General features: G+C 73.0%; 259 protein-coding genes and 3 pseudogenes. 136 read left to right on the top strand and 126 right to left on the bottom strand.

All coding sequences use genetic code 11. The features are described 5' to 3' along the window. The 11 genes from AB0B63_RS10055 to AB0B63_RS10005 form a co-directional block, all read right to left on the bottom strand. The coding region (locus tag AB0B63_RS10055; RefSeq protein WP_357016536.1) for a phosphoadenosine phosphosulfate reductase family protein at positions 1–406 on the bottom strand (406 nt) is incomplete at its 3' end. Next, on the bottom strand, positions 403–1260 hold the full coding sequence (locus AB0B63_RS10050) for a 3'(2'),5'-bisphosphate nucleotidase CysQ (RefSeq protein WP_357016534.1): 858 nt from the start codon (positions 1258–1260) through the stop codon (positions 403–405). The genes AB0B63_RS10050 and AB0B63_RS10055, both read right to left, overlap by 4 nt. A 60-nt stretch (positions 1261–1320) precedes the next feature. Next, positions 1321–2148: an ABC transporter permease gene (locus tag AB0B63_RS10045; RefSeq protein ID WP_307799143.1), complete on the bottom strand. Its 828-nt coding sequence runs from the start codon at positions 2146–2148 to the stop codon at positions 1321–1323. After that, positions 2145–3305, bottom strand: coding sequence for an ABC transporter ATP-binding protein (locus AB0B63_RS10040; protein ID WP_219462968.1), 1161 nt, complete (start codon positions 3303–3305; stop codon positions 2145–2147). Before AB0B63_RS10040 ends, AB0B63_RS10045 begins: the two co-directional genes overlap by 4 nt. Before the next feature lie 83 nt (positions 3306–3388). After that, the gene (locus AB0B63_RS10035) at positions 3389–4384 is read right to left on the bottom strand and encodes a PHB depolymerase family esterase (protein ID WP_357016530.1); all 996 of its coding nucleotides are present in this window, start codon (positions 4382–4384) and stop codon (positions 3389–3391) included. A 191-nt stretch (positions 4385–4575) separates the two neighbouring features. After that, positions 4576–6405: a hypothetical protein gene (locus tag AB0B63_RS10030; RefSeq protein ID WP_357016551.1), complete on the bottom strand. Its 1830-nt coding sequence runs from the start codon at positions 6403–6405 to the stop codon at positions 4576–4578. A gap of 89 nt (positions 6406–6494) precedes the next feature. Then, complete coding sequence (locus tag AB0B63_RS10025; RefSeq protein ID WP_219462966.1) at positions 6495–7457, bottom strand: sulfotransferase domain-containing protein; 963 nt, start codon at positions 7455–7457, stop codon at positions 6495–6497. Positions 7458–7483: 26 nt separating this feature from the next. Then, positions 7484–8308 (bottom strand): alpha/beta hydrolase, encoded by an 825-nt coding sequence (locus tag AB0B63_RS10020; RefSeq protein ID WP_244252177.1) that lies wholly within the window; start codon positions 8306–8308, stop codon positions 7484–7486. Positions 8309–8310: 2 nt separating this feature from the next. Beyond that, positions 8311–8619, bottom strand: a complete 309-nt coding sequence (locus tag AB0B63_RS10015) for an acyl carrier protein (RefSeq protein WP_208566792.1) — start codon at positions 8617–8619, stop codon at positions 8311–8313. Positions 8620–8678: 59 nt separating this feature from the next. Further along, positions 8679–13595: a beta-ketoacyl synthase N-terminal-like domain-containing protein gene (locus AB0B63_RS10010; RefSeq protein WP_357016526.1), complete on the bottom strand. Its 4917-nt coding sequence runs from the start codon at positions 13593–13595 to the stop codon at positions 8679–8681. A gap of 52 nt (positions 13596–13647) precedes the next feature. Beyond that, positions 13648–21552, bottom strand: a complete 7905-nt coding sequence (locus tag AB0B63_RS10005) for an SDR family NAD(P)-dependent oxidoreductase (protein ID WP_357016523.1) — start codon at positions 21550–21552, stop codon at positions 13648–13650. Between the two features lie 835 nt (positions 21553–22387). Here AB0B63_RS10005 and AB0B63_RS10000 point away from each other — a divergent pair. Then, positions 22388–23317, top strand: a complete 930-nt coding sequence (locus AB0B63_RS10000; protein WP_208566788.1) for a sulfite exporter TauE/SafE family protein — start codon at positions 22388–22390, stop codon at positions 23315–23317. Between the two features lie 136 nt (positions 23318–23453). On the opposite strand, the gene AB0B63_RS09995 is transcribed toward AB0B63_RS10000, so the two are convergent. Then, positions 23454–24104: a hypothetical protein gene (locus AB0B63_RS09995; RefSeq protein ID WP_357016519.1), complete on the bottom strand. Its 651-nt coding sequence runs from the start codon at positions 24102–24104 to the stop codon at positions 23454–23456. Positions 24105–24175: 71 nt separating this feature from the next. Between AB0B63_RS09995 and AB0B63_RS09990 the strand changes: the two genes are divergently transcribed. Further along, positions 24176–25015 (top strand): fumarylacetoacetate hydrolase family protein, encoded by an 840-nt coding sequence (locus AB0B63_RS09990; protein ID WP_357016516.1) that lies wholly within the window; start codon positions 24176–24178, stop codon positions 25013–25015. Positions 25016–25137: 122 nt separating this feature from the next. Here the strand turns inward: AB0B63_RS09990 and AB0B63_RS09985 are convergent, their stop codons facing one another. Further along, positions 25138–25875: an SDR family oxidoreductase gene (locus AB0B63_RS09985; RefSeq protein WP_219462955.1), complete on the bottom strand. Its 738-nt coding sequence runs from the start codon at positions 25873–25875 to the stop codon at positions 25138–25140. Positions 25876–26076: 201 nt separating this feature from the next. Between AB0B63_RS09985 and AB0B63_RS09980 the strand changes: the two genes are divergently transcribed. From AB0B63_RS09980 to AB0B63_RS09965, 4 genes are all read left to right on the top strand, one after another. Further along, positions 26077–26763 carry a (Fe-S)-binding protein gene (locus AB0B63_RS09980; protein WP_357016511.1) on the top strand — a complete coding sequence of 229 codons (687 nt, stop codon included), beginning with the start codon at positions 26077–26079 and terminating at the stop codon, positions 26761–26763. Then, positions 26760–28211 (top strand): lactate utilization protein B, encoded by a 1452-nt coding sequence (locus tag AB0B63_RS09975; RefSeq protein ID WP_357016508.1) that lies wholly within the window; start codon positions 26760–26762, stop codon positions 28209–28211. Before AB0B63_RS09980 ends, AB0B63_RS09975 begins: the two co-directional genes overlap by 4 nt. Beyond that, entirely contained in the window at positions 28201–28722 is a 522-nt protein-coding gene (locus AB0B63_RS09970; protein ID WP_357016505.1) for an LUD domain-containing protein, read from the top strand. Before AB0B63_RS09975 ends, AB0B63_RS09970 begins: the two co-directional genes overlap by 11 nt. A gap of 164 nt (positions 28723–28886) precedes the next feature. Then, positions 28887–30470, top strand: a complete 1584-nt coding sequence (locus AB0B63_RS09965) for a DUF4139 domain-containing protein (protein ID WP_357016502.1) — start codon at positions 28887–28889, stop codon at positions 30468–30470. 49 nt (positions 30471–30519) lie between these two features. Here the strand turns inward: AB0B63_RS09965 and AB0B63_RS09960 are convergent, their stop codons facing one another. The 3 genes from AB0B63_RS09960 to AB0B63_RS09950 form a co-directional block, all read right to left on the bottom strand. Then, entirely contained in the window at positions 30520–32052 is a 1533-nt protein-coding gene (locus AB0B63_RS09960) for a polysaccharide deacetylase family protein (protein WP_357016499.1), read from the bottom strand. Between the two features lie 112 nt (positions 32053–32164). Beyond that, the gene (locus AB0B63_RS09955) at positions 32165–33541 is read right to left on the bottom strand and encodes a glycosyltransferase (RefSeq protein WP_357016496.1); all 1377 of its coding nucleotides are present in this window, start codon (positions 33539–33541) and stop codon (positions 32165–32167) included. Position 33542: 1 nt separating this feature from the next. Beyond that, the gene (locus tag AB0B63_RS09950) at positions 33543–34901 is read right to left on the bottom strand and encodes a nucleotide sugar dehydrogenase (RefSeq protein WP_357016493.1); all 1359 of its coding nucleotides are present in this window, start codon (positions 34899–34901) and stop codon (positions 33543–33545) included. 633 nt (positions 34902–35534) lie between these two features. On the opposite strand from AB0B63_RS09950, the gene AB0B63_RS09945 reads away from it, so the two are divergent. Genes AB0B63_RS09945 through AB0B63_RS09925 form a run of 5 tightly spaced genes read left to right on the top strand, consistent with a single transcriptional unit; the run spans position 35535 to position 47718 of the window. Then, entirely contained in the window at positions 35535–36410 is an 876-nt protein-coding gene (locus tag AB0B63_RS09945; RefSeq protein WP_208566777.1) for a DUF4132 domain-containing protein, read from the top strand. Further along, complete coding sequence (locus tag AB0B63_RS09940) at positions 36407–41155, top strand: hypothetical protein (RefSeq protein ID WP_357016490.1); 4749 nt, start codon at positions 36407–36409, stop codon at positions 41153–41155. The genes AB0B63_RS09945 and AB0B63_RS09940 overlap by 4 nt, the downstream gene beginning before the upstream one ends. Further along, entirely contained in the window at positions 41152–42315 is a 1164-nt protein-coding gene (locus AB0B63_RS09935; protein ID WP_208566775.1) for an AAA family ATPase, read from the top strand. Before AB0B63_RS09940 ends, AB0B63_RS09935 begins: the two co-directional genes overlap by 4 nt. After that, positions 42299–45850, top strand: a complete 3552-nt coding sequence (locus tag AB0B63_RS09930; RefSeq protein WP_357016486.1) for a DUF5682 family protein — start codon at positions 42299–42301, stop codon at positions 45848–45850. Before AB0B63_RS09935 ends, AB0B63_RS09930 begins: the two co-directional genes overlap by 17 nt. Further along, entirely contained in the window at positions 45847–47718 is a 1872-nt protein-coding gene (locus AB0B63_RS09925; RefSeq protein ID WP_357016483.1) for a hypothetical protein, read from the top strand. The genes AB0B63_RS09930 and AB0B63_RS09925 overlap by 4 nt, the downstream gene beginning before the upstream one ends. Before the next feature lie 58 nt (positions 47719–47776). Here the strand turns inward: AB0B63_RS09925 and AB0B63_RS09920 are convergent, their stop codons facing one another. The 4 genes from AB0B63_RS09920 to AB0B63_RS09905 are packed head-to-tail and all read right to left on the bottom strand — an operon-like array spanning position 47777 to position 58501. After that, complete coding sequence (locus tag AB0B63_RS09920; protein ID WP_208566772.1) at positions 47777–48046, bottom strand: phosphopantetheine-binding protein; 270 nt, start codon at positions 48044–48046, stop codon at positions 47777–47779. Then, on the bottom strand, positions 48046–51339 hold the full coding sequence (locus tag AB0B63_RS09915) for an amino acid adenylation domain-containing protein (protein WP_357016480.1): 3294 nt from the start codon (positions 51337–51339) through the stop codon (positions 48046–48048). Before AB0B63_RS09915 ends, AB0B63_RS09920 begins: the two co-directional genes overlap by 1 nt. A gap of 23 nt (positions 51340–51362) precedes the next feature. Further along, complete coding sequence (locus tag AB0B63_RS09910; RefSeq protein ID WP_357016477.1) at positions 51363–52871, bottom strand: class I adenylate-forming enzyme family protein; 1509 nt, start codon at positions 52869–52871, stop codon at positions 51363–51365. Next, on the bottom strand, positions 52868–58501 hold the full coding sequence (locus AB0B63_RS09905) for an amino acid adenylation domain-containing protein (protein WP_357016474.1): 5634 nt from the start codon (positions 58499–58501) through the stop codon (positions 52868–52870). Before AB0B63_RS09905 ends, AB0B63_RS09910 begins: the two co-directional genes overlap by 4 nt. A gap of 139 nt (positions 58502–58640) precedes the next feature. Between AB0B63_RS09905 and AB0B63_RS09900 the strand changes: the two genes are divergently transcribed. After that, positions 58641–61511 carry a condensation domain-containing protein gene (locus AB0B63_RS09900; protein WP_357016471.1) on the top strand — a complete coding sequence of 957 codons (2871 nt, stop codon included), beginning with the start codon at positions 58641–58643 and terminating at the stop codon, positions 61509–61511. 82 nt (positions 61512–61593) lie between these two features. Here AB0B63_RS09900 and AB0B63_RS09895 read toward each other — a convergent pair whose 3' ends face one another. After that, positions 61594–63705 carry a cellulase family glycosylhydrolase gene (locus AB0B63_RS09895; protein ID WP_357016468.1) on the bottom strand — a complete coding sequence of 704 codons (2112 nt, stop codon included), beginning with the start codon at positions 63703–63705 and terminating at the stop codon, positions 61594–61596. A 550-nt stretch (positions 63706–64255) separates the two neighbouring features. Here AB0B63_RS09895 and AB0B63_RS09890 point away from each other — a divergent pair. From AB0B63_RS09890 to AB0B63_RS09880, 3 genes are all read left to right on the top strand, one after another. Continuing rightward, complete coding sequence (locus tag AB0B63_RS09890; protein WP_357016465.1) at positions 64256–65308, top strand: substrate-binding domain-containing protein; 1053 nt, start codon at positions 64256–64258, stop codon at positions 65306–65308. Between the two features lie 728 nt (positions 65309–66036). Beyond that, a complete protein-coding gene (locus AB0B63_RS09885; protein WP_357016462.1) occupies positions 66037–67425 on the top strand; it encodes an endo-1,4-beta-xylanase in 1389 nt (462 codons plus the stop codon). A 235-nt stretch (positions 67426–67660) separates the two neighbouring features. Then, positions 67661–68977 carry a PHB depolymerase family esterase gene (locus tag AB0B63_RS09880; RefSeq protein ID WP_357016459.1) on the top strand — a complete coding sequence of 439 codons (1317 nt, stop codon included), beginning with the start codon at positions 67661–67663 and terminating at the stop codon, positions 68975–68977. 173 nt (positions 68978–69150) lie between these two features. On the opposite strand, the gene AB0B63_RS09875 is transcribed toward AB0B63_RS09880, so the two are convergent. From AB0B63_RS09875 to AB0B63_RS09855, 5 genes are all read right to left on the bottom strand, one after another. Continuing rightward, complete coding sequence (locus AB0B63_RS09875; protein ID WP_357016456.1) at positions 69151–70980, bottom strand: alpha-galactosidase; 1830 nt, start codon at positions 70978–70980, stop codon at positions 69151–69153. 22 nt (positions 70981–71002) lie between these two features. After that, the gene (locus AB0B63_RS09870; RefSeq protein WP_208566764.1) at positions 71003–72469 is read right to left on the bottom strand and encodes an arabinofuranosidase catalytic domain-containing protein; all 1467 of its coding nucleotides are present in this window, start codon (positions 72467–72469) and stop codon (positions 71003–71005) included. Positions 72470–72566: 97 nt separating this feature from the next. Next, positions 72567–73934, bottom strand: a complete 1368-nt coding sequence (locus AB0B63_RS09865) for a PHB depolymerase family esterase (protein ID WP_357016453.1) — start codon at positions 73932–73934, stop codon at positions 72567–72569. Between the two features lie 368 nt (positions 73935–74302). Then, a complete protein-coding gene (locus AB0B63_RS09860) occupies positions 74303–75286 on the bottom strand; it encodes a LacI family DNA-binding transcriptional regulator (RefSeq protein WP_219462911.1) in 984 nt (327 codons plus the stop codon). 615 nt (positions 75287–75901) lie between these two features. Next, on the bottom strand, positions 75902–77278 hold the full coding sequence (locus AB0B63_RS09855; RefSeq protein WP_357016450.1) for a LacI family DNA-binding transcriptional regulator: 1377 nt from the start codon (positions 77276–77278) through the stop codon (positions 75902–75904). Positions 77279–77664: 386 nt separating this feature from the next. On the opposite strand from AB0B63_RS09855, the gene AB0B63_RS09850 reads away from it, so the two are divergent. Further along, positions 77665–79236, top strand: coding sequence for a glycoside hydrolase family 27 protein (locus tag AB0B63_RS09850; protein WP_208566849.1), 1572 nt, complete (start codon positions 77665–77667; stop codon positions 79234–79236). A gap of 255 nt (positions 79237–79491) precedes the next feature. Here AB0B63_RS09850 and AB0B63_RS09845 read toward each other — a convergent pair whose 3' ends face one another. Both AB0B63_RS09845 and AB0B63_RS09840 read right to left on the bottom strand, forming a co-directional pair. Beyond that, entirely contained in the window at positions 79492–80430 is a 939-nt protein-coding gene (locus tag AB0B63_RS09845) for a family 43 glycosylhydrolase (protein WP_357016447.1), read from the bottom strand. A 110-nt stretch (positions 80431–80540) separates the two neighbouring features. Then, a complete protein-coding gene (locus AB0B63_RS09840) occupies positions 80541–81566 on the bottom strand; it encodes a LacI family DNA-binding transcriptional regulator (RefSeq protein WP_208566759.1) in 1026 nt (341 codons plus the stop codon). A gap of 411 nt (positions 81567–81977) precedes the next feature. On the opposite strand from AB0B63_RS09840, the gene AB0B63_RS09835 reads away from it, so the two are divergent. The 8 genes from AB0B63_RS09835 to AB0B63_RS09800 all read left to right on the top strand — a co-directional run bounded on the left by AB0B63_RS09835 (position 81978) and on the right by AB0B63_RS09800 (position 93437). Further along, complete coding sequence (locus tag AB0B63_RS09835; RefSeq protein ID WP_208566758.1) at positions 81978–83336, top strand: extracellular solute-binding protein; 1359 nt, start codon at positions 81978–81980, stop codon at positions 83334–83336. Continuing rightward, positions 83333–84304, top strand: a complete 972-nt coding sequence (locus tag AB0B63_RS09830) for a sugar ABC transporter permease (RefSeq protein WP_208566757.1) — start codon at positions 83333–83335, stop codon at positions 84302–84304. Before AB0B63_RS09835 ends, AB0B63_RS09830 begins: the two co-directional genes overlap by 4 nt. Continuing rightward, complete coding sequence (locus AB0B63_RS09825) at positions 84301–85125, top strand: carbohydrate ABC transporter permease (protein ID WP_219462904.1); 825 nt, start codon at positions 84301–84303, stop codon at positions 85123–85125. The genes AB0B63_RS09830 and AB0B63_RS09825 overlap by 4 nt, the downstream gene beginning before the upstream one ends. Positions 85126–85127: 2 nt before the next feature. After that, complete coding sequence (locus AB0B63_RS09820) at positions 85128–86294, top strand: serine hydrolase domain-containing protein (RefSeq protein WP_208566755.1); 1167 nt, start codon at positions 85128–85130, stop codon at positions 86292–86294. A 677-nt stretch (positions 86295–86971) separates the two neighbouring features. After that, on the top strand, positions 86972–88114 hold the full coding sequence (chvE, locus tag AB0B63_RS09815; RefSeq protein WP_208566754.1) for a multiple monosaccharide ABC transporter substrate-binding protein: 1143 nt from the start codon (positions 86972–86974) through the stop codon (positions 88112–88114). Positions 88115–88200: 86 nt separating this feature from the next. Further along, positions 88201–89739: a multiple monosaccharide ABC transporter ATP-binding protein gene (gene mmsA / locus AB0B63_RS09810; protein WP_208566753.1), complete on the top strand. Its 1539-nt coding sequence runs from the start codon at positions 88201–88203 to the stop codon at positions 89737–89739. Then, positions 89736–90986, top strand: coding sequence for a multiple monosaccharide ABC transporter permease (mmsB, locus tag AB0B63_RS09805; protein ID WP_208566752.1), 1251 nt, complete (start codon positions 89736–89738; stop codon positions 90984–90986). The genes mmsA and mmsB overlap by 4 nt, the downstream gene beginning before the upstream one ends. Positions 90987–91331: 345 nt before the next feature. Then, complete coding sequence (locus tag AB0B63_RS09800; RefSeq protein ID WP_208566751.1) at positions 91332–93437, top strand: family 43 glycosylhydrolase; 2106 nt, start codon at positions 91332–91334, stop codon at positions 93435–93437. A 220-nt stretch (positions 93438–93657) separates the two neighbouring features. Here AB0B63_RS09800 and AB0B63_RS09795 read toward each other — a convergent pair whose 3' ends face one another. From AB0B63_RS09795 to AB0B63_RS09785, 3 genes are all read right to left on the bottom strand, one after another. After that, a complete protein-coding gene (locus tag AB0B63_RS09795; RefSeq protein ID WP_208566750.1) occupies positions 93658–95997 on the bottom strand; it encodes a beta-L-arabinofuranosidase domain-containing protein in 2340 nt (779 codons plus the stop codon). A 134-nt stretch (positions 95998–96131) separates the two neighbouring features. Next, positions 96132–97880, bottom strand: coding sequence for a family 43 glycosylhydrolase (locus tag AB0B63_RS09790; RefSeq protein ID WP_357016546.1), 1749 nt, complete (start codon positions 97878–97880; stop codon positions 96132–96134). A 581-nt stretch (positions 97881–98461) separates the two neighbouring features. Next, entirely contained in the window at positions 98462–99226 is a 765-nt protein-coding gene (locus tag AB0B63_RS09785) for an FCD domain-containing protein (RefSeq protein WP_357016438.1), read from the bottom strand. A gap of 152 nt (positions 99227–99378) precedes the next feature. Between AB0B63_RS09785 and AB0B63_RS09780 the strand changes: the two genes are divergently transcribed. The 8 genes from AB0B63_RS09780 (at position 99379) to AB0B63_RS09745 (ending at position 108836) form a co-directional block, all read left to right on the top strand. Then, positions 99379–100647 carry an extracellular solute-binding protein gene (locus AB0B63_RS09780; protein WP_357016435.1) on the top strand — a complete coding sequence of 423 codons (1269 nt, stop codon included), beginning with the start codon at positions 99379–99381 and terminating at the stop codon, positions 100645–100647. Positions 100648–100651: 4 nt separating this feature from the next. Further along, positions 100652–101629, top strand: a complete 978-nt coding sequence (locus AB0B63_RS09775) for a sugar ABC transporter permease (RefSeq protein ID WP_357016432.1) — start codon at positions 100652–100654, stop codon at positions 101627–101629. Then, a complete protein-coding gene (locus AB0B63_RS09770) occupies positions 101629–102456 on the top strand; it encodes a carbohydrate ABC transporter permease (protein ID WP_357016429.1) in 828 nt (275 codons plus the stop codon). The genes AB0B63_RS09775 and AB0B63_RS09770 overlap by 1 nt, the downstream gene beginning before the upstream one ends. A gap of 1 nt (position 102457) precedes the next feature. Next, a complete protein-coding gene (locus AB0B63_RS09765; RefSeq protein ID WP_357016427.1) occupies positions 102458–103696 on the top strand; it encodes a mandelate racemase/muconate lactonizing enzyme family protein in 1239 nt (412 codons plus the stop codon). 88 nt (positions 103697–103784) lie between these two features. After that, a complete protein-coding gene (locus AB0B63_RS09760; protein ID WP_357016424.1) occupies positions 103785–104546 on the top strand; it encodes an SDR family NAD(P)-dependent oxidoreductase in 762 nt (253 codons plus the stop codon). Further along, positions 104543–105406 (top strand): amidohydrolase family protein, encoded by an 864-nt coding sequence (locus AB0B63_RS09755; protein WP_357016421.1) that lies wholly within the window; start codon positions 104543–104545, stop codon positions 105404–105406. Before AB0B63_RS09760 ends, AB0B63_RS09755 begins: the two co-directional genes overlap by 4 nt. Continuing rightward, positions 105403–106386, top strand: coding sequence for an aldo/keto reductase (locus tag AB0B63_RS09750; protein ID WP_357016418.1), 984 nt, complete (start codon positions 105403–105405; stop codon positions 106384–106386). Before AB0B63_RS09755 ends, AB0B63_RS09750 begins: the two co-directional genes overlap by 4 nt. A 53-nt stretch (positions 106387–106439) precedes the next feature. Beyond that, the gene (locus AB0B63_RS09745; RefSeq protein WP_357016416.1) at positions 106440–108836 is read left to right on the top strand and encodes an RICIN domain-containing protein; all 2397 of its coding nucleotides are present in this window, start codon (positions 106440–106442) and stop codon (positions 108834–108836) included. Between the two features lie 113 nt (positions 108837–108949). Here AB0B63_RS09745 and AB0B63_RS09740 read toward each other — a convergent pair whose 3' ends face one another. Beyond that, on the bottom strand, positions 108950–110668 hold the full coding sequence (locus AB0B63_RS09740; RefSeq protein ID WP_357016413.1) for a tetratricopeptide repeat protein: 1719 nt from the start codon (positions 110666–110668) through the stop codon (positions 108950–108952). On the opposite strand from AB0B63_RS09740, the pseudogene AB0B63_RS09735 reads away from it, so the two are divergent. After that, a pseudogene (locus AB0B63_RS09735) lies at positions 110550–111080 on the top strand (trypsin-like serine protease); the annotation flags it as partial. The gene AB0B63_RS09740 and the pseudogene AB0B63_RS09735 sit on opposite strands and share 119 nt — an antisense overlap. 122 nt (positions 111081–111202) lie before the next feature. Here the strand turns inward: AB0B63_RS09735 and AB0B63_RS09730 are convergent. Both AB0B63_RS09730 and AB0B63_RS09725 read right to left on the bottom strand, forming a co-directional pair. Further along, entirely contained in the window at positions 111203–112075 is an 873-nt protein-coding gene (locus AB0B63_RS09730; RefSeq protein ID WP_357016410.1) for an ergot alkaloid biosynthesis protein, read from the bottom strand. Further along, entirely contained in the window at positions 112072–112488 is a 417-nt protein-coding gene (locus AB0B63_RS09725) for a nuclear transport factor 2 family protein (protein WP_357016407.1), read from the bottom strand. Before AB0B63_RS09725 ends, AB0B63_RS09730 begins: the two co-directional genes overlap by 4 nt. 107 nt (positions 112489–112595) lie before the next feature. Here AB0B63_RS09725 and AB0B63_RS09720 point away from each other — a divergent pair, with 107 nt between their 5' ends. Together AB0B63_RS09720 and AB0B63_RS09715 are read left to right on the top strand one after the other, a co-directional pair. Further along, positions 112596–113138: a helix-turn-helix domain-containing protein gene (locus AB0B63_RS09720; RefSeq protein ID WP_357016404.1), complete on the top strand. Its 543-nt coding sequence runs from the start codon at positions 112596–112598 to the stop codon at positions 113136–113138. Positions 113139–113208: 70 nt separating this feature from the next. Then, positions 113209–114078 (top strand): LLM class F420-dependent oxidoreductase, encoded by an 870-nt coding sequence (locus tag AB0B63_RS09715; RefSeq protein WP_357016401.1) that lies wholly within the window; start codon positions 113209–113211, stop codon positions 114076–114078. A 178-nt stretch (positions 114079–114256) separates the two neighbouring features. On the opposite strand, the gene AB0B63_RS09710 is transcribed toward AB0B63_RS09715, so the two are convergent. Beyond that, positions 114257–115903, bottom strand: coding sequence for an amidase (locus tag AB0B63_RS09710; protein ID WP_357016398.1), 1647 nt, complete (start codon positions 115901–115903; stop codon positions 114257–114259). Next, a complete protein-coding gene (locus tag AB0B63_RS09705; RefSeq protein ID WP_208566735.1) occupies positions 115903–116202 on the bottom strand; it encodes a hypothetical protein in 300 nt (99 codons plus the stop codon). Before AB0B63_RS09705 ends, AB0B63_RS09710 begins: the two co-directional genes overlap by 1 nt. 200 nt (positions 116203–116402) lie before the next feature. On the opposite strand from AB0B63_RS09705, the gene AB0B63_RS09700 reads away from it, so the two are divergent. Next, a complete protein-coding gene (locus tag AB0B63_RS09700) occupies positions 116403–116564 on the top strand; it encodes a hypothetical protein (RefSeq protein WP_357016394.1) in 162 nt (53 codons plus the stop codon). 447 nt (positions 116565–117011) lie between these two features. Here AB0B63_RS09700 and AB0B63_RS09695 read toward each other — a convergent pair whose 3' ends face one another. Next, the gene (locus AB0B63_RS09695; protein ID WP_357016391.1) at positions 117012–117572 is read right to left on the bottom strand and encodes a hypothetical protein; all 561 of its coding nucleotides are present in this window, start codon (positions 117570–117572) and stop codon (positions 117012–117014) included. Positions 117573–117897: 325 nt separating this feature from the next. Here AB0B63_RS09695 and AB0B63_RS09690 point away from each other — a divergent pair, with 325 nt between their 5' ends. Beyond that, positions 117898–119628, top strand: coding sequence for a cellulose binding domain-containing protein (locus tag AB0B63_RS09690; RefSeq protein ID WP_208566733.1), 1731 nt, complete (start codon positions 117898–117900; stop codon positions 119626–119628). A gap of 105 nt (positions 119629–119733) precedes the next feature. Next, on the top strand, positions 119734–120849 hold the full coding sequence (locus AB0B63_RS09685; protein ID WP_357016387.1) for a MerR family transcriptional regulator: 1116 nt from the start codon (positions 119734–119736) through the stop codon (positions 120847–120849). A gap of 91 nt (positions 120850–120940) precedes the next feature. On the opposite strand, the gene AB0B63_RS09680 is transcribed toward AB0B63_RS09685, so the two are convergent. Then, on the bottom strand, positions 120941–121681 hold the full coding sequence (locus AB0B63_RS09680) for an SDR family oxidoreductase (RefSeq protein ID WP_357016384.1): 741 nt from the start codon (positions 121679–121681) through the stop codon (positions 120941–120943). Between the two features lie 26 nt (positions 121682–121707). On the opposite strand from AB0B63_RS09680, the gene AB0B63_RS09675 reads away from it, so the two are divergent. Continuing rightward, on the top strand, positions 121708–122310 hold the full coding sequence (locus AB0B63_RS09675) for a TetR/AcrR family transcriptional regulator (RefSeq protein WP_357016381.1): 603 nt from the start codon (positions 121708–121710) through the stop codon (positions 122308–122310). A 101-nt stretch (positions 122311–122411) separates the two neighbouring features. Next, positions 122412–123017: a YdeI/OmpD-associated family protein gene (locus AB0B63_RS09670; protein ID WP_208566729.1), complete on the top strand. Its 606-nt coding sequence runs from the start codon at positions 122412–122414 to the stop codon at positions 123015–123017. 22 nt (positions 123018–123039) lie between these two features. Here the strand turns inward: AB0B63_RS09670 and AB0B63_RS09665 are convergent, their stop codons facing one another. Then, positions 123040–123597, bottom strand: coding sequence for a GNAT family N-acetyltransferase (locus AB0B63_RS09665; protein ID WP_357016378.1), 558 nt, complete (start codon positions 123595–123597; stop codon positions 123040–123042). A 133-nt stretch (positions 123598–123730) separates the two neighbouring features. On the opposite strand from AB0B63_RS09665, the gene AB0B63_RS09660 reads away from it, so the two are divergent. Beyond that, complete coding sequence (locus AB0B63_RS09660; protein ID WP_357016375.1) at positions 123731–124033, top strand: GNAT family N-acetyltransferase; 303 nt, start codon at positions 123731–123733, stop codon at positions 124031–124033. Positions 124034–124195: 162 nt separating this feature from the next. Next, entirely contained in the window at positions 124196–128467 is a 4272-nt protein-coding gene (locus AB0B63_RS09655; protein ID WP_357016373.1) for a family 43 glycosylhydrolase, read from the top strand. A gap of 369 nt (positions 128468–128836) precedes the next feature. Here AB0B63_RS09655 and AB0B63_RS09650 read toward each other — a convergent pair whose 3' ends face one another. Beyond that, entirely contained in the window at positions 128837–129943 is a 1107-nt protein-coding gene (locus AB0B63_RS09650) for a helix-turn-helix domain-containing protein (RefSeq protein ID WP_357016370.1), read from the bottom strand. Positions 129944–130138: 195 nt separating this feature from the next. On the opposite strand from AB0B63_RS09650, the gene AB0B63_RS09645 reads away from it, so the two are divergent. From AB0B63_RS09645 to AB0B63_RS09565, 17 genes are all read left to right on the top strand, one after another. Next, positions 130139–130387, top strand: coding sequence for an acyl carrier protein (locus tag AB0B63_RS09645; RefSeq protein WP_357016366.1), 249 nt, complete (start codon positions 130139–130141; stop codon positions 130385–130387). Beyond that, complete coding sequence (locus AB0B63_RS09640) at positions 130380–131942, top strand: class I adenylate-forming enzyme family protein (protein WP_357016363.1); 1563 nt, start codon at positions 130380–130382, stop codon at positions 131940–131942. Before AB0B63_RS09645 ends, AB0B63_RS09640 begins: the two co-directional genes overlap by 8 nt. 163 nt (positions 131943–132105) lie before the next feature. Beyond that, entirely contained in the window at positions 132106–132828 is a 723-nt protein-coding gene (locus AB0B63_RS09635; protein WP_208566722.1) for a Phenylacetic acid catabolic protein, read from the top strand. 10 nt (positions 132829–132838) lie between these two features. Further along, on the top strand, positions 132839–133969 hold the full coding sequence (locus AB0B63_RS09630; RefSeq protein ID WP_357016360.1) for a 4Fe-4S cluster-binding domain-containing protein: 1131 nt from the start codon (positions 132839–132841) through the stop codon (positions 133967–133969). Between the two features lie 29 nt (positions 133970–133998). Next, on the top strand, positions 133999–134256 hold the full coding sequence (locus AB0B63_RS09625; RefSeq protein ID WP_208566720.1) for a phosphopantetheine-binding protein: 258 nt from the start codon (positions 133999–134001) through the stop codon (positions 134254–134256). Further along, complete coding sequence (locus tag AB0B63_RS09620; RefSeq protein ID WP_357016356.1) at positions 134253–135119, top strand: SDR family oxidoreductase; 867 nt, start codon at positions 134253–134255, stop codon at positions 135117–135119. Before AB0B63_RS09625 ends, AB0B63_RS09620 begins: the two co-directional genes overlap by 4 nt. Before the next feature lie 21 nt (positions 135120–135140). Next, on the top strand, positions 135141–138407 hold the full coding sequence (aroA, locus tag AB0B63_RS09615; RefSeq protein WP_357016353.1) for a 3-phosphoshikimate 1-carboxyvinyltransferase: 3267 nt from the start codon (positions 135141–135143) through the stop codon (positions 138405–138407). Continuing rightward, positions 138404–139552 (top strand): acyl-CoA dehydrogenase family protein, encoded by a 1149-nt coding sequence (locus AB0B63_RS09610; protein WP_357016349.1) that lies wholly within the window; start codon positions 138404–138406, stop codon positions 139550–139552. Before aroA ends, AB0B63_RS09610 begins: the two co-directional genes overlap by 4 nt. Beyond that, positions 139549–140343, top strand: coding sequence for an SDR family oxidoreductase (locus AB0B63_RS09605; RefSeq protein WP_208566717.1), 795 nt, complete (start codon positions 139549–139551; stop codon positions 140341–140343). Before AB0B63_RS09610 ends, AB0B63_RS09605 begins: the two co-directional genes overlap by 4 nt. Further along, the gene (locus AB0B63_RS09600; RefSeq protein ID WP_357016344.1) at positions 140340–142478 is read left to right on the top strand and encodes an FAD-dependent oxidoreductase; all 2139 of its coding nucleotides are present in this window, start codon (positions 140340–140342) and stop codon (positions 142476–142478) included. The genes AB0B63_RS09605 and AB0B63_RS09600 overlap by 4 nt, the downstream gene beginning before the upstream one ends. Beyond that, a complete protein-coding gene (locus AB0B63_RS09595; RefSeq protein WP_357016341.1) occupies positions 142475–144583 on the top strand; it encodes an ATP-binding cassette domain-containing protein in 2109 nt (702 codons plus the stop codon). The genes AB0B63_RS09600 and AB0B63_RS09595 overlap by 4 nt, the downstream gene beginning before the upstream one ends. Next, a complete protein-coding gene (locus tag AB0B63_RS09590; protein WP_357016338.1) occupies positions 144580–146541 on the top strand; it encodes an ABC transporter ATP-binding protein in 1962 nt (653 codons plus the stop codon). The genes AB0B63_RS09595 and AB0B63_RS09590 overlap by 4 nt, the downstream gene beginning before the upstream one ends. Positions 146542–146572: 31 nt before the next feature. Continuing rightward, a complete protein-coding gene (locus AB0B63_RS09585; protein WP_357016335.1) occupies positions 146573–147829 on the top strand; it encodes a cytochrome P450 in 1257 nt (418 codons plus the stop codon). A 32-nt stretch (positions 147830–147861) separates the two neighbouring features. Beyond that, the gene (locus AB0B63_RS09580) at positions 147862–149586 is read left to right on the top strand and encodes a condensation domain-containing protein (protein WP_357016332.1); all 1725 of its coding nucleotides are present in this window, start codon (positions 147862–147864) and stop codon (positions 149584–149586) included. A gap of 114 nt (positions 149587–149700) precedes the next feature. Further along, positions 149701–151008: a beta-ketoacyl-ACP synthase II gene (fabF, locus tag AB0B63_RS09575; protein ID WP_357016329.1), complete on the top strand. Its 1308-nt coding sequence runs from the start codon at positions 149701–149703 to the stop codon at positions 151006–151008. Further along, on the top strand, positions 151005–152090 hold the full coding sequence (locus AB0B63_RS09570; RefSeq protein WP_357016326.1) for a branched-chain amino acid aminotransferase: 1086 nt from the start codon (positions 151005–151007) through the stop codon (positions 152088–152090). Before fabF ends, AB0B63_RS09570 begins: the two co-directional genes overlap by 4 nt. Beyond that, complete coding sequence (locus AB0B63_RS09565) at positions 152090–153703, top strand: polyketide synthase (RefSeq protein ID WP_357016323.1); 1614 nt, start codon at positions 152090–152092, stop codon at positions 153701–153703. Before AB0B63_RS09570 ends, AB0B63_RS09565 begins: the two co-directional genes overlap by 1 nt. Positions 153704–153833: 130 nt before the next feature. Here AB0B63_RS09565 and AB0B63_RS09560 read toward each other — a convergent pair whose 3' ends face one another. The 6 genes from AB0B63_RS09560 to AB0B63_RS09535 form a co-directional block, all read right to left on the bottom strand. Next, positions 153834–154298: a PaaI family thioesterase gene (locus tag AB0B63_RS09560; RefSeq protein ID WP_208566711.1), complete on the bottom strand. Its 465-nt coding sequence runs from the start codon at positions 154296–154298 to the stop codon at positions 153834–153836. Positions 154299–154482: 184 nt separating this feature from the next. Further along, on the bottom strand, positions 154483–156009 hold the full coding sequence (locus tag AB0B63_RS09555) for a family 43 glycosylhydrolase (RefSeq protein ID WP_357016320.1): 1527 nt from the start codon (positions 156007–156009) through the stop codon (positions 154483–154485). Between the two features lie 80 nt (positions 156010–156089). Then, positions 156090–158153, bottom strand: coding sequence for a family 43 glycosylhydrolase (locus AB0B63_RS09550; RefSeq protein WP_357016317.1), 2064 nt, complete (start codon positions 158151–158153; stop codon positions 156090–156092). Between the two features lie 85 nt (positions 158154–158238). Continuing rightward, on the bottom strand, positions 158239–159459 hold the full coding sequence (locus tag AB0B63_RS09545; RefSeq protein ID WP_357016314.1) for a cellulose binding domain-containing protein: 1221 nt from the start codon (positions 159457–159459) through the stop codon (positions 158239–158241). A 442-nt stretch (positions 159460–159901) separates the two neighbouring features. Further along, positions 159902–160900, bottom strand: a complete 999-nt coding sequence (locus AB0B63_RS09540) for an acetylxylan esterase (protein WP_357016312.1) — start codon at positions 160898–160900, stop codon at positions 159902–159904. A gap of 15 nt (positions 160901–160915) precedes the next feature. Continuing rightward, complete coding sequence (locus AB0B63_RS09535) at positions 160916–161956, bottom strand: LacI family DNA-binding transcriptional regulator (protein ID WP_208566707.1); 1041 nt, start codon at positions 161954–161956, stop codon at positions 160916–160918. A gap of 281 nt (positions 161957–162237) precedes the next feature. On the opposite strand from AB0B63_RS09535, the gene AB0B63_RS09530 reads away from it, so the two are divergent. The 9 genes from AB0B63_RS09530 to AB0B63_RS09490 all read left to right on the top strand — a co-directional run bounded on the left by AB0B63_RS09530 (position 162238) and on the right by AB0B63_RS09490 (position 173611). Next, the gene (locus AB0B63_RS09530) at positions 162238–164622 is read left to right on the top strand and encodes a glycoside hydrolase family 3 N-terminal domain-containing protein (RefSeq protein WP_208566706.1); all 2385 of its coding nucleotides are present in this window, start codon (positions 162238–162240) and stop codon (positions 164620–164622) included. 10 nt (positions 164623–164632) lie between these two features. Further along, positions 164633–165613 carry an ABC transporter permease subunit gene (locus AB0B63_RS09525; RefSeq protein WP_244252070.1) on the top strand — a complete coding sequence of 327 codons (981 nt, stop codon included), beginning with the start codon at positions 164633–164635 and terminating at the stop codon, positions 165611–165613. Then, the gene (locus AB0B63_RS09520; RefSeq protein ID WP_307799128.1) at positions 165610–166551 is read left to right on the top strand and encodes a carbohydrate ABC transporter permease; all 942 of its coding nucleotides are present in this window, start codon (positions 165610–165612) and stop codon (positions 166549–166551) included. Before AB0B63_RS09525 ends, AB0B63_RS09520 begins: the two co-directional genes overlap by 4 nt. Positions 166552–166628: 77 nt before the next feature. Further along, a complete protein-coding gene (locus AB0B63_RS09515; protein ID WP_357016306.1) occupies positions 166629–168239 on the top strand; it encodes an extracellular solute-binding protein in 1611 nt (536 codons plus the stop codon). Between the two features lie 89 nt (positions 168240–168328). Then, the gene (locus tag AB0B63_RS09510) at positions 168329–169882 is read left to right on the top strand and encodes a xylan 1,4-beta-xylosidase (RefSeq protein WP_357016303.1); all 1554 of its coding nucleotides are present in this window, start codon (positions 168329–168331) and stop codon (positions 169880–169882) included. Beyond that, positions 169879–170562 carry a DUF624 domain-containing protein gene (locus AB0B63_RS09505; RefSeq protein ID WP_208566703.1) on the top strand — a complete coding sequence of 228 codons (684 nt, stop codon included), beginning with the start codon at positions 169879–169881 and terminating at the stop codon, positions 170560–170562. The genes AB0B63_RS09510 and AB0B63_RS09505 overlap by 4 nt, the downstream gene beginning before the upstream one ends. After that, on the top strand, positions 170559–172679 hold the full coding sequence (locus tag AB0B63_RS09500; protein ID WP_357016298.1) for an alpha-glucuronidase: 2121 nt from the start codon (positions 170559–170561) through the stop codon (positions 172677–172679). The genes AB0B63_RS09505 and AB0B63_RS09500 overlap by 4 nt, the downstream gene beginning before the upstream one ends. Before the next feature lie 67 nt (positions 172680–172746). Further along, positions 172747–173190, top strand: a complete 444-nt coding sequence (locus AB0B63_RS09495; protein WP_208566701.1) for a helix-turn-helix transcriptional regulator — start codon at positions 172747–172749, stop codon at positions 173188–173190. Positions 173191–173200: 10 nt separating this feature from the next. Beyond that, positions 173201–173611, top strand: a complete 411-nt coding sequence (locus tag AB0B63_RS09490) for a VOC family protein (RefSeq protein WP_357016296.1) — start codon at positions 173201–173203, stop codon at positions 173609–173611. Between the two features lie 24 nt (positions 173612–173635). Here the strand turns inward: AB0B63_RS09490 and AB0B63_RS09485 are convergent, their stop codons facing one another. The 3 genes from AB0B63_RS09485 to manD all read right to left on the bottom strand — a co-directional run bounded on the left by AB0B63_RS09485 (position 173636) and on the right by manD (position 175753). After that, positions 173636–173932 carry a hypothetical protein gene (locus AB0B63_RS09485; RefSeq protein WP_357016293.1) on the bottom strand — a complete coding sequence of 99 codons (297 nt, stop codon included), beginning with the start codon at positions 173930–173932 and terminating at the stop codon, positions 173636–173638. Positions 173933–174077: 145 nt separating this feature from the next. After that, positions 174078–174455: a hypothetical protein gene (locus tag AB0B63_RS09480; protein WP_357016290.1), complete on the bottom strand. Its 378-nt coding sequence runs from the start codon at positions 174453–174455 to the stop codon at positions 174078–174080. Positions 174456–174544: 89 nt separating this feature from the next. Next, complete coding sequence (gene manD, locus AB0B63_RS09475) at positions 174545–175753, bottom strand: D-mannonate dehydratase ManD (protein WP_357016287.1); 1209 nt, start codon at positions 175751–175753, stop codon at positions 174545–174547. 384 nt (positions 175754–176137) lie between these two features. On the opposite strand from manD, the gene araB reads away from it, so the two are divergent. The 12 genes from araB (at position 176138) to AB0B63_RS09415 (ending at position 190726) form a co-directional block, all read left to right on the top strand. Further along, positions 176138–177835 carry a ribulokinase gene (gene araB / locus AB0B63_RS09470; RefSeq protein WP_208566696.1) on the top strand — a complete coding sequence of 566 codons (1698 nt, stop codon included), beginning with the start codon at positions 176138–176140 and terminating at the stop codon, positions 177833–177835. Next, on the top strand, positions 177832–178509 hold the full coding sequence (locus AB0B63_RS09465) for an L-ribulose-5-phosphate 4-epimerase (protein ID WP_357016284.1): 678 nt from the start codon (positions 177832–177834) through the stop codon (positions 178507–178509). The genes araB and AB0B63_RS09465 overlap by 4 nt, the downstream gene beginning before the upstream one ends. 167 nt (positions 178510–178676) lie before the next feature. Continuing rightward, positions 178677–179690: an ABC transporter substrate-binding protein gene (locus AB0B63_RS09460; protein ID WP_208566694.1), complete on the top strand. Its 1014-nt coding sequence runs from the start codon at positions 178677–178679 to the stop codon at positions 179688–179690. Positions 179691–179752: 62 nt separating this feature from the next. After that, complete coding sequence (locus AB0B63_RS09455; RefSeq protein ID WP_208566693.1) at positions 179753–181300, top strand: sugar ABC transporter ATP-binding protein; 1548 nt, start codon at positions 179753–179755, stop codon at positions 181298–181300. Beyond that, positions 181297–182367 (top strand): ABC transporter permease, encoded by a 1071-nt coding sequence (locus AB0B63_RS09450; protein ID WP_208566692.1) that lies wholly within the window; start codon positions 181297–181299, stop codon positions 182365–182367. Before AB0B63_RS09455 ends, AB0B63_RS09450 begins: the two co-directional genes overlap by 4 nt. After that, positions 182364–183356, top strand: a complete 993-nt coding sequence (gene yjfF, locus AB0B63_RS09445) for a galactofuranose ABC transporter, permease protein YjfF (protein WP_208566691.1) — start codon at positions 182364–182366, stop codon at positions 183354–183356. The genes AB0B63_RS09450 and yjfF overlap by 4 nt, the downstream gene beginning before the upstream one ends. A gap of 31 nt (positions 183357–183387) precedes the next feature. Next, complete coding sequence (gene araA, locus AB0B63_RS09440; RefSeq protein ID WP_208566690.1) at positions 183388–184893, top strand: L-arabinose isomerase; 1506 nt, start codon at positions 183388–183390, stop codon at positions 184891–184893. Between the two features lie 6 nt (positions 184894–184899). Beyond that, positions 184900–185922 (top strand): LacI family DNA-binding transcriptional regulator, encoded by a 1023-nt coding sequence (locus AB0B63_RS09435; RefSeq protein WP_244252069.1) that lies wholly within the window; start codon positions 184900–184902, stop codon positions 185920–185922. Positions 185923–186155: 233 nt separating this feature from the next. Next, positions 186156–188435 carry an FAD-dependent oxidoreductase gene (locus AB0B63_RS09430; protein ID WP_357016276.1) on the top strand — a complete coding sequence of 760 codons (2280 nt, stop codon included), beginning with the start codon at positions 186156–186158 and terminating at the stop codon, positions 188433–188435. After that, positions 188432–188752, top strand: coding sequence for an antibiotic biosynthesis monooxygenase (locus AB0B63_RS09425; protein WP_088644175.1), 321 nt, complete (start codon positions 188432–188434; stop codon positions 188750–188752). Before AB0B63_RS09430 ends, AB0B63_RS09425 begins: the two co-directional genes overlap by 4 nt. Then, the gene (locus AB0B63_RS09420) at positions 188749–190038 is read left to right on the top strand and encodes a cytochrome P450 (RefSeq protein ID WP_357016272.1); all 1290 of its coding nucleotides are present in this window, start codon (positions 188749–188751) and stop codon (positions 190036–190038) included. Before AB0B63_RS09425 ends, AB0B63_RS09420 begins: the two co-directional genes overlap by 4 nt. Before the next feature lie 16 nt (positions 190039–190054). Then, entirely contained in the window at positions 190055–190726 is a 672-nt protein-coding gene (locus AB0B63_RS09415; protein ID WP_208566687.1) for a TcmI family type II polyketide cyclase, read from the top strand. 52 nt (positions 190727–190778) lie between these two features. On the opposite strand, the gene AB0B63_RS09410 is transcribed toward AB0B63_RS09415, so the two are convergent. Further along, positions 190779–193214, bottom strand: a complete 2436-nt coding sequence (locus AB0B63_RS09410) for a M14 family metallopeptidase (protein WP_357016268.1) — start codon at positions 193212–193214, stop codon at positions 190779–190781. A gap of 381 nt (positions 193215–193595) precedes the next feature. Continuing rightward, positions 193596–194828: a helix-turn-helix domain-containing protein gene (locus AB0B63_RS09405; RefSeq protein WP_357016266.1), complete on the bottom strand. Its 1233-nt coding sequence runs from the start codon at positions 194826–194828 to the stop codon at positions 193596–193598. 223 nt (positions 194829–195051) lie between these two features. On the opposite strand from AB0B63_RS09405, the gene AB0B63_RS09400 reads away from it, so the two are divergent. From AB0B63_RS09400 to AB0B63_RS09350, 11 genes are all read left to right on the top strand, one after another. Further along, positions 195052–195969 (top strand): dihydrodipicolinate synthase family protein, encoded by a 918-nt coding sequence (locus tag AB0B63_RS09400; RefSeq protein WP_357016263.1) that lies wholly within the window; start codon positions 195052–195054, stop codon positions 195967–195969. 273 nt (positions 195970–196242) lie between these two features. Continuing rightward, positions 196243–198288, top strand: a complete 2046-nt coding sequence (locus AB0B63_RS09395) for a M6 family metalloprotease domain-containing protein (RefSeq protein WP_357016260.1) — start codon at positions 196243–196245, stop codon at positions 198286–198288. Positions 198289–198364: 76 nt separating this feature from the next. After that, positions 198365–198835 (top strand): hypothetical protein, encoded by a 471-nt coding sequence (locus tag AB0B63_RS09390; protein ID WP_357016257.1) that lies wholly within the window; start codon positions 198365–198367, stop codon positions 198833–198835. Further along, complete coding sequence (locus tag AB0B63_RS09385; RefSeq protein ID WP_208566682.1) at positions 198832–199410, top strand: TlpA disulfide reductase family protein; 579 nt, start codon at positions 198832–198834, stop codon at positions 199408–199410. The genes AB0B63_RS09390 and AB0B63_RS09385 overlap by 4 nt, the downstream gene beginning before the upstream one ends. 474 nt (positions 199411–199884) lie before the next feature. Next, complete coding sequence (locus AB0B63_RS09380) at positions 199885–200997, top strand: sugar phosphate isomerase/epimerase (RefSeq protein WP_307799121.1); 1113 nt, start codon at positions 199885–199887, stop codon at positions 200995–200997. Between the two features lie 444 nt (positions 200998–201441). Continuing rightward, complete coding sequence (locus AB0B63_RS09375) at positions 201442–204660, top strand: ThuA domain-containing protein (RefSeq protein ID WP_357016252.1); 3219 nt, start codon at positions 201442–201444, stop codon at positions 204658–204660. A 305-nt stretch (positions 204661–204965) separates the two neighbouring features. Then, positions 204966–206192 carry a glycosyltransferase family 4 protein gene (locus AB0B63_RS09370; RefSeq protein ID WP_357016249.1) on the top strand — a complete coding sequence of 409 codons (1227 nt, stop codon included), beginning with the start codon at positions 204966–204968 and terminating at the stop codon, positions 206190–206192. 64 nt (positions 206193–206256) lie between these two features. Further along, positions 206257–207756: an O-antigen ligase family protein gene (locus tag AB0B63_RS09365; protein ID WP_208566679.1), complete on the top strand. Its 1500-nt coding sequence runs from the start codon at positions 206257–206259 to the stop codon at positions 207754–207756. Between the two features lie 11 nt (positions 207757–207767). Further along, the gene (locus AB0B63_RS09360; RefSeq protein WP_208566678.1) at positions 207768–208844 is read left to right on the top strand and encodes a Wzz/FepE/Etk N-terminal domain-containing protein; all 1077 of its coding nucleotides are present in this window, start codon (positions 207768–207770) and stop codon (positions 208842–208844) included. 6 nt (positions 208845–208850) lie between these two features. Continuing rightward, on the top strand, positions 208851–210464 hold the full coding sequence (locus tag AB0B63_RS09355; RefSeq protein ID WP_357016245.1) for a flippase: 1614 nt from the start codon (positions 208851–208853) through the stop codon (positions 210462–210464). Next, entirely contained in the window at positions 210461–211306 is an 846-nt protein-coding gene (locus tag AB0B63_RS09350) for a sulfotransferase (protein ID WP_357016243.1), read from the top strand. Before AB0B63_RS09355 ends, AB0B63_RS09350 begins: the two co-directional genes overlap by 4 nt. 230 nt (positions 211307–211536) lie before the next feature. On the opposite strand, the gene AB0B63_RS09345 is transcribed toward AB0B63_RS09350, so the two are convergent. The 3 genes from AB0B63_RS09345 to AB0B63_RS09335 are packed head-to-tail and all read right to left on the bottom strand — an operon-like array spanning position 211537 to position 214926. Further along, positions 211537–213111 (bottom strand): hypothetical protein, encoded by a 1575-nt coding sequence (locus AB0B63_RS09345; protein WP_357016241.1) that lies wholly within the window; start codon positions 213109–213111, stop codon positions 211537–211539. After that, positions 213108–213998, bottom strand: a complete 891-nt coding sequence (locus AB0B63_RS09340) for a sulfotransferase (protein ID WP_208566672.1) — start codon at positions 213996–213998, stop codon at positions 213108–213110. The genes AB0B63_RS09345 and AB0B63_RS09340 overlap by 4 nt, the downstream gene beginning before the upstream one ends. Beyond that, the gene (locus tag AB0B63_RS09335; protein WP_357016239.1) at positions 213991–214926 is read right to left on the bottom strand and encodes a hypothetical protein; all 936 of its coding nucleotides are present in this window, start codon (positions 214924–214926) and stop codon (positions 213991–213993) included. Before AB0B63_RS09335 ends, AB0B63_RS09340 begins: the two co-directional genes overlap by 8 nt. Before the next feature lie 240 nt (positions 214927–215166). Between AB0B63_RS09335 and AB0B63_RS09330 the strand changes: the two genes are divergently transcribed. The 4 genes from AB0B63_RS09330 to AB0B63_RS09315 all read left to right on the top strand — a co-directional run bounded on the left by AB0B63_RS09330 (position 215167) and on the right by AB0B63_RS09315 (position 220391). Next, positions 215167–216411 carry a glycosyltransferase gene (locus AB0B63_RS09330; RefSeq protein WP_208566670.1) on the top strand — a complete coding sequence of 415 codons (1245 nt, stop codon included), beginning with the start codon at positions 215167–215169 and terminating at the stop codon, positions 216409–216411. Beyond that, a complete protein-coding gene (locus AB0B63_RS09325) occupies positions 216408–217445 on the top strand; it encodes a sulfotransferase (protein WP_357016236.1) in 1038 nt (345 codons plus the stop codon). The genes AB0B63_RS09330 and AB0B63_RS09325 overlap by 4 nt, the downstream gene beginning before the upstream one ends. A 3-nt stretch (positions 217446–217448) precedes the next feature. Continuing rightward, a complete protein-coding gene (locus tag AB0B63_RS09320) occupies positions 217449–218360 on the top strand; it encodes a sulfotransferase (protein WP_357016233.1) in 912 nt (303 codons plus the stop codon). Between the two features lie 135 nt (positions 218361–218495). Beyond that, a complete protein-coding gene (locus AB0B63_RS09315) occupies positions 218496–220391 on the top strand; it encodes a CocE/NonD family hydrolase (RefSeq protein WP_357016230.1) in 1896 nt (631 codons plus the stop codon). 58 nt (positions 220392–220449) lie between these two features. On the opposite strand, the gene AB0B63_RS09310 is transcribed toward AB0B63_RS09315, so the two are convergent. From AB0B63_RS09310 to AB0B63_RS09295, 4 genes are all read right to left on the bottom strand, one after another. Then, positions 220450–222543: a cellulose binding domain-containing protein gene (locus AB0B63_RS09310; RefSeq protein WP_357016227.1), complete on the bottom strand. Its 2094-nt coding sequence runs from the start codon at positions 222541–222543 to the stop codon at positions 220450–220452. Between the two features lie 300 nt (positions 222544–222843). Further along, positions 222844–223542: an SDR family NAD(P)-dependent oxidoreductase gene (locus AB0B63_RS09305; protein ID WP_357016224.1), complete on the bottom strand. Its 699-nt coding sequence runs from the start codon at positions 223540–223542 to the stop codon at positions 222844–222846. A gap of 117 nt (positions 223543–223659) precedes the next feature. Further along, positions 223660–224727, bottom strand: coding sequence for a hypothetical protein (locus tag AB0B63_RS09300; protein WP_357016221.1), 1068 nt, complete (start codon positions 224725–224727; stop codon positions 223660–223662). Between the two features lie 287 nt (positions 224728–225014). After that, positions 225015–226409, bottom strand: a complete 1395-nt coding sequence (locus tag AB0B63_RS09295) for a PHB depolymerase family esterase (protein WP_357016218.1) — start codon at positions 226407–226409, stop codon at positions 225015–225017. Between the two features lie 205 nt (positions 226410–226614). On the opposite strand from AB0B63_RS09295, the gene AB0B63_RS09290 reads away from it, so the two are divergent. Continuing rightward, positions 226615–227616, top strand: coding sequence for a LacI family DNA-binding transcriptional regulator (locus tag AB0B63_RS09290; protein ID WP_244252065.1), 1002 nt, complete (start codon positions 226615–226617; stop codon positions 227614–227616). Positions 227617–227755: 139 nt separating this feature from the next. On the opposite strand, the gene AB0B63_RS09285 is transcribed toward AB0B63_RS09290, so the two are convergent. Both AB0B63_RS09285 and AB0B63_RS09280 read right to left on the bottom strand, forming a co-directional pair. Beyond that, entirely contained in the window at positions 227756–228715 is a 960-nt protein-coding gene (locus AB0B63_RS09285) for a hypothetical protein (RefSeq protein ID WP_244252064.1), read from the bottom strand. A 173-nt stretch (positions 228716–228888) separates the two neighbouring features. After that, positions 228889–230256: an FAD-dependent monooxygenase gene (locus AB0B63_RS09280; protein WP_357016214.1), complete on the bottom strand. Its 1368-nt coding sequence runs from the start codon at positions 230254–230256 to the stop codon at positions 228889–228891. Between the two features lie 301 nt (positions 230257–230557). Here AB0B63_RS09280 and AB0B63_RS09275 point away from each other — a divergent pair, with 301 nt between their 5' ends. Continuing rightward, positions 230558–231556, top strand: a complete 999-nt coding sequence (locus AB0B63_RS09275) for an alpha/beta hydrolase (protein WP_357016211.1) — start codon at positions 230558–230560, stop codon at positions 231554–231556. Positions 231557–231666: 110 nt separating this feature from the next. Here AB0B63_RS09275 and AB0B63_RS09270 read toward each other — a convergent pair whose 3' ends face one another. The 9 genes from AB0B63_RS09270 to AB0B63_RS09230 form a co-directional block, all read right to left on the bottom strand. Continuing rightward, positions 231667–232599 carry an aldo/keto reductase gene (locus AB0B63_RS09270; RefSeq protein ID WP_357016208.1) on the bottom strand — a complete coding sequence of 311 codons (933 nt, stop codon included), beginning with the start codon at positions 232597–232599 and terminating at the stop codon, positions 231667–231669. 299 nt (positions 232600–232898) lie between these two features. Beyond that, complete coding sequence (locus AB0B63_RS09265; protein ID WP_357016205.1) at positions 232899–233273, bottom strand: DUF4260 family protein; 375 nt, start codon at positions 233271–233273, stop codon at positions 232899–232901. After that, positions 233270–233839: a TetR-like C-terminal domain-containing protein gene (locus AB0B63_RS09260; protein ID WP_357016202.1), complete on the bottom strand. Its 570-nt coding sequence runs from the start codon at positions 233837–233839 to the stop codon at positions 233270–233272. Before AB0B63_RS09260 ends, AB0B63_RS09265 begins: the two co-directional genes overlap by 4 nt. Beyond that, a complete protein-coding gene (locus AB0B63_RS09255; protein WP_357016199.1) occupies positions 233832–234668 on the bottom strand; it encodes an alpha/beta hydrolase in 837 nt (278 codons plus the stop codon). The genes AB0B63_RS09260 and AB0B63_RS09255 overlap by 8 nt, the downstream gene beginning before the upstream one ends. A 196-nt stretch (positions 234669–234864) precedes the next feature. Then, the gene (locus tag AB0B63_RS09250) at positions 234865–235611 is read right to left on the bottom strand and encodes an SDR family oxidoreductase (RefSeq protein ID WP_357016196.1); all 747 of its coding nucleotides are present in this window, start codon (positions 235609–235611) and stop codon (positions 234865–234867) included. Further along, a complete protein-coding gene (locus AB0B63_RS09245) occupies positions 235611–235841 on the bottom strand; it encodes a (4Fe-4S)-binding protein (RefSeq protein WP_208566830.1) in 231 nt (76 codons plus the stop codon). The genes AB0B63_RS09250 and AB0B63_RS09245 overlap by 1 nt, the downstream gene beginning before the upstream one ends. 56 nt (positions 235842–235897) lie before the next feature. Continuing rightward, positions 235898–237139, bottom strand: a complete 1242-nt coding sequence (locus AB0B63_RS09240) for a cytochrome P450 (protein WP_357016193.1) — start codon at positions 237137–237139, stop codon at positions 235898–235900. Between the two features lie 112 nt (positions 237140–237251). Further along, complete coding sequence (locus AB0B63_RS09235) at positions 237252–238094, bottom strand: alpha/beta hydrolase (protein ID WP_357016190.1); 843 nt, start codon at positions 238092–238094, stop codon at positions 237252–237254. After that, entirely contained in the window at positions 238091–239380 is a 1290-nt protein-coding gene (locus tag AB0B63_RS09230; protein ID WP_357016187.1) for a nucleotide disphospho-sugar-binding domain-containing protein, read from the bottom strand. Before AB0B63_RS09230 ends, AB0B63_RS09235 begins: the two co-directional genes overlap by 4 nt. Positions 239381–239746: 366 nt before the next feature. On the opposite strand from AB0B63_RS09230, the gene AB0B63_RS09225 reads away from it, so the two are divergent. Beyond that, entirely contained in the window at positions 239747–240193 is a 447-nt protein-coding gene (locus AB0B63_RS09225) for an SCP2 sterol-binding domain-containing protein (RefSeq protein ID WP_208566655.1), read from the top strand. Between the two features lie 65 nt (positions 240194–240258). On the opposite strand, the gene AB0B63_RS09220 is transcribed toward AB0B63_RS09225, so the two are convergent. Further along, positions 240259–241926: an AMP-binding protein gene (locus AB0B63_RS09220; protein WP_357016182.1), complete on the bottom strand. Its 1668-nt coding sequence runs from the start codon at positions 241924–241926 to the stop codon at positions 240259–240261. A gap of 367 nt (positions 241927–242293) precedes the next feature. Here AB0B63_RS09220 and AB0B63_RS09215 point away from each other — a divergent pair, with 367 nt between their 5' ends. The 6 genes from AB0B63_RS09215 (at position 242294) to AB0B63_RS09190 (ending at position 252453) form a co-directional block, all read left to right on the top strand. Beyond that, positions 242294–247657 carry a type I polyketide synthase gene (locus AB0B63_RS09215; RefSeq protein WP_357016178.1) on the top strand — a complete coding sequence of 1788 codons (5364 nt, stop codon included), beginning with the start codon at positions 242294–242296 and terminating at the stop codon, positions 247655–247657. A gap of 227 nt (positions 247658–247884) precedes the next feature. After that, positions 247885–248367 carry an SgcJ/EcaC family oxidoreductase gene (locus AB0B63_RS09210; protein ID WP_219462701.1) on the top strand — a complete coding sequence of 161 codons (483 nt, stop codon included), beginning with the start codon at positions 247885–247887 and terminating at the stop codon, positions 248365–248367. 31 nt (positions 248368–248398) lie between these two features. Continuing rightward, complete coding sequence (locus tag AB0B63_RS09205; RefSeq protein ID WP_208566651.1) at positions 248399–248854, top strand: SgcJ/EcaC family oxidoreductase; 456 nt, start codon at positions 248399–248401, stop codon at positions 248852–248854. A 99-nt stretch (positions 248855–248953) separates the two neighbouring features. After that, positions 248954–249436 carry an SgcJ/EcaC family oxidoreductase gene (locus AB0B63_RS09200; protein ID WP_219462682.1) on the top strand — a complete coding sequence of 161 codons (483 nt, stop codon included), beginning with the start codon at positions 248954–248956 and terminating at the stop codon, positions 249434–249436. Between the two features lie 172 nt (positions 249437–249608). Continuing rightward, entirely contained in the window at positions 249609–251186 is a 1578-nt protein-coding gene (locus AB0B63_RS09195; RefSeq protein WP_208566650.1) for a GMC family oxidoreductase N-terminal domain-containing protein, read from the top strand. A 79-nt stretch (positions 251187–251265) separates the two neighbouring features. Next, the gene (locus tag AB0B63_RS09190) at positions 251266–252453 is read left to right on the top strand and encodes an acyl-CoA dehydrogenase family protein (protein WP_208566649.1); all 1188 of its coding nucleotides are present in this window, start codon (positions 251266–251268) and stop codon (positions 252451–252453) included. A 91-nt stretch (positions 252454–252544) separates the two neighbouring features. Here AB0B63_RS09190 and AB0B63_RS09185 read toward each other — a convergent pair whose 3' ends face one another. Further along, the gene (locus tag AB0B63_RS09185) at positions 252545–252916 is read right to left on the bottom strand and encodes a YciI family protein (RefSeq protein ID WP_208566648.1); all 372 of its coding nucleotides are present in this window, start codon (positions 252914–252916) and stop codon (positions 252545–252547) included. 113 nt (positions 252917–253029) lie between these two features. Between AB0B63_RS09185 and AB0B63_RS09180 the strand changes: the two genes are divergently transcribed. Beyond that, the gene (locus AB0B63_RS09180; protein ID WP_208566647.1) at positions 253030–254622 is read left to right on the top strand and encodes a DHA2 family efflux MFS transporter permease subunit; all 1593 of its coding nucleotides are present in this window, start codon (positions 253030–253032) and stop codon (positions 254620–254622) included. A 295-nt stretch (positions 254623–254917) separates the two neighbouring features. On the opposite strand, the gene AB0B63_RS09175 is transcribed toward AB0B63_RS09180, so the two are convergent. From AB0B63_RS09175 to AB0B63_RS09120, 12 genes are all read right to left on the bottom strand, one after another. Further along, a complete protein-coding gene (locus AB0B63_RS09175; RefSeq protein ID WP_357016169.1) occupies positions 254918–256153 on the bottom strand; it encodes an acyltransferase family protein in 1236 nt (411 codons plus the stop codon). A gap of 324 nt (positions 256154–256477) precedes the next feature. Beyond that, the gene (locus AB0B63_RS09170) at positions 256478–257695 is read right to left on the bottom strand and encodes a DUF6596 domain-containing protein (RefSeq protein WP_208566645.1); all 1218 of its coding nucleotides are present in this window, start codon (positions 257693–257695) and stop codon (positions 256478–256480) included. Next, entirely contained in the window at positions 257692–258063 is a 372-nt protein-coding gene (locus AB0B63_RS09165; RefSeq protein ID WP_208566644.1) for a YciI family protein, read from the bottom strand. Before AB0B63_RS09165 ends, AB0B63_RS09170 begins: the two co-directional genes overlap by 4 nt. A 218-nt stretch (positions 258064–258281) precedes the next feature. Beyond that, entirely contained in the window at positions 258282–259586 is a 1305-nt protein-coding gene (gene rfbH, locus AB0B63_RS09160; RefSeq protein ID WP_357016165.1) for a lipopolysaccharide biosynthesis protein RfbH, read from the bottom strand. A gap of 105 nt (positions 259587–259691) precedes the next feature. Beyond that, positions 259692–260870 carry a nucleotide disphospho-sugar-binding domain-containing protein gene (locus AB0B63_RS09155; RefSeq protein WP_208566642.1) on the bottom strand — a complete coding sequence of 393 codons (1179 nt, stop codon included), beginning with the start codon at positions 260868–260870 and terminating at the stop codon, positions 259692–259694. Positions 260871–261027: 157 nt separating this feature from the next. Next, a complete protein-coding gene (locus AB0B63_RS09150) occupies positions 261028–262599 on the bottom strand; it encodes an ABC transporter substrate-binding protein (protein WP_208566641.1) in 1572 nt (523 codons plus the stop codon). Between the two features lie 51 nt (positions 262600–262650). Beyond that, the gene (locus AB0B63_RS09145) at positions 262651–263532 is read right to left on the bottom strand and encodes an ATP-binding cassette domain-containing protein (RefSeq protein WP_357016161.1); all 882 of its coding nucleotides are present in this window, start codon (positions 263530–263532) and stop codon (positions 262651–262653) included. Next, on the bottom strand, positions 263529–265514 hold the full coding sequence (locus tag AB0B63_RS09140; protein WP_357016158.1) for a dipeptide/oligopeptide/nickel ABC transporter permease/ATP-binding protein: 1986 nt from the start codon (positions 265512–265514) through the stop codon (positions 263529–263531). Before AB0B63_RS09140 ends, AB0B63_RS09145 begins: the two co-directional genes overlap by 4 nt. After that, positions 265511–266452 carry an ABC transporter permease gene (locus AB0B63_RS09135; RefSeq protein ID WP_208566638.1) on the bottom strand — a complete coding sequence of 314 codons (942 nt, stop codon included), beginning with the start codon at positions 266450–266452 and terminating at the stop codon, positions 265511–265513. Before AB0B63_RS09135 ends, AB0B63_RS09140 begins: the two co-directional genes overlap by 4 nt. A 215-nt stretch (positions 266453–266667) precedes the next feature. Next, on the bottom strand, positions 266668–267594 hold the full coding sequence (locus AB0B63_RS09130; protein ID WP_357016154.1) for an alpha/beta fold hydrolase: 927 nt from the start codon (positions 267592–267594) through the stop codon (positions 266668–266670). A 111-nt stretch (positions 267595–267705) separates the two neighbouring features. Then, positions 267706–269706, bottom strand: coding sequence for an acyltransferase (locus AB0B63_RS09125; RefSeq protein WP_357016151.1), 2001 nt, complete (start codon positions 269704–269706; stop codon positions 267706–267708). A gap of 100 nt (positions 269707–269806) precedes the next feature. Further along, positions 269807–269986, bottom strand: coding sequence for a hypothetical protein (locus tag AB0B63_RS09120; RefSeq protein WP_204960481.1), 180 nt, complete (start codon positions 269984–269986; stop codon positions 269807–269809). Between the two features lie 370 nt (positions 269987–270356). On the opposite strand from AB0B63_RS09120, the gene AB0B63_RS09115 reads away from it, so the two are divergent. Further along, the gene (locus AB0B63_RS09115) at positions 270357–272021 is read left to right on the top strand and encodes an FAD-dependent monooxygenase (protein ID WP_244252063.1); all 1665 of its coding nucleotides are present in this window, start codon (positions 270357–270359) and stop codon (positions 272019–272021) included. A gap of 787 nt (positions 272022–272808) precedes the next feature. Here AB0B63_RS09115 and AB0B63_RS09110 read toward each other — a convergent pair. Genes AB0B63_RS09110 through AB0B63_RS09100 form a run of 3 tightly spaced genes read right to left on the bottom strand, consistent with a single transcriptional unit; the run spans position 272809 to position 276104 of the window. Next, complete coding sequence (locus AB0B63_RS09110) at positions 272809–273879, bottom strand: carboxymuconolactone decarboxylase family protein (protein ID WP_357016146.1); 1071 nt, start codon at positions 273877–273879, stop codon at positions 272809–272811. A 60-nt stretch (positions 273880–273939) separates the two neighbouring features. Further along, entirely contained in the window at positions 273940–275577 is a 1638-nt protein-coding gene (locus AB0B63_RS09105) for a GMC family oxidoreductase (RefSeq protein ID WP_208566634.1), read from the bottom strand. Then, positions 275574–276104, bottom strand: coding sequence for a DUF5987 family protein (locus tag AB0B63_RS09100; protein WP_208566633.1), 531 nt, complete (start codon positions 276102–276104; stop codon positions 275574–275576). The genes AB0B63_RS09105 and AB0B63_RS09100 overlap by 4 nt, the downstream gene beginning before the upstream one ends. A gap of 457 nt (positions 276105–276561) precedes the next feature. Between AB0B63_RS09100 and AB0B63_RS09095 the strand changes: the two genes are divergently transcribed. After that, positions 276562–277557: a DUF1702 family protein gene (locus AB0B63_RS09095; RefSeq protein WP_208566632.1), complete on the top strand. Its 996-nt coding sequence runs from the start codon at positions 276562–276564 to the stop codon at positions 277555–277557. 59 nt (positions 277558–277616) lie between these two features. Here the strand turns inward: AB0B63_RS09095 and AB0B63_RS09090 are convergent, their stop codons facing one another. Further along, positions 277617–278423, bottom strand: a complete 807-nt coding sequence (locus AB0B63_RS09090; protein WP_208566631.1) for a TIGR03084 family metal-binding protein — start codon at positions 278421–278423, stop codon at positions 277617–277619. A gap of 410 nt (positions 278424–278833) precedes the next feature. Between AB0B63_RS09090 and AB0B63_RS09085 the strand changes: the two genes are divergently transcribed. The 9 genes from AB0B63_RS09085 to AB0B63_RS09045 all read left to right on the top strand — a co-directional run bounded on the left by AB0B63_RS09085 (position 278834) and on the right by AB0B63_RS09045 (position 291571). Then, the gene (locus AB0B63_RS09085) at positions 278834–279889 is read left to right on the top strand and encodes a carboxymuconolactone decarboxylase family protein (RefSeq protein WP_208566630.1); all 1056 of its coding nucleotides are present in this window, start codon (positions 278834–278836) and stop codon (positions 279887–279889) included. Positions 279890–280024: 135 nt separating this feature from the next. Beyond that, positions 280025–280999 (top strand): DUF1702 family protein, encoded by a 975-nt coding sequence (locus AB0B63_RS09080; protein WP_208566629.1) that lies wholly within the window; start codon positions 280025–280027, stop codon positions 280997–280999. Positions 281000–281138: 139 nt separating this feature from the next. Then, positions 281139–286898 carry a type I polyketide synthase gene (locus tag AB0B63_RS09075; RefSeq protein WP_357016139.1) on the top strand — a complete coding sequence of 1920 codons (5760 nt, stop codon included), beginning with the start codon at positions 281139–281141 and terminating at the stop codon, positions 286896–286898. A 2-nt stretch (positions 286899–286900) separates the two neighbouring features. Beyond that, positions 286901–287344, top strand: coding sequence for an acyl-CoA thioesterase (locus AB0B63_RS09070; RefSeq protein WP_208566627.1), 444 nt, complete (start codon positions 286901–286903; stop codon positions 287342–287344). A gap of 16 nt (positions 287345–287360) precedes the next feature. Next, positions 287361–287897, top strand: a complete 537-nt coding sequence (locus AB0B63_RS09065; RefSeq protein ID WP_208566626.1) for a flavin reductase family protein — start codon at positions 287361–287363, stop codon at positions 287895–287897. Beyond that, positions 287894–289252, top strand: a complete 1359-nt coding sequence (locus AB0B63_RS09060; RefSeq protein WP_357016134.1) for a cytochrome P450 — start codon at positions 287894–287896, stop codon at positions 289250–289252. Before AB0B63_RS09065 ends, AB0B63_RS09060 begins: the two co-directional genes overlap by 4 nt. Positions 289253–289630: 378 nt before the next feature. Beyond that, positions 289631–290266 carry a MerR family transcriptional regulator gene (locus AB0B63_RS09055; protein ID WP_357016131.1) on the top strand — a complete coding sequence of 212 codons (636 nt, stop codon included), beginning with the start codon at positions 289631–289633 and terminating at the stop codon, positions 290264–290266. Positions 290267–290405: 139 nt separating this feature from the next. Beyond that, the gene (locus tag AB0B63_RS09050) at positions 290406–290987 is read left to right on the top strand and encodes a hypothetical protein (RefSeq protein ID WP_208566623.1); all 582 of its coding nucleotides are present in this window, start codon (positions 290406–290408) and stop codon (positions 290985–290987) included. Then, the gene (locus AB0B63_RS09045) at positions 290984–291571 is read left to right on the top strand and encodes a copper resistance CopC family protein (protein WP_357016128.1); all 588 of its coding nucleotides are present in this window, start codon (positions 290984–290986) and stop codon (positions 291569–291571) included. The genes AB0B63_RS09050 and AB0B63_RS09045 overlap by 4 nt, the downstream gene beginning before the upstream one ends. 345 nt (positions 291572–291916) lie before the next feature. On the opposite strand, the gene AB0B63_RS09040 is transcribed toward AB0B63_RS09045, so the two are convergent. Beyond that, a complete protein-coding gene (locus AB0B63_RS09040) occupies positions 291917–292702 on the bottom strand; it encodes an AraC family transcriptional regulator (RefSeq protein WP_208566621.1) in 786 nt (261 codons plus the stop codon). An 836-nt stretch (positions 292703–293538) separates the two neighbouring features. Here AB0B63_RS09040 and AB0B63_RS09035 point away from each other — a divergent pair. Together AB0B63_RS09035 and AB0B63_RS09030 are read left to right on the top strand one after the other, a co-directional pair. Beyond that, positions 293539–295446, top strand: coding sequence for a CRTAC1 family protein (locus AB0B63_RS09035; RefSeq protein WP_357016124.1), 1908 nt, complete (start codon positions 293539–293541; stop codon positions 295444–295446). Positions 295447–295601: 155 nt separating this feature from the next. After that, the gene (locus AB0B63_RS09030; RefSeq protein ID WP_244252125.1) at positions 295602–296480 is read left to right on the top strand and encodes an enediyne biosynthesis protein; all 879 of its coding nucleotides are present in this window, start codon (positions 295602–295604) and stop codon (positions 296478–296480) included. A gap of 117 nt (positions 296481–296597) precedes the next feature. Here the strand turns inward: AB0B63_RS09030 and AB0B63_RS09025 are convergent, their stop codons facing one another. Beyond that, the gene (locus tag AB0B63_RS09025) at positions 296598–297311 is read right to left on the bottom strand and encodes an AraC family transcriptional regulator (RefSeq protein WP_279632697.1); all 714 of its coding nucleotides are present in this window, start codon (positions 297309–297311) and stop codon (positions 296598–296600) included. Positions 297312–297787: 476 nt separating this feature from the next. Between AB0B63_RS09025 and AB0B63_RS09020 the strand changes: the two genes are divergently transcribed. After that, positions 297788–297982: a hypothetical protein gene (locus tag AB0B63_RS09020; RefSeq protein ID WP_357016121.1), complete on the top strand. Its 195-nt coding sequence runs from the start codon at positions 297788–297790 to the stop codon at positions 297980–297982. Positions 297983–298026: 44 nt separating this feature from the next. Continuing rightward, positions 298027–298902, top strand: coding sequence for a glucose-1-phosphate thymidylyltransferase RfbA (gene rfbA / locus AB0B63_RS09015; RefSeq protein WP_208566614.1), 876 nt, complete (start codon positions 298027–298029; stop codon positions 298900–298902). Here the strand turns inward: rfbA and AB0B63_RS09010 are convergent. The 10 genes and pseudogenes from AB0B63_RS09010 to AB0B63_RS08965 form a co-directional block, all read right to left on the bottom strand. Continuing rightward, positions 298857–299957 (bottom strand): HAMP domain-containing sensor histidine kinase, encoded by a 1101-nt coding sequence (locus AB0B63_RS09010; RefSeq protein ID WP_208566613.1) that lies wholly within the window; start codon positions 299955–299957, stop codon positions 298857–298859. The two genes, rfbA and AB0B63_RS09010, sit on opposite strands and share 46 nt — an antisense overlap. Continuing rightward, positions 299950–300645: a response regulator transcription factor gene (locus AB0B63_RS09005; protein ID WP_208566612.1), complete on the bottom strand. Its 696-nt coding sequence runs from the start codon at positions 300643–300645 to the stop codon at positions 299950–299952. The genes AB0B63_RS09010 and AB0B63_RS09005 overlap by 8 nt, the downstream gene beginning before the upstream one ends. Before the next feature lie 78 nt (positions 300646–300723). Beyond that, positions 300724–301467: a zf-HC2 domain-containing protein gene (locus AB0B63_RS09000; protein ID WP_357016117.1), complete on the bottom strand. Its 744-nt coding sequence runs from the start codon at positions 301465–301467 to the stop codon at positions 300724–300726. A gap of 99 nt (positions 301468–301566) precedes the next feature. Continuing rightward, a complete protein-coding gene (locus AB0B63_RS08995) occupies positions 301567–302304 on the bottom strand; it encodes a dihydrofolate reductase family protein (RefSeq protein ID WP_357016114.1) in 738 nt (245 codons plus the stop codon). Then, a complete protein-coding gene (gene ribA, locus AB0B63_RS08990) occupies positions 302304–302960 on the bottom strand; it encodes a GTP cyclohydrolase II (protein ID WP_208566609.1) in 657 nt (218 codons plus the stop codon). The genes AB0B63_RS08995 and ribA overlap by 1 nt, the downstream gene beginning before the upstream one ends. Before the next feature lie 114 nt (positions 302961–303074). After that, positions 303075–303944, bottom strand: a pseudogene (locus AB0B63_RS08985) (lysylphosphatidylglycerol synthase domain-containing protein); the annotation flags it as partial. 135 nt (positions 303945–304079) lie between these two features. After that, on the bottom strand, positions 304080–305057 hold the full coding sequence (locus AB0B63_RS08980) for a class I SAM-dependent methyltransferase (RefSeq protein WP_357016109.1): 978 nt from the start codon (positions 305055–305057) through the stop codon (positions 304080–304082). Beyond that, positions 305054–306088 carry a glycosyltransferase family 4 protein gene (locus tag AB0B63_RS08975; protein ID WP_357016106.1) on the bottom strand — a complete coding sequence of 345 codons (1035 nt, stop codon included), beginning with the start codon at positions 306086–306088 and terminating at the stop codon, positions 305054–305056. The genes AB0B63_RS08980 and AB0B63_RS08975 overlap by 4 nt, the downstream gene beginning before the upstream one ends. 3 nt (positions 306089–306091) lie before the next feature. Then, positions 306092–306490, bottom strand: a complete 399-nt coding sequence (locus AB0B63_RS08970; RefSeq protein WP_208566605.1) for a 6-carboxytetrahydropterin synthase — start codon at positions 306488–306490, stop codon at positions 306092–306094. Next, entirely contained in the window at positions 306478–307473 is a 996-nt protein-coding gene (locus AB0B63_RS08965; protein ID WP_208566604.1) for a zinc-binding alcohol dehydrogenase, read from the bottom strand. Before AB0B63_RS08965 ends, AB0B63_RS08970 begins: the two co-directional genes overlap by 13 nt. 95 nt (positions 307474–307568) lie before the next feature. Here AB0B63_RS08965 and AB0B63_RS08960 point away from each other — a divergent pair, with 95 nt between their 5' ends. Together AB0B63_RS08960 and AB0B63_RS08955 are read left to right on the top strand one after the other, a co-directional pair. Further along, positions 307569–308429, top strand: a complete 861-nt coding sequence (locus AB0B63_RS08960) for a CDP-alcohol phosphatidyltransferase family protein (RefSeq protein WP_357016102.1) — start codon at positions 307569–307571, stop codon at positions 308427–308429. A 254-nt stretch (positions 308430–308683) separates the two neighbouring features. Beyond that, positions 308684–310285 (top strand): annotated as a pseudogene (locus tag AB0B63_RS08955) (sulfatase-like hydrolase/transferase); the annotation flags it as partial. 142 nt (positions 310286–310427) lie between these two features. Here the strand turns inward: AB0B63_RS08955 and AB0B63_RS08950 are convergent. From AB0B63_RS08950 to AB0B63_RS08935, 4 genes are all read right to left on the bottom strand, one after another. Beyond that, positions 310428–310715: a BON domain-containing protein gene (locus AB0B63_RS08950; RefSeq protein WP_357016099.1), complete on the bottom strand. Its 288-nt coding sequence runs from the start codon at positions 310713–310715 to the stop codon at positions 310428–310430. Next, complete coding sequence (locus tag AB0B63_RS08945; protein ID WP_219462599.1) at positions 310709–311317, bottom strand: STAS domain-containing protein; 609 nt, start codon at positions 311315–311317, stop codon at positions 310709–310711. The genes AB0B63_RS08950 and AB0B63_RS08945 overlap by 7 nt, the downstream gene beginning before the upstream one ends. A 124-nt stretch (positions 311318–311441) precedes the next feature. Then, positions 311442–311711 carry a GlsB/YeaQ/YmgE family stress response membrane protein gene (locus AB0B63_RS08940; RefSeq protein WP_208566599.1) on the bottom strand — a complete coding sequence of 90 codons (270 nt, stop codon included), beginning with the start codon at positions 311709–311711 and terminating at the stop codon, positions 311442–311444. Continuing rightward, positions 311708–312106, bottom strand: a complete 399-nt coding sequence (locus AB0B63_RS08935; protein ID WP_357016094.1) for an STAS domain-containing protein — start codon at positions 312104–312106, stop codon at positions 311708–311710. The genes AB0B63_RS08940 and AB0B63_RS08935 overlap by 4 nt, the downstream gene beginning before the upstream one ends. Before the next feature lie 148 nt (positions 312107–312254). Here AB0B63_RS08935 and AB0B63_RS08930 point away from each other — a divergent pair, with 148 nt between their 5' ends. Genes AB0B63_RS08930 through AB0B63_RS08920 form a run of 3 tightly spaced genes read left to right on the top strand, consistent with a single transcriptional unit; the run spans position 312255 to position 314886 of the window. Then, entirely contained in the window at positions 312255–312938 is a 684-nt protein-coding gene (locus tag AB0B63_RS08930) for a response regulator transcription factor (protein ID WP_208566598.1), read from the top strand. Then, the gene (locus AB0B63_RS08925) at positions 312935–314290 is read left to right on the top strand and encodes a HAMP domain-containing sensor histidine kinase (RefSeq protein ID WP_208566597.1); all 1356 of its coding nucleotides are present in this window, start codon (positions 312935–312937) and stop codon (positions 314288–314290) included. The genes AB0B63_RS08930 and AB0B63_RS08925 overlap by 4 nt, the downstream gene beginning before the upstream one ends. Positions 314291–314346: 56 nt before the next feature. Next, on the top strand, positions 314347–314886 hold the full coding sequence (locus AB0B63_RS08920) for a GerMN domain-containing protein (protein WP_357016541.1): 540 nt from the start codon (positions 314347–314349) through the stop codon (positions 314884–314886). Here the strand turns inward: AB0B63_RS08920 and AB0B63_RS08915 are convergent. Genes AB0B63_RS08915 through AB0B63_RS08905 form a run of 3 tightly spaced genes read right to left on the bottom strand, consistent with a single transcriptional unit; the run spans position 314859 to position 317687 of the window. Then, positions 314859–315647 (bottom strand): ABC transporter ATP-binding protein, encoded by a 789-nt coding sequence (locus tag AB0B63_RS08915; RefSeq protein ID WP_219470065.1) that lies wholly within the window; start codon positions 315645–315647, stop codon positions 314859–314861. The two genes, AB0B63_RS08920 and AB0B63_RS08915, sit on opposite strands and share 28 nt — an antisense overlap. Positions 315648–315690: 43 nt before the next feature. Continuing rightward, positions 315691–316755 carry an iron chelate uptake ABC transporter family permease subunit gene (locus AB0B63_RS08910; protein ID WP_357016089.1) on the bottom strand — a complete coding sequence of 355 codons (1065 nt, stop codon included), beginning with the start codon at positions 316753–316755 and terminating at the stop codon, positions 315691–315693. Beyond that, positions 316752–317687 carry an iron chelate uptake ABC transporter family permease subunit gene (locus tag AB0B63_RS08905; RefSeq protein ID WP_219470063.1) on the bottom strand — a complete coding sequence of 312 codons (936 nt, stop codon included), beginning with the start codon at positions 317685–317687 and terminating at the stop codon, positions 316752–316754. The genes AB0B63_RS08910 and AB0B63_RS08905 overlap by 4 nt, the downstream gene beginning before the upstream one ends. 210 nt (positions 317688–317897) lie before the next feature. Between AB0B63_RS08905 and AB0B63_RS08900 the strand changes: the two genes are divergently transcribed. Further along, complete coding sequence (locus AB0B63_RS08900; RefSeq protein ID WP_208566595.1) at positions 317898–318932, top strand: ABC transporter substrate-binding protein; 1035 nt, start codon at positions 317898–317900, stop codon at positions 318930–318932. A 225-nt stretch (positions 318933–319157) separates the two neighbouring features. Here the strand turns inward: AB0B63_RS08900 and AB0B63_RS08895 are convergent, their stop codons facing one another. After that, on the bottom strand, positions 319158–319457 hold the full coding sequence (locus AB0B63_RS08895) for a hypothetical protein (RefSeq protein WP_357016086.1): 300 nt from the start codon (positions 319455–319457) through the stop codon (positions 319158–319160). A gap of 124 nt (positions 319458–319581) precedes the next feature. Between AB0B63_RS08895 and AB0B63_RS08890 the strand changes: the two genes are divergently transcribed. The 4 genes from AB0B63_RS08890 to AB0B63_RS08875 all read left to right on the top strand — a co-directional run bounded on the left by AB0B63_RS08890 (position 319582) and on the right by AB0B63_RS08875 (position 323583). Next, the gene (locus AB0B63_RS08890) at positions 319582–320133 is read left to right on the top strand and encodes a PadR family transcriptional regulator (RefSeq protein WP_357016083.1); all 552 of its coding nucleotides are present in this window, start codon (positions 319582–319584) and stop codon (positions 320131–320133) included. A 52-nt stretch (positions 320134–320185) separates the two neighbouring features. Continuing rightward, on the top strand, positions 320186–321910 hold the full coding sequence (locus AB0B63_RS08885) for an acyl-CoA dehydrogenase (RefSeq protein WP_357016080.1): 1725 nt from the start codon (positions 320186–320188) through the stop codon (positions 321908–321910). Between the two features lie 141 nt (positions 321911–322051). Then, positions 322052–322498, top strand: coding sequence for a DUF1232 domain-containing protein (locus AB0B63_RS08880; RefSeq protein WP_357016077.1), 447 nt, complete (start codon positions 322052–322054; stop codon positions 322496–322498). 245 nt (positions 322499–322743) lie between these two features. Next, positions 322744–323583: an ATP-grasp domain-containing protein gene (locus AB0B63_RS08875; protein WP_357016074.1), complete on the top strand. Its 840-nt coding sequence runs from the start codon at positions 322744–322746 to the stop codon at positions 323581–323583. On the opposite strand, the gene AB0B63_RS08870 is transcribed toward AB0B63_RS08875, so the two are convergent. The 4 genes from AB0B63_RS08870 to pgi form a co-directional block, all read right to left on the bottom strand. Next, entirely contained in the window at positions 323576–324181 is a 606-nt protein-coding gene (locus AB0B63_RS08870; protein ID WP_357016071.1) for a lysoplasmalogenase, read from the bottom strand. The two genes, AB0B63_RS08875 and AB0B63_RS08870, sit on opposite strands and share 8 nt — an antisense overlap. Positions 324182–324276: 95 nt before the next feature. Beyond that, a complete protein-coding gene (locus AB0B63_RS08865) occupies positions 324277–325104 on the bottom strand; it encodes a sterol desaturase family protein (RefSeq protein ID WP_357016068.1) in 828 nt (275 codons plus the stop codon). A gap of 119 nt (positions 325105–325223) precedes the next feature. After that, complete coding sequence (locus AB0B63_RS08860) at positions 325224–325925, bottom strand: GntR family transcriptional regulator (RefSeq protein WP_357016065.1); 702 nt, start codon at positions 325923–325925, stop codon at positions 325224–325226. A 151-nt stretch (positions 325926–326076) separates the two neighbouring features. Further along, complete coding sequence (pgi, locus tag AB0B63_RS08855; protein WP_357016062.1) at positions 326077–327714, bottom strand: glucose-6-phosphate isomerase; 1638 nt, start codon at positions 327712–327714, stop codon at positions 326077–326079. Between the two features lie 234 nt (positions 327715–327948). On the opposite strand from pgi, the gene AB0B63_RS08850 reads away from it, so the two are divergent. Beyond that, positions 327949–329895 (top strand): ABC transporter ATP-binding protein, encoded by a 1947-nt coding sequence (locus tag AB0B63_RS08850; protein WP_357016058.1) that lies wholly within the window; start codon positions 327949–327951, stop codon positions 329893–329895. Positions 329896–330101: 206 nt separating this feature from the next. Next, complete coding sequence (locus AB0B63_RS08845; RefSeq protein WP_357016055.1) at positions 330102–331505, top strand: endo-1,4-beta-xylanase; 1404 nt, start codon at positions 330102–330104, stop codon at positions 331503–331505. A 109-nt stretch (positions 331506–331614) separates the two neighbouring features. Here the strand turns inward: AB0B63_RS08845 and AB0B63_RS08840 are convergent, their stop codons facing one another. The 6 genes from AB0B63_RS08840 to AB0B63_RS08815 form a co-directional block, all read right to left on the bottom strand. Continuing rightward, a complete protein-coding gene (locus AB0B63_RS08840; protein ID WP_357016052.1) occupies positions 331615–332922 on the bottom strand; it encodes a sulfite oxidase in 1308 nt (435 codons plus the stop codon). 97 nt (positions 332923–333019) lie between these two features. Beyond that, the gene (locus AB0B63_RS08835) at positions 333020–333655 is read right to left on the bottom strand and encodes a hypothetical protein (RefSeq protein ID WP_357016049.1); all 636 of its coding nucleotides are present in this window, start codon (positions 333653–333655) and stop codon (positions 333020–333022) included. Beyond that, positions 333652–335070: a selenium-binding family protein gene (locus AB0B63_RS08830; RefSeq protein WP_357016046.1), complete on the bottom strand. Its 1419-nt coding sequence runs from the start codon at positions 335068–335070 to the stop codon at positions 333652–333654. Before AB0B63_RS08830 ends, AB0B63_RS08835 begins: the two co-directional genes overlap by 4 nt. Positions 335071–335086: 16 nt before the next feature. After that, positions 335087–335941, bottom strand: coding sequence for an ABC transporter ATP-binding protein (locus AB0B63_RS08825; protein WP_357016042.1), 855 nt, complete (start codon positions 335939–335941; stop codon positions 335087–335089). Further along, positions 335914–336747, bottom strand: coding sequence for an ABC transporter permease (locus AB0B63_RS08820; protein WP_357016039.1), 834 nt, complete (start codon positions 336745–336747; stop codon positions 335914–335916). Before AB0B63_RS08820 ends, AB0B63_RS08825 begins: the two co-directional genes overlap by 28 nt. After that, positions 336744–337712 (bottom strand): aliphatic sulfonate ABC transporter substrate-binding protein, encoded by a 969-nt coding sequence (locus tag AB0B63_RS08815; RefSeq protein WP_357016036.1) that lies wholly within the window; start codon positions 337710–337712, stop codon positions 336744–336746. The genes AB0B63_RS08820 and AB0B63_RS08815 overlap by 4 nt, the downstream gene beginning before the upstream one ends. Positions 337713–337841: 129 nt before the next feature. On the opposite strand from AB0B63_RS08815, the gene AB0B63_RS08810 reads away from it, so the two are divergent. Continuing rightward, a complete protein-coding gene (locus tag AB0B63_RS08810; RefSeq protein WP_357016032.1) occupies positions 337842–339002 on the top strand; it encodes an LLM class flavin-dependent oxidoreductase in 1161 nt (386 codons plus the stop codon). 130 nt (positions 339003–339132) lie between these two features. On the opposite strand, the gene AB0B63_RS08805 is transcribed toward AB0B63_RS08810, so the two are convergent. Beyond that, a complete protein-coding gene (locus AB0B63_RS08805) occupies positions 339133–339546 on the bottom strand; it encodes a helix-turn-helix domain-containing protein (RefSeq protein ID WP_357016029.1) in 414 nt (137 codons plus the stop codon). Between the two features lie 105 nt (positions 339547–339651). On the opposite strand from AB0B63_RS08805, the gene AB0B63_RS08800 reads away from it, so the two are divergent. Both AB0B63_RS08800 and AB0B63_RS08795 read left to right on the top strand, forming a co-directional pair. Further along, positions 339652–340362, top strand: a complete 711-nt coding sequence (locus AB0B63_RS08800; RefSeq protein ID WP_357016026.1) for a DsbA family oxidoreductase — start codon at positions 339652–339654, stop codon at positions 340360–340362. 185 nt (positions 340363–340547) lie between these two features. Continuing rightward, on the top strand, positions 340548–341216 hold the full coding sequence (locus AB0B63_RS08795) for an NAD(P)H-binding protein (RefSeq protein ID WP_357016023.1): 669 nt from the start codon (positions 340548–340550) through the stop codon (positions 341214–341216). Between the two features lie 50 nt (positions 341217–341266). On the opposite strand, the gene AB0B63_RS08790 is transcribed toward AB0B63_RS08795, so the two are convergent. The 8 genes from AB0B63_RS08790 to AB0B63_RS08755 all read right to left on the bottom strand — a co-directional run bounded on the left by AB0B63_RS08790 (position 341267) and on the right by AB0B63_RS08755 (position 347258). Further along, on the bottom strand, positions 341267–341773 hold the full coding sequence (locus AB0B63_RS08790) for an NUDIX domain-containing protein (protein WP_357016021.1): 507 nt from the start codon (positions 341771–341773) through the stop codon (positions 341267–341269). Positions 341774–341807: 34 nt separating this feature from the next. Then, positions 341808–342398: an NADAR family protein gene (locus tag AB0B63_RS08785; protein WP_357016018.1), complete on the bottom strand. Its 591-nt coding sequence runs from the start codon at positions 342396–342398 to the stop codon at positions 341808–341810. Between the two features lie 72 nt (positions 342399–342470). Beyond that, complete coding sequence (locus AB0B63_RS08780; RefSeq protein WP_357016016.1) at positions 342471–343112, bottom strand: SRPBCC family protein; 642 nt, start codon at positions 343110–343112, stop codon at positions 342471–342473. Beyond that, positions 343109–343480, bottom strand: a complete 372-nt coding sequence (locus tag AB0B63_RS08775) for a metalloregulator ArsR/SmtB family transcription factor (protein ID WP_204922997.1) — start codon at positions 343478–343480, stop codon at positions 343109–343111. Before AB0B63_RS08775 ends, AB0B63_RS08780 begins: the two co-directional genes overlap by 4 nt. A 36-nt stretch (positions 343481–343516) precedes the next feature. Continuing rightward, positions 343517–344305, bottom strand: a complete 789-nt coding sequence (locus tag AB0B63_RS08770) for a peptidoglycan recognition family protein (protein WP_357016012.1) — start codon at positions 344303–344305, stop codon at positions 343517–343519. A 113-nt stretch (positions 344306–344418) separates the two neighbouring features. Beyond that, the gene (locus AB0B63_RS08765) at positions 344419–345153 is read right to left on the bottom strand and encodes a lysozyme (RefSeq protein WP_208566571.1); all 735 of its coding nucleotides are present in this window, start codon (positions 345151–345153) and stop codon (positions 344419–344421) included. A gap of 229 nt (positions 345154–345382) precedes the next feature. Then, a complete protein-coding gene (locus AB0B63_RS08760; protein WP_357016008.1) occupies positions 345383–346720 on the bottom strand; it encodes an FAD-dependent oxidoreductase in 1338 nt (445 codons plus the stop codon). A 397-nt stretch (positions 346721–347117) separates the two neighbouring features. Then, entirely contained in the window at positions 347118–347258 is a 141-nt protein-coding gene (locus tag AB0B63_RS08755) for a hypothetical protein (RefSeq protein ID WP_357016005.1), read from the bottom strand. A 163-nt stretch (positions 347259–347421) separates the two neighbouring features. Between AB0B63_RS08755 and AB0B63_RS08750 the strand changes: the two genes are divergently transcribed. Beyond that, the gene (locus tag AB0B63_RS08750) at positions 347422–348171 is read left to right on the top strand and encodes a DUF559 domain-containing protein (protein WP_357016002.1); all 750 of its coding nucleotides are present in this window, start codon (positions 347422–347424) and stop codon (positions 348169–348171) included. Positions 348172–348242: the final 71 nt, after the last annotated feature.

Below are 348242 nucleotides of genomic sequence, written 5' to 3'. Positions count from 1 at the left end.
CACCGAACAACGCGTCGAACCGGTGCTTCTCCACCGCGTCCAACAACACCGGCGTCTGGATCCGGTTCCGCATCCCGTCACCGGACTCGCGGACCAGGCCCCGGGTGAGCGCCTCCGGGACGCTGGCCACGATGAGGTGCAGACCCAACTCGGTCACCCGTCGGTCGCGGTAGTCGAGCACCTCCGGGAAGTTGTGCCCGGTGTCGACGTGCATCACCGGAAACGGGATGCCGGCCGGGGCGAACGCCTTCTGCGCCAGGCGCAGCATCACGATCGAGTCCTTGCCACCGGAGAAGAGCAGCACCGGCCGCTCCATCTCGGCGACCACCTCACGCATCACGAAGATGCTCTCCGCCTCCAGCTCGTCGAGCTGGGAGACCTGGTACGCAGCCGATCCGCTGCTCATCTCGGGTCCTTTCCGGGGTGGGGGACGGGGGAACCGGACGGGACCGCCGTGCCGGCCAGCTGCCGTCGCAGCGCGGCCAGCAGCGGCCCGGCCAGCTCGTCGCGACAGACCAGCAGGTCGGGCAGCCGGGGGTCCGCCTCGTTGTAGGTCAGCGGGGAACCGTCGATGCGGGACGCGTGCAACCCGGCGGCCGTGGCCACCGCCACCGGTGCGGCGGAATCCCACTCGTACTGGCCGCCGGCGTGGATGTAGGCGTCCACCTCACCGGTCACCACCGCCGCGATCTTCGCCCCCGCCGAACCCATCGGCACCAGTTCCGCGCCGACCTCCTCGGCCAGCACGGCCAGGAACGCGGGGGGACGGCTGCGGCTGGCCGCGAGCCGGATCACCCCGCCGGGCGGGGGCGACGGTGCGGTGGGATCGTCGGTGGCCAGCACCCGGCTCTGCGCCGGCAACCCGACCGCCCCGGCGACCAACCCGTGCGGGGTGGCCGCGTCGCGGGCCCAGAGCGCCACGTGCACCGCCCAGTCGGCACGCCCCGGCTCGGAGAACTCCCGGGTGCCGTCCAACGGGTCGACGATCCACACCCGGTCGGCGGTCCGGCGGGACACCGTGTCGCCGCCGTCGACCAGCCGCGAGCCCTCGTCCTCCTCGGACAACACCGCGTCGGCGGGCCGCCACCGGGCCAGCTCGGCCCGGAGGAAGTCGTGCGACGCCCGGTCACCGGCGGCCTTCAACGCGGCGGGATCGGCGTGACCGTGGGTGGCACGTACCCGGAGCAGCAGCTCACCGGCGAGGACGGCGAGCCGGCGGGCGAGCGCCGCGTCGGATTCGGCGATGGTGGGGTCAACCATGGCAACTCCTCGACCTGTCGGGAACGGGCGTGGTGCGGGTGCGGTGCCGGGCGCGGCTGGTCACTGGATCGCCCGACGGTTGAAGCAGCGGACACTGACCCAGGTCAGCACGACGGCCACCCCGGTCAGCACGGTCAGGCACACCCACCCCGGCAGGTGCGGCACGCCGGGCAGCAACGCCCCGCGCACCCCCTCCGAGACGTACGTCATCGGGTTGAGCGCGGTGACGACCTGGTACCAGGGCACCGACGACAGCCGGGGCCAGGGGTAGTGGATGCAGCCGGTCCAGATGATCGGGGTGAGGATCACCGAGAAGGTCACGTTGATCCGCTGCACCGGCAGGGTGGTGGCCAGGCTCATCCCGATCGCCCCGCCGATCCACGCCCCGAGCAGCGCCACCACGAACGCCAGCGGCAGCCCCGCCGGCCGCCACGGCGCGGAACCGACCATCAGCGCCCCGAGCGGATAGATCAGCACGGCCGCGAGCAGGCCCCGGATGGTGGCGATCACCAGCTTGCCGATCGCGACGTACCCGGTCGGCAGCGGCGCCATCAACCGGTCCTCGATCTCCATGGTGAAGCCGAACTCCTTCACCAGCGGCAGGGCCACGCTCTGCAACGCGGTGGTGAGAGCGGCCAGCGCGATGATGCCGGGCAGGAAGACGTCGGCGAAGCCGCGCCCGACGAGGCCCTGGCTGCCCAGGACGGTGTCGAAGACGAAGAGCATGAACAGCGGCGTCAACCCGACCTGCACCAGGATGACCCACAGTTCCCGGCCGGTGACCATCAGGTCGCGGCGCAGCACCGCGGCGAACACCCGCCCGGTGCCGGGGCGGGAGCGCGGCTCGGTGGCCGGGCGCAGTGGGGTCGGGGTGTCGAGAGCGGTCACCTCGGTTGCCTTCCGGTGAGTTCGATGAAGACGTCCTCCAGGCTGGGTTCGCTGATGTCGACCGCGTTGACCGCCGCCGACCGGGCGGCCAGCGCGGCCACCGCCGGGCCGAGCAGGGTGGCGGCGTCGCCGGCCAGGTGCAGGCGGATGCGCAGCCGGCCCCGGCCGCCGTTGCCCGCCGCGCCGCCGCCGCGCCCCAGCAGGCCCGCCCCGGCCAGGGCGGCCAACCGGCCGCCACCGGGCCGCCCACCACCACCGGCGGCGAGCGCGGCCAACATCGCGGCACCACCCGCACCGACACCGGCCAGCCCGCCCGGTCGCCCGCCGGGCGGGCCGGTCGGCGTCGCCAACCGTTCCGCCTTGCGTACGCCGGTCAGCTCGCCCAGGGCGGCGCAGAGCGCGTCCGGGTCGTCCCCGCCGGCCGGGGTGACCGTGAGGTCGAGCAGCGCGTCCCCGGCCAGGCCCCGGACCAGGTTGGTGGGGGTGTCGAGGGTGAGCAGCCGGCCGTGGTCGACGATGCCGACCCGGTCGACCACCCGGGCCGCCTCGTTCATCGCGTGGGTGGTCAGCACGATCGCCACCCCGCGGGCCCGCAGCTCGCGCAGCTGCCCCCAGATCAACAGGCGGGTCTGCGGGTCGAGGGCGTTGGTCGGCTCGTCGAGGAAGAGCACCGTCGGCTCGTGGGTCAGCGCCCGGGCGATCATCAACCGCTGCGCCATCCCGCCCGAGTACGCCTCGATCCGCCGGTCGGCCCGTTCGGTGAGACCGAACCGCTCCAGCAGCTCCGCGGCGCGGGCCTGCGCCTCCCGACGTCGTACCCCGTGGTAGGTGGCGTGGTAGACCAGGTTCTGCCGGGGGGTCAGGGCCCGGTCCAGGTTGTTGTGCTGCGGCACCACGGCCAGCTGGGCGCGGGCGGCGGCCGGGTCCCGGCCCACGTCGACCCCACCGACCACCACCCGGCCGCCGGTGGCCCGCAACCGGGTGGTCAGGATGCCGACGGTGGTGGACTTGCCGGCCCCGTTCGGCCCGAACAGCCCGAAGATCTCGCCCGGCGCGACGGTGAACGACAGCCCGTCCACCGCGTTGGTGTCCGCGCGGGGATAACGCTTGACGAGGTCGTCGACCTCGACCACTGCCGGCCCGTCTCTGCTGGGCATCTCAACTCCTGTCCTGTGGGGTGCGGGTACCGACCCCGGCCGGCGGGTGGTGCCGTCAGCAGCCGGGGCCGGTGGTGGTGCCGTCAGCCGCCGGAGGGCTGGGGGTGCGCGGCGAAGAACCGCCAGATGGTGTCGGTGGCGTTCAGCGCGGTGGAGGGGGGATCGAGGTCGAGCAGTTTCTCCGCCCGGGGCGGGTTGGGTCGTCCGCCGGGCCACTGGTGTCCCGCGTCGGCGACGGTGATCAGCTCGACGGCGCGGCCCTGGGCGCAGTTCGCCGTCGTGCGGGTGACCGGTCCGTCGGTGGTCACCTTCGGTGCGCCACAGGAGTCGACGGAGCGCCAGCGGGCGGCCAGTTCGGTGGTGGGCGGACCGTCGATCTTGACCGGGTTGCGGCCGGTGCCGCCGTTGTCCCGGCGGCCGGGGCCACCGGCGTACGGCATGGTCTGGTCCTGGCGGCCGTGGATGTGCAGCACCGAGACCGGTTTCGGATCGGCGCACTGCCCGGTGAGGGTGCTGGCCACCGCGCCGATCGCGGCGAACGTCGTGGTGTCGCAGACCAGCTTGTACGCCAGCAGCCCACCGTTGGAGATCCCGGTGACGTAGCGGCGGGCCGGGTCGACCGGTAGCTCCCGGCCGACGGTGGTGACCAGTTCGGTGATGAAGCCGACGTCGTCGACGCCCTCCCGGGCGGGTGCGCCGCAGCACTGTGGACCGATGGCCCAGGCCCGGTTCAGTCCGTCCGGGAACAGCACCAGGAAGCCGTCCCGGTCGGCCTGGGCCGTCCAGCCGTACGCCTGCTCGGCCTGCTCGCCGGTGCCGGCCGCGCCGTGCAGCATCACCACCAGCGGGACCGGCCCGCTGAGGTCCGCCGAGGCGGGCCGGTAGAGCCGGTAGCTGCGTTCCCGCCCGTCCACGGTGATGGTGTGCGTGGAGCTGCCGACGGCGACGTCCGGCCGGGCGTCGGCGGAGGGTGCGGCGCTGGCGGGCGGGGCGGTGCCGCCGGTGGGCGTGGCGTCCTCGCGGCGGGGGCTGCATCCGGCGGGGGCGGTCAGCGCGACGAGCAGGGCGAGCGCCCCCACGAGCCGACGAGCCGACCGGCCCGGCCGGGCGGAATGCTGCCCGACTTCAGGGCGAAAAACGGTAAAAGGCATCATATCAATACTTTCGCCCGGGAATGTTCGAGCAACGTCAGGGACGCGCCAGGATTGGGCAAGGGACGGCGGAGGCCGCCGGCCCGGCGACGACGCGGTCACCGGGCCGACGCCTCAGCTCAGTAGCCCCGGAGCCGGAGCAGTTCCCAACCACCCTCGGGGACGTCGTCGGTCGGGTCCGCCCGCAGGTTCATCGGGTTCGCCATCCCCAGGTAGAGGGTGGGACCGTCGGCGACCATGTTGCGGATGCCGTAGTTCAGGTAGTTGCCCAACCCGGTGTTGTCCACCGTCGTCGCCGGCTTCGTCGGCGACGAGAAGGCGTACAGGTCACCGCCGTACACCGCCTCCGGCAGGGCACTGGAGCGCATCCCGGCCGCGTCCATCGGCGCCCGGGCCAGGTCGTCGGCCAACGCCGGTGACAGGCCCAACTCGGCGGCGGTCTCCTTGCCCAGCTCCTTGGCCAGGTAGCTCCAGTCCATCGTGCCGACGTACAGCTTCCCGCCGGCCACCACCATCTTCCAGGTGTAGTTGTTGTACGGGTTACCGAAACCGGGCGGGCCGAACTTCGGCGTCTGGTGCGTCGACTGCAACGCCCACGCCCCGGCCCCGTTGTTGGCCGCCGGGTCGTACGCGGGCAGCTCCGTCGCGCCGTACAACAGGTCGACCTTCTCGAAGTGGGAGCCGAAGTTGCGGCCCCGGTAGATGCTGATCGACCGCTGGGTGTTCTGGATGGTGGCCTGGGCCGCGGCCTCGTCCGCCGGCGGGTAGGTCGCCATGTGTACCGTGGTCGCCTTCATCGGCACGTGCATCGTGCCCCAGTAGAGGAAACCGCCGTAGGAGGCCAGGCCGCCCAGGGCGTACGCGCGGGCCACCACCGGGTCCGGCTCGTACTCCGACACGTTCCACACCTGCTGCCAGCCGTCGGCGTCCTCCGGGTTGAGCCCCGGGGCACCCGAGGCCAGCAGCGGGCTCATCCAGACCGCGGCGATGCTCGGCGGCGGGGCGGCCGAACCAGCCGTCGGGCCGGCCAGCTCGGCGTCCGAGCCCGGCCAGGTGGTCACGAACAGCCGCCCCTGGTGGACGGTGAGGTCGGCGGCCTGCGCCGGCAGGTTCGCCACCACCGTGAACGCGAACGGGTCGGACTTGCTGCCCGCCCAGCGCAGCACGTTGCCGCGCTCGCCACCGTTCGCGCCGACGCCCACCCCGGCGTACAGGGCGTCACCGGCCACCGTGAAGTGCCGGATGTTGCCGTACATCGGGAAGTTGCGGGAGCCGAGGAACGCGCCGGTGTCGGTGTCGAACGCGAACAGGTTGACGCTGGTGCCGAGCGCCGGGCCGCCCAGCAGGGCCACCCCGTTGAAGCTGCCGGCCGCCCGGATGCCCGCGGTGGTCTGCAACCGGTTCGAGTCCTCGGTGGAGGCCGCCTTCACCAGGTCGGTCTTCTCGACCAGCTTGTTGGCGCGGGTGTCGTAGGTGTACAGGCGCGGCTGCCGGTGGTCACCGAGGATCGGCGGCAACTGCGGGTTGCGCTTGGCGACCTGGCTCTCGCCGTACTCGCAGACCCAGTCGTCGTTGACCGTCGGCGTGGTGTTGCGCAGGGCCCGCCCACTGGTCAGGCAGTTGACGTTCGCTCCGGTGCCGAACCACAGCATCTTGCCGACCCGGGTCATCCCCCACAGGTACGCCTGGTTGACCTTGGCCTTGCCCTCGGCGCACGGCGGCCCGGCCGGGTACGGCAGCCCGATCCCGGCGAAGCACTCGTCCGGCTGGGCCTTGGCGAGCAGTTGCGGGCTGCTCTGCTGCGCGCCGGCCACGCTGGCCGCGCTGCCGGGGTCGGCGGCGTCGAGTGGCGCACCGAGCGCCGCCGAGGGAACCGCCAACACCGACCCGAGCCCGAGTACGGCGACGGCGGTCGACAACCGCCGTGCGGAGAACCGGAGTGGATTCACCAACAATCTCTCTTTCGAAGGAAGGTGGACACCCGTTCCCGGGCCCGGCGGACCGGACCCGGTAGCGGGCAGGGACACACAGGGACCGCCTAGACGGCGGCGGGCAGCTTCCGGGGCGCCGGGGCGACGACCCGCGACGCCATCCGCTCGGCCCACCCGGACGGGTCGGGGAAGTCCAGGAACCGGCCGAGACCGGTCAGCTCGGCCACCGGGTCGGCGACCAGGTCCTCGTAGGACATCCGCAGCAGGTGCGCCGGGGGCACGTCCCGCAGCGCCTGGTCGGCCTGGCTGCTCATGAAGGCGCACAACCCGAGGTAACGGCGCAGGTCCTGGCCCCGCTCGCGCAGCGCGTCGGCGGTCAACCGGTCCGGCAGGTACGGCTGGAGGTCCTCCGGCACCGCCTGGTCCGCGCCGACCCGGAACGGGTCCAGGCCGCACCGGCCGAGGAACTCCACCCGCAACTGGATGAGCTGGAACGACGAGTGCCGGCTCATCGACCGCGCGGTGTCCTCCCAGCTGCGGGTCAGGTAGACGACCTTGCAGTCCGGGAACCCCCGCAGCAGGTACGGCGCCACGTGGCTGGAGCCGCCGGAGCGTTCCACCCACCGGGTCTTGCCGGTCAGCACGGCGAGCAGATCCAGGAAGTCGTGGTGGTGCTGGGCCACCGTCTGGGTGCGGAACTGCGGCACCCGCTCGGCGAGCTGGTCGAACAGCGCATCGGGGTCGGGCGTCAGCTTCGACAGCGTGATCGCCAGGATGCGGGGCAGCTCGGTGAGCCGGTCGGCCCACCGGCCGGTGGCCGGGTAACGGACCTCCTTCGGCGGCAGGCCGATCCGGAACAGCGTGGACAGCTCCGCCTTGGGGCTGGCCAGCACCGCCCAGTATTCGGCGCCGGTGAGCACCTCGGCACTGCGCGCCCACGGCGCGACCGACATGAAGAACTCCTGGGCCGACAGGGTGTCCGGCTCCTCGTGGATCAGGTCGGACAGCAGCGTGGAGCCGCACCGACCGTTGCTGATGATGATCGACCGGCCGGTGATCGGGGTGTCCATCGGTACTCCTCCTGCGTGTCGCGTCGTCATGCGGTGGTGGGTTGGGCCACGTCGAGTGAGCAGTCCTCGGCGAGCCAGGCGAAGACCTGCCGGCGCACCTCCTCCGGCCGGTCGATCAGCACCGTGTGCCGCTGGTCGGGCAGCACCACGACCCGGGTCTGCGGCAGCAGCCCGCGTACCGTCGGGGCCAGCTCCACCACCGCCGAGTCGCCGCCGTAGAGGCAGAGCACCGGGCAGTCGATCGCGGCCAGCGCCCCGGCCGTCGGCAGCGGGCTCGCCGGCAACTCCTGCGCCAGACTGGTGTCGGTGAGCATCCGGTGCGTCTCGGCGGCCCGTTGGGCGGCGACCCGGCCCCGCCGGGCCCCGATCTCGGTGACCGCGCCGGCCCGGGGCAGCCGGTCGGCGACCCGGGCCAGCCGCTCACGGACCCGGCGCATCCACTCCGGGACCGGTGGCGCGGACTCCACGGTCACGATGCCGGCCACCCGTTCGGGGTGCCGGGCGGCGTACCCGAACGCGATGGTCCCGCCGAACGAGTTGCCCAGCAACAGCAGCGGCCCGGTGACGTCCAGGGCGGCCAGCAGCGCCGCCAGGTCGTCGACGAAGTCGTCCAGGGCGTACCCGGTGGCGGGGCGCTCGCTGCGCCCGTGGCCGCGCAGGTCGTACAGGACGGTCGGGAAGCCGGCCCGGGACAGCGGCTCGGCCAGGGTGAAGTACCAGCTCGCCATGGTGTCCGAGGCCATCCCGTGGATCAGCACGGCGGTCGGCGTCGGCCCGGTCCGGCCGTCGACGGCCGGACCGGGGGGATCGAGCCGCTGCGTGTGCAGGGTGATCCCGTTCGCCCGGACCATGGTCACCGGCTGCCCGCCCCGACCTCGTCGGCCTGCCCCAGCGACTCGGCGATGTGCGTGACGAGCTGGCCGACCTTCAACTCCCGGACGGTCTCCAGGTCCAGCTTGGCGACGAAGTGGGCGAAGTTCACCGTGTCGCCGTAGCGGGACTGGAGCCGACCGGCGAGCGCGACCACGTCGATGCTCTCCATCCCCAGGTCACCGGAGAACGTGGTGTCCATGGTGACCACCTGGTCGTCGGCGAAGTCGCCCAGTACGGCGTCGATCATCTCGGTGAGCTCGGCGAGGATGGTGTCCTGGGCCGCGGGCATGATCGTTGCTCCTTCTGCTGATCGGATGGGTTGGGCGGTGCTGCGCACCGGGTGCCGGGTCACGGCCGGGACACCCCGGGCGGGGTGGCGGGTGCCGGCTCCGGCCCCCAGGTCCAGGCCACGACGTAACGGCGCGGCGGGAGGTCCTCGGGGTTGGCCACGTCCCGGTGACCGACCCGGTAGGCCCGTCCGCCGATCTGGACGGTCATCCCGACGTCGGTGGCCGAGTAGACCCGGAACCGGCGCGGCGAGCCGTCCAGCCCGGTGCCCTCGGCCTTGGCGACCGCCTCCTTGGCCGCCCAGAACCGGGTGAACCACAACCGCCGGGCCTCGACGTCCGTGCCGGCGAGGGAGGTCAGCAGGGTCAGCTCGGCCGGGGTGAGGGCGAAGGTGAAGGTGCTCTCCGGGTGCTCGGTGACCTCCGCGACGTCGATGCCGACGCCGGGGGACCCGGGCACCGCGTCGGGTGCCCGGCGGCGGGCGATCGCCACCCCGATCTCCGCGCAGTGCGCCAGCGAGACGTCACAGTCGCCGAGGCCCCGGCCGGGCCGCCCGCGTACCCACGGCCGGCCGTCGGGGTCGTTGCCGACGGTCAGCTCGATCGGGTAGATGTCGGTGTGGCCGTCCTCCCACAGCCGGGCCCGCACCGCGTCCTTGGCCGCGATCCGGCCCAGCATCCACTGCTTGCGGGTCTTGGCCGGGTGCCGTTCGTACTCGGCGTAGGCGGCCCCGCCGAGGATGCCCCGGGCGGCCATGCCCCGGGTGACCAGGTCGGTCCAGCAGTCGAAGGCCATCGTCCAGCCCTCGGGCTGCAACAGCGACATCGGGTGCCGCTCGGGGAACCGTTCCGCGACCCGGGCCTGCGGGTGGCTGTCGAACCGCCGGTCCACCGCCCCCTCGATCTCCGACCACACCCGACCCTGGTAACTGAGCTGGGTGTCGGCGACGAGTTTGCCGTCGTCGATGACGCGGACCCGGGCGACGCACTCGAACGCCCGGCCGGCCGGCGGTGGCGGACCGTAGAACCGCACCTGGCCGAGACCGACCGGCAGCGCGACGGTCCGGAACGGCTGGGTGGTGATCAGCCAGTTGCCGATGAGCTGCAGGGCGTTGTCCAGCAGCGCACCCGGGGGCACCGGTGCGGTGACGATGCCGCGTACGTGCATGTCGCCGAGCGCGTGCACCTCGGTCACGCCCTGGAACTGCGGGCCGTGGAACATGAGCCGCTCCGCGTACATCTCGGCGGCGCCGAGGGTGGGCGGGCGTTCGGTGGCCGGGTCGTGGGTCCAGACCGGCGGCGGCGTCGGGTACGCCGTGCCGACCTCGATGGTCGCCCGGGCGTACCCGGCGAAGGCGACCGCGTACCGGTTCGGGCCGGCCGCGCGGACCACGATCTCCACGTCGGTGGCCGGTTCGGCGATCAGCCACCGGTTGAACTTGGCGTCGTGCACCGCCACCACCGGGACGCCGGGCACCAGCTGCTCCACGGCCTCCATCATGTGCGCGACCAGGGCGGTCGCCGGCACCACCGGCCACCGGTCCTCCGGGTCCGGCCAGTCGTCGGGCTGCACGAAGAAGCAGTGGTCCAGCAGGTAGGGCATGGTCTCCAGGGAGATCCGCCGGGTGATCCGACCGATCTCCGCGCCGACCGCTGCGCCGGTCGCCGGGCGGACCTGGGCGGCTGGCGTCACCGGCCGGTTGCCGGTCGGCACGGTGGCGGTCGTCGCCGTCGGCACGGTGGGCGGCATCCCGGTCGGCGTGGTGGGTGGCCGCCCGGTGGGGGCGGTCGCGGGTCGGGCCGACGTCGCGGTGCCGTTGCCACCGGTGGCCGTCGGGGCGGCGGCCGTGCCCCGGGTGTTCTCCCGCAGCAGGGCGGCGAGTTCGGCTGCGGCGCTGGAACCGCCGGAGAGCCGGTGCAGCGCGTCCAGCGCGGTGGCCGGAGCACCGGCCGGCGTGGCGGCGGCCGGCTGTCCGGCCACCCGCGCGACCGGGACCGGTGCGGCCGTCGGTGCCACGGCCGGCGGCGGTGCGGTGACCGGCGGCGGTGCGGCGGCGGGCCGGGCGACCGCAGCGGGCACGGCGGTCGGCCGGGTGACCGTGGCGGGCACGACGGTCGGCCGGGCCGCGCCGTTTCCGTTGCCCGGGGTGGACAGCGGAGCGTCCTGCGACGCGGTCACGCCGAGCAGGCCGGCGGCGTCCGCGCCGAGGCGGACCAGCGGACCGCCGAGGTCGAGCTTCATCCGGGGACCGCGTCGGCCGGTGCCCACCCCGGGCTTCGCCGGGCCGTCGGTGCCGGCCGCAGCCGGGGTACGGCGCTGCGTCGTCGCCGCCGTCCGATCCGCCGGGGTCAGCGCGCCCAGATCCGGGGAGGCCCCCTCCACCCACAGGGCGGTGGCGACCCGGCGCAGCTGGTTCAACCCGCTGCGGTGCGCGGTGTTCACCGGCATCGCCAGGTGGTCGCGCCCACGCAGGTTGTCCCCGATCAGCGAGGCGAGCTGCCCAGCACCGACCTGGAGGAACACCCGGAACCCGGCGGCGTACATCGCCTCCACGGTCTGCCGGAACCAGACCGGCTCCATCATGTGCCGGACGAAGATCCGGTTGACCTCCTCCTCGTCGGCGGGGAACGGCGCGTGCAGGGTCGCCGACCACACCGGCATCCGGGTCGGGTGCACCTCCCAGCGGCCCAGGGCGGCACCGATCGAGGTGAGCCCGTCGGCGAAGGCGGGGGTGTGGAACGCCGAGCGGAACGGCAGCTTCTGGCACAGGATGTTGCGGGTACGCAGCGCCTCGACGAGCCGGTCGACCTGCGGCTCCGGCCCGTTGACCACCGACTGCGCCGGGGCGTTGTCGTGCGACAGGACCACCCCCGGGTAGTCCCCGAGCAGCGGGGCGACCCGGTCCGCGCCGGCCCCGACGGCGGCGAAGACGTAGCCGGAGACCTCCACCGAGTCGGCGTTGAACAGGTCGAGGAACTCGTCCATCGCGGCGGTGCTGATCTGGCCGCTGACCGCGGCGGCGGTCCACTCGCCGATGCTGTGCCCGGCGACCGCGTCGGGTCGTACGCTCATCCGGGCCAGGGCGTCGTCGAGCAGCTTGCCCACCTCGATCAGGCCGGCGCCGTGCCGGCCCAGGTCGGCGGCGGACCACTCGCGGTCCGGCAGGCCGAAGTGGGCGGCCAGGTCGGCGGTGCGGGGGGCGAACTCCGCCTCCAGACCGGGGAAGACGAAGGCGAGCTTGCCCGCCCCCGGGCCGAGCAGCGGCCGGGGACTGAACCAGATGTCCCGCCCGCCCCGCCACGCCTGCCCCCGGGCCACCGTCTTGCGGGCCACCGCGAGCAGCTTGTCCGTCGGGTTGACGATGCCCAGCCGGGTCTGCGGCGGGGCCTCCCCGCCGGAGCGGGCGGCCAGCTCGACGCCGATCCGGCGTACCTCCTGGTCGTCGCGGTCCAGCAGGTCGGCGAGCCCGGCCGGGTCCGACGCGGCCAGCCAGAGCACCTGGTCCGGCTCGTCGACCACGGCCCGGCCGGCGGCCGGGGCGGTCAGCCCCACCACCGGCTCGCCCACCGACACCGGGGCCTGCTCGATGATCAGGTGGGCGTTGATCCCACCGAACCCGAACGCGTTGACCCCGGCCCGGCGCGGGCCGTCGCTCTCCCACGGCCGGGCGGTGTCGATCGGCGCGAACCGGGTCGCCGCCATCTCCTTGCGCGGCGTCTCGCAGTGCAGGGTGGGCGGCAGCACCCCCCGGTGCACGGCGAGCGCGGCCTTGATCAGGCCGGCCACCCCGGCGGCCGGCATGGTGTGCCCGATCATCGACTTCACCGAGCCGATCACCGGACGCGGCCCACCGGTGTACGGGCCGAACACCTCCGCCACCGTGGTCAGCTCGGCGGCGTCCCCGGTCGGGGTGCCGGTGCCGTGCGCCTCCAGCAGCCCCAACGCGTCCGGTGCGGTCGGGTCGAGCCCGGCGGCCTCCCAGGCCCGCCGGATCGCCAGCACCTGGCCGGAGACCGCCGGGTTGAACATGCTCGCCGACTTGCCGTCGCTGGACACCCCGCTGCCCCGGATCACCGCGTAGACCCGGTCGCCGTCGCGCACCGCGTCGGCGTACCGCTTGAGCACCACCACACCGGTGCCCTCGCCGATCAGCAGGCCGTCGGCGGCGGCGTCGAACGGCCGGATCTCCCCCTGCCGGGACAACGCCCGGAGCTGGTTGAACACCGACCAGAAGCTGATGTCGTGGACGTGGTGCACGCCACCGGCGAGGACCGCGTCGAGCCGACCGCTGACCAGCTCGGTGATGCCCTGGTCGACGGCGATCAGCGACGAGGCGCAGGCGGCGTCGATGGTGTACGCCGGGCCGCGCAGGTCGAGCCGGTTGGCCACCCGGGAGGCGGCCAGGTTGGGCACCAGACCGATCGTCCCCTCCGGCTGGTACGGCCCGAGCCGCTCGTCGAACTTCTTGCGCAGCAGCTCCAACCGGGCCGGGTCGACATCGGGGATCAGCTCCCGCAGGATGCTGACGACCTGGCTGGACATCCGCACCCGCTGGGCGTAGCGGGCCTGGGCGGGGCTGAGGATGCCACCCCGGCCGAGGATCACGCCGATCCGGTCGCGGGCCGGGAGCCGGTCGCCGCCGCCCGCGTCGTCGATCGCCGCGGCAGCCACCTCCAGCGTGATCAGCTGGTCCGGCTCGATGTCGCCGACGGAGGCCGGCATCACCCCGAACCGCAGCGGCTCGAAGGTGGCGTACTCGTCGACGAACCCGCCGCGCCGGCAGTACATCCGGTCGGCCCGGTGGGACTGCTCCGGGTCGTAGAACTCCTCGTCCCAGCGGTGCGCGGGGACGTCGGTGATCGCGTCGACCCCGCCGATCAGGTTGCGCCAGTAGCTTTCCAGGTCACCGGCGGAGGGCATCAGGGCGGCCATCCCGACGATCGCGATCTGGCCGGGCGCAGCGGCGCCGTTGTTCATCGGTTCCTCCGACGGATGGGGCGGGTGGGGGCGGGACGAGGCATCGACACCCTCACCACCCGGAGGCGGTGTAGACGACCGAGGTGACCGACGGGTCGGCCCAGGCCAGCTCGCGCAGCAGGGCCAGCGCGCCCTCCTCCGGGTCGATCAGGCCGATGCCGCGCCGGGCGTACTCCCGGCTCAGTTCGGCGGTGACCATGCCGCCGTGGCCGACGCCCGGGGCCCACGGACCCCAGTGGACGGTCACGCAGCGCACCCCGGTCCGGGCGGCGTACCGGGTGCCGATGGCGTCCAGCGCGTCGTTGGCCGCCGCGTAGTCGGCCTGGCCCCGGTTGCCGTAGGCGGCGGCGATGCTGCCGAAGAAGACCAGGAACCGCGGCGCGGTGGGTAGCGCGTCGAGGCCGGCCAGCAGGCCCCGCGCCCCGTCGACCTTGGTGTCGAAGACCCGGGTGAACGACGCCGGGTCCTTCTCGGCGATCAGCTTGTCCTCGATGATCCCGGCGGCGTAGACCACGCCGTCGAGGCGGCCGTACTCGGCGTGGATGCCGGCCAGCAGCGCGCTGGTCGCCGCCGCGTCCCGGACGTCCAGGGCGTGGTAGCGGACCTCACCGCCCAGCTCGGTCAGCTCGGCGATGGTCGCGGTCACCTCCCGGGCCGCCAGGATCGCCTGCGCGGTGCGGGAGATCTCGGCCGGCGAGGACGACCCGCGCCGGGCCAGCACGCCGACCAGCGCGGCGCGGTCGGTGGCGGCGGCCAGCTCCGGGTCCTGGGGGCCGGTCGGCAGCGGGGTACGGCCGACCAGTTCGATGCGGCAGCCGGTGGCGGAGGCGAGCGCCCGGGCGAACCACGGGGTGATGCCCCGCGCCCCACCGATCAGCACCACCACCGAGTCGCGTTCCAGACCGATCGCGGCCGCCTCGGAGACCCCGTCACCGGCCGGTCCGGCACCCCCGGCGGCCAGTGCGCCCAGCTCGACCGGGACCAGGTCGGCGACGTACCGGTCGGTGCCGCGTCGGGCGACCACCGGGGCGTCGGAGGCGGTGAGCAGTTCGTCGAGGAGTTGCCGGGCGAGGACCTCCGGCGACGCGGCCGGGTCGAGCGCCACGAAACGGGCGGTCAGCCCCGGGTACTCCCGGGCGATCGTGCGGAACAGGCCGGGCATGCCGTCGGCCGCGCCGGTGACGTCCTGTGCCCCGGCGGCGAGCAGCCAGCGCGGCCCGGCGGCCAGGGCCCGCTGCAACAGCGGGAACACGTCGGGCAGCAGCGGCTCGTCGAGGTTGGTCAACCCGTCGAGCACCAGCACCCCGTCGAACCCCTGGTCGGCCTGCTCGCTGTCGAGCACTCCCAGCTGGCCGCCGGCACCGTGGGCCCCGAGCAGTTCGGCCAGGTACGCCCCGACCGGGCCGCCCCCGGTGATCAGGAAGCGCATCCCGGTGAGCGTGGTGGCGGGGTCGAGCTGCTGGCCGGCCTGGGTGCTCTCCCGGGCGACCAGGCGCTTCGGTGCGATCCCCACCCCGACCTCGGTCGGCGCGGGCGGTGCGGCGGGCGGGGCGGCGACGGCGGCCGGTGCGGCGACGGTCGCCGGGGCGGGCGGTGCGGCGGCGACGGCGACCGTCGGGGTGACGGTGACGGTGGCGCTCATCTTGTGGTCGAGCCAGGTGACCATGGCGCGGACGGTGCGGGCCTTGACGAGGTCTTCGAGTTCGCTCTCGTCGCCTTCGACGCTGAGGGAGAGGCGTTGGGCGACCTCGCCGGCGACTTCGGCGCGTTTGATGGAGTCGATGGAGAGGTCGGCTTCGAGGTCGAGGTCGAGTTCGATGAGGTCGACGGGGTAGCCGGTGCGCTCGCTGATGACGGTGAGGATCGCCTGCTGGAAGTCCGCGAGGCTGGCACCGGCGGGCGCGACCGGCCCGGCCGGGGCGGCGGCGGGCAGTGCCACCGGGGCGGCGGGGAGCGCCCCGGCGGGGGTGGCCGTCAGCGGGCCGGTCGTGGTGGACGAGACGTGGATGGTGCCGCTCATCTTCTGGTCGAGCCAGGTGACCATGGCGCGGACGGTGCGGGCCTTGACGAGGTCTTCGAGTTCGCTCTCGTCGCCTTCGACGCTGAGGGAGAGGCGTTGGGCGACCTCGCCGGCGACTTCGGCGCGTTTGATGGAGTCGATGGAGAGGTCGGCTTCGAGGTCGAGGTCGGGCTCGATGAGGTCGACGGGGTAGCCGGTGCGCTCGCTGATCACCGCCAGGATCGCCTGCTGGAAGTCCGCTGCGGTCACGCCGACCTGGTCGCCGGAGGGCAGCGCGGCGGTCAGGGTGGCGGTGGCCGTGACCGTGCCGCTCATCTTCTGGTCGAGCCAGGTGACCATGGCGCGGACGGTGCGGGCCTTGACGAGGTCTTCGAGTTCGCTCTCGTCGCCTTCGACGCTGAGGGAGAGGCGTTGGGCGACCTCGCCGGCGACTTCGGCGCGTTTGATGGAGTCGATGGAGAGGTCGGCTTCGAGGTCGAGGTCGAGTTCGATGAGGTCGACGGGGTAGCCGGTGCGCTCGCTGATCACCGCCAGGATCGCCTGCTGGAACTCGGCGATGCCCGGCCCGGCCGGAGCCACGACCACGCCTGCCGGGGCGGCAGCCGGGACGACACCACCGACCGTGGGGAAGGAGGGCACGAGGTCCGGGGTGACCGGCGCGGGCCGTTCGATCACCGGCGCGGTGGCCAGCGCCGTGCCGCCGTTCGACGCCGCCACGGCGGGCATCGCTGCCGGAGCCGCCACGGCCCGGGGGGTCGGGGTGGGAGGCGGAGCCACCGCTGGCGTCACCGGGGGCCGGGGCGTCGCCACGGGCGTCGCCGCCGGGGTGGGCACCGGGGCCGGGGCGGGCGTCGGGGCCGGGCCGGCCGGCAGCGCCGGGTACTGCTCGACCCGGTACGTCTCGGTGGGCTGCCCGCCCACCCGACCGCCGCCGTCACCGGAGTCGCCGAGGAAGGCGAGCATCACGTCGCGTTGGGTGGCGATCATCTCCCGGGTGGTGCGCAGGTATTCGCTGAGCAGCTCGCCCCGGATGTCCCGGACGGCCGCCGGCTCGGGGACGGTGACGGTCCGGACCTCGCGGACGGTCACCGGTTCGGGGGCGCGGACGGTGCCGGTGGCGGTGCCGGGGGTGGTGGCGGTGCCGTTGGCGGGGGTCATCGACAACTCCTTGATCCGTCGGGGTGGGGTCATGCCACCGGGAAGACAGTTGCCGTGCTGGTCCCGGACGAGTTGACCGTCGACCGTCCACAGCGGACGACGACTCGGAGCGGTGGTGGTGGTGTCGTCCGCGACCCGCCCGTGGAAGAGCCAGTCGGGGCGGACCGGTGCGCCGGCGCAGGCGAGTTCGGCCACCGAGATCAGGAATCCGCGCAGCCCGTCGGACGGACCGCGTTCGCAGGCGACCGTCCGGTGCGGCCGGTCGCCGAGGACCGCCTGCACCAGCCGGCTGAGCACCTGACCGGGGCCGACCTCGACGAAGAGGCGGGCGCCGGCGGCGTACATCGCCTCGACCTGCTCGACGAAGCGCACCGGTGCGCCGATCTGCTCGGCGAGGTGGTGCCGGACCTGGCCGGCGTCACCGGAGTACGGGGCGGCGGTCAGGTTCGACCAGACCGGGATCCGGGGCTCGGCGATCGGCCGGGCGGCGAGCACCTCGGCGAAGGTCTCCACCGCCCCGGCGACCACCGGGCTGTGGAAGGCGCAGGCCACCGGGATGGTCCGGGCCGACAGGCCGGCCTCCTTGAGCGCGACCACCGCCGCCCGTACCTTCGCCGTCGGGCCGGAGACCACCACCTGCTGCGGCGCGTTCCGGTTGGCCAGCACCACCTCGCTGGTCAGGCCGGCCCCGGCGAGCACCTGGGCGACCTGGTCGGCGGTGGCGGTGACGGCCGCCATGGTGCCCGGGTCCTCACCGCACGCGCCGAGGATGGCCGCCGCCCGTTCCCGGCTCAGGTCGAGCAGGGTGGCCGCGTCGAACGCCCCGGCGACGCAGAGGCCGACGAGTTCGCCGTAGCTGTGGCCGGCGGTCATGTCGGGGCGGACCCCCAGCCGGCGCAGCAGGTGGTCCATGGCCAGACCGCCGATGCCGAGCACCGGTTGGGCGGTCCGGGTGTCGCGTACCCGGTCGTCCTGGGCGCGGCGGGAGTCCTGGTCGAAGGCGGCCGGCGGGAAGAGCAGCTCCGCGGCGGCCGGGTCGAGTTCGAGGTAGTGCCGCAGCTCGGGGAAGGCGACGAAGAGTTCGGCCAGCGCGCCGGGGCGCTGGCTGCCCTGGCCGGGGAAGAGGAACGCCAGCTGACCGGGCCCGACCGGGTCGACCCCGGTCGGCTGGACCAGGCCCCGGACCGGGTCGTGTTCGCCGGCCAGCGCCCGGTGCAGCAGGGTCTCCAGTTCGGCCAGGTCGCGGGCGACCACCGCGACCTGGGTCGTCCCGGGCCGGTTGGCGGCCTTGGCGGCGACCGACGCGGCCAGCTCGGCCAGCCGACCCGACCGGTTGCCGGTCCCGTCGGCGGCCAGGCTCTCCAGCAGCTGCCGGACGCCCTGGTGGGCGGCGGCCCGGTCGGTGCCCCGGAAGCAGAACAGCTCCGCCGGCCAGATCCGGTGCGCGTGCCGGGGTTCCGCCGCGTTGGGGTAGGCGCTGAGCACGACGTGGAAGTTGGTGCCGCCGAAGCCGAAGGCGCTGACCCCGGCGATCCGCTCGGCGGCCGGCACCGGCCACGGGCGGGCCTCGGTGAAGAACGCGAACGGGCTCTGCTGCGGGTGCCAGGCCGGGTTGGGTCGTTCCAGATGGATGGTGGGGGGCCGGACGCCGTGGTAGAGGGCGAGCGTCGCCTTGATCAGCCCGGCCAGCCCGGCGGCGCACTTGGTGTGCCCGATCTGGGACTTCACCGAGCCGAGCGCGCAGCTGCCCGGTTCCGCGCCGGACTCGACGAACATCCGGGTCAGCGTCTCGAGTTCGGTGCGGTCGCCGACCACCGTGCCGGTGCCGTGCGCCTCGACCAGCCCGACCTCCCGGGGGGAGATGCCGGTGCGGTGGTAGGCCCGGTCCAGGGCCCGGCGCTGCCCGTCGGGGCGCGGCGCGGTCAGGCCGAGGGCCCGCCCGTCGCTGGCCCCGCCGAGCCCCTTGATCACGCCGTAGATCCGGTCGCCGTCGCGCTCGGCGTCGGCCAGCCGTTTGAGTACGACGCAGGCGACGCCCTCGCCGAGGGCGATCCCGTCACCGGTGCTGTCGAAGGGACGCGACCGGCCGGTGGGGGACAGCGCGTGCGCCGAGGTGAACATGAGGTAGTCGTTGACCCCGTTGTGCAGGTCGGCTCCGCCGCAGATCATCAGGTCGCTGTCCCCGGCGACCAGTTCCTTGCACGCGGCGTCCATCGCGGCCAGGGACGAGGCGCAGGCCGCGTCGATGGTGTAGTTGGGCCCGCCCAGGTCGAGCCGGTTGGCGACCCGGCCGGCGATCACGTTGGCCAGCACGCCGGGGAAGCTGTCCTCGGTGACCGTGGGCAGCAGCTCCTGCATCTGCTCGGGCACCTCACCGAGGTACGCCGGGAGCATGGTGCGCAGGGTCTGCGCGTGTCCCATGTCGCTGCCGGCCTCCGCGCCGAAGACCACGCCGGTGCGGGCGTGGTCCGCGCCGGGGGCGTCGTAGGCGTAACCGGCGTCGACCAGCGCCCGGTGGGAGACCTCCAGGGCGAGCAGTTGGGTCGGGTCGATGCTGCTCAGCGCGGCCGGCGGAATGCCGTAGCCGATGGCGTCGAAGGGCACCGGGTCGATGAACCCGCCCCACTTGGAGACGCTGATCCGGCCGGTCTGCCCCGGACCGACCTCGGGGGCGTAGTAGTGGTCGGTGTCCCAGCGGTCGGCCGGGATCTCGGTGACGGTGTCGACACCGCTGAGCACGGTGCGCCAGAAGCTGTCCAGGTCGGGGGAGCCGGGCAGCATGCAGGCCATCCCGACGATGGCGATGTCCAGCGGGGCGGGCGACTCGTCGAGGTCGGCGGTCGGCGGCGTGAGCCGGGCCCGCAGCGCGTCGAGCCGGTCGGCGTGGAAGCCGCGTACCTCGGTGGTCACCTCGTCGTGCAGCGCGGCGACGGTGGTGGCGGTGTTGCGCAGTACGGCGACCTGGCCGGCCATGAACAGGCCGTCGCTGGCCTGGACGCTCTCGTCGACGGACTCCACGACGTCGCCGGAGCGGCGCAGGCCCTTGCTGGCGATCCGCAGTCGGCCGACGTTGAGCAGCTCCAACTGTTCCCACACTTCGCGGTTCTCCGCCCCGGCGCCCTCCAGTTGGTTGCGCAACTGGTGGAAGTCGTCGACGAACGGGGTGTGCAGGCAGCGGGTGGCGTGCCCGGGGGCGGTCTCCAGCAGCGCGGTGTGCTCGGCGGTGAGCGCCTCACGCTGGAACAACGGCTGGACCGCGCCGTGGGTCACGGCCTCGGCGGTGAACAGGTAGGCGGTGCCCATCAGCACGCCGACCCGGGCGCCCCGGCGGGCCAACGGCGCGGCCATCGTGGCGACCATCGCGGCCGACCGGGCGTCGTGTACCCCACCGGCGAAGAAGACCTGGAGCTGGGCGCCGGCGGCCGGGTCGGTGTCGAGGTGCTCGTCGAGCACCGCGAGCTGGGCCTCCCACAGCGGGAAGCTCGCCCGGGGTCCGACGTGCCCGCCGCACTCGGCGCCCTCGAAGATGAACTTACGGGCGCCGGAGCGCAGGAACTGGCGCAGCAGGCCGGGGGAGGGCACGTGCAGGAAGGTGCTGATCCCCTGCTCCTCCAGGGCGCGGGCCTGCGGTGGGCGGCCACCGGCGATGATCGCGCAGGCGGGCCGGATCTCCTGGATGACCGCCAGTTGGGCGGCGCGCAGCTCCTCGGGGGCGAAACCGAGCACCCCGACGCCCCACGGGCGGTCACCGAGCTGGGCGGCGGTCTCGGTGAGCATCCGGCGGCACTGGTCGGCGGAGTTGAGGGCGAGCGCGATGAACGGTAACGCGCCGCCGTCGGCGACGGCGGCGGCGAAGGAGGCCTCGTCGCTGACCCGTGTCATCGGGCCCTGGGCGACGGGCACCCGCACCCCGAGGGCCTCGGCCAGGGGCGCACCGGGTTGGAGCAGGTCGGCGGCGTCCGGGCCGTCGACGGCGTCGAGCATCGCCGCGCGCATGCCGCGTACGGCGGCGGCGGTGTCCGGCCAGCGGTCGGCGAAGGCGGCGGCCAGCCAGCCGTCCTGGCCGACGGGGAGCAGTTCGGCGTCGGCCTGGTGCGGCCCGCCCCGGCGGATGCCGCGTACCCCGTCGCGCAGCACGGTTTCCGAGCCGTCCATCCGCCGGATCACGGCCTGGACGTCGGCCGGGAGTTCCGACTCGGGCATCAGGGCGAGCTGGGTGTCCAGGACGACGCCGGCCGCGCCGCCGACCAGGCAGGCGCCGGCGGTCCGCGGGCCGATCCCGCCGGCCACCCAGACCGGCAGGTCGAGGGTGTCGTCGGCGACGAGCTGCTGGAGCAGGACGAACGAGCTGAGCTCGCCGACCCGGCCGCCGGCCTCCATTCCCCGGGCGATCAGCCCGTGTGCCCCGGCCGCCGCTGCGGCGTGCGCCTCGGCCCGGCTGGTGACCTCCACGAGCACCCGGTGGTGCCCGGTGATCTCGGCGAGCGGCCACGGGCTCGCCGGCTCGACCACGACCAGATCCACCCGGCCGGCCGCGGCGCGTGCCACGTCGGCTGGGGTGGCCCGGCAGCCGGCGGGCACCCGGATGCCGATCGGGTCGGCCGACCAGTTCGCCGCCCGGGTGAGTGCCCGTAACGACCAGTCGTCGCCGGCGGCCAGGTCGATGATGCCGCGCCCACCACCGGCGGTGGTGGCGGCCGTGATCCGTGGGCCGGGTTCCAGGACGCCGACAGGATTGACGACCAGGATCAGGTCACGCGTGTACGGTGCGCTACTCATCGGGCTCCCACTTCGGTCGCGAAGGATCGCGTGGTGACGGGGGGATCTGCCGGCCGAACGCCAGCGAGCGCGGTTCTGATTTGCGGCAGTCAATGTCGCGCTGAGTCACAATCTAGTGTGGCTCAGTTACATCCCGGTTAAATCCAACCGTCGGAGCCGCTGCGGTGAAGATTTCCTACCAAGGCTACCGGATATGCCCTCGGGGCCACCAGGCAAAATGTCGGCCGGTGAGTCGACGCTGTCGCCAGATCGTGCCACGGTGAGTTGCCAGCTCATTTGCGGGTTTATTTCCAAACTGTTTTCTGCTGATCGAGAACCTCCTGGTAGCAGAGATCAACTCGCCGCGCATCCCACGATGTGGAACGGGTCTTGCCATGGATTGCGGTGAACATTAAAGATCCGTATCGGCATTCTTGCCGTCATTACCCATCGATTTGATATGGCATTCGTGAGGCGAGGTGGGATTGGCTTCGATCATTGGACTCCCTGGTCGGGAGCGGGGTGTCGGTCACCCGGGCTCCCGCCTCGCCCATCGCCGCTGACCTCGGCGGTGACCACCGGCCGCGCGAAGATGCCCCGCCGGTGTCGCCGATAACGGCTCTGGGCTGGTCAAACGCCAAGCTTTGACGACAGTCGACGTACTCACTTAACGAACGTTTCACGCGCTGTCTGCCGACCCCCCTCCTGCGGGTCGGCGCAAGCGATCTGCGGGGGATTCCGCCAGCGGTTCCCACCCCCGTACAGGCCCCGACCAGCCGGGACGTCCGTCACCGCCACGGTGATCCGCCCTAGCCGGGCCGACTTTCCCCATTCACCTTCCGGATCGGCGGTAATTGTGCGTAGCCTGCTTCTTCTTGCCCTCGTCGGCCTCGGTGCGCAACTGGTCGACGGCAGCCTCGGGATGGCGTACGGCGTGACATCCACCACATTGTTGTTGGCCCTCAACACAGGCGCGGCCAGCGCCTCGGCGACCGTTCACCTGGCCGAGATCGGCACCACCCTGGTCTCGGGCGCCGCGCACTGGCGGTTCGGCAACGTCGACTGGACGGTGGTGCGCCGGGTCGGTGTGCCGGGCGCCGTGGGGGCGTTCGCCGGCGCGACCTTCCTGTCCAGCCTCTCCACCGCGACCGCGGCCCCGATCATGTCGCTGATCCTGCTCACCCTCGGCCTCTACGTGCTGATCCGGTTCACCGTCGCCGGGCTGCCCCGCGACCGGGTCGGGCTGCCCCTGCGCAAGCGCTTCCTCGGGCCGCTGGGGCTCGTCGCCGGCTTCGTCGACGCCACCGGTGGCGGGGGCTGGGGCCCGGTCGGCACGCCCGCGATCCTGGCCAGCGGCCGACTGGAACCCCGCCGGGTGATCGGCTCGATCGACACCAGCGAGTTCCTGGTCGCGGTCGCCGCGAGCCTGGGCTTCCTGGTCGGCATCGGCTCGGAGAACATCAACTTCGGCTGGGTGGGTGCGCTGCTGCTCGGCGGCATGATCGCCGCGCCGATCGCCGCCTGGCTCGTCCGGTTGGTCCCGCCCCGCGTGCTCGGTTCCGCCGTCGGGGGGGTCATCGTCCTGACCAACATCCGGACCCTGCTGCGCAGCGACTGGATCGGTGCGCCGGACGCCGTCCGCTACGCCAGCTACCTGATCGTCGTGGTGCTCTGGGTGGCCGCTGTGACCTGGTCACTGCGTCGGCACCTGGCCGACCGGCAGGCCACCCCGGTCGCCGTCGGACCGGAGGCCGGTGCCGGGGAACCCGCCACCACGTCCAGCTGACCGGGCGGCCGGTGGCTCCCCGACCTCCCGGCCCCGGGTAGGTCGGGGAGCCACCGGCAACCCCGGGCGCCGCAGTCCGGCCGGCGACTGCTGCCGGGGTCGGGCCGCCGACCGTGGCGTCGCCGGCGGGCGTGGTTCAGGGCGCGGCGTGCTCGGTCTGGGCCCGGATCTGCCGGAAGATCTCCTGCGGCTGGGCGGTCTGCGGAAAGTCGGCGAGGTGGACCACACCGAGCGTGTGCCGGTCGGCCCAGGCGCAGACGTCGAACCAGACACCCCCGCTGCGGCCGTGCCCGCAGCGGGAGGACCCACCGACCGGCCCCGGGGGCACCGGCGTCACCTCCGTGATGGCGGTGAGCCGGGCGAAGATCTGGTCCAGGGCCCGCTCGGGGTCGGGGACCGTGCCGGAGACCCCACTGAGCAGGACGACCCGACGGTCGCCGGGTCGGTACAGCCCGAGTTCGGCCGAGTGTTCCTCCTTGACCGGGATGTAGGCGGTGCCCACCGCGCTGCCCGGCTCACCGTCGAGCAGCGGCTTGAGCCCTGACATGGTGCTCTGGGCGACCATGGTCAGTCGCCGGTCGAGCGACTCGTTCCAGGTGCCCAGCACCGTCGTCGGCTTGTCCAGCCGCAGCACGGCGGGATCGGGGGGTGGCGGCGACGCCCCGGCCGACCTCGCGGCGACGGGCCCGGCGGTGCCCGAACAACCGGTCGCCGTCAGCAGGCCCGCGAGGACCAGCGCACCCGTGCGTACCGCCTGCCGTACCCCCGTGCTGGGTTGCGGATCCATGTGTGCCTCGTCCCCGGTCGCAGTGGCATCGGGCAGGATAGCGTGCACTGTCGTCAGTGGAGGGGGACCGGATGAAGCTGATGCGGGTGGGCCCGGCCGGCGCGGAGCGGCCGGTGCTGCACGCCGACGGCCGGCACTACGACCTGTCCCCGCTCACCACGGACATCGACGCCGCCTTCCTCGCCTCCGACGGCCCGGCCCGGGTCCGGGCGGCCCGCGACCTGCCGGAGGTGGACGTCACCGGCCTGCGGGTCGGTCCGCCGGTGGCCCGGCCCGGCGCGGTGCTCTGCGTGGGGCAGAACTACGCCGCGCACGCCGCCGAGTCCGGTGCCGCCCCGCCCGAGACCCCGATCATCTTCTACAAGGCACCCAACACCGTGGTCGGCCCGTACGACGACGTGCTGGTGCCCCGGGGCGCGACCGCCACCGACTGGGAGGTCGAGCTGGCCGTGGTCGTCGGCCGGCGGGCCCGCTACCTGGAGTCGCCCGCGCAGAGCCTCGCCCACGTCGCCGGCTACCTGGTCTCCAACGACGTGTCCGAGCGCGACTTCCAGCTGCGTGACTCCGGTGGCCAGTGGTCCAAGGGGAAGTCCTGTGAGACCTTCCAGCCGCTCGGCCCGTGGCTGGTCACCCCGGACGAGATCGCCGACGTGCAGGATCTCGGGTTGCGTTCCTGGGTCAACGGCGAGCCCCGGCAGGACTCCCGCACCTCGGACATGGTCTTCGACGTGGCGTACCTGATCTGGCACCTGTCGCAGTACACGGTGCTCGACCCCGGTGACGTGATCAACACCGGTACGCCGGAGGGGGTGGCCCTGTCCGGCCGGTTCCCCTACCTGCGGCCCGGTGACGTGGTGGAGGTCGAGGTGGACGGGCTGGGCCGGCAACGGGTCACCATGGCGGCGGCCTGACCGGCGGCGGGGAGCCGCTTGCCGGCGATCTCCGACGGGCCGGCACCGGCCCGACGGGAGCCGGGCGCCAGCCCCACGGGAGCCGGCGAACGCTGGCCGGGTGGCCCTGCCGTCCGCCCGGGTCAGCGGACCAGCCGCAGGCCCGACATGCCGCCGTCGACGGCCAGCGCGGTGCCGGTGGTCGCCCCCGACAGCGGGGAGGCGAGAAAGGCCACCGCCTGGGCGACCTCGTCGGCGGTGACCAGCCGGCCGGTGGGCTGCCGGGCGGCGAGCCGGCGCTTCTCCGCGGCCGGGTCCCCGGCCCCGGCGAGCAGCCGGGTCACCCACGGGGTGTCCACCGTGCCCGGCGCCACCGTGCACACCCGGATGCCGTCGCCCACCAGGTCCGCCGCCATGGCCAGGCTGAGCGCGTGCACCGCACCCTTGGTGGCGGAGTAGACGGCCCGGTCGACCAGCCCCGCCGTCGCCGCGATCGAGGTGATGCTGACGATGGCGGCGCTGGTCGAACGCCGCAGGTGGGGCAGGGCGGCCCGGCAGGCCCGGGCGACCCCGACGACGTTGACGTCGAGGCAGCGGTGCCACTCGGCGTCGTCAGCGGCCTCCACCGCCCCCACCGCACTGACCGCCGCGCAGTTCACCAGCACGTCGAGACCGCCCAGGGTCGCGGCGACCCGGTCCATGACCCCGTCCAGCGGGCCGGTGACGTCGGCGGTGAGCCGCAGGTGCCCGCCGCCCGCACCGGGGTCGCGGTCGAGGACGGCGACCCGGGCCCCACGCGCGGCCAGCAGGTCGGCGACCGCCGCGCCGATGCCCGAACCGCCGCCGGTGACCGCCGCCACCAGACCGTGGAAATCCGTCATCTCGGCACCTCGTAGCACGGGCGACAGGGACCGGCGGACGCCCCACCCGCACCGGACGTCCACCGGGGCCGGTGTGCCGTGGCGATCGGCGGGCCAGCCGCCGGCCAGGCCGCCGGGACCGCAGGACATCGCACCTCGCACCGGACGCCATTGATCATATACGATTTCTTCGATCACGGCCGGGAGCGGTGAGGGGGCACGGTGCGCATCGCGTTGTTCGTCACCTGCCTCAACGACGCGCTCTTCCCGCGCGTCGGCATCGCCACCGTGACGGTGCTGGAGCGGCTCGGCCACACCGTGACCTTCCCCGCCGGGCAGAGCTGCTGCGGCCAGTTGCACGCCAACACCGGCTATCCGGGCCCGGCCCGCGTGCTGGAGCAGAGCACCGAGGCGGCGTTCGCCGGCCACGACGTCGTCGTCTCCCCGTCCGGTTCCTGCGTGGCCCACCTGCGGGCGCACACCCGACTGCCGGTGTACGAGCTGTCGGAGCTGCTGGTGGACGTGCTCGCGGTCACCGACGTGGGGGCCCGCTTCCCCTACCGGGTCACCTACCACCCGACCTGCCACGGGCTGCGGATGCTGCGGCTGGGCGACCGGCCGCTGCGGCTGCTCGGCGCGGTGCGTGACCTGGAACTGCTGGGCCTGCCCGAGCCGGAGCAGTGCTGCGGCTTCGGGGGCACCTTCGCGCTCAAGAACGCCGCCGTCTCCGGTGCCATGCTCGCCGACAAGTGCGCCCACGCGGTGGCCACCGGGGCCGACTACCTGGCCGCCGCCGACAGCTCCTGCCTGGCGCACATCGGTGGTGGTCTGGCCCGCCGGCCCGGCGCCCCGCGACCCGTCCACTACGCCGAGATCCTCGCCGCCACCGGGGCCGGAGCGGTGGGATGAGCACCCGACACCCCCCGCCGGGCCGGCAGTTGCCCATCGTGGCCGTCACCCCGTTCCCCCGGGCGGCGGCCGGTGCGCTGCGCGACGCCCAACTGCGGGCCAACCTGGGCCGGGCCACCCGCACCATCCGGGAGAAGCGGGCCGCGGTGGTGGCCGAGGTGCCCGACTGGGAGCAGCTGCGCGACCGGGCGGCCCGGGTCAAGGACGACGTGCTCGACCGGCTGCCCGAGCTGGTGGACCGGTTCACGCGGGCGGCCACCGCCGCCGGGGCGACCGTGCACCACGCCACGGACGCCGCCGCCGCCAACGCGATGGTCACCGACCTGGTCCGGGCGCAGGGCGTCGACCGGGTGGTGAAGGTCAAGTCGATGGCGACCCAGGAGATCGGCCTCAACGAGGCGTTGGCGGCGGCCGGGGTGACGGCGGTGGAGACCGACCTGGCCGAGCTGATCGTCCAACTCGCCGACGACACCCCGTCGCACATCCTGGTGCCGGCGATCCACTACAACCGGGGGCAGATCCGGGAGTTGTTCGCCCGGCGGATGCCCGGCTTCCACGCCGACTCGGACGACCCGGCGGTGCTGGCCGGTGCCGCCCGGGACTATCTGCGGCGTACCTTCCTGGCGGCCCGGGTGGCGATCTGCGGGGCCAACTTCGCGGTGGCCGAGACCGGCTCGTTGGTGGTCGTCGAATCCGAGGGCAACGGCCGGATGTGCCTGACCCTGCCGGACACCCTGATCGCCGTGGTCGGGGTGGAGAAGCTGCTGCCCCGCTTCGTCGATCTCGGTGACTTCCTGCGGCTGCTGCCGCGCTCGTCGACCGGCGAACGGATGAACCCGTACACCTCGATCTTCACCGGGGTGACCCCCGGCGACGGGCCGCGCCGGCTGCACGTCGTGCTGCTGGACAACGGCCGACGCCGGGTGGCGGCCGACCCGGTGGGCCGGGCGGCGTTGCGCTGCATCCGCTGCTCGGCCTGCCTGAACGTGTGCCCGGTCTACGAGCGGGTCGGCGGCCACGCCTACGGCTCGGTCTATCCCGGGCCGATCGGGGCGATCCTGTCGCCCCAGCTCACCGGGCAGGACGCCGGCCACAACGCGACCCTGCCGTACGCCTCGACGCTCTGCGGGGCCTGCTACGACGTCTGCCCCGTCAAGATCGACATCCCGGCGATCCTGGTGCACCTGCGCCAGACGGGGCCGAAGCCGGCCGCCGAGCGCGCGGCGATGGCGTGGCTCGGCTGGACGATGCGTGACCGTCGGCGGTGGCGGGCGGCGCTGCGGGCGGCCCGCTCCGGCGGCCGGCCCCTGCGGGTGCTGGGCCGGCGGCACGGCGGGCGGCTGCGCCGCGCCCCGTGGCCCCTGTCGGCGTGGACGACGCACCGCGACGCCCCACTGCCCGCCGAGGAGTCCTTCCGCGACTGGTGGCACCGCACCCATGACTCCTGAGCTGACCGCGCTCTTCGTCGCCCGGGCCGGGGACCACCACGCCGGGGTGCACCCCTGCACCCCGGCGGAACTGCCCGGGCTGCTCGCCACCCTGCTCGCCGGGGCGACCGCCGTGGTGTTGCCGCCCGGGACGCCACCGCAGTGGACCACCCGGCTCGGCCCGCCCACCCTGGCCGGCGACACGCTCACCGCCACCGAGCTGGACGCCCCCGGCCTGGCCGTGCTCACCGGCTGCGCACTCGCCGTCGCCGAGACCGGCACCCTGGTCCTCGACGGGGGCGCGGCCCAGGGCCGCCGCCTGCTGACCCTGGTCCCCGACCACCACGTCTGCGTGGTCCGCACCGCGCAGATCGTGGCCGACGTGCCCGACCTGGTGCGCGCCCTGCCCGACCCGACCCGCCCCCTGACGATGATCTCCGGCCCCTCCGCGACCAGCGACATCGAGCTGAACCGGGTGGAGGGCGTGCACGGCCCCCGCCGCCTCGACATCGTCTGTCTCCCCCCGGGGTAGCCGGGCCGGGCCCACCGGACCCCGCCATGATCGCGCTCGATCCGTGTCGTGGTGGCAGCCGGCCGCGACGGAGGGGACCACGACACGGATCGGGCACGATCAAGCGGTTCCCGCCACCGACCGGCAGCGCGGGTCACGAGCGCACCCCGGCTACCCTCGCCGCCGTGGACGCTGTGGAGATCGAAGCACCCGTGGTCGCGGTCACCGTCTATCCGGACCGGGCCCGGGTCACCCGCCGGGGGAGCACCCGGTTGACCGCCGGGGAACACCGGATCCGGATCGCCCCCCTGCCGCTGCGGCTGCGGCGGGACTCCCTGCGCACCGGGGGCGGGGGCGCGGTCACCGTCCTCGGGGTGGAGGTGAGCACCTGGCGGCAGCCCCGCAGCACCGACGGTCAGGTCGACGCGCTCACCCGGCGGGCCCGGGAACTGGCCGACGCCCTGGCCGAGGTCGACGACGACGCCGAGGTCGAGACGCAGCGACGACAGTTCCTCACCCGGCTGGCCGACCGGGCCGGCGGCACGTACGCCCGCACGCTGGCCGCCGGTGACACCGCCCCGACCGACGTGGCCACCTTCGCCGACGCGGTGGCCGCCCAACTCGCCGAGTCCCACCGCCGTCGACGCGGGCTGGCCCGGCAGCGCACCGAGCTGACCGAGGAGTTGGCGGCCGTCGAACGGGAGCTGGCCGCCGCGAACGGCAAACGGGAACCGGACCGGCTGGCCGCCGAGGTGACGGTGGCGGTGGACGCCGACGACACCGACGTGGACCTGGAGCTGAGCTACCTGGTCGACGGGGCACGCTGGGAGTCCTCCTACGACCTGCGGCTGGTCGAGGAGACCATGTCGGTCACCTGGTTCGGTCTGGTCACCCAGGACACCGGCGAGGACTGGCCGCAGTGCGCGCTGCAACTCTCGACCGCCCGGCCGGCGGCGGCTGCCGGCGTACCCGAGTTGTCGCCCTGGTATCTCGACCGGGTGCGGCCGGTGCCGGTGCCCCGGACGGCGGCGAGCTTCGGCGCACCATCGCCCCCCGCGCCCGCCGCCGCCCCGGCCGGTGGTGGTGGGGTGGCCCGCGCGGGCGCCCCGCGCCCCGCGGTGCGGGAGAGCGTGGCCGAGGTCGAGCAGGGGGTCACCGCGGCCACCTACCGGCCGGCCCGCCCGGTGGCGGTGCCCGCCGACGGCAGCGCCTACCGGGCCGTCATCGCCGTGCTGGACCTGCCGGTCCGCCTCGACCACGTGACCGTGCCGGTCCGGGCCGCCGAGGCGCACCTGCGGGCGACGGTCCGCAACACCTCGGCGCACACCCTGCGCGCCGGCCCGGCGGCGGTCTTCCACGGCGCCGACTTCGTCGCCGCCACCCGGCTGCCGACGTGGGCGCCCGACGAGGAGACCGAGCTGGCGCTCGGGGTGGACGACCGGGTCCGGGTGGAACGGGAGCTGACCCGGCGGGCCGACACCCGGGCCACCCTCGGCTCCACCCGGCGGCGGGACGTGGAGTACCGGATCAGCGTGGCCAACCACACCCCCCGGCCGGCGACCGTCGAGGTCCACGACCAGCTGCCGGTCTCCCGCGACGAGGCGGTGGCGGTCCGGGAGGCCGCCCTGACCCCGCCGCCGGACGAGCGTACCGAGCTGGGCGAGCTGACCTGGCGGTTGCGGCTCGGCCCGGGCGAGAGCGGCGAGATCACCCTCGGTTTCCGGGTCGAACTCGGCAAGGGGGTCGACCTGGCCGGCTGGCGGGAGTGACCGCCGCTCCCGCCGCGACCCGCCCGGCCGGCCGGGCGGGTCGCGGCGGTCACCCGACGGCCGTCACGGTGAGTGCGGCGACCGACGGGTGGGGCCGCCCCTGCGCGTCGTCGATCGCCACGGCCAGCCCGCCGGTGGCCCCCGGCCCGGTGGGTGTGACCACCCGCAGGGCCGGGCCGCCGTCGACCCGGGCCACCGTCTCCCCGTCGCGCACGGTGACCGCGAGCCGGTGGGTGGCCGCCGGATCCAGCGCGGCCTCGGCGACCACCCGGCCGTCGCGCAGCAACGCCACCCGGCCGTGGGCCACCCGCACCGACACCGTGGCGTCACCGTTCACCCCGACCAGCACGGTCACCGTGCCGCCGTCGGCGCGCAGGCCACGCACCGTGGCGTCGGCCGTGTAGCCGGTCCAGTCCGCGCTGGCGTACGCGAGCAGGGTGCCGTAGGCGCGGCGGGGGCTGTCGGCGGGGAACCGGCCGCCGGTCAGCGGGGACAGGTCGGTCATCGGCTCGCCGTGCTGGTCGCGCCAGTCCCAGGCGCGGGCGAACGGGTCGGTCACCTCGGCCGGCACACCCGTGCGTTCGACGACCGCGCTGACCAGTTCGGCGGCGCCGGTCGTGGCGTACACCTCGGCCCGCTCGACCTGCCCGTCGGCCGCCGACCGGCGGCTGCCCGGTTGCGGGGCGAGCGACTTGTTGGTCAGCGCGCCGACGAACCGGGCGGCGATCAGGTCGCGGCTGAACGCGGCGGCCTGCGGGTCGGTCGTCGCGTCCCCGATCTCGGAGAACGGGTACGCGAACAGGCGCGGCCGGGGCAACCCGTGGGTGGTGAACGCGGCGAACATCGCATCGAAGTCGGCGGTGAGCCGCTGCCGGTAGGCGGCCAGGCTCTCCTGGGTGCCGGTGGTCGGCTCCCACCGCCGGTGGGTCAGCGGGGAACCGAGCCGCCCCGGCGCGGTCTGCACCCGGGTGTGCAGGTCGTGGGTGTGCGCCTGGAAGTCCCACCGGCCGGAGCGGCGCATCCGGTCGATCTCCGCCCAGCTCAGGTAGTACGGCCGGTGGGTGCCCACCTGCGCGGTGATCAGGTAGGAGGCGGCCACCATCCGGTGCCGGCGCAGGATCGGGTCGGCGTACGACCACAGGCCCCGGGTGCCGTCGTCGAAGGTGAGGTAGACCGAACGGGCCGGCACCTCGCCGCCGCGCAGGTAGTCGACGTACTGGGCCGAGGAGATCGTCCGGTAGCCGGCGGTGCGCAGTGCGGTGAGCTGGGCGTCGAACGCCTCCGGGGTGACCACGTAGTGTTCCCGGCCGCCCGGCGTGGTCGCCGCCGGGTCGTCGCCGTGCGGTCGGATGTCGTGGTAGGCCACCACCACCGGCGCGGCCCGCTCCGGCAGCCGCCCGGCTGTCTCGGCGAAGCGGCGCAGGTCGGCGGGGTCGACCCGGGTGACCGGGGTGTCGTGCTGGCCGCTGACGTGGCGGCGCAGGTCGTCGAGGTACCAGGACACCCCGAAGGGCGCCGCCACCACCAGCAGGGTGACCAGCGACAGCAGTCCGCCGAGCGTGCGGGGCCACAGCCGGCTCACCGGAGCACCTCGCCCCGGGAGAAGACCACCGCGTAGAGCAGCACCAGCACCGCCGCCCCGGCGAGGGTGAGCGCCACCCGGGCCAGCCGGCTCAGCAACCGCCGCCCGGCGTTCACACCGTGCTCCGCGACCACACGCCACGCCGGATCGTCCCCACCGACCAGGGCAGCAGCCAGGACAACATGGTGGCGGAGAGCACGCTCATCAACGGCCGGTACGCCCAGCGCGGGTCACCCGGGTTGTCCAGCCGGTAGGCCAGCCCCCACGCGGTGCCCTTGAGCAGCACCCCGCACAGGTAGAGCAGCGGCACCGCCCACCAGCCGCGCAGCGGCGCCCAGACCAGGTGGGAGAAGGCCATCGCCGGGGCCAGCGCCACCCACAGCGCGTGTCCGTAGTAGAGCGCGGCCGGGCCGGGCCCCCGCCGCCACATGAACGTGCCGGTGAAGAACAGGTTCCGCACGTAGCTCTTCTTCCAACGGGTCTGCTGACGCAGGAACGGCCGCAGCCGGGCCGGCACGGTGGTCCACACCTTCGCCGAACGCACGTAGCCGACCCGCCAGGCGCGGGGCGGGTGGTCCTCGTCGCGCACGAACGGCGAGTCGGCGAAGCGCGCCTTGAGCCGGTCGCCGATCCAGCGTTGCCCCAGCACGTAGCCGGTGAGCTGCCGGTCGGTGGCGAACCGGAACTCGCCGCCGAGGAACCGGTCGGCCGCCCAGGCGGGCAGGTAGTTGAGCACCGCCTCCCGCCGGAACACCGCCAGCGGGCCGGAGACGCAGGTGACCGCCCCGAACGACGCCTCGGCAGCCTTGGAGACCCGGAACTGGCCCTCGTACCAGACGTCCTGGACCCGGGTGAGCAGCGACTCGTCGGGGTTCAGCGCGCGGGCGTGGCCGCTGACCGCGCCGAGGTCGGGTTGCCGCAGCAGGGCCTCGACGCAGCGGCCCAACGCGTCCGGGGCGAGCACGCAGTCGGAGTCGGTGAAGGCGAGCACGTCGCCGGTGGCGTACCGGGCGGCGTGCACCAGGGCCCGCTTCTTACCGACGTTGCGCGGCAGGTGCAGCACGGTGACCGGGAGTTCGGCGGCCAGCCGGTCGAGCACCTCGGCGGTGCCGTCGGTGGAGCCGTCGTCGACCACGATCACCTGCAACGGGCGGATGTCGCTGCCGGTCATCGACCGCACGCACGCCTCAATGCCGTCCGCCTCGTCCTTGACCGCCACCAGCAGGCTCACCGTCGGGGACGGCGGCAGCGGCGGGAACGTGGCGGCGTGCCGGGGCTGCGCCGGGGCCTCGGCCGGGTCGACGTAGCGGGCGTAGGCCAGGTAGAACACGGCGACGGTGGCGGTGAGCACGGCGAAGCCGTAGAACGCCAGCAGCGGGGCGTACGGCAACTGGGGCAGTTGCCGGGCCAGCAGCACGATCAGCGGCAGCAACGCGAGCACGGTGAGCAGCCGGCGCAGGCCACGCCGGACGGGGGCGGTCACCGGCATCTCAGACGACCTCCCGCCGGGGCAGCCCGGCCAGCCGGTAGGTGGCGTCGAGCACCATCGGCTGCCCGCGCAGCCACGCCTCGTCCAGGCCGGACTGGCTGGTGTGCACGACCACCAGGTCCCACTCCCGGTCGGCCGGGTCGGCGACCCGGTGCAGGGTCTGGCCGTCGGGGGTGCGGACCGTGTCGACGAGCTCGTCGACGAAGCCGACGTCCGCGCCGGCCCGGACCAGCTCACCGATGATCTCCAACGCCGGGGACTCCCGTACGTCGGCCACCCCGGGCTTGTAGGTCACCCCGGCGAGCAGCACCCGGGCGCCGAGCAGCGGGCGGCCGGCCCCGGCGAGCAGTTCCCGGATCCGGTCGACGACCCGGCGTGGGCGGGCGGCGATACCCCGCATCGCGGTCTCGATCAGGGGCGCCTCCCGGCGTTGGCCGCGTACCTGCCACAGCAGGTAGTGCGGGTCGCAGGGGATGCAGTGCCCGCCCACCCCGGGGCCGGGCTGGAAGGCCATGAACCCGTACGGCTTGGTGTCCGCCCCGTCGATCACCTCGGTGACGTCCAGGTGCAGGTCCCGGCAGAGGTCGGCGAACTCGTTGGCGAGGGCGATGTTGACCGCCCGGAAGGTGTTCTCCAGCAGCTTGGTCATCTCGGCGGCCTCGGGGGAGCCGAGCCGGTGCACCAGGGGGGTGATCCGGGACAGCGCGGCGGCGGCCCGTGCGGTGCAGTCCGGGGTGGTGCCGCCGACGACCCGGGGGGTGAGTTCCTGGCGGTGCCGGTCGTTGCCGGGGTCGACCCGTTCCGGGGCGAAGGCCACGAAGACCTCCTGCCCGACCCGCAGGCCCCGGGCGGCCAGCGGCGCGACCAGCAGCTCCCGGGTGGTGCCGACGTAGCTGGTGGAGGTGAGCACGATGGTCTGGCCGGGGCGGGCGTGGGCGACCACCGCCGCGCAGGCCGCCCGCAACGCGGTGAGGTCGGGGGCGAGGTGCCGGTCGACCGGCGTGGGTACGCAGATCAGCACCGTGTCGGCGTCGGCGATCTCACCGACCGCGGTGGTGAGGCGCAGCGCGGGATCGGTGGCCCGCAACGTCTCCCGGAGCCGGTCGTGGTCGTCGTCGAGCAGGTCGGCGCGACCGGTCCGGATGTCGTCGAGCCGGTCCGGGGAGATGTCCACCCCGATCACCCGGGAGCCGCTGGCGACCAGGGCCAGGCTGGTCGGCAGGCCCACGTAACCGAGGCCCACCACGGCGGTACGCGCCCCGGGGGCGGTGGTGGCGGTGGCCGGCTCCGGTGGGGCGGCCGGGGCCGTCGGGGCGCTGGTCGGGACGTCGGACCGGGCGGCGGGCAGAAGCTGCGACATGGTCGGTGACCCTCACGGACGGTGAACGGGGATGACCCAAGAGTGCGACCAGCCCACCCCCGTCGGCTGTCCGACGAACAGTCGTCACGAAGCGAAAAGACTACGGTCGGTGACCGTCCGTTCGGTCAGTTTTCGGCGTGCTACCTGCCCGGAAGCGGTGTTACCGCCTGTAAGTCCTGACCGGCGGTGGTCTCCGGCGCACCATGGGTCCCGCCCGTCCCACCGCTGTCACCGGCCGGCGCGGAGTAAGAATCATCACTGGCGGTGAGCCGTCGATCGTGCGCAACCCGCCGGGCCGGCGGTCCGACCGGTCGGCCGTTCCCCGGCTCCACGGCCCCGCGTGTCGCCGCGGGAGCGCCCGGGCGGGGCGGGCCCGATCCGGCGAGCCGTGTGGTTCGCTGCCGCTGCCGCTGCCGCTGCCGCTGCCGCTGCCGGGGGCGACGGGCGACGGGCGGGTGTGGTGTCGCCCGGCTGCTCCGACGGGTACCCCGGGTACCCCCGTCGATGGTCACCCACGGTGACGCAGCGGTGCCGGCTGCCGGGTGCCGCCGCGTGGCGGGACGACGGCCCGGCTTTGTCGCCCGGGTGGGCTAGCCTCCGGTGTCTTAACCCACCGAGCCATGGGGTGTCCACATGGGATGGTCAGAGGTGTCGGGTGGCTACCAGGTCACTCTCCGCGATGGTGATGTCGTCGCCCGCAACGCCAAGGGACGGGAACTCCGTTCCGTGCCGGCGTCCCTGCGCGACGACCCGACCGTGGTGGGGCTGCGTCAGCTCACCGAGTGGCTGACCCGGCACGAGGGCCAGTGCCGCACGGACATCGAACGCTGGATGGTGCGTTCGCTGCCGGTGCCGGTCGCGGTCCTGACCGAGGTGTGGCCGGACGAGGCGTGGCGCACCGCGCTGACCGACCTCGTCGTCGTGGTGCTCGACGACGACGGCCACCGGGACCCGGACGGCGTGGGTCTGCTCCGCGAGGTCGGCGACGGCCAGGTCGGGCTGGTCGACCTCGACGGTGACTCCGTCCGCCGGGCCGCCCGACGGATCGTCATCCCCCACCCGGTCACCCTCGACGACCTCGACGACCTCCGGGAGTTCGCCGCCGAACTCCAGGTCCGCCAGTCCGTCGACCAGCTCTTCCGGCAGACCTGGGTGCGGGGGCCGCAGGTCGACGCGACGGCGACCCGGTTCGGTGACTACGCCGGCGGCCGGTACGACCAGCTGCGCCACCTGACGGCCCGCGCGACGAAGCTCGGCTACCCGGTGCGCGGCGGCAACGCGGTGTGCCGGATCGTCGAGGACGGGCGCACCGTCGAGGCCCGGTCGTGGGTCGGCGCGGAGGACCCGTACTTCGAGACCGAGACCGGTGACCTCGTCTTCACCGACCGGCACGGCACCGCCCTGCCGCTGGGCGCGGTCGGCCCGGTGGCCTGGTCGGAGGGAACCCGGATGGCCGCCGCACTGTACGCCGGCCGGGTCGTGGCAGCAGAGCAGGAGGAGGACCGGTGAGTATCGACGCGATGGACCTGTTGGAGGCGGGCGCGGTGCTGCCCGTCGGCACGGTGGTGGCCAAGGACGACACCACCGACACCCTGACCGCCCGCCGGTACACCCACCCCGTCCTCGCCGGACGGACCGTGGTCCGGCTGGTCAGCGAGGCGCTGGGCGAGGCCGAGGACCTGTCCATGGAGTTCCTCGGCTTCGACCGGCCGCAGCGGGTGACCCCGGTCGGCGTGGTCCGCCAGCAGGCGCTCGGCTTCCCGGCCTGGGCGCTGGTCCACGACCCGGCCAACGGGCACCACGCCCTGGCCCTGGTCAAGGAGATCGAGCGGCTGGCCCGTACGGCGCGCTCCCGGGTCGGCCCGGCCAAGGACGGCTTCAACGCCCTCGGGGAGCGGCTGGCCCGGTCGGTGCCGCACTTCCTGCCCACGTTCTACGAGGAGGCCGGTCGGGCGTTCCTCGCCGCCGACAGCGTCACCCACGCCGCGACCATGTTCGGCAAGGCCCGCGACGCCGAACGCGCCTACGGGCTGACCATCGACGAGGACCGCCAGCACGCCGTGTTCCTGGAGTTCGCGCTGGCCGGGGCGCTGACCGCGAAGGCGCTCTCCGGTCACGCCCGGGACCTCGCGACCCGGCGTTCCGCCGCCGACGCGTACGCGATGTTCCTGCGGCTGTGCGTGGAGCGCACCCTGGGTGGCCTGCCCCCGTACGCGGCGATGCACACCGACCTGCGCCGGCTGGCCCGCGCCGCCGGGCTCGACCCGGCCGCCGAGGACGAGCGGGTACTCGGCGAACTGCTGGCCGCGCCCGCGCTCAACCGGGCGCCGGAGGCGTTCTGGAACGCCTACCGGGCGTCGTTGGCCCGGCTCGCCGCGAACGACCCCGCCCTGCGCGGCCGGCTGCTCGGCCTGACCCCCCAGCACTGCGGCGACGACGTCTGGCTGGAGGTGCTGGAGTCGGCCGGCGCCACCCAGGCGCTGACCGGGCCGGCGGGCGGCGTCCCCGCCGAGGCCGAGTCGCCGGACGGACCCGCCGGCTGGCTGCGCCGCTTCGACGAGCACCGGGAACGCCGCTCGTGGCGGGTCCGCAAGCGGCACCCGGGGCTGCTCGCCCTGGTGGACCGGATGGCGGGACGGCTCAAGGCCGACGGGGTGCCGGTCGTTCTCTGCCGCGCCCACGACACCGTGGACCTCGACCTGCTCGACACCTGCCTGGCGCTGGGGGTGCCCGTCGCGGATCCGGCCGACGACGTCCGGCACCGGCTGGAACTCTGGTTCTCCGACGACACCGACGGCCGGCGTGACCTGGTCGCCGTGGCCGCCGACCCCCGGTTCCTGCCGGTGCTCGTCGAAGGCGTCGAACGGCGACTGCGCACCGGCGCGCGCGACCAGCGCGACCCGACGCCCCGGGTACGGGAGATCGTCGCGGTGCCCGGCCTGCGGACCGCCCTGCGCAGCTGGTTGGACACCCTCGCCGACGCCGTCGGGCGGCAGGGGTTGCCGACGCTCGACCAGCACCTCGACCGGGTCGGCACCGTCGCCTGCCCGACCGGCTTCGCCGTCAACCCCGACGCGGTACGTCGACTCGTCGACCACGACCTCGGCCCGGTCCTCGGCCGTACGCTGCGCTCCGGCCTGCTCGACGAGTACGGCTGGCCCGCCCTGGACACCGCCGCCGAACGGCTCACCGAGTCGACCACGGACGTGCAGCTCACCGGGCAGTGGCCGAACCTGCTGCTGCTCACCGGCGACCTGGTGACGGTCATCGGGCCGGACGCCGTGGAGCAGGAACACCTGATGCGGATCCCGGCCGGGGAGAACCGGTACCGTTGGCGGCTGGTACTGCGCCACGTCGACGGGCAACTGCTGGTCTGCTGGGACCGGGGCCGGGACCGGGCCGCCTACTGGAGCGGCACCCCGGACGACGTCTTCACCCTCGCCGACGACGCCTTCACCACCTACCCCCAGCTGTCGCTGCCGCTGCCCGGCGGCGGGCGCACCATGGGGCGACGTCCGTTGCGGGTCGGCGACCGGGCCGAGCGGACCGGTGGCCGGGTCATCAGCGACGGCACCACCTACTGGCTACGCGCCGCCGACCACCCGCTGGGCTGGCAGGAGTACGACCCCACGACGGGCGAGCGTGGACGGTTCTCCCGGCCGACGTTCTTCGAGGACGGCACCGTCGACGGTCGACCCCTCGACGCCGGCGCGTCCTGGCTGCGCCCCACCGAGTCGTCCGACAGTCCGCTGGGCCGCGCCGACGGGCTCGCCGGCTGGCGGGTGCGGCGCGGGGCGGACGGCGGCTGGTCCGGCGAAGCCGTGAACGGGCGGTCCTTCGCCCTGCCGGCGGATGCCTCCGACGGCAGGCTCGCGGCGGCGGTGCGGTTCCCCGGCGCGGACACCACCTTCGGACTGCTGCACGGTGGCCGGGGCGCGAACGGCGAGCTGCTGCTCTGCGCCGAGGACGGCTTCCTGCTCGGGCGCTACCCGGCCGGTGGTGAGCGGTCCGCCTTCGCCGCCGGCAGCCGGCTGGTGCCGCCGGCGGAGTACTGGCACTTCCTGCGACCCCGCGACGAGGCCGGCTCGGCGGCGCTGCGCGGCGTCACCGACGCGCAGGCCGGCGCCCTGCTGGCCGAGGCGGCCGGGCTGGACGCCGCCCAGGTGCGTGCCCTGGTCGGCCGGCACCTGCCGCAGCTCACCGCGCCCGCCCTCGTCGCCGGGGTCGCCGGGCTCGTCACCCGGGCCGCCGAGCAGGTGACGCGGCTGCGGACGCTGGCCGCCGTGCTCGACGGCGAGCAGGACAACGCGCTGCCCGCGCAGGAGGCCCCGGCCGGGTCGCCGGCGGTCGACCGGCTGCTCTCCGAAGGGCTCGCCGGGCTGATCCAGTACTGCTACGCCGCGGAGGACAGCTCCCTGCAGCTGATCTCCCGCGCGGGTGCCGCGCTCACCGGCACCGACCCGACGCCTGCCGCCCGGGTCCAGCTGGACGGTGACCTCGACTGGTTCGACCTGCTGGGGGTGCTGCCGGCCGCGATGTACCGGGCGGTGGCCCCGATCTGTCTGTCCGAGGTCCGTGAGGCGCTGCTGACGCTGCTGGAGGTGTGCGCCCGTTCCGGGCTCCTCGCCCCGGGCAGCCGACTGCGGCGGGTCACCCTGGTCGCCGACGGCAACCAGCCGCTCGACCACGTCCGGGGACAGGTGCTGACCGAGGCCGGCCGGCGGCTGCTGGTGCTCGCCGTCGACACCGACGACCGTGAACTCGACGTGCTCGACTGGACGCCGACCGGACGGTTCTCGGCGGTGTCCGGCTTCCGGATCACCGAGGAGCGGATCCTGCCGACCGGTGACGTCACGCCGCAGCGGATCGACGAGTTCGTCCGGCTCGCCCGGGCCAACGAGCCGATGGAGTGGCAGCCGGAGTGGGCCCGCACCCTGTCCGAGGCGGCAGGCATGAGCTACGCCGAGGCGGTGTTGCTGCTGGCGGGCCTGCCCCGGCTCGTGTGGGAGAGGGCCCCCGCCGAACTGCTGACCATCCTGGAACTGCCCGACCCGGCCGCCCCCGCGGCGGCGGCCCGGTTCTGGGGCACCGGCGGTCGCGGCCGGCAGGTCTTCGCCAACCTGCTCGGACGGCTGATCCCCGAGGACCCGGCGCGGCTGTGGGTCGACGGGCCCCGGCAGGATCTGATCGTGCAGGAGTGGGTGCGGCGGCACGGGCCACGGCGACCCGTGTCCGACGAGTTGATCGTCGGAGTGGACAAGGCCGGGGTGACCAGCCCGCTCCCGGCCTCGACGGTGCTCCACTGGGTCGCCAACGCGGCCACCGGCCGGTGGCTGGCCGGGTCCGACACCGGTGTCGACGACGACGACGCGCTGATCGCGCTCACCAGGACGCTGCCGTGGCTGGCGTACCACCTGGCCGTCGACGACCCGATCCGGGCGGCGCTGCCGGTCGCCGCCGACCTGGCCCGGCAGCGGTTGGCCGACCCCGGCTTCACCATCTTCGTCGGGCACGTCGACGGCACGAAGCTGCCGGCGTTCACCGCCGCGTTCGGCCTGCCGGTGACGACCGGCCCGGCCGGCACCGAGGTCGGCCCGGTGCTGATCCCGCCGACCGACCGCTGGCACCGGGTCCGGTTGTACCCGTCCCGGCTGTCCGGAACGGACGATCCGGCGGTGGCCGTGCTGCGGGCCCGCCTCGACCACGTCAACGAGCAGCTGCTCGCGGCGCTGCGGGCGCTGGTCGGCGGCCAGCTCACCGAGGTGGTGTCGCACGTCGTCCCGGCGATGGACGACGGCTTCGCGCAGGACCCGACCCGGTCCGCCCCTGAACTGGTCGCCACGGTCGCCACGACGCTCGGGCTGGGTGCCGACGCCGCGGCGCTCTACCTGCAACTGCTCGCCCTGCCCGACCCGACCGACCGCAACGTCGCCCGGTGGACCGGCTGGAAGCCGGCCCGACTCAAGGCGGCCCGCGCCGAGTTGGCCGCGACCGGGCACGTCGTGGTGGCGAAACGGCCCCGGGCCGGGCGGTCGCTGTTCCTGCCCGGCGGCTGGTTGGCGCTCAAGGCGCCGCTGCTGCCGCTGGAACGGTGGAAACTCCCACTGCTGATCGGGGGCGAGGGTGGCGTGACCGCGTTGGGCATCGTCTCCCCGGTCGCCCCCCCACCCCGCCTGTTCGCGCTCGCCTGGGCCCGGCTGCGCGACGGCGACGCACCCCGCTTCGACGATCTCGTTACGGAAGGCCGCCGATGACCACCACGACCACCCCGACGGCGCGTCAGGTCGAGCCGGCCGAACACGCCCACGCCACCGAGCTGGCGTTCCTCGCCGCGTACGACGACGGGGCCCGGCCGCCGGGCTGGCGGTTGACCCCCCGTGCCGTCGTCACGTTCATCGTCGGCAGCGCCGGTGTCCCGCTGGAACTGCCCCGACAGGCCCGCCGCGACGACCTGCCCCGCACCCTGACCGTGGCCGCCAAGTTCGTCGGGGAACGGGCACTGGTCGAACGCTGCGTCGTCACCCTCGCCGGGGAGCGGGGCCTGCTGCTCGTCGGCGAACCGGGCACCGCCAAGTCGATGCTGTCGGAGCTGCTGTCCGCCGCGATCTGCGGCAGCAGCGAACTGGTCGTGCAGGGCACCGCGGGCACCACCGAGGACCAGCTCCGCTACGGCTGGAACTACGCGCTGCTGCTCGCACACGGGCCGAGCGCCGCCGCGCTGGTGCCGTCGCCGATCCTGTCCGCGATGCGTACCGGCGCGGTGGCCCGGGTGGAGGAGATCACCCGCTGCCTGCCGGAGGTCCAGGACGCGCTGGTGTCCATCCTGTCCGACCGGCGGATCGCGGTGCCCGAGCTGTCCGGCACCGCCGACGCCACCGTCCCCGCCGCGCCCGGGTTCACGCTGATCGCCACCGCCAACCTGCGTGACCGGGGGGTGTCGGAGATGTCGGCGGCGCTCAAGCGCCGGTTCAACTTCGAGACCGTCGGCCCCATCGGTGACCTGGCCCAGGAGATCGCCCTGGTGCAGCGGCAGGCCCGCGCCACGCTGGAGCGGGTGCAGGCCCCCTTCGCGGTCGACGAGGCCGTGCTGGAGGCCCTGGTCACCGCGTTCCGGGACCTGCGCGCGGGTCGGTCGGTCGAGGGCTGGGAGGTGGAACGGCCCTCCACCGTGATGAGCACCGCCGAGGCGGTGGCGGTCGCATCGTCGCTGGCGCTGGCGGCGGCCTACTTCCCCGGCGACCGGGACGTGTTGTCGCTGCTGCCGGGGCACCTGCTCGGCGTGGTCCGCAAGGACGACCCGGCCGACGGGGCCAAGCTGCTCGGCTACTGGGACGGCGCGGTGCGGCGACGGGCCGAGGACGGTGCGCGGCTGTGGCGGCAACTCTGGGAACTGCGCGATGTCCTCGCCGACTGAACCGCCGTCCCCGGCCGGGCCGCCGTCGCCGCGCGCCGAGCAGGTGCCCGCCGGGCCACCGGCGGAACCGGTCGACCCCACGGTCGCGGTCACCGCGCTGGCCGGGCACCGGCGGCCCTACCTGATCGGGGTACGCCACCACTCGCCCGCCCTGGCGGTGGCCCTGCCCCGGCTGCTGGCCGGGTACCGGCCCGAGGTGCTGCTCCTGGAACTCCCACCGGAACTCGGCGAGTGGCTGCCGTGGCTCGCCGACCCGGCCACCACCGCCCCGGTGGCGCTGGCCGGGGTGGTCGGCGAGGGCGGGGGACCGGCGTTCTACCCGTTCGCCGACTTCTCCCCGGAACTGGTGGCGGTGCGCTGGGCCGCCCGTAACGGGGTTCCGGTCGTACCGTGTGACCTGGCGTTGGCGGACGCGGCCTGGGGGGAACGCGAGCCGGTCACCGCCCCGGCGCCGGGCGTGTCGTTCGCCGACGCGCTACGCGCGGCGGGCAGCGGGCGGGCCGACGAGGACCTGTGGGACCGGTCGGTCGAGGCCCGCGCCCCGGGCGCCGACCCGGAGGCGGTACGCCGGGCGGCGCTCGCGGTCGGCTGGGCGATGCGGGCCGACGCCGAACGGGGGACCGGGGTGTCCCCCCTCGACCTGCGGCGGGAGGCACGGATGCGGCAGTGCCTGGCGGAGGCGGGGCAACGCCGGGTCGCCGTCCTGGTCGGCGCGTTCCACGCCCCGGCGCTGCTGACCGGTGCGCCGGCCCTGTCCCGGGCCGTCCCGGCCGGTGCGTCGTCGGTGGTGACGTCGCTGGTGCCGTACACGTTCGGGTTGCTCGACGCCCGGTCGGGCTATCCGGCGGGCATCCGCGATCCGCAGTGGCAGCAGTCGGTCCTCACCGCCGCCGGCGACCCCGCCGCGGTCGAGTCGGCCACGACCGCCGCCGTGGTGGCCGTCTGCGCGGCGATCCGTCGGGCCGGCCACCCGGCCGGGCCCGGCGAGGCCCGGGAGACGGTCCGGCTCGCCCTCGACCTGGCCCGACTGCGCGGCCTGCCCGCACCGGGCCGGGGTGAACTGGTCGAGGCGATCCAGAGCGTGTTGGCCCACGGCGAGGTGCTCGGTCGGGGCCGGGCGGTGGCCCGCGCGATGGAGGAGGTACTCGTCGGGGACCGGCGCGGCGCGCTGGCCCCCGGTGCCCCCCGCTCCGGGCTGGCCCCGGCGGTGCGGGAACTGCTGGCCCGGTTGCGGCTGCCCGGGGCCGGCGACCCGGCCAGGGAGCTGCGGTTGGACCCGCTGCGTTCGCCGCTGGACCGGCGGCGGGAGATCACCCTGCACCGGCTGACGGTCTGTGGCGTCGGCTACGCCACGCCGGTCGCCGGCACGGGGGTCGGCGGGGTCGACCCGGTCACCACCCGTTGGCGGGTGGAGTGGTCGCCCCGGACCGAGGCGACCATCGAGGTGGCCGGGCTGCACGGGGTGACCCTCGGCCAGGCCGCCGAGGGTGCGTTGGTGCAGCGGCGACGGCGGGAGCGGGCCGAGGACGGACCGACGGTGACCGCCCTGATCGCCGGGCTGGAGGACGCCGCCCGGTGCGACCTGGCCGGGTTGGCCGCCCGCCGGCTCGCCGAGGTGGCGGTCACCGTACCGGCCGAGGGCACCCTCGGTGAACTGGTCGCCGCGTTGGCGCTGCTCGACCGGTTGCGCCTCGGCCACCTGCCGGGCACGTCGGAGCTGCCGGCGGACGAACTGGGCCGGGTCGTCGAGGCGTTGGAGAGTGCGGCGGTCCGGCAGGTCGACGGGCTGGCCGGCGCCGAGGACGTTTCCGACGCGGAGGCGTTGGCAACGCTCGCCCAGCGGGCCGACGCCGCCGGGGCGGGGCTGCGCCTGGCCGACTGCCTGGCCCGGCTCGCCACCGGGGGTTCGCCGCTGATGGCCGCCGCCGCCGGGGCGGTCCAGGTCCTGCTGGGCCTGCGGGAGCCGGCCGCCTACGGACGGCTCGTCACGTCCTGGCTGGACACCGCGACGACGCCCACCGGACGCCAGCAGCTGCAGGGCCACCTGACCGGGTTGCTGGTCGTCGCCGAACCTTTGCTGCGGGCCAGCGACGAGGTGCTCGACGGGCTCCTGGAACGGGTCGAGACCCTGCCCGACGAGGAGTTCCTCACCCGGCTGCCGGCGCTGCGCGCCGGCTTCCACGTGGTCAGCCCGGCCGGTCGGGACCGGCTGCTGGACGTGGTCCGGGAACGACTGGACGACACCGGTCCGGCCGCCGACGTCGCGGTGCTCGACGACCCGGACGCCCTGCTGGTCCGGCTGCACGCCGACGCGGCGGGCCGCCGGGCGCTCCTGGCGCAGGGTCTGCCCGCCGCCGGGCCGGCGGACCCGTCGCCGCAGCCGCCGACGGTCACCGACGCGACGCGGCCGGCCGCCCGGCGTACCCCGGCCGGCGGGTTGTCGACAGTGGACCGGTGGCGGCTGGTGCTCGGCCGGGAGTCGACCCGGGTCGGGCCGCGCGCCCGCCGCTACGCCACCGCGCTCGACGAGCTGTACGGAGCCGGCCGGGGTGAGGGGGCCGGCGCCGAGGCGGCCGATCGCGCCGGCCGGGAGGCGTCCTTCCCCGGCGTACGGGAGTGGGCGCAGGAACTGTCCGCCCTGTTCGGCCCCGGGGTGCGCGAGGAGGTGCTGGCCCGGGCGGTGGAGGCGGGGCGGCTGGACGCGGTCACCGAACTGGACCCGGCGGCGGTCCGCCCGTCGGTCGAGCTGCTCCGTGACGTGCTCACCCTCGCCGGTGGGCTGCCGGAGTCCACGGTGGCGCGGCTGCGCCCGCTGGTGGCCCGGATCGTGGCGGAGCTGACCCGGCAGTTGGCCGCCCGGCTGCGCCCGGCGTTGACCGGGTTGACGACCCCCCGCCCCACCTACCGGCCGGGCGGCCCGCTGGACCTGCCCCGGACGCTGCGGGCCAACCTGACCACCGCCCGCCGCGACGGGCAGGGCCGGGTGACGCTGGTGCCGGAGCGGCCGGTGTTCCGCACCCGGGCCCGCCGGGGGGTCGACTGGCGGCTGGTGCTCGTCGTCGACGTCTCCGGCTCGATGGAGGAGTCGGTGATCTGGTCGGCGCTCACCGCCGCGGTGCTGGCCGGTGTCCCGGCGCTGAGCACGCACTTCGTCGCCTTCTCCACCGAGGTGGTGGACCTGACCGAGCGGGTGGACGACCCGCTGGCCCTGCTGTTGGAGGTCAGCGTCGGCGGGGGCACGCACATCGCGGCCGGGCTGCGCTACGCCCGGTCCCTGGTCACCGTGCCGCAGCGGACGATGGTGGTGGTGATCAGCGACTTCGAGGAGGGGTACCCGATGGGTGGTCTGCTGGCCGAGACCCGGGCGTTGGTGGAGGCGGGCTGTCAGGTGCTGGGCTGTGCCAGCCTGGACGACACCGGCCGTCCCCGCTACTCGGTCGCGGCGGCGGGTCAGCTGGTCGCGGCGGGGATGCCGGTCGCCGCGTTGAGCCCGCTGGAGCTGGCCCGGTGGGTCGGCGAGCAGGTGCGGCGGTGACCGGCCTGCCGCCGGTGACCGCGCCGGTGCTGGCCGAGGCCCTGGAGGCGCTGCCCGCCCGGCTGCGCCGCAAGGTCGACGACGCGGTCGCCCGGGCCGCTGGCTGGCCGGTCACCGGCACGGACGGCGGGGCGACGGTCCGGGTCGACGAGGCGACCACGGTGACCCTGGTGACGGCCGACGGGGTGGTGCGCCGCGCCGCCGACGCCCGGTGCAGTTGCCTGCTCGCGCCGAACTGCCTGCACCGGATGGCGGTGCTCGCCCTGGCCCCGGTGGACGACGCGGCCCCGGTGGACGACGCGGCCGCCATGAACGACGCGGCCCGGGTGGCCGACGCGGCCGCCGGCCGGCCCGTCGATCCGGCTCGCGCCACCGAACCGCCCGCCGGGGCGACCGGTGACGCGGTGGCGGAGGGTGCCGGGTCGCCGCCCGCGCCCACCGAGCGGCAGCGGACCGCCGCCGACGGGCTGTGGCAGGTGGGCGTGGCGGTGCTCGGGGCGGGGATCGTCGGCTGCGGGGTGGTGCTGCGGACCGCCCTGCTGCGGGCTGTGCACGAGGCCCGGGCCAACGGGCTGCACCGGGCTGCCGCGGCCGGCACCCGGGTCGCGGCCGGGCTGCGGGCCGCCCGGGAGGGCGAACCCCAGCACCGGCTGGCCGACCTGACCGACGACCTGCGGGAGCTGCTGGCGGTGTCCCGCCGGCTGCGTGGGGAGACGCCGGCCGGTGACCTCGGCGCGTTGCTGGGCACCGCCCGGCGGGCCTACGACCCGCAGGCCGGCCTGCGACTGTACGGGCTCTGCACGGTCCCGGTGGTGGCCGATTCCGGGTACGCCGGGGTGGTCACCTACCTGGCGGACCGCGACGGTCGACTCTGGACGGTCGCCGATCTCGCCCCGGGTGACGCGGGCCGGGCCGCCGGCGCGGGTGACGCGACCGTGGCGGTGGGCGAGTCGGGGCTCAGCCACCGGCAGCTCACCCGGGCCGGGCTGGTGGTGTCCGGCGGCACCGCCTCGGAGTCGGGGCAGTTGGGTGCCGGGCGGGCGGTCCGGGCGGCGCGGGCCGCCGGGGTGGGCTGGGCCGAGGAACCCCTCGCCGGGCTCTGGGCGCAGCCCCTGCCCGACCAGGTCCGGCGGGCCTTCGGCGCGGTGACCCTGCCGCTGCCGGAGCGCCCGGCCGGTGCCGACCTGCTCTTCCTGACCGTACGGGTGCTGGGTGGGCACGACCACACCATCCTGGTCGACACCGCCGACGGGGCGGTCCTGACGCTGACCGTCGCCGACGAGCACGCCGCCCTGCCGCACCGGGCCAACCTGCGCCTGCTGGGGCAGGCGGTGGGGGCGCGGCTGCGCCTGGTGGGTCGGCTCGATCCGACCCGCCGGGCGACCGTCCAGGCGCTCGCCGTGGGACCGGTCGACGACGACGGGCCGGGAATCACCCTGCCGGTGAGCTGGGCGGGTCACGCCGATCTCGGCTACGACCAGCTGCACACGAGCCAGCTCCGGACGGCGGACGCTGCGGCGGTGCCACCGCCCGACCGGCTCACGGCCCCGGACCCGGCCGTGCCGCGTCCCCGGCTCGGCGATCCCGCCCTGGAGTCGTTGCGCCGGCAGGTGGAGCGGGTCGTCTCGGGTGGCCGGGCGATCCAGGCGTTGGCCGACCCGACGGAGCGGAAGCTGCGGCTGGCCAGCCTGGACCTCGGCGCGCACCTGCTCGCCGCGATGGGATCGGCGGCCCGGGCCCGACCCCGGGATGCCTTCGGGCGGCTCACCGACGACGACGGGCAGGCGTTCGCCGCGTCCTGGCTGGCGTTGGCGGTCTACGAGGAGGCGGCGTCCCGGGCGTCGGCGGAGGCGTCCTGGCTGCCCTGACCGTCCACGCCCGGCCGGGTCATCCGCCGGTCGGCCCGGCCCGCCCGGGTCGGGCCGGTCAGCGGGCGTCGTCGGGTACGGCGGTGGACAGCAGCGTGACCAGGTCGTCGAGGGTGTCCAGGGGCCGGCCGGGACCGTTCAGCTCGACCTCGACGTCGTACTCCAGCTCGATCGCGTCGACCATGCGGAGCAGGCCGAGCGAGTCGACGCCGAGAGCGACCATCGAGCCGCCGGTGAGCAGGTCGGTGGCCGCGACGTCGCCGCCGGTGGCCTCGCTGACCAGGTCGGCGAGCCGCCCCCGCAGGTCGGTGGTGTCGTTGGTGTCCATCAGTGCTCCTTCACGGACGGCCGGACGATCTCGGCGATCTCGGCGATGGTGGGGGTGTCGAAGAAGGCGTCCAGGGGCACCTCGACGCCGAGTCGTTGCCGGATGCGGCCACTGATCCGGGTGATCGTCAGCGAGTGGCCGCCCAGGTCGAACAGGTCCTCGTGCACGCCGATGTCGGGGATCCGGAGCACCTCCTGCCAGATCAGCCGCAGCTGGGTCACCACCGGATCGTCGTCCCCGACCGGCATGACGGCTCCGCCCGGTGCCGGATCGCCGGGCGGCCCACCGGTCCCGGTGGTGCCGGGTGCTCCGATGCCGGGCGTGCCGGTTGCGCCGGGCGTGCCGGGTGCTCCGATGCCGGGCGGGACGGTTGCGCTGGGCGCGAGGATGGTGCCGGGGGGATCGTCGGCGGTGCCGGCCGGGCGGGTGGGGTCGGTGACCGGTGGCCGGGGGAGGTCCACGGCGAGGTCCCGGGCGGCCAGGGCGGCCCGGTCGACCTTGCCGTTCGGGCTCGACGGCAGCCGGTCGAGCGGCACGAAGTCGGTCGGCAGCACGGCCTGCGGCAGGCTCGCCGCCAGGTGCCGGCGCAGCTCGGCCGGTGCCGGGTCGGTGCCGGTGCGGGCCACCAGGTAGGCGACGAGCCGGGGCCCGTCGGCGTCCGGGCGCAGCACCGTCGCCGCGCCGGCCACGGCCGGATGGTCGAGCAGCCGGGCGTCGATCTCACCCAACTCGATCCGATGTCCCCGGATCTTCACCTGGTCGTCGGTGCGGCCGAGGAATTCCAGCCGCCCGTCGGGCAGCCACCGGCAGCGGTCGCCGGTGCGGTAGAGCCGCTCCCCGGGCCGCCCGAACGGGTCCGGCACGAACACCTCGGCGGTCCGGTCGTCGCGGCCGAGGTAGCCGGCGGCCAACCCGACGCCGGCCAGGTGCAGCTCACCCGGCACCCCGATCGGCACCGGTCGTCCCGAGGTGTCCAGCAGGTACGCCCGCACGTTCGGCAGGGGCCGTCCGATGGTGACCTCGTCGGGATCGGCGGGGACGTCGGCCATCGTGGCGTACACCGTCGCCTCCGTCGGGCCGTACCCGTTGATCAGGCGGCTGGTGCGGGCCCGCAGGTCCCGGGCGAGGGCGACCGGCAGGGCCTCCCCGCCGGTGACCGCGACCAGCGGCGGGGTGGGCCCGGCGGCGTCCGGTGCGGGCGTGCCGAGGCCGGCCTCCAGCAGCACCCGCCAACCCGACGGGGTGGCCTGGGCGTGGGTCACCCCGGCGGTGTGGACCAGCCGCAGCACGCCCGCGCCGTCGAGGGGGCCGACCGTCGAGGCGACGACCACCCGGCCGCCGGTGACCAGCGGCAGGAAGACCTCCACGGTGGAGATGTCGAACGACAGCGAGGTCAGGTGCAGCCACCGGTGTGCCGGGCCACTGCCCAGCAGGTCCCGGACGCCCAGCAGCAGGTTGGTCAGCGCCCCGTGCCGCACCGACACACCCTTGGGTCGGCCGGTCGAGCCCGAGGTGTAGAGCACGTAGGCCAGGTCGTCGGCGTCCGGCGGCACGGCGGGGGCGACCGGCGTCGGCCCGGTGAGCAGGTCGATCCCGTCGAGGGCGAGGGTCGGCCAGGTCAGCGCGGTCACCGTCGGCGTCACCACCAGCATGGGGGTGGCGTCGGCGAGGACGAGTTCCCGGCGGGCCGGCGGGTGCTGCGGATCCACCGGCAGGTACGCGGCCCGGCAGCGCAGCACCGCCAGCAGGGTGACCACCGCCCGCCAGGACCGGTCCAGGGCGACCGCGACGAGTGACCCGGGCCCGACCCCGCGTTGGCGCAGCAGCCCCGCCAACCGGTCGGCGGCGGCGTCGAGCTGGGCGTAGCTGAGGGTCAGCTCGTCGTCGACCACGGCCGGCGCGTCCGGGTCGGCGGCGACCCGGGCGGCGAACAGGGTGGGCACGCTCGCCCCGGCGGGGTACGCCCGGCCGGTGTCGTTCCACACCCGGGTGACCCGGTCGAGTTCCTCGGCGGGCAGCACCGGCAGCTGCGCCACCGGCCGGTCCGGATCGGCGACCACGGCGGTGAGGAGGGTACACAGGTGCGCCCCGATCCGGCGTACCGCGTCGGTCGGGATCGCCGCCGGGCTGTGCTGGAGGCTGACCGTGGGGCCGGTGGGGGCGTCCACGATCTGCACGTGCAGGGCGTTGCGGGCGGCGCCGCCGAAGAGCGTCCAGTCGACCGCTGCGGTCACCCCGGGGAAGACCGGTTCCGCGCCGCGCCGCCGGTAGCCGACGCTGACCGGGGTCACCGCCGGGGCGGGCCGCAGACCGGGCACCGCGTGGGCCAGCGGCACGGCCCGGTGCCGGTACACCTCGCGCAGCCGGACCCGCACGGCGCGGGCGTACGCGCGGAACGTGCCGTCGGCCGGGTCGACGGTGACCGGTAGTTCGTTGACGAACAATCCGATCCGGCCGGCCTGTTCGGGGGTACGGGTGGACAGCGCCACCCCGACCGGCGTGCCCTGGTTGCCGTACCGCCCGAGCAGGGTGTGCAGCGCGGCGAACAGCAGCTCGAAGCGGGTCACCCCGAGCGACCGGGCCGCCGGGTCGAGGCCGTCGACCACGTCGGCGGGCAGCGTCACCTCGACGGCGACGCCGGGTTCGGCGCCGGTGGGCAGCCGACGCAGGCCGGGCAGCACCACGTCACCGGGGCCGGACCAGTGCCGCGCCCAGAAGTCGCGGGCGGCGGGCAGGTCGACGGCGATCCGCTGCTGCTCGACCGCCGCGCGGCCGGCGTGGTCGTCACCGGACTGTTCCGGGCCGGTGTCGGCGGGCCGCACCGTGCCGGCGGACCGGGCGGCGGCGTATCCGGCGGCCAGATCGTGGACCAGCACGTCCTTGGAGGTGCCGTCGAAGACCAGGTGGTGCGCGGTGACCAGCAGCAGGTGGGCACCCGTCGTCCCGGTCAGCAGGGTGAACCGGGCCAGCGGGCCGGTCCGCAGGTCGTACGGCCGGGCGATCTCCTCGGCGACCCGGGCGTCGGTCAGCTTACCGAAGGTGACCGACGGGCGGGTGTCGGCCGGCGTCAACCGGGGGGTGCCGTCGTCGTCGGTGCCGACCCGGGCGGCCAGGACCGGATGCCGGGCGACCGTCGCCGCGCACGCCGCGACGAGGGCCGCCCGGTCCAGCTCCGCGCCGAACCGGATGCCCAGCGCCAGGTGGTACGCCGTGCCGGCGACCCCGGCCTGTTCGGTGAACCAGACGGCGTGCTGCGCGAAGGTCGCCTCGGCGGTGCCCACATGCTCTCCCATGGTCGTGCTGTCGGTGCGGGTGGTCAGTTGTCGAACAGGACGGTCAGCTGCCGTTTGAGCACCTTGCCGCCCTCGTTGCGGGGCAGCCGGTCCAGCAGCAGCAGCCGGGCGGGCAGCTGGTGGTCGGCCAGCCGGCCGGCGAGGAAGCCGCGCAGCACCGGTAGCGTCAGCCCGTCCGTGCCGGCCTGCGGCCGGGTCACCACGGCGGCGGCCACCGCGGAACCGAGCACCGGATGCGGCACCCCCACCACGGCCACCTCGGCCACCAGCGGATGCTCGTGCAGCGCCGCCTCGACCTCGACGGTGGAGACCTTGAACGCACCGGTCTTGATCACGTCCTGGTGCCGGTCGGTGAGGTAGAGGTAGCCGTCGGCGTCGATCCGGCCCACGTCACCCATCCGTACCCACCCGTCGCGGAAGGTGGCCCGGTTCGCCGCGTCGTCGCGGTAGTAGGCGCGCGGGTGCGGTGAGCGCAGCCACACGTCGCCGGTCGTCCCGGCCGGCAGCGGGCGGCCGTCGGGGTCGGCGACCATCAGCTGCCCGCCGACCGGCCGGCCGACCGCGTCCGGCCGGGCCGGGTCGTAGATCATCGTGGTCTGCGCCGGGGCGGCCTCGGTGGAGGTGTAGTAGTTGACGATCGTGGCCTGCGGGAAGGCCGTGGCCAGCCGGGCCGCGACCGCCGGTGGCAGCGGCGCGGCGGTGGACCCGATCAGCTGTACGCCGCTGGTGTCGCGGTCCCGCAGCGCACCGGAGTCGAGCAGCTCGATGGCGATCGACGGCACCACGAACACCGTCCCGGTGCCGGCGGCGGCGACCAGCCGGGCGAACCGGACCGGGGTGAACCGGGGCAGGGTGAGCGCGGCGGCCTTCGCGGTCAGCGCGTTGAGCAGCATCGTCTGCCCGGCGTTGGTGCCGATCGCGAAGGCGTGCAGGAACCGCTGCGAGTGGGCCAGGGCCAACCGGCGCGGGTGGTGCGGCGCACCGGCGGTGAGGTTGGCGTGCCGCGCCGACACCCCCTTGGGGCGGCCCGTCGTCCCCGAGGTGTAGAGGATCTGCGCGAGGTCACCGGGGCGGACGGTGACCGGGTCGCCGTCGTCGGGGTGCCCGTCGGCGCGCAGCTCGGCGTCGCCGAACACCGCCACGCCGGGTGGGGCGGGCGGGGCGGGGGTGTCGTCGCCGTACACGACGGCGGTGGCCGTGCAGTGGGTCAGCGCGTACCCGAGCTGCCCGGCGGCGAGTCGGTCGGACAGCGGCACCGCCACCCCGCCGGCCCACAGGACCCCGCAGTACGCCACCGCGTACCGGACCCAGTCGCGGGGGCCGAAGACCAGGCCGACCCGGTCGCCGGGGCGCAGCCCCCGACGTCGCAGTGCGGCGGCGACGGCCCGTGCCCCGGCGGACCATTGGGCGAAGGTCAACGTGGCCACCTGGTGCACCTCGACCGCCACCTGGTCCGGGTGCAGCCCGGTGCGCCAGTCGAGCAGTTCCGGCAGGGTACGCGGCGGGGGCGTCCCGGTGGGTGTCGTGCTCACCGCGACCCTCCCGTCCCGGCACCCACCGGGGTCCGGTCGGCGGGGGTGGCCGTGCGGGCCCGGCGTTCCTCGATGCCGACCAGGTCGTCCGGGGGCGCGTCGGGCACCTCGTCGTCGAACCGGGCCAGGGTGGGGGTGGCCAGCGACACCAGCGCGGTCAGCGCGATGCACACCCCGAACAGCACGTAGAGCAGCCCGTGCCCGCGACCCGGCCCGACCCCGAGCACCACCCCGACGGTGCCGGCCAGCGCCCCGTCGGGCAGCAGCGTGGGCTCCACCACCCGGGCGGCGAACGGAGCGACGACGCCCCAGCCCAGCGGCAGGGTGGACTGGGCGACCATCTGGTTGACCGCGAACACCCGGCCGTGCACCCGGGCCGGCACCTTGGTCTGGATGATCGTCTGGTAGACGCCGTTGACGATGCCCAGCGCCAGGTACATGCCGAACGCGCCGGCCCCGATGAGCAGCAGGTTGGGTCGCAACCCGGTCAGCACGGCGGCCACCGCGATGCCGAGGGTGCCCAGCAGCACCGCCCGCATCCGGCGTCGGCGGGGTCCGCCCCAGAGCAGCATCACCAGGCCCCCGGTGGCCGCACCGACCCCACCGGTCAGCGCGACGCGGGACACGTCGGTGAGGTCGGCGAAGCCGAGCACCAGCGGGGAGAGCAGGAACAGCACCGGGAACAGGAAGAAGTTGAGCGCGGCGAAGAACGCCAGCATGGCGCGGAACTCCCGACGCCGCAGCGCGTAGCGCAGCCCGGCGACGATCTCGGTGCCGATGCCCTCGCGGCGTTGCAGGGCCAGGGTGCGGGGGAACCGGACGACCGCCAGCACCCCGACCGCGAACAGGTACGACGCCACGTCGACGAGCAGGATGCCGCGCAGCCCGACGGTCTCCAGCAGGGCCACGGCGAGCAGCGGCACGGTGAACTGGGTGAGGCCGACGGCGGTCTGGGTGAGGCCGTTGGCGTGCCCGAGGAAGCGTTTGGGCACCAGTTGCGGCACCGCCGAGACGAACGCGAGCCGTTGGAAGGCCAGTGCCACCGACAGCCAGCCGACCAGCGGATAGAAGTGCCACACCTGCGCCCGGTCGGTGAGCACCAGCCCGGCGAGCACCGCGTTGGCGCTGCCGGCGGCGAGGCCGGCGAGCAGCAGCACGCGCCGCCTGCTGGTGCGGTCGATCAGCGCGCCGGCCAGCGGTGCGACCAGCAGGCCGGGCAGCAGGCCGAGCACGGCGAACAGGGCGAACCGGGCGAGCGAGCCGGTCTGCGTATAGATCCACAGTGGAATCGCGAAGGTGGTCAGCGCGGTGCCCAGCCCGGAGACGACCTGACCGGCCGCGACCAGGCCGAAGCGGCGCAGGCTCGGCGGTGGCGCGGTCCGGCCCCGGTCCGCGCCACCCACGCCTGCCCGGGGCGGGTCGGACGTGGGGGGTCCGTCGGCGCTGCGGCGGGAGACGGCGGCGAGCTGCCAGGCCGGTGGCGTGGCGGCCGACCCGGTCGGGGCGGGCCGGGGTGGCGTGTCGAGCCGCCGGTGCACGTCGGTGACGATCTCGGCCAGTTCATCCGACCGGTACTTGAGGAAGTAGTGCCCGCCCTCGTCGACCACGACGAGCGCGGTGCGGTCACTGAGGAAGTGCCATTCCCGGAACCGTTCCTCGTGGTAGTCGGTGCTGCGGTCCCGCTCACCGACCACCGAGACGACCGGTGCCCGCAGCGGGGTGACCCGCCGGCGCATCAGGTCGGTGAAGTAGTCCTCGGCCACCCGGGCGTCGTGCCGCATCGCCCGGACCAGGAACCGCACCTCGTCGGGGGCGAGCGAGCCGACGGCGGTGCCCTGCGCCTGCAACCAGGTGCGGTAGATCCGGTCGCTGCGCAGCCGTTCGGCCAACCGCAGCCGCAGCAGCGGCCCGAGCGGCCCGTCGGCGGGGCGGGCGAACGGGAACACCGCACCGAGGTAGACCGCGAGCAGGTCCCGTCCGGCGGCCTCCAGCCGGCGGGCGACCTCCACGGCCAGCGCCCCGCCGGGGCCGCAGTGCCCGTACACGATCAGTGGGCCGGTGACCCGGCCCAGCAGTTCCGCGACCACCCCGGCGGCGACGTCGGCGATCGGTGCGGGCTCGTCGGCGAGGCCGATGTCGTGTCCGGGTACGGCCACCGCCAGCAGCCGGTACCCGGCCGGCAGCGCGTCGGCCAGCGGCTGGTACACCACCGCGCTGCCCCCGCCGTACGGCACGCACACCAGGGTGGCGACCCGGTCGGCGGCGGGCACCGGCGGCGTCAACTCGTGCAGCAGCCCGGCCCGACCCGGGTCCGGCCCGCCGACGAGGCCGGCCAGTTCGCGTACGGTGCGGTACCGGAACAGGTCCATCACGCTGACCGTCGGGGTGCCGTCGGTGACGGTGGGCAGTTCCCGGCGCAGCCGGGCCACGACCCGGGTGGCCAGCAGCGAGTGCCCGCCCAGGTCGAAGAAGTCGTCGGTGACGCCCACCTCGGGCACTCCGAGCACCGTCCGCCACACGTCGGCCACCAGCGTCTCCACCGGCCCCACCGGCGGCACCCGCTCGCCGGTCGGGCCGTCGTCGGTGGGCTCGGGCAGGGCCCGCCGGTCCACCTTCCCGTGTTCCTGCAACGGCAGCCGGTCCAGCACCACCCAGCGGGTGGGCACCATGTGCTCGGGCAGCCGCCCGGCGAGCAGGCGACGCCAGCGCGCCGGGTCCGGGGCGTCCGCGTCCGGCCCCGGTTCGGCATCCGCGTCCGGCCCCGGTTCCCGCTCCAGGTAGGCCACCAGCCGGTCGTCGCGCAGCAGCACCGCCGCCTGGCGTACCCCCGGGCAGTCCCGCAGGGCGGCCTCCACCTCACCCAACTCGACCCGGTAACCACGGATCTTCACCTGGTGGTCGCGGCGACCGAGGAAGACCAGCTCCCCGTCGGCCCGCCACCGGCCCAGGTCACCGGTGCGGTACAGCCGGGACCCGGGCGGCCCGTACGGGTCGGGCACGAACCGTTCGGCGGTCGGGCCGGGCCGGTGCAGGTAGCCCCGGGCGAGCCGGTCCCCGCCGAGGTACAGCTCACCGGGCACCCCGACCGGCACCGGACGCATCCGCTCGTCGAGCACGTGCACCGAGGCGTACGGCAGCGGCCGGCCGGTCGGTACCGGGCCGACGTCCGGCCCGTCCACGGGCACCCGGTAGGTGGCCACGCCGACGGTGGCCTCGGTGGGCCCGTAGTGGTTGAACACCCGGGTCGGCCCGGCGGCGAGCGGGGCGATCCGCTCCAGGTCGGACGCCTCGCCGCCGAGGATCAGCGCCCGGGCCGGCAGCAGGTCCTCCGCTGCGCAGTCGGCGGTCAGCGCCGCCAGGTGCGACGGGGTGATCTTCAGGTAGTCGATCCGTTCGTCGCGCAGCCGGGCGGCCAGCTCGGCCCCGGTGCCCCGGCGGGGGAGCAGGTGCACCGTGCCGCCGGTGGCCAGCGCCAGGTAGAAAACGGTGACGGCGAAGTCGAACGACATCGACTGCAACAGCCCGTACCGGGCGGCCGGGACGACGGCGAACCGGTCCGCCACCCCGTCGAGGTAGCGCAGCACCGGCCGGTGCGGCACGGCCACCCCCTTCGGGGTGCCGGTCGAGCCGGAGGTGTAGATGACGTAGGCCAGGTGCTCGCCGCCGACGCCGGTCGTGGGTCGGTCGTCCGGTGCGGCGGTGACCTCGGTGGCGATCTCGTCCAGGCGGGTCGCCACCGTCCCGGCGGGCAGCCGGTCGAGCAGGTCCGCGCTGGTCAGCAGCACGGTCGGCCGGGCGTCGGCGAGCATCAGGCCGAGCCGGGCGGCGGGCTGCTCCGGGTCCAGCGGCAGGTACGCGCCGCCGGCCCGCAGCACCCCGAGCAGCGTCACGGCCAGCTCGACCGACTGCTCCAGCAGCACCCCGACCAGCCGGTCCGGGCCCACCCCCCGGGCCCGCAACCAGTGGGCGAGCCGGTTGGCCCGCCGGTCCAGCTCCCGGTAGCTGATCCGGTCCGACCCGCAGACCACGGCCGGCGCGTCCGGGGTGGCGGTGACGTGCGGGGCGATCAGGTCGGCCAGGGTGACCGCCGCCCCGGTGACCCCGGTGCGGTCGTCCGACGGCAACCCGCGCGCCTGCTCCCCGGCCCACCGGTCCGGAGCGGGCGGTGCCTCCGGAGCCGGCGGTGGCTCCGGGGCGGGCGGCGTCGCCGGAGCGCCGGCGAGGGCCAGCATCCGGTCCCGTTCGGCCGGGTCGAGCAGGTCCAGATCGACGACCGGCCGGTCCGGGTCGGCGACGGCGGCCCGCAGCAGGGTCTGGAAGGACCCGGCGAGCCGGGCCACGGTGGCGGCGTCGAACAGGTCGGTGTGGTAGACGAACGTGCCGCGCAGTCCGTCGGCGCTCTCCCCGACGTACAGCGACAGGTCGAAGCGGGCGCTGGCGGCGTCGGTGCCGACGCCCTCGACGTGCAGTCCGGCCGGCCACCGGTCGCCGCCCCGCGCGTAGTTCTGCAGGGTGAACAGCACCTGGAACACCGGGGCGCGGGTGACGTCCCGGGTGACGTTGAGTTCCTTGACGAGGCGTTCGAACGGGATCTCCTGGTGCGCCAGGGCGCGCACGACGATGCCCCGGTTGCGGCGCAGCAGGCTCGCGAAGCTCGGCTCGGCGGCGGTCGTCGGGTCGGGGGAGAGGTCGGCGCGCAGGGCCAGGGTGTTGACGAAGAGACCGATCAGGTGTTCCAGCTCGGGGACCACCCGGCCGGCCACCGGCGAGCCGACGGCGAAGTCCCGCTGCCCGCTGTGCCGGAACAGCACGGCCTGCAAGCCGGTGAGCAGGGTCATGTAGAGGGTGGCCCGGTGGGTCCGGCCCAGTCGGCGCAGCCCGTCGGTGAGGTCGGCGTCGACGGTGAACCGGTGGGTCGCGCCCGGGTAGGACTGCACGGTCGGGCGGGGCCGGTCGGTGGGCAGTTCCAGCGGCGGCACGCCGGCAAGCGCGCGGGTCCAGTGGGCGAATCCGTCCCCGGTCGCCGGGCCGTCGAGCCGGTCCCGCTGCCAGCGGGCGTAGTCGACGTAGCGGGTGACCGGCGGGGCGGGTGGTTCGCCACCGTCGCGCAGCGCGGCGTAACCGGCGGCGATCTCGCCGAGCAGCAGGTCCAGCGACCAGCCGTCGCTGACGATGTGGTGCATGGCCAGGTGCAGCAGGTGCTCGGTGTCGGCCAGCCGGACGACGAGCACCCGCAGCAGCGGCGCGACGGTGAGGTCGAACGGGGTGTGGACCGACTCGGCGACCAGCGCGTGGGCGGCGTCCCCCGTCGCTGCGGCGGTGACGGTCACCGGCACCCGCACCTCGGGCAGCACCGTCACCACGGGCTCCCCGTCGACGCTCTCGGTGAACCGCATCCGCAGGCTGTCGTGCCGGGTGGCGGTGGCGTCGAGGGCGGCGCGCAGCAGGTCGACGTCGAACGGCCCGCGCAGCCGCACCGTCGCGTGCACGACGTACGCGGCGGTGCCGGGGGAGAGCTGTTCGGTGAACCAGATCCGTTCCTGACCGAATGACAGACGCGGATTTCCGGTGGACCGGGGGATGGTGGAATGTGGCGGGGCGGCCCGCGTCGGTACGTCAACGTTCGTCACGCGGTGCCTTACTCGAAACGGTGCGGGCAGTGGCCAGTAGTGTGCACGTCGGGTGCGAACCGTCGGATCGGCTGATCGGTCCACTATGGAAAGCACCTTCGAGCGATTCGGCGACGGCCGTCACGTCGTACGGTCGGGAATGCGATTCGCCGACGCGGTGGTGCCTGCGCAATGGGCGTCCGAGACCCTGGTCCACGCCGAGTTCTCCGGCGACGGTGCCGGGGTGGCCCCGTTGACCTGGGCCCAGCGGGTGATGTGGCGCTCGATCGCCCGCAACGGCTCGAACCACGTCTTTCTCAACCTGCGCCGTACCGTCCCGGTGTCCCGGCGGGCGGGGGCGGCGGTGCCCGGCGTCGCCCGCGCGGTCGGCGCGTTGGTCGGTCGGCACGGCGCGTTGCGCACCCGGGTCCGGGAGGTCGACGGGGAGCCACGCCAGGAAACGGCGGCGGCCGGGGCGTTGCCGCTGCTGGTCTGCGCCGGGACGCACGACGGCGCAGAGGCCGCCCGGGAGGCCGCCGGCCGGCTCGGCGACGTCGCTTTCGACCACGCCGCCGAGTGGCCGCTGCGGGTCGCGCTGGTGACGGTCGACGACCGGGTACGACAGGTCGTGGTGGTGTTCAGCCACTCCACGGTGGACGCGTACGCCGCCGAGACGGTGCTGCGGGACCTGCGGCTGATCATGCTGCGTGGTGACGTGTCCACCCCCGCCGGACCGCAGTCGGCGGACGTGGCGCGGGGGCAGCACGGGGCCGACCGGGACCGCTCGGCGCGGGCGGTCGGGCACTGGCTGCGGGAGTTCGACCGGCTGCCGACGTCGCCGCCCGCGCAGCCGGGGCCGGGCCTGACCCCGCCGTGGCGGCGGGGGGTGCTGGTCTCCTCCGCCGTCGACACGGCCACCCGGCTGATCGCCGCCCGGCACCGGGTCAGCGGCTCCGCGGTGTTGCTGGCCGGGGTGGTGGCGATGGCCGCCGGTGCTGACGGACAGGACCGTCGCGGCCTATTCCCGATGGCCCACAATCGATTTCGCGCCGGGTACGCGAATGCCGTCGCCAATCTCGGCCAGATCGGTTTCGGTGTGCTGGATCTGTCCGGTCGCCCCCATTTCGGGGAGTTGTTGTCCCGGGTGTGGAGCGCCTCCCTGGACGGCCTGCGGCACGCGTATTACGACCCGGTCGCGCTGCGGCACGCATTCGTCGAACGAGGGGTCGACCCGGCGTCGGCGTTCCAGCCGCACTACTACTTCAATGACATCAGGTTGCCCCTCGGCGGGGTCGACCGGCTGCCGGTGGTGACCCGGGACGCGCTGCGGGCCGCCACGGGCCGGAGCACCTTCTCCTGGACGACGGGGCTCGACCAGGCGTCCTGGCAGCTGCTGACCCACGTGGTCGACGAGCCGTCGGGGGTGGGTGTCACACTCACGGTCGACACCCGGCACCGGACGCTGGACGCCGTCGAACCGTTCCTGCGCGGGCTGGAGGAGTTGCTGGTGGAGGCCGCTTTCCACGAGGTGCCCTGGCCCTGGTCCCCGGCTGCCGTGCCGTCCCCGGCGGCTGAGTCGGCGCTCACCGCCGGGCCGTCCCCGGCTGCCGGGCCGGTGCCCACCGGGGGGCCGGGTGGCGACGCCTGGCCGGGCGGCGACCGGGTGGCGTACGCCGAGTTCGACGGGGGTCGGGACGCGACCGCGCCGTTGACATGGGGGCAGCGGGCGATGTGGCGGACGGTGGCGGAGTTCGTGGCGCCCGCCGCCTACCGGGTGCTGACCCTGCCGCGCACGCTGGCGGTGTCGGCACGGGCCGGGGTGGACGTGCCCCGGGCGGTGCGGGCGGTGGGGGAGCTCGTCGCCCGGCACGAGTCGTTGCGCACCCGGGTCCGCCCGCACGACGGGCAGCTGTGCCAGGTGGCGTCGGCGGCCGGGCGGCTGCCGGTCCCGGTGCACGCCGTACCCCGGCCGGCCGACGACCCGGACGGCGCGCGCACCGCGGCGGAGTTGGCCGCGCGGCTGGCCGGGGTGCCCTTCGACCACGCCGTGGCGTATCCGCTGCGGGTCGCGCTGGTCACCGTGGACGATCGGGTACGGCAGGTCGTGCTGGTGTTCAGCCACTGCGCCGTCGACTTCCACGCCGCCGGCATCGTCCTGCGGGACCTGCGGTTGCTGCTGCTACGGGGGGTGTTGGACAGCCCGCCCGGGCTCCAGTCGTTGGATCTCGCCGCGCGGGAGCGCACGGTGCAGCGGCGGCGTTCGCAGCGGGCGGTGGCGTACTGGACCAGGCAGTTCGCGGGCCTGCCGATGGACCTGGCCGATCCGACCGGAGCGGGGTCGACGCCCCGATACCGGCAGGGTTCGCTGGTCTCCCCGGCCGTCCACCACGCGGTGCGGCTGGTCGCCGCCCGGCACGGCGTCAGCACCTCGACCGTCCTGCTGGCCGCGACCGCTGCGGTGCTGAGCGGGGGTGGGCAGGATGCCTGCGGGATGGTGGTGATGGCGAACAACCGCTTCCCGCCGGGGTACGACCAGGCGGTCGCCACCCTGAACCAGATCGGGCTCTGCCGGCTCGACCTGGTCGATCGACCGGACTTCGCCGAGTTGCTGTCCCGGGCCGGGCGGGCGGCCCTGGACGCCTACCGGCACGCCTACTACGACCCGGCCGAGTTCGAGCGTGCCTTCACCGAGCTGGGGCACGACCACCGTAGCGTGCTGGCCCCGCTGTGCTACCTCAACGACACCCGGCTCGCCCCCGAGGTCGGGCCCGGCGCGGCCGGTCCGGACGAGGCCGGCCTGCGGGCGATGGTGACGCCCGGCGCGTTCCGCTGGGTGGGGGAGCTGGACCGGTTCGCGTGGCGGTGCCGGGTGCAGGTGCTCGACGCCCCGGGCGCGGTGGAACTGGTCGTCACCGCCGACACCCGCTACCTGTCCGTCGAGCGGGCCGAGGGGCTGCTGTCCGGCATCGAGGCGTTGCTGGTCGAGGCGGCCTTCCACGGGGTGCCGTGGCCGTGGTCCACGGCGGGGTGAGGGTGCCCCAGAGGCCCGGAGGGACACCCTCACCCCATTGGCCGGGGCGTCGCGGTCCATCGTCCGCGACGCCCCGGCCGGCTCAGGCCGGGCTGCCGGTGACCGTGCTCCCGGACTTCGTGATCCGGTACGTCTTCTGCGTACCGCTCCAGAAGTGGAAGGTCAGGGTGACCGGGCCGTCGTTGACCTCGGCGAAGAACTCCGGCTTCAGCAGGATGGTGTTGGCGCTGTAGTCCGGTTGGAAGTGCGTCCAGAACTCCTTGTAGGAGGTCCAGTTCGCCGGTCCGGCGCCGCTGCCGTCGGCGTACTTGGCCTCCATGGTGGCGAGCTGGTCACCCCGGAACTGGGTGGGGATGGCGAACGAGCTGGTCGTCCCGCTGGCCGCCGACTGGGTCGGCGGGTCGTAGGAGATGATGCTGATCTGCCACGGCACGCCCTGGGAGAAGCGGGCCTCGATGGTGGCGTTGACCCCGGCGGCGCGGTTGCCGGCCAGCCGGCTCAGCGCCGACGCGGTCAGCGTGAGGGTGCTGCCGGAGACCGTGTAGTCGGTGCCGTTGACCAGGTTGGTGCTGCCCTGCCGCAGGCCCTGGAACGACGTGCCGTTGAGGTTGAGGGTGAGCGACCTGCTGGTGATGGTGCCGCTGCGCGGCAGGTAGACCTGGTCGGCGGACGCGGTGGCCGAGCGGGTGGTCAGGTTCGCCTTCATCAGGTCGTAGATGCCCTGGTCCCGCCACTGCAACGTGGGGCGGTTGAGGAAGGATCCCGCGTCCCAGAGCATGGTGGTGAGGTTGCGGGTGCGGGCGTGGTAGCCGACGGCCTCGAAGAACTTCAGCAGTTCGCCGCGTTCGATGATGCCGGGGCGGGTGTAGTCGTAGCTGAGCAGCGCCCACTCACCGATGATCACGGGGATGCCGCGGGCGACGAAGGAGGCGCGGGCCCGCTCGAAGGTGCCGACGAGGTCCTGCTCGACGTTGCTGTCGTAGCGGGTGCCGCCGGCGATGTTGACGCTGAACGGCCAGTACCCGTAGAAGTGGATGGTCGCGGCGATGTTGGGGTCGCGCAGCTGGCTGAGCGTGGTGTTCAGCGCGTCCATCCGGGCCTGCTCGCCACTGGTGTGCAGGGTGGGCAGCACCAGCAGCCGGGTGGCGTTGCCGCCGCCGGACTGGCGGATCAGGCGGACGAAGGCCAGGTGCAGCTCCCGCAGCACCTCGTCGCCCTGGGCGTCGTCGGAGGTGCCGGTGAACTGCGGCTCGTTGATGTTCTCGAAGACCAGCTTGGCCGAGTGGTCGCGGAAGGTGGCTGCGATCTGCGTCCACAACGCGTTGTACCGGTTCAGGACGGTGGTGCGGTCGCCCGGGTACGTGTTGATCCACTGCCAGGAGTCGTGATGCAGGTTGATCATCACGTAGAAGCCCTCGGCCAGCGACCAGTCGACCACCTGCCGGACCCGCGCCAACCAGACCGGATCGATGGTGTAGGTCGGCGCCGGACCGGTGTGGTCGGTCCAGGTCACCGGGATGCGGATGCTGTTGTAGCCCTGTGAGCGCACCTGGTGCAGCAGGGCCTGGGTGGTCAGCGGGTTGCCCCACGCGGTCTCGTCGGGAATGGCGTCGAGGGTGTTGCCCAGGTTCCAGCCGGGCTGCATCGCCGCCACCGTCGCCATCGGGTCCCCACCCGGCGACGGCGACGGGGAGGTCGTCGGCGTCGGGGTGGGGGTCGGGGTCGGCGTCGGTGTCTGGGTGGGGCTGGCGGTCGGGGTGCCGCCCGGGTTCCCGGTGCACGCGACGCCGTTGAGGGTGAACGAGGTCGGTACGGGGTTGCTGCCCGTCCACGACCCGTTGAAGCCGAAGGAGACCGTGCCGTTGGTGGCGATCGCCGCGTTGTAGCTCAGGTTCTTCGCGGTGACCTGGCTGCCGGCGGCGGTGACCGTCGAGTTCCACGCCTGGGTGACGCGCTGGCCGGCCGGGAAGGCCCAGGTCAACGTCCAGCCGTTGATCGCGTCACCGAGGTTGGTGACCTGCACGTCGGCGGTGAATCCGCCCTGCCACTGCGACGGCACGGTGTACGCCACCCGGCAGCCGGCGGCGGCCTGGGCGCTGCCGGTGATCATCAGGCCCGCGAACAGCAGTGCGGCAAGTGCGCCGGCGAGCAGGCCGGCCCGCCGCCGCATTCTTCGGAGGTGGTGTGAACTCATCTGGGAACTCCTCGCCATGGTGGCACGGTGGTTGGGGTCGTCGGACGTCTCGCCGACCGGGCCGCCCTGACGGGTCCGGGGTGAACCGGATCGGGTGGGGCCACCGCACCGGGCCACCGCAACCGGGAGAACGGGGTTGCGCCGGGCGGGCGTGACCGTCCGACGGCACGGCCGGGCGTGGCGGATACGGACGCTGCCCAGTGCGTCCGTACGGAATGGCGAGGCTCCCGCCTGGAAACAATCGGAGGATGGACTCGGAAAGTTTCCGTCGCAGACCATACAAGTGTCGGTTGACGCACGTCAATGGAGGGGAAGTTCCCGGGTTGTCCGGGGCCTGGCCCGGTGGTCTGGCCCCGGTGGCGACACGGGAACACCGGGAGGTGCTGAGTTCAGATCGACAGATGACGGAAACTTTTGGTCGTACCCCCGAATGTGCGTCAGGGCCGGACGCCGACCGCCGGGTTATCCTGGTTTCCCTGAACGGTGCCGGCGGCCCGGTCGCGTGGCGATGCCGGCCCGACCGGCAGCCGCCGCGGAGGAGGAGGCCGGGTTGAGGCACGTCGAGTCGGGCAGGCCGGGCGGCGACCTGGCGTCGTTCGTCGATCCGACCAGACCGGTGACGATCGCGGCGATCGCGGAGTCAGCCGGCGTGTCGATTCCGACCGTGTCGAAGGTGATCAACGGTAGGTCCGGTGTCGCGGCGGACACCCGGGCCCGCGTCGAGGCGGCGATCAGCCACCACGGCTACCGCAGGACCGCCCCGGCGACCCGCAGCAACATCATGGAGCTGGTCTTCGACGAGATCGAGGACATGTGGGGCCTGGAGATCATCCGGGGCGTCGAGCGGGCGGCCCGGCAGCAGCGCGTCGGCGTCGTGCTGACGGAGTTCGGGCCGCAACGCAACGCGATCCGGTACTGGATCGACGACACCCTCGCCCGCCGGCCGGACTGCCTGGTGATGGTGGCCCAACTGGGCGCGGAGGACCACCAGCGGCTACGGGCCCGGGGCATCCCGTTCGTGGTCTTCGACCCCACCACCGAGCTGCCCGAGGACGTGCCGTTCGTCGGTGCGACGAACTGGGCCGGCGGCCGGTCGGCCACCCGCCACCTGATCGGGCTCGGTCACCGACGGATCGCGATGATCGGTGGCCCGGAACACGTCCTGTGCTGCCGGGCCCGACTGGACGGCCACCGGTCCGCCCTGGAGGCGGCCGGCCTGCCGGTGACCGCCGACCTGGTCGTGCACACCGGCCTGAACCCCGCCGACGGCCAGGCCGCGGCGCTCGACCTGCTCCGCCGGCCCGACCGGCCGACCGCCATCTTCGCGTGCAACGACCTGCAGGCCCTGGGCGTCTACCAGGCGGCCCGGTCGCTGGGGCTGCGGATTCCCGCCGACCTCAGCGTCGTCGGCTTCGACGACCTGCCGATGGCCGCCCTGGTCGACCCGGCGCTGACCACCGTGCACCAGCCGTTGACCGAGATGGCGGCCACCGCCACCGAGCTGGCGCTCGCGCTCGGCCGGGGGGAGCCGACCGGCCAGGTCCGCCTGGAGCTGGCGACCACCCTCACCGTCCGGCAGAGCACCGCGCCCCCGGCGACCTGACGGGACGGCCGCCCCGCGACCGCCCGCGTGCTGCCCGGTCCGCACCCGGACCGCCCGCGTGCTGCCCGGACCGCCCACGTGCTGCCCGGTCAGCACCTGGACCGCCCGCCCCGCCGCACCCGGTCGGTCGGGCGTGGCGGGCCGGTCCGCGTGCCGATCTCGATCGCCGCGAGAAACTCCCGGCCCGCCGGCCCGCCGGCCCGCCCGGCGGCGACGGTGGACGGTCGGATCGACCCGGACAGATCGCTACGACTTGACGAATGACATGTTATCGCTCACAGTCGATGCGAGGACGACAGCACCTGATGGCTCACCGGGCGAGCCGTGCTGGTCGCACCTTGGATCGCGACGTCCCCCCAGGGCATGCGGGACGTCGGATCAGGATTCCCGTCAGCAACTGCCGGTGGCGGCGCGACCGGCCCCGTACGCATGGGGTCGGACGGTTCCGCCCGGCCGGCCCGGTCTCCTCTGACAAGGAGGATCATGGCTCCCTTTTCGGGCGGCGCCACGCCGTTCCACCGTACGGGCGATCCTCCCGCCGGCCCGGGCTGCGCCCTCGGCGTCGAGGTCACCGGTGTCGATCGCGTGCGTGGACCACGGCGGGGTCTCCGCCCGTCCGCGCCGTGGCTGACCGGGCGGCGTACCACGCCGGCCGGTGCGGTCCGCCGCACGGGGAGTCGGGCATCCCAACACCACCACCGCTGCACCCACACCGAGAAGGATGCGACATGAGACCCAAGAGAGCCCTGCTAGCGACGGCGACCCTCGCCGTCGCCGGCGCACTCACCGTCGGAATGACGCTGGCGATGGCCCCCTCCGCCAGCGCCGGGACGACCCTGCGGGCGGCGGCGGCCGAGAAGGGCCGCTACTTCGGCGCGGCGGTCGCGACGGGCAAGCTGTCCACCAGCACCTACACCACCATTCTCAACCGCGAGTTCAACTCGATCGTGGCCGAGAACGAGATGAAGTGGGACGCCACCGAGCCGCAGCAGGGCCGGTTCAGCTACACCGGCGGCGACCGGATCGTCAGCCACGCCCAGGCCAACGGGATGAGCGTGCGTGGCCACGCGCTGCTCTGGCACCAGCAGGAGCCGAGCTGGGCGCAGGGCATGTCGGGCAGCGCCTTGCGCAGCGCGATGATCAACCACGTCACCCAGGTCGCCACCCACTTCCGCGGCAAGATCTATGCCTGGGACGTGGTGAACGAGGCGTTCGCCGACGGTGGCAGCGGTGGGCGTCGGGACTCCAACCTGCAGCGCACCGGCAACGACTGGATCGAGGCGGCGTTCCGGGCCGCCCGCGCCGCCGACCCGGGCGCGAAGCTCTGCTACAACGACTACAACACCGACGGCGTCAACGCGAAGTCGACTGGCGTCTACAACATGGTGCGGGACTTCAAGTCCCGGGGTGTGCCGATCGACTGCGTCGGCTTCCAGTCCCACCTGGGCACCACGATCCCGGGCGACTACCAGGCCAACCTCAAGCGCTTCGCCGACCTCGGCGTGGAAGTCCAGATCACCGAGCTGGACGTGATGACCGGTGGCAACCAGGCCAACATCTTCGGCACGGTAACCCGGTCCTGCATGGCCATCCCGCAGTGCGCCGGCATCACCGTGTGGGGGGTGCGCGACTGCGACTCGTGGCGCGGCTCCGACAACGCGCTGCTGTTCGACTGCAACGGCAACAAGAAGCCGGCGTACGACTCGGTGCTGAACGCGCTCAACGCCGGCCCGGGCAACCCGACGACCACCCCGCCGAACCCGACCACCACGCCGCCGAACCCGACGACGACCCCGCCGAACCCGACCACGCCGCCTCCAGGCGGGGCGGGGTGCTCGGCGTCGGTGTCGTTGAATTCGTGGACGGGTGGTTTCGTGGCGACGGTGAAGGTGACCGCGGGTTCGTCGGGTACCCGTGGGTGGACGGTGAGCGTGACCCTGCCGGGTGGGACGAGTGTGACCGGGACGTGGTCGGCGACGGCCAGTGGTAACTCCGGGACGGTGCGGTTCACGAACGTGGACTACAACGGTGCGCTCGGTGCCGGTCAGTCGACCGAGTTCGGTTTCCAGGGCACGGGCAGCGCGGCGGGTGTGACCCCGACCTGCACCGCCAGCTGAGTACCACCGTCAGATTGAGCACCAGCGTCAGTTGAGTACCACCACCGCCGGCCCGACCCGGGCGCACCCGGGTCGGGCCGGCGGTGCATCACCCCCGACCCGCCGGCCGGTGCGACGTGCCCCGGCCGGACCATCGTCGGCCAGCCCCGGACCGGGCCAGTCCGGACCGTCGTCCCGCACGCCGGGAGGGCCCGTCGTCCGTCGCTGACCACCGACTCCGACAGAGGAACCGCCGATGAAACCCCGACTCGCACTGCTGGCCGCCGCGCTGGCGACCGCCCTGGCGACCGTCACGGCCGTGGTCGCGGCCCCCAACCCGGCGTCGGCCGCGACGCTGACCCAGGTGACCAACTTCGGCACCAACCCGACCAACCTGCAGATGCACCTGTACGTGCCCGACCGGGTGGCCGCCCGGCCGGCGCTGCTGCTGGCCCTGCACTACTGCACCGGCAGCGGCCCGGCGCTGCACACCGGTTTCGGACTCAGCTCGCTGGCCGACCGCTACGGCTACATCGTGATCTACCCGTCGGTGACCCGCAGCAGCAAGTGCTGGGACGTCTCCTCCCCGCAGGCGCTGCGGCGCAACGGCGGCAGCGACCCGGTGGGCCTCATGTCGATGATCGACTACGTGCGGAACCGCTACCCGGTCGACGCGAACCGGATCGGCGTCGCCGGGTTCTCCTCCGGCGCGATGATGACCAACGTGATGGCGGGGGTCTATCCGGACGTGTTCAACGCCGGGGTCAGCTCCTCCGGTGTCCCGTTCGGCTGCTTCGCCACCACCAACGGCTCGGAGTGGAACAGCGACTGCTCCGGTGGGCGGATCGTGAAGACCCCCCAGCAGTGGGGTGACCTGGTCCGCAACGCCTACCCCGGTTACACCGGCAAGCGGCCCCGGATGCAGATCTGGCACGGCACCACGGACACCACGCTGAGCTACGTCAATTTCGGCGAGCAGGTCAAGCAGTGGACCAACGTGCTCGGTGTCGCGCAGACCCCCAGCTTCACCGACTACCCGCAGACCAGCGCCACCCGTACCCGCTACGGCGGCACCGGGGGCACCGCGCCGGTGGAGGCGATCAGCTTCCAGGGCTACGGGCACTCCATCCCGTTCGACGCCGCGCAGGCCGTCCGCTTCCTCGGCTTCGACAGCGCCAGCCCCACCACGCCGCCGCCGACGACGCCGCCGAACCCGACGACGCCGCCGCCGACCACTCCGCCGAACCCCACGACGCCGCCGCCCACGACCCCGCCGGCCACCGGTGGCTGTTCGGCTTCGGTGTCGTTGAATTCGTGGACGGGTGGTTTCGTGGCGACGGTGAAGGTGACCGCGGGTTCGTCGGGTACCCGTGGGTGGACGGTGAGCGTGACCCTGCCGGGTGGGACGAGCGTGACCGGGACGTGGTCGGCGACGGCCAGTGGTAACTCCGGGACGGTGCGGTTCACGAACGTGGACTACAACGGTGCGCTCGGTGCCGGTCAGTCGACCGAGTTCGGTTTCCAGGGCACGGGCAGCGCGGCGGGTGTGACCCCGACCTGCACCGCCGCCTGACCGGGAGTTTCCACCTCCTGCGGGGTGGGGCACCGCCGAGGTGCCCCACCCCGCAGTCGCGTCCGCGCGGCGGCCGGCGCGGCAGACGCGGTGCGGCCCACGCGGCAGGGCGCAGGGCCGGGAGACGATCCCGGCCCTGCGCCCTCCTCACCGGCGGAGCATCGTCCGCCCTGTCACACCGGCGTACGCCGCCACTGCTGGTTCGTGCCGGCGCCGCAGGTCCACTGCACGACCTGCACCCCGTCGGTCAGCCCGGCGTTGAGCACGTCGAGACACTTGTTGCTGTGCCGGGCCACCAGCTGCACCTGGCCGTCACCGACGTCCTGGAGCCGCCACTGCTGGTTGGTGCCCCCGTTGCAGGTCCACTGCACCACCCGGGCGCCGTCGGCGGTCGTGCCCGCGCCGCCGTAGACGTCGAGGCACTTGCCGCTGTTGACGCTCACCACCGTGGACCAGCCGCCGCCGACGTCGGAGAACCGCCACCGCTGGTTGGCCTGACCGTTCGCGGCCCACTGCACGACGTTCGCGCCGTCGGTCGTGGCGGCGTTGTTGACGTCGAGCAGCTTCGCGCTGTGCCGGGCGGTCAGCGTGTACGTCGTCGGGGTCGGGGTGGTGGTCTGCGGCGTCAGCCGGTAGAGCCCGGCACCGTGGGCGGGCAGCGGACGGCTGAACGTCCCGGTCGAGGTGCCCAGGGCCGCGCCGGACCAGAGGTCGGTGGCGGTTGCCGAGCCGATGCCCAGGTCGGCCAGGTTCACCGACACGGTGGCCGCCGCGCCCTCCCGGTTGAACAGTGCGACGTACCGGTCCGTGCTGTCCGGCACGTCGGCGACCCACACCTGCCGGGTGCCGCCGGTGAGCTGGCGGTTGTTGGCGCTGCGCTGGTCGACCGCCAGCACCGCGCTGTTGGTCATCAACGCCAGCTCCGCCGGCCGGTTCTCCACCAGGTTGCCGCCCCACATCAGCGGCGCCCGGTTGATCACCCAGAGCGACATCAGGGTGCGCTGCTCGTCCGCGCTGAGGTTGGAGTAGCGCGGCGAGCCGACCGGGCCGTGCTTCGACAGCCGGCCGATCGGGATCATGTCCGGGTCGGGCCAGGCCCCCGCCCTGCGGTACGGCGTCCAGTTGCGTAACTGGTCGAACAGGGCGTCCACCGACGACCAGTTGTCCCACAGGTCGTTGACGATCCGCCACATGTGCGCGTTGTTCTGCACGTGCGGGCCGGCGGACAGCGGCGTGGCCCCCGGCGACAGGCTCAGCACCATCGGCCGGCCGCTGCGCCCGATCGCCGTCCGGTAACCCTCGACCTCCGCCTGCCGGTAGGTAGGCGCGGCGATGTCGTCGACCTTGACGAAGTCGACGCCCCACCCGGCCAGCAGCTGGAACACCGAGTCGAGGTACGCCTGCGCGCAGGGGTTGGACATGTCCAGCCCCCACATCAGGTTGAGCCAGGCCGCGCTGTTGCCGGCGTCGATCTGGTTGGCCCGGCACGAGGTGCCGAGGATCGGCACGTTGTCCGCGACCGCCTGCCGGGGGATGCCCCGCATCAGGTGGACGCCGAACTTCAGCCCCTGGGCGTGCACGTGGTCGGCCAGCGGTTTGAACCCGTTGTCGCCGGCCGCCGACGGGAACCGGGTGGTGTCGGGCAGCAGCCGCCCGTTGGCGTCCATCCGGAGCCGGGGTTGCAGGTTGGCGTCCTGGTTGGGGCTGCCGTTGTGCTGCCCGGGGAAGTACCACGCCCAGTCGACGACGATGTACTGCCAGCCGTACTGGCGCAGGTTCGCGCCCATGTAGTCGGCGTTGGCCCGGACGTCGGCCTCGGTGACGCTCCAGTTGAACGAGTCGTAGCTGTTCCAGCCCATCGGTGGGGTGTCGGCGACGCCGTTGTCCCACGCCTGCGCCGGCTGTGGGGCGCCGACGCCGACCAGGTTCGTCACGAGCAGGACGGTGGCGGCCAGCAGGACCGCCGCCCGTCGGGTCGCTGAATGGATGACACGGTGCTGCATCGGACCTCCTCGATCACCGGGGTCAGCGGTAGCCGGCGGCGGTGATGTTGGCCTGTACCGCGTTCTCGGTGGCGTCCGACGGGTAGCCGGCGACCATCGCCCCCTCGTAGAAGGTGCCGACGCTCTGGTTGGTGTTGTCGATGCAGCAGTCCCCGCCGCTGCCCAGGATGATCGCGCCCTGCTTCTTCATCGGGCTGTACCCGCGCGGCAGCGACCCGTCATAGAGGGTGTAGAGGCTGCCGGACTGGGCGTTGCTGCCCTTGATGGCGAACCGGGAGGTGCCGTTGTTCTTCAGGGTGGCGGTGACGAACTTGCTGGTGAACGCCCGCTGGTTGGAGTTCCACGAGCTGCTGCCGCCGGGGTAGAGGCCGTACTCCAGGTCGGCCTGCACCCAGGGGCCGGAGCCGGAGCAGCCACCGAACCAGCAGCTGGTGCCGAAGTAGATCGCGTCCATCGCGCCCGCGCCGTCGGCCCGCCGGGTGGTCTCGCTGTTGCCGTAGTCGAAGCAGCAGCCGCTGTTGACGTGGGTGCCGCTGGTGACCATGTACATGCCCTCCGGCGCGGCGCCGGTCGGCACCCCGGTCAGGTGACCGTCACGCCAGTAGCTGCTCTTACCGGGGATGTAGAGCGAGTACACCTTGTCGCCGCCGACCGTCAGCGACTCCTTGTTCGCCACCGCCGGCTGGACGGCGCCACCGACCCCGCCGGCACCCTGGTAGCCGAGGTTGTTGCCGCGTCCGGACTGGTCGAAGATGATCGTGATGACGCAGGTGGTGTTCGCGCAGAAGCTGTCCTGGCTGGCGGCGTTGGCCCGCCCGCCCGGCGACAGCACGCCGATGTTGCGGGTGGTGTTGTCCGAGGACCGGCGCACCTGGTAGAGCGAGCCGTTGTAGGCGGCGTAGAGCGCCCGGGTGGTGCTGTGCGCCGCGATGCAGGCGGTGCCCCCGGCGGCGTAGATGTCACACGGCTGGCTGGTGCCGGGCGGTGGGGTGGTCGGTGGTGGGGTGGTGGGCGGCGGCGTGGTCGGCGGGGGCGTGGTCGGCGGTGGTCCGGTGGTCGGGTTCACCCCGCCGGTGCAGGTGGTGCCGTTGAGGCTGAACGAGGTGGGGGCGGGGTTGCTGCCGGTCCACGCGCCGTTGAAGCCGAAGCTGGCGGTGCCGTTGGTGGGGATCGTGGCGTTGTAGCTGGCGTTGGTGACGGTGACCTGGGCGCCGGCCTGGGTGTAGCTGCCGTTCCACAGCTGGGTGATGGTCTGTCCGGCGGCGTAGTTCCAGGTCAGTTGCCACCCGTTCACCGCGTCACCGAGGTTGGTGATGGTGACGTTGGCGCCGAAGCCGCCCTGCCAGGACGAGCTGACCGCATAGCTGACCTGGCATCCGGCGGCAGCCGCCGAGGCTTCGGTCTGGGCGGCGACGGCACCGACGAGCAGGAGGGTGGTGGTGGCGGCGACCAGCGCCGGCCGCCGACGGAGGAATCGGGTTTCTGGCACGGGAGCTCCTGATGATGACTGGACGGTGCGGCACGCCCTGGCAGGGCGGGGACGGATCACCCCTCGACGCGGTGCGGGGGGCTGCGGTCGCGGTGGTTCAGGCGACCACGCAGGTCGCCCCGTTCAGGGTGAATGCCGTGGGGGCGGCGGCGTTGCCGGTGTGGGTGGCCTGGAATCCGATAGTGGTCGACGCTCCGGGGGCCAGCGTGCCGTTGTAACTGACGTTCGTGGCGGTGACCTGGCCGCTGGCCGGTGCGTAGCTGGCGTTCCAGCCGCCGGTGATGACCTGCCCGGCGGGCAGGGTGAACCCGAGGGACCAGCCGTTGAGCGTCGTGCTGGCGGTGTTGACGATGGTGATGCTGGCGGTCAGCCCGCTGTTCCACGCGCTGATCGTGTCGGTGACCCGGCAGGCACCCGACTGCGGCGACGACGTCGGCGTGGGCGTCGGGGTCGAGGTCGGGGTGACCGTCGGCGTGGGGGTCGGGGTGATCGTCGGCGTGGGCGTGGGGCTGGCGGTGGGGGTGGGGGTGGGCGCGCTACCGTCCAGGCCGAGGAAGGTGATGGCGTATGCGAGCTGTCCGGCCATCGGCAACTGGTGACCCACCCCGGCGATGCTGATCCCCTCGACGGGGGCCTGCGACCCCGTCCCGCCGTAGCGGGTGCGCGTCCAGGACGACTGGGGACGGTCGGTGGCGGTGGGCGTGGTGCTCAACCCGTGCAGGTTGGTCCACTGCTTGATCTCCTCGCCGTAGTTGGGGTAGGCGAGGGTGGTGTCGGTGACCCCGTGCCACAACTGCATCCGGGGATAACGGCCCGTGTACCCGGGGTACATCGCGCGGGCCTGGTCGCCCCACTGTTGCGCCGTCTTGATCACGGTGCCGCCGGAGCAGCGGCTGTTCCACAGCGATCCGTCGGTGGTGGCGAAGCAGCCGGCCGGCACCCCGGAGAACGCCGACGCGGCGGAGAAGACGTCGGGGTACTGCGCGGCGAGCACATTGGTCATCATCGCCCCGGAGGAGAACCCGGAGACCACGATCCGCGCCGGGTCGACGTTGTAGCGCTGCCGGGCGTACGCGACCATCGACATGATCCCGGTCGAGTCGCCGCCACCGTTGCGGGTGAGGGCGGCCGGGGTGGAGACGTCGAAGCAGCTTCCGCTGCGGGTGGCCTCGGGCACCACGATGAGATAGCCGTAGCGGTCGGCGGCGGTCACGTAGTCGTGCCCGTTGCCGTTGAAGATCCCGCTGGCCGAACCGCTGCAGTAGTGCACCAGGAGCAGCAGCGCCGGGCGGGGCGCGAGGGTGCTCGGGGCGTACAGGTACATGTTGAGGTTGGTGGGGTTGTTGCCGAATCCGGTCACTCTGGTCAGGGTCGCCGCGGTCGCGGGCTGCGCCGTCATCAGGACGGTGGATGCCGCGATTGCGAGGACGACGGCTGCCAGCGCGGCGCGCAGACTGCCCTTCATCGGTGGCCTTTCTTTCAGGGGGTGGAGATCGCCGCGCCGGGAGGCGGTGCGGGCGTCGCGTCCGGTCGTCGACCCTCGGGCGCGGACGGCGGTGGCGCGATCCGGTGGCGCGGACCGCTGTGTGTGGGCCGGTCGTAGCCGTCCGGCCCCTCGTGGCGTCGGTGTCGGCTCCGCCTACGGTCGGACGAGCGGCCACCCGGTCGGCCGGAGTCCGTACCCGATAAATCGACGATCGTCCATTACGTTAACGTTAACAAGAAGTGCTGTCCAGAGCTGGACCGCACTGTGCGGGGCGGGTCGCCGCCGGCCTGGTCGGCGCGGCACGGCGGGTGGGTACGCCACCGCGGCGACCGGTGACGGTCCGCCCGTCACCGGGGCGCGGCGACGCTGTCCCGGGTGATCAGGGTGGGGGAGATGGTCTGCCGCAGCGTGTGGTCGACGCCTGCGTCGATCTGCGTCAGCAGCAGGCCGAGGCTGGCCTCGGCCACGGTGTCGAAGTCCGGCCGGACGGTGGTCAACGGCGGGATGAAGTACGCGGCGTCCGGGACGTCGTCGAAACCGACGACGCTGACCTCCTCCGGCACCCGCCGGCCGTGTTCGTGCAACGCGTGCAGCACGCCCAGCGCGAGATCGTCGTTGGCCGTGAAGATCGCGGTGACCTCAGGGGTCCGGGCCAGCATCTGGCCGCACCGGTATCCCGAGGCGGCGGACCAGTCCGCCTGCAACACCGGGGGAACCTCCGCACCGGCGGCCTGCAACGTCTCCCGCCAGCCGGCGAGACGCCCCGCGCTGTCGAACCAGTCGGCCGGGCCCGACACGTGCCAGACCGTCCGGTGACCCGCGTCGAGCAGGTGCCGGGTGGCCAACCGGCCCCCCTCCACCTGGTCGATGGTGACCAGCGGCACCGGACGGCGGGGGTCGCCGTCCACGGTGACCAGCGGGATGTCGGTGGGAAGGCACTCCAGCGCCTCGCCGGCGGACTCCACCGGTGCGATCACCACGATCCCGGCGACCCGGTGGGCCAGGTGCCGCTCGACGACGGCGGTGATGGAGGTGCGGTCCAGGTTGCGGACGCTACCGACGCTGACGGCGAAGCCGGCCTCGGCCGCGGCGAGTTCGAAGGCGGACAGCAGGGACGCCGGGCCGTAGAGGGTGGTGTTGAGCGCCACCACACCGAGCACCTGCGATCGCCCGGTGACCAGGGTGCGGGCGGCCCGGTTCGGGCGGTAGCCGAGCTCGGTGATCGCGGCCTGGACCCGTAGGCGGGTCTGTTCCCGCACGTGGGGATGCCCGTTGAGGACCCGCGACACGGTCTGGTGGGAAACTCCGGCGAGGCGGGCCACGTCTCTCATCGCAGGAGCGCGCACAGTCATCCCACACCTCTCGGTCCGCCCCGCAGCCCGCTGACGGCGAAGCGGCCCGGCCCGGCGTCCGATGAGGGACGTCGGACACGAGGCATGGGCGTGCACGCCGTGGACAACGCTGGATCAGCGAGAGTCTACGCGGCGTGTCGCCCTGATTGGGTCGGCGACGCGGCCGAGTGTCGCCGGCGTGCCGTGATATTCGTCATCACGGATCGCAGGCGGTAGGCGAACTGGTGGTGACGGGTCCCTCTGGCCCTCCCTCGCTCCTCGAAGGTCACTGTCCTACGCCGTGTCGGGCCGGCCCGCCGTGCCGGACGACGGACCTGACCTGGACCCACACGCCGTACCAGACGTCGGGCGGTGCGCCACCGGTGGAACCGGAGGACACCGTGACCAGGGTGACCGTGTCACGACGACCTGCCGTATCGATCGAACCGGATGCTACTCGAAACTGTTCGGCAACGACAAGGACAGGTTTCGAGGACCCGCCCCCGGCAAGTGACCCCGGACCGGCCGCGCCGACCCGGACCGGCCGCGCCGACCCGGACCGTTCGCGCCGAACCGGACCGATCGCGCCGAACCGGACCGGCCGCGCCGAGTGGGTCAGTGCGCCGGTGCCGCCGCGGTGCTGCCCCGCACCACCAGCGTGGTGGCCAGTTCGACCCGGGTCTGCGTGAGGTTCTCGTTGGCGGCCAGGGTCAGCACCATCCGCGTCGCGGCGGCGGCCATCTCGGTCAGCGGCTGCCGCACCGAGGTCATCGGCGGTCCGCAGAACATGGTGTACGGGATGTCGTCGAAGCCCACCACGCTGAGGTCCTGGGGGATCCGTCGGCCGGCCAACCGGGCCGCCTCGTAGACACCGAGCGCCTGCAGGTCGTTGCCGCACACTATCGCCGTGGGCGTGGGGTTCTGCCGGAGCAGTTCCTGGCCGAGGCTGAGGCCGTCCTCGAAGGAGAACCAGTGGCCGAAGCGCAGCCGGCGCGCGGGCAGCCCGGCTCCCGCCGCCTCCAGCGCCGCCCGGGCACCGTCCAGGCGGGCCTTGGCGCACAGTCGTTCGGTCGGCCCGGAGATCACCCCGACCTGCCGATGTCCCAGGTCGAGTACGTGCCGGGCGGCCTCGAAACCACCGCTCCAGTTGGTCGTCGTCACCGACGGGACGGCGTGCAGTGGCGGCTCGCCCGTGGGATCGATGACGACCAGGGGGATCGCGCTCGCCGCCAGCAGGGCGTGCTGTTCGGAGGTGAAGCCGAGATTCACCGCGATCACTCCGGTCGGGCGACGGGCCAGCAGGTCGCGGGCCCAGAACCGCCCCTCCGAGACCTGGCGGCGGGCGTCGATGAAGCCGACGGCGAGCCGGTGCGCCCCGGCGACCTGCTGCACCCCCTGCATGATCAGCACCGCCAGGTTGCTCTGCATGCCGTAGAAGACCACCTCCACGCTGGCGTTCGGGGTGCCCAGTTCGGGGCGGCGGTAGCCGTGCTCGCGCAGCAGCGACTCCACCCGGGCCCGGGTCTCCGCCGCGACCCCGGTGCGGCCGTTGAGGACCTTGGACACGGTGGGCGCCGAGACGTCCGCCAGTTGGGCGATCGTGGTCAGCGTCGGTTCGCCCCGGCGTCGGCTGCGTCGTGGCTCCCCGGCCGGCCTGCCGACCGTCGGGATGGTGGTACGCGCGGGGTCCGCCGCGGCGGTTGCCGGGGGGACGGCGGCGGGGGTCCCGGGGGTGCCACCCGACCTGCCGGCCACCGGGTCGCCGGTCGGGGCGGCAGGCGTGGGCTGTCGTCGTACCCGGTCGAGCAGCCGGCTGCGGACGGCTTCGGCGTGGCGGGCCGCGACCGGGCCGGCGGGCACGGTCTCGGTGAGGTAGCGCCGACGCTTCGACACGGGGTCGATCCCGGCGTACACCCGCACCCGGAGCGAGCCGCTGGGGAGCTGCTCGATCTCGCCGCGAGCGCGCCGGCCGCGTCTGGAGCTATCTGACATGGAGCCAGCGTATTCGATGTCAGGCGATGCAGATAGCTCCACGATGGCTCCATGCCGCACTGCTGCGTCCCGCTTCCCGGCGTGGTCCGCAGCCCTCGGGGGGCCGCCGGTGGGGCCGACCTGCCGACCTCCGGTGATAGAGCGGTAAAAATATGGAAGCAGTTGAATACGCCGAAACGCTTACGTAACATGAGGGGCCATTGTTAGCGCTCACACCGAGCCGTTCGAGCGCTCACACCCGGGGTGGTTCGAGCCGACTCCCGGACGTCCCGCCCGACGCGGTGCCACTGATTGGAGACTTCGTGAAGCGATTCGTGCGAGCCCGGAGCTGGGGGCGGGCGCTGGCGGCCGGTCTGCTCCTGGCCGGCGTCCTGGTGGGCATCCGGATGCCGGTGGCACAGGCACTGGACAACGGGACGGCCCGGACCCCGCCGATGGGCTGGAACAGTTGGAACTCCTTCGGCTGCAACATCAACGAGGCGCTGATCCGGCAGACGGCCGACGCGCTGGTCAGCAGCGGTATGCGGGATCTGGGCTACCAGTACGTCGTGGTCGACGACTGCTGGTTCAACCCGAACCGGGACTCGGCGGGCAACCTCCAGGGTGACCCGACCCGGTTCCCCTCCGGGATGAAGGCGCTCGGCGACTACATCCACGCCCGGGGGCTGAAGTTCGGCATCTACCAGGTGCCGGTCGACAAGACCTGCGCCCAGTACTTCAACTCCTACCCCGGAGCCACCGGCAGCCAGGGCCACGAGGTGCAGGACGCCCGGCAGTTCGCCAACTGGGGCGTCGACTACCTCAAGTACGACTGGTGCTCGCCGAACGGCTCCATCGACCAGCAGGTCACCACGTTCGCCAAGATGCGCGACGCCCTCGCCGCCACCGGCCGGCCGATCGTCTACAGCATCAACCCCAACAGCATCCACGCCAAGACCGGCCCGCAGCGCAACTGGGGCGACGTGGCGAACATGTGGCGCACCACCGAGGACATCACCAACACCTGGAACAGCGGCCAGACCAACGGCTACCCGATGGGCATCCAGAACATCATCGACGTCAACGTGCCGCTGGCCCCGTACGCGAAGCCCGGCGCCTTCACCGACCCCGACATGATGGAGGTGGGCCGGGGCGGCATGACCGACACCGAGATGCGCAGCCACTTCGCGATGTGGGCGATCATGGCCTCGCCGCTGATCGCCGGCAACGACGTCCGGTCGATGAACTCCGCCACCCAGACCATCCTCAAGAACGCGAACCTGATCGCCATCAACCAGGACGCGTTGGCGTTGCAGGGCGCTCAGGTCTCCTTCGACGGCACCCGCCGGGTGCTGGCCAAGCGGCTCGCCAACGGTGACGTCGCGGTCGCCCTGTTCAACCAGGGTGGCTCGACGACGACGATCTCCACCACCGCCGCCGCCATCGGCAAGTCCGGCTCCTCCTTCACCCTGGTCGACGCCTGGACCAACGCGAGCACCACCAGCACCGGCACCATCTCCGCGAGTGTGCCGTCGCACGGCACGGTGGTGTACCGGGTCAGCGGTGGTGGCACCGCCCCGCCGCCGACGACGCCGCCGTCCACCGCGGGCGCGCTGGCCAGCGTCGCCTCCGGTCGGTGCCTCGACGTCCCGCAGAGCAGCACCGCCAACGGCACCCAACCGGTGATCTGGGACTGCAACGGGGCCGCCAACCAGCGCTGGACGGCCAACGGCCAGACCCTCCAGTCCCTCGGCAAGTGCCTGGACGCGCCGACCAACGCCACCGCCGGCACCAAGGCCCAGATCTGGGACTGCAACGGTGGGACCAACCAGCAGTGGACGTTCAACGCCAACGGCACGATCAGCAGCGTGCAGTCCGGCCTCTGCCTCGACGTGAACAACAACGGCACCGCCAACGGCACCACGGTGCTGCTCTGGTCGTGCACCGGGGCGGCCAACCAGCGCTGGACCCGCCGCTGACCGACCGGCCGTCGCCGTCCGCCCGCTGCCGGTCCGGGCACCGGGCGGACGGACGTCGGTGAGTGGTCCCGGACCCGGACGGTGTGGTGCGGACGCCGTCCGGGTCCGGTCCGCTTGCGCGTCCGTCCGTCCGGCACGGCGGTGGCCGCCCCCGCGTCCAACCCGGCACGGTGGTGGCCGCCCCCGAGCCCGCCCGGCACGGTGGTGGCCGCATCCGCCCGTACCGCTGCGGCCGGGTGGTGACCGCAGGAACGCTCAGCCGGCCGTGCCGGTGGCGGTCAGCCCGTCCCCGGCGCGGTAACGGACCGCGATCGGATCGCTCAGCGCACCGACGAACTCCCCGTCGACGTGGTCGTGGAATCCGATGAGGGACCAGTCCCCGGCCGGCCCGGGGATCAGCCGGGGCGCGTAGAGGTGCGGGTGCGGGAACGGGCGGGCCGAGGCGATGTCCCACGGGCCGCGTACGTCGTGACCCTCCGCCACCCAGATCCGGTGGCCGTCGTGGCGGGTGCCGGCGGCGTCGGTGGAGAACAGCAGCAGGGGCTGCCCGTCGACGACGGCGACCTGGGGGACCTCCAGGTGCCCGAAGCCGGCCGGGATCGACAGCGGCGGTTGGACGGTCCAGTTCACCAGGTCCGGTGAGGTGGCGTGACCGACGACCCCGCGTGCCTCGGTCGGCCCGGTGTTGATCCGGGCGGTGACGAGCATGTGCCAGCCGGCGCCGTCCGGATCGGGGAACACCCACGGGTCGCGCCAGGCCTGCTCGTACCACAGCGTCCGGTCGAGCAGTTCGTACCAGGTGGGGTCCGCTTCGACGAGCGGCCCGTCGCCGTGCCGGTGCCAGGTGGTCAGGTCGTCGGAGACGGCCAGGCCGATCCGCTGGACCAGCCCGTCCTCGGCGCGGCCGACCCCGGTGTAGAACAGGTACCACCGCCCGTCCGGGCCGCGCACGGTGCAGCCCGTCCAGGTCGCGAGGTCGTCCCAGCTCGGCGCGTCGGCCGGGACGAGCGCGTCGGCGACCAGGTGCCAGGTGTGCAGGTCGGTCGAGACGGCGTGGCCGATCGTGGCGCGGCGGTGCCGGCGGTGCGGGTCGTGCAGGGCACGGGAGGCGCGCAGGAAGAACGCGTGCCACCGGTCGTTGTCGTCCCGGGCGTACCAGCTGTCCCACACCCAGTGGTCGGGTAGACGTAGCATGGCGGGGAAGCTAGCACTAAATCGGTTTAGCGACCAGTTCGGGTGGCCAGCGTCCGGTGGTGGGAGCGCTGCGGCGGGCACCTGCCCGGCGGTCGCGCCGGGGGTCCCGGCTAGCCGGCCGGGGTGGCCACGGACCGGCGGCGACGCAGCGGCATGGGGACGAGGGACGGTTCGGCGTCGCCGCCGTCGAGGAGGATCTCGACGGCCCGCCGCCCCATCTGCTCGTGCGGCAGCGCGGTGGTGGACAGGCCGGGGCGCAACCAGGCGGCGATCGGGTCGTCGTCGAACGAGACCACCGAGAGGTCGTCCGGGACGGTCAGCCCGGCCTCGGCGAGCGCCTGGTAGGCGCCGAACGCGAGCCGGTCGTTCATGCAGATGATCGCGGTCGGCCGGGTGGGCCGGCCCAGCAGCGTGCGCATGGCGGCGTAGCCGTGTTCGGGCAGCCACTCGGCGCAGAAGCACTCGGTCAGCAGCTCGACCCCGGCGGCGCCGAGCGCCTGGTGCACGCCGCGCAGCCGGGCCCGGGCCGCCAGGGAGACCTCCTCGTCGTCCTCCTTGAGACGGTTGCGGCCGATCAGCGCGATCCGGTCGCGGTGGCCCTGGTCGAGCAGGGTGGTGGCGACGGTACGGCCGGCCCGCTCGTCGTCGGGGAGCACGCAGGGCAGGTCGTCCGGGCTGGTGGCGTTGAGCAGCACCACCGGGCCGCCGAGGATGGCCGCCGGGACGGTCAGCCGCCGGGTCGCCATCGCGGCGTAGATCACCCCGTCGACCTGCCGGTCGAGCATCGCCTCGATGGCGTACTGCTCGAAGGTGGCGTCGCCCTGCGTCTCGGTGATGAGCAGCACGTGGTCGCGCTCCCGGGCCGCGTCGAGCGCGCCGCGGATGAGGCCGCCGGCGAACCGGGTGGTGGCGACGATGTCGGAGACGAACGCGATGGTGGCGGTCTTGCGGGTACGCAGGCTCCGGGCCGCCAGGTTGGGCCGGTAGCCCAGCTCCTCGGCGGCGGCGAAGACACGCTGGTGCGCCTCGGCCGACAGTCGGGTGCCCTCCCGGCCGTTGAGGACCATCGACGCGGCGGTCTTGGACAGCCCGGCCCGTCGCGCGACATCGGCCAGGGTTGCTCTGTTGCGGCCCATCAGTCCTCCGAATCGGCGGCGGCGTCGCGGCCGTCGCTCCCGCCCATCATGATGCGTGGTCCGGCCGGGCCCGGTGCCGGCGGTCACCCCGGGTGTGTGTCGGTGACCACCCGCGACGGCCGGTGGAGCGGGTGGCCGAGCGTGAACCGGTTGTTTCCGGACCGTTGCCAATTGGTCCTTGACAGCTCAGGTCGCCGCGCGCATGCTCTGCTAAATCAGTTTAGCGGCTACTTTTGACAGGTCGGGCGGCACCCTCGGTGACCCTCGGCGTGGTCATCGGTAACGACATCGCGTGCTGCGGCGGCATGCCGACGGCGACGTACTGTTGCGGCTGGTCACCCACCGTGACGACCCGCCGACCCGGCCCGTACCGCGGCCGGGGCACGCACGGAAGAGTCGAGGAGTCCTCAATTGGCAACACCACTGGCAAGGTTCTCCCGCCGGACGGCGCTCCTGGCCCCCGTGCTGGCGTTGGGGCTGGCCGCCACGGCGTGCAGCGCACCCGGTGCGGACGAGTCGCCGCGCGCCGGGTCCGACGCCGCCGTCAGCACCGAGCTGGGCAGCGACCCGATCACCCTGGAGATGTACGCCGAGACCGGCTTCCCGCTGGCCAAGGCGCTGGCCGACGAGTTCACCAAGCAGCACCCGAACGTCAAGTTCAACATCCGCGAGGACCAGTTCACGGTCATCGTGGAGAACGCGCCCCGGGTGATGGCCTCGGACAACTCGCCGGACATCATCCGGCTCCCCACCATGGTCGACCTGGTCAAGGACGACCTGCTCAAGAACCTCGACCCCTACTTCACCGCGTACGGCTGGGACAAGTTCCCCGCCTCCCAGCTGGTGCAGCTGCGGGTCGGCGAGGGGGGCACCACCCGGGGTACCGGCTCACTGTGGGGGATGGGCCTCGGCTACAGCGTCACCGGGGTGTTCTACAACAAGAAGCTCGCCGAGCAGGTCGGGATGACCCAGCCGCCGGCCACCATCGCCGAGTTCGAGCAGCTGCTGGCCAAGGCCAAGACCGCCGGCGTGCAGCCGATCATGCAGTTCAACAAGAACACCGCGGGCATCAACTTCCCGCACCAGGCGTTGCAGAACCAGTTCGGTGACCCGGCCCAGGTGGCCGACTGGATCTTCCAGAAGCCGGGCGCGACGTTCGACACCCCGGCCGCGCTGAAGGCCACCCAGACCATCCAGAAGTGGGCCCAGGCCGGCTACTTCCCGAAGGACGCCAACGCCCTGGACTACGCGAGCATGGTGGGCGAGTTCCAGAAGAACAACGGCCTGTTCATGTTCAACGGCGACTGGGAGTCGGCCAACCTCGACAAGACGATGCCCGGCAACGTGGGCTTCTTCCTGTTCCCGAGCGAGTCGGCCGGCGGCAAGCACGTGGCGATGTCCGCCCCGAACACCTTCGGCATCAGCGCCAAGGCCAAGAACCCCGACGCCGCCGCATTCTTCCTGAACTGGGCGCACACCAACCCCACCGCCCGGGAGATCGCCGTCAAGATCGGCGGCTCCAGCCCGGGTGGCCCGAGCGACCTGGCCGTGCCGGCCGCCGCGCCGAACACCGTGCTGGCCGAGACGCTCAAGGCGTCGCAGCAGCTCGGTGAGGAGAACGGCGCGGTGGACTTCACCGCGAACGCCACCGGTGGCATCTTCGCCGCCGCGATCACCCCGGAGATGCAGAAGCTGATCGCCGGTCAGCAGACCCCCGAGGGGTACGTCAAGGCGGTCCAGGCCGAGTACGCGAAGGAACTCTCCCGATGACGTCTGCCTTCGGCAGCGCACCGGTCGGGCGGGGTGACCCGGTGTCCACACCGGCTCGTCCCACCCGTCCCTCCGCCGCGCGGGCCCCCCGGAAACGGTGGGCCCGCGCGGGCGGGACGGGCTGGCTCTTCGTCCTGCCCGCAGTCGTGATGTACGCCGCCTTCGTCCTTCGTCCACTCGTGCTGACCATCCAGTACTCGTTCTACAACTGGAACGGCATCGGGGTGGCCCGCTGGGCGGGACTGGACAACTACCTCACCGTGTTCACCGACAGTGACCTGCTGAAGATCATCGGCAACGCGCTCGTCCTGATCGTCTTCTTCAGCTTCGTCCCGGTCGCGCTCGGCCTGCTGGTGGCCAGCCTGGTCCGCCGCATCACCACCGGCGCGTTCGGCACCGTGGTGCGTACGGTGCTGTTCCTGCCCCAGGTCATCCCCCTGGTGGCGGCGGGTATCGCGTGGAGCTGGCTGCTGTCGTCCAACGGCCTGATCAACCAGCTGCTGCGCGCGGTCGGCCTGGGCGGGGTGGCCCGCGCCTGGCTCGGTGACTTCGACACCGCGCTGCCCGCCGTCGGCGTCATCGGCGCCTGGGTGCTGCTCGGCCTCTGCACGATCCTGCTGGTGACCGGGATGAGCAAGATCGATCCCGCGTTGTACGAGGCGGCCCGCCTCGACGGCGCCGGCCCGATCCGGGAGTTCTTCGCCGTCACCCTGCCCAGCCTGCGCCAGGAGATCGGGGTCTGCCTGACGGTGACCATCATCGCCGCCCTGGCCAGCTTCGACATCGTCTACATCTCGACCAGTGGCGGTCCCGGCCTGCAGACCACCGTGCCGGGCCTGGAGATCTACCGGCTGGCCTTCTCGCAGCGCCAGGTCGGCCTCGCCTCCGCGCTGGCCGTCGTGCTGATGCTGCTGGTGCTGCTCTGCGTGCTGCCGATCCAGCGACTGACCCGGGGGGACAAGTCATGAACCTGAGCCGGCGCGAGAACCTGACCGGCCGGATCTTCCTGCTCGTCCTGGTCGTGGTCACCCTGCTGCCGTTCGTCAGCATGCTCTCTGCGGCGTTGCAGCCCCGGGGCACCGTGCCCAGCGGCCTGGCCTGGCCGTCGGACCCGCAGTGGGGCAACTTCGCCGACGCGTTCACGGTGGCGAACATGGGTGCGCTGCTGCGCTCCAGCCTGCTCATCGTGGCCGGCGTCGTGCCGGTCTCGGTGCTGATCGCCACCATGGCCGGTTTCGGGCTGGGTCAGCTGCGGGTCCCCGGTGGCCGGATCGTGTTCGGTCTGCTGCTGCTCGGGCTGACCCTGCCGTTCGAGGCGGTGGTCACCCCGCTCTACTACCAGATGCAGGACCTCGGCCTGCTCAACACCCGGTGGGCGATCATCCTGCCGTTGATCGGGCTCTACATGCCGTTCGCGGTCTTCTGGATGCGGGCGCACTTCAGCAACGTGCCGGTCGAGTTGTCCGAGGCGGCCCGGGTCGACGGCAGCAGCACCTGGCAGCTGTTCTGGCGGGTCCAGGTGCCGCTCGCCCGGCCGGCCATCGCGTCGCTGACCATCCTGATGTTCCTCTGGACGTGGAACCAGTTCCTGCTGGCCATCGTCCTGGTCGACGATCCGGCCAAGCGGACGATGGCGGGTGCGCTCGGGGCGTTCCAGGGGCAGTGGGGCACCGACCTGGTGCTGCTGTGCGCCGGCTCGCTGCTGATCCTCACCCCGACCCTGATCGTCTTCCTGATCTTCCAGCGTCAGTTCATCAAGGCCCTGATCCAGGGCTCACTGAAGGGATAGCAGTGGCCACGCAGCCGCAGATCCACGGCCACGCCGACGAACGCTACGGGCGGGTGGCAGACGTCTTCCGCGCCAACTTCACCGACCGGGGGGAGGTCGGCGCGGCGGTCACCGTCTACGTCGGCGGTCGCCAGGTCGTCGACCTGTACGGCGGGACCGCCGACCCCCGTACCGGCCGGCCCTGGACGGCGCACACCCCGGTCGTCGTCTACTCCTGCACCAAGGGCATCCTGGCGGTCTGCGCCTACCTGCTGGTGCAGCAGGGCCGACTCGACCTCGACGCGCCGGTCACCCGCTACTGGCCCGAGTTCGGCCAGCACGGCAAGGCCGACATCCCGGTGCGCTGGCTGCTCACCCACCAGTCCGGCCTGCCCGCGCTCGACCGCCCGTTGACCCTCGACGAGGTGCTCGCCTGGGACCCGGTGATCACGGCGATCGAGGCCCAGGCCCCGCTGTGGCAGCCGGGCACGGCGCACAGCTACCACCCGATGACCTACGGCTGGCTGATCGGCGAGGTGATCCACCGGATCACCGGTCAGCTGCCCGGCGTGTTCTTCCGGGACGCCCTGGCGGCACCGCTGGGCCTGCGGACCTGGCTCGGGCTGCCGGCGACCGAACGCGACACGGTCGCCTGGAACGTCGCCCCGCCGCCCGAGGCGGAGCCGTTCGTCGACCCGGTGGCCGACCGGGGGATCACCATGGGTGGCGCGTTCGCGTTCCCCGCCGACGACGCCGGCCTGGTCAGCTTCAACGACCCGGCCATCCAGGCCGCCGGCATCCCGGGCGCCGGCGCGGTGAGCACAGCCGACGGACTGGCCCGCCTCTACGCCGCGTGCGTGTCTCCGGTGGCGGGCCCGCCCGTGCTCGACCCGGCGTCGATCGACGACGCGACGGTCGTCCGGTCCCGGGGCCAGCAGCGGCACGGCCCGCCGGACACCGGCCAACGCTGGGGCAGTGGCTTCCTGCTGCACTCGCCGCCGGCCCGGCCGTTGCTGTCCGAGCGCAGCTTCGGCCACGACGGTGCGGGCGGCAACCTCGGCTTCGGCGACGACGCCCACCAGGTCGGCTTCGGTTACGTGGTCAACCAGATGCAGGGCATGGGCGACGAACGCGCCAACCTGCTGACCGCCGCGCTGCGGTCCTGCCTGGACGACCGACCGGCCAGGTAGGACACCCCGCACAACTCGCACCCCGGACCCCCGGACCCCGGACTCCTTTGCGCCCCGGGCACCCCGACGACCGGGGCACCCGGGGCGCCCGGCTGTCCCGGTCGCGACGGCCCGGCCACCGCCCACCACACTCCGCCCGTCGCCCGTCGCCCGTCGCCCGTCGCCCGCCCCCGCCCCCGCACCCTCCAACCGTCGCCTGTCGCCTGTCGCCCGCCCCCACCGCCCGTCGCCCACCGCCCGTCGCCCTCCGGTCACCACCCTCCGGAATCGCCCCACCACCCTCCGTCCACCGGTCCTCCGGGGATGCGTCGGTCGTGGTGGTGAGGGTGGGCGCTGAATGCATTCAGCGGAGCGCCTGGCATTGATCGCCTGTCGTCGATGACGACCGCGTAACAGGTTGGAAACCCGGCGGGACGTCGGCGTCGGCGGGTCCGCCGTCCGGTCGCAGCCCGGGGGTGGTGGGCGGGCCGCCGTCGCCGTGCTCACCACGGAAACGAGCCCGCGTCGGCCCGGCGGGCGGGACGCCGATGGGTGGACAAGTCGGAGACGCCCGTTACGAGACCGTGACGTCCGGATTTCCGAGGGGGTGTTGACGGGGGCGATGTGAGCGCTAACACTACCCCGAAAGGTGACAGGTGGTCCCCGCAGTCGGCGGGAGTTCCGGAGAGGAGAAACCTGTGCGCAGGAAATTCCTGGTCGCGCTCGGCGGCGCGGCACTGGCGTTCAGCCTTGCCGCATGCAGCGGCGGGGGAGCGGGTAGCGGGGGCGACAGCAGCGACAAGAAGCCCGCCGATCTGACCATCGGCGTCTCCATGCCGACCCAGACCTCGGAGCGGTGGATCGCCGACGGCAAGGCGGTGAAGGAGAAGCTGGAGGCCAAGGGCTACAAGGTCGACCTCCAGTACGCCGGTGACGACATCCCGACCCAGTCCCAGCAGGTCGACCAGATGATCACGCAGGGCGCGGACGTCCTGATCATCGCGGCGATCGACGGCACCGCGCTCAGCGGCCAGCTGGACGCCGCCGCAGCGGCGAAGATCCCGGTCATCTCCTACGACCGGCTGCTGCTGGGCAACAAGAACGTCGACTTCTACGTCAGCTTCGACAACTACAAGGTCGGCGTCGCCCAGGCGACCGCCCTGCTGGTCGGCCTCGGCCTGCAGACCAAGGACGGTGGCAAGGGCACCGCCACCGGCCCGTTCAACGTCGAGCTGTTCGCCGGCTCGCTGGACGACAACAACACCCAGTACTTCTGGGGCGGGGCGATGGACACCCTCAAGCCGTTCATGGAGAACGGCACGCTGAAGGTCAAGTCCGGCCAGACCCGCATCGAGCAGGCGGCGATCCTGCGCTGGCAGCAGGAGACCGCCCAGAAGCGGATGGAGGACCTGCTGACCTCCGGCTACAACGACGGCACCGTGGTCAACGGGGTGCTGTCGCCGTACGACGGGATCTCCCGGGGCATCATCACCGCCCTGCAGAACGCCGGCTACGGCAAGGGCGCCAAGAAGCTCCCCGTGGTGACCGGCCAGGACGCCGAGATCGCCTCGGTCAAGCTGATCAACGACGGGGTGCAGAGCTCCACCGTCTTCAAGGACACCCGGCTGCTCGCCGAGCAGGCCGTCATCGCGGCGGAGGCGTTCCTGCAGGACAAGCAGCCGCAGGCGAACGACACCACGACCTACAACAACAAGATCAAGGTCGTCCCGGCGTACCTGCTGCCGATCGAGACCGTCTACAAGGACGACATCACCAAGGTGCTCGTCGACTCCGGTTACTGGTCGGCCGAAGAGGTCGCCGCCGGTCAGGCCAAGAAGTAAACCGGTCGTCGGGCGCGGCGGTGACCGACCGCCGCGCCCGGCGCATCGCAAGCCCGCCTCAGGCTTCGACGATCAGGACGCTGACCATGGACGACACCATCCTCGAGATGCGACGCATCACGAAGACCTTCCCCGGGGTGACCGCGCTGGCGGACGTCTCCCTCGCGGTGCGCCGGGGGGAGATCCACGCCATCTGCGGCGAGAACGGCGCCGGCAAGTCCACCCTGATGAAGGTGCTCTCCGGGGTGCACCCGACCGGGTCGTACGACGGCGAGATCGTGCTGGACGGCAAACCGATGAACTTCCGCGGCATCCGCGACAGCGAGTCCCACGGCGTCGTCATCATCCACCAGGAACTCGCCCTGGTGCCCTACCTCTCGATCGCCGAGAACATCTTCCTCGGCAACGAGCGGCGCGGACCGGGCGGCCTCATCGACTGGAACCGGGCCAACGCCGAGGCCGCCGAACTGCTCGCCTCGGTGGGCCTGTACGAGAACCCGGTCACCCCGGTCATCCAGCTCGGCGTCGGCAAGCAGCAGCTGGTCGAGATCGCCAAGGCGCTGTCCAAGAAGGTCCGGCTGCTCATCCTGGACGAGCCGACCGCCGCGCTCAACGACATCGACTCGGCGCACCTGCTCGACCTGCTGCGCCGGCTGCGCGACCAGGGCATCACCAGCATCCTGATCTCGCACAAGCTCAACGAGGTCACCGCGATCGCCGACGCGACCACCGTCATCCGCGACGGACGCACCGTGGAGACCCTCTCCCTGGCCTCCGGGGAGGTCACCCAGGAGCGGATCATCCGCGGCATGGTCGGCCGGGACCTGGACAGCTTCTATCCCGACCGGGTCTCGTCGCCGGGGGAGGAGGTGCTGCGCATCGAGAACTGGAGCGTGCGGCACCCCACCCAGGACCGGCTCGTCGTCGACGACGCCAGCCTGGACGTCCGTGCCGGCGAGGTGGTCGGCATCGCCGGGCTGATGGGCGCCGGTCGTACCGAGTTGGCGATGAGCCTCTTCGGCCGGACGTACGGCCGGGACATCCGGGGTCGGCTGTTCGTGCGCGGCCGGGAGGTCCGGGCGCGCACCGTCGCGGAGGCCATCGAGCACGGCATCGCCTATGTCACCGAGGACCGCAAGCGCTTCGGCCTCAACCTCATCGACGACGTGCGGCACAACGTCTCCGCCGCCGCCCTGGGCCGGCTCGCCCGCCTCGGTTGGGTCAACGGCAACGAGGAGATCAAGGTCGCCGAGCAGAGCCGGCGGGACATGAACATCAAGACGACCAGCGTGATGGCCGTGGTGGGCAAGCTCTCCGGTGGCAACCAGCAGAAGGTCGTGCTGTCGAAGTGGCTGTTCACCAATCCGGACGTGCTGATCCTCGACGAGCCGACCCGGGGAATCGACGTCGGGGCGAAGTTCGAGATCTACACGATCGTCAACCGGCTCGTCGCCGAGGGTAAGGCGGTGATCCTGATCTCCTCGGAGCTGCCGGAGCTGCTCGGCATGTGCGACCGCATCTACACCCTCGCCGCCGGCCGGATCACCGGCCAGGTGCCGGTGGCCGAGGCGACCCAGGAGAACCTCATGGATCTGATGACGAAGGACAAGGAGCGCGTGGGATGACCAGCGTCAAGACCTCATCGCCGCCGTCCCCGCCGCCGGCCGACAAGAGTCCGGGCGTCGCCCTGCACGCCGGCACCAGCGACCTGCGTGCGCTGGTCATGAACAACCTGCGGCAGAGCGGCATCTACGTCGCGCTCGTCGTCATCGTCGGGTTCTTCGCCGTGCTCACCGACGGGGTGTCGCTGAGCCCCGGCAACATCACCAACATCGTCCTGCAGTACTCCTACATCCTGGTGCTGGCGATCGGCATGGTGATCATCATCATCGGCGGGCACATCGACCTGTCGGTGGGCTCGGTGGTCGCCCTCACCGGGGCGGTCTCCGCCGTGCTGGTCATCCGGGAGGGCTTCCCGTGGTGGGTCGGCATCCTGGCCGCGGTGGCGGTGGGCGTCGCGGTCGGCGCGTGGCACGGCTTCTGGGTGGCGTACGCCGGCATCCCGGCCTTCATCGTGACGCTCGCCGGCATGCTGCTGTTCCGCGGCCTGACCCTGCGGGTGCTGGACAACATCTCGCTCTCCCCGTTCCCCGCCGACTACCAGCAGGTCGCGGCCGGCTTCCTCAACGGGCTGCTCGGCGGGGACGGCTTCGACGCCTTCACCCTGCTGATCGGCGCCGTCGCGGTGGCCGGGTACGCGGTGAGCGGCTTCCGGACCCGGGTGGCCCGGGTCCGCTACCAGCAGCCGGTGGAGTCGTTCCCGCTGTTCGTCGCCCGGGTGGTGCTGGTGGGCGCGGTCATCATGTACTTCGCCTGGCAGTTGGCGCACGCCCGGGGCCTGCCGATCGTGCTGATCATCCTGGCCGCGCTGGTGCTGGTCTACGGCCTGCTCACCCGGCGTACCGTCTTCGGTCGGCAGGTCTACGCGATCGGCGGCAACCTCTCGGCGGCGACCCTCTCCGGGGTCAAGGTGCGGACGGTCAACTTCTGGATGTTCGTCAACATGGGCTTCCTGGCGGCGGTGGCCGGGGTGATCTACTCCTCGCGCTCCAACGGCGCGCAGCCCGCCGCGGGCAACATGTTCGAGCTCGACGCGATCGCCGCCGCGTTCATCGGTGGCGCGGCGGTCACCGGTGGGGTCGGCACCGTGATGGGTGCCGTGGTCGGTGGTCTGATCATGGCGGTGATGAGCAACGGGATGCAGCTCATGGGCGTCGACCAGTCCATCCAGTCGGTGGTCAAGGGCCTGGTGCTGCTCGTCGCCGTGGCCTTCGACGTCTACAACAAGCGGCGTGCCGGTGCCTCCCGCTGACCGGTGACGCGGCACCCGCCCGCGTCGTACCCCTTCGCCCGGACGCCCCGGGCCGCGTCGGACCGTTCCGACCCGGCCCGGGGCGTCGGCATTTGCGCCCGTCGATCGTGTCAACGCTGTTTCAGCTTGACGAGCATCATGTTATCGCTCACAGTCTATGGATAGCTGAAGCCGTTCCCGCAGCGGCTGGTCGGCATCCCCGACCTGTCGCTGTACCGCGTCGTGCGCCATCGCGGACGCGCCGCCGAGTGAACGTTGACATCGGCAGGCTTCGAACAATGCGACGACGGTGGCCCCGGGCCGGACCCGGGGCCACCGTCGATCGACCGTTGGTGAGGGAGGGTCATGGTAGCCATGGGAGAGGTGCCGATCGCGGTCCGGCGACGGCGCGGCTGGTGGTCACGGGTCGTCGCCGCCCTGCTGACGCTGCTGGTCGGCGGTGGTCTCGTCGTGGTCCAGTCGACCGGCGCGGCGGCGGCGACGGTGGACACCACCGCCTGGTACGTGCTGGTCAACCGCAACAGCGGCAAGGCGCTGGACGTGTACAACTTCGCCACCAACGACGGCGCCCGGATCACCCAGTGGACCCGCGGCGACGGCACCAACCAGCAGTGGCAGTTCGTCGACTCCGGCGGCGGCTACTACCGGTTGAAGTCCCGGCTGTCGGGCAAGGTCCTCGACGTCTACAACCTCTCCACCGCCGACGGCGCGGCGATCGTGCAGTGGACCGACGGCAACGGCACCAACCAGCAGTTCCGGCTCGCCGACTCGGCCGACGGCTACGTCCGGCTGCTCAACCGCAACAGCGGCAAGGCGGTCGAGGTGCAGAACGCCTCCACCGCCGACGGCGGCAACATCGTCCAGTACTCCGACTGGGGTGGCACCAACCAGCAGTGGCAGCTCGTCCGCGTCGACGGCGGCAGCACCCCGACCACGCCGCCACCCACCACGCCACCGGCGAGCGGCTCGTTCACCAACCCGGTGGTGTGGCAGGACTTCGCCGACGTCGACATCATCCGGGTCGGCGACGCGTTCTACCTGTCCGCCTCGACCATGCACTACTCGCCGGGCGCCCCGATCCTGCGCTCCTACGACCTGGTCAACTGGGAGTTCGCCGGGCACTCGGTGCCCAAGCTCGACTTCGGCGCGAAGTATGACATGTCCGGCGGGCGGGCGTACGTCAACGGGATCTGGGCGTCGACGCTGAACTACCGCCCGAGCAACCGCACCTACTACTGGGCCGGCTGCATCGACTTCGCCAAGACCTACATCTACACCGCCGCCGCCGTCGACGGGGCCTGGAACCAGCACTCCACCATCAACAAGTGCTACTACGACGCCGGCATGCTGGTCGACGACAACGACACCATGTACGTCGCCTACGGCAACAGCCAGATCAGCGTCGCGCAGCTGTCCGCCGACGGCAAGAGCGAGGTCCGCAGCCAGCAGGTCTTCTCCACCCCGTCGAGCGTGGGCACCCTGGAGGGGGCCCGGTTCTACAAGCGCAACGGCAGCTACTACATCTGGCTCACCCGGCCGGCCAACGGCCAGTACGTGCTGAAGTCGTCGAGCCCGTTCGGCCCGTACGAGATGCGGCAGGTGCTGCTCAACATGCCCGGCCCGATCTCCGGCGGCGGCGTGCCGCACCAGGGCGGTCTGGTGCAGACCCCGGCCGGCCAGTGGTACTACATGTCCTTCGTGGACGCCTACCCCGGTGGGCGGGTGCCGGCGCTGGCCCCGATCACCTGGACCGCCGACGGCTGGCCGCAGATCCAGACGGTCAACGGCGGCTGGGGCACGTCGTACCCGAACCCGCTGCCGACCCGACCGGTCAAGCCGCTGACCGGCACCGACACCTTCTCCGGCAGCACCCTCGGCCCGCAGTGGGAGTGGAACCACAACCCGGACAACACCAAGTGGTCGGTGAACAACGGCCTGCGTCTGCAGACCGCCACCGTCACCAACGACCTCTACAGCGCCCGCAACACGGTGACCCACCGGATCCAGGGGCCGACCTCCACCGCCACCGTCGAACTCGACTACTCGGCGCTGCGCGACGGCGACCGGACCGGGCTGGCGGTGCTGCGCAACTCGTCGGCCTGGATCGGCGTCCGCCGGGACAACGGCGCCACCCGGGTGTCGATGACCAACAACCTCACCATGGACGGCAGTTGGCGGACCACCAACACCGGCACGGAGATCGCCTCCGCCCCGGTCAGCGGGGGACGCATCTGGCTACGGGCCACCGCCGACATCCGTCCCGGCTCCGGCCGGCAGGCCCGGTTCTCGTACAGCACCGACGGGGTCAACTTCACCGCGCTGGGCAACGCGCTGACCCTCGACAGCAACTGGCAGTTCTTCATGGGCTACCGGTTCGCCCTGTTCAACCACGCCACCCAGGCCCTCGGCGGCACCAGCACGATCCGTCAGTTCCAGCTCAGCACCCCCTGACCCGACCCGGGTCACGGCAGCGGGGCAACCGGGCCGCCCGTACCGTCGGCACCGCTGTGCGGGCCGGTCGGTGCGGGCGGCCCGGCCACGTCGGTGGCGGTCCGGGACCGCCACCGGCCGGCACGCACACGACGGGGCCGCCCCCGCACAGGGGCGGCCCCGTCCGTTGCACCGCCGGTCCCGCACCGTCTCGCCAGCGGTGCGGGACCGGCGGTGGTCCCTACTGGTTGGCGACGAGCCGCCAGCGGTTGTCCGCGCTGCCGTTGTCGGAGTCCTGTACGGCCTGCGCACCCTGCGCGGTCGAGCCGTTGAGGATGCCGAGCAGCTTCCCGCTGTTGACGTTGCGGATCTTGTAGGTGCCGTCGCCCTGGTTGAGCAGGGTCCACCGGTGGTCGGCGGTGCCGTTGTCCGCCCACTGCAGGACGCGGGCGTTGTCGGCGGTGGACATGTTCTCCACGCCGAGGACCTTGCCGCTGTTGACGTTGCGGAACCGGACGGCGTCGCCGTCGGTCACCACCACCCAGTTGTGGTCGGCGGTGCCGGTGTCGCCCCACTGCAGGGCCAGCCCGCCGTCGGCGGTGGACATGTTCTGGATGCCGAGGACCAGGCCGCTGCCCACGTTGACGATCCGCGTGCTGCCGCCGCCGGTGCTGCCCCCGCTGGTGCTCCAGTAGACCGTGTAGTTGAAGCCGTGGGCGTCGTAGAACGGTCCGAGGTTGACCGTGGAGCCGTTCGCGGTGGCGGTGAACGCCAGGGTGCTGGTGCTCGTCCGGGTCACCGACGAGGCGTTCAACGACGGCAGGGCGCTCAGGCCGGTGTTGCCGTAGTTGCCCGCCAGCACCGCCGGGCCGTACGTGAGGGCCGCGACGTTGGCGTTGTCGTTGCTCGGCTGCACGACGACCTTCATCGGCAGCCGTACGGTGACGGTGTCGCCGGCCGCCCAGGTGCGGGTGACCGTGGCGTAGCTGCCGGGGTTGGTGGCGACGCTCTGCGTCTCGCCGTTGACGGCGATCGTCGCGCCGGTGGCCCAGGCCGGGATGCGGACCCGGATGCTCCACGAGCCGCTCATCGACCCGGAGAGGGTGAGCGTGCTGGTGTCGCTCGCCGGGTAGCTGGTGCTCTGGGTGACCGTGATCCCGCGCTGCGACCAGGTCAGCACCGACGCAACGAACAGGTTCACCGTCAGCGTGGTGTCGTTGTAGAAGTAGATCGAGTCCATCAGCTTGGTGTTGGCCTCGATGCCGGTGCCCTGGCAGCACCAGAACGAGTTGTAGTCGGTGCTGAAGGTGCCGCCTCCCCAGGCCGGCCCGACGCCCCGTCGGCCACCCGGCTTGAGCGGGGTGAAGTAGGTGACGTGGCCGTGCCCGTCGGCCGGGTTCTGCGCGCCGACGACATGGTTGAGCAGGGCACGCTCGTAGAAGTCGAAGTACGCGACCCGGTTCGGGTCGAGCAGCCACAGCTCCCGGGTCAGCTTGAGCATGTTGTGGGTGTTGCAGTGCTCGCAGGTGTCGTTGGTCAGGTACCCGGCGATCGCGTTCGGCGGCCGGAAGTGCTCGGCCTGGCTGTTGCCGCCGATGACGTAGGTGTGCGCGTTGACGGTCATGTTCCACGCGTTGCTGGCGATGTCCCGGTAGCGCGTGGTGCCGGTCGCCTTGAACTCCCGCGCCGCGCCGATCCACTTGGGCACCTGGGTGTTGGCGTGCTTGCCGTTGAGCTGGTCGGAGTTGCTGGCGAGCGGGTTGAACACGCCCGCATGGTCGAACCGCTGGGCGACGGTCAGCCAGCGCCCGTCGCCGGTGTGCTGGTAGATGTCGGTCAACGCCTCGTTCATGCCGCCGAACTCGGTCTCCAGCATCGACTGCATCTGGTTGTAGCTCAGCCGCGACGTGCGGGTGTCGACCCAGCCGGCCAGCGCCAGTAGCACCGAGCGGGCCTGCGTGTTGCCGATGTAGCGCCACACGTCGAGCAGCCCCATGAGGGTCTTGTGGATGCAGTAGTAGGGCACGTTGCCGTTGGACAGCGTGCGGGCCTCCAGGGCCGAGAAGTCCGACTCCGGGAAGCCGGACAGGTAACCGGCGGTGAATCCGGCCGCCCCGTTGTTGGCCTGGCACTTCGCCAGCTCGGCCACCATGTAGTTGGCCTTGTCCCGGCAGGTGGTGTCGCCGAGCACCGCGTACGCCTGCGCCCAGGCGGTGAGGAAGTGGCCCTGCATGTGGGTGCGGAACGGGAAGGACGGCGCGTCCCAGCCCCCGTTGGTCGCGGCCCCGTTGGTGCCCAGCCGGTGGTTGGCCCGGAAGTTGTAGAGCATCCGGTCGACGTCGACGAACCGCAGGTAGCTCAGCGTCCGGTTCTGGTTGTCCAGCAGCCGGCCGGCGGTCAGCCGGACCTGACCCAGTTCGAACGGGTACGCCGACACGCCCAGGTCGGCCCGGGCCGGGGGGACCACCAGCGCCGCGCTGGCCGGACCGGACCCGAGCAGGGTGCCACCTGCGGCGGAGGCGAGCGCGGTGGCGCCAGCGGCCTGGAGAAGTTGGCGTCGGTTGAGGGACGGAAAGGACATGGAAACCTCCAGCGGACCGGATCACGGGGCGAGCCGTCCGGGTGGGTCGTACGGACGGTGGTGTCGGTGGTGGGGTGCCGGCCCGCCCCGGTGGGGTGGAGCGGGCCGGCGCGGCCGTCAGCCGCGTGACGCGGTCACGCGGGGGTGCAGGTCAGGTCGGTCGGTGGCTGGTTGCTGCCGGTGGTCGAGCTGATGTAGCCGACGGTGGTGGAGCCACCCGCCCCGAGCTGCCCGTTGTAGGCGGCGTTGGCGACGGTCACCTGGTTGCCCTGCTGGGTCAGGGTGCCGTTCCACGCCTGGGCCACCGTCTGCCCGCTGGGGAGGGTGAACGACACCCGCCAGCCGGTGATCGGGGTGGACCCGTTGGTGATGGTCAGCTTGCCCTCGAAGCCGCCCTGCCAGGTGTTGACCACGGTGTTGGTGGCCGCGCAGGTCGTCCCGGAGGGGGTCGTCGGAGCCGGCGTCGTCGGGGCCGGGGTCGTCGGGGTGGGGGTCGCGGTGGGCGTCGTGGTGGGCGTCACGGTCGGCGTGGGCGTCGGGGTGGTGCCGCTGCCGTTGAACTGCCACCAGTTGACGTTGAACAGGGTGCCGCTGCCGCCGGTGAACCGCAGGTACATGTCGTGGGTGCCGGTCGCGCCGGACACCGGGCAGGAGACGGTCTGCCAGTTCTGCCAGCCGCCGGTGACCGGCACGGAGCAGCTCGCCACCCGGGTGCCGGTGGTGCTGTCCAGCCGGACCTCGATGGTGCCGCCGCTGCCGGCCGAGGCCACCCGGGCGTTGAAGGACGTCGCACCGGTGCCGAAGCCGACCCCCTTGACCTTGATGTAGTCGCCGTTCTCGATGAAGCCGACGTTCATTCCGCCTTCACTGGACGCCTCGGTCTCGATGCCGGAGCCCCAGGCGATCGTCTCGGCCTCCTGCCGCACGTACGGGTTGAGCGTGCCGATCTGCGGTGCGCCGGTGCTGGTCATGTTGATCGTCGGGATGGTGCCGTTGGTGCCGTAGGTGAACTTCTCCACCGCGACCGACCGGGTGTAGCCGCCACCGCCGGGCAGCGCGCCGTTGTGGTAGAAGAAGTACGACCCGCCGTTGAAGTCGACGATCCCGGCGTGGTTGGTGAAGCTGCCGCCCTGGCGGGGCATGACCGTGCCCCGGTAGGTCCACGGCCCGGTGGGGCCGGGCGCCGTGGAGTAGCCGATGAACTCACTGCAGCACTCGGCGGCGAAGACGTTGTAGTAGGTCCCGTTGCGCTTGAAGACCCAGGGGCCCTCCTCGTAGAGGGTGGGTCGGGTGGCGTTGCCGTTGCGGGTGCCGTATCCGGCGGTGGTCAGCGGAATCTTGGTGACACTGCCGGAGTACGAGATCATGTCGGCGTTCAGCTTGACGTACCACAGGTTGGGGTTGCCCCAGTAGAGGTACGCCTGCCCGTCGTCGTCGATGAAGACGGTCGGGTCGATCTCGCCGTTGGCCGCCAGCGGGCGGCCGATGGCATCCCGGAACGGGCCGGTGGGGCTGTCGCTCACCGCCACCCCGATGGCCATCGAGTTGGTCGACTTCGCGGTCACCGGCACGTACCAGTAGAACTTGCCGTTGCGGGCGATGACCTGGCCCGCCCAGGCGTCCGCCTTCGCCCAGCTGAAGGTGCCGACGTTGAGCGGCGAGCCGTGGTCGGTCCAGTTGACCATGTCGGCGGAGGACCAGACCCGCCACTCCTTCATGGTGAACCAGGTCGAGCCGTCCTCGTCGTGGCCGGTGTAGAGGTACATCCGACCGTTGTGCACCAGCGGGGCCGGGTCGGCGGTGTAGATGTGCTGGACGATGGGGTTGTCGGCCTTGGCGGTGCCGGCCGGGAGCAGGGTCGAGACCAGGAGCAGGGCCGTCAACCAGGCGAAGGAGCGCCGCAGTCGGGTCAGCGGTGGCAGTGCGGGTTTCACCAGTACCTCCCAGTATGGGCGATGCGTGTCGTGGGGGGTCACGCCTCGGTGGCCTGCCCGGACTCCGCCGACGCCCGGCCGGTGAGCCGGTGCGGTCGGGATTCGTCCGGACTGCCCGCCGTGCGGGAACGCGGGTGTGGCGTCACGGTCGGCGATCGCGCTCCGGCCTGCCAGGGACGGCACCGCGGTCGGCGCGCGGTCGTGTCAGGACCCCACGGTGGCGGTGGACGACGTGCGCCGGGGGATCCGGGTGCGTCGAGGTGTCGATGCGACCCGGCGGCGTGCAGCGTCCACGGAGGTGCCCGGAGGTGTCCCACCGACGTCGCCCGTGCCCGCACTCCGCTCCGCCGCCCGGATCCCGGGGGTGGAGCGGGGGAGGCGTGCCCTTCGCTCCCGCGGCCGACGGTATCTTGTTATCGTTAACACCCGCAAGCCATTGACGTTCGTTGGTTACGCGGGCGTCATCGGGGTCCCTCCACGGGCCCGGTCCGCCAGGCGGGAGCGCCGGGTGATCCACCCGCCGCCGGGGGTCAGCGCACCAACCGCCCGGTGTCCGGTCCGCCGCGCCGGACCAGCCAGGCCTCGGTGATGTGGGTGACCATGGCCGCGGCGGCGCCGTCCGGGTCGTGGGCCGCGATGCGCTCGTAGATGCGCCGGTGTCCCCGGTTGGAGGCCACGCACAGCGCCCGCTCGAAGCGGCCCATGTAGCGGGCGGTGTTGACCACCTGGCTCTCCAGCGAACGCACCACGCCCCGGGCGATCCGGTTGCCGGACGCCTGCATGATCACGTCGTGGAACGCCCGGTCGTGCTCGTGGTAGGCGACCTGGTCGTCGACCAGCTCGTCCATCCGGTCGACCAGGGCACGCAGCCGGTCGACGGTGTCCTGGTCGGCCAGCCGGGCGGCGACGTTGGCCATGTCGGACTCCAGCACCCGCCGGGTGGCCACCAGGTCGTCGAGAATGGTCAGGCTGTCGTCCTCGGCGATGGTCGCGGAGAGCACGAGTTCGTCGAGCATGTCCCACATCGACGGTGGGGTGACGATGGTGCCACTGCCCTGGCGGACCTGCACCAGGCCCTTCTCCTGGAGGATCTTCACGGCCTCCCGGACGACCGTGCGGCTCACCGAGAACGCCTCGCACAGCGCCGGCTCGGGAGGCAGCGGGGCGCCGGGCGGGTGGACTCCGCGTACGATGCGTCCCACCAGTTCGGCGGTGACGGCGGTCGCGAGGTTGGCGGGTCGTCGTGCCCAGCTGGGGGGCGTTGCCGTGTTCAGGGTGATCTCCCGTGCCGTCATGTCCCCTCCAGTGGATTCCGCGGACCGCGCCACGACCTGCCTGCGGCGAATTCTACGTCCCACTGTTGACGTCATACGTCATACGAGTTACTTTCTCGTCAATCCAAGTGTCTCGATTCAGCGGGGTCGGCCGACGTCGAAAGTGAGCAGCGATGAAGCACCGAGCAGTGTGGTCAGCCGTTCTCGTCGCGGCATTGGCGCTGGCCGGCTGCGGGAGCGCCGGCGGGACGCGTTCCCCGTCCGGCGGGGCCGACGGGAAGCTGGTCGTCTGGGACTGGAAGTCCGGTGAGGCGTCCGCCCGGGCGTACCTGGAGAAGGCGAAGGCCGACTTCGCCAGGAAACACCCCGACGTCACCGTCGAGTTCGTCGCCCAGCCCTTCGAGCAGTACTACACCCTGCTCGGCACGGCGATCCAGGCCGGCAAGGGGCCGGACGTGATGCTGTTCAACGGGGGCGGCCAGATCCGGGACCGGGCGGACGCGCTGCTGCCCCTGGACGAGTACCTCACCGACGACCGGCAGCGACTCGCCGGCTGGGACGCGTTCACCAAGGACGGCAAGACCTACGCCGCCCCGGTGACGCTGCAGGGTCACCCGATCTACTACAACCGGGCCCTCTACGACAAGGCCGGCCTCGACCCCGCCAGCCCCGCCACCACCTGGTCGAAGTTCCTCGCCGACTGCGCCACCATCACCCGGCGGACCGGCGCGAAGTGCCTCGCCCTCGGCAACAAGGAGGGCTACGGCATCCAGTTCTTCCTCTCCGCCTTCGGCTCCGGCGTGTTCAGCACGCAGGAGTACGACGACTGGATCGCCGGCAAGCGGGACTGGACCTCGCCGCACGTCAAGCGGATCTTCGCGCTCTGGAAGGAGGCCCAGGACGCGAAGCTGAACAGCGACGGGGCGAACTCGACGGCGATGTTCAACGACTCCTTCGCGATCTTCCAGTCCGCGAAGGCCGCCCACGTCATCGGGCTGATGTCGGACGTCGGACACTGGAAGGACTTCAGCGAGTTCCTCACCGCCGAGAAGCTCGGCGTGATGCGCGCCCCCGTCGTCGTACCCGGGGCCACCCCGAGCCTGCCCTACGACGGCGGCATCGGCTACGGGGTCGCCAGGTGGACCAAGGACCCCAGGGTCGCCGCCGACCTGGTGCGTTCGCTGACCTCGACCGACGCGCTGAAGTCCTTCTACGCCGACGCCGGGGCGATCGCCGCCGACACCACCATCGACGTGTCCCAGGGCGGCCCGGCCGTGGCCACCATCGTCGCCGACCTCAAGGCCGGCAAACCCGCCCTGCACGTGGCGCTGTCCTCCAAGACCCTGGAGCTGATGGGCCGGCTCTCCCAGCAACTGCTGAGCGGCTCGATCAGCGTCGACGAGGCGGTGAAGCAGCTGGCCGCCTCCGATCAGGCCGGCTGACCCCGTGCCGGTTCCCGAGGCGGCACCGTCGGTCCGTCCGGCCCCGACCGGCCGGGCCGGCGGGACGCCGCCGCGATCCGTACCCCCCGCCCCCGCCGTCTCGCGACGCGGCCGGGCTGGCCGACGGGCGGAACGGCTCGCCCCCTTCGTGCTGCTGGCCCCGTCCCTGCTGATCCTCGCGCTGCTGCGGTTCTGGCCGCTGCTGCTCGGGGTCAACTTCTCCTTCACCGGTGACGGCGACCGTGACGGGCTGATGGTCGGCCTGGACAACTACCGGGAGCTGCTCGGGGACCCGCTGTTCCGGGACGCGCTGGGCAACGTCGGGCTGCTCGTGCTGCTGCTGCCGGTGGCGGTGGCGATCCCCGGCCTGCTCGCGACCCTCATCTACCTGCGGGTCCCCGGGCACCGGCTGTACCGCAGCGTCTACTTCTTTCCGGCCGTGCTGTCCCCGGTCATCGTCGGGGCCATCTTCAACCTGCTGCTCGCCTTCGACGGCCCGCTCAACGCCCTGCTCGGCGGGGTCGGCATCGGGCCGGTGGACTGGCTCGGCGACCCGGACGTGGCGATGTTCGTCGTGGTCGGGGTGCACGTCTGGGCGACCTTCGGGATGGCGCTGGTGGTGTTCCTCGCCGGCTTCGCCACCCTGGACGCCTCGCTGCTGGACGCCGCCCGGGTCGACGGCGCGTCGCTGCCCCAGACCGTCCGGCACGTGATCGTGCCCAGCCTCGCCCGCACCATCCAGTTCGTCTTCGTCACCACGATGATCGGGATGCTGACCTCCATGTTCGGCCTGCTCTACGTGATGACCAGCGGCGGCCCGGAGGGGTCGACCTACCTGCCGGAGTACTACATCTGGATCCAGCAGGGCCAGATGAACCGGCCGGCGCTCGCCTCGGCCGCCTCGACGGTGCTCTTCCTCATCATGCTCGTGGTGGGGCTGCTGCAGATCAGCCTGCTCCGGCGGGCGGTGAGGGAGGCGTGATGTCCCGTGTCCGGTGGGGTCGGTGGCTGCTGGCCCTGCCGATGGCCGTGCTGGCCCTGGCGACCGTCTACCCCCTGGTCTTCACCGCCAACGTGGCGATGAAGACCCGCCGCGACTACGTCCTCGACCGCTTCTCGCTGGTGGACTCCCTGCGGTGGGACAACGTCGCGGCGGCGTGGAACAGCGTCGGGATGGCCCGCTACCTGACCAACTCGGTGGTCGTGGTGACGGTCTCGGTGCTCCTGCTGCTGTTGTTCGGGTCGATGGCCGGCTTCGCGTTGAGCCAGCTGCGTTTCCGGGGTTCGTCGGTGCTCTTCCTGTGCTGCCTCGCGGCGCTCTTCGTGCCGTTCCAGGTGATCATGGTGCCGCTGGCGCGGATCATGTCCGACGCCGGTCTCGTCGACACCTACCCGGGGCTGGTGCTCGCCTACGTGGCGCAGTTCCTGCCCTTCACCATCTTCCTGATGACCAGCTACTACCGGACCATCCCCCCGGAGATCATCGACGCGGCCCGGATCGACGGCAACGACGTCTACGGTGTCTACCGGCGGATCATGCTGCCGCTGGGCACCCCGGCCCTGCTGTCGGTCGGCATCCTCAACGCGCTGTTCTGCTGGAACGACGTACTGATCTCGTTGCTGCTGATGCCCTCGGCCGAGCACCGGACCCTGATGGTCGGGGTGACCTCGCTGCGGGGGCAGTACTCCGCCGACATCCCCACCTTCGCCGCGGGGGTGCTGATCGCCGCCGTACCCGTGCTGGTGATCTACCTCTTTCTCCAGCGCCAGATCGCCGACGGTGTCGCCGCCGGTGCTACGAAGGGCTGACATGCGGATCACCGGATACCGGACCCTGACCACCGTGCAGGAGTGGGGTCGGCCCGTCGGCGACGCGAACGGCGTCTTCACCGACGGGGTGACCACGGTGCCGATCATCGTGGTCGAGACCGACGAGGGCATCACCGGGGTCGGCCTCGGACCGCACACCGACCTCGAACGGATCTTCGCCGCGATCGACGGCGAGGACCCCCGCGCGGTGACCACCCTCTACGACCGGATGCTGCGGCAGACCTTCAAGGCGGGCCACGCCGGCACGGTGTTCGGCACGATCGGGGCGTTGGACACCGCGCTGTGGGACATCAAGGCCCAGTCGGCGGGGCAACCGCTCTGGCGGCTGCTGGGCGGACGCGACCGGCGGGTGCCGGCGTACGCGTCCGGCCTCGACATCGGCCTGGACGACGACGAGCTGGTGGCGGCCTACACGGTCTACGCCCGACACGGGCTGCGGGCCGCCAAGCTCAAGGGCGGCCTGGACATCGAGCGGGACCGGCACCGGCTGCACGTGGTCCGGGACGTGCTCACCGAGGCAGGTCGGGGGCAGCGCCCCGGCCTGATGCTCGACGTCAACGAGGCGTGGACCCGCAAGCAGGCCGTCCGGCACGTCGGCGAACTCGAACGTACCCTGGACCTCGTCTGGATCGAGGAACCCGTCCGACGGTGGGACGCCGAGGGCCTGGCCGTCGTCGGGCATGGTATCCGGGCGTCGGTCGCGACCGGGGAGAACCTCACCGGCCTCGAACAGTACCGGCCGTTGATCGCCGCGGCGGCGGTGGACATCGTGCAGATGGCCGCGGTCTGGGGGGTCACCCACTTCCTGCGGGTGGCCGCCCTGGCGCACGCCTACGACCTGCCGGTCAGCCCGATCGGCAACAGCCCCGTGGGGCTGCTGCACGCCGCCACGTCGGTGCCCAACCACCTGGTCAGCGAGCTACAGGACCTCCGGCCCCCGGTCGGGATCACCCGCGACCTGTACGTTGAGGACGGGGCGTTCGTCCTCGGCGACACACCGGGCCTGGGCGTCACGGTCGCCGAGGAGGAGATCCGTACCCATCCCCGCCGTTCGGACGTGCCCACACCCGACGGACCCAACGTGCGGCCGGAACGGGCCGGACGCCGGCTGCTGGCGGAGAACGACCAGATCGTCGCCGGGCCGCAGCGGTACGTCACGCCGCTGCCCGGCACCCCGGCGCACCACCACGACGGCCTGCCGTCCGCCGTCAGGAACTGACCCCGACCCACGAGGGAGTACGCATGCAGGCAGTGGTCTGCCACCGCGCCCGGCACCACCGGCCCGACGAGCTGGTGGAGGCGCACCGGTGAGCACCCTGTTCGACCTGTCCGGCCGGACCGCCGTGGTGACCGGCGCACGCCGGGGCATCGGGCTGGCCATGGCCGAGGCGCTGGCCGTCGCGGGCGCCGACGTGATCGGCGTCTCGGCGCAGCTGGAGGCCACCGGCAGCGAGGTGGAGCGCCGGGTACGCGCGGCGGGCCGCTCGTTCACCGCGTTGCGCGCCGACCTGGCCGACCGGGCCGCGGTCCGCCGGCTCGTCGGTGAACTGCACGACCTCGGCCCGGTCGACATCCTGGTCAACAACGGCGGCACCATCGCCCGTGCCCCGGCGGCCGAGCACCCCGACGAGATGTGGGACCACGTCATCGAGGTGAACCTGACCAGCCAGTTCGTGCTGAGCCGGGAGATCGGCCGGGCGATGGTGGCCCGGGGCCACGGAAAGATCATCTTCACCGCGTCGCTGCTCAGCTTCCAGGGCGGCATCACCGTCCCCGGATACGCCGCCTCCAAGTCCGGCATCGCCGGGCTGACCAGGGCGCTGGCCAACGAGTGGGCGGCGCACGGGGTCAACGTCAACGCCATCGCCCCCGGCTACATCGCCACCGACAACACCCGGGCGCTACGCGAGGACCCGGAACGTGACCGGGCCATCCTGGCCCGCATCCCGACCGGCCGGTGGGGAAACGCCGACGACCTCGCCGGCGCCACGGTGTTCCTGGCCTCCCCGGCGTCGGACTACGTCAACGGCATCGTCCTGCCCGTCGACGGCGGATGGTTGGGCCGATGAGCGCACCGCCCGGCACCGTCGACGCCCACCACCACCTCTGGGTCCGGGCCCGGCACCCGCAACCCTGGATCGACCCGGCCACCATGGCCGCCATCGACGCCGACTTCACCCCGGCCGACCTGGCCCGGGTCACCCGTCCCGTCGGGGTCACCGGGACCGTCCTGGTGCAGGCCAACTCCACCGAGGCGGAGACGGTGGACCTGCTGGGCGTCGCCGCCGACGACCCGCTCATCCGGGGGGTCGTCGGCTGGCTGGACGTCACGGCCCCGGACGTCACCGAACGACTGGGCCGGCTGCGGGCGGCGCGCGGCGGCCACCTGCTGGTCGGTGTCCGCTACTCCATGCAGGACGAGCCCGACCCGGCGTTCCTCGACCGGGTCGACGTGCGGCGGGGGATCACCGCGGTGGGCGCCGCCGGTCTCGCCTTCGACCTGCTGGTGCGGCAGCACCAACTGGGCGCGGCCGGTCGGCTCGCCCGCGACCTGCCCGAGGTGCGGTTCGTCCTGGACCACCTCGGCAAACCGGCGCTGGGCGGGACGGCCCTCGACGGGTGGGCCCGCGACCTGCACGCCCTGGCCGGCGCGGCCAACACCACGGCGAAACTGTCCGGCCTGGTCACCGAGGTGCACCGGGCACCGTGGACACCGCAGGACCTGCGCCCGGCCGTCGACCACGCCCTCGACGCGTTCGGCCCGGACCGGTTGATGTTCGGCTCCGACTGGCCGGTCTGCCTGCTCGCCAGCTCCTACCCACGCTGGGTCGACACGCTGGCGAAACTGCTCGACCCGCTCGGCGACGAGGAGCGGGCGGCGATCTGGCGACACACCGCCCGGCGGGTCTACCGACTGGAGTCGGCGTGAACGCCCGCCCGCTGCCGCGCCGACCGGCGGTACGCCTCACCGCGCTGGGCTTCGGCGCGGCGCAGGCCGGCAACCTCTACCGGACCACCACCGACGAGGAGTTCACCGCCGCCGTCGACACCGCCTGGGCGGGTGGCCTGCGCTACTACGACACCGCACCGCACTACGGGCTCGGCCTGTCCGAACGGCGGCTCGGCGCGGCGCTGCGTACCCGGCCGCGCGACGAGTACGTGGTGTCGACGAAGGTCGGGCGGTTGCTCGTACCGTCGCCGCAGGACGCCCACCGGCGCGACCCGGAAGGTTTCGACGTGCCCGCCGACCACCGGCGGGTCTGGGACTTCAGCCGCGACGGCGTGCTCCGCTCGCTGGAGTCCAGCCTGGCCCGCACCGGCCTAGACCGGGTGGACGTCGTCTACCTGCACGACCCCGACGACCACTGGGAACAGGCCGCCACCGAGGCGGTGCCCGCCCTGGTGGAGCTGCGCGACCAGGGCGTGGTGGGGGCCATCGGGGCCGGCATGAACCAGTCCCACCTGCTCACCCGGTTCGTCGAGGAGACCGACGTCGACGTGGTGATGTGCGCGGGCCGGTACACCCTGCTGGAACAGGGGGCGCTGACCGACCTGCTGCCCGCCGCCGAACGCCGGGGCGTCGGCGTGGTCATCGCCGGGGTCTACAACTCCGGCCTGCTGTCCCAGGACCGGCCCCCGGCCGACGCCACCTACAACTACCAGCAGGCCCCACCGGAGTTGATCGACCGGGCCCACCGGATCGCCGACGTCTGCCAGGCGTACGGCGTCACCCTGCCGCAGGCGGCACTCGCCTTCGTCCGCTCCCATCCCGCGGTCGTCTCGACGGTCGTCGGCCTGCGCAACCGCGCGCAGGTCGCGCAGGCGTTGACCCGCGCGGACGCCGACGTCCCGGCGGCGCTGTGGCCGGCGCTGCGGGCCGCCGGGCTGCTCGACCCGGCCGCGGCATGATTCCACCGCGACGCCGGGCACCCCACCACCCCACCAGGATTGGAGTCCCACCCGTGTCCGTCCCGACATCACCCGCCCGGCGCGGGCCGGTGCTGGCCGGCCTGGCCGCCACGGCGCTCGCCGCCACGGTCGCCGTGCTCGCCCCGGCCGGTCCCGCCCTCGCCGCCACCACCACCCTCTACGCGTCCCCCGCCGGCAGCGGCACCGCCTGCTCCAGCAGCCAGCCCTGCACGCTGACCGAGGCGCAGAACGCGGTCCGGTCCCGTACCGCCGGGATGTCCGGCGACATCGTCGTCGAGCTGGCCGACGGCGTCTACCGGCTGGCCGCACCGCTGCGGTTCACCGCCGCCGACTCCGGCACCAACGGCTACACCGTGACCTGGCGGGCCGCCGCGTCGGCCCGCCCGCAGATCAGCGGGGCGCGCGCCGTCACCGGCTGGTCGCAGGTCGACGCCGGCAAGAACATCTGGCGGGCGAGCGTGCCCGCCGGGCTGGACAGCCGGCAGCTCTACGTCAACGGCGCGGTCGCCACCCGGGCCCGCACCGCCGTCAACCGGGCCGACTTCACCTTCACCACCAGCGGCATGCGGTTCAGCAACGGCGCGTTGAGCTACCTCAACAACCTGGGTAACCAGAACCGGGTCGAGGTGGAGAGCGTCGGCTCGTTCACCGACCGGTACTCCCCGGTGCAGAGCATCAGCGGAAACTTCCTCACGATGCAGCAGCCGGCCTGGAACAACAACACCTTCGGCTTCGACACCCTGTCCAAGCCGCACCGGGCCGGCCCGTTCTACCTGGCCAACGCGTACGAGTTCCTGGACAGCCCGGGGGAGTGGTACCTGAATCCGGGCAGTGGTCAGCTCAACTACATCCCGCTGGCCGGGCAGAACATGAGCAGCGTCAGCGTGGAGCTGCCGCAGTTGCAGTCCCTGGTGAACGTCGGTGGCAGCTACGACGCCCCGGCGCACCACATCGCGTTCAGCGGGATCACCTTCACCGGCACCAGCTGGCTCGGCCCGAGCAGCAGCAACGGCTTCGCCGACCAGCAGACCGGAGCGCACATCACCGGCACCTGGGCCCGCCCGGCCGACGCGCTCACCTCCTGCCAGGAGGGCTGCCCGCTGTTCGAGGCGACCCGGCCGAGCTGGGCCCAGATGCCGGCCGCCGTGCAGGTCTCCGCCGCCAACACCATCACCTTCGGCGACTCCCAGTTCGTCAACCTCGGGCAGACCGCCATCGGCATCGGCAACGACGCCAACGCGCACGCCAGCGGGGTCGGCCTGGGGGCCAGCAACATCACCGTCACCCGTTCCGAGATCGCCCGCAACTCGGCCGGCGGTATCGTCGTCGGTGGGGTCCGCGCCGACGCCCACCACCCGGGCGACCAGCGGATGACCAACCGGAACATCACCATCAGCAACAACCGGGTGCACGACCTCGGTCTGGAGTACCGGGGTGTGGTGTCGATCCTGACCACGTACGTCAACACCTCGCTGGTGTCGCACAACGAGGTCTACAACATGCCGTACACCGGGCTGTCGGTGGGCTACGGCTGGGGCGCCAACGACGCGGGCGGCAGCAACCACTACGCCGACCGTGGGCTGTACAACTACCAGCCGCGCTACTCGACGGCGACCACGGCGGCCAACAACCAGGTCGTCGGCAACTACATCCACGACGTGATGCAGCAGATGACCGACGGTGGCTGCCTCTACACGCTGTCGGCGAACCCGGGCGGGACCATCAACGAGAACTACTGCCTGCGGACCAACGGCTGGTTCGGGCTCTACTTCGACGAGGGCTCCCGTTACTACACCGCCCGCAACAACGTCTTCTCCTCCACCGGCACCTGGGCCACCGCCAACTACTGGTACGCCGAGAACATGGGCAACTTCACCGTCACCAACAACTGGTCGACGAACAACAGCACCAACGTGACCAACGGTGACCGGGGCAACGTCGTCAACAACAACACGATCGTCAGCAACAACAGCTGGCCCTCGGGGGCGCAGACCGTGATGGCCAACGCCGGTGTGCAGGGCAGCACCAACCCGCCGGCGCAGGGTGTGCGGCTCGTCGGGGCGCAGTCCGGCAGGTGCGCCGAGGTCACTGGCTCCAGCACCACCAACGGCGCGCAGGCCCAGCTGTGGGACTGCACCGGCGCGACCAACCAGCGGTGGACCCAGACCACCGGCCGGCAGCTGACGGTCTATGGCAACAAGTGCCTGGACGCCTCCGGGCAGGGCACCAGCAACGGCACCCAGGTGGTGATCTGGGACTGCAACGGGCAGAGCAACCAGCAGTGGAACGTCAACGCCAACGGCACGATCACCGGTGCGCAGTCCGGGCTCTGCCTGGACGCGAACGGCGCGGCGACCGCCAACGGCACCAAGTTGATCCTCTGGGCCTGCAACGGCGGCACCAACCAGCAGTGGAGCCTGCGCAGCTGACCGGTCGCGTCCGAACGTGGCCGATCCGTGGGGTGCGGGGCCGCCGGCCCGGCCCCGTACCCCGGCGCGGCGTGCGGTGGCGGTGGCACCTCGCGGAGACGGCTGCCGCCACCTCAGCGGGGTGCCACCGACCGGGACGCGGTGTGCCGGCGGCAGCGGGTGAGTTCCGCGCGCAGCTCGCGGCGCAGTGACCGGTCCACCTCGGGTGCGGCGAGCGCGGCGACGAAGTCCCGGGCCGCCTCGTCCCACCGGCCCAACCGGGCCAGCGCGGTGCCCCGGTTGTAGCGGGGCACCGGTGCCGCCGACAACGCGACCGCCCGGTCCAGGTCGGCCACGGCGTCGGCCACCGCACCCCGGTCGAACCGTACGGCGGCCCGGTTCGTCCACGCCTCGACCAGCTCCGGATCGCCGGCCAACGCCCGGCTGAACAGCGCCTCGGCCTCGGCCGCCGCGCCGCGCTCCGAGCGGATCAGCCCGAGGGTGCACAGCAGGGCCGGCTCGTGCGGGGCCAGCACCAGCCCGGCCCGCGCCCCCGTGTCGGCGACGTCGAGGGCGCCCCGGCCGAGGTGCAGGTTGACCAGGGCGATCCGGGCATCGAGGTGTCCGGGCTCGATGGCCAGCACCCGGTCCAGGTCGTCGCGGGCCCGCCCGGTGCGGCCCCGCTCCTGCTGGAGCACCGCCCGGTTGTAGTACGCCTCCGGCAGGTGCGGCCCGAGGCGGATCGCGCTGCCGTAATCCCGGATCGCGGCCCGGTGTCGCCCGGCGGCCCGGTGCAGGGCGGCCCGGTCCACGTAGTACTCGCAGTTGTCGGGGTCGTGGCCGATCACGGTGTCGAGTTCGGCCAGGGCCCGTTGCGGGTCGCCCAGCGCCAGGTGGACCTGGGCCCGGTTGTGGCGCAGCCGGGCCACGTCCTGGGGGCGTTCACCGGGGGCGAGCACCGCTGTCAGCCGGGCCAGCCCGTCGTCGATCAGCCGCAGCGCCCGCTCCGGCTCGCCCGCCCGGCTGTCCAGCAGGGCGACGCCCTGCTCGTAGAAGACCGTCGACAGGACCCGCTGCCGGGGGTCGGGCACCGTGCGGGCGAGCCGGAGCGCCTCCGCCAGCCAGTGCCGCGCCCGGGCCGGGTCCTGGGCGGCGGCCGGCAGGTGCCGGGCGTACAGCATGGCGGTGGCGTACGCGGCCGACATGGTGATCTTCGGATCGTCGGTGACGGTCCGGGTCTCGTGGTAGAGGTCGAGCGCCTCGGTGGCCTGGTCCAGCGCCGCCAGGGCGGTGGCCAGGCCGGTGGTGAACGACCACCAGTGCGGCAGGTCGTCGGCCGGGGTGACCAGGGCACGCCCCTGTCGGGCGGTGCGGGCCGCGTGGCGGTAGAAGCCGCCGGCCAGGCTCTCGCCGAGGGCGGTGCGCAGCGCCGCCGGGCTCAGGTCGACGGCCGGCAAGGCCGGGCCGTCGTCACACAGATCCAGCCGCACCGGGTACGCCCCGAGTCGGCCGGCCAGCGCGTCGAGCAGCTCGCGGGTGGTCTCGTCGGCCGCGCCGACGTGGACGAACCGGAGCGTGACCGGTCGGCGGAGGGTGCCCGCCCAGGCCGCCACGAACTCGGTCGCGCCGTAGGCCAGGGCGGCGGTGCGCCGGGCGGGGTGGAACCGGATCGGCGCCTCGTCGGCGGCGGCGCGGGCGGCCGGGTCGAGCCGGGGCGCGATGGCCCGCAGCTCGGTGCGGTGCCGGGCGGCCAGCCGGGGGCGGTCGGCGGCGATCCGGTGGAGCAGGTCGGCGACCCCGGCGTACGGCCCGAGGTCGCGGTGGCAGTCGTACCGCGGCGGCTCGTCGGTCACGGTCGGGCCGGCGTCGCCGAGGGCGGGCGCCCGGGGGCGCCCGCCGGGCCGGCAGTTACCAGCACCACTCGATCCAGAGCCGGCGGGCGCCGGACACCAGACGCAGTGCACTCGTACGACGGACGGTCATCTTCTTCATGGGCACCTCCGTGGTCGTCCACTCCGGACTGCGCAGAGCCTAATCCCGATCAAGGGAAATGCGAAGGGTGTTCGTGAAGCCGGTCGGCCCGATGGCCTGGCCGCCGACCGGTCCGGCGACTCGGGTGGCGCGTTCGTCTCCGGCAACCAGGCGCAGGGCGTCACCTCAGGTGCCGGTGGCGACTGCAACTCCAGTGGCACCACCGTCTACCAGCCGGTCAACGAGATCCTCGGCACGTACGGGCTGTCGCTGACCACCACCGGCGGTGGCGCTGGGAGTGCACCGGCGGGGCCAACCAGAAGTGGCGGCGCGGCTGAGCGACCCGGGCGCGGGGCGGGCGACCACCTGGTCGCCCGCCCCGCGCGCCGTCGGTGCCGGTGCCGGTGGACGGATCGTCAGCCCGGCGTGGTGGCGCGGTCCGGGGTGGGGCGGGGGCCGCCGGGCAGCCGGTCGCGGCAGAAGTCCCGGAACGAGCGGGGTGGGCGACCGGTGACGTCCGCGACGGTGCTGGTGGTCCGGTCCTCCGCGCCGGCCGCGATCGCCGTGTCCAGGCTCGCGAGGAACCGGGCGAAGTCGGGTGGCAGGCCATTGGCCTCGTGGTACGCCGTGAGTTCGGCCTCGCTGACGGCACGGTGCCGGACCGGTCGGCCGCCGGTGTCGGTGAGGACGGCGGCGATGTCGGCGTAGCTCAGGCGTTCGGGGCCGGTGATGAGGTGCTCGGTGTCGTGCGACGTCGGATCGGTGAGGGCGCGGACCGCCACCCCGGCGATGTCGGCCGGATCGACGATGCCGACCCGGGCGTCTCCGGTGGCGCTGATGATCTCGCCGTGGTCCCGGGCGCTCACCCCGTGCGGACGGTCGCCGACGAAGTTCTCCATGAACCAGGAGGGCCGCAGCACCGCCCACTCGGGGAAGAGCCCGCCCAACCGGGCCTGCACCTCACCCAGGCCGGGAGTGCCCGCCTCGATCGCCGAGGAGCTGAGCAGGACGGCCCGCCGTACTCCCCGGGTACCGGCCAGTTCCAGCACCGGCAGCATGACCGGTGCGGGATCGACCTCGCCGACGGGTGGGACCAGGTACACGCCCGTCACGCCCTCCAGCGCGGTGCGGTGGGTGCCGGGGTCGTACCAGTCGAAGCGGACGTCCCCGGCGGAGGCTCGGCGGCTGGCGACGCGGACCGGGTGGCCGGCGTCGGCGAGGGTGGCGTCGGCGAGGGTGGCGGCGACGAGCCGGCCGGTCGTCCCGGTGCCGCCGATGACCAGGATCACGAGCGCACCAGCCCGCCGCCGAGCAGGTCCTGTGCGGCCTGCGGGTTCCAGTAGTCGCGGTAGTGCACGATGTGGCCGTCCCGGATGGTCAGCACGGCGATGTACCGCAGGCGGTAGGGCCGGCCGCTGGCGACGACGACACCACCGGCGGTGAACTCGGCGACCAGCACCGTCGGATCGGTGGTCTCGTGCACGGTGACCTCGGTGATCTCGCGAACGTCGAGGACCTGCGGGTAGTCGATGAGGTAGTCGTGCACGGCGGCCCGGCCGGTGACCCGGCTCGGCTGCCCGGCCGGCGCGAACGGGAACTCCATGACGCCGTCGTCGGCGAACAGGGCGATGAATCCCGGCATGTCCTTGGCGAGCAACAGGTGCATGGCCCGGTGGAACAGGGCGGTGGAAGGGTTCGACACGGTTGTCCCCTGGTCGTCGGTGCCGTCCCGCTGCGTGGCTACGATAGCGGACGGCCGGTCCGTTTCACTGTAGCGGACTGTTGGTCCGTTTCGCGAGGGGAGAGGGTGTGCGCGCCGACGCGGCACGAAACCGGACGGCCGTGCTGGCCGCCGCAGATCGGTTGTTCGATGCCGCGACCGACCCCGACCAGGTCTCGATGGACGACATCGCCGCCGCCGCCGGAGTGGGCAAGGGCACGCTGTTCCGCCGCTTCGGCGACCGGATGGGGCTGCTGCGTGCCCTGTACGCGCAGCGCGGCGACCGGTTGCGGGCGGCGCTGGCGGCGACGCCACCGGCGGGTCCACCGGCGGAGCGCGCCCGGCACCTGCTCCGCGAGGTGGTGCGGTTCAAACGGGACAGTCGGGTGCTGACGTTGGCCCTGGAGAACGCGGGCGACGGCAGCCCCTACCGCACCGGCTCGTACGAGGAGTGGCACGTCCTGCTGGTCGCGCTCGTCACCGAGGCGCGCGGCCCCGCGTCGGCCGACTACCTCGCCCACGCCCTGTTGGCGGCCGTGCGCAGCGACCTGGTGGAACACCTGCGGGACTGGCCCGACGAGCGCTGGGAGGCGGGGTTGGCCGCCCTGACCCGCGCGGTGCTTGACGGGTGACGCGTCCCCGACGGCATCCGGGGCGGGTGGCCCCGGACGCCACTAGGATCGGTGTGGAGGTGGACGAGGCATGAGACTCGGGCTGCACTACTGGAACTACTCGACCCCGACCGATCCGGCGGCGGTCGCACCGACGCTGATCGAGACCGCGACGATCGCGGAGGAGGCCGGGGTCGCGTCGTTCACCGTGATGGACCACTACTTCCAGATGGAGGCGATGGCCCCGGCCGAGGAGCCGATGCTGGAGGCGTACACGACGCTGGGTTTCGTCGCGGCGCGGACCTCGCGGATGACGCTCGGCGTGCTGGTCACCGGCGTGATGTACCGCTACCCGGGGCTGCTCGCCAAGATCGTGACCACCCTGGACGTGCTCTCCGGCGGTCGGGCCCGGCTCGGCATCGGCGCGTCCTGGTACGAGCGCGAACAGCGCGGCCTCGGGGTGCCTGTGGTGCCCGTGGCCGAGCGGTTCGAGCGGCTGGAGGAGACGCTGCGGATCTGCCGGCAGATGTGGAGCGACGACAACGGGCCGTTCGAGGGCCGGCACTACCGGCTGGCCGAGACGCTCAACTCGCCGCAGCCACTGCGACGGCCCCACCCGCCCATCATGATCGGCGGCAGCGGCGAGAAGAAGACCCTGCTGCTGGTGGCCCGGTACGCCGACGCCTGCAACCTGTTCGGCAGCAGCCCCGCCGAGGTGGCGCACAAGCTGGACGTGCTGCGGGGGCACTGCGCCGCCGAGGGCCGCGACTACGACGCCATCGACAAGACGGTTCTCGTGATGCGACCGCCGCTGGCCGACGTGGACGCCTTCCTGGCCGAGGTGGCCGGGTACGCCGCGCTCGGCGTGACCGAGGTGCAGGTCACCCCGGACCGGCACCCGGTGGAGTTCACCCGACGGGTCGCCGACGAGGTGCTGCCGAAGCTGACCACGATCGGCTGAGGTCGGTCACCATCGGTCGACCCGACCCACCGGGCGTCGCCGCCGACGATCCGGCCGGGATGCGCTGGTGGCGGCACGTCCGCCCGCCGGCCGTGGTCCGCCGCCGGTGTCGTCCGCCCGCCGCTGGCCGGTGTCGTCCGCCCGCCGCCGCTGAGCCGGCGGGCGGACGACCCGACCGTCACTGGCTGAGCCGGGCCACCTCGTCGGCGGTGAGCCGCAGCCCGGCCGGGGCCGCGCTGCGCCCCGTCGCCGGGGTGGCCGGCGGATCGGCCGGTCGGCGCAGGTGCCAGTCGGTCACCGCCTGGTAGGCGGCGGCCACCGACAGCAGCCGGTCCTCGCCGTACGGGAGGCCACCGAGGATGGTGCCGATCGGCAGGCCCGCGCCGGTGAAACCGATCGGGAAGGCGATCTCGGGCAAGCCGAGGATGTCGAACGGCACCGGGCCGGTCTGCACCACCACGTCGCAGCCGGCGAAGAGCTGGTCGAGCACCCGTTCCATCAGCAGCAGCTTGGCCCGTTGGCCGGTGATGAACTCGCTGCCGCCCAGCAGCGCGCCCTGCAACCAGCCGGTCACCGAGACCCCGAAACCCCGCAGGTCGGTACGCAGGTAGGGCAGGAACGGCTCGGTGCGCTCCGGCAGTCGTACGTTGTTGAACGCGGTGCCGGTGAGCAGCTCCCACTCGTCGGGCAGCGGCACGTCGACGATCGTCGCGCCGGGGATCGCGGCGAGCTTCGCCAGGTACGCCTGCCGGGCCAGCGCGGTCTCCGAGGTGCCGGCGGTGAAGCCGGGCAGCACCCCGATCCGGGTCTTCCACCGCAGCTTGAGCTTGCCACCCTGGTGGGTCGGGGTGGCCGCGTCGATCAGCTTGGGCACCTCGGGCAGGCCCTGGCTGCGCGGGTCGGCCGGGTCCTCGCCGGCCATCGCGGTGAGCATGATGGCGGCGTCCTTGGCGTCGCGGGCCAGCGGGCCGGGATGGTCGCGGGTGTAGCTGAGCGGGATGATCCCGTGCAGCGACACCCGCCCCATGGTCGGTTTGAGCCCGGTGAGGTTCTGCGCGTTGGACGGCGCGGTGATCGACCCGCCGGTCTGGGTGCCGGTGCCGCAGGCGGCGAGCCGTCCCGCCACGGCGGTGGCCGTGCCGGTGGACGATCCGCCGGGGTCGGTGGCCGGGTTGGTGGGGGTCCAGGCGTTGACCGTGGTGACCACCCCGGCGGGGGTGGTGGCCCGGGTGGTGGCCAGCGGGCCCATCTGGGTCTTGCCCAGCACGATCGCCCCGCCGCCGGTGACCAGCCGGGTCACCGCCGTGGCGTCGTACGGTGGCCGGAAGTCGGCGAACAGGTAGGAGCTGGCGGTGGTCGGCACGCCGGCGGTGTAGTAGTTGTCCTTGATGGCCAGCGGGATGCCGTGCAGCGCGCCCCGGTGCGGCTTGCGGGCCATCGCGCGGGCGGCCTTGACCGCCTGCTCGGCGAGCACCAGGTTGAACGCCTGGTAGGTCGGCTCGTAGCGGGAGATCCGGGCCAGGTACGCCTCGACCAGCTTCTCCGGGGTGAGCTTGCCGGCCCGGATCAGCCAGGCCGCCTCGGCGATGGTCAGTTCGGTCGGGTCGGCCACGGCCTCCGGGCGCGGCTTGACGTAGGCGTTGGGTACGGCCAACGCCGGGTTGTAGCGGCCGGCCGGAACGGCCGATGTTCGGGTGCTGCCGGCGGCCGAGGCCACGGCGGGCAGCCCGACGACGCCGCCGACCGCCGAGGCGGTGGCCAGCGCGGCGGTCCGGGCGAGGAAGGCGCGACGGTCGACGCCGCGGTCGGCAGGTGCTGTGCTCATCACTTCCGCCATTCCGTGCTGATCGAGGGGTAGAGCATCGGCGCGGGCTGCTGGGACAGCGCCATGGCCACGGCCGGGTCGGTGCCCGCCGGCGCGGGCGGCTGGTAGGCGGCGAGGGTGCCGACGGTGCCGCGGACGAAGGAGCGCAGCGAGGCCAGCACGGTGTCCCGGCCGGGGGAGCCGGTCTGCGGGTCGGCGGCGGTGCCGGCCGGGAGTTGGTCGAGGTCGATGCCGAGCGACGCGAGCCGGGCGCGGATGAGGACGTCCAGCTCGGCGTCGGTCGGTGGGGTGGGGGCCATGACGCTCCTTGAGGGGTGGGCGACGATGCCCCACTGTCGAGCCGGATCGTGTCGCAGACGTGACATGTTGATCTCGGCGTCGTGAAGCCACGCAGGTCAATGCCCCTGTACGGGGGTGCGACAGTGGACGGGCGGGCCGGCGCAGCGGGGTCGCGCGATCGCCCAGCACGTCCCGGCCGACGGACATGTCGGGCCCGTTCGTGGCCACTGCGCTGGGGCAGGTGGCGGTCGGGCCGGTCGCTGCGGTGGTCGGTATCCGCGCCACCGTGCTGATCCTCGCTGCGCTGGTGGTGCTCTCCGTGCTCGGGATGGTGTCCAGCCGGGCGGTCCGCCGGCTGGCGGCGTCGACGCCCGGAGCCTGAGCGTGCGGCGGCACGGCCGGCGTTGACGTCGGGCCCGTGCGGGAACCGGCCGGTGGACCGGCGCGTGGTCGGACGTTTCGCGGAGCCGGTGCCCGGACGGCCCGCTCCCCGGTGGGGTGCCGCCTGCCCCGGTCGGACGCCGGCGGGGGCGGCGGCAGCCGGACGGCTGCCGGCAGCGGTCGGGCCGGCGCCGGTCGGGGTACGCCGGGGCCGCGCACCACCATGCGGTGGACCGAGTCGCGCCGGCCCGACAGTTACCGCAGGGCATTCCCGCTCGACTATGGGGAAAGGGGGGAACGTCAGATCAATTGCCCGCCGTCGTCGCCAATCCCGCCACAATCGAACCGTCCCGGTCGACCCTGGGTGCCATGCGTTCTGCCGGGTATTTCGGACCACGCCGGGTGGCCGTACCCCATTACCCGGTGGTCGTCCGCCGCCGGGAACGACTCAGTCGTGGAGCGTGACGTCGGGCAGTGGGCGGCCGGTGGCGTCGAACAGCGCGGTTCCGCAGTCGCAGTGCTCGTCGGCGAGGCTCCCGGTCGCCGGCAGTTGCCAGACCAGCATCTCCCCGCAGCCCGGGCAGTCGAGGCTGACCAGGGTCTCGGTGGGTGGCGAGGCCCAGTCCCGTACCGGCTGGCCCTGGTGGGTCAGCCCGCTCGGCGGCTGCCCGCCGGTCCGCAGGACCAGCACCGGGTAGCTGTCGGTGCCGTCGTCGTGCACCGCGAGGGTGAAGCCGAGCGGTGCCAGCACGCCGGACAGGTGGTCGAGTTGGCGGATCGGCAGGTCGCCCCGGCCCAGCGTCGGGTCGGCCTCGGCGGCCCGCTGGACGACGTCGGTGTCGACGCCGTCCGGCTGGGCCCCGAAGGCCCGGATCCGCCCGGCCACGAACGCCGCCAGGGCGCCGGGCTCCTCCTCGCCGGTCCAGTCCATCACGAACAGCACGCTGTCGACCCCGATGCCCCGGGCCCGCTCGTCGGGGGCGAGGACCAGGTCCGCCAACTCCGTCACGGCGGCCACGTTAGCAACCGTCAGGTGGCGGGCCGTGCGCGCCGGTCGTCCACTGTCGCCGCCCGTGTCGTGGCGGCGTGCGACGACCACCGGACGCGCGGGATCGGTGCGGACCCGGATGCGGTCGGCGTGCTTGACCCCTATGGAAGGGGAAACTAAACTCCGGCCGTTAACGTTCACAATTATCACAGTCGATATGTGCTGTCGAAACGCCGACGGTGACGTCCAGGTCATCCCCGTGGCGGCGCAGCAGATCGGTGCCGACCGGCTCGATGGAACCGGCAGGGCGCGTATCACCACCACCACCACCAGGAGGACGAAAGAAATGACGCAGGATCAGAATGGGCCGGCGGCCGGCGAGCGGAAAACACTGAGCCGTCGCGTCGTCCTGACGACGCTGGGCACGCTGCCCGTCGCGGCGGCCACGGCGGCCCTGGGAGCCACGGAGGCCTCCGCCGCCCCGGCGAGCATCAACCTGTCGGCGACCCGGCAGACGATCAAGGGCTACGGCGCGATGGCCCACGCCGGCTGGATCGGCGACCTGACCGCCGCCCAGCGGGAGACGGCGTTCGGCACCGGTGAGGGCCGGCTCGGCTTCTCCGTGCTGCGCATCCCGGTCGGCGAGAGCCAGGCGGACTGGAGCCGTGACCTGGCCACGGCCAAGCGCGCGGCCGAACTCGGGGTGACCGTCTTCGCCTCGCCGTGGAACCCCCCGGCCAGCATGATCGAGACGTTCACCCGGGGCAGCCAGACCAACGCCAAGCGCCTGCGGGCCAGCTCCTACGCCGCATATGCGCAGTACCTGAACGACTTCACCGTGTACATGCGCAACAACGGGGTGAACCTCTACGCCATCTCCGTGCAGAACGAGCCCGACTACGCCCACGACTGGACGTGGTGGACCTCCGGCGAGATCATCAAGTTCCTCAAGGAGAACTCCGGGGTGATCAGCACCCGGGTGATGGCGCCGGAATCGTTCCAGTACGTCAAGTCGATGTCGGACCCGATCCTCAACGACGCCACCGCACTGGCCAACGTCGACATCATCGGGGCCCACCTCTACGGCACGTCGTACTCGAACTTCCCGTACCCGCTGTTCAAGCAGAAGGGGGCGGGCAAGGAACTGTGGATGACCGAGGTCTACTACCCCAACAGCAACGCGAACTCGGGTGACGCCTGGCCGGAGGCGCTCGACGTCGGCGAGCACATCCACCGGTCCATGGTCGACGCCGAGTTCCAGACGTACGTCTGGTGGTACCTGCGGCGCAGCTACGGCCCCATGCGCGAGGACGGCCAGATCAGCAAGCGGGGCGCGATCATGGCCCAGTACGCCCGGTTCGTGCGGCCCGGATACGTCCGCGTCGACGCCACCGCCAACCCGGCGTCGAACGTCTACGTCTCGGCCTACCGCAGCGGCAACACCGTGGTCATCGTCGCGGTCAACAAGAACACCTCGGCGGTGAGCCAGCAGTTCACCCTCTCCGGCGCCACCGCGTCGGGCAGCGTGCAGAACTGGCTGACCGACGGCAGCCGCAACGTCGCCCCGCAGAGCGCGCTGACCATGTCCAACGGCTCGTTGACCGTCAACCTGCCCGCGCGCAGCGTGATGACGTTCGTGACCAGCACCAACGGCACCACGCCGACCCCCACCCCGACCGTGACGCCCACGGGCACCCCGACGCCGACGCCGACCCCGACGCCCACCCCGACCCCCACCCCCACCCCCACGGCGGGCGGCAGCGGACCCCGGGTCGGCTACACGATGAACAGTTGGGACTCCGGCTTCACCGCCAGCATCAGCATCACCAACACCGGCACCTCGACGATCGACGGCTGGACGTTGGTGTTCACCCTGCCGTCGGGCCAGTCCATCACGTCGGCCTGGAGCGCCACCATCTCGCCCACCAGCGGTCAGGTGAGCGCCCGCAACGTCAGCTACAACGGCACGATCGCCCCCGGCGCCACCGTCGAGATCGGCTTCCAGGCCAACCACACCGGCAACACCGCCAAACCGACCGCCTTCACCCTCAACGGCATCCCCTGCACGGTGGCCTGACCGGTCGACCGGAGCAACCCCGTACGGCCGCCGTGGACACCGCGGCGGCCGTACCCGTTGCGGGTGCTTGCTCCTCACGCGGCGTGAGGGCCGATAGTCGGTGCCGTGGACGAACACCTGACCGTGGGACGGGTGGCGGAACTGGCCGGGGTCACCGTCCGGACGCTGCACCACTACGACGAGATCGGCCTGCTGACGCCGTCCGCGCGGACGGCGGCGGGACACCGCGCGTACTCGCCCGCCGACGTACGGCGGCTGCGCGAGGTGCTCGGCTACCGGCGACTCGGGTTCGGGCTCCGGCAGATCGCGGACCTGGTGGACGATCCGGCGACCGACCCCGTCGCGCACCTGTGCCGGCTGCGCGGCCTGCTGACCGACCAGCGCGACCGGGCCGCCGCCCTGGTCGCGGCGATCGACCGGGAGTTGCAGGCGCGGGCGCTGGGGATCGCCACCACCCCGGAGGAGCAGCTACGGGTCTTCGGCGGCCGGTTGTACGACACCATCGGCAGCGCCTACCCGGCGACCCGGCGCACCGACCCCCGGATCGCCGCCCGCATCTGGGCGGCGTTGGGCGACGCCCGGACGGTGCTGAACGTCGGGGCCGGCACCGGCTCCTACGAACCCGGCGACCGTGCGGTGACGGCGGTGGAGCCGTCGGCGGTGATGCGGGCACTGCGTCCGGCCGACGCCGCGCCGTGCGTGGCCGCCGCCGCGGGGGACCTGCCGTTCGCCGACGGCTCCTTCGACGCGGCGATGGCGGTCAGCACCGTCCACCACTGGCCGGACCCGGTCGCCGGGCTGCGGGAGATGCGTCGGGTGGCCCGGCGGGTGGTGGTGTTCACCTACGACGCCGACGGCGCCGGCTGGCGGGAGCGGTTCTGGCTGACCCGCGACTACCTGCCGGAGTTCGCCGGCCTGCTGGTCGACTGGCCTGCGCTGGGCGAGCTGACCGCCGCGATCGGTGGGCACGCCGAGCCGGTGGACGTCCCGTGGGACTGCGCCGACGGCCTGTTCGAGGCGTACTGGCGACGGCCGGAGGCGTACCTGGACGAGCAGGTGCGGCGCGCGGTGTCGGTGTGGACCCGGGTCGGGCCGCAGGCCGAACGGCGGGCCGTCGGGATGCTCCGGGAGGACCTGGCGTCGGGCCGGTGGGCGCAGCGCAACGGGGACCTGCTGCGTCGCGACACCGCGGAGCTGGGCCTGCGCCTGCTCGTGGCCTGAACAGCCCGGCCGGGGCCGTTGCGGGCCGAGGTGGGGTGTGCCGCCGGCTTCGCCGGATGCCCGGGTGGGACCGGCCGGGCCGCCGCCACGGTCAGCCCTGGCGGGTCGGTCGGATGGTGAGGTCGCCGATCTCGACGTCGTCGGGTTGGTCGACGGCGAAGGCGATCGCGCGGGCGACCGCGTCGGGATCGAGGCCGATCTCGGCCATGGTCCGCTGCGCCTCCGCGCGGACCACGGGGTCGTCGACGGCCCGGTCGACGAGCTCGGTGCGGACGTAACCGGGGGAGATCGAGGTCGTCCGCAGCGCTCCGCTCGTGCTCTCCTGCCGCAGGCCCTCCAGCAGGGTGCGCACCGCGTTCTTCGTCCCGGCGTACACCGCCTGGGTGGGAACGATCTTCAGGCCGGAGGTCGAGACGACCGTGACGAGGTGACCGCCGCCCTGGCGGGTGAAGACGGGCAGGGCGGCGGCGATTCCGTGCAGGACGCCCTTGACGTTCACGTCGACCATCGCCGACCAGCCCTCGACGTCCAGCTCGGCCATGGTGCCGAGCCTGCTGATCCCGGCGTTGCCCACCAGGACGTCCAGCCGCCCGAACCGCTCCACAGCGAGGGCCACCAGGGAGCGCAGGTCGTCCGGGGCGGTGACGTCCACCCGGGTGGCGACCGCCCTGCCGCCGGAGCCTTCGATCTCGGCGACCAGGCGGTCGAGCCGGTCGGTGCGGCGGGCACCGAGCACGACGGACGCGCCGAGCGCGGCGAGGTGGCGGGCGGTCGCCGCGCCGATGCCGCTGCTGGCGCCGGTGATCGCGACGACCTTTCCGGGGATGGTCATGATTCTCCTCAGGGTAGAGTGGACACATGTCCGGTTACCCCGACGAGCTTAGCGGACACGTGTCCGCTTCTGTCAAGGGCGCGGCGGCGTCCCGCGCCGACGCGCGGCGCAACCGCGAACGCATCCTGCGCGCCGCCCGCGACCTGGTGCACGAGCCGGGCGAGCTGAAACTCAACGCGGTGGCGAAGGCCTGCGGCATCGGACAGGGCACCCTGTACCGGCACTTCCCCACCCGGGAGGACCTGCTCGTCGAGGTGTACCGGCACGAGGTCGACGACCTGGTCACCGCGGCCCCGCAGCTGCTGGCCACCCACCCGCCGGTGGCGGCGCTGGCGGCCTGGTTCGACCGGGTGGCCGCCTACGCCCGGGTCAAGCGGGACGTGTTCGCCGCCGTCGAGGCGGCGACCTGGCGTGACCTCGCCGCGCACAGTCTCGGCCCGATCGGCGAAGCGGTGGAACTGCTGCTCGCCGCCGGCCGAGCAGCCGGCAGCATCCGTGCCGACGTCGAGGCCCGGGACGTCATCGTCCTGATCAGCTGGCTCTCCCGACTGGACGACTCCGAACTCGACAGCCGGGGGCCGCGCCTGCTGGCCATCCTCGTCGACGGTCTCCGCGCGCCCGGCGGGTGACCCGGACCTGCCGGGCGCGCGTCCCGGCGTCCCGGTGGCCGGCCCGGGTGGGAGGCACCGCCCCCGGCGGGATTGTCACCGGTAGCGGCTAGCCTGCCGTCATGGTCAGCGCCGAACTGGATGAGTTGGTCGTCCCCGATGCGGACGCGCTGCGCGCCTGGCTGTCGGCCCACCACGACACCTCTCCCGGAGTGTGGCTCGCCCTGACCCGCAAGGGCGGCACGGTCACCACCCTGACCTGGCAGCAGGCGGTCGACGAGGGGCTGTGCTTCGGCTGGATCGACGGGCAGGCCCGCAAGCGGGACCAGGAGAGTTCCTGGATCAGGTTCACCCCCCGCCGGGCGCGCAGCATCTGGTCGCAACGCAACGTCGCCCACGTGGCCCGGCTGGAGGAGCAGGGCCGGATGCAGCCCTCCGGCCGGGCCGCGGTGGAGGCCGCCAAAGCGGACGGGCGGTGGGCCGCGGCCTACGCCCCGGCGTCGGAGGTCGAGGTGCCCGCCGACCTGCTCGCCGCAGTCGCCGCCGACCCTGCCGCGCAGGCCATGTTCGACGTGCTCACCCGGGCCAACCTGTTCGCCCTCGTGCACCGGCTCAACGCGGTGAAACGGGCGCAGACCCGGGAGCGGAAGATCGGCGAGTTCGTCGCCATGCTGGCCCGCCACGAGACGCCCCACCCGCAGCGGGCCCGGCCGCCGCAGACTCCGTGACCCGGGGTGCCGCCCGACGCGCCTACCGGGACGGCGCGGGCCGGTCCCCGGCGCACAGGGCGTAGGTGTAGCCGTCCACCCAGCCCCGTTCGGCGTGCCACGAGTCGCCGACGCCGTGCTGCTCGCGGCGCATGCCGACCTTCTCCAGCACCCGCACCGAGGCGAGATTGTCGGCGAAGCACCCGGCGGTGATCCGGCGGACGCCCAACCGGGTGAACGCGTACGCCACCATCGCGGCGACCGCCTCGGTGGCGTAACCCCGCCCGCTGTGGGCGGGGTCGAAGATGTAGCCGAGCTGGGCCTCGGTCCGGCTCGGCATGCCCGGCTGCCCCATCCCGTCCAGCACGTCGAGCGAGACCGTGCCGATCACCAGGCCGTCCAGGACGACCGCCCGGCTGTGGTCGTCGGGGTCGTCGGCGGCGCGCTGCCAGGCCGCCCGGAACGCCGCCGGCTCCACCTCGGTCCGCAGCAGCCAGTACGTCACCTCGGGCAGGTTGCGGTATTCGAGGATGCGGTCGATGTCGCCGTCACCCACCGGGCGCAGGCTCAGGCGGGGCGTCCGCAGCGTGGTGCCGTCCATGCGGCCGGACTCTAACGCATCGTGGGCCCTGCCCCCGTCGTCGACGGGTCGCCCCACCCGTCGGATGGGGGCGTGCCCGCTGAGCTGCGCGCCCGGGCAGGTGGGCGGCCCCCGGGCGTGTTTGGATGGTCCGGTGGATCTGACTGTGACGGACGTGCCGGACCGGGAGCGGTTCGAGGCGCGCGACGAGACCGGGGCGCTGGCCGGACTGGTCACCTACCAGCTGACCGGTGCCATCATCGCCTACACGCACACCGAGGTCGACCCGGCGTTCGAGGGGCGGGGCGTCGGCTCGACGCTGGCCCGCGCGGTCATGGACGACGCCCGCGCCCGGGGTCGGACGGTGGTGCCGATCTGCCCGTTCCTCGCCGACTGGCTGGGCCGGCACCCGGAGTACGCGGACATCGTGGCCCGGTCCACCCGCAAGCTCAAGTAGAGGTCCCCGGTCGCCCGACGGTGTCGGGCCGGGCGTCGGGTCGCCCTGTGGTGAGCAGGTGTGAGCGCAGCGCATCGGCGGGGTTCACCTCCTTGACGGCGTCTGATTGTTGCGTTGACAATTCCAGCCTGTTAACGCTCACATGACACCGAGGAATCCCCCATGCGCTCAGCAGTTCCCCGGGACCACCACGCCACCCCCACCCCCCGCCGTTCCCGTACCGTCGCCGCCGCCACCCTGCTCACCCTCCTCGCCGCGCTGACCCCCGCCGTGGCGACCCCGGCCGACGCGGCAGCCGCCGACGTCACCGACGGGCTGCTGCTGCGCTACGACCTCGACCAGCGCACCGGCACCACGATCACCGACACCTCCGGTCACGGCAACGACGGCACCCTCGTCGGCGGCGGCACCTGGACCGGCCCGGACGGGCTGCTGCTCGACGGCGTCGACGACCACGTCAAGCTGCCGAACGACATCCTGGCCGGCCGGTCGTCGCTCACCGTCGCGGTCGACGTCCTCGTCGACCCGTCACAGCAGACCCCGTACTTCCTGTGGGGTCTGGGCAACCCGGCCACCTCCGCCGCCGGCACCGGCTACCTGTTCGCCAGCGGCGACGCGTTCCGTGCCGGCATCACCACCACCAACTGGGCCGGCGAGCAGGTCACCGGTGCCGGCGGCAACCTGACCCGAGGGGTCTGGAAGTCGGTCACCTACACCCAGACCGGCACCACCGGCACGCTCTACGCCGACGGCGCGCAGGTGGCCCGCAACACCGCCGTCACCGTGCCACCCAGCGCCGTCGGCAACGGCGTCACCACCAGCAACCACCTCGGCCGGTCCACCTACGCCACCGACCGGTTCCTCAAGGGACGGGTGGCGAACTTCCGGATCTACGACCGGGCGCTCACCCCCGCCGAGGTCGCCGCGATCGTGCGACCCGAGGAGTCCGACCAGACCCGGGCCGAGTCGGCCGCCGCCGCGCTGTCCCTGGTGCACCCCGACGACGTCCGGGGCAACCTCACCATGCCCGGCACCGGCCGGCACGGTGCGACCGTCACCTGGCGCTCGGCCCGACCCGAGGTGGTCGCCGCCGACGGCGTGGTGCGTCGACCCGCACCCGGAGCGGGCGACGTGACGGTCCCGGTGACCGCCACCGTCACCGTCGGCGCCGCCACCGCCGAACGGACCATCACACTGACCGTCCGCGAGCTGCCGGCCCCCGCGCCGTACGCCGGTTACGCGTTCAGCTACTTCACCGGCAACTCGATCGCCGGGGAGAAGATCTACTTCGCCGCCAGCCGGGGCAACAACGCCCTGCAGTGGACCGAGCTCAACGGCGGCCAGCCCAAACTGGAGTCGACCCACGGCACGCTGGGCCTGCGCGACCCGTTCCTGATCCGCAGCCCGGAGGGCGACCGGTTCTTCCTGATCGCCACCGACCTGTCCATCGGCCGCAACGGTGACTGGGACGCCGCCCAGCGCCGGGGCAGCCGCTACCTCGAGGTGTGGGAGTCCACCGACCTGGTCAACTGGTCGGCGCAGCGCCACGTCGAGGTGTCCCCACCCACCGCCGGCAACACCTGGGCGCCGGAGGCGTACTGGGACGCCGAGCGCGGCGAGTACCTGGTCTTCTGGGCGTCGAAGCTGTTCGCCGAGAACGACCCGAACCACACGGGGAACACGTACAACCGGATGCTGGCCGCGACCACCCGCGACTTCGTCACGTTCAGCCCGGCGACGATCTGGCAGGACCGGGGCGAGTCGCGGATCGACTCCACGATGATCCGCGAGGGCGACACCTACTACCGGTTCACCAAGGACGAGGGCGGCGGCGGCACCGGCTGCTCCGACATCATCCAGGAGAAGTCGACCTCGCTGACCGCCGTCGACCTGCCCGGCCGACCGTCGTGGACGATGCTCGACTCGTGCATCGGCCGTGACGCCGGCACCTCCGCCGTGGAGGGGCCCACCGTCTTCAAGGCCAACCCCGGCGACACCTCCGGCTCGCGGTACTACCTGTTCGTCGACGAGTACGGCGGCCGGGGTTACATCCCGCTGGGCACCGACGACCTGGCCGAGCCGAACTGGAAGGTGCCGGCGTCGTACCGGCTGCCGGCCAGCCCCCGCCACGGCACCGTCATCCCGGTGACCCGTGCCGAACTCGACGCGCTCAACGACGCGCCACCACCGGTGGACGCCAACGCCGACGGGGTGGTGGCCCACTACCGGCTCGACCAGACAGGCGGCGGTACGGTCACCGACGACTCCGGCAACGGCCACCACGCCACCCTGGCCGGGGACGCCCGCTGGGACGCGGGCAGCCTCACCCTCGGCGGCACCAACGGCCACGTCGACCTGCCCGACAACATCATGGCCGGCCTCGACGAGATCACCGTGTCGATGGACGTGAACATCGCCGCCGACCAGGCCACCCCGTACTTCCTCTGGGGGCTCGGCAACACCGACTCCGCAGGCGTCGGCAACGGTTACCTGTTCACCACCGGCAACGACTACCGCACCTCGATCAGCCTCGGCAACTGGACCGGCGAACAGACCGTCACCGGTGGCCGGGCGCTCCCCCGGGGAGCGTGGAAGACGCTGACGTACACCCTGAACCGGGCCGGCACCGCGCGGATCTACCTGGACGGGGTGCGGGTGGCCGAGAAGACCGGGCTGACCGTCGCCCCCGGTGACATCGGCGGCGGTCGGACCACCGCCAACTACCTGGGCCGCTCCCAGTACGCCAGCGACCGCTACCTCAAGGGCCGGATCCGCGACTTCTCCCTCTACAACCGGGCGCTCACCGACGCCGAGGTGGCCGCGTTGGGCAGCAACGGCACCAGCGTGGTCGCCGTCGAACTCGACAGTCTCAAAGTCCCGGCCATCGTGGACGCCGCCAGCGGCACCATCACCATGCCGGTCCGGCCGGGCACCGACCTGACCAGGCTCGCCCCGCGCTACCTGGTCGCGCCGACCTCCACGGTCAAGCCCGCCGGGCCGCGCAACTACACCCGACCGGTGACGGTCACCGTCACCAGCGCCGCCGGGGCCAGCCGGGCCTGGACGGTGCGGGCGGTGCCGATGACCACCCCGGTGCTGCCCGGCTTCAACGCCGACCCGAACATCGTCCGGTTCGGCGACACCTACTACATCTACGCCACCACCGACGGGTTCCCCGGCTGGGGCAGCTCGACGTTCACCGTCTGGTCCAGCCGCAACCTCGTCGACTGGACCGCCCACGACACCATTCTCGACCTCGGGCCGGACATCAGCTGGGCGGACACCAACGCCTGGGCGCCGGCCGCGATCGAGAAGAACGGGAAGTACTACCTGTACTTCTCGGCGCAGCAGAACATCGGCGTCGCGGTGGCCGACTCGCCCCTCGGGCCGTTCGTCGACCCGCTCGGCCGGCCCCTGGTGAGCAAGGCCGACTACGGCAACGCCCAGCAGATCGACCCGGCGGTGTTCACCGACGACGACGGGAAGAGCTACCTGTACTGGGGCAACGGCACCCCGTACGTGGTGCCGCTGAACGACGACATGGTCTCCTACGACGTCGGCAGGCGGGTCCGGTTGACCGGGCTCACCGGCTTCCGCGAGGGCCTGTTCATGCACAAGCGCAACGGCGTCTACTACCTGTCCTGGTCGATCGACGACACCGGCAGCGAGAACTACCGGGTCGGTTACGGCATCGGCAGCAGCCCGCTCGGGCCGTTCACCAGCAAGGGGGAGATCCTCACCAAGGACCCGGCCCAGGGCATCCTGGGCACCGGCCACCACTCGATCATCCAGGTGCCCGGCACCGACGACTGGTACGTGGCGTACCACCGGTTCGCCATCCCGGGCGGCGACGGCACCCACCGGGAGACCACCATCGACCGGTTGTACTTCGCCGACGACGGCACCATCGAACCGGTGGTGCCCACGCTCAGCGGCGTCGAGCCGCTGCGTTACCGGGGCGGGCAGCCCCGGCTGCGGATCACCGACCCGGGCGCCGACGGCTGGTACGGCGCGAACGCCGCTCTCACCCTGGCCCACGGCGAGCTGATCCGGCTGGTGGAGTACCAGATCGACGGGGGAGGCTGGTTCCCGTACCGGGAGCCGGTGGCCCTGCCGGCGGGCCGGCACACGGTGCAGTACCGGGCGCAGGGGGTCAACCTGTTCTGGAGCGCACCGTGGTCGGTGTCGGTGCAGGTGGACCGGGTGGCGCCGACCGCCGAGGCGACGCTGGCGGGCCGCACGGTGGTCGTGACCGGCCGCGACGGCGACTCCGGGGTGGCCCGGGTGGAGTACCGCCTCGACGGTGGGGAGTGGACCACCTGGACCGGGCCGGTGCCGCTGGACGACCTGGCGCACGGGGTCCGCTACCGCGCGGTCGACGTGGCCGGCAACGTCGGCGAGGTGGGCGTCCTGCGGGTCCCGGCGGTCAGGTAGCCGCCGCCCGCCCGCGCCGCCGCGTCAGCCGCCCGCGCCGCCCGACCGGAGCACGGTCGGGCGGTGCGGGCGGGGCGTTGCCCGGGGCGGGCCGGTTCCCGCGTGGCTGCGCCCGGCGGTCGTCGCCGCCGGGCGTGGCCGGGGGTCTCGCCGCCGGGCGTGGCCGGGGGTCACCGGCGTTCGGTCGACCAGGTGCCGGTCCGGCCGGTGGGGTGGCCATGGTGCCCGTCACGGTGGTGCCGTCGACCGTGGCCGGGGTAGGCGGCGGTACCGGTCAGCCACCGCGCGCCGGATGGGCCGGGCGTACGACGCGGTGACGGGTCAGGCCGACACCTGGTCCGAGCCGGAGCACGATGCGATTCCGGCATCTCACATACCGGTAGCCGCAGTGGGCGGGCCCGGGGCGTACGGCCGGTCGGTGGACGTAGACGCGTCCGAAGTCCGTTGATGATGTCGGGCGAGGGCCTGCCGTACCTCGTCCACGGTGCTGACCCAGCGGGTCGGCCCCTCCCCGACGCCGGTGGTCCCGTCAGCGCCGCCCGGGGCGGGCCCGACCGCGTCGGGGGGCACCGGCCCGCACACCCCGGGGCGGACCGGGCCGGCGTCGTCCGGATGCCGGGCGGCGAGCAGGGCCGACCAGCGCCGGACCTGGTCGGCCCAGACCCCGCCGCCCGGGGTCAGGTGCAGGTGGAAACGGGGGTGCCGGGTCAGCCAACCCCGGACCGCCGCCGCCCCGTGCGACGCCGGGTCGTCGGCGATCACGTGCACCAGCAGGCCGGCGGGCACCGCCCGGTCCACCGCCACCAGGAACCGCCGGTACGCGGCCGCGCGTCGCCGCCGGTGCGGGCCGTCCTCCTCGCCGGGTGCGGGCGACCCCGGCCGGTACGGTTCGGGCCCGCCCGGGGCCGGGCTGCCGCTGACGGCGAAGCGGTCGTCCCGGGGCGTGGCGCAGAGCACCAGGGCCTGCTCCGGGGGGTGGCGGTAGAGCCCGACCAGGGCGACCACCGAGGCGACGAACCCCGGATCGGCCGCCAGGGTCGGGCCGTCCTGCAGGTGCGGGCGCAGGTCGAACTGTCGCCAGATCCGGCCGACCGTGGACGCCGACAGCCCGGTGTGGGCGGCCATCGAGGCCCGGGACCACCGCCGGGCCGGGGCGGGCGTGCCGCCGAGGGTGGCCGCCACCACCCGGTCCACCTGCTCGGGACGCACCGAGGTGGGCCGGCCGGTACGCACTTCGTCGGCGAGCCCCGACAGCCGGGCGGCGGCGAACCGGGAACGCCATTTCCCGACCGTCGCGGGTGAAACGTTCAACCGGGTCGCGACCTCGATATTCGTGGCCCCGTCGGCGCATGCCAAAACGATGCGGCAGCGAATGGCGAACGCCTGCGTCGAGTGGGCCGCGCGGGCCCCCCTCGCCAGTTGTTCCCGTTCCTCGTCGGTGAGCACCAGCCTGGCCTTCGGTCGCCCCTTCCCCATGCCCGGATCCTATCCGGATATGACACGGACTAATGACGCACGACGATGTGGGTTACGGTTGCTCCGACGGTTGCCCTGGACGATTCACGACGCGACTGAGTATGGTCCCGACGAGTCCCGAGAGTTGGGGGAAGGGACCGCTGCCGCAACGTTGCCGTGGCCCGTGTGGTGATCTGACATGGGGGGACCGCTTCAGTGACCACGACCGATCTTCATGAGAACATGACCTCGATCTGCGCCGACGTGTTGAACAGGGCCACCGTCGGCCCCGACGACGATCTCGTCGAGCTCGGCATGGACTCGGTGGGCGCGGTGGAGATCGTGACCCGGGTCGAGGCGGCGTACGGGGTGGACGTGGTCGACGTCATCTTCGACACGCCCACGGTCAACCGGCTCTGCGCCGTCGTCGAGGAGTCCGCCGTCCGCGACGAGTCGCATGCCTAGTCCGCTGGTCGAGCCGGATCTCACCGTCACGGCGAACCTGCTGGACCTCGTCTCCCAGGCCGCCGCGGCCTACGGCGACGACCCGTACCTGCTCCCGGCGGAGCCCGGCGGGCGGGTGGTCAGCTTCACCGACGTGCTGACCTTCACCCGGGGCTGTGCGGCGCTGCTCGACGAGCACCGGGTGCCACCGGGCGGCCGGGTGGCCGTGGTCCTGCACAACTCCTCGCTGGCCGCGCTGCTCTTCCTCGGGATCATCGCCGCCGGGCGGATGCTGGTGCCGCTGAACCCGAAGTCCGGCCCGGCCGAGCTGGACACCCTGCTCGCCCACGCCGACGTCAGGCTGGTGCTCGGTCCGTCGGCGACCGCCGCGAAGGCGTCGCCCGGCCGGCGCTGGCTGCCTGTAGACGACGCGGAGGTGTTCCTCACCGAGGTCCTCGACCGAGGCGTCGCGCACCCGGGGGACCTGCCCGCACCTCCGGGCGGCGCGGCGGGGGACGCCGAGATCGTGTACACCTCCGGTTCGACCGGCGCGGCCAAGGGGGTGGTGCTGTCGCACCGCGCCCTGCTGGCCAACTCGCTGGCCATGGTGAAGTGGGCCGACGCGGGCCGCGACGACGTCTTCCTCAACGTCATCCCCATGCTGCACGTCGGTGGGCAGGGCCTGCCCACGCTGACGCCGTTGTGGTCCGGGGGGCGCTCGGTCTGCGTCCGCTCGGAGGTGGCGCTGGCCCGGTTCTGGACCTACGTGGACCGGTTCCGGCCCACCTGGACCCTGGTGGTCAACGCCTACCTCGCGCACCTGGTCGAACGACCGCAACGACCGGCCGCCAGCCGGCTCAAGGGGGTCCTCGCCGGTGGCTCGGCGCTCAGCCCCGAGCTGATCCACCGGTTCGAGGCCACCTTCGACATCCCGGTGTTCCAGGTCTACGGCATGACCGAGATGACCTCCCTGACGGTGGTGGAGCCCCGGGACCGTCGGCCGGCCGACCGCCGTACGGCCGGGCTGCCGGTGCCGTTCGCCCAGGTGCGGGTCGTCGACGAGGCCGGCCGGGACGTCCCGCCGGGGGAGAGCGGCGAGGTGCTGATGCGCGGGCCGAGCATCTTCACCCGGTACGAGCAGGCGCCGGAACTCACCGCCGGGCGGCTGGTCGACGGCTGGGTCCGCAGCGGCGATCTCGGCCACCTCGACGAACGCGGTGAGCTGACCATCGTCGACCGGATGGACAGCATGGTCATCGTCAGCGGGGAGAACGTCTATCCCGCCGAGATCGAGAACGTCGTGCCGCAGCTCGACGGGATCGAAGACGCGGTGGTCGCCGCGCTGCCGCACCCGGTGACGGGGGTGGAGCTGGTGCTGGTCTACACCCTGCTGCCCGGCGCGGAGGCCCGGGACGACGAATGGCGTGCGCTGTTGCTGAAACAGCTCAGCGCCTTCAAGGTGCCGCGCCGGTTCGTGCCGGTCAAGGAGATCGGGGTCGACAGTTTTCCGCGTACTCCGCTCGGCAAGATCCAACGGTCGGACGTGCGCAGGCTGGCGATCGAGAACCTGACCTGACGTCACCGTCGGTGGCGGGCGAGGAGGAACGGGGGAATTTTCGCAGGGGATCGGGTCACCGGGAGTCGTCCCGGGTCCGTCGTGGCGGCGCGGTAGCGCCGGTGTCCCCTTTTCCGTAATTTGCGGGTGTGAATGGCGACAGGAGGCGGTCTGCGTTATGTCGGTGGAGATCCTTGACGACGAAGAAGTGGTGGTCCGTACCCCCGAAGAGCTGAAGCGGATGCCTCGGGCCTACCAGAAGGCACTGATCAGTCAAATCATGATCAATACGGAGGGTGAGCTCTCCGGTGGCGACGACTACACGATGATGTTCCTGCCGCTGGCGCCCAACGCCGAGGAGCGTCAGGTCTGCGCCGAGCGGGCCGCCGAGGAGTACGACCACTACAAGATCGGCAAGCGGGTGCTGGCCGAGATCGGCATCGACACCTCGCACATGGAGAGCCAGACCATCGAGGAGCGTCGGCTCTTCGCCGACAAGCGGCTGCACCAGTGCACCACCTGGGCCGAGCGGGGCATCTACTCCTACATCGGCGAGGAGAGCGCCCTGATCATGATTAAGGAGTTCGCCCAGGGCAGCTACAAACCGTGGGCGGACGCGGTCCGGACGATCATCCTGGACGAGAAGATCCACATCGCGCACGGTGCCCGGGTCTGCCGCAACCTCGCCACCACCGACGAGGGACGCGAGCAGTTGCAGGCCGCGTTGGACCGGCTCTGGCCGGTGTTCCGCGACCTGTTCGGCACGCCCGAATCCGAGCGCTCCAAGCGGGCGGTCCGGTACGGCCTGCGCCGCACCACCAACGGCGAGGCCTTGCAGCAGTGGGAGGACACCGTCGTTCCCCGGATCCACGCACTGGGGCTCGTCGTCCCGTCCGCAGGCACCTGAGAGGACGGTCATGCCCACTCCCATCGCGATCAATCCCCGTCCGCTGTCCCGGCGGGAGGCAAAGACCCGTCTGGCGTCCCTGCTGGCCGACCGCCCCGACCTGGCCGCGCGGTTGCAGGTCGTACGGGACATGGGCCGCCGGGTCAGCGCGACCGAGGTGCACCTCACCACCACCTGCAACATCCGGTGCAAGGGGTGCTGGTACTTCGAGGGCGGCTTCGACGCGGCCGTCCCCGAGACCTCCGACCCGGAGCTGATCTCCCGGTTCGTGGACTCGCTCGTGGCCAAGGGCGTCACCCAGGCGACCCTGATCGGCGGCGAGCCGACCCTGGTCCTGCCCCGGGTGGTGCCGTTCGTCGAGCGGCTGCCGTACGTGACCATCTCCACCAACGGCATCCGGCCGCTGCCCATGGTCGGCTTCGAGCAGGTCGCGGTCGCCATCAGCCTGTTCGGCGGCGGCCCGCTCGACGACGCGCTGCGCGGCTACCGGGTCAACGGCTCGTCGTTCTCCGGGCTGTTCGAGACCGCCCTCGGGCACTACCGCAACGACCCCCGGGTGATCTTCGTGTACGCGCTGTCGGAGGAGGGTCTGCGGTACGTCGAGCCGACCGTCCGGGCCATCCAGGACAACGGCAACCAGGTCACCTTCAACTTCTACTCCGCCCACGGCAGCGACCACGCCCTGCGCATCGAGAACGAGCAGCGCACCCTCGCCGAGGCGCTCCGGGTCAAGCAGGCGTACCCCGAGACGGTGGTCTGCCACCCGTACTTCATCGAGGCGCTGATCACCGGGCGCACCCACTGGGACGGCCAGTTCGGCTACGACGTCTGCCCCAGCATCAGCGTGGACCACCCGGACCACGCCGAGCGGATCCGCAACGGCAACCCGGTCCTGGACGGCTTCGCCGTCTACGGCGCCGACTACCAGACCCTCCAGTTCTGCTGCACCTCCGGCAACTGCGCGGACTGCCGGGACAGCCAGGGCGTCTACAGCTGGCTGCTGGTCAGCATGAACCGCTTCCTCGACGACAGCGGCCGGCTGGAGACCTGGCTGGAGCTGGCCGAGAGCTACTGGCGGCAGTGGTACTGGGCGCAACGGCACCACACCAACCTCGCCCGCCAGGCCCCGCTCGCCGCCTAGGCGACCCGCACCGAGAAAAGGAGCACCGGATGTCCTCTCCATCGACTGAGATCACCGCCCCTGCCGTCGAGGAGCGCCTGCGCGCCGAACTGATCGACCTCGGCGTCGAGGAGGACGCGATCAGCGCCGACGCCAAGTTCGACGCGCTCGACATCGACTCGCTCGACGTGGCCGACCTGATGGCCATGGTCGTCAAGGAGTACGGGGTGGAGATCCCGCGCAGCGAACTCGCGGACGTCACCGTCGGTCAACTCGTCGAGCGGATCGTGGCGGGCGCGTCGCGTTGAGCTCGTTGCTGAGCCTGGACAAGCGCACCTACCTGGTCACCGGGGTCCTCAACAACGAGTCCATCGCCTGGCACGTGGCGGCGGCCCTGCAACGGGAGGGCTGCGAGGTCATCCTCACCTCGTACGGGCGGGTCGGCCGGATCACCCGACGGGTGGCCGAGCTGCTGCCGTCCCGCCCCGAGGTGCTCGAACTGGACGTGATGTCCGACGCGAGCGTCGACGAGCTGGCCGAGGCGATCGGCAGCCGCTGGGGGCAGCTCGACGGGGTGCTGCACAGCATCGCCGCCGCCCCGCCCGACGCGTTGGGGGCCGGGTTCGTCACCGCCGCAGCCGGTGGGGTGCTCGACGGGTTCCGCGCGTCGGCGTACTCGTTCCAGCAGCTCACCACCGCGCTGTCGCCGCTGCTGAGCCAGGCCCCCGGCGGCGGCGCGGTGGTCGGGCTGACCGTCGACTCGACCCGGGCGCTGCCCGGATACGGGTGGATGGGGGTCTACAAGTCGGCGCTGGAGGCGGTCTGCCGCTACCTGGCGATGCACCTCGGCCCGACCGGGATCAGGGTCAACCTCGTCGCCGCCGGGCCGGTCGAGACCGTGTCGGCGCGCGGGGTGCGCACCTTCTCCGCCCTGGCCGACCAGTACGAGCGGTGGGCGCCGCTGGGCTGGGACCGCGCCGACCCGGCCCGGGTGGTCGGGGCGGTGCTGTTCCTGCTGTCGGACCTGTCCCGGTACACCACCGGGCAGGTGGTGCACGCCGACGGCGGCATGCACGCCGTCTTCGGCGGCGTCGCGGCCCCCGGACCGGCTGCGGCCCCGGGGCCAGCCCCGGCTCCGGCGGCACCGTCGCCACCAGACACCGCCGGCTGACACACACTGCGGGGAGGGACTGTGCGTCTCGTCATCAAAGGCACGGCCGAGCCACTCGTGGGGGAGTTCGACGTTCCGGCGTCGAAGTACCACGCGCACCGGGCGCTGATGCTCGCGTCGCTGGCCGACGGGACCAGTCGCATCCACGGCGCCTGCCACGCCGGTCACGTGCAGCACACCATCCGGGCGCTGCGTGACCTCGGCACGGCCGTCACCGTCGAGGACGACGCCTTCGTGGTGCGCGGCGGCCGGTACCGTCCGGTGCGGCCGGAGATCTCGGTCGGCAGCTCCGGCACCACGCTCTACTTCCTCACCGGGCTGGCCGCCCTGGCCGACACCCCGGTCGGCATCACCGGGCAGAAGTACTTCCGACGGCGGCCGATCCGCCCGCTGCTCGACGCCCTCGCCGGCATCGGTGTGGAGATCAGCTCGACCGGCGGACTGCTGCCGATCCGGGTCGCCGCCCGCCCGCCGACCGGGGGCCGGGTACGGATCCCCGGCACCCTCTCCCAGTGGATCTCCAGCCTGCTGCTGGTCAGCCCGTTCGCCACCGGGCCCACCACGATCGAGGTGGTCGGTGAGTTCAACGAGCGGTCCTACGTCGACCTGACGGTCGCGATGATGCGCCAGTTCGGCCTGCACGTGCAGGTCAGTGGCGACGGCCGCCGGTACGACGTCGAGGCCGGCCAGCGGCCCACCCCGGCGGTGGTACGGCTGCCCCCGGACGTCGGCGCCGCCGCGTTCGGCCTGGCCGCGACCGCCCTGCACCCGTCCGACGTGCTGTTCCGGGGCCTGCCGGCGGTCCCCGCCGGGGAGCTGGACCATCCGGAGGCGCACCTGCTGGACAGCCTCACCACCATGGGCGTGCCGTTGACCCGTGACCCGGCGACCGGCTGGATCAGGGTGCGCCACGACGGGCTGCGGCTGGCCCCGGTGCGGGTGGACTGCCGCGCGGTGCCCGACATGCTGCCGGTGCTCAGCGTCCTCGGCTCCCACGCGCACGGCACCACCGTGCTGGACAACGTGGCCCACGTACGGCTCAAGGAGTCCGACCGGGTGACGGCGATGCTGCAACTCAACCGGATGGGCGGTCGGCTACGGCTCGACGGCGACCGGCTCGTCTGCGAGGGGGTCGGGCAGTTGCGGGAGGCCGACCTGTCCTCGTTCAACGACCACCGGGTGTTGATGGCGCTGGCGGTGGCCGCCTCCCGGGCCACCGGCGAGACCCGGCTGACCTACCCGAACGCCCACCGGATCTCCTTCCCGCAGTTCCTCGACCAGATGAACGGCGTCGGCCTCAACATGTCGGTCGACCGGGCCCGCGCCCGCCGCCTGCCCCGACCCGCCGCCGGCGAGCCGGCCGGTTGGTTGCGCCCCGACAACCCGCGGCCGGCCCGCCCGTCCCCGGTGTCACCGGCCGGGACACCACCGGGTGCGACGCCGGCACCGACGCCGACGTCGTCGGTCGGGGTATCGGCACCGACCCCACCGGTGGTGACGCCGACGCCGTCGGTCGGGGTGTCGGCACGGGGGCGGTCGGTGGCGCTGCCGTCACCGTCGCGGCTGGCCGAGACACCCGTCGCCGAGCTGGTCCGTCGGCACGCCGGTGCGCGCCCCGACGCCGAGGCCGTGATCGAGGCGGCCTCGCCGGGGCGGCCCGGCACCACGCTGAGCTGGGGCGAGTTGGACCGCCGGGCCGACCAGGCGGCGTCGTTGCTGCGGGAGCTGGGGGTGGGCCCCGGCGAGGTGGTCGCCTGGCAGTTGCCGAACTGGACCGAGTTCGTGGTGCTCACCCTGGCCACCACCCGGATCGGCGCGGTCTGCTGCCCGCTGATGCCGTTCTTCCGGGAACGCGAGATGGGCCGGCTGCTGCGCCGCTCCCGGGCCCGGGTGCTGGTGGTCCCCGACCGGTTCCGGGGTCGCGCGCACCTCGCCGAGACCGCGGCGATGCTGGCCGGCCCGGACGCCCCGGGCGTGGCCCACGTCCTCGTCGTCGCCGGCCACACCACCCCGGACAGCCACACCACCGCCGATGGCACCGTCATCCCGGACAGCCATACCAGCCCCGACGGCACCGTCATCCCGGCCGGCACCGCCGCACCGGACGACGCCGCCGGACTGCCGGCGGACACCACGGACCTGCGCTGGCAGTGGTTCGGCCCGGCGCTGGCCCGGCAGCGTCCCGACGGCGCGGCACCGGCCGCCCACCGGCCCGACCCGGCGGCGCTGGCCCAGCTGATGTTCACCTCCGGCACGTCCGGGGAGCCGAAGGGCGTGCTGCACCGCGTCGACACGCTGACCCGGGCCGCCGCGATGCAGGCCCGGCACCTCGGCCTGACCGCCGCCGACCGGTTGTTCATCCCGTCACCGCTGGCCCACCAGACCGGCTTCCTCTACGGCATGTGGCTGGGCTTCACCATCGGCGCACCCGTGGTGCTGCAACCGCTCTGGGACGGCCGGACCGCGCTGGAGACGCTGCACCACACCCGTTCCACCTTCGTCCAGGCGGCCACCCCCTTCCTCGCCGACCTCGTCGAGGCCGTGGAGACGGGCGGGCAGCCACCACCGGCGCTGCGGGTCTTCGTCGCCACCGGCGCGGCGGTGCCCCGCAACCTCGCCGAACACGCCACCCGGACCCTCGGCGCGGCGGTCTGCGGGGCCTGGGGCTCCACCGAATCGTGCCTCGGCACGCTCGGTGCGCCGACCGACGCGCCGGCACACGCCTGGGGCACCGACGGGCGGGCGCTGGAGGGGATCCGGATCAGGGTGACCGACGACGCCGGCACCGTCCTCGGCCCCGGCGTGGAGGGCAACTTCGAGGTCGCCGGGGACTGCCTGTTCGCCGGCTACCTCGACCGCCCCGACCTGACCGCGGCGGCGCTCACCCCGGACGGCTGGTACCGCAGCGGCGACCTGGCCACCATCGACGACGCCGGCTACCTGCGGATCACCGGCCGGGTGACCGACGTGGTCAACCGGGGCGGCGAGAAGATCCCGGTGGCGGAGGTGGAGCAACTGCTGCACACCCACCCCGCCGTGCGCGAGGTGGCGATCGTGGCGATGCCCGACCCCCGCCTCGGCGAACGGGCCTGTGCGTTCGTGGTGACCCGCGGGGCATTCGGCTTCGCCGAGATGCAGCGGTTCCTCGACGGCCACAAGGTCGCCAAACAGTACTGGCCCGAGCGGCTGGAGACCGTCACCGCGCTGCCCCGCAACGTGGTCGGCAAGGTGCAGAAGTTCGTGTTGCGTGACCAGATCAGCGCAACGATCGGCGAGGAGGCAGAGTGACCCAGGCCGATGGCACGTCGTTCGAGACGTTGGCCCGCGAGGTCGAGGCGTTCGTCCGGGGCCCCGGCGAGGCGTACGCGACGGTGATCGAACGCGACCGCAGTGTCCCCGCGCAGCTCTGGACCGACCTGCGTGACCGGGGCTACCTGCGCCTCGCCGCGCCGGTCGACTACGGCGGGGCCGGCCTGTCCTTCACCCAGTACCTGCACCTGCTCGAACTGTTCTCGATGTCGCACGCCTCGCTGCGGATGATCGTGCACGTGTCCAACGGGGTGTGGCGCTCCATCGACCAGTTCGCCTCCGACGAGCAACGCAAGAAGTTCGTGCTGCCGCAGGTCGCCGGGGACCTGCGGGTCGCGTTCACGCTCACCGAACCGACCGCCGGCACCGGGGCCGACCTGCGCGCCAGCGTGACCCGCGACGGCGACAGCTACCTGCTCAGCGGGGAGAAGCACCTGATCACCTTCGGGGTGAGCTGCGACTACTGGCTGCTGTTCGCCCGGTGCGCGGGCAGCACCGGCAAGGACGGCACGGTGGCGCTGATGGTGGACCGGAACGTCGAGGGCGTCCGGGTCCACCCGATGCCCGACACCATGGGTGTACGCGGCACCGACCACGCGCACCTGACCTTCGACCGGGCGCCCGTGCCGGTCGCCAACCGGCTCGGCGAGGAGGGCGACGGGTTGGCCGTCGCGCTCGGCGGCTTCCTCACCCCGAGCCGGATCGGCGTGGCGATGACCTGCGTGGGGCTGGCCCGTCGGGCGCAGGAGCTGGCCGTCGAGCACGCCGGCAACCGGGTCACCTTCGGCAAACCGCTGGCGGCCCGGCAGGCGGTCGCGTTCGCGCTCGCCGAGAACGCCGCCGACATCGAGGCCGCCCGGCAGCTCACCCTGCACGCCGCCCGCCGCTGGGAAGCGGGCCAGAGCGACGCCGGGGCGCTGTCCTCGATGGCCAAGCTGGTCGCGGTGGACATGCTGACCCGGGTCACCGACAAGGCGTTGCAGGCGCACGGCGGCATCGGCTACTGGGAGGGCAGCACCATCGAACGGGTCTACCGCGACGCCCGCGCGCAGCGCTTCGAGGAGGGCACCAACGAGATCCAGAAGACCGTGATCGCCCGGGAGATCCTGGCGGCCGGACGATGACCGGCTACCAGGGGCGTACCGCGCTGATCACCGGCAGCTCCCGGGGCATCGGCCGGGCGCTGGCGCTCACCCTGGCCCGGGGCGGCGCCTCGGTGGTGGTCAACTACAAGAAGAACGCCGAACTCGCCGAGCAGGTCCGCAAGGAGATCGAGCAGCTCGGGGGGCGGGCCGTCGCGGTCGCCGCCGACGTGGAGCAACCCGAGGAGATCGAACGGCTCTTCGCGGTGGTCGAGCGGGAGTTCGGCACCCTCGACTACTTCGTGTGCAACGCGGCAGCCAGCTCCTTCAAGAACATCATGGACCTCAAGCCGCACCACCTGGACCGGTCGTACGCGATGAACATGCGCTCGTTCGTGCTGGGCGCGCAGCAGGCGGTGCGGCTGATGCCCGACGGCGGCCGGATCGTCGCGCTGTCCAGCTACGGCAGCATCCGCGCCTACCCGACGTACGCGAACCTGGGTGCGGCCAAGGCCGCGATCGAGGCGTGGGTGCGGTACATGGCCGTGGAGTTCGCCGGCCGGGGCATCAACGTCAACGCGGTCAACGGCGGCATCATCGAGACCGAGTCGTCCGGCTACTTCTACGACGTGCCCGGCATGGCCCCGCTGTCCGGGGTGCTGCCGCTGATCCCCAAGCAGCGGATGGGCACCGCCCAGGAGGTCGCCGACGTGATCGCCTTCCTGCTCTCCCCGGCCGCCGAGTACGTCACCGGGCAGACCCTGGTGGTGGACGGCGGGCTGTCGATCGTCGCGCCGCCGTTCACCCGGGACCTGAGCGGTCCGCTGGCATGACGACCGGGCTGGAGCGGGTGTTGCGTCCCGGCCGCATCGGTCGGCTGGCGCTGCCGCACCGGATCGTGATGGGGGCGATGCACCTGGGTTGGGAGAACCGGGACGACGACGGTCGGGCGTTGGCGGCGTTCTATCTGGCCCGGGTCGCCGGGGGTGCCGGGCTGATGGTCACCGGGGGTGCTGCGGTCAGCGCCGCCGGTGCCGACGTGCCCGGCTTCGGGGTGCTCGACGACGCCGCCTTCCGGGACCGGCTGCGCCGGGTCGCCGGTGAGGTCGGCGCGGCCGGTGGCCTGCTCGCCCTCCAGCTGTTCCACGCCGGACGGTACGCCCGGCCGGCGGCCGACGGTCCCCGCCCGGTCGCCCCGTCGGCGGTGCCCAGCCCGATCTCCCGGCTCACCCCGGACGCGCTGCCCGCCGCCGGGGTCGCCCGGATCGTCGAGGACTTCGCCCGGGGCGCACACCATGCCCGGGAGCTCGGCTTCAGCGCCGTGGAGATCATGGGCTCGGAGGGCTATCTGATCGACCAGTTCCTCTCCCCGTTGACCAACCGGCGCGACGACGAGTGGGGCGGCGATCCGCAGCGCCGGATGCGGTTCGGGGTGGCCGTGGTGCGGGCGGTCCGCGCCGCGGTGGGCGCCGACTTCCCGGTGGTGATGCGGATGACCGGCGACGACCTGCTGCCCGGCGGCACCGACCGGGACACGGTGGCGCAGTACGCGCGGGCGCTCGTCGCCGCCGGTGCCGACGCGTTGAACGTCGGCGTCGGCTGGCACGAGTCACCCGTCCCGACGGTGCAGGCGGTGGTGCCGCCGGGGCACTGGGTGCCGGTGGCGTCGGTGGTCAAGGCCGCCGTGGGCGGGCTGCCCGTACTGGCCAGCAACCGGATCAACCGGCTGACGCAGGCCGAGGCGATCCTGGCCGGCACCACACTGGACCTGGTGTCGATGGCCCGGCCGTTCCTGGCGGACCCGGCGCTGGTCGAGCGCAGCCGTGCGGGCCGCCCGGTGAACATCTGTGTGGCGTGCAACCAGGCCTGCATAGACCGTTCGCTGGTCGGTGCGGTGGTGTCCTGCATGGTCAATCCGCTCGTCGGCCGGGAGGCCGACCCCGGGTCCGGTGCCGCGCCGGCCGGGACCGACCCGACGGCCTCGGCCGAACTGCCGGCCTCGACCGACCCGACCGGCTCGGCCGACCCACCGATGCCGGCCGAGCCGGTGATCCACGTCGAGCCGGTGACCCGCGCCGGGCCGGTGGTGCGGGTCGGAGCGGTGGCCGGGTCCCGGGCGGTGGCGGTGGTCGGTGCGGGCCCCGCCGGGCTGCGCGCCGCCCACGACCTGGCCCTGGCCGGGCACCGGGTCACCGTCTACGAGGCGGACCGCGAACCCGGCGGGCAGTTCCGGCTGGCCTGCCGGGTGCCCGGCAAGGCCGACTACGCCGAGACGATCCGGTTCCTCACCGCCGAGCTGACCCGGCTGGGCGTGGTGCTGCACACCGGCCGGCCGGTCGCCGGGGCCGACGAGGACCTGCTGCGCCGCTACGACGGGGTGATCGTCGCCACCGGGGTGGTGCCGAGGCGGCCGGACCTGCCCGGCGGGGCCCTGCCGCACGTGCGCGACTACGGCACGGCCTTCACCGACGACGCGCTCGGCCGGCGGGTCGCCGTGATCGGCGGCGGTGGCATCGCCGTGGACCTGGCCCACCTGGCCAGCGAGCCGGGTGCCGGCCCGCCCCGGCAGGTCACCATCCTGCTGCGCGGTGACCGGCTCGCCCCCCGGATGGGACGCTCCACCCGGTGGGCGGTGCTCGCCGAGTTGCGCCGCCGGCAGGTGACGGTGGTGACGGGCGTCCGGGGCCTGCGTGTCGACCCCGACGCCGTGCACCTGGTCGACGGCACCGGCGCGGCCCGGTCCGTACCCGCCGACACGGTGGTGGTCGCCGCCGGCCAGCTGCCCGCCGACGCCCTGGTGCGGACGGTACGCCGGGTCGGGGTCTGGCACCGGGTGGTGGGCGGCGCCCGCGACACCGTCGGCTTGGACGCGGTCCGGGCGATCGCCGAGGGGCACGCCGCGGCGTTGGCGTTCCAGCGGGCCGCCCGCGGCACCGGTCGGGCCCTGCGGGTCGGGGAGCCGGCATGACCGCCGACGCGACGGCCTCCGACACCGTGGCCGGGGTGCTGCGGCGGACCGCCGAGGACCGGTGGCGCATCGTCAGGTTGCTGCCCCGGGCGGGTGGCCCGGCGGTGTGCGCCGCCGTGGTGGTCAACCTGCTGCTCGCCGCCGCGCCCGTGCTGTTCGTCGTCGCGACGAGCCGGATGATCGGGTGGCTGCCGCAGGCGGTCCGCGACGGCGTCGACGCGCCGGCCTTCGGTCACCTGGTGACCGCGTTCGTGGTGGCGGCGGGCGCGCTCAGCGCCCAGCAGCTGCTGGCCCAGCTGCAGGTCGCCACGGGTCTGCTGGTGCAGCGGCGGATCGACGGGTGGGTGGCCGACGAGCTGATGACGGCGGCGTTGAGCAGCGTCAGCACGACCCCGCTGGAGGACCAGGCGCTGCTCGAACAGCTCACCGAGGCGTCCCGCGAGGTCGAGCACGGCATCCAGAGTCCGGGGGCGGCGGGTGCCGGGATGCTGGCCCTGCTCGCCCGCTACGGACAACTCCTCGGGTACGCGGTGATCGTCGGAGCGGCCTTCGCCTGGTCGGCGGGGCTGGGCCTGCTGGTGGCCGTGCTGGCGTTCCGGCACGGGCAACGCGGTGGCCTGCGCCGGTACGCGGCGATCTACGGTTCGGTGGTGGCCCGGATCCGCCGGCTGACCTACTTCCGGGGTGTGGCGATGGGCCGGCCGGCGGCCAAGGAGATCCGCATCTTCGGCCTGCTGCCGTGGTTGCGTGAGCAGTACCGGGAGGCGTACCTGGACTGGATGCGCCCGGTGTGGGCGCAGCGGCGACGGGTCTACCTCAAGCCCTACTTCCTCTACACGGCGGTCGGACTGACGGTGCTCGTCGCCGTGCTCGCCGCGCTGGGCCTGGCCGGTGGCGACGGGCAGGTCGGGCTGACCCGGCTGGCGCTGGTGATCCAGGCCGTGCTGGCGGCGGTCCAGCTCGGGGAGTTCTATCCCGAGGCCGACGTGCAGACCCAGTTCGGCATGAACGCCTACCGGGCGGTGGGCGAGTTCCGGGCCGGGATGCGCGACCGGACGGCCACCGGGGACGTGGCCGCCGGCCCCGCCGTCGAGCCTGCGTCGGGTCGGGCCGGCGACCGGCCGGCCGGCCCGGTGGACATCCGCTTCGAGGCGGTGTCGTTCCGTTACCCGCACCGCACCACACCGGTCTTCACCGACCTGGACCTCACCCTGCCGGCCGGGGCGTGCACCGCGATCGTCGGGCTCAACGGTGCCGGCAAGACCACCCTGGTCAAGCTGCTGTCCCGGCTGGCGCTGCCCGACGCGGGCCGGATCACCGTCGGCGCGACACCGGTCGACGACCTCCCGCCGGCACACTGGCGACGCCACCTGGCGGTCATCTTCCAGGACTTTCTGCGCTACGAGACCAGCGCCGCCGACAACATCGCGTTGGGTGCGATCGCCCACGCCGACGACCGGGAGGGCATCCGTGCCGCCGCCGACGCCGCCGGCATCCTCGACACCCTCGACGCGTTGCCGCTGGGGCTGGACACCCCGCTGACCGGTCAGCTCCGCGACGGGGTGGACCTGTCCGGCGGGCAGTGGCAGCGGGTGGCCATCGCGCGGGCGCTGTTCGCCGTCCGGCACGGCGCATCGGTGCTGGTCCTCGACGAGCCGACGGCGAGCCTGGACGTCCGGGCCGAGGCGCGGTTCTTCGACGAGATCATCGCCGCCACCACGGGGGTCACCACGGTGCTGATCTCGCACCGGTTCGCCACCGTACGCCGGGCGGACCACATCGTCGTGCTGGAGCAGGGGCGGGTGGTGGAGCAGGGTTCGCACGAGGAACTGCTCAGCCGGGGCGGCCGGTACGCCCGGCTGTTCAGCCTCCAGGCGCAGCGCTTCGCCGCCCACCCGGACCCCGTGACGTCCGACGCCACCGACGCCGGCCCGCCAACCGCCGGCCCGCCAACCGCCGGCCCGCCAACCGCCGGCCCGCCAACCGCCGGCCCGCCAACGGCCGGCCCGGTGGACGGCGGCGCGGTGGACGGCGATCTCGACGGTGGCCCGCTGGATGCCGGTGGCGCAGCGGCGGACGTCGGGTCGCCGGGGAGCACCCGATGAGCCGCGGGCTGCTCTCCGCCGGGTGGTCGCTGTGGCGGACGTCGCTGCACCAGGACCGGCGCAAGGCGCTCACCGCGCTGGCCCTGGTCGTCGCCGGGGCGGTGGCGTGGCCCCTGGTGGCGGTGTTGCTGCGGGTGTTCTTCGATGCGGTCACCGCCGGCCGGCCGGTCACCGCGGGCGTCGCCGGCGTCGGCGTGGCGGTCCTGTTGATCGCCGGCCTGACCCTCGGCCACTTCGCCCACATCGCCTACTTCGAACTCGCCGAACTCGACGTCCTGCACGTGCACCAGCAGCTGATGGACGTCACCAACGGGTCGTCCGGGATGGCGCACGTCGAGCGGCCCGACTTCGCCGACAAGATCACCGTGTTGGAGCAGGACGTCCAACAGCTCCGGGTCGGTCTCCAGGCCGTACTCACCGGTGTCGGGCTGGCCGTGGCGATGACGCTGACGACGGTGGTGCTGGCCGTACTGCATCCGTTGCTGTTGCTGCTGCCGTTGGCCGCCGTGCCGCCGCTGCTGGCCGGGCGGCGGGCTGAGCGGATGGTGAACCGGGCCCGGGAGGGGGGTGCCGAATCCACCCGCCGCGCCCTCGGGCTGTTCCGGCTCAGCACCGATGCCGCCGCCGGCAAGGAGTTGCGGATCTTCGGCCTGACCGGCGAGGTGCGGCGGCGGCACCGCGGACACTGGCAGGACGCCACCCGACGGTTGTGGCGGGCCCAGCTGGTGGCGAGCCTGGTGCGGATGACCGGGCAGTTGGCGTTCACGGCCGGTTACATCGGGGCGGTCCTGGTGATCCTGCGCGACGCCGTCGCCGGCCGGCGCGGGGTGGGTGACGTCATCCTGGTCGTCACCATCGCGGCGCAGGTCAATCAGCAGGTCGCGGCGGCGGTCGGGGTGTTGCAGGACCTCCAGCGGCTGCGCAGCGTCTACCGTCGGCTCGACGAGGTGCACGACCTGGTGCGTACCGCCGACCGCCCCGCGCCGCCCGGTCACGCCGCCGCGCCCGGTCATCCCGCGTCGGTCGACCACCCCGTGTCGGTCGACCTGCCCACCCCGGTCGACGAACCGTCTCCGGTCGACCACCCGGGGTCGGTCGACGCGTGGTCGGTGGGCGGCGACCCGACGTCCGGCGGCGACACCGCCCGGGACACCGGGGGTGCGGGTCTGCCGCCGGCCCGGCTGCGGGAGGGCATCCGGCTGGCCGGGGTGACGCTGCGCTACCCCGGTGGGTCGCAGCCGGTGGTCATGGGCATCGACCTGCACCTGCCGGCGGGCGCCACCGTCGCCGTCGTCGGCGAGAACGGCGCCGGCAAGACCACAGTGGTCAAACTGCTCTGCGGCCTGCTGGCACCGACGTCCGGCCGGATTCTCGTCGACGGGGTCGAGCTGGGGGAGCTGTCGGTGCCGCGCTGGCGTGAGCGGATCGCCGCCGGTTTCCAGGACTTCGTCCGGTTCGAGCTGCCGGCCCGGCACACCGTCGGCGTCGGTGACCTGCCGCGCCGCGACGACGACCCGGCGGTACGGGCGGCGCTGGGCCGGGCCGGCGCCGAGGACCTGATCGGGCAGCTCGACGCCGGTCTGGACACCCCGCTCGGCCGTAGCCACACCGACGGCGCCGAGCTGTCCGGCGGGCAGTGGCAGAAACTCGCCCTCGGCCGGGCGTTCATGCGCGACGACCCACTGCTGGTCGTGCTGGACGAGCCGACCGCCGCGCTCGACGCGGAGGCCGAGCACGCGTTGTTCGCCCGCTACCGCGACCAGGCGCGCGAGGTGGCCGGCCGGACCGGCGCGGTCAGCGTGTTCGTGTCCCACCGGTTCTCCACCGTGCAACTGGCCGACGTGATCGTGGTGCTCGCCGACGGTGGCGTCGCCGAGGTCGGCAGCCACGCCGACCTGCTCGCCGCCGGCGGCCACTACGCCGAGATGTTCGAACTCCAGGCCAGGGCGTACCGGTGACCGGCCCCCATCGATTCCGGAGGACAAGGCAGTGACCAGCGCGACGCGTACCGACGAGTTCGACCCCTTCTCGCCCGAGTCCATGGACGACCCGTACCCCGCGTACGCCGAGCTGCTGCGCGCCGAGGAGCCGCTCTACCTGGCACAGCGCGACATGTGGCTGGTGATCCGTTACGAGCACGTCCGGTTGGCGGCGAAGAACCACGCCGCACTGTCCTCGGCCGACGGGATCGCCTACCACCGTTCGACGTTGCCGGTGCTCTTCGGGCTCGACCAGCCGGACCACACCCGGCTGCGGGCCCTGATCCGGCACGACTTCTCCCCACGCGGGGTGCAGTTCTGGCGGCCGTTCATCGAGCAGGTCTGCGGCGAGCTGCTCGACGAGGCCGTGGCCACCGGCGACATCGACCTCGTCCAGCAGGCGATCATCCTGCAACCGGTGAAGGTCATCACCACCATCGTCGGGGTGCCCGACGACAACCTCGCCAAGCTCAAGCTCACCGCCGGCGTGCTGGAGAGCTTCATCCCCAACGCCAAGGTCGGCGAGGACGCTCCCGACGATCCGACCGAGAACGCGTTGCGGTTGCAGGCGGCCAAGGCCGCCCTGTCGTCGGTCGCCGGACTCTCCGGGTACCTGGGCAACCTGCTCACCCGACGGCGCGACGAGCCGGCCCGCGACGACGTGGTGTCGAAGCTGTTCGCCGCCGCGGCCTCCGGCGGGGTGACCGAGAACGAGATCCTCTGGCTGTGCCTCAGCCTGCTGGTCGGCGGGCAGGAGACGATGACCCACTTTTTGGGCAACATGCTCGACGCGCTGCTCAACCACCCCGACCAGTTCCGGCTGGTGCGCGAGCGGCCGGAGCTGATCGGGCCGACGATCGAGGAGACCGCCCGGTTCTACCCACCGGTGCAGAACGTCTTCCGTACCGCCACCACCGACGTGGTGGTCGGCAACACCACCATCCCGCAGGGGGCCCGGGTGGAGCTGTCGTTCGCCGCCGGCAACCGGGACCCGCGCAAGTTCCCCGACCCCGACGACTACCGGATCGACCGGGTGACCGACGGCCACCTCGGTTTCGGTGCGGGCATCCACACCTGCGTCGGCGCGCATCTCGCCCGCCTGCAGGCCACCACGTTCCTGCGGATGCTCATCGAACGCACCGACGACATCGCGCTCATCGGTGAGCTGGTCAAGGTCAAGAGTCCGGCGTTCCGGGGGCTCGACCACCTGCCGCTGCGGTTGACCCCGCGCTCGTCCGGTCCGTACGCGTCGGTGGGGCGGGCGTAGTGGGCACCGACGACCGCGCACCGGGGGACCGGGTGCGTGACACGACCACCGGCGTCGCCACGATCAGCGTGCCGTTCGCCACGGGCGAGAACGCCACCGCGCCGCTGACCTGGGCGCAGAGCGTGATGTGGGGGCCGATGCAGTGGTTCGGCAAGGAGGCGAACCAGTTCAACATCGGCCGGTCCCTGGTGCTGCCCACACCGGTCGCACCGGCCCGGCTGCACGCCACCCTGCGGGCCCTGGTCGAGGCGCACCAGACCCTGCGTACCCGGTACGTCGAGCGGGGCGACCAGCCGCAGCAGCAGGTCGCCGCGGCCGGGGCGTACGACGTCGTGGTGGTCGACGACCACGGTGACCCGGCCCGGGTCGGCGACGAACTCGTCGCCGACCTGACCGCGACGGCGTTCGACCACGAGGCCGAATGGCCGCTGCGGGTCGGCTGTGCCCGGGACCGGACCGACCGGATCAGCGCGGTCGCGCTCGTCGGCTCCCACCTGGCGTTCGACGGCTGGGCCTTCAACACCCTCACCGGGCTGCTGCTCGCCCGACTCGCCGACCCGCCAGCACCGCCGGCACCGGCGACCGGCAGCGGGGCGCAGCCGTTGGCGCAGGCCGCCCACCAGCAGTCGGCGGCCGGCCGGCAGCAGAGCCGGCTGGGGCTGCGACACTGGGAGCAGGGCCTGTCGACCGCACCGGCCTCGATGTTCGACCTGCCCCGCGCGGCGACCGGCGATCAGCCCATCGAACGGCACCTGCTGGATTCCACCGCCGTCACCGCGGCGGCGACGGCGTTGGCCGCCCGGACCCGTACCTCGTTCTCGACGGTGCTGCTGTGCCTGACCACGCTGGTCCTGACCGCCTACAACGGGCACCGCACCGCCGTGTTCAAGTTGATCGCCGGCAACCGCCTGGACCGCGACAGCCGCGACCTGATCGCCCTGAACACGTTGGACGCCCTGCTGGTGCACCCGGTCGACGGGGACGTCGACCTGCTCACCGCGATCCGGCAACTGCACCGGCCGGCGTTCGAGGCGTACCGGCGGGCCCCGTGCGACCCGGCGGGGGTGCGGACGGTGGTCGACGAGGTGGGCCGGCGGCGTGGCCTGACGTTCGACCTGTCGGCCTATTTCAACAACGGGCACCGGGGCAGCGACTGGGCGACGGCCGACCCGGACCCGGGGCCGGACCGCCTCACCGAGCTGCGCCGGGACTCCCGTTACTCGCGGCTGGAGCCGCTGTCCAAGAGCGACATGCGGTTCTACGTCGCGGCCAGCAACCAGGGGGACGGCCGGTGCCGGCTCGGGCTGCTGGTCGACACGGCCTTCTTCCCCGGCGGGCTCGGCGAGACCGTCATCCGGGGCATCGAGACCCTGCTCTGCGCGGCGGTCACCGGTGTGGTCGGGGTCGCCGAGATCGCCGACCGGATCGGCCTGACCCCGGCCCGGCGGGGTCCCGACTGGGTGTCCACCCCGGCCGGCTGGGTCCGCCCGCAGGCGGTGGCGGAGCTGGTCGGCGAGGTGGCCGGGACGACGGCCTTCGCCGAACCGGCGGCCGACGGCGGAATCACCGCCTACGTGTCCGGTCCGGGTTCGCCCGCGGAACTGCACCGGCGGGTCCTCGACGCGCTGGCGGGCCGCCCGGGGCTCGTCGCGCCGACCGGGTACGTGATCTGCGGGTCGCCGCCGCCCCTCGGTGCGGGGCCCGACGCGTGGCGTGCCCTGCCCGTGCTCGCCCGGGGCTCGGGGCGTGATGTGTAGGGCGTGGCGGCCCGGGGGTCGGCCCGACCGGGGTGGCCGTCCGGGTGCGCCGGGCGGTGCGGTGGACGGCTGCCGGACGTCGATGGTGACTGATAGTGTTCTATCGGTCGTTCGGTGGCGGGAGAGCGGAGCCGGGGCGGGATGCTGGGGGGCGACGGCGAGATGGTGACCGACGACGTCGTGATCACCGGCATCGGTGCCGTCACGCCACTGGGTCTCGACCGGGACAGCACCTGGCAGGGCCTGCTGGCCGGCAAGTCCGGCGTCGGCCCGGTCACCGCGTTCGACGCCGCCGCGTTGCCCACCCGGATCGCCGCCGAGGTGCGCGGCTTCGAGCCGGCCGAGCACTTCTCCGGCAAGCAGCTGCGACGGATGGCCCGGTTCAGCCAGTTCGCGGTGGTCGCCACCCGCGAGGCGGTCGCCGACGCCGGGCTCACCGTCGACGCCGACAACGCCGCCCGGGTCGGTGTGGTCGTCAACGCCGCCGTCGCCGGCTTCGACACCGTCGAGGCGACGGTACGCGGGCTGCTCGCCCCCGACCCGACCGCGCCCTTGTCGCACTTCGTGCCGTCCTCGTTGACCAACATGCCGGCCTGTGAGGTGGCCATCGAGGTGGGCGCGCACGGGCCGGTCAACGCCAGCGCGCTGGCCTGTGCCAGTGGCGCGTACGCGCTGCTCGACGCCCGCCGGCTGATCCTGGCCGGGGAGGCCGACGTGGTCATCTGCGGTGGCACCGACGCGGCGATCACCCCGGCCATGTTCGCCGGTCTGGTCAGCATGGGGGCGATGTCCCAGCGTAACGACGACCCGACCGGTGCGAGCCGGCCCTTCTCCGCCGACCGGGACGGTTTCGTCTTCGGTGAGGGGGCGGTGATCCTGGTGCTGGAGTCCGCCGCGCACGCCCGCCGCCGGGGTGCCACCCCGTATGCGACGGTCGCCGGTGGCGCGCTGACCAGCGACGCGTTCCACGTCAGCGCTCCCCGCCCCGGCGGGGTGTACGCCGCCGAGGCGATCCGGCAGGCGCTCGACCGGTCCGGGGTGCGCCCCGACCAGGTCGACTACGTCTGCGCCCACGGCACCTCGACGAAGGCCAACGACCTGACCGAGACGGTGGCGATCCGGGCGGCCCTCGGCGCGGCGGCCGACCGGGTCGCGGTCAGCGCCCCGAAGTCGATGCTCGGTCACCTGATCGGCGCGGCGGGTGCCCTCGGCGCGATGGTGTGTGCGCTGGCGATCCGCGAGGGTGTCGTCCCGCCGACGGTCAACCTGCACCAGCCCGATCCGGAGTGCGACCTGGACTACGTGCCCCACCAGGCCCGGGAGACGCCGGTGCGGGCGGCCCTCACCAACGCGTTCGGCTTCGGTGGGCAGAACTGCGTCGTCGTGTTCACCGAAACCCCGTCGCGAGGAGAGCCCGGATGACCGCGCAGTTCCCGTTGGTCCCCACCGACCACCCCACTCCGCCGCAGACCCGGGAGGAGATCCTCGCCGACCCGGGGTTCGGCCGGTACTTCACCGACCACATGGCGACCGCCGTGTGGTCGCCGGACGCCGGCTGGCACGACCACCGGGTGGGTGCGCTGGAGCCGTTCACCATGCATCCCGGCGCGGCGGTCCTGCACTACGCGCAGGAGATCCTCGAAGGGCTCAAGGCGTTCCGGCACGCCGACGGCAGCGTCTGGCTGTTCCGCCCGGAGCTCAACGCCCGCCGGTTCGCCGCGTCCGCCCGCCGGATGGTCCTGCCGGAGCTGGACGAGGAGGCCTTCGTCGAGAGCGTGGCCGCGCTGGTCCGCGCCGACGAGGCGTGGGTCCCGCCGTACGGCGGTGAGCAGAGCCTCTACCTGCGTCCGTTCATGTTCGCCTCGGAGGCGTTCCTCGGGGTGCGTCCCGCCCAGCAGGTCACCTACTGCGTGCTGGCCTGCCCGGCGGGGTCGTACTTCCCCAACGGGGTCACCGGCGTCACGCTCTGGGTCAGCACCACCTACAGCCGGGCGTCGATCGGTGGCACCGGCGCGGCGAAGTGCGGCGGCAACTACGCGGCCAGCCTCGCCCCGCAGCGGGAGGCCCTCGGTCACGGCTGCGAGCAGGTGCTCTACCTGGGTGGTGAGGGGCGGCGCAGCATCGACGAGTCGGGCACCATGAACGTCTTCTTCGTCACCCGCGACCACCAGCTGCTCACCCCCGGGCTGGGCACCATCCTCGACGGGGTGACCCGGGACAGCGTGCTGACCCTCGCCGCCGAGCACGGGCTGGAGCCGGTGCAGCGCACCATCGACCTGGACGAGATGCGGGCCGGGTTCGCCGACGGGTCGATGACGGAGGCGTTCGCCGCCGGTACGGCAGCGGTGATCACCCCGATCATCGGGCTCAAGAGCGACGACTTCGCCCTCACCATCGGCGACGGGGCACCGGGCAAGTACACCCAGCAGTTCCGGGAGCGGCTGCTCGACATCCAGTCCGGCCGGGCTGCCGACACCCACGGCTGGATGCGTCGGGTGCTGTAGTGCCCACCCCGATCGCGGTCGTCGGGATGGCGGTCCGTGCGCCCGGCGGGGTGTCGAGCCTCGACGCGTACTGGTCGGCGATCCTGGCCGGCCGGGACCTCACCGGCGAGCTGCCCGACGACCGCCGGGCCGGGTTCGGCACGCAGTGGGACGGGATGGTCACCCGGGGCGGCTACTGCGACTCCGTGTTCGACTTCGACGCGAAGTTCTTCGGCATCTCGCCCCGGGAGGCCCGGGTCCTCGACCCGCAGCACCGGCTGCTGCTGGAGGTGGTGTGGGAGGCGTTCGAGGACGCCGCAATCCCGGTCGCCACCGTCGCCGGGGGCACCGGGGTCTTCGTCGGGGTGACCGGCCGGGACTACCGGCAGTGGCTGACGGGTGACCCCAACTCATACTGGACGATCGGCAACGGGCACAGCTTCACCGCCGGGCGGGTCGCGTACACCCTGGGGTTGCGGGGTCCGGTGTTCGCGCTGGACACGGCCTGTTCGTCCTCGCTGGTGGCGGTGCACACGGCGGCGCGGGCGCTGGCGGCGGGTGACTGTGACGCGGCGGTCGCGGGCGGGGTCAACCTGATCCTCGCACCGAGCACCACCCGCTCGGTGGCGCAGACCGGCGCGTTGTCGCCGGACGGCCGGTCGCGCCCGTTCGACGCCGACGCCAACGGGTTCGTCCGGGGCGAGGGCTGCGCGATGCTGGTGTTGAAGCGGCTGGCCGACGCGCAGCGCGACGGCGACCGGGTGCTTGCGGTGCTGCGCGGCACCGGCATCAACCACGACGGCCGGACGGCGACGTTCACCACGCCGAACGTGTCCGCCCAGTCGGGGCTGATCGACACGGTGCTGGCCGCCGCCGGGATCACCCCGTCGGAGGTCGGTTACCACGAGGCGCACGGCACCGGGACCCCGCTGGGTGACCCGGCGGAGATGTCGGCGATCATGGCGGCGCTCGGTCGTGCCGAGGGCCCGCCGCTGTACGTGGGTTCGGTGAAGGGCAACATCGGGCACACCGAGTCCGCCGCCGGGGTGCTCGGGCTGGTGAAGGCGGTGCTCTGCCTCCAGCGTCGGACGATCGCCCCGCAGGCGAACTTCCGCACCCTCAACCCCCGCATCGACCTCACCGGCACCGGCATCGAGATCCCGGTCGCCCCGGTCGCCTGGGACGACGGGTTCGGGGCCTGCGCGTCGACCAGCTCGTACGGGATGAGCGGCACGAACGCCTTCGCGGTGCTGTCGCCGGCACCGCCGGTGCCGTCGACCGCGCCGTCGTCGGTGGACGGGTTCCCGGTGTCGGCGGCCACCGGGCCGGCGCTGAGTGAGGTGGCCCGCCGCTACGCCGACCGGTTGGCCGCACTGCCGGCGGCGGACTATCCGGCGTTCGCCGGCACCGCCGCCGGGGGGCGGACCCGGCTGGCGCACGCCGTGTGGGTGCGGGCGTCCGGGCCGGTGGAGGCGGTGGCGGCGCTGACGGCGGTGGCGGCCGGCACCGCCCATCCGGATGTGCGGGTGCTCGGCGCGGACGATCCGGTGCCGGTGCCGAAGGGCCGGGCGGTGACCGCGCTGCCGACCTACCCCTGGCAGCGGCGCACCCACGTGGTGGACCGCCCGGACTGAGCCGCCCGGTGACCCGGACGGGGCTGTCGACGTGTGGGCGGACCGGTGCCCCCGCCGTGGGCCGGATCCACCGGCGGCCCGTCCGGACGGTGTACGCGCCGGTGTCCCGGCCGGGGCAGGGGTGGACGGGTCAGCCGCCGGCCCGGACGGCGTGCTCGGCGCGCAGGGCCGCCCGGGTGGCCCGGGACGGCAGGGCGAAGTGCAGGGTGGAGGCGGCGACCAGGACGCCCCGGCGGTCGTTGGCGCGGGCGTCGACCACCGCCGACCGGCTGGCCAGTTTGATCACCTCGGCGGTGACCCGCAGCTCGCCGGGCTCGGCGGGTTCGAGGAAGCTGATGCTGCTGTGCGCCAGGACCATCGCGGGTGTCGGGCCGATCAGCACGGTGACCGCGACGAAGCCGGTGAGGTCCATCGCCCAGAACGTGGCCGGCCCGGAGATGGTGCCGTCGAGGCGGAGTTCGAGGCAGTCGGGGCCGGTCACCGAGACGACCCGCCCGTCGTCGACCGACTCCAGGTGCAGGCGCTCGGCCCCGGAGATGACCTCGGCGAGCCAGGCCCGCGCTTCATCGACCGACATCACCGCTCGGCTAGCCATGGACGCCACTATAGGCGATGACCGGGTAGCGCTCCGTCCCCGGACGGTCACCCTGACGTGGCGGGTTGCCCACCCGGACGGCCCCGTCCGCCCGGCCCGACGGCCCACCGGCCCGGCAGACCGGCCACCGTGGACGACACCCGCCGGGCCACCCCCTGTGTCAGGGCGGCCCGGCGGGCGGCGGTCACTCCAGCACGAACGTGGCGTCGGCGTTGCCGGTGGCGTCGGTGACGGTCCGCAGATAGAGCAGGCCGTTGCTGTGCCGCAGGTACTGGCCGGGGTAGTTGACCGCCTCGAACGACACCCCGGCGGCGTTGGACAGGCCGGGCCGCTGCACGAAGCTGGCGTCGGCGCGGTACGTCGACGACGCGTCGTCCCGCTCGACCCACACCTCCCAGTTGCGGTGCCGCAGGTGGTAGCCGGGGAAGTTGGTGGACTCCAGGGAGACCGTGTTGCCGCCGGCCAGGCCGGGCACCAGGCGGAACTGTGAGTCGGCGAGGTTGGTCACGTTCGCCTCCAGCCGGGCCCGGTACTCCCAGTGGCGGACGAACCGATCGGGCTGGTTGTCCGACCGCAGCCGGACCGGGGTGACCCCGTCGGGCACCGGGATGCCGAAGTTCGGGGTGCCGTCGGCGTTCCAGTAGACCTTCTGGACGCGGGTGCGCCGGTTGGGGTCGCGCAGCGGGTCACCGCTGATGTCCCGGTAGTTGCGGTCGTGGTAGACGAGGATGTCGCTCTGCCCGTCCTCGGAGACGGTGAACGAGTTGTGCCCCGGCCCCCACTGGCCGGTCGCGGCGTTGCTGGTGAAGACCGGTTGCGGCGACTTCACCCAGGACGACGCCCGGAGCAGGTCACTGCCGGCCGACGCGGTCAGCAGGCCGAGGCAGTAGTTGGCGTCGGTGGCGCTGGCCGAGTAGGTGAGGAAGATCCGGCCGTTGCGTTGCAGCACGGTCGGCCCCTCGTTGACCTTCACCCCGCCGCGCATCTCCCACTCCAGGGTCGGCACGGCGATCCGGGTGGGGGTTCCGCTGAGCGTCCACGGGTTGGCCATCCGGGCGATGTAGAGGTTGGAGTTGGTGGCGATGCCCGGCTCGGCCTGCGCCCAGATCAGGTAGCGCACCCCGTTGGTGACGAACGTCGACGCGTCCAGCGCGAAGGTCTCCCAGGGGGTACGGATCTGCCCCTTCTCCGCCCAACTGGCGGTCAGTGGGTTCGCCCCGGTGCCCTCCAGGACGTACATCCGGATCGCCCAGACGTTGTCGGTGGCGCCGGCGGCGAAGTAGACGTACCACCGGCCGTCGATGAAGTGGATCTCCGGGGCCCAGATGTGCGCGCCCATGATCCCGCTGGTGTGCCGCCGCCAGATGACCGTCTCCGGTGCGGTGGACAGGCCCTGGAGGGTGGTGGCCCGGCGCAGCACGATCCGGTCGTACTCGGGGGCGGTGGCGGTCATGTAGTAGTAGCCGTCGGTGTGCCGCACGATGTGCGGGTCGGCGCGCTGCGCGACCAGCGGGTTGATGACCCGGACGGCGGGGGCCGCCCCGGCCGGGGCGGCGGCGGTCAGCAGGGTGGCCAGCAGGGTCAGCACGATCAGCGCCGCCGTCCGGGCCCGGCCGGGGTGGCGGGCGGGCGGCAGGTCGGTGCGGGGTGCGGTGGCGGGCGGGTGCGGGTACGGCGGGACGGCCGACCGGGGGTGGTGTGAGGCGGACATGGGGGTGCTCCTGTCGGAGGTGGGGGATACGGCTCGCCGGCCGACCACGGGGGTGGTCGGCCGGCGAGGTGGGACGGGTCCTACGACTTGGCCAGGTCGAACTTCCGGACGGTCACCGCGCCACCGAGGGAACTGGTGGCGTAGTTGAACATGGCGAACCGGTAGCCCATGAAGAACTGCCAGGCGTTGTTGAAGGTGAGGGCGGGGCCGAGCGAGATGAAGTTGACCCCGTCGGTGCTGTAGGAGAAACGTCCCTGCCGACCCGATCCGGGGGTGATGTCGGCGGTGGCCCGCAACCAGATCCTGCCACCGGAGATGCCGGCGCCGGCGACCTCGGTGCCGGTGTTGGTGGTGTTCCACTTGCTGTCCATGGTCAGGTTGTTGACCACGGCGACCCTGGTCGCGCCGTTGTCCCGGCGCACCCCGATCCAGGCCGACTGGTCGCGCAGCAGTGCCAGGCCGGAGCGGTCACCGTCGCGCATCGTGGAGTAGTCGAGTTCGATGGTGGCGGTCGACCGGGGCCCCTGGATCCGGTGGGTCAGGGTGTTGCGCGCCGAATACAGGTCGTTGGTCACGGTCGCGGTCTGTAGCCGCAGCCCGTTGTTGACCGACCACTTCGTGTCGTCCGGGTTGTGGTTCCACTCGTACTGCGGGCCGAGTGTGGTGCCGGCGAAGGTGTCCGTGCCGATCATGGGTTTGACCTGGCGTGGCGGCCGGGGCACGTTCGGGTACGGGTACGAGCCGCCCCAGGCGTTGTTGACCAGCTGGATCACCGGCCAGCCACTGGAGTTCCAGGTGACCGGGGCGAGCACGGGCACGCGGCCGCCGGGGTAGGCGTCCTGGAAGCCCATGTAGTACCAGTCGCCGTTCTGCGTCTGCACCAGACCACCCTGGTGCGGCACCCCGCCGCCGGAGATCGGTCCGGGCAGGTTCAGCAGCACCTGCTGCATGGTGTACGGCCCGAACGGGCTGGACGCCTTGAGGATGTACTGCCCGTTGGCCGGTCGGGTGAGGAAGATGTAGTAGCTGCCGTTGCGCTTGTAGAAGCGCGCGCCCTCCAGGGTGCCCACGCTCGACGGGGTGGTGAACACCTGCTGCGAGCGGACCTGGGTCTTCCCGTCGGCGGAGAGCTGGGCGACGCTGATGTTCGAGTTGCCGTAGGCGACGTACATGGTGTCGTCGTCGTCGACGAGTAGACCCGCGTCGTAGTAGCAGCTGTTGAGGGTGGTGTGCCGGGTCCACGGACCCTCGGCCGACGGCGCGGTGTAGATGTAGGTCTTGTTGAAGTCGATGCAACCGCCCCAGTAGAACGTCTTGTTGCTCTTGCGGTAGCCCAGGAATGACGCCCAGATCCCGTTGACGTATGCCCGGCCGCCGGACATGTCGTATTTCTGGCCGAAGTCCAGCTTGGGCACCGAGTGGCCGGCGAACTCCCAGTTGACCAGGTCGTAGGAGCGCAGCACCGGAGCGCCCGGGGAGTAGTGCATGGTGGACGCCGAGTAGTAGTAGGTGTCGTCGACCCGCAGGATGTCGATGTCGGCGAAGTCCTGCCAGATCACCGGGTTGCTGAAGGTGGACGACGGCGGCCACTGTCCCGGCGGCGGCGTCGTGGGCGGCGGGGTGGTCGGCGGCGGAGTGGTGGGGGGCGGGGTGGTCGGCGGTGGGGTGGTGGGCGGTGGGGTGGTCGGCGGGGGTGTGGTGGGCGGGGGTGTGGTGGGCGGCGGGGTGGTCGTGCCGCCCGTGCAGGTGACGCCGTTGAGGGTGAAGCTCGTCGGCTTTGGGTTGCTGCCGTTCCACGAGCCGTTGAACCCGAACGACACGTTGGCTCCGGTGGCGATGGCGCCGTTGTAGCTGACGTTGCGGGCGGTCACCTGGGCGCCGGACTGGGTGACGGTGGCGTTCCATGCCTGGGTGACCTGCTGCCCGGCCCCGTACGACCAGGTCAGGGTCCAGCCGTCGATCGGGTCGCCCAGGTTGGTGATGGCCACGTTCGCGCCGAAGCCACCGCCCCACTCGGACGAGACGGTGTAGTCGACCGAGCAGCCGGCCGCGGCGGCCTCGGCCGGCAGGGCGACGGCTGTTCCGGCGGCGATCAGGCCGGCGGCCAGGAACACCCGGGCCGGCAACTTTCTGGTGAGTCGCATGCGCTACTCCTACTGGGGGTGGTGGGAGTCGGTGGTGGAAGGCGTCCGGCACCGGCGTGCGGGCACGCCGGTGCCGGACGGTGGGTCAGGCGACCGTGCAGGCGGTGCCGTTGAGCGTGAACGAGGACGGTCGGGCCGTGTTGCCGGTGTGCTCGGCCTGGAAGCCGACGTCGACCGAGGTGTTCGGCGCGATGGTGCCGTTGTAGGACACGTTGCGCGCGGTCACCGCCCCGCTCGTCGGCGTGTAGGTGGCGTTCCAGCCGCTGGTGATGGTCTGCCCACCGGGCAGGGTGAACGCCAGTGCCCAGCCGTTGACCGCCGTGCTGCTGGTGTTGGTGACGCTGATCGAGGCGGTGAGACCGGAGTTCCAGGCGTTGACCGTGTACGCGACCCGGCAACCCGACGAGGGCGGCGGGGTGGTCGGCGGGGGCGTGGTGGGCGGCGGCGTGGTCGGCGGTGGGGTGGTGGGCGGCGGCGTGGTGGGCGGGGCGGTGGTCGGCGGGGTCGTCGGCGTGTTGCCGCCGAGGCTGCCGGGCACGGCGCGCAGGGCGTTGTACCAGGTGGTGGCCATCTTGCGGTAGCCGGTGGCGTTGGGGTGGATGCCGTCGGCCAGGTCGGCCGTGCCCACCGCGCTGAACATGTCCACCAGGTGCACCCGCTTGCCGGCGGTGACCTTGCTCTGCACGATCCCGGGGATCGCCGCGTTGAACGTGCGCACCGCCGACTCGGTGCCGTTGCGCGGGATGATGGTGGCGACGAAGACGTCCGCGTTCGGCGCGGTGTTGGTGATCTTGTCGATCAGGGTGGAGAGCCGGGCCGGGGCGCCGGAGGCGTTGTACATGTCGTTGGTGCCGATGTGCAGCAGCACCGTACGCGGGGTGGTGTTCCGCAGCCAGTTCACCACGTTGGCGTCGATTTGGGCGATGGTCCAGCCGGAGTGGCCCTCGTGGTCGTGGTCGCCCAGGTTGGACGGACCGTTGAACATCGACCCGACGAAGTCGACCCGGTAGCCGTCGGCGACCATCCGCTGCCACAGCTCGATGCGGTAGCCGCCGGGGACGTTGAACCCGTCGGTGATCGAGTCGCCGAGGGGCATCACCCGTACCCCACCGTTGGACTCGGCGGCGGCGGGTGCGGTCACCACGGCCCCGGTGGCGACCGCGGCCACCAGGGCCGCGGTGGCCAGGCCGAGCAGGCGCAGGCCCCGACGCATGGTGGGCAGGCGTCGGCCGGCGGGGGCGGCGTCGACGAGGTGGGATCGGTCGGACGGGGGTGGCCCGGCGTTCGGGCAGCTCGTGCCGCTCATGAAAACTCCCTGGGGTGGCGGTGCGGACGGTGCAGCACGGCGACCGTCCCGGGGGTCGCCGGCTCGTCCGGCTGGTGGACGAAGGAGTGCGTCGGCACCACCCGGACGCCGGCTCGCGGGGCGGACCGACCACCGCTTCCCGGCGGATCTGCATGGGGTGATGGGCGGACGGTGCGCCACGCGCAACGGCCAGGATCCCGGACTCGTCACTGGTCGTGGACGCCGTGAGGTGCCGCTGGCCACCGGTCGCGACGTGGACGAACCGGTGATCCACAGCCGGAGCGTGCCCTGCGCTCCCGCCGGGATGCACCATATCGTGTTATCGCTAACATCAGCAACATCGGTGAGTGACGATGCCCGGGTGAGCTGCCGACCGGACGAACCACCCTCCGGGTGCCGGGGGCGGGACGCGGCGACCGGGCTCGGGCGGGCCGACCGCCGGTCACCGCGCCGCGTGCTCGGTGCCCCCCACCAGCAGCGCGTCGAGCCAGCGCAGCTGCCGTTCGACCTGCCACGCCTCGCCACCCTCGTGGCCGTTGAACGGGTAGGTGTGCAGCTGCCGCGCCGGTGTCCCCTCCCGACCGTTCGCCGCGCCGTACTGGTTGTAGGCGGCGAAGCCGGTGCTCGGTGGGCAGACGTTGTCGCGCAGGCCGATGCCGAAGTGCGCGGGCGCGGTGGCCCGTCGGGCGAAGGTCACCCCGTCGACGTAGGACAGCGTGTGCCGGACGGCCTCCTCGACCTGGCGGTGCACCGCCAGGTACCTGGCGATCTCACCGTACGGGGCGGCGTCGGTCAGTTCGATCCCGCGCTGGACGTCGCAGAGGAACGGCGCGGTGGTCAGCAGCGCCGCGAGGTCGTCGCGCAGGCCGGCGACCGCCAGGGCCAGCCCGCCGCCCTGGCTGTTGCCGACGGCGGCGACCCGGGCCGGGTCCACCCCGGGCAGCGCGCGCAGGGCATCGACCGCCCGGACCGCGTCGGTGATCAGCCGACGGTAGTGGTAGTCGTACGGGTCGAGGATGCCCCAGGTGGCGGGCCACGGGCCACCGGGCGACCCGTGCGGGTCCGGGGTGTCGCCCGCGCCGTGCAGCCCGGACTGGCCCCGGTTGTCCATCAGCAGGTGCGCGTACCCGGCCACCGGCCAGGTCAGCCGCTCGTGCGGCAGGCCCCGGCCGCGCCCGTAACCGGCGTACTCGACCACGGCGGGCAGCGCGGCGTCGACCCCGGCCGGGCGGGTGTACCAGGCCCGCACCGGGTCACCGGCGAAACCGGCGAAGGTGACGTCCCAGGTGTCGACCAGGCGCAGGTCGGTCCGGTGCGGGCGGACGTCGACGAGCACCGGCCGGGCGGTCGCCTCGGCGAGCGTGGTACGCCAGAACGCGTCGAAGTCGGCGGGCTCGACGACAGCGGGCGTGTACCGCCGCAGGTCTTCGGTGGCAGACATGGGTTCCTCGGCTGGTCAGGGGCGGGTGGTTGCGGGTGGTGCGGTGCTCTCCCGGACGACCAGCTCGGTCACCAGGTCGATCCGGCTGGTCGCGACGGAGCCACCCCGGGCCAGCTCCAGCAGCATCTGGGTGGCGGTGCCGGCCATGTCCCGCAGCGGTTGGTGCACGGTGGTCAGCGGCGGGTCGGTCCAACCGGCCACCGGCAGGTCGTCGTACCCGATCACCGAGAGGTCGTCGGGCACCCGCAGGCCGAGCTGGCGGGCGGCCCGGAGCACGCCGATGGCCTGCAGGTCGGAGCCGGCGAAGATCGCGGTGGGCCGGTCGGGCCCGGCCAGCAGCTCCAACCCGTGGGCGTGCCCGCCGTCGACGTAGAAGCTGCCGTAGCGCACCAGGTCGACGTCCACGGCCAGCCCCAACTGGTCGTGCGCGGAGCGGAAGCCGGCGGCGCGGGCCTGGCTGCACAGCACGTCCCGGGGGCCGGAGATGACGGCGATCCGCCGGTGCCCCAACTCCATCAGGTGCCGGGTGGCCAACAGGCCGCCGTTCCAGTTGTTCGACCCGACGGTCGGCACCGACGCCGAGGTCGCGCTGTCGGTGTCGACCACCACGAACGGGATGCGGTGCTCGGCCAGCAGGAGTTGTTGGGACGGGGTCGGGTGGCAGAGCACGAAGAGCAGGCCCAGTGGTCGGCGGGCGATCAGGGCGTCCAGCCGGCGGGGCGCGGGCCGGTGCTCCCCGTCGAGCTGGGAGATGGCGATGCCGAGCCCGGCGGCGCTGGCCACCGCCTCCACCCCGCTCATGATCTCCATCGCCCAGCCGGAGTTGAACTCGTGGAAGACGAGGTCGATCTGGTCGATGCCGGGCGACTGCCGGCGGATGCGGCGGCGGTACCGGTGGCGCTCCAGGCTCTCCTCGACCCGCGCCCGGGTCTCTGCGGCGACGTCCGCACGCCCGTTGAGCACCTTCGAGACGGTCGCCACGGAGACGCCGACCTCCTCGGCGATGGTGGCGATGGTGGCCGAGGACTGTGGGGTGAGCGGGCGGGACGCGGTCATCGAAGCCTCACCAGGCACTTCCGAAAGTTTCGGAGGACTCTAACACGTCGGCTGCGAAAGCGGGATCGGCGTCGATGGAAGATTTTGACGGGGGTGAATGCCCTTTGCGGGAAGAGCGCTCCCGGATGTCGCATTTGAGACCCTTGACAGTCTCCGGGATGCCTCCTAAGTTGCCCGAAAAAGGTAACGCGCTGTTTACGAAATTTTCGAACCCTCCGCCGGCACACCGCGTCGGTCAGTTCGGCGCGGGCGGGGGAGCGGTCGATGGTGAGAGGTGTGGCATGAGAAGTCAGGTGCCCGTCGACGACGGCCCGACGCCCCAGGACACCCAGCCGTGGCGGGATCCGCGACGCTCACCCGCGCAACGGGCCGACGCGCTGGTCCCGGTCATGTCGCTGGAGGAGAAGATCGCCCAGCTCGTCGGGGTCTGGGTCGGCGCGGAGGCATCCGGCGAGGGGGTCGCCCCGCACCAGGCCGACATGATCGACGGGGCCCCGCCGTGGAGTGACATCATCCGGTACGGGCTCGGGCAACTGACCCGACCGTTCGGCACCGCGCCGGTCGACCCCGTCGTGGGCGCCCGCTCGCTGGCCGCCTCCCAGGCGCAGATCGCCGCGGCGAGCCGGTTCGGCATCCCGGCCCAGGTGCACGAGGAGTGCCTCACCGGGTTCGCCGCCTGGCGGGCCACGGTCTATCCGACCCCGCTGGGCTGGGGCGCGTCCTTCGACCCCGCGCTGGTCGAGGAGATGGCCGGTCGGATCGGCCGGTCGATGCGGGCCGCCGGCGTCCACCAGGGACTCGCCCCGGTACTCGACGTCACCCGGGACTACCGGTGGGGACGCACCGAGGAGACCATCGGCGAGGATCCCTACCTGGTCGGGACGACCGGTGCGGCGTACGTGCGGGGCCTGGAACGGGCCGGTGTCGTCGCCACCCTCAAGCACTTCGCCGGCTACTCCGCCTCCCGGGGCGGCCGGAACCTCGCCCCGGTGTCGATGGGCCACCGGGAGCTGGCCGACGTCATCCTGCCGCCGTTCGAGATGGCGCTGCGCCTCGGCGGGGCCCGCTCGGTGATGCACTCGTACGCCGAGATCGACGGCCTGCCCGTCGCCGCCGACGAAGGGCTGCTCACCCGGCTGCTGCGCGACGAGTGGGGGTTCACCGGCACCCTCGTCGCCGACTACTTCGCGGTGCGGTTCCTGGAGACCCTGCACGGGGTGGCCGCCGACGCCGCCGACGCCGCCCGACTCGCCCTGCGCGCCGGCATCGACGTGGAACTGCCCACCGTGGACGCCTTCGGCGAACCGCTGGTGGCGGCGGTGCGGGCCGGCGAGATCGACGAGGCGCTGATCGACCGCGCGCTGCGCCGGGTGCTGATCCAGAAGATCGAGCTGGGGCTGCTCGACGCGGACTGGCAGGAACTGCCCGAGGACGTGGAAAACCTACGCCTCGACGACGAGACCAGCCGGGACGTCGCCGTCCGGCTGGCCCGCGAGTCGGTGGTGCTGCTGCGCAACGACGGCGTGCTGCCGCTCGCCCCCGACCGGCGGGTCGCCCTGGTCGGCCCGGTCGCCGACGACCCGATGGCCCTGCTCGGCTGCTACTCCTTCCCCAACCACGTCGGCGTCCGGCACCCCGAGCACGGGTTGGGCCTGGAGATCCCCTCGCTGCGCGACGAACTCACCCGGTTGGTTCCCGGCCTCGTGCACGAGCCGGGCTGCGCCATCACCGACGGGGACACCTCGGGCATCCCGGCGGCGGTCGCCGCCGCGGCGGCGGCCGACGTGTGCGTGCTCGCCGTCGGCGACCGCGCCGGCATGTTCGGCCGGGGGACCTCCGGGGAGGGCTGCGACGCCGACGACCTGCGGCTGCCCGGCGTCCAGGCCGACCTGGTCCGGGCCGTGCTCGACACCGGCACGCCGGTGGTCCTGGTGCTGATGACCGGCCGGCCCTACGCGCTCGGCCCCGACCACGACCGGGCCGCCGCCGTCGTCCAGGCGTTCTTCCTCGGCCAGCGCGGCGGCCAGGCGCTCGCCGAGGTGCTCACCGGCGCGGTGAACCCGTCCGGGCGGCTGCCGGTCAGCGTCCCCCGCGACGCGGGTGGCCTGCCGGGCACCTACCTGACGCCGCCGCTGGGCCGACGCTCCGAGGTCTCCTCGATCGACCCCACCCCGGCGTACCCGTTCGGCCACGGGTTGAGCTATACCACCTTCGCGTGGACCGACCCGGTGGTGCCGGGCGTCGGGCCGGTCGACGGGCCGCCGGCCTGGCCGGTCGACGGCGAGACGACGGTACGGATCACCGTGCGCAACACCGGGCACCGGGCCGGCACCGAGGTGGTCCAGCTCTACCTGCACGACCCGGTCGCGCAGACCACCCGGCCCGTGGTCCGGCTGGTCGGCTTCGCCCGGGTGCCGCTGGACCCCGGCGCGGCGGCGCACGTCAGCTTCACCGTGCCGGCCGACCTCACCTCGTTCACCGGGCGCGACGGCCGGCGCATCGTCGAACCCGGCGACGTCGAGCTGCGGTTCGGCCGCTCCAGCGGCGACACCGCGGCGACCCTGCCGCTGCGCCTGACCGGCGACGAACGTCAGGTCGGCGTCCAGCGGCACCTGCTCACGTCGGTACGGGTCGAGCCCGTCGCGACCGGCCAGCACGCCGGATAGGAGGCCGAGGATGACATCCGAGACGTTACGGCCGCCCCCGGCGACCCCGGGACAGGCGGCGGCGAACCCGGCCCCGCGACGCCGTCGCCGACGGTCCTGGCGGCGGTCCCTGCGTCGGGACTGGCAGCTCTACTCGCTGGCCGTCGTGCCGCTGCTGTTCTTCCTGGTGTTCCGCTACCTGCCGATGATCGGCAACGTGATCGCGTTCCGCCGGTTCAGCCCCGGCGGCAGCGTGTTCGGCGAATACTGGGTGGGCCTGCGGTACTTCCGGCTGTTCCTCGCCGACCCCACCTTCTGGCAGGTGTTCACCAACACCCTGGTGCTGGGCACGCTGACCCTGCTGTTCTGCTTCCCACTGCCGATCGTGCTGGCGCTGCTGCTCAACGAGGTCCGGGCCCGCCGGCTCAAGCGGTTCGTCCAGTCGGTGTCCTACCTGCCGCACTTCCTGTCCATCGTGATCGTCGCGGCGATGGTGATGCAGCTGCTGTCGATGGACGGCTCGGTCAACCAGCTGGTCCGGGGTCTCGGCGGCGAGGGCGTGCCGTTCCTGCAGCAGCCGGGCTGGTTCCGGGCCATCTACGTCTCCTCGGAGGTCTGGCAGACCGTCGGCTGGGGGACGATCCTCTACCTGGCGGCGCTCACCACCATCGACGAGAACCTCTACGAGGCGGCCCGCATCGACGGGGCCAACCGGTGGCGGCAGACCTGGCACGTCACGCTGCCCGGGATCCGGCCGACGATGGTGACCCTACTGATCCTCAACATCGGCACCTTCATGGCCGTCGGGTTCGAGAAGATCCTGCTGCTGTACAACCCGCTGACGTACCCGACCGCCGACGTGATCTCCACGTACCTGTTCCGGTTGGGCTTCGAGTCGAGCAACTTCAGCTACGCCGCCGCCATCGGCCTGTTCGAGGCGGTGATCGGGCTGATCCTGGTCCTCGGGGCGAACACCATCTCCCGGCGTACGGTCGGGACGAGCCTGTGGTGACCGTGGCCCCCGGCACGGCCGGCCCGAAGACGACACCACCCGTGCGGGCCCGCCGGTCCCGGGGCATCCGACCCACTCGGGGTTACCGGGTGTTCCAGGCGGTCAACGGGGTCGTGCTGACCCTCGTGGTGATCGTGACGCTCTACCCGTTCGTCAACATCGTGGCCCGGTCGCTCAGCGACGAGGCGCCGATCATCGCGGGCAAGGTCAACCTCGTCCCGCAGGGCTTCAACCTCACCGCCTACCGGCTGGTGATGTCCGACCCGATGTTCTGGACCAACTACCGCAACACCGTGGTCTACACCGTCGTGGCCACCGCCATCTCGATCGTGCTGACCACCTGCTACGCGTACGTGTTGTCCAAGCACCAGCTCCGAGGGCGTGGGGTGCTCGTCGGGATCGCCGTGTTCACCATGTTCTTCTCCGGCGGGCTGATCCCCAACTACGTGCTCATCACCAGCCTGGGGATGAAGAACAGCATCTGGGCGGTGGTGCTGCCCAACGCGATCAACGTGTTCAACCTGCTGGTGATGAAGGCGTTCTTCGAGAGCCTGCCGGTCGAGTTGGAGGAGGCCGCCGCCGTCGACGGGCTCAGCACGTACGGCACCCTGCTGCGGATCGTGTTGCCGCTGTCCAAGGCGATCATCGCCACGATGCTGCTGTTCTACGCGGTGTCCTTCTGGAACTCCTGGTTCACCGCGTTCCTCTACCTGGACCAGCAGGACCTGCTCCCGGTCACGGTCTACCTGCGCAACCTCATCGCCGGGGCGACCGGGGCGCAGTCGGCCGGCGGTGTCGCCGAGTCCGACGCGGTGCAGGCGGCGGCCACCATCCAGGCCGTGACCATCGTGCTCACCACCCTGCCGATCCTCGCGGTCTACCCCTTCATCCAACGGTTCTTCGTGTCCGGCGTGATGCTCGGCGCGGTCAAGGGGTAGCCCGACCGTTCCACTCCACCGCACCCCACACCACCCGATCGAAAGGACGAGCCATGTTCCACAGGACGTGGCGCCGCGTGGCGATAGCCACTGCCGGGCTGCTCACCCTCACCCTCGTCGGGGCCTGCTCCGATGACGCCCCGGAGGCCAAGAACCTCGACGGCAACCGGGCCGGCGCGATGGCCGACTACGGGATCGACAAGCAGTTCAAGGCCACCGAACCGCTGTCCTTCTCCATTCTCTACAACAACCACCCGAACTATCCGCTCAAGGACGACTGGCTGTTCTGGTCGGAGCTGACCAAGCGGACCAACGTCAAGCTCGCACCGGTGGCCGTGCCGCTGAGCGACTACGAGCAGAAGCGCAGCCTGCTGATCGGTGCCGGCGACGCCCCACTGATCATGCCGAAGACCTACCACCCGTCGGAGAACGCCTTCGTCTCATCCGGCGCGATCCTGCCGGTGAGCGACTACCTGGACCTGATGCCCAACCTCAAGGACAAGATCGCCAAGTGGAACCTCCAACCGGAGTTCGACACGCTGCGACAGTCCGACGGCAAGTTCTACCTGCTGCCCGGCCTGCACGAGAAGCCGTGGGCGGAATACTCGATCGCGGTGCGCACCGACATCCTCCAGCAGCTCAACCTCCAGATCCCCAAGACCTGGGACGAGCTGTACACCGTGCTCAAGGCGATGAAGGCGCGCTACCCCGACTCGTACCCGTACTCGGACCGGTGGAGCAAGCCGAACCCGGGCGGGGAACTGCTGAGCATCGTCGGCGCCGCGCACGGCCTCCGGACCGGCTGGAGCTGGAACCCCGCCACCTGGGACCCGGCGGCGAAGAAGTTCGTCTACACCGGCGCCACCGAGCAGTACAAGCAGGTGATCGTCTACCTCAACAAGCTGGTGGCCGAGAAGCTGCTCGACCCGGAGAGCTTCACCCAGACCGATGAGCAGGCCCGGCAGAAGCTCGCCAACGGCAAGTCCTTCGTCATCGGCAGCAACGCCCAGACCCTGGTCAACGACTACCGTCCCGACCTGGCCAAGACCCTGCCGAACGCCAAGCTGACGAAGATCCCGATGCTGGTCGGCCCGGCCGGCGAGATCAACCCGGCCAGCCGGCTGGAGAACGGCATCATGATCTCCAAGAAGGCCCGGGACAGCAAGAACTTCGTGGCGATGATGCAGTTCATCGACTGGCTGTACTACTCCGACGCCGGTCAGGAGTTCGCCAAGTGGGGCGTCGAGGGCACCACCTTCACCAAGGACGCCGGCAAGTACACCCTGAACCCCGACGTCGACATGATCGGGCTCAACCCCAAGGGCAGCAAGCACCTGCAGAAGGACTTCGGCTTCGGCAACGGGGTGTTCTCCTACGGCGGCAAGCTCGACCTGGTGCAGTCGTTCTTCTCGCCGGAGGAGATGGAGTTCCAGAAGGTGATGAACGCCCGGACGCCGCTGCCGGTGGACCCGCCGGCCCCGCTCACCGACGAGGAGCGGGAGCAGGCGTCGCTGTGGGAGACCCCGCTGAAGGACCACGTCGTGCAGAACACGCTCAAGTTCATCCTCGGCCAGCGTCCCCTCACCGAGTGGGACGCCTACGTCGGTGAGCTGAAGGCCAAGAACGCCGACCAGTACATCGGCCTGGTCAACAAGGCGCACGAGCGGTTCGAGAAGGACAACGGCTGACCGACCCGGTCCGACCCGGTCCGGCCGGGCCCTGCCACGGGTCCGGCCGGACCGGTCACCGACGCGGCGACCACCGGAGGACGACCACGATGCGGATCACCGTTCCCGCCCAGCCCGTGGGGCGGCTCACCGACGCCTGGCGGCACTGTGTCGGCACCGGGCGTTTCGAGCTGGCCCTGCGCCGCGACTACCAGGACTCGCTGGCCCTGATCCAGCAGGACATCGGCTTCCGGCACATCCGCGGGCACGGCCTGCTCAGCGACGGCGTCGGTGTCCACCGTCCCTACCAGCACGGCGGCGAACGGCGGGTGCACCACTCCTTCACGTACGTCGACCAGGTCGTCGACGCCTACCTCGGGCTGGGCATCCGACCCTTCGTGGAGTTGGGCTTCATGCCCGAGGCGCTGGCCTCCGGCGGGCAGACGGTGTTCTGGTGGCAGGGCAACGTCACCCCGCCCCGCTGCTGGTCGGAGTGGGCCGACCTGGTCCGCGCCACGGTGGCCCACCTGGTCGACCGGTACGGCCTCGACGAGGTGCGGGGCTGGCCGATCGAGGTGTGGAACGAGCCCAACCTGCCCGACTTCTGGCAGGGTGCGGACCGGGACGCCTACCACCGCCTCTACGAGGTCACCGCGCACGCGGTCAAGGAGGTCGACGCCGGGTTGCAGGTCGGCGGCCCGGCCATCTCACCCGGCGCGGACGACTGGCTGGAACCCTTCGCCGACTTCGTCGCCGCACGCGGCGTGCCTGTCGACTTCGTCAGCCGGCACGCCTACACCTCCGGTCCCGCCCAGCACGTACCCTTCGGCACCCACCAGACGCTGGCCCCGGCGTCGTCGCTGCTGGAGCAGTTCGCCGCGCCCCGGCGGCACCTCTACGGCACCGCCCTGGCGGAGCTGCCGGTGCACATCACCGAGTTCAACTCCTCCTACCGGCCGGACAACCCGATCCACGACACGGCCTTCCATGCCGCGTACCTCGCCCCGGTGCTGGCGGCCGGCGGCGACCTGGTCGACTCCTTCTCGTACTGGACGTTCAGCGACATGTTCGAGGAGACGGGGGTGCCGACCGCGTTGTTCCACGGCGGGTTCGGCCTGCTCACCCACCGGCAGATCAAGAAACCCACCTACCACCTGTACGCCTTCATGGCCCGCCTCGGCGACGAGGTGCTGGCGCGCGGTGCGGACCACCTGGTCACCCGGCATCCCGACGGCCGGGTCGCCGTGCTGGCCTGGGCGCCGGTGGACGTGACGGGCCACACGCCGGTGCCCGACCGGCACCCGCTGGCCCTGTCGGTGCCGGTGGGCCCGCCCGGTGCCTCGTCGGTGTTCCTGCTCCGCTCGTCGGTCAGCGAGGAGGCCGGTAACGCCTGGACCGCCTGGAGCGAGATGGGCCGTCCCCGGTCTCCCCGCCCCGGGCAGTTGGACAGCCTGCGGGAGGCCGCCGAGCCGACCCGCTCCCACCGGGCCCTGCCGGTCACCGCCGGTCGGGTCGACCTCGACCTCACCCTGGCCCGGCACGAGGTCACCCTGGTCGAGTTGGCGGCGGTGCGCGACGAGACCCCGCCGTGGTGGGACGAGGCCCGGCTGCTCGGCGGCCCCACCGAACGCACCCCGCCGACGGACCGGGACGAGCGGTCGTGAGCGCGCAGCCCTGGCGGGAGTTCGGCGACGGTCCACTGTCGCGGGCCGCCGCGTCGATCTACACGGTGCTCGTCGTCGGGCTGCTGCTGGCACTGGTCACCCTGCCCGGACTGGTCCCGCTGCTCCTGCTCGGCCGGGACGCCAGCAACCTGCCGCTGGTCGCGGTCTGCCTGCTCCCCGTCGGCCCGGCGGTCTCCGCCGCCCTGTACGCCCTGCACCACCAACGCCCCGACCTGACCGACCTGCACCCCGCGGCCCGGTTCTGGCAGGGCTACCGGGCCAACCTGCCGCAGGTGCTGCGGCTCTGGGTGCCGCTGCTGCTGTGGCTGACCGTCCTCGGGGTCAACCTCACCCACCTGTCCGCCGCGGGCGTCCCGGCCGGCTGGGCGGTGCCGCTGGTCGGGCTCGGCGTGCTGCTCGTGCTGATCGGCGGCAACGCCCTGGTGATCGCCTCGCTGTTTACCTTCCGCACCCGCGACGTGCTGCGGCTGGCGGTGCACTTCCTGATCCGCACCCCGGGCGTCACCGTCGGCAACCTGCTGTTGCTGGCCGCCGCCGCGGCGCTCACCGTGCTCTTCTCCGAGGCGCTGCTGGCGTTGCTGGCCGTGCTGTTCGTCGTGGCGTACCTGCGGGTCGCCACGGCGATGACCGACATCGTGCGGAAGGACTTCACCGGATGACCAGGCCCGTCACCGTCCCGGCCGGAGTGAGCGGCGCCGGGGAACCCCGGCCGCATCCCGCCTGGCTGCCGCCGCAGGCGTGGCGGCCCCTCGGCGTACGCAGGGTGGTGGTGCACGGCGACGGTCTGCTGGTCGACACGGTCTTCGCCGAGGTGGCGCAGGCCTGCGCCGCACACGGCGGACGGGTGGACCGCACCGGCACCGACGGCGCGTCGGCGGTCGACCCCGTCGACCTGGTGCTCGCCCTGCGTGACCCGGGACCGCTGCCGTCGGCGGTGCCGGCCGCCGTGACGGCGGGCCCGACCCCCGACGGGCCGCTCGGCGACGAGGGGTTCCTGCTGACCCGGGTCGACGACGTGACGGTGGTGCTGGCCGACGCCCCGGCCGGGCTGCTGTACGGGCTGTTCCACCTGGTCCGGCTCGGCGAGGCCGCGCACACCGGGGACCACCCGGCGCGGGCGCACCGACCCGCGTTGCGCCGCCGGATGCTCGACCACTGGGACAACGTGGCCGTGCACCCGGTGATGGGGCAGGTGGAACGCGGCTACGCCGGTGGCTCGATCTTCTGGCGCGACGGCGGCCCGCGCGGCGACCGGGACCGGCTGCGGGCGTACGCCCGGCTGCTCGCCGCCTGCGGCGTCAACGCGATCTCGGTGAACAACGTCAACGTGGGGCTGACCGAGGCGCGGCTGCTGACCGACCGGCTCGACGACGTGGTCGACCTCGCCGACCTGCTGCGCCCGTACGGCATCCGGGTGCACCTGTCGGTGACCTTCGCCGCTCCCGTCGTCCTCGGTGGCCTGCCCACCGCCGACCCCCTCGACGACGGGGTGCGGGACTGGTGGGAGAGCACCACCCGCCGGGTCTACGCGCGCATCCCCGACTTCGGCGGGTACGTGGTGAAGGCCGACTCGGAGGGGCAGCCCGGCCCGTTCAGCTACGGGCGTGACCACGCCGACGGGGCGAACCTGCTGGCCGCCGCGCTCGCCCCGCACGGGGCAGTGGTGCACTGGCGGGCGTTCGTCTACGACCACCGGCAGGACTGGCGGGACCGGACGACCGACCGGGCCCGCGCCGCGTACGACCACTTCGCCCCACTGGACGGGCGGTTCGCCGACAACGTCGTCCTCCAGGTGAAGTTCGGCCCGGTCGACTTCCAGCCCCGGGAGCCGGTGTCGCCGGTGATCGCGGCGATGCCCGCCACCCGGGTGGCGGTGGAGTTGCAGGTGACCCAGGAGTACACCGGCCAGCAGTGGCACGCGTGCTACCTCGCCCCCTGGTGGCACGAGGTGCTGGCCTTCCGGCCGTGGGGGCCGGCGGAGCGCAGCGTCACCGACGTGCTGGCGGACGTGCCCGGTCCCGGGCCGCACCGGGGTGGTGACCTGGTCGCCGTCGCCAACGTCGGTGACGACCCGTTCTGGTGCGGGCACCCGCTCGCCCAGGCCAACCTGTACGCCTTCGGGCGGCTGGCCTGGGATCCGGGCCTGGCTGCCGACGCGATCCTCGACGAGTGGATCGACCTGACCTTCCCGGCGTCGACGGTGGGTGACCCGGCATTGGTCCGTGAGACGCTGCACGCGGTGCTCGACGACTCCTGGCGCACCTACGAGCGCTACACCGCCCCGTTGGGGGTCGGCTTCATGGTCAATCCGGCCGGCCACTACGGGCCGGGGGTGGACGGCTACGAGTACAGCCGGTGGGGCACCTACCACTTCGCCGACCGCGACGGCGTCGGCGTGGACCGGACCTGCGCGACCGGCACCGGTTTCGCCGGCCAGTACCCGCCGCCCTGGTCCCAGGTGTACGAGTCGCTGGAGCGGTGCCCGGACGAGCTGCTGCTCTTCTTCCACCACGTGCCCTACTCGCACGTCCTGCACAGCGGCGTCACCGTCATCCAGCACATCTACGACACGCACTTCGCCGGGGTGGCGGAGGTGGTGGCGATGCGGGACCGGTGGACCCGGCTCGCCGGGGTGATCGACCAGGCGGTGTACGACCGGGTCGTCGAGCGTTTCGACGAGCAGTTGCGCTGTGCGACCGAGTGGCGGGACCAGGTCAACACGTACTTCTTCCGCAAGTCCGGGGTGCCCGACGCCCGGGGCCGCCGCATCCACTGACCAGCGCCGCGTATCCGGCCGGCGTGGGCCGACCCGCCGGACGCCGGGACGTGGCACGATCACGGGGGTGAGCAGCAGATCCGCCCCCGACCAGCAGCTCCGCGACCTGGCCCGGCTGCGCCGGGTGCGGGACCGCATCGACCGGGAGTACGCCCGACCGCTGGACGTCGAGGCGCTCGCCCGGGGTGTGCACATGTCGGCCGGTCACCTGAGCCGGCAGTTCCGTCGCGCCTACGGCGAGTCACCGTACTCCTATCTGATGACCCGGCGCATCGAGCGGGCGATGGCGCTGCTGCGTCGGGGCGACCTCAGCGTCACCGAGGTCTGCTTCGCGGTCGGCTGCTCGTCGCTGGGCACCTTCAGCACCCGCTTCGCCGAGCTGGTCGGCATGCCGCCGAGCAGCTACCGGGCGTTGGCGGCGCAGGGGTCGGCCCAGTTGCCGCCGTGCCTGACCAAACAGGTGACCCGACCGGTCAGGAATCGAGAAGCACCCGCCACCATCATCACCTAGCGTGAGCGGCATGGATCTCACCATCGACACCTGCGTCCTGCCGCACGACGACCCGGACGCCTCGCTGGTCTTCTACCGCGACATCCTCGGCTTCGAGGTCCGCAACGACGTCGGCTCGGGCAGGATGCGCTGGATCACCGTCGGGCCACCCGGCCAGCCCGGAACGTCGATCCTGCTGGCCCCACCGGCGGTCGACCCCGGGGTCACCGACGAGGAGCGCCGGACCATCGCCGAGATGATGGCCAAGGGCACCTACGGCTGGCTCATGCTGGCCACCCCCGACCTCGACGGCACCTTCGAGACGGTGCAGGCCAGTGCCGCCGAGGTCGTCCAGGAGCCGATCGACCAGCCGTACGGGGTGCGCGACTGCGCCTTCCGCGACCCGGCCGGCAACCTGATCCGGGTCAAGGAGCTGCGCTGACTGCCCGTCCGGTGGGGTGGTCGGTCAGCAGTAGGTCCAGTCGCCCCACTGGTCGATCGGTACGTTGCAGGTGCTGCCCCGGGCCCAGGTCCCGTTCGAGTAGTAGAAGTTGACGGTCACGAACCCGCGCCACCACCAGCCGTAGAGCTGGCCGTAGCCGGACGAGTCGAGCGGGATCGAGGGGGAGTAGACCCAGTCGCCTGACTGGTTGTATCCCTCCAGGTAGACGAACCCGTAGGCCGGGCCGCTGTAGTTGAACGCGATCTGCTGACCGTTGGAGCCGGCCACCGCAGGCGGGGCGGCGGCTGTCACGGCGGCCATCGTGACGGCCGCACCGACCGCGATCCTGCCGATTCTCGTCGGTATCCGCATGTTCACCTCTTCTGACCGTGGCGTCGACGTGGCTGGCGGCGGCCGCAGGCGCGCGGGCCGGGTCTTCTGCCGCCGGAGGGAGCGGCGGTGGCCGTCAGAAGCAGGAGGTCCAGTCCGAACCGCTCTGCTCGGTCGGTACCCAGCAGGTACGGCTGTCCCGGCTGGTCCCGTCGGCGTAGTAGAAGTGCACCGTGACCCACCCCTTCCACCACCAGTCGCTCAACGCCCCGTAGCCGGTGGCACCGAGGTAGATCGACGGGGAGGTCACGTACTGTCCGTTGTTGTTGGTGCCCTCGAGGGTGGCGCGGCCCCAGGCGGGACCCCAGTCGAAGTAGACCTGTTGCCCGTTCGAGCCGGCGCGGGCCGGCGTCCCGGCGGACAGGCCGCCGGCCACCCCCACCGCCACCGCGACTGTCGTGGCGAGGAGCCGGCCCGTCCGGGCCCGACCCGCGCCGGTCCGTGCTGTCGTCATGGCACCATCCCCACTCCGGTGTGACCGCCTGCATACGTACGGTAGACCTCGGTGGGTCGGATGCCCAGACGTCCCCGGCGGTCCCGCGCTCACCAGGGGTGGACGGTGCCGTCCTCCAGCCGGTTGACCGGCAGGTACGCCGGGGCGTACGGGTAGCGGGCCGCCGCCTGCTCGTCGATGTCCACCCCGAGGCCGGGGGTTTCCGCCGGGTGCAGGTAGCCGTCGGCGTAGTGGTAGCCGTGCGGGAAGACCTCGTCGGTGGCGTCGGTGTGCCGCATGTACTCCTGCAGCCCGAAGTTGGGGATGGCCAGGTCGACGTGGAGGGCGGCGGCCATGCAGACGGGGGAGAGGTCGGTGGCCCCGTGCGAGCCGCTGCGCACGTGGTGCAGCGCCGCCAGGTCGAAGATGCGCCGCAGGTGGGTGATCCCACCGGCGTGCACCACCGTGGTGCGGATGTAGTCGATGAGCTGTTCCCGGATGAGCTGGGCGGCGTCCCAGATGCTGTTGAACACCTCGCCGACGGCGACCGGGGTGGTGGTGTGCTGCCGGATCAGCCGGAAGCCCTCCGGCAACTCGGCGGGGACCGGGTCCTCCATCCAGGTCAGCGCGTACGGTTCCAGGCTCCTGCCGAGCCGGGCGGCCTCGATCGGGCTGAGCCGGTGGTGCACGTCGTGCAGCAGCCGCAGGGTGGGGCCGAACTCGTCGCGTACCCGGGCGAAGACCGTCGGGACGTGCGCGAGGTAACGCGCGGTGGACCAGGTGGCCTCGCTGGGCAGGGCCGCGTCGGCCGGCTCGTAGAACAGCTTGTCGGTGCTGACCCCGTAGGTCTTGGGTAGGCCGGGCACGCCGCACTGCACCCGGACGGCCCGGTAGCCGAGGTCGACGTAGCGGGCGACCTCGACCAGCACGTCCTCGACGGTCTCGCCGTTGGCGTGCCCGTAGACGGTGACCCCGTCGCGGGACCGGCCGCCGAGCAGCTGGTAGACCGGCAGGCCGGCGACCTTGCCCTTGATGTCCCACAGCGCGGTGTCCACGGCGGCGATGGCGCTCATCGTCACCGGCCCCCGTCGCCAGTAGGCGCCCTGGTAGAGGTACTGCCAGGTGTCCTCGATCCGGGCCGGGTCCCGCCCGATCAGCAGCGGCACCACGTGGTCGCGCAGGTAGGACGCGACGGCCAGCTCGCGGCCGTTGAGGGTGGCGTCACCGACGCCGGTGACCCCCTCGTCGGTGACGATCTTGAGGGTGACGAAGTTGCGGCCCGGGCAGGTGACGATGACCCGGGCGTCGACGATCCGCACACGGCCTCCTTCGGGTGGCGACGAAGGCCGTGTGGTCCGCCGCGCGGACGAAGGCCGTGGTCCGTTCCGCGTGGGTGGCCGGTGGGCGGCGACGACGCCGGATGGCATCCGTCGTCGCCCGTCCGGCCCGGCTGTCGGCCCGCCACGTGGTCGCCCCGAAGTCTGGAACCGCCCGCGCGGGCGTGTCAAGGGCCGGCCTGGACGAACGGATGTGACCGCTCACCTGGTCGTCGCATGCCGGCTGCTCGATGGCTGGTCGCAGCGGTGATGGTGGATGCCGTGCCGGGGCCGCTCAGGATGGTTACGGCAGTGTTACATGGATGCGCCTTGACGGATTCCATGTGAGCGCTAACACTTGCCCCCAACGATTGAACGGAGAACGGCATGGATGCAGGCGCGAACCCGCAGGACCGGTACGTCGTCGGCGTCGACTACGGCACGCTGTCGGGTCGGGCGCTGGTGGTGCGGGTCGGCGACGGCGCCGAGCTGGGCACGGCGGTGCACGAGTACCGCCACGCGGTGATGGAGACGACGCTCGCCGCCGACGGCCAGCCCCTGCCGGCCGACTGGGCGCTGCAGGACCCGGACGACTACCGCGAGGTGCTGCGCGAGGCGGTACCCGCCGCGCTCGCCGCGAGCGGCGTCGACCCGGCCCAGGTGGTCGCCATCGGCATCGACTTCACCGCCTGCACCGTGCTGCCCACCCTGGCCGACGGCACGCCGCTGTGCGAGCTGCCGGACCTGCGTACCCGCCCGCACGCCTGGGTGAAGCTGTGGAAGCACCACGCCGCCCAGCCGCAGGCCGACCGGATCAACGCGCTGGCCCACTCCCGGGGCGAGTCCTGGATCGGCCGCTACGGCGGCAAGATCTCCGCCGAGTGGCAGTACGCCAAGGGGCTGCAGCTGCTGGAGGAGGACCCGGAGGTCTACGCCCGCGCCGAGCGCTGGATCGAGGCCGCCGACTGGATCGTCTGGCAGCTGTGCGGCGTCGAGACCCGTAACGTCTGCACCGCGGGTTACAAGGGGCTGCTCCAGGACGGCCACTACCCGTCCCCGGCCTACCTGTCCGCGCTGAACCCCGGCTTCGCCGACTTCGTCGCCAAGATCGACGGGCCGCTGGCGCAGCTCGGCGCGCGGGCCGGCGGGCTGACCGCGCAGGCCGCCGCCTGGACCGGGCTGCCGGAGGGGATCGCGGTGGCCGTCGGCAACGTCGACGCCCACGTCACCGCCGCCGCCGCGCAGGCGCTGACCCCCGGCCGGCTGGTCGCCATCATGGGCACCTCCACCTGCCACGTGGTCAACGGTACCGAGCGGGCCGAGGTCGCCGGCATGTGCGGGGTGGTCGACGGCGGGATCAGCGCCGGCTCCTGGGGCTACGAGGCCGGCCAGAGCGGCGTCGGTGACATCTTCGGCTGGTACGTCAAGCACGCCGCCCCCGCCGGGTTCGCCTCCCACGAGGAGCTGACCGCCGCCGCCGCGGCCCAGCCCGTCGGCGCCCACGGCCTGGTGGCCCTGGACTGGTGGAACGGCAACCGCTCCCTGCTGGTCAACCACGACCTCAGCGGGGTGCTCGTCGGGCTGACCCTGGCCACCCGGCCGCCGGACGTCTACCGCGCGCTGCTGGAGTCCACCGCGTACGGCACCCGCATGATCATCGAGGCGTTCGCCGAGGCGGGCGTCCCGGTCGACGAGCTGATCGTGGCCGGCGGGCTCACCAACAACAGCCTGCTGATGCAGATCTACGCCGACGTGACCCGGCGTCCGCTGGGCATCATCGGTTCGGCGCAGGGTCCGGCCCTCGGGTCGGCGATCCACGCGGCGGTCGCGGCCGGGGCGTACCCCGACGTGCCGACCGCCTCGGCGGCGATGGGCCGGGTCGACCGCGAGGTCTACCGGCCCGACCCGGAGCGGGCCCGCGCCTACGACGCGCTCTACGCCGAGTACCGCCGGCTGCACGACCACTTCGGTCGGGGCGGCGACGACGTGCTGCTGCGGCTGCGGGCGATCCGCAACGCGGCCCGCCGCCCCGCCGTCAACCCCGCGGCCGACCCGACCACCCACCCCCTGGAGGTGCCGGCATGACCCTCGACCTCGACGCCGAGGTGGCCCGGCTGCGCGAGCAGGTGGCCACCCTGCACGGCGAGCTGGTGCGCTACAACCTGGTGGCCTGGACGGCGGGCAACGTCTCGGCCCGGGTGCCCGGCCGGGAGCTGATGGTGATCAAGCCGAGCGGGGTGTCCTACGACGACCTGCGGCCCGACAACATGATCGTCTGCGACCTCGACGGGGTCGTGGTCGACGGTGACCTGTCACCGTCGAGCGACACCGCCGCCCACGCCTACGTCTACCGGGCGATGCCCGAGGTCGGCGGCGTGGTGCACACCCACAGCGGGTACGCCACCGCCTGGGCCGCCTGCGGCGAGGCGATCCCGTGCCACCTCACCGCCCAGGCCGACGAGTTCGGCGGCGAGATCCCGGTCGGTCCGTTCGCGCTCATCGGCGGCGACGACATCGGCAAGGGCATCGTGGCGACCCTGTCCGGGCACCGCTCACCGGCGGTGCTGATGCGCAACCACGGCGTGTTCACCATCGGCCGGGACGCCCGCTCGGCGGTGAAGGCCGCCGTCATGTGCGAGGACGTGGCCCGGACCGCGTACCTGGCCCGGTCGCTCGGCACCCCCGTGCCGATGGCCCAGGCCGACATCGACTCCCTCTACCACCGCTACCAGAACGTCTACGGGCAACCGGGGCCGTAACCGCGGCCCCGCCCGTCCTCGCCACCGGCCGCCCCGTGCGGACCGGTCGATCCACCGCAACCCGATGCACCACCCCTGGAAGGTCCGGTCCGTCCGGCGTGCCGTCCGGCCGGTCCTTCCCGCAGTAGCACCATCCCCCACCTCATCCCCGTACAAGGAGTCTTCACATGGCGAAGACCGGTATTACCCTCACCCGGCGTGGCCTCGGCGCGATGCTCGCCGTCGGCCTGCTGGCCGGCGGACTCGCCGGCTGCGGCAACAGCGACACCGGCGGTGACGACAAGAGCGGCGGCAGCGGCAACGGCAAGCTCGTCATGGGCTTCTCGCAGGTCGGCGCGGAGAGCGGCTGGCGGACGGCGAACACCAACTCGATCAAGGAGTCCGCCACCGCGGCCGGCATCGAGCTGAAGTTCGACGACGCGCAGGGCAAGCAGGAGAACCAGATCAAGGCGCTCCGCAACTTCATCCAGCAGAAGGTGGACGTGATCGCCTTCTCGCCGGTGGTGGAGTCGGGCTGGGACACCGTGCTCAAGGAGGCCAAGGACGCCAAGATCCCGGTGATCCTGACCGACCGGGCCGTCGACTCGGCCGACAAGAGCCTCTACAAGACCTTCATCGGCTCGGACTTCGTCAAGGAGGGCAAGCTCGCCGGCGAGTGGCTGGTCAAGGAGAAGGCGTCCGCGGCCGGTCCGGTGAACATCGTCGAGCTCCAGGGCACCACCGGCGCGGCCCCGGCCAACGACCGCAAGAAGGGCTTCGCCGAGGCGATCGCCGCCAACCCCAACCTGAAGGTCGTCGCCTCGCAGAGCGGTGACTTCACCCGGGCCGGCGGCAAGCAGGTCATGGAGCAGTTCCTCAAGGCCAACCCGAAGATCGACGTGCTCTTCGCGCACAACGACGACATGGGCCTGGGCGCGCTGGAGGCGATCACCGCGGCGGGCAAGACGCCCGGCAAGGACATCACCATCATCACCGTCGACGCGGTCAAGGACGGCATGCAGGCGCTTGCTGACGGGAAGTTCAACTTCATCGCGGAGTGCAGCCCGCTGCTCGGCCCGCAGCTGATGGACCTGGCCAAGAAGGTCAAGGCCGGCGAGGAGGTCCCGGCCCGGGTCGAGACCGAGGAGACCACCTTCACCCAGGAGCAGGCCAAGGCGGCCCTGCCCAACCGGAAGTACTGATCCGACCGGAGGCCGCCGCGTTCGGCGCGGCGGCCTCCGCTTCCGACGAAAGGTTCGGTGGGATGTCGGAGAGGCATCCGGTCCTGACGATGACCGCGATCAGCAAGATCTTCCCCGGGGTCCGCGCCCTCGACGGCGTCGACCTGCGGCTCTTTCCCGGTGAGGTGCACGCCCTGATGGGCGAGAACGGCGCCGGGAAGTCCACCCTCATCAAAGTGCTGACCGGCGTCTACGGCACCGATTCCGGCACCATCACACTCGACGGCGACGAGGTCTCCTTCTCCGGCCCGATGCAGGCCACCGCCGCCGGGGTGAGCACCGTCTACCAGGAGGTCAACCTCCTGCCCAACCTGTCGGTGGCGGAGAACATCTACATCGGCCGGGAGCCGCGCCGGCTCGGCGCGGTCAACTGGCGCGAGATGCGCCGCCGGGCGCAGGAGCTGTTGGCCCGCATCGACCTGCACATCGACGTCAGCGAACTGCTCGGCAACTACTCACTGGCCGTGCAGCAGATGGTCGCGATCGCCCGCGCCGTCGACATCCGGGCCCGGGTGCTGATCCTCGACGAGCCCACCTCCAGCCTGGACGCCGACGAGGTGGCCCAGCTGATGCGGATCATGCGGCAGCTGCGCGACGACGGCATCGCGATCATCTTCGTCACCCACTTCCTCGACCAGGTGTACGCCATCGCCGACCGGATCACCGTGCTGCGCAACGGCCGGCTCGTCGGCGAGTACCTCACCAGCGAACTGCCGCAGATCGCGTTGGTGGAGAAGATGATCGGTAAGGAGCTGGACGCCCTGGAACGCCTCGACGAGGCGACCAGCGGCGGCGACCGGGCGACCCTCGAACAGGGCACCCCCCTGGTGGCGGCCGACGGGCTCGGCCGGTCCGGTTCCGTCGCGCCGTTCAGCCTCACCATCCACCAGGGCGAGGTGGTCGGCCTGGCCGGCCTGCTCGGCTCGGGGCGTACCGAGGTGGCCCGGTTGTTCTTCGGCGCGGACCGCGCCGATGCCGGCCGGCTCGCCGTGGACGGTGCCCCGGTGGCGATCCGCAACCCGGTGGCCGCCATCGACCGGGACATCGCGTTCTGCTCCGAGAACCGCCGCACCGAGGGACTGGTCGGTGAGCTGTCGGTGCGGGAGAACATCATCCTGGCCATGCAGGCGGCCCGGGGCTGGCTGCGGCCGGTGCCGCGCCGCCGGCAGGACGAACTGGTCCAGCACTGGATCAAGGCGCTGAGCATCCGGCCGGCCGATCCGGAGATGCCGGTGCGTAACCTGTCCGGCGGCAACCAGCAGAAGGTGCTGCTGGCCCGGTGGCTGATAACCGAACCCCGGCTGCTGATCCTCGACGAGCCGACCCGGGGCATCGACATCGGCGCCAAGACCGAGATCCAGCGTCTGGTGGCGCAGCTGTCCGACGGCGGAATGGCGGTGCTGTTCATCTCCGCCGAGCTGGAGGAGGTGCTGCGGCTCAGCCACAAGGTCGCCGTGATGCGCGACCGGCAGCTGGTCACCGAACTCACCAACGACGACAGCCTCGATGCCGCCCGCGTCATGCAGGTCATCGCCAGCGGCAGCTCCCAGGAAGGGTCGGTGCCGGCATGAGCACCGTACGGGCCCGCGCTGCGGGCGTCACCAGCCACCGGCTGTTCTGGCCGCTCGTGGTGCTGGTGCTGCTGCTGGTCGCGAACGCCGTCTACCGGCCGAGCTTCCTGTCGATCGAGCTGAAGAACGGCCACCTCTACGGCAGCCTGATCGACATCGTCCGGCTCAGCGCCCCGCTGATCCTGGTCGCCCTGGGCATGTCCCTGGTGATCGCCACCGGCGGCATCGACCTCTCGGTGGGTGCGGTGGCGGCGGTCGCCGGTGCGGTGGCCTGCCTCTACATCAGCGAGCAGCCCGACCAGAACAGTCTGGGCGTGGTGCTCACCGCGGTGGCGCTCGGCTTCGGGGTGGCCCTGCTGCTCGGTGCCTGGAACGGCATCCTGGTCGCCGGCATCGGCATCCAACCGATCATCGCCACGCTGATCCTGATGGTGGCCGGCCGGGGCCTGGCCCAGTTGATCGCCGAAGGGCAGATCATCACCATCAACAGCGGGCCCTACAAGGTGATCGGGGTGGGGCACCTGCTGACCCTGCCGTTCGCGATCGTCATCGCCCTCGCGGTGACCCTGCTGGTGGCGGTGCTGACCCGGCGTACCGCGCTCGGCATGATCATCGAGTCGGTCGGCGGCAACGCCGAGGCCAGCCGGTTGGCCGGCATCCGTTCCCGGCGGATCACCTTCCTGGTGTACGTGGTGAGCGCCGCCTGCGCGGCCATCGCCGGGTTCATGATGACGGCGAACGTCTCCAGCGCCGACGGCAACGCGGTCGGGCTCTGGGTCGAGCTGGACGCCATCCTGGCCGTGGTCATCGGCGGCACCGCGTTGGCCGGCGGCCGGTTCTACCTCGGCGGCACGGTGGTCGGCGCGTTGCTCATCCAGACCCTCACCACCTCGGTGTACGCCATGAACATCGACCCGCAGACGTCCCTGCTGTTCAAGGCGGTCGTGGTGATCGTGGTCTGTCTCATCCAGGCCCCGGCCTTCCGGGCGCGGTTCCGCCGTCGGCGCAGCGTCCCGGTGACTCCGGTGGAGCCGGTCGGCACAGAGAAGGAGCAGGTTCCGGCATGACCACGACCCCGTTGGCCGCCCGCCCGGGCCGTGCCTGGTGGCGGGTGCCACCCCGGCACGTGCCGGTGCTCGCCACCGCAGCGCTGCTGCTGGTTATGTATTCCATCGGTGTTGCGCAGTACCAGGCGTTCTCCAACATCCAGGTCGTCTTCAACGTCTTCATCGACAACGGCTTCCTGCTGGTCGTCGCGGTGGGGATGACCTTCGTCATCCTCACCGGGGGCATCGACCTGTCGGTCGGGTCGGTGGTGGCGATGACGGCGATGGTGTCGGCCTCCCTGTTGGGCAACGGCCTGCACCCCGCCCTGGTGCTGGTGATCGCGTTGCTGCTCGGCCCGATCCTCGGGTTCGCGATGGGCTGCGTGATCCATTTCTTCGACATCCAGCCGTTCATCGTCACGCTCGCCGGGATGTTCTTCGCCCGGGGGGTGTGCACCTGGATCAGCACCACCTCGATCCCGATCACCGACGGGTTCTGGACCAGCGCCGCCCAGCACCGCATCCACCTCGGCGAGAACTTCGTCTCGGTCGGCGCGCTGATCGCCGTCGCGGTGGTGGCCGTGGCGGCGGCCGTGCTGGCGTACACCCGGCTCGGGCGCAACGTGTACGCCATCGGCGGCAACCAGCAGTCCGCGCTGCTGATGGGCCTGCCGGTGGGCCGTACGAAGATCGCGGTCTACACGATCAGCGGCCTCTGCTCGGCGATCGGCGGCATCCTGCTGTCGTTCTACACCCTGTCGGGTGCCCCGCTGATCGCGGTGGGCATGGAGTTGGACGTGATCGCGGCGGTCGTCATCGGCGGCACCCTGCTCACCGGCGGCTCCGGGTACGTCTTCGGCACCCTGCTCGGGGTGCTGGTGCTCAGCATCATCCAGACGTTGATCACCTTTGACGGCACGCTCAACTCGTGGTGGACCAAGATCGTCATTGGTGGCCTGCTGTTCGTGTTCATCCTGCTCCAACGCCTCGTTGGTATCCGTACCAAGTGACCCTCGCCAGTCCCACCGGAAGGCAACGCCCATGACCAACCCATCCCCGGTCGCCGAGGTCTGGTTCCTCACCGGCAGCCAGGGCCTGTACGGCCCGGAGACCCTGCGCCAGGTGGCCGAGCAGTCCCGACGGATCGCCGAACGGCTCGACGCCGACCCGGCCGTCCCGGCCCGGGTGGTCTGGAAGCCGGTGCTGACCTCCAGCGCCGAGATCCTGGCCGTCTGCCGCGACGCCGCCGTCCAGGGTGCGGTCGGGGTGATCGCGTGGATGCACACCTTCTCGCCGGCCAAGATGTGGATCTCGGGGCTGGACGCGCTGCGTACCCCGCTGCTGCACCTGCACACCCAGGCCAACGTGGAACTGCCCTGGTCCGAGATCGACATGGACTTCATGAACCTCAACCAGGCCGCCCACGGCGACCGGGAGTTCGGGTACGTCCAGACCCGGCTCGGTGTCGCCCGCAAGACCGTCGCCGGGCACGTCAGCGACCCCCGGGTCGCCGCCCGGATCGGCGCGTGGACCCGGGCCGCGATCGGGCACGCCGAGATGCGGTCGCTGCGGCTGGCCCGCTTCGGCGACAACATGCGCGACGTCGCGGTGACCGAGGGGGACAAGGTCGAGGCCGAGCTGCGCTTCGGCGTCTCGGTCAACACCTACGGGGTCAACGACCTGGTCGAGGCCGTCGACGCGGTCGCCGACGCGCGCATCGACGACCTGGTCAAGGAGTACGACGACAGCTACCGCCTGGTCGCCGCGCTGCGCTCCGGCGGCGACCGGCACGACTCGCTGCGTTACGCCGCCCGGATCGAGGCGGGGCTACGCGACTTCCTCGACGCCGGTGGGTTCCGCGCCTTCACCACCAACTTCGAGGACCTGGGCGGGCTGCGTCAGCTGCCCGGCCTGGCCGTGCAGCGGTTGATGGCCGACGGGTACGGCTTCGGCGGCGAGGGCGACTGGAAGACCTCGGTGCTGGTGCGCACGCTCAAGTCGATGTCCGTCGGCACCACCGGTGGCACCTCGTTCATGGAGGACTACACCTACGACCTCACCCCGGGCCGGGAACTGGTGCTCGGGGCGCACATGCTGGAGGTCTGCCCGACCATCGCGGCGGCCACCCCGAACGTCGAGATCCACCCGCTGGGCATCGGTGGCCGGGAGGACCCGGTCCGGATGGTCTTCGACGCCCAGCCCGGCCCGGCCGTGGTGCTCGGCCTGGCCGACATGGGGGAGCGGTTCCGGCTGGTCGCCAACGAGATCGACGTGGTCGCGCCGCCGTACCCGCTGCCGAAGTTGCCGGTGGCGCGGGCGGTGTGGCGGCCCCGGCCGGACCTGGCCGCGTCGGCGGAGGCCTGGCTCACCGCCGGCGCCCCGCACCACACGGTGCTGTCCCAGGCCGTCGGGGTCGAGGAGCTGCACGACCTCGCCGAGATGGTCGGCACCGAACTGGTCGTCATCGACGCCGACACGACCCCCCGCCGGTTCGCCGACGAGCTGCGCTGGAACCAGGCCTACTACCGCCTGGCCCGGGGTTTCTGACCCGCCATGGGCCAGCAGCGGCCCGAACGCGCCGCGGTGATGAGCGACGTCGCGCAACTCGCCGGGGTGTCGCACCAGACCGTGTCCCGGGTGCTCAACAACCACCCGAGCGTTCGGCCGGAGACCCGGGAGCGGGTGCTGCGTGCCGTGCACCAGCTCAACTACCGGCCCAACGCGTTGGCCCGGGGGCTGGCCGGCCGCCGCTCCCGGGTCATCGGCGTGGTCAGCTTCGACACCATCCTGTTCGGCCCGGCGGCCACCCTGCTGGGCATCGAGCGGGCCGCCCGCGCCGCCGGGTACGGCATCAGCATCGTCACCCTGGAGCGGCTGGACCGTAGCGGGATGCGCTCGGCCATCGACGCGCTGACCGAGCAGTCGGTGGCCGGCGTCGTCGTCATCACCCCGATGATGACGGCGTCGGTCGCCGTGCACGGCCTGCCCACCGGGGTGCCCGCGGTGGTGGTCGAGGCCAGCGGGGAACGCGGCGAACTGCCCAGCATCTCCGTCGACCAGGTGGCCGGGGCCCGGCTGGCGGTGCGGCACCTGCTCGACCTCGGCCACGAGACGGTGTGGCACATCGCCGGGCCCCGGGACTGGCTGGAGGCCCGCGACCGGGTCGACGGGTGGCGGCAGACCCTGGAGCAGGCGGGCCGCCGCGTCCCGCCGGTCATCGTCGGCGACTGGAGCCCCCGGGCCGGCTACGAGCTGGGCCAGTCCCTGGTGGAGCGCCCCGACGTGACGGCGGTCTTCTGCGCCAACGACCACCAGGCACTGGGTCTGCTGCGCGCCCTGCACCAGCGGGGCGCCCGGATTCCCGAAGACGTCAGCGTGGTCGGTTTCGACGACATCCCCGAGGCCGAATACCTCTCCCCGCCACTGACCACCGTGCGGCAGGACTTCGACGAGGTCGGCCGGCGGTGCGTGGCGGCGCTGCTGGAACTCTTCGACGGTGCGGGCGCGGACGCGCCCCGACCCCAGGTCGAACCGGTCCTCGTCGTCCGCGCGAGCAGCGGCAACCGCCGCCCCTGAGCCACCCCGACCGGTCCCGCCGTGCGCGTGCGGTACCGGCCGTCGGTGTGCGTCCGGCGGCGGGAACGGTCCGGGCGGGTGGGCCGTCCCGGCGGCGTCAACGGTGGTCGACCCGGGTCGCCCGGCCGGTGACGCCGGGGTGACGCGCGCTGCGACAGGGTCGAGCGACGACGCGCCGGTGCAGGCCCCGGCGGTCGGGACCCTCGTCACGGGCAGGCCGTCAAGGAGACTCCATGATCAGGACAATGCTCCGGATCCGCGCGCGCCCCGGTGCCGAACAGGCCGTCCGGTCGGCCTGGCGCACGGCTGCGGCACAGCTCGACGGGCTGCCCGGCAACCTGCGTCGGGACCTGTTCGTGGACGCGCACGACCCGCGTACGTTCGTCATCGCCACCGAGTGGGTCGACGACGACGCCCTGCTCGACTACGAGCGCGGCCCGGTGGCCGCCGGCCTCGCCGACGCCCTGCGTGCCGGGTGCGCGCCGCCCACCGCCGCCGACCGGCGGGTGATGCGCGACCGGCCCGGCGGGCACCCGACGCTCCTGGTGGACGTCGAGGTCACCGTCCCGGCCGCCCGGCTCGCCGAGTTCCACCGCGGCCACGCCGAGGTGACCGCCCGGATGGCCGGGGTCCCCGGCTACCTGCGCGAGGAGCTGCTGCGCGAGCCCGACACCGACGTCCATCACATCTTCGCCGAGTGGCGCACCGAGGCGGAGTTCCACCGCTGGGTGGCCAACCCGGCGCACGCGCGGGAGGAGGCCGGGCCGATCGCGCCGTTCCTGCTCGACTTCCGCCGCCGACTGTTCCACCTCGCGGCTCATCCCGGCACCGGCCGGGCAGCCAGTACCGGTAGGGAGACCGACGTGCACACGACAACGGACGTACTGATCGTCGGGGCGGGGCCGACCGGGCTGACCGCCGCCGTCGAGTTGGCCCGGCGCGGCATCGACTGCCAGGTGGTGGAGAAGCGGGCCGCCCCGCCCGGTCAGGCGGACAAGGCGATCGGGGTGCACTGCCGCACGATGGAGATCTGGGCGCAGCAGGGCATCGCGCGGGAGGCGATGGACGCCGGGATCTGGCTCACCGGCAACGTGGTGTTCGTCAACGGCACCCAGACCCACCGGATGAGCTGGGAGCTGCCCGACCTGCCGTACGCGCACCTCGGCCTGCCCCAGTACGAGACCGAGCGGATCCTCACCGAGCGGCTGGCGACCCTCGGCGTACGGCCGCAGCGCGGGGCGGAGCTGACCGGGTTCACCCAGGGCGCGGACGGCGTACTGGCCACCCTGGCGCTCGCCGGGGGCGGCACCCAGACGGTCCGGGCGCAGTACCTGATCGGCGCCGACGGCGCGCACAGCCGGGTCCGTGACCTGCTCGGGCTGACGTTCTCCGGCGGGCTGGGCCGGTTTCCGCAGCTGTTCATGCTCGCCGACGTCGAGGTGAACTGGGACATGCCACCGGGGCACCTGCTGCGGTTCCTGCACGAGACCGACGGTCAGATGGACGGGATGCTGGTCTGCGTACCGCTGCGCGGTGCGGGCCGGTACCGGATCGCGACCCTCGCGCCACCCCGGTTCTTCGCCCAGACCGGCGGTCGGGACGCCCCGCCCGGGTTCAGCGAGGAGCTGGCCGAGCCGACCCTCGACGACGTGCAGGCGGCGCTCACCCGGTTGGCCCCACCGGGCACCCGGGCGGCGAACCTGCGCTGGTCGTCGGTGTTCCGGATCAGCCACGGCATCGTCGACCGGTACGGCCACGGCCGGGTCTTCGTCGCCGGTGACGCGGCCCACCTGCACCCGCCGGCCGGGGGACAGGGGATGAACACCGGCATCCAGGACGCCTGGAACCTGGCCTGGAAGGTGGCGCTGGCGGCGCGGGGGCTGGCCGCCCCCGGCCTGCTCGACAGTTACGAGGCCGAACGTCGCCCGGAGGGCGAGGAGATCGTCGGCCGGGCGGTTCGGATGGCGTTCACCGACGAACTGGACCGCGCCGACCTGGAACGGCAGTTCCGCCAGGAGATGTCGCTGCTGCTCAGTTATGCCGACAGCCCGCTGGTCGGGGAGTGCGTGACCGATCCCGAGGCGCTGCGTACCGGCCCGCGCCCCGGTGAGTGCGCCCCCGACCTGGGCGGGTTGACCCGGCGGGGGGTGGGGCACCCGTTGCGGCTGCGCGAGCTGACCGGCGGCACCCGGCACACCCTGCTGGTCTACGCCGACGCCTCGGCCGAACCGGCGGCGGTGGCGGCCGTGTCGGGGCTCTGCGCCGACGTCCGTGCCCTGACCCGGGGTGAGGTCGACGCGTACCTGCTGATCAGCCCGGACGCCGACGACCCGGGGCTGCTCGCGCCGCCGGTGCTGCGCGACGCCGGGGGTGAGTTCCGCGCCCGGTACGGGGTGACCGGCACCGCCCTGTACCTGATCCGCCCGGACGGGCACGTCGGCTTCCGCAGCCAACCGGTCGACGCCGACGCGCTGCGCAAGAACCTGCACCTGGTCTTCGGTGGTGCGCGATGACGCCGGTGCGCACGGTGCTCGCCATGCGTACCCGGGAGGGCTGCGCGGAGCGGTTCGAGGCGGAGTGGCTCTCGGCGGCGGAGCAGATCCGGCAGCTCGACGGGTGCCTGCGCCAGGACCTCGTCCGCGACGCCGACGACCCGCGCAGCTACCTGATCATCAGCGACTGGGCGGACCGGGAACGGCTCGACGCCTTCGGCCGCAGCGAGCACCGTGACCGGCTGCTGCGGGTGGTGCGGGACCTGCGGGAATCCGCCGAACGACACACCTACCAGGTGCTGCACAGCATGCCCAGCGCGCCCGAGGAGACGAGATGACCGAGCCGGTGCCCGCCGCACAGCTCTACACCGAGCAGTTCGCCGTCGACCCCTACCCGTCCTTCGCCCGGCTGCGGGCGGACGCCCCGGTCTGCCCGGTCAGCTCGCCCCGGTTCGACTCGTACCTGCTCACCCGGTTCGACGACGCGCGTACGGCGCTGACCGACCCCCGGCTGTCCAAGGACCTCTACGGCCCCGGGCAGCACTACCTGCAACTCTTCGGCCCGAACTCCGAGGCGTTGAACCGCAACATGCTCAACGCGGACCCGCCGGAGCACACCCGGTTGCGCCGGTTGGTGTCGCAGGCGTTCGCGCCGCGCCGGATCGAGGCGCTGCGCCCCCGGGTGCGGCAGATCGTCGACGACCTGATCGACGGGTTCGTCGCGCAGGGCCGGGCCGAGCTGATGCACGACTTCGCGATCCCGCTGCCGATGGTGGTGATCTGTGAGCTGCTCGGGGTGCCCCGGGCCGACCAGGAGCGGGTGCTGGACTGGACCCAGGTGATCCGGACCTCCGGGTCGGCGCGGCGACCCCCGGCGCAGGAGCGGGCGGCGGTCGGCGAGGCGCAGGTACGGCTGCACCACTACCTGGTGGAGCTGGTGGCCGCCAAACGGGCGGCCCCGGCCGACGACATGATCAGTGCGCTGATCGACGCCTGCGACCAGGACGGCCGGCTGTCCGAGGCGGAGCTGGTCACCACCACCTTTCTGCTGCTGTTCGCCGGGCACCAGACCACCGCCGACTTCCTGGGCAACGCGACGGTGGCCCTGCTGACCCACCCCGAACAGCTCGACCTGCTGCGCGACACCCCGGACCTGCTGCCCTCGGCGATCGAGGAACTGCTGCGCTTCGACGGCCCGCTGCCGGTGGCCAGCCCCCGGGTCGCCACCGAGGACGTCGAATACCAGGGGGTACGCATCCCGGCCGGGTCGATCGTCGGGGTGGTGCTCAACGCCGCCAACCACGATCCGGCGCACTTCGTCGACCCGGACCGGCTGGACCTGCGCCGGGTCCGTGGTCCGCACCTCGGGTTCGGCCACGGCGTGCACTACTGCCTCGGGGTCTCCCTGGCCCGGATGGAGGCCCAGATCGCCCTGGCGGCGCTGCTGCGCCGGTTGCCCGGGTTGCGCCTCGGGGTGCCGCCCGCCGAGCTGCGCCGGTTGCCGGCGGCGTCCCCGTTCCGAGGGCTGCTGGAGCTGCCGGTCCGGTTCACCGCCTCCGCGCCGCCGGTGTCGTACCCGCCGGCCAGTCGCCCCCGTCCCACCGAGCCGACCCGTACCGTCTGATCCCCGAGGAGTTCCGATGACCTTCCGCAACGTGATCGTCTGTTCCATGGTGCCGGGCAGCGAGCAGACCGTCGCCGACGTGTTCGGCTACTACGACCGGACCACCCGGCCGCAGGACCTGGGCGTGGTCGGGCGGACCCTGCTGTCGTTCCACGGCCTCTACATCCACCTGATCGAGCGTGACGCGGACCCGAGGGTGACCGGGCAGACCCGGGGCCTGCCCGCCTTCCAGCAGATCGCCGAGCAGATCGCCCCGTACGTGACGCCCTACCCGAGGGACTGGCAGAACCCGTCGGACTCGGTGGCGAAGGAGTTCTACTCCTGGGCGCCGGCCGAGCCGCCGGCCGACGCGGGCGAGCCGAGCCGGACGGTCATCGTGGCCCGGATCAAGCCCGGTGCGGAACCCACCGTCGCGCAGATCTTCGCCGAGTCCGACGCCGGCCCGCTGCCCGCCATGATGGGGGTCACCGGGCGGTGGTTGTACTCGATCGACGACGTCTACCTGCACGTGCTGGAGCGCGTCGGCGAGTCGTTCGACGGTGCCGTGGAGCAACGCCACGACCAACCGGTCTTCGCCAAGATCATGGACGATCTCAGCCCGTACATCAGCCCGTTCGACCCGGACACCTGGGGCAGCCCGCTCGATGCCGTGGCCACCGAGTTCTACCGGTGGCGGGCGCAGGACTGACCCGGGCCGACCAGCGGGGGTCCGACCGCGCGGACCCCCGCTGGTGTCGGCCTCAGCCGGTGGGCAGGGTCGCCCAGCCCCGGTTGAAGGTCAGGCTGTCGTCGTCCGGCCGGTAGTTGCGCTCGATGTTGCCGGCGGCGTCCACCGAGAACCAGTGCACCTTGGTGCCGGCCGGGACGGTCAGCGTCTCGCCCCCCTCCCGGATGCCCGCCGAGGCGTACAGGGTGGATGCGAACGTCGGCCGGGAGCCGTCGAGGGTGTAGAACACCGCCGCCGGCTCGCTGGTGTCGAACCGGACGCTGACCGAGCCCTCGGTGGCGCTCGGCGTGACCGCCAGGGTGCTGGTCGGGCGTTTCTTGTCCTTGTCGAAGTCCCGGGCCACCCGCAGCAGCTCGACCAGGCCGTTGCTGAACTCCATGGTCTCCTGGTGCGCCTCGTCCCAGGTGGGCTGGAAGCTGGTGCCCACCTCGAAGTTCCAGGCGTAGATGCCGTACTTGTACCAGAGCATGTCGCCGGAGTTGCCCGCCGCCGAGTACAGCACGTCGGAGATCGGGCCGGTGCGGGCCGGGGTGACCGCCATGTTGCGGTGCCGCTTGATCGCGGTGAGGATGCGCGACGACGCGCCCCAGAAGAACGACTCGTCGGCCAGCGTCGGCCGGGGCGCGGAGATCCGACCCGGGGTGGCGTACGCGCCCGGCGACCACATGAAGTAGTTGCCGGAGGAGTGCAGGTTCATCGAGAACTTCATGTTGGGCCGCTGGGCCAGCCAGTCGACGTTGCGGTTCTCCGGCTCGGACAGCTCACTCGGCCCCGCGTAGGTGTCACCGGTGCAGCTCGCCGACGCCCCCGAGTAGCCGTCGAAGAGGCTGTACTCGGTGTAGTTGCGGTTGTTGTCCACCCCCCACGAGTTGCGGGCCAGCGCGTCGGTGGCACCGCCCGGGGCACAGTGGTTGGTCATGTTGCGCCGCTGCGAGGCGTAGTCGTAGAACGAGTAGTGCCCGCCGTCCGGGTTGATCGACGGCACGATCCAGATGTCCAGGGTGCGCAGCAGCTGCTTGGTGTTCTCGTCGGTGGCGTGGTTGCGCAGCAGCCGCTCGGCGGTCTCGATGGTCACCAGCGGCGGCACCCACTCGCGGGCGTGTTCCTGCGCGTAGGCCAGCACCCCGGTGCGGGAGCCGTCGCGGTACTTGCCGATCCGGATCGCGTACACCGGGTGCGGGTCGCGGGACACCCCGGCCGGGGCCTTCAGGTTGTCCGTCAGCGGCGTCGACGCGACCGGCGTGACCACCCCGGCACCGGCGTCCCCCCGGTAGGTGTACGCCGTGACCAGCGCACCCGCCTCGGCGGTCAGCGCCGCGGCGACCTGGGCGGCGGTGCTGGTCACCGTGCCGGCGGCGTCGGTGGCCAGGCTGACCCGGATGGCCTTGCCGGTCACCGTGACCGCCAGCGGGCTGTCGGCCGCGCCCGGGTTGGCCAGCTCGACGGTGATGTCGTTGCCGCCCTCGTGCCCCCAGGCGAGCGAGTCGACCGCGACCCGGGTGGCGTTGGTCCCGCCGAGCACCACCTGCGCCTTACGCCGGTACCCGTTGGTCTGGTAGGGCAGCTTCACCACCTCGGCGAGCTGCGGGTAGGCGTCGGCCAGCCGCTTGATCCGGTCGTACAGCTCCGTCGGGGTGAGGTAGCTGGTGACGAAGTCCTTCTGGTAGCCCGGCCCCTCCGGGCTGTCGGCCGGGATGGGCAGCCACTCCTTCACCTCGGCGACCGCCACGTCCCCGGTGGGGCTGGTGATCTGGATGCGCTGCGGCCGGGCGGTGACGGCGGCGGCGCCCCGGTGATAGAGGTAGACCCCGGCGTCGACGAACCGGGAGATGTTCTGGGTGCCGCCGGAGCCGATCTCGGTGCCGGGGCCGCTGTCGCGGGCCACGGTCAGCGTGCTGGTGGAGGTCTGACCCTGGGCCCACTTCGCCTCCACCGAGAGCACCTGGTTGGTGCCGGAGGTGTAGTAGTCGGCCCGGATGATCTTCACGTCGGAGGCGGCGGCGCTGCGCTGCAGGGTCGCCGTGTACGCCCGGTTCTCGGCCTGGTGGGCGGCGATCGTCGCGTCCCGCTCGCTGACCCGCTGCGCGGAGTCGGCCGCGTCGTGCAGCACGGCACCGACCCGGTAGCCCCTGCGCTTGAGCGCGGCGACCTCGGTCGGGGTGACCACGGCGTGCACCACGATGCCCTGCGCGGTCTGGGTGACATGGTGGTCGAGGTCGACCCCGGTGGCGACCAGCTCGTCCAGCGCGGCGGTGCCGTCGACCACCACCTCCACCACGTCGGCCTGCTCGTCGGCGGAGCGTTCGAGCCCGATCGGGGCGTCGGCCTCCCGGTCGGGCGGGGCGGCGGTGCCGGCGGTCGCCGGGCCGGCGAGCAGCAGTAACGCCACGCCGGCAGCCGTGGCGGCGGGTAGCCGCCGCCAGCGGCGGGGCAGTGCGGAACGAGACATCTCGGGCCACCTTTCCTGGGGGTGCGCGACGGGCCGACGGCGCGCGGCAGCGCCCGCCGTCGGGCGGGGTACGAAACGGGGAGGTCGGACGCCGACAGTCGGGCGACGGTGGGCGGCCGGTCATGACGTCGACCCGCCGCAGGACGGGGGACACGGGGTGTCTCCCGGACGCGCGGCGGCGACGGACCGGCGCCGATCCGGTCTGCGTGACGGGCGGGGGGCGTACCTGGTTACGGTCGGTCCTGGGGGCATTGCCGATCGGTGCGCCCATCCTGGCCGTACCCGCTCGGATCTGTCAATGATCTGTCCGGCCGGACACGGGCTGTCACAGTGCGGCGGTGCGGGTGTCCTGTCCCGACGGTCGCCGGGCGGCCGGCACGGTCAGGACGGGGTGCGGTAGTGGCCGGTGAGCCGGCCCAGCTTCATCGCCAGGTGCAGGCACAACCGTTCGTTGCCGTCCTTGAGGTCGGTGTCGGCGAGCTGCTCGACGCGTTGCAGCCGGTAGTAGAGGGTGGTCCGGTGCAGCCGCAGCTTCTCGGCCGTGGCGTGGGCGTTGCCGGCCAGGTCGAGGTAGGCCTCCAGGGTCTCCAGCAGCACCTGGTGGGCGTCGTCGCGCAGCAGCCGCTCCAACCCGGGGTGCACCCCGGCGACGTCGAGGTGCCGCGCGTCCAGCTGCGACAACACCCGGTAGATGCCCAGGCCGGCCCAGGAGACCACCCGGCCGAGCGCCGGCAGTTGGACACCGACCCGGGCCGCCTGCACCGCCTCCCGGTACGACTGCACCGCGTCGGCCAGCCCCGGGCGGGACTGACCGATGCCGGTCACCGTGCGCTCCACCGAGGACAGCCCCCGGGTCGCCTGCCCCAGCGCCTCGTCGAGGTGCCCGGCGGCGATTTCCGGGGTGGGCCGGCCGGCGATCCGACCACCGCAGATCAGCAGCACCCCGTGGTCGGGCCAGACCATGTGCAGCGACTCGCGTACGCCGAGCCACCGGCGGGTCGCCACCAGTGCCTGTTCCAGCGCGATCCGGGCCATCTCGTCGGGGTGCCGCCCGGTGACGGGGGCGAGTTGGGCCACCACCGCCGTGGTCGTGCCGTCACCGGCGACCGTGCCCTCCTCCAGCAGGGCACGCACGGCGTGCGCACGGGCCTGCGGGCTCTCCACCAGCAGGGTCCGGGTGGCCTCGGACTCCCGCTGCGAGGCCAGCTCACCGAGCAGGTTCTCCCGGTAGAGGGCCAGCGACAGGTCGGTGAAGGCACCGGTCGCGGTGGCGATGTCCGCGTCGGTCATCGACCCGTCGTCGTCGATGAACCAGACGAAACCGAGCAGCAGGTCGTCGTGCCAGATCGGCACGCAGACCCGGGGGAGCAGGTCGAGGGCCACGTCGGCGGGGGTACGCACCGGCTCGCGGGCGGTGAGCACACCCATCCGGCGGAACCAGGCGATCACCTCCGGGGTGGTCTGCCGGCGCAGGATCGACATCCGGCGTACCTCGTCCATCGGCCCGTCGTGTTCGCTGTAGACGACCACCCGCTGCCGCCGGTCCTCGATGAGGGCGGGACGCCCCACCCGGGCGGCGACGGCGTCGACTATGCGCTGAAGCTCACCGTGCATGGATCTCCCCTGGTTGGCTGCGCGGCAGGGGGTGCGACAGCCGGTGCCCTACCCTGTGCGGCCGGTGGGCCTGTGCGCAAGGTCCACCGCGGATATACCGACAAAAGGACGGCCCCCACGGCGACTGTTCCGGCAATTGTCCGAAGAGCCACGACGATCGACGATCGTAGGGTTCCACCTGCGGTGGGCAGCGGGCCGCCGGCGCGTAGGAGGGAACGCCCGAGTGACAGCTGGTAGGCCCTGGCGGGGGGTGCTGGTCGCCATCACCACGCCGTTGCGCGACGACCTCGGCGTCGACTTCGACCGGCTCCAGGAGCACGTGCGGTGGCTCGCCGAGGCGGGCTGCCACGGGGTGACGCCGTGTGCGTCGGTGGGGGAGTACCGGGCGCTGTCCGACGACGAGCGGGCCGACGTGGTACGGGCGACGGTGCAGGCCGCGCCACCCGGCTGCGCGGTGCTGCCCGGCGTCGGCGGGTACGGCAGCCGGCAGTCCCGCCGTTGGGCGGAGCAGGCCGCCGCCGCCGGGGCCGCCGGGGTGCTCGCCCCACCCCCGGACGGCTACCCCGCAGGCGACGCCGACGTGGTCGCCCACTACCGGGAGGTGACCGCCGTCGGCCTGCCGGTGGTGGCCCACAACGACCCGTACGACACCCGGGTCGACCTGACGCCGGAGCTGCTCGCCCGGGTCGCCGAGACCGACGGGATCGTCGCGGTCGAGGAGTTCTCCGGTGACGTGCGGCGGGTGCACCGGATCAGGGACCTCTGCCCGCACGTGGACGTGCTGGCCGGCGCGGACGACGTGCTGCTCGAACTGGTGCTGTGCGGGGCCCGGGGCTGGGTCTCCGGCCTGTCCAACGCGCTGCCCCGGCAGGCCCTGCGGCTCTACGACCTCTGTGTCGCCGGGGATCTGGCCCGGGCGTTGCCGCTCTACGCCGAGCTGCACCCGGCATTCGGTTGGGGCTCCCGGCCGGAGGCGGTGCAGGCCATCAAGCTGGCGATGGACTGCGCCGGACGGTTCGGCGGCCGGTGCCGCCCGCCGCGCGGTCCGCTGCCGCCGCCGGCCGTCGCCCGGCTGCGACGGGACCTGGTCCGGGCCCTGTCGGTCACCGTCGATCCGGTCGTCGACGGTCGTCCCCGGTGAACCACCCCGGCCGGCGGGGCCGGTCGACGGGCGGGCCGGGCGGGTGGACCGGACGGGTCGGGGAGGCCCCGGCGGACGCTGGTGGCCCGCCGTGACCCGACGCGGGTCCTTCAGGTGTCGGAAGCGGCCGGTCCACCTGCCGACATCTGCACGGTGACCGGCCCCGGCCCGTCCTCCTAGATTCGCTGCGCGGCCCAGTGACAGGTGCCCCGGCAGCCACCCCCCGCCGACACCGGACCGGACGCCGTGTCCCTCCCGACGAGAGGTGAACCTGTGCACCGTGTTACCCGCAACAAACCCCGACTGAGGCGTTCCGTGCTGGCCGCGGTCCTGGCCGGCACGCTGGTGGTGACCGGCGCGGCGCAGGCCGCCGCGGCCCCGGCCAATCCGGCCGGCGGCACCGCACCGTTCCAGGTCCTCGACCCGCAGGCCTGGCAGAACCCCGACACCATGACCTGGGACGACTACCAGGCGGTGCCGGGTAAGAACTGGGCCGACCCGAGCGTGCGGGGCGCGATCCGCAACTTCAAGATCGCCCTGGTCGCGCTCGACTATCCGGACCAGACGTTCGCGGTGTCCCAACGGGCCCGCTCGACGGTCTTCGGCAACCCCCAGTCGGTCGCGGCCAACATCCCCCGCGCCGACGTGCCGAAGTTCTACCAGGACTTCCTCAACACCCCGAACACCCTGAACAAGGGGCACACCCTGCACGAGTACTGGATGCAGGACTCCAACGGGCGCTACGGCGTGGACCTGGCCGGGTTCGGGCCGTACCAGCTGCCGGCGAAGTCCTACCAGTACGGGCTGGACAACAGCTTCAACCCCGGTGCCTGCCCGGCCGGGGACGCCTGCAACAAGAACATCCGCACCGACGGGCTGGGCGCGTGGCGGGCGGCGGTCGGTGACGAGGTCGCCAACCAGTACGAGCTGGTCTTCATCCTCAGCGCCGGGCAGGACGAGTCGTCCACCTGGCAGGAGTTCGGGCAGATGATCTTCCAGAACAAGGAGGACGTGCCGGACTCCTGGGGCCCGCCGGACCCCAACCTGCCGAACTGGGCCAAGACCCGCTACGTCGAGTGGACGTCCTGGAAGGCGGCGGCGACCCTGTGGCCCAACGCCGGCTCCGGCTCGTCCACCCAGGGGGAGAGCTCCGGCATGGGGGTGTACGCCCACGAGTTGACCCACCTGCTCGGCATCGGCGACAACTACAACAACCCGTACGGCGAGCCGTTACGCCGGGCGTACACCGGCATCTGGAGCATGATGTCGCGGGGCTCGTTCAACGGACCCGGTGGCCCGCACACCCGCTGGCAGATCCCGCCGACCAACGGTGGCTCGATGGGGTCGTTGCACACGGTGCGGGACAAGCTCAAGATCGGCCTGCTCGGTGAGGAGCACGTGCTGCGGCTGTCCCGGGAGGCGCTGGCCTCGTCCGGAATGGTCACCGCCCAGGTGACCGCCCGCGCGGTCGACGCCGGCCCGAAGGGGCTGACCGGCGTGAACATCGCCCTGAACAAGGACCTCTCGCCGGCCTGCACGGTCGCCACGAACCCGCTGTGCGACGGCGGCAGCTTCAACAACTACACCGTCGAGGTCGTCGACCGGATGGGCGCGGACTCGTTCACCCCGGACCGGGGCGTGCTGCTGAGCAAGACCAAGAACGCCGACAGCGCGCCGTTCCAGTGGGTGGTGGACGCCAACCCGCAGGACATCGACATGATCGACTTCTACCGGCCGGACGGCACCCCGCAGAAGATCACCATGGGTGACTACCGGCAGCTCTCCGACGCGCTGTTCCACGCCGGGGCGGACACCGGCAGTCAGTACGAGTACGTCGACGAGGCCAACCGGCTGCACTTCTACGTCATCGACCTCAAGCGGGACGCCAACGGCTCGCTGTCGTACACGGTGGCGGTGCGGTCGCTGGACGGCACCGGGGGGCCGAGCAGCCACGGCGTGACGCTGGGCAAGGGTGAGGTGACCAGCACCGGCAAGCCGACGAACCGGGGTGTGACCTGCTCGTTCGAGCTGACCAACACCGGCGCGTACTCGGCCGGTGGGCAGCAGCACCCGGAGGACGTGACCGCGTACCTCAAGTCGGACGTCTACCGGCTCTCGGCCGAGGTGGCCGGCAAGGGCTGGCGGACCTGGCTGCCCAACCCGCTGGCCACCGCCCAGTTCGGCAAGTCCACCACCGTCCGGGTGTCGGTGGGGGCCACCGCCGCCGCCGCGGACACCGGTTTCGTCAAGCTCACCGCGACCTCGGAGAGCGACCCGTCGAAGACCGTGACGAAGCAGTGCCGGGTGGAGAAGTCCTGACCGGGATCGATCGTCGCGTCGGGTCCGGGGCGACACACGCCGCCCCGGACCCGACGCACGGGTGGGAGGAGACGACGTGCGGCTGTCCACGGGTGCCCGGCGCGGCACCGGCGCGCTGCTGACCCTGCTGTCGGCCGGGGTGACGCTGCTGGCCGGGGCGACCGGCTGTGCCGGCACCGACGGCGGACCGGAGGCGGTCACCCCGATCACCGTCCGGGTCCTGGTCCGTGACATCAACATCCGGGCCGAGGGTGTGGACTGCGCCGGCACCGGGCCGTACCTCTACTTCCACCACCGGGCGCCGTTCCGGGTGCTCGACCCCGACGGGGCGGCCCTGGTCACCGGGACCCTGCCGGCGGGCACGGCGGTGGCCGCGTTCGCCGAGGACCTCGAGGTGGAACGGGTGCCGACCTACTGCGAGTTCGCGGTGCCGGTGCAGGTGCCGCAGCGGGCCGGGTACCGGCTGGAGGTGGCCGGCCGGCCCGCGCTGGAGCTGACCCCGGACAGCAGCGAGGGGCCGGCACTGGTGGCGGTGGTGCCGGCATGAGGCGGCTGCTCGCGGCGCTGCTGGCGGTGCTGCTGCTGGCCGGCTGCTCCGCGGGGCCGACCGCGGAGACCGCGCCGGTGCTCGCCGGGGGCGCGTCCACGTTGCCCGGTCCGGTCCCCGCCGACCTGGCGTTGCGCCCGCCCCCCGGCACCGCCCCGGCCGCCCCCGCGTTCACCGGTGCGCTCACCGACGGCACCCCGCTCACCGCCGCCGGGCTGTGGGCGGACCGGCCGGTGGTGTTCACCTTCTTCAGTTCCTGGTGCACCACCTGCGTCGCCCGGCAGGACGCGCTGAGCGAGCTGGCCCGCCGCCACCGGGACCGGGTGGTCTTCGTCGGGGTGGCCGGCGCGGACCAGGCCGACGAGTTGCAGGACTACCTACGTACGCACCGGGTGGAGTACCCGGTCGTGGTCGACGAGCAGCAGACCGTCTGGCGGTCGTACGCGGTGCGGGAGCCACCGGCCGTCGTGCTGGTCGCCAAGGGCGGTGCGTTGCTGCGGGGCTGGCCGGGCGGGTTGGACGCGGCGGCGCTGGAGCAGCGGATCGGGGAGCTGGTGCTGGCCGGTTCCGGATAGCGGGCCGGGTCACCCGCTCGGGGGAGCGGCACGCCGGCCGGTGCCGCAGCGGTCCGCGGCGACGCGTCGGGCACGGTGTCGAGACGCGTCGGGCACGGTGTCGATTCGATGGTGGGGTCGACACCGTGCCCCGCACCGTGTCCGCCTGCCCGCCTCCGGGGCGCCGCCGCTGTTCGCGCTGGTGGGGGTCGGGGAATCGACCGGGGAGTCGGGTCTGGGCGGCCGTTCGGGCAGGGTCTCCGACCATCGAGAACTTTTGTTTAGGCGAGCAAAAGTTTCTCCGTTCGAGGTCTATCTTTAGCCGTCAGCCACCGTTAGTGTCCGGTTCACGGACGTAACACGGCTGACATCCCCCCTTGATCGACCAGTCATCCACCGGGCCACGCGTATTCGGCGGCGCAGGTCCTTACCGACCCTCCCAGCAGGACTCGCACGTCTCCGTGGCCGCAGGGCCACCCTCGAAAGGTGGAAATTGTGAACGAGGAACAACGCCGTTTGGCCGCCGACCCGCAGTACCGTGCCCAGGTCACCCGTCGTCGGCTGCTCGCCGCGTCGGCCGGCGCCGCCGCCGTCCTCGGCGCGGCCGGACTGCCGGTGCTCCAGACCAAGGGCCCGGCCCGCGCGGACGGCAAGTGGCGGGTCGACCCGCTCATCCCGACGCAGAACCGCGGCATCATCCTCTACAGCGTCCGGGACCGGATCTCCGCCGCCCCCGACGACAGCGGCGTGCCCTACGGCTTCGAGCGGGTGCTCGCCAGCCTGGCCGAGATGGGCTACAAGGAGATCGAGTTCGCCGGCTACAACCAGCACACCTCGATCCTGGGCCGGCAGATCACCCCGACCGAGATCCGCAAGATCCTGGACGACAACGGCCTCGTCGCCAACGGCACCCACACGTCGATCAACGCGGCCACCTTCCAGCAGCAGCTCGACATCGCCGAGGAACTCGGCATGAAGAACATCGGCACCGGCAGCGACCCGACCAACAGCGCCTACCAGGCCGACTGGGACGCCGCCGCCGACCTGTGGAACGAGCTGGGCCGGCAGGCCAAGGAACGCAAGATGCGTCTCTACACCCACAACCACGACGTGGCCTACTCGTTCCTGCTCGACAGCGGCCCGCTGGACGCCAACGGCAAGCCGACCCGCTCCTCCGGCGTGCGCCGGCTGGAGTACTTCTTCGCCAAGACCGACCCGAAGTACGTCTACTTCGAGTGCGACATCTACTGGGCGTACGTGGCCCGGTTCAAGCACACCAAGTACACCAACTCGGCCGGCCAGCAGAAGACCTCGCTGTTCGACCCGATCCTCAACGTGGCCCGGCGTACCAAGCGGTTCCCGCTGTTCCACGCCAAGGACGGCAACCGCAACAGCACGCTGGCCAACGGCTACGAGATGATCCCGCTCGGTGAGGGCGACATCAACTTCCAGCAGTTCTTCGAGACCATCGGCGAGTCCGAGTTCCACCACGCCAACTGGGAGATGGACACCGCCCCCGGCGGTGCCGCCAACCCGGGCCAGTCGCTGGACTTCGCCCGGCTCAGCTACGCCAACATGGCCGACCTGACCATCTACCGCAACGACTGACCGCCCCCCGACGGCCGGTTACCGGCCGCAGCTGGGCACCGACCGGCGGTTCGCACCACCGTCGGCGGCTCCCGGGTGGCGGTCGCGTCCTCTGACGCGACCGCCACCGCCCGGACGCCGTCGCCTTCCGACCGCCACGCCCCGACCCCGCCCCGGCAGACCCGGGCAGGATGTCGGCACGGTCCCCGGGCGGTACGCCCCCGCAGGCCCCGCCCGCCACCACGTCACCTCTTCCGACCCGTACCCCGGGCCGCGATGCCCCGTGCCCGCAGCACGGGCCGTGCCCCCGGACCGTGCGGCAGCTCACCGGTCGGCGAACCATCCCGGGGCAGGGACGGCGTCGTCCCGCCCCACCGGAGAGCCAGGCGCAGCACCACGACACCCCGGGTGGCCCCGGCACCCGCCCGGAGCAGGTAGCACATCGTCCCCCACCGGAGGAACCAGATGGCAAGATCGGTACACCGATGGCTCGCCGCGATCGCAGGGGTCGGGATCGTCGTCCCGCTCGCCGCGACCGCCCCGGCGTTGGCCCAGCCGGCCCAGGACCAGACCAGCGTCCTGGTGTTCACCAAGACCGACGGTGAGCGTCACCCGTCGATCGACAAGGGCGTCAACGCGATCCGCACCCTGGGCAACGGCAACGGCTTCACCGTCGACGTCACCCAGAACGCGACCGCCTTCTCCGACGACAACCTGGCCAGCTACGGCGCGGTCGTCTTCCTCAACACCACGGGCGACGTGCTCAACGGCGGCCAGGAGGCGGCCTTCGAGCGCTATATCCGCAACGGTGGTGGCTACCTCGGCGTGCACGCCGCGGTCGAGGCCGAACCATCGTGGACGTTCTACCGCGACATCGTCGGCACCACCGTGGCCGGTACGGCGTCGAGCGGGTCGGCGACCATCGACGTGGCCGACCGGGCGCACCCGGCGAGCAAGCCGCTCGCCCGGCAGCTCACCCTCAACGACCAGTGGTACAACTTCACCACCAACGTCCGGGGCACCGCCCACGTGCTGGCCACCGTGGACGAGAAGTCCTTCACCGGCGGCACCATGGGCTTCGACCACCCGATCTCCTGGTGCAAGGACTTCCAGGGCGGCCGGTCGTTCTACACCGGACTCGGCGACTCCGCCGACACGTACGCCAACGGGGCGTTCCGCAAGCACCTGCTCGGCGCGATCCAGTGGTCGGCCGGCATGGTCCAGGGCGACTGCGGTGCGACGGTCAAGGCCAACTACGAGAAGGTCATCCTCAACGACGAGCCGGGCGAGCCGATGACCCTGTCGGTCCTGCCCGACGGTCGGGTGCTGCACAACACCCGGGCCGGCGAGATCCGGCTGTACGACCCGAAGACCGGCGCGAGCCCGGTCATCACCACCCTCCCGGTGTACCAGCACGACGAGGACGGCCTCCAGTCGGTCACCGTCGGCCCGGACTTCGCCACCGACAAGTGGGTCTACGTCTACTACGCGCCGAAGCTCGACACCCCCATCACCGACGCGCCGGTGACCAGCACCGACCCGAGCGCGTGGGACGCCTACAAGGGGCACAACCAGCTCTCCCGGTTCAAGTGGGTGGAGGAGCCGACCCCGCACCTGGACCTGGCCAGCGAGCAGAAGATCATGAAGGTCGACACCGACCGGGGTGTCTGCTGCCACGTCGCCGGTGAGATCAAGTTCGACGGCAAGGGGCTGCTCTACCTGGTCACCGGCGACGACACCAACGCCGGTGGCTCGGACGGCTTCACCCCGATCAACGAGTCGCCGACCCAGGGGCCGGGCTACGACGCGCAGCGTTCCGCCGGCAACACCAACGACCTGCGGGGCAAGGTGCTGCGGATCAAGGTGAAGGCGGACGGGTCGTACAGCGTCCCGGCCGGCAACCTCTTCCCCGAGGCCGAGGACCGCGACGACAAGACCCGCCCGGAGATCTTCCTGATGGGCCTGCGCAACCCGTTCCGCTTCGACGTGGACTCGCGGGGCTTCGTCTACATCGGTGACTACTCGCCGGACTCGCAGGTGCCGAACGCGGCCCGGGGGCCGGAGGGCACCGGGCGGTGGATCGCCGCCAACAAGGCAGGCAACTACGGCTGGCCCTACTGCTACTCGCCGACCCTGCCGTACATCGACTACGACTTCGTCACCAAGCAGTCCAAGGGTGCGTTCAACTGCGCCGCGCCGGTGAACGACTCGCCGCGCAACACCGGCCGTCGGGTCCTCCCGCCGGTGCAGGACCCGCAGCTCAACTACACCTTCCGGGCCACCACCACCTGCGCCGAGGCGTACCTGAGCACCCCACCGGGCACCTGTGAGTTCCAGTGGCCGGTGCTCGGCACCGGGGGCGTCGGCCCGATGGGCGGCCCGGTCTACAAGTACGACGCCGCGCTGGCCTCCGAGACCAAGTTCCCGGAGTACTACAACGACGCGGTGGTCTTCGGGGAGTTCACCCGGGACAAGATCTACATGATGCGCACCAACGGCAGCGGCAAGCTGGTCGGGGTGGAGCAGTTCCTGCCGGGCTTCGTCTTCGACAACCCGATGGACATGGAGTTCGGCCCGGACGGCAGCCTCTACCTGCTGGAGTACGGCGACGGCTTCTTCCGGGCCAACCCGGACGCCGCGCTGTCGGTGATCCGCTACGCCAAGGGCACCCGCGCACCGGTGGCCGAACTGAAGGCCAGCCCCACCTCGGGTGCGGCGCCGCTGACCGTGCAGTTCTCCGCCGAGGGCTCCTACGACGCGGACCCGGGCGAGACCATCACCTACGCCTGGGACTTCGACGGCAACGGCAGCACCGACTCGACCCAGCGGGACGCGTCGCACACCTACACCACCGTCGGGGTGTTCACCGCCAAGCTGACGGTCACCGACACCAGCGGCAAGACGGCGGTGCTCACCCGCGAGATCACCGTGGGCAACACCGCGCCCACCGTGAAGGTCACCTCGCCGCTGTCCGGCACGTTCTTCAACTGGGGTGACACCGTGCCGTGGACGGTCACCGTGACCGACCCCGAGGACGGCCCGATCGACTGCAGCCGGGTCACGGTCTCGTTCGTGCTCGGCCACGACACCCACGGCCACGGCATGAGCGACGCCAACGGCTGCTCCGGCTCGTTCGAGACCCCGGCCGACGGCGCCGACCACGCCGGTGGTTACCTGTACGGCGCGATCAGCGCCACCTACACCGACAAGGGCGCCAACGGCCAGCCGGCGCTGTCCTCGCTCGACCAGATCGTCCTGCAGACCTTCCGGCAGCAGGCCGAGTTCGCCCAGGTCCAGCAGGGCGTCACCCTGGCCAACACCACCGACGCCGGTGGCGGCCAGCACGTGGCCGGCATCGACAACGGTGACCACATCGCGCTCGACCCGATCAACCTGGGCGGGATCGACAAGATCACCTTCCGGTACGCCGGTGGCTCCACGGCCACCGTCGGAACCCCGCGCGGCATCGTCGAGCTGCGGCTCGACTCGCCGACCGGTGCGCTGGTGACCAGCGCGACGCTCAACGCGACCACCGGCACCAGCGCCTGGGCCAGCCAGACCTTCCCGGTCAGCCAGGCCGCCGGCACCCACGCGCTCTACCTGGTCTTCAAGCCCGTCTCCGGCGGACCCACGACCAGCCTGTTCAACCTCAACTGGGTGGAGTTCGGCGGCCCGACCTCCTGACGTCACCCTCCGGTCGCCGGGAGGACGGAGACTCCGTCCTCCCGGCGTCGTATCGGTGCCGGGTGGTCACCGGCGGTCGACCGGCCGGACACCGGTGGTGTCCGACCAGGTCGGACACCACCGGTGTCCGGCCAGGTCTGACTGACCGGCCAGTGGCCGGCCGATCGTCGATGATCTAGCGTCCCGTGCGCCGGGGACAGCGCCACCAACCCGGTGAGGAGCAGAAACGAGGGGGGACAGTGCCGTTGCGTGACGAAGCCGCCGATCGGGGAGAGCAACTCCGCCCCGACCGTTCGGGGCCGACCGTGACCTGCCCGCCGGGCTGGCGTCCGCTGCGGGTGGCGATGATCGGCCAGAAGGGCGTGCCGGCCACCTACGGGGGGATCGAACGGCACGTGGAGGAGATGGCCAGTCGGCTGGCCGGGCTCGGCCACGAGATCACCGTCTACTGCCGGGACAGCTACGGCGCGGTGGAGACGACCCGGCACCGGGGCATCCGGTTGCGGCGGGCCCGCACCGTGCCCAGCAAGCACCTCGACGCCATCGTGCACTCGGCCACCTCGACCCTGGCGGCGCTGACCGAGCGCCCCGACATCGTGCACTACCACGGTCTCGGCCCGGTGCTGACCGCGCCGCTGGCCCGCTACGCCTCCCGGGCCCGGGTGGTGCTCACCGTGCACGGGCTGGACAACCAGCGCGACAAGTGGGGCCGGGCGGCGCGGGCGGTGCTCGGCACCGCGTACCGGCTCAGCGGACACCTGCCGGACGCCCGGGTGACCGTGTCGCAGGGGCTGGCGGCGCACTACACCAGCAGGTTCGGCCGGCCGGCCCGCTACATCCCCAACGGGGTGGCCACCCCCACCCACCGGCCGCCCCGGGAGCTGTCCCGGTTCGGCCTGCGCCCCGGTGGCTACCTGCTGCTGGTTGGTCGGCTCGTCCCGGAGAAGGCCGCCGACCTGCTCGTCCGGGCGTTCCGGCGGCTGCCGACCGACCTGCGGCTGGCCATCGTCGGCGGTTCGTCCTTCACCGACGAGTACGTCGCCGGGCTGCGGCAGGCCGCCGGTGACGACCCGCGCATCGTGTTCACCGACTTCGTCTACGGCGACGTGCTCGCCGAGCTGTACTCACACGCGGCGGCCTTCGTGCAGCCGTCCCGCCTGGAGGGGCTGCCGCTGACCCTGCTGGAGGCGGCCTCGTACGGGTTGCCGGTGGTGGCCAGCGACATCGAACCCCACCGTGAGGTGTTGGCCCACGACGGCCCGGGGCACCGGCTGTTCCGTGACGGCGACGCCGACGACCTGCTGCGGGCGTTGGCCACGGTGACCGCCGACGTACCGGCCGAACGGGCCGGTGCCGCGCTGCTGCGCGACCGGGTCATGGCCGAGTACAGCTGGGACGCGGCAGCCCGCGAGCTGGAAAAACTCTACTTCTCGCTGGCCCTGCGCGCCCCCCGCCCCGAGGAACCGGACGTTGGGTCGCCCACGGCCGACGTAACGGCCCATGTCCCCCGATCGCGTCGCCCGTTAGATTAGGCCGTTCTCCCGGCCGTCGGCGGCGACCGGCAACAGTTCCCTGGAAACGAGTGGTCGGCGAGCGGTGGACGGACAGCGACACGGCACGGAGGGCGACCTCGGCCTGCCCGGTGGGCGACCCCGCGGGTGGTCCGCCGGTGACCGGACCACCCGCCTGCTGACCGGCGGCGCGGCGCTGCTCTGCGCCGTGGTGGCGGTCGGCGCCGGGCTGGCCGTGACCGGGGGCGGCCGGATCGCCGCCGTGCTGCCCCTGGTGATCCTCGCCGGGCTGGCCGTCGGCGCGCTCGCGCTGACCCGCTTCTCGGCGTACGTGCTGCTGATGCTGGCGGTCCGGTCCTGCGTCGACCTGTTCAAGCTCAGCGGCCCGACGGCCGGCCGGGCCGACGGTGCCGGGGCGACCCGCACGATGGACCCCTCGACGATCCTGGCGGTGCTGTTCCTACTCGCCGCCGGCCTCTGGCTCGCCGCCCAACTGCGGCAGCACGGCCGGCTGCGCGGCTCCCCGCTCGGCGTGGCGATGCTGCTGGTCGGGGCCACCTGCCTGGTCAGCGCCGCCGGTGCCGCGCAGCCGGTGCCCAGCGCCCTGGAGGCGCTGCGGATCGGCACCGTGGTGGTGATGTTCGTCGTCCTGGAACAGCTCATGCCGGACCTGCCGGCGGTCCGCCGGGTGCTGCTCGCCGCGTACGTCTCGTTGGCGCTGGCAGTCGGTTACACCGCAGTGCTGTCCCTGCTCGGCCACCCGCCGGCCGAGGTCAAGGGGGACTTCACCCGGATCAGCGGCCCGTTCAGCCAGTCCACCACGTTCGGCCGCTACCTGATGTTCATGGTGATCTTCGGGTTCGGCATCCACCGCTACCTGAGCCGCCGACTGCGCCTCGGCCTCGGCGTGCTGCTCGCCGCGTCGCTGCTGTTCCTGCTGCTCACCAACACCCGCAGCGCCATCCTGGGTGCGGGGCTGGGCCTGCTGGTGGTCGCGGTGCTGCACCGCAGCCGGCGGATGCTGGTGGCGCTCTGCCTGGTCACGGTGGCCGGGGTGGCCCTGCTGCCGAGCGTGGCGCACCGCTTCGGGCAACTCGCCGACAGCAGCGCCGTGGGCGGCGGCCCTACCGGCAACACCCTCGCCTGGCGGGTCGGCTACTGGTCGGAGATCGTGTCGCTGGCCAACCGCAACCCGGTCACCGGGATCGGCCCCAACATGACGAAGTTCGAGGCCGACGAGGCGAAGAAGCCGCACAACGACTTCCTGCGCGCGTACGTGGAGACCGGGCTGGCCGGGCTGCTGGCGTACCTGGCGATGATGGCGCTGTGCCTGCACACCGGGCTGAACGCGCTGCGCCGGGCCCCACCGGGCACGCTCGGCCGGGGCATCGCGATCGGCTTCCTGGGCTGCGCGGTCGCCTTCGTCGCGGTCAGCGCCGCGTCCAACGTGATCTCGAACGTGGTCACCCTGTGGTATTTCGCGGCGTTCGCCGCGGCAGCCGGCGCGGTCGCCCGCGGGCTACCGGACGACCTGGCCCGGCCGGCGACGCCCCGACCGGTGACGACCGGCCGGACCAACCGATGAAGGATCAAGCAGTGGGGAGCACCAGGGTGGAGATCGTCGACTATCTGCGGGTCGCGCGGCGTCGACTCTGGCTGCTGGTGGGCATTCCGCTGGTCGCCGGGGCGGCAGCCGCGTCGATCGTCCTGCTCGGCCCGCAGCAGTACGCCGCCACCTCCTACGTCGCCGCGCCCGCGCTGGTCGGCGGTAGCGCCGCCCAGCAGTACACCGGCACCCAGGCCGCCAACCAGTTCGCGGCGGCCTTCGCCGCGGCGGTCACCTCCCCGCAGGTGGTCGACCAGGTGGCCGCCGACACCGGGGTCCCCGCCGACGCGCTGCGCGACGGCCTGGCGGTCAAGCAGGTCGGCGCGAGCAGCCAGCTCACCGTGACCTACACCGCCGACGACCGGTCCACGGTCGCCCCGGTGCTCACCGCCACCGGCAAGCGCGCCCTGGCGTTCCTGTTCACCAGCCAGGTCAACATCGCCACCGACGAGGTGAAGGCGGCCACCGACGAGCTGACCGGCGCCACCCGGGCGATCAACGACTGGGAGAAGACCAACAAGGTCAGCCAGCCGGACAAGCTCTACCAGTCGACGCTGCAGGAGATCGCCAGCCTGCGGCAGCAGCAGTTGCAGATGCAGGCGGTCGGCAACAGCCGGGGCGCCGACGCCGCCGCCGACTCGATCAGCGCCGGGCAGAAGCGGCTCGACGAACTCGGCCCGAAGCTGCCCGACTACCAGGCGTTGATCGCCCAGCGGGACAGCGCCACCAGTGCGCTGGCCTCGGCCCGGCAGGGCCTGCAACAGGCCCGCGCCCAGTCCCAGGCGGCCGACCCCGACAAGGTGACCAGCGTCGGCGAGGCGCAGCCGGTGTCCCGGATGAAGGCGCTGGTCGCACTGGTGCTGCCAGTGTCCGGTGCCGGCCTGCTGCTGGCCGTGCTGCTGGTGGCGGTGCTGGAGTGGCTGGCGCGCAGCCGTCGGGCCGGACGACCGGCGGCCGTCGGCCGGGCCACCCCGGCCCCGACCGGTGGGCGGCGCAGCAGTGACGACACGGTGGTGCTGCCGGCGGTGACGGCGACCGTGCCCGAGCAGCACTCCCGCCGCCGGTAGGCCGGGGTGACCGAAGCGTCCACCCGGGGCGACCAGCACGTGCGGGGGATGGCCCGGGGTGGCGGTCTCAACCTGCTCGGTGCCCTGCTCAGCCAGGCAGCGGTCTTCCTGGTCATGCTGCTGCTGGCCCGGGTGCTGGGCATCCGGGAGGTCGGCCGGTACGCCCAGTGCTACGCGGTGCTGTCGCTGGCCGGGCTGCTGTCGCTGTCCGGGTTCCGGGCCGGGCTGACCCGGTTCGTGGCGGTGCACCTGGCCGACGACAACGCCCCGGCACTGCGTGGCACCGTCCGGTTGGGGCTGGCCGTCTCCGCCGGCTCGTCGGTCGTCCTCGCCGGGGCCCTGGCCTGGGGGGCACCGTGGCTCGCCGACCGGCTCCACGACCCGGGACTGGTCACCGGCCTACGACTGGTCGCGCTGACCCTGCCCGCGTCGACGATCTGTGAGGCGGCGCTGGCGGCGACCCGGGGCTGGCGCACCCAGCGGCCGTACACCTTCATCGGTCAGCTCTACGAGCCGGGCACCCGGCTGCTGCTCACCGTGCTCGCCCTGGTCGTCGGGGCCGGGTTGACCGGGGCGTTCTGGGCGCTGGTGGTGGCCGGCTGGTCGGCCGCCCTGCTCGCCCTGCTGGCGCTGGCCCGGCTGGTGCGCCGGGTGCCGCCGGCCCGCCCGGTGCACCAGCCGGGGGAGCTGTTCCGCTTCTCCACGGTCAGTTGGGTGTCGTCGCTGTCGTCGACCGGGCTGATCTGGGTCGACACCCTGCTGCTCGGTTTCTTCGCCAACCCGGAGATCGGCGTCTACAACGTCGCCACCCGGCTGGTCACCGTGGCCATCTTCGTCCTCGCGCCGGTCAACGCGGCGTTCGGCCCGTACCTGGCGCACCTCTACCACCGGGGGGACCTCGACGACGTCCGCCGGGTCTACGCGGTGGCCACCGGCTGGGTGGTGCGGCTGTCGCTGCCGGCGTTCGTGGCGCTGCTGGTCCTCCCCGGTGACCTGCTGCGCGTCTTCGGCGGCGAGGTCGCCACCGGTGCGGCGGTGACCGTGATCCTCGCCCTCGGCCAGCTCGTCAACGCGGCCACCGGGCCGTGCGGGACGGTGTTGAACATGTCCGGCCGGGTGGCCCTCAACATGGCCGACAACCTGGTCGCCCTGGTGCTCAACGTGCTGCTCAACCTGTGGCTCATCCCCGCGTACGGGATCGTCGGCGCGGCGGCGGCGTGGAGCGCCTCGCTGATCGTGGTCAACATCGCCCGGGTGGTGCAGGTCCGCCACCTGACCGGCGCGTTGCCGTTCACCGTCGGGATGGCCAAGGGGCTCGCCGCCGGGGCCGCCGCGCTGGCCGCCGGGCTGCTGGTGCGTTGGCTGGTGCCGGGCTGGCCGTGGCGGCCGGTCGCCGGGCTGACCGCGATCGTCGCCGTCTACCTGGGGACGGTGCTGGCGCTGGGGCTCAGCCGGGAGGATCTGATGGTGCTGCGCACCCTGGCCCGCCGCCGTCGCGGCGTCCCGCCCGACACCGCCGCCGGGGACGTCCCGGGCGGCGTCCCGTCCGACGACAGTCCGCCCCCCTCCGGGGTGGGCGGGGGTGGCCGGGACACCTCCGGCCGGGCGGTGTCGCGGTGAGCGCGGGGCCGCGCCGGGTCGCCGTGGACCGGCTCCGTCGGGTGGTACGCGGCACCCGCGCCTGGGCGCGGGCGGCGCGGCCCGGCCGGGTCGGCGCACTGCCCGACTTCCTGATCATCGGCGGGCAGCGGTGCGGCACCACCTCGCTGCACCACTACCTCGCCGCGCATCCCGACGTGCGGGCCGCCACCGGCAAGGAGCTCCAGTTCTTCAGCCTGCACTTCGGGCGGGGGGCCCGCTGGTACCGGGCGCACTTCCCGCCGGCCGCCCCGGGCCGGCGCAGCTTCGAGGCCAGCCCCTACTACCTGTTCCACCCCAGCGTGCCGGCCCGGGTGGCGGCGACGCTGCCCGATGCCCGGTTCGTGGCGCTGCTGCGCGACCCGGTCGAGCGGGCCTACTCGCACTACCTGCACACCCGCTCGTACGGGCTGGAGCCGTTGGGCTTCGCCGAGGCGCTGGCCGCCGAGTCAGGGCGGCTGGCCGGGGCGCTGGCCGACGGGCCGGACACCCCGGCGGCGCACCACGCGTTGCGTAACTTCTCCTACGCCGCCCGGGGCCGCTACGCCGAACAGCTCGACCGTTGGTACGCCCACCTGCCCGCCGACCGGCTGCACGTGATCCGCAGCGAGGACCTGTACGCCGACCCGGCCACCACCTACGCGGGGGTGCTGCGCTTCCTCGGGCTGGCCCCGTTCACCCCGGCGGAGTTCGCCCGGCACACCCGCCGGGCGGACACCGGCCCGTCCCAGCTCACCCCGGCGTTACGGGCCGAGCTGGCCGCCGGGTTCGCCCCGCACAACGCCCGCCTCGCCGACCTGCTCGGCTGGCCCCGTACCTGGTGAGCGAGCGGGCCACGCCCCGTCGCCGGGGTGAACGCCGCTGCGCCAACGTGCGGGACCATGAACAGATGGCGATTAGGTAGACGACACGCCGAGGACAGTGCGCAAAATCGCACTGTGATCATGGGAGTCCACCGGACTCACCCGCGCCCGCCGCACACCGCCCGCCCCCCGAGAACACCGGCCGGGGCCCCACCGCACCTACCATCGGACCGGGTGCGGTGGGGAGCCGGTCAGCGGATCGGGGCGAGGACGCTGGCCGGGTCACCCTGCGCCCGCACCAGCACCGGGCTCGGGCCGATCGGCAGCGCACCGGTGCGGGCGGTCGGGTCGGCACCGACCGGCCCCCCGGTCACCCCGCCCGTGGCCGGCAACGACACGGTGCCGTTGGAGGTCGACCAGACCACCAGGGTGCTCTCCTTGCCCCGCCGGAACGCCACCCCGGTCAGGCCCTTGCCGTTCACCGGCTCGACGGTCGCGTCCCGGGCCGCCGCCGCCAGGGCGGCCATCATCGCGCCGGCCTGCCGTTGGGTGCCGTCCGGGTCGAGCAGCCCGTAGCGGACCTCCGCACCGGCCCGGTTGTTCGGGTTGTACGCCAGCGGCAACCAGAGCACCTCGTGGATGCCCCCGGCGACCAGCATGCTGACCACCTTGACCATCTCGTCACCCCGGGCCGCGGCGTCGTCGCCGCCGTCCTTCCAGAACTGGCCGACCTCCCACGCCTGCACGGGGACACCGGACGGCGTCTCGGCCCGCAGGTAGTCCAGCAGCGCCGGCACCCCGGAGAAGTGCTCGTAGAAGTGCAGTTGCCGGACGTCGACCACCCGGTCGTCGAGCAGTTTCTCGGTGACCGCGAGGTAGGCCAGGTTGCGGGAGTTCTGCGCGTTGTCCAACGCCGTGCGCAACGCCGTCGGGTCGTTCACCGCCGGGATCAGCCGCCCCCGGGTGCCGATCCGCCGCTGGAAGTACGCCTGGTACGCGGCGACGGCCTGGTCGGGTTGCCCGGCGCGCAGCAACCGGTCGGCGACCCCCATCCCGTACGCGACGCTGCTCATGCCCGAGTCGACCACCTTGGCCTTCGGGTCGGCCGACCGGATCGCCTCGGCGGCGGCGGTGACCAGCCGGCGGTAGTCCTCCGGGCTGCCCGCCCAGTACTGCTGCGCGTTGACCTCGTTCTCGATGGCGTACTCGCCGACGCCGTACGGGGCGTACCGCTGCACCAGCGTGCGGACGAAGTTCTGGTAGGCGGCGAGGTCCGTCGGCATCGCCGACTCGGTCTTGTTGGCCTGGCCCCGGGTGAACTTCGCCGTCCCGCCGGTCGCCCAGCACACCCCGGTACGGATCTTCAGGTGCAGGGTGATGCCGAGCTTGCGGCTGCGTTCGGCGATCTGGTCCACCGCCGCGAAGTCCGGGCTGCCCTGCGTCTTCTCGATGTCACACCAGCTGAGCTCGTGGTACGTCGTCGAGCCGGTGAGCTTCTCCAGGTAGGGCACGAACTGGTCGTGCCGGGAGAAGTCCCAGTGCGCGCCGAACGGGTTGCGGACCGGCGCACCCGCCGGCAGCGGCGTACCGCTGGCACCGGCCGACGGCCCGGTCACCGAGGGGGCGGGCCGGGGTGCAGGAGCTGGATCGTCCGAACAGGCCGCCCCGGCGACCAGGGCGAACAGCAGCGCACCGGCGATCAGCGTCCGCCGCCCGGCCCGACGGGCCACCGCCGCCCCGGCCCGACGGTGTGCCGACGACCCGGCCCGGCCGGTCGCCGGTGGTCCGGCCGCCTGCTGCCCCGGCGACCCGTCCCGGCGGTTCACCGGTAGCCCAGTTCGCGCAGGGTGGCACCGGAGAAGACCCGGACCAGCACCCGCAGGAAGGGGTCCAGCTCCCGGCGGTAGGTGCCGACCCGGGAACCGTAGATCGGGGCGTCGGTGCCGGCGGCGGCCCGCCGTCGCTCCGCCTCGGCGGTGTACTTGCCCGCCACGTCGTGCTGCTTGCCGTCGTAGTCGAGCACGCCAGCCTCCCAGGGTTCGCCGAGGAACTCGAACAGGCCACGCATGGCCTTCTCCGGGTCGGTGACCGTCTCCTCGTAGCGCAGTTCGTGGTAGCGGTCGGCCGGCAGCCGGGCCCCGGCGGCGCGGGCGATCCGGATGTAGCGCGGCCATTTCACCACGCACTTGACCGCCGACCAGTAGCCGAACCGTTTGCGGTGCGACACCACCACGTCCCGGCCGTCCCGCACGACGTGCACGAACTGCGCGTCGGGGAAGACCTCGGCCAGGAAGTCGATGGAGAGCGCGTACAGCGGGGTCTTGTCGGCCCAGCGGGTCTTGCCCCGGGAGCGGGCGTAGTCGGCCTGGATGCCGCCGAAGAAGTCGGCGATGCGGCCCAGCCAGTAATCGCGGGGGAACCCGAAGCGGGACAGCCGCTCCCAGTCCCGCCCGACGATGCGTTGCATGTCGGCCAGGAACCGGGTCTCCGGGCCGCAGCTGACCCGGGAGTGCGAGTCGAGCACCAGCCGCAGCATCGTGGTGCCGGACCGTTGGCACCCGACCAGGAAGATCGGCCCCTGCGGCCGCCCCGCCCCGGCTGCCGCGTCCGGCGCGGGCCGGGCCTGCGGGCCCGGTGCGGGGTCGGCCGTCCGTGCGGGCCGGGCCTGCGGGTCCGGTGCGGTGTGCGGGGCCGGGTCGGTGGGGTCAGCCATGCTCCACCGCCTCGGGTCGGCCGGCCGACGCGTCCAACCGGCCGGTCAGCTCGGTGCACAGCGCCCGTACCCGGGGGTCGATGTCCAGCCGGGGCCGCGCCGGGCTGCGGACGCCGACGTGCGCGTGCAGCACCGGGTCGTACGGCAGGTCGAGGAAGGCGCACAACCGTCGGGTGTACCCGGCCGGGTCGGCGACCAGCGCGTCGTACGAGCAGAGCAGGGTGTCCGGGCGGTCGGCCAGGCCCAGCGAGAAGAACAGCGAGTTGCGGACGTACCAGAACAGGGCGGCGGCGGTGTGCGGGGTCATCCGGTCGTGGTCGAAGCCGGCGACCAGCTCCCGCGTCGACGGGTCCAGGCGTTGCCCCTGCCAGCGGTCCCCGATGGTGCCGTCGGCGATCGCCCGCAACGCCCGCAGGTTGGCGTCACCGAACTTCGCCACCTCGGAGCGGGCCCGGTCGTCGACGTCCCGGTACGCCCACAGCGCCCGCCCCGGCGCGACCCCGCGCAGGTCGAGCAGCTCGTCCACCCGGTGCGTGTCGCACAGCGGCTTGACCAGCACGTACCGGTGCCGGCTGCGCCGGATGACGGCGGTCAGCACCGGGTCGGGGCGCAGCCGGAAACGGCGGAACACCACCCGGTCGTTCTCGTTGCGGACCTCCACCGACGGGTCGGCGTCCAACCCCCGGGTCAGCATGTTGGTGCCGGAGCGTTGCAGGCCCACCAGGTAGACCGGGACGGCCCGGCCGGGCGGCCCGGGATGGGTCCGGCGCCATCGCCACTTGGCCAGGGCGGTGCGGGCCCGGTCGACCGGGTCGAGCCGGTCCTCCTCGACCAGTCGCCGGATGCCCTCGGTACGCGCCCAGCGCAGGTGCCGGCGGACCCGACGGGCGGTGTACGCCAGCGCCGAAGGTTCGTCGGGGTGGGGCACCGGGTCCTCCTCGGGCACGTCGGGCGGGGTGGGGCACACGGTACCGGCAGATCATCGCGGCTGACCACGTGGCCGTGTGGTCAGCCGGCGATGGGCCGTGTGGCTACTTGGGGATCATGAGCTGGACTCACGACACCGGTGTTGCATACGGTGGGGCCCCTGGTCACCGCTGCTGTCCGGGGCGACCACCCCACCTCCCGACCCCCGACGGACCCCAGCAGCCACCTCCGGAGCAGGCCGATGCGTGTCCTCCACGTCAACAAGTTCCTCTACCGGCGCGGCGGCGCCGAGGGCTACCTGCTCGACGTCGCCGAGCTGCAACGGGGCGACGGCGACGAGGTGGCCTTCTTCGGCATGACCCACCCGGACAACGACGCGCCCACCCCGTACGCCAGGCACTTCCCGTCCCACGTGGAGCTGGACCCGACGCCACGCGGCGCGGGCGCCCGGGCGGCGGTCGCGGCCCGGATGATCTGGTCTCCGGCCAGCCGGCGGGGCCTGGCCCGGGTACTCGACGAGTTCCGGCCCGACGTGGTGCACCTGCACAACATCTACCACCAGCTCTCCCCGTCGGTGCTGGCCGCGGTGCGCGCCGCCCGGGTGCCGGCGGTGATGACCCTGCACGACTACAAGCTGGCCTGCCCCAGCTACCAGATGCTCGACCGGGGCGCGGTCTGCGACGCCTGCGTGACCGGCGGTCCGCTGCGCGCGGCCCGCCGCCGCTGCAAGGACGGCTCGTTCGGGGCCAGCTCGCTGCTCGCCGTCGAGTCGTGGCTGCACCGCACCACCCGGGCGTACGGGCCGGTGCAGGCGTTCGTCAGCCCGAGCCGGTTCCTGGCCGACGTGATGCGCCGGGCCGGGGTCTTCCCCGACCGGATGCACGTGGTGTCGCACTTCGTCGACGTCGCCGCGACGGCGGTCAAGACGGCACCCGGCGGGCCGGTGGTCTTCGCCGGTCGGCTGGCCGCCGAGAAGGGCGTCGACGTGCTGATCGAGGCGCTCACCCGGCTGCCCGACGACGTGGTGCTGGAGGTGGCCGGGGACGGCCCGGCCCGCGACGGGCTGACCGAGCTGGCCCGGCGGCGGGCCCCCGGCCGGGTCCGGTTCCACGGCCGGTTGGACAAGGCCCGGCTGCACGAGCTGGTCCGCTCGGCCACGGTGGTGGCGGTGCCGTCGCGGTGGAACGAGAACCAGCCGATGGCGGTGCTGGAGGCGTACGGCTGCGGGGTTCCGGTGGTCGCCTCCGACCTGGGTGGCCTGCCGGAGTTGGTGACCCCCGGGGTGGACGGTGAGGTGGTGCCCGCCGACGACCCGGTCGCGCTGGCCGCCGGGTTGCACCGGGTGCTGGCCGACCCGCAGCGGGCGTACCGGATGGGGCGGGCCGGTCGGGCGCGGGTGGAGCGGGACTTCTCCCCGCAGGCGCACCTGACCCGGCTGCGGGAGGTCTACGCGAGCGCCGCGCAGGCCGTGCGGGAGCCGGTGTGAACCCGCCGGTGCGGGTGCTCTACCTGGCCGGCAGCGGACGCAGCGGCAGCACCCTGGTCACCACCGTGCTCGGCCAGTACGACGGGGTCTTCGCCGCCGGGGAGCTGCGGTACCTGTGGCAGCGCGGGGAGCTGGAGAACCGGCCCTGCGGCTGTGGCCGGCCGCTGCGGGACTGCCCGCTGTGGGACCGGGTGCGCCGGGAGCTGCCGACCGACCGGGCCGCCGCGATCGCCGCCGGGCTGCGCGGCCGGCTGCGGATGCGCGGGCTGCCCGCGCTGCTGCGCCGGCACCGCCGCGGTCTCCGGCCGGTGCCCGCGCACCCCGACGACGCGGTGCTGGCCGACCTGTACGCGGCCGTGGCCCGGCACACCGGGGCGCGGGTGGTGGTCGACTCGTCGAAGCTGCCCCCGTACGGGGCGTTGCTCGGCGCGCTGCCCGGCATCGAGCTGCGGGTGCTGCACCTGGTGCGTGACCCCCGGGCCACCGCCTTCTCCTGGCGTCGTCGCCGGGGCCTCGACGGCGACACCGACCCGGAGCTGATGAGCCGCCCGCCGGTGTGGAAGGCGGCCCTGCTCTGGCTGGTCTGGAACACGGTGACCGTCCGGCTGTGGGGTGACCGTGCACCGGCGGGTTACCTGCGGGTGCGCTACGAGGACCTGACCGCCGACCCGGAGGCGACGCTGCGCCGGATCGTCGCCTTCGCCGGGGCCGACCCCGACGGCGGCCCGTTCACCGGCCCGGCGACGGTACGGCTGACGCCGACGCACTCGGTGGCCGGCAACCCGTCGCGGCACCGGACCGGCCCGGTGCCGATCACCGCCGACGTGCAGTGGCGGCGCGACCTGTCCCGCTGGTCGTACGCGCTGGTCACCGCGCTCACCGCGCCGGGGCTGCGCCGGTTCGGCTACCCGTGGCGGCGGGGCGGCCCGGCACCGGCCGGGGCGGGGCGGCCCGCGCGGGGTGGGCCGGCTGCGACCGGTGGACGGTCGGTGGGCGTCGGGCGGGCGGGGTCGACCGGGCACGAGGAGGGCTGAGCGATGTTGGCGGTGGTGGTGGGCACCGGGCGGTGCGGGTCGACGCTGGTGCAGGAGCTGTTGTCCCGGCATCCCGGGGTCGGGTTCGTCTCCGGGGTCGACGACAAGCTGTCCCGGCTCAACCTGGCCGGCCGGTTCAACGGGCCGCTGTACCGGCGTTCCGCGCCCCGCCCGGCGGGTATGACGTCGCTGCGGCACAGCCGCCGGCTGCTGGAGAAGGGTCGGCTGCGGGTCGCCCCGTCGGAGGCGTACGACCTGCTGGACCGGCACGTGGTGGCCGGTTTCTCCCGCCCGTGCCGGGACCTGACGGCCGACGACCTCACCCCGTACCTGCGGCGGCGGCTGCGGGCCTTCTTCGACGCCCGGATCGAACGGCAGGGTTGCCGGCTGCTGCTGCACCACGTGACGGGCTGGCCGCGCACCGGGTTCCTGCGGGCCGGCTACCCGCAGCTGCGGGTGGTCAACGTGGTCCGCGACGGTCGGGCGGTGACCAACTCCTGGCTCCAGATGGGCTGGTGGGACGGCTGGCGCGGGCCGGACAACTGGTTCCTCGGGCCGTTGCCGACCGACCTGCGCCAGGAGTGGGAGGAATACGACAGGTCGTTCCCGGTGCTCGCCGCGTTGGGCTGGAAGATGCTGATGGACTCCTTCGCCGAGGCCCGCGCCGTGCACCCCGAGGGCCAGTGGCTCGACGTGCGCTACGAGGATCTGCTCGCCGACCCGCGCGCCGAGGTGGCCCGGATGCTCGACTTCCTCGGCCTGGACTGGTCACCGGCGTTCGAGCGGGGTTTCGGACGCTACCGGTTCCACGCCGGGCGGCAGGCCGCCTACCACGAGGAGTTGGGCGACGCGCAGCTCGCCGCCGTGGAACGGGTGCTGGACAAGCCGCTGCGGCAGTGGGGCTACCGGGACTGACCGGCACGCCCACCGCCCCGCCCGCCCGGCCGGTGTCGTCGGGGCGGGCGGGGCAAAGTTCCTACAGGTGCAGGTGGTGGTGCCGGTCGGTCGGCCCATAACGTGCGCGGTCTCGCCGAGATTCAAGGAGACCGCATGGCTCGATTGGGAACACCCCTCCGCGCCGGGGTGGCCGCACTGTCCGCGATGGTGCTCGCCGCCCTGGGCGCGGCACCACAGGCGCTGGCGGCGCAGGACGTACCGACGATCGTGGTCCAGGACGGGGTCACCCAGCCGGTGTTCGGCTATGGCGACGCCATCCGGGAACGCCTGTTCATCGACTCCACCTTCGACAGCGACAACGACGGTCTGCGCGACATCATCGCGTTCGACCTGATGCGACCGGCGGCCACCGCGAACGGCCTCAAGGTGCCGGTCATCATGGACGCCAGCCCGTACTACTCGACGGTCTGCCGGGGCAACGAGTCCGAGTGCAAGGCCGACCTGGACGGCGACGGCCTGCTCGACAAGTGGCCGCTGTTCTACGACAACTACTTCGTGCCGCGCGGCTACGCGGTGATCCTGCTGGACATGGTGGGCACCAACAACTCCACCGGCTGCCCCACCACCAACGCCAACCAGGACAACCTCAGCGCCAAGCAGGCGATCAACTGGCTCAACGGCCGGGCCACCGCGCGCAACGCCGCCGGTCAGGTGGTCACCGCCGACTGGCACAACGGCAAGTCGGGCATGATCGGCAAGTCGTACGACGGCTCGCTGGCCATGGCGACGGCGGTGACCGGCGTCAAGGGCCTGACCACGGTGGTGCCGATCAGCGGCCCGACCGAGTACTACGACTACGTACGCAGCAACGGGGTGGTCACCCGGGGCAACAGCTACGTGGCGTCGCTGGCCAACACGGTCACCAACCCGGAGCGGCGGGAGTACTGCAAGCCGGTACGCGACGCGATGGCCGCCGCCGACGGCGACGAGACCGGTGACTACACCGCCTTCTGGAACGAGCGCAGCTACGTCAAGAAGGTCCCCAACATGACCGCCAGCGTGCTGCTCTACCACGGTCTCAACGACGACAACGTCCGCGCGGACCACTTCAGCAAGTTCTGGTACGCCCTGGCCGAGAACAACGTCCAGCGCAAGCTGTGGCTCTCCCAGGAGGGGCACGTCGACCCGTTCGACTCGCGACGCGCGGTGTGGGTGTCCACCCTGCACCGGTGGTTCGACTTCTGGCTGCACGGGGTCGCCAACGGCATCATGGACGAGCCCCGGGTCGACCTGGAGCGGGCCGCCGACGTGTGGGAGACCCACGCCGACTGGCCGATCCCCGGCAAGGCCGACACCGAGGTGTTCCTCCAGCCCGGCAGCACCGGGGCCGGCGGCCTGAAGCTGGTGCCGACCGCCAAGCCGGCGACCGGCGCGTTCCAGGACAGCCGGACCCAGAGCCAGAACACCATGATCCTCAACCCGGACACGGTGCAGCCGAACCGGCTGGCGTTCCTGTCCGCGCCGCTGACCGCGCCCCTGCACATCTCGGGCACGCCGACGGTGCAGCTGCGGGCCTCGGCCGACCAGACCGACACCAACTTCGGGGCGATCCTGGTCGACTACGGCACCGACGAGCGGGTGGCGCACCGGGCCTCCGGTGAGGGCATCGTCACCCTGGCCACCGAGGACTGCTGGGGGTTGAACAGCCCGACCGACGACGGCTGCTACAAGCAGACCGCCAAGCGGGTCGCCACGGCCGACTACGAGCTGGTCACCAAGGGCATCATGGACGCCCAGAACCGGCAGTCGATCCGTACCGCCGTGCCGCTGGTGGTGGGGGAGTCGTACAACTTCACCTTCCCGCTGCTGCCGGAGGACTACGTGTTCAAGCCGGGCCACCGGATCGGCGTGATCATCGTGGCCAGCTACTCGCAGTACTCCAGCCAGGCGGACACCACCGCCGCGAACATCCAGGTCGCCCTGAAGAGCAGCAAGATCGTTCTTCCGGTGGTCGGCGGCACCCCCGCCGCCCACGCGGCAGGTCTCTGACCGCTCCCCGGGTGGCCGCCGCCGCAGCACCGCTGCGCCGACGGCCACCCGGCCCCGGTCACCCCACCGTGCAGGGGGTGCCGTTGAGCACGAAACCGGTGGGCGGGACGTTCGGGCCGCTGTAGGACCCGACGAAACCGGCCGTGGTGCTGCCCCCGGCGGCGATCCGCCGGTTGTCGTCGGTGCTGGCGACCGTCACGGTACGCCCGGTCTGCGTCCAGGTGGCGCTCCAGCCGCTGCTCACCTGCTGCCAACCGGTCGGCCAGCTCCAGGTCAACGTCCAACCGTCGACGGGGTTCGCCCCGTTGTTGACGATCTCGACGTTGCCGACCCAGCCGTTGCCCCAGTCGCTGGCCGTGGTGAGCCGGACGGTGCAGGCGCTCTCGGCCGGGCCGGCGGTGGTGAACGTGACCGGCGACGACGACCAGGACACCTTCCCGGCGGTGTCCCGGGTCAGCACGTTGAGCGTGTACCGGGTGCCCGGGACGAGGTTGTCGACGGTGAACGAGGTGCCGGCCGTCTCACCGAGCTGCTCGCTGACCGTGCCGTTCTGCCGGTACACCTCGTACTTGGCGATCGGGGCGCCCTTCGGCGGGGCCGGCGACCAGGAGATCGTCGCCGACCGGTCGGTCACCCCGCTCGCGGTCGGCTGCCCCGGCGGGGCCGGGTGCGCGGTGACCGGGGACGAGGGCCGCAGCACCAGCGTGGTCAGCGAGTACGCCGGCAGAGTCGCGCCGGCGGCGCTGCCCGACTGCCCGGTGACCACGCCGGACGCCCCGTTGGTCAGCGAGTACGTCGTCGGCGCGGCAGCCGACGGGGTGAAGCCGGCGTAGTCGATGGTGACCGGGTGGGCGTTGTCCGGGTCCTTGTTGACCAGCAGCACCGCGAGATCCCCGTCGGCCCGCCGCACGGCGTGCGCGGTGACCAGCGGCTCGTCGGTGGCGGCGCGGACGAACTGGTCACCCGGCCGGGCGAACAGGTTCATCATCGACAGCCCGTGGTACGGCGCGAACGGGGTGTTCAGCGGCGGCTCGCAGACCGAGTTGTCGGCGGTGCACCCGCCGCTGGACAGCAGCCCGAAGTCGCCGTAGTCGGTCTGCCCGCCCACCTGCGACACGGTGCCGATGCCGTTGTGCACGTTCCACCACTGCACGGTGAAGACGCCGTTCTCCAGCAGGTCGCTGTAGGCGTCGGCGAGGAACAGCGCACCCGGCTGGGTGTTCTGCCCGGTGCCGACGTTCAGCTCGGTGAAGCTGATGCCGATCCGGGCGGCGTTCGGGCCGGCGTACCGGGTGAGCTGGTCGCGCAGCAGGTGGGCCGCCTCGTCGATGTGGGCCGTACGGGCCAGCGACTCGGCGGCGGTGCCACCGGGGTACCAGTGCACGTCCACGAAGTCGATCTTGGGGCCGGCGAGGGAGAGCACGGTCCGGTTCCACGGGCCCGGGTCACTGCCGGCGGTGATCCCGTCCGGCCAGTTCCCCGGCATGGTCAGCACCGCGCCGACCTTGATGCTCGGGTCGACCGCCTTCATCGCGTCGGCGTAGTCGACCACCAGCCGGGCGTACTGGCTGGCGCTCTTGTCGGGGTGGTCGTCGGCCTCCCAGGCCGACCCGTAGTGCCCGTTGCCGTAGTTCTCGTTGCCGACCGTCCACCACTTCGCGCCGTACCCCTTGGTGACGTTGGCGTAGCGCACCCAGTCGGCGGCCTCGGCGGGGGAGCCGGTGCCGTAGTTCGCGATGATCATCGGTTGCGCGCCGACCCGCCGGGCGGCGGCCATGAACGTGTCGAAGTCGGTGTTCGGCGCGACGTACCCGCCGGGCGCGGTGTGGTCGCGCCAGTGGTAGATATCGGCGTACGAGCCGCCCGGGTAGCGCATCATCCGCACCCCGGCAGCCTTGAGCAGGTCCGACGTCTCGGCCGTGCCGAGCTGGGAGTCCCAGATGGCGTGGTTGACGCCCAACGCGGTGGCCGGCACGGTGGCCAGCCCCGCGTTGGCGTTGACGGTCACCGCCACCGGGTCCGCCGCCGCGTCGGCGGGCGACGGGCCGGTCACGGCGAGCCCACCGGTGGCGAGCAGCAGGCTCGCGGCGAGCGCCGTCCAGCGCTCCCGGCGACGCGACGGGCGCGACGACGGGGCGGAATCTCTGTTCATACGGGTTCCTTCGTGGGTCACCACAGCACACCGCCCGGCCGGTCGGGGTTGCGTCGCCCACGAGGGCGTCGAGACGGCGGGCGGGACTGATGGACGGGAGTGCTGGCGTCGTTCCGTCGTGCTTGTCGCCGTCCCCCGGAAACCCAACGGCTCCCGGTTGCCCTGGACGACTGTCAGCCCCGCGCGCGGCAAGCCATCGACGCATCAGAATCCCACGACGATCGTCGCGAATTCAAGGCGGTGGGCCCGGGTGGTGCCGTGCCGTGCCGCCGGTCGGCCCGGTCGCCCGGCCGGGACGGCTCAACGCCGGGCAGCCACCCTCGCCGCGACCCCGGCCACCCGCACCACCGCGGCCATCCGCCGGGGCCGGGAGACGACCGCCGGCCGGGTACGCAGGCAGTCGCGCACCACGTCGGCGGCCCGCTCCACGCTGAGCAGCATCGGCTTGACCGGTGACTTCGCCATCTTGGTGTCGACGAACCCGAACCGCACGACGGTCACCCGCACCCCGTGCGGGCGCAGCGCGCCCCGCAACCCCACCAGGTACGACGTCAACCCCGCCTTGGCGGCGGCGTACCCGGGGGCCTGGGCCGACGGGGCGGCGTCGGCGAGACTGGACAGGCCCACGAGGTGCCCGCCGCCGCCGGCCACCATCGCCGGCACGACCACCTCCACGGTGCGCGCCGCACCGATCAGGTTGACCTCCAACGCCCTGGTCTGCGCCGCCAGGTCACCGAGGTCGAAGAACTCACCGACCCCCGCCGCGTAGACGCACACGTCCACCCCGCCGAGCCGGTCGACCGCCCCGGCCAGCACCGTGCGGTAGGCGTCGCCGGTGACGTCGGCGACGTGGTGGGTGTACCCGGGGGCGGTCAGGTCGCTGCCGCTGCGGGACACCCCGGCGACGGTCCAGCCGGCCGCCACCAGCTGCCGGGTCAGGGCCAGCCCGACGCCGTCGCTGTTGCCCACCACGACCGCCCGCCGCCCCTGCGCATCCATGCCCGGACTCTAGCCACCACCGTCCGGCCCGGACTGCGCACACCACCGCCCGGCCCGCGACACGAAGCCACCCCGCCCACCGGATCGGTGGACGGGGTGGCGTGGGAGCGGTAACCGTCAGGGCTGGCCCTGGTAGATCTCGTCGTCGGCACCCCGGACGAAGAGCCGCACCAGACCGCCGTAGACGCTTCCCGCCGGGGCGGAGATCGTCTGGCCCGGGCCGTCGACCGTGCTCCAGCCCGTCCACGCGCCGGAGTCCTGCAGGTACCAGGCGGTACGCAGGTCGTCGCCGCCGGTACGGACGAAGACGTGCAGCCCGCCACCGTAGACCAGGGCGGCCGGCGCGGACGCGGCACGCGCGGTGCCGGGCACGTCGCTCCACCCCGACCAGGCCCCGGTGGCCAGCGAGTACCTGTTGGTGCGCACGTTGCCGTTCGTGCCCCGGACGAAGACGTGCAGGTCACCGCCGTAGATGGCGGCGGACGGGGCCGAGTTGGCACCGGTCGGGCCGGCCAGGGTTGCCCAGCCGGACCAGGCGGCGGTGTCCAGCGTGTACTGGTTGGTGCGGACCTTGCCGTTCGCGCCCCGGACGAACAGGTGCAGTTGGCCGCCGTAGACGGTGGCGGACGGGGCCGACGACGCGGACGTGGTGCCATCGACCGTGCTCCAGCCGGACCAGGCGCCGGTGTCCAGGGCGTACCGGTTGGTGCGGATCTTCTGGTCGGACTGCACGAACAGGTGCAGTTCCCCGCCGTAGACGGCAGCCGCCGGTGCCGAGGTCGCCATGGCGTCACCGGGGACGGTGGACCAGCCGGACCAGGCGTCGGTGTTCGTGTCGTACCGGTCGACCCGTACCTGCCCGTCGGGGCCCTGCACGAAGACGTGCAGGTCGCCCCCGTAGGTGGCGGTGGCCGGCGCGGACCGCGCCTGCGCCGTACCCGGCACCGGCGTCCAGCCCGCCGCCCGCGCAGCCGAGGGGCGGGTGGCGGTGCCCACGCTGCGGGCCTGCGCCGCCGCGTCGCCCGGACGGGCGGCTGCGGAGGCGACGCCCGTGGCGGGGCCCGCCGGGTGGACGCCCGCCGGCACGGCGGCGGCGGGGGTGGCGACGAGGGTGACCGCGCCCAGACCGAGAGCGAACGCGGGCAACCGGTGCCGCACCAGTTTCATCGATCGATTCAGACGCATGCATTCTCCCTTGTGGACGACCGGTGGTGACGACGGCTCGGTCGCTTGCGGCTGGCCCACCGGGCTGCGAACCCGCCCGTTCCCGCGCCGGCCGCCGCCCCGCATCCCCGGGCGACCCCCCGTCGCCGCCACCCTATCCACCCACCCCCGTCCCCACATCCACCGAACCACCCCCACCCCCTAGTGCGGACCGCCGCCGTCGGCAGTGGCGGCGGTGATCAAGAGGTTTACGTCATCCGGAGTGGTTCTCCTGACGCAAAGCTCTTGATCACCGCCGGTGGGTGTGGTCAGACGACCGCGCAGGGGGAGCCGTTGAGGGTGAAGAAGGGCGGTTTCGCCGTGTTGCCGGTGTGGTTGGCCTGGAAGCCGATGCTGACCGAGCCACCCGGGGGGATCGAGCCGTTGTAGGAGACGTTGGTGGCGGTGACCGCCCCGCTGGTCGGCGAGTAGGTCGCGTTCCAGCCGCTGGTGATGGTCTGCCCGGCGGGCAGGGTGAACGCCAGGTTCCAGCCGTTGATCCCGGTGTCCCTGAGGGTGGTGATCGTGATCGCTGTGGTCAGGCCCGTGTTCCAGGCGTTCACGGTGTAGGCGATCCGGCACTCGGCCCCCGGGCCCGGGGTGGTGGGCGTGGGCGGGAACGGCGTCGGCGGCGTGGTGGTCGGCACCGGCGGCGTCGTCGGAGGCGGCGTGGTGGTGGGCGGCGGAGTGGTCGGGGGCGGGGTGGTCGGCGGTGCCGTGGTCGGGGGCGGGGTGGTGGTCGGCGGGGCGTCCAGGCCGAAGAACCGGATCGCCTGCGCCGCGTCGACCGGCAGGTTGTGCGTCACCCCCTGCATGCTGATCGCCTCGACCGGCGCGGTGCCGCCGCTACCGCCGTACCGGGTACGGGTGTAGCCGGCCTGCGGGGTGTCGGTGAACGTCGGCGTCTGGCTCAACCCCTGCACGTTGGTCCACTGCTTGACCTCCTCGCCGAAGTTCGGATAGCGCAGGGTCTCGTCGTTGGTGCCGTGCCACAACTGCATCCGGGGCCGCTTGCCGGTGTACCCCGGGTAGGCGTTGCGGACCAGGTCGCCCCACTGCTGCGCGGTCTTCGTCACCTGCCCGTTGGCGCACTGGCTGTTCCACTCCGAACCGTCGGTGGTGGCGAAGCAGCCGAACGGCACCCCGGCGAAGGCCGCACCCGCCGCGAACACGTCCGGGTAGTCACCGAGCAGCACGTTGGTCATCATCGCCCCGGACGAGGTGCCGGTGGCGAAGATCCGGTTGGGGTCGACGGGGTACCGGGCCCGGACGTAGTCGACCATCGACTTGATGCCCACCGGATCGCTGCCCCCGTCGCGGCGCAGCGCCTGCGGGGAGGAGACGTCGAAGCACTTGCTGCTGCGGGTCACCGACGGGTAGATGACGATGTAGCCGTACCGGTCGGCCAGGGCCGCGTACTGGGTGCCGGAGTAGAACGCCGGGCCGCTGCCGGTGCAGTAGTGCACCGCCACCAGCAGGCCCGGTCGCGGAGCCACGGTGTTCGGCACGTACAGGTACATCTGGAGGTTGCTCGGGTTGGCCCCGAAGTTGGTCACCTGGGTCAGCGCCGCCGCCGAGGCCGGGGTGGGGGCGGCGATCGCGGCCAGCGCGGTGAGCGCGGCGGCGACCAGGGCGGTGCCGAGGAGTTTGATCCTGGATCTCATGGGCGGGTTCCTCCGGAGGATCGCGGACATACGGATCTACCGATCGAGGCTGCCCGGCGGCTCGATCATGTCCGGCTCAGGAACATCCATGAGTATCGTTAGCCTGTCGTCGGCTCGCAAGGCGACCCGTACCACCGGAACTTCCGGTCGCCGCCGGGCGTGGACACCGGCGAACGGCGGGACCACGCCAGTGGATAATGACCCCATGCGTGGTCCTGCGATGACGGACGTCGCCCGCCTCGCGGGAGTCTCCCACCAGACGGTCTCCCGGGTGCTCAACGACCACCCGAACGTCCGGGAACAGACCCGGGTACGGGTCCGCGCGGCCATCGCCGAGCTGGGCTACCGACCGAACCGGGCGGCGCGGGCACTGGTCACCGGCCGCTCCCAGCTGATCGGGGTGGTCGCCCAGAACAGCACCCTGTACGGTCCGGCGTCGCTGCTGGCGGCCCTGGAGCAGGCCGCCGCGTCGGCCGGCTTCGCGGTAAGCGTCGGCAGCGTCAGCACCCTCGACCGGCGGTCCATCTCCGCCGCCGTGGAGCGGCACCTCGACCACCGGGTCGCCGGCATCGTGGTGATCGCCCCGGTGGCCTCGGCCGACGAGGCGCTCGACCACCTGCCGCACGGGGTGCCGCTGGTCACCGTCGACGGCGATCCGGCCCGGGAGGCGGCGCTGGTCACCGTCGACCAGGCGGCGGGGGCCGGGCTGGCCACCCGGCACCTGTTGGACGCCGGGCACCGCACGGTGTGGCACGTCTCCGGCCCGGCGGACTGGTTCGACAGCGCCGGGCGGGTCGAGGGCTGGCGGGCGGCGCTGCGGGCGGCCGGCGCGGAGGTGCCGCCGGTGCTGTCGGCCGACTGGAGCGCGGCGTCCGGCTACCGCTGCGGGCAGATGCTGGCCCGGATGCCGGAGGTGACGGCGATCTTCGCGGCCAACGACCACCTCGCGCTGGGGGTGCTGCGGGCGCTGAGCGAGCGGGGGCGTCGGGTGCCGGAGGAGATCAGCGTGGTCGGCTTCGACGACGTGCCGGAGGCGGCGTACTTCATCCCGCCGTTGACCACCGTGCGCCCCGACTTCGACGCGGTGGCCCGCGCCGGCCTGGCGATGCTGCTACGCCAGATCGAGGCCGGCCCGGGAGCGGTCGAACGGCACACCATCGCCCCCACCCTGGTCCACCGCTCCAGCGTCACCGCACCCCCCACCTAACCCCCCACCCCACCCCACCCCACCCCCGCCTGGCGGCGGTGATCAAGAGGTTTGCGTCAGGTTGGAGATCAACGGTGACGCAAACCTCTTGATCAACGGGGTTGGCGGCGGGGTGGGGAGGGAGGGGAGCGGGGGTGGGTCAGTTGTAGGGCATGGTGGGGAACCAGCCGATGCCGAAGATCGCCGGGACCCGGAGGTCCCAGTAGACGACGGTGAAGACGCCGAGGGCGACCAGCAGGGCGCCGGTGACCAGCGCCGAGCGGGTCGGGTCGGTCATCCAGCGCAGGAAGCCTCCCCGGGTGACCAGCACGACGACGACGAAGAGCAGCGTCACGATGACGATGTTGCCCAGCGACTGGAGGGTGAACGCCGCCGCGCCGTACAGCGGGTTGCCGGTCTCCACCGCCCAGTGGAAGAGCTTGTTGAACAGCGGGTACGGCCGTCCGATGAGGAAACCGCCGATCAGCGCCCCGATGAGCACCACCCGGGCCACCGGCCGCCGGGCGAACACGTCGGGCACCAGCCCGAGGGCACCCAGCCCGAGCAGGGCGAGCACCAACCCGATCACCCCGAAGACCACCGACGACTGGATCAGCCGGACCGGCATGCCACCGACCGTCTCGGTGGACAGCTGCGGCAGGCCGTCGCCGATCAGCACCCCCACCGCGCCGTACGTCGCGGAGACCGCGATCATCCCCAGTGCCAGCCAGCCCACCGGGCGGACCAGCGTACGCAGTTGGTGGCGCAGCCCGGTGGGCGATCCGGCCTGGCTCAGCGGCCCCACCGACGCGACCATCGCGATGTTGCAGGCGGTGAAGGTGCCGGCGAACCCGGACACGAAGGCGAACAGCAGCCCCGCGCCGGTGCCGCCGATCGCCGTCGCCTTCGCGTCGTGGCCGAGCAGGTTGTTGGCCACCGTGTCACCGATGACCGAGTCGACGAGCTCGAACGACCAGAGCACCGCCAACAGCACCCCGGCGACAGCGCTGACCAGGGCGGCGGTGCCGTGCCGGGCGGGTGCCGGTGAGACCGGTCGCACCGGCGTCGGCGACACCGGCCGGCGGGGGGCCGGGGACTCGGGACTTTCTCGCAGGGCCATGGTGCCTCGTCTCTGCCGATCCGGGCGGGCCCACGGCCGACCGACAGCGACCCGACCCGGCAGGCGCCCGGCCCACCGGGCCCCGGGCCTGACGGGTGACGCCGTGTGTCGTCGCACCCGCCGGGCAGCGACCGCTGCCCGCTCACAGCATGCCGACGCGTACCGGTGGGGTCTTATTCGAGCGTGCCGACTTCGGTCGGCCTGTCGAACCGTCGGGCCGAACCGTCCGACCCGCGCAGCACCCGTGCCGCCACCGTCGGCGCGAGCAGCCGGCGCGGTGGGTCGACCAGGTTGAGTACCCGCAGGAACGCCGCACCGAGCGTCGGGTTCGCGGTGGCGGCGGCGTGCAGCCGGTGCACGTAGGCGTTGGTCAGCCGGACCCGCGCCGACCGGGGGCCGGGGACCTCGGGGAAGCGCAGGTCGGTGCCGACCGCGATGGACCACGGCATGTCGATCACCCGGGCCGCCCGCCGGAAGAACCGCCGGGCCAGCCCGTGCGGCCCGGCGGGCAGCAGCCGGGCCAGCTCCACCGCCTGCAACGCGGCCGCCGTGATGCCCTGCCCGTAGATCGGGTTGAAGCTGCACAGCGCGTCGCCGAAGACCAGGTAACCGGCGGGGAAGCGGCGCAGCCGCTCGTAGCGGCGGCGGACGCTGGCCGGGAACCGCATCCGGGCCGGCGCACCGAGCGGTCGGGCGTGCCGCAGCAACGCGCCGATCTCCGGTGCCGGCAGGCTGTCGGCGTAGGCGAGCAGGCCGGCGTCGTCGAGCGGCGGTTCCTCGCCGAACATGCCGCTGAGGGCCACCGCGAACCGGTCCTGCTCCTGCACCGCCACGATCCCACCGCGGGTACGACCGGGCACCGCGTTGGTGAGGACCCCGAGCAGCCCGTCGAGCTGCTGTGGTTGACGGTGGTAGAGCCGGGTGACGTAGGTCAGCCCGACCGGCACCTGTTCCTCCGGGGCGGGGCGGTAGCCGAGTTCCGCCAGCCACACCGGGCTGCGGGTGCCCCGCCCACCGGCGTCGACCACCAGTTCGGCGGAGAGTTCCCGGGTGGTCGAGGGGTCGTCGGCCCGGCGGTGCACGCGTACGCCGGTCACCCGTCGCCGGTCCGGCGTGGTGGTCAGGGCGGTGACCTCGTGGCCGGGCAGGATGCTCACCCCGGGCAACGCGGCCACCCGGTTGCGGATGACCTGCTCCAGCAGGGGGCGGCCCACCCCGATCGCCCGCAGCCCGGACGCCGCCGGCTGCATCAGGTAACCGTCGTTGTACCAGCGCACGTCGCCGTGCAGGTCGATCAGGGGCGCACCGAGCGCGACCAGCTCGTCGGTCACCCCGGGCAGCAGTTCCTCCAGCACCTGCCGTCCCCGGTCCAGCAGCACGTGCAGCTGCCGGCCCTGCGGCACCCCGCGTCGACTGGCGGCCTGCTCGGGCAGGGGATCGCGGTCGACCAGGGTGACCCGGCCGTGGGTCTCGCTGAGCACACGGGCGGCCAGCAGCCCGCCGATGCTCGCGCCGACCACCACCGCGCTGTCGGTCGCCATGCTCCGACGCTAGGCGTACGGCTGTCGTCCTGTCGTCTCGCAACGTGCGCTTCATCGACCATTGACGTGGTCACCGTACCGGGGAAGGGTGACATGATGCGACGGCGCGAATCCCATCCGTCGTCGTACGACGTGTTGCGGGGCGACCGTACCGACCCGCCGGGGCGCCGTCGCCCGGTCCGGTACGGGCCGGTCGGGGCCTGCCCCGCCGCGGCCTCCGCGTCACCTGACAGTGCTGATCCGGACGAAAGGACTCCTCGTGCGCCGCTTCCCGCGAACGTCCGTCTTTGCCGGTGCCCCGGTGCCGCGCCGCCACCCGTGGCGTCGGGTCGTCGCCGCCGTGGCCGGGCTCGTGCTCCTGCTGGTGGCCGCCCCCAACGCGGTCGCCGGTCCGCCCGGTCCGGCCGGGACGGCCGACCGGGCGCTGCCCCCCGGGTTCCGGCACGGCTTCGTCGAGGTCGAGGGGACCCGGCTGCACTACGTGCGTGGGGGGAGCGGACCGGCGTTGGTGCTGCTGCACGGTTGGCCGCAGACCTGGCAGGCGTGGCGGCCGGTGCTGCCGGCGTTGCGCGCCGGCCGGACGGTCGTCGCGTTCGACCTGCCCGGTCTGGGTGACTCCGCCGCGCCGGCCGGCGGGTACGACAAGGCCACCACCGCCCGCCGGTTGCACGCCGCGACCCAGCAGCTCGGCCTCGGCCGGGTGGAGTTGCTCGGTCACGACGTCGGCGCGTTGGTGGCCTACCCGTGGGCGCGGGACTACCCGGCCGACGTGTCCCGGATGATCGTCATCGAGACCGCGCTCTCCGGCTTCGGCCTGGAGGACCTCTACAGCCGCAGCTGGCACTTCCTGTTCAACGCCACCCCGGCGCCGACGCCCGAGCTGCTCATCGACAACGACGACGTCCCGGTCTACCTGGACCGGATCTTCGACTTCTCGTCCCAGCACGACACCATCGACCGGCCGGTCTACTACCGCGCCTACCGCGACCCGGCCGACCGGACGGCCGGCTACGAGTACTACCGGGCGTTCGACGCCGACATCGCCGACAACCGGGCGCAGGCCGCCGCCAAGCCGGTGACCGTGCCGGTGGTGGCGATGGGCGCGGCATTCTCCTTCGGCCCCGGGGTCGCCGCCTCCTACCGGCAGGTCGCCACCGACGTGCGGCAGGTCGTCGTACCGGACTCGGGCCACTGGGTCCCGGAGGAGAACCCGCGGTTCCTCATCGACTGCACCAGGTTGTTCCTCGGCCTGCCCGGGGCGCCGACTCCGACTCCGGCGTTGGCCGGCTGCGCCGCCTGATCCACGGCCCGGTGCCCCGCACGTCGTACGTGCGGGGCACCGGCGGATCGGGGCCCGGCGCGGGTGCCGCCGGCCGGCCGGCCGGGACGTGGGCGCCCGGGTGGAGCGGGTCAGGCCAGCGCGTCGAGCGCGGCGCGGTCCGCCGGGGTCAGGCGCATCCGGGCCGCGGCCATGTTCTCCTCGAGGTGCCGCACCGAGCTGGTGCCGGGAATGACCAGGATCGCGGGTGAGTACGCCAGCAACCACGCGATCGCGATCTGCGCGCGGGTGGCGTCGTGCCCGTCGGCGATCCGGTCGACGGTACGCCGCTGCGTGGCGCTGAAGTCCGGCCCGAACGGCAGCTGCGGTCGCCCGGTACGCCCGCTGAGCAGCCCCGCACCCAGCGGGAAGTACGGCACGAAGGCGATCTGCTCCTCGGTGCACCGGTGCAGCACGTCCAGGCAGTCCCGGTCGAGCAGGTGGAACCGGTTCTGCACCGCGGCGATCGGGATCGTCGCCCGGGCCTGGTCCAGTTGTTTCAGGGTGACCCCGCTGAGCCCGACGTCGCCGACCAGGCCCTCCTCCCGCAGCCGCACCAGCATCGCGAACGACTCGGAGAACCGGGTCCCGCCCGGGCGGAGCAGCCCGTCCCCGCCGACCCGCAGGTAGACCAGCTCCAACCGGTCCCGGCCCAGCCGGCGCAGGTTCTCCTGCACCTGCCGCCGCAGCTGGTCGGGGGCCCCGGCGGGCACGAAGTCGCCCCAGTTGTCGCGTACCACCCCGATCTTCGTGCCGATCACCAGGTCGTCGGGGTACGGGTGGAGGGCCTCGCGGATCAGGTCGTTGGCCACGTGCGGGCCGTAGAAGTCACTGGTGTCGAGGTAGTTCACCCCCAGCTCGACGGCCCTGCGCAGCACGGTCAGTGCGGCCGCGTGGTCGTCCGGGGGGCCGAAGGAACCGGGACCGGGCAGTTGCATGGTGCCGAAGCCCAACCGGTTGACGCTCGACCCGTCGCCCAGCCGGAGCCGGCCGGCCTCCGGTGCGAGCCTGTCCGACAGTGTCACCGTTGCTCCCCTCGGGGGACGCCGCGCGGGGCGACGTCCGTGTGTGCGGGTCTGCCGGGCGGCGGGAGCCGGCGGGACGCCCGCCACCCGTCGGCCATCCTTCCGGACGACCCGGTCACCATCGGGCAGGCCGGTGCAGCGTGTCGGGCACCGGGTGACCCTGCGTGAGCCTGGTGGTGGCCGCCACGCGGCGGCCGGGACGCGCCGGGGGCGTGCGGCGGGCGTCGCGGACCCGGTGCCGTCGGCGGGTTCCGTGCGGGGCTGCGGGGGCGTCGCCGACCCGGTGCCGTCGACCGGGTTCAGTGCAGGGGACGCGGGCCGAAGCCGAGTGCCCGGTCCACGCCGATGTGGAAGAACCAGCAGGCGGCCACGAGCGCGAGCACCGACCATCCGGTCGCGTCGAGGGCGTGCGCGAGGCCGTACCCGGCGAGCAGGACGAAGGGGGCGACGTAGGTGTGTCCCAGGTTGTAGACGATCGCGCCGACGCGGTGGTCGACCGCGTAGCCGAGCATCGACAGGTCGAAGAGGAGGAACAGGGCGAACAGCCACCACCAGGCGAAGCCCGTCAGGACGAGCAGGACGACGGCGGCCCCGGCGACGGCTGCGCCCTCGGCGCGGTGCAGGACCGGCACCGGGGTGGCCGGCGGGGCGCCCCGGGCGGGCCCGGCGCTCACGGGTGCTTCCAGTTCTCCAAGGCGGTCAGCATGCTGTTGACGGCCCTGTCGTAGCTGCGTTCGAGGTCGGCGGCGAGCTTGAACGCGCCGACCGTCTCCAGGCTGACGAAGCCGTGGATGACCGAGCGCAGGAACCGGGTGGCGTCGATCGCGTCGTCGCCGAGGAGCTGGTAGCCGGCGAGCACGCTGTAGATCACCTGGAGGGCTGCGGCGCTCGCCTGCTGGTCCTCGACGTCGTCGGGTTCGGGTGCCCGGATGGTCATCGGGTACTGCATCGGATGTTGCCGGGCCCACGTCCGGTAGGCGGCGGCCAGGCTGCGGACCGCGTCGTCGCGGGCGCGGCCGATGCACGCCCGGGCGACGGTCGCCGACAGGTTCGCCTTGGCGCGGAGCATGATGCCCCGGCGGAGCCCGGGAAGGCCGTCGATGTGCTTGTAGAGCGACGGGACGCGGACGCCGAGGCTGTCGGCGAGTGCGGCGAGGGTCAGTTCGTCGGCGGGGTGGGCTTCGAGCAGTTGTGCGCCGCGCGCGACGACGACGTCGGTCGTGAGGCCGGCCCTAGGCACGGGCGTGCACCCTGCTGAGGAAGTCGAGCACGGCCCGGGCGGTCAGCTCGGGCTGCTGGGACTGCGGGTAGTGGCCGGCGTCGGGCACCATGACGACCTCACCGCGCAGGGTCTCGCCGATCCAGGCCGCCTCGGCCGCCGGGTCCTTGAAGTCGGGGTCGCGCTCGCCCATGACGACCAGCACGGCGGTGTCCACCTCGGCGAGCCGCGCCTCGGCGAAGCGGTGGTCGGTCTGCCGGGCGGTGCGGGAGAACGCCGCGCCGTAGCCGGGCTGCCGGAGCTTGGCCACGACGGCCGCCCGGTATTCGGCGAAGTCGGCCGGCTTGGCGCCGGCGTAGAGGGTGGGCAGGTAGGCCTTCCAGACGCGGGCCACCCACAGCGGCGACATGAGCAGGTGGAAGAGGCTCCGCATGCCCGGCGGCTGTCGGGGGTTGCGGACGAACGGCCCGACGAGCACGAGCCCGCAGACCTGCGCGGGGTGCTCGGCGGCGACGATGACGCCGGCACCGGCGGCCAGTGAGTTGCCGACGACGACGGCCGGTCGGCCGAGTTCGTCGATCAGGGCGCTGATGTCGGCGGCCGTCTCGGGGTCGCCGTAGGAGGTGAAGGTGGTGTCGCTGTCGCCGTGGCCGCGCAGGTCGGTGGTGACCACCGTGTAGCCGGCGTCGACCAGGGTCGGGGTGAGGAAACGGTACGACGAGCGCAGCTCCGCCATGCCGGGCACGAGGACCACGAGCGGGCCGCTGCCCTGGACGTCGTAGGCGATGCGGCCCTCGGCGCGGTGCAGGTGGCGGGTCGGGGGCGGGTCGGTGTTCCGGGAACCGGTCATGAGGCTAGCTTAGCTAGCTCAAAAGCTAACCGCAATAGCTTTTGCTGCCGGGAGGAGGTCGACGGGGTTCGTGACCAGCTCAGCACGCCAGCCGGACCGGCGGGCGGGATCAGGAAACCCGCACACCGGTCCGGTCGGACGATCCTCACAAATTAGTATCTAATGCCTCAAAAGTGACTCTGTGGCCCGGTGTGGCTCACAGCCGGACCAGACCACCGTCGGCCATGATGGTCTGCCCGGTGACGAAGGCGGCGTCGTCGCTGGCCAGGAAGGCCACCGTGCCGACCACGTCCTGCGCCTCGCCCGGCCGCTTGATGGCCTGCATCGCCGCCACGTGCTCCTGCGCCGCCCCCGCCATCGGGCTCTCCGCGAGCCCGGGGGTACGCGACAGCGTCGGCCCGACCGCGTTGACCGTGATGCCGTACGAGGCGACGTCGCTGGCGAGCGCCCGGGTGAACCCGATCACCCCCATCTTGCTGGCCATGTAGTGGGTGAACCCGGGCAGGGCCAGACCGACCGAGTTGGAGGTGAGGTTGACGATCCGCCCCCACCGCGCCTCACACATGTGGTGCAGCACCGCCTTGGTCATCAGGAACTGCGAGTCGAGGTTGACCGCCAGCACCTTGCGCCAGGCCTCGTACTCCAGCTTGAAGATGTTCTTGGCCGGATAGATGCCGGCGTTGTTGACCAGGACGTGGCAGCCGCCCATCCCGGCGGTGATCTCCGCGCCGATCCGGGCCACCTCGTCGGGGTCCGAGACGTCCCCGGTGACACCGAGGGCCTTGCGCCCCTCGCCCTCCACCAGCGCCACCGTCTCGATCGGGTCGACCAGGTCCACCGCCACCACGTCCATGCCCCGGCGGGCCAGGCCCTGACAGATCGCCTGCCCGATGCCCCGCCCGCCGCCGGTCACCACGGCGATCCGGTTACCCGTGCCCGTCATCAGCCCCACCCCTTCGCCGTGGCGTCCTGGTCGTCGACGACCGGCCCGGACCGCCCGGCGGCCAGCCGCAGCGCGCCCGACGGGCAGAGGTCGACCGCGACCCGGGCCTCCTCGGTGTCGACCGGCTGCCGACGCAGCAGCACCCGGCCGTCCTCGCTCTGGTCGAACAGGTCCGGCGTGGACAGCACGCACTGCCCGGCGCCGATGCACAGGCCACGGCTCACCACCAGCGTCGTCGTCGGTTCCTCCGCGCCCACCGGGTCACCCCCCTCCACCGCGGTCTCCCTCACCAGGTCACCGGCAGCCGGTCGAGGCCGTAGATGTTCGACTCCTTGCGGAACGGCAGGCCGTCGAGCTCCTCGGCCAACCGCAACCCGGGGATCCGGGTGAACAGGGAACGGAAGACGATCTCCAGCTCGGCGCGGGCCAGGTTCTGCCCGATGCACTGGTGGATGCCGTAGCCGAAGGCCATGTGGTGCCGGGCGCCCCGGTGGACGTCCAACACCTCCGCGTCGGGGAAGACGTCGGTGTCCCAGTTCGCGGAGGCGAACGACAACAGCAGCCCGTCGCCGGCCCGGACGGTCACCCCACCGACCTCGATGTCGGCGGTGGCCACCCGGGGCAGCGCGTCCACGACGGTGAAGTAGCGCAGCAGCTCCTCCACCGCCAGTCCCATCGCCGCCGGATCACCGGTGACCACGGCGAGCTGGTCGGGGTTCTCCAACAACCCGGCCACCCCCAGGGAGATCATGCTGGCGGTGGTCTCGAAGCCGGCGACCAGCAGCAGCATCGCCAACCCGACGAGCATGTCGTGGTCGAACAGCGGGGTCTGCCGGTTCTGCACCACCAGCCGGCCGAGCAGGTCGTCGGTCGGTTCCGCCTCCTTGGCGGTCACCAGGCGGTCGACGTAGGCCCGCAGCTCGCTGCTGGTCTGCTGGCGCTGCTCGGCGGAGACCGTCCGGCGCAGCTGCGCGTCGGCGCTGCGCACGATCAGGTCGCGGTCCTCGTACGGCATGCCGAGCAGTTTGGTGATCATCGAGGCGGGGACCGGCAACGCCAACGCGGCGACCAGGTCCACCGGTTTCGGCCCGGCCAGGATCGCGTCGATGCACTCGTCGACGGTGCGTTGGATGTGCGGACGCATCTCCTGCGCCCGGCGCAGCGTGAAGTCACCGATCAGCATCCGCCGCTGCGGACCGTGCTCCGGCTGGTCGAGCCCGATCAGCGAGCGGCCGACCGCGGCGATGTTGCGCCGGGTCTGCGGGGTCACCGGCTCGGTCAGCGGCAGGTTGGGGTGGAACCGGTCGGCGCTCACCCGGGGGTCGGTCAGCAGCCGGCGGACGTCGGCGTAGCGGGTGACCAGCCAGGCGAGTTGCCCGTCCGGCACCCGGACCCGGCTGACCGGCGCCTCGGCGCGCAGCCCGACGTACTCGGGGGCAGGGGCGAACGGGCAGGTCCGGGGCATCGGGAAGTCGGGTGCCTCCCCGGTGGACGCCGCATCGGCGGCGTATGTGCTGTTGACGGTCATCACGGTCCTTTCGCGGTGTGCGTCGGTGGGCCCGGACGGTGGCGACCCGGCACGCGGAGCCGACGGCGTACCCGGTGGCGACCCGGGACGCGCCGCGGCGGCGCGGGCCGGCTCATCCCGGATGCCGGGCGAGATGGGCGAGCAGGGCCGCGGAGAGCCGGTCGGGGGCCTCCTCGGGCACCCAGTGCGACACCCCGTCCAGGGCGAGGAACTCGTACGGGCCCTTCACCCAGGCGGCGGTGCCGTGCGCGGCGACCGGCCCGACACCGATGTCGGCACCGCCCCAGACATAGAGCGTCGGCACGTCGACCGGTCCGGCCTCGACGTCCTCCGGCCGGGTCGCCCGGTACCAGTTCAGCGCGGCGGTCAGCGCGCCCGGCGCGGTCAACCGGTCCAGGTAGGTCGCCAGCTTCGTCGGCCCCACCGCCGCGCCCAGCATCCGGCGCAGCAACGCCGCGTCGTCGGCCAACAGCATCCCCTCGGCCTGCCCCGGCTGCCGGAACATCGCCAGGTACGCCGAGCGGCTCTGCTGGTCGGGGTCGGCGGCCAGCGCGTCGGCGAACGGCCGGGGATGCGGCACCGACACCGCGGTGAAGGTGCGCAGCAGCTCCGGGTGCCGATCGGCCACCGCCCAACCGATCGCCGCCCCCCAGTCGTGCCCGACCAGGTCGAACCGGTCCCAGCCGAGCTGCCCGGCGACCGCGACGACGTCGGCGACCAGGGCGTCCATCCGGTACGCGTCGACGTCGTCGGGGCGTACCCCGGGGGAGTAGCCGCGCTGGTCCGGTGCGACGGCGTGGTGACCGGCGGCGCCCAGCGCGGCGAGCTGGTGCTCCCACTCGACGGCCCCCTCGGGGAAGCCGTGCAGCAGCAGCACGCCCCGGCCGTCGGTGGGCCCGGCGGTCAGCGCGTCGAAGGTGCCGGCGTCGGTGGTCAACCGCAGCGGTGTGGTCATGCCGGCCGCCCGGCCCGTGCGGCGGCCACGTCGCGGTACTGGTCGACCAGCCGGTGCAGCGCCGGGACCAGGTCGTTCGGGGTGGGCAGGCCGGCCACCTGGGTCCGCAGCCGTTCGGCGTTCGCCTTGAACGACGGGTCCTTGAGCACCCGGGCCAGATCCTCGGCGAGCGCCTCGGAGGTGAGGTGGTCGGCGTCGGCGACGAACCGGCCGGCCCCCTGCTGTTGCAGGCCGTTGGCGTGGGCCAGCGGCCCCCACCACTGGAAGCCCCAGTGCGTCCCCGGAATGATCAACTGCGGGACGGCCTGCTCGATGGCGGTGGCGAAGGTGCCCGCCCCGCCGTGGTGCACGATCGCCGCGCAACTCGGCAGCAGCATGGCCAGCGGCACGAAGTCGACCACCCGGACGTTGTCCGGCAGCTTCGGGATGGTGGCGAGCTGCTTGGCGTTGAAGGTGGCGATCACCTCGGCGTCCAACCCGCTCACCGCGTCCAGCAGGTCGGCGGCGGGAGCCTCGGTGCCGCGCCCGTTGCGGTGCGACTCGCCGAGGGTGAGGCAGATCCGGGGCCGCTGCTGCGGCTCCCGCAACCAGTCGGGGATCCGGGCCGGCGGGTTCACCGCGATGTGCCGCACCGGCACCAGGTGCAGCCCGTCGGGCTGGTACTGCCACGGCGGCATCGGGTCGATGGTGAAGTGCCCGACGGCGACGTCCTCGTCGAACCGGGTGCCGTAGCCGGTCAACACCCGGTCCAGCCAGTCACGCAGCGGATCGCCCTCGTCCCGGGCGGCCCGGCGCAGCTGGGTGATCCCGTCCGGGCCCATCATCATCCGGGCGTGCGGCACCCCGCACACGGTGGCCGCGGCCGGCGCCGCGTACACCATGGAGTCCCAGACCACCAGGTCGGGACGCCACGAGCCGATCAGCGCGACCAGGTCGGCGATCATCTCGTCGGTGGAGAACAACGCGAAACCCCAGGACGCCCGGGACAGCTTCTCCAACGGGTTGTCCCGGGGGAAGTCCTGCTGCAACGGCATCTCCTGGCGTTCACCGGGCGCCATCACCACCGGGGGTGCCTCGCCGGGGCGTACCCCGGGGTAGAACGCCGGCATCTCCGTGCGCGTCCGACCCACCTCGACCGGGACGAACCCGGCCGCGATGATGGCGTCGGCGATCTCGGGCTGACTGGCGACGCGGACGTCGTGTCCGGCCGTGCGCAGCGCCCACGCCAACGGCGTCATGATGTGCAGGTGCGCCTTGTTGGCGTGCGGCACGAAGAGCACTCTCATCCGGTCTCCCTCAGCTCGGTGTGGCCTGGCTCGGCAGGGGCGGCGGCCGGGACACGACCGGCACGCGGACATGCTGCTGCGCCCCCCGTCGACCTCCTCCCCACCATGATCTCGGCCCGGTCGCCCCCGGACATCTCCATACATGCCCTTTCCCCGTCGGCCACCGGGCATCGTCGAAGTAGGAACCCGCCGCCGACCTCTCCATACTCGACGGACAGGCGGCCCCACCCCAGCCACCGGCCGCCCACCGGTCGGGTGCCCCGCACGGCGGCGGCACCGCCGGCCGCCGTCGTGCTCGCGCCGCGCGCGACCGCCCGGCCAGCTGCCGGCACGGCCTTGCCTGCCCGTACGACGAAAGGGACCCCCATGTTCGCCGACGCCGACCCTGCCCTGATGGAACCCCGAGACTTCGCCCGACTGGTCACCGCCACCCCCGTCGACGAACTGCGCCGGGTGATGGGCGGCCCGCACCGCCGCACCATCCTCGACGGCATCTTCGTCCGGATGCCCACCCTGTTCCGGGCCGACCGGGCCGGCAACACCGAGGCCGTCCTGCACTGGAGCGTCGGCGACCGGCGCGAGGGCACGGTGGACACCTACGAGATGGTGATCGCCGGCGGTGAGTGTGTGCTGTCGGAGCGGCCGGACCGGGAGCCCCGGCTCACCCTGACCCTCAGCGACATCGACTTCCTCAAGCTGGTCAGCAGCAGCGCCAACCCGGTCACCATGTTCGTGCTGGGCCGGATGAAGGCCAAGGGCGACCGGGGACTGGCCATGCGCATCCCCACCCTGTTCGACATCCCGAAACCCTGACCCGGACGCGGCGGCGGGGGCGCACCCGGTGCGCCCCCGCCGACGTGTCCCCGTCGCCGGCCGGATCAGCCGGCCAACCGGCGGCTGATGTCCGCCCGCAGCTGCTTCTTGTTCACCTTGCCCACCGCCGTGAACGGCAGCTCGTCGACGGTCACCAGCCGCTCCGGCAGCTTGAACGCGGCCACCCCGGCCCGCTGCATCACCGCCCGTACGTCCTCCAGGGCCACCGTCCGGCCCGGTTGCGGCACCACGTAGAGGCAGACCCGCTCACCCAGCTCGGCGTCCGGCATGGCGACCGCGGCGGCCAGGCTCACCGCGTCGAGCTGGTAGGCGAAGTTCTCCACCTCCTCGGCGGAGATCTTCTCCCCACCCCGGTTGATCAGGTCCTTGTCCCGCCCCTCGATGACCAGGTTCCCGTCCGGCCGCAGCCGCACGATGTCGCCGGTGTTGTACCAGCCGTCGACGAAGGCCCGCGCGGTCAGCTCCGGCGACCGGTAGTAGCCGCGCGGCGTGTACGGCCCCCGGGTCAACAGCACCCCCGCCTCGCCCGGCGACACCGGCCGACCGTCCTCGTCGACCAGCCGCAACTCGTCGTCCGGGCAGATCGGGCGGCCCTGGGTGTGGCACACCACGTCCGGCGGGTCGGCCGGGCGGGTCAGGCAGAGCAACCCCTCCGCCATCCCGTACACCTGCTGCAACGCGCAGCCCAGGACCGGGGTGACCCGCTGGGCCACCTGGTCGGCCAGCCGGGAGCCGGCGACCTGCACCCGGCGCAGCGAACCGAGGTCCCGGTCGGGGTCCTTCTCCCGGTACTCCAGCCAGCGTTGCACGGCGGCCGGCACCAGCGAGGTGAAGGTGACCCGTTCCCGCTGCACCGTCTCGAACGCGCGCTCCGGTGCGGGCGACGGCAGGATCACCACCCGGCCACCGGCCAGCAACGTGCCCAGCAGACCCGGCCCGGCCATCGGATAACCGTGCGCCAGCGGCAGCACCGCCAGGTAGACCGTCGATGCGTCCACGTCGGACAGCTCGGCCGCCCGGCGCATCATGTAGCCGTAGTCGTCGTGGGTCCGGGCGATCAGCTTCGGCACCCCGGTGGTGCCGCCGGAGAGCAGGAACAGGGCGACCGCCGAGCCGGCGGGAGCGGCGGCGTCGAGCGCCGACCGGGCCGCCGCCGGGTCGTCCGCCGGCCGGCACAGCAGCCGCAGGTCGACACTGTCCGCGCGGACGTCCGCCCCGGCCACCAGCACGTGCCGCAGGGTCGGGGCGTCGGCGGCCACCTCGTGCGCCAACGCCTGATGGTCGAAGTCCTTCAACACGTCCGGTACGACCAGCGCCCGCGCCCCCGTCAACGCCACGATCGCGGCGATCTCCTGCCGACGGTGCGCCGGCAGCGCCATCACCGGGACCGCGCCCAGCCGGAAGCAGGCCACCGTCAGCACGACGAACTCCCAGCAGTTGGGCAGCTGCACCACCACCCGGTCGTCGGGGCGTATCCCCAGCTCCCGCAGGCGGGTGGCGGCCCCGTCCGCGCGGGCGGTCAGCTCGGCGAAGGTGAGCCGTACCGGGCCGTCGACCAGGCACGTCGCGGTGGGGTCGGCGTCGGCGGCGGCGTACAGCTGCGCCCCCAGCGAACGGTGAGTCCAGTACCCCCGCTCGGTGTACCGTGCCACCAGCTCCGGTGGCCACGGCACGGTCCCGTCGAGGGTAGGTCGGGTCGCTTCTGCGGACATGTGGGTCCTCCCGATCCGGTGGGTCGACGCGGCGCACCGGCGTCGGGGCCCGCGCGGCGCGACCGAGGAATTCGCGTGTCGAACTCGCGGGGAAACCGTACGGAGGCGCACCGCCGAGTTCCTTCTCCCGCATTGCGCTATTGCGCCGCCGGGCATTAACGGAGGTCACGGCGGGTGCCGGTGGCCGCCGTCGGCCGCCGACGATCGCACTCAGGAAGGTGCCCCTGTGATCGGTGGGGGAACAGGATGTTTCGCAGTTGAGGTCAGCGTCCGGACCTGACCGTCACCGCGACATTTCCGAAGGACAGCGACCACCGCATCCGGCTGTGTTCCGGGTGCGGTCGGCGATGTGGAGAGGAGCCTGGACGTGAGCCAGGATGGGGAATTTTCTGAGGCAGTGGCCATTGTCGGTATGAGCTGCCGGTTCGCCCCTGACCTTGACTCGTTGGAGAAGTTCTGGGCATTTCTCATCGGTGGTCGACATGCCGTGAGCGCCATGCCCGACAAGCGGTGGGAACCGTACGCCTCGACCAGCCCCCAGGCCACCGCGATCCTGCGGAAGACGACCCGACTGGGCTCATTCCTCGACGACATCGAGGGATTCGACGCGGACTTCTTCGGCATCTCTCCCCGGGAGGCGGACTTCCTCGACCCGCAGCAGCGGATCGTGTTGGAGTTGGCCTGGGAGGCGCTGGGCAACGCGGGTGTGCCGCCGTTGTCGCTGCGCGGTTCGGACGCCGGTGTCTTCGTGGCGGCCAATTCCAACGACTACGGCCGCCGCCTGCTGGAGGACATTCCGCGGACCGGGGCGTGGGCGGTCAACGGCACCACCTACTACGGCATCGCCAACCGCATCTCGTACTTCCTGGACCTGCGGGGCCCCAGCATGGCGGTCGACACCGCCTGCGCCGGTTCCCTCACCGCCCTGCACCTGGCCTGCCAGAGCCTGCGCGAGGGGGAGATTCCGCTGGCCGTCGTCGGCGGGGTCAACATCATGGCCAGCCCGACCCTGTTCGTCGCCCTGGACGCGGCCGGGGCGACCGCCCCGGACGGGCGCAGCAAGGCGTTCGCCGCCGACGCCGACGGCTACGGCCGGGGCGAGGGCGCCGGCGTGGTGGTGCTCAAGCGGCTGTCCGACGCCCGCCGTGACGGCGACGAGGTGCTCGCGCTGATCCCCGGCAGCGGGGTGTTCCAGGACGGCCGCTCCGACGGGATGATGGCGCCCAACGGCTCCGCCCAGGAGCACATGCTCCGGGTGGCCTACGAGCGTGCCGGCATCGCCCCGGAGACGGTGCACTACGTCGAGGCGCACGGCACCGGCACCCCGGTCGGCGACCGGGAGGAGGCCAAAGCGTTGGCCGCCGTCTTCGGCGCCGGACGGCCCGCCGACGAGCCCTGCCTGATCGGTTCGGTGAAACCCAACATCGGTCACGTCGAGGCGGGCTCGGGCATCGCCGGTGTGATCAAGGCGGTGCTGGCGTTGCGGCACGCCGAGATCCCGCCGAGCCTGCACCGCGAGCCGAACCCGGACTTCGACTGGGCCGGCTCCGGGCTGCGGCTGATCGGCGAGCGGTCCCCGTGGCCGGCCGGCGACAGCCCGCGCCGGGCCGGCGTGTCCAGCTACGGCGTCGGCGGGTCCATCTCGCACGTCATCCTCCAGGAGGCGCCGCCCGCCGTGGCCGCCTCGACCGGGGCCACGGCGGACCCGGCGCAGGCCGGTACCGCCTCGACCGAGGTCGTCGCCGGGGCCCGGCCGTCGGTGTACCCGCTCTCGGCGATGTCCGAGGCCGGGGTGGCGGCGTTGGCCGGCCGCACCGCCGACTGGCTGGTGGAGCACCCGGGGGCGTCCCTGCCGTCGGTGGGGCACACCCTGGCGCAGCGCCGCTCGCACCTGCCGCAGCGGGCCGCCGTGCTGGCCGCCTCACCCGGGGAACTCGTCGAGCGGCTGCGGGAGGTGGCCGACGGCCGCACGACCCCGCAGGTCGCCCGGGGCCGGACGGTGGCCGATCCGGCCCCGGTGGTCTGGGTCTTCTCCGGCCACGGCGCGCAGTGGGCGGGCATGGGCCGGCAGCTGCTGCGCGACGAGCCGGTCTTCGCCGCCGCCGTCGACGCGCTGGCCGAGGTGTTCCGCGAGGAACTCGGCTGGACGCCCCGCGAGGCGCTCACCGCCGGCGGCCCGTGGAACGGCGTCGAGGTGCAGGCGTTGACCTTCGCCACCCAGGTCGCCCTGGCGCAGACCTGGCGGTCCCGGGGGCTCACCCCGGCCGCCGTGATCGGGCACTCGGTGGGGGAGATCGCCGCCGCCGCCGTCGCCGGCAGCCTGGACGTGCTGGCTGCCGCCCGGTTCGCCTGCCAGCGGGCGCGCGCCCTGGAACGCCTGCAGGGCCAGGGCGGGATGGCCATGGTCGGGCTCGGCTTCGACGAGGCCCGGCAGCGGCTCGCCGGTTCGGTCGGCGTGGTCGCCGCCATCTCGGCCAGCCCCACCTCCACAGTGCTGTCCGGGGACCGGGAGACCGTCGAGCAGATCGTGACGCACTGGCGCGAGGAGGGGGTGGCGGTGTGGCGGGTCGACACCGACATCGCCTTCCACAGCCCGCACGTCGACGCCGCGGTGGCCGAGGTCGCCGCTGCGGCCGGTGCGCTGCGGCCCGGAACGCCCCGCACCCCCCTCTACAGCACCGCGTTGACCGACCCCCGGTCGACCGCGCCGCGCGACGGCGCGTACTGGGTGGCGAACCTGCGTGAGCCGGTGCGCTTCACCGACGCGGTGACGGCGGCGGTCGCCGACGGACACCGGGTCTTCCTGGAGGTCTCCACCCACCCGGTGGTCACCCACTCCATCGGGGAGACCCTCGCCCACCTCGGCGTCGAGGACGCCACCGTCGTGCACAGCCTGCGCCGCGACACCGACGAGGAACGTGCCCTGCTGGCCGGCCTGGCCCGGCTGCACTGCGCGGGCGCGGCGGTGGACTGGGAGCGGCTGCACCCGACCGGTTCGCTGCTGCCGATGCCCTCGGTGGCCTGGCAGCACCGGCCGTACTGGATCTTCCCGGAGGCCCGGGCCGAGTCCGGTCCCGGCGGGGGGCACGACCCGGAGCGGCACAGCCTGCTCGGCGGCCGGATGACGGTCTCCGGCGCCCCGCCCCGGCAGGTGTGGCAGACCTACCTGGACATGTCGTCGCGGCCCTACCCGCTCGACCACGAGGTGGTCGACGTCGAGATCACCCCGGCCGCCGTCCTGATCAACAGCTTCGCCCTGGCCGCCGCGGAGGACGGCCGGCTGCCCGCGCTGGCCGACATCGTGCTGCGTACCCCGCTGGCCGTCGCGCCGCCCCGGGTGGTGCAGATCGTCCTGTCGGAGAACACCGCCCGGCTGGCCACCCGGGTCGCCCCGCAGGACGGCGCCCCCGTCGTCGACGACGAGGAGTACGAGTGGATCACCCACTCGACGGCGACCATCGACTGGAGCACCGAACTGGTCGACGGCCGGGTCGACGTCGACGAGGTGCGGGCCCGGTGTCCGCAGGAGTGGTCCTGGCAGCGGGTCGACGAGATGTTCCGCCGGATGGGCGTCGGCGGCTACGCGTTCCCCTGGGACGTCGTGGAGCTGCGCCGCAACGACGAGGAGCAACTCGCCGACATCGTCATCGTGCCGCCCCCGGCGCAGACGGCCACCAGTTGGGCGCACGTCATCGACGGCGCGCTGACCATCAGCGCGGTGCTGGTCACCCCGGAGTACGCCAGGCACCAGTGGATGTCCTCGCACATCGAGTCGGTCGTCTTCTCGGGGGAACCACCGGCGCACATCACCGTCCACTCGGTGCGCTCGCCCAGGTCGCCGCAGGACACGGTGGACGTGCAGGTGGCCAACGAGCACGGCGAGGTCGTCTGCCAGGTGCGCGGCCTGCGGTTCTCCGCCATCTCGGACACCGACAGCGCGGTGGCCGCCCCCCGCGAGCTGGTGCACGAGGTGGTCTGGCGGTCGCTGGACCTCACCGTCGACGGCAGCAGCACCGAGCTGTCCCGGGTGGTCGTGGTCGGCGGTGACGCCGCCGCCGGTGGCCTGGCCGGGGCGCTGGCCGGCACCGGGCTGCGTACCGTGCGGGTGGACGGCCCGGACGAGCTGGCCACGGTCGGTCTCACCCCGCGCGACGCGGTCCTGGTCGCACCGGGTGCCGGCGACGCCGGCGAGTCGGCCGAGCAGGCCGCCGAACGGTGCGGCTGGGAGCTGATCCACAGCGCGCAGGCGCTGATCGAGGCCCAGGCGGCCGGGGGCGACCCGGCGGCCGCCCAGCCCCGGCTCTGGTGCCTGACCCGGGGCGTGCGGCAGGCGGTGGCGGAGCGGTCGCTGGCCCACGCCCCGCTGTGGGGCATCGCCCGGATCATCGCCGGGGAACACCCGGACCTGTGGGGTGGGGTCGTCGACCTCGCCGACGACGCCGACGTCCCCGCCGAGACCCTCGCGACGGTGCTGCGCCGGCTCACCGGCGACGAGGACGTCGTCTCGGTCACCGGTGGTGAGGTGGCGGTGCAGCGGCTCGGGCAGGTCGAGCGGCCCGCCGACGGCACCGCGTTGCAGTGCCGGCCGACCGACACCTACCTGATCACCGGTGGTCTCGGGGCACTCGGCCTGATGGTGGCCCGGTGGCTGGCCGACCGGGGGGCCCGGCGGATCCTGCTCGCCGGCCGCCGGGGCCTGCCGCCGCGCGCCGACTGGGACGGCGATCACGACGTGCGGACCCGCCGGCAGATCGACGGGGTGCTCGAACTGGAGGCGCTCGGGGTGACCGTCCGGACCCTGGCGTTGGACATCACCGACCCGGTGGAGGTCGCGGCGGCGCTCGACCCGGCCTCGCACGGCATGCCGGCGGTACGCGGCATCGTGCACGCCGCCGGCGTGGTACGCGACGCGATGGTGGACAAGGTCGACCGGGAGGGGCTGCACGACGTCCTCGGGCCCAAGGTGAACGGGGCGATGGTGCTGCACCGGCTCTTCCCCCCGGGCACGCTGGACTTCTTCGTGATGTTCTCGTCCTGCGGGCAGTTCACCCGGCTGACCGGGCAGACCACCTACGCGGCGGCCAACTCGTTCCTGGACGCCCTCGCGGCGCACCGGCACGCCGACGGTCACACCGAGACGACCAGCCTCGGCTGGACGTCCTGGCGCGGGGTCGGCATGTCCGAGTCGATCTCGTCGACCATGCTGGAGGCCAACTCCCGTGGCCTGGACGCGATCTCGGTGACCGAGGCGTTCCGGGCCTGGGCCTTCGCCGACCGGTTCCACAGCCCGTACCACGCGATCCTGCGGGTGCTGGCGCCCACCACCAACGCCCCCCGGCTGCCGATGCTGCGGGAGCTGACCGCGACCAGGTCGACCACCGAGGGGGGCACCGGTCAGGCGTTCAGCGTCGACTGGGTGGACACCCCGGAGCAGGAGCTGCGGGAACTGGTCACCGCCGACGTGCGGGAGCAGGCCGCCGCCGAGCTGAGCCTGGCCGCCGAGGACCTGGAGCTGCGCCGGCCGCTGGTCGAGCTGGGCGTGGACTCGGTGATGACGGTGGCGCTGCGGGTGCGGCTGCAGGGCCGGTACGGCCTGGAGCTGCCGCCGAACATCCTGTGGAACAAGCCGACCATCGCCGCCCTGGCCGACCACATCGTCGACAGTCTCCGCCCCGCGGAGCCCACCGACGACGACCCGGCCGACGACCCGGCCGCGTTGCGGGTGGGCTGACCCCACCTGCGGCGATCCCGCCGTACCCCGGCCGGTGCACCCACCGGCCGGGGTACGGCTATTTCTCGTCCCGCCCCCGGAAACGATTTCTCGGAAACGGTCTCCGACATCGCAATCGGGGAGATGTCAGCGGTGTCGGACCGCCGGAGGATAGGGGGGACGGACGGACCGTTCGGGGGTGAATGTGTCCACTGTCCGCAGTAGTCCCAGGAGAGGAAGCGACCACGATGTCCACTGGTACCCAGGTGGCTCCGGCCATTGACGGAGAAAAGGCACTCGACGCGTATTACGGGTCGTTCACCAGCGACCAGGAAAAGGAGGTCCTCACCGTTCCGTTGCGCCTGGTGCAGGCCTGGTCCCGCAACGACGCCGCCGGGGTGGCGAATGCGTTCACCGAGGACGGCGTGATGATCCTGCCGGGTGACGTGTTCAAGAAGGGCCGCGACGAGATCCGCTCGTTCATGGCCGCCGCGTACGCCGGGCCGTTCAAGGGCACCGGGGTCACCGGCCGCCCGGTCGACGTGCGGATCATCGCCGACGACGCCGCCCTGATCCGTACCCACGGTGGCATCCTCGCCGCCGGCCAGACGGACATCGCGGAGGAGCTGGCCGTGCGTTCCACCTGGGTCGTCGTCAAGCGCGACGGCCAGTGGCAGCTCGCCGGCTACCAGAACAGCCCGCGCGGCGCCGGCGCGACGCTGCGCTGGTGACCGGTCACCCACTCGGACAGGAGGAGACAGCATGAGCACCGAGGGCGCATCGCTCGTGGCCGGCGCCAAGCAGTGGGCCTCGTACTACGGCGACTTCCCCAACGGGGTGGAAGGGGCGGTGCTGACCGCGCCGCTGCGCTGCCGGGCGGCGTGGGACGCCAACGACGCCGAGGGCTTCGCCTCCCTCTTCATCGACAACGGCAGCATGCTGGTCGGCGACAACCAGCTGATGAGCCGCGACGAGATCCGGTCCTACCTCGGCGAGCTGTTCGCCGGCCCGTACAAGGGTTCCCGGTTGGCCCTGGAGTTCAGCGAGATCCAGGTCGTCTCGGAGTCGATGGCGCTGGCGGTCAGCGTCGGCGGGGTCGTCTACGCCGACGCCGCCGCCCTCGCCCCGGGCGACAACGTCCGCATCATGTGGGTCGTCGTCAAGCAGGACGGCGACTGGCGGATCGCCTCCTACCAGAGCAGCCCGGTTACCGGCTGAGACCGGTCCCGGCTGCGCCGGGGTGACCAGCGGGCCGTCCAGGGCCGGGACGACGAGGGGTCGGCCCGGCCCTGGACGACGAGAGGAGAAGAGGAACCGATGACCACGACCATGGCACCCTGGGGAGACGCCTCGGCGCTGCTGGCCGCCGCGGGCGTCCCCGAGGACCCGTCCTACTACCGGGGGTACACCGACGCCGACGAGCGGGCGGCGTTGACGGTGGCCATGCGTATCCAGGCGGCCTGGGCGGCCAACGACGCCGACATGTTCGCCGACGTGTTCACCGACAACGGCAGCCTGCTGATGCGCGACGAGCAGCTCACCAGCCGGGAGGAGATCCGGGCGTACATGTCCCGGGGTTTCGCCGGGCCGCTGCGAGGCGCCCGGGTGAAGGGTTGGCCGGTCGAGGTCAGCTTCCTCACCGACGACGTCGCTCTGGTGGTGACCGAGGGCGGCATCATCATGGCCGGCCAGGACGACATCGCGCCGGAGAACTTCATCCGGGCCACCTGGGTGATGCTGCGCCAACCCGACGGCCAGCTCCGGCTGGTCTCGCACCAGAGCAGCCCGATCAGGGGCTGACGCCGACGCGGTCGACGACGACCGCCCGACCGCCGCGGTCGTGGTGACGACGGGATCCCGATCACGGATCACCACGGCCCCGGGGCACGCCCGGCGGGGACCGCCCGGTCCCCGCCGGTGGCGCGGAGACCCGCGACCGACAACCGAGAACCTGACCTTGGAGGGTGCAGTGGTGTACGACTACGTCATCGTCGGCGCGGGATCAGCGGGGTGTGTCCTGGCCGCCCGGCTCACCGAGGACCCCGACGTCACGGTGTGCCTGATCGAGGCGGGTCCCCGGGACACCGCCGACAACATCCACGTCCCGGTGGCCTTCGGCACCCTGTTCCGCACCGCCCTGGACTGGGACTACGACACCCACGAGGAGCCGGCGCTGGGTCGGCGGCGGGTCTACCTGCCCCGGGGGCGGGTGCTGGGCGGCACCAGCTCGATCAACACGATGGTCTACATCCGGGGCGCGCGCGGCGACTTCGACGGTTGGGCGCAGCCCGGCTGGGGCTTCGACGACCTGCTGCCGTACTTCAAGCGGTCCGAGGACAACGAGCGGGGGGCCTCGACCTACCACGGGGTCGGCGGGCCGATGGCGGTCTCCGAGGGGCGGGCCAACAACCCGATGTCGTCGGCGTTCGTCGAGGCGGCCACCGACGCCGGCTACGGGGTCAACGACGACTTCAACGGCGCGGGGCAGGAGGGTTTCGGCTTCTTCCAGCTCACCCAGCGCGACGGCCGCCGGGAGAGCACCGCGACCGCGTTCCTGCACCCCGCCCTCGACCGGCCCAACCTGACCGTGGAGACCAACGTCCACGTGCACCGGGTGCTGATCGAGAACGGTCGGGCGGTCGGGGTGACCGGGACCCGGCTGGACGACACGCTGACCGTCACCGCGTCCCGGGAGGTCATCCTCGCCGCCGGGGCGTACAACTCGCCGCAGCTGCTGATGCTCTCCGGGGTCGGCCCGGCCCCGCTGCTGGGCGCGCTCGGCGTGCCGGTGCTGCTGGACCAGCCGCAGGTGGGGCAGAACCTCCAGGACCACGCGCTGATCCCGCTGGTCTACACCCACTCGCAGCCGATCAGCCTGCTCGCCGCCAACCAGCCCGAGCACCTGCAACGCTTCATGGCCGAGGGGCGTGGCCCGATGACGGCCAACGGGCCGGAGGCCGGCGGCTTCGTGCGTACCCGCGACGACCTGACCGCCCCGGACGCGGAGTTCCTGGCCGCGCCGGTGATGTTCGCCGACAGCGGGCTCGGCACCCCCACCCACCACTCGATCTCGTACGGCCCGTCGATGATCGCCCCGCGCAGCCGGGGGTACGTGCTGCTGGCCTCGGCCGACCCGACGGCCAAGCCGAAGATCGTGCACAACTACTTCCAGGACGAGCGCGACCTCGACGACGCGGTCGCGGCGACCCGGATCGGCATCCGGATCGCCCAGCAGAAGGCGCTGGCCCTGTACACCGAGGGACAGTTCGCGCCGCCGGCCTCGGACTCCGACGAGGACCTGCGGCACTACGTCCGGCAGTACGCCCACTCGATCTTCCACCCGGCGGGCACCTGCGCGATGGGCACCGTGGTCGACGAGCAGTTGCGGGTCAACGGGCTGGAGGGGCTGCGGGTGGTCGACGCCAGCGTCATGCCCACCCTGGTCCGGGGCAACCCGAACGCCGCCGTGATCGCCATCGCGGAAAAGGCGGCGGACCTGATCGCCGGGGTCGCGCCGCTGCCCCGGCAGGCCGAGGCGGTCGCCCGGTGACCTGCCGCCCGCCCGCCGACCCGTCCGTTCCGGTGGGCGGTGTCCTGTCCGCCGACCGTACCCGCACAGGAGGAGTGAGATGACCAGCGCGACCGAGGCCCCCCCGAGGGAAGAACTGGTACGCCGCGCCAGCGAGCTGGTGCCGCTGCTGCGCCGGCACGCCAGCTGGCAGGAGGAGAACCGGCGGCTGCACGACGAGACGGTCGAGGCGCTGGCCGACGCCGGCCTGTTCCGGATGCGGGTGCCGCGCCGCTACGGCGGCTACGAGTCGGACACCCGCACCCTGCACGAGGTGATGGTGGAGCTGGGCCGGGGCGACGGCTCGGTGGCCTGGACGGCGTCGGTGTGGGCGATCCCCGGCTGGATGGTCGGGATGTTCCCCGACGCGGTGCAGGACGAGGTCTACTCCACCCCCGACGTGCGGATCTGCGGGACGTTGAGCCCGTCGGCCAGCGGCACCCCGAAGCCCGGCGGCGGGATGGTGCTCAACGGCAGCTGGAGTTTCATCAGCGGCGCCCTGCACAGCCACTGGCAGGAGGTCATCGCGATGGCCCCCGCCCCGGACGGGGTGAACCAGTGGCCGGTGATGGCCCTGGTGCCGCTGTCCGACCTGGAGATCGTGGACGACTGGTACACCGCCGGCCTGCAGGGTTCGGGCAGCATCACCACGGTGGCCCGGGACGTCTTCGTGCCGCAGGAGCGGATCGTGCCGATGCCCGCCGTGCTCCAGGGGCAGAGCGCCTCGGCGCTCAACCGGGACCTGCCGATGTACCGCAACCCGTTGCTCGGGGTGGCGAACGCCTCCTCGGCCGGTACGGTGATCGGGCTGGCCCGGGCGGCCCGGGAGTTCTTCCTGGAGCGGCTCGACCGCAAGATCACCTACACCGACTACGCGACGCAGCGGGAGGCCCCGGTCACCCACCTGCAGCTGGCCGAGGCGACCATGAAGATCGACGAGGCCGAGTTCCACGCCCAGCGGATCACCGACCTGGTCGACACCAAGGGCGTCAGCGGTGAGCCGTGGACGTTGGAGGAGCGGGCCCGCACCCGGGCCGACATCGGGGCGATCTGCCAGCTCGGGCGGGCCGCCGTCGACCTGCTCGGGATGGCCAGCGGTGGCTCGTCGATCCTGCGCCAGGCCCCGATGCAGCGGGTGGTCCGGGACATGTACGCGGTCAACCTGCACGCGCTGATGGTCCCGTCGACGAACCTCGAACTCTACGGTCGGGTGCTGTGCGGGCTGGAGCCCAACTCGCCGTACATCTGAGTGCCGCCCGCCGGGCACGGCGGACGGTGGAACGAAGAAACGGACCCGCGGCACCGGTCGGTGCCGCGGGTCCGCCCGCATGTGCGGGTCGTCACATGTCGGGGCCACCTGCGCCGAGCACCGGACGGACCTCGACGAGGCCGAAGTTGGCCTCCGGGATCCGGGCGGCGTGCCCGACCGCCTGCTCGATGGTGTCGCACTCGATCAGGTAGATCCCGGCGACGTACTCCTTGACCTCGGGGAACGGGCCGTCGGTGGTGGTGACCTTGCCGTCGCTGACCAGGACCTTCTTGGCCTGGCCCTGGTCGGCGAGGGCCTCGGAGACGATCAGCTCGCCCGACTCGGACAGATCCTCCACCAGCGACATGTGCGCCTTGAAGCCCAGCTCCCGCTCGGTGTCGGACATGTTCTGCCAGGCGTCCCGGGTCTGCTGGTTGTGGCTGATCATGATCAGGTACTTCATGGGTGCCTCCTGAAGGCTCGAACTATTTGCTTACCCGTATGTCGAAACCAACGAGCCAGCTTCGACATCCAGGCAGAAGCGCACGTGACGTGCGCCGATGTCGAGGAGGGCACATGAGCACCGGTACCACACCGAGTTCGGACGAGGCGCTTGACGCGTCCGCGGACCGGCCGGATCCCCGTCGGTGGAAGGCGCTGGCGCTGCTCGGCTTCGTCCAGTTCATGTTCGTCATCGACATGACCGTGGTCAGCGTCGCGCTGCCGCGCATCCAGGGCGAACTCGACATGTCCCGGACCGGGCTGGCCTGGGTCGTCAACGGCTACGTGCTGATGGCCGGCGGTCTGCTGCTGTTCGGCGGCCGGCTCGCCGACCTGTTCGGCCGGCGGCGGATCTTCGTCACCGGCGTGGTCATCTTCGCCATCGCCTCGGTCATCTCCGGGGCCGCGATGAACCCCGAGATGCTCATCTACAGCCGCTTCCTCCAGGGCGTCGGTGAGGCGCTGGCCGCCCCGGCCGCGCTGGGCATCGTCTTCCTGCTCTTCTCGGCCCCGGCCGACCGGGTCAAGGCGGTCGGCATCTGGGGTGGCCTGTCGGGCCTGGCCGGCACGCTCGGCCCGGTCGTCGGTGGGCTCATCGTCGCCGACGCCAGCTGGCGCTGGATCTTCTACGTCAACGTCCCGGTCGCGGTGATCGCGCTGGCCCTGGTGGGCCGGTTGGTCGGCGAGACCCGGATGGAGCGCACCGGGCAGAAGTTCAACTTCGCCGGCGTGCTGACCGCCACGGCGGGTCTGGTGGCCATCGTCTACGGCCTGCTCCAGGCCGCCGAGCGGTCCTGGCTGTCGACGCAGGTGCTGCTGCCGCTCTTCGGCGGTCTGGCACTGATCGGGCTGATGCTGCTGATCGAGTCGCGGGCCGCCGCACCGCTGATCCCGCTGCGGTTCTTCACCAACCGCACCCGCGCGGTGGGTTACCTGGTCGGTCTGACCCTCTCCTGCGCCTTCTTCGGGTTCACCTTCCTGACCACCCTCTTCGAGCAGCAGGTGCTCGGCTACTCGCCGCTCAAGGGCGGCCTCTCCTTCATCCCGGTGGGTCTGGGCATCGCCTTCGGCGTCGGGCTGTCCACCGGCATGATCCCGAAGTTCGGCGTCAAGCCGGTGATCATCGTGGGTCTGCTCGGGGTCACCGGCGGCCTGTTGCTGCTCAGCGGGATCTCCGTCGACACCCACTACGCCAGCGGCATCCTGCCCGGCATGCTGGTGCTGGGCGTCTTCTTCGGCCTGGCGATGCCCGGCACCGCCAACACCGCGCTCTACAAGGTGGGCACCCAGGACACCGGGCTCGCCTCCGCCATGCAGAACGTGATGCAGCAGGTCGGTGGCGCGCTCGGCCTGTCGGTCCTGGTGGCGCTGGCCCTGCGGTTGGGCGGGGACCGGCTCGCCGAGGGGGTGAACGCGAGGGTCGCGGCCACCGAGGGGTACGTGCTGTCCTACCGGGTCTCCGCGGTGCTGCTCCTGGTCGTCGCCCTCGTCGTGCTCCTGCTGCTGGAGAAGATCGGCATTCAGGGCGACTGGGCCACCCCCGACGACAAGACGCCGTCCGACAAGACCACCGCCGACGCCCCGTTGGCCGGTACCGGCGACGCCGACACCCCGTCGGGTGCCCCGGCCGCCGCCGACGACCGGACCGGTGCTCCACCCGCACGTTGACCGGTCGGCGTCCGGGTGGTTGCCGCCGCCCGGACGCCGTTCCCGCCCCGCACCGACCCACCCCCCCCGGGTCGGTGCGGGACGGGCCGGCCGGCCCTTCCCCCGGGGCCGGCCGGCAGCCCGGGACCGGCCGCACCGGTCCCGGTGTGCCACCCGGACCGTCCCCCCGGTCCGGGCCGGAGAACCTGCCGTCCCCCCGGCAGGCGTCAGCCCCGCCGGATCCCCCTTCCGGCGGGGCTGACTCGGCCCACGCGAGCACCGGCGGCCGCGCGGCGCGGCGGTCGGTGTGCGGCGGTCAGTGTGCGGCGGTCTGCGGCACGGCCACCTCGGCCGGCTCCGCGCTCCGGCGACGCCGCCCGTTGAGCAGCGCCCCGATGAACGTGTAACGGACCAGGTAGCGGTAGCTGAGCAGGGTGAGGGGATAGGTGACCAGCAGGATGGCCGGGAACTTGACGAACCACGGCACCGCCACCTGCGACACCGCCGCCTGCAGCGCCATCACCAGCGGGAGGTGGACGACATAGACCCAGTACGACGCGTCGGCCACGTACCGGATCGACGGGTTCGGCCGGGACAGGTGCCGCATGGCCGCCCCGATCAGGCCCATCGTCCACGCCCACACGGCCAGCGTGTAGACGACCGCGTAGGCGACCTTGTGCCAGCCCAGCGACTCGGGTTCGGTGTCCGGAGTGAGCCCCACCATGGCCAGCGCGATCGCGGTGAGCACGACCGCCGCCACCAGGTTACGGGGATACCGCCGCTCCCACACCCGGATCACGTCCACCTGGCGGTTGAGCAGCCAGCCGAAGCCGAACGCGCACCCGTAGGCGACCAGGCCCACCGGGTTGGGGATCAGCCCGTTCTCGGCCGGCGGCACCCCGTACCAGAGCAGCCAGTCCTGCTTGAGCAGGAAGGCGACGCAGAGCGGGGCACCGACGACCAGCGGGGTGAGGTCACGGGCGACGACGTTGCGGACGATCGGGTCGACCAGTCCACTGCGCCGGCTGCCGTCGGGGTCGAGCAGGTTGACCACCGCGCGGACGACCAGTGCCAGCACGTAGAGGACCAGCAGCCAGTAGAGGAACCACAGGTGGGTCAGCGGGAAGGTGCGCAGGGTCATCGGGGTGGCCCCGGGCACCTCCTCACCGGCCAGGTTCGCCGCGATGATGATCGCCACCACGGTGGAGACCATCACCACCGGCCAGAAGATCGCCAGTGGGGCGAGGATGCGCACCGCCCGGTTGCGGACGAACCCGGCGGTGCCGCGCCGGTGCAGCAGCAGCCGGGCGAAGAAGCCGGCGATCAGGAAGAACAGCGTCATCCGGAACACGTGGATGACGAAGTAGGTGCCGTTCATCACCGGGCTCGTCGACACGTCCCCCACCACCCAGGTGCGGGGCTCCAGGAAGGACAGTGTCGTGTGCAGCACGACGCCGAGGAGCAGGGCTCCCGCGCGTACCGCGTCGAGGGCGTGCAGTCGTTCGGAGGCGCTCGTGGCGGCGCCGGGGACAGGGGTCGAGGGGATGGCCATGTTCTGCTCTCCACTACCCGCGGTCTCGGGTCCGTCCCGATTCCGCGCGTTCGTCGGGCGTCGGGAATAGGCGGCGCCGGTAGCCCCGGAAGAGGTGGTGCGTGCTCCGGGCCGACCGGCCGGACAGCACTGAGGGAGTTGCTGTCGACCGCTACGGGGAGGCTATAAAACATAGACAATCATGGTCATCCGCGCTTGCGTCAAAATTGTTTCATCTTTCGGTTGCCGGCATCGGCCTTTCGGCCTTTCCGGCTAATTCGTCGTTTCTGCGTCTCGGTCGGGAGCGAATTCGGGAGCCCGTGGGCCGCCGGACTCACCGACCGGTCAGGCCCGTTGGGTCGCGCGTAGCCGCAGGAACCGCTGCTCCGGGACGCTGAGCGTCGCCTGGGCGGCCAGCAGGTAGTGCCGCCGGGCCTCCGCCCGGTCACCGAGCAGGTCGAGCAGGTGGGCCCGCACGACGTGCACCCGGTGGTTACCGGCCAGCACCGGATCGGTCTGGGCGGCGGTCAGCTCCGCGAGCGCGGCCTGCGGCCCGTCCACCATGGCGACCGCCACGATCCGGTTCAGGGCGACCATCGGACCGGGCGCGATGCGCCGCAACAGGTTGTAGAGCCCGAGGATCTGGGGCCAGTCGGTGTCCTCGGCGCGGGCCGCCTCGTCGTGCACCGCCGCGATCGCCGCCTGCACCTGGTACGGCCCGACCGGAGCAGTCGCCAGGGTGCGGGTGATCAACGCGACGCCCTCCTCGATGGCCCGCCCGTCCCACCGGGACCGGTCCTGCTCGGCCAGCGGAATGAGCGCCCCGTCCGGGCCGGTGCGGGCCGGCCGTCGGGCGTCGGTGAGCAGCATCAGCGCCAGCAGCCCGGTGACCTCCGGTTCGTCGGGCAGGCGCTCGTGCAGTTGCCGGGTCAGCCGGATCGCCTCGGCGGTCAGCTCGATCCGGTTGAGCGCCGGCCCCGAACTGGCCGTGTAACCCTCGTTGAAGATCAGGTAGAGGACCTCCATCACGGCGGCCACCCGGGCCGGCCGATCCTGCGGCGCCGGCATCCGGAACTCGGCGCCACTGGCCCGGATGCGCTGCTTGGCCCGGCTGATCCGCTGGGCGACGGTGGACTCCGGCACCAGGAACGCCCGGGCGATCTCGGCGGTGCTGAGCCCGCCGACCGCCCGCAGGGTGAGCGCCACCTGGGAAACCCGGGTGAGCGCCGGATGGCAGCAGAGCATCAGCAGGGTCAGCGTGTCGTCCACGGCGGAGACCCGACCGGGCTCCGGGGCGGTCAGGGCGGCCACCGCACGCTCCCGGCGGCGGCGGGCGGCGTCGTTGCGCCACAACTCCGTCCAGCGGCGGGAGGCGACCGTGGTCAGCCAGCCCCGGGGGTTGGCCGGCAACCCTTCCTCCGGCCACTGCACGGCCGCCGCGAGCAGGGCCTCCTGCACGGCGTCCTCACAGGTGTCGAAGCCGCCGTGCAGGCGTACCAGGGTGGAGAGCACCTGCGGCGCGTGCTCGCGCAGCAGGTCCTCGACGTCGGTGGTGACGGTCACGCGTCCGGCCGGGCGGCGTCGAGGACCGGACGCACCTCGACCAGGCCGAGTTGCGCCTCCGGCACCCGGGCCGCGTGCGCCACCGCCTGCTCGATGGTGTCGCACTCCACCAGGTAGAAGCCGGCGAGATACTCCTTCACCTCGGGAAACGGGCCGTCGGTGGCGATGGTGCGGCCCCGGTCGACCCGGACCCGACGGGCCGTCGCCGGATCGGCCAACGCTTCGGAGACGATCAGTTCACCGGCGGCGGCGAGGTCTTCGACGAGGGTGGCGTGGGCCTTGACGCCCAGTTGCCGTTCGGTGTCGGACATGTCCTGCCACGCGTCACGAGCCTGCTCGTTGTGGCTGATCAGGATCAGATATTTCACCGCACCTCCAAGGTCGGAGATGATTGTCCCACCGGTAGGTCACAACCAGCACCGTCGCTACGACACAATACAGACGTGCAGCTCAGCGTGGGTAGGTCGACGCGGCCACAGGGTGCCGCGTCGTTTTCGTCGGTGGGGTCGGCGACATCGGGTCTGCTGGTCGGCGAGGGCAGCTGAAAAGGAATTCGTCCTCTCGACTTCAGGCGTTTCCCCGTCCGTCATCCCCGGGCGGCGACGAAATCCAGGATCGACACTCCGACATAGTCGATCATCTCGTCGGTGAGTGCCGGATAGACCCCCACCCAGAGAGTCTGCTCGGTGACGATGTCGCTGTTGGTCAGCTCGCCGACCACCCGGTAATGCTGGTTCAGGTAGGCCGGGTGCCGGGTCAGGTTGCCGGCGAACAGCTGCCGGGTGCCGATCCGCCGGTCCTCCAGGAACGCCACCAGCTCGGAACGGGTGAACGGCGCCGCCGGGTCGACGGTGATGACGAACCCGAACCAACTCGGCTCGCTGTTCGGGGTGGCCTCGGGCAGCAGCAGGTGCGGCACCCCGTCGAGGCGCTCGCGCAGCCGACGCCAGTTGCGCCGCCGCAGCGCGGTGAACTCGTCCAGCTTGGCCAACTGGGTCAACCCCAACGCGGCCTGCAGGTCGGTCGCCTTCAGGTTGTAGCCGACGTGCGAGTAGATGTACTTGTGGTCGTAGCCCTGGGGGAGCGTGCCGAGCTGGTACTTGAACCGCTTCAGGCAGGTGTTCGACTCGCCCGGCGGACACCAGCAGTCCCGACCCCAGTCGCGCAGCGACTCGACGATCCGGGCCAACGCCAGGTTCGAGGTGAGCACGCAGCCACCCTCACCCATGGTCAGGTGGTGGGCCGGATAGAAACTCACCGTGGACAGGTCGCCGAACGTGCCGGTCAGCGCACCGTCGTAGGTGGAGCCCACCGCGTCACAGTTGTCCTCGACGAAGAACAGGTCGTGCGCGTCCGCCAGCTCCGCCATCTCCCGGGCCGGATACGGGTTGCCCAGCGTGTGGGCCAGGATGATCGCCCGGGTCTTCGGGCCGATCGCCGCGGCCACCCGCTCCACACTGGTGTTGTAGGTGCCCAGATCGATGTCGACGAAGACCGGCACCAACCCGTTCTGCAGGATCGGGTTGACCGTGGTGGGGAACCCGGCGGCCACCGTGACCACCTCGTCACCGGGGCGTAGCTGCCGGTCCTCCAGCAGGTCGGAGGTGAGCGCGCTCACCGCCAGCAGGTTCGCCGACGAGCCGGAGTTGGTCAGGTGCGCCTTGCGGCGGTGCATCTTGCGGGCGAACTCCGACTCGAACCTGCGGGCCAGCGGGCCGGCCGCGATCCGCATGTCCAGCGCGGCCTCCACCAGCGCCACCCGGTCCTCGGCGTCGAGCAGCGCCCCGGAGGGCCAGATCTCGGTCACCCCCGGGATGAAGGGCTGGTTGGGCTGTGCGTCCTGGTGGAACTTACGGACCTCGTCGAGCAGCAGCGCTCTACGGTCACTCATGCCCGGACTCCTTCTCGTGATCGCGACAGGTGTGCGTACCGGTGGTGGGGCCGCGCCGGTCGCCGGTCGGGCCGGATGCCGGCGGGACCCGGCGGCCGTCGGCGCTCACCGCGGCCACCGGACGGCCGACCCGCCGGCCGGCGCGGCACCGGCGGTCTCCCGCCGGGCCAACCGCGTGAGCGCCCGGACGGTCTCGGCCGGGGACGGCTGTGCCGCGACCTCCCCGGCCACCGCACCGGCCGCGACCGCGAACCGGGACTGGCCCAGCACCAGCCCCGCCGCGTCGGCCACCCCGCGCGGGGTCGCCACGTCCAACCGGACGGCCAACCCCACCCCGGCGGCGGCGATCGCCTCCGCGTTGTCCAACGCGTCGTCGAACTTGGGCAGTACGAGCTGCGGACAACCCGCGGCCAGCGCGGTCAGGGCGGAACCCTGTCCGCCGTGGTGGATCAGCAACCGGCAGGTCGCCACCAGCTCCGACAGCGGAATCCGGCCCGCGTACCGGACCGCCGACGGCAGCGGTGGCAGCTGACGGGCGGCCTCGTCGTCGATGGCCAGGACCAGTTCGGCGTCGAGGGTCGCCAGCTCCTCGACCAGCCCGGTGAGCAGACCACCCATCCCGGCGTCGGTCAGGTGCGGCAGGACGGTCCCCATGGTCAGCCCGATCCGGGGCCGCGGCGGCGGGTCGAGCAGCCACTCCGGCACCCGGGCGGCACCGTTGTACGGCACCGGCCGCAACCCCAGGTGGGCCCGGGCGTGCGGCAGCCGCAGGCTCGGCGGCCACGGGTCGAGCACCAGATCGGCCCGGGGAAGCCGGGTCAACCCGAGCCGGTGCAGGTCACCCCGGAGCACCGTCTCGGCGGCGGCCCGGTACTCGACGAGTTCCGCGACACCCCAGTGCAGCTCGACGTACGGGACACCGGCGGCGCGGGCGGCCACCGGGCCGGCGTACTCGGAGCGCTCGGCGAGCACCAGGTCCGGTCGCCAGGACCGGACGGTCGCCAGGGTGCCGGCGAGGTTCCGCGACGCCATTGTCGCGAAGACCTCGCCGTGTCCGTAGGGGTCGTCCTCGATGCCGTGCGGCGAATCCGGCCGCACCAGCTCGCGGATGTCCATCCCCGGCCCGGCCGAGACCGCCGGCAGACCCGCCTGGGTCACGGTCGGCACGAAGTGCTCGGTGCAGGCGACCAGCACCTCGTGCCCCGCCGCCCGCAGCGCCCAGGCGAGCGGCACCAACGGGAAGAGGTGGCCGTGCATCGGTGCGCTGGTGATCAGCACGCGCATCTGCGGCTCCGACGGCTCAGGGCGCCGCCGGAACTGCGCGGCGACGGATACCGGTAGTGACCATTACCAGTAGATCGTGGCAGAGGCCGGGAGGCCGGACACCTCCCAGCGTGCCGTCGTACCCGCCGCCCGTACGGCCACTGTGGACCGGCGGTGGTCAGCCGGCCGGGCGGACCGTCACCACGCTCGGCAGCCCGTTGTCGGCCGCCGCCTCCAGCGGGGCGACCCGGGAGCCGGTCACCGCGATACCGTCCATCCGCACCACCGGGGCGAACCAGGCCAGTTCGGTGAGCCGGGCCACCGCCTGCTGGAACAACCCCGCCTGGGTGGTCGGCTCCGGCTCGGCGACCGCCCGCTGCAGCAACTGCTTCAACTGCGCGTCGTCGGTGGCGTACGGGTTGAACGGGTTGGCCACCGGCCGCATGAAGTCCAGAGAGGACAGATAGGTCGGCAGATTGCCGTAGCCGAACGCGGTGACCGGGAACTTGCGCGACATCACGTGCTCCAGCCACTGCGGCACCTGGGTGTCGGTGGTCAGCTCGACGGTCACCCCGATCTTCTTCCACTGCCCGGCCACCACCTGCGCGACGGCGGCGATGCCGGGGGTGTGCGCCTCGGCCTTCACGGTGAAGCCGTTCGGGTAACCCGCCTCGGTGAGCAGCGCCTTGGCCCGGTCCGGGTCGTACGGGTAGCGGTCGTCCAGGGCCGCCTGGTAGCCGTCGAAGCCGGGGGCGGCGATCTGACTGGTCGGGTGCGCGAACTCGCCGAAGATGGTCTTGGCGATCGTGGCCCGGTCGATGGCGTGGTTCAACGCCTGGCGTACCCGCACGTCGCGCAGCGGCGCGGCGACGGTGCCGTCGCGGTCGGCGAGCACCATGCCGAGCACCGCCACGCTCGCCGTGATGTGCTTGAGCCCGGCGGCGACGACCGCCGGACCGGCGTCGGCGTTGAGCGCGGCGTAGTCGATCTGCCCCGCCTGGATGGCCTGCACGGTGGCGTTCGCGTCCGGCAGCACCCGGACCACGACCTTCTTCCAGTGCTGCCCCTCCTTGTTCCAGTACCGGGGGTTGGGCAGGTAGGTGTAGTGGTCGCCGGCCACCGTGCCGGCCGGGTCGAGCTGGTACGGGCCGGCCCCGAAGGTGCGCTGGGCGAGCTGGCCCGGATCGGTCAGCCCGGCGGGGGAGACCACCGAGCCGGACAGGATCGCCTGGCTGAACAGCTGCCGCATCACCGGGTTCGGGGCGCTGTTGGTGACCACCACCGTCGCGGCGTCGGGTGCGGTGACGCTGGTGATGGTGGCCGCCCAGGTCTTCGCCTTCGGGCTGACCGTCCGCATGTACTCCAGGGACTTGACCACCGCCGGGGCGTCCAGCGGGGTGCCGTCGGCGAAGGTCAGCCCCGGGCGCAGCTTGAGCTGGAAGACCTTGTTCTGCCGGTCGACGTAGCCGAACGACTCGGCCAGCTCCCCGGTGAACGTCCGGTCGGCGTTCATCCGGATCAGTGGGGCGTACGCCAGCGCCACCGTCGGAATGTTGTTCAGGTCGATGTTGGCCTTGTAGGGGTCCAGCGTCGGCGGGGCCGCCACCGCCATGGTCAGGACGGCGTCGTCGGCGCCGCCCCCCGGCTCGGCGGTGCCGGAACAGGCGGTCAGCGAGCCGACCGTGAGCAGCGCGGCGGCGACCAGGACTCGTACCTGGTGGACGCTTCGGCGCGGACGATGCGCGAACATGGCCATCCTTTCCCGGCGGACGCCGGTGTCGAGGGGAAGCAGGGTGTGTGGTCAGGAGGTCGGGTGCCGGTCGGCTGCCGGGTCGACCCCGAGGTCGGGGGCCGGACCGGCCGGGGGCGGCTGCCGGGCGAAGGCGGCCAGCGCGGCGCGGGCCCGGACGGGGTCCGGCACCGGCACGGCGGCCAGCAGCGCCCGGGTGTACGGGTGCGTGGGCCGCCGGTAGACGGTCTCGGCGTCACCGGCCTCGACCACCCGTCCCCGGTGCAGCACCACCATCCGGTGCGACAGGTGCCGCACCACCGCCAGGTCGTGGGCGATGAACAGGTGACCGAAACCGAGCTCGGCCTGCAGATCGGCGAGCAGGTTGATGATCTGGGCGCGGACGGACAGGTCCAGCGCGGACACCGGCTCGTCGGTGACCAGCAGGCGGGGGCTGCCGACCAGGGCCCGCGCCAGGGCGATGCGCTGCCGCTGCCCACCGGAGAACTGCCCCGGATAGCGGTGCGCCGACTCGGCCGGCAGACCCACCCGGTGCAGCGCCTCGGCGACCAGCACCCGCCGCCGCGCCGGGTCGACGCCCCGCCGGTTGAGCAGCGGCTCGACCAGGCTGTCGCCGATCCGGCGGGCCGGGTTGAGCGAGCTGAACGGGTCCTGGAACACCAGCTGCACGTCGTCGCTGAGCGCCCGGCGCTGCCGCCGGCGGGCATGGGTGACGTCCAGCCCGTCGATGAGGACCCGGCCGTCGGTCACCGGCGTGAGACCCAGGACCGCGCGGGCGATCGTCGACTTGCCCGAACCGGACTCACCGACCAGGCCGACCGTCTCACCGGCGGCCACGGTCAGGCTCACCCCGTCCACCACCCGCGTCGCCGACCGTCGGCGTCCGAGGTCGACCACCAGGTCGTGCACCGCGAGCAACGGCCGCCCGCTCACGCCGCCACCCGGTCCTCGTCCGGCCGTACGCAGCGCACGGCGTGGGCCGGGCCGAGCCGGTCCAGCGGCACCGGGGCGTGCCGGCAGGACTCGGTGGCCAGCGGGCAGCGCGGCGCGAACCGGCACCCCGTCGGCCACTGCCCGGGGGCGGGCACCGTGCCGGTGATCGTGGGCAGCCGGCCCGCCCGGGACGCCCGGTGCGGATCGGCCGCCAGCAACCCCCGGGTGTACGGGTGCCGGGGGCGGGCGAACAGCTCGGTCACCGGGCAGGACTCGACGACCTGACCGGCGTACATCACCACCGCCCGGTCACAGAGCGCCGCCACCACCCCCAGGTCGTGGGTCACCAGCAGCACGGCCAACCGCCGTTCCCGGCTGGTCCGGGCGAGCAGGGCCAGGATCTCGGCCTGCCGGGTCACGTCCAGGGCGGTGGTCGGCTCGTCGGCGATCAGCAGCTCCGGGTCCCCGGCCAACGCGAACGCGATCGCCACCCGCTGGGCCATCCCGCCGGACAACTGGTGCGGATACCGTCGCGCGGCGGTATCCGGTTCGGGCAGGCCGACGTCGCGCAGCAGCGCCAGCACCCGGGCCCGGGCCGGTCGTCGACCCAGCCCGGTGTGCCGGCGGACGGCCTCGGCGAGTTGCACGCCGACGCGCAGGGTCGGGTCCAGGCTCACCATCGGGTCCTGCGCGACGTAGCCGATCCGGCGGCCCCGCACCGTGCGCCACTGCCGGTCGTCGGCCCTGACCAGGTCGAGGCCGGCGAAGTGGCAGCTGCCGGTGAGCTGCCCGTCGCCCGGGGGCAGCCCGAGGATGCTCAGCGCGGTGACCGTCTTGCCGCAGCCCGACTCGCCGACCAGTCCGACGATCTCCCCCGGACCGACGTCGAGGTCGACGTCGCTGACCACGGTGGTGCCGGTCCGCGCGCCCCGGCCGGGACCACCCGGGAGCTGGACCGACAGGCGGCGTACCGACAGCAACGTGTCGGCGTGGCCCGGCCCGCCGGCCGGCGCCGGTTCGACGGGGTGGGCGGGCGCGGACCCTGTGGGGTGGGCGGGCGCGGACCCTGTGGGGTGGGGCGGCGTGGGCACCGTGGGGTGGGTTCCGCGCCGGCCGGACCGCCGGCGTCGGCGGGCCAGTTTCGTCGTCGCCCAGGCGGCGGTCGCGCCGTCGCGGGCGGCGTCGCCGAGCAGCACGAAGGAGAGCACGGTCAACGCGACCGCCAGCCCCGGCGGAACCAGGGCCCACGGGTGGCGGACGATCACCATCCGGGCCTCGTCGATCATGCCGCCCCAGCTCGGCTCCGGCGGTGGGGGCCCGAACCCGAGGAAGGCCAGGCTCGCCTGCATCACCAGGGCGATCGCCGCGACCAGGGACGCCTGGACGATGACCAGACCGCGCAGCCGGGGCAGCACGTGCCGGCGCAGGATCTGCGGCGTGGAGAGCCCGGCCAGCCGGGCCGCCGCGATGAACAGCTCCTCCCGGGTCGACCGGGTGGCGGCCCGGACCACCCGGATCAGGCCGGAGGAGAGCAGGAGCCCGAAGGTCAGCATGGCGATCGTGACGTCGCCCGGGAAGACGGCCACCACCACCAGCAGGATCACGATGGCCGGCAACGAGAACAGCAGGTCGGCCAGCCGGCCGACCAGCGCGTCGACGACCCCGCCGAGGTAGCCGGCGAGCAGGCCCAGACCCACCCCGACCACGGTGGCCGTCAGCACCGCCACCAGCACCCCCCACAGCGTGCCCGCCGCGCCGTACGCGAGCCGGCTGAGCAGGTCCTGGCCGAGGCGGTCGGTGCCCAGCGGGTGGGCGGCCGACGGCCCACCCAGGGCGGCCGGCAGGTCCTGGTCGACCGGGTCCCGGCCGGTGACGAGCTCAGGGTGCAGGGCGCAGGCCAGCACCAGCAGCAGCCACAGCACGGCGAGCAGCACCAGCGGGCGGCGCAACACCCGCACTGCCACCGCCGCCGGCCGGTTCACCGGGCCCCCACCCGGGGGTCCAACCACGCCTGGGCGAGGTCGGCGAGCAGGCCGATCACCACGACGATCAGGGTGTAGCAGACCACCGCCCCCTGGAGGACCGGAATGTCGTGCTGGGCGGCGGCGAGCGCGGCCCCGGAGCCCAGGCCGGGCAGGCCGAAGATGTTCTCGATCAGCACGGTCGCGCCGAGCAGGCTGGCGGAGATCACCCCCAGCAGCGCGACCACCGGCACCGCGGCGGTCCGCAACGCGTGCCGGTAGACGATCGAGCGGACGGACAGGCCGTTGGCCTGCATCACCCGCACGAAGTCGCGGCTCAACACGTCCAACATGGAGTCGCGGGTCTGTTTGGCCACCGCGGTTACCGCCGCCAGCGACGTCGCGGCCACCGGCAACGCCAGCGACCGCAGCCACCCCACCGGGGACTCCCCGAAGGGGACGTAGCCGGTGGCCGGGAACAGCCGCCACCGCACCGCCAACCAGGTGATCAGCACCAGGGCCAGCCAGAATCCGGGTACGGCGAGACCCACCACGGAGGCCACGTCGACCAGCCTCCCGAGCGGTCCACCCCGGACGGCGCTGAGCACGCCGAGGGCGGTGCCGACCACGCCGACGGTCAGCGTGGCCAGCAGGATCAGCGACAGCGTCGGGGCCAACCGGCTGGCGATCAGCGGGCCGACCGAGGTGCCGGTGCTCACCGACCGGCCCAGGTCACCGTGCACGGCGGCGACCAGCCAGCTGAGGTACTGCACGGTCAGCGGGCGGTCCAGCCCCATCTGCCGGTGCAGGGCCTCGACCTGTTCGGGAGGGGCCAGCGGGCCGAGCACCGTGCGGGCCGGGTCACCGGGCACCAGGGAGATCAGCAGGAAGCACAGGACCGACACGACGAACAGCAACGGCCCGGTCCAGGCCAGCCGGCGCAGGACTAGCCGGACCATGGCCACCGGTGGCCGTCCGCACCGGCACCCCGCCGGGTGTCGATCCCCCCTGTGGACGTACGGCCGGCCGGGTCGCCGACGTGGTCGAATCTGATGGCGTCACGCTCCAGCCGTCGGTGGTCAGGGTCGACCCACCGACGTCCGTGATCAGCGGTGCGTCAGGGGCCGTGTCCACGCTGGCAGAGCGGAGGCGCGGTTGTCTTCCGCAGACGTGCTCACCCGGTGGGTTTCCCGGGGCCGCCACCGGTGTGCGCCAGGACTGCCGGCACGAGCGTGTCCCACGTCGCCCGGGGCGGCATCTGGTGCCCCACCCCGGGCAGCGGCAGCAGCCGGGCGACCGGCAGTTCGTCGGCCAACGCCTCCCCGTGCCCGTACGGGAAGAGCGGGTCCTCGGTGCCGTGCACCACCAGGGCCGGTACGGTGATCCCGCCCAGCGCGTCGCGGTACTCCGCCCCGCCGTCGATCGACCAGTGGTTGGCCAGGCTGGCCCGGATGTCGACGGTGCGTGCCACCGCCCGCGCCACGAGTTCCCGAAGCTCCGCCCCGGCCAGCGCGACGCTGCCGGTCAACGGTCGCTGACCGGTGGCGATGTGCTCCACGACGGAGTCCGGGTCGGCCCAGTCCGGGTCGGGGCGGGACTCGCCGAAGCTGGCCATCAGCGACTTCGACATCGGCGGCAGGTCGTCGTAGGGGCGCTCGCCGATCCGCAGGGCGGGACTGGTCGAACTCAACGTCAGCGAGGCGACCCGCTGCGGATGCTCCACGGCCAGCCGCTGCGCGATCGCCCCGCCCATCGAGATGCCCCACACGTGGGCGGCCCCCAGGTCGAGCTGCTCCACCAGGGCGGCGGCGTCGGCGACCAGGTCGTCGAAGTGGTAGTCGGGGGAGCCGGCCGGCCAGCCGGTGGACCGGCCGGTGTCGCGGTGGTCGTAACGCACCACGTACCGGCCGCCGTCGGCGAGGCGCCGGCACAACCCGTCGGCCCACCAGTCCATCGAGTTGGACGCCCCGCTGACCAGCAGCAGGGCCGGGTGCTCCGGCGAGCCGAAGGTGCCCACGCAGAGCCGCACGCCGTTGGCGGGGACGTGTCGTTCCGTCCCCGCCAACAGGTCCTCGTCGCCAACGGTCCGATGTGTACTCAAGACGGTCTCCTCATGCCCTCGGACCACGCGCGGGAATTCCGCGACCACCGCCGGTCACCGTGCGGGATGATTATCCGCCCCGCCGCCTGAGCAAACCGTGTAAAACGCCGGCTATGCCACGAGATGTTCCAACGAGCGGAGCAACTCGTCGAGGTCGTCGGTGACCACGGTCCCGTCCCGCCAGCGGGCCAACGGGTCCGTCCGTAGCGCCGCCCGCAGCCGCCCGGCCCGCTGCACCGTCGGCTCCGGGTCCGTCCCGTCCCCGGTGGCCCGGTGGGCCAGGGCCGCGTCGATCCGGTCCAACCGTGCCCCGGCCGTCTCCCACACCGCCTCCGCCGCCGTCACCACCTCGGCGATGCCCCGGAACAGCTCGTCCATCCGGGCCACCGCCGCCGCGACCGTCAACTCCACCCGGCCGTCGTCGGTGATCCGCCGCCGCGCCAACGGCGGAGGCGGGCCGGTGACCACCACCGACGCCTGGTCGAGCAGGGCACTGACCCGGGCCAGCTCGGCCCCCGAAGGCTGGCCGGGGCCGGCGAACGGCCCGACCACCTCGTCGACCACCGCCGAGTAGGCGTGGTAGACGGTCCACAACTGCGCCAGATCCGCCCGCGCGGCGGCCCACCGGCGGGCCGACTCCCCGGTCAGCTCGGCGGCGGCCAGCAGGTGCCGGTCCAGGTGCCGTTCCAGGTCCACCAGGTTGGCCTGGATGGCGTCCCGGTCGGTGACCGCCGCCGCCACCGCCGCCCCGGCCTGCGGCGGGGACAGCACGTCGACGGTGGCTGCCGCCAGCAGCGGAGCCCGCAGCAGCGCCGGTGGTCGCGGCGTCGACCGCCGTCGCCGGGCCAGCGCGGCGTCCACCAGGGCGGCCAGCGGCTGCTCGAACAGCCGGTAGCTGAGCGTGGCCAGCAGCACCGCCCCGAGCAGGGTCACCGTCTCCAACTCCCAGAACCCGGCCGTGCCGTACAGCTCGCGGATCGGGCGGACGGCGCCGCTGAACACCGCCCCCGGCTGGAGGTAGAAGTGCATCACCGCGAAGTGCCACAGGTAGACGCCGTAGGAGACCTTGCCGAGATGGACCACCGGGCGGGCGGTCAGCACCGCGTCCACCATCCGGGTCCGGGCCGCGCCCGGCGACACCAGCGGCAGCGACGCGAACAACCCGAACAGCGCCACCATCAGGTACGTCATGAACAGGCCACTGGTCGAGTAGATCGCGTCCATCCCGATCACACTGAACGGGCGGGCGCAGTTGACCAGGTAGACCGCGATCGCGGCGACCCAGAACAGCCCCGGGCGCAGCGCGGCGAACCGCAGCAGCCGGGGGGTGTCCCCGGGCGACACCTGCGACAACGCCAGCAGTACGGCCAGGCCGAGGCCGATGCCGATGGTCGGCGCGAACCCCTGCGGCCACCAGAACACCATCCGGTTGTCCCAGCCGTTGCCCTTGACGAAGAAGAGCCAACCGACACCGATGGCGATCAGCACCGGCACCGGCAGCAGCAGCCGTCGCGCCCGCGCCACCGGGGTCGCCCCCCGGGCGGCGAAGCGGTGGCTCGCCCAGGCGATCAGCGGCAGCGCCAGGTACCACTGCACCATGCTCGGCACCGTCCAGCTGACCTCCATCCCGTTGATGAAGTGCGGCGCGAACGGGCTCGGCGAGTAGATCTGCAACAGCAGCAGCGGGCGCAGCACGTACCAGGGGCCGTCGATGGCGTCCCGGTTCAACGCCACCAGCACCACCAGGTACATCAGGTAGTACGCCGGCAGCAGCCGCATCAGCCGGCGGACCATCGTCGCGCCCTGCGGCGGACGCGGCCGGCCCGCGATGATCGCCCGCGCCAGCGGCAGGTAGAGGTAGAGCGCGGGCAGGACGAAGAACACCCCGATGAACGAGGGCAGCCCGCTGACGAAGAACGCGCCGAGGAAATTGCTCGGTGGTCGGGGCGTACCCAGCGCCTTGGTGCCCAACAGCCCGGAGAACATCGCCACGTGTACCGTCAGCAGCGCCAACGCCGCCAACCCACGGATGCCGAAGATCGCCGGGTCCCGGTCACCGCCCGCCCTGCCCGCGGTGGCCGAGGCCCCGCCGTCCCTGGTCGTCACGCTCATCTACTCGTCCTTTCGGTCCGGCCGGCGGTGCGCCGACCGGAAGCCGGCCGGGACCCACGGCACGCGGGATGGTCGTCGCCGGCGTCCTGCGGGCCGGAGGTCAGCGGATGACGGACCGCACGAACCGCAGCGTCGTGCGCACCTCGGGGCTCTCCGCCAGCTCCACCGCCCGCTTCAGCTCGGGCACCCGGTCGAGGACCAGGTCCCGCAGCCGGCGCAGCTCGGCGGAGTTGATGCTGAAGGTCGTGGTCCCGTCCTCGTTCTCGGTCACCTGCGGCACGTGTCCGCCTCCTCGTCTCGGCCGTCCGCGCGGTGCCGGTGCCGGTACCGCGCCGCCGGGGCCGCGACTGTCGGCGGCACCCGTCGTACCCGGTTCGAGGATGGAACCGCCGAGGTGGGGGGTCATCTCCCAGCGTGCTCAGCCCCGGCGGGCCGACCCCGCCGGCCGGCCCGCGCCGTGCCGACCGGCGGGGCCGCCGCAGCACCGGTGACCGTCCGCATTGGGCACGTTCGAGGACGTGCGGCACCCGCGTCCTCTGCTTCCATGGGCAGCACACCTGGCGAGCCGCACGCCCGGCGGTGTGCGCGGCGGGGCGCTTCCCGTCCCCGCCCCGCGTGGGCCGCCGACCGAGTTCAGGGAGGCACCGCAGATGGGCGACCACGTCGCAGCGAGCAGTACCGCGCGAAGCGGTGGGGTGACCGACCGGCTACGCGCCGTCTTCGGCGGTCGGCCGGCGGCCCCGGTGACGCCACGCATCCTGGGCGACCGGGCGGTGGTGGCCGGCGGCAGCATCGCCGGCACGCTGGCCGCCCGGGTGCTGTCCGACTGGTACCGCGAGGTCGTCGTCGTGGACCGCGACGAGGTGCTCGGGGTCACCGGCATGCGCAAGGGCGCGTCGCACGCCGTGCACGCGCACGGGCTGCACGCCCGGGGCTACCTGATCCTGTCCGACCTCTTCCCCGGCCTGCTCGACGACGCCAAGGAGTTGGGCCTGCCGGTACGCGACTTCGGGCTGATGCGCTGGTACTTCAACGCCCGCCCGATCGCCCGTACCGAGACCGGGCTGCTCTCCGTCGCCGGTAACCGGCCGGTGCTGGAGAACTACCTGCGCTCCCGGGTGGCCGGGCTGCCCAACGTGACCTACCGGCAGCACACCGACGTGCTGGGGTTGGTGGCCACCGGGGACCGGGGCCGGGTCACCGGGATCCGCATCCAGGAACGCACCCCGGGCAGCCCCGAGGAACGCCTCGACGCCGACCTGGTGGTCGACGCCACCGGCCGGGGGTCCCGGCTGCCCGTCTGGCTGACCGAGCTGGGCTACGAACGGCCGGTCGAGGAGCGGATGACGATCGGGCTGGCGTACACCACCCGCACCTACCGCAGACGGCCCGGCACCTTCGACGGCCCGGTGGCGATCAACCCGGTGGCCTCTCCCGAGCACCCCCGGGGGGCGTTCTTCGGGCAGACCGCCACCGGCGACTTCCGGCTCAGCCTCACCGGCATCCTCGGCGACCACCCACCGACCGACCCGGCCGGCTTCGAGGAGTATGTCCGGACCCTGCCGGTGGCCGACATCCACCAGGCGGTCCGCGACGCCGACCCGACCGGCGACGCGGTGTCGTTCACCTTCCCGGCCAGCGTCTGGCGGCACTACGAGCGGCTGTCCCGGTTCCCCGCCGGGCTGGCCGTGCTCGGCGACGCGGTGTGCAGCTTCAACCCGGTCTACGGCCAGGGGATGACCGCCGCGGCGATGCAGGTGACCGCGCTGCGCCGGTTCCTCGACCGGCAACCGGCCGCCGACGGCCGTTCCTACCTGCGGGACGTGGCGCGGCTGATGCGCCACCCGTGGCAGCTGTCCACCCGCACCGACCTGGACTTCCCCGGGGTGGGGCCGCGGTCGCTGCCGATCCGGCTGCACAACGCCTATCTGGTCCGCCTCCAGTACGCGATGACCAAGGACCCGGAGGTCACCCGGGCGTACATGCGGGTCGCCGGACTGGTCGACCCGCCGCGCACACTGTGGCGGCTGCCGCTGCTGGTGCGGGTGCTCCGCCTGGCCCGGGACATGCCGGCCACCTCCCCGGTCCCGTCACCCGCACCGGGTCTCTCGCCCGCGCCGGTCCTGTCGGCCGCGCCGGATTCCTCGCCCAAGCCGGTCCTGTCGCCTCCGTCGGGTGGCCCGTCCATGCCGGTCCCGTCGCCTGCGGCTGCCCCGGTGCCCTCGACGGGTGCCGCATCGACGCCGCCGTCGGCCCCGTCGGCGGCCGGGGTGGAGGACGGCCCGGTGGACGCCGGGCAACGGTCGGGGTCCTGACCGGCCCAGGGACAGCAGCCGGAGCCGGCGCGGGAACCGGCTCCGGCTGCGCCCTGCCCGCCCACCCCGACCCGCGCCGAGCTGCCATAGGACGGGGCCATTGCTCGAACTGCCCACCGAGACCCGGGACGACGACGAGTGCCGTAAGACGGGCCAAGCGAGGTGAGGCGGTCATCCGGCGTGCCGGGACGGCATGGTATGCCGGGAAGGTGTGACATGAGCCGGCCAGCGGGCCAGCCGGCCACTCGGTGTGCCGGGAAGGCATGGTGTGCCGGGAAGGTGTTATGCCTGAGCGTCATAAATATGACGGACAGGCATAACCGTTATCGGGGAAGGTAGTCCCCTCCGGGAGCCGCAACCCGCCCAGCTCGCCCCTGCCCAGCCTGACACCGCGCTCTGGTTCCGGCCGCGTGTCGGCTCCGCGCTACCTCTCGGCTCCACGCCGCACCCCGACCCACGGTCGGGGACCCAGCTGCGGGGCTGGTCCGAGGCCAGCGGGCGTGGGCCGAGGGCCAAGGCCGGGGGCATGGGCCGAAGGTCAAAGCCGGGGTGCGTGGGCCGAAGGTCAAAGCCGGGGTGCGTGGGCCGAGGGTCAAAGCCGGGACCGGGCCGCAGCCAGGGCCGGAGGGCGTGAGCCGGGGCGTGGGCCAAAGCCGGGGCCGGGGGGCGTGGGCCGGGGGGCGTGGGTCAAAGCCGGAGCCAGGGCCGGGGGCGTGGGCAGGGCGATCAGGTGCCGGAGGGCCGGAGCCGGGGGACCGAGGGCTCGGGCGGGGGTCGGGGCTGGGGGTCAGCTGGTCGGGTCCGGCACGTCCGGGACACCGGCCAGTGCCGGGCCGTAGCGGCGGGCCGCGGTCAGGGCCGCCCAGGCGGTGAGCGTCACCAGGGCGTCGTCGCCGGGGTGGTGCGCCCGGAAGTCCGCCACCACGGCGTCGGTGACCTGATAGGAGGCGAACGCGGTGAGCAGGGCGAGTCGTCCCGCCGGGCGCTCCACCGGGGACAGACCGGCGACGACGTCCTCCAGCCAGGGGCGGGCGCTGATGCCGGTCGGACCGTCCTTCGGGTCGGCGCAGCGGGCGGCGACCAGCTCCCGTACCCCGGCGGGGACGACCTGCCGGCCGCCGTCCTCGATCGTGGCGTAACCACGGGCCAGCGCCTCGGCGAGCACCGTCGGACCGGCCCAGACCAGGTCGGCCGGGCGTGGGGCGGCCGGGAGCAACACCACCGCCGCCCCCGGCGGGCAGGGCCGGCGGGCCAGCGCCCCCATCACCCGGGCCGCCGTCCGCTGCACGACACCCCGGGCCACCGACGGGGTGTCGGGCAGCGGGGAGTCCCGCAGGAACACGTTGACCATCCGGTTCAGGTAGTGGAAGACCACCGCCACGCCGACCAGCTCCGGCAGCTGGTCCGGGGGTGCCGGCGGCGGCCCGGCCGGGCCGTGCGGGGACGGCCGCCGGGCCCAACGGGCCAACGGCCCCCACGGCCCGTCGTCGAGCCCCGCCACCGCCGGGCCGGCCCCGCCACCACCGGGTAGCAGTCCGACCAGAGCCGCCCCGTGCACGTCGACGCAGTACGGGCAGCGGTTCGCCGCGGAGACCGCCGCCGCCACCGCCTCCTTCGCCGGCCGGCCGGCCGGACCGGTGGCCACCAGGGTCTCCCGCAGCATCGTCCAGCTCGCCGCCAGCACCCTCGGGGCGGGGGAGTGCAGCGCCACCGGTGGCGCCAACATGCCGAAGTCCCGCTCGACCTGCCCGTACACCTGGGCGACGAGGCCGTCCGCCCGATGGGGGGCGACCGGGCGGACGTGCCGGACGTGGGCGAGCACGGTGCGCCGGGTGGCGCGGGCCAACAGGGTCGCCACGGTCATCCCCTTCCAGGTCGGGGCGGTCCCCCGGCCGGATGCCGGGGGACCGTGGTCGGGTCAGCGGGCCTGGAGCACGGCGCGGCGGCCGGCGGTCGCGCCGTCCGGCGCGGGAGCGCCGTAGGTGACCGCGACCCCACGTTCCCGGGCGGCCCGGACGATGCCCGGGACGGCCCGTTCGGCCAACGCGCTGATCGTCAGGGCCGGGTTGACGGTGAGGGCGCCGGGCACCGCAGACCCGTCGGTGACGAAGATGCCCGGGTGCCCGCGCAGCTCGTGCCGGTCGTCCAGGGCCGACGTCGCCGGGTCGTCACCGATGCGGCACGACGCCAGCGGGTGCACGGTGTACGCGCCCACCAGGTCGTTGGTCCACGGCATCACCTTCGCCAGGCCGTCGCGTTCGACGATGTCCTTGACGTCGGCGTCGGACAGGTTCCAGCCCCGCCACGTGTTGGCGGTGGGCTGGTAGCGCAGCGGGCCGTGCCCCAGCATCTGCTGGGAGAAGCGGTGCGCGTTGCCGGTCTCCGGCGGCGGGCCGAACACGCCCTCGTTGTCGTCCTCGGACATGGTGAAGACGGTCAGCCACGACTTGAAGTGCCGCATCAGCTCCTTCTTCTCCACCCCGAACCAGCTCGGGCCGGTCGCGTCGGGCACCTGGGCGAGGATGGTGCCCAGGCCGGGCGGGAAGTAGAGCTGCTCCAACGAGTACCGCTCGTACTCGGGCAGGTTGGCGTCGAGCTTGTCCCAGCTGGCCACCGTCGGCCCCCGGCCGATCTGGTACGCCTCGTAGGCGACCCCGTCGCCCCGGTCCAGGCCCAGTACCTCACGGACCCGGTCCTCGTCGAACACGGCGGTGTTGAGCCGTTCCCCGTTGCCGGAGAAGTAGCGGCCGACCGCCGACGGCATCTTGCCCAGCGTCGCCTCGGAGCGTTGCAGGATGACCGGGGTCGCCCCCGCGCCGGCCGCGACGATGACGATCTTCGCGTCGATGGTGCCGGCGTCGTGCAGGACGCGGTAGTCCTCGTCGTCGACGACCCGGTAGTGCACCCGGTAGCCGCCGTCGTCGGTGCGCGACAGGTGCTGCACCTCGTGCAGCGGCCGGATCGTCGCCCCGTGGGCCAGCGCCGCCGGTAGGTAGTTCAGCAGCAGCGACCGTTTGGCGTCGAACCGGCAGCCGGCCATCATCCAGTTGCAGTTGGTGCACTTGTCCAGGTCGATCGCCGACGGCACCGGGTTGGCGGTGCGACCCGCGTGGGCGCAGGCCGCCGCCCACAGCCCGCCGGGGTACGGCACCTGGTCCCAGCTCTGGCCGGTGACCGGCAGGGCCTCGACCACCCGGTCGTACCACGGGTCCAGGGTGTCCCGGTTGATCGCGGCCGGCCACATCCGCCGGCCGATCGAGCCCTGGCGTTCGAAGACGAACCGGGGCGCCCGGGGCATGGTGGCGAAGTAGACGACGCTGCCGCCGCCCACGCAGTTGCCGCTGAGCACGCTCATCCCGTCCCCGACGACGAAGTCGAACGCCCGGGTGTACGACGAACCCAGCTCGAAGTCGTGGTCGAAGTCCTGACCGGACAGCCACGGCCCGCGCTCCAGGATCACCACCTTCGCGCCCCCGGCGGCCAGGTGGTAGGCGGTGATCGCGCCACCGAAACCACTGCCGATGATCAGGACGTCGGTCTTCTCGGTGCTGCTCATGCCGGGCTCCCGGTGGGGGTGGTGTCGGGGTGCAGGGGGGCCAGGGGGCGGCCGTAGGAGTAGTTCGGGTAGCGCCACAACCCGTCGGCGTCCGGCCGGTGGTAGCCGATGTGCAGCAGGCCGGGGTGCCCGTCGGCGAGCGCCGCCACGGTCGGCAGGTGCGCCGCGCTGTCGAAGGCCATGTTGCTGAACAGCGCCAGGCCCACCCACATCTGCTTCTCCGGGTGCTCCGGGTCGGTCAGCCGGCGGACCAGCTCGGTGCGGTGCGCGAACGGCAGGGCCACGAACGCCGGCAGCGCCGGGTCCAGGGTGATCCCCTGCTCGGCGGCGTACTCGCCGGCGTGCATGTCGAGGGTGAGGGCCAGCCCGTCGAGCGAGTCGGCCAGGCCGCCGGCCGGCAACTCCAGCAGCTCCACCGCCCCGGCGGCGACCGCACCCCCACCGGGGGCGGCGCCGGCCACGGCCTGGTCGTCCGGGCTTCTCTTCTCGCCCGGAACAATGGTGTCGGCAAAGGCCTCGATGGTCATAGTCCGCGCTGTGTCTGCGTCGGTGGTACTGGACTGCACGGCGACGCCTCCTGTCCGGTGCGAAATTGTTCCGGGCGGTTCCGGGAATACTCTTTCCCCGCGTACACGACGGGTCGCGCGAATGTCGGTGCCGGCCGGTCGGTGGTGGAATCCGGGCACCGCCCCGCGCGATTCCGCTGCCGCACATCGTGCACGCATCGGGGGCACCGAAACACCTTCCGAAGTGCGGTGGGTGCCGTGACCCGACACCGGTACGGCCGGAGCCCCCCGGTGACCCGCCACCGACGGCCCGGTCCACCCCGCCGTGCACCGTCCGGGTGGACACCTGCGCACGTCGGGAGAAGCGGGGAAACGGGTGCGGCCCGGACGATGAGTGCACCCGTGACCGGCGTGCGCCCCGAGGTGCCCCGGCGGGTCCCGACCGTTGCCGACTCCGGCGTTGCCCAGGGAGATGCCCATGCCGACCACCCTTGGTTCGATCCGCAGGCTGCTGCTCACCCCGTCGTTGGCCGAGGTGAGCTTCGCCCGGCGCGGCTTCCCCGTCGAGGAGTCGGCGGTCACCCGGCGGTTGGAGGCCATCCCGCAGACGGTGATCTGCGGGTTCGAGTGGGCGATCGACGCCCGCGACCAGTGGGAGGTGGAGCGTCGCCTGGAACTGGTCGACGTCGAGTTGCGCGGGTTCGCCTACGAGGGGGCGACGATGGCCTGCACGGTGCGTGACGCGATGGCCGGCGGACGTGGCCACCGGGCCCGGGACCTGCTGCGGGGCCGGGCCGAGCGGCACACCTTCCTCACCTACATCGGGATCGGCTTCGCGATGGCCCGGTTGCCCCGCCCGCTGTGGCGGCGGGTCCTGCCCGACCTGACCGGCATGCGGTACTACCCGACGATGAGCTGGCTGGCCGTCGACGGGTACGGCTTCGACCGGGCCTACTTCGACACCGACCGTTGGGTGGGTGGGCAGTACCGCCCGTCGCCGTACCCGTGGCAGGGGCACCCCGACTACTTCGCGCGCGCCTGCGACCAGGGCGTCGGCCGGGCGTTGTGGTTCATCCACGGTGCGCAGCCGACCCAGGTGGCGGCGGCCGTGCAGCGGTTCGACCGGTCCCGGCAGGCCGACCTGTGGAGCGGCGTTGGACTGGCGGCCACCTTCGCCGGTGGCTGCGACGCGGAGGGGTTGGCCCTGCTGGCCCGGCTCAGCGGCGTCGACCGTCCGCACCTCGGCCAGGGCGCGGTGTTCGCCGCGAAGGCCCGCGACTACTCGGGTCACATCCCCGGGCACACCGGGGTGGCGCTGCACGCCCTCGCCGGGATGACGGTGGAGCACGCCTCCGTGTTGGCCGACGAGGTCGCGGTGGACTCCGCCGCCGGGCCGGGCCTGCCGGCGTACGAGCTGTGGCGGGCCCGGGTGCGCGACCGGGTGCCGGTCGCCGACCCGGCGACCCCGGCCTGATCCGATCGGTGCGCAGTCGGCGGCCCCCGTCCCGGCTCGGGACGGGGGCCGCCGGCCGGTCAGGCCCGGACGCTGTCGAACTGGCCCGGGGTGCGGCCGGGACCGGCCGGGCCCCGGTAGGCCTGCGCCAGGTCCAGCCAGCGGTCGGCTTCCGCCCCGACGGCGGTGAGCGCCAGGTCGGCGCGGTGCCGGCGGCGGGTGACGAGCAGGCACAGGTCGGCCGCCGGCCCGCTGATCCGCTCGGTGGCGTCCGCCGGCCCGAACTCCCAGACCGCGTCGCCGGACGGGGCGGTGATCTCGAAGCGGAACGCGACGTCCGGGGTGTCCAGCCCGCGCGCCTGGTAGCCGAAGTCCCAGGTGCGGACGGCGAAGTCGACCAGGTGCCGGAGCCGGTCGGTGCGTTCGGGGCGCAGCCCGAGCGCGTCGGCGATGTCCTGCCCGTGGCCGAACAGTTCCATCATGCCGGCGGCGGCCAGCACCGGCGCGGGCAGCGGCCGGACCAGCCAGGGCACCGTCTGCCCGGCCGGCACCGCGGCCAGGGCCTGCTCGGCGGTGGCCCGTTCCTCGCGCCACTTGGCCAGCAGCGCCGGTGGCGGCGCGGACAGGTACGGCGACAGGGCGGTCCGCACGTTGCGGTTGAAGTCGGGCCCGAACTGCCCGGCGAGCGCGACGAACCCCGCCGGGTCCGCCGCGGCCAGTCCCGCCAGCCGGAAGGTCGCCGCCAGGTGGGCGATCTGGTGGGCGACGGTCCACTCCGGCGCGGGGGTGTCCAGCGCCCACTGCGCCTCGTCGAGGTCGGCGACCATCCGGTCGACGGCGTCACCCTCCAGGCCCAGGTCGACGAAGACGTCGTTTTGTGCGCTCACGCGGCTGTCCTCTCGCTCGTCAGCAGTGGCGAGCGTGGCCCGGCGCGTCCGAGGGCGCCGGTTGCCACGCACGACGCCGATCCCGTCGCCGCCGCGTGGGGCTGCCGGTGGCCGGGCCCGCGCCGACGGCGTCACGTCAGCACCAGCAGCATGCGGGCCGGGCGTGGGCGCTGTCTTCTCTCGTCATGCGCTGCGGCCGGGCCGTACCCCGGTGTCACCGTGGTCACGGGCCGCGCCCGCGGTCGATGGTGGACCCGCGTCGACGGGGACGCATCCGGGCCCGTGCGCCGGGTTGCGCACCGTGGAAGAACCGCCGGCCGGGCCGCGCGGCGCATGCTGACCACGATGGGCCCGGCCGTCGACGTCCGGCCAACCCCGGCACGCCGGCGGGCCCGCCAGGGGGAGGGACCATGGTCGCCGCACGGGTCGCGTCATCGGTGGTACGCCGCCAGGTCAGGTACGTCGCGCCGGTGCCGGCCGGCACCGCCCGGGGCCTGGTGGCCGAGGTGTACGCCCAGGCGCAGGACGAGCAGAAGCTGGTGGTTCCGCCGGTGCTGCTGCACTCCCCGGCGCCGCCGGTGCTCGCCGCGTACTGGATGTTGATGCGGGAGCCGCTGATCGCGGGCCGGGTGGTGGACCGGCGCACCAAGGAGGCGGTGGCCGCCGGGGTGTCCGTGGCCAACACCTGCCCGTACTGCGTGGACATGCACAGCATCAGCCTGTACGACCTGGCCACCGAGGACGACGCGGAGGCCGTCGCCGACGACCGGATGGCCGACCTGGGTGATCCGGTGGTGCGGGCGGTGGCCGGTTGGGCCCGGCAGGCCCACACCGGTGCGGTGGTCCCCCCGTTCCCGGCCGCCCACGGCCCGGAGCTGGTGGGCGTGGTGGTGGCCTTCCACTACCTGGCCCGGGTGGTCAACGTCTTCCTGCCCGACCATCTGCTGCCCGCCGGCCTGTCCGGTGCCGCCCGCCGCCGGTTCAAGCGGGCCGTCGGTCGGTTGCTGCGACCCACCCTGCGGGCCGCGCCCCGGCCGGGTCGGTCGCTGGCGTTGCTGCCGGTGGCGGCGTTGCCGCTCGACGCCGGGTGGGCCGCCGCCGATCCGGTGGTCGCCGGTGCGGCGGCCCGCGCCTACCGGGCGTTCGACCTGGCCGGTGCGGAGGCGGTGCCGGCGTCGGTACGGGCGCTGGTGCGCGACCGGCTCGACGGTTGGGACGGGCAGCCGCCGGGACCCGGTCGACGCTGGTGCGACGAGGCCGTCGGCGGGCTGCCGGAGCGGGACCGGGCGGCCGGTCGACTGGCGCTGCTGACCGCGTTCGCCTCCTACCTGGTCGACGACGAGGTGGTCGCGGGGTTCCGCCGGGTCGAGCCGACCGACCGGGCGCTGGTGCAGGCGGTGGCCTGGGCGGCGTACGCGGCGGCGCGGGAGGTCGGCCGACGCTGTGCCGGCCCCGCCACCCGATGACGTCGCCGATCAATTCCGGGGCCATCGGGTAATGCGCCGGTGGCGCACCTTTGAAGTAGACGATCTGTTTCGCCGCTGAAAACATAACTTCAGGAGGCATCCCTCCTGACGTGCGAGAAGATAGGGGGACGCCAGGTGTCGAATACATTCCGGAGATTGCGGCGACGCATTCTCACGCCCTCGTTGTCGGAGACCAAACTGGATGTGCGCGGTTTCCACCGTAAGGACCCGGCCGCCGTCGAACTGTTGGAAACCGTCGGTGAGTCATTTCTGACCGGGTACGCCGCGGCGGCCGAGGCCCGGGAGCCCGCCGACGCGGAGCCGGCACTGGAGGCGGTGCGTGCGCAGTTCCGCGGCTTCGCCTACGAGGGTGCCGCGATGGGCTTCGCCGTGCTGGACGCCCTGCCCGGCGGCCGGTCGGACCGGGTGGCGACGTTCCTGTCCGGCCGGGGTGCCGACCACGTCTACATGGCCTACGTCGGTGTCGGCTGGGCGATGGCCCGGGTGCCCCGGTTCCGCTGGTCGAAGCTGTTCGCCCCGGACCCGCTGCTGCGCTGGCTGGTGCTCGACGGGTACGGCTTCCACCAGGCGTACTTCCACACCCGTCGGTACGTGCACGAGCACTACCAGGAGTCGGACTTCCCGTGGCCGGCCGACGGCCCCCGCTGGTACGCCCAACGCGCCATCGACCAGGGCATCGGCCGGGCGATGTGGTTCGTCGGCGGCACCGACGCGGCGGTGGTCGCCGATCTGATCGACAGGTTCCCGGCCGAGCGCCGGGCCGACCTCTACGGCGGTGCCGGCCTGGCCGCCACGTACGCCGGTGGCGTCGACGCCGACGAACTGCGCGTGTTCCTCGACCGGGCCGGTTCGCACCGTGCCCAGGTCGCCCAGGGCAGCGCGTTCGCGGCGACCGCCCGGCTGACGGCCGGCCTCCAGACCCCGCACACGGCCCGGGCCACGGCGGTGCTGGCCGGCACCACCCCGGCGGAGGCGGACCGGATCTGCGCCGCGCAGCGGCCGACCGGCGCCGACAGCCCGCTGGAGCCCGCCTACGAGGTCTGGCGTCGTGCCATCGCCGACGAACTGCGGGTACGCGGAAGGCACTGACCGGGACTCCGTCCCCGTCCCTGTTCCCGTCCCGCCGGACGCCGGGTGGTCCCGGCGCAGCCTCCCCACACCTGCCCACGACTCGGCAGGCGCCTCGCCACGCCCGTGGCGACCCGAACGGTAAGGAGATCGTGCCCGCATGACCAGGATCGCCATCGTTGGCATGGCGTGCCGATACCCGGACGCCACCTCGCCCCGAGAACTGTGGGAGAACGCCCTCGCCGGTCGCCGGGCCTTCCGCGCGCTGCCCGACGTCCGCATGCGGTTGGCGGACTACTGGGACGCGGACCCGAGCGCCCCGGACCGGTTCTACGCCCGCACCGCCGCCGTCATCGAGGGGTACGAGTTCGACCGGCTCGCCTACAAGATCGCCGGTAGCACCTACCGCTCCACCGACCTGACCCACTGGCTCGCCCTGGACATGGCCACCAAGGCGTTGGGCGACGCCGGCTTCCCGCTGGGGGAGGGGCTGCCCCGCGACCGCACCGGTGTGGTCGTGGGCAACACCCTTACCGGTGAGTTCGCCCGCGCCAACGTCATGCGGCTGCGCTGGCCGTTCGTCCGTCGTACCGTCGCCACCGCGCTCCAGCAGCAGGGCTGGGACGACGACCGGTTGGCGACCTTCCTCGACGGGTTGGAGCAGCGCTACAAGGCGCCCTTCCCGGAGATCGACGAGGACACCCTCGCCGGTGGCCTGTCCAACACCATCGCCGGCCGGATCTGCAACTACTTCGACCTCAACGGCGGCGGGTACACCGTCGACGGCGCCTGTTCCTCGTCGCTGCTGTCGGTCGCCACCGCCTGCCGGGCCCTGCTCGACGGCGACCTCGACGTCGCGGTGGCCGGCGGGGTGGACCTGTCGATCGACCCGTTCGAGATCGTCGGTTTCGCCAAGACCGGCGCGTTGGCCCGCGACGAGATGCGGGTCTACGACCGGCACTCCAACGGTTTCTGGCCGGGGGAGGGGTGCGGGATGGTGGTGTTGATGCGGGAGGCCGACGCGCTCGCCGCCGGCCACCGCAGCTACGCCACCATCGCCGGCTGGGGCATCTCCTCCGACGGTAAGGGCGGCATCACCCGTCCCGAGGTCAACGGCTACCAGCTCGCCCTGCGCCGGGCGTACGAGCGGGCCGGGTTCGGCATCGAGTCGGTGCCGCTGTTCGAGGGGCACGGCACCGGTACGGCGGTCGGGGACGCCACCGAGTTGACCGCCCTGTCGGAGGCCCGCCGGCAGGCCGACCCGACCGCCCCGCCCGCCGTGATCACTTCGATCAAGGGCATGATCGGGCACACCAAGGCGGCTGCCGGGGTGGCCGGCCTGATCAAGGCGGCGCTGGCCGTGCACCACCAGGTGCTGCCGCCCGCGCTCGGCTGCGTCGACCCGCACGAGCTGCTCACCCGCGACGACGCGACGCTGCGGGTGCTGCGGGCGGCCGAACCGTGGCCGGACGGTCAGCCGGTGCGTGCCGGCATCACCGCGATGGGGTTCGGCGGCATCAACACCCATGTGGTGCTGGAGCGGGCCGGGACGGCCCGTCGGGTCGCCTTCGACACCCGGACGGCCCGCCTCGCCACCTCCGTGCAGGACGTGGAGCTGTTCCTGGTCGACGGGTCCTCGCGGGACGAGCTGCGCGACCGGCTGGGGGAACTGCTCGAGCACGTGCCGACCCTGGCCCAGGGGCAGCTCGCCGACGTGGCGGCCACCCTGCACGACCAGTTGGCCGACCGGCCGTACCGGGCGGCGGTGGTGGTTTCCTCGCCCACCGACGCGCAGCAGCGGCTGCGGCGGCTGTGCGAGTTGCTCGACTCCGGCGAGACCCGGCTGGTCGACGGCGACGGGCGCAGCTTCCTCGGCCACGTCGGCGGCGCCGGCCGCATCGGTTACCTCTTCCCCGGTCAGGGTGCCGGCCGCGGGACCAGCGGCGGGGCACTGCGCCGCCGGCTGACCGAGGTGGACCAGGTGTTCCGCCGGGCCGACCTGCCGGTCACCGGGGACATGGTGGCCACCGCGCTGGCCCAGCCGCGCATCGTCACCGGGTCCCGGGCCGGCCTGGCCGCCCTGGACCTGCTGGGTCTGGACGCGACCGTCGCGGTCGGGCACAGCCTCGGTGAGTTGTCCGCCCTGCACTGGGCCGGCGCGATGGACGACGAGACCCTGCTGCGGGTGACCCGCGCCCGGGGCGCGACGATGACCGAGCACAGCTCCTCCGGTGTGATGGCCAGCGTCAACGCCGGGCCGGAGCGGGTCTCCGCGCTGGTGGCCGGCGTGCCCGTGGTGATCGCCGGGTACAACGGGCCGGAGCAGACGGTGGTGGCCGGCACCGAGGACGCGGTCCGGGCCGCCCTCGACCTGGCCGCCGACGCCGGGATCGGGGCGTCCCTGCTGCGGGTCTCGCACGCCTTCCACTCACCGCTGGTGGCACCGGCGGCGGACGCGTTCGCCGGGCACCTGACCCGGGAGTCCTTCGGCCCGGTCCGCCGCCGGGTGGTCTCCACCGTGACCGGCGAGACCCTGGCCGCCGAGACCGACCTGCGGGGGCTGCTGCACCGCCAGATCACCGACCCGGTGCTGTTCGCCCAGGCGGTGGCGTTGGCCGCCAAGGACATCGACCTGTTCGTGGAGGTCGGTCCGGGGCGCATCCTCAGCGGCCTGGCCGGGGCGATCACCGACGTGCCGGCGGTGGCCCTGGACACCGACGACGAGTCGCTGCGCGGGCTGCTGCGGGTGGCCGCCGCCGCGTTCGTGGTGGGTGCCGCGCACGACTACCCGGCGCTGTTCGACGACCGGCTGCGTCGGCCGCTGCGTATCGGGGCCGAGCAGCACTTCTTCGCCAGCCCCTGCGAGCAGGCGCCGCTGGTGGACCTGCCGGAGGCGACCCGGGTGGACCGTCCCGCCCCGACCGACGCCGACGGGCCGGTCGACGGCGAGTCCACGGTGCAGATGCTGCGCCGGCTGGCCGCCGAGCGGGCCGAGCTGCCACTGACCATGGTGCACGGCGAGAGCCGGCTCCTCGACGACCTGCACCTCAGCTCGATCACCGTCGGGCAGATCATCAACGAGGCGTCCCGGTTGGTGAACGTGCCGCCGGCCCAGGCCCCCACGAACTTCGCCACCGCCACCGTCGCGGAACTCGCCGTGGCGCTCGACGAACTGTCCGCGACCGGCCAGGCCGGCGACCACGACCGGTCGCCCGCCGTGACCGGCGCGGCGACCTGGACCCGGGCCTTCACCGTCGACCGGGAGCCGGCCGCACCACCGACCCCGGTGGGCGGTGGCGCACCCGGTCGGTGGCAGGTCTTCGCCCCCGACGGTCACCCGCTGGCCGCGCCGCTGCGGCACGCCCTGGAACGGGCCGCCGTCGACTCCGGTGTGCTGGTGTGCCTGCCGGCCGAGTGCACCGAGGAGCACCTCGCGCTGGCCCTGGACGGGGCGAAGCAGGCCCTGGCCGGGCCGGCCGGCACCCGGTTCGTGCTGGTGCAGCGGGGTCGGGGCGCGACCGGGGTGGCCAAGACGTTGCGCCTGGAGGCGCCGCAGCTACGGGTGACGGTGGTGGACACCCCGGCGGGACCCGGGGCCGTCGAGCGGGTGGTCGCCGAGGTCGGTGCCACCACCGGCTACCAGGAGAGCCACTACGACGACGCGGGTTCGCGCCAGCTGCCCGTGCTGCGGGCCCTGCCGGTACGCGCCGCGCAGACCCGGCCCGCCCTCGACGACTCCGACGTGCTGCTGGTCACCGGTGGGGGCAAGGGCATCACCGCCGAGTGCGCCCTGGCGGTGGCGGAGCAGACCGGGGCCCGGCTGGGGCTGGTCGGCCGCTCCGATCCGGCCGAGGACACCGAGCTGGCGGACAACCTGCGGCGGATGGCCGCCCGTGGGGTGACCCTGCACTACACCCGGGCCGACGTCACCGACGCCGGGCAGGTCGCCGCCGCGGTGGCCGAGGTGCGGGCGGCGTTGGGTCCGGTGACCGCGGTGCTGCACGGCGCGGGACGCAACGAGCCGGCCGCGCTGACCGCGCTAGACCAGGCGGCGGTCCGGCGGACCTTCGCCCCCAAGCTGGACGGCCTACGGGCGGTGCTCGCCGCGGTCGACCCCGGGCAGCTGCGCCTGCTGGTCACCTTCGGCAGCATCATCGGCCGGGCCGGCCTGCGTGGTGAGGCGCACTACGCCACCGCCAACGACTGGCTGGCCGGCCTCACCGAGGAGACCGGACGACAGTTCCCCCAGTGCCGGGCGCTGTGCCTCGAGTGGTCGGTCTGGTCCGGGGTGGGGATGGGTGAACGGCTGTCGGTGGTGGAGTCGCTCAGCCGGGAGGGGGTCGTCCCGATCAGCCCCGACCAGGGCGTCGAGGTGCTGCTGCGGCTGCTCGCCGACCCGGACGTGCCGCCCGTGGTGGTGGTCAGCGGCCGGGCCGAGGGGATGGACACCCTGCGCTACGACCGTCCGCCGCTGCCGTTGCTGCGGTTCGTGGACAAACCGCTGGCGTACTACCCGGGTGTCGAACTGGTCAGTGAGGTCGAGCTGACCGCGGGCACCGACCGCTACCTCGCCGACCACCTGCTCGACGGCAACCTGCTCTTCCCGGCGGTCTTCGGGATGGAGGCGATGACGCAGGTGGCGGTCGCGGTCACCGGCCGGTCCACGGTGCCGGTCGTCGAGCAGGTGGAGTTCCCCCGGCCGATCGTGGTGCCGCCCGACGGCAGCACCGTCATCCGGGTGGCGGCCACCGTCACCGACGACGCCGTCGTCCAGGTGGCGATCCGCAGCGCCGAGACCGGGTACGCCACCGACCACTTCCGGGCCCGGCTGCGGTTCACCGACACCGCCGTCCCCGACGGCCCGCCCGGACGCACCGACCCGGGCCTGCCGCAGGTGCCGCTGGCACCCGAGCGGGACCTCTACGGCGAGTGGCTGTTCCAGGGTGGCCGGTTCCAACGGCTGCGCGGGTTCCACCGGGCCGCCGCCCGCGACGTGGACGCCGAGGTGGCCGTCGGTGGGGGTGACGCCTGGTTCGCCGGCTTCCTCCCCGACGAGCTGCTGCTCGGCGACCCCGGCACCCGGGACGCGTTCATGCACGGCAACCAGGTCTGCGTACCCGACGCCACCCTGCTGCCGGTGGGCGTGGAGCGGATCTGGCCGGCCGGGGCACGGATGTCGGGCACCGGCACGGTGCGCTGCTGCGCCACCGAACGCAGCCGCGACGGCGACACCTACGTCTACGACATCGCGGTGCGCGACGAGTCCGGGGCGGTCGTCGAACGCTGGGAGGGCCTGCGGTTGCAGGCGGTCCGGCACCGGGGCGGCCGGGGACCGTGGCTGCCGGTGCTGCTCGGCTCGCACCTGGAACGGGGGCTGGGCGACGTGCTCGGTGCCCGGGTCGCGGTCGCCGTGGAACCCGACGGCGCGGCGGACACCCCCCGCCGGGACCGGACCGCCGTCGCCGTCGGCCGGGCCCTCGGCGCCCGGCACGAGGTGCGCTACCGCCCGGACGGCCGGCCGGAGGTCGACGGTGACCGCGGTGTCTCGGCGGCGCACGGTGCCGGGGTCACCCTCGCGGTCGCGGCGACCGGGACGGTCGGCTGTGACGTCGAGCCGGTGGCCGAGCGGTCGGCGGCGGACTGGGCGGGCCTGCTGGGCGTCCACGCCGGTCTGGCCGCGTTGATCGCCGGGGACCGCGAGGAGAGCGCGCACACCGCGTCGACCCGGGTGTGGGGCGCGGTGGAGTGCCTGCGCAAGGTCGGCCTGCCGGCGGATTCGCCGCTGACCCTGACGCCTGGCGGACCCGACGGCTGGGTGGTCCTGGCCTCGGGTGCGCTGCGTGTCGCCACGTTCGCCACGAGCCTGGTGGACACCCCGCAACCGGTGGTGTTCACCGTGCTCACCGACGGGTGGAGTTGATCATGGACAAGTTCTTCGAGTATCCGCACACGGTCGGTTTCGAGGAGACCAACATCGTCGGCAACGTCTACTACGTCAACTACCTGCGCTGGCAGGGACGGTGCCGGGAGATGTTCCTCAAGCAGCACGCCCCGGACGTGCTGGCCGACCTCCAGGACGACCTGAAGCTGTTCACCCTGAAGGTCGACTGCGAGTTCTTCGCCGAGATCACCGCCTTCGACGAGCTGTCGATCCGGATGCGCCTGGTCGACCTGGTGCAGACCCAGCTGGAGTTCAGCTTCGACTACGTACGCCTCGACCCGGGCGGCGGCGAGACGCTCGTCGCCCGGGGTCGGCAGCGGGTGGCCTGCATGCGCGGGCCCAACAACCGGACCGCGCCCACCCGGGTGCCGGAGGCGCTGACCCGGGCGCTGGCGCCCTACACGGCCACCGTCCGGGCCCAGTGACGGCGAGGGGACCACGATGGACATCTCTGCGGGCGCTGACGACGCGGTGGTCGACCCGGCCGCGCTGCGGCGGGCCTTCGCCGCCTTCGCCACCGGCGTCACGGTGGTCACCGTCGGGGGACGCACCCCGCACGGGATGACCGCGAACGCCTTCACCTCGGTGTCGCTGGACCCACCGTTGCTGCTGGTCTGCGTGGACCGGGAGGCGGTCATGCACCGTCACCTGGTGGCCGCCGGCAGCTTCGCGGTGTCGGTGCTCGCCGCCGACCAGGAACACGTGGCGCGGCACTTCGCCGACCGCCGCCGGCCGCTCGGCGCCGCCCAGTTCGACGTCGTCGACTGGCGGCCGGGCCGGCTCACCGGCGCGCCGCTGATCACCGGCGCGCTGGCCTCCTTCGAGTGCGCACTGTGGCGCGACTACGAGGGCGGCGACCACACCATCTTCGTCGGCCGGTTGCTGTCGGCCGAGAAACTCCACGAGGAGGACGCGGTGCTGTTCCTGCACGGGCGGTTCCGGCAGATCACCCCCATGCCGAGCGGGGTGGTCCGGTGACCACGGTCGCGCCCCGGGTGGTCCCCCGGGGCCCGACCGGGGTGGCGATGCTCGGCACACTGTGGAAGCTGGGCCGCGACCGGCTCGGCCTGATGCGCTCCGCCGCCGAGACCTACGGCGACGCGGTACGCCTCGGCCCGGGGCGGGGGCTGCACTTCTTCAACCACCCCGACCACGCCAAGCACGTACTGGCCGACAACAGTCAGAACTACCACAAGGGCATCGGGTTGATGCACGCCCGGCGGGCCCTGGGTGACGGGCTGCTGACCAGTGAGGGCGAGTTGTGGCGGGAGCAGCGTCGGGTGATCCAACCGGTGTTCCAGGCCCGCCGCATCGCCCAGCAGGCCGGGATCGTCGCCGAGGAGGCCGGCCGCCTGGTCGACCGGCTGGAGACGTACGCCGGTGGTGAGCCGGTCGACATGATGCGGGAGATGACCGGGCTCACCCTCGGGGTGCTCGGGCGTACCCTGCTCGACGCCGACCTCAGCGGCTTCCGGTCGCTGGGGGCGGCCTTCGAGTCGATGCAGGACCAGGCCATGTTCGAGATGGCGTCGATGAACATGGTGCCGATGTGGGTGCCGCTGCCGCAGCAGATGCGCTTCCGCCGGGCCCGCCGCGAGCTGGCGGAGATCGTCGACGAGTTGGCGGAGCGGCGGCGTGCCCGGCCCGGCCACGAGGACAACGACGACGCGCTGTCGCGGTTGCTGGCCTCCACCCGCCGGGAGACCGACCCCGCGGTCGGCCGGCGGCGGCTGCGCGACGAGCTGACCACCCTGCTGCTGGCCGGGCACGAGACCACCGCCAGCACCCTCGGCTGGACCTTCCACCTGCTCGACCGGCACCCGCAGGTCTGGGAGCGGGTACGGGCCGAGGCGCTCGAGGTGCTCGGCGACCGGGCGCCGACCTACGAGGACCTGCCCCGGTTGACGTACATCTCGATGGTGCTCAGCGAGGCGATGCGTCTGTACCCGCCGGTGTGGATGCTGTCCCGGCGGGCGCAGGAGGCCGACGAGGTCGGCGGCTACGCGGTGCCCGCCGGCACCGACGTGCTGATCTGCCCGTACACCCTGCACCGGCACCGGGCCTACTGGGACGAGCCGGACCGGTTCGACCCGGAGCGGTTCTCGCCGTCGGTGTCGGCCGGCCGGCCCCGCTACGCCTACGTGCCGTTCGGCGCGGGCCCCCGGTTCTGCGTCGGCAACCACCTCGGTCTGATGGAGGCGGTCTTCGTGGTGGCCATGGTGAGCCGCCGGTTGCGGCTGCACACCCCGGCCGGACACCGGGTGGTGCCCGAACCCATGCTGTCGCTGCGCATCCGGGGCGGTCTGCCGATGACGGTGCAGGCCCTGACGTGACCCTCGGGGCACAGCCACGAAGTGCGGTTCAGCAACATCGAATAACCGGCACGCAGGCCACACTGGTTACTATTGCGCTGAGCAACTCTCAGGTTGCTCATCGTGCTGGGGGAGGTGCGATGAGTCCCGGATGCGCGGCGACCACCCCGGCCGGTGAGGCCCGAGGTGCCCGCCCTGTCCCAGGAGCCGCCGTCGCACCGACGGGCGGCTGCACCGCCGTCATCGCGAACGCGCCGACGGCCGTCACCCGCCGTGCTGTCCGGCGCCCGCTGTCCGCGGCGGCGTCACCGCCGATACGTTCGGACCGGCCGCTGCCGGGCGGCGCAGTCCCGCCGCTGGCGGCGTCCGGCGGTGGTCACCGGGACCCTGGGGGGACGGATGCGCATCTCAGATCTGGCCAGGATCAGTGGTGTTCCACTTCCGACGATCAAGTTCTACATCCGGGAGCGGCTGCTCCCACCGGGCCGACCCACCGCGCGTAACCAGGCGGAGTACGGCGAGGAGCATCTCGCCCGGCTCCAGCTGATCCGGGTGCTGGCCGGCATCGGACGGCTGAGTCTGTCCTCGGTCCGTCGGGTGCTGGCCGCCCTCGACGACAAGGGGCTCTCGCTGGGCGCCCAGTGCCGGGCCACGATCTGGGCGCTCTTCCCGGACCAGCCCGAGGAGGACGCCCCGGACGTCGGCCCGGCCCGGGTCCAGGTCGACGACTTCATCGACCGCCTCGGCTGGGAGGTCGACGCCGCCTCACCCGGTCGGGACACCCTCGCCCACGTGCTGACCGCGTTGCAGCGGCTCGACGCCAACTGCGACATCGACGTGTTCAGTGAGCACGCCGAGAGCGCGGCGCGGATCGTGACGCACGAGTTCGGGCACGAGTCGGCGCACTCCGCCACCGCCATGGCGGTCTGGAACGTGCTGTCCGAGGTGGCCTTCGAGGCGATGCGCCGGATGGCGCAGGAGAGCCACCTGGCGCACTGCTGCGCGACCTCCGCCGACCGGGCGGCGGGTGCCTGACCGTCCACCACAGTGGAACGTCGGCACGTTGGAAGACGACACCGGGTCGCGCGGGTCCCAGCCTGGAGAGGCGGCGTGCTGCCGTCCCCGGGCCCGCTGCGGTGCCGGTGTCCGTCGACCGAGGGGGAGACCACCCGACATGTCCAACCAAGCCGTACCCCGCCCTTCCCGATCGGGCCCGCTCGGCCGGCTCAACGGCCCCTACCACCGCACGGCGCTGAACCTGTACATGGTCGTGGTGCTGGCGCACTGGGCCGAGCACCTCGTCCAGGCGTTCCAGATCTGGGTGCTGGGCTGGCCGGTGCCGCAGTCCCGGGGCGTCCTCGGGCTGGCCGTGCCCTGGCTGGTCACCTCGGAGTGGCTGCACTACGGGTACGCCATCGTGATGCTCATCGGGCTGGCCCTGCTGCGCCCCGGTTTCGTCGGTCGCGCGCGTACCTGGTGGACGGTGGCGCTGGCGATCCAGTTCTGGCACCACATCGAGCACCTGTTGCTGCTGCTCCAGGCGCAGACGGGGCACTTCCTGTTCGACCGTCCCGTGCCGACCAGTGTGCTGCAGCTGGTCTTTGCCCGGGTGGAGCTGCACCTGTTCTACAACACGATCGTCTTCCTGCCGATGGTGGTGGCGATGTACCTGCACCTGCGACCCACCCCCGCCGAGCAGGCGACGATGGCCTGCACCTGCGCCCCCCGCTCGGTCAGGGCGCTCACGCCGGCATGACCGCCGCCGGACAGGACGGCCGCCGCCGTGGCTTCGGGCCGCGCGCGGCGGCCGTCGCCGTGGTGCTGGTGACCGTGGTGACCGCGCTGTGGCTGCGCTCGCCGAACCCGCCGGGACCGGCCGAGACGGTCGCCGCCGTCGTGGTGCCTGCGGACGGCAGCCGGTTGCTTACCGGGCCGACCGAGGTGCGGCTGCGCCTGGCGGGAACTCCGGATCCGAACGAGGCGCACGTGTCGTTGACGCCGGCGGACGGCCCGCAGGTGCCCACCGGTGCCTCCCGCCGCGACGGCAGCGACCTGGTGGTGTCGGTGCCGGCCCTGCCGCAGGGCAGCTACACCGTCGCCTACCACGTGTGGCTCACCGACGGTCGGCAGAGCACCGGGCGCAGCGTGTTCGCCGTCGGCGCCGCACCGCTGCTGCCGCCGGCCGCCGTCGTGCCCGAGGCCGGACACCAGCACGTCGGTACCGACCCCCTGGACGGTCTGCTGCTGGTGCTGGACCTGGTGCTGCTGATCGCGCTGTCGGTGCTCCTGCTGCGCCGGCCCCGGGTCGCGTCCGACCCGGAGGAGCCCCAGGACCGCTGATCCGCCGCCTGGCGTCCGGGCCCGCTGGTGGTCCCGGGCGTCGGGTGGTCCACCGTGCGGGCCCCCTCGAACCCTGTGGTCCGGCGTGTGTGGTCCGGCCGGTGGTCACCTCGACCGCCCGTGGTCCCGGCCCGGCGCGACCGGGGTCGAACCGCCGGGCCGTGCCCGGCCGACCGTGACCCGTCCGGCGCGGCCCGGTCCTGTGCGGCCCGGCCCGGTCCTGTGCGGCGCGGCCCGGTCTGGCTCGGCCCGGCCCGGGCCGACCGGCTGACACGGCGATGCGGCGCATCCCACCTTTCGTGGGATGCGCCGCTGGCTCCGGTCGGTTCGCGGTCCGACCCGCCGTCAGGCCGCTTCGACCCGGTAGCCGACCTGGTCCAGCGCCATCCGGCGGATGTCGAGCAGGGCGAGCAGCACCGGCGGGTCGATGGACCGGGCCGGCTTGAGGCCCATCTCGATCGGGGGTACGGCCTGGTCACGCCGGACGATGATCGGTCCGTGCGAGCCGACGAAGATGTCCTCGGGGTCCAGGTCGTGGGCGTCCGTGGGGGAGCCGTCGGTACGTACCGACTGGACGAGCAGGTACCAGTGTCCCTCGGGGACCGTCTCCAGCTCGAACGCGCCCGCGCCGTTGAGCACCGCACAGCGGACGGGTCGGCCCTCGGGCAGCGGGTCGGGGAAGAGCCCGACGAAGACGAAACCGAGGTCCTCGTCGTCCGGTCCGGTGACGGTCCCCCGTACCGTCGAGGTGCGTCCGGCCGAGCCGCCCCTGGTCTCGTCCTGCGGAATGCGCGTGCTGAAGCCCCGGTAGCGCCGGTAGGCGGTGGGGGACATGCCGACGCTGCGGGTGAAGCGTGAGCTGAAGGTGCCGACACTGTTGTAGCCGACCCGCAGGCTGATGTCGGCGACGTTCAGGGTGGTGGAGACGAGCAGGTGCTTCGCCTCCTGGAGGCGGATGGCGGAGAGGAAGCGTCCGGGTGAGACGCCGGTGACCCGGCGGAAGATCCTTGAGAAGTGGAACTTGCTGAACATTGCGGCGCGAGCCATGTCGTCGATGGTGAGCGGCTCGGCGATGTTGTCCCGCATCGTGACGATGGCCCGCTCCACCGCCCGTTCAATGACGTCTTCCACGGTCTCCCCCAGGTGTTCGATTCGTCGGTCGGTGGCATCCCCGGGCACAGTTGTGGCGACTATGTGCCTACGGTGTCTATGCCGGCTGATTGACGGAGCGTTAAATCTCGATCAATGCATAAACGCGGATGCGGCCGTCGAAATTGCCTTGGCCGTCGGGGCCGTGTTGATGCTAGCGCGACCAAAGATAGGCGGCAATGAGCGCCGATGCCGGCGGGATGGATAGCCATGCTATCGATCCGGGCCGTATTTGCCAGCGGAGATCCTCGCTATCCGTCCGGCCGCCCCTGATGTCGTCCGCGCAGCGTACGGCCATTGTTGGGCTGGGTGTACCGGGCGGGCCGGGGGCGGTGCGAGATGATTCGTCCGATCTGCTGGGTGGGCTGGAGACGCTCCCATTCGGCAGGCATTAAACCGGCAATAGCCATATTTCAGGGTGTATCGAGGCAGCCGCATCGCGGTCAAGCGGGCGTTCAGGAGAGCAAAGTCAGAGAACTTTGACGCATCGCGACCGGCGAGAGACTCGCTGTGATGGCACGATCGGGCCCCGGCCGTCCGGTCCGTGCCGGCGGGAGAGCACGCTCTGAGAAGACTCCATTGGTCTTCTGGCTGACGATGTTCGTGGCCCCCGAAAGGGCTCCAGTCATCTGATGGGCGGTTAATCCGTTGGTTATTCACCCCGCCGCGGAGGGTGGTAATCATCAGTATCCCCGCCCCGGTCGGTGGCACTTCCGAGTGACCAGTCAACGGGCGAACGACGCGCCCACTAAAACGTAGGGGGACTGTTGCCGTCTCAATCTGCCGGCTTCCTTCGCCGCGCAACTCCCGCAGCCTTTGTGCTCGTTCTGCTGAGCATTCTCTTCGTCGTGGCACAGCGCCCGGAGGCGTCCGCCGCCGAGCGGTCGGAGCTGGCCGCACGGTTCCAGTTCGCCGAGCTGCCGATCGCGCTGCCACCCGCACCGACCACCCGCACGGTCCGCGAGGTCAATCCGGAGTACGAGCACATCAAGTCCTGGGTGTCCTCGGTCGGGGCGGCGATCGCCCTCAACGACCTGGACGGTAACGGGGTGGCCGACGACCTCTGCCTGGTCGACACCCGTAGCGACACGGCCGTGGTGACTCCGGCGCCGGACAGCGGGGCCCGCTACCAGCCCTTCGTCCTCGATCCCCGGCCCCTGCCCACCGACACCACCATGGCTCCGATGGGCTGTGTGCCCGGCGACTACAACCTCGACGGCCGCACCGACCTGCTGGTCTACTACTGGGGTCGGACGCCGGTGCTCTTCCTGCACCGGGCCGCCGCCACCGACCTGCGCCTGGGCAGCTACGCGCCGACCGAGCTGATTCCCACCCAGCCCGGTCCGGCCAACCGCTACCAGGGTGCACTGTGGAACACCAACGCGGTGGCGGTCGCCGACTTCGACGGCGACGGCCGGCCGGACATCGGCGTGTTCAACTACTTCCCCGACACCCAGGTGCTCGATCCGGACGGGCAGCCGAACGTCCAGATGAACGCCTCCATGTCGCACGCCCGCAACTCCGGCGGGGCGCACGTGCTGCGCTGGGACGCGGCCACCGGTGGTGACCAGCCCTCGGTGCGGTACGTCGAGCAGAAGGCGGTCCCCGGCCCGGTCTCCACCGGCTGGACCCTCGGCGCGGCGTCGGCCGACATCGACGGTGACCTGCTGCCCGAGCTGTACCTGGCCAACGACTTCGGCCACGACCACCTGCTGCACAACGTCTCGACCCCGGGCCGGATCAGGTTCGCCCAGACGCAGGGCCGGCGGGGCGCGTTCACCCCGAAGTCGATGGTGCTCGGTCAGGACTCCTTCAAGGGCATGTCGATCGACTTCGGTGACCTCGACAACCGGGGCAGGTTCGACATGTTCGTCAGCAACATCACCAGCTCCTGGGGGCTGGAGGAGAGCAACTTCGTCTGGATGAACAACGCCGGCAGTCCGCAGGACGCGCGGGCCAAGCTCACCCGCGGCGTGGCGCCGTACGACAACAAGGCGTCCAAGCTCAACATGGCCTGGACCGGCTGGGGCTGGGACGCCAAGATGGCCGACTTCGACAACAACGGTTCGCTGGAGGTGGTGCAGGCCGACGGGTTCGTCAAGGGCACCACCAGCCGGTGGGCCTGGCTCCAGGAGCTGGCGATGTCCAACGACCTGATGCTGCGCAACCCGGCGATGTGGCCGAAGGCGGAGCCGGGCGACGACATCGCCGGTAACGACAAGCTGGCGTTCTGGGTGCGGCAGGGCAAGACGTTCGTCAACCTCAACGCCGAGCTTGGCCTCGACGTGCCCATCCCGACCCGGGGCGTGGCGGTGGCCGACACCAACGCCGACGGGGCGCAGGACTTCGCCGTGGCCCGCCAGTGGGGACCGCCGGCGTTCTACCGCAACACCGCCGCGTCCCCGGGTGGCTTCCTCGGGTTGCGCCTGCACCGGCCGACGGTGGGTGGCCCGGCCGACGCCCGGACGCCGGCCTACGGCGCCCAGGTCAAGATCCGTACCGCCGACGGGCTCACCCAGGTCGCCCAGCTCGACGGCGGCGGCGGGCACTCGGGCAAGCGCAGCTTCGACGTCTTCTTCGGGCTGGGCTCCGCCGGGGACCGCCCGGTGTCGGCCGAGGTGTGCTGGCGTGACCTGACCGGTGCGACCCACAAACAGACCCTCTCGCTCACCTCCGGTTGGCACGACCTGATGCTGACCGCCGACGCCCAGGAGATCACCCGATGACTGACGTCAGACAGGAAGGCGTGACCGACGCCGCGGTGCGTACGGTCCCGGGCGGGGTCCGGCCCGTCGACGCGGCGACCCCGCCCACGGCCCGACCGGCGGTTCCCCGGGTGGACGGCAAGGACCCGCGCTATCTGGCGCTGCGCAACTTCGCCATGTCGATGTCGATCTTCAACATCATCGGCTACACCCTGCTCGGCTTCGAGCAGCCGTGGACCTGGCCGTTCTTCGCCCTGCTGGTGGGCTACACCGCCGAGATCGGGATCGAGATGGTGTCGGCGTGGGCCGGCAAGCGGCGACCCGCCTTCAGCGGCAACGGGGTGTGGGGGATGTACACCTTCCTGCTGCCCACCCACATCACCGCGCTGGCGGCGAACATGCTGCTCTACGCCAACGACCGGTTCTGGCCGGTGGCGTTCGCCGTGGTCGTCGCGATCGGGGCCAAGACCGCCCTGCGGGCGCCGGTCAACGGGCGGATGCGGCACTTCATGAACCCGTCGAACTTCGGGATCACGGTGACGCTGCTGGCCTTCTCCTGGGTCAACATCGCGCCGCCCTACCAGTTCACCGAGAACGTGCCGGACGCGATCAGCATCATGGTCCCGCTGGTCATCATCACCGCCGGTACGGTGCTCAACGCCATGCTCACCCGCAAGGTGCTGCTGATCGTCGGTTGGCTCGGCGGTTTCGTCATCCAGGCGGTGGTCCGGGCGTTGGTGCTGGACGTGGCGATCTGGGCCGCGCTGGTGCCGATGACCGGGGTGGCCTTCGTCCTGTTCACCAACTACATGATCACCGACCCGGGTACGACGCCGTCGCGGGGCCGCAACCAGTTCATGTTCGGCTCCGCGGTGGCCGGGGTCTACGGGGTGCTGGTCGCATTCAACGTGGTCTACACCCTCTTCTTCGCCGTCACCATCGTCTGTGCCGTCCGTGGCCTGATGTGGTGGGGCATCTGGTGGCGTGACCGCAGTCGCGAGCGCGCTCGGGGGTCGGTGCCGGTCAGTCCGGCGGCGCCGGCGCTGGTTCGCTGATCCGGTCCGTGACGACGTGGGGCCGTCCCGCCGGGGTGGCCCCACGTCCGTCCCGGCGGGACGGACCGCCGCGACCGGCTGCCGGCCGGTGGCGGTGGAGCCCGGTGTGCCGCCCGGTCAGCCGGTGCGCAGCAGCGGCGGCAGGCCGGCCGCGTGCACCACGGGCGGATCGAAGGTGCGCATGGGGCGCAGGGTGAGGTCGGCCCGGATCGACCGGGACGGGCAGCCGACCGTCACCGGCCCGTGGTGGCCGACCAGCAGCGGTCGCACCCCGGTGGTCGACCGGCGGCGGTGCACCGCGTGGGCCAGGACGAACCAGGTGCCCGGCGGCACCGGGCCCAGCAGGTACGCGCCGGGGCCGGGCAGGACCGTGGAGCTGACCGGCTTTCCCTGCTGGATCCGCTCCGGGAACAGCCCCACGAAGATCCAGTCGGGCGCCTCGCCGGGAAGCGTCCTGATCTGTCCCCGCACGGTCGGGCCGGTGGCGTCGGCCGGGTCGGGGCGGATCGGGCACGGCGGCCGGTAGGGCAACTCCCGGCCGAGGGCGCGGCCGAGCCGGCGGAAGCTGGAGGGGGGCAGACCGACGCTGCTGCTGAACCGCGCGCTGAACGTACCGACACTGGTGTAACCGACCTGGTGGCTGATGTCGGTGACACTCCACGAGGTCGCCAGCAGCAGGTGTTTGGCCCGCTGGAATCGGATCGCCGACAGAAAGCGCCCTGGTGACACTCCGGTTACCCTGTGGAACACCCGGCAGAAGTGGTACTTGCTCAGTAGGGCGGTTCGCGCCATCTCGTCCACGCTGAATTGCTTCCCCAGATTCTGGTGCATTTCGGCGATGACCCGCCGGACCGCCCTGCTGCTGTGGTCTTCCATCGTGCCCCCGGCGAGCGTAATGGTGGGTGCTGGTCTGTACGACGTGGATCGTCTGGCTGAGCTGCGACGATGCAGCGTCGTTCCGGTTCCGCGACGTCCCCCGGGGCGGAATCGGCAAATGGCGGTTGACGCCGACAAAAGGGTTTTGTCGGTTTTGTCGAATCAGCTGACCTCAATGCTAGGGCACCCTCTGAGCATGGTCAACGGCGCAGAATCCGAATGGCACTAACAGGTGTCTTTTCCGGATGCGTACCCCCTGTCTATCCGGTGATGATTGCCGTCATGGCCCGATGCGCCCGGCTCAATGATTGATGTCGGAAAAGCGCTGCGGGCGGATCGCCCGTCGCCATCCGGCGATTCGACCGTTGACCTGGGCAACGAGGAAGGTGCGCCGGACCCGGTGCCGGCGTCACGATGAGAGGCGTCCGCAAATGGGCAACGTGAGGACCGACAACGCCGACGACGACGAGGCCCGCCCCCGGCCCGGCCGACCCCGTACCGCCGGAGCGGACGGGGCGCACCGGACGCCCTCCGCCCTGGACGCCTGGGCGCGGGCGAACCGGCGCGGGCAGTGCGACTGGTCCGACCCGGAGACCGAGCCGCACCTGATCCGCGGTCTCGACTGAACCGGACCACCACGTCCGCGCCGGCCTCTGGAGGGAGAAGGACCGTGAAGGGAATCGTCCTGGCCGGAGGGTCGGGCACCCGGCTCTACCCGATGACCGTGCCGGTGTCCAAGCAGCTCCTGCCCGTCGGTGACAAGCCCATGATCTACTACCCGCTGTCGGTGCTCATGCTGGCCGGCGTCCGCGACATCCTGGTCATCGCCAAGCCGGCCGACCTGCCACAGTTCCGCCTGCTGCTCGGCGACGGCACCCACCTGGGGCTGGACATCTCCTACGCCGCACAACCCGAGCCACGCGGCATCGCCGAGGCGTTCCTGATCGGCGCCGACCACATCGGCGGCGAGCCCAGCGCGCTGATCCTCGGCGACAACATCTTCCACGGCACCGCGTTCTCCCGGCTGCTGCGGCAAGAGACCGCCACGGTGACCGGCTGCACCCTGTTCGGCTACCCCGTCCACGACCCCGAGCGGTACGGCGTCGGCGTCACCGGCCCGGACGGCACCCTGCTCGACATCGAGGAGAAGCCCTCCCACCCGCACTCCAACCGTGCCGTCACCGGCCTGTACCTCTACGACCACGAGGTCGTCGACATCGTCAAGAACATCCGACCGTCCCGGCGCGGCGAGCTGGAGATCACCGACGTCAACCGGGTCTACGTCGCCCGGGGCCGCGCCCGCCTGGTCGACCTCGGGCGTGGGTTCGCCTGGTTGGACGCCGGCACCCCCGAGGCGCTGCTGAAGGCCAGCCTCTACGTGCAGACCATGCAGGAGCGGCAGGGCGTCCGGATCGCCTGCCTGGAGGAGACGGCGTTGCGGATGGGCTACATCGACGCGGCGGCCTGCCACCGGCTGGGCGCCGCGATGGCCGGCTCCGACTACGGCCGGTACGTGATGGACATCGCCGAGGAGTTCGGCGCCTGACCCACCGGTGCGCGCCGACCGCCGCCGGGGGACCGGGCCAGCGGCAGCCGCACCACGAACCGGCAGCCCTCGGCGACGTTGTGCACGTCCACCCGGCCGCCGTGCGCCTCGACCAGGCCGCGCACGATGGCCAGCCCCAACCCGCCGGAACCCGCCATCGGGCCGTTGCCCGCGTGCGGGGTGCGGGCCGGCTCGCCCCGGAACGCCACGTCGAACAACCGGGGCAGGTCGGCCTCGGGAATGCCGCCGCAGGTGTCGGCGACGGCCAGCCAGGCGACGTCGCCGTCGCGCCCGGCGTCGACCCGGACGGTGCCGTCGGCCGGCGTGTAGCGCACCGCGTTGAGCAGCAGGTTGCCCACCACCCGGCTCAGCTCGCGCTCGCTGGCGGTCACCGTGGGCCAGCCCGACTCGGCGGACAGCAGCCGGATGCGGCGCGCGGCGGCCAGCGGCGCGGTCCCGGCCAGGGCGTCGGAGACCACGTCACCCAGCGGCACCGCCGACAGTGACAGCCGCAACGCCCCGGCGTTGATCCGGGACAGCTCGAACAGGTCGTCGACCAGCCGGGTCATCCGGTCGGTCTCCACCCGGATCCGGCGGTGGTACTCGTCGACCGTCACCGGGTCGGCGACCACCCGGTCCTCCAGCGCCTCCGCCATCGCCCGTAACCCGGCCAGCGGGGTCCGCAGGTCGTGCGACACCCAGGCGACCAGGTCCCGGCGGCCCTTCTCGATCCGCCGCTCCCGGGCCCGCGCCTGGTCGGCCCAGACCGCCGCGGTGGCGAGCCGGCGGGCGAACAGCCAACCCACCGCGAGGCTGACCAGCGCCGCCGCCGAGACGGTGATCAGCACCACCTCCAGGTCGTGCGGGGAGAGGAACATCGCCTCGGCGATCACCGCGACCCCGGCCACCACGGCGCTCACCGTCATCGCCAGCAGCACCGTGACGTGCACGGTGATGGACCGGCCGCGCAGCAGCCGCAGCACCCCCGCGCCGAGCAGCCCCACCCCGCCGGCCGCGGCCAGCGCCGCCCCGAAGATCAACGCCAGGTCAGTCATCGGCCGGCTCGTACCGGTAACCCACACCCCAGACCGTGACGATGCGGCGCGGGTTGGCCGGGTCGTCCTCGATCTTCTCCCGCAGCCGGCGGACGTGCACGGTCACCGTGGACTGGTCGCCGAAGCGCCACCCCCAGACCCGTTCCAGCAGCTCGGCGCGCGACAGCGCCCGGGCGGGATGCCCCATCAGGTGGGCGAGCAGGTCGAACTCGCGCAGGGTCAACGCCAGGTCGCGACCGTGCAACCGGGCCACCCGGGGACCGGTCAGCACGCTCAACCCGCCGTCGGTGAGCACCTGCGCCGTCGCCGTGACCGGCTCACCGCCGGCCCGGCGCAGCACCGAACGGACCCGCAGCACCAGCTCCCGGGGGGAGAACGGCTTGCTCAGGTAGTCGTCCGCACCCAGTTGCAGGCCGAGGATCCGGTCCGCCTCGTCACCCCGGGCCGTCAACATCACGATGGGTACGCCGTCCGGGCGCTGCCGCAACCGACGGCACACCTCCAACCCGTCCAGCACCGGCAACATCACGTCCAGGACGACCAGCTGCGGAGGCGAGGCAGCCACCGCGGCGAGCGCGGCGGCCCCGTCCCCCACGTGGTCCACCTGGTAGCCGGCGTGCTCCAGATAGCGGCACACCACGTCGCTGACCGTCCGGTCGTCGTCGACCACCAGCACCCGTTGCGCCACCGGCACCTCCCTCTCGTGCCGGCCAGCGTAACGGCGCGACGGGCCGCCGAACCTTGCCAGCTGATTACGGTGCGCCGCTCAGGCCGCCCGGCGGTCCCGGGCCTGCGCGCCGTACGGCTGCACCACGGACCGGCCGGGCTCGTCCAGCTCGTCGAGACGCAGCCGCCACCGGGACCGGCCGGCACGTCGTCCCTGCGGTGGGCCGCTCGGACGCGGACCGAGCCGGTACAACAGCACCGTGATCAGGTAACCGCCGACCAGGAACCCGTGGCTGACCAGCCGGGGCACCGCCACCTGCGCGGTGACCAGGTCGTTGACCGACAGCAGGACCAGGGTCGCGACGAAGGCGCTCAGCATCGGCAGCAACCCGGCCGGCGGGGTACGGCGCAGCGCGACGAACAGGAAGCCGGCGCCCACCGCGACGTTCCACGCCGCCGACTCGTGCCACAGGTGCTGCCCGGTCGGGTGCAGGTGCTCGGCGTTGACGCCCTGGCCCACCTGGGCCAGCCCGAGGGCGAGCTGGACCGCGCCGAGCAGCCCCAGGGCGACCCGCAGGCCGGCGGTCCACCCGCCACGCCACCGCTCGAACCGTCGTCGCCGCGGTGGCGGCACGGCGGCGAGGATCGACTCGGTCAGGTCGGGCACCGCCGCCACCACCCGGGTACGCGCCCGCCGGGTCACCATGGCGGCGACCTCGTGCCAGGCACGGCAGTCCGGGCAACCGTCGAGGTGCGCCTGGACCGCGCCCCGCTCCTCGGCGGTCTCCTCCCCGTCGAGCTGGGCCGACAGGATCTCCCGCCAGGACGCGCACCGGTCGCTCATCCCGCCACTCCTCGTCCGTACCGTCGGCCGCTACCACGCAGCGTAGTGAACCGGACGGTCCCCTCGTCCGCATGGTACGGACCGGACCCGTCCGCCGGTTCACCCGTCGGCGCAGCGCTCCGAGAGGGCGTAGCGGACCAGCACCACGTCGCCGATCTGGCGTACCTCGGCGACCCGGGCCCGGTGACCCGGGTGCCACGGGAACGCGCCGTCGCCGACGAACCGAGGGGCCCGTCGGTCGCCGACGAAGAACGGGGCGACCACCAGGTGCAGCTCGTCGGCGAGCCCGGCGGTGAGGAACTGGGCGTGCACCGTCGCGCCGCCCTCCACCATCAGCCGCTCCACCCCCCGGCCGGCCAGGTCCGCCAGGGCACGGGCCGGGTCCAGCGGGTCACCCGCGTCGACCACGGTGGCCGCCCCGGCGAGCAACTCGGTGGTCTTGTCCACCGCCGGCCCCGCGCAGTAGACGATCTTCTCGGCGTCACCGACGGTGAAGAACCGGGCCGCCGGGTCCAGCAACCCCCGGGCGGTCATGGTCACCTTCACCGGTGACGGCGACAGGCCGGCGGCCTGCCGGGCGGCCCGCAGCCGCGCCGAGCGGACCACCAGCCGGGGGTCGTCCGCCCGAATCGTGCCCGCGCCGACCAGGATGGCGTCGCAACCGGCCCGGACGGCGTCGATGCGGTCCATGTCCTCCGCGTTGGACAGCAGCAGCCGCTGCTCGGTGGCGTCGTCGATGTAACCGTCGATCGACGTGGCGCAGCTGAGCAGCACGTACGGCCGCCCGGTCGACGCCGGCACGGCGGTGGTCGCCGTCCCCGCCGGTACGACACCCATCAGTTCAACGACGGCAGGTCGACGGCCCGGGCCGCGGCCCGGCTCGCCTTGGCCGCCAGGTAGTCGGCGTTGGCGGGGGACAGGAACACCCCGGTCGGCACCACCTCGGCCACCGCCACGCCCAGCCGGGCCAGCTGCTCGGCCTTGTCCGGGTTGCTGCTCAGCAGCACCAGCTCCGGCACACCGAGCACCGCCAGCATCTGCGCGGCGGCCCGGTAGTCCCGTTCGTCCTCGTCGTGCCCGAGCGCCACGTTCGCCTCGTAGGTGTCCAACCCGGCGTCCTGCAGGGCGTACGCGTCCAGCTTCGGGTAGAGGCCGATGCCGCGTCCCTCCTGACGCAGGTAGAGCAGGAAACCGCCCGCCTCGGTGATCCGCTGCACCGCCTCGCGCAGCTGCGGACCGCAGTCGCAGCGCTGGCTGCCGAAGACGTCCCCGGTCAGGCACTCACTGTGCGGGCGGACCAGCGGCGCCGCCCCACCCGTCGCGTGCCTGCGCAGCGCGCCCGACCAGTCGCCCAGCCCGAACGCCAGGTGCTCCCTGCCGTCCACCAACCCGTCGAACGAGAAGACCCGGGCCGTGGTGGCGAACCCGTCGGAGAACCGCAGGGGGACCGTGACCTGTGTCCGAACCGTCGCGGCCGGCAGTGCGTCGTACATGTGTCTCCTCTGTCAGGCGCTGCCGGCCAGCCCGGCAGCGGGTACCGGTGAGGAACCACCCTGAGTTCCCACCGTACGGTCACCCGGTCGTTCCCGCAGCGCGGACGGGCGACCCCGCAGCACCAGCACGGCGGCGCCCGGCAGGGCTGCCACCAGCACCAGCGCCCCGTACACCAGGGCGGTCGCCACCCCCTCGGCGGCACCGAGGCCGGCTGCCCCGAACGCCCAGGCGGCCATGCCCTCGCGCGGCCCGAAGCCCGCCATGTTGGCGGGCAGCCCCATCGCCAGCAGCGCGAGCAGCGTCAGCGGCACCAGCACCGACAGCGGCGCGGTGACCCCGGCCACCCGGGCCGCCAGCACGAACGTCGCCAGGTGGCAGCCGACCACCACGGTCGAGGCCAGCAGCACCCCCGGCCCGGTGCGCCGACCCAGCAGCCCGGCCCGCACGTCGGCGACCACGGCGCGCACCGCGCGGGCCCGCCGTGACGGCCCCGACCGGGGTAGCGCCCGGACGAACACCACCAGCACCAGGCCCACCGCGACCGCCACCCCCGTCACCATCGGCAGGTACGGCCGCACCGGCGACGGCAGGGCCAGCAGCAGCACCACCGCGAGCACCACCTGGACCACCTGCCCCGCGGTCCGCTCCCAGACCACCGCCCGCACGGCCCGACCCAGGTCACCGGCCTCCCGGCCGTGGCGGACCGCCCGGTGCACGTCGCCGAGCACCCCGCCGGGCAGTGTCGCGTTAAGGAAGACCGCCCGGTAGCAGTCGGCCACCGCCGTGCCCAGCGGCAGCCGGATGCCGAGCGCCTCGGCCACCAGCCGCCACCGCCACGCGCAGCCGACCGTGGCCAGCGCGCCCAACGCCAGCGCGGTGAGCACCGCCGGGGCGTCGATCCGCCGCAGTCCGGCCAGCGCCGGGCCGGTGCCCAACCACCACAGTAGCGCCCCCACCAGGCCCACCCCGGCGAGGTTGCTCAGCCAGGCCCAGGCCGAGGAGCCCCGGGCCGCGGGGGAGGACGGGGTACGGGCGACAGCTGTGCCGGTGGGGTCCGGTGACACGCGGTTCCTCCTCGGGGATCTTGTCCTTTCTCACGTACCGGTTGGCGAACCGGTTCATTCCACCCCGGCGAGCAGGTCGTCGTGACCGACGGTGACGGTGAGCCGACCGGCCAGCGCCTCGGCCCGTCGCCACCGGACGTAGTCGGCGGTCCGGTCGGCCAGCTCGGGCTGCTGCGCGAGCGCCGCGTCGACCCAGCCGTCGAACCACTCGACGAGCAGCTCCGCCCGGTCCGGCCCGAGCCGCCACGGGCTCGGCCGCACCGTCACCGGCAGCCCGTGCCGGCCGAACTCCGCGACGGTCGCCGCCGCGGCGTCCGGCCCGAGCAGGTCCCGGCCGTCGACGGTACGCCGCTGGTGGGCGTCGAAGGCGGCCGCGATCTCGGCGTCCAGCGGGTCGGCCGGGTCGAACGCCACCCGACCGACCACGGAGAGCACGAACAGGCTCGGGCAGCCGACCCCAGCGCAGGCGGCCACCACCCGGCTGATCTCGTCGGCGCTGAACATGTCCAGCAGCGCCGACGCGGTGACCAGGTCGGCGTCGGCGAGGTCGGCGGCGGTCAACCGGGTGAGGTCGCCCTGCCGGGAGGTCACCTCGACCGGGCTGCCGTCGGCGGCGACCGGCACCGCCGCGCCGGCCCGCTCCAGCAACCCCGGGTCCCGGTCGTGCAGCACCCAGCGCTGCGGGCCGGGCAGCAACGGGGCCAGCCAGCGCAGCATCGAACCGGTCCCGCTGCCCAGGTCGTGCACCACCCACGGGCGGTCCCCGCGCAGCGACGTGACGGAACCGACCCCGGTCACCAGCATCCCGGGTCCCCCCTCACCGGCCGGCGACAGGCCCACCGCACCGCCGGTTGCCGCACCCGGGCCACCGGTGGTGGTCGTCGGCATGCCGGAACCACCGGCACCCGCCGTGCCGGTGCCGGTGAGCCGGGCGCGGAGCAGGTCGACCAGCTCCCCGCTGCGGGCCTCGGCGTCGGCGGGCTCCCGCAGCCGCAGCCAGTCGGCGAACGGTTCGGTGGCGTACGCGGTCATGTCCTCACTCCGTCCAGCACCTGGGAGATCACGGTCGTGGTGGCCGACCAGCCGGGCAGGTCGACCCGCCGGTCCCGGGCCGCCCGGCGGAGGCGGTCCCGCAGATCGGCCGAGTGCAGCCAGCGCCGCAGGGCGCCGGCCAGGGCCACCGGGTCGTCCGGGGGCACCAGCATCCCGGGCGGGGTGCCGTCGCCGGCCCGGCCCAGCGCCTCGGGAACCCCACCGGCGGTGGTGCCCAGCACCGGCAGCCCCCGGGCCAGGGCCTCGACCACCACCATCCCGTACGTCTCGGCCCGCGACGGCAGGACCAGCAGATCCGCCCCCGCGTACGCCGCCGCCAACGCCGGCCCGGTCAGCGGACCGTGCCAGCGCACCCGCCCGGCCAGCCCGCCCCGGTCGACCCGCTGCCGCAGCGCCGCCACGAAGGCCGGATCACGGTCCAGCGCGCCGACGCAGTCCAGGGTCCACGGCCGACCGGCCAGCCCGGTCACGGCGTCGACCAGCACGTCGTGCCCCTTGACCGGGGTGACCGCCGCGACGCAGAGCAGCGCCGTGCCGGCGGCCGTGCCGGCGGCGACGTCCGCCGGGTCGACACCGGGGACGGCCACCGTCACCCGGTCCGGGTCGATCCGGTGCCGGGCCAGCAGCAGCTCCCGGGTCCAGCCGCTGGTGGTGACGAGCGCGTCGGCGTGCGGCAGCCCGCGCGCCTCGGCGTCGTCGCCGAGCGGCATGTGCACCAGCACCACCTGACGCAGCCGGCCGACCTGCGCCGCCAGCAGCTCCGGCACGGCCGAGGCGACCAACCCGTCGTAGAGCACCGTCGTGGCCTCCGGCAGGGCCGCGAGCACCCCGGCCAGCCGGGCCCGCGCCGCCTCGTCGGGGTGCGGCCAGTCCCCGGGTACGCCGTGTTCGCGCACCGTCCAGCCGGCCGCCGCGAGCCCGGCGCAGATCCGCCGGTCGTAGGCGTTGCCGCCGCTGGGGGTGGCCGGATCGTCGATGTCGCCGGGCAGGACGACGTGCACCGCCGGCACGGGTTACAGCGACCGCTCGTAGCTGGCCCAGGCGATGTGCGACTCGTGCAGGGTGACGGTGATCCCGGCCAGCTCCCGGGCGCCCTCGCCCAGCCCACCGGCGTGCACCCGGTCGGCGAGCCGGTCGGCGATGGCCCGGCACAGCACCTCGGTGGTGGTGTTCTGCCCGGCGAACGCCGGCTCGTCGTCGAGGTTGCGGTACGTCAGGTCGGCCAGCACCGCCTTCAGCTCGTCGATCGCCCGGCCGATGTCCACCACGATGCCGTCGGCGTCCAGCTCCGGGCGGCGGAAGGTGGCGTCGACGACGAAGGTCGCCCCGTGCAGCTTCTGGGCCGGCCCGAACACCTCACCCCGGAAGCTGTGGGCGATCATGATGTGGTCCCGTACGGTCACGCTGAACACGGTGTCTCCTCGTCGTAGCTGATCAGATGGCACAGCGCGGGCAGCTCCCCCGAGGCCAGGCGGCCGAGCACCTCGGGCAGCTCCGCGAAGCGGGACCGCCCGGTCAGCAGCGCGTCGAACACCGGGTCGGCGAGCAGCTCCAGGGCGAGCGCCAGCCGGTCGGCGAAGCCGCGCCGGGACGCCCGCGCCGGGGAGACCGTGCCGACCTGGCTGCTGCGCACGGTCAACCGCCCGGCGTGGAACGCCCCACCCAGCGACAGCTCGACCGGCCGGTCGCCGTACCAGCTCAGCTCGACCACGGTGCCCTCCGGGGCGAGCAGGTCCAGGCTGCGCTGCAACCCGGCGGCGGTGGCGCTGGCGTGTACCACCAGGTCCCGCCCCCCGGTCGCCGCCGCCGGCAGGGCGAAGTCGACCCCCAGCGCCGAGGCGACCGCCGCCCGCGCCGGGTCGGCGTCGACCAGCTCCACCCGCACCCCGGGGAAACGGGCCAGCAGGGCCGCCACGCTGCACCCCACCATCCCGCCGCCGACCACGCTGACCCGGTCGCCGACCAGCGGCGCGGCGTCCCACAGGGCGTTGACCGCCGTCTCCACCGTGCCGGCCAGCACCGCGCGGGCCGCCGGCACGTCGTCCGGCACCGGGGTCACCGCCGACGCCGGCACCACGTACGCGCTCTGGTGCGGGTGCAGGCAGAACACCGTCCGCCCGCGCAGCGCCGCCGGGCCGACCTCGACCACGCCTACGCTGAGGTAGCCGTACTTGACGGGGGCGGGGAAGTCGCCCTCCTGGAACGGGGCACGCATCGCCGTGTACTGGCTCTCCGGCACGCCGCCGGTGAAGACCAGCGTCTCGGTGCCGCGGCTCACCCCGGAGTAGCGGCTGCGGACCAGCACGTCGTCGGGGCCGGGCGTGGGCAGGGTCACCGGCCGCAGCTCACCGACGCCGGGGGAGCGGAGCCAGAAGGCCCGGGCATCGCGGATCACGCGGGTTTTCTCCTCTTCTGCCGGCGGAACCGAACGAAACGGCCGCGTCCTGCGTACCCACTGCCGAGGTCGTCGATCATAAACACGGAGGCAGGGTGTCCAGGGTTCGAACCGGTCCGGTGCTCGGCCTGACCGTACAGACCGTCCTGCTGGCCGGGCTGGCCGCGACCGTCGGGCTCGACGTCGCCGGTTGGCTGGCCGGCCTCGGGTACGGCGTGGTCACCTGCGTCGCGTTGCAGCGCGGTCTGCGCCGCCGGGGTGTCGACCGGCTCGGGCCGGCCGACCGGGTGACGCTGACCCGGGGGGTGCTGGTCGGCGGGGTGACCGCCCTGGTCGTCACCGGTTTCTCCGATCCGGCACCGCTGGCGGTGCTGGTGCCGATGACCGCGGTGGCGTTGGCGCTGGACGCGGTGGACGGCTGGGTGGCCCGGCGCACCGGCACGGTCAGCGCCCTCGGCGCACGTTTCGACATGGAGGTCGACGCGTTCCTCATCCTGGTGCTCAGCGTCCAGGTGGCGCCGGCGGTGGGGCCGTGGGTGCTTACCATCGGCGGCCTGCGGTACGCCTTCGTCGCCGCCGGCTGGTTGCTGCCCTGGATGCGCGGGGCGCTGCCGCCGCGCTTCTGGCGCAAGGTGGTCGCCGCCGCGCAGGGCGTGCTGCTGCTCGTGGTCGCCGCGGAGGTGCTGGCCCGACCGTTGACCGCCGTGCTGGCGGCGGTGGCGCTGGCGTTGCTGGTGGAGTCGTTCGGTCACGACGTGGGCTGGCTCTGGTGGCACCGGTCGACCCGGCCCGTCCTGCCCGTCAGGCCCGTCCGGACCGTCGCGCCGACGGCCGGCACGTCGATCTCCGTCCCGCGGGTGTCGCCGGTCGGGATGCTGCCGTCCGTACCATCGGTGCGGCCCCGGGTGGAGGCCGTCGCCGACCGGCCGCCGTTCGTCGTCCACCAGCCGGTCTGATCCGGACCGTCGATCCGGCCCGGCCCTGCCGCCGGGCTCCCTGCCAGGAAGGACCTTCCGGAGTGTCGTTGTTGTCACGCCTGCGTCGCCCGAGCACGGCAACCGGGCGGGCCCCCGCCCGGGCCGACCGGTCCACCCCGACCGCCGGGCCCGCCGGCGACGCGCCGACCCCGACCCCGCCGGAGGCGGACCCGACGACGCCGCAGGCCCCGGCGGCGGCCGGGCGGGCCCGGTGGCGGACCGTCGCGGTCCGGGTGACCACCGTGCTGGCCGGGATGCTGGTCCTGGCGGTGCTGACCGCACCGGACCGGCTCGACCAGGTCACCCCGGTCGCGTTCCTGCGGGTGCCGATCGAGGGGCTGCTGGCTGCCGCCCTGCTGCTGGCGCTGCCCGGTCGGGCCCGACGGCCGGTCGCCGTGTCGATCGGGGTGGTGCTGGGGCTGGTCGCCATCGTCAAGGTGCTCGACCTGGGCATGTCGGCCAGCCTGGCCCGCCCGTTCGACCTGGTCCTCGACTGGGTGCTGCTCGACGACGGGTACGCCTTCCTCACCGACTCGGTGGGTACCGGCGGCGCGGTCGCCGCCGCCGTGGGGCTGGTCGCCCTGGTGGTCGCGTTGCTGGTGCTCACCAGCTGGTCGGTGCTGCGGTTGACCCGGGTGGCGGCCGGGCACCACCGGGTCGCCACCCGGGTCGTCGCCGGCCTCACCGCGCTGTGGGTGGCCGCCGCGACGCTCGGTGTGCCGGTCGCCGACTCCGGCACGGCGACCCTGGTCGGGCAGCACGTCGGTCAGGTCGGCGCGGGACTGCGGGACCGTCGGGAGTTCACCGACCAGGTAAACCGGGACGCGTTCCGCGACACGCCCGGCGACCAGCTGCTCACCGCGCTGCGCGGCAAGGACGTGGTGCTGGCGTTCGTCGAGAGCTACGGCCGGGACGCGGTCGAGGACCCCGAGTTCGCCGGGCAGGTCGGTGCGGTGCTCGACGGTGGCACCCGGCGACTGGCCGCCGCCGGGTTCACCGCCCGCAGCGGCTTCCTGACCTCACCCACCGCCGGTGGCGGGAGCTGGCTGGCCCACGACACCCTGCTGTCCGGGCTGTGGATCAACAACCAGCAACGGCACGACAGCCTGCTGGCCAGTGACCGGTTGACCCTCAACGGGGCGTTCCGGCGGGCCGGCTGGCAGACGGTCGGGGTGATGCCGGCGGCCACCTCGCCCTGGCCGGAGGGGGCGTTCTTCGGCTACGACCGCTACCACGACGCGGCGGGGCTGGACTACCGGGGCCCGCAGTTCAGCTACGCGCCGATGCCCGACCAGTACACCCTGTCCGCCTTCCAACGCCGGGAGCGGGCCAACCCCGACCACGCGCCGATCATGGCGCAGATTCCGCTGGTCTCCAGCCACTCCCCGTGGGTGGCGATCCCCCGGATGCTGGACTGGGACCACGTCGGGGACGGTTCGATCTACCGCCGGCCGACGTCGGTGGCGTTCAACCCGAAGAACGTGGTGGGGCGGAGCACCACCGAGGTGCGTACCGGCTACCGCCGGGCGATCGAGTATTCGCTGAACAGCCTGATCTCCTACGTCCAGACGTACGGCGACGACGACCTGGTGCTGGTCTTCCTCGGCGACCACCAACCGTCCCCGCTGGTCACCGGCCCGAACGCCAGCCGGGACGTGCCGATCACGGTGGTCACCCGCGACCCGGCGGTGCTGGCCCGGGTGGGTGGCTGGGGCTGGCAGGAGGGGCTGCGTCCCGGCCCGGACGCGCCGGTGTGGCCGATGGACACCTTCCGGGACCGGTTCCTCACCACGTTCGGGCCGCAACCGCCGGCCCACGTCGCCGCGCCCCGCTGACCCCCGGCGGCGGCCGAGCGCGACGCCGGTCGGCGGCACTGCCCTGCGCCGGTCGGCGGCACTGCCCTGCGCCGGTCGGCGGCACTGCGCTGCGCCGCCGGCCCGGCACCCGGCTGATCCCCGGCGGCACCGACGCCGGGGATCAGCGCTTCGTGGACAGCCGCAGCGCGTTGCAGACGTCGGCCACGCCGGGCACCCGCCAGGCGACCTCACCGGCGAGCTGGCGGGCCTCGACGTCGGGCACCACGCCACCGAGGATCACCACCCGGTTCTGCACGGTGACGGTGATCCGCCGGGCCCGCAGACCCACCCCGCCCACGATCCGGTACGCCACCTCGGCGGCCAGCCGGACGTCGTCACCCGGTGGACCGGGCGGGTCGGGCTCGGGACGCAACCAGCTGTCGTCGGGCAGCGGCCACGGCATCACCACGCCGCGCTCCTCTCCCGGGGCCGGTCGGCCGTGCCGGCCCGGGACCAGTCCACCGCCTCCTGCCGGGTGTCGAAGACCGGGAAGACCCGGTCGAGCCGCATGGTGTGCAGAGCGGTGCGGACGAACCGGGACGGTCCGGCGAGGCTGAGCCGCCGGCCGCGTTGCCGGGCGTCCTGCCGGGCCCGGACCAGCACCCCCAGGGCGGTGGAGTCGATCAGGTGCACCCGGACCAGGTCGACCACCACGTGCCGGTCGGCGTCGACCGCCTCCGACAACGCGCCGTGCAGGTCGTCGCCGGTGGCGATGTCCAGGTCCCCGGCGGCGGTGACGATCGCCACCTGGTCGGTGTGCTCGACGCCGAGCACCCCGGGGGGGTCGGTGCGGCGGGGCGCGCGGGCCGGCACCGGGGCCGGTTCGGGGACCAGCTCGCAGCGGGGGCAGCGGTGCGGGCCGGTGGCGAACGGCGAACCGGTCCAGCCCTGCTCGGCGACGAACGTCCAGACCACCTCGGCGTCGGGCAGGACACAGGCCGGGCCGGTGGCGACCGTCCCGCAGCTGTCACAGATCAGGGTCATCATCGGGTCGTCCGGTACGACGGTCATCGGATCTCCTCCTTGAGGATGGCCGTGGCGGCCCGGTGGTCGCGGCGGCCCGGTGGTCGTGGCCCGGCGCGCGGTGGTCGACCGGAGACCCCGCATGCGCCGGACCACGACCGGTTCCGGTGGGTCAGGGCTCGGTGCGGCCGCCTGCGGTGCCGACGACCAGCGCCACGGCGACCCCGGCCAGGCCGACCTGCACGATCAGCTGCCGCAGCGTGTAGCCGTCGCCGTCGATGCCGACCAGCCGGCTCAGGATGGTGCCGAGCAGCGCGGCGACCAGGCCGACGGCGAGCGTGAGCCAGACCGGGACCTGCTTGCGGCCGGGGATGACGAGCCGGCCCAGCGTGCCGACCACGAGCCCGACGACGACGGCGGCGACGATGCCGGGCACGCTCATCGGCTGTGCTCCCGGACCCGCAGCGGCGCGGGTCGCCGGTGGGCGGCGGACGGGACCAGCCCGTCGCCCACCGGCAGTGCCCTCGGGGTGGTGACCATGGGCAGCACCCGGGACACCCGGGCGGCACTCAGCACGCGCAACGCCCGAGGACTGGGGTCGCGCAGCGTCAGCACGCCGCCGTGGCGGGTCAGCTCCCGGTGCACGTCGAGCAGCAGCCCGACGGCGGCGGCGTCGAGGTGCCGGCATTCGGAGAGGTCCACCACCACGTGGGCCGGGCGCAACGCGACGAGCCGGTCGAAGACCTCCCGGGACCGGGCCAGCGCGGCCAGGTCCAGGTCGTCGGTGACGCACACCTCCACCAGCGGTACGGTGCACTCCGGGCGGGATGCTCCCACGATCGGCCTCCTTCCGGCTCGCTGTCCGGACCCAGCCTGGTGGGCGAGGTTGGCGGGGGCCGCGCGGACGTATGTCAGTTGCGTGACAAATTCCGCGTACGCCGAAGCCGGTTCGTCATCGTCGGCGCGCACCGGGCACGATTTCCCGATGGCGGGCGTACTGGTGATCGAGGACGACGACCGGATCCGTCTGGCGCTGCTGCTGGCCCTGGAGGACGAGGGCTATCTGGCGCGCGGGGCGGCCACGGCGGAGGAGGGGTTGCGGGCGCAGCGGCAGGAGGCGGCCGACTACGTGCTGGTGGACCTGATGCTGCCCGGCCTCGACGGTTTCGAGTGCATCCGGCAGCTGCGCCGCGACGACGACGTGCCGATCGTGGTGGTCAGCGCCCGCGACGACACCCACGACATCGTCGCCGCCTTGGAGGCGGGCGCGGACGACTACCTGGTCAAGCCGGTCGCCATCAAGGAACTCTCGGCCCGGTTGCGGGCGCTGCGCCGCCGGGGGCGTACCGCCGTCGCGCCGTCGGCGGCGGTGCCGGTGCTGGCCTTCGGCCCGTTGGAGATCAGCCCGGAGGCCGGTGAGGTACGCCGGGCGGGACAGCCGGTGCCGGTGACCCGCACCGAGTTCCGGTTGCTCTGCGAGCTGGCCGAGCACGCCGGCCGGGTGCTGTCCCGCCAGCAGCTGCTCAGCCGGGTGTGGGGCTACGAGACCGGTGACGAGCGGCTGGTCGACGTGCACGTGGGGCGGCTGCGGCAGAAGATCGAGGCCGACCCGGCCAACCCCCGGCACCTGGTGACCCTGCGGGGCCTCGGCTACAAGCTGCAACGATGAGGCGGCTCGGCCTGCGGGCCCGGGTCACCGCCGCGTTCGCGATCGGGGCGCTGCTGCTGTCGGCGCTGATGGCGTTGATCTCGTACGAGCTGGTGCGCCGTTCGCTGCTCGACGAGCGGGAGCGCACGGCGCTGCGGGCGGCGTACTTCGACGCGGCGGTGGTGCGGGCCGGCCTGGACACCGACACCCCGGACGTCTACGAGGTGCTGCGCACCCTGGACACCGGTGGCACCCGCCGGGCGCTGGTGCACCGCGACGGCCGCTGGTACGCCCGCACCGCCGACGAGGGCCCGTCGGGGGCGGTACCGGCGGGGCTGATGGCGATGGTCGCCGACGGTGAGCCGGCGGTGCAGCGGATCCGGGTCGACGGGCAGCCGGCGCTGCTGGTGGGGGTGCCGCTGGCCGACTCGACCGGTTACTACGAGATCACCTCGTTGCGGGAGCTGGAGCAGACCTTCCAGGTGCTGGCGCTGGCGCTGACCGTGGTGGCGGTCACCGTGGCCGGCTCCGGTGCGGCACTGGGCTGGTACGCCACCCGGCACGGGCTGCGCCCGTTGACGGCGGTGGCCGACGCGGCGGAGAAGATCGCGGCGGGGGACGTGACCGCCCGGCTCGCCCCGGGCACCGACCCGGACCTGGCCCGGCTCTCCACCTCGTTCAACCGGATGGCCGACGAGGTGGCGGTCCGCATCGAACGGGACCGCCGGTTCGCCGCCGACGTCGCCCACGAGCTGCGCTCACCCCTGCAGACGTTGTCGGCGGCGGCCAGCGTGCTGTCCCGGCGTCGGGACGGGTTGGACGACCGGACGGCCACCGCCGCCGGCCTGGTCAGCGAGGAGATCACCCGGTTCCAACGGCTGGTCAACGACCTGATCGAGTTGGCCCGCAGTGACCGGCCGGTGCAGCGGGAGGAGGTCGACGTGCTGGCGTTGGCCCGGGGGGTGTGTCGGGGGCGGGGGCTGCCCGAGTCACTGGTCCAGCCCGGCCCACCCGCGCCGGGGCGATGGTCGGTGGACCCCCGGCGGGTGGAGCAGGTGCTGGTCAACCTGTTGGACAACGCGGTCCGCTACGGCGGTGGCCCGGTCGCGGTGCGGCTGTGGGTGTCCGACGGGGTCGGGGTGGTGGAGGTCGACGACGAGGGGCCGGGGGTGCCGGTGGCCGACCGGGAGGTGGTCTTCGACCGGTTCGTCCGGGGTCGGGCCGCGCACGACCGGGCCGGTGGGGACGGTACCGGCCTGGGGTTGGCGCTGGTCGCCCAGCACGCCGCCGCGCATGGTGGCCGGGCCGGTGTCGGTGACCGGCCCGGCGGTGGTGCCCGGTTCCGGGTGGAGCTGCCGGGGGCCCGGCCGTGACCCGCCCGCCGCGTTCCCCGGCCGTGACCCGGCGGTCGCCGTGGTCGTGGCGGTGGTTGCTGCCGGCGTTGGCGGCCCTGCTGCTCGCCGGGTGCGGGGTGCCGGCCGACGATCGGCCCCGGGCCGTCGAGCCGCCGTTCGGGCCGCCGGCCGCGCCGGCGGCGAGCAGTGTGCCGGGTCGGGTGGAACAGGCGTTCTGCCTGGTCCGCGCCGGTCGACTGGTCCGGGTGGTCCGGCAGGTCGACGCGGCCGGCGGGGTGGACGGGCACCTGCGGCGGCTGCTGGCCGGCCCCGACGATGCGGAGCGGGTGGCCGGCTTCGGCACCGCCCTGCCCGGTGCGGTGCACGTGCTGGGCGCCCGGCTGGTCGACGGGCGGGCCCAGGTGGAGGTGGAGCCGCTGGGCGAGGAGTCCGGTCGCAGCGACGAGGTGCTGGCCTACGGTCAGATCGTCTGCACCCTGGACAGCCGACCGGACGTCGCCGGGGTGTCGTTCCTGCGGCGGGGCCGGCCGCTGGAGGTGCCCCGGGCCGACGGTTCGCTGTCGTCGGGCCCGTTGACCGCCGCCGACTACCCCGCCGCCACCGGTCCGGACTGACGACCGCGCCGGGCCCGGGGTACGACCAGCGGGGTGCCGGTCTCCGGGTCCTCGACGATCCGGCAGGGCAGCCCGAACACCTCCTCGACGAGCGCGGCGGTGACCACCTCGCGCGGGTCCCCCTGGGCGACCACCCGACCGTCGCGCATGGCGATCAGGTGGGTGGCGTAGCGGGCGGCGTGGTGCAGGTCGTGCAGCACCGCGACCAGGGTGCGGCCCTGCTCCTCGTGCAGTCGGGCGCACAGGTCGAGCACCTCGATCTGGTGCGCGACGTCCAGGTAGGTGGTGGGTTCGTCGAGCAGCAGCAGGGAGGTCTGCTGGGCCAGCGCCATCGCGATCCAGACCCGCTGCCGCTGCCCGCCGGAGAGTTCGTCGACGGGTCGGTCGGCCAGCTCACCGACGCCGGTGGCGGCCATCGACGCGGTCACCACCTGTTCGTCCTGCGTGGACCACTGGCGCAGCAGGCCCTGGTGGGGGTAGCGGCCCCGGGCGACCAGGTCGGCCACGGTGATGCCCTCCGGGGCGACCGACGACTGGGGGAGCAGGCCGAGGGTGCGGGCCACCTCCCGGGAGCGCAGCGAGTGGATGTCGCGGCCGTCGAGCAGCACCGTGCCGGCGGTCGGTCGCAGCGTGCGGGCTAGGGCCCGCAGCAGGGTGGACTTGCCGCAGGCGTTGGGGCCGATCACCACCGTGAACGACCGGTCGGGCACGGCGACCGACAGGTCCCGGGCCACCACCCGCCGCTCGTAGGCCAGGGTCAGCCCGACCCCACCGAGCCGACTGTCCTCGGTCACCGTGTCCTCCTCAGATCCGGGCCGCGCGTCCCTGCGCGGCGAGCAACCACACCAGGTAGGCCCCGCCGACCAGGCCGGTGACTACCCCGACGGGCAGTTGGTGGCCGTCGATCGCCCGCTGCGCGGCCAGGTCGGCGGCGAGCAGCAGCACCGCCCCGGTCGCGGCGGCGGCGGCCAGGTTGGGGCCGGGCGCCCGGGTGAGCCGGCGGGCCAGGTGCGGCGCGACCAGGGCGACGAACGAGACCGGCCCGGCGGCGGCGGCCGCCCCGGCGGCGAGCAGCACCGCCGCCCCGAGCAGCAGTTGCCGCACCAGCGACACCGGCACCCCGAGCGCGGTGGCGGTGTCGTCACCCAGCTCGATCACCGACAGCGCCCGGGCGGTGCCGACCACCACCGGCGTCAGCAGCGCCAGCAGGCCGAGCAGTGGGACGGCCTGCGCCCGGCCCCGCCCGTCGAGGCTGCCGGTGAGCCAGAGCACCGCGCGGGCCGCGTCCATCAGCGGGGCCCGGGTGAGCAGCCAGCCGTTGACGCCGGTGAGGATCGCCGTGGTGCCGATGCCGACCAGCACCAGCCGGTAGCCGTGCAGGCCGTGCCGGCCGGCCACCGCCCACAGCAGCAGGCCGGTGGCGAGGCCGCCGAGCAGCGCCGCGCCGGACAGCAGCAGGGTGCCGCCCCCGGCCACCACCACGATCAGCGCACCGGTGGCCGCGCCCTGGGTGACCCCGAGCACGTCGGGGCTGCCCAGCGGGTTGCGGACCAGCGACTGGAGGACCGCGCCGGACAGCGCCAGGGCAGCGCCGACGGCGAGCGCGGTCACCAGTCGGGGCAACCGCAGCTCACCGACGATGAAGTCCTCGGCGGCGCTACCGCCGCCGGTGAGGGTGCGCAGCACGTCGGTGGGGCTCATCGGGTAGTCGCCGCCACCGATGGCGAGCACCCCGAGGACGACGGCCAGGGCGGTGGCCCCGAGTCCGACCACCAGGGACCGGCCGCGCCAGCGCACCGAGCGGGTGCCGATGCGGACCACCCGGGCCGGTGGGCGGGTGGGTGCGGCGGTGGCGCGGGCGCGGCTCATCGGCGGGCCACCAGACGCAGGAACAGCGGCCCGCCGAGCACGGCGGTGACCAGGCCGACCTGGAGTTCACCGGGCCGGCCGAGGACCCGGCCGAGCACGTCGGCGCCGAGCAGCAGCACCGGGGCGAGCACCGCCGCGTAGGGCAGCAGCCAGCGCAGGTCGGGGCCGGTCAGGGCGCGGACCAGGTGGGGGACGAGCAGGCCGACGAAGACGATCGGGCCGCAGGCGGCGGTGGCCGCGCCGCAGAGCAGGGTGACCGCGGTGACGGTGCCGGCCCGGACCAGGGCGGGGCGGGCGCCGAGCGCGCGAGCCGCGTCGTCGCCGAGGGCCAGGGCGTTGAGTGGGCGGGCCCCGGCCAGCCCGACCAGCAGGCCGGCCAGGATGAACGGGGCCACCGTGGCGACGGTGGTGAAGTCGGCGTTGACCAGCGAGCCGACGGTCCAGAACCGCAGCCGGTCCAGCGCTGCCGCGTCGAGCAGCATCACCGCGCTGACGTACGAGTAGAGCACCGCGTTGAGGGCGGCCCCGGCCAGCGCCAGCCGCTGCGGGGTGGCCTGCCGGCCGCCGCCGACGGCGTGCACCGCCACGGTGACGACGACCGCGCCGAGCAGGGCGAACCAGATCCAACCCCGCACCGTCGCGACGCCGAGCAGCGCGGTGCTGGTGGCCACGGCGGCTGACGCTCCGGCGTTGATGCCGAGCAGACCGGGGTCGGCGAGGGGGTTGCGGGTGAGGGCCTGCATCAGCGCGCCGGCCACCCCGAGGGCGGCCCCGGCGAGCAGCCCGAGCAGGGTACGGGGCAGCCGCATCTGCTGCACCACCGCATGCTCGGGGGAGGTGGGGGAGGTCAGGCCGTGCCACACCTCGACCAGGGTGAGCTGTTTCGCGCCGACGGCGATGCTCAGCACCGCCACCGCGACGAGCAGCAGCAGGCCCGCGCCGAGTCCGGCGGTCCGGACGCCGGTGCGCCGACGGTTCGGCGTCGCTCCCGGCAGGACGGTGGGTGGGGACAGGGTGGCGGACAGTGTCGGCTCCAGGGGGCGAGAGCGGCGCGCGCTGATTGTTGACAGCGATTTAGGTTAGGTTACCCTAACCATGCCGTCGCGGACCGGCGCGGCTCCGGCCTGACCGAAAGACGTCACATGCTGCCTTCCTCGTCCTCACCCCGACTCTCCCGCCGCGGCCTGCTCGCCGCCGGCGGCGGCGCGGCCCTGACCGCCCTCCTCGCCGCCTGCGGCGGGGGCGACGACCCGGCGAAGCCCGCCGCCGGCGGCTCCGCCGGCCCGTGGAGCTTCACCGACGACCGGCAGCGCAAGGTCGACGCACCCGCCGCGCCGACCCGGGTGGTCGCCTTCACCGGGGTGGCCGCCGCGCTCGTCGACTTCGGACTCGACTCCCAGCTCGTGGGCGTGTTCGGGGAGACCACCCGGACCGACGGCTCCCGCGAGCCGCAGGCCGGCGACCTCGACGTCGACAAGGTCACCGTGCTGGGCAACGTCTGGGGTGAGTTCAACGTGGAGAAGTACGCCGCGCTGCGCCCCGAGCTGCTGGTCACCCACATGTACGACCCGGACGCCCTCTGGTACGTCCCGGACGAGAGCCGCGACAAGATCCTCAAGCTCGCGCCGAGCGTGGCGATCACCACCGCCCGGACCCCGATGACCCGCCCGATCGAGCGCTACGCCGAGCTGGCCCGCTCGCTCGGCGCGGACCTGTCGGCCACGAAGGTCACCGAGGCCAAGGCCCGCTTCGAGGCCGCCGCCGAGCAGGTGCGGGCGGCGGTCAAGGCCAACCCGGGGATCCGGGTGATGGCCTCCTCGGGCAGCCCCGACCTGTTCTACGTCTCCAACCCGAAGGTCAGCACGGACCTGATGTACTTCGCCGAGCTGGGCGTGGACATCGTGGTGCCGACCAAGCTGGAGGCCGGCGACTACTTCGAGGCGCTGAGCTGGGAGAACGCCGGTAAGTTCCCGGCCGACCTGATCCTGCTGGACAACCGTTCCACCGCGTTGCAGCCCAAGGACCTCGCGGCCAAGCCGACCTGGGCGCAGCTGCCGGCGGTCCGGGCCAACCAGGTCACCCCGTGGGACGCGGTGCCCCGCTTCTCGTACGCGGGCGCGGCCCCGCTGCTGGAGAACCTGGCCACCGCGATCCGTTCCGCCAAGCGTCTCGGCTGACGCCGCCACCGGATCGCCGCAGCGCGCGGCCGGGTCGGCCCGTCGAGACCGGGCGGACCGTCGCCCGGCGCGACCGGTGGCGGGCGGGGTGCCCGCGTGCGGACACCCCGCCACCGGGCGTCACCGTGCCGACCGCTGCACCGGTGGTGTGCCGGTGCGGTCGCCTCCGTCCGCCGCTGCGGTGCGCCAGCCGCCGCAGGTGCGGACAGGACGACGGAAGCCGGTTCAGGCCGCTTCGACGGACCGGGTGCGACGCGCGGCCCGACCGGGCTGCTCCCAGCCGGTGCGCCGGTCGTCGGTGACGCCGGTCGTCGTGTCGCCGGCCATGGTCAGCGCCCGCTGCGCGTTGCGCGCGGCGTCGCAGGGCCACTCCTGGTGCTCGCAGAGCAGGTTGTCGCAACGCCCCGCCTGGTCCGGATGGTGTGCGTCGATCACGTCGAGGGCCATCCGCCACAGGAGCGGATCGGTCACCCCGGCGGGCACGGCGGCGCGGGTATGTCGCTGCGGGCGGTCGGTGTCGGGCATGGTCTCCCCCTTTGTCGGTACCGGAGAAGAGTCTCCACCGGGTCGGGTAGCAAAACCAACCGACCTTGGTGGGGATCACCACTCCACCCTTGTTGTGCAACTCGTTGCATAGCAGGATGCCGGGATGGCCCTCGAACACGCGATCCTGGTCTCGCTGCTGGAGCAGCCGGGCTCCGGCTACGAGTTGGCCCACCGGTTCGACCGCTCCATCGGTCGGTTCTGGACCGCCACCCACCAGCAGATCTACCGGGTGCTCGCCCGGATGGGGACCGACGGCTGGATCACCGCCGAACAGGTGGGCCAGCACGGCCGGCCCGACAAGCGGCGCTGGTCGGTCACCGGCACCGGCCACGCCGTGCTCACCGACTGGCTCCGCGAGGAGGTCCAACCGGAGGCGGTGCGCCACGAACTCGCCGTCAAGGTCCGGGGGGCCGCCTTCACCGACCGGGCCGGCCGGGTCGCCCTGCTCGTCGAGGTCGCCCGGTACCGCGCCGACCACGAGGTGGTGCTCGCCCGCTACCTGGCCGGCGAGCGTCGCGACTTCCCCGGGGGCGTCTCCGGCGACGACCGTGCCGCCCTCCAGCACGTCGTGCTGCGCGGCGGCATCGCGTACGAGCGGATGGTGCTGGCCTGGCTCGACGACGTCCTGGCCACCCTGCGCGGCCTGGACCACTGACCACCCGCACGCGCCGACCGCCGACCACCTTCGGAGAAGGGACCACCTCGCGATGACCGACGACAACCTGCTGCTCGACCCGCACCGTTACAACCCCGACCACCTGGACGAGGAGTCCCGCCGGCTGCTGCGGGCCACGGTCGACTTCTTCGAGCGCCGGGGCAAGAAGGCGCTGGTCGACAGCTACAACGACCACACCTGGTACGCCGACTTCCTCGACTTCGTCGCCGCGCAGGGGCTGTTCGCGGCCTTCTGCACCCCGGCCGCCGACGGTGGCGGTGACCCGGCCAAACGCTGGGACACCGCGCGCAACGCCGCGCTCAGCGAGGTGCTCGGCTTCTACGGGCTCGGCTACTGGTACACCTGGCAGGTCACCGTCCTCGGTCTCGGCCCGGTCTGGCAGAGCGACAACGCCGCCGTCCGGGCCCGCGCGGCGGGGCTGCTCGACGACGGGCACGTGATGGCGTTCGGCCTCTCCGAACGGGCCCACGGCGCCGACATCTACTCCACCGACATGTTGCTCACCCCCGACGGCGCGGACGGCTTCCGGGCCACCGGCGGCAAGTACTACATCGGCAACGGCAACGTCGCCGGGCTGGTCTCGGTCTTCGGTCGCCGCGCCGACGTCGAGGGGCCCGACGGCTACGTCTTCTTCGCCGCCGACAGCCGGCACCCGGCGTACCGGCTGGTCCGCAACGTGGTCAACGCGCAGATGTACGTCAGTGAGTTCCGGCTGGAGGACTACCCGGTGCGCGCCGAGGACGTGCTGCACACCGGCCGGGCCGCGTTCGACGCCGCGTTGAACACCGTCAACGTCGGCAAGTTCAACCTCTGCACCGCCAGCATCGGCATCTGCGAACACGCCATGTACGAGGCGGTCACCCACGCCCACCGCCGGGTGCTCTACGGCCGGCGGGTCACCGACTTCCCGCACGTCCGCCGGGAGTTGACCGACGCGTACGCCCGGCTGGTCGCGATGAAGCTGTTCAGCGACCGGGCGGTGGACTACTTCCGCTCGGCCGGCCCCGACGACCGGCGTTACCTGCTGTTCAATCCGATGACCAAGATGAAGGTGACCACCGAGGGCGAACGGGTGATCGATCTGCTCTGGGACGTCATCGCCGCCAAGGGGTTCGAGGCGGACACCTACTTCGACAAGGCCGCCCGGGACATCCGGGGGCTGCCCAAGCTCGAAGGCACCGTGCACGTCAACCTGGCGCTGATCCTGAAGTTCATGGCGAACTACTTCTTCGCCCCGGCCGAGTTTCCCCCGGTGCCCACCCGGCACGACCCGGCCGACGACGGGTTCCTGTTCCGGCAGGGCCCGGCGCGTGGCCTGGGCGCGATCCGGTTCCACGACTGGCGGGCCGCGTACGCCGCCCGGGCCGAGGTGCCGAACGTGGCCCGGTTCACCGCCCAGGCCGACGGGTTGCGCGAGTTGCTCGCCGCCCACCCGCCGGGCGAGGACCAGCAGGGTGACCTCGACTTCCTGCTCGCCCTCGGGCAGCTCTTCGCGTTGGTCGTCTACGGTCAGCTCATCCTGGAGCAGGCCGGGGTGACCGGGCTCGACGTCGACCTGCTCGACCAGATCTTCGACGTCCTGGTCCGCGACTTCGCCGGCCACGCCACCGAACTGCACGGCAAGCCGACCACCACCGACGCCCAGGCCACCTGGGCGCTGACCCAGGTCCGTCGCCCGGTCGCCGACGCGGCCCGCGCCGGCCGGGTCTGGTCCCGGGTCCAGGCCCTGGCCGGTCGCTACGAGATGACCCCCTGATCCCGTCCGTGGTGTCCCGTGGTGGGATGCCGTGCGGGTGTCGGCCCGTCGGCGGGGAGCGGACCCGGGTGTCGTGCCGCTGGTCCGGGCCGGGCGGCGGGCCCGTTCCGGGCGGTCGTCCGGCGGGGAGGGAGGCAGCGGATGCTCCGGGACGTCCTGCTCGGTGTCGCCGTCGCGGTGCTGGCCGCCTGGGCGGCGTTGCTGGTCGGCCTGCTGGTCGTGCGGCCCCGGGGTGCGCTGCTCACGGAGGCGCTGCGGCTGCTGCCGGACCTGCTGCGGCTGCTGCGCCGGCTGGCCGGTGACGCCACCCTGCCGCGCGGGGTACGGGTGCGTCTCGGCCTGCTGATGGCCTACCTGGCGGTCCCGATCGACCTGATCCCGGACTTCGTCCCGGTCATCGGGTACGCCGACGACGCGATCATCGTGGCTGCGGTGCTGCGCGCGGTGGTCCGCCGGGCGGGTGTCGACGCGGTACGCCGGCACTGGCCGGGCACCGAGGACGGCTTCGCCGCGCTGTGCCGGCTGACCGGCATCCGCCTGCCCGACGGCATCCGCCCGCCCGACGGCGACCGGCCGGCAGCGGGTTGACGCCGCTGCCGCGCGTCGCACCGCCCGGGGCCGATCCGGCGGCTCAGCCACCACCCCGACCCGGGGAGCCGCACCGCCCGGAGCCGACCTGTCGGCTCAGCCACCCCCGACCGGCTCAGCCACCCCCCGACCCGGCGAACCGCACCGCCCCGGTCGACCTGCCGGCTCAGCCACCCCCGGACCCGGGGAGCCGCACCGCCCGGGGCGTGCGGCCCGGGGTGGCGCGGCTGGGGGAGGATGCGGGCATGCTGTTGATCGTCCCCGCCGACCCGCTGCGCCCCCGTCGAGCGGACCCGCACTTCGCGCCGGAGGCGCAGGCCGCCCGCGAGGCCGGCCACCGGGTGGCCGTCGTCGACCACGACGCGCTCGCGGCGGGCCGCGACCCGGGGCGGGCGGTCGCCGGGGTCCCCGCCGACGACGACGCGGTCTACCGGGGCTGGATGCTGCCCGCCACCGGGTACGCCGGATTCGCCGAGGCGCTCCGCGCCCGGCAGGTGACCCTACGCACCGACCCCGACCAGTACCGCCGCGCCCACGAGCTGCCCGGGTGGTACGCCACCGCGGCGACGCTCACCCCCGAGTCCCGTTGGACGGTCGGCGTCGACCGGGCCGACTTCGACCGGGCGCGCACCGGGCTGGGCACCGGCCCGGCCGTGCTGCGTGACTGGACGAAGTCCGCCAAGCACCACTGGCACGAGGCGTGCTTCGTCCCCGAGCTTTCCGACGCGGAGGCCGCCTGGCGGATCGCGACCCGGCTGCGCGAACTGCGCGACGACGACTTCACCGGTGGTTTCGTGCTGCGCCGGTTCGAACCGCTGTCCGGTGTCGAGGTGCGCACCTGGTGGGTCGCCGGCCGGTGCGTGCTCACCGGCCCGCATCCGGACACCCCGGGGGAGCTTCCCGACGCCCCGGTGGACACCGGGCCGCTGGCCCCCGTGCTGTCCGCGCTCGGTCTGCCGTTCGTCACCGCCGACCTGGCCCGGCATGCCGACGGTCGGTGGCGGCTGGTGGAGATCGGCGACGGCCAGGTCAGCGACCGCCCGTCCACCATGGCCCCGCAAGCCCTGGTCGCCGCCCTCACCTGACGGCGGTCGGTGCCGGGCGACCCGCCCAGCCGGTGGTGATCAGCAGCAGCGCGGCCAGGTAGGTGGTCATCACCCACAGCCCGTGGCCGGGCAGTCGGACACCCGTCGCCTCGACCCCGATCAGCAGGTCGGACAGGAGGAACAGCGCACCTCCGGCGGCCACCCGCCGGGACACCCCCCAGCCGGCGGCGGCCATCAGGCTCAGCGCCAGGCTGTAGCCGAGCACCGGCAGCCGCAGGTCGCCCAGCCGACCCCAGAGCAGCGCGTTCCCCGCCGACCACAGGGTCAGGTATCCGGCGACTGCCCCCGCCGGTGGCCGCCGGTGGCGCAGGAACGCCGCCAGGAACGCCGCCTGGGTGCCGAGGAAACACCCCATCCCGATCAGGAACGCGGTGGTGCCGGGGACCAGCAGCGCCACGTCACCCGCCGTCGCGCAGACCAGCCCGGTCGCCACCGGGTCCCACCGCCGCCGTACGGTGAGCAGCCAGCCGAGCAGCAGCGGGGCGAGCAGCGGCTTGGCCGCCCACTGCACCGCTGCCGAGTCGAGCGCGACCCCGGTCAGCTCCACGGCGGTGACCAGCCCGAACGACCCGAGCAACCATCGTCCCGCCGCCCTGGCCGGCCGTGTCTGCTCCGCCGACCCGTTGCGGTGCGGCGCGGGACGCCCGGGTGGGCGGTCGGGTCGGGAGCGGCTCATCGGGCGGGCTGCCAACCGGGGCGGCCGAGGACATGCCCGAGCCGGTGCCGCCACGAGCCGGCCCGCCGGACGTCGGCCCAGATCGCCGCGTACTCGTGGGTGGCCACCCGCAGCGGGTTGTAGGTGCCGATGTTCGTGGTCAGCCCGTACCGGACGGGGGTGCGTTCCGGGGCGAAGCTGCCGAAGAGCCGGTCCCAGACGATCAGGATGCCGCCGTAGTTGCGGTCCAGGTACTCGCGGTTCGCCCCGTGGTGCACCCGGTGGTGCGACGGGGTGTTGAAGACCCACTCGACCGGCCGGGGCAACCGGTCGATCCGCTCGGTGTGCAGGAAGAACTGGTAGAGCAGGCTGACCGACTGCTGGAGGAAGATCATCCAGGGTGGGATGCCGAGCAACGCCAGCGGCAGCCAGAACGGCAGCGAGGTCATCGGCGTCCAGCTCTGCCGCAGCGCGGTGGACAGGTTGAAGTGCGTGCTGGAGTGGTGCACCACGTGGCTGGCCCAGAACAGGCGTACCTCGTGGTGGGTGCGGTGGAACCAGTAGTAGGCCAGGTCGTCGGCGAGGAACAGCAGCACCCAGGTCCCGACGCTGGTGGGGGAGAGCTGCACCGGGGCGACGGTCCACAGCGCGACGTAGAGACCGATGGTGAGCAGTTTCCACGGGAAGCCGATCAGTTGGCTGCCGGCGCCCATGGTGAGGCTGGTGGCGGTGTCCCGCCGCTCGTAGCCGCGTTCGTCGTCGTCCGGCGCGAACCGGTACGACCACGCCTCGACGGCGATGAGCAGCAGGAACGCCGGTACGGCGTAGAGCACGGCGGGGATCATGCGCGACGTTCCCTTCCGGGGGACGGGCGGCGGGGGTGGACGCCCGGGACGGGTCGGCGGGTGGGGGTGGGTAGCGGTCGGCGGGTGGGGGTGGGTAGCGGTCGGCGGGTGGGTGGCGGTCAGCCGGTGGGGGCGGTGAGGGACGCGGTGAGCAGGGTGTGGGCCTCGGTGGCGGCGTCGTCGCCCCGGCCGTCGGCGATCGCGGCGGCCAGCCGGCGGTGCCCGGCGACGTCCAGCAACTCGGCCGCGCGTCGCTGTGGCGGCACCTCCCCGACGGCCAGCGCCCCGGCCACCAGGCTGTTGAAGGAGAGCAGGTAGGCGGTGTTGCCGCTGCCGGTGACGATGTGCCGCCACAGCGCGATGTTCGCCTCGGCCATCGCGGCCAGGTCGGGCGCGAGCGCGGCGAACCGTTCCACGGTGTCGACCACGACCTGCCCCACCGTCCCGCCGGCCCGGACGGCGCAGCGCCGGGCCGCGTCGACCCCGACGCAGGCGCGCATCTCCAGCATGTCCCGGACCAGGTGCTCCACCGGCAGCACGTCGCCGGACTGGACGAGGGACAGGGCCAGGTCGAGGCCGGCGTGCACCCGCCAGTCCAACACCCGGGTGACGCCACCCTGGCTGACCCGCAGCAGCCCGAGCTGTTGGAGCCGGCGCAACGCCTCCCGCACGGCGTGCCGGTTGACCGCGAACGCGGCGGCGAGCTCGCGTTCACCGGGCAGCGGGTCGCCCGGGCAGTGCCGCCCGCTGACGATGGCGTCGCGGAGCTGGGCGAAGACGTGGTCGGAGACGGAGCTGCGGGGCACGGGGACGAAGGCCACGGCAGCAGTGTGCCGGCGCACCCATCAACCCGTCAACTGGTTGGACCAGTCGTACGGAAAGAAACGGCGGCCGGGTCGGGTGACCCGGCCGCCGTCCCGACGGACCTCACCGGTGGCCGTTGCCGGGTGCCCGGCAGCGGCCGTCCGGACCTCAGGCCCGGCCGCGCTCCCGGCGGTAGCGGCGGATCAGCGCCGCCGTGGAGGAGTCCACGTCGGACAGGTCCGGCGCGTCACCGGTCAGCTTCGGCGCGAGCTGGTTGGCCATCACCTTGCCCAGCTCCACCCCCCACTGGTCGAACGGGTTGATGTTCCACACCGCGCCGCAGGTGAACACGATGTGCTCGTAGAGCGCGATGAGCTGGCCCAGCGTCGACGGGGTGAGCTTCGGCGCGATGATCGAGGTGGTCGGGTGGTTGCCCGGCATCACCCGGTGCGGCACCACCTCGGCGGGGGTGCCCTCCGCCTCGACCTGCTCCGCCGTCCGGCCGAAGGCCAACGCGGCGGTCTGCGCGAAGAAGTTCGACATGAACAGGTCGTGCATCTCGCCCAGGTCGTGGTTGGGCTGGCTGAACGCGATGAAGTCCGCCGGGATCAGCACGGTGCCCTGGTGGATGAGCTGATAGAAGGCGTGCTGGCCGTTGGTGCCCGGCTCGCCCCAGAAGATCTCCCCGGTCGGGTGGTCGACCGGCGTGCCGTCCAGGGTCACCGACTTGCCGTTGCTCTCCATGGTCAGCTGTTGCAGGTACGCCGGGAACCGGTGCAGGTACTGCGAGTACGGCAGCACGGCGTGGGTCTGCGCGCCGAGGAAGTCGACGTACCAGACGTTGAGCAGGCCCAGCAGCGCCGGCAGGTTCCGCTCCACCGGCGCGGTACGGAAGTGCTCGTCGACGGCGTGGTAGCCGGCCAGCAACTCGCGGAACCGGTCCGGCCCGACCGCCAGCATCACCGACAGCCCGACCGCCGACGGCAGCGAGTAGCGGCCACCCACCCAGTCCCAGAAGCCGAACATGTTCTCCGGGTCGATGCCGAAGTCGGCCACCCGCCCCGCGTTGGTGCTCACCGCCACGAAGTGCTTCGCGATCGCCGCGTCGTCGTCGGCGTCCAGGCCCGACAGCAGCCACGTCTTGGCCTGCTCGGCGTTGGCCAGCGTCTCCTGCGTGGAGAAGGTCTTCGACACCACCACGAACAGGGTGCTCGCCGGGTCGAGGTCGTGGGTCTTGTCGTGGATGTCGGTCGGGTCGATGTTGGAGACGAACCGGCAGGTGATCCCGCCGTCCCGGTACGCCTTGAGCGCCTCGTACGCCATCACCGGGCCGAGGTCGGAGCCGCCGATGCCGATGTTGACCACCGTGCTGATCCGCTCGCCGGTGTGCCCGCGCCACTGCCCGGAGCGGACCCGCTCGCTGAACGCGGCCATCCGGTCCAGCACCCGGTGCACGTCGGCGACCACGTCCTGACCGTCCACCGTCAGCGCGGCGTCGCGCGGCAGCCGCAGCGCGGTGTGCAGCACGGCCCGGTCCTCGGTGGAGTTGATGTGCTCCCCGGCGAACATCGCGGCGATCCGGTCGGTCAGCCCGACCCGCCCGGCCAGCGCGGTGAGCAGCCCGATCGTCTCGTCGGTGACGAGGTGCTTGCTGTAGTCGACGTGCAGGTCGGCGACCTCGCCGGTGAGCCGCTCACCCCGTTGCCGGTCGGCCGCGAACAGCTCCCGCAGGTGGGTGCCGCGCATCGTCTCGGCGTGCTTGCGCAGCGCCTGCCATTCGTCGGTGGTGGTCACACTCGCAGCCATCGGGTCGATCTTCTCCTTCACGACGGTCGTCGGCGCGTGGTGCCGCCGACGGTTCGCGTCCCAGCCTGCCACCCGGGGCGCGGCCACGCGACGCGACCCGGCGCAGCCGCCGCCCCGGGGTGGCCGGCGACACGCCAATGCGACAGGTGTACGACACGCCGGGCACGGGGCGACACCGGATCGTCGCCGACAGTAGGCTCGCCGTGCCCTGCCCCCTTCGGCCCGGGAGGACCCATGGCGACGGTGATCGGTCCCCGCCGTTCGACCCCCACGGACGAGCCCGCGGCGGAGGCCGGGTCGGCGGAGGCCGGGCTGGATCTGCCGGAGTTGGCGGACGGCGGATGGATGCACCACGCCACCGAGTTCGCGCACACCAGTTTCCGGTCGGTGGCCCGTCGGCTGCCCCGGCTGGTGCGCGAGGCCATCGCGTTGGCCTGGGCGACCAACCGTCGCGACACCCTCGCCGCGATCGGTCTGAACCTCGCCGCCGGGGTGATGACCACCCTCGGTCTGCTCGCCACCACCGGGGTGCTGCGCGAGTTGTTCGCCGCCGGTCCGACGCCCGACCGGGTCCGGGCCGCGCTGCCCGCGCTGGTCCTGGCCGCCGCGGCGGTGGCCGTGAAGGGCACGTTGACCGTCACCGCCGGCTGGGCGCAGGCCCGGCTGATCCCACAGATCAACTACGCGGTGGAGCTGCGGTTGTTCGAGACCACCACGGCGGTCGAGCTGGCCGCCTTCGACGACGCCGGTTTCGCCGAGGAGATGGACCGGGTCCGTGACCGGGGGATGGCCGAGGCGGCGTCGATCGTCGACCACACCGTCAACCTGATCACCGGGGTGGTGGGCGTGCTCGCCACCGCCGCCGCGGTGACCGTGATCCAACCGGTGCTGCTGCCCTGCCTGCTGCTGGCTGCCGTGCCGGAGGCGGTCACCGCGGTGCGGATGGCCCGCCGGCAGTACCTGGACATGCTGGCCCGGATCAACCGCCGCCGCCGGATGTGGATGCTCGCCCACCTGATGGCCAACCGGCACACCGCCGCCGAGGTGCGCGCCTACCAGATGCGGGACTTCCTGCTCGCCGAGTTCCGCCGGATGATGACCGTCGAGACGGCCGCGCTGCTGCGGCTGGCCCGGGCGCAGAGCCGGACCAGGGCCGTCGGGATGTCCGTCGGCGGGATCGCGGCCTTCGCGGTCTACGCCGTGCTCGGCGGGCTGCTGCTCACCGGCGTGGTCGCGCTCGCCGCGGCGGCGACCGCCCTGCTCGCCCTCCAGTCGGCGCGCAGCAGCCTCGCGCTCGCCGTCTACGCCACCAACAACCTCTACGAGGACGCCCTCTACTACCAGGACTACCGGGACTTCCTCGACCGGGCCGACAGCCGCACCGCCGCCGGGCAGGGGCGGCCCACCGCCGGCTTCGAGCACATCGAGCTGGACCGGGTCAGCCTGCGCTACCCGGACACCGACGCCCCGGCGGTGGACGAGGTCAGCCTGACCATCCGGCGGGGCGAGGTGATCGCCCTGGTCGGTGAGAACGGCTCCGGCAAGACCACGCTGGCCAAGCTGATCGCCGGCCTCTACCGGCCCACCGGCGGGGTGATCCGGTGGGACGGCGTCGACGTCGCCGAGTTGGACCCGGCGGCGACGGCGGCCCAGGTGGCGGTGATGACCCAGGAGTGGTGGAAGTTCCCGTTCACCGCCGCGCAGAACATCCGCATCGGCCGGCACGACCGGCCCCCGGACGCGGCCGGCCCGACCGTCGAGGACGCCGCCCGGTCGGCCGCCGCGCACGACATGATCGCCGGGCTGCCGTTCGGCTACGACACCCTGCTGGCCCGGGAGTTCAAGAACGGCCACGACCTCTCCGGCGGGCAGTGGCAGCGGCTGGTGGCCGCCCGGGGCCTCTACCGCGACGCCCGGTTGCTGATCTGCGACGAGCCGTCGGCCGCCCTCGACGCCCGCGCCGAGCACGCGCTCTTCGAGCACCTGCGGCGGCGGCCCGACCGGACGGTCGTGTTGATCACCCACCGGTTGGCCAACGTCCGGCACGCCGACCAGATCTTCGTGATGGACCACGGTCGGCTGGTGCAGCAGGGCGACCACGACACGCTGATGGCCGCCGACGGGCCCTACCGGGAGCTGTTCGAGTTGCAGGCGAGCGGCTACCTCGCCGCCACCGAGTGACGGCGGCTCAGGCATCGACGTTCGTTGAACTCTGGGAGATGTTTCGATAGCGTCACCGGGTAACCCCTCGACCTCGGCGGTGGCGGCTGAGCGACGGCACAGGCGGGAGTGGCCTCCGGGCGACCACCCCGCCTCCCGGGCCGGCCACCGCACTCGGGCGAAAGGTCGGGACGGTGCACCCCTCACCGTCTTGAAAGGCCTCTGCCATGAACCATGTGTCCGCCCGCAGCAGCGGGCGTCGGACCACACCACCGCGGCTGCGTGCCGCACTGGTCTCGATCGTTACCGGCGTGGTCGCCGTCGGCACCACCGTCGCCCTCGCCTCCAGTGCCAGCGCCGGCACCACCCTCGGTGCCGCCGCCGCCGAGACGGGCCGCTACTTCGGCACCGCGGTGGCGGTGAACAGGCTCTCCGACTCCGTCTACGTCGGCATCCTGAACCGTGAGTTCACCTCGGTGACCGCCGAGAACGAGATGAAGTGGGACGCCACCGAGCCCAGCCCGAACCAGTTCACCTACGCCAGCGGCGACAAGCTGGTCAGCCACGCCGAGGCCAACGGGATGCGGGTCCGCGGTCACACGCTGGCCTGGCACCAGCAGCAACCGCGCTGGACGGCGGTCCTGTCCGGCACCGCCCTGCGCAACGCCATGCTCAACCACGTCACCCAGGTCGCCACCCACTACCGTGGCAAGATCCACGCGTGGAACGTGGTGAACGAGGCGTTCGCCGACGGTGGCAGCGGTGCGCGTCGGGACTCCAACCTGCAGCGCACCGGTGACGACTGGATCGAGGCGGCGTTCCGGGCCGCCCGCGCCGCCGACCCGGGCGCGAAGCTCTGCTACAACGACTACTACACCGACGGGCAGAACCCGAAGAGCAACGGCGTGTACGCCATGGTCCAGGACTTCAGGGCCCGGGGCGTGCCGATCGACTGCGTCGGCTTCCAGTCCCACTTCACCGCCCAGTCGCCGGTGCCGTCGGACTACCAGGCCAACCTCCAGCGTTTCGTCGACCTCGGCGTCGAGGTGCAGATCACCGAGCTGGACATCGAGGGCTCCGGCAGTTCCCAGGCCGACAGCTACTCCCGCGTGGTCAGCGCCTGCCTGGCGGTCTCCCGCTGCACCGGCATCACCGTTTCCGGCATCCGGGACACCGACTCGTGGCGGTCCAGCGCCACCCCGCTGCTCTTCGACGGCAACGGTGCCAAGAAGGCCGCGTACACCTCCACGTTGGACGCGCTCAACGCGGGCGGCACCACCGTCCCGCCGACCACACCGCCGACGACGACCCCGCCGCCGACCACGCCGCCGCCCGGTGACGGTGCCTGCACCGCGGCGGTGTCGGTGAACTCCTGGCCCGGCGGCTTCGTGACCACCGTCAAGGTCACCGCCGGCCCGGCCGGGCTCGACGGTTGGGTGGTCAACCTGCCCCTGCCGTCGGACGCCACCGTCACCAACGCGTGGAACGCGCAGCACACCGGCACCTCCGGTGCGGTCAGCTTCCGCAACGTCAGCTACAACGGCACCGTCGGTGCGGGAGCCGGCACCGAGTTCGGTTTCCAGGGCACCGGCAACGGTCCCACCGGCACGGCGACCTGCGCCCGCGCCTGACCCCGGTCTGATCCCGGCCCCCACCCGGCGCGACGGCGACGACCGTCGCGCCGGGCCGGCCGGCCGCTCGTGGCACCCGGCCGCCCATGGCACCCGGGCGACGGGCGGCTCACACCGCCGTCACCGGATGCCGGACCACTCCGTCGAAGAGGTACCCGAGGTCGTTGCCCGGGGCCCGGTCGGGCTGACCCCGACCGGTCACGTCCACCGCGCGGGCCCGCAGCGTCCACCGGCCGGCGGTCGGCGGACACCACCGCGTCGACCACCGTTGCCAGGGCCCGCCCCGGTCCGCCCCGACCAGCGTGGCGGGCTGCCACCCGTCGCCCGTGTCGACCTCGACCCGGTCGATCGGACCGGCCCCGGACCACGACCGGCCGGTCAGCGTGGTCTCGACACCGGCCGCCAGCCGGGCGTCCCAGGGCAGCTCGAACGCGCTCTTGACCGACTGCGTGTCGACCGGCCCACCGTCGACCGGCCGGCCGGGTCCGAACATCCGGTAGAGGCTGGTGTTCCACGGGGAGAACAGCGCGACGGTGGAGACCTCGATCGCACCGACCCACTTGATCGAGGAGATCCCGATCCAGCCGGGCACCACCACCCGGACCGGGAAGCCGTGGTCGGGTGGCAGCGGCGCACCGTTCATCTCGTACGCCAGCAGCACGTCGTCGAGGGCCTTGCCGATCGGCAGCGGACGGCGTACCCGGCCGAGGTCGACACCCCCGCTGACGTACGGCGGGTCCAGGCCCTCCGGCATCACGTCCACCGCGTCGGGGGTCAGCCCGGCGTGCCGTAGCACGGTGGCCAGCGGCACCCCGCGCCAGCGGGCCACCCCGACACCGCCGAGCCGCCACTGCACCCCGGAGGCCGGGGTGTCCTGCTGGCTGGCGAAGAAGTGCCGCCCGTTGCCGGCGCACTCGACCAGGGCGGGCAGCTCGACGGCGGGTAGCGCCCGCAGGTCGGCGTAGCCGAATACGATCGGGGCGTCCCGGGTCGGTGTGTCGCGCAGGCCGTCGCCGTACAGCCGCAGTCGCCAGGTGTCGGCGTCGATGCGGGGGGTGTGGGTGTGGTTGCGGACGAAGAACCGGTCGTTCGGCACCACGTACCCCTGGCCGGACATCGCCTCCCACCGCATCTCGGCGTTGCCGTCGCGGGGCGTGAGCTGCGCGGGGTCGAGCGGTTTGATGATGCCCGGGGCCACCCCGACCGGCCCGGCGGCGGGCGTGACCGGCTCCCGTGTGCCGGTGGCGGGCGTGACCGGATCCCGGGTGTCGGTGGCGGCGGCGAGGGCGCTCATCGCCGTGCCCACCGCGATCAGCTCGGCCCGGGACACCCCGGGGTCCCGGGCCTGACCGGCCAGCCACTGCCGGGCCCGGCGGGCGTCGTGGTCTGCCTCGTCGTACGACACAACGGTGGACACCGGGGCTCCTTCGGCTCGGCGACGGTAACTCCTATTGAATCAGTAGGAGTTACCCGCCGGGCAGGACCACTGGCCGACCACGGCCGGGGCCATTCGGTCAGATCGCGGCGGCCAGCGTCACCACCCCCGCCGCGACCAGCACCCCGGCCCAGAGCCGGTCCACGTTGAACCAGGCCCGGCGCAGCATCCCGACCCCCAGCACCTCGTACACCACCAGCGCGACGGTCGATGCGACGCCCAGCATGACCAGGGTGTGCACCCCGGCCGCGGCCAGTCCCGGCAGCGCGCCGGCCGGTGCCGCCGCCAGGTGCCCGGCGTGCCCGCCGGCCGGCTGCGGGTCGGCCAGCAGCACCGGCAGCAGCATCAGCCCGGCGCCGTGCGCCGACGACATCAGGAACGACCAACCGGCCACCTGCGCCGCCGACAGCCGCATCCCGGCCCAGCGGAAGTGCCGCTGCGACAACAGCCGCCACAGCCCGAAACCGACCAGCACCGCCCCGCCGGTCACCGTCAGCGCGGTGCTGGCCGTGACCGAGCGGGTGGCGGTGACCAGCGCGGCGACCACCGCCACCGAGGCCAGATGACCCGCCGCGACCGGGGGCAGCGCGGCCAGCAGCGCCGCCCGGCGACGCTCCTGCAACCCCCGGGCGACCGCGAGGAGCCACCCCATCGCCGGGTTCAACCCGTGGAACGCGCCGAGCGCCACCAACGCCAGCAGGGTCCGCCCGGTCACGGGAAGCAGTACGAGTCGGAGCTGGCGTCGCCGCCCTGCAACCGGGTCTGGTGCACCCGCAGCCCCCGGAACTCCGTGCCGCGCGGGAAGAACCGCACGTCCGGGGTGAGCCCGCCGCGTTCCGGGTCGACGTCCAGCTTGGCCAGCCAGGCGCCCACCCCGTCGGGATAGAACTGGTCGTCCCAGGAACCGTAGAGCGAGTTGCTGACGTAGACCCGCCGGCCGTCCCGGCTGATCTCCACCATCTGCGGGCCACCGGCCAGGGGCTCGTCCGGCGCGGCCGGGTGGGCGGTGCGGGCCGCGATGCCGCCGAGCCGCACCGAGCCGACCAGCACCGGGTGGAACGGGTCGCTGACGTCGTACTGGCGCAGCTCCCCGGTGCCCCAGCAGGAGACGTAGAGGAACCGGTCGTCCACCGACAGGTCGATGTCGGTGACCAGCGGTGGCACCGCCCCGAACGGCTTGAGCAGGTCCGGCAGGTCGGCCGGATCGGCGGGTTCCGCCGGGATGTCGATCACCCGGGTCACCGTCCACGGGGCATCCGCACCCGCGCCGTCGCGGTGCCACAACCAGACCGACGCGGACAGGTCCTCGACGCTGATCACCACCCCCACGAAGCCGTACGACCGGGTCGGGTCGTGCGCGGGGCGCAGTTCGAGCGCCATCTGGTACTGGTCGCCGAGGTCGACCCGCTGCACGTGCCGGCGCTTGGCGAGGTCCCAGAAGTGGATCGCGTGCCCGTATTTCCGCCCCAGCAGCAGCTCGCCGACGATGCCGTCCTCGATCATCGACGGGGTGCCCCACTCGCTGGTGACCAGGACGTCCTGGGTGAGGTGCCACCACACGTCGTACGCCAGGAACTGCGGGCCCCGGTCGGCCTCCCAGGCGCCCCGGACGGCGAACGTGGTGTGGTCGAGCACGGCGATGCCGCCGGGACCCTCGGCACCGTCGACGCCGCCGAGCGCCGACAGGTAGATGCCGTCGGGGCCGCAGTGCACAGTGTGCGGGCGGGAGTAGCCGGACTTCTCGGCCAGCTCCTGTGCGCCGATCACCTTCACCAGCTGCGGGGCGCGCGGGTCCGGCCGGGTGTCGAACACGTGGATGCGCGACGACCGCAGCCCCGGCACGATCAGGTAGCGCCGCTCGACGTGCGGGTGCGGTGCGGTGGGGCAGAGCGCGCTGCTGCACGCGTTCCACCCGAAGTGGTGCAGCTCGTCGCCGGTGTGCGGCAGGTCGGTCCAGCCGACCACCCGGCCGTAGTCGGCGGATTCCGGGTCGGTGTCGAGCACGACGATAGCGTCCGGCCGCTGCGCCGCACGGTCGAACGCGGCGACGTAGGCCAGCTTCTCGGCGGGCGCGGTGGCCGCCTCGCGGGGGGAGGGGTAGAAACTCGGGTCGGGTGTCCAGCGGGTCATGGTCGGCTCCGGGGTGTCAGAGGGCGGGTACGCCGAGGCGGTCGAGTAGCCGGCGACGCAACGCGCCGAAGGCGGGCTGGTCGGGGGAGCGGGCCGGTCGGTCGGCGGACCGACCGGCGGGGTCCAGGTCGACGGGGATCTCCTCGGCGATGACGCCCCCGTCGAGCAGCAGGATGCGGTCGGCGAGCAGCAGCGCCTCCTCGACGTCGTGGGTGACCAGCAGGGCGGCGAAGCCGTGCTCGGCGCGTAGCCGCCGCAGCAGGGACTGCATCCGCAGTCGGGTCAGCGCGTCGAGTGCCCCGAACGGCTCGTCGAGCAGCAGCAGGTCCGGCTCCCGGACCAGGGCCCGGGCCACCGCGACGCGTTGCGCCTGACCGCCGGAGAGTTCCGCCGGCCAGGCCCGGTGCCGGTCGGCCAGACCCACCTCGGTCAGCGCCCGGTCCACCCGGGAGCGCACGTGGGGGCCGGTCAACCCCAGCGCGACGTTGTCGCCGACCCGTTTCCAGGGCAGCAACCGGTGTTCCTGGAAGACCACGGCGGCGGTGCCGCGCACCCGGGTCCGGCCGGTGGCCTCGGCGTCCAGGCCGGCGAGGACCCGCAGCAGGGTGCTCTTGCCGGACCCGCTGCCGCCGAGCAGCGCCACCACCTCACCGGCGGCGATGGTCAGGTCGATCCCGGCGAGCACCGGCCGGCCGTCGAAGGCCCGCCGCACCCCGTGGGCGGTCAGCACCGCCGCCCCACCGGTCACCCTGCCCACGGCCGTGCCGGTCACCCCGGCCTCCGCCCCGCCGGTCATCCCACCCACCCCGCCGGTCAGCCCGGCCGTGCCGCCGGGTGGACCGGTCAGGTCGCGCGCAGGCCGCGTCGCCATGTCAGGGTCCTCCTCTCCAGGATCCGTAGGGCGAGGTCGGACAGCAGGCCGAGCAGCGCGTAGACGACCAGGCCGAGCACCACCACGTCGGTCTGGCTGAACTCCCGGGCCTCCATCATCAGAAAGCCGATGCCGGTCTGGGCGTTGACCTGTTCCCCGACGACGAGGCTGAGCCAGGCCGCCCCGATCGCCAGTCGCAGCCCGAGGAACAGCGACGGCAGCGCCCCGGGCAGCACCACGTGCCGTAGCCGGGCGGCGGGCCCGAGGCCGCAGGTGCGGGCTGCCTCGACGAGCCGTTCGTCGATGTCCCGGATGCCAGCGTAGGTGTTGAAGTAGATCGGAAAGAACACCCCGAGTGCGACCAGGGTTACCTTCAGCGACTCGCCGATCCCCACCCAGATGATCAGCAGCGGGACGAGTCCCAGGTGGGGCAGCATCCGGGCCATCTGCACCGGCGGGTCGACCAGGTCGTCGCCGAGGCGGAGCAGCCCGGCGGCGACGCCGAGGACCAGCGCCAGCAGCCCGCCGAGGAGCAACCCGACGCCGGCCCGGGTGAGGGAGTCGAGCAGGTGGACGCCGAGGGTCCCGTCGCCGGCCAGTCGTACGCCGGTGGCGAGCACCCGGCTCGGCGCGGGCAGTTTCTCCGGGGCGAGCAGTCCGGCGTGGGCGGCGGCCTCCCACCCGGCGACGAGCACGACCGGGCTGACCAGTCGCCGCCAGCGCAGGCCGGCACGTCGTCGCGGGCCGGCGTCGGGTGGTGCCGCGACGGCGGTCGGTGGCGCGGTGACCAGCACGGTGCTGCTCACTGGAACACCGCGCTGAACCGGTCGTCCACCCGGCCGGCGATGTCGACCGGGCCGGGGACGAGTTCGAGGGTGGTGAAGCCGTCCGCGATGGCCTGGAGTTCGGTGCCGACGGCAGGGGTGACCGGGGCCAGCGGGCGGGCGCTGCGGGCCAGGGCCCGGGTGGTGACGTCCAGCGGGATCTTCAGCTCGGGGGCGAGCACCGTGGCGCGTTCGGCCGGGTTGGCGATCCCCCAGTCGGTGACCTTCCGGTACGTGGTGAGGAAGGCGCGGACGTCGTCGGTGCGGTCCCGGACCACCTCGGGTGAGGCCAGCACGTACTCCCGGTTGCTGGCCAGGCCGGTGGCGTCGGCGAGGACCTTCACCCCGGGCTGCTCGGCGAGGGCGAAGTACGGGTCCCAGATGATCCAGGCGTCGATCTGGCCGTTGTCGAACGCGGGCCGTCCCTCGGCCGGCTTGAGGTACCTGACGGTGATGTCCTTCAGCGTCATGTTGTTGGCCGCCAGCAGCCGGACCAGCAGCCAGTGCACGTTGCTGCCCTTGTTCAGCGCCACCGTCCGGCCGCGCAGGTCGGCGAAGGTCTTCAGGCCGCTGCTCTCCTTGACCAGCACCGCCTCGCCCTGGGGGATCGGGGCGGAGGTGCCGACCACCGAGAAGGGGATCTTCGCGGCGGCGGCGAAGATCGGGGGTGCCTCGCCGACCTGTCCGATGTCGATCGCGCCGGCCTTGAGCGCCTCGGTCAGGGCGGGGCCGCTCTCGAACAGCGACCACTGCGCGTCCGGGGCGGCGTTGCGGGCCTTGACCAGGCTCAGCCCGCCGAAGCGCTGGTAGCCGATGCGCAGCGGGCCGCTGCCGGCCTGGGCGTCGGCGTCGTCGGCGCAGCCGCTGACCCCGCCGACGGCGACCAGGGACAGTGCGGTGAACAGGGCGGTGGCCAGCCGGCGCAGGTTCCTCGGCGGGGTGGACATGTCGGCTCCTCGGGAGTGGACGATGTGCTCGCGACGCCGGAGGTCGGCGGCGGGCAGTAACCTACCAAACCGATAGGTTTTATGGGTAGCCTGTCCTGGTCGTCGTCCCATCCCTCAGGAGGACCCCCGATGCCGCTGACCTTCCATTGGTTCCTGCCCACCTACGGCGACAGCCGCGACATCGTCGGCGGTGGTCACGGCGTCGCGGTCGGCACCGCCGGTGGGGCCCGCCCCGCCACCGTCGCCTACCTCGGGCAGATCGCCCGCAGCGCCGAGCAACTCGGCTTCGTCGGCGCGCTCACCCCGACCGGGGCCTGGTGCGAGGACGCCTGGCTGGCCACCGCGATGCTCGCCGAGGTCACCGAACGGCTGAAGTTCCTGGTCGCGTTCCGCCCCGGCGTGCTCTCACCCACCCTCGCCGCCCAGATGGCCGCCACGTTCCAGCGCCTGTCCGGCGGCCGGCTGCTGCTCAACGTGGTCACCGGCGGGGAGTCCGCCGAGCAACGCGCCTACGGCGACTTCCTCGACAAGGACGCCCGGTACGCCCGCACCGACGAATTCCTGCACGTCGTGCGGTCACTGTGGCGGGGGGAGACCGTCGACCACGTCGGGGAACACCTGCGCGTCGAGGGCGCCCGGCTGGCCCGGCTGCCCGACCCGGTGCCCCCCGTCTACTTCGGTGGCTCGTCCGCCGCCGCCGGCCCGGTCGCCGCCCGGCACAGCGACGTCTACCTGACCTGGGGTGAGCCGCCCGCCCAGGTGGCCGGCAAGCTCGACCACATCCGCGCCCTGGCGGCCGACGCCGGCCGGTCGCCGCGCTTCGGTATCCGGCTGCACGTCATCGCCCGGGACACCGCCGAGGCGGCCTGGGCGCAGGCCGGCCGGCTGCTCGACGGCATCGCCGAGGCCGACATCCGGGCCGCCCAGGAGGGGCTGCGACGCAGCGAATCCGAGGGACAGCGCCGGATGCTGGCCCTGCACGGCGGCAGCCGCGACGGGCTGGAGGTCGCCCCGAACCTCTGGGCCGGGGTGGGGCTGGTCCGGGGCGGGGCCGGCACCGCCCTGGTGGGCAGCCACACCGAGGTCGCCGACCGGATCGCCGAGTACCACGCGCTCGGCATCGACGAGTTCATCCTCTCCGGCCACCCGCACCTGGAGGAGGCGTACTGGTTCGGTGAGGGGGTGCTGCCGATCCTGCGGGCCCGGGGCCTGTGGCGGCATCCGGCGGGCGACCCGGTGGCCGAGGCGACGGCGAGCGTCCCGTTCGCCCCCCAGCCGGCCCGCGGCTGACCCGCCGCCCCCGGCTGACCCGACACCCTCCCGGCTGACCCGCCGCCCCCGGCTGACCCGACTCCGCCGGCTGGCTGGGCGCGTCGGGTCGGTGCCGGCCGGCGAGGGGGGCGTTCCGCTCGCGTGGCGCTCAGGCCCCCGTCATCGCGGCGCGCTCGCGGTTGGCGCGGATCTCGTCGTGGTGGTCGGCGGCCCAGCCGATCAGCGAGGTGACGATCTCGTGCAGGCCGCGGCCCAGCGGGGCGAGGGCGTACTCGACGCGTGGCGGGACCTCGGCGTAAGCGGTGCGGGTGATCAGGCCGTCCTGCCCGAGCTGGCGAAGGGTGAGGCTGAGCATGCGCTGCGAAATGCCGGGGACCTGCCGTTGCAGGTCGGTGTAGCGCAGCGGTCCGGACTCCAGGACCGCGATGATCAGCAGGCTCCACTTGTCGCCGACGCGGTCGAGGGTCTGGCGGATGAACTCCATGTGCTCGGCAGGGATGGCCGCGCACGGCCCGATCGCCGCCGCCCCCGCCCCCGCCTCTGCTCCGTTGACCGACTCCATGACGCACATTCCTCTCCGGCACGCACACCGATGTGCCTTTTGTATCGCCTCCCATGCTGGCCTACCGTTGCGCTACGCACAACTCATAGGAAAAGGAGGTACGTAATGAAAGTGGATATTTGGTCCGAGGTGACGTGCCCCTGGTGCGGCCTCGGGAACCACCGGCTGGCCAGGGCCATCGAGCGGTTCGAGCACGCGGACGAGGTGGAACTGGTCCACCACTCGTTCCCGCTCAGCAGCAGCTTCCCCGAGGGGGTCACCTTCCCCGTCCGGGAGGCCCTGCTCCGCCGGCACGGTGTCGGCGGCAGCCAGGCCGAGACGTCGACCCGGCGGATCGAGAAGCTCGCCGCGAGCGAGGGGCTGACCCCGTACCAGGTGCTGGACAACACGGTGGGCAACACCGACCTGGCGCACGAGTTCCTCGCCCACGCCAGCGCCCAGGGCAGGAACCGCGAGGCCTGGGACGCGATCTTCACCGCCTACTTCGGCCGGGCCGAGCCGGTCTTCTCCTCCGACGACCTGCTGGGGCTCGCCGACGAACTCGGCCTGGACCGTGAGCAGACCCGCCGGGCCCTCACCGACCGCCGCTACCGCCGGCAGGTCCGCGACGACGCGGCCCGCGCCCAGCGCCTGGGGGCGACCGGCGCGCCGTTCATCGTCGTCGACGACCGCTACGGCGTGCCCGGCGCCCAGGACACCGACAGCCTCCTTGAGCTGCTGCGCTCGGTCTGGAACGACAGCCACCCCCGCGCCGGCCACGCCGGCGACGACCCGGTCTGCGGACCGGACGGCTGCGCGGTCCCCCAGCGCGCCTGATCCCGGCTGCCCCACCGCGTGGCCGGACCAGATCCCGGTCGACGGGCTACGCGGCCCCGCCGCTTCCGACGCGCGAAGCGTCCGTGACCACGTCGTACGACCAGGCCCGCCGCCCGGGCTCTGCCCTGACCGGTCGGCCGGCCGCCTGACCCACCCCGGAACCGAACGAAAGGCATCTGATCACCATGAGCAAGAACCTCCTGGTCCTCGGCGGCAGTGGCCGCACCGGCGCGCACGTGCTGGCGTACGCGGCCCAGCGCGGTCACCGCGTCCGCGCGCTCGTCCGCGACCCTGGCAGGGTGCAGGCAACGGCCGGTGTCGAGCTGATCCGGGGCACCCCGGCGAGCATCGAGGACATCCGCCGGGCCGCCGAAGGCGTCGAGGGGGTGATCAGCGTGCTGAACAACGCCCGCGCCTCCGACAACCCGTGGGCCAGGCCGGTCAGCCCGCCGGGATTCATGACCACCGCCGCCCGTCACACCCTCACCGTCATGGGCGAGCAGGGCATCCACCGCATCGTGCTGGCGTCCACGCAGGGCGCGGGCGACGACTGGGCCCGGCTCAACCCGCTGGTCAGGGCGTTCATCAGGCTGTCGAACATCAGGACGGGCTTCGAGGACCACACCGGCGTCGACCAGGTCGTCCGCGCCTCGTCCGGCATCGACTGGACCCTGGCCCGCGCCGTGACCCTGACCGACAAGCCCGCCGGTGGTCCCGTACGGGCCGCCGAGGCCGGCACCGGGAAGCCCGGCGTACGGATCAACCGCGCCGACCTCGCCCGGTTCCTCGTCCGGACGGTCGAGGACGACGCGTGGATCCGCGCAGCGCCGCTGGTCTGGAACGCCCGCGGCTGACCCGTCCCGTCAGGATGCGGGTGGTCCCGCCATCAGCAGGGCCCTCCGCCTCAGGTGGCGGCCAGGAAGTCGGCCAGCACCCGGGTGTGGGTCGAGAAGGCCAGCTCGACCGGCTCGGTGAGGACCAGCCACTCGGTGGCCTCCTCGGTCGGCGTCGACGGGGGCAGCTGCGCGGCCGGCCGCTCCGGCAGCACCCCGAAGATCATCATGGTGCCGCCGTGCGGGGCGCCGTGCACCGCGAACAGCCGGGCCCGCTGCGCCTCGTCGACCAGCCCCGTCTCCTCACGCAGCTCCCGGACCAGCGCCTCGGACCACTCCTCGCCGTACTCGACGAACCCGCCGGGCAGGGCGAGCTGGCCCCGGGCCGGTTCGATGTCCCGGCGCACCACCACCAGGCCGAGCCCGGCGTCGGTCCGTACCGGCAGCAGCGCCACCGCGACCGGGGTGGGGTTGCGCCACACCGTCTGGCCGCAGGCCGCGCAGAGCCGGGGCCAGCCGGCGTCCGGCGGGTAGGCCGCCCCGCAGTAGTGGCAGTGCGCGTACGGCAGGACGGTCATGCCGCCGCACGTTACCGCCCCCGGGCCACCCCGCTCAGGGCAGGTCCGCCGTCGGCCCGGGGTCGGTCGGCCGGTCGTCGCGCAGGATCTCCCGGGCCTCCATCAGGGCGAACCCGAGCAGGTTGAGCCCACGCCAGCGGGCCGGGTCCTCGGCGCGCGGGTCGTCGGGGGCCAGCCCGACCCCCCACACCCGGTCGACCGGGCTGGCCTCCACCAGCACCCGGTCCCCGGTGCCCAGCAGGTACGCCCGCAGGTCGGCGTGCTGGCCGAACTTGGCCAGGCTGCCGGCCAGCACGACGGCGTACCGCTCGGCCTCCCACACCGCCTGGTCGAACCCGCGGACCTGGCGGCCGACCCCCTTGGCCTGCTGCGGGTGGCCGGCGGCGAGCACCCGCTCGCCGGCCTCGGCGTCGTCGAAGAGCAGCGCCTTGCGCCACATCATCCAGTGCTCGGCGGTGGCGAAGCGCCGCCCGTCGACGGTGAACGCCGCCGGCCACCACTGGCTCAGACAGCTGCGGCCGACCGCGCCGTCCCGCTGCGGCTGGTGCCCCCAGAAGCAGAGATAGCGCACCCGCTGCCCGGCGCGGTGCAGGGCGAGGACGTCTTCGGCGCGGCGCATCGACATGCCGCACAGTGTCCCTGCCGGCACCGACAACCCGCGCCCGGGTTTCGCCCGGACCCGGTGCGGGCCCCGGGGTCAGGCCGGCGGCGTGCCGGTGTACGCGGCGATGGTCCGGGCGGCGGCGGCCCGGGCGGCCTGCGGTTCGGTGCCGCCGGCGATGTCGGCCTCGGCCCACGCCTCGCCGCTGAGCGTCATGAAGCGTCGCCCGTCCGCCGAGCCGATCCATTCGGCGGCCTGGTCGGGGGTGACGCCTCCACCGTCGGCGTCGAGGTGGCTGGCCAGGCCGAGCAGGCCGGAGTCCCAGCCGACGCCGACCGCGCCGGGCCCGTACTCGGTCCACCGGACGTCGTCGACGTGGGCGACGTGTTCCAGGGTGAACCGGGTCCGCTCGTCGCCCTCCGGGGTCAGGTGGACCTCGATCCAGCTGGTCTCGTCGCCCATCTCCCAGGTGGCGGCGAAGCTCTTCGGCGGGTCGCAGCGCTGCACCACGCCACCGGCGTTGCCCTCGAACTGGTAGCGGCCGTGCAACCGCAGGTCGCCGGAGATCGGCAGGAACCAGCGCGGGATGCGCTCGGCGTTGGTGCAGGCGTCCCAGAGGTCGTCCAGCGTCGTCGGGTACGTCTGGCTGATGGTCAGCACCCGTGCCTCACCCGCCTCCAGGGTGCGGCTGCCCACGGTGCGTCGTACGGCGCTGATCTGCTGGCTGGTCTCGATCATGAGGTGCTCCGGTGCTCGGTCGGGTCGTCGGTCGTGGTGTGCGCCCGCCGTTCGCGCCGACCCCGGGCGATCTCGGTGGCCAGGGCGTCCAGGGCCGGCGTCCAGAACCGGCGGAATCCCTCCAGCCACCTGTCGACCTCCCGCAGCGGGGCGGGGTCGACCGCGTAGAGCCGGCGGGCGCCCTGCGGGCGGACCGTGGCGAACCCGTTGTCCCGCAACACCTTGAGGTGCTGCGAGACGGCGGGCTGGGTGATCCCGAACTCCTCCTGGATGACCGCGCAGACCCCACCGGCGCTCCGTTCGCCCTGCGCGAGCAGTTCGAGGATGCGCCGGCGTACCGGGTCGCCGAGGACGTCGAAGGCGTGCACGGTCCCCTTTGTATCAGGCATGGCTTATATAAGCAATCAACCCAGTCGAGCGGCGACGGCGGAGCGCAGTTCGGGCAACCGGTCGTGCAGCAGACCCGGGCACTGGGTGCTGGCGAAGTCCTTGTGGCCGTAGATCTGGCTCGCCGGGATGGCGTACTGCTGGCAGGTGAACGCGCAGAACACCACCAGGCTGTCCCAGAGCGCCTGCGGCGGCTGCACGTCGACGTAGATCCCGTCGTTCTCGATGCCGATGGCCTGGCTGTTCTGCCCCACGCAGTGCGCGCCCTGCACCATGCTCTGCCCGTGCAGCAGCGCGTACAGGCTGCCGTGCCGGCCCTCGGTGAGCTGACCGCCCCGGCTGTTGGTGAAGTGCTGCCCGGAGTCCAGCCAGCCGTTGCCGTCCATGTGCAGGTCCTGGATCTCCCGCGAGTTGGCGTACGCGTGGGCCAGGCTGTAGTCGGTCGAGTTCGGGAACGCCGTGTGATGCACGATGATCTTGTTGGGCCGGCTGCCGACCACGCTCACCGGCGACGACGGCGGCCGGGCCCCCCAGGTGGCGCAGTTGGCGATCACCGGCTGGTCGACCCGACCGAGGACGACCCGGCCGTCGGCCGACGTGCTGCCGGTGGTCAGGGCGCTGCCGTGGGTCAGGGCGCTGCCGGTGGGCAGGGCGCTGGTGGTGGTCAGGGTCGGGTCGACGGCGGAGTGGCCCACGGCGGCGGCGTTGGCGGCGGATCCGCCGAACGGGGTCGGCGCGAGCGCCCCGGCGGTGCCGAGCAGGACCGCGCCGCGCAGCACGCTGCGCCGGGACACGGGTACGGACATGGCGGGCTCCTCGGGGGGTGGGGGAGGTGCCGGCCGGTCGACCATTGCGACGACTCCGGGGTGGCCGGGGGGCGTCGCCGGGCCGACCGGGCGGCTGCGGCGCTCCGGTCGGGTCAGCAGGGGCCGTTGCAGGCCAGCACCCGGAGCCGGTCGAGGGTGCCGTTCCAGACGTTCTGGTCGCCCGGGAAGGTGCCCGACGACGCCCACTGCCAGAAGGAGTACGTGGCCCAGCCGGCCGGCAGGGTGCCCACCGTGCCGGCGTACCGGGCGAGCCAGAGCGGGCTGGTGGCGGCGAAGCCGCTGTAGTTGCCGGTGCAGGTGGTCCACCAGTCGGTGGTGGTGTAGATCGTCGCCCAGCGCCCGGTGCGGGCGTAGTACTGGTTGACGAACGACGCGATCCAGTTGCGCATCGCGCTCTGGCTCAGCCCGTAACAGGTCGCGCCGTAGGGGTTGTACTCGATGTCGAGCGCGCCGGGCAGCGTCCGGCCGTCCTTCGACCAGCCGCCACCGTGGTCGACGAAGTAGTTGGCCTGGGTCGCGCCGGTCGTGGTGTCCGGCCGGGCGAAATGGTACGAACCCCGGATCATCCCGACGGTGTACGACCCGTTGTACTGCTGGGCGAAGTACGGGTTGGTGTAGTACGTGCCCTCGGTGGCCTTCACGTAGGCGAACCGGGCACCGTTGTTCCAGGCGGCGGACCAGTTGACGTTGCCCTGGTAGCTGGAGACGTCCATGCCGGGCAGGCCGGCCGGGGCGGCGGTGGCCGGGGTGACGACGCCGAGGGTGGCGGCGGCGACCGTGGTGACGGCCGCCAGTAGCGCGCCCGTGACCGCACGGAGACGGTTCATCTTTCCTCCCTGGGGGATGCCGCGTGGTTACGGCGGGAGCGACGAAAGGAACTGTCAGGTATTAGGTCACGGCCGGAGATAGTTTTCAATAGACTGAATCAAGATTATCTATTTCTGCACGTGGCGCTACCGTCCACCCGCCCGACGGTCACGGTGCGAGCGGATCCGTCCGCCCCGGGTCGCGCGGTCTACCGACGGTCGAGGTGTGGGCGGATCTACCGGCCACGGGTCAGGCGGAGTAGTGGGCGAGGACCTCGGCCGCCGCCCGTTCGCCGGCCAGCACCGCGCCCTCCAGGTAGCCGGCCCACCGGGTCGCCGTCTCGGTGCCCGCCCAGTACACCCGCCCCACCGGCCGGCGCAGCTCGGGACCGTGGTCCCGCCACGCGCCGGGGGTCAACGCCCCGCAGAAGCAGCCCCGGGTCCACTCGTCGGCCGACCAGTCGTACTCGACGAGGTCGTCAGGCTCGGCGGCGGCCGGACCGACCAGCCCCACCAGCGCGGCCAGCACCGCCGCCCGTCGTCGGCCAGGCGACAGCCGGCGCAGCTCCCGGGCCTGCCGGCCGTAGCTGAACGCGGTCAGCACCCCACGCGTCGAACCCGGCGTCGAGTTGTCCACCGTCTCGGTCAGCGGCCCGTCGGTCGACGTGGTCACCCCGGAACACCCGTCGGCCCGCCAGAACGGCGTCGGGTAGACCGCGTGCAGCTTCAACGCCGACCCCATCGGCATCCGCTGGGTCAACGCGTCGCGCAGGGCCGGCAGCGCCGGTGAGTACGCGATCCGGCCCGCCAGCGCCGGGGCCACCGCCACCACCACCGCCCCAGCCGGGTACGCCCCGTCATCGGTGTACGCCACCACCGTGTGCCCGTCCTGGTGGATCGCCCGCACCGGTGCCCCGGACCGTACCGTCCCCGGGGGCAGCGCCGCCGCCATCCGCTCCGCCAGCAGGGCCGGACCGCCCACGATCCGATCCTGCTGGGCACCCCCGGCCATCCCCAGCAGCAACCCGCTCCCACCACCGCTGCGCAGGTAGAACAGCACCTGCAACAGCGACACCTCGTCCGGGTCCGCCGCCAGCAACCCACCGGCGATCAGCCGACCCACGTACCGGGCCGTCACCGGATCGGGCGCGACCGTGGCCAACCAGCCGCCGAGGGTGAGCCGGTCCCACTCGTCCGCCCGGGCCGCCCGCCACGGGGCCGCCGGGTCCACCTCGGCGGCGAAGTCGTCGAGCAGGTTGACCGTCTGCCGGACCGACTCCGGCGGTGTCTCCCGCAGCCGCCCGTCCCAGCGCACCACCGGCCTCCCGTACGCGGCCGACGGGAACGTGGTCAGCCCGTGCTCGGCCACCAGGGCGGCCATCCGTTCCTGGGTCGGGCCGATCCACTGCGCGCCCAGGTCCAGCGCCGTGCCGTCGTCCAGCCGCCGGGTCGCCACCCGCCCCCCGACCCGTTCCCGCGCCTCCAGCACCAGCACCCGTGCCCCACCCCGGCACAACACCGCCGCAGCGGCGAGCCCCGAGAAACCCCCACCGACCACCACCACCCGCACCGCCCGCGCATACCCCACCCACCCGCCGCTACGCCCACCCACCCGCCCCCGCGTCCCGCTGCCCCGATGATCAGAGTGCCGAAAAGCAGACGACACGCCGGGGAAAGTGCTCGTAATTGCAATCTGATCTTGAGTTCGCCTGGTAGCCCGACCAGGGATGCCTTGGTTCGTTAGCAGATCCCGTTGACGAGTGGGGTGTTGTCCACAGCGGTGGTGGGTGTCCACAGGGCGGTAGCGGAGTGTCGCCGCGGTACGCCTACCGGAGGCAGCCTTCGGACATGCATCCGGTGTTGCGAGCGTTGGTGGAGCGGGACGGTGGGGTGGTGACGCGCCGGGTGGTGGTGCAGGTGGTGCCGGCCTGGGTGCTCACCCACGCCCATCGCGTGGGCCAACTCCGGCGGGTCCTGCCCGGCGTCTACGTTGACGCCGCCCTGATCATCCCCACCACCTCCACTGTCTCCGTTGCCCCCGCCTCTTCCGCGTCCACCTCCTCCGCCTCGGGCTCTGCCGCGTCCGGCTCTGCCACGGCTGGCTCTTTCGCCTCCGGCTCGTCCACCTCCGGCTCCCTGGCCGCCGTTGACCTCTGTACTTCCGCCGCCGCCCGCGCGGCCTCCGCTGCCGACAGTGCCGGCGTCGCCGGACATACCGCTGTCTCCGCCGCTGCGTCGCGGTGCGCTTCGGTCACCTTCGGCCGTGCCGCGCCGGGTGCCGTTGCCGGGGTGGGAGCCGTCGGACCCGATGGCGACGAGGCGTTTCGGCTGCTGGACGTCACCCGCCGCCACCGGGCGGCGCTCGCCTGGGCCGACGGGCGTGCGGCGCTGGGCAGCGTCACCGCCCTCGCCGTCTGGGGAGTACGCGGGCAGCCGGACGGGGAGCCGGTGCGCCTGGACGTGATGGCGGGTTGCGGGCTCAGGAGCCGGTCGCACCTCGTGGTCCACCGCCGGGATGACCTCTCCCTCGCCCCACCCGGGGTGCTGATCCGGCGTGGTCTTACGGTGGTGCGGTTGGAACGGGCCCTGGTCGACGCCTGGCCGTTGCTGCCCCCGCAGGATCGCCCCGCTCCGGTGATCAAAGCCGTCAACGACCGGCTCACCACCCCGGAGCGGATCGCCTCGGCGCTCACCGCCGTGCCGAGGCTGACCGGGCGGGCCGGGTTGAGTACCCTGCTCGACCGGCTCGCCGGAGGATGTCGTAGCCCGCTGGAGATCTGGGGACACGACCACGTCTTCACCGGTGCGGGAATGCCCGTCTTCCGCAGGCAGGCCCGGATCGTCGTCGGTCGGCGCACCATCTACCTCGACGTGTACGCCGAGCGGGAGCGCGTCGACTTCGAACTCGACGGCGCGACGACCCATGGTGATCCCCGCGAGCGGGAGATCGACCTACGTCGGGACGCGCTGCTCGCCACCGTCGGCATCCTGGTGGTGCGCTTCGCCCGCCATCGCCTGTCAACGGCGGACTGGAACTGACCCCCTAACGACGGATTGGGATTGACCCCCGGTGGTCGTTTCGTGTTACTTGTCGCGGTCCTTTGCGAGGA

This window comes from Micromonospora sp. NPDC049081, assembly GCF_040648835.1.
GTDB lineage: Bacteria > Actinomycetota > Actinomycetes > Mycobacteriales > Micromonosporaceae > Micromonospora > Micromonospora antibiotica.
This window is presented reverse-complemented; position numbering and strand designations above follow the sequence as displayed.

What these genes read in the sequence shown, in the direction of transcription:
- AB0B63_RS08940 (WP_208566599.1), bottom strand. Translation starts at nt 311,711, where the DNA reads ATGAGCGTGCCCGGCATCGTCGCCGCCGTCGTCGTCGGGCTCGTGGTC.
- AB0B63_RS09385 (WP_208566682.1), top strand. Translation starts at nt 198,832, where the DNA reads ATGAGGCGGCTGCTCGCGGCGCTGCTGGCGGTGCTGCTGCTGGCCGGC.
- AB0B63_RS09490 (WP_357016296.1), top strand. Translation starts at nt 173,201, where the DNA reads ATGGATCTCACCATCGACACCTGCGTCCTGCCGCACGACGACCCGGAC.
- AB0B63_RS08885 (WP_357016080.1), top strand. Translation starts at nt 320,186, where the DNA reads ATGACCGACGACAACCTGCTGCTCGACCCGCACCGTTACAACCCCGAC.
- AB0B63_RS09230 (WP_357016187.1), bottom strand. Translation starts at nt 239,380, where the DNA reads ATGAGAGTGCTCTTCGTGCCGCACGCCAACAAGGCGCACCTGCACATC.
- AB0B63_RS08770 (WP_357016012.1), bottom strand. Translation starts at nt 344,305, where the DNA reads ATGTCCGTACCCGTGTCCCGGCGCAGCGTGCTGCGCGGCGCGGTCCTG.
- AB0B63_RS09525 (WP_244252070.1), top strand. Translation starts at nt 164,633, where the DNA reads ATGACATCCGAGACGTTACGGCCGCCCCCGGCGACCCCGGGACAGGCG.
- AB0B63_RS09220 (WP_357016182.1), bottom strand. Translation starts at nt 241,926, where the DNA reads ATGTCCGCAGAAGCGACCCGACCTACCCTCGACGGGACCGTGCCGTGG.
- AB0B63_RS09500 (WP_357016298.1), top strand. Translation starts at nt 170,559, where the DNA reads ATGACCAGGCCCGTCACCGTCCCGGCCGGAGTGAGCGGCGCCGGGGAA.
- AB0B63_RS10040 (WP_219462968.1), bottom strand. Translation starts at nt 3,305, where the DNA reads ATGCCCAGCAGAGACGGGCCGGCAGTGGTCGAGGTCGACGACCTCGTC.
- AB0B63_RS08800 (WP_357016026.1), top strand. Translation starts at nt 339,652, where the DNA reads ATGAAAGTGGATATTTGGTCCGAGGTGACGTGCCCCTGGTGCGGCCTC.
- AB0B63_RS09415 (WP_208566687.1), top strand. Translation starts at nt 190,055, where the DNA reads ATGACCTTCCGCAACGTGATCGTCTGTTCCATGGTGCCGGGCAGCGAG.
- araB (WP_208566696.1), top strand. Translation starts at nt 176,138, where the DNA reads ATGGATGCAGGCGCGAACCCGCAGGACCGGTACGTCGTCGGCGTCGAC.
- AB0B63_RS09290 (WP_244252065.1), top strand. Translation starts at nt 226,615, where the DNA reads ATGCGTGGTCCTGCGATGACGGACGTCGCCCGCCTCGCGGGAGTCTCC.
- AB0B63_RS09135 (WP_208566638.1), bottom strand. Translation starts at nt 266,452, where the DNA reads ATGGTCCGGCTAGTCCTGCGCCGGCTGGCCTGGACCGGGCCGTTGCTG.
- AB0B63_RS09855 (WP_357016450.1), bottom strand. Translation starts at nt 77,278, where the DNA reads ATGTCAGATAGCTCCAGACGCGGCCGGCGCGCTCGCGGCGAGATCGAG.
- AB0B63_RS08890 (WP_357016083.1), top strand. Translation starts at nt 319,582, where the DNA reads ATGGCCCTCGAACACGCGATCCTGGTCTCGCTGCTGGAGCAGCCGGGC.
- AB0B63_RS09310 (WP_357016227.1), bottom strand. Translation starts at nt 222,543, where the DNA reads ATGAACAGAGATTCCGCCCCGTCGTCGCGCCCGTCGCGTCGCCGGGAG.
- pgi (WP_357016062.1), bottom strand. Translation starts at nt 327,714, where the DNA reads ATGGCTGCGAGTGTGACCACCACCGACGAATGGCAGGCGCTGCGCAAG.
- AB0B63_RS08995 (WP_357016114.1), bottom strand. Translation starts at nt 302,304, where the DNA reads ATGGGTGTCGTACCGGCGGGGACGGCGACCACCGCCGTGCCGGCGTCG.
- AB0B63_RS09970 (WP_357016505.1), top strand. Translation starts at nt 28,201, where the DNA reads ATGACTCCTGAGCTGACCGCGCTCTTCGTCGCCCGGGCCGGGGACCAC.
- AB0B63_RS09860 (WP_219462911.1), bottom strand. Translation starts at nt 75,286, where the DNA reads ATGAGAGACGTGGCCCGCCTCGCCGGAGTTTCCCACCAGACCGTGTCG.
- AB0B63_RS09550 (WP_357016317.1), bottom strand. Translation starts at nt 158,153, where the DNA reads ATGCGACTCACCAGAAAGTTGCCGGCCCGGGTGTTCCTGGCCGCCGGC.
- AB0B63_RS08925 (WP_208566597.1), top strand. Translation starts at nt 312,935, where the DNA reads ATGAGGCGGCTCGGCCTGCGGGCCCGGGTCACCGCCGCGTTCGCGATC.
- AB0B63_RS09845 (WP_357016447.1), bottom strand. Translation starts at nt 80,430, where the DNA reads ATGCTACGTCTACCCGACCACTGGGTGTGGGACAGCTGGTACGCCCGG.
- AB0B63_RS08900 (WP_208566595.1), top strand. Translation starts at nt 317,898, where the DNA reads ATGCTGCCTTCCTCGTCCTCACCCCGACTCTCCCGCCGCGGCCTGCTC.
- AB0B63_RS09825 (WP_219462904.1), top strand. Translation starts at nt 84,301, where the DNA reads ATGAACCTGAGCCGGCGCGAGAACCTGACCGGCCGGATCTTCCTGCTC.
- AB0B63_RS09450 (WP_208566692.1), top strand. Translation starts at nt 181,297, where the DNA reads ATGAGCACCGTACGGGCCCGCGCTGCGGGCGTCACCAGCCACCGGCTG.
- AB0B63_RS09915 (WP_357016480.1), bottom strand. Translation starts at nt 51,339, where the DNA reads ATGGGAGAGCATGTGGGCACCGCCGAGGCGACCTTCGCGCAGCACGCC.
- AB0B63_RS09945 (WP_208566777.1), top strand. Translation starts at nt 35,535, where the DNA reads ATGGGATGGTCAGAGGTGTCGGGTGGCTACCAGGTCACTCTCCGCGAT.
- AB0B63_RS09710 (WP_357016398.1), bottom strand. Translation starts at nt 115,903, where the DNA reads ATGAGCACAGCACCTGCCGACCGCGGCGTCGACCGTCGCGCCTTCCTC.
- AB0B63_RS09655 (WP_357016373.1), top strand. Translation starts at nt 124,196, where the DNA reads ATGCGCTCAGCAGTTCCCCGGGACCACCACGCCACCCCCACCCCCCGC.
- AB0B63_RS09190 (WP_208566649.1), top strand. Translation starts at nt 251,266, where the DNA reads ATGACCAGCGCGACCGAGGCCCCCCCGAGGGAAGAACTGGTACGCCGC.
- AB0B63_RS08785 (WP_357016018.1), bottom strand. Translation starts at nt 342,398, where the DNA reads ATGTCGATGCGCCGCGCCGAAGACGTCCTCGCCCTGCACCGCGCCGGG.
- AB0B63_RS09670 (WP_208566729.1), top strand. Translation starts at nt 122,412, where the DNA reads ATGGTCAGCGCCGAACTGGATGAGTTGGTCGTCCCCGATGCGGACGCG.
- AB0B63_RS09235 (WP_357016190.1), bottom strand. Translation starts at nt 238,094, where the DNA reads ATGACCACACCGCTGCGGTTGACCACCGACGCCGGCACCTTCGACGCG.
- AB0B63_RS09185 (WP_208566648.1), bottom strand. Translation starts at nt 252,916, where the DNA reads ATGAAGTACCTGATCATGATCAGCCACAACCAGCAGACCCGGGACGCC.
- AB0B63_RS09780 (WP_357016435.1), top strand. Translation starts at nt 99,379, where the DNA reads ATGAAGCACCGAGCAGTGTGGTCAGCCGTTCTCGTCGCGGCATTGGCG.
- AB0B63_RS09625 (WP_208566720.1), top strand. Translation starts at nt 133,999, where the DNA reads ATGTCCTCTCCATCGACTGAGATCACCGCCCCTGCCGTCGAGGAGCGC.
- AB0B63_RS09630 (WP_357016360.1), top strand. Translation starts at nt 132,839, where the DNA reads ATGCCCACTCCCATCGCGATCAATCCCCGTCCGCTGTCCCGGCGGGAG.
- AB0B63_RS09935 (WP_208566775.1), top strand. Translation starts at nt 41,152, where the DNA reads ATGACCACCACGACCACCCCGACGGCGCGTCAGGTCGAGCCGGCCGAA.
- AB0B63_RS08875 (WP_357016074.1), top strand. Translation starts at nt 322,744, where the DNA reads ATGCTGTTGATCGTCCCCGCCGACCCGCTGCGCCCCCGTCGAGCGGAC.
- AB0B63_RS09085 (WP_208566630.1), top strand. Translation starts at nt 278,834, where the DNA reads ATGGTCGCCGCACGGGTCGCGTCATCGGTGGTACGCCGCCAGGTCAGG.
- AB0B63_RS09785 (WP_357016438.1), bottom strand. Translation starts at nt 99,226, where the DNA reads ATGACGGCACGGGAGATCACCCTGAACACGGCAACGCCCCCCAGCTGG.
- AB0B63_RS09675 (WP_357016381.1), top strand. Translation starts at nt 121,708, where the DNA reads ATGTCCGGTTACCCCGACGAGCTTAGCGGACACGTGTCCGCTTCTGTC.
- AB0B63_RS10010 (WP_357016526.1), bottom strand. Translation starts at nt 13,595, where the DNA reads ATGAACAACGGCGCCGCTGCGCCCGGCCAGATCGCGATCGTCGGGATG.
- AB0B63_RS09765 (WP_357016427.1), top strand. Translation starts at nt 102,458, where the DNA reads ATGCGGATCACCGGATACCGGACCCTGACCACCGTGCAGGAGTGGGGT.
- AB0B63_RS09125 (WP_357016151.1), bottom strand. Translation starts at nt 269,706, where the DNA reads ATGAGCGTGACGACCAGGGACGGCGGGGCCTCGGCCACCGCGGGCAGG.
- rfbH (WP_357016165.1), bottom strand. Translation starts at nt 259,586, where the DNA reads ATGAGTGACCGTAGAGCGCTGCTGCTCGACGAGGTCCGTAAGTTCCAC.
- AB0B63_RS08805 (WP_357016029.1), bottom strand. Translation starts at nt 339,546, where the DNA reads ATGGAGTCGGTCAACGGAGCAGAGGCGGGGGCGGGGGCGGCGGCGATC.
- AB0B63_RS09600 (WP_357016344.1), top strand. Translation starts at nt 140,340, where the DNA reads ATGACGACCGGGCTGGAGCGGGTGTTGCGTCCCGGCCGCATCGGTCGG.
- AB0B63_RS09590 (WP_357016338.1), top strand. Translation starts at nt 144,580, where the DNA reads ATGAGCCGCGGGCTGCTCTCCGCCGGGTGGTCGCTGTGGCGGACGTCG.
- AB0B63_RS09330 (WP_208566670.1), top strand. Translation starts at nt 215,167, where the DNA reads ATGCGTGTCCTCCACGTCAACAAGTTCCTCTACCGGCGCGGCGGCGCC.
- AB0B63_RS09320 (WP_357016233.1), top strand. Translation starts at nt 217,449, where the DNA reads ATGTTGGCGGTGGTGGTGGGCACCGGGCGGTGCGGGTCGACGCTGGTG.
- AB0B63_RS08825 (WP_357016042.1), bottom strand. Translation starts at nt 335,941, where the DNA reads ATGGCGACGCGGCCTGCGCGCGACCTGACCGGTCCACCCGGCGGCACG.
- AB0B63_RS09025 (WP_279632697.1), bottom strand. Translation starts at nt 297,311, where the DNA reads ATGCACCAGAATCTGGGGAAGCAATTCAGCGTGGACGAGATGGCGCGA.
- AB0B63_RS09100 (WP_208566633.1), bottom strand. Translation starts at nt 276,104, where the DNA reads ATGACCATCGAGGCCTTTGCCGACACCATTGTTCCGGGCGAGAAGAGA.
- AB0B63_RS09895 (WP_357016468.1), bottom strand. Translation starts at nt 63,705, where the DNA reads ATGAGTTCACACCACCTCCGAAGAATGCGGCGGCGGGCCGGCCTGCTC.
- AB0B63_RS09010 (WP_208566613.1), bottom strand. Translation starts at nt 299,957, where the DNA reads ATGACTGACCTGGCGTTGATCTTCGGGGCGGCGCTGGCCGCGGCCGGC.
- AB0B63_RS09465 (WP_357016284.1), top strand. Translation starts at nt 177,832, where the DNA reads ATGACCCTCGACCTCGACGCCGAGGTGGCCCGGCTGCGCGAGCAGGTG.
- AB0B63_RS09680 (WP_357016384.1), bottom strand. Translation starts at nt 121,681, where the DNA reads ATGACCATCCCCGGAAAGGTCGTCGCGATCACCGGCGCCAGCAGCGGC.
- mmsA (WP_208566753.1), top strand. Translation starts at nt 88,201, where the DNA reads ATGGACGACACCATCCTCGAGATGCGACGCATCACGAAGACCTTCCCC.
- AB0B63_RS09690 (WP_208566733.1), top strand. Translation starts at nt 117,898, where the DNA reads ATGACGCAGGATCAGAATGGGCCGGCGGCCGGCGAGCGGAAAACACTG.
- AB0B63_RS09800 (WP_208566751.1), top strand. Translation starts at nt 91,332, where the DNA reads ATGGTAGCCATGGGAGAGGTGCCGATCGCGGTCCGGCGACGGCGCGGC.
- AB0B63_RS09255 (WP_357016199.1), bottom strand. Translation starts at nt 234,668, where the DNA reads ATGACCGGTTCCCGGAACACCGACCCGCCCCCGACCCGCCACCTGCAC.
- AB0B63_RS09950 (WP_357016493.1), bottom strand. Translation starts at nt 34,901, where the DNA reads ATGTCGCAGCTTCTGCCCGCCGCCCGGTCCGACGTCCCGACCAGCGCC.
- AB0B63_RS09530 (WP_208566706.1), top strand. Translation starts at nt 162,238, where the DNA reads ATGAGAAGTCAGGTGCCCGTCGACGACGGCCCGACGCCCCAGGACACC.
- AB0B63_RS08765 (WP_208566571.1), bottom strand. Translation starts at nt 345,153, where the DNA reads ATGAACCGTCTCCGTGCGGTCACGGGCGCGCTACTGGCGGCCGTCACC.
- AB0B63_RS10025 (WP_219462966.1), bottom strand. Translation starts at nt 7,457, where the DNA reads ATGGACACCCCGATCACCGGCCGGTCGATCATCATCAGCAACGGTCGG.
- AB0B63_RS09375 (WP_357016252.1), top strand. Translation starts at nt 201,442, where the DNA reads ATGGCAAGATCGGTACACCGATGGCTCGCCGCGATCGCAGGGGTCGGG.
- AB0B63_RS10005 (WP_357016523.1), bottom strand. Translation starts at nt 21,552, where the DNA reads ATGAGTAGCGCACCGTACACGCGTGACCTGATCCTGGTCGTCAATCCT.
- AB0B63_RS09285 (WP_244252064.1), bottom strand. Translation starts at nt 228,715, where the DNA reads ATGGCCCTGCGAGAAAGTCCCGAGTCCCCGGCCCCCCGCCGGCCGGTG.
- AB0B63_RS08795 (WP_357016023.1), top strand. Translation starts at nt 340,548, where the DNA reads ATGAGCAAGAACCTCCTGGTCCTCGGCGGCAGTGGCCGCACCGGCGCG.
- mmsB (WP_208566752.1), top strand. Translation starts at nt 89,736, where the DNA reads ATGACCAGCGTCAAGACCTCATCGCCGCCGTCCCCGCCGCCGGCCGAC.
- AB0B63_RS09665 (WP_357016378.1), bottom strand. Translation starts at nt 123,597, where the DNA reads ATGGACGGCACCACGCTGCGGACGCCCCGCCTGAGCCTGCGCCCGGTG.
- AB0B63_RS09955 (WP_357016496.1), bottom strand. Translation starts at nt 33,541, where the DNA reads ATGCCGGTGACCGCCCCCGTCCGGCGTGGCCTGCGCCGGCTGCTCACC.
- AB0B63_RS09570 (WP_357016326.1), top strand. Translation starts at nt 151,005, where the DNA reads ATGACCGCGCAGTTCCCGTTGGTCCCCACCGACCACCCCACTCCGCCG.
- AB0B63_RS09540 (WP_357016312.1), bottom strand. Translation starts at nt 160,900, where the DNA reads ATGTCTGCCACCGAAGACCTGCGGCGGTACACGCCCGCTGTCGTCGAG.
- AB0B63_RS10020 (WP_244252177.1), bottom strand. Translation starts at nt 8,308, where the DNA reads ATGGTCCGGGCGAACGGGATCACCCTGCACACGCAGCGGCTCGATCCC.
- AB0B63_RS09095 (WP_208566632.1), top strand. Translation starts at nt 276,562, where the DNA reads ATGCCGACCACCCTTGGTTCGATCCGCAGGCTGCTGCTCACCCCGTCG.
- AB0B63_RS09225 (WP_208566655.1), top strand. Translation starts at nt 239,747, where the DNA reads ATGTTCGCCGACGCCGACCCTGCCCTGATGGAACCCCGAGACTTCGCC.
- AB0B63_RS09075 (WP_357016139.1), top strand. Translation starts at nt 281,139, where the DNA reads ATGACCAGGATCGCCATCGTTGGCATGGCGTGCCGATACCCGGACGCC.
- AB0B63_RS09850 (WP_208566849.1), top strand. Translation starts at nt 77,665, where the DNA reads ATGCCGGTGGCACAGGCACTGGACAACGGGACGGCCCGGACCCCGCCG.
- AB0B63_RS09205 (WP_208566651.1), top strand. Translation starts at nt 248,399, where the DNA reads ATGAGCACCGAGGGCGCATCGCTCGTGGCCGGCGCCAAGCAGTGGGCC.
- AB0B63_RS09210 (WP_219462701.1), top strand. Translation starts at nt 247,885, where the DNA reads ATGTCCACTGGTACCCAGGTGGCTCCGGCCATTGACGGAGAAAAGGCA.
- AB0B63_RS09535 (WP_208566707.1), bottom strand. Translation starts at nt 161,956, where the DNA reads ATGACCGCGTCCCGCCCGCTCACCCCACAGTCCTCGGCCACCATCGCC.
- AB0B63_RS09990 (WP_357016516.1), top strand. Translation starts at nt 24,176, where the DNA reads ATGAAGCTGATGCGGGTGGGCCCGGCCGGCGCGGAGCGGCCGGTGCTG.
- AB0B63_RS09995 (WP_357016519.1), bottom strand. Translation starts at nt 24,104, where the DNA reads ATGGATCCGCAACCCAGCACGGGGGTACGGCAGGCGGTACGCACGGGT.
- ribA (WP_208566609.1), bottom strand. Translation starts at nt 302,960, where the DNA reads ATGTACGACGCACTGCCGGCCGCGACGGTTCGGACACAGGTCACGGTC.
- AB0B63_RS08850 (WP_357016058.1), top strand. Translation starts at nt 327,949, where the DNA reads ATGGCGACGGTGATCGGTCCCCGCCGTTCGACCCCCACGGACGAGCCC.
- AB0B63_RS09115 (WP_244252063.1), top strand. Translation starts at nt 270,357, where the DNA reads ATGGGCGACCACGTCGCAGCGAGCAGTACCGCGCGAAGCGGTGGGGTG.
- AB0B63_RS09055 (WP_357016131.1), top strand. Translation starts at nt 289,631, where the DNA reads ATGCGCATCTCAGATCTGGCCAGGATCAGTGGTGTTCCACTTCCGACG.
- AB0B63_RS09795 (WP_208566750.1), bottom strand. Translation starts at nt 95,997, where the DNA reads ATGTCCTTTCCGTCCCTCAACCGACGCCAACTTCTCCAGGCCGCTGGC.
- AB0B63_RS09930 (WP_357016486.1), top strand. Translation starts at nt 42,299, where the DNA reads ATGTCCTCGCCGACTGAACCGCCGTCCCCGGCCGGGCCGCCGTCGCCG.
- AB0B63_RS08980 (WP_357016109.1), bottom strand. Translation starts at nt 305,057, where the DNA reads ATGACCGCGTACGCCACCGAACCGTTCGCCGACTGGCTGCGGCTGCGG.
- AB0B63_RS09070 (WP_208566627.1), top strand. Translation starts at nt 286,901, where the DNA reads ATGGACAAGTTCTTCGAGTATCCGCACACGGTCGGTTTCGAGGAGACC.
- AB0B63_RS09050 (WP_208566623.1), top strand. Translation starts at nt 290,406, where the DNA reads ATGTCCAACCAAGCCGTACCCCGCCCTTCCCGATCGGGCCCGCTCGGC.
- AB0B63_RS09480 (WP_357016290.1), bottom strand. Translation starts at nt 174,455, where the DNA reads ATGACGACAGCACGGACCGGCGCGGGTCGGGCCCGGACGGGCCGGCTC.
- AB0B63_RS08815 (WP_357016036.1), bottom strand. Translation starts at nt 337,712, where the DNA reads ATGTCCACCCCGCCGAGGAACCTGCGCCGGCTGGCCACCGCCCTGTTC.
- AB0B63_RS09180 (WP_208566647.1), top strand. Translation starts at nt 253,030, where the DNA reads ATGAGCACCGGTACCACACCGAGTTCGGACGAGGCGCTTGACGCGTCC.
- AB0B63_RS09420 (WP_357016272.1), top strand. Translation starts at nt 188,749, where the DNA reads ATGACCGAGCCGGTGCCCGCCGCACAGCTCTACACCGAGCAGTTCGCC.
- AB0B63_RS09045 (WP_357016128.1), top strand. Translation starts at nt 290,984, where the DNA reads ATGACCGCCGCCGGACAGGACGGCCGCCGCCGTGGCTTCGGGCCGCGC.
- AB0B63_RS09410 (WP_357016268.1), bottom strand. Translation starts at nt 193,214, where the DNA reads ATGTCTCGTTCCGCACTGCCCCGCCGCTGGCGGCGGCTACCCGCCGCC.
- AB0B63_RS09875 (WP_357016456.1), bottom strand. Translation starts at nt 70,980, where the DNA reads ATGCAGCACCGTGTCATCCATTCAGCGACCCGACGGGCGGCGGTCCTG.
- AB0B63_RS09405 (WP_357016266.1), bottom strand. Translation starts at nt 194,828, where the DNA reads ATGCACGGTGAGCTTCAGCGCATAGTCGACGCCGTCGCCGCCCGGGTG.
- AB0B63_RS09900 (WP_357016471.1), top strand. Translation starts at nt 58,641, where the DNA reads ATGCGATTCGCCGACGCGGTGGTGCCTGCGCAATGGGCGTCCGAGACC.
- AB0B63_RS10050 (WP_357016534.1), bottom strand. Translation starts at nt 1,260, where the DNA reads ATGGTTGACCCCACCATCGCCGAATCCGACGCGGCGCTCGCCCGCCGG.
- AB0B63_RS09755 (WP_357016421.1), top strand. Translation starts at nt 104,543, where the DNA reads ATGAGCGCACCGCCCGGCACCGTCGACGCCCACCACCACCTCTGGGTC.
- AB0B63_RS08810 (WP_357016032.1), top strand. Translation starts at nt 337,842, where the DNA reads ATGCCGCTGACCTTCCATTGGTTCCTGCCCACCTACGGCGACAGCCGC.
- AB0B63_RS09315 (WP_357016230.1), top strand. Translation starts at nt 218,496, where the DNA reads ATGGCTCGATTGGGAACACCCCTCCGCGCCGGGGTGGCCGCACTGTCC.
- AB0B63_RS09460 (WP_208566694.1), top strand. Translation starts at nt 178,677, where the DNA reads ATGGCGAAGACCGGTATTACCCTCACCCGGCGTGGCCTCGGCGCGATG.
- AB0B63_RS08790 (WP_357016021.1), bottom strand. Translation starts at nt 341,773, where the DNA reads ATGACCGTCCTGCCGTACGCGCACTGCCACTACTGCGGGGCGGCCTAC.
- AB0B63_RS09705 (WP_208566735.1), bottom strand. Translation starts at nt 116,202, where the DNA reads ATGGCCCCCACCCCACCGACCGACGCCGAGCTGGACGTCCTCATCCGC.
- AB0B63_RS09840 (WP_208566759.1), bottom strand. Translation starts at nt 81,566, where the DNA reads ATGGGCCGCAACAGAGCAACCCTGGCCGATGTCGCGCGACGGGCCGGG.
- AB0B63_RS09975 (WP_357016508.1), top strand. Translation starts at nt 26,760, where the DNA reads ATGAGCACCCGACACCCCCCGCCGGGCCGGCAGTTGCCCATCGTGGCC.
- AB0B63_RS09000 (WP_357016117.1), bottom strand. Translation starts at nt 301,467, where the DNA reads ATGAGCGACCGGTGCGCGTCCTGGCGGGAGATCCTGTCGGCCCAGCTC.
- AB0B63_RS08865 (WP_357016068.1), bottom strand. Translation starts at nt 325,104, where the DNA reads ATGATCCCCGCCGTGCTCTACGCCGTACCGGCGTTCCTGCTGCTCATC.
- AB0B63_RS09240 (WP_357016193.1), bottom strand. Translation starts at nt 237,139, where the DNA reads ATGACCGTCAACAGCACATACGCCGCCGATGCGGCGTCCACCGGGGAG.
- AB0B63_RS09555 (WP_357016320.1), bottom strand. Translation starts at nt 156,009, where the DNA reads ATGTCCGCCTCACACCACCCCCGGTCGGCCGTCCCGCCGTACCCGCAC.
- AB0B63_RS08930 (WP_208566598.1), top strand. Translation starts at nt 312,255, where the DNA reads ATGGCGGGCGTACTGGTGATCGAGGACGACGACCGGATCCGTCTGGCG.
- AB0B63_RS09065 (WP_208566626.1), top strand. Translation starts at nt 287,361, where the DNA reads ATGGACATCTCTGCGGGCGCTGACGACGCGGTGGTCGACCCGGCCGCG.
- AB0B63_RS09595 (WP_357016341.1), top strand. Translation starts at nt 142,475, where the DNA reads ATGACCGCCGACGCGACGGCCTCCGACACCGTGGCCGGGGTGCTGCGG.
- AB0B63_RS09430 (WP_357016276.1), top strand. Translation starts at nt 186,156, where the DNA reads ATGATCAGGACAATGCTCCGGATCCGCGCGCGCCCCGGTGCCGAACAG.
- AB0B63_RS09200 (WP_219462682.1), top strand. Translation starts at nt 248,954, where the DNA reads ATGACCACGACCATGGCACCCTGGGGAGACGCCTCGGCGCTGCTGGCC.
- AB0B63_RS09830 (WP_208566757.1), top strand. Translation starts at nt 83,333, where the DNA reads ATGACGTCTGCCTTCGGCAGCGCACCGGTCGGGCGGGGTGACCCGGTG.
- AB0B63_RS09340 (WP_208566672.1), bottom strand. Translation starts at nt 213,998, where the DNA reads ATGGCTGACCCCACCGACCCGGCCCCGCACACCGCACCGGACCCGCAG.
- AB0B63_RS09250 (WP_357016196.1), bottom strand. Translation starts at nt 235,611, where the DNA reads ATGACGGGCACGGGTAACCGGATCGCCGTGGTGACCGGCGGCGGGCGG.
- AB0B63_RS09280 (WP_357016214.1), bottom strand. Translation starts at nt 230,256, where the DNA reads ATGGCGACCGACAGCGCGGTGGTGGTCGGCGCGAGCATCGGCGGGCTG.
- AB0B63_RS08910 (WP_357016089.1), bottom strand. Translation starts at nt 316,755, where the DNA reads ATGAGCCGCGCCCGCGCCACCGCCGCACCCACCCGCCCACCGGCCCGG.
- AB0B63_RS09605 (WP_208566717.1), top strand. Translation starts at nt 139,549, where the DNA reads ATGACCGGCTACCAGGGGCGTACCGCGCTGATCACCGGCAGCTCCCGG.
- AB0B63_RS09885 (WP_357016462.1), top strand. Translation starts at nt 66,037, where the DNA reads ATGAGACCCAAGAGAGCCCTGCTAGCGACGGCGACCCTCGCCGTCGCC.
- AB0B63_RS09030 (WP_244252125.1), top strand. Translation starts at nt 295,602, where the DNA reads ATGTCGATGTCGATCTTCAACATCATCGGCTACACCCTGCTCGGCTTC.
- AB0B63_RS09435 (WP_244252069.1), top strand. Translation starts at nt 184,900, where the DNA reads ATGGGCCAGCAGCGGCCCGAACGCGCCGCGGTGATGAGCGACGTCGCG.
- AB0B63_RS09305 (WP_357016224.1), bottom strand. Translation starts at nt 223,542, where the DNA reads ATGGATGCGCAGGGGCGGCGGGCGGTCGTGGTGGGCAACAGCGACGGC.
- AB0B63_RS09175 (WP_357016169.1), bottom strand. Translation starts at nt 256,153, where the DNA reads ATGGCCATCCCCTCGACCCCTGTCCCCGGCGCCGCCACGAGCGCCTCC.
- AB0B63_RS09650 (WP_357016370.1), bottom strand. Translation starts at nt 129,943, where the DNA reads ATGGGGAAGGGGCGACCGAAGGCCAGGCTGGTGCTCACCGACGAGGAA.
- AB0B63_RS09300 (WP_357016221.1), bottom strand. Translation starts at nt 224,727, where the DNA reads ATGCGTCTGAATCGATCGATGAAACTGGTGCGGCACCGGTTGCCCGCG.
- AB0B63_RS09985 (WP_219462955.1), bottom strand. Translation starts at nt 25,875, where the DNA reads ATGACGGATTTCCACGGTCTGGTGGCGGCGGTCACCGGCGGCGGTTCG.
- AB0B63_RS09560 (WP_208566711.1), bottom strand. Translation starts at nt 154,298, where the DNA reads ATGGCTAGCCGAGCGGTGATGTCGGTCGATGAAGCGCGGGCCTGGCTC.
- AB0B63_RS09425 (WP_088644175.1), top strand. Translation starts at nt 188,432, where the DNA reads ATGACGCCGGTGCGCACGGTGCTCGCCATGCGTACCCGGGAGGGCTGC.
- AB0B63_RS09150 (WP_208566641.1), bottom strand. Translation starts at nt 262,599, where the DNA reads ATGTTCGCGCATCGTCCGCGCCGAAGCGTCCACCAGGTACGAGTCCTG.
- AB0B63_RS08895 (WP_357016086.1), bottom strand. Translation starts at nt 319,457, where the DNA reads ATGCCCGACACCGACCGCCCGCAGCGACATACCCGCGCCGCCGTGCCC.
- AB0B63_RS09455 (WP_208566693.1), top strand. Translation starts at nt 179,753, where the DNA reads ATGTCGGAGAGGCATCCGGTCCTGACGATGACCGCGATCAGCAAGATC.
- AB0B63_RS09715 (WP_357016401.1), top strand. Translation starts at nt 113,209, where the DNA reads ATGAGACTCGGGCTGCACTACTGGAACTACTCGACCCCGACCGATCCG.
- yjfF (WP_208566691.1), top strand. Translation starts at nt 182,364, where the DNA reads ATGACCACGACCCCGTTGGCCGCCCGCCCGGGCCGTGCCTGGTGGCGG.
- AB0B63_RS09105 (WP_208566634.1), bottom strand. Translation starts at nt 275,577, where the DNA reads ATGAGCAGCACCGAGAAGACCGACGTCCTGATCATCGGCAGTGGTTTC.
- AB0B63_RS09920 (WP_208566772.1), bottom strand. Translation starts at nt 48,046, where the DNA reads ATGGACACCAACGACACCACCGACCTGCGGGGGCGGCTCGCCGACCTG.
- AB0B63_RS09295 (WP_357016218.1), bottom strand. Translation starts at nt 226,409, where the DNA reads ATGAGATCCAGGATCAAACTCCTCGGCACCGCCCTGGTCGCCGCCGCG.
- AB0B63_RS09640 (WP_357016363.1), top strand. Translation starts at nt 130,380, where the DNA reads ATGCCTAGTCCGCTGGTCGAGCCGGATCTCACCGTCACGGCGAACCTG.
- AB0B63_RS09770 (WP_357016429.1), top strand. Translation starts at nt 101,629, where the DNA reads ATGTCCCGTGTCCGGTGGGGTCGGTGGCTGCTGGCCCTGCCGATGGCC.
- araA (WP_208566690.1), top strand. Translation starts at nt 183,388, where the DNA reads ATGACCAACCCATCCCCGGTCGCCGAGGTCTGGTTCCTCACCGGCAGC.
- AB0B63_RS08880 (WP_357016077.1), top strand. Translation starts at nt 322,052, where the DNA reads ATGCTCCGGGACGTCCTGCTCGGTGTCGCCGTCGCGGTGCTGGCCGCC.
- AB0B63_RS09510 (WP_357016303.1), top strand. Translation starts at nt 168,329, where the DNA reads ATGCGGATCACCGTTCCCGCCCAGCCCGTGGGGCGGCTCACCGACGCC.
- AB0B63_RS08845 (WP_357016055.1), top strand. Translation starts at nt 330,102, where the DNA reads ATGAACCATGTGTCCGCCCGCAGCAGCGGGCGTCGGACCACACCACCG.
- AB0B63_RS08945 (WP_219462599.1), bottom strand. Translation starts at nt 311,317, where the DNA reads ATGACCGTCGTACCGGACGACCCGATGATGACCCTGATCTGTGACAGC.
- AB0B63_RS09020 (WP_357016121.1), top strand. Translation starts at nt 297,788, where the DNA reads ATGGGCAACGTGAGGACCGACAACGCCGACGACGACGAGGCCCGCCCC.
- AB0B63_RS09880 (WP_357016459.1), top strand. Translation starts at nt 67,661, where the DNA reads ATGAAACCCCGACTCGCACTGCTGGCCGCCGCGCTGGCGACCGCCCTG.
- AB0B63_RS09545 (WP_357016314.1), bottom strand. Translation starts at nt 159,459, where the DNA reads ATGAGCGGCACGAGCTGCCCGAACGCCGGGCCACCCCCGTCCGACCGA.
- AB0B63_RS09155 (WP_208566642.1), bottom strand. Translation starts at nt 260,870, where the DNA reads ATGCGCGTGCTGATCACCAGCGCACCGATGCACGGCCACCTCTTCCCG.
- AB0B63_RS10015 (WP_208566792.1), bottom strand. Translation starts at nt 8,619, where the DNA reads ATGCCCGCGGCCCAGGACACCATCCTCGCCGAGCTCACCGAGATGATC.
- AB0B63_RS08780 (WP_357016016.1), bottom strand. Translation starts at nt 343,112, where the DNA reads ATGATCGAGACCAGCCAGCAGATCAGCGCCGTACGACGCACCGTGGGC.
- AB0B63_RS08830 (WP_357016046.1), bottom strand. Translation starts at nt 335,070, where the DNA reads ATGACCCGCTGGACACCCGACCCGAGTTTCTACCCCTCCCCCCGCGAG.
- AB0B63_RS09865 (WP_357016453.1), bottom strand. Translation starts at nt 73,934, where the DNA reads ATGAAGGGCAGTCTGCGCGCCGCGCTGGCAGCCGTCGTCCTCGCAATC.
- AB0B63_RS09485 (WP_357016293.1), bottom strand. Translation starts at nt 173,932, where the DNA reads ATGGCCGCCGTGACAGCCGCCGCCCCGCCTGCGGTGGCCGGCTCCAAC.